A 461,373-nucleotide genomic window follows, 5' to 3' on the forward strand; every position below is an offset into this window, starting at 1 on the left:
TTTCACTGGGGCATGGTGGCCCTCATGGCCTTACTCTGGTGGAGCGCCGAAGTGGGTGAAATGCAATGGCACCAGATCTTTGCCTATAGTCTGTTGATCTTGATTGGCTTTCGGCTTTTATGGGGCTTGATTGGCAGTGATACTGCGAGATTTAGTCACTTCGTGCATCATCCAAAGGTGGTGTTTGAGTATTTGAAAGACGTTCGCGCAAAGGGCGTGTCAGTGGTCTTAGGGCATAATCCGATAGGCGGTTATATGGTGATTGTGTTGATTGCCATTATCAGCTTACAGCTAATCACTGGGTTGTTTGCTACCGATGATGTGTTTACTGAAGGTCCACTGTACAGTTATGTGAGCTCTGATACTGCTTCGTTTCTCACTTGGTTACATAAGATGAATTTCAACCTGATCTTAGCCTTGAGTGCTGTGCATGTGTTGGCGGTTGTGGTACACGCCATTAAAGGTGACAAATTAGTGGGAGCTATGCTCAGTGGTTACAAACGTGTGCCTAAGATTGAGTACGCCAAAGCAGAATCTGAATTAGTTTTCAAATCACAGTGGCTGGCCTTAATCGTGCTGTTAATTATTGCTGGGTTGGTGTTTACCTATTTGATGTGGCCCATAGTGCAAGTGCTCTAGCAAATGCTCAATATTAAAAAAGCCTGCATGGTAGCAGGCTTTTTTATTAGACATGGCAACTCGCCATTAGTCTTTTTTGTAAACGTCGTGACAACCTTTACAGCTCTTGCCTGTGTTCATAAAGGCTTGCTTAATTTCAGCTTGGTCACCTTTTTGAGCCACAGTCGCTAAAATAGCTGCATTTTCTTGGAAGGTTTTCATCTTGGCGTCAAAGTCAGCCTTGTCTTGCCAAACTTTGGCTAGCGCTTCGGTATCGCCTTTATCTGACCCTTCAATAAAGCCTTCGAAAGGAATGTGCGAAAGTGCGGCGACATTGTTGGCACGCATTGCGAAGGTTTCAGCTTCGAAAGGTTTTTTGCCTTTCATCATGGCGCCCATATCGCCAAAGTTATAAGCAATCAGGCTAAATGCAGATTGGCGATATTCAATCGCATCCTTTGCATCTTCAAAATTGTGTGCTTGTGCAGCTGAAGCCAATAAGGTACCGGCAACGAGAGTCAGGAGTAATTTTTTCATCGTATTCTCACAAATTAGCGTCGAAGTGTGACATTGCTCTGCTATTGTACACAAATTAACTTAATGTACTAGAAGCAATTTTGTCAGTTTTTGTCTAGATAGATGGGATAAACGTAACAAGTTATTTGCCGGAAGAGTAAATCTGCTAAACTGCCGTTGTAATGCTTAAACAATACTACTGGGGCGATTATGCGAGCCAATTGGGACTTAGTTTTAGAGAAAATTTTGAGCCATGGAAACTATGATGAGCTCTCGGTATTGTTCCATTTATTGCTAACAGAAGAAGAACGTAGCGCTATCGCTGGGCGATTAAAGGTATTCCAATTATTGCTCGATGGTGAGATGAGTCAACGGCAGATCGCGGCTGAATACGAGGTCAGTATCGCCACTATTACACGCTGTTCAAACTATTTAAAGAATATGGCCCCAAGTCATAGGGAAAAAATTCAACAGCTGATTAAGGCATGTTAGCGATTTATGTTTTTTATCGCAATTTAACAGGTATGTATCCCATTAAAGATAAGCTCTATGCAATGAAGTGATTCGATATAAACAGACGACGTAACCGAAACCCTATCCTTAGGGAGCGGCTTTACTTTAAGTTGCAAAGGGCGCACGTCATTTGAATAGAAAAAATCGTACTCCCTCGATGAACTTGCAAACCCATAAAATGCAATTTCAAATGTATCTACGCTCTAAACAGCGATTCTGCTAATGACTAGGGCGTGTTGACGTTTCAGGGTTATTTTTGCAGCCGTTTGGCAAGCTCTTGCTCTTACTTTCGGTCATAAGTGCCGCTCGTCATTTGAGTAGAACAATTACACCTTACCCCTCGTTTCGCGAGCAAGTGCTTGCCAGAACGAACAAAATCTAATCTCGAAACGTTAAAACAGCCTAAATTTATTGTTTAAAATTGAGGTGACACAGGTAGTTTATGTCGACGATAAAGCGAGCGTCTTATAAGAATATAAAAGCTGTAGCTTAGTAATAGAATTGCCAGTAAGGGATAAAGACTTTTAGGGAAAAACTTAAAAATAACTAAGGCAGTAAAGAGATAGATAAAGGGTAAATAATCATAAATCGCTGTTGGCATATAGCCCGTTTTTCTACGTTTTACGGGATCAGTGCGCCGATTTTGTGAGCGTAGATTGTAAATTCTAGCCCCGAGAAGAAACACAATCACGGCTGCCATTAAAGCATACTCTGGGTCGAGTAACATAAAACTTACGCAACCTAAGGCCATATAACCATAGGGCAAAGCTTCATATACAGGTTTTGATAACATATGCACTCCGTCGCGAGGTGAAGGTGTATTGGTTTTAACATTCTGATTTTAAAGTTTAAAATGCTAAATCTATCTAAAACGTCCCTATTTGTGGTTAGATTATAAACATTTGCCTATAAAAAAAGCACCTCCTTATGTAAGGAAGTGCTTCATTATCTTGCTCAGGATAGTGAGCTTTAGGCGCTAAGGCCTAGATTAGCCGCGACAGCCGCAACCGCCATTGCCATCACAACCTGTTTTTGGTGTGTCGCACGCCTCATGATCGTGGTCATGGTGGTGATGACCATGGTCATCAGAACCGCCACAGCAGCCACCCGCATCATGAGCTGAACCACCACAGCATCCGCCACCGTGGTCATGATCATGGCTGTGTCCATGGCTGCCACATCCGCCGTGGGCATGGATATGACCATGGGCAACTTCTTCCGCTGTTGCTGCGCGAACATCGATAATTTCAATGTTGAAGCTCAATGCTTGGCCCGCTAAAGGATGGTTGCCATCAACGATAACGACATCGTCTTTGACTTCGACAACTTGCACTGGGCGTTGACCCATTTCTGTTTCGGCAATAAAGCGCATGCCAGGAACGATATCTTCGATATCACCGAACGCTTCTAATGGCACGGCTTGACGCAGACCATCATGGTAAGGACCGTAAGCTTCTTCAGCACTGATTGTCACATCCAGTGTTTCGCCCTTGGTTTTACCTTCTAATGCAGCCTCTAAACCTGGGATGAGGTTTTCTGCACCGTGCAGATATAACATTGGTTCGGCATCAAAAGAGTCTTCTAAAAGTCTGCCTTCTTGATCTGATAAACGGTAATGAATGGTTACCGCGCTGTGTTGGGTGATCTTCATATCGCCTCCGGTTCGGAATGTGCGCGCATAATAACGTGCTTTTGGGGCGCTGGCGATAATTTGAAGTTGCTTATGTTAGATATCGCACAGCTTTTTGTTGGCGTGATGAACAGTCATTTGGTGAAGAATTTACGCCAAATTGTTGATGGTTATCGCTTGCGGTTTGTTGGTCTCGAAAGTGGGTTTACATCGCTTAATCTAAAGGCGTTACGATATGGTTGATATAATTTATTGAATTTTAATGTTTAAAAACAGATGTATTTGTGCGGCATTACGTTTACGTTAACAGTTTTCTATTGATGAAATCGCATTTTTACCCTAGGAAAACTTGATAATATTGAATGTTAAGGTGTCAATTTATGGCTGTGAAAGATTTGTTTATAAATAATCCAGTTTGGGGGTTGACAAGATTAGGTGAAAAAGGCAATTCTGTTTTACATCACATTGACATGGATTAGCCCAAACGTATGCATAGCCTAGGTTTTGTAGTAATTACCATTATTACAACCACCACTACAACCAGAGTGGGGGCGGGCTGATACACCCTAAAGAATTTAACGACGAGCCCGCTTCCCACAAAGAAGCGGGCTTTTTTGTTTCTAGCTTATGTTTCTTAGTCGGGCGCGGTACAGGAGATCAAGATGAAAGTTATGAAATTTGGTGGTACCTCGCTGGCAAATTGGCAGCGATTTTCAATGGCGGCGGATATCGTTGCCAAAGCGGCGAAAGCAGAACCAGTTGCTACAGTGCTCTCTGCGCCCGCGACAGTGACAAACGCCTTGCTAGAAATGGTCGATGTGGCGGTGAAAGGGGAAGATTATTCGCCAGTCATTCAACATGTTGAACGGGTGTTTACCTCGCTCTATCAAGATGCGGTCAGTTCTGGACTCTCAAGCAGTCAAAGCGAAGTGTTGTTCGCCGGACTAAGCGCGCAGCTTGCGCGTTGGCAGGACAGATTACGCGGTATTACGCTGCTGCAGGAATGCCCTGATGGTATTCGCGCCGAGATTGTGGTTGCGGGCGAGCGTTTGTCTGCTGCGTTGATGGAGCAAGTCATGCTGGCCAAAGGCATCACTTCGGCGCAGCTGGACCCACGTGAGCTGTTTTTAGGCCGTGGTCGTCCGCTCGAGTCCGTGGTGGATATTGCCGTCAGTAAACCGCGATTCAAAAATCTTGCCCTCGATGAGAAGCGCGTTTGGGTAATGCCTGGCTTTACCGCCGCCGATGAAGACGGCAAGGTCGTGACCTTAGGCCGTAACGGCTCAGATTACTCCGCTGCCGTGCTGGCCGCTTGTTTAGATGCTTCAAGTTGTGAGATTTGGACCGACGTTGACGGCGTATACAACACAGATCCTCGGGTTGTCACCGATGCTAAGTTGTTGTCACAGCTCAGTTATCAAGAGGCGATGGAGCTGTCTTACTTTGGCGCTAAGGTGCTGCATCCTAAAACCATTGCGCCTATCGCTCAGTTTCATATTCCCTGTTATATCAAGAACAGTTTTAACCCCGATGCGCCCGGCACTCTGGTATCGAATCAGGCCGATGAAAGCGGTTTGCAGGTGAAGGCCATTTCTAATCTGGATAATCAAACCATGTTTGATGTATCAGGCCCCGGCATGAAGGGCATGGTCGGCATGGCGAGCCGCACACTGGCGGCGATTTCCCGTAGTGGTGTTTCCGTGTCACTCATCACCCAGAGTTCTTGCGAATACAGCATCAGCTTTTGTGTGGCGACCAGTGAGTCCGCCAAGGTGAAGTCGGCGCTAGAGCAGGAATTTGAGTTAGAAATCAAAAGTGACTTACTCGAGCCAATCGAAATGCGCCATGACTTGGCAATTGTCTCCTTGATCGGTGATGGAATGCGTACCCATAAAGGTGTGGCAGCACGGTTCTTCCAAGCGTTAGCGCAGGCGAGTGTGAATATCATCGCGATTGCCCAAGGCTCCTCCGAGCGTTCTATTTCAACGGTGATCGAACAGCGTAAGACCAAACATGCGGTCGCCGCCTGTCATCAGGGTTTTTTCGATGTGCAGCAGTATTTGGATGTGTTTTTAGTGGGTTGTGGCAATGTTGGTGCAGGCTTACTCGAGCAAATCAAACATCAGGCGAGTGTGTTAAAAGAGCAGCACATTAGCATACGTGTATGCGGCATAGTCAATTCAAGCAAGATGTTACTCGATAGTGCGGGTATCGATTTAAACAATTGGCAAAACCTGCTTGCCGACAGTCAGCAGCCAAGCGATCTTACGGCGCTTCTGGCTTGGGTGAAAGAGCAACAATTATTAAACCCTGTGCTGGTGGATTGTACTTCAAGCGATCAAGTATCGAACCAGTATTTAGAGGTGATGAACGCGGGCATGCACGTAGTGACGCCGAATAAAAAGGCCAACACTCGCGATTACGCCTATTACCAAGCTTTGCGTCAAACAGCATTAAAGCAACGTCGTCAGTTTCTGTATGAGACCAACGTGGGCGCCGGATTACCCGTTATCGATAACTTGAAAAAACTGTTATTCGCTGGCGATAAGTTACACAAGTTTAACGGTATTTTGTCAGGCTCCTTATCCTTTATCTTCGGTAAACTCGATGAGGGTATGACGCTGTCAGAGGCGACTAAACTGGCGCGGGAAAAATGCTTTACCGAGCCCGATCCCCGTGATGATTTAAGTGGTATGGATGTGGCGCGTAAAGTGCTGATCTTGGCCCGTGAAGTGGGTTTGAAACTTGAGCTAAGTGATATCGTTGTCGACTCAGTCTTGCCCGACGATTTTGATGATTCTGGCGATGTGGAAAGTTTTATGGCGCGTTTACCTGAGGCTGATGCCGCGATTGCGGCGCGAGTGGCAGAGGCGAAAGCGCAGGGCAAAGTGCTGCGTTACGTGGGGCAGATTGAAGAGGGCGCGTGCTATGTGCGTATCACCGAAGTCGATGCCACCGATCCGCTCTACAGCGTAAAAGGCGGTGAAAATGCCCTGGCATTCTACAGCCGTTATTATCAGCCGATTCCTTTTGTGCTACGTGGTTATGGTGCGGGTACAGAAGTGACAGCGGCAGGTGCCTTTGCCGATGTATTAAGAACCTTAAATTGGACTCGTGAGGTGAGTGTATGAGTTTGACCGTTTACGCTCCCGCCTCTATGGGTAATGTGGGTGTGGGCTTTGACTTATTGGGCGCGGCACTTGCGCCCATCGATGGCAGTTTACTCGGCGATAGAGTCACTATTGCGGCGGCGGATGCGGGAGTGAGCCTTACTCAAGTGGGTGCTTGGGCGCATAAATTACCCAACAATCCGGAGGATAATATCGTTCATCAATGTGCGGTGTTTTTCTTAAAAGCCCTTGGGAAAGAAAACCAAGGTGTGGCATTAACCCTAGAGAAAAACTTGCCCGTCGGCAGTGGCTTAGGCTCGAGCGCCAGTTCTGTGGTTGCTGCTCTTTACGCGTTAAATGAGCATTTCGAACGACCGTACGATAAACAAGCGCTACTCGAACTCATGGGCGAGTTTGAGGGCAAGATCAGCGGTAGTGTGCATTACGATAACGTTGCCCCCTGTTATTTAGGCGGCATGCAGCTGATGCTCAATGTGCCCGGTGCTATCTGCGAGGCGATCCCCAGTTTTAAACAATGGTATTGGGTGGTGGCGTATCCTGGGATTTCACTCTCAACGGCCATGATGCGTAAACTCATGCCAGAACAATACGATAAGTCCGTGGCCATCGATTTTGGGCGTTATTTGAGTGCCTTTGTGCACGCCTCTTATCAGCAAAACGCCAAGCTTGCGATTCAAGTCTTGAAGGATGTGTTGGCCGAACCTTACCGCGCGGCGGCGATACCAGGTTATGACAACGCCAGAGCGGCGCTCGCCGAATTAGGCATGTTAACCACTGGCATTTCGGGCAGTGGGCCAACGCTGTTTTCGGTGACTGATGATCTCGCGACTGCTAATGCGGCCAAGGCGTGGTTAGAGGCTCATTATTTGACCGAAGCGGGGGGCTTTGCCCATGTGTGCCGCCTCGATGAGCAAGGCACGCGTCGAGTCGATTAATTTTTCTTACTTTTAAAAGCATTAAGTCCAAGTCTAAAGGCTTGGCACTGATAAGGTCGAGTGAGCATGGAACTATATAATTTAAAACACCCTTCGCAGAAAGTGAGCTTTAAGGAAGCGGTGCAATTAGGACTCGGTAAAGACAGAGGGCTGTTTTTTCCTACTCAAATCCCAGTGTTGCACGACATTGAGGCGCTGCTGGCGATGCCTTTTGTAGAGCGTAGTAAAAAAGTGCTCGGCGCTTGGCTTGCCTCAGAGCTTGGGCAAGACGCGGTAGATAAACTAGTCGAGCGTGCCTTTAATTTCGATTTGCCTTTGGTGGCGGTCGATGAGCAGCGCTCGTGCCTCGAGCTTTTCCACGGACCAACCTTAGCATTCAAGGATTTTGGCGCGCGCTTTATGGCGCAATGCATCAATGCCTTTGCCCAAGACTCGCGCTTAACCATTTTAACAGCAACCTCGGGTGACACTGGGGCAGCGGTGGCCGATGCCTTTTACGGCCTAGATAAAGTCAATGTCGTGGTGCTTTATCCTAAGGGCAAGATCAGTGAACTACAGGAAAAAATGTTCACCACCTTAGGCAAGAACATTCACACTGTGGCAGTAGCGTCCGATTTCGATGCTTGCCAGCACTTAGTCAAACAGGCTTTTGAAGATAGCGATGTACGTGATGGCTTGCATTTAAACTCGGCCAACTCAATCAACATCAGTCGCTTACTGGCACAGATTTGTTATTACTTCGAAGCAGTCGCCCAATCGAAACAGCGCCATGAGGCCGATCCTGTGATTGCTGTGCCCAGTGGTAATTTTGGTAATCTCACCGCGGGATTATTTGCCAAAGCCATGGGCTTACCAGTTAAACGTTTTATTGCCGCCACCAACGCGAATGACACTGTGCCACGTTATTTAGAGACTGGCGATTGGCAACCTAATCCCACTCAAGCGACTATGTCCAATGCGATGGATGTGAGCGAGCCAAGTAACTGGCCGCGCGTCGAGGCCATTTGCGAGAAACTCGGTTGGCCATTGGCGGACCTAGTGGGTATTCGTTTATCAGAGGCACAAACCTCGGAGGCGCTGGCGGAGTTGCATGCCAAAGGTTATGTGTCCGAACCTCATGCGGCAATTGCAGCGAGAGCGTTAACGCTTAACTTAGTGCCTGATGAAGTGGGGATATTTTTAGGCACGGCGCATCCTGCCAAGTTTAAGGATGTCGTAGATAGAGAGCTTAACCTGGATTTACCTTTGCCAGCAGAACTTAAAGCGGTGGAGCATAAACCCATACTCTCGGCAGAATTAGCCGCCGATTTTTCTCAGTTAAAGTCACATTTATTTGCGGTGTTAAGCTGATCTTGAAAATTACTGTTAAGTAAAATATCAAGGGAGTCGATTGACTCCCTTTTTACATCTGTAAATGAACCTTAAGAGAATTAATTAAAGCTTTGCATCCGGAGCGATTATCAAACCTTTATATAACTATATGAATTCAAATTCATATTTGTAACTTAGTGTATTGGTTGTCGTTAAAGGGATGTGAGTTGCTTCACGATTAAGTTGAATCGAATTCGATATGTTCACCCGTCTATTTAGGATTTAACAATTGGATCAATGATTTTGTTTAAATATGTTTTATCAGGAGCTTGCCTTATCTTTTTTCTCTCAAGTTGCGCCTTAGAACCTCCGCAATTACCACGGCGCATTAACGAAGCCTATGATTTTGAAGTGACTCACTGTGACAGTTTTGCCTTAGTCACAGGTGTGAGCCGTCATGCTGATAATCTCGCCGAGGCAAAACGTTCTGCAGCCTTGCAAGGGGAGGAGTTGGGGGGCACTCATATTGTGTGGTTACAAACCGATATGGGGGAGCCGACAAAAGTAGTGGCGATTGTGTATAAATGTTTACTTTAATTTCAGGTTAAATGACTTAGTGATTAAGTTAATGGCGGCTTGTTTGGATGCCGACTAAGCTTAGCAATGCGATGCGTTCGAATCTTATGAAATAAGAGGCTGTAAAATCATTTAAAAACAACTAGCAACGAGGCAATTACAGTGCCAAAGGGCGTTTTTCAGTTTTGCCATATCCTGCTGTTATGCGTTTTTACTTTCCCTGCTTTGGGTGCGACATCTAAGGCCGCTTCCCCTATTTGTGCCCATCCCCTTAGTGCCGGTTATAACGATTGGCCTCCCTATGCATGGCAAGACCGGCAAGGTGTAGCACAAGGGCTTGATGTTGAATTGCTTCGTAGCTTTGCCGAATATCTGGGATGTGAGATTAACTTTATCAATGTGCCTGCTAAGCGGTCCCATCAAATGCTCAAAAGTGGCACTTTAGATATGATGATGGGCGCAACTAAAACCTTCGAGCGTGAAGAATACGCTTTATTTTCTTCACCATATCGTCATGAGGAGGTTCGCCTGTTTGTGTTGGATGAAAAAAAGGACAGCATTAAGTTAAGCCAGTGGCAAGATATATTTAGTCAAAAATTAAGGCTGCTTGTACCTATTAGTGGCTGGTATGGCGCAGACTATGAGCAGACCAGAGAGCGTTTAGCGCAGGAAAACTTACTAGTATTGAGTCCTGATGTCGACAAATCGGTGCAAATGCTCACTTATGGTCGAGCTGATTTGATCATTGGTGATGCCATGGCGATGCCTTATATTGCCAGCCAACATCAAGGTATTAGGCTATCGGTACTTAATCCTATCCTAGACCATAACCAAATCCATTTAATGCTCAGCAAGCAAAGCATGTCTGTTGAACAATTGAAGCAATTTAATAAAGCTATCAAAGTGTTAACTAATAATGGGGAGGTTGCGCGGATTGTCCATAAATGGCAGCAACTATCACTGGCAAAGCAAACGAAAATAAGCAATCAGCAAAGTCCTATCGATCGCCAATATGCTGGTTTATCCAGCCTGATGTTTTCAAAGTAGCTTTATTAGACATGGCAAATGGTAAGCCTATGACACATTTGCTAAAACTTCTCTTCCCTTAAGTTACTGCCCTCTATCAAAAATTCTGTTAGCTTGATGTGCTAGTTTGCCTGACTTTGAGCTTAATGTTACAAAGTTTGCCCGCTTGAAAGTTCATTGCTAACAATAACAATAGGATAGAGATTACACATGAAACTTCGTCATTCTGTTGCCTGCTGCATGCTCGCCCTTGGCACTTTGTCCGCAGCCCACGCCATCGCTCAACCCGCCAGCAATCAAGGTTATTACCGTGCGCCAGCATTGCATGACCAAACCTTAGTCTTTACGGCCGAAGGCGATCTTTGGACTCAAACGCTCGGGCAAAAGGCGGCGACACGCTTGACCACTTTACCCGCCGAAGAGCTAGGCGCCGCCATCTCTGCCGATGGTAAATGGGTGGCCTACGTGGCCAATTATGAGGGCGCGAGTGAGGTCTATGTTATTCCTGTGGCAGGCGGTGTGGCCAAACGAGTAAGTTTCGAAAACAGCCGAGTGCGGGTGCAAGGCTGGACCGCAAAGGGCGAAGTGCTTTATTCCACCGACAGTGGCTTTGGCCCTGCAAATAATTGGATGCTGCGACTGGTGAACCCTGAAACCTTGGCGACGACCGACTTACCACTTGCCGATGCGGTGGAAGGGGTGATCGATGCCAATAATCAGTATGTCTATTTTACCCGTTTCGGCCTGCAGGTGACTGGGGATAACGCTAAAGTTTATCGCGGCGGCGCTAAGGGTGAGTTATGGCGCTTTAAACTCGGCGGCAAGGATGAGGCACAGTTACTCAGTGGTCAGCATCAAGGTTCAGTGCGTCAGCCTATGCTATGGCAAGACAGACTCTACTTTATCAGCGACAGCGATGGTAACGACAATCTCTGGTCCATGGCGCTTGATGGTAGTGATGCTAAACAGTTGACCCAATATAAAGATTGGCAGGTGCGCGGTGCTCGCATGGACCAAGGCAAAGTCGTGTTCCAGCAGGGGGCTGATATTCATGTTTTTGATATCGCTTCCGCCAAAGACTCATTATTGGATATTGAATTAACGTCAGATTTTGCCCAGCGCCGCGAGCATTGGGTAAAAGATCCTATGGATTATGCAACCTCAGCGAACCTTGCTCTGGCGGGGGATAAAGTGGTGATCACTGCCCGTAGCCATGTGGCGATTGCGGGAATTGACGGTTCACGTTTAGTGCAAGTGGCGCTGCCTGGCACCTATCGCGTGCGCAATGCGATTATGAGTCAGGATGGTAAATCAGTTTATGCCATCAGCGACATGAGTGGCCAACAGGAAATTTGGCAATTTCCTGCCGATGGTAGCAGCGGCGCGAAGCAACTCACCAAAGATGGCCATACCTTAAGAATGACGCTGAGTCTGTCAAACGATGGCCGCTACCTTGCCCACGACGATAACGACGGCAATGTGTGGTTGCTGGACCTTAAGAAAAATTCCAATCAAAAAATCATCAGCAACGGTGAGGGGCTTGGCCCCTATGCCGATATTCGCTGGTCGGGTGACAGTCGTTTTATCGCGTTAACTAAATCCGAAATCGGCAAGCAAAGGCCACAAATCGTGCTGTATTCAGTGGACGAAAATAAGGCCCAAGCGCTCACCAGTGACAAGTATGAGTCCTATTCGCCGACCTTTAGCAGCGATGGCCAGTGGTTATATTTCCTCTCCAATCGCCAGTTTACTGCAACACCAAGCTCACCTTGGGGCGACCGCAATATGGGGCCAGTGTTTGATAAACGCAGCCAGATTTTTGCGATTGCCTTAGTAAAAAATGCTAAGTTCCCCTTCAGTAAACCCACAGAGCTGACGACTAAAGCGGCTGAAAACGCAGACTCCAAAGATAAACCGACGCCAGTTAAAATTGATTGGGCGGGCATTGGCGAGCGTTTATGGCAAGTTCCTGTTGATTCAGGTAATTACAGCCAGCTAAGTGCCATTGACGGTCGTCTCTATGTGCTTGACCAAGCCATTGGTGATGACACTGAGCCCTGCTTGATGACGATTAAGTTTAGTGAGCAGCGCCCAAAAGTCGAAGTGTTTGCTGAAGATGTGGCGAACTACAGTGTGTCCGCCGATGGTAGCAAGTTGTTACTGCGCAAAAATAGCAATGAAAAGTCGCTGCTAATCGTCGATGCGGGCGACAAGTTGGGGGATACCGAAAACGCCAAGGTGCAAACGGACCAGTGGCAATTAGCGATTTCACCCACCCTAGAATGGCAACAAATGTTTGAAGATGCCTGGTTAATGCACAGGGACTCCTTCTTCGATAAGAAGATGCGTGGCCTCGATTGGCAGGCGACCAAGGCCAAGTACCAACCATTACTTGAGCGTTTGACTGACCGTAACGAGCTAAACGATATCTTTATGCAGATGATGGGCGAGCTGGACTCGTTACACTCGCAGGTGCGTGGTGGCGATCTTCCAAAAGACCCTGACGCAGCAAAAGGCGCGAGTTTAGGCGCGCGGCTACAACAAACTAATAATGGGGTAAAAATTGCCCATATCTATCGTAATGATCCTGAGCTACCTAGCCAGGCATCGCCCTTAAGCCGTATCGAAGTCGATGCGAAAGAAGGCGATATGCTACTCGCCATCAATGGCACGCCTGTGAGCAATGTGGCCGATGTGACTCGTTTATTGCGAAATCAGCAGGATAAGCAGGTTCTGCTTGAGCTTAAACGCGGCGGCCAAAACCATAAAACTGTGGTGATGCCGGTCAGCACTCAGGTCGATAGCCAATTACGTTACTTAGATTGGGTTAACCACAACGCGGGCGTCGTGACTGAGTCGAGTAAGGGCAAGATTGGTTACTTGCACTTATATGCCATGGGCGGCGGTGATATTGAGAATTTTGCCCGTGAGTTTTACACCAATTACGATAAGGACGGTTTGATTATCGACGTGCGCCGTAACCGCGGCGGCAATATTGATAGTTGGATCATCGAAAAACTGTTGCGCCGTGCTTGGGCCTTCTGGCAGCCAACCCATGGCACACCGAATACCAATATGCAGCAAACCTTCCGTGGACATTTAGTGGTGTTAACCGACGAGCTAACGTACTCAGATGGTGAAACCTTCTCGGCAGGGATTAAGGCGCTGGGCATTGCACCGCTGATTGGTAAACAAACTGCGGGCGCGGGCGTGTGGTTATCGGGTCGTAACTCACTCACAGATAAAGGCATGGCGCGGGTCGCCGAATATCCGCAATATGCGATGGATGGCCGCTGGGTACTCGAAGGACATGGGGTGACACCGGATATTGAGGTGGATAACCTACCCTTTGCGACCTTTAACGGCCACGATGCGCAGCTCGAAACCGCCATCAGCTATCTTAAGGATGAGTTGATCAAGCAACCTATCCCTGCGTTGAAGGCGCAACCAATGCCTGCTAAAGGTATGGCGGAAGATATTAAGGCTAAGTAATTGGCCTTAATATAAAAATTTAACCGAGGTTTAAGTTAGCTGAGTTAAGCTAATTGAGTTCAATGTTAGGGTGTTGTCTTGTGGTTCCCGAGACAACACCCATTTTTATGCCCATTGATTGAGTTACCTATAAATCAATCAATGCTTTCAACCTCGGTAAAAGTATTTAATCAACACGCCCTAGTGAGGTTGAAAGACACGTTTATTGACATGGTGGTATCCGCTAGTGTCAATACTTGATTTGGATATCCGTTGCTAACGTATTGGCGATAAAGCAGTTTGCGTGTGCTTTTTCATGAATTTTCTCAAGAGTCTCAGCTGACACCTCGACACCTTCGGCAAACACCACCTTAGGATTTAAAATCATTTTGGTGACAGCAAGCTTGCCAGCTTCGTTTTTCCCCAACTCAGCCGACGCCTCGTCGACATAAGAGGCGACGGGGAGGCGTTTGAGGTGTGCAATGGCGAGGAAGGTAAGCATATGGCAGGAGGACAAGGCCGCAAGCAGGCTTTCCTCTGGATTAACCAAGTGTTCATTGCCCTTGTACTCGGGGGCAGAAGATGCCTGAATCGTTTGACCGCTGCCAAACGTAATGCTGTGGTCACGGCAGAATTCGCCTTCTTCGGCTGGAGAGGTTTGCCAATTCACCGTTAAGTTAAAGCCCATGTTTTTCTCCTCATAGCAGGACATCAGGGCACTATAGCTTAGCTAAAAAGACTTCTCCAGCATGGGGCGCACAGTTTAGTGCGCCACCTGTGAAACGGTTTAGATCCCACCACTTAACAGCAAGCTGCCAGTCAATACACTGCCGGTGACTATCCCTATAGGAAGGTGGCGTGGGCTGTAGCTTAGGGTCAAAATCACTAACATGGCGGCTAGCGAGATGAGCCCCATAAACAGAATACTGCCATAGGCCCAGCCTTGCCCGTGGGCGCAGGTGCTTAAGCTGATGATTAATAACAGCCAAGCAAACAGGGTTAACAGGCGGCTCTGCCATTGTGATGGTGGGCGTTTAAACACATCCTTAAAATGGCCAAACTTGGCTAACGCAAATAGCGCAAGGGAAAGATAACTAAGCCCGAGAATGCCGAGCATAGGGATAAATTCTGGCATCATGATTTTGCTTCCTCCAAGGGAGACGACGAGGCAAGTTCGTTAGGATAACTCGGATCTGAGTGTTTTCTTCTGACTTTTTCAGCAGTAGCCGTATTTTTTCGACTCGGTTTTTGCAGTGTTTTGACCACAGCTGAGAGTTTAGTGCTGGCAAATAACATCGCGCTGCCTAGTAGTAGAGCGACTACATCAAAACCCACTAGTGCCCATTGTTGGCTGCGGATATTATCAATAAAGTGGCTTGGGGAGGTAAATGCGTTCAGTACTGGCAAAGCACAATAAAGTACTCCAATGAGCATTAAGGCCAATTGCCAATGGCGTCTGCTGCGACCGAAAAATGCCCATACGCCCATTGCGGCTAGAGCGATAAAGAAGCAGTGAACCTCCCAAGCAGAGCGAGTCGCAAAATCGACGGGTAACAGGCGGTTGGCATAGAAAAATGCTGCCGCGCCCAAGGGCAAGCCTAGGATAAACATGAAGTTTAAGCCTTCGACTAAGCGCAGACCACGGCTTGCTTTTTCACCTTTATCGATAGCTTTTTGCTGCTTTTGGCGCAGACGAATCGCCCACATTAAGGTGCCAGTGGCCACCATGGCACAACCGAGTAAGCCGCAGAAGAAGAACAAAATACGCAGCAGTGGCGCAGCAAACCGCGCGGTGTGCAGCGACATCATAGTGTCGTAGGTGGCAACCGTGGCAGACACTTCATGGGGGCTGGCGTATTTGAGTTCACCAGTCACACCGTTAAAGACTAAGATTGTCGACTCGTCGGTGACCTCTTTGCCAGTATTTTGGTAGAAGGTGACTTGGCTATTTTGATCTTTAGGATAAGAAACAATCACCTGCTTAATAGGCGCATCGCCCCATTCTGCCCGAACTTGGGGTAGCAGTCGGCTTAAGCGCACTTGCTCTGCCTGAATACCCGAGGCTTTTTCGGTTTGTCTCGCCGGATTGAGTTCTTTTAAAAAGGCTTGATTATCCTCAGGATAAGCTGTGCTCACCGTCCATGGAATATACATCAACATTAAGGTAATTAGGCCAGTATAAGTGATCATCAAATGATAGGGCAGGGCAATCACTGAGCTGACATTATGGGCATCTAACCAAGAACGCGCCCCCTTGTTCTGGCGAAAGCTAAATAAGTCTTTAAAGATGCGTTTATGGATAACGATGCCGCTGATAAGGGCAATCAGCATAAACATGGTACAGACACCCACAATGTAACGCGCCGTAATGGCGGACATATAGTGCAGGTCGAAATGTAAACGATAGAAGAAGTCACCACCGCGGCTGTCGCGGACATCGGTGATCACGCCACTGCCATCGGCCTTGGTGACATGCTGCTCGATTTTGCCTCGGCGTTGACCCTTTTCAGGCGGCAGTTGCCACGCAAAGCTCAGCATGGGGCTTCTATCGGTTGGGAAATTGATTAACCAGCGTTGGGTTGCCGCAGCGGAATGCGCTTCAATGTAGTCTTGACCTTGGTCAAGCTGACTCGCTACTTGATTCGTTTGATAGTCCTGAAAGGCCCCGCGGTGAAGCTCTGGCTCGGCCCACAGGCTCATTTCATGGCGGAAATAACTCAGGCTGCCAGCAAAGAAGATCAGCAATAATACCCAACAAACGAGTAAACCCGCCCAAGTATGTAGCCAAGATAGGGTTCTAAAAAAGGTTTCTTTCATCTTACTGTCCACACACCTTAAGCAGAGCAAAACACAGGAGACTAAATAGCGTGAGATCCCGCCACGCATGCCAGGTTTTACGCACGCAGAAGGCATAAATTATCGCGATGGCATAAAACAAAAATGCCAACATATTGGCCGTTAATGTGCTCTCAAATCGAGACATAGGCAGTACTTGCGTCAGTAAACAGGCTAGTGTTGCCGCCGCAATATAGCCCGCTAATAAGGCGGCACTGGCGCGTACGAACACCTGCAAGCCAAACTGAGTTTGATCCTGTTTAATCCAGCGTATGACAGCATGAAAATGACCCCAAACAGCGTGAACATTTGTCGCTGATGTTGGTGAAGGTGTATTGGATACTGGGATATGAGACATAAGTGCTGCTTATTTCAATCAATATAAGAACCATAATGGCAACCTGCCATATCACGCATACCACTCCATTGATTGATTTATGCCAAACCCTATTCACTTGGGTGCATGAGCAAAGGAGAGTTGCTAATCGTTTTGGAGTATAACTTAGTTTATTTAAATGATAAACAATATCATTTGTATTTGTGGGGTGGTTAAATATTTTGGGGGATGGATCGCGTTATACTTAAGCCTGTGCAATATGTCACAAATGTTTGGTTTTATTAATGAGATTGATCTTGCTTGTTTAGTATTTGGTTAAATTTTCTGCTTCCAGTGTGAGCTTAATCAAAGTAGGTGTTCTGCCATTTTGTCAAAATCCCTTTCAACTTTCACTTGGAGTTAGTTCGATATCCCTATGCAAAAACATTCAAAAAAGGGTGAAAAACACCTATCTGAAAACGCGATTCTCCTCTCTACGACCGACCTGAAAGGAAATATTAAGTATGTTAATCAGACTTTTTCGCAGATAAGTGAATATAGTGTTGCTGAATTGCAGGGGAGCCCACATAACATAGTGCGTCATGAGGATATGCCTGCTGCCGCGTTTAAAATGCTCTGGGATCGGATTAAAAGTGGCAAACCATGGATGGGAATAGTCAAAAATAAAACCAAAAGTGGTAGTTACTATTGGGTTAATGCTTACGTTGCCCCTGTCTATGAGGATGGCAAAATTCATGAGTATCAATCTGTTCGACGTCAAGCAACCCCTGAGCAAATTAGGGCAGCTGAGGACATCTATCAAGGAATTAATCAAGGTAAGCAGCCTAAGGCATTAAAAAAGGATGTCTTGGGATTTCAGGGGAAAATTTTGCTCGCGATGTTTGTTGCGATTGCAGCAACAGCATCATTGGCGTGTTATTCACCTTTATTAGCTGCGCTTGCGGGTGGCATTGTTGCTTGGCTTTTATGGTTCAAATTGATGCAGCCATTGCAAGCCTTGGTAAAGGTGGCGACAAATATTATTGACGATCCAGTGGCCATGGGCGTGTATACCGGCAGACAGGACGAGATTGGTAAAATTGACCTTGCCCTGCGATTTTTAATTACTGAAATTGGCGGTGTAGTCGGCCGAATGGCGGATTCTGCCAGTGAGATCCAAGAGCAGAGCGTAAATCTTAAACAAACCATTACGAATACCTGGGAGCATGCCGATAGCCAAAGCGCGCAGACCACGCAGGCGGCCACCGCGATGGAGCAAATGAGTGCTAGCTTTGCGGAAGTGACGGACAATATCCACCGCACCGCATCCGAGATGGTTTCTAGTCATCAGGCGGCTCAGCGCGGTCATTCACGGCTTGAAACTGTTATCGAGGCGATACATCAACTGAGTGTGCAGGTGAGCCATTTCTCCGACGTTGTGCAAACGATTGAGCAGGACAGCCAAGCGATTCACCAAGTGCTAGAAGTGATCCGCTCAATCGCTGATCAAACTAACCTGTTAGCACTCAATGCGGCAATTGAAGCGGCGAGGGCAGGGGAAAGTGGCCGCGGCTTTGCCGTTGTTGCCGACGAGGTGCGGCAGTTATCTAGCCGAACCAGCCAGTCGACTTCGCAAATTGAGCAGATTGTCAGTCGCTTTAAAGACAGTACCCAAAGGGCTACATCGACCATGACGGCCGGACAGGAGCAAGTAAAACGCTCAGTCTCCTTGGCGCAGGATGCCAGTGTCGCCTTTGGCGAGCTGTTATCCTCTATTGCCAGGATCAACTCCTTAAGCGATGACAATGCGGCGGCAATGACGCAACAGACGTCTGTGGCGGCGGAAATTAGCCGTGCTATCCATGTGATTAGCGATCTGGCCCAGCAGAGCTTACAACAGACACAGGATGCAGCGGCGAGGGGAGAGCAGGTATCGCGCTTATCGACTAAAACTCATCACCTGTCTCAGCAATTCTGGCAACAGAGTGTGCAACGTAAGTATTAATCCTCGAATATAGGACTGGTTGGTTTATATTTATAGTCGATTATAAATCAACCAGTTACTCATTTTTAAAGTTCCCTTCAATTGTTATTTCTTTGATTGGTCTCACATTTAGCGACGGCTAATACCCGTTTCAGTCGAAATATTTGTCTAGGGGGCTTGTGTTTTATTTGCCATGCCCCAAGCTCTAATAGTGAAGCGAAAAAAAGTAAAGACACTAAAAGGGACAACCTATGAAAATTAATCTTTCTGGTCACCATGTCGATGTTACTGATTCTGTAAAAGAACACGTAAACGAAAAGTTTTCTAAAATCGCCACTCATTTCCCCACATTGATCGGCCTCGATATCATTATTGCTAAGGAGCATGGCGAGTTTCAGGTTGAAATTAGAACGAATTATGAGGGCAGTCGCATCTCTGCCTCGGGTACGGATGAAATCATGTATCCCGCGATTGCCGCCGCAGCGAAAAAACTCGATGCTGCACTTAAACACCGTAAAGGCCAGTTAAAGGCGGACTTACATGAAAAGCCGACCTGTACTACGCCGCCTATTGCCCATGAAATTATCCAAGAGATGGATTTGCGATAGATTTTAATCCTAAGCATGTAATGAAAGGGCCTATGAGGCCCTTTTTCGTTGAATTTAATTTGTCTTTAACCTAGCACTTAACACTTAACACACTAAATCTCATCCCCACATTCAATGTTTTAAATCAGGTAAAGCTGTAATCCTTTTAGCACGGCTTGGGTGCGGTCACGGCAATCGAGTTTAGCCAGTATGGTGGAGACGTGATTTTTGACCGTGCCTTCGGCCAAAAACACCGCATTGGCAATTTCTTTATTGGAGAATCCCCCCGCCATAAAGCCTAAAATCTCCCGCTCGCGATCGGATAATAGGCCGTGAGTTGGCCCGCTTTGCGCCGTTACAGAGGATTGCTGCATCTGTTTAAGTACAGAAGGTTCTATCAAGTGTCCGCCCTGAGCGACAGTTTCAATGGCATGCAGTAACTTATCCAGTGAGACATCCTTCAATAAGAAACCATTTGCGCCTGCTTGAAGGCTATTTAAAAACAATTCGCTGTCATCAAAGGTGGTTAACATAATTACAGGTAGGGGATTTTGTGCAGCGCGAAGCTGTTTTAGCAAACTGATACCATCGAGCACTGGCATGCGAATATCGCTTAACAGCAAGTCAACGTCTTCGGTTTGCAGCAGTTTAAGTGCTTCTTGACCATTCTCGGCCTGCCAAGTCACTTTGATATGTTGTGAGATAGCAATTAGGCTGGCGATGCCCTGACGCACCAATTGTTGGTCTTCCACTAATCCCACTCTAATCGGGCGAGGCGCTGGCGGATAATCTTCGGTCATTATTTGATGACTTTCCATGAATGTGACTTATTCCTTGGTTAACTGTTTCATTATTAATGCCATTTTACGCTGCGTTGCTGCGCGGCAGACGAATCATTAGCGAGCAGCCTTGGGCGTGCGAACCATCTTCACCTGTGTCATTGGGTTGCAAACGCGCGCTGCCGTGAAAAGGCGATAATCTTTCCTGCATACTGTTTAGGCCAACGCCTTGTGAGGCGCTTTGGCTTATCCCTTGGCCATTATCTTTAAGGCGAATGATAAGCTCTGATTGCTCCTCTTGCATCGACAGCGTGAGTTGATTGGCCTTGCCATGGCGCACGGCGTTACTGATCCCTTCCTGCAACACCAGCAATAAGGCCTGAGCCAGTTCAGTCGACTGGAGCGGCATTAATGATTCATACCGCAGGCTAACATTGGGCAAACGGCTTGCAATGGCATTAAGCGGCGGCGTTAAATCGAGACCAATATTCACCCGCTGCGCCCGAACCACGGCGCGGATACTCTCTAATAATTCCTTGGCAAGCGATTTACTCTGATTGACTGTGGTTTTGAGCTCCGCAGGCGCCTGATTACTTAAGAGCTCAAGTTGCAGTGATAATGCCGTGAGCTGGTGGCCGAGAATATCGTGCAAATCCCGTGAGATCCTCAATCTTTCTTGCTGCTCGCTGGTTTGGCTCAGCAAGGCTCTCGTGGCGATAAGTTGTTGATTAAGCTGTTCCTGTATTCGGCGAGACTCGCGCTCCGACAATCTCGCTTGGCTACTGCTGTAGGCAAACAGTTGAAACCCCATGTAAATAAGCACATTAATCATCACACTGCTTGAGGTTTGGGTGTGGAGGAGCAGGTAATAACCAAGATTAGCTAACAGGATCTGTGCTATTGCGGCGCGGCGGCTAAAAAACTCAGGTAAGAGCGAGGCCCAAATTACCAGTAGAATGGGCAGCAATGGGTGTTGACTTAACAGCATCAATCCGAAGACGCTGCTAACGAGTGCGGTGCTTAACAGCCTGCTTAGAGTAAGGTTTTTTCGGGGGAAATCCAGCGTCGTTAATAGCAAGAAGAGCAGAATAAATAGGGTATACAAGGTGAGATGGCCAAAGGTCGCGAGCGTGGGGAGCTTTGATTGCATATCCTGATTGAGCCCTAGCCAAGCGACAAGCGCCCAAGTGAGGCTGCCTGCGCCAATCAGCATAGTTTCTGCTCTGATGAATCGATTTCCCTGCACTGATTAGATTCCTATTATTCATGCTGCCATCCATTCTACGGCAAGAATGTAATAAGTCACTAAACCATTATGGCAAAGGTGACTCATTTTCAACATCAGTTAGCTCATCAGTAGTTTGATTTATTTCATTAAATTGTCATCAAACTTGGCTTGAACTTCTTAAGCGGCTGGCATATTTTGGCCTTATGCACAAATTTGCCGTTTACTTAACCCACACTACGACCACTACTGCTTCGGCGGTGAGTGCGTAGCGATTTGTGCCTAAAAATCGATTACTCAACCCCGCCCAAAGTGGCGGGGTTGTTTTTTCCGTCTTTTGGGCAATAACGCTGGAGAATGTTATGGATAACATGAGCTTGCCTAAAACTGCACTGTTAATTATTGATATGCAGCAGGGACTATTTTACGCCGATGCGCCGCCCTTTAATCGGGAACAGGTGCTTAATAATATCAATCTGTTAATTGCCAACGCCCGTGAGGTTGGGGCACCCATTTGGGCGGTTCGCCATACTGGGCCTGAAGCTTCCCCGATTGCTGCGGGAACGGCAAATTGGCAATTGATTGAATCCTTAGCGATTAATCCGCAGCTGGATAATATCTTTGATAAAACCAAGCCAAGTTGTTTTTATCAAACTGGATTGGCAGAGGCGTTAACCCATGAGGGGATAAGTGAGCTGGTGATAGTGGGGATGAAAACCCAGTATTGTATTGATACTACTTGCCGAATTGCGGCGGAACTTGGCTGGCAGGTGGTGTTAGCCGCCGATGCGCACACTTGTATGGATACGGCGCAGCTCTCGGCAGAGGCGATTATTGCCCACCATAATGCCACGCTCCAAGGCGCCTTTGTGCGTTTAGCCAAAAGCGCGGATATTGAATTTCATTAATGCTCGCAAACAAAAACGCAGCCCTTAGGCTGCGTTTTTTGATATCAGAATCAACTTATTCTTGAATATCTGCGTTGTGATACACGTTTTGTACGTCGTCACAATCTTCTAATGCGGCGATAAACTTATCGAATGTGGCCACATCTTCACCAGACACCGGCGTCATATTTTGCGGTACGAAGGTGATGTTTTCCACTTCGAAGTTGATGTCAGGCATCGCATCAGTCAGTGCGGTTTTGACTTTGAAGAATTCAGTGTGCGGCGCGATAACGCTGATCATACCGTTTTCCACTTCGACGTCGTTTACATCGGCATCGGCCATCATCAGGATCTCGAGGATGGCATCTTCGTCTTCACCAGGGAATACGAAAACGGCAGATTGATCAAACATGTGGCCCACAGTGCCTGGGGTGCCGAGTTTGGCATCGTTCTTCACGAAGGCTTGACGCACTTCGGTGAAGGTACGTTTTACGTTATCGGTTAAGCAGTCCACGATAACCATGCAGTTACCTGGGCCGAAACCTTCATAGCGCGCAGTATCATAATCTTCACCGCCACCACCTTTGGCTTTCTCGATTGCACGTTCGATAACGTGTGCTGGCACTTGGTCTTTCTTAGCGCGTTCGATTAAACGGCGAAGTGATAAGTTGCCGTCTGGCTCAACGCCACCTTGTTTGGCGACTACGTAAATTTCTTTACCGTAGCGGGAGTAAAGGCGGGTTTTCTGGCCAGCTGTTTTCGCCATGGATTCTTTACGGTTTTGATATGCTCTGCCCATCTTGATCTCGTTAGCTCAAAAAAATTGCGCCGATATTAGCAGTTTTCAGTCCTGTTGTGCAGTCACTCGGCTCGGAATTATTGTTAATAAAGCGATGAATAACACATTTTATCTTCAAAAAATAATAGGGAGATTTCGAGGTAATTTGACAGCAGTTTATCGGACCTGTTGAGGGTTAAGGGATATTTTCTGCGATTTAGTCGGCGTTTATGCAATGCACAGTTTGTGATCTGTCGCAGTAATATATAAATGGACGCTAATGTAGCGGATACGCTAGTCAGACGCTGCCGCTAGTCGCTGTTAGCCTATGTATTACCATTAGAATTAGATGATAACTACACCCCATGTTCCTTTTTCTGAGCTTGCCTGAACGAACAAAATTTAATCTCTACACGCCAACCTGCCACAGTAAATCTATACTAAGGTCTAATGCCATATGCTCGATAGAGCACGGAATATAGACTATAGGTCTACTATTATGAGTGGGTGAATAGTTCAATTTAGTCAGATAGATAGATTCACTATCCGTTCTTTACTTATCTATTTAACTTGCCGCGGCGAACAAATAGCTATGGATAGCACGTGAATCTCGCTTCTCTGGCTTGCCTTGTGCGTTTTCTCTGTGAGAAAGAATATGGAATTAAAACATAAAGTCGTTATAGCCCTCAGTTTTGTGTTAGCTGTGTTTAGCAGCCTTTTGCTTAGCGCTGCAACCTTATCTGGTTTTGTGCAAGCCTTAATTTTAGGCGTCATCGTTTGCGGTTGGGTCCTGTGGGTTGTATCGCATTTTTTGAATGCTAAAGCTCAAGAACATAACCAAGATCAGACTCAGTTTAAAAACTTAACGTCTCCTGAGCATTTGATCAGTGTACAAACGAGTAAAATTGCGATTGGCTCGGCAGAAGTGTCACATTTTATTGATTTGTTGAATAAATCTATTGAATCAAATGGTGAGCATGCCAGTGCAATTGCGGTTGCTGCTTCACAATTGAGTCATACCACGGCGCATCTTGGGGATAACGCCACCAGTATTTTAGCGCAAACCCAAGAGGCGGAGCGTTTGAGCGTGCAGGGAAGAACTCAAGCGCAGAAGGGGGTTGCTGCAATTGAGTCTTTGAGTTCGGATATCAACACTGCAGCATTACAAGTTCAGGCCTTAAAGTCTAAAGCTGAACAAATTCAAAAAATTACTGAAGTTATTAACTCTGTAGCCGAACAAACTAACTTGTTGGCGCTAAATGCTGCGATTGAAGCCGCACGGGCGGGAGAGCAAGGCCGTGGCTTTGCCGTTGTCGCCGACGAAGTGCGAAGCCTTGCAGGAAAAACCGCGGGAGCGACTCAGGATATCGGCAAAATGTTATTGGAGATCCGTGGTGAAACGGATAAAACGTCTGCGCTAATGGAGCGAGTTGTTGCCCAAACGGCCGATGTCGTTGCTGCAATGGGTGAGTTAGATGGCCACTTTACCGATATTTCGACCTCAGTAACTCACTCTGCACATGCCCTTGGAGATATGGAAGATTCCCTAAAACAGTACAACAGTACTACCAACGAAATTAGTACATCGGTATCGCAGATCCGCGATTCACTAAGCATAACGGGAAAGCAAAGTCACAAAGTTTCTGAGCAGGCGTTTACCTTATCATTAACAACTGAAGGTATCTTTAAGGCCTTATCATACTGGGATACTCAAACATTTGACCAACAAGTGTTATTACTTGCGAATGAAGCGGCTAAAGCCTGTGGTGAAAAACTTTCGCAGGGACTCGCCAATGGCAGTTTTACCGAAGCTGAATTATTTAATCCTAAATATCAGCCAATCGCGAATACTCAGCCGCAAAAATATACGACTGCTTTTGACCGTTTCACTGACCAACATTTTCCTGCCATTCAAGAACCTATCCTCGCGAAACATAGTGAAATTATTTATGCTGGTGCGGTAGATAAAAAAGGCTATTTCCCTACTCACAATAAACGCTTTAGCCAAGCATTAACGGGTAAGGTGGAAATCGATATGGTCAATAACCGAACCAAGCGATTGTTTAATGACCCCACGGGGATCCGTTGTGGTACTCATACCGAACCCGTGTTGCTGCAAACCTATAAAAGGGACACGGGGGAAATTATGCATGACTTATCAGTACCTATTTATGTAAATGGTAAGCATTGGGGCGGTTTTCGAGTAGGGTTTAAAGCGCAGTAACTTATTTTAAACTTTGCTAAGTGATTATGTTTAGTGCTTTTATTCTATTTTGTGAATAAATACTCACCAATCCATGTTGTTTAGATGTGATCGATTACGCGGATTTGATTAACAAACTAGAAATAGATTGGCATCTATTTGCCGAAGTGCTTAAATAGGTGAATATTCATCGCGCAAATGTGTTTTATCTTTGTTGAACGTTAACGTCGCTTTGGATTTATAGTTGATTGATTTTAAATGGTAAAAAGTATCTTGGCGTTTTGTTGTAATAAGAGATGAAGGGAGACTCTTGCCACTTTAATCGATAGCAGTAGTTTCTGCTTAATGTGAGTTAAAAGTTATGCAAGCAACACAAGCGACTGTTACCGTTTTGTACTATGACGCGCCCGTCGGGTTAATTATGCACAATGCGGTGTTAGAAGATTTACCCGTCAGCGACTCTGGCCGTGTGATGATCCCTGCGAGTTTTCGTAAAGGAAAATCCATTATCGCTGTACTAGAAGGCGAATGTAAGATATTAAACTCACTTGGTGAGCGGGTGTTTGCACAGGCTAATATAGGTTAACAAAAACGAAAAATTGCCCTAGCAAAGCATAAAATGAAAGGACGATAAAGTTGATTTATCGTCCTTTTACTTTTAGGGTAACGCATTAATAAGCCAAGAAATATTGTTTTAAATTTGGCGGTTATCTACAGACATCTGTAAACAGTTTATCGGCTAACTGTTGCAGAATTTCCGCTTGCGGATGGGTGTGAGCAAATGTTCTTAAACCATAAATGCCCATCATTAAGTATTGTGCCCGTTGTTCACTATTAAGATCGCCTTGCAATAATCCTTGGGTGGTCGCTAATTCAAATTGTGCCGTTAGCGCATTTTGCCAAAGCTTGAGATTTTGGCTGATAATCCCTTGAATTTCATCATCCTGCGCAGCAATCTCATTTAATGCCTTGGTGAGCAAACAGGCTTGCTGGCTATCACAGCTGACACATTCAACCACGATATTGTCTAAGTAAGTCTTTAAATTACCTAATACTGGCCGGCTATCGGAGAAGATAAGTTTAAATTGCTCGTTTCTGTCCTGCTGATATTGCTCGATGGCGGCGATGAGTAAGCCGCGCTTATTACTGAAGGCGCAATAGATGGAACCGGGGTGCAATCCCGTTGCTTGGGTCAGATCCTGCATGCTGGTTTTGGTATATCCTTTATGCATAAAGGCGGACATGGCGCCCCTGAGCACTTGTGCCCTATCAAACTCTGCATTTCGCATGACTATCTAACCTCTCATCGATACTTGCAGATGATTCTACCTAATTTTGAACAAACATTCAAAAAAGTTCTTGAATGATCGTTCAAATAAGAATATCTTGAATGCACATTCAAGAATGAGGCTAAGCCAATGTCAATTGAAAATACTGTAAACTCGGTATCTAATCTATTTGATACCTACAAGCTTAATGACACTATTACTTTAAAAAACCGCATCTTAATGGCGCCATTAACCCGTTGTATGGCCGATGCGGATTTAGTGCCTACCGATGATATGGTGGCTTATTATGCTCGCCGTGCTGAAGCGGGATTGATTATCTCTGAAGCGACAATCATTCGCCCTGATGCTCAGGGTTACCCAAATACCCCTGGCATTTTTAATCAAGCGCAGATCGCAGGTTGGCGTAAAGTGACTGATGCTGTACATGCCAATGGTGGCAAGATTTTTGTGCAGTTATGGCATACAGGCCGCGTGGCTCATCCACATTTCTTTGGCGGTGGTGATGTTCTGGCACCTTCAGCGCAAAAAGTGGAGGGCAGTGTGCCCAGAATGCGCGAGCTAACCTACGTTACCCCGAAAGCGGCAACTCTTGAAGATATTCAGGGCTTAGTACGTGATTACGCGAAAGCGGCTGAAAACGCGATTGAAGCTGGATTCGATGGTGTGGAGATCCACGGTGCAAATGGTTATTTGATTGATGAATTCTTACACCATGATAGTAACCGTCGTACCGATGAATACGGCGGCACGCCTGCCAATATGTCACGCTTTGCCTTAGAAGTGGTTGATGCCGTTGCGGCGCGTATTGGTAAAGACAGAACGGGTCTGCGTATTTCTCCCGGCGCCTATTTCAATATTGCAGTAGATAATCGTGACCGTGCTGTATTTGACTATTTATTGCCTGAGCTTGAAAAACGTGAACTGGCCTTTGTGCATATCGGTATCTTCGACGACAGCATGGAGTTCGATTACTTAGATGGCCGTGTTTCTAGTTATGTTCGCGCTCACTATGGCAAAACCTTAGTGGGTGTCGGTGGCTACAGTGCCCAATCTGCGAGTGAAGCGATTGCTGCCAATAAGTTTGATTTAATTGCCATTGGTCGCCCCTTTATTGCCAACCCAGATTATGTAACAAGAGTGCGTCAAGGTCAGGAAGTCGTGGCCTATAGCGATGAAATGTTGGCAACATTAATCTAAGGCTTTCAAGATTGTTATGAGATAAAGGGTTAGCTAAGCTAACCCTTTTTGCATATTTAGTGTTTAAGAATCAATTGGTTTTTGCTAATGCTCTCAAAGCATTGAGTTTTTGTTGGGCAATGCCAAAAACGCATTCTGGGTCATAGTTATCCGTCGTCTTGATATTATGCGTCTGCAAGGTCGCCGCTGCTTTGCCCAGTAGCAAGGTCATGGCTTGGGTGACATGACTAATCGCCCAAATATGGAATTCACCGTGCTCAACTGCTTCTACAATATCTTGGCGTAACATAAGGTTAGCAATATTCGACTCGGGAATAATTACCCCTTGGCTCGATGAGCGGCCCTTAATCTTACACACATCGAAAAAGCCTTCAATTTTCTCATTCACGCCGCCGATAGGCTGCGCCTCGCCAAACTGATTCATTGAACCCGTGATCGCAATATCTTGCCTTAGCGGCAACTCGCTGATGGCAGAGATAATGGCACAGCATTCTGCCATTGAAGCACTATCACCATCGACGCCGCTGTAGGATTGCTCGAAGGTGAGATAAGTGGTGAGGGGAATTTGTGCGGTTTTCCCTAATACCGAAGCCAAATAGGCGGTGAGGATTAATACCCCTTTAGAATGGATTCGGCCTCCCAGTTTAACCCTGTGCTCAATATCCAATACTTCGCCCTTACCAAAAGCTGTGGTTGCGGTGATGCGATTTGGAATACCAAATTGGTGGTCTGAAGTGGAAATAACGGATAAGGCATTGATTTGGCCTACAACTTTATCGTGGGTGTTGATCAATGTGGTGCCGTTGATAAAGCTTTCCATAATATTATCGCGCAAGCGGGAGACCCGCTGCTCTTGGTTTTTCAAGGCCTGCTCTACATGCTGCTTTTCGATACGTTGACTTGCAGCTGCCTTGGCACAGAAGTTGGATTCCCGCAGCAGATTGGCAATATTGGCTGAATGAAGTGAGAGCTTTTGTTGGTCCTGCGCCTCACGGGAACTGTACTCGATGATCCGTGCGATAGCGCTGCGATCACAGTGCAACATATTGTTATCATGGACTATGCTGGAAATAAATCGTGCATATTGGGCCTCAGATACATCGGTTCTGTCCATCACATCTTCAAAGTCGGCGGTGACTCTGAATAACTCACTGAAATCAGGATCGTAGAGTTGTAATAACTGATAGGTTTCGTGATCGCCAAACAAAATGATCTTTACATCTAGGGGAATAGGTTCCGGCGCCAGAGAGATAGTGCCAGACAGTGATACTTCTCGCTCTAATGAGCTTAAATCTAACTTGCGCGACCGCAGTGCACGTTTCAAACCATCCCACACATAGGGGCGCTCCAGTACTTTGATGGCATCCATCAATAGCACGCCACCATTTGCCTTGTGTAAGCTTCCGGCACGGATGAGTGAGAAGTCGGTAAACACAGTGCCCCTAAAGGTGGCATTTTCGACATAACCAAACAGGCTGTGATAGCTTGGGCTTTCTTCCACCACGATGGGGAATTTTTGCTCGCCTTGGCATACGATGACGTTGACCTGATAGCGGCGCGGCATTTTTTTCTCAAGGGAGGCGTAGGCGAGGGCGAGTTGTTCCTCACTCTCCTCAAGGAAAATATCTAAATTGCTTAAGATATCCGCCTGCATACCCGTTAAGAAGGCTCTGACTTCGGGCTGATGTTTGTATTTGTCCTTCAAGGGTTTGAAAAAGTGCACCAGCACATCTTTAGCGACTTGTTCGTCGTGTTCCTGCTGAGTATCACTAAACTCTTCTTCCCATTCGGTATTTTGTCGAATGATGCCGCGAAGTTTTACTTCGAGTCCATTGATATTACTTTCAAACTGAGCGCGCTCCGCCTCGGTCAATGCGCCAAAGGAGATTTCGTCATGGGGCTCTTCGCCATTTAGGGCAACCATTTGATAATCGCCTTGCAGGGTTAAACTGAGGCTAATGTTTTTCTGTTTGGCTTCTTCACTTAGCTCAGTTAACGCGGCTTCTTGTTTTTGTGTCAGCTGGTTTTTGAGCTTTTCTGCTCTGGCATAATACATTTCGTTATCAAAGGCTAAGGGCAGTGCCTTAACGAGTTTGAGCATGAGTTTTTCGATGGATTTCTTAAACTCTAGCCCCGTTCCTGCGGTGAGTTTGAGCACTTTAGGGCTACGGGTATCGTCAAAGTTCACCACATAGCACCAGTCAAACAGTGCAGGCTCGATAGGCTCATGGCGATTAAGGTAACGCAGCATCATAGTGCGTTTACCTAAGCCGTTTTGGCCAATGGCATAAATGTTATAGCCCTTTTCCTTAATCCCCATGGCGAATTCCACCGCCTGTTGGGCACGTTCCTGACCAACAATATCATCGAGCGGCGTAAGCTGGGCAGTAGACTGGCACTCGGGACTAAGCTGTTTAAGGTCGGATTTCCGATAAAGCTGTTGACTCGTTAACGGGATGGCGGCTGTGGCTGTGGGCACGGTAGGCATAGAGATCCTTGTTTTTCATCCTGATTATTTCCATTGTAGACAATAAGATACTGTGATTGTCAATGAAAAGGGGAATTGGAATTAAATTCCACTTGTTAGGGGCGAGGATGTTTGATGATGAGATTTAATTCATTTTGGGGATTTATGCTTGAGTCTTAGGGTAAGATGCTTACGTTTTCTGATGGTGTAGCTTGCTTGTATAAAAGATGAGCTTAAGATTGATCGACTATGATTGGAGTGAGTCAGAAAAGCGTTTCAGATACATTATCTGAAACAAAGTAATCGGTTAATAAGTCGAATATTTTTGTATTAGTGAATGGCGATGGTTAAGTGCCTGCGGTAATATCAATCATCTCGTTTTGGGTGTGTTTTTCATGAGGGGATTTTTTCCCTCGGTCAAAATGGAATTGTAGAGGCTACAGTTAGCAAGCTTATGATTGATGTCGCAATTTCACAAAAGCAGTTATTAGATTGGGCAAACGATTTGCAATTGGTTGCCGACTTAACTCAAGCACATGCGGTGATTTTAAAAGCCAGTGAAGTGGGGGAATACAGCCTACTTGTGCGATCTGAACACTGTTCACCATCGGATATCGAAGCGCTTCTGCGGCATTTTAATCTCAAAACATACCTTAATCTCCAACAAAATGCCATCCCTAAAGTTAACACTTCTTCATCATCAGCAACTTCAGATAATTTCTTCCATCAGTCAGAAACCTTCAGTCACTATCAAGTCAATCTTCCTGTGGATATTCGCCATATCAATGCCTACCAACAAGCATTGATTCAGGATGTAAAATCGTCTCCCAAGTGGCGTGATACTGCGCTTGGTAGCTTGATTTATTTACCTATTATTTGGAGTTCTGGAGCGCACTTTGGGGTTTTGTGCCTATTTCATAAGGCAGCTTTGCATTTAGACCAAAGAGCATTGCAGTTGGCATCGCTGACCGTGAATAGTGTGCAACTCAATTTGAGTGAGTTGCTCAAATTAAAGCAACAAGCTCAAATGGTTTTGCGCGGCGAGTCAAAGTCGATGGATGTGATTAGTTTACAAACCTTTATCGATAGTTTTGAAGAGCATATTTGGGTAAAAAATGCTGAAGGTGTTTACACCATCTGCAACCAAAGTGTTGAAAAAGCATGGGAGTTGCCCAGCCGTGAAATTGTTGGCAAGACGGACGAAGAACTCTTTGGTAAAGATATCGCAGAGATTTTCCTGCATGGGGACAAGCAGGCTATTGATGCGGGAGCCCCCATTATTGTTGCCGAATGTTTGGATGGTCAAAGCCAAAATAAGCACCTATGGTTAGAAACCCTTAAAGTACCTGCATTAACGCCTGAAGGAACACTGGCGGGAGTGATTGGTATGACCCGCAATATTTCCAAACACAAAGAGGTTGAAGAGCAGCTAACGCTAGCAACCAATGTGTTTAAACATTCCCTCGAGGGCGTTGTCGTCACAGATAGACACGGCAATATCACCGATGTGAATGGCGCCTTCTATGAGATCACTGGTTACTCGCGAGAAGAGTTACTCGGTCAAAATCCACGATTATTTAACTCGGGTCGACACGAAAAAGTCTTTTTCGAAACCATGTGGAATAACTTACTCGAAACGGGCAAGTGGAATGGTGAAATTTGGAACCGCCGCAAGGATGGGACTATTTTTCCACAAAATATTACGATCAGTACCATCTTTGATGAAGTCGGTGAGGTTCGATATTTTGTGGCGGTATTTGCCGATATATCAGCTCAAAAGCAGAGCGAAGCTAAACTGGCCCATTTGGCCTATTTTGATCCGCTAACCCATCTACCAAATCGCATGAAGTTGATGATGCAGCTTAAGCAAGAAATCAAACATGCGAAAAGGCTCAATGCTCAACTGGCAACAGTGTTTATCGATGTGGATTTGTTTAAACATATCAACGACAGTTTCGGCCACAGTATTGGCGATGAGATGCTGGTGGAACTGGCTAAACGTTTGCGTAGCCAGCTACGGGAGCAAGATGTGTTGTCTCGCATCGGTGGCGATGAATTTGTGGCCTTGGTTTCCGGTATTCAAAAGCTAGAAGACGCTAACTTAGTCATCGAACAATTACGCCAAGTGTTTGAGCAGCCTTTTGTGGTAAGCACGGGCGATCATCTGCGTTTGACTGCCAGCATGGGCGTCTCTATTTATCCTAGCGATGGGGCTAATGCCGATACTCTGCTGCGCAATGCCGATGCCGCTATGTATCGTGCCAAAAGTGAAGGACGAAATAACTATGCCTTCTACACCGAATCACTGACTAAAGAGTCGATTGAACATTTAAAGCTGCAAAGTGCTCTCTATGGCGCGCTTGAGCAGAATGCTTTGTATCTGATGTATCAGCCTAAATTGGATTTAGTCAGCCGCAAAGCAATCGGAGTTGAAGCGCTACTACGTTGGAACGATCCCGTATTAGGGCAAATTTCACCTGGGGTGTTTATTCCGGTCGCCGAGAAAATAGGGCTGATTTACGACATAGGTTTATGGGTACTCGAAACCGCCTGTCTTCAAGGTGTGCGTTGGCTCGCCGAGGGAAAACCCTTTGGCCGAATCGCCGTTAACGTTGCCGGACAACAGTTACAGCGTAGCTCCTTTGTGGAGGATGTTAAGCGTATCTTGGCTGAAACGGGCTTACCTGCCACCTGTCTTGAGCTTGAAGTGACCGAAAGCGTGATGATGCACAATCCCGATACGGCAATTCGTGATCTAAAACTATTGGGGGATCTGGGTATTGAGCTCTCGGTCGATGATTTTGGAACTGGTTATTCATCCTTAAATTACCTTAAAAAATTACCTATTCATAAGCTTAAAATTGACCAATCCTTTGTGCGGGATATTCCCTTCGACACCAACAATACCGCTATCGCCAAAGCAGTGATTGCCCTAGGGCACGCACTCAAGTTAGAGATAGTGGCAGAAGGGGTGGAGACCCAAGATCAGGCCGAGTTTTTAACCCAAAACCTTTGCGAACAGGCGCAGGGCTATCTGTTCAGCCGTCCGCTGTTACCCGCGGATGTTGGTGCGTTTTTAGCGAAAAGCTAAGCGTGTCTAGCGACAATCTAAGTGCGATTGGGCACGATTAACGCCGTGAGCAACTGGCAGATGCAATGCAACTGGTCGCTCTAGCGGCTGTCTGTTAACATGGCGCCATTATTGTTTTTGGTGATCTTCCATGTCTTTTAGCGCGCTTTCCTTAGATTCTCAGTTAGTGAATACCTTAGCCGAACTTGGCTATCAGCAACCCACGCCCATCCAAATTGAAGCCATTCCCGCTATTTTGGCAAAACAGGATGTGATGGCAGGCGCACAAACGGGAACGGGAAAAACCGCAGCCTTTGCTCTCCCTATTTTGCAGCAATTGCTCCTTGATAACCAAAACCTCGATGCACCCAAAAATATTCGAGCCTTAGTGCTGGTGCCCACTCGTGAGTTAGCTGTGCAAGTGCAGCAGAGTTTTGTGATATATGCCAAAGGCACGGACATTCGTATCGGGATTGCTTACGGCGGCGTGAGTATTGAGGCCCAGCAAGCCGAATTTAAGGCTGGCATCGATGTGCTTATCGCGACGCCTGGCCGCTTGCTCGATCATCTGCGTCAAGGCGCGCTTAACCTTAAGCGCTTGAGTGTGCTGGTATTTGATGAAGCTGACCGGATGCTCGATATGGGATTTATGGATGAAATCAAAGCCGTACTCAAGCAAGTGCCGGCGCAGCGACAGACATTGCTGTTCTCGGCTACCTTAGATGATTCGATTTTCGGTTTCAGTAAAAACCTTTTGCGTGAGCCTAAGCTTATCGAAGTGGCGAAACGCAATACCACGGCCGCACAGGTGGAGCAGCGGGTTTATGCCATCGACAGTGACCGTAAAACCGAGTTTGTCAGCCATTTAGTGCGCAGTAAAAATTGGCAACAAGTGCTGATCTTTAGCCGTACTAAGCAGGGGGTCGATAAGCTTACCACTCAGCTCAATCAACTCGGGGTGGCGACGCAGGCATTCCACGGTGACTTATCCCAAGCTGCAAGGGAAAAGGTTTTAAAGGATTTTAAACAAGGACTGGTGCAGGTTTTAGTAGCGACCGATGTCGCCGCTCGTGGGCTTGATATTGCCGACTTACAGTATGTGATTAACTTTGAGCTGCCCTTTATTGCCGAAGATTATATCCACCGTATCGGTCGCACCGGACGGGCGGGGAGCGCAGGTTTGGCGATTACGCTCTTTAGCCAAGAGGATGCACTGCTACTCGAAGAGGTCGAAGCATTGCTTGATAAACGCCTGCCGCAGCAATGGTATCCCGGTTTTGAGCCTGATTTTAATAAAATGGCACCTGAACCAAGACGCAATAGTAAAGCAGCGCAAAAACAGCGAGCTAAAAAACGTGCCCTAGGCGGTAAGAAGCGGTAACCATAGCCTGCTTATCGGCATAGCTTACAGATGCAAAGCGTGATAAAAATTCCTGCATTGGATACTGGACCGCCCCAGAAATGGGGTGGTTTTTGTTTATCAATAGTTCACGATTTGGATATTAAGCATTAGCTAAAATAGACTTCAGCTTGATTATTACGTTGCCGCTCTTCATTCTTCTCAGTGGCTTCTTTAATTAGCTCGGCTTTTTGGGCTTCAAGTAGCGCTATCTGTTTGGCCTTTTCTTCCTCTGATAAGTTGTCATTGGCGGCAATTTTCGCCATTTCTGCATCTAACTGCTTCAGTTTTTCCCGGTCAACTCCGGTGCGTTTATCGAGGATAGCCTGCATGGCTTCCGCTAATCTGTCTTCGGGTTTCGCGCTTTCTTCGGTTCCGGCAATAGTTTGCACATTGGTGGTGTAATTTTGCTTGGCATTGGGCGCGAGTTGGCTATAGGTATCGCTGGTTTCAGCACTTCGATTTACGCCGCCCGATAGAGTGACTGTATCTTGCGGGACTGTCATTTGAGCGCTCGAACTGGCCACAGGGCTTGGTACGCCTTGGGCTTGTTGAGTCTGAACCAATTTTAGCTGGCTTAATGCAATGGCTGCATAGCTATTGGGATTGATGACTGTCATTTCCTTATTCTCCCTCGTCGATGTTCACTTTCCGATGCTGCGCCAATCGGGCTAATAAACTAAGCAATATCAGGGCCAAACTCTTGCACCTTTAGTTGGATTTTTAGCGTCGGAAAATTTTTATAAGAAATTTGTACAAAAACTTGATCCTTGTACAAGAATAGTCCGTAATACTATTCAAATTGATACAAGGAATAGCATTATGTACAAGTTTAATCCGCAGCGAATTCAAATCGGGATCAGTGCCTGCCTATTAGGGGAGAAGGTGCGCTTTGACGGTGGGCATAAAAATTCTTCCTATTGTAATCAAGAGATTGCCCCCTTTTTTGATTATGTTCCCTTGTGTCCTGAAATGGCGATTGGCCTAGGTGCCCCCCGTAAAAGTATTCGATTGGTGCGTGATGGTGAAATAATCCGCGTACAGAGTGGTGATGGTACTTTAGATGTCACCGACAAACTCAATCGCTTTAGCGAACAAAAGGTTGAAGAATTAGGCTTTTTAGGCGGTTACTTGCTCTGCGCTAAATCTCCCACCTGCGGTATGGAGCGGGTGACTGAGTACAAAATTGGCACCAATAATGGCTCAAAAACGGGCATTGGAGTATTTGCCCGTAAGTTAATGGAGCGTTACCCCTATCTACCGGTTGAAGAAGAAGGCCGTCTGCACGATATGGTGCTGCGGGAAAACTTTTTTACCCGAGTCTATGCCTATCACGACTGGCACAAGATGTGTCATGAGGGCTTAACCAAACACAAGTTAGTGAAGTTTCACTCCCGCTATAAGTACCTGTTGATGGCCCATAGCCCTAAATGGTACCGCGAGCTTGGGCCGATAGTGGCTAATATTGAAGATTTAGAGCAAACCGCCGAGCGCTATTTTGCTGGCTTTATGACAGCCTTAAAAATCAATGCGACTCGTCGAAACCATACCAGCACCTTACAGCATATTCAGGGCTATTTTAAAAAGCATTTGAATAAGGAGCAAAAGTCAGAACTGTCTGAAATGATAATGAAATATCGTCAAGGACTCCTCCCTTTGCTGGTGCCTATCACCTTGATTAACCACTACTTGCGCCAATTCCCCACCCCTTATATTGAGGACCAAGTGTACTTAAATCCGCACCCTGAGGAATTAAAGCTGCGTTATGCCTATTAATCATAGGCCGCTGTCGGAATGGTGTGCTTGAACGATTAGATAACCTATTAAGAAAAACGAGTTAAGTGATAGACATGAAACAACATGATCCAAAGGTTGAGGCCGAACACCTCGAGAGTCGCGAGCTGCTCCCTATAGGGGAAGTGTCGTTACTCACAGGGGTTAACGCGGTAACACTAAGAGCCTGGCAGCGCCGCTTTGGGCTGGTGATCCCTGCGCGTACGCCTAAGGGGCATAGGTTATACACGCCTGAAAATATTCAACAAATTCATGAGATCAATGCATGGTTGGCCAAGGGGGTCGCCATCAGTAAGGTCAAGCCGCTACTGATAAGCTCAGCTCGTGCGACCGAGGATGACCATACTGCTCTGCAAGAAGGGGATTTGTGGCATGAGCAGATCACTGGGTTAAATGGCGCACTGTTTGAGCTAGACCAACAAAAGCTGCACCAAATCTTTGATGAAGCCCTAGGTTTATATCCCTTTCAATTGGTGAAGCAAAAATTGCTGCTGGCTTGGATGGCGCAGTTACCAGCTTTGCTTGAGCCTCGTTTAGATGCCGAGCTGTTGCTTGCATGGTTAGAAAGCGAGTTAGCCAGTCGCATCGGAGGTCGCGCCAGTTTTGCTGGGCAGGCCAGTTTGGCGCAAATCGGTTTAGTGTGTTTGCCATCTGTCCAAGGGCCTAAAACGGCCGAGCAGCAGAGCGGTTATTCGAGCATGTCTCACTCGGGTATAAACAATTCGAGTATCACTAATCGCTTGTATAGCCTGGTTTTACGCTTGGAGCTTGCCGAGTTAAGAGTGTCAGTCATTAATCTTGGTGTACTCGACATCACAAGCCTTGGACTTATCAATAATCGACTCAAGGTAGATGCACTCTTGCTACTGCCCGAGGCGAATCATCCGCTATCGAAAATCTTCGAGCTGCAAAGCTTGCTCGAGCAAATGCAAGAGACCTGTTATCTCATTGGTCCCTTTGCACCAACCTTAACAGCCTTATCGGCGTTTATGGCGCCAGACTTGGCTGAATGGGTTAACCAAGTATCTGCGGCAAAAGAGCAACATAGGAAACAGCAGCGCAAGCAGAAAAACGCGGCCGAAGCGCAGCAAGGAGGGCAAGCCGATGAGCGATAATCAAACTCCAGCGACAAAGCACGCGTTAATGTGGTTTCGCCAAGACCTGCGTCTAACGGATAACCAAGCGCTGACGGCTGCCTGTGATTGGGTGCGGCAAGCACCTAGTGAAAAACTTAGGGCGATTTATATTGCGACTCCGAGCCAATGGCTCAGCCACGATATGGCGCCGATCCAGATTGATTTTATCCAGCGGCATGTGAATTTGCTCGCCCAAGGACTCGCAAGCCTAGGGATTGAATTTGAGCTTATTCAGCTCGATAGCTTTACAGAGGTGCCCGCTTTTTTAGCGAGTTACTGTGAAAAGCTGGGGGTTGAGCGGGTGTTTGCGGGGCGAGAACCCGAAATAAACGAGCAAAAGCGCGACCAAGCCTGTCTCGATGCCGGTATCCCCTTAGTGCTTAGCGACGAGCATTGCCTATTGCCGCCGGGCACAGTGCTTAACTTAAGCGGTGATATGTATAAGGTGTTTACGCCCTTTAGCCGTAAGTGGCGAGAAGTTGCCGCCAAACGCGCCATTTTGCCGCTTGGGGTGCCTGCGCCGCTTGGCCCTATGTTACCTGAACCCAAGCCAATCAGTTTTAAAGAACGTTTTCAATCAACGAGCAAGCTAACCTCGAGCGAGCAATGGGCGGCGGGAGAGGGACAGGCAAAACGTATTCTGACCACATTTATTGAGCAAAAGGCCCAAGACTATAAGCAGGATAGGGATTTTCCCGCTCTCGACGGCACTAGTGTTATCTCCCCTTATTTGGCGCTGGGCGTGCTGAGCCCAAGGCAATGTATCGCAGCGCTGCTTGGGCGTTTTCCCGAGGTTATTGTCGATGATACTAGCCCTGGGCGAACCTGGTTGAATGAGCTTATCTGGCGGGAGTTTTATCGCCATTTATTAGTGGCTTTTCCGGATTTATCCAAGGGGCACAATTTTAATCGTCAGGCTGACCATGTGCAGTGGCGTAACAACCAAGCTGAGTTTTTAGCATGGTGCGAGGGCAAAACAGGTTACCCGATTGTGGATGCGGCGATGCGCCAGCTCAATCAAACCGGCTGGATGCACAATCGACTGCGCATGGTGGTGGCGAGCTTTTTAACTAAACACTTGCTTATCGACTGGCGTTGGGGTGAACGCTATTTCCGCCAGCATCTTATCGACGGCGATCTGGCGGCCAATAACGGTGGCTGGCAATGGTCGGCGGGCTGTGGCTGCGATGCTCAGCCCTATTTCCGCATTTTTAATCCCATCAGCCAGAGCGAAAAGTTTGATCCAGATGGCCGCTTTATCCGTAAGTACTTACCAGAGCTAGCATCTTGGGGTGTTAAACGCTTGCACCAACCCAATATGCAAAAAACGCCTTCTTTATTTGATGCACCATCGCAACCGTCTGACTCGGCTTATCCCTGTGCAATTGTGGATCACAATGCGGCAAGGGCGAGGGCGCTAGCAGTACTTGGGGTGCTGAAAAAGGCTTAGCCCATATGCTTAACCTTGCAACTTATCCCTTAGGGAGTTATCTGGATGATAAACCAAGCGAAGATTGAACAGAGCGGTGTGGTTGATGAGTTTATCGCGCTCTATCAAGCATTAAACAAGGACAATCTGCATCTGTTGGCTCAGGTCTACGATGACAATATTTGTTTTATCGATCCTATGCATCAAGTGAATGGTTTAACTGCCTTGACTGAGTATTTTGCCAAACTCTACAAAAACATTGGTTACATTCACTTTGAAATCAAAGAAGTATTGCAGGATGACTCCCAAGCTTCGCTATTTTGGCAGATGCAATATCGCCATCCCAAGCTAAACAAAGGCGAACTCATCCGTGTCGATGGCATGAGCCAGCTTAAGTTTCATCAGCGGATTTACTTTCACCGGGATTATTTCGACTTAGGGCAAATGCTATACGAGCATTTGCCTTGTATGGGCGGACTCATTCGTCTGCTTAAAGACAGGGCGGCTAAGTGATGACCTCAGTGCAGATCCACAAAATCAACACAGTGCTGATCACTGGAGCAAGCTCAGGTATTGGGCTGCAATTAGCACAGGATTATCTCGCCGCGGGTTGGCATGTTATTGCCTGTGGGCGGGATAAAGCCAAGCTCGATGCACTTGCCGACACTGTCTTAATTGGCGCAACTTGCTTCAATTTCGACATTACCGAGCGCAGCCAAGTTCAGCAGGTTGCGACTCAAGTGGGGGATTTGTTGTCGTCTAGTGCATGTCAGCTGGATTTAGTGATCCTCAATGCCGGTGGCTGCCAGTATATCGATGACGCTAAACACTTTGACGACAGATTGTTTGAGCGTGTTGTGCACACCAACCTGATTGCCATGGGCTACTGCCTAGGTGCGTTTTTGCCTCTAATGGCGAAAGGCTCGCACTTAGCGTTGATGAGTTCGAGCGCGACTTACTTAGCCTTCCCCCGCGCGGAGGCCTACGGGGCTTCAAAGGCGGGCGTGCAGTACTTAGCCGCCAGCCTGAGGCTCGACCTTGCTCAACACGGGATATCTGTGAGTGTGATTTGCCCAGGATTTGTGGCGACGCCTTTGACGGCTAAGAATGATTTTGCCATGCCGATGCAAGTCGATACTCAATCGGCGTCAACGGCAATTCGTCGCGGACTTTTGCACCGTGAAACCGAGATCCATTTCCCTAAACGATTTACTTATTTATTGAAATTAATGTCATTTTTACCTGCCTTTGTATGGCAAAAAATGATCCAACGGGATAGCAAGCCAAGGGCGCTTAAGGATGCAGGACGATGAAAAATATTGCCATTGTAGGGACAGGTATTTCAGGCCTAACCTGTGGTTACCTACTCAGCCAAGCTCACAAGGTTACTGTGTTTGAGGCCAATGACTATATAGGTGGCCATACCGCGACCGTGGATGTAGAGCATCATGGAAAACACTATGCGATAGATACTGGCTTTATCGTGTTTAATGATCGGACTTATCCACGTTTCGAGCGGCTGTTAGCCCGTTTAAACGTTAGTATTTTACCGACTGAAATGAGTTTTAGCGTGCACAACGCCCTGACGGGGCTTGAGTATAATGGCCATAATTTTGCCAGTTTGTTTGCCCAGAAGCGTAACCTCCTAAATCCACGCTTTTGGGCTTTTTTAAACGAAATTGTGCGTTTCAATAAAAGCTGTAAGGCGATTTATCAACAGGATAATTATCCCGCTGGTAACTTAGGGGAATTCCTCGACCGCGAGCAGTTTTCTCGATTTTTTGCCGAACATTATATTTTGCCCATGGGGGCGGCTATTTGGTCATCGAGCATCGAGGATATGCGCGCCTTTTCGCTGCGCTTCTTTATCCGTTTCTTTGAGCACCATGGCTTATTAAACGTCAGCAATAGACCGCAATGGTATGTGCTCAAGGGCGGCTCTCGTAGTTATATTCCTGATTTGATTGCTCCTTTTAAAGACAACCTCCATTTAAACAGCCCGGTGAGTGCCATCGAACGCTATGCAGATGGCGTCAAACTCTATGTAAATGGCGAGTGGCAGGTATTCGATGAGGTGATCCTTGCGTGTCATAGCGATCAGGCGCTTAAGATGCTAACCGATGCCACCTCGGCCGAAAAAGCGATTCTGGGTGATTTGCAGTACCAAGATAATGAGGTGGTTTTGCATACCGATACCCGTCTTTTACCTAAGCGAAAGGCGGCGTGGGCCAGCTGGAATTATCGTTTGGATGGCAATCAAAAACGTCCCGCCTCGGTGACTTACAATATGAATATTCTGCAGCGCCTGCCTAGCGACGCACCAACCTTTTGCGTAACGCTCAACCAGACTGAACTGATTGACGAATCCAAAATCTTGCGTCGTTTTAATTATGCGCACCCTGTGTTTAATGAGCTGAGTTTGAAGGCGCAGGCACGTCGGGAAGAGATATCGGGTCAAAACCATACGCATTTTGCGGGCGCCTATTGGCACAATGGCTTCCATGAGGACGGCGTCCGCAGTGCCTTAGACGTATGTGCTCACTTTGGGATTGATCTATGAATGAGCTCAATAGCGGCATTTATTATGGCAAGGTAAACCATACTCGCTATACGCCAGTAAAACACCACTTTAGCTATCAAATGGCGTTGCTTGCGATTGACTTAGATGAGGTCGATAGCATCAGTGCTATGGGGAAGTGTTTTGCCAGCCAGCAGCGCGCGCTACTCAGATTTAATCCTAAGGATTACCTCCGCACTTTTACGACAAGGGACAACCAGAGTCGCCAGCTTGAGATAAACGAGCCCAGCAGCTTTGCCCTTAAGCAGCGGGTGCTTGAGCAAGTTGCTGAGTTGGGCGGTCACCAGCCTTGTGGTCGAGTGTTATTTGTTGGGCAGATTCGCCACTTTGGCGTGTATTTTAGCCCAGTAAATTTCTATTTTTGTTATCAAAATCAAAAGCCTTTATATATGCTCGCCGAAGTGAGTAACACTCCGTGGGATCAGCGCCACTGTTATTTAGTGGATTTATCTGCGCCTGCAGCAACGGATAAAGTGTTTCACGTTTCGCCTTTTATGAATCTCGATATGCGCTACCAATGGCATGTTGAACCGCCCGCTGAACGCCTAAACATTGGCATCGAGAATCTACCGAATCAGTCGGGTAAGCGATTGTTCAATGCTAGCCTGTCGATGACTCGTCAGCCGATCAATACGCAATCCCTTCGCGCCTTGTTGTTTCGCTTTCCGTTTATGACGTTGAAAATTTTCGGCGGGATTTATTGGCAGGCATTAAAGCTGTTTTTTAAGCGCATACCTTTTGTGCCACATCCTGCTCAAGTGGAGAAATAAGATGGAAAATACTGCATCGCAATCTTCTGTTATTTCGGCAACATTGCCTGATAGCCTTGCCCGTAAGCTATTGCTCAAAGCATTAGAAAATCTCCCCCATGGCTGTTTAACGATAGTGGAGGGTGACAAGAGCTATCGCTTTGGTGAGCATCACAGTGATTTACATGCCACGCTGGTGGTAAAGCATCCGAGCTTCTATCGCCAAGCGATGTTTTCTGGCTCTATTGGCGCCGGTGAAAGCTATATCCAAGGTCATTGGACTAGCCCAGATCTCACTAAGGTTGTGCAACTGTTTGCGCGCAATCTGCCCTTGCTCGATAAAATTGAGGCGAAATTCGGTTGGTTGACGGGGTCGGTTAACCGTATGAAACATTTGCTGAATCGAAACTCTCAGCAGGGCTCTAAACGTAATATCTTGGCCCATTACGACTTAGGCAATGCCTTGTATGAGCAGTTTTTAGATCGCGAAATGTTGTACTCCAGCGCCCTCTATTCCGATAGCGCCGCGAGTCTTGAACAGGCGCAACTGCATAAACTGAAAACCATTTGTGAGCGGCTCGACTTACAACCTGGGCAGACCTTACTCGAAATCGGTACGGGGTGGGGCGCCTTAGCCATTTATGCTGCCAAACATTATGGTGTGCACGTGACGACCACAACGATTTCAGATGCGCAATATGCCTACGCGAAAGCGCGAGTCGAACGGGAAGGTTTAAGCGATAGCATCACCCTATTGACTGAGGATTATCGAAATCTCAGCGGCACCTTCGACAGACTGGTGTCTATCGAGATGATTGAAGCCGTTGGCCATGAGTACCTGCCTGGGTTCTTTAAAAAGCTGGAGTCATTGCTCAAACCCCATGGCCGCATGTTATTACAGGCTATCACTATCGCCGACCAACGTTACGATAGTTATCGCAAAGGTGTTGATTTTATTCAGCGATATATTTTCCCTGGTGGTTGCTTACCTTCAGTGCACCAAATGGTTGGGCACTTGGCCAAGCGCACCGATATGCAGGTGTGGTCGATTGATGATATGGGACTCGATTACGCCAAGACGCTGAGGGACTGGCATAACAACTTCGATCGTGCCATTGAGCAAGTGCAAGCCTTAGGTTATGGCGATGACTTTATCCGCATGTGGAAGTTTTATTTAAGCTATTGCGAAGGGGGCTTTTTAGAGCGGACCACCAGTACAGTGCATTTAGTTGCGGTACGTCCAAGCTATCGTCTACCGAGCGCTGTGAGCAATGGTTAAGGTTTGGTGAGATGTATTTTATGGCGAGATCCTCTTTAAATATCTCCAAACGTCAGGGCTTTATACTCTACAACGCCTTGAGTTTTCAGTGTGTTTGGTGGACTAGCGTACTATTTGGCAATAGTACGCTGTTATTGAGTATTCCGCTGTTAGTAGTGCATTTTATGTTACTGCCGTGGGTGGAAACCGCTCGTGCAATCCCCCGTGATTTGAGCACAATGCTTAAAGTTGGGTTACTCGGTATGGCGATTGATGGCTTGCTGATTTGGATGGGCATTTTTGAGTTTCCGGTTTTTCCCGGTTGGTTGGCTTGTCTCTGGTTGCACTTTGCTGTGAGTTTGAACCATAGTCTTAGTTTTATCCGTACCTTTGCGATTGTTCTACAAGCCATTTTAGGCGGAGTATTTGGTTGTCTCAGTTACTTAGCTGGAGCAAGACTTTATGCTGTGAACCTTCCCTTTGGCGAGGGGATATCAGTTATTATCCTAGCCGTTATTTGGGCTATTTTATTACCTGTTTTCATCTATCTCTCCCGCAACCATAGGCTAAATCGTCAAACCGCTGATGCCCGTTTATATGGGCGTTAATCCTTGTATTGGTGGAGAAATCTGATGCTTCATATTTCATCAATCCAGTTAGTTATATGGTCAAAAAAGCGATATCTCAGTGCCCTGTGTGGATTACTGCTGCCATTAGCTGGACATGCTACCACGACTCAGGTAATCGAAAATCCTATGCACTCTGGGCTTATTGAGGTAGGTCGGGGCGAAATGGATTGGCTTTGGTTTAATGTCTATAAAGCCAAACTCATGACCAGCACAGGCAAGTACCAGAGTGGCGTTTATCCACAGTTATTAGACATTGAATATTATCGTGATATTGAGGCGGATGATCTGTTAGAAGCGACAGCAGATCAGTGGCGACACTTAGGCTATAGCAAGGATGAGATAGCCAATTGGCTGCAATTACTCAAGGGGATTTGGCCTAATGTTATGCCTGGTGATCACTTAAGTTTTAAGATTATCGATACTCAACATAGTCAGTTCTTTTTTAATGGCCAGCCGTTGAAGATTATCGACGAACCCAAATTAGCCGAAGCATTTCTGGCGATTTGGTTGTCGACTAACACCAGTCGTCCAAGCTTACGTGCGCAATTACTAGGAGAAAAATCATGCGATTGCTAAAACTGCATTGGGGTAAGCCTTTTATCTTAGGGTTATTGATGGTCAGCCTTTTGTCTAGCTGTTCTAGTGTCGATGTGAGTGATTATCAAGGCACCAATCCCCCCTTAGTGTTAGAAAGCTTCTTTAATGGTCCACTTGAGGCATCGGGTATTGTTGAGGATTTCAGTGGCAAAGTGATCCGTCGGTTTAATGTCACCATGGAGGCGAGTTGGCAGGGGACGGAAGGCATTATCAAAGAGTGGTTTGTTTATGATGATGGTGAAACCCAAACTCGCATTTGGCGTATTCAATCCCAAGGAGGAGGGCAATACACTGGCACGGCTGACGATATTCTCGGTACAGCGCAAGGGGAGGCGAGGGGAAGCGCGCTGCGTTGGCGTTATGATATGTTATTGCCTGTTGATGGTGACGAATACCAAGTACACTTTGATGATTGGATGTACCTAGTTAATGACAAAACCATCATTAACAAAAGCGATATTATTAAATGGGGCATCACTGTTGCCAAAGTGACCTTAGTGATCCAAAAGCGCTAGGATTTTTGCTGCAGAGTTAACGGTATAGCTTGGCTAATAATCCAGCGTTTCATGCTTTAGACTGGGTGAAATCAATCAATCTTATATGGGCTTCACGATGAAAAAGCATTGGATCTTATTGGCGGTACTCGCAAACCTTTCTTTAACCGCTTGCTCAAATATTGATTTTCGCTTTGAAGATACTTCAGAAAAGCAAGCAGATCCCAATCAACCCATTAGCGATCCTATGGTGCAGGATAATGAGCGCCGTGTTCGTGATGCGCGCGAAGATGGAAAACTAGAGCCAAAGGATCCGATTAAATTCTAAGATTGGTTCAATCTGATCAGAGCTTGATTGAATTGTGCAGCCCTTACTTTGGCATAAGGGCTGCTGATACGGAAAATTAACCCGCTTGGCGACTATTATCCACTGTCTTCTTATCGTAATACTCAAAGGGAAATTGATTACGGATCCTTTGCTGTAGGTTGTCATTCACATTCGCTGAAATATGCAGACGTACGTCTGAGCTTTTCTCTGCTCGGATGGTACAAGTGAGCTTTTCAGCCTTTGCTAATTGGCGACAGTCTCGCTCGAAGCGCTCGGGGATCTTGCCTTTATGTTGAGTCATCCTGCCATTTTTAAAATGCATTTCAAAAATAGTCAGTCCCTTCTTACCACCAAAAATCAACTTATAAACCAGAAACAAACCAATCGCGATAAAAACGAGCTTAAAAACAGTGGCTGTCATAGTGCCTCCTCTCTTATGTTTATAGGACAAAGATACTCTGGAGGCAGGGCTTTTAACAGTGCGCTAACACGCAATTTTAATTTGGCAAATGAAAGGGTCTATCCTAATCTTAAAATGGTTAAGGAATTATCCCCTTTAGTTAAGGAAAACGTCATGTACCTATCTAATGCAGACCGTTGGTCGTTATTGTGCAAGAAACAAATTGATGTGATTGACAAATTATCTTCTCACTTCCCTGAGCGAAAAGAGCCGCTTAATGAGTTAACTCATGGCTGGCGACATTTACAGCATCAAGTCCAAGCGGGAGATAGGCCGATAGCGCATGAGCTGATAAAGTAAATTGCTAAAATCACAGATACAAAAAAGCCACTCAGTGAGTGGCTTTTTTGTTTTTTTGGTGCCGGCACCAAGAGTCGAACTCGGGACCTACTGATTACAAGTCAGTTGCTCTACCAACTGAGCTATGCCGGCGGATGGTGGTGCCCGAACCCGGAATCGAACCAGGGACACGAGGATTTTCAATCCTCTGCTCTACCGACTGAGCTATTCGGGCAACTAAACTAAGCGTTAGTTAACTACTTCAAACCGAGTGCTTAACACCGCATCCGTTCGAAGTGCGCGTATCATATAGTGCACGCTTTCCCTGTGCAAGCCCTTTTAATTCGACTGACCAAGTATTAAACAAAAAGCGCCTTATTTAAGGCTTTATAGGGATGCGAATGGTTCACTTGGCCGAACTATCAATGGGTTAATACGATTTAGTCGTGGGATAGATGAATAAAGCGGCAGTGGATTACTGAGAATTTTAAAATTTGCAGTGCTAAGTATTAAGTTGTTAGTCAGTATTTTGCTTACTACTTGTGTATATAGCGACATGCCCATGAAGGGGGCTTGTGAACAACTGGAACTATCGTGAGTGGATTAGCAGTAACTTACATTAAACATTGAGTGAACTCTAGCTCACTCAAATCCCAGATACAAAAAAGCCACTCAGTGAGTGGCTTTTTTGTTTTTTATGGTGCCGGCACCAAGAGTCGAACTCGGGACCTACTGATTACAAGTCAGTTGCTCTACCAACTGAGCTATGCCGGCGAATGGTGGTGCCCGAACCCGGAATCGAACCAGGGACACGAGGATTTTCAATCCTCTGCTCTACCGACTGAGCTATTCGGGCAACTAAACTAAGCGTTAGTTTACTACTTTAAACTGACAACTTAATGCTGTCTCGTTCGAAGTGCGGCTATATTAGCGAGGGTGTTTATCCTCTGCAAGCGCTTTTTCCTGATAAATGATGTGTTCGACTGTTTAATGTGCACTTTGGCTGTTTTTTATCAATAAACCCATTGGGAACGGGATTATTTGATGCCGCAAAGTTGTTTTTCCTGCCGCGTGAGTAACCTGTTTAATCCCCGTAATCAGCGTTAACACCATAATTGCGCTAATATTTCTATATTTTAGAAAGATATGAGCTATTTTTACTGATTTTAGTTTTTATTTTTCGTTCTATGATAATGACTATTATTTGATTATACGACTAAGTGCAGAGGTTTAAACTCGCTATATGTTTAGAAATACAAAGTTGAATTATGGACTTATTGCTATTGCCTGCCATTGGCTGAGTGCAGTTGTCGTGATTGGACTCTTTGCCGTTGGTGTGTGGATGGTGGAACTGACCTACTACAGCCCATGGTACAAAACGGCGCCACATTGGCACAAAAGCGTTGGGATTTTGCTGCTGGCGGTAACCCTGTTTCGTTTAGTTTGGCGTTTGGTTAATCCAAAGCCCGCTTCAGAGCAAAATCACCAGACATGGGAAAAGGTTAGCGCCCAGATTGCCCATGGCGCGATTTACCTCTTATTACTGGTGATTATGGCCGCTGGTATTTTGATTTCGACGGCAGAGGGCCGTGGAATTATGGTGTTTGACTGGTTTGAGTTACCCGGCCTAACGCCACTGATTGAAAATCAGGCTGATATCGCGGGAGATATTCACCAATATGCCGCCTACAGCTTGATTGCTCTGGTTTTACTGCATGCGTTAGGTGCGTTAAAGCACCATTTTATCGATAAAGATTCAACACTACTCAAGATGATTAAATTTAACCGAGGATAATATAATGAAAAAACAACTATTAGCTGCTTTGATTGGCGCGTCTTTACTGGCTCCTATGGCTGCATCTGCCGCCAATTATGTGATTGACCGTGAAGGCGCCCATGCCTCTATTACCTTTAAAGTAAGTCACTTAGGTTATAGCTATGTAGTTGGCCGTTTTAATGATTTCAGTGGTGATTTCAGCTACGACGCTAAAAATCCAACGGCAGCTAAAGTGAATGTTAAAGTGAACACCTTAAGCGTGGACTCTAACCATGCCGAGCGTGATAAACACATCCGTAGTGCTGACTTTTTAAATACGGCTAAATTTGCAGAAGCGACTTTCGTTTCGACCTCGGTTGAAGACAAAGGCAATGGTGATCTGGTTATCACTGGTAACTTCACGCTAAACGGAGTGACTAAACCGCTGGCAATCCAAGCGCATGCTGTGGGTGAAGGTCAAGATCCTTGGGGCGGATACCGTGCAGGCTTTACCGGTACTACCACGTTTGCGATGAAAGATTACGGTATCAAGATGGACCTAGGCCCAGCGTCTGCCAATGTTGAGTTAGATTTAGTGGTAGAAGGTGTGCGTAAGTAACCTTAAGGTTACTGAGCTGCATTTATCAGCGAATAAAAAAGCGCCAACGGCGCTTTTTTACTTTAAGAGATAGTCACTTAGGTTTATTCCTGATCTTTTTCGGGCACAAAGCCTTCAATTTCCACTTCTTTTCCTTCGAAGAGGAAAGAGGTCATTTGCTCTTCCAAAAACTTACGATCATCAACATTCATCATGTTGAGTTTCTTTTCGTTAATCAGCATGGTCTGCTTCTTCTGCCATAGGCCCCAAGCTTCTTTACTGATGTTATCAAAAATGCGTTTACCTAAATCACCTGGATACAGTTGAAAGTCTAGGCCGTCGGCTTCTTTATTTAAATATACGCAATTGACTGTACGCGCCATGATTATTCCTTACTGACTGTCGAGGTTGCTAGCATTAGCTACGAGTGATCCCAAGTTGGCTAACACACGCTCGGTTGCGGCGGCGAGCCCCACTTTGGAAGGTTGATTGATGTTATACCAGAGAGACTGGTTTTGTTCCATGACTGCGCCCACGCTCTGCTTACCCAAGGTTTGCTTGTTGTAGCCAATCGCGTGGCTATCTAAATTCAGTAGCATGGGCTGAATATCTAAATGGAAATGGCTAAAGGTATGCCTAAAACCGATTAATGGTTCGAGTTGCGCAGCGTGATAACCCTGGGCTTCAAGCGCTGCATTGAGTGCGGCTTGAGTACTAAACTCGGGGAAGCACCAGAGTCCGCCCCAAATACCAGCAGGCGGGCGCTTAGCCAAGAAGACTTGGTTATCTTTAAGCAAAACCAACATCCAAGCGGCTTTCTCTGGGATAGTCTTCTTCGGTTTCTTACCCGGGAAATCGGTCTGCCTTCCCATAAGTTGGGCTTTGCAATCGACAGCCACAGGACAAGCAGCACAATTGGGTTTGCTGCGAGTACAAATACTGGCACCAATATCCATCATGGCTTGGTTATATTTTTGAATATCCTGCTCTGGCGTTAACTGCTCGGTGAGTTGCCAGAGTTGTTCTTCCACTGGCTTTTGACCGGGCCAGCCCGCAATCGCACCGTGGCGTGCTAATACACGCTTAACATTGCCATCGAGGATCGGATGATGTTGCCCAAGTGATAGGGATAACACTGCACCCGCGGTCGAGCGGCCAATACCTGGTAGCGCTAACACTTGCTCGAAGTCTGTTGGAAATTGCCCCTGATACAAATCGCGAACCATCTTAGCGGCTTTATGCAGATTGCGAGCTCTGGCGTAATAACCCAGGCCAGTCCAATGATGCAGAACTTCATCATCCGGCGCGTTAGCGAGGGCTAAGACATCGGGGAAACGTGCCATAAAACGCTGGTAATAGGGGATAACAGTCGCTACCTGAGTTTGTTGCAGCATAATCTCTGAAACCCATACGCGATATGGGGTTTTATCTTGCTGCCAAGGGAGGGTTTTACGACCGTGGTTGTCGTACCAATTAACGATACGTGTAGCAAAGGAGGCTGTAGATTTCATCGGCGCAGTGTAGCGGGAGATTGGTTGGCAAACAAGTAACAGACTATCGAAAAATCGGCCTAGATTCGCTCTCTAGGATAATCTTGTTATACTTCGCCTCCATTAGTGCTTGCACTGTAAGTTGAACTTTGGATAATGCCCTTCTTTTTAGATGGTGTTGTCCACGAGACGAGGCAAAAATGAGCGAAGTCACTACCGCTGAATTTAATGAAGAAGGCAAGTATCTGCGTAAGATCAGAAGCTTTGTCCTAAGAGAAGGTCGTTTGACCAAAGGTCAAGCGCAAGCCATTGAGACTCAGTGGCCAACAATGGGCTTAGATTACAGCCCAACACCATTAAACTTGACCGAAGTGTTTGGTCGCGAAGCCGATACTGTACTGGAAATCGGTTTCGGCATGGGTGCCTCTTTAGTACAAATGGCTCAAGAAGCTCCTGAGCTTAACTTTATTGGTATAGAAGTCCATAAGCCTGGCGTTGGATCATGCCTAAGTGACGCCGCCGCTGCTGGGGTGACTAATCTTCGCGTGTATCACCATGATGCAATGGAAGTGTTAGAACATGCTATTGCCGATGGCAGTCTTGCTCGCGTGCAATTGTTCTTCCCCGATCCTTGGCATAAAAAGCGTCACCACAAGCGCCGCATCGTGCAGGCGGAATTTGCTGAGCTTATCCGTCGCAAACTGAAGATTGGTGGCGTGTTCCATATGGCAACCGACTGGGAAAACTACAGCGAGCATATGCTGGAAGTTATGAATGCGGCCAATGGTTATAAAAACCAATCCGCCGATGGTACCGTGGTGCCACGCCCAGATCATCGTCCACTCACTAAATTTGAAGCCCGCGGTCATCGCCTCGGCCATGGCGTGTGGGATCTGATGTTTGAGCGTATCGCTTAACATCTTTTATTGATTTTATTTTTTAACACAACGGGGAAAATCACTATGGCAAAGAATCGTAGCCGTCGTTTACGTAAGAAAATGCGCGTTGATGAATTCCAAGAGTTAGGTTTTGACATTACTTGGACCTTCGATGCATCTGTCTCTGAAGCTGATATTGATGCAACGGTCGATAAGTTTATCGATGAAGTCATTGAAGCCCGTAAGTTAGGTTTCCACGGCGGTGGTCATATCGAGTGGGAAGGTATTATTGCGACCCAAACTATCGGTAAGTGCACCGAGGAAGATGTTGCTGCTGTGAAGGCATTCTGGGCGGGTCAAAAAGTGACTCAACTCGAAGTTAGCGATCTGTACGATATCTGGTGGAGTTAATGCCAGAACAGGCGTTATTAGAGGAAGTGGTCGACAAAGTTCGACCCTTGCTCGGCCAAGGAAAGGTTGCTAATTATATCCCTGCGCTCGCCAATGTTGATGCCGGTAAATTGGGCATTGCCGTGACCACAATCGACGGTGAAACCATAGGCGCAGGCGATTACCTTGAGCCATTTTCAATTCAAAGTATTTCTAAAGTTTTCAGCTTAACCTTAGCGCTAACTTTATATGAAGAAACCGAAATTTGGAGCCGCGTCGGCAAAGAACCCTCGGGACATTCCTTCAATTCATTAGTCCAAGTTGAACTCGAGCGGGGTAAACCTCGCAATCCCTTTATTAATGCTGGCGCGTTAGTCATCGCCGACTTATTGCAGAGCCGTTTAGGGGCACCTAAGCATCGGATGTTGGAATTGGTCAGGGCGCTGAGTCAAAACGATAAAGTCTGTTTCGACAAGCAAGTGGCTGATTCTGAATATCAGCACAGTGCACGTAATGCGGCCATCGCTTATCTGATGAAATCCTTCGGTAATTTTCAAGGTGACGTCGATACAGTGCTGCGCACTTATTTTCATTATTGCGCCTTAAAAATGAATTGCGCCGACCTATCGCGGGCGATGTTGTATTTAGCCAATCGCGGTAAAACCTTAGACGGCACTGAACTTATTTCGCAGGTACAGACTCGGCAGTTAAATGCCCTGTTAGCAACCTCTGGCTTATATGACGGTGCCGGTGAGTTTGCCTACCGTGTTGGTATGCCAGGAAAAAGCGGTGTTGGCGGCGGTATTATTGCGGTGATCCCCGGGGAACTCTCGGTCTGTGTTTGGTCTCCCGAATTAGACAATCAAGGTAATTCCCTTGCGGGGACGGCGATGCTGGAACATCTCAGTCAGCGCCTCGGACGTTCAATCTTCTGATTTAATTCTCCAATTAGCACTGTTAGGCTAACTATTAGTTAAATTCACTAATCTGCTATCGGTGCTAATCTATATAACTCCATACTAATCATATTGTTACAAAGTTGGCATATCTTCTGCTATTTGTCTTTTAGCATGTTAGCTTAGTCGAATTCCTCAGATTAAAGGATGAACAACAATGAAGATAAATACCCTATTAACTGGAGTGGCATTATCGGGCGTTATTTTAGGCACTTCAGGCTTGCAATCAGTACAAGCGAAAACCGAGCCGCAAATTGATGAGCGCTGTGAGGTTTCCCTTAATTATGATGTGAGAGTCGAGCCTAAAAAATTAGTGATGAGCGAGAAGGGCGCCGAGAAGTATCGCATCGAGGTCGACAAGTTATACGTTGAAGGCAAGCAGGTCACCTTAACCGATAAACAGAAGAAACTGGTGAGCCAATATGCCGATGAGGTATCGACTCAGGTGCCTGAGGTGATTGAATTAGTCAATGAAGCGGTTGCACTGGCGTCTCAAGCTGTGGGAATGGCATTAACGCCGCTGATGGGCGATGCCGCAGGTGCTAAGTTTGATGAGATGATGGCGGGCGTGCAGAAGCGTGTCGATGCCGTAGCCTACAAACAGGGCGATAGTTTTTACCTTGGTGCGACTGAAGAGTCGATGCAAAACACATTTAACGATGAATTTGAACGGGAAATGGAGCAAATCGTGCAAAACTCCATTGGCACCTTGATGATGAATATCGGCGGCCAAATTCTTGCGGGCGACGGTGAATCCTTCGAAGCCAAGATGGAAGCATTTTCACAAAAAATGGATAAGCTAGGCGATGATATTGAGCAGCAAATTGAATCCCAATCTAAGGGGCTTGAAGCGAAAGCCGACCGTTTATGTGACCGTTTTGAAAACCTGCTAGTGCTTGAAAATCAACTGCGTAAAGAAGTACCTGAATTAGCACCTTATGTGTTGACGCAAAACACTCACCGCGAATTACGTGAATAATGCTCGCAAGGATAGTTAAGGTCTAAACGGGTTTGAGCCAGGTTAAGCCAACCTAACTGACACCATAAATACCGTGATATAAATGATAAAGCCTCAGCACGTTAAGTGTCTGGGGCTTTTTAATGAACAATTCTTATTAAGCAGATTGATATTAATCTCAATGCTTGCAGCTATTTAGTATGGAATGTTACAGTCTAAAGACTAATGTTTGGTATACTCTTAAAATATAATGAAAAGCTGGCAATTCAGTCAGATAAAAAACTCTACTTTAGCGGACTTTTTCGGGCTAAATCTCTACAACGAACCCATTTGCTGTGAGATATTAAGGCATTAGGGGATGCTCTATGGCATTTGTGCCGCATTCCTATGCTATTCCGAAAGTTTAAATCACTGTCGAAACTGCTTAAGGCGACTTTCCATGTTAGAACTATTAGAACCTATTGCGATTTTTACTCATGTGGCTAGAGCCGGAAGTTTTAGTGCCGCTGCAAGAAGGCTTGGGATCTCTAAATCTAAGGTCAGTACGCAGGTCGCCGATCTCGAGCATAGACTCGGTGTTCAATTGATCCAGCGTACTACTCGTAGCTTAAGTTTGACTGAAGCTGGGCATTTATTATATCTGCAAGGTGAAGAGTTACTCCGCGATGCCGAACAGGCCATTGCTAGCGTGCATAACTTAAACGATGCAACCCGCGGCGTGTTAAAAGTAGGGATTTCCCAGTCCTTTGGCGCTATGCATATCATTCCTGCTTTACCCTCTTTTATGGCTAAACATCCTGAACTCGAACTACAAGTCAGTTTGCTTGATCATAAAGTTGATGTGGTCAGCGAAGGTTTAGACTTATTGCTGACTATGTCAGAGCAATTACCGCTTGGTATGGTGGCGCGTCCTTTGATGAAATGTCAGTTCCTCCTCGTTGCCTCCCCCGATTACATTGCTAAACATGGTGCACCGTCACGCCCTGAACAATTAGTCGACCATAACTGCTTGGTGTATCAAGGTGAGTGGCATGAGCACAGCATGTGGCAGTTTAAAAAAGGCGATGATTACTGTGAGATTGGTGTCTCTGGTAACTTTAGGGTGGATAATGCTCCGGCTTTAAAATCAGCGGCGGTTAGTGGCTTAGGGGTTGTATATCTTGCTAGTTACTTGATGGAGGATGAAATCGCTAAGGGGACCTTAGTGCCGCTGCTGAGGGATTGGCAATTGACTCATCATTTACCGCTACAGGCCGTTTATCCTCGCCGTAAACACTTAGCGCCTAAGGTGAGCGCCTTCATTGAGTTTATTAAAGACCATATTGGCAATCCGCCTTATTGGGACATTCCCTATGCGGAACTCTTCAGTGAACGTCAGTAATTTTGGAAACATTGTTCTTAAAATGCGTTTAATGCGTTTTGGGAGCGTTTGTTGATATTTTTAATTTTTATTAATCAATAGGTTGTGTTGTTTTTGTTTTGCATTCCAGTTTGATTTTTTAGCATTGTCTGAAACAAGTTTTTGAAGCCTGTATTGAAGTTTGTTCTTAAATGAATACAATGGATATCAGATGATTCGGAATGACCTGAGTCCTACACTTTTACTGGAAATGACCCCTTTTGGTATTAGCGTACAGGTTGGCAGCAATGCAGTTTCGGATCACAGCCAGCAGAAGTTTGCGAACTAAAACAATGTTGGCTTTTAAACCATCATCCTAGTTTTTGGTTTACCTCAGCTCATTAGGCTGAGGTAATTTTTTTCTGATGGTTGAGTGCGGGAAACGAGTTTTGTCTCTCTGTACCCTAAAGTCACACCGAGTGTTAGCTACTTGCTTAATACATCAAATATAGTGACCCACAGTGAGATAGGGTTTTATGACCAAGCTGGTGATAAATCCAATAAAAAGGCCACTTCAAAAGTGGCTTTTTTATTGGCCGCGGTTTAAGGATGTTATTCGCAACGGTTTTTAAGGGAGGCTAGCGTTAGCCTCCCACGGTTCCAAGCTTAGGCTTTGTTAACACTAGCAATCCATTGATCGACTTGCTCTTCCAGCACATCTAAAGGCAAAGCACCATTTGCCAAGACTAAAGTATGGAAATCCCGGATATCAAACTTATCACCCAGTTGTTTTTCCGCCTTGTGTCTCAGTTCGAGTAACTTAATCATCCCAACTTTATAGGCAGTAGCTTGCGATGGCATAACGATATGACGTTCGACCATTTTCTTCGCATCGGATTTTGCGTTAGGGGTATTATCGACGTAATAAGCTATCCCTTGTTCGCGGGTCCATTTCTTGGCGTGAATACCTGTATCGACCACTAAACGGCAAGCTCGCCATAACTCCATCGCCAGTCGACCAAAATCGGAGTAAGGGTCAGCATATAAGCCCATCTCCTTCGGGAAAGATTCACTGTAGAGCCCCCAACCTTCGATATAGGCGGTATAGCCACCAAACTTACGGAACTTAGGAATATCCTTTAGCTCCTGCGAGATAGCGATTTGCATATGGTGGCCAGGGATCCCCTCATGGTAAGCCAGTGCTTCCATCTGGTATTTGGGCATGGCTTTCATATCGTAGAGGTTGGCATAGTAGCTACCAGGGCGAGAGCCATCGGGTGCTGGTTGCTCATAGAAGGCTTTACCCGCGGATTTTTCCCTAAAGGCTTCAACCTGTTTGACTATCATGGCCGCCTTAGGCTTGACCTTAAAGACTTCATCCAAGCGTGAGCGCATATTATCGATAAGCTTGGTCGCATCGGCTAAATATGCCGCCTTTCCTTCGGCGGTATTTGGATAATAGAACTGCGGATCATCGCGCATAAAGGTGAAGAACTCTTGCAAGGTGCCGTTAAAATTCACCTTTTTCATAATGGCGCGCATTTCATTATGGATGCGCTCCACTTCGGCAAGACCAAGTTGATGGATTTCATCCGCCGTCATCTGGGTAGTCGTGGTGCGCGCAAGGGCATTGTTATAAAACGCCTCGCCGTCGGGGAGTTTCCAAACCCCATCGCGGGTATCGGCCTTGGCTTCTAAGGTTTTGATATAGGCGATAAGCGTCTTGTATGCAGGCTCAACTTGCGAGACTAGTGCTTTTTCTGCATCGGCAATAAGTTGGGCTTTTTCTGCTTCAGTGATACTGAGTGCGTTCACTTTTTTGCGAAAATCCGCTAACAAGGCACTGTCTTCGCTTTTATCGAAGGGGGCGCCTTTAATGATGTTCTGGCTGTCAGAAATCACGTAACCAAACACAAATTTAGGGGCAATAATGCCTTTATCAGCGCGCACTTCTAGCGCCTGTTGCAGTTGGCTTAGGCGTTTGGGCACGCCATTTAAGCGGCTGATATAGGCTTTAGCATCGCTGACATCGGTGATCTGGTGTTGATTAATCAGGAAGGAGGCGATCATCGAGTGGCCGCCATACATCTGATTAACTGGGTAGTTATGGTAACGCCACTGGTAGTCTTTGATATCGTTATTCAGGTTTTGGGTGAGTAATGTCAGGCTTAGGCGAGTTTGTGGGTCAAGCTTACTCGCATCCAGTTGATTCACTTCGGCTAGCTGTTTCTTGGTGCGTGCCAACTCACGGGCATCCGCCTCATCGCCAATGTCGTCCCACTTATCATAGTCCTGCTTTATACCCATATAGGTTTGCGCAATGGGGCTTGCCATGATGTTTTCCATAAAGATGGCTTCAAACAAGGCGTTGGCTTTTTCTGACTCGCTTTGGGCGGCAACACTTGCACTGGCCACATTATGTGAGTCACTTAAGGTCGGCACGGCATAGGAGGGCAGTGCTAGCAGGGCGGAGAGGGTAAATGCGACTAAGCTGATGTTCGTTTTTATTGGCATGATCAGGCTTCCTTAACAGTGTTCAGGCAATTCTAAAGAAGCAGGGGGAAAATGTATGAATATAAATGTTAGAAAATGTGTTAGCCATAAAAGATGCTTCATCGAGAAACCTAGGCTAACACATTATTTATATGGGAAATTTAATTAGTGAATTAACAAAATTGCGTCAGTAAATCGTTCACAAACATGTGACCTTTACTGGTTAATTGCCAATGTTCAGCCGATTCGGTCAGTAAACCCCGTTGTTTGGCCTTTTCCATTCCCTCTTTCAACGTATCTCGGTGTAAACCAGTTCTGTCTTCAAACTCTTGCTTAGGGATAGGCGTCATTAAGCGCAGGCGATTCATCAAGTATTCGAGGGCGCGATCTTCTTCGGCGACCTCAGCCTGTTCGAAGATATAGTTGTCGGCAGCTAAATAACCTTTAGGGTGTTTGATTTTGACCGTGCGAATAATACGGTTTTCTTCGGGCAAGGTTACTTTGCCATGGGCGCCGCAGCCAATACCTAAATAATCGCCAAACTGCCAATAGTTAAGGTTATGCCTGCATTGATAACCGGGTTTGGCATAGGCCGAGATTTCATACTGCTCATAACCGAGTGCCGCTAACTTTTGTTGCCCTTGTTCGTAGATCTGCCAGAGATCTTCATCGTCGGGCAGCTGCGGCGGTTTTGAGTGGAACAGGGTATTAGGCTCAATCGTCAGTTGATACCAAGACAAATGCGGCGGATTGAGCGCCGCAGCTGTATCTATATCCGCCATGGCCTCAGCAAAACTTTGATTCGGAAGTCCGTGCATCAAATCCAAGTTAAAACTTAAATAACCCGCTTGGCTGGCTTTTTGGGCGGCGGTTTGAGCTTCGTTTTGATCGTGGATCCGTCCCAGCAGATTGAGCTTATCCTTAGAGAAACTCTGTACACCAATTGATAATCGGGTGACCCCTGCGGCGCGGTAGGCACTAAAGTCATCGTGCTCTAGGGTGCCAGGGTTGGCCTCCATGGTGATTTCAATATCGTCACTGAAGGGAATGAGCGCATTGGCACTATCCAATATCCGTTTGATTTGATTGGCATCAAACAGAGATGGCGTTCCACCACCAATAAAAATGGTGTGTATCTTACGGCCTTGTACTAAGTGCAAATCTTGGCGTAAGTCCGCTAGCAGCGCATCCACATAGGCCTTTTGGGGTAATTCGCCATTTTGCCCATGGGAGTTAAAGTCGCAGTAAGGGCATTTTTGTACACACCAAGGGATATGGATGTACAGGCTCAACGGCGGCAGGGTTAACTGAGGTGACACATTCACTGACATTATTGGGCGTTCCCGTCGGTAAATACGCCTTTTTCCTGCATGGCAGCAATCAGTTGCACTAAAGCTTTACCACGGTGACTCAAGGCATTTTTTTCGTCACTGCTCATTTGGGCTGCGCTGCAATCATGGTGTTCTGGGATAAAAATCGGATCGTAACCATGGCCGTTATCCCCCCGTTGTACGAAGTCGATTTGGCCTTCCCACGAGGCTTGGCAAATGATGGGAGTTGGGTCCTTCGCATGGCGCATATAGACTAAAACGCATTGGAATCTGGCCGTACGTGGCGCAGGATTATCCTTTAATGTGTCTAAGAGTTTTAACACATTGTCTTGATCCTTAGCATTTTCCCCCGCATAGCGCGCTGAGTAGATGCCCGGCGCACCTTGAAGTAAATCGACTTCTAATCCCGAGTCATCGGCAATGGCGGCAAGTCCGGTAATTTGCGCCGCATGTCTGGCTTTGATAATGGCGTTTTCGACAAAGGTGGTGCCCGTTTCGGCCACTTCGCTAACGTTAAATTGGCTTTGTGGCAGCACTTTTACGCCATAGGCGGCGAGCATTTGATCGAATTCGGCAAGTTTACCTTTATTGCCACTGGCGAGGACGATTTGTTGCATGGAATACCTATTGGATTGGGCGCTCTTGGCTGTATGTCACTGAGTGTGAACATTGAGCGATGTCATTGGACTGTATGCGGCAATGATACCCAAGCTTGGCGGTAAAGGACAGAAAAGGCAGGACGATATTACATCATCCTGCCTATGAGGTTGGAATTATTCGACGTAGAACTTTTGCTTAAACTGCAGATTGGTGTTGAGTTGGTTGCCGTGTTTGATGGCGATGTTGAAATTGATTTCTTGATCGTCGCGGTAAGGCACTTCTGCGATGTAGTAAATAGCCTCACCTTCACGGATTTCTCTAAATTTCAGATCGATACGCGCATCGAGTAGGTTATTGGCCACGCCGGTGATTTCAACGGGCACTGCGGGAGAGCCTGCTTCACTTGTATCTAATACGGCAATGTTAATGATGCCTCTGTAGCTACTACGTTCGATACCGTAGGATTTCGCAATACTAGGGGTTAAAAAGGTGCTGCCCAGCGCCATGTAATGAATATCGAAATTACCGACAGTTTCTTTTTGCTCGGCATTAGCTGCGCCACACAGGCTTGCGGTTAAGGCGAGCATAATAAGGAGATTACGTAACATGATGTTGTACCTTAGTATGAGGGATTGCTTGATTATATGTATCTGAACTTAGACTTCCAACGCTGTGTTTATTCGAGTAGGGTCACGATTTCTGCGGGGACGTTTTTGGGGGCACTGATGCGTACCTGTTTATGTCGTCCTAATTCGCCCTTAAGGATGTGAACATCGCTTTTAGGGACTTTAAAGGCCTTGGCTAAATATTTGCTTAAATGGGCATTGGCCTTGCCATCAATCGGCGGGGCGGTAATGGCGACTTTTAACTCATCACCATGAAGCCCGACTATTTGATCGCGACTCGCTTTAGGTTGAATATACAAATTAAGCAGCAAGTCGCCTTGCTGCATAATGACTGCGCTCATTAAATCACTGCCCAAAATGGTACGTATTGCGCCAACAGCATGTTGATAAAGTTCATGCCGATAATCACCAACATTACCGACAGATCTAAGCCACCAATGGGCGGAATGATGCGGCGCACTGGGGCCAAAATGGGCTCTGTCAGTTGTCCCATGATCATCACAATTGGGTTATAGCCCTGGTTGAACCAGCTTAAGATGGCGCGAATGATCAGCATCCAAAAGAGTAAAATGCCCGCCTGTTTGATGACAGTGACAAGTGCAAACACAAAGAACAGCACTAAATCAATACCGCCACCAGCGATAAGGCTTAACAGCAGCACTTTAACCATCACAACTAATAGGGCGAGCACAAAAGAAGAGGTATCGAATCTTCCCATTGAAGGAATTAATCGACGCATAGGTGCGATCAACGGGTGTGTGGCTTTGACCACAAATTGACTGAAGGGATTATAAAAATCGGCACGGGCCAAGGGGAGCCAGATCCGTAATATCACCACCATCAAATACAAATCGAAGAGTGTGCTGATCAAAAAGGTTAATGCATTCATCGAGATTTCTGCCTATATGAGTCCGATTAAAAACGCCCGCGTTAAAAGTTAGCAAGTCACCCAGCAATTGCTGGATCAAGCTGGATCAAAAAGTATTGGCCATTTCTTCTGCACGTTTGATGCAGTTTTCCATTGCATTTTTGACCACACCACGAAGATCCGCCGCTTCGAATGTGGCGATAGCTTGCGCCGTTGTGCCGCCCTTAGAGGTGACATTCTCCCGTAAATTACCCAGCGTAAGCTCAGGATTTTGCTTTGCCATCATAGCAGCACCGAGGGCCGCTTGCTGTACTAAGCTTCTGGCTTTGGCTTCATCCATACCCATTTGCTTGCCTGCATCAATCATAGACTCCATGAGCAGGAAGAAATAGGCAGGTGAGCTACCAGCAAGGGCAATAACTTGATTAATTTCTGACTCCTCATTCACCCACACAATTTCACCACCGCTAGACATCAAGCGCTCGGCAATGGCTTGTTGGGCATCAGAGAGGGGCTGCGGCGCGTAGAGACCTGTCATACCGACACCGATTTGCATTGGCGTGTTTGGCATAGTACGAACCAGCGTGATGGGTTGAGCCAGATATTCGCTATAGCGGCTTGCTTTGATGCCCGCTGCAATGGTAATCACAAGCTTGTTAGACATATCAATGCCTTGCAGTGCTTGGCAGACTTGTTCCATCAACTGCGGTTTAACGGATAATACGATGACATCGGCATCTTGGGCGGCGCTGAGATTGTCTTGGGATACACGCACACCAAAGTCGGCGGCGAGGGCATCGAGTTTACCTTGGCTAGGATTGGTGGCTTGCACTAGCGCAGCTGGATAGCCGCTACGAATTAAGCCGCTGATAATACTGCGGGTCATATTGCCCGCACCGATAAAGCAGATTTTTTGTTGACTCATGTGTACCCCATAATGTCTGGCCTAGGCTGAGTGGATAACATTCAGCATTAATATCATTGAATTAGCGTTATTAGGCCGGATAAAAATTTCTATTTAATGTTCTCTAACAGTATTTGGGCTTTAGTGACTAAAAACAAGGCTAAAGCCGATTTTGCTGGCACACCTTTGGCTATCTCGGTGATTTCCCTTAGCGTCAATGATGACGGTTTAACCCGTACTGACTAATTGCTGGTGGTCTCTCTTACACCATAATCCCGTTCACCAAAGATGGCGCTGCCGATACGTACCATGGTTGAGCCGCACTCAATTGCGACGTCTAAATCATTGCTCATGCCCATGGAGAGAGTATCTACCGCGGGATAATGCTGCTTTAGCGTATCGAATAACTGCTTAAGCTCGCTGAGTTCGCGTGTCTGCTGCGCAATGTCATTGGTGGCACTGGGAATGGCCATTAAGCCCCGCAGTTGTAAATGGGGTAATTGGCTGATGCTATCGGCCAGCGGCAGCATCTGCTCGGCATCGATACCGGATTTTGTATCTTCATCACTGATATTGATTTGAATACAGACATTTAACGGCGTAAGGTGCGCTGGGCGCTGCTCATTGAGGCGCTGGGCAATTTTCTCCCGCGAGAGGGTGTGCATCCAATCGAAATGTTGGGCGACTAAGGCGGTTTTATTGGATTGCAGTGGCCCAATAAAATGCCATTCAATATCAGGGTGCGTGCCCTTTAGCGCCTCAATTTTTGTCACACCTTCTTGAACATAGTTCTCGCCAAAGCAACGCTGGCCCGCATCATAGGCTGCTATAATATCTTCAATCGGTTTAGTCTTACTGACGGCAAGTAAGCGAATACTGTGAGGTAGGCGTGCGCATTTTTGCGCCGCTTGCGCGATCCTGCTCTGGGCGAGGGCGAGTCTGTCTGCTATTGTTGTCATGATGTAATTATCTGGTTGCAAGGATATCCCAAACTATGGAAATCACTGAGTTATTAGCCTTTAGTGTAAAACACAAAGCCTCGGATCTACACCTCTCTGCAGGGATATCTCCCATGATCCGTGTCGACGGTGAAGTGAGAAAAATTAACCTGCCCGCGCTCGATCATCAGGGTGTACACAGCCTTGTGTACGACATTATGAATGATAAACAGCGTAAGGACTTTGAAGAGCATTTAGAAATCGACTTTTCGTTCGAAGTCCCTAATTTAGCGCGTTTCCGTGTGAACGCTTTTAACCAATCCCGCGGCGCGGCGGCGGTATTTCGTACCATTCCTAGTGATATATTGTCACTTGAGCAGCTAGGTGCGCCTGAAATTTTTAAAAAAATCGCCAGTTTTCCCCGCGGCTTAGTGTTAGTCACTGGCCCTACAGGTTCAGGTAAGAGTACCACACTTGCGGCCATGGTGGATTACATCAATGAGAACCGCCACGACCATATCTTAACCATTGAAGATCCTATCGAATTCGTTCACCAGAATAAGCAATGTTTGATTAACCAACGGGAAGTGCATCGTCATACCCACAGCTTTAACGCTGCGCTCCGTAGTGCACTGCGTGAAGACCCTGACGTTATCCTCGTCGGTGAGATGCGTGACCTTGAAACCATTCGTCTGGCGATGACGGCGGCCGAAACGGGTCACTTAGTTTTTGGTACCTTGCACACCACCTCGGCGGCTAAGACCATCGACCGTGTGGTTGACGTGTTCCCTGCCGGTGAAAAGGACATGGTGCGTACCATGTTGTCTGAATCATTACAGGCGGTTATTTCGCAAACCCTGATTAAGAAAATCGGTGGTGGCCGTGTGGCAGCTCACGAAATCATGATGGGAACGCCCGCCATCCGTAACCTTATCCGTGAAGATAAAGTGGCGCAGATGTACTCAGCTATTCAAACGGGGATGGCCCATGGCATGCAAACGCTTGAACAGTGTCTGCAAAACTTAGTCAACCGTGGTCTCATCACCCGTGAGGATGCCATGGCGAAGAGCTCAAACAAACAAGCGACCTTTTAAGGATTTATGATGGATGTCCGTCCGTTTTTAAAAGTCATGGTAGAGCGTAAAGCCTCGGACTTGTTTATTACCGCAGGTTTTCCGCCGAGCGCCAAAATCGATGGTGAGTTACGCCCATTAGCCGAGAGTGCTTTCACGCCGGCGCAGTCTTTGGATTTTGTTGAATCCGTGATGACTGAGGCGCAAAAGAAGGAGTTTCACACCACTCGCGAGTGTAACTTTGCTTTTGCAGTGAAGGAGTTAGGTCGTTTTCGCGTGAGTGCATTCTGGCAGCGTGAATCTCCAGGATGCGTGATGCGCCGGATTGAGACCAAAATCCCTGAGGTGGAAGACTTAAAACTGCCACCGATTTTAAAAGATCTGGTGATGAGTAAACGGGGTCTTATCATCATGGTTGGGGGAACGGGAACTGGTAAGTCGACCTCCTTGGCGGCATTAGTGGGTTATCGTAATGCCCATGCCCGTGGTCATATCCTCACCATCGAAGACCCGGTGGAATTTGTGCATGACCATCGCAAAAGCATCATCACTCAACGTGAAGTGGGGATAGATACAGAGTCCTTTGATGCGGCGCTGAAGAGTTCGCTGCGTCAGGCGCCCGATGTGATTTTGATTGGTGAGATCCGTACTCAAGAAACCATGGAGTTTGCGCTTTCTTTCGCCGAAACGGGTCACCTCTGTATGGCGACATTGCACGCGAACAACGCTAACCAAGCGTTAGACCGGATCATGCACTTAGTGCCTGAGAGTAAACACCAGCAGTTGTTATTCGACTTGTCACTCAACCTGCGCGGCATTGTGGCGCAGCAACTGGTGCCTAAAGTCGATGGCACAGGACGACGGGCGGCGATTGAAGTCTTGATCAATACGCCACGTGTCGCGAGCTTGATTGCTAAAAACGAGCTGCATTTGCTTAAAGAAACCATGGCTAAATCGAACGAGCAGGGTATGCAGACCTTCGACCAAGCCTTGCTGCAACTCTATATCGATGGGGAAATTAGCTATGCCGATGCGCTTCACCATGCTGACTCGCCAAACGACTTGCGTTTAATGATCAAACTGCAAAATAAAGAGCCTACCAGTTCAAGCTTTATGGAAGGCGTGACCTTGGATATGGATTAATCCTGTCCGCGGTGATGTTAAAGCAGCTCCCTTGAGCTGCTTTTTTTATCGCTTAAGACAATCGATAACTCGCTGTAGCTTTTATTTTTTTATTCAATATGATCTCTATATTAGCGAGTGACGTAATAGAGAATAACGAGTTTGCCAATCTTGGCGCGCCCAATGAGAAGGACATTATGATGAAGCTCCCCTTAGTTATCTTTGCCAGTCTGTTAAGCACTAGCGCATTTGCGGCAACTTGCCCGAGTTATCTTGATGTTGAAGTGCGTAAATTGCACTCGGATGAGAAAATTAACCTGTGTGAATTGACTCAGGGCAAGCCTGTGTTACTGGTCAATACCGCAAGTAATTGCGGTTATACTCCGCAATTTAAGGCTCTCGAAGCGCTTCATAAAGAATACAAAGACAAAGGCTTAGTGGTGATTGGTTTCCCTTCCGATGACTTTTTCCAAGAAGAAAATGATGAAAAAGACACGGCTAAGGTGTGTTACATCAACTATGGTGTCACCTTCACTATGCTCGCGACATCACCCGTGAGAGGCAGCGATGCTAACAGTGTCTTCAAATACTTAGGAGATAAAGTCGGCTCGCCTAAGTGGAATTTCTACAAGTATGTCGTCAGTGGCGATGGCAATACGGTGCAGCAGTTTAATTCTAAGGTGAAGCCCGATAGTGCCGAGCTTAAGCAGGCAATAGAATCAGTGCTTTAATGCCCAATTTATTCATTTTACTCATGTTAAGAGGCTACTTTGGCTAGGTTTTCAGGATTATCAAAAGAGATGGGTCACGCAAAGCGTGGCAAAGTGGGTGTGTTGCTACTTAACCTTGGCACACCCGATGCGCCAACGGCATCGGCGGTGAGGCGTTACCTTGCGGAGTTTTTATCCGACCCTCGGGTGGTCGAAATTCCAAAACTCCTGTGGATGCTGATTTTACATGGCATAGTGCTGCGCGTTCGCCCGGCCAAGTCTGCGGCGCTCTATCAAAAAGTCTGGACTGACGCGGGTTCACCGCTGATGGATATCAGTTTGCGCCAAACCGCTAAATTATCGGAAAAATTAGCAGCCGATGGACATGAAGTCTCAGTGCATTTAGCCATGCGTTATGGCAATCCTTCTGTGGCTAGCACCTTACAAACGATGCATCAACAGGGCATAGATAAGCTTGTCGTACTGCCGCTCTATCCGCAATATGCGGCGCCGACCACGGGCTCGGCCTTTGACGCTATTGCAAGGGAATTAACCCAGTGGCGCTACCTGCCATCGCTGCATTTTATTCATACTTACCATGATCACCCTGACTTTATTGCCGCATTGGTGAATTCAATTCGCGCCGACTTTGAGCAACAGGGTAAGCCGCAAAAGTTAGTACTTTCTTACCATGGTATGCCGGAGCGTAATTTGCACTTAGGCGATCCTTACTATTGCTTTTGCATGAAGACTACCCGTCTGGTGGCCGAACAATTGGGGCTTACAGCCGATGAGTTTGTAATGACTTTCCAATCTCGCTTTGGTAAGGCCAAATGGTTACAACCCTATACGGATGCCACCATGCAGGCGTTGCCGAGTGAGGGCGTACGTGACGTGGCGATTGTGTGCCCAGCGTTTAGCGCCGATTGCTTAGAGACCTTAGAAGAGATCGTCGGTGAAAACGGCCATATTTTTGCTAATGCTGGCGGGGAGAAGTTCCGTTACATTCCTGCGCTGAACGATAATGATGACCATATCAGCATGATGGCCAACTTGGTTAAACCCTATCTGTAAGCTTTATAAGCGCAGAAATAAAAAAGGATAGCTCAGGCTATCCTTTTGTTTTTATGACTTATCATTCACCGAAATGATTTTCAAAATAGCTTTCGACAATCAATACGGCTGACACTGCATCGACTTGACCTTTGGTGAGGGCTTTAAAGCCGCCGAGCTCAAATAGCCGAGCTTTTGCATCTGTGGTGGTCAGTCTTTCATCTTGAGTGACAATTTTGACCCCAAACTTAGCGTTCAGGCGGTTGGCGAATTTTCTCGCCCTGTGGGTCATCTCTTGCTCTGTACCATCCATATTGAGCGGTAAACCTACGACGACTAAATCGGGTTGCCACTCTTTAATGAGCTTGCCGATTTCATCCCAATTGGGAATACCATCTACGGCTTTTAAGGATAATAGTGGCGTGGCGCTGGCGGTGATTTGTTGCCCTATGGCGACACCAATACTTTTTGTTCCAAAATCAAAACCTAAAACGGTTTTTGCGTTCATCTATATTCACTCGTCACAATAAAATCGGCTAGGCGTGGCCTGCCTGTGATGACAATTGCCAAGCATCAAAGCCGAGCGCGCGGCTCGCTTGTTGCCATCTATCCTCGTGTTTGACATCGAAGAGCAGGGCTTGGTCGGCAGGGATAGTCAGCCATGAGTTATCGGCCAATTCTTGCTCCAGCTGGTTTTTGCTCCAACCCGCATAACCTAATGCCACGATAAATTTTTCCGGCGAGCGCTCGCTGCCAATCGCCGTTAATACATCCCTTGAGGTGGTGAGCATAAGGCCCGAGCTTAATTCAGTACTGTTGGCCCAATAGGGCTGGGACGTATGCAGGACAAAGCCTCTATCTTGGGAAACGGGGCCGCCCATTAACACCTGCGCGCCCAGAGCCAGATCGCTAGACACTTGTTCAGCGGGTAAATCCATCTGTTCGAGCAATGAGTTCACTTCAATGCCCAGCGGTTTATTAATCACTAGCCCCATAGCGCCTTTTTCATCGTGCTCACATAGATAGATGACGGTGCGCTCAAAAAAAGTGTCATCGAGCGACGGCATGGCGATTAAAAAATGGTTCTGCAAACTCTCCATTAAATGCTCCGTTCAGCCCACAGGCGTTGACCAATAGATTAAATCCAGCGGCTTAGGCTGGTGGCGTATTAACCGCCGGCTAATTTGACTTTGTAGTTTTGTTTTTCAAGCAGTAGTTTTAGTTGTTCACGATTATCGGTTTGCACTTCGATAGTGAAATCTTTGACTGTGCCGCCGCAACCACATTGTTTTTTAAGGGTTTGTGCCAAGGCTTTTAAGCCCGCTTCATCAAGTCCTAGGCCTGAAATGACCGAGACACCTTTACCTTTGCGGCCTTTGCTGTCTCTGTGGATGCGCACAATCCCATCGGATGTGGGGATAGCTTTGGCTTCTGGCTCGGCAGTAATGCGGCCTTTATCTGTGCTGTACACTAAGGAAACGTTGGGATCTACTCTCATAAGTCATCTTTTATCTGAATATACGCCGCTTAAGTTTACCAAACTCAACGTCTTTCGGGGAGGTAAAAAAGGCCACTGACAGAGACTGAAAGTGGCCGAAGGTCAATGCTAGCTCTTTGCAGGGAAGTAGCATGTTTAAAAAGCAGACTTAGAGATGCTGCAATACCATAGCGATTAATGCCAATGCGGTGAGTAGGGCGCAGGGCATGATAAAACGATGCAATTTAGGCAGGGCGATTAAGCAAGCGGTGGCAACAAACCCAAAGGCGGCGACCGTGGTGTAATTCACGCCGTTCGACACAGTCTCAAACACGAGCCAACTCAATACGACTAAAGGTAAAAACAGCAACATCATGGGGAGATGTGGTGTGAGCTTACTGTTATGGGTATCGGCAGAGACTTTTTGTGGTGCGAACCAGAAAATTGCCGATGCCACAATCAATGCGCTAATGAACCAGTACATGTTAGTTATCCCTCTATCGCTTTAAGTGATAATCATTATCATTTAAGGCGATTGCTGAAGTCAAGCTGAATAACACACTGCTTTTTCATCATATTGAGTTGTAGAACCGTCCATTGCTCTGTAAGCTAAATTTATTTTCGGCTTATTTGTGTTCGATAAGAACGACCAAGGAAATCACCATGAAAAATATAATTGTAGGTTTAGCCGTACTGGCACTGAGTGCCTGTAGTTCCCTTAAGTCGGGTTGGGATTTTGACCCTAGCGCCAATTTTACTCAGTACAAGACCTATGCTTGGGTCGCACAAAAGACCGATGCTTCGGGTTATCACCTCGATGGTTTAATGGATCAGCGCGTGCGGGATGCGGTGAACTCACAGCTTTCATCTAAGGGCATGACCTTGGTTGATGCAAAAGATGCCGATGTATTAGTGAACTATCTGACCAAAATCGATAAGAAGATTAATGTAGATACCTTCAATACCAATTTTGGTTATAACCCTTACTATGGCCCAGGTTGGGGCTGGGGCGGTAACATGCAAACCCAGACCACAGTTAGAGAATATGAAGTGGGCACCCTGATCATTGATTTAGTTGATAATAAAACCGCTAAGTTAATTTGGCGCGGCTCAGTGGCAGACACTATCCGTGATAAAAATACCCCTTCGGAAAGAGTGAAGCTTATCAACGAAGCGGTCGGCAGTGTGATGGCGAATTTCCCGCCAAAGCCTGAAAACAAATAATTTACTTTTAGTCTAAAAAAGCGGCCCTTTGGCCGCTTTTTTGTGGCCAAAATTTAGGCTTGAGTGGCTTTAAGATGAATTTTCTACAAATTTTAAAATTTTAATTGATTATGCTTTATTAAAACTTATCAAAAAATAAGCTTAATTGAATGAGAGGAACAGTCGTCCATTAGTTAATGTATTGTTATTGAAGGGCTGTGGTGTAACATGATATCAAGACGTCAAAATGGTTAATGCAAAAATACAATCAATAGATTAAATATTCTAATGACAAAATTTAAATAATCTCATTATCCAGTCCGTGGATTATCAGGCAAAATCCGTTTTTTATGCATGGGTAATAAGTAGTTTAAATGCAAGAAGCGCAATTTATCGGATTATTATGGCTGATTGGGATTTTGGCCGAGGCCATGACAGGGGCATTAGCGGCGGGTCGTAAGCAGATGGACCTATTCGGCGTGGTTATCATTGGCTGCGCGACGGCGATTGGTGGTGGCACCTTAAGAGACATGCTGCTCGGAAATTACCCTTTGATTTGGGTCGAGAATGTCCATTACTTGCTCGCGATTGCATTTGCGTCTTTATTAACGGTTGCTATTGCGCCTGTGATGCGTTATCTGTCCAAGTTATTTTTGGCCATTGATGCCTTAGGCCTAGCCGTATTCTCAATTGTGGGCGCACAAAAAACCCTAATGTTAGGATTTAGTCCAACGATTGCGGTGGTGATGGGGCTCGTCACTGGGGTCTTTGGCGGGGTGATCCGCGATATTCTCTGTAATCAAGTGCCTTTGATTTTTAAGAAAGAACTCTATGCGGTGATTTCGCTCTTTACCGCAGGCTTATATATCACCCTCAATGCTTACCAATTGGCGGAGTGGATAAACCTATTGATCTGTTTAACGCTGGGCTTTAGCTTACGAATGTTAGCACTGCGTTATCATTGGTCTATGCCGACCTTTGACTATCAAGCCAACGGCGACCAGCATATGCATTAATAAAAACGGGGCATTAAATGCCCCGTTTTTTATGTTTACTGCTGTGCTTGAATGGTTTTTAACGCTTCAAGCGCGGCGTCATAATTGGGATGTTCGGTAATATTGGGGACCAGCTCTTGGTACTTAAGCTGACCTTCTGCATCGATAATAAAAATGGCCCGAGCGAGCAAGCCGTAATCTTCAATCAATAAACCGTATTTCTCGCCAAAATCACGCCACACTGAGTCGGAGAGGACTTTGATTTTGTCGACGTTTTCGACCTTACAGAAGCGTTTTTGCGCGAAGGGCAAATCTGTGCTGATGGTCAGCATGACGACATCATCGGAGAAGTGACTGACTTCACTGTTAAATCGCTTTGTTTGCAGAGCACAGACACCTGTATCTAAGCTGGGTACCGCACTGATCAGCACGGTTTTCCCTTTAAAGTCACTTAGGCTGATAGGGGTAAATTGTTCGTCGACAACTTTAAATCGTGGCGCCATTTGCTCAAGCTTGGGTAATTTTCCCTCAAGGGTGACAGTCTTGTCGCCCATCATCACTTGGGTTTTATCATTAGCAATAGCGGTGGGGCTGAGAACCATTAAACTAAAAACACAGCCCGCGGCTAGAAACGAAACATACTTTTGCATTTTATCTCCCGTACTCAGGTATGTTGTGCACATGGGGTTTAAGGTACGACAAAACCCAAGTTATCACCATAAAAAAGGCCGGTAATTACCGGCCTTTCAATATGCTTGCTGCTTATTTGCTCTCTGGCAATTGCTTCACATGAATATCCATTTGTGGGAATGGAATTTCAATGTTCGCTGCATCGAGTGCATTTTTGATTTGTTCTAAAATTTGGAAACGCGCAGTCCAGTAGTCGGCGGTTTTAACCCAAGGACGAACCACAAAGTTGATTGAAGAATTCGCCAATTCAGAAAGACCTACGGTATAACCTGGTTCTTTCAGTACATATTGGTTGTTATCTAAAATCTCTGTTAATACTTTTTTGGTTTGCGCAATATCCGCAGAATAAGAGACACCAATGACTAAATCGATACGACGATTTTCAGAGGCGGAGTAGTTTGTGATAGTGCCATTCATGATTGAGGAGTTTGGCGCCACAATCACTTTATTATCTGGGGTGCGTAATTTGGTTGAGAAAATGGTGATTTCATCAACAGTACCAGCGATGCCTGCTGCTTCAATATAATCGCCTACGCGGCATGGACGGAATAACACCATTAATACGCCTGATGCAAAGTTAGACAGAGAACCTTGCAGTGCTAAACCAACGGCTAAACCTGCGGCACCGATAACTGCGACTAAAGAGGCTGTTTGTACGCCAATTTGGCCTAAGGTGGCGATAATGGTGAACACAAACACCACTGCCCAAGCTAAGTTAGCCACAAAAGACACCACTGTTGGGTCAATCTTGCGGCTGTTAAGCAACTTACGCACTAACTTTTGTGCTACGCCAGAAAAATATTTACCGACGAAGAAAATAATCAACGCAAATAAGATTTTTAAGCCATAGGTCATGACTAAATCCGGTGCCTGCTTTAATAAACCTTCAAGGTTTTCCATAAAATAACTCCCTAAAATACGCTAACAAAACTAGTTATTATTGACGATAAATTGTACTCGTCGATTTAATCTGCGACCTTCGCTGGAATAATTATCCGCAACTGGTTCAGATATACCTTTACCAACAACGGTAAAGCGATTTGGATTGAAGCCGTAGTCTTCAACCAAAATGTGTTTCACATTTTGTGCTCGTCTCAGTGATAACTGATAATTAAACTCTGGCGTACCAACAATATCCGTATGCCCTACCAAAGTTAATCGAGTCTCAGGATTCGCGTCTAAAAAAGCTTTTACTAAGGCTAAAGCTTTCCATTGCGATAAATCTACTTCGGCGATAGCAAACTCAAAATACACAATCGCGGTCTCAATATTATGACAATCAGCGGCTGAATAAGTACTAGGATCATCGACATCACACTGAATATTGCTGGATTTTACTTCGGCTTGGTAAACACAGCCATTGGCCATCACATTGGTATTTGCGGGTGTGTTTGGACAGGCGTCTTTAATATCTGGGACACCATCTTGATCTGTATCTTGCCATGCATAAGCGGGCAACATCAGGCTTAAACTCAAGGCTAAACACGTTAATCTAATCCATTGTATTACGGATGTTTTCACCACAAATCACCTTGTATTCTATCTTTGGTAGTTAAAACCACTAAGAGATTTGCATTGGAGTAGCATGAGCATCTTAGTTAGGTATTCTATCTTTTTTATCGGCTTAACGCCAAGTTTTGCGAGTTACTTGCTGCAAATCAATAGGCTTAGCAGCAAAAAATATAGATACTTTGCCAGTTTTATCGGCAGATATATCGGTAAACTATACAAATTTTTCCTTTGAGGCTAGAGTCGCACTTGCGCGATGAATATCCGCGTCGGGGATAGATAGAAGAAGTCGAGGGCAAGATGATAGATTTACGCAGTGATACTGTGACCCAGCCTACAGAGGCGATGCGATTAGCCATGTCGAGGGCAGAAGTGGGTGATGATGTTTATGGTGATGATCCGACCGTCAACAGCTTACAATACATGGCCGCAGAGATGTTTGGTTTCGAGAGTGCGCTGTTTACGGCATCTGGCACTCAGGCCAATTTGCTTGCATTGATGGCCCATTGCGAGCGTGGGGATGAATACCTGTGCGGCCAGCAGGCGCATAACTATAAATTTGAGGGCGGTGGCGCGGCGGTTCTCGGCAGCATTCAACCACAACCGCTGACTAATCAGCAGGATGGCACTATCGCCTTGACCGATATTGAAGCGGCGATAAAACCCGATGATATTCACTTCGCGCGCACGCGCTTATTGAGCCTAGAAAATACTATCGGTGGTAAAGTCTTGCCCCAGAGTTATCTAGCCAATGCGCAGGCGCTGGCATTTCAACGTGGTTTAAAAATTCACTTAGATGGTGCCAGGGTTGCCAATGCCGCCGTGGCACAGGGGATTGGGATTGCTGATATCGCGGGGCATTTTGATTCGGTCTCTATCTGTTTATCCAAGGGATTGTGTGCGCCTGTTGGCTCGCTGCTCCTAGGTGATGAGCGCTTAATTAAAAAGGCCACGCGCTGGCGTAAAATGCTTGGTGGCGGCATGCGCCAGGCGGGGATTTTAGCGGCAGCGGGTAAATTAGCACTCACAGAGCAGGTTGAGCGATTGGTGGAAGACCATGAAAACGCGGCTTATCTTGCTCAGCAACTAAGTCAGTTGAGTGAGTTTGAAATTGATTTAGCCGCTGTTCAAACCAATATGGTGTTTGCAACACTTGCGCCCCATGTCGATGAGAAAGCGCTGGCGAAACGTTGTCGTGAGGCGGGCATTCTCATCAGCCCCAGCCGCACGCTACGCTTTGTGACTCATAAAGATGTGTCGCGTCAGGATATTGATAAAGTGCTACAAGTGTTTAAATTGCATCTGCAGGCATAATCGGCTTTGAGCCCAAGTGAAAACTTGGGCTTTTTTATACGTCTTACCTGCTATATCGCGGATTTTAAAATCAAAAGTCGAATTGTGAGCCAGATGTCAGGCGATTTTTTTAAGTTTATCTATACTAAAAACAATAACTTCATATCATCGAGGTCATGCTGGGTTGAAACCTAACAATAATACTAATAAAGGGGTCGATTATTGGACAAAACGGATCAGTGATTTGGAAATGCCAGCACTCTGTTCCACGGTCCAAACGCTAGAAAAGCTTGCCAAGGATGACGTGTCGTCTCTCGCCTTACTGGGGCGGAGCGTGATGCATGATAATGCCCTCACATCCCGCATTTTACGTGTCGCTAACAGCGCGATTTACCATAAAGGCAATACTCAAATTTCGACGGTAAGTCGAGCCGCTATTGTGCTTGGCTTCGATGCCGTACGTAATATCTGTATCACAGCACAACTCTTATCGAGCCTATTGGAGAGTAAAAATCTCGCCCCCGCCGTTTATCAGCGTCTCATCAAATTAATGGCGAAGGCATTTCAAGCCGCGATGTTAACTCGGATGATGTTGAGTCATTACGATGATGATATTCAGGAAGAAGCCTTTATCGCCTCTTTGCTTTATCACATTGGTGAGAGTGCATTTTGGAGTATTGGCGGTGAGTTTACCGAAATCTTAGACAGCCAATTAACCGAGTGTGAAAACCCCGTCGAAGAGCGTAGCGTCATTCGTGAAGCTTTAGGTACCTCATTCTCGCAACTGACGCAGAGTATTGCGCGCCACTGGGGATTAGGGGAGTTATTGATCCAAGCGGTGAATTATCCCGATGACCAACGTCCAGAGATCCGCTCGATCTTTCTAGCCGATAAGCTCTGCGAAACTCTTTCAGCAGAGATTATCGATAAAACTGAATTGGATAGTTATATCAATCAAGCAGCCAATTTTACTGGGCTTGATGAGGCGGAATTTACCCTAAGGATGCAGCGCTGTACTAAGGCAACCCATAAACTAGCTGAGGCCTATGGTGCTAAAGTACTGATAGACTTTCTACCCGATCCTAAACGCATCAATAAAATTGAACCCAGTATGCCAGCGGTCGATTTACCTGTGTTTGAGGCCAACTTAAATGTGCAATTGGCCAAACTGCGTGAGCTCACCGCCTTTGCGATCAATAAAGCCGATTTTAACCAAATCATGCAAACCGTGCTTGAGGGAATTTTAGAAGGTGTTGGGGTAGACCGTTGTGGTGTCTTGTTGTTATCGCCTAGTCGTAAACAGTTGCAACCTAGGATTATGCTTGGCAGAGATGCCGAAGATATGAAGCGGCAGTTCATCATCGATCTTAGTGATAAAAAAGGGTTATTCCCACAGGCGATGGAGCATAAGGAGTGCCAGTGGGTGGATAATCCTAATGCTAAAAAATGGCTAGAGCAGTGCAAAGAATTAAAAACTCAGCTACCTGAGTCGGGTTTTTTAGTGGCACCGCTATTGGTTGATAGTAAGGTGATAGGTTTTTATTATGCCGATAGAGGTCCATCTCAAAGAAGCTTTACAGAAGTGGATTTTCAAGCTTTTATCCACTTCTCGCAGCTAGCTAATGTGTGTTTTACCGTGTCGTTAAAATAGCAACTTACTGAGCGTTTTTAATTTCAGCGGTAATCTGTTTGGCAATCGCATTGGGGATGGGAAAGCTCAAATGATATTGGGCAATTTTCCATTCCCCATTGGTTTTGATTAGGGTGCCAGTGCCTCGACTCACGCCGTAGCTTGGGCTATTAAGCAGTTCATCGAACAGGATCACATCACCATGCTGCACTAAATGGCGACGAGTTAAGTCGTAGCGCCAACCTTTGGTCGGGCGTGAATAGCGTTCAAACTCGGCCATGCCCCAGCGCTCAGTCGCATCGGTTCCAATAAAAATGCCATCCTGTCTGTAGAGGGCAAAATACTTGTCCCAATCAGCACTGCTTGAATATTGATTTAATTTATCCAGCACTTGGGCTGCCGCTTGCTCATCGCTAAGTGTTGTTGCAACTTGTTCGTCAGCAATGGCGGTTTGTGGATGAAAACATAGGGCGCCAAGCATTAACACGCTGGCGCTGAACAGGGCCTGGTGCTGGCGAGTGCGTGCCAAATTGGGGTTGCGCTCCGTGCGAGTGAAAATTGTCATTGTGGATTCCTTATCGTTATCGTTATGGTTATTCGGTCTGATGGTTTCTAGAACAGATGCTAATTAGATCAGTGCCAGTTTATCGGATCGAGTTGATAAAAATGGCTCAACTCGCGGTAAAGGGCTGGATGCTCAAGATTAAGTGCTTCTGGCTGTTCAAAAAAGACTTCAGTTACCACGGCAAAAAACTCTGCGGGATTGGTGGCACCATAGTAATTAAACAGGGACGGGCGGCCAAGGGTGGCAGCTTGCACTAACTCATTATAGGCCTGACTAAATACGCTCGACCACGACAGATAATCCTGACGGCGCTGTAAAATCGGTGCGCCATTGGCGTGACCATCCTCCTGATCTAATTGATGGGCAAACTCGTGAATGACCACGTTATTACCATCGTGGGGATTGGCTGCGCCCTCAAGGGTATTCCTCCACGACAGTATCACTTGTCCTTGCTCCCAGGATTCCCCTGCCAGCACATTGCGTTGCTCGGAGATTAAACCCGCGGGATCTTGGCGATGGCTCTCGACAATAAAGGCATCGGGATAGACCAATATCTGCCTCAGATTAGGGTAAAAATCGGTGTTGCGATTTAGCAGCAGCAAACATGCTTGCGCGGCGATGGTGACGCGAATTTCGTCGGTTATTTGCAAACCGTCGCAGCCAACGAATCGTTTTTCATCCAAAAAGACTTGGATATGGCGTTTGAGTTGCAGCTGAAGATCCGCTGGCAAGGCGTGGAAATAAGGCAATCTTTTCTTCAAAATCGTTCGCCAAGCCTTAGGAAAGGCCCTGGCCATTACGCGTTTACGCTGGAGCGTTTTGCGCCAGCGGCTCGATGCTAACCAAGCGATCGCACTGAGGCCGATTAGGAGAATAGTTAAGGTCGCGAGCATGGGCCCTCATTACGATTTTTGTGTTTAGTATATTAGCTAATGGGGATTCATTAGGTTGAACTCAATCCCTTTGGTTAAAAATAACGCGATGATTGGTCAATCAATAGATGTAATTAGATAAGGTATTGTTTTGATATGTGCTTAGATTTCTTGGCTTGTCAGCTTTGGCGTATTGGATGCCGAAGGGATAAGTCCGCCTGTGTTTGGCAGCTAAAACCTTTGAATGTTCGTTACTTTGTTTATCTCAGTGCACAAGCTTGATTAGATAAAAGGAGGTATAAAATGGCGAACAATGCTCCTGTCCCTAAGCTGCACCTAAAGATCTTCACTCACGCTGGTTGATGTAATTAAGCCTTGTCTAAAACCTCTGTGCGATTTCGCCCTGCCTGTTTGGCGCTATACAGTGCTTCATCCGCAAGGCTGATGAGTTTATTGACATCAAGTGCCTGCGACGGCTGCCAGCAGGCGACTCCAAGACTAATGGTTACAATACCAGAATGTGCAGAATTTTGATGGGGAATACGCAAATCTATGATGGTTTTGCGTAGACGTTCAGCAATTTTGTAAGCGTCTTCAAGATGGCTAGAAGGAAGTAGTAGCATAAACTCTTCACCACCGTAGCGGGCAAGAATATCGGTAGGCCGCTGTAGAATTGATTTAGCGGCATTGACGATTTGCCTTAAACATTGATCCCCTACAACGTGGCCATATTGGTCATTGAACTGTTTAAAGTTATCTAAATCAAACATCACGAGACTTAATGGCATATTGTGATCGTTGGCGTAACTCAATTCCTTCTGTATTTGGGTATCTAAATATCGACGATTATAACAACCAGTTAGACCATCGGTTTCCGCCATCGCTTTGACTTGAGCTGCGTAGGTTTTCAGCGTTTCTAGTGAACTTACCATTTGCTGTAACTCAAGGTTATCCGTAATCGGCATTTGAGTATCAAGCTTTTCATTTGCAATCGCATTCATGGCATCACGGGTAGCGATAACCGGTTTGATGATACCTTTGGCAATAAAATGCCAGCTAGTGAGCCAGATAAAGAAACAATAGAGAATGCCACCGCAAAAGATCAAAATCACAAAGGATGTGCTGTCACTCTTCAGATTTGAGCCTGCTAGCTGAATTTCCTCTTCAACATGGTTTACTAACTCTTGGGTGAATTGGGCAATTTCTCGGGCAGCATTCGCTTGGTAACTAAAATGAGCATTGGCGATTTGGGTGCTTTTTAAGGCATTGCGGGACAGTTCAAACAGGTTGTCGTTACCAACCATATTTTGTTTTATTTGAGATAACCAATTGAGGTAAATATTATTATTTGAACGCATTGTCGGAACAACATCTTCCATTTGGATCAGTAGTCGCATAGCTTCACGTTGGAGCCGATTCAATGCCACTATGCTTGATGTGTTTTTTACTTCATCCAATAAAACAAATAGATGTTCTCCTAGGTGAAGATACTCAGAAAGTGTTTGATGCTCGCTGAGATTTTCAGTTATGCCATTAAGATTTTTTTGTGCAAATAACAGGCTATAACGCTTATGGGTCTGATCCAGTAACATCTGCATTTCATCGGAAAATGCCGATGACATTCCAGTTAAGTTAGTTTGAATATTTTGTGCCTGTATTTTGGCTTGCAATGCGCTATCGGTAAGCTTGTCGAGCAAGGGGAGTTGTTGTTGAAAGTATAGCTGTGTATCAATAGTGCTATTGAGTGCTTGATGCATATTGGGTGTTGTTTCTAAGGTATAGAGTACCTTTGTATCTTTTAGTAGATGTTCCCACTGGATAGTTAACTCCTTGAGCAGGGATTGTCGCTGCTCTTCTGTATCATAGTGATTTAATTCAGTGGTAATTATTTGCAATCTTTCACTATTTTTAGCTAATTGCAGTGCGGTTGTGACTTTTACGACCTCAGTGCTAACCAATTGCTCTATCTCAGTTCTTAATTCTTGCGACAACAGAATAGCGATCACGCCATTAAGCAAAGCCATGCCCAGAATGATATAGAAGGCCAGTGTAATTTTATGTTTTAGACTGGTGAGTCGTTTCGGGTTCATTTGTTTTTCTTATCAATTGCAGGGAGTTCACCAAAGGTGTTCTGCAAATATTTAATTTTGGTACTTAGCGTTATAAAAATATCTGTACTATTGGTCTCATGTCGGCTAGCAGCGTAGCAAGCATGGCTTAACTCTGGATAAATCTGCCCCATAGCGGTAGTGGTAAAATGTCCTACTTCCAATACTTTAGTAGACCAAAACAAGTTCGCAACATGACTAGCCTCGAATGCCCCGGCAACCGATCTTTTTGATGCTTGTTTAAATTCAGGTGCTGTTATGACATCCATCCTGCAAGGATTACCGCCGCCGAGCGCGTAGGCATATTGGGCTTCATAGGTACCCATATATTTGAGCAACCAATAGGCGGCTTGAGGATTTTTACTGTCGTAACTGACTGCAAAGGCGTAGGCGCCATTATAGGGCGTACCGCCAGGGATTTGAGCCACAGCAAGCCTAGCACCTGGAATATTAGCCTCGACTTTAAAGGAGGCGGACCACAGGTTGTTGTAGGCAAATGGCCAAATTGCTACTTGCCCTGTTGCCATTGCATTCGCCGCTTCATTGAAGGCAAATTTATCGTCCGCAGGCATGGCGTAGGGCATCAGTTTGCGGTAAATCTCTCCAGCTTTAATGGCTTCTTGATTAAATACGGGAACTTCAAAGTGAGTCAGCTGCTTTTGTTGATTATAGATGGGCCACATCCAAGCGCCGCCCAAACTCCAGATAATGCTTGAAAATTCATCGTTAATATGGGGCTTATTGCCTGACATTAAGGCAAGACCATAGAAGTTATGGCTTAGCGGTTTATCGGCGAGAAGTTCACCTGCTTTTCGGGTGAAAAATACCGCTTGATCCTGCAGCTCATCAAAATTAGTTGCGGGTTTAAGTGGATAACCGAAGCGTTGCTGAAAGTGGGTTTGTTCCGTTTTATTTTCAAACAGATCTGCACGGTAGTGGCTGCCCATCACATAGTTATTGTAGGGAATAGCATGTAACTCACCATGATAGGACAAAATATTAAGGAGTGAGGGATAGTAAGGTTCAAGATACTTCTCCATCGCCTTTTCACCATCGGGATCGTAGAGTTTTGCCAATTCTAATAAGGGAACTGTGTAGCCATTGGCCGCCCACTCTTTTGCCCAACCAGCCTCCATAGTGAGCAAATCGTACTTACCTTCGCCTTGCAGCAGCGCTTGGGTCTGTAGTTCAAACATGCCATCAAGTTCAGTGCTGACCACATTGACCTTCACACCCGTCTTCTCAGTGAATTTAGGCAGCATTTCACGGGTTAGATAGTCGGTCCAAAAACCTTTTTCGGCGACCAAAGTGATAGGGGTTTTATTCGATAGCGGGGGAATTTGAGCCAAGGAAAATTCCGCTAAAGCGGGTTTTGTTAGCGTTAATCCAAGTCCAATAAATAGGAGCGATAAAGGTCTTAACAAGAATGACTCCTCAGATACAAAGGTTAACATGCTAATAAATAGCACTAATAAACCTAGCTGTACATTAAGGATAGGCCTGATAAAAAACTATGTCTTAATTATTGTAAGGTTTTTGAGGCAAAAAAAACGGTGACCTAATCAATGTGGATCACCGGAAAAGGGTGGGAGATAGCGCGGTACTATGATTTTTTTATCTGTTGCTCGCGCATCTGCCGCAAGGCGGTTGGCAAAGCATAGTGTTGTTCAATTAAAAAACGGATCAATTTAGATTTGGAAATGTCACTTTCTTCAGAGAGCTTGGCTAAATGGCTGATTGCCGCTTCACTCAACGAAAACGTGGCTTTGCGGTAATGCGGCCGTTCGTCGTCAGTCGTGGCATCAAGGGGGCTTGATGCCGTTTGCGGCCGATGCAAAGTCACCACATTGGAAGTATCTAACTTGACTTCAAGTGGTGCGACTTCAAGCGGTAATTCTTTCACTAGCTCCATCGCCGCTACTGAACTGCCCGTGCTTGGAATATGACTTTCTCCCATGGCATAGAGGGTCGCGGCATCAATAAACTCATCAAGGGAGAGGGGCTGTACGCCTCCCCTAGATGGCATAGCGTTTTTCTTGAGGTCGCTGAGTCCCATATTGTCCTCTCAGATGGTTTGGCTGAGGTTGATTGATAGCGGCACGATGCGCGGCCATTGGTGTACTTGATCTGAGTAAGGCCGTTAATGAGGCGGCGCAGTCCACTTGGAACATTTCGCAGGCGATAGCACGGATTTCGGCGGCGGCTTTGCCCTTTGGTTCTATCTCGATAACAGATAACCCTGACTCTTCGCTATCATCATAGATATTACGGCTATAGGTGATCGCATCTAATACATTGATATCGTAAGTTTTGCAGACCTCTTTGGCCTCTAAAATTCGATTGGCTTGGTTAGGCAGGTTAGGGCATTGGGTAATAACAAAGGAGGCGTGCAATTTAGGGTTAATCATCTTACAAGTCGCGACGATATCATCCATATGACTCACGGTTTTCAAGTCGCGGCGTTTTGGTCGCAGTGGCATTAAGATATGAGATGCTACCGACATAGTAGCCCTTAACGCTAGGTTATCTTGGCCGCCACAGTCAACAATCACAAAGTCATAATGCTGCTCTAAGCTCAAGAGATCATTGCGGATTTTTCCGTAAAGTTGCACGCAGTTGATGCTGGCAAGTTTTGGGTTGTTGTTTCTGGCTTGGATCCAATCGGATGTGGTTCGCTGTGGATCGCAATCCACCATGATGACAGAGGCACCACATTCAGTGGTGAGAAATACTGCGATATTTTGTGCTAGGCAACTCTTACCGCTGCCGCCTTTTTCGCCGCCGACTAACACTATCATGACGAATTCCTCAATGCTTAGGGTATCACTTGGGCGGTTGTTGTAATCATCGAGCTTTACCGCACCTTGTTGTTAGAAATGAATGTAAACCCTATGTTAACTTCGGTCAATTAGCTGATTTTTGACACTTTTTTATAAAATGTCGCGTGATTAATATTTGACGTTACAGTGACGGGTGCCGTTAATTTGACTCTTATCAGACGAAAGGATGAATAAGGCTGATTGTTGGTTAATATTATGATTTTTAATGGGTTTGTACTTTATTGACTTGTAAGATGTTGAGGTGAGCTAGGTCAGTTTAGAAGTATTGAGCTATCTGGCTGATGGTGCATATTTCATTTTTGAAGATGGTTTTTAGTTTTTATTCTTAAATATTATCGAAACACTGAGTGTTGGTTGCTGTTTTTCAGTCGAAAGTTGTCTTGCTGCTGCGCTTTATGTCATCAAATTGCCACTTAATTCGGTTAGGATTTTCCTATTATGCCGTCTAATCACCTTGATTTTTCTACCATTCGTGAAGGGATGCCAAAATGGATATTAAAATGCTTATGCCTATTGAATTTGAGTTGGTTGAATCTGCACCTTTGTTTCATGAGTTGCTGAATCTACGCGATGCGGCGGGGTATCCTTCTATCGGCGTTGAGATGGCGGATGGGCATCCGCTACAGCCTTTATATTGGGTCTCTATTCGTCTAACGGCTGAGCAACAAAAAAATACCTCCGCCTTAGTGGCAGCCGCTTGCGTATATGGTGATAGGGCTAACCATCTGGCGATTGAGGATTTTATTGTCTTACCTGAATATCGCCATGTGGGGCTGGCCAAAATAATGTTAGAGCGAGTCATGGCCTTTGTGGATGAACATGCAGGTCAAGGTACTTGTGTGAGCATTAACGCCCACGGGGAGGAAGAAAGGCTCTGCATTGAGTACGGTTTTGAGCATTCGCATTGTGCCAATCTTGGGCCGAATCTGCGTAAAATCTACGCTTGATGGATTACCAACCAAGGGCGAGCCTATGGCTTGCCCTTATTCTATTTAGCCGTCGTCGTACTTTAGGCGACATTAGCATAGGCATTCATTGGGCAATAGGGTAGCATCCTGCATCTAGTCTTCTGTCTAAGTTAAAGCTAATACCTCCATGGATCAACAACAGCTTATCGATGCCGTAAATCAGGTGATGCCCTTTGGCAAATATGCTGGCCGCCGCTTACTCGAATTACCCGAACCTTATTTAGTGTGGTTTCATCAACAGGGATTTCCAAAGGGAAAATTAGGGGAGCAGTTAGCGCTGATTTATGAGGTAAAACTCAATGGCCTCGAGGGCATGTTAAAACCGCTATTGAAATGAGTTCCCTACTTGGCGATAAAAATCCTACTTTTGCGATAAGTGTTGTATTTCGTGATAGAGATTGGCGATTTATTACCTATGGCATGTTTTAATGCCGCATATTAGTAAAACACAAGGAACAAAAGGCATGATGGCAAAATTGGTAAAATTAGCGGCTGCGGCAACATTAGCGTTAGGAATGTCAAGTGCTTGGGCACAGGGCGTCGTTCATGAAGGTACAGTTGTGGATACCATGAATGGCGGCGGCTATACCTATGTACAAATTAAAGAGGCTGACAACACGTTTTGGGCTGCCGGCCCAGAAGCTGAAGTCAAGAAAGGCGACAAAGTGGCCGTGGTAGAGCAAATGTGGATGAATCAATTCACCAGCAAAACCTTAAACCGCACCTTCGACAAGCTGTTGTTTGTTGGTCAAATCGAGAAGAAATAATCTCGGTCTGTATAGATGATTACCAAGAATCATTAAACCGCCTCGCCTTGTCGAGGCGGTTTTGTTTTCAGCATTTACTCTTCCATACATATCTAGGCTATCACTCGTTGGTAAAGCGCGGCAAAATAGGTTGATAAGTTCAAGCTTGGTCGATAAATCGTGTCAGTTCCTTTACAAGCCAAAAAGCAAATTGAAGTCATACCTTATCAGCGCTCTTATGCCCGAGCGGTGAGTGAGCTTTTTCATTACTGTGTGCGTCAAATACAACATGAGCGTTATAACGCCGCCCAGCTTAACGCTTGGTCGCAGGCGCCCCGTTCGAGTCAGCATTGGCATTTACGCTTAAGTCGTTCCCAGGCTTGGATTATTTTGGTGACAGATGCCGCGAGCTTATCTAAGATTTGTGTAGGTTTTATCAATGTCGAAACGGATTTTCACCATAAAGGATATATAGATAGCCTCTATATTCATCCCGATTGGCAACGGCAGGGGCTGGGGGAGCGAGCTTATCGACAGCTCGAACTGTGGGCGAGGGAGCTGGGGTATAGTCAATTGAGTGCCGATGCGTCTTATCTTTCCCGCGGGCTGTTTATTAAGCTCGGATTTGTCCAGCAGCAGCGCAGCTATCAACAAAAACTTGGCCAAGTGTTGCCGAGTTTTTATATGACTAAAAAACTGTAACTGAATGGGAATACACTGCCTGTGTGCCCATTGGTCATGATCAACCCATAGGAGTGGACTCCAATGCAGATACGCTTATTTTCTCCTGCGGACGTGGCACAGGTGGCGGCGGTATTTAACGCCAGTGTGATGGAGGGCGCGCAGGAATATTACTCGCTTACCGAACGTTTGGCTTGGGCGCAAAACCAAGGTGAGGCGCGAAGTGATGCCTACTGGCTGGCTAAGTTAGAAGACACCACCACTTGGGTTGCACTTGAAGACGATAAGCTAGTCGGCTTTATCAGTTTAAGGTTGTGCCCCGATAAAGAGCTTGATTGCTTAGTCGGCGAAGTTGATTGTCTGTTTGTTCATCCTGAATATGGTCGTGCTGGTGTAGCGACACATTTATACTTGGCTCTACTCGAAGAGGCCAAAAGCCTTAATCTTAAACGGCTTACTGTTGAAGCTTCCTATCAGGCGCGCCCTTTCTTTGAGAAACAGGGCTTTAATTGCATTCGCCGAAATGAACTACGTCGCTATCTGACCGCCGAAGATAAACAAAACGACAGGGCGCAGGTGTTAGTGAACTTTAGTTTGATTATGTCCTTATCATAGGTTCGCGCTCGAAGAGACTACTCATACGCAAAGTAATAAAAAAACCGCCTCGTTTCCTTGGCGGTTTTTTATTGGTCAGTAAGCATCATCAGGCTAAGTCAAACACCAATGCTGTGACTGGGCTGTCAGTGGCGCTAAATCTAACCACTTCTTCGGCGGTGATATGTGCGCCATCTCCAGGGGTGAGCACTTGGTCATTGACCTTAAGCGTACCTTCCACCAGTTGCACATAAAGCTGACGCTGTGGCTTAAGCCGTGGCATCTGTACTTGCTCTTGCGGTGCCAGCATTAGGCGATACAAGGTTGCATCTTGCTGCACTTTTAAGGTGCCATTTTCACCCGTTGGGGTGACCACGGCGGTCAGCGCCGAGGTTTGCTCGAAGGCCTTTTGCTGATAACCCGCATCAATCCCTAAGGTGTCTGGTTGGATCCAGATCTGCAAAAAGTGCAGAGACTCAGTGTTTGATGCATTAAACTCGCTGTGATAAATCCCTTTACCGGCGGACATTAACTGGAACTCACCCGCTGGTAAGGTCTTAACATTACCAAAGCTGTCCTTATGGGCTATGGTGCCTGAAATCACATAACTGATGATTTCCATATCTTTATGGCCATGGGTTTCAAACCCGGCGCCCGGCGCGACTCTGTCATCGTTAATGACTCGTAGGGAAGACACGCCCATATGCTGCGGATCGTAGTAGCTGGCAAACGAGAAGGTATGTTGGCTCTTTAACCAGCCTAAATCAGCCTGCCCACGGTCCTGCGCTTTACGTATACGGATCATCATTTCCTCCTTATTTTAAGCGTGCGGCTAATAGGTTGTCGGCACTGAGTTTACCCGCACCTGACACGGCCAGAGACGCAGTAGCGGCTAACAGGGCTAAACCAAATTCATAACCGTTATTGCTGAGGAACAGACCGTTACCAATGTGGACCGAGAAAATCGCGACCACCATAGTAAAGGACAACACCAGTGCGGTTGGGCGAGTCAGTAAACCGATAATGATCAGCAAGCCACCAAAGAATTCGCTCGAGCCCGCCATCAGCGCCATTAAGTAGCCAGGGGTTAAGCCGATGGAGGCCATCCATTGTCCTGTACCTTCTAGGCCGTAGCCGCCAAACCAGCCGAAGAGTTTTTGCGAGCCGTGGGCCATGAGGATAATCCCGATAGGAATACGCAGGGCCAATGGGGCGAAACTTGGGGCAGAGGTCAGTAATTTTGTGATAAGTGCTTTCATGGGATGTTCCTTAATTCAAATTTTTTAACTATGTCGTTAATGGGGGACGGTCGAGATTTAGCTCAATCTCTCCATTGGTTTACAGTCTAGACTTGACCTTTAAGAAAGAAAATCGGAACATTTTCAAAGTATATTTCAAAAAAATTGAATATGGAGCGGTTATGTTGCCAGTGATGAGTCTCGATGGATTGATAGTGCTCGATGCTATTGATAAGAAAGGCAGTTTTTCGGCTGCGGCTGAATCCTTATTCCGAGTGCCATCGGCGCTGACCTACACAGTACAGAAATTAGAGAGCGACTTAGGGGTAAAATTATTTGAACGTAAGGGCCAGCGCGCCGAGCTGACCTTAGTTGGCCAACTGGTATTACGCCAAGGGCGGGAGATTTTAGCCGCCACCGCTAGGCTTGAAGAGGCGGTTCGGCAACTCGAAACGGGCTGGGAGTCGGCATTAACCTTAGCCATAGACACTGTAGTGCCCGATTTACCACTGCTTAAACTGATTGCTGAATTTACCGAGTTAGGTAAACAGGTGACTATTAATATCACCGAGGAATCATTGGGTGGCGGTTGGGATGCACTGTATTCGGGCCGCGCCGATATTGCCATTGGGGTTACGGGAGAGTTGCCTAAGGGACAATATCACTTAGTCGAAATCGGCATGCTTGAATTCGTGTTCGCTCTAGCGCCTCATCACCCCTTAGCACAGTTTGACCATCCCATCCCGACCGAAGCCCTGTTGCAATTTCCCTCCGTGGTGGTGGCCGACAGCTCAACGGCGCTCGCGCAGCGCTCCAGTGGATTGTTTGATAGTCGCCAAGTTATTCGTGTGCCAAACATGCAGACCAAGATTAAAGCCCAGCAGCTTGGGCTGGGTGTAGGTTATCTTCCCAAGCATTTGATCCGCGAAGAACTCGCTTCAGGCACATTAGTCGCGTGTCAGGTTGAGATCCCAAGACCGGCGCAGCCAGTGTTTCTCGCATGGCGCAAGGGGAGTCAAGGCAAAGCGCAGGCGTGGTTTGCCGAGCGTTTACCCCATTGCGACTGGTTGTTTTAGTGAGGTGTAAAGAGCAAGTATTGATAGTGGATTGAGTGAATCACAGTACTTAACCTTTCGGCTAAGTACTGTGATTGATAAAGAGGATAGAGGTTTGTGGCAGTGCGCTTACACTGAACGCTTCAAATGGCTGGTGTAATGCACATGTGGGGAGAGCAAATCCGCTAAATTAGGATTGGGCGCTCGATTGAGGAAGCGAATAAAGGCCTGAGGTAGAGTGAGCGTCTCAATCGATTCCTGCCAGCGCGCCTGTAACAGTGGGTGATAACCTTCTTTCCCTGCGGCGGTATAAGAGGTCGAAACCCCCACATAGAGTGCATCGGGCTGTACTGGATACCAGAGCGATAAGCCATCCTGCTGCATCATTTCAAGCTTGAACAAGCGCTCCCCCATTGGGCGTCTGCCATCGTAGTAATAACGCAATCCATAGGTATAGGGGAAGCTGCCCGCCCCCGTGCCGCGCACGCTGTTGTTTGTGGCGGCGTTAATCGCTGATTCCAGCGCTTGGTATAAATACTGGCCTTGGATTTCGTATTTGACCAATGGCAATTCGAAGGGAAGCAACTGGCCTAAAACGTCGGCGAGGGTGAGCCTGCCTTGGGCGACCGATTGCCTTACGCCACCCGCGTTATGCAGGGCAAAGTGGATGCGAGGATCTTCAAGTTTGGCCTCTTGAAACATACTACGGCTCACCCAAGGGGCGATTTCGCTGCCATGGGGTAATGCCTTAGACGGCAGTCTGGTATGCACTAGATTCTTAGGCACAAGGGCTAACACTTTGTTTTCCATCTCGGCAATTGCAGGGCGATAGATATCGTGGATCACGCCGTGAATGTCTTCATCGGCTTCATCCCACAATACATAGGGATGTTCATCAAAGCGTTGCTGTACAGCTTGATAGTCGGTGTCATCCACTTGCTCACTCGAACTCAACATAAACTGTTTATCGAGCATAAAGTAGTTGCCACCATTTAGGCTTATCGCGCGGCCAGCAGCATCAAATTCAATCTCGGCCAAGCCTAAGGTTTCGGCATATTTCCCCGCATGCACTATTGGAGTGCCATGGATGGTTTCACCATAGGGTATATTGCTTAACCCCAAGGCGCTAAAATCGCCCTGTAGGGTATGGGTATGGCCGCCGACGATAAGGCTGATGCCATCGACTTGTTCGGCAAGTCTTTTATCCTGATCTAAACCTAAGTGACTCAGTACGATAATATGCTTGATGCCTTTAGCATGCAGATGCGCGACGGTGCGCGCCGTGGTCGCAATCGCATCGACAAAGTGGGTATCGGGATCGGGTCTGGCGATCTCTTTCATCTGATCCAGTGTAATGCCGATGATGGCGAGCTTTTTGTCGTAGAAGGGCTTTTCGAGGTAGCTGGCAAGCTGGGTTTGTTCATCATAGGCCAGAATATTCGCCACAGTTCGCAGGTTACCCGGCTTGCGGATATCCTCTTGGCTCAAGTCCATATTCCCCGCCAGCAGCGGAAAATCGATTTGCTTGGCAAACTCAGCTAAGCGCGCATTGCCTTCATCAATATCGTGATTACCAATCACCATGGCATCGGGCGCGAGTAAATTCAGCAGATGGGCGTTGGCCTTACCCTTAAAATGGCTGAAATACAGCGTGCCTTGGAAACTATCGCCACCATGCAAAAATAAAAACGGCGTCTTGCTTTGATCTGCTTGCTCACGCGCCTTGCTAATGTGGTAACCAAGGCGTGCATAGCCACCACTGTGGCTGGTGATATCGAGGGATTTAAGCCCCAAATTTACGGAAAAATGGACGCGGCTTGGCTCAAAATTCGAATGGGTATCGTTGATGTGCGCGAGTGAGAGTGTGTATCCCTGTGTCATAACCTACCTCTTTTACGGCGGGAGATTATAACCTTCTCCCCAAAAACAAGAAAGGGAGCCAAGCTCCCTTTACTTTAACAATGGCTAAATAATGTCATTAACCCGAGCGCGCCTCGTCATCTTCGGCGGCGGCTTCGAAGTCGCCATCATCGGAGAGGCGAATGCCTTTTTGCTTCATGCGTTTGGTCCAGAGTTTACGGGCCAATTGCTGCATGTCGGTTGCGGGGTCATTCACATCGACAATTTCTAAGCCAAGTAGCGATTCGATAATATCTTCTTGGGTCACAATACCTTGGCTACTGCCGTATTCGTCAACCACCATCGCAATCTGCGTATTGCGCTTAATCATCCGCTCAAATAACGGTAGGATTTTGGCCGTTTCGGGCACCACAAATAGGCTGCGCTTGAGTTCACCAATCGGTGCGTTAGGGGTATAACGTTCAGCCAGCAAGACATCGGTACGGGTGATGTAGCCGATAATGTCGTCGTGATCCTGATCGTAAACCGGAATGCGCGTAAAAGGTTTGTCGCGATATTCCTGCACAAACTCATTTTGCGTTAGTGACACTGGCAAGGAGAAAATCACGGTACGCGGCGTCATAATCGCCGTCACAGGCACGTCACGCACCTTGAGCATTTGGGTCAAAATTTTAGACTCTTGCTCGTCTAACTCACCGGATTCGTGACCAATCTTGGCCATGGCGCTCATTTCTTGGCGAATGTATTGGCCTTCTTCACCTTTACCTAGCAGGCGAGTCACTTGCTGTGACATCCAAATCAGCGGCTCTGTCACACGCTTCATCCAAGTGATGGCAATCGACACACTTGGGGCTAAACGGCGCCAGTGGTTGGCTCCCACAGATTTAGGAATAATCTCTGAGAAGAATAGGATAATAAAAGTTAACACTCCGGAGAACACGCCGAGCATGTCATCACCAAAAACCTTGGCCGCTTGTGCACCAGCAACGGCGGCACCCACTGTGTGGGCAATGGTGTTTAGGGTCAAAATAGACACGAGAGGCGCTTCGATGTTTTCTTTCAGTTTACGTAACCTTGCGGCCGCGGCACTGTCAGTTTGTTCGAGCGAAGCGATGTAACTAGGGGTAACCGAAAGCAACACTGCTTCGAATACACTGCACAGAAAAGAAACTCCGACAGCGACAAGCACTATAATGGTGAGGGTTAACATATAGGTGGTATTACAACTCCATAATTTAGGCCAACATTGACCCACGCCGATTCTAGCATAGGAGTGTGGAGTTGCTGGCTAAAATTTTTCTGCGTCTGTATAATTCGCCGCCCTGTTGCAGGTTTTGGTGTTGAGGTTAGTCCTATGAGTGAAAAAAAGATCAATTTATTAGACCTTGATCGTAAGGCGATGCGCGCATTATTTGCGGATCTGGGTGAGAAGCCTTTCCGTGCCGATCAGCTGATGAAGTGGATCTATCATTTCGGTGTCAGTGACTTCGAAGAAATGACTAACATCAACAAAGTGTTACGCCAAAAGCTGGCGGCGCGCTGTGAGATTGTGGCGCCTGAGATTTCTAGCTATCAAAAATCTGCTGATGGCACCATTAAGTTCGCCATCCATGTCGGTGAAGGCCAAGAAGTCGAAACCGTATATATTCCAGAGGATGACCGCGCTACCCTGTGTGTGTCTTCTCAAGTGGGCTGCGCCCTCGAATGTACTTTCTGCTCGACCGCACAGCAAGGCTTTAACCGCAACTTAACCGTCTCTGAAATCGTCGGTCAAATTTGGCGTGTTTCCCACTTTTTAGGCTTCGCCAAAGAAACTGGCGAGCGCCCAATCACCAACGTGGTGATGATGGGCATGGGTGAACCACTGCTTAACCTTGCCAACGTGATCCCAGCGATGGATATCATGCTGGACGACTTCGGCTTCAGCTTGTCAAAACGCCGTGTGACCCTGTCAACTTCGGGCGTAGTGCCAGCATTAGATAAACTCGGTGATGCCCTCGATGTGGCGCTCGCCGTGAGTATCCATGCGCCAAACGATGAACTGCGCGATATTCTGGTTCCCGTAAATAAAAAGTATCCATTGCAAGAGTTCCTTGCGGGAATTCGCCGTTACATCGCCAAATCTAACGCTAACCGTGGCCGCGTGACGGTGGAGTATGTGATGCTCGATCACATCAACGACAGCACAGAGCAAGCCCATGAATTAGCTCAATTAATGAAGGATACGCCCTGCAAAGTTAACCTGATTCCATTCAACCCATACCCAGGTTCGCCCTATGGTCGTTCATCGAACTCGCGCATCGACCGTTTTTCCAAAGTATTAATGGAATATGGCTTAACCGTGATTGTACGCAAAACCCGTGGTGATGATATTGACGCGGCCTGTGGACAGTTAGCGGGCGATATTCGCGATCGAACCAAGCGTTTAGCAAAAAAACGCATGCAAGAAAATCAGATTTCGGTCACAATGAATTAACTCTTTGTTTGCACAGATTTATAGGCTTGCCCATGAAGCATGGATTGTCAGGGTTATCATTAGCAATTGCCCTGTCATTATTAGTGACAGGATGCGTAACCGAGCGTACCTATTCAGGGACTGATATTCCCGTGTCGGAGCGAAAACTCGATAAAGTCGCCGCCGCACGGGAGCGTATGCAGCTCGGTTTAACCTACCTTAATCGAGGTAACTCGGAACAAGCCAAATACAATCTTGATAAAGCAATCGAATATGCGCCAGAGCTAGAAGATGTGCACGTGGCCATGGCCTATTACTATCAAACCGTTGGCGATTTAGTACGTACCGAACAGGCGTATCAAGACGCTATCAATACTAAGGACGCCTCTGGCGATTCCATGAATAACTTTGGGGTGTTTTTGTGCCAACAAAAGCAATACGAAAAAGCTGAAAAAATGTTTTTGGCCGCGATAGAAATGCCCAAATATACGCGTACCGCGTCCAGTTACGAGAACTTAGGCATTTGCAGCCGAGACGCGGGACAAACAGAAAAGGCACGACAGTATTTTCAGATGGCGTTAAAGTATGACCCGAGACGCTCGGTGTCTTTACTGGAGCTGGCTGAGCTTGGGGTAGATAAAGGTGATTATGTCGATGCGCAAAACCAATTAGCGCGTTATCACCAAGTGGCAGCCCAGACTCCAGAGAGTTTAACGCTCGGAATAAAAATTGAGCAGGCGTTGAATGATGATGCTGCTATGAAGCGATTTGGCATTTTATTGCTCGCCAAATTCCCAGCATCGCCTCAAGCTAAGCAATACAGAGTTAATTTGCATCAATGAAAGATAACGAAATAAACGCGTCAGTAGAACCAGTTACAGCGAGTGAAGCTGAATCGACGCCTGATGTAACGCTCGGCACAGTACTCAGAACGGCTCGCGAGCAGATGGGCTTAAGCATTGCGGATACCGCGGTGAAGTTGCATCTGCGCCCTGGGATTGTTGAAAATCTCGAAGCCGACGATTTTTCTAATATTTCTTCTTCGACCTATGTTCGCGGATATGTCAAAAACTATGCGCGCATGCTGGGGGTCGACAACACCCTGATTGAGGCATGTCTAGCGCGGCAGGTGCCATTAGTGACTCAGCCTGCCATGCAAAGCTTTTCCCGCAAGACGACCTATCAAGCTCGTGACACTAAACTAAAGTGGCTGAGCTTTTTTATTGTGTTAGTTTTATTGGGTTTGTTCGTGCTGTGGTGGATGCAACGATCCACACTCGTAACCCATGTCGATATCTCCAAACCAACTGCTGAAGAGTTAGCGGCGGCCAATCAAGCGCTGCCGGGTGATGTATTGCTGACGGAAACTGATGCAAGTGCGCTTTTAAGTGAGATTGCGGTTAATGGTTCAATGGCGACCGATGGACCGGTAAAAGATACCGACGAGAGCACTATCGACCCGAATATGAACGATATGGCAGCGATGGAAGCAGAGCAGACGTCTGCCAATTCGGCTGTGAATGCGAGCGAATCTAACAACGTTCTGACGAACAATCCTTCTAACACTGCGCCGAACTTGGCAGCGAGTAATGCCGTTGCTGTTCCAAGCGCTACACAAAACGCCGCGACCAATACCGCCCCAGTGCAGAGCCAAACCGCATCGAATGCACCAGCAGCCAACACTGCGTCGACAGCGCAAGCCATGCCTGTGACCGCAGGGCTGTCGAGCATTACCATTGAGCTCACGGGCGATTGCTGGATCAACATCGTCGATGCTAAGGGCAAAGCGATTGTTGACGGCGTCCGTGGTGCTGGCGCGAATATTCAAGCCAGTGGTGTGCCTCCGTTTAAAGTGATCTTAGGCGCTCCTACTGTCGTGTCCACGTTTACGGTCGATGGTAAAGCCATCAGCCTTGCTGAATTTCCTAAGGGTCGTGTTGCGCGTTTGACTATCCCACAGGTTTAAGTCTGGCGCCTGACGCAGAGTACCGAAAAGAGCGTATTGAGTATGTATAACGAAACACCCATAAAGAGACGTCCTTCAACCCGCATTTATGTGGGCAATGTGCCGATTGGTGATGGTGCGCCGATTGCCGTACAGTCGATGACTAACACTAAGACCACAGATGTTGAGGCAACCGTTGCCCAAATCCGTGCCCTAGAGAAAGTGGGTGCCGATATCGTGCGTGTATCTGTGCCGACCATGGACGCCGCCGAAGCCTTTAAAGTGATTAAGCAATCGGTGTCTGTGCCCTTGGTTGCGGATATCCACTTCGATTACCGTATCGCCTTAAAAGTGGCGGAATATGGTGTGGACTGTTTGCGTATCAACCCGGGCAATATCGGTAACGAAGAGCGTATCCGCAGTGTGGTGGAGTGCGCCCGCGATAAAAATATTCCTATCCGTATTGGGGTGAACGGCGGTTCATTAGAAAAAGATCTGATGGACAAATACAAAGAGCCCACGCCAGAAGCCTTACTCGAATCGGCCATGCGCCATGTGGACATTCTTGACCGTTTGAACTTCGACCAATTTAAGGTCAGCGTAAAAGCCTCCGATGTGTTCTTGGCGGTAGAATCTTATCGTTTATTGGCTAAGCAAATTCGCCAGCCATTGCATTTAGGTATTACCGAAGCGGGTGGCGCCCGTGCCGGTGCGGTGAAGTCGGCGGTTGGCTTAGGCATGCTGCTTGCCGAAGGCATTGGTGATACGCTGCGTATTTCCTTGGCGGCCGACCCGGTGGAAGAAATCAAAGTTGGCTTTGATATCCTAAAGTCACTGCGGATCCGTAGCCGTGGCATTAACTTTATTGCCTGTCCTTCTTGCTCGCGCCAAGAGTTCGATGTGATCAGCACAGTAAATGAATTAGAACGCCGCCTCGAAGATGTGACGACCGCGATGGATGTGTCTATCATCGGCTGTGTGGTCAATGGCCCAGGCGAAGCCTTAGTATCACACATTGGCTTAACGGGTGGACATCGTAAGAGTGGTTACTACGATGAAGGCGAGCGTCAAAAAGAGCGTTTCGACAATGATAACTTAGTCGATTCCCTTGAGGCGAAAATTCGCGCTAAGGCGAGCCAAATGGCTAACCGCATCCAAGTGAAAAACACGACTGAGTAACAGACACAGCCGAATCAACCCATAGGTTAAGCGTTATAAAAACACTCAAGCCTTGAGCTAGACCCCGAAACCGACGGGGTCATTTTACGTTTAGTGTTGAACAGCCTATAATGCCTGACATTTTTTATTAATTTAGCGAAAATCGGACGAGTCGATACAGTGGCAAAACAGATCCAAGCGATTCGCGGAATGAACGACATTCTGCCAACTCAAAGTCCTCTATGGCAAAAAGTGGAAGCGGTACTACGTGCAAGCGTGGCTGCTTATGGTTACAGTGAGATCCGCACTCCAATAGTGGAAAATACCGATCTTTTTAAACGCTCTATCGGTGAAGTGACTGATATTGTTGAAAAAGAAATGTATACCTTCGAGGACCGTAACGGTGACAGTTTAACCCTACGTCCTGAAGGCACCGCCTCAACCGTGCGTGCGGGTAATGAGCATGGTCTGCTCTATAACCAAGAACAACGCCTGTGGTATATGGGCCCAATGTTCCGCCACGAACGTCCGCAAAAAGGTCGTTATCGCCAGTTCCACCAGTTTGGTGTGGAAGTCTACGGCATTGGTAGCGCCGATATTGACGCTGAAGTGTTGATGTTATCGGCCCGCCTATGGGAAAAACTCGGCATTAGCGAGCATGTGACGCTTGAGTTGAACACCTTAGGCGACCCTGCTGAGCGCGCCGCTTACCGTGAAGCCTTGATTGCCTTCTTAGAGCAACACAAGGACAAATTAGACGAAGATAGCCAGCGCCGTATGTACAGCAATCCGCTGCGCGTACTGGACTCGAAAGACCCACAAGTGCAAAGCATTTTAGCTGATGCGCCTGCGTTGATGGATTACTTAGGTGAAGAATCTTCACAACATTTTGCACAATTGCGTGAACTCCTCGACGCGGTTGGCATCCAATACCGAGTTAACCCGCGCTTGGTCCGTGGTTTAGATTACTATAATCGCACGGTTTTTGAATGGGTTACCAATAGCTTAGGCTCTCAAGGTACAGTACTTGCGGGCGGTCGCTACGATGGTTTAGTCGCTCAATTGGGCGGTAAAGATACCCCAGCAGTCGGTTTCGCGATGGGGTTAGAGCGCATTGTGTTGCTGCTTGAAACCTTAGAGCTGACCCAAGATATCCCTGCGGCTGTCGATGTGTATGTCGCGGCGATGGGGGATAGCTGCTTGGTTGAAGCCATTAAAGTGGCGCAGGAGTTACGCTCAACCTTACCGACACTGCGTGTTATGAGCCACTGCGGCGGCGGTAACTTCAAGAAGCAAATTAAGCGTGCCGATAAAAGCGGCGCACAAGTAGCCTTACTCATCGGTGAAGAAGAACTCGCCGAAGGTGTGGTTACCGTTAAATATTTACGCAATGACAACGAACAACAACGGGTCGCTCGAAATGCATTAAGCGCATTTTTAGCTGAACTTACCAAATAAGGGGACGTGCGCGTGGAAATTTATAGCACAGAAGAACAACAAGTTGATGCTATCAAGCAGTTCTGGAAAGACTATGGTCTCTCGATTGGGATCGGTGTGGTCGTTGGTTTAGGCGGCCTGTACGGTTGGAACTATTACTCCGACATGAAAATCGAGAAAGCCGAAGAAGCATCACAGGCTTTCCAAACCTTAACCACCAAATCAAGCGACGAAGCGGCTATGCTGGCTGGCGTGGCTGAGTTTTCGAAAAATCACGACCAAAAGGGCTATCAAGCACTGCTGGACCTGATCGTCGCGAAAACCGCGGTGGAAGCGAAAGATTTTACTAAGGCGGAAGAAGCGCTGAAGAAAGTGATTGCGGCTAAGCCAGGCGCTGGATTAGACACAGTGGCAACACTGCGTTTAGCACGTATTCAGGCAGAACAAGGCCAAATTGGTACTGCGCTCGCAACCTTAGAACAAGTGACTGATAAAGCCTTCTTAGCACAACGCGAAGAACTCAAAGGCGATTTCTTTGTACGCCAAGGCGAAGCGGATAAAGCGAAAGCTGCTTACCAAGCTGCAATGGACAATGGCGGTGTTGTGACCAGCCCTGCACTTAAAATCAAACTTGATAACCTAAATCAAGCATAAGGGATCCCTTGATGAAGTCTTGGTGCAAGAACCTGCTAGCCGCTGGGTTAAGCCTAGCCATGTTATCCGCCTGTTCTTCTAGCGATGTGGAAGAAGAACCGGTAAGTGAGTTAACTGCGATTCAGGCGACAGTGTTTCCTGAAGTAAGTTGGAGCGCCTCTGTAGGTGACGGTGTCGGTGATTATTATTCTCGCCTCACTCCTGCAGTTCGTTACGGTAAAATTTTTGCAGCCGACCGTTACGGCGAAGTCGTGGCCTTTGATGAAGCCACGGGTGAGCGGGTTTGGAAAAAAGATTTTAGTGAAGAGTTCCGTGATAACGCCTTAGCCAAAAACAAGGGCGCACGCTTAGCCGCAGGTGTGACTGCCGCGCGCAATAAACTCTTTATCGGCGGTGAGAGTGGTCTATTGGCCGCGCTGAATGCCGAAGATGGTCAAGTGCTGTGGCATGTCGTTGCTGGAGGGGAGTTACTCTCTAAGCCAACCGTTGCTGATGATGTGGTGGTGGTGAGCACCAGCTCAGGTTCGCTCGAAGCTTTTAACGTCGATACAGGCGCTAAGCTGTGGGTCTATGACATGCAGTTACCGAATCTGACCTTACGTGGCACGGGTTCTGCGGCCTATGAGGCAGGTGGTTTCTTTATCGGCACCGCCGATGGCAAAGTCGCCGTTGTGGTGAAAAACAACGGTCAAGCCGCATGGGAACAAGCGATTTATAATCCAACTGGCGGCAATGAGTTTACTCGTATGGCCGATGTGGATATGACGCCGCTGATCTTAGGTGATAACCTGTATGCGGTGAGTTACAACGGTAACTTGGTGTCGATGGAGCTGCGTACCGGTCGAATTATTTGGTCACGCAAGTACTCAAGCTTCAATGAATTAGCTACGGCGGGTTTAAGCTTATTTTTGGTGGATGACCACAGTCGTATCTACTCTGTGGATAGACGTAACGGTTTAGAATTGTGGAGCAACTCTGAGCTGGCGAATCGTACACTCACGTCACCAGCCGTGTATCGCGACTATCTGGTTGTGGGCGATTTTGAAGGTTATCTGCACTTTATCGACCGCAGCACAGGCAGTATTGTCGGTCGTATCCAAGTGGACAGCTCTGGATTATTCAGCCAACCGTTAGTGGTGGATGATAAAATCTACGTGCAAGGTCGCAGCGGAAAGCTAGCTGTTGTAACACTTCCTTAGTTAAAAGTGTTATCCTTGTAGAGCCCCTGGAAGTGTGTTCCGGGGGCTTTTTATTGAAAAGTTTTTTAGAGGCAAAATCATGATCCCTGTAGTGGCCCTTGTTGGTCGGCCGAACGTCGGTAAATCCACCTTATTTAACCGCCTCACGCGTACGCGTGATGCGCTGGTTGCTGACTTTCCTGGCCTAACACGTGACCGTAAATATGGTCGAGCATTCCTATCCGGCTATGAGTTTATCGTGGTGGATACCGGCGGTATCGACGGCACCGAAGAGGGGATCGAAACTAAGATGGCCGAGCAGTCCCTCGCCGCTATCGAAGAAGCCGATGTTGTCTTATTTATGACCGATGCGCGCGCGGGCTTAACCGCCGCGGATTTGTCTATCGCTCAGCATTTACGTAGTCGCCAAAAAACCACTTTCGTGGTGGCTAACAAGATTGACGGTATCGATGCCGATTCTGCCTGCGCCGAGTTTTGGTCGTTAGGTTTAGGTGAAGTCTATCAAATGGCTGCTGCCCAAGGTCGCGGCGTGACCAACATGATTGAGTACGCACTGACACCTTACGCTGAAGCTATGGGCATTGAACGCCAAGGCGAAGAGGAAGAAGTTGACGAGCGTCAGTACACCGAAGAAGAAGCCGAAGCCGAGCAGAAGCGTCTGCAGGATTTACCGATTAAGCTTGCGATTATCGGTAAGCCAAACGTGGGTAAATCGACACTGACTAACCGTATCTTAGGTGAAGAGCGTGTGGTGGTTTACGATGAGCCAGGCACCACCCGCGACAGTATTTACATTCCGATGGAACGCGATGGCCGCGAATACGTGATTATCGATACTGCTGGTGTGCGTCGCCGCAGTAAAGTCCATGAAGTGATTGAAAAATTCTCGGTGATCAAAACCCTAAAAGCGGTTGAAGATGCCAACGTCGTGCTGCTGATCATCGATGCCCGTGAAGGGATTGCCGAGCAGGATTTAGGTCTATTAGGTTTTGCCTTGAACGCGGGTCGTGCCTTAGTTATCGCTGTCAACAAGTGGGACGGTATTGACCAAGGTGTTAAGGACCGTGTTAAGAGTGAACTCGACCGTCGTTTAGGCTTTATCGACTTTGCTCGCATTCACTTTATTTCGGCGCTCCATGGCACGGGCGTTGGTCATCTGTTTGAGTCGATTGAAGAAGCTTACGACAGTGCGACTCGCCGTGTGAGCACCTCGATGCTGACCCGCATCATGCAAATGTCGCAGGATGACCATCAGCCACCATTGGTGAACGGTCGCCGTGTGAAACTGAAATACGCCCACGCCGGTGGTTATAACCCGCCAATCGTGGTTATTCACGGTAACCAAGTCAGCAAGCTGCCGGATTCTTACAAGCGCTACATGATGAACTACTTCCGTCGTTCATTGAAAGTGGTGGGTACGCCAATTCAGCTACGTTTCCAAGAGGGTGATAACCCGTTTGAAAACAAAGTTGAAAAGCTGACTATGAGCCAAGAGCGTCGCCGTAAACGCGCCCTGAGTCATATTAAAGACCGCAAGGCAAAGTAAATTTGCGCTATTGGCTTAAGCCGAACATAAAAAAGGAACCCTAGGGTTCCTTTTTTGTTGGCGCATTTTAGGGGGAAATCTTAAGTCTTGTTTCGATAAAATGTATAGCTATGGGCTTGAGTGTTGAGCCTTAAGGCTGTTTAGTCTTAGCTTTTATCCGTTATGTGCGTCACGGTCGACTGCACCTGCCCATGGAGTAGGCGAGTGTTTATCCTATCGCCAACACTCAGCTGAGCGGCATTGTCTATGACCTGATGATTTGTATCTGTGGTGATGCTGTAACCCCGGCTCAAGGTAGCTAATGGACTGACTGTTTCTAATTGATGGGCGGCATATTTGATCCACTGCTCGTTTTGGTTGAGGGTATCCTGCATTGCATCCTGCAAACGCGTCGCTAAATAGCTCAACCTATTGGTCTCGAGCGCGAGTTTGTGCTTTGGAGATTGCTGCTCGAGGCGACTGGCCAGTTGCTGCTGACGACGACTTAAACCGTGCAGTTTGTTAGACAATGCGGCTTCGAGCCGTAATTGCATCTCATCGAAACGCTGCTCAAATTGCTGCAGGGTACGCTTAGGATCTAAGCGTTGCAGCCTATGTTCGAGCAAACTTAAGCGTCTTTCCTGCTTGAGTTGATAGTGGCTGGCGCTCTGTTTAAGGCGCGACAGTACTGTGGCTAAGCGTTGGCTCTTATTGTCGCTATCCTGAGACAGTAGTTCTGCACCCGCAGAAGGCGTCGGGGCGCGAACGTCTGCCACATAGTCACTGATGGTGGTGTCGACTTCATGGCCTACGGCGCTGACAACGGGTAAGGCGCTGTTGTAAATAGTGTGGGCGAGCGCTTCGCTATTAAAACACCATAAATCTTCGAGTGAGCCGCCGCCACGGGTGAGCAGTAATACATCCACCTCGAGCCGTTGATTGGCGATATTAATGGCTTGGCAGATATTCATATCTGCGTTTTCACCCTGTACTTGGGTCGGATAAATTATTACTTCAATCGATGGGTCTCGGCGGGCAAGTACATGCAATACATCGCGAATAGCCGCGCCCGAGGGGGAGGTGATGACACCAATACGTTGAATATTTTTTGGAAGCTGGCGTTTAGTGTCGGCGGCAAATAATCCCTGCGCCGCAAGCTTCATTTTGAGCGCTTCAAATTGTTGTGCCAGTAAACCATCCCCGGCGGGCAGCATAGACTCAATCAATAACTGATAGTCGCCTCTAGGCTCGTACACGCTAATCGCGCCTTTCACGAGCACCTGTTGACCATTCACAGGTTTAAAGCTCACGCTTTGGTTGCGTCCCTTAAACATGGCGCAGCGAATTTGTGAATAATGGTCCTTGAGGGTTAAATACCAATGGCCCGAGCTGGGGGCAGAAAAATTGGAAATTTCACCATTTAGCCAGACTTTTCCCAGTTGTCCCTCGAGAATTTGCCTGACTTCACCATTGAGGCGTGAGACGGTATAAATATTATTTTTAGGGACTTGCATGTGTTTTCTCGTGCAAATGGGATTTTTTCACTATTTTCCATTTACCGCTCCCCAGATGCAAGGTATAATCCCGCCGCAATATTTCACCTCTAAAATCCTACTCAACTGGGGAGATGTTGCCTATGCTACGTTTAATTAAAGAAGCGCTAACCTTTGACGATGTGTTACTTGTTCCTGCGCATTCTACTGTACTCCCAAACACCGCCATCCTTAAAACTCGCCTGACCAATACCATTGAACTGAATATTCCGCTTGTGTCTGCCGCTATGGACACTGTGACCGAAGCGCGTCTTGCGATCGCCATGGCACAGGAAGGTGGCTTAGGATTTATTCATAAAAACATGAGCATAGAAAAGCAGGCCGAAGAAGTTCGTAAAGTAAAAATTTACGAAGCAGGTGTGGTTCAACAACCTGTGACGGTAACGCCTTCAACTACGCTGGCGGATCTTAAAGTGCTGACCGCGAAGAATGGTTTTGCGGGTTACCCTGTGGTAAACGAAGCCAATGAATTGGTGGGTATCATCACTGGCCGTGACGTACGTTTCGTGACTGACTGGAGCAAAACCGTAGAAGAAGTGATGACGCCAAAGGCGCGTTTAGTCACTGTTGCGGAAGGCACTAAGTTAGATGAAGTGCAAAAGTTAATGCACTCAAACCGTATCGAAAAAGTGTTAGTTGTCGATGATAACTTCAAGCTGAAAGGCTTAATCACAGTAAAAGACTTCGAAAAAGCCGAGCGTAAGCCGAATGCCTGTAAAGACGAATTAGGTCGTTTACGTGTGGGCGCTGCCGTAGGTGCAGGTGCGGGTAACGAAGAGCGTGTCGATGCGCTGGTGAAAGCCGGTGTTGACGTGCTCTTAATTGACTCTTCTCACGGCCACTCTGAAGGCGTGTTGCAACGTATCCGTGAAACCCGCGCAAAATACCCAGATTTACAAATTATCGGTGGTAACGTGGCAACAGCTGAAGGCGCATTAGCCCTAGTTGAAGCTGGTGTTAACGCGGTTAAAGTTGGTATTGGCCCTGGTTCTATCTGTACCACACGTATCGTGACGGGTGTGGGCGTGCCACAAATTACCGCAGTGTCTGACGCTGCCGAAGCCGTAAAAGGTTTAGGGATCCCTGTTATCGCCGACGGCGGTGTCCGTTTCTCGGGTGACTTAGCCAAAGCTTTAGCCGCAGGTGCATCGTGCATTATGGCGGGTTCAATGTTCGCGGGTACTGACGAAGCGCCAGGCGAAACGGAACTCTACCAAGGCCGTGCCTATAAGTCATACCGTGGTATGGGTTCTTTAGGCGCCATGTCTCAAGGTTCTTCTGACCGTTATTTCCAATCTGACAATGCTGCCGACAAGCTGGTGCCAGAAGGCATCGAAGGCCGTGTACCTTACAAAGGCAAGCTCAAGGAAATCATCCATCAACATATGGGCGGTCTGCGTTCATGCATGGGCTTAACGGGCTGTGCCACGATTCAAGAACTGAACGAAAAAGCGCAGTTTGTGAAAGTGACGTCTGCGGGCATGGGCGAGTCCCACGTTCACGATGTGACTATCACTAAAGAAGCGCCAAACTACCGTTCAGGTGCGTAAACGTTTCTGATAACGGGGCGGCGATAAGCCGCCCCGTTATTAAGATTTGTATGCCCTCAAGATTGAACCTCGCAGTCTTGAGCTAAGTTAAAACAATAGATGAGATAAAGGTTATCCATGAGCGATATTCATGAGCATAAGATACTGATCCTCGACTTTGGATCTCAGTACACCCAGCTAATTGCCCGTCGTATCCGTGAAATTGGTGTTTACTGTGAGTTATGGGCGTGGGATGTGACCGAAGCCCAAATCCGTGAGTTTGCCCCTAACGGGATTATCCTCGCTGGCGGCCCTGAAAGTGTGACTGCCGACAATTCTCCCCGCGCACCTGAATATGTGTTCAATGCTGGCGTGCCTGTATTAGGGATCTGCTACGGCATGCAAACCATGTCTGAGCAGCTCGGCGGTAAAGTGATTCAAGGCGTAGGCGAAGGCGAGTTCGGCTACGCTCAAATCGAAATGTTAGCGCAATCGGCCCTGTTTAAAGATATCGAAGACGCAGTCAGTGCCGATGGCAAATCACTGCTCGACGTGTGGATGAGCCATGGCGATAAAGTTTCGGCGATCCCAGAAGGTTTCGTTGCGGTTGCTAAGACTGATACTTGCCCATTCGCGGCCATGTCTTGTGAGGAAAAACGCTTCTACGGCGTGCAGTTCCACCCTGAAGTCACCCATACCCGCCAAGGCATGCGTATGCTGTCGCACTTCGCCTTAGATATCTGCGGCTGTGCGGCCAACTGGAAACCTTCTTCAATCATCGAAGACGCTATCGAACGCTTGAAAAAGCAAGTGGGCGAAGATGAAGTGATTTTAGGTCTGTCTGGTGGCGTGGATTCATCGGTAGTGGCCATGCTGCTGCACCGCGCCATTGGCAAAAAACTGACCTGCGTATTCGTTGATAACGGCTTACTGCGTTTAAACGAAGCGAAACAAGTGATGGAAATGTTTGGTGACCATTTCGGCCTGAACATTGTTCACGTCGATGCGGAAAACCGCTTCCTCGAAGCACTCAAAGGCGAAGCTGATCCTGAAGCGAAACGTAAAATCATCGGTCGTGTATTCGTTGAAATTTTCGACGAAGAAGCCAAGAAATGCGTTAACGCTAAATGGTTAGCCCAAGGCACTATCTACCCAGACGTGATTGAATCGGCTGGCAGCGCCACAGGTAAAGCCCATGTGATTAAGTCGCACCATAACGTTGGCGGTCTGCCAGAGGATATGGAGTTAGGTCTGGTTGAGCCACTGCGCGAACTCTTTAAAGACGAAGTGCGTAAGATTGGTCTTGAGCTAGGTCTGCCATACAACATGCTTTACCGCCATCCGTTCCCAGGCCCAGGCTTAGGTGTGCGCGTGCTTGGCGAAGTGAAGAAAGAGTACTGCGATTTGCTGCGCCGCGCCGATGCCATTTTCATCGAAGAGCTGCACAAAGCTGATCTTTATAACAAAGTCAGCCAAGCATTTACCGTGTTCTTACCTGTTCGCTCTGTCGGTGTAATGGGCGATGGCCGTAAATACGATTGGGTGGTGTCACTGCGCGCCGTTGAAACCATCGACTTTATGACCGCTCACTGGGCACACTTGCCATACGATTTCTTAGGCCGAGTGTCTAACCGTATCATCAACGAAATCGACGGTATCTCCCGTGTAGTTTACGATATTTCAGGTAAGCCACCTGCAACTATTGAGTGGGAATAATTTCTTGTCTTGATGACATGCATTAACGAAAGGCGCCAAGTGCGCCTTTTTTTATTGGTTATGGGTATAATTGCCCAAATTGTTGATTAAAGAGAATCCTTAAGTGGAGCAGATAAAACTGGACCCCAAAACCTTGCATGCGAAAACAAATAGCTCTGATGAACTTGGTTGTGATGAAGTGAGTGCTGATGTGCTAGCTGGCGAGCAACCTTGTCTCGAGCAAGCTAGTCTTGAACAAGCTCGAGTCGATGAACATTGGATGCGTGTCGCGATGACTATGGCTGAAAAGGCCGAGGCGGCGGATGAAGTACCAGTGGGGGCGGTTTTAGTAAAAGAGGGTCAGCAAATCGCGGCCGGATATAACTTGTCTATCAGTGAGCATGACCCCTGCGCCCATGCTGAAATTCAGTGTTTACGAGCAGCGGGGCAAACGATTGAAAACTATCGCCTCCTTGATACCACTCTTTACGTTACCCTCGAACCTTGTGCAATGTGCGCCGGAGCTATGGTGCATAGCCGGATTGCCCGCGTGGTCTTTGGTGCAAAAGATGAGAAGACTGGCGCAGCGGGAACCGTGCTTAACCTCTTGCAACATCCTGCTTTTAATCATCAAGTTGAGGTGACATCTGGGGTGTTAGCGCAGGAATGTGCTGACCAATTGAGCCGCTTTTTCAAGCGTCGCAGGGAGGAGAAGAAGGCTTTAAAACAGGCTCAAAAGGCGCAGCAAGGAACGCTATCCTAGAGGAGTTTATGGACTCGCTTTAGCGTTAGTCTTGGGATTGGATAAACGTAAAAAACAGTTTGTGACGATTTAGCACCCGACGATGACGAATTTTCAGTAAGGTGCGGCGGCGTGATGCATTGTTATTGATGGTTTTTCTTCTCATATAGACCCCGTTTTCAATCTTGTTATTGTCTTGGTTATGTTGCTTTAGTTAACAGCTATGGGTTAACACGCAATAATTATTATATCGACCTGTCACTATGACAGTATCAGCAGAGATCTCGGGCGACAATCCCCCTCGATGCATCTGCTCTATAAAGCAGCGTTTTTAGCCCAAAGCGAGCTCACTTTAGCCTGTAATCACTTAATCTAAGATTAAAATCGTGGTGTGATGGTCGCAAAAAAGCAAGGTTGCGGCGCAAGTCAAGTTATTGAGGGGGAAGCGGTTAGGGTTATTTCGGCTTATCTGGGCTAAGTGTGCCAGGCACTGGCGCTGGGCCATCTTCCGAGGCGAGGTCGCTCGGTTCTTCCTCATCGCTATTTTGCTGTTTAGATTGATTATCGACCCAGACTAAGGTGTCGTAATAACGGCGAATGCTGTCGACGTAATGCACGGCTTCGCTACCACGGGCATAGCCGTAGCGGGTCTTTTGGTAATATTTACGCTTTTGTAGCAGTGGCAATACCTTTTTAAGATCCCGCCAGGCGTTGGGATTAAGCTCCATGGACTCAGCGAGTTTACGAGCGTCTTCCACATGGGCATAACCGATATTGTAAGAGGCCAGCGCAAACCACATGCGTTGACTCTCGGGGATAGATTCGGGCAGACGGTTGATCATATCCCGTAAATAAGCAGCGCCGCCGCGAATACTTTCTTCCGCATCGAGGCGGTTCGTAATGCCAATTTCTTTGGCGGTCGGCTGCGTGAGCATCATCATGCCGCGCACCCCTGTGGGTGAGCGGGCATTAGGATTCCAATGGGACTCTTGATAACTGGTCGCCGCCAATTTACGCCAATCTAAGTCACCAGCGTGGGTTTCGAAAAGCTGCCGATAACGGGGCAACACGGTTTCGATGGCGCGCAGGAAGGCGCGGGTATCGATATAGTCGAAACGCTTAACGTGACCAAAGTACTTTTCGTTTAAGTGATCGAGTGTGCCGGCGAGTTTTTCTTGGTGCCAAAACGCCAATAGCTGACTCATCAAGCCGTCACTGTGAGTGGGCGGCAGCAACCAAACCACATCAAGCTTTTCTTCTAGCACGAGCCCTGAACGCAGATCCGGCAAATAACGACGGTTAATCTGCACACTGCTCGAGTCGGCGATGGTGTAGTCGATTTCCTTGTTGGCGATCATCGCCAGCAGCTCTTCGCTGTCTTTATCTGTGACTTGATCCCACACCAGCGTCGGATGGCGTTTCTGTAATTGCGTCAAGGTTTCCACAAAAGAAGAGTCGGCAATTACGGTAATTTTGCCTTTTAAGTCAGTGATATCTTTGGGTGTTGGCATGCCTTCACGGTAAACCAGTACTTGATTGACGCGATACAGCGGCGGGCCTAAACGGAATTGTTCGCGCCGCGCTGGGGTTTCTGTCATCCCCGCAGCAATGATATCAATCTCGTTTTTTTTCAGTGCATCATAGAGTTCGGCGCGGTTGGTATAAGGCACCATTTTTAAGGGCACATCGAGATACTCGGCAAAGAGCACCGCCATATCGTAATCGAAGCCACTGTTGCCTTGGCCCGAGGTCATATAAATTTGCGGGCCATAAAGGGTGCCGACTCTTAATTCGGTGAGTTTATGGGGGACATATTCTGTTTCTTCCACGGTCACTTGCTGACACGCCGTCAGTAAGAAACCTAAGATAATCGCGAACAGAAATCGAGTCATTAAACACACTTTATTAAATAAAATCAAAATGATGAAAAAATGAAGGTCAGTGAGGTAGCAAGGATTAACTGGCTGACATTGCTGTGATTATATCCGTTTGTTGCCAATTGCGTTAAAAAAATCGTACTGCATGGAATACGAAGGAGGGGAAAAGGGCCGCTTTTTATCTTATAGGAAACACTGTTTTGCGTAAGGTCACAGGTGATTTGTGACAGACATTTCCTTATAATAGCGCCATCTCTGACCCCTGCAATTATAAATATAAGGTGAATTGACGTGATGGAGATCATCCGCGGAGCCCCAGCACTCTCGACGTTTAGAGTGCAAAAGCTAATGGAGGCCTGCGTAAATGCTGCGCTTCCGGTACGCCAAATCTATGCTGAGTATGTTCATTTAGCGGATTTGAGCGAGTTGCTTGAGACCAATGAGCGCGAGCAACTTGAAAAAATTCTCACCTATGGACCTGCTATCGAAGCCCATACCCCCCAAGGTTCACTCCTGTTTGTTACTCCCCGCCCCGGCACAATTTCTCCATGGTCTTCTAAAGCCACTGATATCGCCCACAATTGTGGTTTAGGTAAAGTGAAACGCTTAGAGCGTGGTGTTGCCTATTATGTGGAGTCAGACACTTTGACTGGCGAGCAGCAACAGACCCTCAAAGGGTTATTGCACGACCGTATGGTTGAAGTGGTACTGGACGATTTTGCTAAGGCCGATGTGCTGTTTAAGCGAACTGAACCTGCGCCGTTCAAGAGTGTGAACGTGTTGGCTGAAGGTCGCCGTGCCCTTGAAGTGGCTAACGTCGAAATGGGTCTGGCGCTCGCCGAAGATGAAATCGATTATTTAGTCGAAAACTTTGTGCGTTTGAACCGCAATCCAAACGATATTGAACTGATGATGTTTGCTCAGGCCAACTCTGAGCACTGCCGTCACAAGATTTTTAACGCAGATTGGACAATTGATGGGCAGGCGCAGCCTAAGTCTCTGTTCAAAATGATTAAAAACACTTTTGAAACCACGCCAGACCACGTGTTATCTGCCTATAAAGATAACGCCGCTGTGATGGAAGGTTCGGTTGCGGGACGTTTCTTCCCCGATCCAAACGGTGTTTACAGCTATCACACTGAGCCAATGCACGTACTGATGAAAGTGGAAACCCACAACCATCCTACGGCAATCAGCCCATACCCAGGTGCGGCGACAGGTTCGGGTGGTGAGATCCGCGACGAAGGTGCAACGGGTCGTGGCTCTAAACCTAAAGCGGGTTTAACTGGCTTTAGCGTATCGAATTTAAAAATCCCAGGTTTTGTTCAACCTTGGGAAGGTAATTATGGTAAGCCGGATCGCATCGTCAGCGCGCTGGACATTATGACCGAAGGCCCACTTGGCGGCGCGGCGTTTAACAACGAGTTTGGTCGTCCAGCGCTGTTAGGTTACTTCCGTACCTATGAGCAAGAAGTCTCGAGCCACAACGGCGTAGAAGTCCGTGGTTATCACAAGCCCATCATGCTAGCTGGTGGTTTAGGTAACATCCGTGAAGAGCACGTCCAAAAAGGCGAAATCACCGTCGGTGCTAAGCTGATCGTACTCGGTGGCCCTGCGATGAACATAGGTTTAGGCGGCGGCGCGGCTTCTTCGATGGCGTCGGGTCAATCGAGCGAAGATTTAGACTTTGCATCGGTTCAACGCGAAAACCCAGAAATGGAGCGTCGCTGTCAGGAAGTGATCGACCGCTGCTGGCAGTTAGGCGATAAAAACCCAATCCAGTTTATCCACGACGTGGGCGCGGGTGGTTTATCTAACGCTTTCCCTGAGTTAGTTAACGATGGCGGACGTGGTGGTATCTTCAATCTGCGCAACGTGCCATCGGACGAGCCGGGCATGAGCCCGTTGGAGATCTGGTGTAACGAATCGCAGGAGCGTTATGTGCTTTCGGTCGCAGCCGAAGACCTGCCTTTATTTACGGCGATTTGTGAGCGTGAGCGCGCACCGTTTGCGGTGGTGGGCGAGGCGACGCAAGAGCAGCATTTAACCCTAGCCGACAGCCATTTCGATAACAATCCTATCGATTTACCACTTGAGGTGTTATTAGGTAAAGCACCTAAAATGAGCCGTAATGTGGTGTCTAAAAAGGCTGTTTCTCCTGCAATTGAGCAAAGCAAGATCGATGTGAAAGAAGCGGTTAAACGCATTCTTAGCCTGCCAACCGTGGCGGACAAAACCTTCCTGATCACCATTGGTGATCGTACGGTAACGGGTCTAGTGAACCGTGACCAAATGGTTGGCCCATGGCAAGTACCCGTTGCGGATTGCGCGGTCACGGCGGCAAGCTTTGATACCTACGCCGGTGAAGCCATGTCTATGGGTGAACGTACGCCGCTAGCTCTGCTCGATTTTGGCGCCTCTGCCCGTATGGCGGTTGCCGAATCGATTATGAACATCGCAGGTGCGGATATTGGTTCGTTCAAACGTATCAAACTGTCGGCTAACTGGATGTCTGCCGCGGGGCACCCCGGTGAAGATGCGGGTCTTTATGAAGCGGTTAAAGCTGTGGGTGAAGAGCTGTGTCCTGAGCTGAGCCTGACCATTCCTGTAGGTAAAGACTCCATGTCGATGAAAACCGCATGGCAGCAAGACGGCGCTAACAAAACCGTGACGGCACCTATGTCACTGGTGATTTCTGCCTTCGGTGTGGTGCAGGATATCCGTAACACGGTAACGCCAGAGCTTCGCAGTGATAAAGGCGAAACCTCGCTGTTATTAGTCGACTTAGGCGCTGGCAAAAACCGTTTAGGCGGTTCTTGTTTGGCACAGGTTTACGGTGAGTTAGGTGATATCGCACCGGACTTAGACGATGCAGCACTGTTACGTGGTTTCTTCGAAACCATGCAAAAACTGGTGGCGAAGAAGTCGGTTATTGCATACCACGACCGCAGTGACGGTGGTTTATTCACCACCTTAGTGGAAATGGCCTTTGCCGGTAACACGGGTCTGTCTATTGACTTAAGTGCACTGCAAGGTACTGACGTTGAACGTCTATTCAATGAAGAACTCGGTGGCGTACTGCAAGTGAGCCGCGCGGATGCCGAGCTTATCACAGCGCAATTCGCCCAAGCAGGCGTGCCTTGCCATATGTTTGGCTCTTTAGCGAATGACCAACGCATCACCATTAAAGATGGTGCGCGTGAAGTGTTCAGCGAGACGCGTGTTGCACTGCGTACTATCTGGTCTGAAACCACTTACCGCATGCAAGCGCTGCGTGATAACCCAGCCTGTGCATTAGAAGAATTTAAGCTTAAGCAGGATGAAACCGACTTAGGTTTAACTGTTAACTTAAGCTTCGATCCAAATGAAGACGTTGCTGCGCCGTACATCCTCAAAGGTGCTGCACCTAAGATGGCGATTCTGCGTGAGCAGGGTGTTAACTCCCATGTGGAAATGGCTGCTGCATTCGACCGCGCAGGTTTTGAAAGCCGTGACGTGCATATGTCTGACATTCTGTCGGGCCGCATTAGCCTCGAAGAGTTCCAAGGTCTGGTGGCCTGTGGTGGCTTCTCCTACGGTGACGTATTAGGTGCGGGTGAAGGTTGGGCTAAGTCTATCCTGTTCAACGAGCGTGCTCGCGATGAGTTCTCACGTTTCTTCGAACGTGACTCAAGCTTTGCTCTTGGTGTGTGTAACGGTTGCCAAATGCTGTCTAACCTGAAGGAAATCATCCCTGGTAGTGAGCACTGGCCACGTTTCGTGCGTAACCGCTCTGAGCGTTTTGAAGCGCGTTTCAGCTTAGTTGAAGTGCAGCAAAGTCCATCACTGTTCTTCCAAGGTATGGCTGGCTCACGTATGCCTATCGCCGTGTCCCACGGCGAAGGACATGCAGAGTTTGCCAGCGCGCAGGCGCTCGCGTTAGCTGAGGCCTCTGGCACCATCGCGCTGCGTTTTGTGAATGGTAAAGGTGAAATTGCCACCCAATACCCACAAAACCCGAACGGTTCGCCAAACGGTTTAACCGGTATTTGTACTACCGATGGCCGTGTGACTCTGATGATGCCTCATCCTGAGCGTGTATTTAGAACGGTTGCGAATTCTTGGCATCCAGATAACTGGGGTGAAGACAGCCCATGGATGCGCATGTTCCGCAATGCAAGAGTTAACCTAGGCTAGTTTTTTTATTGATAAAACCTCAGCTTAGCACAGCTAAAAAGGAGCGAAATTTTTCGCTCCTTTTTTCATATATAAAACACATCTTTAAAAAATTAATATATTTTAATATGTTAGCGTTATCTGCATTTTTTCTAATGCAGTCAATTTAAAAAATACCGACTTAATCAGCTAAATACCTCTTAATAAGTAGTTCACACATGTGAAACAAAACCTTATTACCATTATTTAATTGCTTTAAAGCCCACCATCTGCGGACAATAAAAATAAAAAGCCCCCAACTCATCGAGAAGGGGGCTCGTTTTGCGCTAACAAAACTTCAAATCAAATCAGTATTATTTCAGAGTAAGCGGTGAACGATTACAGCTCACGAGCAGTATAAAGTTCAACAAAAACACGCTTATAGCTGTTAACCAGACGTTCGAATAAATTTGTCATATCGTTTTCTCCACACCAAAGTTATACCTATGTGCGCGGAGTTTGGCTTGTCTGGGGCGCTTCACCAGTCACATCAAACCGTCTCCTTAACACAGGAGATATATTAACCAGTATGAATTAGCTTATCAAACGAGAAAAAGTATATTTAACAATTAGAAAAACTAATCAAATTTTGTTGTTATTTATGGGATATTGCTTTTTATTTTTAATTTAAATATTGATTTTAAAGGTTTTTATTTATTATGCTTTATGTAAAAATATAATGTTTCATTAGTGTTAATGTTGTTTTTTGTTTGTTTTTATTTGTTTTTGGCGGTTAGGATGTGATTTTTTGTTTAAATTGCCAAAAGAGTGGTTTTTAATTTAATTTTGAGTGCTCTCTACCTCATATTTTTGACACTGTCAACGGTGGGTGAAAGTGAAGTGTGTGCCCCGTAGCAAAACCCATCTAAACCCCTGAGTTTGATTGATTTGAATCAAAGGCGGGTGGTATAAAATACTCACAAATGAAAGCGATTAAATATCTTAACTATCTGATATTTATATCGATGGGATCATTTGTAGGATTGGGTGGTGAGGTGGAAGTCTCAAAGCCGAGCGATAGTGTGACAGGTGTCTCAGTATGCGAGGAAAAAGGGGATTTTTAGGCCTTGCTGCTTCGATGTAATGAAAAAGATGAAATTTAACGGTTTATACTGGCTTCAGTTATAAACACAAAATGAAAACTCACTATCCTACAAAGGCACTTGCTATGAATGGCTCATGTTGTCGTAGCAATTGGACGCACCACGTAAGGAGTCACCGATGATTGTTGAAGAGGTTGTTGAGCTATCGCGGCTGCAGTTTGCGCTGACGGCCATGTATCACTTCCTGTTTGTTCCCTTAACCTTGGGGTTAGCATTTTTGCTGGCTATCATGGAATCACTCTATGTGATGACTGATAAACAAATTTATAAAGATATGACTAAGTTCTGGGGTAAGTTGTTTGGTATCAACTTTGCCTTGGGTGTTTCAACGGGTTTAGCGATGGAATTCCAGTTTGGTACTAACTGGTCTTATTATTCGCATTATGTTGGTGACATTTTTGGTGCACCACTGGCCATTGAAGGTTTGATGGCGTTCTTCTTAGAATCGACCTTCGTAGGTATGTTTTTCTTCGGTTGGGATCGTTTCAGCAAGCGTCAACATTTAGCGGTAACTTGGCTTGTGGCTTTCGGTACTAACTTCTCCGCACTGTGGATTCTGGTGGCAAACGGTTGGATGCAAAACCCTGTGGGCAGCGTATTCAATTACGAAACCATGCGTATGGAAATGACCAGTTTTGCAGATGTCATCTTTAACCCTGTTGCACAGGTTAAATTTGTTCACACTGTCGCCTCTGGTTATGTGACTGGCGCAATGTTTATCTTAGCGATCAGCTCTTACTACATTCTTAAGAAACGTGACTTACCCTTTGCGCGTCGTTCATTTGCGATTGCGGCAAGTTTTGGTATGGCGTCTATCCTGTCTGTTATCGTACTGGGTGACGAATCAGGCTATAAAGTGGGTGAGGCACAACGCGTTAAGTTAGCGGCAATTGAAGCTGAGTGGCACACAGAGCCAGCTCCTGCAGCCTTTACTGCTGTAGGTTTCCCAAATCAAGAAACCATGCACACCGATTTCGCGGTGAAGATCCCTTACGCTATGGGTATCGTGGCAACACGTTCTTTAGATGAGGAAGTCACAGGTATTCGCGACTTAATTACCGAACACGAAGTGCGTATTCGTAATGGTATGAAAGCCTATGAAATGCTGGTGAAACTGCGTGCTGGTGATACTTCTCCAGAATTACGTGCAGCATTTGAAGCGGCTAAAGTTGACTTAGGTTATGGCTTACTCCTGAAGCGTTACACTGACAATGTAGTGGATGCGACTGAAGAGCAAATTAAAGCAGCAGCGAAAGACTCTATTCCAAGTGTTGCCCCAATTTTCTGGAGCTTCCGTATTATGGTTGGTTTAGGTTTCTTCATGTTGTTTGTGTTTGCAGCTGCGTTTTGGCAAAGCACTCGTCATCAGATCGAAGAGAAGAAATGGGTACTTAAAGCTGCGCTTTATAGCTTGCCATTACCTTGGATTGCGATTGAGTGTGGTTGGTTTGTGGCTGAATACGGCCGTCAACCTTGGACCATCTCTGAGGTGTTGCCGACCTTTATGTCTGCATCGAGTTTAACGACTGGTGATCTGTGGTTCAGTATTATCTCAATTACCCTGTTCTATTCAGTGCTGTTGATTATTGAGATGTTCCTGATGTTTAAGTTTGCACGTCTTGGACCAAGCAGCTTAAAAACAGGTCGTTACCACTTCGAGAAACTAGAAGCCTAAGCAGAGGATTTCATTATGTTTGATTATGAAATATTGAGAATGATCTGGTGGGCTCTGATCGGCGTACTGTTCATCGGATTTGCGGTTACTGATGGTTTTGACATGGGGGTAGGTGCATTGCTGCCTATTCTCGGTAAAGACGATACTGAACGCCGTATTATGGTTAACTCTGTAGCCCCCCATTGGGACGGTAACCAAGTGTGGTTAATTACCGCAGGCGGTGCTTTATTTGCTGCTTGGCCTATGGTGTATGCAGTGTCTTTCTCTGGCTTCTATGTGGCCATGATGATAGTGCTGTTTGCCTTGTACATGCGTCCAGTGGGTTTTGATTACCGTTCTAAAATCGAGAATCCAAAATGGCGTAAGTCTTGGGATTGGGCATTGTTCGTCGGTGGTTTTGTTCCGCCACTGATTATCGGTGTCGCCTTTGGTAACTTGCTGCAAGGTGTGCCATTCAATTTTGATGAATTCTTGCGTGCTACCTATCATGGCGGTTTATTTGGTCTGTTGAACCCATTCGGTTTACTCGCAGGCTTAGTCAGCGCTGCTATGTTTATGATGCAAGGTGCAGCATGGCTACAAATGAAAACCGAAGGTGAATTGCGTGTTCGTGCTGCGAATGCAACTCAACTATTAGCCTTGTTAGTGGCGGTATTATTTGCTGCTGCAGGTGTATGGCTAGCTAACGGTATTGATGGTTATGTAGTGACTTCAACACTGGATCACCATGCATTGTCAAACCCAACCCTGAAAACGGTCGCGGTTGAATCAGGTGCTTGGTTAGCTAACTATGATAAGTATCCTATTACTATGCTGTTCCCAGTATTAGGTGTGGCATTACCACTGCTGGTAATCGTGGTGAGCCGCTTAAATCGTTCAGGATTTGCGTTCCTATTTAGCTCGCTGACACTGGCGATGGTGATTTTAACTTGTGGTGCAGCTATGTTCCCATTCGTCATGCCATCATCATTAGATCCTAATGTGAGCTTAACTATGTGGGATGCGACTGCGAGTGAAATGACATTAACTGTGATGACATGGGCGGCGATTATCTTCGTTCCAATCGTGTTAAGTTACACTGTATGGACTTACTTCAAGATGTTTGGTCGCTTAACCCGCAAACATATTGAAGATAACAAAGCCTCACTCTATTAGAATTAAGGAGCATCTACTATGTGGTATTTCACGTGGATATTAGGGGTTTTGTTAGCCTGTTCCTTCGGTGTTATCAATGCGCTTTGGCTTGAAAACACGGAGAACATGGACCGCTCAAGCGATGACGCTGAGTAACAGTTAACCTCCTATAGCATGAACCCTTTAAAACCCCGCAATCGCGGGGTTTTTTATTACCTGATTACTCAGTTCAAAGGATTCGCTTAGATGGTTTGATTTGCTGATATATCGAATGTAACAAGCAACAAACAACAAGTTAGCGGCGGCTTTCCATAAGAGAAACGGCTCAATATGATGTAGCCGAACAGTATTGATTAGCACAAAGCTTTAGTTCAAGCCTATTTAAAAGCTTATGCTCAATTGCCAAAGCCAAAGCCAAAGCCAAAGCCAAAGCCAAAGCCAAAGCCAAAGCCAAAGCCAAAGCCAAAGCCAAAGCCAAACAGGTTTCAAGGTGGAAGATTCACTTAGCAAGGGTTAGAGGATTCGTCTGTGATGGCTATTAGCGGTGTTCATCATTTTTTGACTTCGTTAATTAAGCAAAAAAATACCGCCCAAGAAGCGGGCGGTATCGTGACAAAGCAATGGTTTGACCTAGGCTTTAAATTGACTAATTTGCTGCTTAAGAGCGAAGGCTAGGGAGGATAACTCATTCGCTGAGTTCACCGTTTCAGTAGCTCTGTGCTCGCCCTCATTAGCCAGTTCACTTATCTGGTGCAGATTATGGGTGATCTCTTGGGCAACACTGCTTTGCTGCTCGGTTGCAGAGGCAATATTGCGAGAGCTAATGGCAAGCTCGGCAATTCGACGGTTAATTTCTTCGAGTTGTTTGCCGGTTTCTTCCCCTTGATTTGCCGATGTGATACCGAGTTGGTGACTCTGTGCCATTTGGCTGGTGGTCGTTTTTACTTGGGTTTGTAGTTTTTCAATAGTTTGCCCAATCTCTAAAATGGATGACTGAGTGCGTTGTGCTAAGGTTCTTACTTCATCGGCAACTACGGCAAATCCACGACCTTGTTCACCCGCTCGGGCAGCTTCAATTGCAGCATTTAGCGCAAGTAGATTAGTTTGTTCAGCGATGCTGTTAATCACTTCAGTAACTTTACTAATCGCCTCACTTTCTTGACTGACTTTTTCCACGGCTTGATGACTACTGCTGAGTTGTTGGCTTAATTTCAACAAATCTTGTACTAACCGAGTTTGTTGCAGCTGGCCTTCTTTGGCAGCCATATCCACTTGTTGAGTTTGATTGGCCCCATCTTGAGCGTGATTTGCTACATCACGGATTGAAGTGGACATTTCCTCAATCGCCGTCGCAATTTGATCCGTTTGTTGCATCAGTGCTTGGGCTTCTTCACCATTTTGTTTGGCAATATCTTGGGCTTTAGATGCTTGCTGCTCAATACTTTGTACTGAAGTTTGTAAAGCGACAATCAAGTGCCTCAGCTCTGAAGACATAGAGGCTACGCTGTTGGTAATCCTATCAACCTCATTATGGCTTTCTGGCGCACAGGGCGGTATGTGATAGCTGAAATCACCTTTCCCTAAGACTTCCATATGTTGTTGAAGAGCGTGCAAAGGTTTTAACGCGCGAAGTAATACTACAGATAGCAAAGCAGTAATTAACAAAATGCCGGTAATGGCGACAATGACGTTGATTGTTAAAAGATACAGACTCTCTTCATTTAATTCGTTCGCGTTAACTTGGCCGATTAATAACCAATTCCAGCCTGGGACGGCCAAAACGTGAGAAAACATTTGTTGATTCTGGCTATTGGTGTAGTACCAATCAGAGTCGTGTTGAACCGCTTGGCTGAGTGTTAATCCATCTAACATCGCTTCGGTTACCGTTTCTCCTGCCTTAAATTTAGGTGTTGCGACCAGAACATTATCTGCTTTACGCATTAATAGAAAATGACCTGTTTCTTCTAAGGTCAGTTTATTCATTGCCTCTTTTAATTGTTCAAGTGTTTGGGTGATCTCGAAGCCAATATATAAGATCCCAATGACTTTACCTTCAATGTTTTTAATGGGTCGGTAGACAGTCATATAGTCTTTGCCAAAAAGTTTGGCATATCCTTCGTAAATATCTCCCTTCATTAACGTGGAATAACCTGGATGAGTTTTACCCAAGAAAGTCCCTAATGCTCTGGTACCGTCAGCTTTTTTAAGAGAGGTGGCAATACGTACAAAGTCATCTCCATCGCGGGCAAATACGGTAGCAGTACCACCAGTGAGGTTGGCGAAACGGTCGACTTTACTCTTAGAAGAATTAAGCTGCTCTTTCTCGTGAAATAATGCTGGAGTGTTCACGCCGAGCACATTGATGGTGTTATCCGACAGACTAAATTGTCCTGGGTACATTTCTTTAAAGACATCAGCATTACGTCTTGCCAGTTGAAGTAAGCTGCTATATTGCAGTTCAAGCATGTTTGATACTGCAAGCATTTCGGCTTTCATAGCACTAATGCCTTTTTCTTCTAGTACATTTGAAGCAGATTTGTAGGAAAGGGTACTCAGTATGCAGAAAATGATCAGGGTGAGGATAAAAGCAAGGGCGCCGATCTGTTTTGCAATAGGCCAATTTTTATAGTTCATTGTGCGATCCTATAGGTAAAGGTTAACGCTAATGTAACCTATGTTTTATGCCATGGTCTTGATATGGGTCTAAGATTTTCTATTATTTATAGATAGTTCGCCGACAGATTGCCAGCGTTAATACGATAACAGAGGTGAACTTTAATCAATAAGAATTAAGTTTTTAAATCGTAAGATTGAGTAATATTGCTGTGGATAAAAGGAAGTGTTTCGCAGCATTTTTGCGAGTAAGCCGATAGAAAATAACAAGGAGTAAGCTATGCTTGGCGAAAATCATGCATTGATTTATGAGTTCCCAGATTTTGTTGACCATATCCAACATCTCAAAAAACATAATACACATTTTGCAGCGATGGCTGAGCGATACCACGAGTTAGACCATAAAATCCGCGCCCTTGAATTAACCAAAGTGCCCACCGATGATGAGCACTTTGTGGCGTTAAAATTAGAACGACTTCATCTTAAAGATAAATTATATCAATACCTTGTTCATGATGCGATTTGAGTCGATAACGCCTGTGTCGAGGCTATACGGCGTGTTTTCATCAGCAATAAATACATGGTTGGCACCCAAACGAGCGACAGCAACGTTGTGAGTAAAGTCCCACCGGCAATGGCGATGGCAAAGGGGGGCCAGAAGCCACCGCCCGCAATAATAAGCGGTATAAAGCCGCCGACCGTGGTGATTGTGGTTGAGCTGATATGACGGCCGCAGCTGCTGACCGTAGTAATTATCACCTCTTTATCACCCGCACGTGCATTTTCGGTATCCTCCAACTCAGCCAAGATCACAATCGCCGCGTTGATCGCAAGCCCCATTAGGCCGAGTAGGGCGATGATGACCGGAAAGCCAAAGGGATAACCAAACACATACACCGCAAGCAACCCAAGTCCCGCCGACTGTAATGCACTCAGTAAAATAATTGCAGTGAGCCTAAAGGAGTTAAAAGACAAAACTACGGTGGCCAGCAACAAGGTGACGACAAGCATCAGATTGGATAATAGATTACCGACTGCCTCATTACGTTTTGCGCTTTCGCCACCAATTTCAATTCGATAACCCGCAGGCAGCGGAATAGCAGCGACTTTATCTTTTACATCATTTAATACTTGAGCGGGCAAGACGCCGCTGACGATATAGGCTTCAATCGTATTGACGCGTTGGCCATTACGCCTAGGGATTGCCCCGCGACTGACTTGCACCTCGTTGTGGGATAACGCAGATAAGGGCACTGCTGTGCCTGAGGGGGTCACTAGTTGAATTTCAGAGAGGCGGCTAGCCTGCTCGCGACTGGTATCCCCCAAACGTACACGGATCGGCAGCGATTCGGTCTGTTCGAGCACACTGCCGCCGATAACTCCCGTCGTGGCCATTTGCACTTGTCTGGCGATATCCGTCAGAGTTAAGCCACTGATCAAACTCGCATCTTCATTCACCTGCAACCACACTTTAGGTGCGCCAGCGCTCAACGTTGCGCGGGTATGCAGCACATCGGGCGTAGCGGCTAAGATATTGCGCACTTCATCGCCGAGTGAGCGTAACGTCTCAAGGTTAGGGCCAAAAATCATTAACTCGACCGGCGCATTAAAGGGCGGGCCTTGCTCAAGTTTACGCACTAACACCTGCGCCTCGGGGAAGGCCTTATCTAAGGTTTGTTGTAACTCAGGGATAAGAGCGTTGGCGCGCTCAAAGTCGCTGGCTTTCACCATGGCCTGAGCATAGTTGGTGGCTCCCTGCTGGCGCTGAGTTAGGTTGTAATAAAACGAAGGGGTATTGCCACCCACAACCCAATCGACTTGGGTGATACCCTCGATTTGATGCAACTGCTTATCCATCAACTGCACTTGGTTTAGGGTGTTTTCGAGGCTGACATGGGGGGCGAGATACAGCTCAATTTGGAACATATCCCGATCCGACGGCGGGAAAAACTGCTCAGTCATTTTGCCCGAAGCATAAAAACCGAGCAGGGGAATTATCCCGATAAGCGTTGCGCTTAGCAGTGGGCGATTTAGCGCAAACCTGAGGCTCGCCTGAAAGTAACCACTCACTAAAGGAACATTGATGCCATGCTGATACCAGACAGGATGTTTACCTTCAAGGCTAAAGCGTCCCGCAAGACCGGCGATCAAAGTATGGGAAATCACATAGGAACCCAGTAGGGCAAACATCACTGACATGGCGATGCCGCCGACAAATTCCCCTGCGGCGCCCGGCATCAGCACGATAGGTGCGAAGGCTAAAATGGTGGTGATGGTTGATCCTGCCAAGGGTAGCCAGAGGTGATGTAAGGTCTCAGTTACCGCGCTTAAGCGACTCGTCCCCTGTTGGCGGCGCTGGGCGATGGCATCGACGATCACAATGGCATTGTCCACCATGATCCCAAGGGCGACGACTAGACCTGTGACCGACATTTGATGAATGGGTAAGCCGATGTATTTCATACAGGCCAAGGTGAAGAGGGCGGTCAGGGGGAGCGACAGGGCTACGATAATCGCGTTTCTTAAGCCTAAGGTCAGCAGTAAGACCCCCAGAATAATCACAAACCCTTGCAATAGGTTAACGATTAATCCGCCGAGACGTTCGCTGGTGTAGCTATTCTGCTCAAACAGCCATTGCACTTTGATATTGGCCGGCAGCTCTTGATTGAACTCATCGACCAGCTGTTTGACTTGCCCTTGCCAGATATCGACGCGGGTATTGTTGAGCATGCGTGCTGCAACAAACACGCCCTGCTCGCCATCGACAAGGGCGATGCTGTCAGCGGGGGTCTTAGGTTGGCGGTTGATGTGGGCGATATCCCCTAAACGAATAATTTGCCCCTGCGCATCCACCTTGAGTGGCACCTGGCGAATACGGCTTTGGGAATCGAGCTCACCCGAGACTTCGACGAGGGCGCGAAAGTGATTGTTATTGATCTCGCCCGCGGCAATTTTACTGTCGGCACTGCTTAAGATTTTCGCTATGGTTCCCGGCGTTAATTGCAACTGACTCATCTTATAACCATCGAGCTGAACCAGGATTTCCTCCTCGGGCGCGCCGTAGAGTTTAACGAAGTCGGTGCCAGATAAGAGTCTGAGCCTGCTCTGTAATTCCTTGGCGTAGCGGTTGAGCATATCCACCCGCGGTTGACTGCTATCGTTCCACACTAGACTTAAAATGGCGGTGTAGGCGTAGCCGACTTGATCGTCTAAGGTCGGTGTTTGTATACCATCGGGGAGGGCGTTTCTGGCATCGGCTAATAGATCCCGCGCTCTGGACCAGACGGGATCTGTGTCAGTGACGGTATCTTTAAGCTCTAACTGGATCACCGAAATACCGGGTCTTGAGGTGGATTGAATCAGCTTAATTTCTTCAAGGCGACGTAATTGATTTTCTAAAACTTCGGTGACAAGCGCCTCGACCCGCTCGGCAGAAGCGCCGGGATAAGGGGTGATGACAGACGCAAATCGGTTGGTGATATGCGGATCTTCGGTGCGCGGCAAACTGGACATTGCGCCAAATCCCGCGACCAGCAGTAGGGCGATCACTAGGCTGACTAAGCGACCATTTTCGACGAAGGCTTTAATCATGATTACCTCGTCGACGCGATGGAAGAAACGGCTTGGCCCACCACTAACTTATGTAAGCCTTGAGTCACATACTGTTCGTCGGCCTTAATCGCGCCTTGGATGTAGGCCATATCTTGAGTGGTGTAGAGGATATCGACATCACGACGCTCTATCTGAGTTGAAGCGCTATCGGTTGTTGATTGTGAAGGCGGCGTGGTTACATAGATATTCCAGCGGCCGCGGATCCCATCGATAAGTGCCGATACTGGCACCCAATAGCCTGCTTGCTCAACGGTTTGTTGTTGATGCAAATAGGCGATTTCACCATTGATCACATTGGCATGCGCAGGCAGGCTGATCCGTAGCTGAAGAGTGCGACTAATGGGGTTAACCTCGGCACTGATCCCGGCAATCTTGGCGGTAAATTGCTGATTATGCACGCTCACTGTCACATTCTGCCCATTGACGAATTGTTGTGCTACCGCCACAGGGACACCAATATAGGCCTCGGTATTCACGCTGCCGACTAAGGTAAACACTGGGCTGCCGGCGGCGACCACTTCCCCTAGATTGTGCTGCCGCTGGCTGATAATGCCGTCGAAGGGCGCGAGCAGCTGTGATTTATCGCGTTTTAGCTGGTTTGCTTGTAGTGAGGCCAATAGCCTTTGCTTAGCGGCTTCGAGGCTTGCCAGTTGTGTGCGGTTCTCATCGAGTAACTGCTCTGAGACATAACCCGATTTTTTAAGTTCGAGATTACGTTTAAGGGTGCTGGTAGCCAGGTCAACATCGGCTTGAGTTTGCGCAAGGCTGGCTTGGATCTCCTGATGCTCGGCATCGAGCAAGCGGGTATCGAGTTTGGCCAATACTTGCCCTTGTGTCACCTTAGCGCCGCTATCGACGCTTAACTCACTGAGCTTACCCGATAATTCGAAGCCGACGCCCGTGGTATTGCCCGCGCGGATCGTGCCAGTGAATACTTGCTCACTCTGATAGCTAGCCGACAAGCGCAGCGGCGCAGTCGTCACGGTTTGTAATTGCGCCGTGTTGGCATGCTCTGTCACTTCCTTCTGACAGGCCGTTAAGGCGGTGACGGCAATCACGCAAACGTAAAATGCACGCCAAGAACGTCGGGCAGCTCGATCCATTTGAATCCTTCCGTTGTAAACTCAAGGTTAAGTTTATGTAACTAGACTTGCTAGTCTAGTTGCGTAGAACTGGACTGTCTAGTCTATTTTATGCTTAACTAATACGAATTAATTATGTTGCTACCTTGAGTGAAGATATGACTCTGTCCTCCGATATCCCGATGAGCCGCAGTGAACAAAAGAAACAGCAAGTGCTGGTGGCGGCCATTGATTTGTTTTGTCGCCAGGGGTTTCCCCATACCAGCATGGATGAAGTGGCGAAACAGGCGGGAGTGTCCAAACAAACGGTGTACTCCCACTACGGCAGCAAAGATGATTTGTTTGTGGCGGCGATTGAATCCAAATGCGTTGGCCACAACTTAAATGCCGACTTACTCAGCGACCCTAGTCAACCCGAAGCGACCCTCACTGAATTTGCGCTGCAATTTGGTGAGATGATTGTTAGCCCTGAGGCGATTACCGTATTTAAAGCCTGCGTGGCGCAATCGGAGAGCCACCCTGAAGTCTCGCGATTGTTTTTTGAGGCGGGGCCACAGTATATGCTTGCGATGCTGACAAAGTATTTAGTGTCGGTTGAAGCGCTTGGACGATATAGATTTCCACAGCCGCATCATTGTGCGGTACGTTTGTGCTTGATGCTGTTCGGTGAATTGAAACTCAGGTTAGAGTTGGGGCTTGAAACCGAGAATTTATTGGGAGAACGTGAGCAGTATATTCGAGGTTGTGCCGAGATGTTTTTGAAAGCCTACCGAGTGTAACGGCGTTAAGCTGTTAGTATCAGTTTGTATCTTCTTCGAAAAGAGTGAACTTTTGTTTCAAATCGAGCGTATTATTCGCGACAAATTACTCACAGTAACGCAAGGAGCAGGCGTGACTACATCACTTGATTCTCGAGTCAGTACAAAACCCGGCCTAGTTTGCATGGGATTGGGGTTGATGGCTTTTTTAAGCAACGCCGTCTCCGCGGCAGAGGGGCGCCAACAAGCGCAATATAAACCGTTCAAGCTGAGCGTATCGCAGATTAGTACCCAGAGTGCATCGGTTGCCAATGGCGATACTGAGTTACAGCGGGATAGCTTATTACTTAACGCAGGCGTTAATCTTCCCCTCAATAAACAATGGTCTATTGGCATGCGCGTTGGTTACGACAGGCTCGACTACGATTGGCGCAATATCCGTTTAACGGGGGCGAATAACGCCGCAGCCCTGTTTAATCATACGGGTGAAACCTGGGAAAATATCGACCGGTATCGCGCGAGTATTGCTGTCAATTATCGGATGGATAAGCATTGGTCCTTTATGCTGTCGCCACAAATTCAATATGCCTATGCCGATACTGCGTCAGCTAGCAATGCACAGAGTTATGGCGTGGTCGCCTCTGCCATGTATGCCTTTGAGTCGGGCAATATGCTCGGTTTTGGCGTTGCGTATTTAAACGATATCGATGAAGTTCGCACTATGCCATATTTGGCGGTAAGCTGGCAGATTAATGATCGTTGGCGGTTAGCTAACCCTTTCCAAGCGGGATTTAGTGGCCCTGCGGGCTTGGAGCTGAGTTATCAAGTGAGCCCAGCATGGAATGTCGGCTTTGGTAATTCACGTCGCACCGAGCGATTTTTAGTCGCCGATAAGGATACCGTGGTGGAGACAAACGAGTGGGTGAGTTATCTGCGTGCTGGTTGGCAAGCTACGCCGGCCATTGCGCTGAATCTTTACGCGGGTTACTACTTTAACGGTGAATTAGAAGTGACCGATGAGGCTGCGCTTGATCTCGATAACCAAGGCGCTGTGGCCTTGGATCTCGAGTTCCGATTTTAATTACTGGCCCAGCATAGCCTCTTTGAGGCTCTGCTGGGCAGGTTTTTCTCCTAGCCAAATTTTGAGTAAGGCCTGGCGGAACATTTCCCCTTCAATCGTGGCTTGTTCTTGGCCATTTTTATAGGCGGTAACGCCACGGCTTTTATCAGCGACCAAGGTGAATTGGTCGCCTTCTTTGATTTCATCCTTAAATAGCGCCATAAAGGCGTCAATTTGTGGCTGGATGTCCGTCGTATTATCGGCGGTTGCATGCTCAAAACCTTCGGTTATCGCATCACGCATTTTCTCAGACGTAATCATTCCAGACGTAATATTCAGGCGAATCGCCGCAACCGGGGCATTGATCACCTCGGTCATGGTTTTGCTCGGGGTGGGAACATACAGGCTTCCCACATACAAATCCATAAAGAATTTGCTGCGAACACCAACGCCATTTAATTGCAGCGCCTGAGCGTCGAGCGTGATGCTGTCGGCGACTTGGACACCAGAGACTTCTTTTGCTTGGGTGAATAGTGGAAAAAGCAAAGCGGTAGTGAGCGTTAAGGTTGAGAGTAACTTCATCATACACCTCATATTTTTTAGTTATGGCCGTTGAGCGTATCAATCATTCGGACTACTCAAACGGGAATTTATCTGTAGATTGCGAAGCGATACTAATCGAAACCAAAGACGAGTGATAGCCTGATCTGTGCCAAGCTATCGCCAAAGAGGTAAATCAAGTTGGACAGCTTTCTTTTGATGAACATCCTAAAAAAGCAAAAAGTCGGAATGATTGGTTCGACCCATTCGACTTATTGGCAGGCGGGATTAGCCACGAACGCCTAATTTATATTGGCCGTTTTGCTCAAACATCACCGCTTGTTTCTGCTTAGGGGAGATGAGGATTGGGCCATCATCAAAAAATAGAAAGCATTTCCAATTGCGGGCGAAGACATCCCAACGAGTCTCTATCACCTGATATTTTTCATAGCAAAAATAGACCTGAGTATCATCTGGCCACTGGATAAACTCGGCCAACATCTCGGGTAGACTGTTATCTTCACTGTCCCACGCACTCTGCCAATGATCCGTTTTGACCCATGCGTTGGCTTTAGCGGCCCAATCCCCTTTAGTAAACTGCTCAGCGCGGCTACTTTTATTGCTAATCCACTGATTCCAAACCAGCATGGCGCTTTTGTCCGTCAGCGGCAGAATGCCAGTCTTGTCCTCATCGCTCACAGGCAAGTCTTTGTGGTTAAAAATCCACTTACGGCGATAGGTATCTAAAGGTATATAGGTATGAGCCAAGCAATATCTCCTAGTCAATGGCAAGATTTAAACGGGCTCATTATAAGATGCTAAGCATGAATAATAAAATCGCCGAGTGGAGTTATTATCACTCGGCAACAGGCTTATTGTGCTTCAGTCATGATTCGGTTTAGTTCTGCCACATAATGCAGCGCTACCTGATTGTCAGGATCCGCATTTAAGGCATGTGAAAACGCAGTATGTGCACCCTCAGCTTGATTGAGTTCAACCATAAATAAACCAAGCTTTATCCAAGTCTGAGTCTCTGAAGGATATTTTTCTAAGTAGTCTAAATAGACGTTGACTGACTCTTGGATTTTTCCGCGTAGTTTAAGGATATGCGCATACTGCGGCATGTACTCATCACTGTGGGTCAAAATTTTGACAAGGGTTGACTCGGCCAGCTCAAGTTTGCTCAATTTTAGCGCAAGTAAAATAATGTGTTTTAACTCCATCTCCGTATAGAGTTCTTCGGGTAATGCGAGCAACGCATCCAGCGCTTGTTGAGGCTGTTGCTCAAGGCTGAGTTGAAAGGATAATGCAAGATGATATAGTCGCTTAGCTTCAGGATCCTTTTCTATTAGTGGAGCAAGATTATGCGCAAGTAATGCTAAGCCCTGATGACTTTGAGATTTATTTAACCGTAAAATTTTTGTATAGACATGCTCCATAGCAGATCCAGTATGGAGAGTATCAACATAGGCTTGCCTAACTTGAGTTAAGCTAAGCTGGTATAGATTATTTAGTTCCGTCCAAAGTAATTGTTCATCTGCTGAGAATGAATAGGCAGGGTGCATCTTTTTCCATATAAAGCACCTTCCTGGTTGATTATCTCTTTTCCATTGCTCTGCTAATGTATTAAATGGAGTAGTTCCCAGCTCGTTTATTCTATCTTGCAGTTTGTTACAAGCACTTTCTACTAGTTTAAAAACTTGATCACAGCTTGATGAAAATGCCTCATAATACCTTTCCGTCATTTGGTTTATTTGCTGTTGTGTCCAGCTTTCTACTTCTCTAGTTGTTAAAAATTTAGAGAACTCAAAGTAACCATAAAACTTGATTAATTGAGATAGTTTTTTATATTTTTTGTTTATTTTAAACTCGATTTTATCTACTTTATCAAGAGTGTTGGATGTTTTTTTTGCGTCTAAGTTAAGTTTCGATGTTAGTTTTTTTGCATCAGTGATTAAGTGTTGCAACTTGAGAAGTTCATTTTTTATATTTTTACATTCAGAATAAACTTCATTAAGATCATTTTCTTTTGTTGTGAACAGGCGACTATCGGATAGTAGTTTGCTTTTTACTAATGGATGAAGTGTTATTTTTTCCGTAGATTGATGAGTAATTCCTTCAATACATGCAGCATGTGATGACAAATTGATCAAATCAACATAAGGGTGTGTTTTAGCTTCATTTTCAAGTGATTCCATTGCTTGTTTAAGTTGAATTAAGGTCTCTGCTTGATAACCTGCATAAGTATTTACCCATAATGTATCGTGCCCTAAACTCGGCCCTAAACTTGCTTCTACAGTACCTCTTGCGTGGCTATATCCAGACTTGGAGTAACAAAAATCCACACCACTTAACAAGACCTGCCTGAACCCCATCTCTATAGCTAAACGAATAGCACTATTGGTGACTGTTGGTCCCACAGTCGGTATGTTGTCGAAGTCATTCTCATTATTCCATGGAAAGCGTTGCCCCATATATAGGCATTTTCCTTGCCATTGAGATAATATTTTGGGATTGACGTGATATGAATGTACAAGTAGGGTTTCATCGCTTAACTCAAACATACCTCTACTCACATCAAAGCTAACATCTTGAGGATCTACACAGACAACAATATCAATATTGATACCAAACTTTGCCAGCTTTCCTGCAATCCGCGATACAGCAATTACATATAAATTATCTTGATTTTCCTTTATCCAATGTATAGTGTCATCAAGTGATGGACCACCTGCGATAACAATACAAACCATTTCTTTATACTTATTTCTAAGCTCTTTTGCTTGGGTGTGATTGTCGGCAATATTCTCTAGCTGAGTTCTAACAAATATTTTTTGTGTAAAGTTAATGCTGTTGTCAAAATATTCATTCTGCAATCTAGATTCAACAGTATTTAGTAATGTGTTGTAATCATCAAGATGGCGAGAGGATACAGAAGATGAAGCGATTAACCTGTATTCACCTTTTGCTATAAAAAGTTTGATATCATCTTGTTTAAATAGTTCATCTAAACCAGATTCATCTATGATAACGAGTTTGCTTCGTAGCTCACTAGGTATATCTATAAGTAATAAAGGTAAAATAGTAGATAATTCAATAATTACAAATTTACTACCATCAGGAATACCTTCAGTTAGCTCAAGTATATAGTTAGCCAACAGACCTGAATCCATACCAATGATTATGTTCAACTTATCTTGTTGGCTGAACAGTGTTTTAAATTTCCTATTATAGAAGGTTTTTGAATCGATTACCTCGAATGTATTGCGATTGATACTGGGTAAGTAGTACTCATTAAAGCGACTAATAGCAAAATTTTTAAGAATGTTAGATTGTAATTGCATGAAATTCTTACCCTGATAGCAATTGAAGGTAGTGGTTATAGCTATATAAGACTATGTCATTGCGATTCTTGCAAGCAACTCCTATACCAACGGTTAATTGACACTGTATACGTAACGCGAGGAGGGTATGAAAAGCGAACAAATGTTATCTTAATCCCAATAGAACTATGAAAAACTACATATATTATATATAGTTGCCTAAGATATGTTTGTAGGTCGCACCATGAACGTCAACATTTGAGCATGCACAGAGTTGGCAAGAATCTTGTATCGTTACTGTATTGAAGTATTTAATCATAAGTGTCGCAAGTAGTTAATTGAAGCTAACAATCTTGAGTGGGGAACTCTATGTTTGATAATAAAACAATTTTGATTACGGGTGGCACGGGGTCATTTGGACAAAAATACACCAAAACCATTCTCGAACGGTATAAACCGAAGCGATTGATCATTTTTTCTCGAGATGAATTAAAGCAGTATGAGATGCAGCAAGTGTTTAATGCGCCATGTATGCGTTATTTTATTGGTGATGTGCGCGATGGTGATCGCCTAAAGCAAGCTTTTAAAGATGTGGATTTTGTGATCCATGCCGCCGCACTTAAACAGGTTCCTGCTGCCGAATACAACCCTATGGAATGTATAAAAACTAATATCCATGGTGCTGAAAATGTGATCCGGGCTGCCATCAGTAATAATGTGAAAAAGGTCATCGCCCTCTCTACAGACAAAGCTGCGAGTCCTATTAACCTATATGGTGCGACTAAGTTAGCCTCTGATAAGCTGTTTGTCGCTGCTAATAACGTCGTTGGAGACGGCCAAACTCGTTTTTCAGCAGTACGTTATGGAAATGTAGTGGGGTCACGTGGTTCAGTCGTGCCATTTTTTAAACAACTGATTGCCAATGGCGCGACTTCGCTGCCCATTACGCATCCCAACATGACACGTTTTTGGATTACTCTTCAGGATGGTGTTGATTTTGTTTTAAAAAACTTCTCCCGTATGCAAGGAGGAGAGATATTCGTACCTAAAATTCCTTCCATACGCATCACAGATCTTGCCGCAGCCTATGGGCCAAGTCTAGAGCAGCGGATTGTAGGTATTCGTCCTGGGGAAAAAATGCATGAGGTCATGTGTCCAGGGGATGATTCCCATCACACAATTGAATTTGATGATCATTTTGTGATTACTCCAAGTATTAAGTTTTTTGGTCGTGAGAATGACTATTCGAAAAATTTCTTAGGTGAGATAGGAAAATCTGTTCAGCAGGGCTTTGAATATCATTCGGGAAATAATCCACATTTCTTGAGCATTAGTGAAATACTGAATTTGGATTCTCAAGCATGATCCCATATGGTAAACAAGATATAAATCAGTCAGATATCGATGCTGTTGTTGATGTTCTATTGTCCGATTATTTAACTCAAGGGCCTAAGGTTCCTGCATTTGAGTCAGCTGTTGCTTCCTATTGTTCAGCTCGCTATGGCGTAGCGGTAAATAGTGCTACTTCAGCTTTACATATTGCATGCCTCGCTCTTGGGGTTGGGCCAAATGATTTGGTATGGACTTCTCCAATTTCCTTTGTCGCCTCGGCAAACTGTGCACTTTACTGTGGCGCTGAGATTGATTTTGTCGATGTGGATCCTCTAACGGGTAATCTCTGTCCAAATGCATTGGCAATTAAATTAGAACAAGCTGCTCGGATAGGAAAACTCCCGAAGGTTGTTATCCCTGTACATTTATGTGGTCATAGTTGCGATATGGCAGCGATCGCTGCACTTGCTGAAACATATCGTTTTAAAGTTATTGAAGATGCTTCGCATGGGATTGGTGGTAGCTATCGCGGATACCCTTTGGGTAGCTGCCTATACTCAAATATTACCGTTTTTAGCTTTCACCCTGTTAAAATTATCACCAGCGCCGAAGGCGGTATGGCCTTGACAAACAGCTCAGAATTAGCAGAAAAAATGGCCCTTTACCGTAGCCACGGTATTACGAAAGCTCCAGATAAAATGCTGAGACCTCATGAAGGGGACTGGTATTACGAACAGCACAGTCTAGGGTTCAACTATAGAATGACAGAATTGCAAGCTTCATTGGGGTTGAGTCAAATATCTCGCATTGATGAGTTTGTTCAGACAAGAAATAGCCTAGCATCTAACTATATGAGCCTTTTGGATGACTTAAGCATTAAATTTGTAGCTCCCTCTAATGTTACATATAGTGCGTATCACTTGTTCATTATCTTACTAAATGATACTGAGAAACGTAGGATGATTTTTGATGAAATGCGTCAGGCAGGAATCACCGTACACGTTCATTATTATCCAATTCACTTACAACCATTTTATCTTAAAAAAGGATTTAAAGAAGGAGATTATCCAAATGCAGAGTTATACTATAAATCATGTTTAACGCTCCCGCTTTATCCTAAGCTTAAAAATGATGAACTAGAATATATTGTTAAAAAATTATCTTCTCTAATTAAAATGTAATTTTTATTATTCGTAAGGGTCTATTATTATTGATGACCAATTACGAGAGATTTTTTTCATTCTTTCTCTTGTTGGATCATAGATAGGAGTTAAAATCACCTCAAGCTCGCTATCTTTTAAAACAGTACTCGATAATATTTTTTGTCCTAAAAACTGATGATTGGCAAGGCTATAATCATAAAGCAATATGTTTTTTGATTCTATATATTGAATTAAATCACTATAGCTTGTTATAAGGTTGTAAAAGTCTCCTCCTACACCCCAGAGATTAACAACTTTGTTATCTTTTAAGCTACTAATAATTAAGTTATATAAATTTTTTTGATGTTCAGTATACTGTGTGAATCTATCGATAACCAAAATATCAGCACAAGGATTAATTTTTCTTATGATATCATGTCTTGTAGTATATTTTTTGAGAAGCACTTGTAATCTTGGAATATTTCCACTAACTAATTGATTCGACTTTATTATCTTTAATCCTGCAAGATGAGCTATAACATCTAAAGAATCTAACGTATAGTAGTGAATGTGTTGGCCGTGAACGATATTCGTGGAGGCTATATTTTGTACACTAAGTTTTGGCTTGCAATCCGGAACCTCAATGAAAATTAAACCTCCGACATCCAAGTATTTAGCAATGTTGTTTAAATATTCAATAGGATTAACAATGTGTTCTAATACATGAGTACTTATCGCTATCTGTATTGGATTATTTTTAAAATAAGAAGATATATCACTTAGATTGTTTAGATCAGCTTTAATATGATTAATTGAATCCGATTGAGTATAATCATGAAAGTCTATGCTAGTCAGAGTTGAATTATTAACTCTCTCATTAATTAGTTTCAGAGTTACTCCCGAGCCAGCTCCGAAATCAGCAATATGCAATCCATCCCGCACATACTCATTTATAAATTCATACATCTGCGCATATGGAGAGTTTTCTAAAGAAGATTCACACCACATGTCAGGTTCTGCATTATTTGAAAAGTATAATATTTTGAAAGTATCTATCGTATAGGGAGTGATAATTTGTACGTGATTACAATTTCTACAATTTCCTATATGAAAATTAATATTAATACGACTAATATCAATACTATTAGTATCCCAAATGCCAGATTTTAGTGTAGCTAAAATGTTCCAATCACATTTCTGGCAAATGGCACAGTTAACCACTTCATTAGATTGCAGCATTAATCATTCCTTGATAAAAATGTATCTTTAACGTTATTTAATTTAGAACTCACTTCTCTCATTTTTAATCTTGTCTCTGCGAGTAGTGGACACATGTAAACCGAATATGGAAATTTTTCTATCTCAGAACTACATTGTATGATATTGTTTTTATAAAAATATTCTTTCAGATTGTAGTCAAATAACACGAGCTTCTTCTGTGAGATGAGAATATCTAACTCTGGATTCTCATTCAATAAGGCGCAAAAATCTGCACCTATACCCCATAATCCACATTTTCCTTCCTCTTGTACTGATTTAATTAAGCATTCTGCTAGATTTAAACGCAAGCTTTTACACTTAGATTGATATTTAACTATTACACTTGAGGGATCTGGACTATTTTTCGGAAGAAGTAGTTCGTCAGAGCTTGAATCATTTCTCTTTAATAAAACTTGCAATCTAGGGATATAACCAGTACTGAACTGTTGATATTTAATTAATTTCAAACCAGAAGTCTTGGCCGCCAAGGCCAATGAATCTAAAGTAAAGTAATGAATGTGCTGAAGATTGACTAAGTTACTCATTCCTATTGAAGTGTCAGGATGTTCTAATGAGAAATCAGGGACCTCAACAAACAATGTTCCTTCTTTTTTAAGTCTCTTTCCTATTTCTGTTAGAAATGAAATAGGGTCTAAGACATGTTCTAGAATATGAGATGCCACTGCAAAATCAATACCATCTGTCCAATATGAATTATTAAGATTAGTTAATTTATTTAAATTGAATGAAATGTATTCGAACGATTCATTATCACATCGATTATTAAAGTCGATACCAATTAAAGTGCTAGTAGGGTATATTTCTCTTGCTACTTTTAACAACTTTCCGTCTCCGCAGCCAAAGTCTACGATGACATTAGGTAAGATAAGTGGGGAAGAAAAATTAAGCATGTCCATATAGGGAACATTCGATATTACATGTTCCTCATCCCACATGACGGCTTCTTGCGCGGAATGAAAATAAAGTTGGTCAAACAGAGATTGAGTATATTCAATGCTAACTTGAACATGTCCACAATCATTACATCTTGATAGAGGATATTTGTTAGATTGGCGCTCTAAACTGTGAGAAACTTGATGCCAGAGACCAAAAGTAATTTCAGAAAAATCAGTCCATTCTGATTTTCCACATAGTTGACACTTGATTCTATACATGTTGGTATCCTAATTTGTAATTCCGCCATCAATAGTAATAGTCTGGCCAGTAATAAAGGATGCACCATCGGATAGTAAGAAGCCGACTAGAGGTGTTATGTCATCCACATTACCAAGTCTGTGCATTGGTGTCCGACGAATAATTTGCTCGCGTTTTTTGTCACTTAGAGTAGATGACATTTCGGTATCTAAATATCCAGGGGCAATAGAATTAACAGTTATATTTCGTCGTCCATTTTCTCTAGCCAGTGCTCTTGTTAAACCATCTAATCCTGCTTTTGATGCAGAGTATGCGGCTAGACCGGTATAACCACGGCTTCCAATAATGGAACTAATGTTTATAATTCTTCCTGCACTATTTTGACTTAAAAATATACGTAGGGCCTCGCGAGCTAAATAAATAGCACCATGTAAATTTATTTGTAATAAAGAATCAGTCTCTATATTAGGAAATGTTGCTAAAATCCCTTCCTTTGCGATACCTGCATTATTAATAACCCCCCAAAGTTTGGCTTCATTAGCCCAGGTACATGCTTTTCTAACAAATTCAGCAGTTTGTTCTGCGTTACCTATTTCGACTTGAAACCATTGAAAAGTTGAATATTGGGAAAGTAATTCATCAATTGCGGAGTTTCTTTCTCGGCTACAAGTTGAAACTGTATAGTTTTCGGAAAGAAGGTACTTAACAATCGCTAGTCCAAGTCCTTTACTTCCGCCTGTCACAATAACATGCTTCATTATACTTTCCTTAATTTCTTTCCTGCTTCAGTCAAAGAGATATTTGTTACGAAGGTTACAATGCGAGGCTTTGCTGCATTGTCTAAATTATTATTTAGAGTGGCTAATGCTGCTCTCGCTTTGGATTCATCGTGTGTGGCAATTTCGGCACAAACAATCGCATTTGTGATAGGGTTGCTCTTGGCATAGACTCTTGCGTCGATGACTTCATCTAATGAAAGGATTTTTTGTTCAATATCTTCTAGATTAACTTTAACACCGCCGATATTGACAATGTTGTCTTCTCTGCCAATAAAATATACACGATTGCCAATTATTTTTACTGTATCGCCTGTTTTAATTGTGATATCTTTTTTATGTAGAACTAATGACTCATCAAAAGTTAATTCCCATCCATTTAAATGTGAGTTTCTCCACTCTAATGGAAATCCTGCAATTCCATCTTTTACTGTGAAAACTACACCGGCTTCAGTTGTTGCATAGATGTGTCTTAATTTAGCATCTGGGAATGTACTTTTTAGGGCATCTAGAATTGCTTGAGTCGCAATTTCACCACCTAAAGTGATGGTTTTAAGTGGTGGAAGTTGTTTCGTCCATGACAGCAACAAACTTCGTATTAATGATGGAGTTGCGCTGATAGCGTCAATATTATATTGGCATGCAAGTTGAGCTTTTTTAGTCACGTTTGCATCTACATCAACGACAAGCACATTATTTGAAATAACAGCTTGTAATATAACCTGTAGACCAGCAAAGCTCATTGGGTGATAGCACAAAAGCCACCTAAAATTATTTATTGATTGGTTAGTTCTTGGTAATAGATCACTCAATAGATGGAATATTAGCTTTGGTGTACCTGTTGTACCTGAAGTAAATAATCCGACAGAAAATTTTTTTGGGATATTATGGAAGTTAATCTGTTGATTAGTTCTGTTAAAAATTACTGGTATATCAAGATGCTGTCCAACATAAAGGGCGTGAAGCATTTTTGATACGAGTTTTTCATTATCGGAGGAACAATTAACTACTATAGAGGTTAAATCTTTATTATATGGTAACTCAACAATCTTATCTAAAGTATAGGTAACATTGTTTTCAATTAGATTGAATTTACCATTTTGTTCAAACATTAAGAATTCGCCTCTGTGTAAAGATTAATCAGTTCATTAACAGTATGGAAGGTTTTAAAACCGTCTCTAAATGGATCTAAACCAGTTGAAATTTCTAATGAAACTATCAAAGTTGCTAGATCTAATGAATCCATAGGTAAGTCATTTAAAAACTCGCTATTGAGGGTTATTGTTGGGCAGTCAACACCCTTTTCCGTGATAATTTTACGAGTCTCTTCTATTATTAAATTCTTTAGGTTTTTCATGCAGAGTTCCAGTCATTAAATGATTTTGATATTTTATCTAATGTGAAATGTTGTTTTTGATTAATCCAATCTTCTCTAAGTTGTTCGAAAATGTAAACGTCTAAAAACTGGCCATTTTTAAAAATATGCTGCTTTAGTTGGCCTACAAGTCTAGTTTTATGCAACTTTTGCAACTTGACCACTTTGTCATTAGCATCTAAAACATGGTTGACAATCTTGTTAAAATTTAACTGGTGAAAAACATAATTACAAATATAAGTATGCATTGTCACACCATATTTTAGTCTCGCATGCCGTTCATAGATATACGAACCTGTACTACAACGTCGATGGAAATAATCAATGTCACTGAAGCATAAAAAACCTATTGATGAACCGTCATCTTGAATCATGTAACCTCGGTAGTCTTTGCGATCTTTTAAAGACCTTATCCAAGTTCGTTGTTTCTCGATCGATGGTTCGACTAGATCTGTGAACATATGCTTTGTTATCTCTGGCGTTGTACGCCATTTCAATAATAATTCAGCATCTGTTTCATCTATACGCTTAAAGTTTAGTGCCATGCTTTACTTCTTAGTTTGCAAGATAACCACCCTCTACCGGCAATGTTATCGCATTAATCCATTTTGCCGCATCACTTATCAGAAAGGCGACAGCATTAGCTACGTCTTCTGGTTGTCCAATACCCATCGGATGTTGGTCTAACATATGTTGGAATTGAGATTCAGTCATATTCTCTTTAGTTCGCTGTGCCATTTCAGTGGCTATTAATGCAGGAGCAACACAGTTAACTCTAATATTATCTCTAAGTAATTCCATTGCTAATCCACGCGTAAGTGACATTAAACCCGCTTTACTCGCTCCGTAGATTGTATTACCAGTCTGGCCAATAAGGCCTGCTATAGATGATACAAACACGATAGAACCCTGTTTGCTTCTATCACGCTTCGTGCGAAATCCTTTGGCTATAGCCATAGCACTGGCAAGATTTACGTGCATAGTTTGGTCAAAAAATGCTTGGTCGAATAGGCGTATCGGTTTTGTTTCTTGAATTCCTGCGCAGTGCACAAAACAATCAAAGTAACCTTCGGTCTTAGTTAAAGATTTAAACCAGTCATATAGCTCGTCGGTTTTTGCCATATCAAACACTGCAATTGAATGGCCTTCGCCTGACATTAACGCTAGGGTTTGATTAAGTTGCTCAACTTGGCGTCCATTGAGAACAACTCGAGCGCCAAGTTGGGATAGTAATATAGCACAGGCACGACCAATTCCTTTGGATGCTCCTGTGACTAAAATACGTTTCCCACTTAAATCCATGGGATTGTTTAACGTCATGGCTATAAACCTTAAACAGATAGATGCTCTTGTACTAGTGCAACAAGATCATCTACAGTCTTGATTTGTTCCAATTTGTCACCTTGAATGACAATGTCAAAATGTTCATCTGCCATAGCGATAATGCTTAAAAATGCTAATGAATCCCATTGTTCTATATCCAGTAATACTTCATTTCCTTTAAGTGTATTGGTGTCTAGTTCTAAAATTTCTTCAAGTTGATTTAAAAATTCTTGCTTGTTCATAGTATTTACCTTCTTTTGCTTTATTGTATAGGAGAATATTTTTCTATCGGCCTAAAACCAAAACTTTTGAGTTTAATGGACTGTTTTTTGTATTACACCAGAGTTAAGCAAGGCTATTTCTGGGTGCGAGGCTAACAAATTACAGATCTTTTCAGGGCTCGAATGCAACCAGTCTTTACCTAACTTATTGATTAATTGATTTATTAGCTCTAAATCATCTGCTTCGTCTACACAGAGACGGTATTGGCTCCATTTTACGTCACCTGACTCAATCGGTACGATCGTCATGTTGGGTTGACTGTATAGGTATAGCGTTACATGTTCTCGCTCTGCTGGTTTAGTTGCAAAGTTATACGCCTTAGTAAGATTCTCCATACTGAAGACTTCAACGTCAAAGCCACGAGGGAAGTAATCTAAGCTAACATGTGTGTATTGATTGCTAGCGCCTTTCAAATGCATCAACACTGTTTCGTCGATTAGTTGTCCCGAAACAAGTGGGCAGTCAGCTGTTAATCTAATAATAATATCTTCAGGTTGAGCATTTAACTGAAGCGCTGCCAGATAAAATCGCGAAAGCACATCGTCTTCGTTCCCACAAAAGAAAAGATGATTATTCTCTATACAAAAATCGACAATAGGGTGATCACGTTCACTATCCGTTGTGGCAATTATATGATGATCAATGAGTGTAGATTCATGCACTCGTGAAACATGATATTCGAGCATTGGTTTACCATTGATCATCGCTAACACTTTGCCAGGTAATCGACTAGAACCCATTCTTGCTTGGCTTATACATATCACTTTTGGCATTTTAAGGTGCCTTTTTAAGAGGAATGCTTAGGTGTTGTTCCGATAGCGCTGTACCAAAAGGGATATCCATTACGGCCTGTTGTCCTAAAACCTGTGGCAAATAACGAGTATGTAATCCCTTTGCCGGACGCACTGAGCGAACATTTTGTTCAGTAAATATCTCGCCTTTTTTGATATTTTTGCAAACATATAATGAACGTCTGTATTCCCGTCCTCCTTGCTCACTGGGTTTTATATCATAACATGCCATCCCAATAGCGCTATAGACTTTAGTGGTTTCCTGCTTAAGTAGAATAAACTCATCTGGTTCTAGCGAAAAAGCAGCATCAACTGAACCATCTGTTTTATCAAGTGTAAAATGCTTTTCTATGATAGATGCACCTAGAGCTACTGCTGTAATTGCGGCAGTATTGTCGACCGTGTGGTCACTTAGACCAATAGGGAAGTCGAATCTTTGACATAAATCGGAAATGGTTCTCAAGTTACAATCTTCAATTGGAGTTGGGTAGCCACTAATACAGTGTAATAAAGCAAGTTGAGTGCCTCCAGCATTCGCAATGGCGGTTACGGCCTCATTGATCTCTTCTAGTGTAGCAAGCCCCGTTGACATAATTATTGGTTTACCTGTTTTGGCTATAGCAGTGATTAATCCAATGTCATTAATTTCAAATGATGCAACTTTATATGCAGGGCAGTTAAGTGATTCAAGTAAGTCAATGGCAGTCTTATCAAATGGAGATGAAAATAACGTTATGTTATTTTTTTTTGCTCGCTGAAATAATTCTTCATGCCATTCCCATGGTGTGTGAGCTTCTTGATATAAATCATAGAGAGTACGACCCGCCCAAAGCCCACCTTCTAACCTAAATTCAGGGCCATTGTGGTTAAGTGTTATTGTTTCAGCACTATAAGTTTGAATCTTGATAGCATCTACACCTGTTGAGGCAGCCCTATCTATCATGGTAAGTGCTTGAGATAGATCTCCTTTATGATTACCTGATAATTCGGCAATCACATAAGGTGGTTTAAGAGAACTGATTTCTCTGCCTTGAATGAATATATTTGGCTTAAACATGCTTTATAATTCCAGTAGGTTTATTTATATCCTCCCTCCAAGCACTATGAAAGTGACGGATTCGGTCTTCGCATTTACCGAGTAAGCCTGGAGTATTATTACAGGTCATATTGCTTTGGCAAGATTCAGCTACAATTCTGTCTTCTTCTAAAATAGTATGATTAAATTTTGTGAAGTTCATACAAACTGCAGCTTTTAATGCTTCACTTGATTTAATTTCGCTTGGTGGATTTATCATCCTCAAACGGAAATTTAAAAGGGTAGTTACTGAATCTACAGGTTCATAAGTTTGTAATGACATGAGTGAACCATTTGTTAACCCAATGGCAAGATTCGGGTAAATAAAAAAATGATTATACTCATCAAATTTATCATGTGGGTTAATTTTCAAATGTTTTCTCGCGCCATTCCACCATTTATGGGTCGCTTCTTGTAACGGCGTATTGCCTGTGGAATGCCCGTTGAAATAATGAATTTCACATTCTGCTCTAGCAAATTTTGCAAAAGTTTCTGGATGAGTACCTGCAACATGATAAACTTCTAAAACAGTCTCGCAAGCTAATTTCCAGTTCGTTTTCCAGCTATAAATTCCTTCTTGAATATGATCATTAAAATCTGTTGATATTGTTTCTAATATAGAAAAGTACGGTCCTAAAAATTCTGATAAAGAGGGACCCGTTTGACTTACTCTAACGAAAAGCAGTTCACCACAACGCTCGAGGGCGAATTTTTTAAGAGATAAATGTTTTTTTGTTGTCTCATTTAACCCAAAATCTGTTTTATTTTGTGGAACACCTGCTAATGATCCATTGCTTTTGTAACTCCAGCAATGATATGGGCATATTAGTGAGCGGTTCCCTTTTTTTTCTTGTTGAAGTTTAGCTTTTCTGTGACTGCATATATTCAATAGTGCAGAAAGTTCGCCATTGAAGTTTTGAACAAGAATCGGCGTATTACCAATTGTAATCGTGATAAAATCATTATTCTTTGATAGTTCATCTCTAAAGCCAACAAAAATCCAGTTATTCTCGAATACTGCGAACTTTTCTTGTTCAAATGTATTAGTGGCGTAGTAATATACTGGATGTAGTGATTCCGTGGTAATCATTGCTGTTCCTGCTCAGTTTTTAAGCCTATAAGTAGTTTCTGGATAATACGTTGGCAGCCTTTAGAGTCAATTAATTGGCGAGCTTGCTCACTCATATTTTCTCTTTTGCATATATCATGCCAGAGATTGGTGGCTTCTTCAGATACTTTGTCAAGCAAAGAAAATGTTCTTTTGCATTTTACTTCCGACGTACAGGCAGATCTGAGATCGATAGCAAAATACCAAGTGTTGTTTAACGGCGACTCTAATGCAGGTGTTTGATTATCTACAGTTATCAATGCGATTGTAGGAACTCCCATCGATGCCAGCTCTCCAAGAGTCCCCCCTGCAGCTGATATCGCTAATCCGGCTTCTACCATGATACTTGCTACAGATGCTGGATTATAAATTAAGCTAAAATTGCTATATTGTTGTTGTAATTGTTCTAAATTTAACTGATCTTGATGCTGTTTTCCTAATAGTAGTTGAATTGTTGTCCCTGGAAGACGGGATAGCAAACTCTTTGATAAAGGGTACGCGAGGGATTTACTATCAGTACCACCTAATGTAATAAGTATATTTTTTCTTTCATTGAGTGGTTTAAAAGAACATATTGAGAACTCTTTTCTAAGATATGTATATTTTGGACCTAAACAAAATTGGGAAGATGGAAAACGTTTGGCGTAACTTTCTAAATTGGCATTTGGTGCAGGATTTATCACTAGGTCAACAAAATACTTTGAGCAGTCTAATCCATCATCAAGCTTAACTTTAAATAATTTTAGCTGTTCTAATGTGTGCCATTCATCTGATGTTAGATCATAATCGTCTATAAAGATAACTGACGCAGAAAAGGATGATAACTCGTTAAAAGCAAGCGGCGAGGAAAGAATTCGGGTTGAGAATCCTTCTTCTTTAAGTTTATCTAATAAAGCATCTGGACAGGTTTTATAGATAAAAAGTATTTGGAAATAAGCTTTAGCAGCTTGAGCAAGTGCAAATAAGCGCATGATATGCCCAGCACCAATTTTATGGCTACTATTACCATAAAAAACACATAGAGGTTTAGCCTGCAAGAAAGCCACCGTCTACCGCGAGAGTACTTCCCGTAATCTTGTTACTCATATCACTTAATAAAAAATATACGCAGTTAGCAACATCCTCCGGTTCACTTAAACCCAGCGGATGCGAAGCGAGAAGCATTGATGTTTGCTGTTCTCCAATTGTTAAAAATTGCTTATTTGATTTTGCTCCTTTTACAATTGCTGGAGCAACACAATTAACCCTTATTGATTTTGATGCAAGTTCTAATGCTGCCGATTTGGTCAGTGAGGTAAGTGCTGCTTTTGATGCTGCATATAAAGTGCGTGCTTTTAACCCTCGTTGACCCGCTGCTGATCCAATATAAACAAAGCTTGCCCCTGGCACAAAGTATTTTTGGCGAGAAAAAGCGGCTGTAAGCATAACTGCTGCGGAAAAGTTAATGTCGAAATAATCTCTGATCTGTTTTGGGGAAATATTTCGAAGCGGACTGTATCCTTGAAAACTAGCGTTGTGAATAAACCCATCGATCGGTCCATATTTTTCAACGATGGTCATTGCGAGAGAATTGATATCATCCAGTTGGCTCAGATCGAACGGAATCACATAATGCTCGTTGCCTAATTGTGCTTTTGTTTGTTGTAAGGGCTCTTCTCTACGACCTACAAGAATTAGTTTAGCACCTTCAGCATCCAATTTTTGGCAGATGGCAAAGCCTATTTCAGAGTCAATTGCAGCGCCTGTAACTAGGTATTGCTTATTCTTCATATTCATTTTTATTGTTGCACCAAAGAAAGTGGCTCGAAATCATCTTCAATTTCAATTATTTCTGGCGACACAATGGGGCCTATATCCGTGATTATTGCTCCCCAAGACCAACCAACACCAAATCCTCCTAACATTACCTTTTTAGTTTGATTATCAAAAAAATGTTGAAGCTTATGACATATGGCTAATGGCACTGATGCGCTTGAAGTATTGCCAAAATCTTTCATATCTATCAGATACTTATCACCCTGGATTTTTGATTTTTTTCTGAGGTGTTCGAGGATAAACTGGTTGGCTTGATGCATAACAACCATATCGAGCTCATCAACCATTAGATTGGCTAATCTAAGGGTATCTTTTACGAGTTGAGGTACGACTTTCAATGTGAATGAAAATACAGCCGCTCCATTAAGATATAGACGAGAGTCATTATAGAGTTGTTTTTCTTCTTCTTCTGATCTTGGCGTTAATTCTGGCATGGTAGGATTACGCCTTCCGCCCGCTTTTACGGCAATATGCTGTCCACCAGTGCCATCTGTCCCAAAAATCGCATATGAATCAGGCCAATTCTCATCATATTCAAGTGCAGTAGCTACTCCTGCATCACCAAACAAAGGAAGCGTACCGCGATCTTCAGGGAGTAGATGTCGGCTTGATGTATCTCCACAAAGTACTAAAGCACGCTTACCATTTGAGCTGTTTAGTAACTGACTAGCGATCCAAGTTCCATAGACAAAACCGGAACAACCTAAACTAACATCAAGGCATGCAGAAGAAGTTGGAAGTCCTAATCTGTTTTGAATTAAGCAGGCTGTTGCGGGAAGTGCATAGTCGGCATCTTGCGATACGTAAATGAGAACATCCACCGATTCTGGTGACCAGTTCAAGCGTTGAAGTAAAACCTGTGCGGCAGCAATACACATATCAGATGCACAAAGATGTGGAGGTAAAATCCTGCGACTATGTATACCTGTGCTAGCATATATTTTATCTGCTTCTTCTTGAGTAAAGATCTCAGGAGTTTCAACATAGGAATGCCTATGGGGAGGCACGGCAGCTTGCATTCCTGCAATTTTGACTGATTTGATCACGGCTTCCATAAATAACCTTGTTGAAGTAAGAATGGGTATTGGTTTTAACTATAACATTGAATAATATAGCTTGAAAGTACCAAACTTGTTTTGGAAACACTCTAACTTCTTGCTTATAAGGCAAATTTTAGGAATATTGATGACAGTCACTCGAGTTAAAAATGTTACTATCTCTGGAATAGTATCTGTACTACCCGAAACAGAAAAGTTGAACCGAGACGCCGTTTCTTCTCAAGACTCGCAAGAAATGGCGCGTATTGTTGCTGCTACAGGGATTGAATCGAAACGTGTTGTCAGTCAGGGGCAAACAGCCCTAGATCTTGCCAATAAGGCTTGTGAGTTACTTCTAAGCAGTATGGATTGGGCTGAGGATGACATCGCTATTCTTCTTTTTGTCACTCAAACGCCGGATTATCCTTTGCCTGGTAATGCTGTACAACTCCAGCATAGACTTGGTTTAGATAAAAACACTTTGGCTTTTGATATTAATTTGGGATGTTCCGGTTTTGTATATGGACTGTGGCAAATATCACAGTTATTAAATACTTTACCGCGGAGCAAAGCTTTACTTGTGGTCGGTGATACAACCAGTCAACAATATAGTGAAAATAATCGTTCAGTTTCTGCACTGTTTGGAGATGCTGTTAGTGCGATTGCGATTGAGAATTGCAAAGATTGTGATGACATGGTTTTTTCCCTTGGAACTGATGGTGCTGGCACTCCTTATCTGATTCAGCCTTTCGGAGGCGCAAAAAAACCTGATGAAAAATTCGAACTGTTTATGGATGGTATGCAAGTTTTTGTATTTACCCTAAGAGAAGTTCCAAAATCAATTCAATCATGCTTATTTGAAAAAAAATGGCAAGTGAATGAAGTTGATTTCTGCGTAATGCACCAAGCAAATGAAATGATGTTAAAGCGATTAGGTGATAAAGTCGGATTCGCCGAAGAGCAAGTGATTATATCTATGCGAAAAGTGGGTAATACGAGTTCTGCATCGATCCCATTAGCCTTATGCCTGTCTCTTTCTGAAGAACTGCTTACCCGAAAAAATAAACTAGTTCTGTCGGGGTTTGGTGTAGGCTGGTCTTGGGGAAGTGTTGCATTGGCTTTAGATAAATTATCCGTTTGTACTTTAATAGACCTATCGCTCAACTCTAATTTGTAAAAAATGCTCCATTAAGATATGTTAGTTAGAATATCAGGGATTTCAAACTCTAGATAATCAGCCAGTGATAACCAATCTGATCTTTCATGTGCAGACAACATTTGAGGTAATAAAGACGCGATTCTGCTTTTCCCCATATCAGTACTGATAAGAGTCTCTAGTTTATCAAGACACATTCGAAGATGCTTAGATGCTTGAGCTTCTTCCCCTAGTCTAAGATGTTTTGATGTGATTATTAAATCATTTATTAGCATGGGTATTTCAACATTCTCATTCATTTGTGAAGTCCTTGTACTGTGCTCCTAGTATTCTGGCGCTATCTAGAGAGGATTGATAAAACTTTATGTTAGGTTTAATTTTTATATAGAGTTCTAAACTTCTCAAATATCCTCTAAAGTTTAAATCAGTTTCCACTCTATCACCACGTCCATTAAGGACCCAATGTTTTGCATTATTTATTTTTGGTCCCAAAGAACCATCAGGCCAGAATGCATGAGTTTTATTCTTTGCATAACAAAAGTCACAACCAAACATGGATATCTCATAAGCACCTAAATAAGCTGCTAGATCTATAATAGGGTGAATTACACTTCCATTAGTATATAAGCGCAATTTGGGTTGGTAGTTTGATAGAGTATCGTATCTTGCATGTTTTGAATATGCACAATATCTATTTCCCTTCCATTCTCTAATAATGTCAGGTGATATAGTTGGAAAATACACTAATGAAATATTTTCTGTATCCTCAATAGGAATATGGTCTAGACGAATATTTATATCAATACTAACAACAATATCTGGATAGACGCCATGATTTATTAACCCTTTTAATGATGTATCGGCTGCAATCATTAATGGCCTTGAGTTGTCTGGTAACTGTCGCTGTTTTAGCAAAAAATCATAGTGATCTTCTAGTGTTGGGCCAGAGGCTATAACATGACACCGAGGTTTCTTATAATATTGTATAAGCAAGTCTGCGCTTGGGTCATTCTCAATATTTTTTGAATTACTTTTAAATCGAAACTCAACTTTGTCGTTATTAAGGTGTTGCTGATTAGCATAATTACGATTCAGCTCATATACAATTAAATCTCGAATAATAGCATTTTCATTGCTAACTAAATTGAGTTCTGGTGTGATTGCAATATAAGGAAAACTTAGAGTTTTTCCTGCTTGCTCATTCAAGTTTACATTAGGATGACTTAGCCATTCCCGCTGATCGGTGTAACAAAGCAATAATGCGAATACAGCCAAATTTAAAATGCAGACTTCAATGCGAGTATAGTGCGGATTTTCAATCAACAGACTCGGTACATCACCCATACCCACGCCATAAACCGTGACTTGGTGAGTATTTGAGGGAAGGGTGCTAATAAACAGCTGTGCTTCAGCGATGCGGTCATGACGGCTACTTAGCTGAATACCATTAACACTGATAGTTTGGTTTTGGCCTTGGACTAAGTGTGCATCAAGATGGTCAATTGATTGGCTTTTTATCGCAGCAGCCACAATTGGCCAGCGTTTAGCAATAATACTCAGATTAGTGGCAAATAGTTCAGTCATTCCGTTTCCTCGGAAGCTTTCGTTTTGATATTACCCACATCACTATCTGGTCTCTCCACAGGGACTCGAACCCCGATCGGCCGCTTAGGAGGCGGCTGCTCTATCCTGTTGAGCTATGAAGAGACGCCTGTGATTATACTGGTTTTATCTTTGATTAAAAGGCTTATAATTTAGTTGGTTAAATCTTAAGCGCGATGTCGTTTATCTGTACATTGTAAGCCGCATTTTGGTCAACGAGTACTGCTGTTGCACTTTCTTCACTCACTTGTTCAATTTGTACTGTTGCTCGGCTTTTCGTGGCAACGGCACGCATTTCGTTAAGTCTATCGGGTAAGTTTCGCTGCAAAACCACTTGGAATTTATCTCCAACACGGATCCCATGTTTTCGCCCTAAGTTGAGGATAATTCTATCGCCTTGGCGGCTGACGACTTGTCCTAATAGTGGTCGGCAATTGAGCGTTCGATCAATATCACGAGTGGCTTCTTGGATTATCTGGCTGACATTTCTGCCATAGGATGAACGCCAAAAACGGTCACTATTAGGAGCAATAATTGCTTGTTCTTCAAATTCCCATGGTGCCGAAGTGTTGTAGGTTTTGCTCCAAACTTCTTCGCCGCTAATGCCGTGATAAAGGCTGAGCTTAAATTGGAATTGTCTTAGTGGCGCTTCATCCCACCAACCCATAAAAGTGGATTGCACAGGCTCTGTCGATATGTCGATGATTTGGGGTAATAAAATATATTGGCTATCGGTGATTTCACTTAGCCAACTAGGGAGTCGATAGCCGCGGATATCAACCAGTTCTTGTGCAATATCGAGCCTTTCTTTTGCGTGAATATGGCTAAATCCGGTTGATGAATAGTCATCTATGCTATTACCGAGCTTTTCGGATATCGCTTCTTCAAATCCCGATAATTGTCCGTAACGTAACTGTGCCCGGTCTTTTATTTGTGCCTGAGGAATTAGTATAGCGGCTTTCAGTTGGCCTGTGGGGCACTGTTGAGTTGGATCGTCATTAAGATCGAGCCTAAGTGAAACATAGATTTTGTTGCCTTGAATACGCTCGCTTAGTAATTGAATACTAATTGCTTGGGCATAACGATTAATCGCAAAACTGTTTTGTGTCAGATTACCGTTAGTGGTTTGCTGCTCACTAGAGATTTGGATACCGGTGCTGAGGGTGGCATAACTTACCGCTTGGTTGATTGCTTCTTCTCTGGCTTGGGCTATGTTGCCATTTGCAATGATTGCTTCGCCACTCGCTTCAACCCACTCGGCTTTTGCTGGTGCAGTAAGTAATAGTAGGCTGCCGATTATGAGCAAATTCTTTCTCAGTATGTTCATTAATAAGCCCTTCGCGAAATCAGTCAGTTTAATGGCAGAGTTATACAGCCATAAGCAAATTGTATGCCCGATTGGTGTAATGTAGATAAAGTTATTGCGGGACTTGTCGATAATCTGAGTAGCTTATGCCAAGCAATATTTTGACTTGGTCTAATATTTGCTTGATTTACGCCAAAGGCTGCGACTTTATGTGAGTCGCATTGATTTAGACGATGAGGTTATTCCAATGCTGAAGCGTGCATTTATTCCTCTGGCACTTGTGGTGCTGGTAGGTTGTACGACGAAATCCGTTGTACCGCCCAAACCTAGCCTAGTCGATGGCAATGGTTTGCCGCCGACGGCGGTGATCAACCATTTATCCCAGCGTATAGTGACAGAGCTTGTTAAACAAAATGATGCGTTGCGTTCAGATCAACCTATTGTTGTTGCAACGCCTGTGTTAGTTGGTGATCTAAAAGGGACTAATGCACTTGCGCAGCAGCTGCAACAAGGGCTCATAACATCATTACACAGTTTTCAATTTAATGTAGTGGATCTGAATTTAGCTGATGGCCTCAGTGTTACCCCTGATGGTGATTTTATTTTGACGCGTGACTGGCAAAGATTATCTACTAACTTACCCGTCGACCATATTGTTGTCTCTACTATGAGTCCAACAACCAATGGTATGGCTATCAATACACGGATTGTTACCCTAAGTAACAACCGTGTAGTTTCAGCATCACAGACTTTTGTTACCCAAAAAGAATTGAGCAATTACATGCAGCCCTCGGAACAAGTTATCTCTCAGGATGGGATTTTATACCGCCAGTCGAGCCCAGGTATGAATGAAGTGCGAGTACTAGGAGATGGAAAATGAAACGCTACTTATTAATAGCTGCAGCACTTCTGCTAACCGGATGTGCGGCGAAAGATAAATATGTGCAGTGGGAAGATGTGCCGCCAAGTAGTTTTCCTAAACTCACGGCAATAGGTTATGCCCCGCTAGCGACTCAACCTGCCAAAGAACAATCTCAACGAGTCTTAATGGCGATGCAAGCCTCAAAAATTGTGGCCTACCGTGAACTGGCGGAACAAGTGTATGGACAGAAGATCACCGCTAATAGCAGTGTCAGTGATTGGATGCTGACAGATGACAATGTTAAAGCTTCTGTGACAGGGGTTATCCGCGGGGCTCGAGTGGTGAAAAGCTATCCAGCAGGGGATCACTATGTGACTGAGTTAGAACTTGATTTTGCTAAGGTATGGCAGATTTATCAGCAGCAGATTCGGCCGCAAAGAATTAAAGATGTTACCTATTTCTAGGTGTAGCGCATAGTGCTCCTCTTCGTTGATGTACAGATAAACAAAAGCCGCACAAAGTAGCGCGGCTTTTGTTTGTACCCGTTTATATGACGCTTTACTTACGCTTTTAAATCATTACCTAAGCTCGAAAAAGTCGAGGTTTTGCCTTTATCGTTATATGTCAGTGTAGTGGCATTTCTACTCGCCTGTAAGGCTTGAGCAAAGCGATTCAAACTTGCAAGATTCATTTCGATTAAACTGGCATTTTGAGCATTTAGCTCTTTGCATTCGGCAAGCGCTTCTTTCGCTGCAGCCAATTTATGGGACAGTTCGATTTGCTCTGTGAGTAAAGATTTATCGCTGTGATTAGCCAGCAAGTCATCGTTCGCTTTAAGCTCTTGCAGACATTTCGATTTTTGCTCCGCAAGCGATAAAAGCAAATCGGCGTTTTGGTCAACCAAAGCGCCTTTTTCCTTAAGAATAATTTGTTTAAGAACAGCCAAATGGGCGTGTTGTTGATCTACCAGTTTAGCTATTTCTGTCATAGTTACTCTTTATTAAGATCGTTCAATTCAGCTTCGAAGCTGGCAATGTTAGCAGCCAACTTTTCGGGGTCAATTTTATAGCGACCTTCGGCAATGGCTTGTTTAATTTCAGCCACTTTCTTTTGATCGACTTCAGGCAGGCTGGCCATTTTGGTTTGAGCTCCCTGTAACTGTTGAGCTTGAGCCGTAATGACAACAGAGTCACCTTTTTGTTGAGTCGGCTTAGCTGCAACTTGAGTCGACTGGTCGCTTTCGCTGCTCTTTTTGGTATTGTTTGAACGGACTTGCGCGGCCGCTCCGGCGTTAAATTTGCTAATATCAATTGCCATTTTAGGCTCCAGCGTCGTGTATACGGGATTTCTTAACTGGGGTATCGGCAGCTCATCGAAAAGCTTTAGCTTATTTTACATTCTAACTTCTACTTCGCCAATGGCTGTAACTATAGCATCTAGTTCCTTGTTTGAGCTGCTATTTTTGACTCTAATTTGGTCGCCAATATTACCATCTTGCAGTGCTTCGCCTAGGGTTTTAAGAACAAAATTGTTGGAACGAACATAAATCGATACCGCATCATTTTTACAAACAAAGCAAAGGTTGTTGGCAAAAATAGGATAATTTTTGGCAACGCGCCGCTTTACACGCACACCCGAAAGTTGATTAATGTCGTTAAATTGCATACCACGTAAACTATTTTGGTCGACGTAGCGAATTTCTAGCTGTGTAGGATTGATTAACTCGCCTGGCGCGAGAGTTTCACTCGCCACGACAACAGGAAAGAGTATATCAACACGGACCGACATAAAGATTTGCCATGGATAGGAAAGATCGGGAGTGTCACAACTGACTTTTATCGTGTTGTTACGACTGATTTCACGTTCTGAAGCCAGCTCTACATGAATGGGAGACGAGCATTGGGATGGGAGCAAACGGTTATCTATTGTTTGTGGCAGGATCTCAACCTTAGCGTTTGCTGGTACTGAAATCTTTTCATTAATAAGGGCTTTAGCTAATTCGGATATCGCCGATATGCTAGGTGCCACGGGAGCAGCGTTTGATGCCGTGGAGATAAAAAATGCGAAAACACTCAAAAAATAGACTAAATTTACTTTCATAATGAAGAGACTAGCTTGTAACGCCAGAATGCACCTATACTTTTATCAAGCGTGAAACTGTTCATTGCCGTTAACTTGGTTGTTGAATGTCAGAAGTTTGACTCAGTTTCAACTATGTTTATCTATAACAAGACGTAAGCAATTAATATGCCTATACTCAAACGAGTTTTAGGGCCGTACATAAACAGAACAACAAGGCAGAGTTATGTCGAGTATTCTTGATTCAGTCAACAAACGAACCCAACTCGTAGGTCAAAACCGGCTAGAACTGTTGCTATTTAAGTTGAATGGTCGTCAACGGTTTGGGATAAACGTATTCAAAGTCAAAGAAGTTTTGCAATGTCCGCCATTAACGACCTTGCCTAAACTTAATCCCTATGTCAAAGGGGTTGCCCATATACGTGGCACCACTATTTCGGTCATCGATCTGAGTGCGGCTACTGGTGGACGTCCTTTAGCAAGTACGGAAAATTGCTTTATTATCATTTCGGAATACAACCGAAGTGTGCAGGGCTTTTTAGTCAGTTCGGTTGAGCGCATCATCAATATGAACTGGGAAGCCATTATGCCACCGCCACAAGGTGCGGGGCGTTACTCTTATTTAACGGCGGTTACTGAAATCGAAGGCGAGCTGGTTGAAATCTTGGACGTGGAAAAGATCCTAGATGAGATTTCTCCAGTCAAAACAGCGATCAGTGAAGAAGTGAATGATCAGCTTACTATCGACAGAAGCCAGCATTACCATATTATGGTGATTGATGATTCAGCGGTTGCTCGTAAGCAAATTATTCGTGCCTTAGAGTCGTTAAATCTACAGATAGATACGGCAAAAGATGGCCGTGAAGCGCTTGATAAACTCAAAGCGATTGCTGGCGAAATGAATAATGTTGCTGAAGAAATCCCGCTGATTATCTCAGATATTGAAATGCCAGAAATGGATGGTTACACCTTAACTGCTGAGATCCGAGATGATCCAAAACTCAAGCATATCAAGGTTGTGCTACATACTTCGTTAAGTGGTGTCTTTAACCAAGCCATGGTACAAAAAGTGGGCGCTAATGACTTTATCGCGAAATTCAATCCTGATGAATTAGCTGCGGCAGTAAACAAGCATTTAAGTTTGTAGTGAGAGTGTGGGTTAGTGCCTAGTGGAGCTTTACGCTATAATCTAGCCCTTATTACATGATTGTTGTGCACTTATTGTGGTGCTTGCTATAGGATCTAGGACGTGAATGTGCCTGATAAATCACTCGCTGAAGCTGAATATAATCAATTTAGGTTGTTCCTAGAACAACATAGCGGAATTGTATTGGGTGAAAATAAACAATACCTAGTACGAAGCCGTCTTGCGCCATTAATGGGGAAATATAACCTACCATCATTATCTGATGTGGTTAAACATTCGATGAAACCCACGGAGCGTGCGCTCAGGGCTGAAGTTATCGATGCGATGACAACGAATGAAACGCTGTGGTTCAGAGATCGCTATCCATTTGAATTGCTAAATAATGTGTTACTGCCTGAATACAGTAAATTAGGCAGGCCATTAAAGATATGGTCAGCAGCCTGTTCATCAGGTCAAGAGCCTTATTCTTTGGCAATGACTATCTTAGAATATCAACAGAAAAAACCGGGTGCATTGCCTGGTGGAGCTTCGATTCAAGCGACGGATTTATCGCCTTCGATGTTGGAGCGTTGTAAGAATGCTGAATACGATAGCTTAGCTTTGGCTCGTGGCTTATCGGAGGAACGTAAGCGCCAGTTTTTTGATGCATTGCCCTCCGGCAACATGCGGGTAAAGGACAACGTTAAGCGCTTGGTGAATTTTCGAGCTCATAATCTGCTTGAGAGTTACACTTTGCTGGGCAAGTTCGACATTATTTTCTGCCGAAATGTGCTGATCTATTTTGCCCCTGAGGCAAAAGCAAAAATTTTGCGGCAATTTGCTGCCGCGTTAAATCCTAAAGGTATCCTCTTTTTAGGCGCTTCTGAATCGATAGCTGGTTTGACCGACGAGTTCGATATGGTGCGTTGCAATCCTGGTATTTATTATCAAAAGAAAACTTAATCTATTGATAATTAATGAAAATTGCCGATAAGTGTCGGTAATTTTTTTGCCAGCAATATCCCTCCAATACTTTCTTCCCTGATATCAGTTTATTGGCACATGAATTGCTTTACTTCCGTGAGAGACACGATGGAGGCAATTTTATGGCGATTAGTTTTGATAAGGCCCTAGGGGTTCACCAATTTACGTTGGGGATACGCGCCGAGCGTGCCGAAGTTATTTCAAGCAATATCGCAAACGCCGATACGCCACATTATAAAGCTCGTGACGTCGATTTTTCTGCGGCATTAAATGTGGCGAAATCCCAGCAACAGCAGCGTAATAGCCTAGAGATGGTGGGCAATGAGCAGCATTTTGGTTTGTCTCAATTGTCGGGGCAGTACGTCAAATTTCGAGTGCCAAACCAGCCTGATACAGGGGATGGTAACACCGTCGATGTCCAACAAGAACAGTCAGCATTTATGCAGAATGCCCTTGAATATCAAATGTCTCTAGGTTTTTTAGACAGTAAATTTAGTGGCATGAAAAAAGCGCTGAGAGGGGATTAATTATGAGTTTATTTAATATCTTCGATGTTGCGGGGTCGGGCATGTCGGCCCAATCTGTGCGGCTAAATACCACGGCGAGTAATATTGCTAACGCCGATTCCGTTTCTAGTAGTATCGATAAAACCTACCGTTCACGCCACCCGATTTTCGAGGCGGAGATGGCGAAAGCACAGAGCCAGCAGCAAGCTGCCCAAGGTGTCACTGTGAAGGGAATTGTCGAGAGTGATAAACCCCTATTAAAAGAGTATTCGCCTGATCACCCGATGGCGGATGCCGATGGCTTTATTTACAAACCAAATGTAAACGTCATGGAAGAAATGGCGGATATGATTTCTGCCTCTCGCTCATATCAGATGAATGTTCAAGTGGCTGAAGCTGCAAAATCTATGCTGCAACAGACACTTGGGATGGGTAAATAATATGTGTTATTTAGGAGGTAAGTTGTGAGCCTCATTAACCAATTGAGCCAAACTTCGTCGCAAGTAGCTCAAACAAAAACTCAATCGAATACAGTAGCGACTAATTCCTCTACAACTTCGACTAGCTCTACAGGCAACCCATTTTTGGATGGATTGCGTTTACCTAGCAAGTCTGCAGTGCCTGACGCTAAGAGCCAACAGCTGACTCAAGAAGATTTTTTCTCATTACTCAGTCAGCAGTTATCGATGCAGGATCCGTTTAAGCCCGTCGATAACGATCAGATGATTGCGCAAATGGCATCGTTTTCTACCGTTGATGGTATTTCTAAGCTCAATGATCAAATTGTTAATTTAAACAGTGTGATGACATCGAGCCAAGCATTACAAGCATCCGGATTAGTCGGACGTAAGGTGTTATTACCGACGGATACTGGGTATATCTCTGCAGAAAGTCCTGGTTTGAATGGCGTAATCAGTACTTCGGAAAAAATTCCCGTCATCAACATTCGAATCGAAGATGAGAAAGGGCAAGTGGTCAGAACATTTACTGTCGATGGTAGTAAGGGCGGTAACACTGATGTCAAGTGGGATGGTTTGAACGATAAAGGGGAACCTGTTGCTGCAGGCAATTACTCCATTAAAGCATCGGGTTTGGTGAATGATAAATCGCAAGCGTTAGCTGTATCAACCTATGGGCATGTTACCAGTGTTTCTTTAGGTACTGCAGCGACAGGTGCCATTTTAAACCTTAAAGGTGGAATGGCCTTTAAGTTGTCGGATGTGCTTGCGATCACGGAAGTTTAATGGTTTTCAAGATGGTAAATGGACGCAACTTGTCCACTATAGAATTGAGCAAAAGTAGAGGTGAATTATGTCGTTTAACATTGCATTGAGTGGCATTTCGGCTGCGCAGAAGGATTTAAACACTACGGCGAACAACATTGCCAATGCGAATACCATTGGTTTTAAAGAGTCGCGTGCTGAATTTGCGGATGTTTACGCTAATTCAATTTTCTCAAACTCAAAAACGGCTGTGGGTGGCGGTGTCGCAACAAGCCAAGTCGCGCAGCAATTCCATCAAGGTAGTTTGCAGCTAACTAATAACTCTTTGGACTTGGCGATTAAGGGTGGTGGCTTTTTTGTGACCGCTTCAGAAATCGGCACCTTAGATCACCAGTTTACCCGTGCGGGTGCATTTAAAGTCGACAAAAATAACTACATGGTTGACTCTGCTGGAAATTATTTGCAAACCTTCCCAGTGGACAAAGATGGTAACTCGACATCAGTAAGTTTAACTACAGCTAAACCAGTACAAATTCCAGACACTGCGGGTAGTCCTGTTCAGACTGAAAACGTTACCTTACAGATGAATCTTAATGCCAAAGATGGTTCACTCGATCCGGCAGCATTCGACCCTCTAGACTCGAAAACCTATAACAGCGTTACTTCAATGACAATTTATGATTCGCTGGGTGAGCCACATATTATGACCACCTACTTTGTGAAGCCAAACAATGGTTCTTACAATGGCGAAAACAATTGGGTCGCTTATTATGCAATTGATGGTAAACAAGTTGATATTTCTGGCCCAGCGGGAACCTATCAGACTGATACCAATGGTGACGGCACTCCCGATGCAACAGGGACTGCGCAAACTGCTGGTGGCTGGAAGGGATCTGTTCTGAAGTTTAATTCGGTCGGTGTGTATACCGGTAGTGATCCTGCCGCCGTGACGACTGAAGTGCTTGGTGTGGGTGGCGCAGGGGTGTTAGGTCCTGGCGCGGATGGTACGCAAGCCGTTAATATCAAGTTCAATGCGCCAACACAATATTCTGCCCCCTTTGCCGCTACTGAATTGTCACAAGACGGAACTACCGTTGGACGTTTAACGAATGTTGAAATTGGCGAAGATGGTTTGATCACCGCCAGTTACTCGAATGGTTCAACTGTGCCATTAGCCCGCGTTGCCTTAGTTCGTTTTGCTAACGAGCAAGGTTTAACTCAGGTAGGTAATACCTCATGGAAGGCGAGTTTATCGTCAGGTCCTGCACTAGCTGGTGAACCTAATAGCGGCACATTTGGAAGCTTAAGTTCTTCAGCGTTAGAGCAATCTAACATTGACTTAACGACTGAGCTAGTCGATTTGATTTCGGCACAACGTAACTTCCAAGCTAACTCTCGTACCCTAGAAGTAAACAACACACTGCAGCAAACTGTTTTGCAGATTCGTTAAGTTGATTGTTCCCTTTCTAAGAGTTGCCGCCTGCGGCAACTCTTAGCCTCTTTAGGCGCCATAGCGATTTCTTCATTATCTTCTCTCAATTTATCAGTTAATTAGCATATGTTTTTATTGGCATGATGCTTGCTTTGCTATTGTCAGGTTGAAAATTTGACGGAGCAGTCTGTGGACAAATTCCTCTACATATCCATGAGCGGAGCTAAGCAAAACATGAATGAGTTGGCTTTGCGCGCCAACAACTTAGCTAACGCCAATACCGATGGATTTAAGTCGGATATGGCACAAGCCAGATCGATGCAAGCCTTTGGTGAAGGATTGCCATCGAGGGTATTTGCCATGGTTGAAACTCCCTCTGCCAATTTTCGTGCAGGTCCAATCAAAAGTACTGGACGTGATCTTGACGTTGCTATTAAAGGAGATGGTTGGTTTGCTGTTCAGGCGCAAGATGGCAGTGAAGCTTATACCCGTTCCGGCAGCTTAAGTTTTGACTCGACGGGTTTGTTACATAACGACCGTGGTAATCCCGTGATGGGGGATGCGGGGCCGATTGTGTTACCGCTGCCTATTGAAAAAGTCACTATTTCGCAGGATGGCATTATCTCTGTACGCCCTCAGGGCGCGACAGCGGAAGTGATCGAAGAGGTGGGACGATTAAAGCTGGTCAATCCTGGTAACGCCCAAATGCTGCGCGGGGAGGATGGGTTATTCCGTTTGACCTCGGGAAATCCAGCGCCAGCCGATCCGAGCGTGTTTGTTGAAAGTGGCGCAGTAGAGGGCAGTAACGTCAATCCAGTGGATGAGATGGTGTCCTTAATTGATTTACAGCGACAATTTGAATTGCAAGTGAAAATGATGAAAACCGCGGAAGAAAACGACCGCGCATCATCTTCGTTAATGCGGATTAGTTAGGAGATAAATTATGCATCCAGCCTTATGGATTAGTAAAACTGGCTTAGACGCACAGCAAACCGATATTGCGGTGATTTCAAACAACGTCGCTAACGCCAGTACTGTCGGCTACAAAAAGAGTCGCGCCGTCTTTGAAGACTTACTCTATCAAACCGTTAACCAAGCGGGGGGCATTAGTGCCTCAAACACTAAGTTGCCAAACGGTTTAAATATCGGTGCGGGTACCAAAGTGGTTGCTACTCAAAAGATGTTTACCCAAGGCAATATGTTAACTACCGATAACTCACTCGATCTGATGATCGAGGGCCCTGGTTTTTTCGAGGTACAACTCCCTGATGGTACCGCGGCTTATACTCGTAACGGCCAATTTACCTTGGATGATACTGGGCAAATTGTCACGCCTGGCTCTGGCTATGTGCTACAACCTGCTATCACCATTCCACCTGATGCGACAAGTATTACCGTATCTGCCGAAGGTGAGGTGTCGGTAAAAATACCTGGAACTGCTGATAACCAAGTTGTGGGTCAGCTCAGTATGTCTGATTTTATTAACCCATCGGGTTTAGACCCTATGGGACAAAACCTGTACACCGAAACCGGTGCCAGTGGCACGCCTATCCAAGGCACTGCATCACTCGATGGTATGGGGGCGATTCGTCAAGGCGCGTTAGAAACCTCTAACGTAAACGTGACCGAAGAGCTGGTGAATCTAATTGAAAGTCAGCGGATCTACGAGATGAACTCTAAAGTCATTTCGGCGGTCGACCAAATGCTGGCTTATGTGAATCAGAATCTATAGAGGCACATTATCATGGCTAGATATATTATTTTGGCCGCTGCGCTCTTGCTTACGGCGTGTAGTTCTACCCCCAAGAAGCCGATTGCAGATGATCCCTTCTATGCGCCGGTTTATCCCGAAGCGCCACCAACCAAAATTGCCGCGACAGGGTCAATTTACCAAGATAGCCAAGCGGCCAGTCTCTATTCGGATATTCGTGCTCACAAAGTGGGAGACATCATCACAATCGTGTTGAAGGAAGCGACTCAGGCAAAAAAGAGCGCGGGTAATCAGATCAAAAAAGGTTCTGATATGACTTTAGATCCCATCTATGCTGGTGGCAGTAATGTATCAGTGGGGGGGATTCCCCTCGACCTACGTTACAAAGACAGTATGAACACTAAGCGAGAATCCGATGCTGATCAAAGTAACAGCTTAGATGGCAGTATTTCTGCCAACGTGATGCAAGTGCTCAATAACGGCAATTTAGTTGTACGTGGTGAAAAGTGGATATCGATTAACAATGGTGATGAGTTTATTCGTGTAACGGGGATCGTTCGTTCACAGGATATCAAGCCTGATAACACAATCGATTCAACCCGTATGGCCAATGCGCGTATTCAGTATAGCGGTACAGGCACCTTTGCTGATGCCCAAAAAGTGGGTTGGTTAAGCCAGTTCTTTATGAGCGATTGGTGGCCCTTCTAAGGAGTCGTATCATGAAATTAAAACTTATTTTAGCCGTAGCCATGCTCGCATTTTCTATGCCTAGCCAAGCTGAACGCATTAAAGATATTGCCAATGTGCAAGGGGTGCGGAGTAACCAATTGATTGGTTACGGCTTGGTAGTGGGTTTACCCGGTACGGGCGAAAAAACCAATTACACTGAACAAACATTCACCACCATGCTTAAAAATTTCGGCATTAATTTGCCTGAAAATTTTAGACCCAAGATAAAAAACGTGGCTGTGGTGGCTGTGCATGCGGATATGCCAGCCTTTATCAAGCCTGGCCAAGAATTGGATGTCACCGTTTCAAGCCTTGGTGAAGCGAAAAGCTTGCGCGGCGGCACGCTATTGCAGACTTTCCTTAAAGGTGTCGACGGCAATGTGTACGCTATTGCCCAAGGCAGCTTAGTGGTCAGCGGCTTTAGTGCCGATGGTTTGGATGGTTCTAAAGTTATTCAAAACACGCCAACCGTGGGTCGTATTCCTAACGGCGCGATTGTTGAACGTAGCGTAGCAACACCATTTTCAACTGGCGATTATTTGACGTTCAACTTACGCCGTGCTGATTTTTCTACCGCGCAGCGCTTGGCCGATGCGATTAATGATCTGCTTGGCCCTGATATGGCGCGGCCATTGGATGCAACGTCGATTCAGGTCAGTGCGCCAAGGGATGTATCACAACGGGTATCTTTTTTAGCCACGCTCGAGAATATCGAAGTGGAGCCTGCTGAAGAGTCTGCCAAAGTAATCGTTAATTCGCGTACAGGCACGATTGTGGTAGGGCAGAACGTCAAGTTATTGCCTGCCGCAGTGACTCATGGTGGTTTGACTGTGACCATTGCTGAAGCGACACAGGTCTCTCAACCTAATGCCTTAGCTAATGGGCAAACGACAGTGACGAGCAATAGTACGATTAACGCAACCGAAAGTAATCGCAGGATGTTTATGTTCAATCCTGGTACTACGTTAGATGAGCTAGTGCGAGCCGTAAACTTAGTGGGAGCAGCCCCGTCAGATGTGCTTGCTATCCTCGAGGCATTAAAAGTGGCAGGTGCTTTGCATGGTGAACTTATCATCATCTAATTTCTGTCGGGAAAATCATGGAAAAGCTTTCAAGTTCATCACATTTTCTTGACCTGGGCGGGCTGGATTCCCTGCGTGCTCAGGCTCAGAAAGATGAGAAGGGCGCCTTGAAAAAAGTCGCCCAACAATTTGAAGGTGTTTTTGTACAAATGCTGATGAAGAGCATGCGTGATGCTAACGCAGTATTTGAATCCGACAGCCCACTCAACAGCCAATACACTAAGTTTTATGAGCAAATGCGGGATCAGCAGTTATCCGTCGATTTATCGGATAAAGGTGTGCTGGGCCTTGCAGACATGATGGTGCAGCAATTATCCCCCGAGTCGAGCCAGTTTACACCTGCATCCGTGTTGCGTAATGACGGTGGCATGAAGCTGCAACATGATGCGAAAGCTTTCAACATTCCAGCTCAAGCAACCTCGGGAGCTGAAACTCAAAGCACTGCTGCGCCAGTTGTCGCAGCCCAAGGCGTACCAGCCTCGATTGCGCGCCCAAGCATTGAGGTGGATAACCCCAATGGGGTGACGTCTTCCTTAGATATCGATAAGCCAGAGCGTTTGTTGGCCATAAATACGCCTAAACCTACTTGGTCAGAACAACCCTTATCGCCAATCGAACCTGTGATCAGCGGCCAAATCTTGCCGACGGTGGCATTTAGGGAGACGCAAAAGACCCTTAAGTTTGGTAGCCGTGAAGAATTTTTGGCGACGCTTTATCCCCATGCGGAAAAAGCCGCCAAAGCACTTGGCACTAAACCCGAAGTGTTATTGGCACAATCGGCACTTGAAACTGGTTGGGGTCAAAAAATTGTCCGTGGCAATAATGGCGCGCCTAGCCATAACCTGTTCAATATTAAAGCCGACCGTCGCTGGCAAGGTGATAAGGCTAACGTGAGTACCTTGGAATTTGAGCAGGGTATTGCCGTTAGACAAAAAGCCGATTTCCGTGTGTATGCTGATTTTGAGCACAGTTTTAACGATTTCGTATCCTTTATCGCTGACGGTGAGCGTTATCAAGATGCCAAGAAAGTGGCGGCGTCACCGACTCAGTTTATCCGTGCATTGCAGGATGCTGGCTATGCCACCGATCCTAAATATGCTGAAAAAGTCATTAAAGTCATGCAGTCCATCAGCGAAGAGCTGAAGTCGATACTGCCAGGAGAAGACAAATGATCATTCTTCATAAGACGTTAGTATTGGGGAGTATCGGCTAATGGCTATCGATCTATTAAATATTGCCCGTACCGGCGTACTCGCATCTCAGTCACAGCTGGGGGTGACCAGTAATAACATCGCCAACGCCAATACAGCGGGGTATCACCGACAAGTTGCGACCCAAACCACCTTAGACTCCCAACGTCTTGGAAATGGTTTTTATGGTACTGGTACTTATGTCTCTGATGTAAAACGTATTTATAACGATTACGCTGCGCGCGAGTTGCGTATTGGCCAAACGACTCTGAGTGCAGCAGAGGCCAGCTTTGGCAAGCTAAGTGAGCTAGACCAAATTTTCTCCCAAATTGGCAAAGTGGTACCACAGAGCTTGAACGATTTGTTTTCTGGCCTCAACAGCTTGGCGGATTTACCCGCAGATTTAGGTATTCGTAGCTCAACCTTAAACGATGCTAAACAATTGGCGAGCAGTTTGAACCAAATGCAGTCGACCTTGAATGGGCAACTTAATCAGACCAATGATCAAATCACTGGCATGACTAAGCGCATCAATGAGATCAGTACTGAGCTTGCTAATCTCAACCTTGAATTGATGAAATCACCTAACCAAGATCCGATTTTATTAGATAAGCAAGACGCGCTCGTGCAAGAGCTGAGTCAGTATGCACAGGTGAATGTGATCCCCTTAGAAAATGGCGCCAAGAGCATCATGCTCGGTGGCTCTATTATGTTGGTTTCGGGCGAGATCGCGATGTCAATGAATACGACAACGGGTGACCCTTTCCCTAACGAATTGCAATTGGTATCGACCATTGGCTCACAAAGTGTAAAGGCTGATCCGAGTAAGTTAGGTGGTCAGTTGGGGGCATTGTTTGAATACCGTGACCAAACCTTAATGCCTGCGAGCTTAGAGCTTGATCAATTAGCCTTAGGCGTCGCTGACAGTTTTAATAAGCTACAAGCGCAGGGTATTGATCTTAATGGCCAAGTGGGCGCCGATATCTTTAAAGATATCAATGATCCTTTAATGTCTCTAGGTCGTGTCGGAAGTCTTTCTGGAAATACAGGCAATGCAACCTTAGGTGTCAATATTGACGATACCAGCGCCTTAACGGGTGGCTCATACGAGCTATCTTTCACCGCACCTTCGACCTATGAACTTAGAGATACGCAGACTGGCGCTATCACGCCACTGACTTTAAACGGCACTAAGCTTGAAGGCGGCGCGGGATTCTCGATTGATATTAAAGCCGGAGCCATGGCATCTGGGGATCGATTCGCTATTCGCCCAACAGCTGGAGCGGCGAATGGTATTGAAGTGGTGATGACAGATCCCAAAGGCATTGCCGCTGCTGCGCCTAAAATTACACCTGATGCGGCAAACTCGGGCAATACCCAAGTTAAGTTGACGCAAATTACTAACCGTAATGCTGCAAACTTCCCCGTAACGGGTGGCGAATTGACCATTCAGTTAGATACCACTGCCGTGCCGCCAACCTTTGAAGCCTTCGATGCCAATGGCACATCCCTTGGCGCGCCAGCGGCGTATACGCCACCGAGCATTAGTGCATTTGGCTTTACCTTTGAAGTCGATAGCAGTGCTGCGGCTGCGGGTGACAAGTTTACCTTCGATTTATCCTTTGCCGAAGGGGATAACACTAACGCCTTGGCAATGGCAAAACTCAGTGAAACCAAAGTGATGAATGGCGGTAAATCAACGCTTGCCGATGTGTTTGAACAGACCAAGCAAGATATTGGTAGTCAAACCAAGGCGGCGAGCGTGCGAGTCGATTCTGCAGAGGCCATTTATCAACAGGCTTATGCAAGAGTAGAGAGCGAATCGGGCGTGAACTTAGATGAAGAAGCGGCCAATCTGATGCGTTTCCAACAGGCTTATCAAGCATCTGCGCGGATCATGTCAACCGCTCAGCAAATTTTTGACACTTTATTGACCTCAGTGCGTTAGGAGAAGTGACGATGAGACTATCAACCGCGCAGCTCTTTAATCAAAGCATTAGTAGCGTGCTGCAGAAACAAACTGCAACGAGCAAAGTACTTGAACAACTCAGCAGTGGCAAAAAAGTGAATACCTCAGGGGATGATCCTGTCGCGGCTTTAGGTATCGACAACCTAAATCAACGTAATGCCTTAGTCGATCAATTTATGAAGAATATCGACTATGCCAATAACCGCCTTGCCGTTACAGAAAGCAAATTGGGCAGTGCTGAAGATTTAACCGGTTCTATTCGTGAACAGCTGATGCGTGCTGTCAACGGCACTCTATCTGACTCAGAGCGGCAAATGATTGCCGATGAGATGAAAGATAGTCTTGAAGAATTACTCTCTATTGCCAATAGCAAAGATGAATCGGGTAATTATCTGTTCTCAGGGTTTAGTACTGATAAACAACCTTTCTCTTTTGATAATTCAACTCCACCCAAGATCATATATAGCGGCGATTCAGGGGTTCGAGATAGCTTAGTGCAATCAGGTGTCGCCATCGGAACCAATATTCCTGGCGATCTTGCCTTTATGAAAGCGCCTAATGGTCTTGGTGATTATAGCGTCAATTATTTGGCCAGCCAGCAAGGTGGATTTAACGTTGATACAGCCAAAATAGCCGATCAAGCGACTTATGTGGCTGATACTTATACCTTTAATTTTTCTGATAACGGTTCTGGTGGCGTCAATCTACAGGTGCTTGATTCAGCAAATAATCCAGTTGCAAACGTTGCTAACTTCGATGCGACGAATCCTGTGAGTTTTAATGGCATTGAGGTCAAGATAGACGGAAAACCCAGCGCTGGAGATAGTTTCAGCATGGAACCTCAGGCTGAGGTTAGTATTTTCGACACGATCAGTAATGCGATCGCTTTGATCGAAGATCCAAACGCAGCAAATTCTCCCCAAGGAAAAGCTCAGTTGGCACAGTTATTGAATAATATCGATAGCGGCGTCAATCAGATGAGTTCAGCCAGAAGTGTGGCGGGAAATAATCTGAAAACCGTCGAGCGCTACAAGGATACACATACAGAGGAGAAAGTGGTGAATACTTCAGCACTATCACTTCTGGAAGATTTGGATTATGCGTCAGCGATTACGGAATTTGAAAAGCAGCAGCTTGCATTGAACGCAGTCTCTAACGTGTTTAGTAAGGTGGGTTCTGTTTCCCTGTTTGACTTTATTTAACAGAAAGCAAAGACCTAACCCTCTGTAAGATAAATTGTTAAAAATTTAGCCAAGCTCCAAGCCTTGGCGGTATAACTAGGAAGAGGAACTCAACATGGCTATTACAGTTAATACAAACGTGACTTCGATGAAGGCACAGAAAAATTTAAATACCTCCAATAGTGGTTTAGCAACCTCTATGGAACGTCTATCGAGCGGTCTGCGTATTAACAGTGCTAAAGATGACGCGGCTGGTTTAGCAATTTCTAACCGTTTAAACAGCCAAGTGCGCGGCCTCGATGTGGGTATGCGTAATGCTAACGATGCGATTTCTATTGCTCAAATCGCTGAAGGTGCGATGCAAGAACAAACTAACATGTTGCAGCGTATGCGTGACCTGACCGTACAAGCAGAAAACGGTGCGAATAGCACTGACGACTTGGACGCGTTGCAAAAAGAGATTGATCAATTAGCGTTAGAAATTACTGCAATTGGTGATAGTACTGCATTTGGTAATACTAAATTAATGACAGGTGATTTTTCTGCAGGTAAAACTTTCCAAGTAGGCCACCAAGAAGGTGAGGATATCACGATTTCTGTGGGTACTACGAATGCGGCTAGCTTATCTGTAAATGCTTTATCTGTAGCGAGTTCTGGCGGCCGTTCTACTGCCTTAGCTAATATCGATGCGGCAATTAAAACCATTGATAATCAACGCGCTAACTTAGGTGCTAAGCAAAACCGTTTGGCGTACAACATCAGTAACAGTGCTAATACACAATCGAACGTTGCTGATGCTAAGAGCCGTATTGTAGATGTGGACTTTGCAAAAGAAACCTCTGTAATGACTAAGAATCAGGTATTGCAACAAACGGGTTCTGCGATGCTTGCTCAAGCTAACCAACTACCGCAAGTGGCGTTGTCACTATTGGGCTAAGCTTAAGTTAGCGTATTTTTTGTCGAGTACTTTTGCCTACTTTTTCTAGCTAAGATTAGAAAAGTAGGCAAAGTTTTTTAGTGGGAATTTTTATCTATATGAAAAAAAAGATTTTTTATATAGATAAAAATTTTTGAAAAATAATTCTAAAGATAAAAAAGGTGCGGCCGTTAAATATACTGTAACCACTAAGACCCGCCTGGCTTAAGTAGACAGGCAAGTTTAGACAAGCCAGGTATAAAGAGGAAACGATCATGGCCATTACAGTAAACACAAACGTTACATCTTTAAAAGCGCAAAAGAACTTAAACTCTTCAGCAACCAATTTGGCCACATCAATGGAACGTTTGTCCAGTGGTCTACGTATTAACAGCGCAAAAGACGATGCTGCAGGCTTAGCGATTTCTAACCGCTTAAATAGCCAAGTACGTGGTTTGGATGTGGGTATGCGTAACGCCAACGATGCGATTTCAATCGCCCAGATCTCTGAAGGTGCGATGCAAGAGCAAACTAACATGTTGCAACGTATGCGTGACCTGACTGTTCAAGCAGAAAACGGTGCGAACAGTACTGATGACTTAGCGGCATTACAGAGTGAAATTGACGAACTTGCGTTAGAAATTACCGCAATCGGCGATACTACTGCATTCGGTAGTACCAAGTTACTCGATGGTACCTTCTCAGCAGGTAAAACTTTCCAAGTAGGCCATCAAGAAGGTGAAGATATCACTATTTCTGTAACTGCGACTAACGCTGCAGCGCTTTCAGTAAATGCACTTTCTGTAGCAAGTTCGGCAGGCCGTTCTACTGCGTTAGCGAATATTGACGCGGCAATTAAAACCATTGATAACCAACGCGCTAACTTAGGTGCTAAGCAAAACCGTTTGGCGTACAACATCAGTAACAGTGCTAACACACAAGCTAACGTTGCTGATGCTAAGAGCCGTATTGTAGACGTTGACTTTGCGAAAGAAACGTCGCAAATGACTAAGAACCAAGTGTTACAACAAACAGGTTCAGCGATGTTGGCACAAGCTAACCAATTACCTCAAGTGGCCTTATCACTACTTTAATAACATACTGAAGTATAAGGCTCTAAGGGAGGTTCGGAGACGGATCTCCCTTTGCCACATAAATGGTCATTAAAGTTATAGTGTTTGTTAGGCAGTTAAAGACAAATGCTTAAGATGGTGAGGTATAGCTATGGATATTAATATAGCAAGCACATCAATGGCGGCTTCAAACCGTGTTGATTTGGCTCAAGTACCACTGAAAGCACCTACGGCGGATGTTGAATTAAAACGCGATGCTGCCGTATCTGCGGTTGAACAGTCTACAGAGCAAAGTGCGGCAGAGAATGAACAAAATCCCGGAAAGTTAACTCAAGTGGCTTCTGAGCTTTCTGATATGATGTCAATGATGCGTAAAGGGCTTGCATTTAAAGTTGATGAAAACTCAGGGCAAGCAGTAGTGACAGTCTTGGATAGAGATACTGGCGATGTCATTAGACAGATGCCGAGTGAGGAAGCACTGAAACTAGCGGAAAAACTGTCAGAAGTGACAGGTCTGCTAATGAAAACTGAGGCTTAAATCTCACATTGTAATTTATCCGTTGATGAGTGAGAGGTTTGTATGGCATTAACAGCGACAGGTATGGGTTCGGGTTTAGACATTACTAACATTGTAAAAGTGTTGGTTGATGCTGAAAAAGCGCCCAAAGAAGCGATGTTTAATAAGACGGAAGACAGCATTAAAGCAAAAGTTTCTGCAATGGGAACCTTAAAAAGTGCGCTATCTACGTTTCAAGATGCCGTTAAGAAACTTCAAACTGGTGATGCATTAAATCAACGGAAAATTTCTGTGAGTAGCGACACCTACATAAGTGTTACTGCAGATAAGACGGCTCAAGCGGGTAGTTTTGGGATAAAAGTTGAACAACTTGCAGCCAATCACAAAATTGCTGGGACTAACGTTAGTGACCCTAAGTTACCTGTAGGTGAGGGAAGTTTAGGTTTTGATATCAATGGCAAAAGTTTTTCTGTTGATATCGGAGCAACGGATTCGCTTGCAACAATTGCTAAAAAAGTCAATGAAGCCTCCGATAACACTGGTGTTACTGCTACAGTCATTACGAGTGACGCAGGTAGTCGCTTGGTTTTCAGCTCCAATAAAACAGGTGAAGATAATCAAATAACCCTAACGGCTACTGATACTTCTGGAACGGGTATCACAGATATGTTTGGTACTGGCAACACAACAACATTGCAAGATGCCAAAAACGCTGTGCTTTATATCGATGATCAAAAGGTCACTTCACAAAGTAATGAGGTGAAGAATGCGATTACCGGTGTGACGTTGAATTTAAAAGATGCCGATATAGCAAAGACTACCACGATTAAAATTGAGCAAGATAACGACGCAGTAAAAACCAACGTACAAGCCTTTGTTGATGCCTACAATAGCTTAGCGACAGCAATTGATAAGATGTCTTCTTACGACAAAGATAAGAAAACAGCTGCTGCACTTCAAGGTGATTCAATGATCCGCTCTATTGAATCTCAGCTTAGGAGTATTTCTAGTGAGCGAATACCCACTGAGGATGGCGGCTCAATTGCACTCTATGATATCGGTATTAAAACAGACCGATATGGAAAACTCTCAGTAGATGATACAAAACTCAATAAAGCACTTACTGAAAATATGTCAGGTGTTGAAGCTTTATTTGCAACTCCCGATAAAGGTCTTGCCAATCGATTCTACGAGCTTTCAGATAGTTATGTTAAGGCTAGGGGCTTGATTGCAGATCGGCAAACCAGTTTTACTAATCAGCAGAATCGTTTGGCAGACCAAAGAGAAGCTTTCACCCTGAAAATGGATCAGCTTACTGCACGTTTAACCAAACAATTTAATGCGATGGATTTAGTCGTTGGACAACTGAATCAACAGAGCAGTGGTTTAGTTGATCGATTGAATTCACTTCCTGGTGCGGTTAAAAAGAGCTAAAAAGTTTTCGAAAAAAGGAATAGTGTTGTGAAGCAACTTGATGAGCTCAATAATGCACTAGAGCAAGTGCTAGAACAGTTAAAACGAATTCCTGCAGAAGATGCTCAAACCGACGACTTGGTCTCAAATTTGCAGAGTATGGTAGACGAGCGTCAACTTTTACTCAATGTACTAGTCGCTGATGCCAATATGACGGATGCTAACTATCTTCAGCGTCAGCTTGCATTAACTCAAGACTTTTCTAAAAAGGCGAGTTTGCTCATGGCTGACAGGCAAGCATTATTACATGCGAGCAGTAAGAATAAGCGCCAGATCAGTGTTTATGAGACTATAGATTCAAATAGGTAGGTGTTTATGAGAGGGTCACTGCAATCATATCGTAAGGTTTCACTTGAAAGTGAAATTACTGTAGCTTCCCCGCATCGCATTATTCAGCTGATGTTTGCTGGAGCATTACAACGCTTGGCTCAGAGCCGTTACGCTATCGAACAAAACGATTTAGTCAATAAAGGTATCTATATAAATAAAGCTATCGGTATTATTACCGGATTGAGTAATAGTTTAAATATGGATGCGGGTGGTCAAATCGCGAAAAACCTCAGTGACTTATATGACTTTATGTTGCGCAAAATTTCAGAAGCCAACTTAAATAATGATGTAAAGGCGATTGATGATGTGTGCGATATTTTACGGACAATTAAGGAAGGTTGGGACGCTATTCCTGCCGATAAGCACAATATTTCCTCTCACGCGGAAGCTCGTTAGTCGTCTCTGGTTAAAGTGATAAAAGACGCACTCAGTGCGTCTTTTTTTTGGCTTGTGTCAATTAATTGACTTTGAGCGCTAGAATCACTGCATAAATGAACTAAAATCAATTCAGTTTGGCATAATCCGCATTCGAAGCTTGCTTCTCGACTGCTGATAATACAATATTCATCACAGTAGTGATGGTGGCACAGATTGTTACATTGAATTTGTTAAGCTTTTACAGCAACTAATCATAAATAATTAATGCGAATTGATACCTAATTAGCGCTTTACGGCCTACTGAATGATGCAAACAGATCAACGAATTTTACTTGTCGGAACCCCATCAGAGCGCTTAAGTCGCTTGTGTTGCATTTTTGAATTTTTGGGCGAACAGATCGAAATTATCGCCATCGAAAAATTAAGTGCATGCCTCCAAGATACCCGTTATCGCGCTTTGGTGATCAGCACAGAGACTGTGTCCGTTGACGAATTAAAGTCGCTCGCGAGTCAGTACCCGTGGCAACCCATTTTGTCTTTTGGCAATGTGGGCGAGTTACAGGTTGCAAATATCCTTGGGCAAATTGAAGAGCCATTAAATTACCCACAATTAACAGAGCTACTGCATTTCTGTCAGGTTTATGGGCAAGTCAAACGTCCACAAGTTCCTACCAGCGCTAATCAAACCAAATTATTCCGTAGTTTAGTGGGCCGCAGTGAAGGCATCGCGAATGTTCGTCATTTGATCAGTCAGGTTGCGACATCTGATGCGACGGTGTTGGTGCTCGGGCAGTCGGGCACGGGTAAGGAAGTGGTTGCCCGCAATATCCATTACTTGTCTGAACGTCGTGACGGACCTTTTATTCCAGTTAACTGTGGTGCGATTCCGCCTGAACTACTCGAAAGCGAATTGTTTGGTCATGAGAAGGGCTCTTTTACGGGCGCTATTAGCTCACGTAAGGGCCGTTTTGAGCTTGCCGAAGGTGGTACATTATTTCTCGATGAAATCGGCGATATGCCTTTGCAGATGCAGGTCAAATTACTACGCGTGCTGCAGGAGCGTGTCTTTGAGCGCGTCGGAGGCACTAAAACCATTAACGCCGATGTACGCGTTGTCGCTGCGACTCACAGAGATCTTGAAAGCATGATTAGCAGCAATGAGTTCCGTGAAGATCTTTATTATCGTCTCAACGTCTTTCCGATCGAGATGCCAGCACTAAGCGATCGAAAAGATGACGTGCCTTTACTGTTGCAAGAGCTGGTAAGCCGAGTTTATAACGAAGGCCGTGGCAAAGTTCGATTTACTCAACGGGCGATTGAATCGTTAAAAGAACACGCTTGGTCGGGAAACGTGCGTGAACTGTCTAACCTAGTTGAGCGCTTAACAATTTTATATCCGGGCGGGTTAGTCGATGTGAATGACTTGCCTATCAAGTATCGTCATATCGATGTGCCTGAATACAGTATCGAGCTCAGTGAAGAACAACAGGAACGTGATGCGCTGGCATCTATCTTCACCAGTGAAGAGCCGGTTGAAATCCCTGAGACCCGTTTCCCAAGCGAGTTACCGCCGGAAGGGGTTAACCTTAAGGATCTGTTGGCTGAGCTTGAAATCGATATGATACGCCAAGCGTTAGAACAGCAGGATAACGTGGTTGCGCGCGCCGCCGAAATGCTCGGTATTCGCCGTACTACCTTAGTTGAGAAAATGCGTAAGTACGGAATGACGAAAGAATAGTCATATTCCAGTTGTTTATCCTATTGTTTTACCTATCTAAATTCATTTCTTAATTTGGCATAGAATCTGCAAACACTCCGTCAGAAGCAATTTTTTGACGGAGTGACTATGTCTGCTCATCCACTAGCGCAACTTGAAACATTCAAGCACACTAGCAAACAATGGAACCAACTGCGTGAGGCCGCCAATATGTCCAATCGGATGGAGCATATTTTACAGGCTATGCCCTCTGGCGTGGTGATTTTGAACGGTGACGGTATTGTCACCGATGCCAACCCTGTTGCCGTGGAATTGCTAGAGCAGTCGTTATGCGGCGCCCGCTGGATTGATGTGATCCACACTGCGTTTGCACCGCAGGAAGATGACGGCCATGAGGTGTCATTGCGTAATGGCCGCCGAGTCAAATTGGCGATTACCCCATTAACGCCGGAACCTGGCCAATTAATTGTGCTGACGGATCTGACTGAAACTCGTCTACTGCAAAAGAATCTTTCCCATCTGCAGCGCTTATCAGCCCTCGGCAAAATGGTCGCGACGTTGGCGCATCAGGTGCGTACGCCTCTGTCGGCTGCACTGCTCTATGCTGCGAATCTGGCCAGTCCCAAATTATCGGAATCTGCAAAGGCAAAATTTCAGCAAAAGTTAGTCGATAGACTCAATGAGCTTGAACGCCAAGTTAACGATATGCTGCTGATGGCTAAAGGGCGGCAGGATGAATTGGGTGAGCTGGTTAACCTTGATGAGGTGATTAATACTGTTATTGCGAACTGTGAGCCGATTGTGGCTCAGCGCGGCGCAGCATTGACAGTTACCAATGCCTCCAACGGTTTAATGCTGGCGAATGTGAATGCGCTCAGTTCCGCCGTGAATAATCTGGTGATGAATAGCCTTGAAGCTGGAGCAACGCAGATCCAAATCGTTGCTAATGATATCGGCGAGCAGTTAGCCCTCAATGTGGTCGACAATGGCAAAGGGCTGGATGCCAAGATGCAACAAAAAGTGTTGGAGCCTTTCTTTACCACCAAAACGCAAGGAACGGGCCTTGGCTTAGCCGTTGTGCAGTCAGTGGTGCGCAATCATGGCGGCCAAATCCAATTGAGTTGTATGCCCAATAAAGGTTGCACTGTGTCATTGACATTCCCGCAGGCTAAATCGGCTACTGTGTTGCCGCTGGAGAAACCCTATGTCTGAAGCCAAATTACTCTTAGTCGAAGACGATGCGTCCCTGCGTGAGGCATTGCTCGATACCTTGATGTTGGCGCAATACGACTGTATTGATGTGGCCTCCGGCGAGGAAGCCATTATCGCCTTGAAGCAACATCAGTTCGATTTAGTGATCAGCGATGTGCAGATGCAAGGCATTGGTGGCTTAGGCTTATTAAATTACTTACAGCAACATCACCCCAAGCTGCCAGTGTTATTGATGACGGCATATGCCACCATTGGCAGTGCGGTCAGTGCGATTAAGTTGGGCGCGGTTGATTATTTAGCAAAACCTTTCGCTCCTGAGGTGTTGCTAAACCAAGTTTCCCGCTATTTACCGCTCAAACAAAATAGCGATCAACCAGTCGTTGCCGATGAAAAGAGTCTCGCGCTGTTGTCCTTGGCGCAGCGGGTGGCGGCATCCGATGCCTCTGTGATGATCCTAGGGCCAAGCGGCTCAGGTAAAGAAGTATTAGCCCGTTATATTCATCAGCATAGCAGCCGTGCCGATCAGGCATTTGTGGCCATCAATTGTGCAGCTATTCCCGAAAATATGCTTGAGGCGACCTTATTTGGTTATGAAAAGGGCGCCTTTACCGGTGCTTATCAGGCGTGTCCTGGTAAATTTGAGCAAGCGCAGGGTGGTACTTTATTACTCGATGAAATTTCAGAAATGGATTTGGGACTGCAGGCCAAACTGCTACGCGTGCTACAAGAGCGTGAAGTGGAGCGTTTAGGTGGTCGCAAAACCATTAAGTTAGATGTGCGGGTGCTTGCCACTTCGAATCGAGATTTAAAGGCCGTAGTTGCCGCGGGGCAATTCCGGGAAGATCTCTATTATCGCATAAACGTGTTTCCACTGACCTGGCCCGCATTGAATCAACGACCTGCGGATATTTTGCCCCTAGCTCGGCATTTGCTAGCCAAGCACGCAAAGGCGCTAAATGTGCTGGATTTACCTGAGTTTGATGAGGCTGCTTGTCGTCGTTTACTCAGCCACCGCTGGCCAGGTAATGTGCGCGAGTTAGATAACGTTGTCCAACGCGCGTTAATTTTACGTGCTGGAGCTGTGATTAGCGCCAACGATATTATTATCGATGCCCAAGATGTGCCTCTGTCACCCGATGAAGCCGAATACGCTAATGAGCCTGAAGGTTTAGGTGAAGAGTTGAAGGCGCAGGAGCATGTGATCATTCTCGAAACCCTAGCGCAATGCCAAGGTAGCCGTAAGTTGGTTGCCGAGAAACTCGGGATCAGTGCGCGTACCTTAAGATACAAGATGGCCAGAATGCGCGATATGGGGATTCAATTGCCTAACTAAGGCAGGTTTTGCAACTTATCTAGTACCTTTGCCACTGAGTCACCCTGTGGCAATTTCATATTTGACGATTCCCTAAATTCTTTTTAGCACGGCTAAGTGAAAACTTGGCCGTGCTTTTGCATATCCTGTTTATCTAGAGAGTTTAATCGTCAATAACTCGACGATGGGGAGCACGACATGCAAATTGGCGCGAATTCATTACTGCAGGAAATGCAGTCACTTCAAGGTGAAATCAAACCTTCTTTTGGGATTTCACCCAATAATATTGTGCAGCAAGTGAATAACACCAGCGGTGCTGACTTTGGGCAACTCCTCTCCCAAGCGATTGGTAATGTCAGTGGCTTGCAGTCAACCTCATCAAATCTCGCAACCCGATTAGAAATGGGGGATACTACAGTGAGTCTTTCGGACACTGTTATCGCCCGTGAAAAGGCCAGTGTCGCCTTTGAAGCTACAGTCCAAGTGCGCAATAAGCTCGTTGAAGCTTATAAAGAAATAATGAGCATGCCTGTTTAGGCCAGTGAATAACGAAATTAGCAGGTACGAATCGTGAGCACAGAAATGATTGTTGGATCTAACGCCAGCACAATGGACCAAGGTGTTCAGCAAGAACATAAATCGGGTGTGTTGGGGAATCTAGGCGGTGTGGATATGATGCGCCAGATCACCATGATTTTAGCCCTCGCCATTTGTTTGGCATTAGCGGTGTTTGTCATGATCTGGGCACAGGAGCCTGAGTATCGTCCATTAGGAAAAATGGAGACTCAGGAAATGGTTCAGGTACTTGATGTGCTTGATAAAAATAAAATTAAGTACCAGATAGAAGTCGATGTTGTTAAGGTGCCCGAAGATAAGTATCAAGAAGTAAAAATGATGCTTAGCCGTGCGGGTATCGACAGTGCCGCGGCTTCAAATCAAGATTATCTTAGCCAAGACAGTGGTTTTGGCGTAAGTCAAAGAATGGAGCAAGCTCGCCTGAAGCACAGCCAAGAGGAAAACTTGGCTCGCGCTATCGAACAGCTACAAAGTGTTAGCCGCGCCAAAGTGATTTTAGCGCTACCTAAAGAAAACGTGTTTGCCCGCAATACCTCACAACCCAGTGCGACCGTTGTGATTAACACTCGCCGTGGCGGTTTAGGCCAAGGTGAGGTCGATGCCATTGTGGATATCGTCGCTTCTGCGGTTCAGGGCTTAGAGCCTTCACGGGTCACTGTCACCGATTCTAACGGCCGCTTACTGAATTCAGGCAGCCAAGATGGTGTGTCTGCAAGAGCTCGTCGCGAGCTTGAACTGGTTCAGCAAAAAGAAGCTGAATACCGCACTAAAATTGATTCCATTCTTTCACCCATTCTTGGTCCTGATAATTTCACTTCACAAGTCGATGTAAGTATGGATTTCACCGCGGTTGAGCAAACCGCAAAACGCTTTAACCCTGATTTACCTTCATTACGTAGTGAAATGACGGTTGAGAATAATTCTACAGGGGGGTCCTCTGGCGGTATTCCTGGTGCTTTATCGAATCAGCCTCCGATGGAGTCTAATATTCCGCAGGATGCGACCAAGGCAACAGAAAGTGTGACCGCAGGTAACTCGCACAGAGAAGCGACCCGTAATTTTGAGTTAGACACCACGATCAGCCATACCCGTCAGCAAATTGGCGTTGTACGCCGCGTCAGTGTATCGGTTGCGGTGGACTTTAAACCGGGCGCCGCTGGTGAAAACGGCCAAGTGGCGCGTGTTGCTCGTACCGAGCAAGAGTTAACAAATATCCGTCGTTTATTGGAAGGCGCAGTAGGTTTTAGTGCGCAGCGTGGGGATGTGCTTGAGGTTGTTACAGTTCCCTTTATGGATCAATTGGTTGAAGATGTACCTGCGCCTGAACTTTGGGAGCAACCTTGGTTTTGGCGTGCGGTCAAGTTAGGTGTTGGTGCGTTAGTGATCTTAGTGTTGATCCTTGCGGTAGTTCGTCCAATGCTCAAACGTTTAATCTATCCCGATAGCGTAAATATGCCTGAGGATTCAAGATTGGGTAATGAGTTGGCCGAGATTGAAGACCAATACGCCGCCGATACCTTAGGGATGCTCAATACCAAAGAAGCAGAGTATAGTTATGCCGACGATGGCTCAATTCTTATCCCTAATCTGCATAAAGATGATGATATGATTAAAGCTATCCGTGCGCTTGTGGCTAATGAGCCCGAGCTTTCTACCCAAGTCGTGAAAAACTGGTTACAAGACAATGGCTGAGAATAAATCAAAAGATGCCGCTGAAACTTCAGGCTTTAATGTAAAGGATCTCAGCGGTATCGAAAAAACGGCAATTTTACTGTTAAGTTTGAGTGAAGCCGATGCCGCCTCCATTTTAAAGCACTTAGAACCTAAGCAAGTGCAAAAGGTGGGTATGGCGATGGCGGCCATGGAAGACTTCGGTCAGGAAAAAGTCATCGGGGTACATAAGCTGTTTCTCGATGATATTCAAAAGTATTCTTCGATTGGTTTTAACAGTGAAGAGTTCGTCCGTAAGGCGTTAACCGCGGCTTTAGGTGAAGATAAAGCCGGTAATTTGATTGAACAAATTATCATGGGCAGCGGCGCCAAAGGTTTGGACTCGCTCAAATGGATGGATGCGCGCCAAGTTGCCACTATCATCCAAAATGAACATCCACAGATCCAAACCATTGTTTTATCTTATTTAGAGCCAGACCAAGCGGCGGAGATTTTTGGCCAGTTCCCAGAGAATACCCGCTTAGACTTAATGATGCGTATTGCTAACCTTGAAGAAGTGCAACCTGCGGCATTGCAGGAATTGAACGATATCATGGAGAAACAATTCGCCGGCCAAGGTGGCGCGCAGGCAGCGAAGATGGGCGGCCTAAAAGCGGCGGCCAACATCATGAACTACCTCGATACTGGTATCGAAAGTCAGTTGATGGAAACCATGCGCGAAACCGACGAGGAAATGGCGCAGCAAATCCAAGACTTAATGTTTGTATTCGAAAACCTGATCGATGTAGACGACCGCGGTATCCAAACCTTGCTGCGTGAAGTACAGCAGGATGTATTGATGAAGGCGCTGAAAGGCGCAGACGATCAACTCAAAGACAAAATTCTGGGCAATATGTCAAAACGGGCTGCCGAATTGCTGCGTGACGATTTAGAGGCTATGGGTCCTATCCGGATCAGCGAAGTAGAAATCGCCCAAAAAGAAATTCTGTCAATTGCACGTCGGTTAAGTGACAGCGGTGAAATCATGTTAGGCGGCGGTGGTGGCGATGAGTTCCTCTAATCGGAGTGACAATAGCGACAACAAATTGTCTCATCGGGTGGTGAGCGACGCTGAAATCGAGTTCAGCCATTGGCAATTACCCGATGTAACGGAAACCGAAGACGTGAGTATGTCTAACTTGTTCGGTTACAGCCCGCAACAAGCGCCGAAAACAGTGTCAGCGGAAACCGTTGCCCCGCCGACAATGGCGGAAATCGAAGACATTCGCGCCCAGGCCGAAGAAGAAGGTTTTAACGAAGGCAAGACTCAAGGTTACGCCGAAGGGCTAGAGCAGGGCAGGCTTGAAGGATTAGAGCAAGGCCATACAGAAGGTCTCGCGCAAGGGCATGAGCAGGGCCTCGAAGCTGGGCTTGCCGAAGCCAAATCATTAGTCACTCGCTTTGAAGGGCTGCTGAGTCAGTTTGAAAAGCCACTGCAATTACTCGATGGTGATATTGAGCACTCCTTAATGACACTCGCTATGGCGCTGGCTAAATCGGTGATTGGCCATGAACTTAAGACTCATCCAGAGCAAATCTTATCTGCGCTGCGTTTAGGGGTTGAATCATTGCCGATTAAAGAGCAAAGCGTCAGTATTCGCATGCATCCCGACGATGTCGCTTTGGTTGAACAGCTTTATACCCGTACCCAATTAAACCGTAATCAGTGGCAGTTAGAGGCCGACCCCAGCTTAAATTCGGGAGACTGTATTATCAGCAGCCAACGCTCGTTGGTGGATTTAACCCTATCTTCGCGCATTGATGCGGTCTTTGAGTCCTTACGTAACCAGCAATCCCATTTAAGCCATCAGCAACAACAGCGCCAAGCGGACCTTGACGAGGAAAATTCCGCTAAAATTGCCTCGACCATCGAGTTAGATGACGAAGCTCGAAGCAACCAGCAACAACATGATGGAGAGGAAGATGCAAAATCGCCGCCATCAACTGCTGAATAAGCTGAATCATTGCATCGACAAAGTCCCGCCGTTTCGAGCCGTCGCCAGTGGTCAACTGGTGCGTGTTGTTGGCTTGACCTTAGAAGCGAGTGGTTGTCGAGCTCCCGTTGGTAGCTTGTGCTCCATCGAAACCATGGCGGGAGAGTTGGTAGCCGAAGTTGTCGGTTTCGACGATGAGCTGTTGTATCTGATGCCGATTGAAGAATTACGCGGCGTGTTACCTGGCGCGCGGGTTATTCCCCTCGGTGAGCAGGCGGGGCTCAATGTCGGTTTATCCCTGCTCGGACGAGTGCTCGACGGTAATGGTGTGCCATTAGATGGTCTTGGCGCTTTATCGACTGAGCAACAGGCGCCGAGGCACAGTAACGCTATCAACCCACTTTCTCGCCGTGCGATTACTGAACCACTCGATGTGGGGGTGCGCGCCATCAATGCCATGCTCACCGTTGGTAAGGGCCAACGTATGGGCCTATTTGCTGGCTCAGGTGTGGGTAAGAGTGTGCTACTAGGTATGATGACCCGAGGTACCACGGCCGACATTATTGTAGTGGGGCTGGTAGGTGAGCGTGGTCGCGAAGTTAAAGAATTTATTGAAGAAATCCTCGGGGAAAAGGGCAGAGCACGCTCGGTTGTGGTGGCGGCGCCCGCCGATACCTCACCGCTGATGCGCCTGCGCGCCTGTGAAACCTCGACTCGTATCGCCGAGTATTTTCGGGATTTAGGCTATAACGTATTGTTATTAATGGATAGCTTGACTCGTTACGCCCAGGCGCAGCGGGAAATAGCCTTAGCCGTGGGTGAACCACCGGCGACTAAAGGTTATCCACCTTCGGTATTTGCCAAATTACCGCGTTTAGTTGAACGGGCGGGTAATGGAGGCCCTGGACAGGGTTCTATCACCGCATTTTATACCGTGTTGACCGAGGGCGATGATCAACAGGATCCGATTGCCGATGCTTCTCGGGCGATCCTCGATGGGCATATTGTGCTCTCCCGTGCACTGGCTGATTCTGGGCACTATCCCGCAATCGATATTGAGGCTTCCATTAGCCGTGTGGCTCCAATGGTGATTTCAAACGAGCACTTAGAAGCCATGCGCCGCGTTAAACAGACCTATTCCCTTTATCAGCAGAATAAGGATCTGATTTCGATCGGGGCTTATGCCCAAGGCAGCGATCCGCGAATCGATAACGCCATACGCCTGCAACCTGCGATGAATGCCTTCTTACGGCAGACCATGCGTGATGCCTTTAGTTTTGCCGATAGCCAAGTCATGCTTGGGCAACTCGCGGCGCAATGTAAATAATCGAGACTGTTATGGCGAATGCCGATCCTCTGTTACTGGTATTAAAATTAGCCCTCGATGCAGAGGAGCAAGCAGCATTACTGCTAAAGTCGGCGCAATTAGAGTGTCAAAAGCGACAAAATCAGTTGGATGCACTCAACAATTATCGCTTGGACTACATGAAGCAGATGCAGTCACAGCAAGGTCAAGCCATCAGCGCCAGTCATTATCACCAATTTCACCGTTTTATTCGGCAAATCGATGAGGCGATTGCCCAGCAAAATCGTGTGGTCGCCGATGGTGAGAAGCAAAAAAATTATCGTCAGCAGCATTGGCTCGAGAAGCAAAAGAAACGCAAGGCGGTAGAACTACTCTTAGAGAATAAAGAGAAAAAACGCCAAGCACTTGAGTTGAAGAAAGAGCAAAAGATGACCGATGAATTTGCTTCCCAACAGTTTTTTCGCCGCAATAAACCCTAACCAAAGCTTGCCATTGCTTGTTTAAGTTGTTTCTTAAATCTGTAACCTCCATTTGTTGGCATTTTATTTGCTTGCTTTATACCAGATATGGCAGAAGCCGCATAAATTGACGTTGCCTGAATAGAATTTTCTCGGGCGAATGTTTAGGAGCTGATATGCAACAAATGAACAATATCCTATTAGCGCCAAGCGCGAAAAACGGTGCAAGCTCTGGCAAGACGATGTCACAAGATACTAATAGTGAAGATTTTTCTGTTGCATTGGCATCAGTAACATCTACTTCTACTCCATCAACGAAAACTAGAGTTTCTCAAGAAGCGCCAGTTAAATCGTCACAATCAGAGACGAATGTGGACGAGAGTGATACCGATGATAAAGCCGATATCAACTTAATTTTTGCCCAGATTGGGATGGCAAATGAGATGAAGAAAGCGGCAGCACCGGGTGAAGCTTTGCCGCTTGATGCTGATATCATAGCAACTGAAGATGCAGAACCAGCATCTTCCTTTATATTATCTAGTGCACTTCCTCAAGCCGATGAACCTGTTGATGTACTTCCTCCTGCTGAAGAATCTATAGTTGTAGGCTCTTTTTCTGATGAACTTGCTAGGTTTTCCCAATCAAATGTCACTGATGAAGTCGAAGCTGATGCAACCCTTGCAAAAACAACAAATGGCACAGATAAACCAACAACATCACAAGCTCTTAGCCAATCAATATCTGAGCAAAGTAATAGCCAATCCGCAGCTAAGTTGCCTCAACTCAAAATCGAAGATATTACTGATACAGATAGTGTCGAAGTGGTGCCTTCTGTCGATATTAAAGCTGTGGCATTGGAGGAACCCGATGCTCAAGGTGTTTTAGTTGACGATTCGCAAATGATTGATGATGCATCACTATTAACTGGGAAGCGAACAGAAAAATTTGTTAAACCGCCTGAAAATCATATTTTACCCATTGATGGAGAGCCTATTTTAGGTTCAAAAGAACTAGGTACAAAAGAGATGGAGCTTAGCGGTAAGGTGATGAATATGCCTACACCACGGACCGATACAGCAATGTCACCTCTAGCTATGGATAATCAAGCATCAATCAAAGCTTCTGCTAGCGATGTGGATATATTACAAGTTAATGCAGCTTCTGTTTCGAATGTTAAAGATTCCAATAGCTTAGGATCTGTGAGCATTGACCCTGATCTTGCTACAGAAAATCCTTCCCGAGCTGAAATTTCTGCTGGATTTTTACTAAAGGATGCCAAGTTAGCCGTCAGTCTCGATACACAGCAAGATAGTCGCTTAACGTCGTTCAATACAGACGAATCATCGGGCGTTGAATCTAAACCTGTTGAATTTAAACCTGTATCCTCATTGCATTCTTTGACTACGCAGGTAACAAATCGTCAGGATATTCCACAAGTGCAGCTTTCTTTACGCCAGGGGTTAGAGACACAAAACCAAATGCAGGAAATGATCCAGCGTTTTTCACCCGTGATGAAACAGCAGTTGGTGACTATGGTAAGCCAAGGGATCCAGCAGGCTGAAATTCGGTTAGATCCGCCAGAACTGGGTCATATGCTAGTTAAAGTGCAAGTACATGGCGACCAAACGCAAGTGCAGTTCCATGTTACCCAATCGCAGACCCGCGATGTGGTTGAGCAAGCCATTCCCCGCCTGCGTGAATTATTACAGGAACAAGGTATGCAATTGGCTGACAGTCATGTTTCCCATGGTGACCAAGGTCAACGTCGCGAGGGTGGATTTGGCGAAGCGGGTGGTTCGGGCAGCGGAAATATGGATGATTTCTCGGCAGAAGAGCTAGATTTAGGTTTAAATCAAGCAACTAGTTTAAATTCGGGTATAGATTATTACGCTTAAGAAGGTAACCTATAGTAATAAAGCGGATTATAATCCGCATCGTAATCCATTCCCGCATTTAGCCAATTAAAGAGTACAGAAGATGGCCAAGGAAGAATCATTAGAACTTGAAAGTACCGAAGCGCCTAAAAGTAAAAAGAAGCTATTTATTTTTATTGGGGTCGGTGTTTTAGCTGCCCTACTAATTGGTGGTGCTCTGTGGTTTTTTCTTGGTAGTAGTGATGAAGTACCCGCTGATGCTGAAGGCGCTAAAACCGAAGCAGAGGCGCCTGCTGCGGAACCTGCAATGGCCGCTTATGTGCCTATGCCACGTCCATTTTTGTTCAATCTTCCTGGGCCAGACCGCTCTCGACTTGTCGAAATTAAAGTGCAATTGATGGTTCGAGGCCAAGATGATGACGTGTTGACCCAAAAGCATATTCCATTAATTGAGGATGCGTTGTTAACCACCTTTAGCGGGGCAGATGTGCAAAAACTGAGTACTCAGGCAGGTAAAGACGAATTACGGCAATTAGCGCTCTTGAGTGTACAAAATACCTTGCAATCCGTGACCGGACGTAAAGTGGTTGAAAAAGTACTCTTTACCGGGTTTGTAATGCAATAACCCTTTATCTTCAGCACGTTAAAGAGGCGAAGACAATACTGTGAGTGATTTATTAAGCCAAGACGAAATTGATGCGCTCTTACATGGAGTGGATGACGTCGAAGAGGACAGTGAGCATGATGCCGCGGGGCTGGAAGCTCGCTCCTACGACTTTTCCTCCCAAGACCGTATTGTGCGTGGACGTATGCCCACGCTCGAAATTGTGAATGAGCGTTTTGCCCGCCACTTGCGGATCAGCATGTTCAACATGATGCGTCGTGCGGCCGAAGTGTCGATTAACGGTGTGCAAATGCTTAAGTTTGGTGAGTACGTACATACCTTATTCGTTCCAACCAGTCTGAATATGGTGCGTTTTCATCCCTTAAAAGGTACCGCGCTTATTACCATGGAAGCGCGCTTAGTGTTTATTTTGGTGGATAACTTTTTTGGTGGTGACGGTCGTTTCCATGCCAAGATTGAAGGCCGTGAATTTACCCCAACCGAACGTCGGATTGTGCAACTGTTGCTTAAGATTATCTTTGAAGACTACAAAGATGCTTGGGCACCCGTGATGGATGTGGAGTTTGATTATCTAGACTCCGAAGTAAACCCTGCAATGGCGAACATCGTCAGTCCCACTGAAGTGGTGGTGATTAACTCTTTCCATATCGAGGTTGATGGCGGTGGCGGCGATTTCCATATCACTATGCCGTATTCGATGATTGAACCAATCCGTGAACTGCTCGATGCTGGTGTGCAGAGTGATAAACAAGATACGGATATGCGTTGGTCACAGGCGCTGCATGACGAGATTATGGACGTAAAGGTCGGCTTTGATGCTACAGTCGTTGAGCATGAGCTCACACTCAAAGACGTCATGAACTTTAAGGCAGGGGATATTATTCCTGTTGAACTGCCAGAATACATTATGATGAAAATCGAAGACTTACCGACATATCGCTGTAAAATGGGGCGTTCACGCGATAATTTAGCGCTTAAAGTTTACGAAAAAATCCCACGTCCAGAGACGGTTAAGTCCGAACTGCAATTAGTGACACGTAAAGGCAAAGCCAGAGATATATCAGAATTATAAAGGTGAAGTGAGATGAGTACAGATGACGATTGGGCAGCGGCCATGGCCGAGCAAGCATTGGAAGAAGCAAACGCCATTGATCTTGACGAGCTTGTAGACGAGTCGCAGCCAATTAGTAAGGCCGAAGCCGCCAAACTAGACACCATTTTGGATATTCCTGTGACGATTTCGATGGAAGTCGGTCGCAGCTATATCAGTATTCGTAACCTACTGCAGCTTAACCAAGGTTCTGTAGTGGAGCTGGATAGGGTGGCGGGTGAGCCGCTAGACGTGATGGTTAATGGCACGCTTATCGCCCATGGCGAAGTGGTTGTGGTTAACGATAAGTTTGGTATTCGTTTAACTGACGTGATCAGTCAAACTGAGCGTATCAAAAAACTTAAATAATTTTAAGCCAGTAAGAATAAGCCTGAAGGAAAGAGATGAGCATATCCGTAATTCTCAATGCAGCGTCAGCAGCCCAGGCGAGTATGGCTGAAGTAGCCAACCAAGGTGCAGTGGCAACGACAAAAGTGACCGAGCCATCACAAATGGCGGCAGCGGCGAGTATGCTTGGCGGCCTTATTTTAGTGCTATTGCTCATCTTCGCCTTAGCTTATTTGCTAAGGCGATTTAATTTAGTGCCAACGAATCACAGTGTGCTAAAAACCCTTGCTGTTACATCGCTTGGGCAGAAAGAGCGCCTCGTATTGGTTCAAGTTGGTGAGCAGCAGTATTTACTTGGTGTGAGTGGGCAACAGGTTAATTTAATTGATAAATTAGCCGAGCCTATCGAAATTGAGTCCACTTCCTTTGCGGACAAGCTACGGCAGGCGAAATTAAAACAATGATGAAGTACATACTCACCTTAATTGGGGTTAGTACCCTGTTGTTTGCCGCATCGGTGGGCGCGGCCGATGGTGTATTGCCTGCGGTAACTGTAAAAACCGCCGCCGATGGTTCGACCGAATATTCGGTGACCATGCAGATTCTGTTACTAATGACCTCGCTAAGCTTTATCCCCGCTATGGTCATTATGTTGACGTCCTTTACCCGCATCATTGTAGTACTGTCGATTTTGCGCCAAGCCATTGGTTTACAACAGACACCGTCTAACCAAGTTTTGATTGGCATGAGCCTGTTCATGACCTTTTTCATTATGGCGCCGGTGTTCGACAAAATTTATGACCAAGGGGTAAAACCCTATATCGATGAGCAACTCACGCTGCAACAGGCCTTCGATAAAGGTAAGGAGCCTTTACGGGCATTTATGTTAGGGCAGGTGCGTACCACAGATCTGAAAACCTTTATTGATATCTCGGGGTATCAAAACATTAATTCCCCAGAAGAAGCGCCAATGAGCGTGTTGGTGCCAGCTTTTATCACCAGCGAACTTAAAACCGCCTTTCAAATTGGTTTTATGTTGTTTGTGCCCTTCTTGGTACTCGATCTCGTGGTAGCCAGTATCTTGATGGCCATGGGTATGATGATGCTCTCGCCGATGATTGTCTCTTTACCCTTTAAGATCATGCTATTTGTGCTTGTCGATGGCTGGGGCCTAGTAATGGGCACACTCGCCAATAGCTTTGGTTAGACGAGCGGAGATTCGCGATGACGCCAGAAGCTCTAATCGATATTTTCCGTGAGGCCTTAGCCGTGATTGTCATGATGGTTTCGGCCATCGTGCTGCCGGGGCTTGGTATTGGCTTAATTGTGGCGGTGTTCCAGGCGGCGACCTCAATTAACGAACAGACCTTAAGTTTTCTACCACGATTACTTGTGACCTTGCTAGGTTTAATGTTGATGGGCCATTGGCTAGTGCAAACTCTAATGGATTTCTTTATCGAAATGGTTAACCGCATTCCCCAAGTGGTAGGTTAAGTCCATGGAGCTGCTGCTCGATACCTTAATGCAAACCATAGCCTCTTATATGTGGCCACTGTTTCGAGTGGCCAGCATGTTGATGGTTATGGTGGTGTTTGGTGCCGCAACAACACCGACTCGGGTACGTTTGCTTCTTGCTATAGCTATCACTCTTGCCATTGCGCCGGTATTGCCACCCGTTAAGGATGCCGAACTCTTTTCCTTAAGCGCTGTTTTTATTACCGCTCAGCAAATCATTATTGGGGTCGCCATGGGCTTTGTGACCCAAATGGTGATGCAAACCTTTGTGTTAACGGGTCAGATCATTGGTATGCAAACTAGCTTAGGTTTTGCCTCTATGGTTGATCCGGGCTCTGGTCAACAAACGCCAGTGATAGGTAACTTCTTTTTATTACTCGCGACGCTGATTTTTCTCGCCGTCGATGGACACCTGTTGATGATCCGCATGCTCGTCGCCAGTTTTGAGACCTTACCGATTTCGAATCAAGGATTAACCTTGACAAGTTATCGCTCGCTGGCGGAATGGGGCTCCTATATGTTTGGCGCGGCACTGACTATGTCGCTCTCGGCGATTATTGCCTTACTACTCGTTAACTTATCCTTTGGAGTCATGACCCGCGCCGCGCCGCAGCTGAACATTTTCTCGATAGGTTTCCCCATCACTATGATTGGTGGACTGCTGATTTTATGGTTGACCTTGACTCCCGTGATGGCTCATTTCGAAGAAGTCTGGGCATCGGCACAGCTTTTGCTGTGTGATATTTTAGGGCTTCAGTGTCAAGCCAATGGCATATTCTAATCCGATAGGAACGCGTAATGGCTGAAGAAAGTAGCGGCGAACGCAGCGAGGAACCCACCGGGAGGCGCCTCGAACAGGCGCGAGAAAAAGGGCAGGTAGCCCGTTCAAAGGAGTTAGGTACCGCGACCGTATTACTCTCGGCGGCGACAGGCTTATATATGCTCGGACCTGGAATAGCCAAAGCCCTATCCAACGTATTCGAGCGCGTCTTTACTATGGACCGCGCGGCAATTTTTGATACAAACCAGATGTTTAATGTATGGGGCGTCGTGGGGAGCGAGATTGGCTGGCCGTTACTCAAGATTATGTTACTGATTGTGGTGGTGGCATTTATTGGTAACGTATCCCTTGGCGGGATGAACTTCTCCACTCAAGCCATGATGCCCAAAGCCAGTAAGATGAGCCCGATTGCGGGGTTTAAGCGGATGTTTGGTGTGCAGGCCTTGGTTGAATTAACCAAAGGGATTGCTAAGTTCTCCGTGGTAGCTATTGCCGCTTATTTGCTACTCAGCCATTATTTCAACGATATTCTGCTCCTGTCTGCCGATCATCTCCCCGGTAACGTCCATCATGCGTTGGATTTATTGGTGTGGATGTTTATCCTGCTTTGTTCTTCTGTTTTAGTTATAGTGGTTATCGATGTGCCGTTTCAGATCTGGAACCACAACAAACAACTAAAAATGACTAAGCAGGAAGTCAAAGACGAGTATAAAGATACCGAAGGTAAACCTGAGGTTAAAGGGCGAGTTCGGCAAATGCAGCGTGAGTTAGCGCAGCGGCGCATGATGGCCGAAGTCCCTAATGCGGATGTGATTGTGGTAAACCCTGAGCACTATGCCGTGGCCATTAAATACGATGTAAAGCGTTCTGCTGCGCCTTTTGTTATCGCTAAAGGTGTTGATGATGTTGCATTTAAAATCCGTGAGGTGGCAAGGGCACACAATATTGCCATCGTTTCAGCGCCGCCGCTGGCTCGAGCGATTTATCACACCACTAAGCTTGATCAGCAGATCCCCGAAGGTTTATTTACTGCGGTCGCTCAAGTACTCGCTTATGTATTCCAGTTACGTCAGTATCAAAAAGGGCGTGGCCGTAAACCTATACCCATTCCACTTAATCAACCTATTCCTGACGAACTTAAATATTAGGGGGGTTGACGTTTAAGTAAGTTTTGGACGCCACAACCGCAGCTCCTCGCTGAGGGGAATAACGAGGCATTATTTCGCGTTTAGCGTGCACCAACTTGCCAGAACAAACAAAAATATAATCTCGAAACAACAGTGAATCCTGATAAGCTGTCTCGATATTTCTTAAGGCAATTTCTTTAATCTTTTACTTGGTTGTATAACACATGATGTTGGCGTATTTCTTGCTTTTAGGCTGTTATACGTCAAAGTTTAGGTATCTGTGAATGGATGTTAAAGCCACCCTAGGCCAAGTAAAACAGTTGAGACTGAGCTCTTTCAAGGGGATAGGTACGCCAATGCTAGTGCTTGCTGCATTGGCTATGATTGTGCTGCCTATCCCACCGTTTCTACTCGACGTTCTGTTCTCCTTTAACATAGCCTTAGCTTTGATTGTTCTTCTTGTCGCGATTTATACCGACAGACCCTTAGATTTTGCTGCTTTTCCAACAGTTTTATTAGTTGCGACACTGCTGCGACTCGCGCTTAACGTGGCCTCGACCCGTGTGGTATTACTCGAAGGTCACAATGGTGGTGACGCCGCGGGTAAGGTGATTGAGGCCTTCGGCTCCGTGGTGATTGGCGGTAACTATGCTGTCGGTCTAGTCGTATTTATCATTTTGATTATTATCAACTTTGCCGTTGTCACTAAAGGTGCTGGCCGTATTGCCGAGGTGAGTGCTCGCTTTACCTTAGATGCGATGCCTGGTAAGCAAATGGCCATCGATGCCGATTTAAATGCTGGCATTATTAATCAGGATCAAGCCAGAACCAGACGCGCCGAGGTGACCCGCGAAGCCGATTTCTATGGTGCAATGGACGGTGCGTCTAAGTTTGTGAAGGGCGATGCGATTGCCGGTATTATGATCTTGGTTATCAACATTCTCGGTGGGTTTATTATCGGGATTGTGCAGCATGGTTTGACATTCTCTCAAGCCGTTGAAATTTATACTCTGTTAACCATCGGTGACGGTCTCGTCGCGCAAATCCCTGGTTTATTACTGTCAATCGCCGCGGCGTTGATGGTGACTCGTCAAAATGAATCTGGCGATATGGGGCAGATGCTAATTAGTCAGATGTTTGACAGTCATAAGTCTCTGAGCATCGCTGCGGGCGTATTATTCGTGATGGGCATAGTTCCAGGCATGCCGCATATGGCGTTTTTGGGTTTCGCAGCAATCACTGGCGGAGCCGCATACTTTGTGTATAAACGTAATGAAGCTAAACGCACTAAAGCCCTCGAACAGGTTAAAACGGGTCCAACTGAAAAACTGGATAGAGAGCCAAAAGAACTCAGTTGGGACGATGTACAACATGTTGATACTATCGGTCTGGAAGTGGGATACCGTTTAATTCCATTGGTCGATAAGGGCCAAGGTGGCGAGTTACTAAGTCGGATCAAAGGGGTACGTAAAAAACTTTCGCAAGAACTGGGCTTCTTGGTGCCTGCGGTACATATTCGTGACAATCTCGATTTATCACCCAATGCCTATCGCATTTCATTAATGGGCGTGGTGGTTGGAGAGGCTGATATTCGGCATGACTGCGAACTTGCCATCAACCCTGGCCAAGTTTATGGCAAGCTCGATGGTATCGAGACTCGTGATCCTGCCTTTGGTCTCGAAGCCGTGTGGATTGCCCCTGAGCTGCGTGAACATGCACAAACCTTAGGTTATACCGTGGTGGATGCCGCGACAGTGGTGGCAACCCACATTAGTCAAATATTGACGAATAATGCGGCGAAGCTCTTAGGCTACGAAGAAGTGCAACAACTGATGGATATGCTTGCCAAGCATTCGCCTAAGCTGGTGGATGGCTTTATTCCTGATGTGATGCCGCTCGGAAATGTCGTAAAAGTGATGCAAAACCTATTAAATGAAGGAGTTTCTGTCAGAGACTTGCGTACCATAGTGCAAACTTTGTTAGAATACGGCACTAAGAGTAACGATACAGAAGTGTTAACGGCGGCCGTGCGTATTGCATTGAAGCGCATGATAGTTCAAGAGATCTCCGGTCCTGAACTTGAAATCCCCGTCATAACTTTGGCGCCAGAGTTGGAACAGATGTTGCATCAATCAATGCAAGCAACCGGTGGCGATGGCCCCAATATCGAACCTGGCCTTGCAGAGCGCATGCAGCAATCCTTAGCGGATGCCGCTCAAAAGCAAGAAATGGTTGGTCAACCCGCTATTTTGCTAACGTCAGGTATGTTACGTGCGACACTGTCTCGCTTTGTTAAATATACTATTCCAAATCTCAGAGTGATTTCTTACCAAGAAATCCCCGATGAAAAGCAAATACGCATAGTGTCTGCCGTCGGCCAGTAGAGGACGCATAAGTGAAGATTAAACGTTTTTTTGCCAAAGACATGCGTGCTGCACTGGCCCAAGTGAAGGACACGCTCGGCTCCGATGCCGTGATTATGTCGAATAAAAAAGTGAATGGCGGCATTGAGATTGTGGCCGCCGTTGACTACGACGAGCCAAAAGCGAAAGCGCCTGCAGCTGCACCTACCTTTATGGATGTGAGTGATGATTTAGTGTCACTTGGTGCCAAAGCGCCGATTCGTGCTGAAACTAAGCTTAAACCCTCAGCGCCAGCGGACTCTCTCCAAGCTTTGCTCGAGAAGCAACAAAGTCGTTTAAACCAACAACTCACCCATCAAAAGCAAGACGCGGAGCTGCCAGCGTGGGCACAAGCCTTACAGGCTCCCGCGGCGCAAAAAACTGAGCGCCGTGATATGGGAAATGCTTTCGATAAGAAGCCGCAGGTATCACAGAAGCAAAATGCGGATCTCGAAGCGATGCGTGATGAGTTAGCATCTTTACGCAATCTGCTCACCCATCAAGTGTCTGCGCTGATGACTGAACACAAAAAACGTATCGATCCTGTGGGCGCCATGCTGGAGTCAAAATTATTGGAGGCTGAGTTTTCTCCTGCAGTGGCGAACAAGTTAGCGGCGCTTAGTCAACACTATACTCCGGCAGAATTAGTTCGTGCCTTGCCACAAAGTCTAGCCAATATGCTTGATAATCAAGGTGATGATATCGTTAAGCAAGGCGGTGTTGTGGCGCTGGTTGGCCCAACGGGTGTGGGGAAGACCACATCTTTAGCCAAATTAGCGGCTCGCTTTGCTGCCCATCATGGTGCGGACCAAGTGGCTTTGATTACCACAGATCATTATCGTATTGGCGCGTATGAGCAATTGGCGACTTATGGCAAAATTATGGGATGCCCCGTTAAGCAAGCCCATGATCTTGCTGAGCTAGAGCAAATTCTGTATCAGTTCAGAAATCGCAAGCTAGTATTGATAGATACTGCTGGTATGGGTCAACGAGATATGCGGCTTTACCAGCAACTTGATAATTTAACTGCAAATAGCAGAATACCTATCCGCAGTTATCTGGTACTGTCTGCCACAGGACAGCGCCGCGTGCTGCAAGATGCTGTAAATCACTTTAAACGCATTCCATTATCTGGTGTTGTGCTCACCAAACTTGATGAATCCGTGTCGTTAGCGGGCGCATTAAGTGTGTTGATCCAAAGTGGGTTGCCATTAAGTTATGTTACGGATGGGCAGCGAGTGCCCGAAGATATGAAAGTTGCCGATACTTTACTGCTCGCAGAGCAAGCATTAGCGGCCTTAGAAAACACTGAACAACAATCGTTACCAGACACAGCGTGGTCAGATAATATGACCTGTGCATTTGAGTAGAGTTATGACCCTGGATCAAGCAAGTGGTTTACGTATGATGAATCAACCCTATAACGAAAAAGTGAAAGTAATCGCGGTTACGGGTGGTAAAGGTGGCGTGGGTAAAACCAGTGTATCCATCAATACCGCAGTAGCATTAGCCGAAAAGGGCAAGCGTGTCTTAGTGCTTGATGCCGACCTTGGCTTAGCAAACGTCGATGTCATGTTAGGGATCCGTGCTGAACGTAACCTTTCCCATGTACTCTCAGGCGATGCTGAGCTGGACGACATTATTGTCCGCGGTCCTAAAGGTATTGGCATTGTCCCCGCGACCTCTGGTACTCAGGGTATGGTCGAATTAAGTCCTGCGCAACATGCGGGGTTAATTCGTGCTTTCAGTGAGATGCGTACCCAGTTTGATATTCTTATCGTCGATACCGCGGCGGGGATTTCAGATATGGTGCTCAGTTTCTCCCGTGCGTCACAGGATGTGCTAGTTGTTGTTTGTGACGAGCCAACCTCAATCACTGACGCCTATGCGTTAATCAAAATCCTCAGCCGTGAACACGGCGTCTTCCGCTTTAAAATTGTTGCAAATATGGTGCGTAGTTTGCGCGAAGGTATGGAATTGTTTGCTAAACTCAGTAAAGTGACCGACAGATTTTTAGACGTGGCACTTGAATTAGTGGCAACGATACCGTTTGACGAGAATCTGCGTAAATCGGTACGTAAGCAAAAGCTTGTAGTTGAGGCTTATCCTAAATCTCCTGCAGCGATTGCTTACCATGGTCTAGCGAATAAAATTATGAGCTGGCCAGTACCCCAGCAACCTGGTGGGCATTTGGAGTTTTTCGTTGAGCGATTAGTTCAGCGACCAGATTTTCAAGAGGAAAAAACGAGTGAATAAAGCCGCAGCGTATACTTGTTTAGACAATAAAACGTCAATCGTTGAACAGTATGCACCGTTGGTTAAAAGAATTGCACATCACTTGCTCGCCAGATTACCTGCTTCAGTGCAGCTCGATGACTTGCTTCAAGCGGGGATGATGGGGTTATTAGAAGCATCATCTAAGTTTGATGGCGGTAAAGGTGCAAAGTTTGAAACCTTCGCCGGCATAAGGATCCGTGGTGCCATGTTGGATGAAATCCGTCGTGGCGATTGGGTTCCTCGTTCTGTCCACCGTAATAATCGTCGAATTGCTCATGCCATTGATGAGTTAGAGCAAGTGCTGGGTCGTGATGCACGCGACACAGAAATTGCAGAAAAACTTGATATGACGCTAGATGAGTACCATCATATTCTTAACGATGTTTCTGTTGGTAAAATCATAGGGATAGAGGACTTAGGCGTATCACAGGATATACTTACCACAAGCGATAATGTTAGTGATGGTACGTTTGAAGTGTTGGCAGAGACCCAGTTTCATTCTGCACTTGTAGAGGCAATAAAATTATTGCCCGAAAGAGATGCGCTAGTGCTATCGTTGTACTACGATGAAGCATTGAATTTAAAAGAAATTGGCGCCATTCTTGAGGTAAGCGAATCGCGTGTTAGCCAGATTCTAAGTCAGGCAATGTTGCGACTCAAAGGCAAACTCAAGCATTGGACATAAGTATAATTATTAATTGAGCACTGAATGTCAGCTCACCGGAGGAAACCTTGGACAAGAATATGAAGATTCTCATCGTTGATGACTTTTCGACAATGAGACGGATCATCAAGAACTTGTTGCGAGACTTGGGCTTTAACAACACCCAAGAAGCGGACGATGGCTCAACCGCCTTGCCAATGTTGCAAAAAGGGGATTTTGATTTTGTCGTCACAGACTGGAACATGCCTGGAATGCAGGGGATTGATTTGCTCAAAGCAATTAGAGCAGATGACTCCCTTAAGCATTTACCTGTGCTTATGGTGACCGCTGAAGCAAAACGTGAACAAATTATCGCTGCTGCGCAAGCAGGAGTGAATGGCTACGTCGTTAAACCTTTTACTGCAGCAACTTTAAAAGAGAAGTTAGATAAAATATTCGAACGACTCGCTTAAGCAGGGATGAGCTATGAAGTCACAAACATCAGGGCTCATCACGCTCGAGCAAGCGCAGCGTTTAGTTGAATTATTGAACGCTAATGAACAAACTCAAGCGGATGATTTATTTAGGGAACTCGCTGCTCCACTCCAAAGAGAGCTCTTTGACGAAGTCGGAAAACTGACTCGGCAACTACACAGCGCATTAATGGATTTCCAAATCGATAATCGTTTGATTGAGTTAGCTAATACTGAAATACCCGATGCTAAGGAAAGGCTGAGTTATGTCATTGACATGACGGAGCAAGCTGCAAATAAAACGATGGATGCAGTTGAAGAATGCTTGCCGTTAGCGAATGCATTAACCGCGAATATCCAGCAAGTGATGCCATCTTGGGATAAGTTAATGCGTCGTGAAATTGCACTCGGTGATTTTAAAGTGCTTTGTCACAATGTTCAGCATTTGATGTCGCGTAGTGAACTGGATTCAAACCGATTACGTGAATTGCTCAACCAAATATTGATGGCGCAGGATTTTCAAGACCTGACAGGACAAATGATCCGTCGGGTAATCGATCTAGTGATGGAAGTTGAAAGTAATCTGGTGTCTATGCTGACGGTGTTTGGTGAGCAGCCAATAATTGAGAGTCAGATTACTCAGAAAAATAATATTGAAGCTGAAGGGCCGATAATGAATGCCGAACTTCGTCAAGATGTCGTAACGGGTCAAGACGAGGTGGATGATCTGCTATCGAGTCTGGGTTTCTAACTGGGAGTCAATTTGATGGCCTTTGATGTAGATGAAGAGATACTCCAGGACTTTTTAATTGAGGCGGGGGAAATATTAGAGTTGCTTCAAGAGCAGCTTGTCGCCCTTGAAAATAATCCTGATGATACTGACTTGCTAAATGCCATTTTTAGGGGGTTTCACACCGTAAAAGGCGGCGCAGGGTTCCTTAGTCTGACTCCCATGGTTGATGTCTGCCATGAGGCTGAAAATACATTCGATTTATTACGCACAGGTAAGCGTAGCGTTACCGCTGAGTTAATGGACATCATTCTTCAAGCCGTTGATGCGATAAATACGATGTTTGCTCAAACCCAGCAAGGGGAGCAACAAGAACCTGCCGATCCTGCCTTACTTGCGAAATTGAAAATGCTCAGTTCTGGTGAGCCATTACCTTCAGAAATGGGGCAAGTTAGTGCAGAAGTTGAGCCTGAACCAGAACCAGAACCAGAACCAGAACCAGAACCAGAACCAGAACCGATCATTGAACCTGTTGTCGAGGTTGCTGTTGTTGAGGAAATGCCTGCTGAAAATGGCGCTTCAACCAGCTCTAGTATTGATGAAATTGACGAAGCTGAGTTTGAAGCTTTATTAGATGCCTTGCATGGTTCAGGGAAAGGCCCCGGCGTAACGTCTCCAAAAGTTGAAGCGACTCCAGCGGTTTCAGCAAGTATTAAACCTCAAGCACAACCTGCCAGTGCCAGTGATGATATTACTGACGATGAGTTCGAGGCTCTGCTTGATGAACTTCATGGCTCTGGCAAATTTAGTGGTAAAGTTGAAGCGGCTGCGCCAGTAAAACCTAAGGCTGAAGCCGTGACTCCACCTCCTGCTCCAGTCGATTCTGATGAAATCACAGAGGATGAGTTCGAACGGTTACTGGATGAATTGCATGGAAAAGGCGGTGCTCCTGCTAAACCTATCACCAAAACTGAGCCTGCGAAATCAGTTCAAACTGCTCCTACACCAGTTACGCCTGTCACTCCTAAGGTAAATGTTGCGGCGCCTGCACCTAAGCCGGCAGCGGCAACAGTAAAAACTGAGGTTACAGTTGCTGAAAAAGCGCCTGCCAAAGTGGCGCCTGCAGCTTCTGCTAATGTGCCTCAAGGTGAAACAACCGTTCGGGTTGACACCGCAAGACTTGACCAGATCATGAACATGGTGGGTGAGTTAGTATTGGTGCGTAACCGCTTGGTAAGTTTAGGCATAAGTCGTGATGACGAAGAAATGTCTAAAGCGCTTGCGAATTTGGATTTAGTTACTGCGGACTTGCAAGGCGCAGTGATGAAAACTCGCATGCAGCCTATTAAGAAAGTCTTTGGCCGTTTTCCCCGTGTGGTACGTGACTTAGCCCGTACTCTCAACAAAGAGATCGATTTAGTATTGGTCGGGGAAGAAACTGACTTAGACAAAAACCTTGTTGAAGCGCTTGCAGATCCATTAGTCCACTTAGTGCGTAACTCTGTCGACCATGGTATTGAAATGCCTAGTGACCGTGAGGCGTGTGGAAAACCGAGAACAGGTGTAATTACACTTTCTGCTAGCCAAGAAGGTGACCATATTCTGCTTAAAATCGAAGACGATGGCGCAGGGATGGATCCTGAAAAGTTAAAACAAATAGCAATCAAGCGTGGCGTTTTAGATGAAGACTCCGCAGCTCGAATGACCGATAACGAAGCCTATAATCTGATCTTTGCTCCTGGATTCTCAACCAAGGTCGAAATATCAGATATTTCGGGTCGTGGCGTGGGGATGGACGTAGTTAAAACCCGTATTACCCAGTTGAACGGTACAGTCCATATCGACTCCATGAAAGGTAAGGGCACCATACTTGAGATTAAAGTGCCATTAACCTTGGCAATTATGCCAACACTTATGGTCGATGTGGCTAAACAAGTTTTTGCTCTACCTTTATCCAGTGTTAATGAAATTTTCCACCTCGACCTCACCAAAACTAACATTGTTGACGGGCAACTTACAGTTATAGTTCGCAACAAGGCGGTACCGCTTTTCTATCTAGAGCATTGGTTGCATCGAAATAAGACCAACTTTAAGCATGGAGATAAAAAACACGGCCATGTAGTGATTGTGCAGTTAGGCATTATGCAGATTGGTTTTGTTGTAGATGCGCTGATTGGCCAAGAAGAAGTGGTCATTAAACCGCTTGGTGCTTTATTACATGGTACGCCAGGTATGGCAGGGGCAACGATTACATCCGATGGCGGTATAGCTTTAATTTTGGATGTCCCAGGATTACTAAAGCATTATGCGAAAAATAAAAGTTAGTTTCCAAGCTAAGGAATGGAATGGCCATTAAAGTATTAGTCGTTGATGACTCAAGTTTTTTTAGACGACGTGTTAGTGAAATAGTCAATCAAGATCCTGAACTGGAAGTGATCGCGACGGCCTCTAATGGGGCCGAAGCGGTGAAGATGGCTGCTGAGCTTAACCCCCAAGTGATTACCATGGACATTGAAATGCCAGTCATGGATGGTATTTCAGCTGTGCGCGAGATTATGGCAAAGTGTCCGACTCCCATTTTGATGTTTTCATCGTTAACTCACGATGGTGCAAAAGCAACCTTGGATGCGTTGGATGCGGGCGCTTTGGATTTTTTACCTAAGCGTTTTGAAGATATTGCGACCAATAAAGATGAAGCAATTTTGCTCTTGCAACAAAGAGTGAAAGCTTTAGGTCGCCGTAGGATTTTTCGTCCAATTGTACGCCCTAGTGTTACGCCCGTTACACCCGTTACACCCGTTACGCCACGGTCAAGTTCGGGCGCTGTGCTTGGGAGTGTTGGGACGTCAGCGCCAAACGTTTCGGCGCCAGTTCGTTCTTCACCAGTATCATCCATTCGTGCCAGTGGTAAGCAATACAAGTTGTTGTTAATTGGTACTTCTACAGGTGGACCTGTTGCATTACAAAAAATCCTGACTCAATTCCCTGCAAATTATCCACATCCTATTTTGCTGATTCAGCATATGCCCGCGGCGTTTACCCCAGCGTTTGCGAATCGACTCAATGGCTTGTGTAAAATCGAGGTAAAAGAAGCGGCAAATGGTGATATTTTGCGTCCAGGTTGCGCCTATTTAGCGCCAGGCGGTATGCAAATGATGGTTGAGCGAACCGGCGTGACGGGGCGCATTAAAGTGCTCGCGGGCAGTGCCGAAATGAACTACAAGCCATGTGTTGATATTACATTTGCTTCTGCTTCAAAAGCGTTTGGTGGTGATGTGCTTGCTGTGGTTTTGACAGGAATGGGAGCTGACGGTCGAGAAGGTGCTCGAATGCTTAAAGCCGCTGGTGCAACCATTTGGGCGCAGGATGAAGCGAGCTGTGTAGTTTATGGTATGCCACAAGCGGTGGCTAGTGCAGGAATTGCCACTCAGTCAATTTCATTGGAACACATGGCTGAGTCAATATTAAAAGAGTCGGTACGTGGCTAGTCCCAATTCACACTTAAGCACGAATGTTGTGCTTATAATGGTATTAATGTCGATTGCTATAGTGTGTCTTGGTGCGTTAAGTTTTGATTACCATAGAAAAATTTTAAAGCTGCGTTCAGATGTTAAGCGTTTAGAGTCAACTCAAATCATGCTGATGGTGCCTGATGAACAGGCTCAAGCCATTGCTGATTGGCTTGCTTCGCATCCTGAGCAGACTAAAGCAATGCTCAAAATGGCCGAGCCTGGAGTGCAGACAGCGGTAACGCTTGGGCCTCAAGCGGCGTCCTCTTCAGCAGAGGTACCATCTCTGCTTGATAGAGCTTCAAATGGTAATGCCAAAGCGCAAGCCCAAATGGATTCTGTACCTGATGCATTGCGTTCAGAGACGGCACCGTCTGTTTCAAGGGAAAGCGTGCAGCCTCTGGATAATGCTCCTGTGGTAATTTCTGAGAATGCTGATGGGGTCAAAGTCATTAGTTTACCCAATGGTGGGATTCGAGTGACGACAAGAGAAGGTGAGTAACACAGATGTTACTCTAAATAAGCCTAGCTAATCGCCAAGCTTTAACATTAAAGAGGTCAGTGCTTTGAAGGTCTGGACCATTGCGAATCAAAAAGGTGGGGTGGGTAAAACCACGTCTGTAGCTAGCTTAGCAGGTGCACTTGCTAAGCGGGGCAAACGTGTACTTATGATAGATACCGATCCACACGCCTCGCTTGGTTATTATCTTGGTATTGATTCGGAAGAAGTTCCAGGGTCGCTCTTTGATGTTTTCATCGCACATAAAAACTTAACTCAAGAATTGGTTCAATCACATATCGTACCAACCTTAGTGGATGGCCTAGATTTACTGCCCGCCACTATGGCGCTTGCAACGCTTGACCGGGCATTGGGTCATCAAGAGGGGATGGGGCTTGTGTTGCGTAATTTACTTGCGCTTGTGGCAGATGAATATGATGTAGCCATAGTGGATTGTCCACCCGTGTTGGGGGTACTCATGGTAAATGCGCTCGCGGCAAGCCAGCATATTGTTATTCCTGTGCAAACTGAGTTTCTCGCCATCAAAGGTTTAGAGCGCATGGTGAAGACGATGGAGATTATGGGGAGGTCGAAGAAAACTCGTTACAGTTATACAGTCGTGCCAACGATGTATGATAAGCGGACGAAAGCTTCTCCTGCCGCGCTACAGCTTTTGAGTGAACAATATGGTGACAGCCTTTGGCGAGATGTCATCCCTGTTGATACTAAATTTAGAGATGCAAGTTTGGCACATTTACCTGCTTCGCATTATGCAAGTGGGTGTCGTGGTGTAAAAGCTTACGAAAGATTATTAGATTTTCTTCTAGTTGGGGAGTTTGGTCATGTCAAAATCGGTTGATGAAACTGTTTTTGATTTTTTTGAGTTACTGTTGCACGAAGAGGATAGTGCTCTTGTTGCTTCCCAAGTTAAACCTCAAGAGGGCGTTTCGACATCTTTAGCACTGAAGACAAAGACTGAAGCTCAGCTACTTAATGATGCCATTTTGGCCGATCATGAACAGTCTAAGACACAAGTCAAAAACACTGCTACGCCTGAAGTCCAATTGGCTAAGTCAAAGCCTACGGTTATGGCGACCGCTGAGAGTGCGCCCCCTCTGGTGAATAAACAGGCGTTAGAAAAATTACTTGCGCCTGTGCTGAAAACGGCCAATGTTACAGAGGAGAAACCCGCGGAGGTTGTATCAACACCCGTTAAACCAGTAACACCGATGGTGTCAAAACCTGAGGAAACTGTTGAATCTAGTGTGGTTGAACCTGAACAAATTGAGTCTAACTCGATAACGCCAGAGACGCAGGTTGGTTTTGCACCTCCGAGTGTGACAAAAGATTTGCAAGAAGTGCTCGATGATGAATTTCAAGTACTATTCTTTAAAGTAGCAGGTTTAACATTAGCAGTTCCCTTGGTTAGCCTTGGTGGAATTGTTAAGGTTGAAAGGATTAACCATATCATTGGCCGCCCTTCATGGTTCTTGGGAGTACAAACCCACAGAGAAGAGCAGTTAAATCTTGTTGATACTTGCGCGTGGGTTATGCCAGAAAAATACACTGATAAACTGGCGCAATCGGTAAATTATCAATATCTTGTATTATTAGAAGGCAGTAATTGGGGATTAGCTTGTGAGTCCCTGCTTAATGCCGTAAAGATTAACAAATCGCAAGTAAATTGGCGCAGCAAAGCGGGGAAACGTCCTTGGTTAGCTGGTGTGGTGAAAGAACAAATGTGTGGCATTTTGCACGTTCAAGCTTTAGTTGAAATGCTTGATTCGGGTTTAGGCTGTCAAGACTCCATTGGTTGAGGTAAACATGAAAGATTCAAGAAATGTCGCAGCCGTGGCTGCAAGTAAAGATGATGCTGTATTGCAATGGGTTACCTTTAAGTTAGACAACGAAACTTATGGTATCAATGTAATGCAAGTGCAAGAAGTGCTACGTTACACCGAAATCGCTCCAGTGCCTGGCGCGCCACATTACGTATTAGGGATTATTAACTTACGCGGTAATGTGGTTACGGTTATCGATACTCGCTCTCGTTTTGGTTTACAGTCTGCCGAAGTGGATGACTCAACTCGTATTGTGATCATCGAGGCAGAAAAACAAGTTATTGGCATCTTGGTTGATAGTGTTGCTGAAGTGGTTTATTTACGCCGCTCAGAGATCGATAACGCACCAAATGTCGGAACTGAAGAAAGTGCCAAGTTTATCCAAGGCGTCAGTAACCGCGACAACGAGCTATTGATCTTAGTTGACTTAGACAAGCTTTTATCAGACGAAGAATGGGCTGAGTTAAATCAACTCTAAGCTTGAATTTGTCGGCGGCAGTAAATTCTGCCGCTTTTTATTGTCTATAAAATTGAGTATCGAGTCGTTCTTAAGCTTTGAGCATTATTAAGCTTTGCGGATTTAGCCTTTCGAGATGTGTAGGGATTATGAATGGGCGATGAATTTATAATCGCAGCTTTGGTTTATGTAATTGCGTGTTTGGGATTAGTCCTTTACCTCCAAAAACAATTAAGTAAGTTGCGCAGTAAAGTTGAGGCCTTGACAGTTTTAGTGAAGGAAGGTGACCGTCAGCGTGAAAGCTTTAAGCGAGAAATGCAGGAGCTCCGCAGTGGCACAATTGGGATGGGGCGACGTGTAATCGAGCTTGAAAAGCGCTTACATCAGCAATCTGAACGTATTGAAGAGTCTACTCAACAAGACCCTCAAGCTAAACTTTACACTCGTGCGATGAAGATGGTTGCTCTTGGTGCTGGGGTGGATGAGTTAATCAAAGAGTGTGAGCTCCCAAAAGCCGAAGCTGAGTTATTGATCCGTTTACACCGAAAATAATGGCTCATCTAGGGCGGCCTTCGGTCTCTAGAGCGCCACTGCGAGGTGCTGGAATCGACAAGGAGCAAACGACTGCATGGTCAATTTTGTTCAATACCAAATCTGACATTTCCTGCATCCATGTTGGTCGGACTAGTTGGGGAGTAGCCGCTTGTTAATAACATTGCTGGAGCAGTTATTGAGCGATGCTGTGTTTTTCTAGTTGCGAAGCGCTCATGCAGCTAAGCATTTTAGCATCTCTCGTTAAGCCTGCTCTGTTTTAAGCCTTATCGACAATCTTCTTATGCATATTATTCCACTGCTCTGGGAACTTGCCATCTAACATATAGACAAATGCAATGAGTTCTGCGATCAGCAGATAAAGTTCTTTGGGTATTTCTTCACCCAGTTCCAATAGTCGTAAAAAATTGCTGAGATGGGGATCTTGGTGAATATATACCCCTGAGGCTTTGGCGAGGGCGATAATTTCATCTGCTATGAGCCCTTCACCCGATGCGACTACTTTTGGAGCATGTTTCCCGTCATAGCTTAAGGCTACTGCTTGTTGGGTTTTACATTCTTCTGCCATAGATAGACCTCGTTAATTATGCTCTGGTTTTCACAAGAAAATGATCACCAGGGAGTAAGGTAGCAGGAATGGGCGCCAATTGTGTCGATAGTTCACCTGGTGTAAAACCTAGCTGGGATAGTTTTTGTCCAAGTGGGGCTAAAAAGTTATCGACACGACTAAGTAGCTGCTTATTATCCCCTTTAAACTGGATATCTAAAACCTGTTGATGAAACCGTGCAGCGATCAACAAGGGGCCTTGGGCGAGATTAAATTTCAATTGTAAATGCCAGCCCTTATGTTTTTGTTGTTCATCGTTGTCGGCTTCACGCTCGAATTTACCCTCTAATTGTTCATGGCGTTGATTAATCCCATAGGGAAGGGCAAAAAACCATACAAGGTTGCCGTTATTCTCACTACTAGCTTGTTGGTAAAGCTGTAAGCTTGAGGCGAGTTGCCCCATACTTTCTAAGCCACCCGCTTTACTAAATTGATTAAGTTGATGACTGGACAGTCCGATTTTGGCTTGGAGCTGTTCTAAATAATCAGCCAACTTTGCGCTCATACTGTTGTTGCTATTATTCGCTCGAAATCCCAATAACAATTGAAATAGTGAGGTAATTGCACCAGCGTTGAATAGCGTAGAAGCTTGGTTTAGTTGCGGTGTCGCAAGGTTTAACGTGGCTAATCCAAGAATTTGGGCCTTTAGTTCACTTGGGTCGCTCAATTGACCTAAAGGGGATGGGCTTAAATGGGGTAACAATTTTAATAGCTCAGCCGCTAAATTTGTGTTGCTACGCACAAGCATCTGGTCAATAGGTAGCGCGCCAGCCTTAGTAAAGGCTTTTTGAAGCACCTGATTAACCATTGTATTTTCTTCAGTATGTAGCTTGCGAGTATTTGAAATGTCTACTTGTGGCTGCGTTTTAAGGTTCTGGAGTGTCGCATCGCTAGCGAATTCTTTTGTCGATAATCCATTTAGTAAACTTGATACTTTTGCTTGTGGGCCCGTTGAATCAGATTTGTTATTTTGAGTTAACAAAGCATTAGCCATGTTTGTTGCATTCTTGGCCTCTATAGCGGCGCGTTCATTGAGATTTTCCTTGAGTTGAGAGCCAGCTACTTTGGACTCAAGATTTTGAAATTTATTACTTTGCTCCAAATTTTGCTGACCTGTAGTCAGCTTAGGTTCAGTACTAAGCGATAGACTAGCAGTATTATCGGCCTGCTTATTTTTGAACAAAGGGACGTCTGTAGCGTTCCCTACAATTTGAGTCTTTGTTTCGGGTATCACTTCACGTTTAGTTGTTGCGATACTTGCTGAGGCATCCGATTGAGATACCAACCCCTCTAGCTTGCGCAGAAATTGGGTAATAATCTGCACTGGCTCCATTTTGCTCATCACAATATGGGTAGATTGTTTATCAAAAGTGGGAAGCTGAGTTTCATTTATTGGCGCGCCGATTTGTATTTCAAGTTTGCTCAGTATTGGGGTCAACACTAAAATAGGTTTCCCTTGATAAAGCGCGATTTTTGCCTGATATTCTCCGGCGTTAAGCCTTGTGCCAGGATCTTGCTGCACAATTGCGCCGTTAGCGAACTGGAATGTCTTCTCATTAACGATAACGTTTGGAAGCGGGTAGCCTTGTGGGCGAGCTGCAAAGGCGTAGAGTTTTGATTGTTGAATGCCGTTTTGTTGCGCGAGCAAAATAATTGCATCAGGCAGCTTAAGATTGACAGTTGTACCTAATGCAAGGAGTTGATTGGTCTGACTAACTGAGCTTGATTCAGTAGTCTGCGCAGGGATTGGGTTGACAAGTAATTGACTCGCGTTGAGTAAAACCTGGCGTTGAAGTGCATTAACCAGCTTTAAATTATATTCTGTACCGTTTAGAATAATACTGTCGCCTTCGGGGGATAACTGTACTTCAGCAGGGATTGGCCGAAAGTTAGCATTTGGCACATCACTTTGCGCTCCCGCAGTGATTAGTGATGCATTAGTCATTTGACTGAGTGGAATCGGCTCCATATTAGACCCTTGCTAGAATATCTTACGGTACGTTATTTAAAAATTAACAATTGACCAAACGATTTTGCTAAGTAAGCTAATGCGCTTTATGCAAGGCGATTGGATGGTATTTTCTCTGTCATACTGAGTATAAGACTTAGAGTACTAATCCTTTATCGTCACTTGTTAGTCGTCACTTTAACGAAAACTCGTTAACTCGGCAGTACATTTATTTAAGAGAGTAATATGAAGTTGAAATGGATAGGGGTTCTTTTAGGATGTGCCTTACTGCCCAAGGTCTATGGTGCAGAGACTGCTGTACCTGAGACCACTCCAAAGGATACGGCTTCAAATGTAAAAATTACTTACGAAGATCCAAGAGATCCCTTTGAAGGATTTAACCGTGCTATGTGGGACTTTAACTATCTATTTCTAGATAGATACCTGTATCGTCCCGTTGCACATGGTTATAACGACTATATTCCACTTCCTGCCAAAATGGGGGTGAATAACTTTGTTCAGAATTTGGAAGAGCCTAGTAGCGCGGTCAACAATCTGCTGCAAGGTAAGTGGGGATGGGCAGCGAATGCCGGCGGTCGTTTTACCATCAATAGTACTATAGGGTTGCTGGGTGTCTTTGACGTGGCAGATATGATGGGGATGCCGCGTAAACAGGATGAGTTTAACGAAGTATTAGGCTATTACGGTGTACCTAATGGCCCTTACTTCATGGCGCCTTTTGCCGGTCCCTATGTGGTTCGTGAACTCGCATCAGATTGGGTTGATGGTCTATACTTCCCACTATCAGAGCTGACGATATGGCAGTCCGTTGTTAAATGGGGTTTGAAGAGTCTCCATGCGAGAGCATCTGCGATTGACCAAGAAAGGTTAGTTGATAATGCGCTCGATCCATATACCTTCGTGAAGGATGCGTACTTACAACACATGGACTATAAGGTCTATGATGGTAATGTTCCTCAAAAACAAGAAGATGATGAGTTGCTCGATCAATACATGCAGGAACTAGAGTAAGCTTATGAGCTAACTTGGCTGCTAGCGTTAATGTGTAGCCAAGTTATTGCCATATTTAAGATTCTTCCTATGTCATGATTGAATGAAGTTGCAGTAAATGTTACGCAGGAATCTTTATGGCGTTAAATGGTGTTTCTATTCTGTGGGTTGAAGATGATCCCGTCTTTAGACAAATCGTTGCCACCTTCCTTATCGGCCGTGGTGCTGAAGTCGTGCAGGCCTGTGATGGTGAGCAAGGACTCACTAATTTTAAGCAACAGCGATTTGATATTATCTTAGCGGATTTGAGCATGCCCAAACTTGGCGGTTTGGATATGCTCAAAGAAATGAATAAACTAGACCCATTGGTCCCTTCTATTGTCATCTCAGGTAACAATGTGATGGCCGATGTGGTTGAAGCGCTGCGAATCGGTGCATGTGATTATTTGGTTAAGCCCGTATCTGATCTATTCATCATTGAGCAGTCAATTCAGCAAGGTTTACAACGAAGCCAACTTGATGATGTAACGCAGGCAGATTTTGATGCCTTGTCTCATCAAGAACTGAACGATAATTTGTCACTTCTCGAGCAAAGTGTAGAAGCGGCAAAGCAAGTTCAACAACAGCTTTTTCCCGCATCTAACATCAGCTATCCCGCCGCAAAAGTCGATTACAGCTTGTTTAAAAGTAGTGATATCAGCAGCTATTTTATTGACTCCACCATGGTGGGCAGTGATTACCTCATCATGTACATGGCTCATCTCTATCCTGAGGATAATCGCGCGGCATTTGCCTGTGTATTGCTGCGTAGTTTTGTGAATCAAAAACTGAAGAGTTTTCGAAGTGGCCAGAGTAAAACCATCATCGAGCCATTCAATATGTTGAGTTACTTGAATGAGCGCTTAGCTAAGTCTGGTCTAGATATTACCGTTGATATTGTTTACGTCGCGATAGAGTTAACTCGGTATCGAGCCGCGATAGCACAAGCAGGGAAGGGGCTAAGGTGCTATTTACGCAATGATGAAGGTTTAAGCCCACTGGCACTCCCAGAGAGCTTACAGTTGGGAATGTTAGATTGGGGGAAACCGAGTATTCAGTTCCGCACGATATTACCTCACGAGCAACTGTGTATCGCCACCAATGAATCAGCACATAAACAGCAATTATTAGATAATCAATTCAAAGGCCTAGTTTACGATCCCCATTTACCCGCTGGTGGTTTTTTGCAACTCAGTTTGTAATTTTGGGGGGAGGGTTAAGTGGCATGGAAGGCTTAAGGCTTTCGACAGAGCGCCACTATGCCTTCAAGCCTTCGCCTTGCCTAAAGCCCGTTTAACTCCCGCTGAATGAACAGATATTTAATACGATTAGTATTACAAGTTAATAAATAAAAAACGCTGCCAGGTGCAGCGTTTTTTATTATACAGATCAGAGATTAACGCTTAATTGCTTCGTGCTCAGCAGTGACAGCGATTTCATCTTCTAGCGCTTCAGCTTCATTGTGATGCTTACTTTCTGCTCCATGCATCCAATCGACTAACTTATCAGCCATAAAGTATAAGATCACGCCAGAAAGTGCCGCGGTAATGGCAATACCCGAGAAAATAGCCATTGCATTGGCAAGCTGTTCTTCTTTTTCACCGCCATGACCAATAAAGGAACCCACCACACCACCAATTTTGTTTGCTGCGGCCACAAATAGGAACCAAGAACCCATCATTAACGAAGCGATACGAAGTGGAGCTAACTTAGTGACCATAGATAAACCAATAGGTGATAAGCACAGTTCACCCATGGTATGGAAGAAATAAGCACCCACTAACCACCACATGCTTGATTTTGCGGAGGCATCACCACCCATCTCAACAACGGCGCCGATCATAAATAAGAAGCCAACGGCTAACAGCACTAAGCCCAAAGCAAACTTAACAGGCGAATTAGGTTCATTCTTACCTAAACGTACCCAAATTGAGGCTACAACAGGGGCAAAAATCACGATAAACATCGCGTTTAATGATTGGAACCAAGTGGTTGGAACTTCCCAAGTGCCGATCATACGGTCGGTAAAGTCGTTAGTGAACAGGTTCATCAGGCCGCCAGCTTGCTCAAAGCCAGCCCAGAAAATGATGGTAAATAGGCCCATTACCATGATGACTTTAATGCGGTCACGTTCAACTTTAGTGAGTGGCTCTTTACGAACTTCACCTTTTTCTGCCGCTTTTTGCTTTTCAAGCTTAGCTGCGGGAGTTCTACCTATATCACCGAGTAACTTTTGCGCAAACACAAGTTGGATGATCAATGACAGGATCATACCAATACCGGCACAGATAAAGCCGGCTTGGAAATTGCCATCATAAGCGGCAACCACAGAACCTACGATAATACCAGAGAGGAAAGCACCAACGTTGATCCCCATGTAGAAAATGGTGAATGCACCGTCACGGCGGTGGTCTCCTTCTTCGTACAGGTCGCCCACCATGGTAGAAATATTCGGTTTGAACAGGCCGTTACCTAAGATTAACGTGCCTAAGCCAACATAGAAAACTTCAGTTTCCATACCAGGCACCCAAGCATGGGGCGTACCTAAAATAAATTGACCAGCCGCCATTAAAGTACCGCCAATCATAATGGCGCGACGTTGGCCCAGAAAGGTGTCGGCTAACCAACCACCAAGTAATGGTGTCAAGTAAACAAGTCCAGTGAAGGTCCCGTATAACGAAATGGCATCGGCTTGCGTCCAACCTAAACCGTGTCCACCTTCGCTTTGTACTTTATCCACCAAATACAGCACCAAAATGGCACGCATTGCATAATAACTAAAACGTTCCCAGAGTTCTGTTGTAAACAGAAGGAACAGACCTTTGGGATGGCCAAGCATTGTCCCTTGTGGTTTTGCTACGCTCATGAAGTTTCCACCTTAAGCTCGTGATTGCCTGTAGCGCCCCTGAAGCAGGATGATGTCACTACAGAAAATAGTTGTTGCTCTTCTCATTTCTCAACAGTCAATTCCTGATTTAACTTGCCCCTAAAAGCCAAACTAAATTGTTGAATCGCTGAGGTTTACGTATGAGTTATTGTTACGTTCTTATAATAAAAGTAATAATTTGAGCGATAAATGGAATATTTTCGCTAAAATCCCACCTTATATACCCTTTAAAAGTAACTAAAGTCAATTTTGGCTTGCTAACTGGTGAGATTATCTGCAACTTGCCGCCAACACCGATTAATATTGATTTTTCTAATATATCTGACAGCTGTTTAGATACCGAGCAGCAATGCTTTGGGGACTAAAAAACTGCTTCCATCCGTCTTAACAACTTTGCTATCATTGCGGCCCGTGAATGGACGTCACTTAACATAGGGTAGTGAGATTAATAGATGAAGGCATGGTACCTTTTGTACTGTAAACCTCGAAGTGAAGCGAGGGCACAACAAAACTTAGCACTTCAAAATTTAGAGACATACTTACCCATGGTCTCTGAAGAAAAATCTCAACGCGGTCAGAAGCGGATCTGTCGTGTGCCTCTGTTTCCAAACTATTTGTTTATCAATTTCGACCCAAGCCAGACTAGCGTCAAGCAGGTTCACTCTACCCGTGGTGTGAGTCGTATCGTCAATTGCCAAGAAAAAATGACACCAATTGACGACCGCATCATTCACGCCATTCGCATGAAAGAATTAACGCCATCCCTATCAGTTTTAGACAATGAATTAGAGCTAAAAAACGGGGAAAAAATTCGCTTTAAAGATGGTCCGTTTGTTGATTTAGAAGGCATTTTCCAAGAAAAATGTGCAAACAAACGCTGTCACGTTTTATTCAATATTATGGGCCAGATCAATACTCTATCTGTACCGGAACATTCGGTTGAACGGGTGTAATTAGTAACGGGTTTTACTTGCTAAGTAGGATTTTTACTTAGAGTCTTGTAAGACATTTGCTACAGGTCATTTCTACTGGCTAGTAGGAATTGAACTTAAAATATTAACATATTCAGTATGTTATTTTTTGTTTTAACAATCGCGCTTTGCAAATAACAAAGTTTGCATCATAAAAAATCAAACATGAATCGTGTGCAGTTTTTTTGAACAAACGATGTAGTGGTTAGGCAGTACAATGTGCGGCAAGTTTATAGTAGCTAAAAATTCACTATACAACTAAAGTTTTACTTGATTTTACGCTGTTGCAGTATGAGGTTTAACCTTAACTGCAAGTATTAGATTCTGACTCTTAATACTGAGCACTTAGAAGATAATGACAAGCTACCGAATGCTTAGCGTGTGAAGGGAGTACCTTTACATCATTTACATGAACAGTAGACTTCATTGTTAACTGAGTTATTTTTAAAGTATTGAAAAATTTAAATATTCGCAGTGCGAAGGGCAATATAGGGGCCGCAATCTATGGGCGGTAGCGTGCCTGAAAGGCATCGAATGAATAGTTTCATTCGTTAAGCGAACGCCGAAGGCCTCTGGCCGCCACGCGATAGAAGTGTCAGGAACACTTCAAAATTGCTTTAGCAAGCCCGCAGGGTAGAGTATATGGACATACGGAATAATCGGTAGCGTGCCTGAATGAGAAGAAGAACGTTGCTTCGCAACTACTAGGACGCAGCAAAGAGCGCTTCGCTAGCTTGCTCTAGGCCCTAGAATCTAGGACGCTCGCAAGCTCGCACTAGGATCTAAACCTAGGACCTAGAATCCAGGACGACTTTCTGCCTCTAGAACGCCACTGCGTGCCTCTAGAATCTAGCAGGGCGCAGCCCGATCTGCTCTTTCTAGAAGTCGCGTTGCGACGCTCTGCTTTTTTCTGGAAGCGCGCAGTCCGCTCTGCTTTATCATTGTTTTCCATCTTTAACCAATCGGAGATATCTGGTGTTACAACAAATCAAAAAATTCATCATAGTGGGTTTAAGTGCCACGATATTGATGGGCACTCAGGCGCAAGCATTAACGCCCTCTCCGCAGATGATTGAGCAATTTAAACAACTACCTAAATCTGAGCAGGAACGCTTAGCTCGCCAGTACGGTATTGATCCGTCAATGATCACTGGTGGTTCAGCTACATCGACAGTTATTGAAAACCCAACAGTGGTGACGCAACGGGCGGCAACAAACAATGTAGTTGACCAATCCGAAGACGATAAGCTTAATCAAGCCACTAAAACAGAAGCGAAAGTCGAAGCTATTGAAGATAAAAAAGAAAATCAGTTAAAACGTTTTGGCTACGATCTATTTGCTGGTTCGCCTAGTACCTTTGCACCCGTTTCAGATGTGCCAGTGCCTGCAGAATATATGATGGGCCCCGGTGATACCTTAAACGTGCAGCTTTTTGGTAAAGAAAATAACCAGTTCACGTTAACCGTGGGCCGTGACGGCGCTGTGCAATTTCCTAATTTAGGCCCGATTTCGCTAGTTGGGCTAACATTTGCCGAAACACGCGAGCTATTACAACAAAAAATCAGCCAAAGTATGATTGGCATTGAGTCCAACATCACAATGGGTGAGTTACGCTCAATCCGAATTTTTGTGGCGGGGGATGCATACAAACCTGGCTCTTACACTGTGTCGAGTTTATCAACCATTACTCAAGCACTATTCATCTCTGGAGGGGTGAATGAAATCGGTAGCTTGCGTAATATCCAATTAAAACGAGCGGGTAAAACAATAGGTCGCTTAGACTTATATGACTTATTGCTTCGTGGCGATGCTTCGGGAGATATGCGTTTACAATCTGGAGACGTAGTGTTTATCCCATCCGCAGGTGGCAGCGTTAGTGTGATTGGTGAAGTACGTCGCCCTGCGATTTACGAGTTAAAAAATAACGAAACCATGGCCGATGTAATTAATATGGCCAGTGGTTTAAACCCTGGTGCATATCCTAAAGCGAGCACCATTGAACGTTACAGCCGTGAAGCTGTTAAAACCGTTGTAAGTGTTGATTTAACTGAAAATTCGGGCCTGAGCACCATAGCTAAAAATGGCGACCTACTAAATGTGCGCTCAGCTTCAAGCCGGATTGATAATGCTATTACAGTTTCTGGTGCAGTCATCCGTCCTGGTAAATATCAATGGACAAATGGTCTAACGGTTGCTGATTTATTACCTTCAATTTGGGGGGATTTAACCATCTCCGCAGACTTAGATTACAGCCTACTCGTTCGAGAAATTAACCAACGAGGTGATATTGAAGTCGAGCGCATTAATCTCGGTAGAGCCATTGGTGAGCCAAAATCACATTACAATCCTAAGCTAAAGCCACGCGATTCCGTGATTGTATTTGACTATGCCGACCGTGAAGAGCTACTTAAGCCGATTATCAAAAAGCTCAAAGAGCAAAGTCGTTTTGGTGATGCCGCTAAGCTGGTGAATATCAATGGGAATGTTCGCTTTCCTGGTCAATACCCAATAACAGTTAATGCCGATGTAAAAGAGTTGTTAATTGCTGCGGGTGGGCTAGAAGAAGGTGCCTATACCTTATCGGCCGAACTAACACGTCAGCAAGTTTCCGAGCAAAATGGCGTTAAAGTAGAACATGTACAGCTTAGCTTAGAGCGAGTTATGCAAAATGACCCTGCAGCGAATATCAAACTGCAAAGTCGTGACATCTTAACAGTACGTACACTGCCCGATTGGCAAGAAACCCGCTGGGTGACCGTTAAAGGCGAGGTTAAATTCCCAGGCACTTATAGTATTCAGCGTGGCGAAACCTTAAAACAGGTGCTGGCCCGTGCCGGCGGTATGACGGATGATGCCGCACCGCGCAGTGCAGTATTTTTACGTAAATCTATTCAACAAAAAGAACAGCAGGAGCTTTCAAAACTTGCTGATGAATTGCGCCGTGAGATTGCCGCTAAAGCCTTAACCAAAGACACCCCAACGGTGGGTTATAACGACGCACAAATGATGTTAAATCAGTTGGAAAACGTGAAAACGGTTGGTCGTTTGGTTGTCGATATCAATGCGATTGAATTAGGGATCGACAGCGCCGATCTAATGCTTGAAGATGCCGATGCACTCTATATACCTGCAACCAATCAAACCGTATCTGTGATGGGCCAAGTACAGCACCCAAGTACTCATCGCTTTAAACCCGGTTTAACCTATGAGCAGTATTTAGCCTTATCTGGCGGCCCACGTAAACGTGCTGATGAATCACGTACTTACATATTAAAAGCTGATGGCTCTGTTCAAGTACCAGAATCCTCAATGTGGTTTACCGGTGGCAGCTCAATGGAGCCAGGTGACACCATAGTTGTACCATTAGATACAGAATACAAAGATAACTTAACGCTTTGGTCGCAAGTAACAGGCATTATCTACAACACCGCGGTAGCAGTGTCAGCGATATCGGGGATATAACGCCACGGTGTGGCAAGAATCTAGGGCGTTGCTTCGCAACTGCTAGGACGCAGCAAAAAGCGCTGCTCTAGAACGCCACTACGTGGCTCTAGAATCTAGAAGTTGTGTAGCGACGCTCTGCTTTTCCTCGATTCTCGCGACTGAAAGGAGCTCTTATGCGATTCGAACAACTGGATGTTTGGAAAAGAGCTTCGAGATTATCTTGTCAAATATATCAAGTGACAGAATCAGTAAGTAATTGGGGTTTTAAAGATCAAATAACCCGTTCAGGATTATCTGTCCCTTCAAATATTGCTGACAAAAGTGCAGGAGCAACTTTTGAACGATGTGACTTTAGCATCTGCCTAGAAGAGGTGAGGTACATGGATGTACCGAGTAAGGTGAAGAGCGTGAAACACTAAAAGATCAAATTCGCTTTTTGTACTATGCCAAAGGCTCTCTAGGAGAGCTAGTCACCCAACTTTATATAGGTATTGAAGTTGGAAATTTGGCAAAGAAACCCGCGTTACTTATGGTTCAAGAAGCAAAAGAATTAGCCAAAATCTTAGGTGCAATTATCAAACAAAAGCAAAGTAAGAGTAAAAGCTAAGAAGAACGCGGCAAAGGCCGCTGCTCTAGAACGCCACTACGTGGCTCTAGATTCTAGAAGGAGCGAAGTGACGCTCTGTTTTTTTCTAGCAGCGCAGCGCTCTAGCAGGGCGCAGCCCGCTCTGCTTTAAGCTTTTTGCCTTTATAGAAGCGCAGCACTCTCGCCGCGCAGCGTACTAGAATCTAGAACCTGAAGAACCAATGAATACACAAATTACTCAAAATCCAAACACATACCAATCCGACGCCAGATTCCCCCAAGTGCAAGACGACGAAATTGATCTTCGAGAGCTTTTTGCCGTTATCTGGCAAGGCAAATGGCGCATAATCGCCATCACTATGGTTTTTGCCATTGCCTCTGTTGGCCTAGCGCTCTATTTACCCAATATCTATAAATCCGAAGCTTTGTTGGCACCCGCATCAGAGGAACAAGGTGGCGGTTTAAGTGCTTTAGCCTCGCAGTTTGGTGGGCTAGCCAGTCTTGCAGGGGTTAATCTCGGCGGTAAAGGTGGTACTGATAAAACCCAGCTTGCAATTGAAGTATTAAAATCCCGCCAATTTACCAGTGAGTTTATTCAAAAGCACAATATACTTGCCGATTTAATGGCGGCAAAAAAATGGGATCAGGATACGGATAAAATTATCTACGACCCTGAGCTATATGACGAGCAAACCAATACTTGGGTGCGCGATGTCGAACCTCCATTTAAGCCTGAACCGTCAATGCAAGAGGCCTATAAAGTATTTAGTAAAATCATCGCAGTGAATAAAGATAAAGAATCTGGCATGGTGACCATTTCATTAGAGCATTTATCGCCAACCGTTGCTCAGCAATGGGTCACTTGGTTAATCCAAGATATTAATAAAGTGATGAAAGATCGCGATGTCGCTGAAGCACACCGCAGTACTGAGTTTTTAAATCAACAAATCGCCTTAACCAATGTCGCCGATATTAAAACCGTACTTTACAAATTGATTGAAGAGCAGGCAAAAACCATCATGTTTGCCGAAGTTCGCGATGAATACGTATTTAAAACTATCGATCCCGCATTAGCGTCTGAAGAAAAGGCAAAACCCAAACGTGCATTAATTTGCGTTTTAGGCACCATGCTCGGCGGTATGTTAGGGGTGATGTTAGTGCTGGTAAGGCATTTTATGAGAAAAGAACAAAACTAGAATCTAGATTGTGGACGGCCTTCGGCCTCTAGGACCTAGAATCTTTCTCTTATGGGATAGCAAAGATACAGCTGTCTCAAAGTGGACAAAAAGTGTCTCAGCTTGGTTTGGAAGGCTGGGGTTAAAGATAAATTAGTGTGGATTAAGTATGAATGTAAAAGCGCTAAATACCCCACTATCTGAGCTTGGAGAAGGGATATACATAGATAAAAAACTATGTATTCTTTACTGGGTTGATATCAATAAAAGTATACTATACCAGTATGATATTAAAGCAGATCAGTTAGTGAAAACTTTCTACCTAGTTGATAATCCAAGTTGTATTCTTTCGGCATCTTACGATTCATTAATTTATGTTGATAGAACTGGCGTTAAACGTTTAGATCTTAAAGGTGGAGCTGTCACAGTTTTGAGCACTCATCCTTTTCATAACTCTGAACTTTTTAGAGCCAACGATGGGACGTTATTGAGTGATGGAGGCTTACTTTATGGGACTATGTCTTTTATACCAGAAAATAGTCCAGGTAAAATTTATTACCGAGATTGCTATGGAATCACGTCATCCTATGAATTAGGTATTCATATTCCAAATACATTTACTCAAATTGGTAATAATATTTTAATTTCTGACTCGTTGAAGAAATGTATTTATGCGTTAGAAATAACATCTTTGCAAGATGGTATAGTAGAGTTGAAAGAATGGAAAGATTTATCAACATTTGAATATACTCCTGATGGTGGGTGTCTTTCTTATAAAGGGAACTTGCATATAGCATTGTGGAATGGTGCTGCTGTTGCTATTTTTAACAAACATGGAGAAATGTTGAAACTAATTAAAGTCCCTGTTTTAAAACCTACGAATTGTGAAATTTATAATAATAGATGGTTGTATGTTACTAGTGCTCGAGAAGGTATGACTGCTGCACAATTAAAGCAATATCCATTGTCAGGTAATACCTTAGTTGTTGATTTAGGTGATAATTATGAGTACTAATCCTTTAGTGAGTATCGTAATTCGAACTCTAAACGAAGAAAAGCATATAGAAGAGCTCTTAGAGGCTATTAGTTTACAAGATACTACCGAATTTGAAATTGAAACTGTGATTATTGATTCCGGTTCGACTGACAAAACATTAGATATTGCAAAAACATACGGATGTCGCATCACTTTTATTAAGAAAGAGGACTTTACTTTTGGGAAGTCACTAAATGATGGTTGTGAATTCGCTAATGGTGATTATTTAGTATTTATTAGTGGTCACTGTATTCCCGTAGACAACTATTGGCTTAGAAATTTGGTTAGACCACTTACTAGTAAGTGCTGCTACACATATGGTAGACAATTAGGTAGAGATACAACGAAATTTAGTGAGCGTCAGCTTTTTGAAAAATACTTTCCCGATCAATCTCGAATCCCACAAGTAGGTTTTTTTTGTAATAACGCAAACTCAGCTATTCGTAGAGATGCTTGGTTGTCACACCGTTTTAATGAAGAATTGACTGGCTGTGAAGATATGTATCTTGCCAAACTTCTGGTTGATTCAGGACAGAAAATAGGTTACGTATCTGATGCAGCAGTCTATCATATTCATGATGAGACTTGGAATAAGGTTAAAGTAAGGTATGAGCGTGAAGCTATTGCATTACAACAAATTATGCCACAAGTTCAATTAAGTTTATTCGATATGGTTAGCTTCATTTTTGTGGCTATTGTTAAAGATATTAGAAAAGCTATTGTATTAGGGGTTCTTAAACACGAAATAAAATCTATAATTTTTTTTAGATGTTGTCAGTACTATGGCGCATATATAGGTAATAGTAATCATAGAAAATTATCTCAGGCCATGAAATTAAAGTATTTTTATCCAAGAATCACAGACATGAATGTATCTTCTAATTCAGAAAGTATTACAGGTGTTAAAAATGAAAAGTAAAATTGTTGCATTATTACCTATGAAGGCAAATAGTACTCGAGTTAAAGGGAAAAATTTTAAAGATTTTTGTGGAAAACCACTTTTTAAATGGATTCTTGATAGTTTGTTGGCTGTAAATGAAATCGATCTAATTGTTATAAATACTGATGCTAAAGAAATTTTACTTGAAAATGGACTGGTTGAATCTGAAAGAGTTATAATTCGCCAAAGGAAAAAAGAAATTTGTGGTGATGATGTTTCGATGAACTTAGTTTTAGCTGATGATATCGAAAATATTACTGCTGATATATACTTGATGACTCATACAACTAATCCTCTTTTATCCTCTGATACAATTAGCAGAGCAATAAAACAATATAAAGAGGCATTGTCTGCTAATAGAGCAGATTCGCTTTTTACGGTAAATAAAGTTCAGACTCGTTTTTATACAGGGGAGTGTATTGCTATAAATCATGATCCTAATAATCTTATACCTACACAAAATTTAGAGCCATGGTATGAGGAAAATTCTAACTTATATTTGTTTAATCGCAAAAGTTTCTCGGCAACTAAGGCTAGAATTGGAATAAAGCCAGAGATGATGGTTTCACCTGCGTTGGAATGCTCAGATATTGATACCCCAGATGATTGGGATAGAGCTGTTGTGATGACTCATTATATGTTAGAAAAGGGTTTGGTTAAGGCATAAGCATGGTAATAAACATGAAAAAAGTATTAGTAACTTGTCCGCCAATGTTGGGTATGTTTGAAGAGTTTGTTGAGCCAGCAAAATCTTTAGGAATTGAGCTAGTTGCAGCTAAAACAACACAGGTTTTATCTGAAAAAGAATTGATGGAGTTGTTACCAGCGTATGATGGATGGATCATTGGTGACGACCCCGCAACTAAACAGGTATTTGAGGCTGGTGTTAAAGGGCAACTTAAAGCTGCGGTAAAATGGGGAATCGGCGTAGATAATGTTGATTTTGCTGCCTGTAAAGAGTTGGATATCCCGATAATAAATACACCTAATATGTTTGGTGGTGAGGTCGCTGATGTCGGAATGGCATTATTATTAGGCTTAGCGAGACAAACACACTTTATCGACCGTGAAATAAGGAATAATTTTAGTTGGCCAAAACCAGCGGGGATGAGCATCTCTGGAAAAAAAGTAGGTGTTGTAGGATTCGGTGATATAGGTGAAAGTCTAATTAAGCGTCTAGGAGGTTTTGACGTGGACGTCACCGTTTATGATCCTGGAGTAGAGGGAAATAAGGGCTATGAGTATGTCACTAGAGTGGACTTTCCTAATGGAGTAGAACAACTTGATTTTCTTGTATTTACTTGTTCGTTAAACAAACATAATTATCACATGCTTAACGCCAACGTTTTAAGTAAACTGAAACAAGGAGTTATGATTGTGAATGTTGCAAGAGGTCCGCTGATTGATGAAGCTGCGTTAATTGATGCATTGCAACGCGGCCATGTTGCTGCTGCTGGTTTGGATGTATTTGAAGTGGAGCCGTTGCCTAAAGACTCTCCGTTGCGCAACATGTCTCAGTGTATTTTTGGATCCCATAACGGCAGCAACACAAAAGAAGGTGTTCGACGTGCGACATTCAAAGCATTGAAGCACATTGCAGATTTTTTAAGTACTAAATAGTATCTTTTACTTTTTATTCCAGAGAAATAGAACTCAATGCAATGTAAAAATACAAACTCAAAGTGGGCATTAATTACTGGTTCATCAGGTGGAATTGGAAAGGCACTTGTTAATGAGTATATTAATGCAGACTATAATGTTATAGCAACCGATTTAAAATATTCTAATGAATCTATGGATAATGTTATATTTATCCAGCTGGATTTAGAAAAGTTCGTTTTGGATGAAGTATATGCTGTTGAGTTCTTAAATAAAGTTAAGCAAGCTACTTCTGGAAGAGGGATTTCTACTTTAGTGAATAATGCCGCAGTGCAAATAATTGAGAATGTAGAAAAACTGACAAGAAAACAATGGAATGAGAGTGTAAATGTTAATTTATTTGCACCTTTTTTTCTTTCCCAAATATTTATTGATGATCTGGAAAAAAATTCAGGTTCTATAGTGAATATAAGTAGTATTCATGCGACACAAACTAAAAAGCGGTTTGTTGCTTATGCAACAACCAAAGCTGCGCTAAGCGCTATGACACGTAATATGGTGTTAGATTTAGGTTCTAAAATAAGAATTAATGCAATTGAACCAGCAGCTATCGAAACAGATATGCTGAAAGCTGGCTTTGAAGGTAAGGCAGATAAGTATAGAGAATTACAGTCTTTCCACCCAATCGGGAGAGTAGGCACTCCTTCAGAAGTTGCTGAGTTAGCAGTTTTTTTATCATCGGATAGCGCTGGTTTTGTTCAAGGAGCATGTATAAGTGCAAGTGGTGGTATCCAAGGTTGTTTGAGTGACCCAATATGAAAAGAAACATAGTCAAATTTATTAATTATTTCTTTAGGTTGTTATTTAAACTTAGGTGTTTTTTTTATAGTAAAAAAAATAGTACATTACTTCTATACACTGATTCTAGAGGTACAATAGTTGAGACTTTTTATAAGCAAAGAAATCCATTTTTCTCATATTTAAAATTCTTCGATGAGTATAAAGTTTCATACCAATTCTGTCCTCATAAATTTACGAGTATACTAGATTTTTTAAATTTTTATGAAAATTGCAATTTTAAATTTGACATCATACTACTACATTGCGGGATAGTTGATTTTGCACCTAGACCAGTTTCATCTTATGAAAGTATGCTGAAGGAAAAAAAAGAGTTTTTGATTAAGCGAGGATGGTTACACTATTTTGAAGATAGAAAGGATTTTCTATGTGACTATGAGGGAGAAAAAACACTTCAATTCATGTCGATTGACTTCTTGAATAATGAAATTATACCCGAATTGAAGAAGATTAATAATTTGATATATATAGGTATAAACCCTGTTTTACATGACTGGATAGGTAATTACTGGAGAGCCAGACCTTCTTGTATTAACTTACAGCTTAATCAAAATGAATTGATGATGAAAGAATTGACTCACTTCATTAGTCTCAGTGACTGGAGTGCGCAAGAAATTAAATTATATACAGTAGATAATGTTCATTATAATAAAAAAGGATTGGAATACATTGGGAGTGAAGTGTTAAAAAGGATGAATGCTCTGTGACGCATTAGTCTATTTTACTATATTTAGGACTAATAATGTATAAAACTGATATTTATTTTGTTGTCATGTTTTTAATTTTATTGAATTTTGCTTTAACTTACATTAGAATTTTTTATGTTGATTAATCTAATAAAGTATGCTTTTAGCGAGGGTATTGCTAAGCTAGCCCCTTTTTTTACGACTCTCTATGTTGCAAAAAATCTTTCTGCTGATGAGTTTGGTCGCTACAGTTTAATATTTGTTGTTTATGAATTATGTTTTATATTAATCACATTCAATATACAGGCGACTACAAGAATTGATTACTTTAAATTAAGACGGATGCGTTTTTTGGCGAGTAAAAGAGAGCATGTGTTAATTTCATTATTGCTTGCTTTTTTTTTGTTCATTATTTCTTTGACTTTTAGTTCAGAAGACCAATATATATTTGTAATTTTAATTTTATCTTCTTTTGTTCGTTGCATATCTATTTTTCATTTGTCTATTTTTCAGTGCGAAAAAAAATCATCTTCTTATGTAACTTCAAATTTAGTTTTCACTATAAGTATATCTATTTTTACTATAATTTTTGTTTCGTTAGGATTTAGCTATTTTAGTTGGCTTTATAGTTTGTTATTAGCAAGTTTAATTCAATTGTTGATAAGTTCTGCTTTGTTCAGCTATAAAAGAACTTTATTGTTTTTATCTTTCAGTCGTATTAATCTTAATTCACTAAAGTCGACATTTATTATAGCTCTATTTTTTTTACCGCAGGCATTAGGTTGGTGGTTAAAGCTTGGTGCCGACCGATGGATTATAGAGCGTAAACTCGGCACCGCTACATTAGGTCAGTACTCGCTAGCATTTCAGTTCTCTTCTATTCTAATTATTGCTGCAACGGTTATGAATTTAGTTCTAGTTCCTGAACTTAATTCATGCCTGAAAAATAGTAATTTAAAGCGTATTAAATATATAATTACACCTGCTTGTTTTCTGCTAGTTATTTTAGCAATTCTAATTTATTTTGTAGCTAGTCAAGTAGTTGTTTCATTTTATAATTCCGATTATCTTGATAGCATTATTTATTTGAAATTATTGGTCTTTCCTTTTCTTATTCAATCATTTATTTTGATTTTTAGTAATATTCTTTACTATTTGGGGAGTGGACCATTTATGGCAAAGCTTATATTATTAGCGTTTTCAGTTCAAATAGCTGTTAACTATTTTTATGCTGATAAATTTGGTGTTAATGGAATGATTTTAATATCTTTTTTTGCGAATATGTTTGTATTAAGTTTAATTGTTTTTAAATCTATAATTGAGCTAAAAGCAAGGTTAAAAATGTGAGTTGCATTTAATTATCCAATCTTGTAGGAACGAGTATTTTGAAAGCTTCAAATTTGGAATTACTTGCTTTTCAATTTTTTATTTCTGTAGTTGTTTTAAGTTATTCATGGACTCCTATTGCTTTTTTTTGTGTCCCTATTTTTTTGATAGTATCTTTCAGTGTTCTAAAGTTAAGAGTTTTAAATTATGTTTTTTTCTTGTATATAGTATTAATAGCATTAATTTTTTATACTCTTTCAAAGCAAAATTTATATATCGAATGGGCCAGAAACCTACTGTTTGTGCCATTAATTATTATTTCCTACATTTTGGGTGAATGGCTCACATTGCACAATGATAAACTTAGGTTTGTTGTTTCTTGTTTTTTTGTTTCTTCATTAACTGTTGTTTTATATACTTTTTTAATTTCTGTGCCGTCTGATATTGCTTTGTTTATAGGTGATAGAAGGGGATATATGGCGAGGGAATACTTGTTATTTGGTCGTTTTTATGATTTTTCATTAGGAGTAACGCACTTAAATTTGTATATCAATTTCTGCGTGGTTATTATTTTTGTGGCAATAATCAATTATGGTGTACGACTGAGGTATATCCTCGGATTATTATGCTTAACTATGTTAGGAATATTTACTCAGTCACGCTCGCCATTATTGTTCTTCATTATTATTTGTTGTTTTTATTTTTTATATAGCTTTAAATGTTCAAGAGATAAAACGCAATATTTAATTGTTTTGTTTTTTTCCCTTTTATGCTTATCAATAGTTACGATCCCACTATCTTTATTTTCTGATATTTTAATGTCATCAAATAGATTGTCTTCTGATGGCGTAACTGATTTATCAAGGTTTATTTTTTTCGCCAAGGGATGGGAGCATATGACACTTCAGCCTTGGGGGAACTCTTTACTTTATACTGATGCCACAATGCCATTACTTAATTATCATAATACATTTTTATCAATAGGGAACCGAATAGCTTATTTGGCTTTTTATATTTTTATCCTTCTATTTATAAGCTGTTACTTTTATATTAATAGAATTTGTGATGCAAAGTTGAGGTTTTCATTATTACTGTTATTATATTATTGCTTGCATAATTTCATGATTGAAGATGTTGTCAAATTCGATGCTTTTGTTTTATTTGTTTTTCTTATTCTTGTTTCATATGTTAGGCGGATTGTTTTTTTAGAAAAAAGGTGTGAGAATGAAATTAGGTAAAATGACTGTGCCAGTGGATATTCTCACTGCTAATTATAATAATGCAAAGTATTTGGATGATTTTTTTGAAAGTATATACAACTCAACTGTTTGGCCTGAGCGAATTATTTTTGTTGATGATAAATCTACAGATCAATCTTTAGCTTTAGTGGATAGTTGGATTTCAAAATTGCCGCAAATTCTTGTGATAAAATTACCATCAAACATTGGATTTGCTAATGCATTAAATGAAGGATATAAACATATAATTTCCGATTATGTTGCTAGAATTGACCCAGATGATATTTTAGAATCTATGCGGCTTGAAAAGCAGTTTAGATTCTTCTCTGAAAATAATGTTGATGTTGTAGGGTCTAATGTCAGTTATTTTTTTGATAATGATTACAAAGTGATTAATTCTTCAAATTTTCCATTGTTACATGAAAAAATTAGCTCAAGGTATTTTGAGGGTAATCATGGAGTTTGTCATGGTTCAGTCATGGTCAAAAAAAAATGTTTAGATAAAGAATTATATAGACAAGAGTTTGTTCCAGCTGAAGAATATGATATTTTTTCTCGATTTCTGAAAAGAGGATATGTTTTTGCAAATTTGAATGAAGCCTTGACACGTGTTAGAATTCACTCCTCGAGTGTATCAAATAATATGCCTTATACTACAATCGAGAAAACATTTGAATTAAGATTTTTGATTTGGGGGATTCAAACCCCAAGAATGGTCATTTTAAAGGAATATATTGTTAGGAATTTTTATCGTAAATATCTATTTAGCAAAGGTTTGAAGCGATTCGTTTTTTTGTTTGTCGCATCAATGTTTAAACCTATGGCAGTAATAAGAAGGTTTTTAAAGTGAATTCATTTAAAGAAGTAATTAAATCATTGATTCGTAATAATAGATTTTTGTATAGCAATTACGATAGTGGATTTTCGCTAGGATGTAGCAATTTTAGCAAACTGAAAGATAAGTTCAAAGGTAAGCGTGCATTTATTGTTGGTAATGGACCTTCTTTAAATAAACACGATTTATCTTTGTTAAAAAATGAATTTTGCTTTGCTGTAAACGGTATTTTTTATAAAACTGAGTCTGATGGTTTTAGGCCTACTTTTTATGTGGTAGAAGATAGGCATGTTATGGCTGATAATCTGGAGAAGATAAATAATTATGAGGCACAATATAAGTTCTTTCCTGTAGATTACAGAAAAAAAATTAAGAATAAAAGAAACTGTTGGTTTTTTAAAATGGATAAGGGCTACTACAATAATACTAGTCCTTATTTTGCTATCCCCCGTTTTTCTGCTGACATGAATGATAAACTATTTTGTGGGCAGAGTGTTACCATGATTAATATACAAATCGCCTATTATTTAGGTTTTTCTGAAGTATATTTAATAGGGATGGACCATTCTTACCAAATTCCTTCTGATGCAAGTGTTGCAGGTGAGGAGATTACTTCTAATTCTGATGATCCTAATCATTTTCATCCTGATTATTTTGGGAAAGGAAAAAAGTGGCATGATCCTCATTTAGACAGAGTAGAAAGAACCTATTCCTACTTTAAGCTAGTATATGAGTCTCAAGGCAGAAAATTATATAATGCTACTCAAGGTGGGAATTTAGAAGTTTTCGAAAGAGTTGATTACTATAATTTGTTTAATTAATATGCTGTTATTTAATATCGGAAGGATGGTTTAATTTAGTATGGTTTTGTTAATCACTGGAGGTGCAGGATTTATCGGTTCTGCGGTTATACGTTATCTCATAGATAAAACTCAACATAGTGTGATTAATGTTGATAAACTAACTTATGCGGGTAATTTAGAATCACTTGCCAGCGCTGCGTCAAGTGAACGCTACATTTTTGAACGTGCAGATATTTGTGACCGTATTGAGCTCGATAGGATTTTTACGCTGCATCAGCCTGATGCAGTGATGCATCTGGCTGCAGAGTCACATGTTGACCGCTCTATCACAGGCCCTGCTGATTTTATTCAAACTAATATTGTGGGTACGTATACTTTGCTTGAAGCCACCCGAGCTTATTGGAATGGCCTTGAGCAGGTTCGTAAGGCTGCATTCCGCTTCCATCATATTTCAACGGATGAAGTGTATGGTGATTTACCTCATCCTGATGAGGTGCAAGATGCGGACGAGTTAACTCTTTTTACGGAAACGACCCCCTATGCTCCTAGTAGCCCATATTCTGCATCAAAAGCGTCAAGCGATCATTTAGTGAGAGCATGGCTTCGTACCTATGGTCTGCCGACGATCGTGACTAACTGCTCAAATAACTACGGCCCTTATCATTTTCCAGAGAAGTTAATACCGCTAGTCATCCTCAATGCGCTTGAAGGCAAGCCATTACCTATTTACGGCAAAGGCGATCAAATCCGTGATTGGCTATATGTTGAAGACCATGCTCGAGCGTTATACAAAGTTGTTACCGAAGGCAAAATTGGTGAAACCTACAATATTGGTGGCCATAATGAAAAACAGAACATAGAAGTGGTACAAACCATCTGTAGCATCTTGGATTCATTAGTGCCTAAAGCAACGCCTTATGCTGAGCAAATTACCTATGTAACCGATAGACCTGGCCATGATCGCCGTTATGCCATTGATGCAAGCAAAATGAGTGCTGAGCTTAATTGGCAACCACAAGAAACCTTTGAAACTGGCCTACGTAAAACAGTCGAATGGTATTTAGCTAACCAAGAATGGTGCCACAACGTTCAGGATGGTACTTATCAGCGAGAGCGTTTAGGCATTCAATCTCTTTAGCAACTTTATTTTAAAGTCCTAGTTTTTACCTAGGCCTATTTATCTAGGAACTTGATTTAAATGAAAGGAATTATTCTCGCTGGCGGTTCTGGTACACGGTTGTATCCACTTACCCGAGGTGTGTCAAAGCAACTATTACCAATTTATGATAAACCAATGATTTACTATCCTTTATCCACGCTAATGCTAGCCGGAATTCGAGATATATTGGTTATTACCACTCCTGAAGATAACGAAAGTTTTAAGCGTCTGTTGGGTAATGGTGCTGACTTTGGCATTAATTTAAGTTATGCAGTACAGCCTTCACCCGATGGTTTAGCTCAAGCTTTTATCATAGGTGAAGAATTTATCGGTGACTCAAATGTGTGTTTGGTGCTGGGCGATAATATTTTTTATGGTCAATCTTTTTCAAAGACACTTAAAAATGCTGCCAGTCGCCAAACTGGAGCTACTGTTTTCGGCTATCAAGTTAAAGACCCCGAACGTTTTGGTGTAGTGGAATTTGATGCTGATTTGAAGGCTATATCTATCGAGGAAAAACCTCTGCAACCTAAATCATCTTATGCTGTGACTGGACTCTATTTTTACGACAATAAAGTGGTGGAATTAGCGAAGCAGGTTAAGCCTTCACACCGCGGTGAGCTTGAGATCACTACGCTTAATGAGATGTATCTCAAAGCAGGTGAGTTAAACGTCGAGCTTCTCGGGCGTGGTTTTGCTTGGCTTGACACTGGAACACACGAGAGTCTGCATGAAGCATCCTCTTTTGTGCAAACCATTGAGCATGTTCAGGGCTTGAAAGTAGCTTGTTTAGAAGAAATTGCCTACCGCAATGGTTGGTTAACTAGTGAAGAACTCCTAAACATTGCAAAGCCAATGCTGAAAAATGAATACGGACAATATTTAATTCGCTTGGTAGGTAACGAATGAAAATATTAGTTACCGGAAGTAAGGGGCAGGTAGGATCTTCTCTTGTTAACCAATTGAGCAAGATGTCAGAGATTAGCTTTTTGGCTGTAGATCGTGAACAGCTCGATATTACTGACTGTGAAGCAGTAAACAAACTGGTTAATGAATTCAAACCTGATGCCATTATTAATGCAGCGGCGCACACTGCTGTTGATAAAGCAGAGCAAGAAGTCGAACTTTCATATGCCATTAACCGTGATGGTCCACAATTTTTAGCCCAAGCTGCTAACAGTGTTGGTGCAACCATACTACATATCTCAACCGACTATGTATTTGCAGGCGATAAAGTTGGTGAGTATGTTGAAACTGATGATGTTGCACCACAAGGAATATATGGCAAAAGCAAACTCGCAGGCGAACTTGCTGTTGCTGTTGCTTGCCCACGTCATATTATTATGCGAACTGCTTGGGTGTTTTGCGAAACTGGTAATAACTTTGTAAAAACCATGCTTCGATTAGCGCAATCCCGAGATGAACTTGGTGTTGTAGCTGATCAATTTGGTGGCCCAACCTATGCTGGTGATATCGCTAATACACTTATTGAAATAGCCAAAGCGCTGCATGCAGGCAATACTCACTACGGGATTTATCATTTTTCTGGGTTGCCTCATGTTAGTTGGTATCAATTTTCCTGTCAGATCTTTAAGCAGGCCAAGGCACAGAAGCTCGTTAGGAAAGATATGCTGGTAAACGGCATATCTTCGGATCAATACCCAACACCAGCTAAACGTCCTGCAAACTCTAAATTGGATTGTCGAAAAATTGAGCAGGTCTTTGGTGTTAAGCCTTGCGACTGGCAAGCCGCTTTAAATAACTTAATGGGTTATGTTTAAATCTTAGTAGTTGCTTATCACTTCGAACTCACCCGTTGTATTCACAATTAAAGATTAACTACACACTAATCATATGAAGATAATTGATACTAATATTCCTGATGTAAAAATCATTGAGCCAACGGTGTTTGGTGATGAACGTGGATTTTTTATGGAAACCTGGAACCAGAAACAATTTGAAGAACTAGTAACAGGTAGGCCGACTAATTTTGTACAAGATAATCACTCAAAGTCGAAAAAAGGTATTTTGCGAGGTCTACATTATCAAACCAAAAATACACAAGGGAAATTAGTTAGAGTAATTAGTGGTGAAGTATTTGATGTTGCTGTAGATATCCGAAGAGACTCACCCACATTTGGTGAATGGGTTGGCGAGTATTTATCTGCTGCGAATAAACGTCAGTTATGGATACCAGAAGGTTTTGCTCATGGTTTTTATGTAACAAGTGATGAAGCTGAGTTCGTTTACAAATGTACTGATTACTATAATCAATCTGCAGAAATATGCTTGTTGTGGAGCGATCCTGAGTTAAATATAGAATGGCCAATTGAATTTTTTAAGCCCACATTGTCAAATAAAGATGAAAATGCTTATTTTTTTGAGACATTTATAGAGAAAATTAAATGATTACAGTTTCTATTGTTGGTACAGTTGGATTGCCTGCATGTTATGGCGGTTGGGAAACGTTAGTAGAAAATATTGTTAATTCTAAATCATCGAATGTTCAGTATACTGTTTACTGCTCATCTAAGAATTATAAAAGTAGACCTGATAGTTATAATGATACAAAGTTAGTATATCTTCCCTTATCAGCTAATGGTGTTTCTAGTATTTTGTATGACATTATATCACTAATTCATTGTTGGTATACTCGTCCAAAGGTAGTGTTGGTTTTAGGTGTATCAGGTTGCCTTTTCTTACCTTTTTTTAAGCTTTTTTCTAGTTCGAAATTAATAGTTAATGTTGATGGAATTGAATGGAAACGAGATAAGTGGAGCCGTTTGGCAAAATGGTTTTTAAAAATTTCGGAAGCAGTGGCTGTACGCTTTTCTGATATTGTTATAGCAGATAATGATGGCATTAAAGATTATATAACTCATGAGTATGGGGTAAATGCCCAGGTTATTGCATATGGCGGTGAGCATGCAATGGTTAATAAATCTAACCAAGCTATTGGTGACTTTTTTTTTACAGTGTGCCGAATTGAACCCGAAAATAATGTTAGAATGATTCTCGAGTCATTTGAAAAAAATGGCTTAAATTACAAAATAGTTGGTAATTGGGATTCCAGTGCGTATGGAATACAATTAAGATCTGAATTCGCATCATACCCTAATATTGAAATGATCGATCCCATATATGATTTGGACAAATTATTTGACTATAGGGATCAATGCTTAGGTTACATTCATGGTCATTCTGTGGGCGGGACTAACCCATCTTTGGTTGAAATCATGCATTTTAGTAAGCAAGTGTACGCATACGATTGTATCTTCAATCGTAGTACAACTGAAAATAAAGCATTATATTTTAGAGACTCAGATGAACTTACGAGGTTGTTGCATGAAAATGGATCAATAAGTGAAAATAGCATGTTAAATTCCGTGGCTTTGAAGCGCTACACTTGGAGTGTTGTAACAAAGCAGTATGAGTCGCTCTATGGTCATTAATAATGAAAAGTATTTTGTTGACAGGTTATACTGGTTTTGTTGGTCGAAATATTGTTAATCTTTTGAAAGATAATAGTCTTTTAACTCTATTAGGGCGGACTAGAATAGATTGTGGTCATTTTTTTTGCGCGCATGTTGATAATTCATCAGATTACCTTTTAGCGCTCAATAATGTGGAAGTCGTTATTCATTGTGCTGCCCGTGTTCATTTAATGAGTGATAATTCCGTTGACCCCCTTGCTGAATACCGTAAGGTTAATACTGAGGGTACACTTAATTTAGCTAAACAAGCAGCTAATGCAGGTGTTAAACGTTTTATTTTTATTAGTTCAATTAAAGTTAATGGTGAGAAAACTGAGCTCGAAAGACCATTCACTACCTTTGACCTCCGCTTGCCTCAGGATTTTTATGGTAAATCTAAATCTGAAGCGGAAGAACATTTATTTCGTTTGGGTTTAGAGACCGGTATGGAAATTGTTATTATTCGACCTACTTTAGTTTATGGCCCCGGAGTTAAAGCTAATTTCGCATCTCTGATGAATTTAGTTTCACGTGGAATTCCGTTGCCATTTGGTTGTATTACTCAAAATAAACGCAGTTTGGTGTCTGTTACAAATCTAGTTGATTTAATTATTACCTGTATTAATCATCCTAAAGCGGCTAATCAAGTATTCCTTGTTTCTGATGACCATGATGTTTCGACCTCTGAAATGATCCGTGAAATGGCAAAGGCACTAGGTAAGCCTACATGGCAACTCCCTATACCCATTTGGTGTTATAAATTTGTGGGTAAACTATGTAATAAATCAGATGTTGTAGATAGATTAACGGGTTCATTGCAGGTTGATATTTCTCATACCAAAGACACTTTAGATTGGAAGCCACCTCAGACCCTGCAGGAAGGGTTCAAACAAACAGCGCAAGCTTTTCTTCAAGCGAAAAACTAAATGATGGTAGAACATGATTCGTTTAATTGATTTTCTCATTGCATTCTTCGGGTTGTTATTGTTATGGCCAATATTGTTCATCGTCACCATTATTGGTCTGTTTGATACTGGCTCACCGATTTTTATCCAAACTCGTGTTGGTAAACATAAAAAGCCATTTAACTTGGTTAAGTTTCGTACTATGAGTAAAGATACCGCATCCGTTGCAAGCCATCTTGCTAGCAATGCTGCAATTACTAGATTTGGTGGTTTTTTGCGCAAAAGCAAAATTGATGAGTTACCACAATTAATTAATGTTTTAAAAGGTGAGATGAGTTTAGTCGGCCCACGGCCCAACTTATTTAATCAAGAGGAATTGATAGCAGAGCGTGATGCTTTAGGTGTTTATAATGTATTACCAGGGGTTACTGGTTTAGCGCAAGTGCAAAATATTGATATGTCTACCCCTCAGCTGCTAGCCCAGACAGATAAGCAAATGATCGATACCTTAACTTTAGGTCGTTATTTTAAGTACATCCTGATGACGGCTACAGGCAGTGGCAGTGGTGATGCAGTTAAACCAAGTTAGTTATTACATTTGGGTTTAGCTGTTGCTTGTTATCTGATGTATACTCACCTGTTCTAAGATTTGATGCCCATTATTAATGCATAAGCTGTTACTCAACTTCATGAATTACTTAGTTAAGCTGGAGCAAAAGATGGAATTTTTGCAGTTTTTATTCTCGTTAAAACGGTCACAAAAGCGTTTGGTCAGTGTTGTTGTAGACTCTGTGTTTTTGCTATTTGCTTTTTGGTTTGCCTTATTAGTGCGTTTGGACTCAGTTGAAGTATTACTCAAGGCCCAATATTGGGGTTTAATAGCATTAACAATACCGATTAGTATTGCTGGTTTTGTACGCTTGGGGCTTTATCGCGCCGTACTTCGTTATATTGGCTCGCAAGCCTTTACCGCGATTGTTGCGGGTGTCGGTATTTCCACTATTGCTTTGGTTTTACTAGCCTACTATGGCGGTGTTGATTTACCTCGTACTGTTCCCTTTATTTATGCTGCCTTTGCCCTCGTTTTTGTTGGCGGCGCGCGCTCGCTTATGAGGTCTCTAGTTGGGGCGGGGATGAATCGCCGCGGTGAACCTGTGGTAATTTATGGTGCAGGGGTTAGCGGCCGCCAAACAGCAATTGCGCTAGCGCAAAGCCACGAATACCACCCAATCGCTTTTGTTGATGATGATGAATCGTTGCAAGGTACTGTGATCCAGGGCCTACATGTGCATGCACCACAGGAATTACGTAAGTTAATTAAGCAAAAAGCCACTGCACGTGTGTTGTTAGCTATGCCAAGTGCCTCACGCTCTCGCAGGCAAGAGATTATCAATCAGCTTGAGCCGCTTAGCGTTAAGGTGATGACATTGCCCGCGATGGCTGATTTAGTCAGTGGTGATAAGTTATTTAGTGATGTTAAAGAAGTGGAGATTGAAGATTTATTGGGCCGTGACTGTGTTGCTCCTCGACAAAATCTATTAGCCGCAAATATTAAAGACAAAGTGGTTATGGTGACTGGTGCTGGCGGCTCTATTGGCTCTGAGTTGTGTCGGCAGATCCTTAAGCAAGAACCTAAAAAACTCGTTTTGTTTGAGTTATCTGAGTTTGCACTTTACTCCATTGAGCGAGAGCTTATTGCAACAGCACAAGAGCTGAATTTGCATGTGGAAATTTTGCCCATGATGGGTTCTGTGCAACGTGAAAATCGTGTTCAAGCAGTAATGCAGGCGTTTAAAGTGCAAACGGTTTACCATGCGGCCGCCTACAAGCATGTGCCTTTAGTTGAGCACAATGTGGTTGAAGGGGTGCGCAATAACGTATTTGGCACTTTATATACTGCGAGAGCTGCAATTGCTGCGAAGGTTGAGACCTTTGTTTTGGTTTCTACCGATAAAGCTGTGCGCCCTACAAATGTGATGGGTACAACTAAACGTATGGCTGAACTGGCATTGCAAGCATTGGCAAAAGAGGATCATCAAACGCGTTTTTGTATGGTGCGATTTGGTAATGTTCTGGGGTCTTCAGGTTCTGTTGTGCCATTGTTCCGTAAGCAGATTGCTAATGGTGGCCCAGTTACTGTTACTCACCCTGAAATTACTCGTTTCTTTATGACTATTCCCGAAGCCTCTCAGCTAGTTATTCAGGCGGGTGCAATGGGCAAAGGCGGCGATGTATTTGTGCTTGATATGGGGAAATCAGTAAAAATCGTTGATCTTGCGACAAAAATGATCCGCTTAAGCGGTTATGACGTTAAGGATGAAGCGAATCCCAATGGTGATATTGCGATTGAATTTACCGGCCTGCGCCCCGGTGAAAAACTGTATGAAGAGTTACTGATTGGCGATGATGTAACTGGTACAGACCATGAGCGGATTATGACAGCGAATGAAATTTATCTGCCATGGTCCGAATTAGAGTTAATTCTTAATCGTTTAGACAAAGCATGCCATGAGTTTAATCACGAGGCGATTCGTGAGATTTTACTTGCGGCACCCACTGGTTTTGCCCCAACTGATGGTATTTGTGATCTAGTTTGGCAGCAGAGGAAATTATTTAAACCTGCTGACACAAAAGCGAAAGTGGTGACGTTAGTTTCTTAATTTAATATTTGATGTAGTTCAGATGTTTAAATATAAAGTTTTTAAAAGCCAAATCCTAAATGATTTGGCTTTTTTTTCTTCGTTTATAAGGATTTTGTATGTCTAGGAAGTATTTTGGTACTGATGGTGTGCGTGGCAAGGTGGGTACATCCCCTATAACGCCTGATTTTGCGATGAAGTTAGGCTGGGCCGCTGGCACAGTGCTGGCGTCCACTGGCACTCAAGAAGTGCTGATTGGTAAAGATACTCGCATTAGTGGTTATATGCTTGAGTCGGCAATGGAAGCGGGTTTTTCAGCCGCAGGTGTCAATGTTGCTTTGATTGGCCCTATGCCAACGCCTGCGGTGGCGTATTTAGCTTCTACTTTTAGGGCTGATGCAGGCGTGGTGATCAGTGCTTCCCATAATCCTTTTTATGATAATGGTATTAAGTTTTTTTCAAACACCGGCACTAAGCTAAATGATGCGCAAGAGATTGAAATTGAAGCGCTATTAGAACAAGCGCTCAAGCATAACGCGTTGCAATGTGTCGCTTCTGAAAAGCTGGGCAAGGTGCGCCGCATTGATGATGCTGCCGGTCGTTATATTGAGTTTTGTAAAGGAACCTTCCCAAATCATTTAAGCTTGGCGGGATTAAAAATTGTTGTCGATAGTGCCCATGGTGCAGCCTACCATATTGCCCCGAATGTGTATCGCGAGTTAGGGGCTGAGGTGATTAGCATTAACGACAAACCCAACGGCGTTAACATTAACGATCATTGCGGTGCAACACATTTAGATAGCTTGCAATCTGCGGTGATGATCCATGAAGCGGATTTAGGTATTGCGCTCGATGGTGATGCCGACCGCGTCATGTTTGTTGACCATAATGGCCATGTGGTTGATGGCGATGAGATTTTGTTTATTTTGGCACAAGCGGCACATCAAAAAGGAGGGATGCAGGGCGGGGTAGTTGGTACGCTTATGTCAAACCTCGGTTTAGAACTGGCACTCAAACAAATGGATATTCCTTTTGTGCGGGCTAAGGTTGGCGACCGCTATGTTGTTGAGCAACTTAAAGAAACTGGCTGGAAACTTGGCGGTGAAGGTTCCGGACATATTTTGAGCTTACAGCATGCTTCTACAGGTGATGGTATTGTGGCTTCTTTACAGGTACTTAAGGCCGTTTTAGAGTCGGGTAAGCGTTTGGCAGATCTTAAAGCGGGCATGACGAAATTGCCGCAATTGCTTATTAATGTGCGTTTAACCTCTGGCTGTGCGGATAGTATTTTGGCTAAAGACAGTGTTAAACAAGCTGTGCTAACCGCTGAGGAAGTTTTAGGGGACAAGGGGCGAGTATTATTACGCAAATCGGGTACCGAACCCTTAATTCGAGTAATGGTTGAATCTACGGACATAGCCTTGACTCAACAACAAGCCGAATATATCGCTGAGGCAGTAAGAGCTGCGTAAAGCGGGCGCTTCGCGCGAGAATCCAGGACGTTGCTCGATAACTGCTCCTGCTTTATTCTACCTCCGCCCGTCCCTAGGCTCAGACGCATAAAAAGTTCTGCTTTACTCACTAGAGGTTAGCTTCTAACGTCTAGCTCCTTTTCTATAATGATGTGCAGTACCTGACTTTGTTTATGATTTAGTGGGCGCTGGCATTCTTTATCTTTCTGCTTAATTATTGGTCGCTCAGCGTCTGAGTGGTTTGCTTCGGGAGTTGTTATTTCAAAGAGTCGTATTTCTGTGGATTGTGCTGTTGAATTCTGGCCTAGTAGGTATTGCACCATATCATAGCGCTTAAGTTGAATAATTTGTTCTTGATAAACTAAGTTCAGCGGTTCAAGGCACAATAACCATTGTTGTGGCTCGTTATTGTATGGCTTGTTTGGTCGATGGACATTATCTTCATGACTGGTTTTGGAGGGCTCAAGGCTGAAGGAGCCATTTAATTCCAACCGTTCAATATACGCACGATACTTGCCACGTTTGGTCATCACATTAAAGTCGATAATTTGCTTATCTAAGAGTTGGCTTTCGATCTGAGTCTCGCCGCTAAAGCAAAATGCAGCTTGGTTTGGGCGCAGTATGAGTTCGCACGATTTAGCTCCATTTTCAAACATCAGTAGCTTTACACCTTCGCCTTCCAATATGCAAAGTTGCCTATCTATGCCGTGGAAGAGTGAGAAGGGGCCGTTACTCGAAATGGTGGCGATGCTGAACCTAAAATCAAAGTTGCTGAGGTCTGCCCCCTTTGGCCATATCAGCAGTTGTTTCGTGCTGCCGCCGCCATTTTTCCATAAGCTCGATTCGCATTCTTCATAACGGATAATTTGGATAGTGGAGTTCACGTGTTGGTTACTCTTTTTAATTCTGAGGATAGTCGATGCGAGGAGCTAAGACGCTGACAATTTTGCGCTAGACGCTAGACGCTAGACGCTAGACGCTAGACGCTAGACGCTAGACGCTAGACGCTAGACGCTAGACGCTAGACGCTAGAGTCTAGAATTGCAGCGTGTTAGCTGGGTCCTAGCTAAACGCTACGATGATCTACACCCCTTTCTTTTTCAAAATATAATTTTCAGCTAGTTCGCCGTTAATCCTGTTGCCATCCGTGTCTAACATAAACAGTTGGTTTTCACCGACGAGGTATTTACTGCCATCGGATAAGGTAATCTTTGAGCCATTGGTATCCCAGTCAAATTTTCCTGCCACTTTAAAGATAGTTTCGTCTTTACCCAAATAAATGCTTTTTAATTCAAAGCTGTTATCAGCTTGTAGAGTAAGCGTTGTTTGAATACCTTCGCAGCTTGCGCAGGGTATAACGCCTTCATACACGCCAGGCCAATCGAGTGCATTTTGACTGGTATCGCCTAGTGGGATGGTAGTTTTAGCTTCTGAGTTTTGTGTGATTGAGCTGTGAGGAGTTGTGTTTTGTTGGTCGCTACAGGCCGTGACCATGAATCCGAGTAAGGCGATAATAAAAAGTGGAAGTTTCATATTCATCTCAACCGTTTGATTTGTAACCTTGGGGATCATAACTGTCATCATCATTTGCGCCAAGCATATTTATTAATGGAGCTTTGCATCTCACGAAGCTTTTTGCACCTAAAATAAGGGATAGCGGAGGAGATAAATTGGTATCGTGTGTTGATCATTTTCTACTATCCCAATGTCTATCTTGGATTACTAGGCGCTAGCCTGAGTATTATTGCTAGTGAGTTTGCAGATTGAATCTATACTAAAGACTACTACTTAAGAGTGAGTTAGTTTATTGCCTGATTTCAATCTCAGACAATAGCTGCTGAGGTATATCATCGTTATGACGCGCATGTTAGATAGGATTTTATTTGATGTAAGTCGTTCATCCACTATTGATGGTGGCGATTTAGTTGAGGCATCACAATTAATAGTTTCTTCTGTTTGCCAAGGTCTCAAAATCAGTCGAGCTGGTATTTGGTTATGGGCTGACGATCACCAAAGTATGCGTTGCTTTTACCTGCTGGATAATATGCAAAGACAGGAAGCTTTTGTTTTAACGCGTGAGCAATACCCCCATTATTTCAGCCTATTAGATAATGAAAGGGCGATAGTGGCTAATCAGGCTCAAACTGATAGAGCGACCCATGAGTTTGTAAAGGCTTACTTAGTGCCTCATGGCATTACCTCGATGTTAGATAGCCCTATACGCCATCGTGGCAAGATGGTGGGCATTATTTGCTCTGAACATCAAGGTGAACCAAGAGAATGGACTCGTGATGAAAAAGCTTTTGCCTCTGCTTTGGCTGATTTATTTGGCCGAGCAATGAGTGCAAAGGAGATTTTAGATTATCAGCTGCAATTACAGGCGATTAATACTGATTTAGAGGCTCAAGTCGCGCGCCGCACCGAAGAGTTAGAAACGGCATTATCCGATTTGCGTTCAACTCAGCACCATTTGATTGAGAATGAGAAAATGGCGGCGTTAGGAAGCTTAGTCGCAGGGGTTGCCCATGAGGTCAATACGCCTTTGGGGATTGCGGTTACGTCAGTGACCCATTGCTTAGATGAAGTCGCCTTGTTAAAAGCTGCATTTGAACAAAATGAACTGGATGAAGATAAATTCTTAACCTTTATTAATACCATGCAAGATGGTTTAGGGTTGATAGAACGCAATCTGACTCGCGCTGCTGAGCTGGTGCATAACTTTAAGCGAACGGCCGCAGATCAGTCTGTACTCGAGCGTGAACGATTTAATTTGAAGACTTATATTTTTCAGATTTTTAGTTCATTAAGACCATTGATGCGCAAAAAAAATATCGCCTTAGTCGTTGAACTTGATGACGATATTTCGATTGATTCTTATCCTGGTGCCATTGCACAAATTTTTACTAATCTCGTTGCCAATAGCTTTCGCCATGGCTTTCCGGACAATTTTGCTGGTGATAAGCAAATTACTATCCGAGTTGAACAGCAAGGCTCGAACATTTGCATGAGTTATCAAGATAATGGTGTCGGTATGACGGATGAGGTCAAACTAAAAGCCTTTGAACCTTTTTTTACCACCGCCCGTAAAAATGGCGGTACTGGCTTAGGCATGTCCATTATCTATAATTTGGTTACTCAAAAGCTCCATGGCAGCATTATGCTGACCTCTTCGCCTAACCAAGGTGTAAAAGTCGAGATACAACTTCCTGAAAAATAATGCAGCACCTAGCACCTAGCACCTAGCACCTAGCACCTAGCACCTAGAATCTCGAAGTTGCATAGCGATGTTCTACTTTTTCTCGTAAGCCATCGGCAGCGATTAGGTTGTATTTATATGCTACAATCTGCGTCTTGATTCAATTCATTAATCCTTGATATATCAATGAGAAAAGGCATTCTATTGGCGGGTGGTACAGGCTCTCGCCTTTATCCTATGACGCAGGTTGTGTGTAAGCAATTATTGCCTATCTACGATAAGCCAATGATCTATTACCCTTTAGTGACTCTGATGCAGACGGGTATAAGAGATATTTTGATTATTTGTACTCCTCATGATTTGCCACTTTTTAAGGCATTACTGGGTGATGGTCAGTGTTGGGGAATCCAGCTTGAATATGCTGTGCAGCCTTCGCCAAGGGGATTAGCTGAGGCCCTTATCATTGCTGAACCCTTTCTTGCAGGCCACTCCTGTGCGTTAATTCTCGGCGATAATCTATTTTATGGACAGCAACTTAGCACTAATTTACGCAATGCAACTCAATTAGACGTTGGTGCTACAGTATTTGGTTATCATGTTGCTAACCCTAATGCTTATGGCGTTGTTGAGTTTGATTCCCATGGCAAAGCTATTTCTATCGAAGAGAAGCCGACCGCAGCCCGATCTTCCTATGCTATTCCAGGTTTATATTTCTTTGATCACAAAGCGAGTATGTTGGCTAAAAATGTTGTTCCCTCTGCACGAGGCGAATTAGAAATTGTCGATGTAATCAACCAGTATCTTCAACTTGGGGAGTTGCAGGTTGAAATTATGGGGCGCGGCACTGCTTGGCTCGATACGGGAACGCCGGATGCGATGGCTGAAGCAACACAATTTATTGCTGCCATAGAGAAACGCCAAGGGTTGAAAGTGAACTGCCCTGAAGAAGTGGCATTCCAGTTTGGTTGGATAGATGCTGTGCAACTTACAGCTTTAGCACAACCTTTAATTAAAAGTGGCTATGGTGAATATCTCTTAGGTTTACTAAATAAACAGGTGTTTAATGAAGTGCATTGAAACCGAGCTGGCAGAAGTACTGGTGTTTGAACCTCAAGTCTTTGGTGATGAACGTGGTTTTTTTATGGAAACCTTTCGGCAAAGCTACTTTACTAATTGCTTACGTAGTCGCGGATTTGAAGCTCCTGCGTTAGTGCAAGATAACTACAGTCGCTCTCAGCAGCATGTATTGCGTGGATTGCATTATCAGCAACAGCATCCGCAGGGCAAATTAGTACGCGTATGTGCTGGCAGTATTTTTGACGTTGCCGTTGATATTCGTACGCAATCTGCGACCTATGGAAAATGGGTTGGCAGGATACTTTCTGCCGATAATCATTTACAAATGTGGATCCCGCCAGGGTTTGCCCATGGATTTTATGTGTTGAGTGAATACGCAGATGTATTGTATCGCTGCACTGATTATTACGCGCCAGACGATGAATATGTGTTGCCTTGGAATTGTGCTAAGTTTGCAATCGATTGGCCGCTGTTAAATGAAACGCCCATTCTTTCCGCAAGGGATGCAAAAGCAGCCGTTAGTGCCTAAAGACTAACGGCGGTTTTTGTTATTTTACAGGCTTATTTTCAGTGCTGGGGCGGGTGAACCAAGGATCTCTCGCGTCCATTACATCATATAGGCTGTACTTGCGTCCTACTGTTTGGCCACCATCGCGAGTCAGTGGCATCCAACTGATTGTCGCTCTGCTATGAGTTGATTTAATCGTCATTAAATCAAATGGGATTGATACGTAGAAGCCTTTGGTAAAGCTGCCCTCACCATATTCTTCTGCAGATAGGTTAGTTTTAGTGGCGAAGGCGCCAACAATCACACCGCTGTCAAATTGTTTTGAGAAATCAATCGTAACCCCTTTATCTTCGGCCAAATATTGGCCAGCACTGATCCTTAATAAGGTATTTGGGAACCAGTCTGGTTGGTAATAGACCGATGCATGGCCTGTAACAGTTCCAGTTTGTACACGATAAGGACGGTTGGTGAGTGGATCAAATTGATTTTCTTCTGTAAACAAGCCGAGCATGCTATCTGGATCACGCTGTTTGACGTAATTCACATCAACACCAAAAGCCCATTCGCTATTTAGGGGGCGATAAAGAACCTCGCCACCTACACCTGCATACATCATTTCTAAATATCCACCATAGGCTTGGTAGAAGATATTATCCGTTAAACTATCCATCCAAGTTAGTTGCAGGTTATTTACTCGAACTGGATTATCATGAATATACTGGCGAACGAGGGTGCGAACCCGTTTTAAATCTGTACCATCGGGCGGTACTTCGTACAAAAACTTATCAAAGTTATCGTAAAGGTTAAGATAAAGTGAGCTTGAAAACTCAAAGTTATCGGTAAAGCGGTAACTTGCACTACCTGTCATGCCAATACTAAACATGTAAAATCCTTCGGAACCGCCAAAGGATTGGGACATGTTGGGTGAAATATCAAAGCTAAGCTTATCCAGCCAATCCTTATCTGTATTATTGACCTGCAGTCCCTGAGGTAAGGTTGGTATGCTAACAACACTGGCATCTGTGATTTTTGCATTGAGATAGCCATAACTTGCGATTTGGGCAAATTTTTGCGCATCAATGCGGGTTTCGGTTATCGGTTGGCGATAACGGGTTTCGATTAGCCGATACTCTTTGATACGAGTTGCATCAGTGTTATTAGCGAGTATGGTTGCCGCTCTTTGATGCGCTTCATTTCTATCACGGAATTTGGTTTGTTCACCCACAACAGTAATGCTGTCGTGATCGAGATAAATTTTGGCATTTGCATAACCTGCAATGGTTTGTAAGTCCTGAGCAACTACATTCCAATCTACTTGGTTATTTGCAACAGTCTGACTAGAAGCGTTTGTAGGCTCTAGATTGGCTACTTCAGCATTTTGCACTTCTGATTTATGCTTTGCAGATGTCTCTGCACTGACAGTCGCTTGGTCGACTTTTGGTATGTTTACCTGTGTAGAGGATTCTGGTTGCGTAACAGTTAGTGGGGCAGCAGGAAGCGGCTTGTATTTAGCAGCCTCTGGATCTCGTTTAATCTGTGACAAGGTATTAAAATTGGTTTGCAGACTAAAGCCGAGTGTCCAAGTATTACCGCGCTCATAACTTAAATGTAGGTCGCCCCAATCACCGAATCGATAGAGCAAACCATAGTTAAATTTGCTGTCTTGTGGCATTGGAATGCCGCCACGTACGACAGGAAAGTCAGATTGATAGTCGTTGCCATCATATTCCACTTTTAAACGCAGTGGCTCCCACGGCGTTTGGTATTCAACCCCGCCAAAAAGCGCAGCACAGCCCTTAAACCAACGTTGATAATCGACCGTGCCACCTTTACCACCATAAGAAGTATCTCTGTCGCAGTTGTAATTAAGATCTTTTTTATCCGAAGTCAGGTTGCCACTATTGCCGATATAACCCCAGCCTATGCCGAGGATAAAATCCAGTGGACCGACTCGTTTCGTCGCAGCGATAAACTCGCCATCAAATAGACCTGTACCACCAAAGTCTCTCACGCCAATCGAGGTTTCTGGCAGCCAATTACTTTCTTCCAGTAAACGAAACTTAAAATCAATCCCTTTATCTGTGTATTTAGTGTCGCCGCTAAAACTGGGATCGTTACTGTAAAGTAGGTCTTGCACTAGCGTATAGCGGATTGTGGTTTCAAACCACGGAAATAATTGTACTGAAGCGCTAAAGTGCTGATAGTCATCGTTATAAGTGGTGACAAAGTTAAATTCTCCTTCTGGCGCCATACGACCAGTGGGCATTTGCATTAAACCAACGCCACCAAAATCTGACTGTGAAGGTAAGAGGGTTGGATAAGAGAATTCGTCGGCGCTAACATGTAATAAAGGTAGCAGGGCTAATGACAGCGCAGATAAACGCCCGAACGTATGCATGGTGGGAGTCGACTTTTTCATTACAGAGCCCGATTTTTGAGTAATTCAATAATGTTGTTGTTTAATTTTGCGTGATCATTAAAGAGAGCCGAAAACTCAACAAAGAGTATTGCACCAGGGGCGATATCCTGAGCCTGATGATTCCAATAAGCGATGGGTTGTTTTATCACTTTGCCATCGGGTTGAATAATCCATACAAAACTATCTCCGGCATTATCGAGTAAACCCGCTCGAGTTAGGTAATCTTTACTGCTAGCTCGCGATTGCCAAACTTGTTCACCTGTTTGCGCGACAGCACCAACGACAGTGATAGTGGTTGGACGTGGCGGTAGCACCAGTAAAAAATCACCGTCAATAACTGGATTGTAAGCATCAGTAATTCTAATTAAATCAAGATCTAATGGCTGATTTACTCGTTGCCCAATCTTTACATTACGTAAAAACTGGGCGAATTTAGCAAGGTTTGCAATATAGTTCGCATTGTCGGCTTGCTCACCCATGGTCGCTAACTGTTGTAATACTTGCTGACGAGTGACTTCTAGTGCAGCGGTATTTTTTGTATCTAATAGGGCTGCACCTAGCCAATAAATTGGAATGGCCTCATTTTTAGTAACCTGATTATAAAGGGGAAGTTGTGTTAAACCATCCTGCACCGCTTGTCCGACTCGAATGGCTGAGGGATAGGTAATTTGCAACTGAGGTGGATTTGAGGCTGAGGTACTGACAGAAAGTTGGGTATTAGCTTCAACATTCGGCAAAAATAGTGAACTTACTAGCAGTGCCAACGGGGTAATATATGATCTCATTATGGCTCCACTAAGCGGCAAAAGGCTTCAGTAAGGTGATATCAATAAATGGCAGATTAGGTGCAATCTTCTGATGACTCTTAATAACGCTGCCAGTCTGAGGATCTAGCCAAAACTCATTTTGATATTGGATATTCAGCGCATCCACAGAGACGCTTTCACTAAAATGCAAAGCTGGTGTAGGAGTGCCATTGATTAGAATATTTTCGTCGCTAATCAGTTTAAACTCTGATTTTGCTTTGTAGCCATAGTGATAACCTGGTTGCCAGTCGAGCGTTCTAGTCCAAGTTTTGGGGGTGGAGCTTAAATGTAATCCTAATAACAGTGGATCTGGCTCTTCACTTTCAACAGCCGCTAAATTACCCGCGAGCAAATTATGGGTTTTGACTAGGCGGCCATTAACTGTCACTAACATACCTTTATCCGCTGATAACCATTTCAGTTCTAGTACTTCAGGTGCATTTTTAACTGAAGATAGGCTGATTTTAGGCTCTGCAAAGGCTAAGACCACAAATGCTTGAGCTGTATCTTCCATTTTTACATAAATACTCGCATAAGGATTAGCTGAAACTTGCTCAGGGGTGAGTACCACATCTTCATTTCCCCAAAAGGCGAGTTTAATCGTATCGTTTAAGGCGCTAATTCGTTGGTTACAGCCCGATAAGCCTAGACATACTGCCGAAACAGCAATAAAGGAAAAGATTTTTTTATATTTACGCATCCGAGTTGCTTATTCTCAATAATGATAGATAACCAATGTAGATATATGTTGAAGTGATTTCAAGCTCTCACTATTTTGCTTTAGACCTTCTTGTGCCCCAAAAAAAACAACCGCCAAAAGGCGGTTATTTATAATTCGCACCAAATAACCATCAGTTAGATGATACTGATGTAGAATTGCTGTTAGAAGTAGAGATTGGATTGTCATCACCAGCATTTGCAGCAACCAAAACACCAGCAACAACTGCACCAGCTGCAATACCACCAGCAACGATACCACCAGCTGCGCCACCAGCACTGCCACCAGTAACAGTACCACCAGGGTTAGCGTTAGCCGCAACTGAACCTAACATTGACATAGCAGCGATAAGTGCTAATGAAGTTTTTTTCATCGTGATTCCCTTTTAGAAAAAATTAACCTAATTTTTAGCTAATCTAGTACAGCATGATAGGTGATTCAACTTAAATGATCAATGTTAAATCTTTTCCGCCTTTCAGACTTTAGACTGATTTACTGCTTAGCTGCTACTGAATAATCCTTAATTTTTAATGAGTTTCGCACATCTTAGTTAAGGAATTATGTCATCGCCTAATTTATAACATGGCAAGACGCGGGCTTCAATTCGATTTTTGCAAGCCTTATCTAGGTGGTATTGCATTCGGTTAAATTGAAAAATGCTTTAAGTTCGTCAAGTTGCGCTATACCGTCCTTATAACCTAATTCGATCAAGGCACTGGTGTAGGACTTCTCAAACAAAAGATAAGACACAATACTCGAGTCTGACTGCCTGTCGATACCGATAAATCCCAATAAGGTCTTAATCGCCCAGGGCATATCATCATAAAATCGGGCGGCGATTTTACTTAAATCTTCGCTGGGTTTTATCACTAAGGTTTTTATAGGGTGCAACGCTAGCTGACTGCGACTCTCTTCGGGGATCAGTGATAGTGTATGATTAATCCGCTCTAAGCGCTCCAGATCGCTATTTAAGGTATCGGAAAAGATAGTATCCAGCAGATGACCAGCGATAGTCGCTGTCTTCGGATGATATTCTAATTCCATTGGAAAATGCTTATGGGGACTATCGAGGTTTATTACCAATAACTTACTGGCCCCTAAATGAATTGGGCTTGAGAGCGGCGCGAGTTGGTGGACTGAGCCATCACCATAATAAGCTTGATTAAGTTTTATCGACGGAAACACCATAGGGATCGCCGAGCTTGCTAATAGATGTTCGGTATTTAACATCCGCCGCTCGCCGCTGCGTCTGGCGCGAGTCCAGTTTTCAATATCCCGCGCCGCTTGAAAAAACGTCACCGAGCGTGAGTTGTTATAGCAAGAAGTATCGACACTGAGTGCCGTTAATGCGCCATTGCGTATATTGCGATCAATTCTTTTAAAATCAATAAGCTCATTCAATAAATGCCGTAAAGGCTCATTATCGAGCAGGCTGCCAGCATCGGTATTAACCTTATCATCCTGTAAGCCTTTGAGAGCCATCTTGGTTAGATGGCTTAACACGCCAGGAATCGAGGCGCGATACACTTTTCTGGTTTCAAAATGGCGCCAAACCCACTCGAGTTTTTTGACACCCAAATGAAAACATGACGCATGTGTTGCAATTGACGTGCCGTTAATGGCGCCTGCGGAAGTACCACATATTATTTTAAAGGGGATACCATGGTTGCGCGGATAAAGCTGGACCAGTGCTTTTAACACTCCCACTTGATAGGCGGCACGAGCGCCACCGCCACCGAGGACTAATGCTGTTGATGTTGGCAATCTTAATACTCAACGACTTGTTATTATGATTTTATTAAAGCAATGCCTTATCTAAAAAAGCAAGTCTGAGCAGTTATCTTAATGACATTTCTTTAGTTTTTGATGAGAAGCGTTGAAGGTGAGTGCTTAAGAGCCACTTTGCAATCAACAGACGGGAAATAAAAAAGCGCACTTAAGTTTAACCTAAGTGCGTTTCTGTATTGAGAGGCTAATGGCTAGCCATTAGCTCAAACTGGCTGAATGCGCATTCAGCGCAAAAGACAGTGCTTAAGCCTGCAGATTCTTCAAAAAATCGACGATTTGGTCGAATGGCACATCTTGCTTTTCACCAGTGCGGCGGTTTTTGTATTCAAAAACGCCAGCGTCGATATTGCGATCGCCAATCACCACTGTGTGTGGAATACCAATCAGTTCCATATCCGCGAACATTACACCTGGACGCTCTTTACGATCATCGAGTAGCACATCAATACCCGCGGCACTTAAGTCTTTGTATAACTGCTCGGCGATATCGGTCACGCGGTGTGACTTGTGCATATTCATTGGCAGAATGCCCACACTGAATGGCGCAATGGCTTCTGGCCATACAATGCCGCGGTCATCGAAGTTTTGCTCAATTGCTGCCGCCACGATACGGCTTACGCCCACACCGTAACAACCCATCAGTAGCACCTGTGATTTACCGTTCTCATCGAGAACAGTCGCATTCATCGATTTAGAATAGTTAGTACCGAGTTGGAAGATATGACCCACTTCGATACCACGCGCCATTGCGTAAGTGCCTAAACCATCAGGTGTTGGCTCACCTTCAACCACGTTACGGATATCGGCTGCTTGTGCCAGTGGTAGATCGCGTTCCCAGTTGATGCCAAAGTAGTGTTTATCATCTTGGTTTGCGCCGGCGGCGAAGTCGCTCATCACGCTTACGCTATGGTCAATGATAATAGGCATATTCAGGCCGACAGGGCCTAATGAGCCAGGGCCTGCACCAATGGCGTCACGGATCAGCGCTTCTGGGGCAAACTCTAATGGTGATGCTACTAAATCTAACTTGTCTGCCTTGATTTCGTTCAGCTCGTGGTCGCCACGTACAATCAGCGCAACCAGTGGCGCTTCTTCCGTCGCACCCTTAACAATCAAGGTTTTCACAGTTTTAGTGATATCCAAACCGAATTGTTCAACTAACTCGGCAATGGTTTTTGCATTGGGGGTATCAACTAAACGTAACTCTTCAGTCGCCGCGCCACGCGCTTCGGTTGGCATTGGCGATTCGGCTTTCTCGATGTTAGCGGCATAGTCGCTGCCAGTAGAGTAGGCGATTAAGTCTTCACCGCTTTGCGCCAATACGTGGAACTCGTGTGACATGCTGCCACCGATAGAACCCGTGTCCGCTAAAACAGGACGGAAGGCTAAGCCCATGCGCGACAGAATGTTGCTATAGGCTTGATACATGGCCTCATAGGTTTCATTCATGGTGTCCACGTCCAGATGGAAAGAATACGCATCTTTCATCAGGAATTCGCGCGAACGCATCACGCCAAAGCGTGGGCGCACTTCGTCGCGGAATTTGGTTTGAATTTGGTAAAGGTTCAGCGGTAATTGCTTGTAAGAGCTGACTTCTTTACGGATTAGGTCGGTGATCACTTCTTCATGGGTCGGCCCCAAAACGAAATCACGGTTATGGCGGTCTTTAAAACGCAGCAGCTCAGGACCAAATTTGTCCCAGCGACCCGTTTCTACCCATAAATCAGCCGGTTGCACCATAGGCATTAGGATTTCAATCGCGCCCGCTTTGTTCATTTCTTCACGAACAATGGCTTCGACTTTACGCAATACTCGCAGGCCCGTGGGCAAGTAGCTGTATAGACCTGAAGCGTTACGGCGGATCATACCCGCACGTAGCATTAATTGATGGCTGATGACTTCTGCATTCGCAGGTGTTTCTTTTTGAGTAGAAAGTAGGTATTTGCTAACGCGCATTACCGATGTCCAAATTTGAGTTGAATGGGCGCCATTTTATCACCTGCTTCGATGATGTCACCTATGGATTGAGGTTAAATTCAATCAGCTGCAGACAAATGGCCGTTTTCATTTTACAAAGTGTGCTGTGTCGCCACAGAGGGCGATGCATACAGATAAAGCTAAGTGAGTTATTTATTCCGCCTATCGCCAATCACCCGAGCAGGATTACCCGCGACGATGGCCCATGCGGGAACATCTTTAGTGACAATGCAGCCCATGCCTATCACCGCATGGTCGCCAATGGTGACACCATCGACTATCCCTGCCTGTGCGCCAATCCACACATCTTTACCTATCACGACACCTTTAGAGTTTGAGGCTTGTTGATAAATGGGCGTATCAGGCGCCATGCCATGATTAAAGGCATAGATAGTGACGTGGTTAGCAATGCGAGTTTGGGAGCCAATTTGAATGCCTACTCGGCCACCATCGAAGGAGCAGCCATGATTGATAGCAACTTCATCACCGAGCGTGATAGGACCATGCAAAAAACATTCTGCGGCAATCATGCAGCGATGACCGATTGTGATATGGCGATTTGGCTCGGCAAATAACTGCGCCTCGGGCGCAATAAAACAGTTCTCGCCAATGGTCACGGTTTCGAGGGCACAAAGGTTGGCTTGCACTTCATCCTGCCAAGGTTTGGCCCAGACTAAGTGTTTTTCTTTGAGTGAGAAATACAGCCAGGGCATCCAAGACAGACGCTTTTTATGTTGGCTTTGATAATCAGGCAAGGCCGTTGTGATTGGCGTCTGCATTTAGCCACATTTCCCCGGTTTGAGTTCTAAAACCTGAATGTATTCCCGTTCATCCTCATCGACCGCCATTCGCCAAAAGATATCTAAATCATACAAAGCCACTTGATATAACTTGGGGTCATCCTTGGCTTTTTTATAGGCGGGGCGAGGGTCTTGCCCCAGCACGCCGTGGATGAGCACGGCTAAATCGGTATAGGCGTCCTGCTTGCTGTATGCGTTAATCTGGGTTGCTGCGAGTTCTGAAAACACTACGTGGATAAGTTTTGGTGCTTCTTGCGCGATACCGCCAACGGCACCTTCAATCGAATCCGAGAACGGAATATAGGGCTTAATATCGATAATGGGCGTGCCATCGACAAGATCCATGCCCGAAATCTCTAGGCATACTTTGCCTTTACGTTGCACCACCCCGTGGAGTTTGACCACGGATTGGCCTATACCATTCGGACGAAAGGTCGAGCGAGTCGCGAATACGCCGAGTTTTTCATTGCCGCCTAAACGGGGCGGGCGTACGGTCGTTTTCCACCCTTGGGCGAGATTTTCATGGAAACAAAACAACAACCAAAGATGGGAATATTGCTCGATACCACGCACGGCATCGAGATGATTGACATGGGGCTCGAGCTCAACATAACCGCGCGCCTCCACCAACCCGGGCTGCCGTGGAATGCCAAATTTTTGTTTATAGGGAGTGCGGCAAGTGGCGACAGCGGTAATCTGGTTGGTAAATGTCATGCAAAAAATACCTAAAGCAAGGGCAACAACCCAAACGCCGATGGTCTAGGTTGTTAAGTACATCAATAATTGGCGCGCAGTATACACGCTTTACACTAATCAGCGGAGGCCATTTTAATCGCTTGACCAACGCAGAGGGCGCGGCTGACGCAGCCTTGGGCTGCTTCTTCCATCATTACGCATTGTTTGATGATGATGCCATTGGCGCCTTTATCGGCCGCCGCGCGGCGGGCCTCGGTTCGGGCTTCACTTAAGGAAGCGGGCACCGCATTCACATCGGCTTGACAAGATTCGCCCTGAACCAAACCTTTTAATTCGTAATGACCTTTAGGCAAACTATCGCCCTCAAACAGCGTGACATCGCCCGCCTTGAAGTAGTCATTAATCGCCTCGCCGTCCAAATTGCTGTTAAAACTGTAATCGCTGGCACAGGCGCTAAGCAGTAGCACTAATGCACTTGAGAGGATGATTTTCATGGTTTGACCTAAGATTAAGGGTAAATAAGCGCAGTCCAACGGACTGCGCGGTATCGAGCGATTTATCTGAGCAAATTCTATCGCTTAAGATACTTTTGATAAAGCTGCTGGTGGCGATTATTCAGATCTATTTGCCGTCCTTCAATCCAGATTGCATCAATTTTGTTGCTCATAGGGTCGAGGATATCCCCGTCACTCAGCACAACACTGCCCTGATAACCGACGGCGATGGCCCCTAAATCGGTGATCCCCAGCAGTTTTGCTGCATCTAAGGTCACCGATTTTAATGCTTGCTCGGGCGTGACGCCGTAAGCGGCACTGTAGCCCGCGGCATAGGGAAGGTTACGACTGTTCCAATCCGATGAGAATCCAAGGGCATAGGGAATGCCTGCACTTGCCAGCAACGAAGGGATTTTAAAGGGTAAATCCACTGGTTCATCTTTACGTTTGGGCAGGCTCAGGGTGTGCGGGTAAATCACACTGGCGTTCACTTCCCTTAAGCTTGAAGCTAATCGCCAGGCATCATAGCCACCGACAATCACCAATTTAAATTGATATTTTTTCGTCAGGGCAATGACTTGCTCAATTTGGCTGACGCTGTCCGCATGGACAAATAGCGTGGCCTTACCTTGGTATAGGGGCAACATGGCCTGCCAACGTAAATTGGCTGTATTGGCCGAATCCTTTGCCTGATGGCTTAAAAAGTAGCGATAGCCATCCTCAAAGGCTGTGGTGAGTGTCGCTATGGCCTGCTGATTTTTCTCTATGGCCTTGGCTTTTTCCTTTTCATCCTCTGGCATGCGCTTGATTTGTGGCCAGTAAACATGAAATTGGCCTTCGCTAGGTTGCAGGGCGTCCTCAATCGTCCAAGCATCGAGGTCAACGACCACAGATTGGCCCGCGAGTCCGTCGCCACTGGGGACGATTTGTGCGTGGGTGATGCCATTGTAGCGAATGGTTGGCAATAGCTCGGAATCTGGGTTGTAAGCCGTTGCTGCGCTAATTTGCGGATTAAAATCACCGACTTCTGCATTATCGACGGTTGGGCGCACCATCTCGATTTCCACTAAACCAAGACTGGTATCGAGTGCGATAAGGCCGGGATATAAGTGTTTGCCCGTGGCATCGATGATCTGCGCTTGGCTATCCGCGTCGTTGACGCTTAGCTGTGGCCCGATGGCGCTAATTTTACCTTGCTCAATCAACACATCGGTATTGGTTAATGTCCCTTGGCTGACGGTATGCACAGTGGCATTTTTAATCAACACGCTCTGGGTTTGCTTGGGCGCAGGGACGATATTATGTGCCTGCGCTGACAGCGTCACAGCCAGTGTCGACACCAGCAAGCTTGTGGGTAAGTGCTTCATTATTTTGCTCCCTGATGATGTTGGCCCCAAGCTTGATAATGGGTATCGCAGTGCCATTGTGGCTCGTTAAGCGGGGTGACTTTCTCACCCGCCCTGGCGTTATCATCACTACTGAGAATTTTTTGGATAAGGGCGGCGCGCTCTGCGACGACCTGCTGCTGGGCAAGCTGGTCTTGGTCGCGATCGAAATAGCGTTTACCCTCGACCCAAGCCTGGGTCACTTTGGCGTAAATCGATAGCGGCTCGGCGTTCCACAGCACGATATCGGCCATCTTGCCTGGGGTGAGTGAGCCAACATACTCATCGACCCTGAGTTGTTTCGCCGGGTTGATGGTCACCATATTCCAAGCATCTTCTTTAGACATATTGCAATACATCATTGACTTAGCCGCTTCTTGGTTGAGTCTGCGCTGCATTTCGTAGTCGTCAGAGTTGATGCTGGTGAGCACGCCCTGTTTCTGCATCAAGCAGGCGTTTTGTGGAATTGCATCATAGACTTCGAACTTATAGGCCCACCAATCGGCAAAGGTTGAGGCGCCTGCGCCATGGGCGGCCAGTTCACTGGCCACCTTGTAACCTTCGAGCACATGGGTAAAGGTTTGCACCTTAAACTGATAGGCTTCGGCTAATCGCAGGAACATTAAGATTTCTGACTGCACGTAGGAGTGGATATGCACATCGCGCTGCTGTTTTAACACTTCGGCCACCGCCTGCAGACGGTAACTTGGGCGCGGCGCAACGGTTTTCTTCTTCTCGCTGCTGCGTAAATCATCATAGTCCTTCAGCGCTTTCTCATAGGCGAGTGCGGCATCGAAGGTTTCTTGAAATAAAGCTTTTACGCCCATTCGCGTCTGCGGGAAGCGCTGAACAAACTTTTCACCCCAGTTACTCTGTTTGACGTTTTCGCCAAGGGCGAATTTGATACTGGCAGGGGCATTAGCAAATTTAAGCTGCTCGGCACTTTCACCCCATTTCATCTTGATTAACTGGGATTGGCCACCAATCGGGTTAGCGCTGCCATGGAGTAATTGTGCGCTGGTGACACCGCCCGCGAGTGCACGATAGATGGAAATATCTTCAGGATTGATCACATCACCAATCCGCACTTCAGAGGTGACCGCGTCAGTGCCTTCGTTGGTGCCACCATTGATCGCAATATGGGAATGCTCATCGACGATACCCGCAGTTAAATGTTTACCCGTTGCATCGAGAACTTGATAACCCGAAGGCGTGCTGAGCTGCTGACCGATTTTTTCAATTCGGCCATTGGCCATTAATAGATCCGCATGTTCTAAAATGCCCTGTTTATCCGAGGTCCACAGGGTGGCATTTTTAATATGGAGTTTCTCGGCTTTTGGCGCCTCACTCAAACCATAGGCGACGTTAGGGTAGGTGAGTTGACTCACTAAAGTCGGTGCAGCATCGGTCTTAGGCGGGCCTTCTTGTTCCGTCTTTGGACTCGAAGCGATAGCAATACCCGCCACATTAATGCTGCGACTTTGGGCGTCCACCATACGGCCTTGAATACCATCCTTAGCGAGCCAGAGGGTAAAACGGCTGATGCCATGAATGCCCGCATCGCTTAAATCGGCGTTAAAGCTCACACGGCCGTCGTCTTCAAGCTTAAGATTGGTGAGTGGAATGCTCTTCTCGCCACTGCTTAGCTGACCTTGGAAGGCTTTTTTGCCCGTTTCTTCAAGGTTTAGATCTAAGGTGAGATTATTCAGCGTGAGCTGATAGTCGCCCAAGAGTTTGGCCTGTGGGAGTGAGCGAATGGATTGCTCTTCGCCCTGCAGCCAGACGCTATAAATCTGCCCATCCTTAAAGATATTGCCCTTAGTAATCACAAAGTCGGCCATATAGCCGGGGGCAAGTTTACCGGCGAAGTCGGCCGCCCCCGCCATCTCGGCGGCTTGAGTCGTCAGCGCGGCGAGGGCCTTGTCCTCACTCAGTCCCTGGGTGATGGCTTGTCGTAGACGTGGCCAAAATGCCTCGGTTTTAATGCCAAATTGGGTAAAGGCAAAAGGGATGCCAGCATTGGCGACTGCTGCTGGGTTTGTGGGCGCGCGTTCCCATTGTCTGAGTTCTGCAAGGGAGACTTCACGGTCGGCATCATCGGTGCCAACATCGGGTGCTTGCGGATAGTTGAGCGGCAGGATCAAAGGATAATTTAGGGCTTTTAATTCATTGATGCGCGCATATTCTTGACCACTTGCGAGTAGGTTGGCGGGCAGCTGGTGTTCTTTGAGCAAGTTAGCGGCGCGCAGCAAATCGTTGAGGTTTTTTGTTTCAAAGACGATTTGTTTCTCGGCTAAGTTATCTAAGCGTTCGAAAGCGATATTAAATTCAATTTGAGCATTTGCTGAACTATTAACCGATTTGTGCTTATTTTGGTTATACCAGTTTGCATCGGCAAAGGTTTGCCTGATAAGCGCGATACTGCCCATTAGAGAATTGGGATAGTCTTGTTCAGATGTGCCTTTATCGAAGGCCATAAAAGGTTGGCTGCGTGCACGATAAATCACCTCGTTGGCGGTTTTATCGGCTAATGAAAGGCTAACACCCGTACCGCGGAAAATACCGTCGAGTTTACTGCTTTGTACGCTGGTGAAGCCGTTATTGATCCAATCTCTTGCGCGTTCTTTATTTGGGTAAACGTAATTAAACCATTCTTTTTCAGCATGAATTGCGCCATTTTCCGCATTACCGCCGATACGTTTAATATCATATACCGGACGAGTCAGCCCTAATTTGGGATATTCAAACTCGATACCATAATCGGTAAAGGGATCGATAAAACCGGGATAGATAGTATAACCACTGAGATCAACTTTTAGTGCCGCTTCTGGGATATCCCCTTTTTCAATAATGGCTTTGATCCGATTATTTTCAACTAATAATGTGGCGTTTGCGAGTCGTTTCCCCGGTGCTAGGATTAATTCGGCATTGGTGAATGCCGTTAGCTTATTGACGGGGGGAATGGGATTGGCCTCGGCGAAAATGTTATGGGATACCAAACTACTTATTATGCCGCAGCTTATTATTATCTTGTTGTTTATCAGCATTTTTCATTTACTTAGGTGGAGGGTGAGTAAAGAGTAACCTAAAGTAGATGTAATTACTAAAGCCGAATTGTAACGCAATTTAAGCATGTGCTTGAATGCTGAGGGGGATTCTGCTGGGCATAAAAAAGCTCGCAGGGTGCGAGCTTTTTTATGTTACTCAGTGTTAATAGCGCATCGCTATTACACACTATATTGGATTAGATTAAGAAATCATCCATAGAACGGCCTTTATTGACTTCGTTCTTAAATACCGTTGGCATACGACCTTGACCTGTCCACTGGATCACTTCGCCGTTAACTTCGATTTGGTATTTTGCTGGACGAGGAGCGCGCTTTTTGCTTACAGCTTTAACTGCAACACCGCCTAAATCGTCGATTGATAAACCAACAGCTTCCATTTGTTGACGGATTTCTTCGATCTTTGCATTACGAGCAGCGATAGCTTGCTGTTCTTCTTCAGCCATAGATTCACGCTCTGTGAGAATCTTATCCAGTTTTGCAGCTAAATCACGCAATTCTTCGAGGCTCAAATCTTTTACAGCAGCTTTAAAACGACGACCGTGAGTTAATATTTCTAAAAATTCGCTCATATCTATTTTCGTCCCACTCTATTTTTATTACAGGATAATGGTGAACAACAGCTAAATGATAGAAACTAATATTGCTCGAATCAAATAAAATTATGCAATAAACAGAAATTAAATATTATTTAATTTTTGAACTTTTTATATGTGGCAAATAACTGTTCAAAAATGTGGCCAATACCACAGTCTTAAAAAATGCAAACAGGCGTTTGACTTTGGTTGACGTTAACGTTAACAGGACGTAAAGTGGCTCTATCCTGCATTGGTGATGACCAATGTTTTGTCCATGTACATGAAAGTGTAGGAAGGAAACCCTATGAAAGTATTGGTGCCTGTTAAGCGCGTAGTTGATGCCAATGTGAAGGTCAGGGTAAAAGCTGACAACACCAGCGTTGATACCGCAAACCTCAAAATGGCGTTGAACCCTTTTTGTGAAATTGCAGTAGAAGAAGCGGTTCGTTTAAAAGAAGCGGGCAGTGCTACTGAAGTAGTGGTCGTCAGTATCGGCAATAAAGCTGTTCAAGAACAATTACGTACCGCGTTAGCATTAGGTGCTGACCGTGCGATTCACATTGATACTGAAGAAGAGTTAACCCCAGTATCGATTGCCAAATTACTCAAAGCCGTACAAGAAAAAGAACAAGCGCAATTAGTGCTGTTTGGTAAGCAATCTATCGATGGCGATAATAACCAAACTGGTCAAATGTTTGCGGCATTAATGGATATGCCACAAGCCACTTTTGCTTCTGAAATCAAAGTTGAAGGTCATTCAGTGCAAGTGGCTCGCGAGATAGATGGCGGGATGCAAACCTTAAGTCTGCCGCTGCCTGCTGTGGTAACAGCCGATTTACGTTTGAACGAACCTCGTTACGCTTCATTACCTAACATCATGAAAGCTAAACGTAAGCCATTAGATGTGCTCACTGTTGCGGATTTAGGTGTGACGCTAAAAGCCCATCAAACTGTGGTGAAGGTGACGCCACCTGCAGAGCGTAAAGCAGGCATCATGGTTGCGTCGGTAGCTGAGCTGGTTGAAAAGTTAAAAAATGAAGCGAAGGTGATCTAACATGGCCATTTTAGTATTAGCAGAACACGATAATGCGGCACTGAAACTGGATACCGCAAAGGTTGTCACCGCCGCGCGTGCAATTGGTGACGATGTGCATGTATTGGTGGTGGGTCACCAATGTGGCGCCGTGGCACAAGCTGCGCAAGCCCTGCAAGGCGTCGCTCAAGTATTGGTCGCCGACAATAGTGCCTATGAAGCGCATTTAGCCGAAAACGTAGCTAAATTGCTGGTGGACTTAGCACCAAACTACAGCCATATCTTGGCTGCAGCATCGAGTGCTGGCAAAGATACGCTACCGCGTGTGGCGGCGCTTTTAGATGTAGCGCAGATTTCGGAAGTGATTGGCGTGGTGAGCAGTGACACTTTTGTTCGCCCAATTTACGCAGGAAACGCTTTAGCAACAGTACAAAGCCATGACGCGATTAAAGTTATGACAGTCCGTGCCAGTGCCTTCGATGCGGCGGTGCAGGGCAACAGTGCTGCCGTGGCTACCTTAGATAAAGTGTTTGAAGCCAAAACCCAGTTTGTGTCTCAATCATTGACTGTTTCAGCACGTCCAGAGTTAGGTAATGCGGGCATTATCGTTTCTGGTGGCCGTGGTATGGGCAGCGGTGAAAACTTCGGTATGTTGGAACAACTGGCGGACAAACTCGGTGCCGCGGTTGGGGCTTCACGCGCCGCGGTTGACGCAGGTTTTGTGCCTAACGATCTGCAAGTGGGTCAAACCGGTAAGATTGTGGCACCGAACCTCTACATCGCCGTGGGGATTTCGGGCGCGATTCAGCATTTAGCTGGGATGAAAGACGCAAAGGTGATTGTGGCAATCAACAAAGATCCTGAAGCGCCAATCTTCCAGGTGGCCGATTATGGTCTCGAAGCCGACCTGTTTGACGCCGTTCCAGAGTTGATTTCAACTCTAGGTTGATTTTATCCGTGATCTAAGTCAAAGTAAGCGGCTTTGCGGTGGCAACTGCTTAGCCGCTTATGTTTTTATGTGCCTCACGCCCGTGCATGGGCGTTCTTAGAAGTAGAGGCGCACCAAATATCAGTAGTGATCAGTAGGGTGATTCCGTTGATCGTTCGCGAAAGGATTTGGTGCCGAAGTGGTTTGATTTATCACGATCAACTGCTGGGGTTGTGCCGAATAGGTACAACACTGCCATAGTATTTTCTGATACGGATATTAGGAATAGTTACTATGGAGCGCTACTGATAGGACAGGTGATCTTGGGTATCTATTGCCTTTTCCCACCAGTTCAGTCGCCCTCCATTCGTATTTTGACGAAGAAATAATCAATGACTGTAGTAAGTTACGCCGATTCGGCACTTTCTCTGCTGCCGCCTGTGGTCGCAATTGTGTTGGCGATTTTCACTCGCCGCGTTCTCCTTTCCCTCGGTTTAGGTATTGTGATTGGGGTGTTATTACTCAATCAATTTTCACCTGTGGCCAGCGGTGAGTTTTTATTTAACAGTGTAAAAGGACTCTTTTGGTCAGAAGATGGCGTAAATTCTTGGAATTTATACATTCTCGGCTTTTTAATTGTATTAGGGATGATCACGGCATTAATTACTGTCAGTGGTAGTGCGCGGGCATTTGCCGATTGGGCGCGCCTGCATATTCGCAATAAACGCGATGCCAAATTACTGACCATGTTTTTAGGCTGTGTTGTCTTTATTGACGATTATTTCAATAGCTTAGTCGTAGGTTCCGTCGCCAGACCCGTCACCGATCGTTATTATATTTCCCGCGCTAAGTTAGCCTATTTATTAGATTCAACGGCGGCGCCAGTTTGCGTTATTTCGCCGGTATCCAGTTGGGGCGCTTATATTATCGCGCTGATCGGCGGCATATTAACCGCCCACGGTTTTGCTGACTCTGGACATTTGAGTGTGTTTATTCAAATGATCCCTATGAATTTCTACGCTATTTTCTCTTTATTATTATTACTTTGTGTTGCATTCATGGGCTTAGATATTGGCCCTATGCGTGAGCATGAATTAAATGCGCAGCGCGGTAATTTATATGATGAGAATAAAGGATTACCACCTGGGGCGAATGCCGATTTACCCGAAGCCGAAACGGGTAAAATTCTCGGTTTATTCTTACCTATTACCGTGCTGGTATTTGCGACCCTGTATTTTATGATCGACAGCGGTGCCCAGGTATTAGCGAAAGAAGGCATTGAATTTAATATTATTTCTGCTTTTGAAAAAACCGATGTGAGTTCATCACTGTTCTTTGGTGCACTGATTGGTTTAGCGGTTGCGCTGGTGCTTAACCTAGTACAAGGCGTTGAAAAGTCGATGGTCGTCAAAGGCGTGGTGCAGGGCGCTCGCTCTATGCTGCCTGCGATTTATATCCTGTTATTTGCTTGGACCATCGCGGGCGTGATTGGCCAGCTTGAGACTGGTAAGTTTATGGCAAGCCTCGCCACAGGGAACATTCCCTTTGCCTTCTTACCTGCATTGATGTTTGTGTTAGCGGGTCTGACGGCGTTTTCTACCGGCACCAGTTGGGGCACGTTTGGTATTATGCTGCCGATTGCCGCCGATATGGCGATGGGCAGCCACACAGCTATGATGTTACCAATGCTGGCTTCGGTGTTGGCGGGCGCGGTATTTGGTGATCACTGCTCACCGATTTCGGATACCACGATTTTGTCGTCAACTGGCGCGAGCTGTCACCATATTGACCATGTTGTGACTCAGCTGCCTTACGCTGTGATTGTGGCGCTGATCAGCATGGTGGGTTATGTGGTGCTTGGCTTTACAGAATCGGTGAATGCGGGACTATTGACCTGTAGCGTGCTGTTTGTCTTGAGCATTGTGTGGTTACGGTTTAAATCCCAAAGTAACGCGAAATAAGCCTGACTTCAGCGAGCGGTTTATTCGCGAGTCTTCTCTGTGTATTTACCGAGCGCTAAAAACAAATCAGCCAGCATTATGCTGGCTGATTTTTTATCGTTCACTCATCCCAAATTACAGGGCGGTGTTGAGTCCACGTCGATTCAATAACCCTTCGGTGGTAGGCTCTTGACCTCGGAAGTTTTTGTAGGCTTCCATTGGTGCAATGCTGTTGCCCACTTCGCGGATCGTTTTGCGGTATTTCATACCGATTTCACGGTTGAGACCACCTTGCGTTTGCACATAAGCAAAGGCGTCAGCTGCTAAAATCTCACTCCACATATAAGCGTAGTAACTTGCTGAGTAACCACCTGGGAAGGCGTGGGCAAAGTAAGTTGACTTATAACGTGGTGGTACGGCGGTGATATTTAAGCCGTGCTTTTTCAGCGCATTGGCTTCAAATGTCGCCACATCTTGCAATGGTGCATCAGGGCTTAATGAGTGCCATTCCATATCCACTAGCGCAGCAGCCATATACTCTAAGGTATCAAAACCTTGGTTAAAGCTGCCGGATTTCAGCAGTTTTTGCAGCAAATCATCGGGAATTGGCTTACCAGTTTCGAAGTGTTTGGCGTAGTTGGCTAACACTTTAGGATGGGCTGCCCAGTCTTCTTCGAAGGTTGATGGGAATTCCACAAAGTCACGTGAGACCGAGGTGCCCGCCAAGCTTGGGTAAGTCACCTTAGAGAACATACCGTGGGTACCATGGCCCATTTCGTGGAACATAGTGGTGACTTCGTTGTAGCTGACGAAGGTCGGTTGTCCCTCTGGCGCCTTCTTAATGTTCATCACGTTAACCACGACAGGCTTAGTGCCTTCGAGGAAGGATTGACCCACGAACGAGCTCATCCATGCGCCGCCACGTTTGCCTTCACGGGCAAAGTAGTCGGCATAGAAAATCGCCATGCTCGAACCATCGGCATCAAACATTTCGTAGGCTTTTACATCTGGGTGATACACGGGTAAATCTGGACGTGGTTTTAAGGTGACGCCATAGAGTTCCTTGAGGGTGTAGAACACGCCGTCTTCGAGTACGCGGTTAAATTCGAAGTAAGGACGAATGCTACTCGCATCGAGGGCATATTTCTCTTGGCGAACTTTCTCGGCGTAGAATTCCCAGTCCCATGGCGCGAGTTCAAACTTGCCGCCAGTCTTGTCGATCATCGCTTGAATATCGGCCGCTTCTTTCTCAGTATTGGCTACGACAGCTGGCACCATAGAACCAAACATGCTGTATACCGCTTCTGGGTTTTTTGCCATTTGTGGCGCGAGGCGGTAGCTGGCCCAGTTTTCATAACCTAAGAGGGCAGCGCGCTCGGCACGTAATTGGGCTAAGCGAGACACTAAAGATGCGGTTTCGTTTTCACCCGTTAAGCCACGGTTTGCCGAGGCTTCCCAAATGCGTTGGCGCAGTTCACGGTTCTCTAAAGAGGCGAGCACAGGCTGGCGAGTGGTGTTGGTGATGTTGATTAGGTACTTACCTTCGTGGCCAGCGGCCTTGGCATCGTTGGCTGCCGAGGTGATCTCGCTGTCACTTAGGCCCGCCAATTGCTCTTTGTTATCGACAACGATGGCAATTTCTTTGGTTAAGCGCAGTAAACGTTGTGAGAACTCGTTGGTGAGCGTCGATTGCTCTTCATTCAGGGCGCGGATCTTCACTTTCTGCTCATCGGTTAGCTTAGCGCCGGCCATGATAAAGCGTTGGTGATACACCTCAACCAAACGAACCGCTTCAGGGGTTAAGCCTAAGTTATTACGGTCGTTATAAATGGCTTCAATACGGGCGAATAGTGCTGGATTGAGGTTGATGTTATCCGAGTGAGCCGCCATTTTGGGCGCCATTTCGCCTTGGATTTTACGCAGGGCTGGATTGCTGTTTGAACCTGCGAGGTTGTAAAACACACTCGATGCACGGTTGAGCAGGGCACCGCTTTTTTCCATGGCGACAATAGTGTTGTCGAATGTCGGGGCGGCAGGATTGTTAGCAATGGCCAAAATCTCTTGGTAATGCTCTTTAATGCCTTGCTCTAATGCGGGCTGAAAATGCTCGTCTTTAATCACGCTGAAATCAGGCGCTTGGTATTGCAGCGTACTGGCTTGGAACAGAGGATTTTGGGTTTGAACTGCGGTCACATTTGCGGCTTTGGTATCTTGAGAGCTACAACCCGCCAGTGCTCCTGTCATCAGTGTGGCGCCAATGGCGATGGCAATAAAACTTTTACGCATAGTTGAGTGATTTCCTTAGAATTGTAGTTTTTTGTGACTCTAACGTTACTAACTTAAATGGGACTGAAAACCTATGGGGTGAAGTTGTAAGAAAAAGTAAACAAAAAAGCGCCCTACAATCGTAGGGCGCTTGGGCTATTTCCTTGCAGGGAAAATAGCGGGACGACTACTACTTACGGGTAAAGTTGTGGTATTTATCGATACCAGAGCTGCTACCCGCGTTGTGGCACACGGCACAAGATTCACCCGTAGGTTGCTTGAACCAGTCGCCAGTGGCTGGAACGCTGATCTCGCCACCGTTGCTCACCATGTGGGCTTTGACTGCATCGCCAGTATGGCAGGCATAACAGTTTGCCGTGACAGGGCTGGTCATCTTGTTACCAGGCTCAAGGATGTATTGATTTGGCACTTTATTTAAATCAATCGCGGTTTCGTGACAGGCAACACAGCTGGTGACTGGATTGATGGCGCCTGCACCGTTTGCGGTCTTGGCTTGAGTGCCATCGGCCTTCATCTCACCGACATTCGCACCATTACCCCAGTGCCAGCTGTGGATCATAGGACCAAAACCAGCACCCAGAGTGGCCGAAGTCCGTGCCATACCGTTATCGTGGCAGGCAATACAACCGTTACCGCCTTGATCGAATGCACCGTTTTTGTGGAAGGCGGTGGCATCGTTATGGCAAGTGGTGCAGCTATTATCGCTGATCACTGTGCGACGCTCAAAAGCTGAAACTTTTGCAGCTGTGACTGGATTTACCACATCTGAGTATGCGGTGAAGGATACACCCATTGAACCGTCATAACCGTTGGCTCTGAGGTTGCCATTGCTCTGATAGCGTTGGTTACCGTCGTATTCCATCCAGCCAGCAGTGCTGAAGGTGACACGTGCAGAGTAGGCATAGTTAGCGTTCACTGCGCTGATATCGGTCAGTAGGTGACAGATATTCTTAGTGCCATCGGCGTTATAGCCATAGTAATAGTTCGTACGGTTTCCTGGGCGGCCGACTAAGGTGTTATTGTCATAGGCATGTAGATAAGCGCCTGCATAGACAATCGGTTTCTTGGCATCAAATACCAGCGGATTTGAGTAGTTGAAGTTATCTTTAATGCTAAAGATATTACCGTCAGTATCTTTTACTGTCAGAGTGGTACACCAGCCGGGTTCGGCTTTGGCAACGCTTGAACCATCGGGCGCATAGTGATCCGTTAAGGTTGAAATATCATCCACTTTAACTGGCGTTGATAGGGCAACTTGGTACTTAGCACGGATAGCTTGACGCTCGGTAATACCTTCTTTGCCTTCATGCATTGGACGCACATCGGCACCATTACTTGGCACTATCGCGCCTGGTATGCCGCCAGTATTGTGACAGTCGATACAGCCTGGGCCTGAAACACTGATATTAGTAGGTGCTTCAACGTGGCAAGAACTACAGTTCATCACACTGAAATCTTTAGTGAATTTCTGGTGATTAATGTGGCCAATCTTAGACAAGGTATTGGTAGCATAACCGCCGATTGAGAAACCTTCGGCATTTTTTGCTGCAAAGCTAACTGAGCCGTGACAGACTAAACAGCCTTCAACGAAGGTGACTTCGCTGTCCATGCCGGTAGCTACATAGCTTGCGTGGCGACGTGGGCTTGTTGAATAGTCTACGTGACAGGAATAGCAACTATCGGTCGTGGTTGAATGAGTGCCTTCGGGCTTATTCACCACCAGCGGTGCTGATCGAGCGATGCCAGTTTCAGCATTACCGCCGACTCTGAGCCATACAATGCCCTCAGTGGCTGCATTGACGCCTTTCATCGGTGCCTTAAAGCTATAGTGACCATCGCCTAATGATTTGATCTCTGCGCCTTCTGTAGATTGAGTCGCAGCGCCACCGATATTGACATTATCTTTGACAGGATTGCCACTTGCGTCTGTTTTGTCGGCTTCATTTCTATTATTGATAAAGCCTTTATCGGTTAATGCTGCAACTTTGGCTTCAGCATTTTTCAGTCCATTGATTAAGTTGCCGTTTTCGTCAGTGATCTGAAATTCATAGGTGATACTGCCTTCACCAAAGCTATAGTTCAGTACTTTTACATTTGTGATAGTTGAACTCGTTACTGGAGGTGGAACCCAAGGTTCACCTGGAGTTCCAGGTGTGCCGGGGGTTCCCGGAGTACCTGGTGCACCATCCACACCATCTTTACCATCACTTCCGCAACCGACTAGAGCACCTGTCAGTGCTAAGGCAACAAGGTATGCGAGTTTTTTAGAGGTGAATATTCTCATCATAATCTCCATTTAATCCAATACGCATTTAAAGGCACGGATTGCAGCACTAAATTTGCAGGGGAGATTAGTGCTTATAGCCGCTGATTTAATTTGCAAGCATCGTATAGGTTTTATTTTTTTTAAAATTGAGCACTTTTTGTCTCGAACGAAATATTACTGTTATGGGTATGTTTGTTTTTTGAGCTAAACCGCATTTAAGCCTATAACTTTGGAGGTAGATCGCATTTCTAAACTTTTGTTAATGTGAATTTTCTTATATAAAACAATATTTAAGGTTAAATTAAGCTTATTGTAACAATTGTCGTTTTAGAGCTTGCTCTGTTTTTACGTTTTGCAATTTAGAGAGGGTGGCGAACAATAAACAGACAATTCTGATATTCGCTGAAGCCGTCAAAATATCTCAGTAAAATCGAGAGTGAGATTTCAGTATAAAAGCTGAGACTGGCCTAGTGTGTTAGGGGGCGAGGCAATGGTAAACTTGGCGGCATAAACTCTGGATACAGAGAAATGATAACTCAGTTAGAAAAAGGGATTCATTTTGGCGCAATTGTACTTTTACTATTCAGCAATGAATGCGGGCAAATCTACCTCTCTATTACAGTCTTCTTATAACTACCGCGAGCGCGGCATGAATACCCTTGTGATGACAGCTTCTATCGACGACAGATATGGCAAAGGCAAGGTGGCTTCACGGATTGGGATTGAAACCGACGCACAGGTATTTAGCAGTAATGATAATTTGGTTGAGATGATCACCGCTGCCCATCAACAGAATCACCTAAGTTGTGTGTTGGTGGATGAATGCCAATTCTTAAGCAAAGAACAAGTCAAACAACTTACCTATGTTGTTGATAAAATTGATATCCCAGTATTGTGTTACGGATTGCGTACCGACTTCCAAGGTGAGCTTTTTACTGGTAGTCATTATTTATTGGCCTGGGCTGATAAATTAGTCGAGCTGAAAACCATCTGTCACTGTGGTCGTAAAGCCAATATGGTGGTACGCCTCGATGGTGAAGGTAAAGTGATGCGCGAAGGTGAGCAGGTCGCAATTGGTGGTAATGAAAGTTACGAATCGGTTTGTCGTAAGCATTTTCGTGAGTTTATTTGGGATTAGCATCGGCCTTAAGCCGATAGTCGTTTCAATAATGCGTAAAAGTATTTTTGCGCTAACCACTTTGAGGCATGCTGCCAACTCATTAAAATAGCGTGAGATCTAACAACAAGACGCAATCATCCTATGCGGGTTAGATCTTGCTCAATTTAACTGCGATAACATTGCAGACATGTGGATATAAACTAATTACTAGTGGTTTGTTTATATTCGCTATTCAACCTGATGTGTTGAGCATAGGTTGGGAATTTTCCCACGTAGAAAGGATTTGATTAGTGATTTTTTGGAGCCGTTTTGCCTAATTCTACGCAAGAAATGCAATTCGAAAATTATCGTCCACGTCCGCCACAACCCGAACCTAAGGCTAAGCGTCAGCGTAAGCCAAGATCCAAGGGGCGTGTCTGGTTCCTATTTTTTATACTGATCCTCTGTGTAGCAATTTTGATTGGGCAGGAGGTAAAAACCTCCTTTTACCAATCAAAGTATGTTCACCAATATGCTAAGACCTTGACCTATGAGCTGAAAAATCAGCCAACTCAATCGATTATTTATCCAAGTTACGGCCCCTTTGATGAGCGTCACGGTTACAGTAAACTGCCGCAATATATCGATAGATTGCTGCAACGTAACTTCCAGGTGACGCAACAAGTCGAGTTTTCTCCCGCGCTGCAGGAATACGCCAAGATGGGCTTTTTCCCGCCTTATCACGAGAAAGCGCAATCGGGCTTGACTCTGCTCGACTGTCGTAACACTGATCTCTACGAGTTTACCTATCCTAAGCGTGTGTATCAGGATGACGATAAAATCCCTAATGAAATCGTCAATACCTTACTGTTTATTGAAAACCGCGAACTGTGGACCACAGAACCCAAACTGAATCCTGTAATCGACTGGCCAAGGTTTATTGTGGCGGGGATGAGTCAAATCGCTGAAATGGTGGGGATGAATGTGTCTACCGCCGGTGGCAGTACGCTGGCGACACAAATCGAGAAGTTCCGCCATTCCTCCCAAGGGTTAACCTTAAGCATTAAGGATAAACTGCTGCAAATTGGCTCGGCCACAGTGCGCGTCTATCAGCAGGGGGAAATTACCGAGCCTGCCCGTAAACGCATTATCCAAGATTATTTAAATACTGTGCCTTTATCCTCTGCGCCTAACCACGGTGAAGTGCATGGCATAGGCGATGGCCTGTGGGCGTGGTTTGGTACCGATTTTGATACCGCTAATAAACTACTTGCTTCGCCGCAAGTGAAGGCTAATGCGGCTAAGCGTGGCCAAGTGTTCCGTCAAGTGGTGGCGTTAATGATTGCCCAGCGTCGTCCCTCCTATTATTTGTTACAGGGACATGAGGATTTAGAAAACCTCGTCGACAGCCATATCCGTTTACTCGGCCAGTATTATTTGATTGACCGTAAACTGCGGGATGCGGCATTGGCTCAAAAATTACAGTTTAAGGTCGTTAAACCCCAGCGTAATACTCAGTCGGGAGCGGATAAAGGCGTTAATACCATACGCATTCGTACCGCTGGCATGCTAAATGTCGGTTTATATGATTTAGACAGGCTCGATTTGACCGTAAATAGCAGCTTGCACAGTGAATTGCAACAGCAGGTAAGTCATTACTTACGTAGCCTTGGGCAAGTATCAACGGCCGAAAAAGTAGGTCTCTTAGGTGAGCGCTTACTCGAGCCCAGCCAGCTGCAAAATGTGCTCTACAGTTTTACCCTCTACGAAAAAACCGAGACGGCTAACCGAGTGCGGGTGCAAACCGACAGTACCGACCAGCCTTTTGATATTAACGAAGGCAGTAAGTTAGAGCTGGGCTCGACGGCTAAACTGAGAGTGCTCGCAACTTACTTGGAGATCATTGCCGAAATCCACGACAAATACTCGAAGAAACACGGTATTGAGTTAGAGTCGATTGAGATTGAGCCCCGCGATCATCTCACGCGCTGGGCGATTGATTACTTAATTGTGAATCCGGATAGACGCCTTGACCGCATGTTGGATGCGGCGCTACAACGGGAATATTCTGCCTCACCGAATGAGCAATTCTTCACGGGTGGTGGTTTGCATGTATTTAATAACTTTAAGAAAACAGAAGATCTTAAGGTTCCGACCATGTATCAAGCGCTGCAAGACTCGATCAACTTGCCCTTTGTGCGCTTAATGCGGGACATAGTTAACTACAGCAGCAGCATGCAAAACGAAGGCAATATGGCGCGTTTGCTGCGCAACGATAAGGACCCGCGCCGTGAGGAATATTTACGCGTATTTGCTGATCGCGAAGGCAATACCTTCGTCAATAAGTTCTACCGTAAATATAAGAAAGTGGCGCCCAATGAGCGTTTAGAACTGTTCTTTGATGGCCAAACCCAAGCGGAGCAGCAGCTTACCGCGGCTTACCGTTATTTGCAGCCTAATGAGTCCATGGCCTCGTTTAAAGCCTTTTTGCAACAGCGTTTACCGCAAAACAATTACACGGATAAACGCATTAAAGAGCTGTATAACAAGTACGGTCCTGAGAAATATAATCTGCCCGACCAAGGTTATATCGCGCGGGTGCATCCGCTCGAACTTTGGGTGCTTGATTATTTGAATCAACATCCTGAGGCCAACCTCAACGATGTGAAAGAGGCCAGTAAGGATGAGCGCCAAGAGGTTTACCGTTGGTTGTTTAGAACCCGACATAAAAACGCGCGGGATGTGCGGGTGCAAGTGATGCTTGAGGTGGAAGCCTTCCTCGACATTCATCAGCGTTGGGCGCGTTTAGGCTATCCCTTTGAATCTATGGTGCCTTCTTTAGGCTCGGCGCTCGGCAGTTCGGGGGACAGACCCGCGGCGTTGGCGGAATTGATGGGGATTATCCAAAACGATGGTTATCGTTTACCGACGGTGCGGATTAATCAACTGCACTTTGCCGAAGAGACGCCCTATGAAGTTCGGCTCGAAAACCAAAATACCCAAGGTGAACGAGTGATGCGCCATGAAGTCGCCCAAGCCTTAAAGGCTGCGCTGGCAAACGTGGTTCAAAACGGTACTGCACGACGTCTTAAGGGTATCTTTACCGACGACAACGGCGAGATGCTGGCAATTGGTGGTAAAACGGGGACCGGTGATAACCGTATCGTGACCCAGATGCAGCAGGGCCGCAAAGTGGCTACCACGGCGATGAACCGTACCGCGACGTTTGTGTTTTACTTAGGCGATAACTATTTCGGCACTTTAACTGCGTTTGTGCCGGGCAGTAAGTCGGACGATTTTAGTTTTACCTCGGCGCTGCCATTACAAGTGATGAAGGGCATGATGCCTATTCTCGCGCCCTATGTGAAATCCTCGAAGGGCATGTGTGTGCGGGATGAGTAATAACTCACTTTTGCAATATGCGTTTTTGAAACATAAGCATTGAAATGCGAGTTTGAAGTTCCTTAGATAAAGCAAACCCCGCAGCCGTGAACCGGTTTGCGGGGTTTTTATTGGCACCGACAGGCTTACTCGTCAGCGTTGATATATTGTTTGCGGTCTAAATCGTACTTACGCATCTTGTCGTACAAGGTTTTACGGGGCAGTTCGAGTTGTTCCATGGTCTGCTTAATGCTGCCCTTGTTATGACTTAGGGCTTCTTCAATCAATACCCGCTCAAAAAACTCGACCCGTTGCAGCAGCGACATGCTGGTATGCAGACTCGGGGCATTACCTAAGCTGCCGGCGAAGGCGGCTTCACCACCGAGTAATACATAACGTTCCGCCAGATTTCGCAGCTCGCGCACATTACCTGGCCAGTCGTGTGAGGTGAGGATAGCATTCTGCTCGGCATTGAGGGCAATCAGCGCCTTGTGATAACGCGCCGAGGCCATACGGGCAAAGTGTAAGAATAATAAGGGAATATCTTCGCGGCGATCCCTGAGTGGTGGAATGGGCACTGTCACTAGATTTAAGCGATAGAGCAAGTCTTGGCGAAACTCTCCCGTGTCGCACAGGGACTTTAAATCCACCTTAGTGGCGGCAATCACCCGAATATCCAAATGAATGCTCTTATTGGAGCCTAGGCGCTCGACCTTGCGATCTTCGAGTACCCGCAGCAGTTTGACCTGTAGCGACAGTGGCGTGCTTTCGATTTCATCTAAAAAGAGTGTGCCGCCGTTGGCATACTCAAACTTACCGATACGCAGTTTATCCACACCGGTAAAGGCTCCGGCTTCGGCGCCAAAAAGTTCGCTCTCAATCAAGTTTTCGGGAATCGCGCCGCAGTTAATGGCGACAAAGTTAGCCTGATTACGACTACTGTGGTCGTGCAGATAGCGAGCGACCAATTCTTTACCCGTACCGGTTTCACCTTCGATAAGCACATCGGCGGGAGTGTCGATTACTTGGTCGATAATATGGCGCATACGCAAAATGCCAACACTGTGGCCTAATATTCTTGGCCCGGGCACGTTATGGCTTTCTAACTCTTTCTTTAATTTACGGTTCTCTAGGGTGAGGCTGCGTTTATCTAAGGCGCGTTTCACCACATCTAGCATGTGTTCGTTGTTAAAGGGTTTTTCGAGAAAATCGTAGGCGCCTTGTTTTAAGGCATTGACCGCCATGGCGATATCGCCAAAGCCGGTGAGCAGCACCACGGGTAAATCTGGGTCCTGTTGACGAATTTGCTGCATCAAGCTGATGCCATCTAATTGCGGCATATTCACATCGGAAATCACCACGCCCGCCCAGTCCCTGTCGAGTAATTTGGCTATCCCTTTGGGATCGGTAGTGGCGAAGGCTTTAATGCCTTCCAGCTCAAACAGTTGGACTAACACTGTGCCAATATGGGGCTCATCGTCGATGATCAGTACGCTATAGTCTTGAATTGAATTGGGCAGACTCATGATGACTGACGTTCCTCGGCTAAATAAATCGGTAAAATAATATGGAAAATCGCGCCGCCGTCCTCGGCATTGGCAACATTAATTTGCCCCTGCATAGACTCGATAATGCGCTGTGAAATGGATAAACCCAGGCCAAGCCCTGTACGCTCGCTGGTGGTGAAATAGGGCTCGAAAATCTTCTCCATTTGGCTCTCGCGCACCCCAGGGCCTGAGTCTTGAATACTGATACAAAACTTGTCCGCACAGTTTACCCTAATACTCAGTGTCCGTTTTGAAGATTGCTGCATGGCGACAATCGCATTGCTCATAATATTCACAAACACTTGCTGCAATCGCACTTTATCACCCCAAACCTGATATTGGCCTTCGGGTAGCAGCACATCGAGCTCAACCCCTTGTTTGTCGATTTCGGGCTGGACTATGGTGAGTGCTTGTTTGATACAGCCCTTAAGATCGGTCGCGCTATCCGTGCCTTGGCTCTTACGGGTAAAACTCTTAAATTGGCCGACAATATCGGCTAAGCGGTCGGTCAGTTCGATAATAATCTTAAGATTATCAAGTGCTTTATCCTGCATATTGCGGGCGAGGAAGGTTTGGGTATTTTGTGCATAGCTGCGAAGGGCGGCTAAGGGTTGATTCAGCTCGTGGTTGATACTCGCGGATAGGCTGCCTATTACGGTCAACTTGGCCGCTTGAATAAGCTCATCCTGAGTATCTTTAAGGCGATCATTGGCCTGCTGCAGATCTTGGGTGCGCTCTTCCACCCTCTGCTCTAGTAAACTCTGGGCGAGTTGCATCCGTTGTAGGTTGCGGCGCCGCTCGCTGCTAAAGAGTAAACCTAAGGCGAGCAGTAAGTAGATAGAGGCCGATAGCAGCATAAGTGCGGGCATAGATTCGAGCAGGGGCTTCATTGGCGCAAGAATATGCACCCGCCAACCCGCCTTGGTCATCAAATGATGGGTATCCATATATTGCGCCTGACTGTTGTCGGAGCGAATTTGATAGATATGCCCATTACTCAGACTATCTTCTTGATATTGGGGTTTTATCAGTAATTCACCAATTGGGCGCTCTGCGTAACGTTTTGAGGCATTTAAGGCATATTGTTTGGCCTGAGTCAGCGGCGTGAGTGAGGCTAAGCGCCATTCATCGACACTGGAGATAAACACGATATCGTCGGGATCGCTGATGAGGAATTGATATTGCCCCGCCATTGCAATACTGGTGCTTTGTTGCTCGATATCAGCGATATCCACTTTCACAATAATGGCGCCCAGAATACCTTTTCCACCTTGTTGATAAATAGGATAGGAGAAGTAAAAGCCGCGCTTATCCGAACTGGTGCCCACCGCATAGTAGCGGCCTAAATTGCCCGAAATCGCATCGGTATAATAGGGTCTGAAGGAGTAGTCTTTGCCGATAAATGAAAAAGGCTGCTGCCAGTTGCTGGCGGCAATCGCAATGCCGAGGGCGTCGATAAGGTAAATGTCGGATGCCTCAGTGACATGCTGAATTTCTTCTAAATACAGGTTGAGCTCTTGAACCTTCTTAGCATTTTGCTGATCGTTTAATACATCGGCTAGCATAGGGTTGGTTGACAATACGTGGGGAATACTCTCGTAGCGTGACAGGGCACCATCTAAAAAGTTAACCAGTTCTTTGAGTTGTCGCTCTGATTGTTGTTGGATGTCAATTTTGCCCTGATGAAAGTGCACCCAGTAGGTCAATTTTAAGATGGCAAATAAGCCCGCAAGTAGCACTATGGTCATTAAAAGACGTTGTTTGGCCTTGGGCGTCATGGGCAACATAGCGGGTAATCCTGATCCACACTGAATAAAACAAAGCGAGCCTGAGTAGGCTCGCTTAAAAACTATCTAGAATCAAGGAATAATCCTTATTCCTTGAGATTAATATCCGTTGAGCTTATCCAGAAATTCTGGCAAGAACAGGGAGATTTGTGGCACGTAGGTGATAAGCGCCAAGAAGGCTAACATCAGTGCTAACCACGGTAGTACGGATTGGATAACCCAGCCGATACTGCGACCTGTGATCCCCGCAGTGACGAAGAGGTTAAGCCCCACCGGCGGTGTCAGCATACCAATCTCCATGTTCACCACCATGATGATACCTAAGTGGATAGGATCGATACCTAACTGAGTCGCAATCGGGAACAGGATTGGCGCCATAATCAGCACGATGGCCGATGGCTCCATAAAGTTACCCGCCGCTAACAGCAGTAAGTTGACAATGATCAAGAAGCCCCACGCGGGTAAGCCCATGCCCACAATGTATTCGGCAATAATATGGGGAATACGCTCAGTGGTTAGCACATGGGCGAATAACATGGCGTTGGCAATGATAAACAGCAGCATGATGCTGACCTTTGCCCCATCGCGCACCACATGGCGGATTTCTTTATCGATTGGGGTTTTTATCAGCCCCAGCACCATATGAGCTAAGTTACGAGCGATCGCGCTTGGGATAGCTTCATTAGGGTTACGCCATGCGACATTTTTCAATGGGCCAATATCGCGATAACCAAATACCGCAATAAGATAAGCATACATACAGGCTACGGCAGAGGCTTCGGTTGGACTGGCCACACCGCCGTAGATTGAACCTAACACGATAAAGATCAGCGCCAGACCGCCTAAGGCTTTGGCACTGGAAATACCCAGTTGTTTAAAGCCGGGGAAAGGGCGTGATGGCAGATTTTTAAAACGGGCAACGATATAAATCACTATCATCAGCAGGAAGCCCATCATCAAACCTGGGATTAAGCCCGCCATAAACATTCTGGCTGCCGACACTTCCGTCGCCGCCGCATACACTAGCATCACGATTGAAGGGGGGATCAAAATCCCTAAGGTGCCAGAAGTGGTAATCACACCTGCGGCAAACTTTTCGGGGTAACCTGCTTTCACCATACCGACGATAACAATCGAACCAATGGCGGCCACAGTTGCTGGGGAAGAACCTGAAACCGCGGCAAACAACATACAGGCCATCACAGAGGCCATGGCTAAACCGCCACGGATATGGCCGATACTGTCCATCGCAAAGTCGATGATCCGTCGTGCCACCCCACCGGTTGACAGGAAGGCTGAGGACAGAATAAAGAATGGGATCGCCAGCAGGGTATAGTGCTCTGACGATGACTCATAAAGTTTTAACGCCACTGAGGCGAGGGAATCGTTGGAGAAGAATAAAATCGTCAGCATGCTCGAGAAACCTAACGCAATCGCGATAGGCATACCTAAAAACATACAGACGAGTAGGGCAGTAAAGAGGGTCGCAATGGCCATTACTTCGCTTCCTTATTGTCTGTTTCTTGTTGTGCGTGCTGAGCACCTTCATCAATTAAATGCATGCTTTCTTTCGCTTCGTCGGCAAATTGGAATCCAGAAACTTGGTTGCGTAGGATGGCGATAAACAGTTCTAAGAAACGCCAAGTCAACATGCTAAAACCAATTAATAGAATGCTTTGGGATAACCAAATGGGCACAGCGCCGTCTTCGACATCAATCTTTAAGGTGTTCCAAGCAAAGTCGGGATCTAAGCTGTTTAACAGAAACTTTGGAAAGTGAATATCTTCCATCGGTACGCCGATTTGGTACATTTGTGACAGATATTGCCAGCTACCCTTTAAAAACAATCCGCAATAAGCTAAGCAAATCAATGCCGTCACTAGGGAAGTGATCTTTTTAGCCTTAGGGGGCAGATTTTTTACAAACGCATCAACACCGATGTGAGCACCGACTTTCACCCCGTAGGACATACCAAAGAGCACAAACCAACCACAGAGGGTTAAAGTCAGTTCTTGGATCCATAAAAAACCAGTATTGAAGAAAAACCGCGCCACTACCTCAGTAAACACTAAGAGTGTCATTAAGGTGATCAAGAGGTTAAGCACCCCTTCTTCAAAGTAACCAAAAATTCGCGATATCACAGCTGTACTCCCCTCGCTCAAATACCGCTTAACCTCAAAAAGAGGTTAAGCGGTTTATTTCATTATTATTTATTTGCAGCAACAGCGGCTTCAATCACATCTTTACCTACTTGGTCTTCAAACTTCGCCCAAACAGGTTTCATTACATCAATCCATTTTTGACGTTCTTCTGGTGTTAAGGTCACCAGTTGTGAACGTTTAGAATCAAGGATTAATTGCTTGTCTTCGTTATCTTTTTCAGCAGCGATCTTGTTACCTAAAGCGATAGACTCATCTAAGGCTTCTTTGATCACTTTACGTTTATCCGCTGGTAAGCTTTTCCAGAAGGCGTCAGACGTCACGACCATGTAGTCCAGTACGCCGTGGTTACTTTCTGTAATATGGCTTTGAACTTCATAGAATTTTTGTGAGTAGGTGTTAGACCAAGTGTTTTCTTGACCATCGATTGCGCGGGTTTGCAGCAGGGTAAACACTTCAGAGAATGGTTTCTTCACTGGGATAGCGCCCACAGCATCAAACTGGGCGGCTAATACGTCAGATGCCATTACACGGAATTTTAAGCCTTTAGCATCAGAAGGTTGTTTCAGTGGTGTGTTAGCAGAGAACTGCTTCATACCATTGTGCAGATAACCTAAACCGACAATCCCTTTACGGCTCATTGAGTTCAGCAGGGCTTGGCCAGCTTCGCCTTGTTGGAAACGGTTTACTGCATCCATGTCATTAAACAGGAATGGCAGGTCGAAAACCTGTAGGCGCTTAGTGTAACGCTCAAATTTAGAGAGAGAAGGTGCTACAAATTGCACATCGTTTAACAGCAGTGCCGCTAACTCGTTGTTATCCCCAAATAACTGTGAGTTAGGGAATACACTGACCGTATATTCACCAGGTAAACGTTGCTCAACGAGTTCTTTAAACTTCAACGCCATTTGACCCTTTGGCGTGTTTTCTGCAACCACGTGGGAGAACTTGATTTCAACGGGCGCCGCAAACAGGTTAAAGCTGGTCGCGAACACTGAGGCCAGTGCCAGCATCTTAGCTACGGTTTTTAATGGACGTGTGATACCCATTTGTTGATTCAATGTCATTTTTGAGTTCCTTTTTCTGTTGTTAGGATTTGTCCTCAGCCTTGGTTAGTTTGTTACCAAGTGTGAGTAGGAATACAGCCTTGATTTCCCTGAGGTCTGTCTTAATAAAGGCAAATACCACGCCAACTTACGATGCACTCTGTAAGTGTTTGGTTAATAAAGTGTAGTTCATTTGATGTTTGTCACACTTTTAGTTTTGTGGGTGAGATCTCGCTCACGTTGATTTTGGCTATGGGTGGAAATCCACCCAAACTGCATTTTGTGGGGGATGAGCAGAGGTTTTTAGTTTGACGATTAACTGAGCAAAATAAGTTGCTTTTAGATCAAAAATGGTTTGAAAAATGGATGTGGAGAAGGGGATTGGTAGGATGGCTAAGATGAAGTAATGGGGTAGTCAGCCATGATCTTCACCTATTCGCTTAAGAATTTCATCACTCGGAAGTAACTCCAAATGCCCGCGCTCATCGAAGTACCAGCCAGTAATAAAGCCTTTTTGGCGCATGCTGACGAGATTTTGCATGACTTCACGGGCTTCTTTGAGAGCGGTTTGCTCATCACAGGCATGGGTATGTTTTAGATACGCTGCAATATTGCTGAGGGATGCAGATTGACTGACGCTGGCCATAGTATTGATCTCCAAATATGCCTAAGGCAACAATCAGCAGCGTTTAATTGGATTGAATATCGGGTAACAGACTCAGTTAAGCAGATGCTGATTAAGATCAAGCATAGTTGAGTTGAGCTAGGGGTAAAGTTTTTGGGGGAATTATGGTGGTCGCTACTGGGATCGAACCAGTGACCCCCTCCTTGTAAGGGAGGTGCTCTCCCGGCTGAGCTAAGCGACCCGGGGTAAATCAGTATTGAAGGATATGGTGGTCGCTACTGGGATCGAACCAGTGACCCCCTCCTTGTAAGGGAGGTGCTCTCCCGGCTGAGCTAAGCGACCCGGGGTAAATCAGTACTGAAGAATATGGTGGTCGCTACTGGGATCGAACCAGTGACCCCCTCCTTGTAAGGGAGGTGCTCTCCCGGCTGAGCTAAGCGACCGGAATTCTTTCAATACAAATTTTAATGTCATTCTAAAAATATGGTGGTCGCTACTGGGATCGAACCAGTGACCCCCTCCTTGTAAGGGAGGTGCTCTCCCGGCTGAGCTAAGCGACCGGAGAATGACGACACAGAGGATGAGAAGTATATGGTGGTCGCTACTGGGATCGAACCAGTGACCCCCTCCTTGTAAGGGAGGTGCTCTCCCGGCTGAGCTAAGCGACCCGGGCATATAACAACTTGTATACCATGATTAAATTTGCATTTAACACATGGTGGTCGCTACTGGGATCGAACCAGTGACCCCCTCCTTGTAAGGGAGGTGCTCTCCCAGCTGAGCTAAGCGACCTCTGCTGTGTGGAGCCGTATTATAGGGAGGTTCGATCGAGTGTCAACGCTTTTTAATGAAAAAAGCATTGGTCGCGCTATTTTTGCTCGGATTGACTTAATGTTAATCACGTCATCATTCAAAGTGTTACTTTATTGGACAATTTCGTCGGTATTTTCTTTTCAGGCTTTTTCGCTCATCTTGCCAAAAGTCAGCCAATTGCATCGTTAAGCGTTCTTTTTTGAGGGTTTGCGGCTTTTTTAGACTGAAGAGTGTTGTCGATACGGCTTGAACGATAAATAGAGGAGGGCGCTGCGCCATTCTCTTCATCTATTTTGCTAAATCTTGATGGCATGTTTCTAAATAGAGATGCGTAACCTTTATGTAGTTTCGATTACATGGCTTGGGTTTTCGAGTGTTTGTTTTCGGATATAGAATGCTGGATTCTCATCTTTAGCAGAGTAATCTAAAGCGCTCACCTTTGGGCCGATACTTTGAGGGGATCTGCAATACCTGCACTCAGTGCCATTTGCAGCGCAGACTTAGGCTGCTAGAATAAGCCCACTTTTTACCGTGATTGTCTTTATCTAGACGACTTTATATAGGTTAGTGTCCCATTATGACAACTAAGACGCGTTTTGCCCCAAGCCCAACAGGCTTTTTGCACGTGGGCGGTGCCCGTACAGCTCTTTATTCTTGGTTACAAGCTCGAGCCAATAATGGTGAGTTTGTTTTACGTATCGAAGATACGGATATTGAACGTTCAACTCAGGCTGCCTGTGATGCCATTTTAGAAGGCATGAACTGGTTAGGTCTAACGTGGGATGAGGGCCCGTACTATCAAACTAAGCGTTTTGATCGTTATAACGAAATCATCGCGCAGATGTTAGAGCAGGGCACAGCTTATAAATGTTATTGCTCGCGTGAACGTATCGATGCTTTAAGAGAAGCACAAGCGGCAAACGGCGAAGCACAAAAATACGATGGTTGTTGCCGTGATTTGCCAGCGCGCGACACCGATGAGCCTTTTGTTGTGCGTTTCAAAAACCCCATCGGCGGTTCAGTGGTGTTTGATGACCATGTTCGTGGTCGTATCGAATTTTCAAACGATGCATTAGATGATCTGATCATTGCCCGTACCGATGGCGTACCGACTTATAACTTCTGTGTGGTTGTTGACGACTGGGATATGGGGATTACCTGTGTGGTTCGTGGTGAAGACCATATCAACAACACCCCTCGTCAAATCAACATCCTTAAAGCATTAGGCGCGCCTATTCCCGAATATGCCCACGTGTCGATGATTCTAGGTGACGATGGTGCCAAGTTATCTAAGCGCCATGGTGCGGTCAGCGTAATGCAATACCGTGATGACGGTTATCTGCCTGAAGCACTGCTTAACTACTTAGTTCGCTTAGGTTGGTCACATGGCGACCAAGAAGTGTTCTCTTTAGAAGAAATGAAGCAGCTCTTTAAGTTAGACGACATCAACAAAGCGCCTTCTGCCTTTAATACCGAAAAACTGCTTTGGTTAAACCAACATTATATTAAAACGCTTGATCCTGAATATGTGGCGTCGCACTTACAATGGCATATGGACGATCAAAAGATCGATACCTCAAATGGCCCTGCGTTATCTGCGGTAGTGACGGCTCTGGCTGAACGCGCTAAGACCTTAAAAGAGTTAGCCGCTTCTAGCCGCTACTTCTATGAAGACTTCGCAGAGTTTGATGCCGAGCAAGCGAAAAAGCACTTACGTGGTGTCGCGCTTGAGCCATTGCAATTAGTGCAACAAAAACTGGCAGCATTAACTGAATGGACTGTTGAAGCTATCCACCAAGCGATTGAAGCCACCGCGACCGAATTAGAAGTTGGAATGGGTAAAGTGGGTATGCCATTACGTGTCGCTGTGACAGGTGCAGGGCAGTCTCCTGGCTTAGATATCACCTTATTCTTAATAGGAAAGGCGCGTTCTGAGCAAAGAATATCCAAAGCGATTGAATTTGTAGCAGATAGAATAAATTCCTAAAAAACGAGTTGACACATTTAGGTGCGCTGCATAGAATGCGCCCCGTAGTTGAGACACAGACGAGCGAATGCTTGTAGTGCACTTAAATACAACTTGATAAGTTTGGGGCTATAGCTCAGCTGGGAGAGCGCTTGCATGGCATGCAAGAGGTCGACGGTTCGATCCCGTCTAGCTCCACCAAACTTACCGCCGATATTAAGCGGGATGAGCGTTAGTAATAATGCAATTCAAATTAATATGTCCTTGTGTCCCCTTCGTCTAGAGGCCTAGGACACCGCCCTTTCACGGCGGTAACAGGGGTTCGAATCCCCTAGGGGATACCACTATGTTTATCACATAGGGTTCCTAGCAAATGACTAACGAGTCGTTTGGTAAGAACAAATCCAGTTTCTGCGATATATACTGAATATCAGTAAGTCGAAAGAATTTGGGGCTATAGCTCAGCTGGGAGAGCGCTTGCATGGCATGCAAGAGGTCGACGGTTCGATCCCGTCTAGCTCCACCAAGTTCGCCGTATTAAGCGAGAGCACTGTTAGTCATTAATAGTTTTCAAATTAATATGTCCTTGTGTCCCCTTCGTCTAGAGGCCTAGGACACCGCCCTTTCACGGCGGTAACAGGGGTTCGAATCCCCTAGGGGATACCACCTTATCCCATAAAGATAGGGTGCTATCACAAATGACTAGCGAGTGATTTGTGAGATAACAGTAATACCTCAGTGATGAGGCTAAATATCGGTCCTTGTGTCCCCTTCGTCTAGAGGCCTAGGACACCGCCCTTTCACGGCGGTAACAGGGGTTCGAATCCCCTAGGGGATACCACCTTATCCCTTAAAGATAGGGTGCCATCACAAATGACTAGCGAGTGATTTGTGAGATAACAGCAAGACCTCAGTGATGAGGCTAAAAATCAGTCCTTGTGTCTCCTTCTGTTCTTAGAAGTGCGCCTAGGATACCGCCAATGTTAAGCGGGAATGAAAATTCGAATTAATAAGTCCTTGTGTCCCCTTCGTCTAGAGGCCTAGGACACCGCCCTTTCACGGCGGTAACAGGGGTTCGAATCCCCTAGGGGATACCACCTCAACTAAGATTAATCGCTAATGTTAGTTGAGAACAATAAGCCACCATTAGGTGGTTTTTTTGTATCTAAAATTCGTTATCCTGCCATAAGCCATAAGCCATAAGCCATAAGCCATAAGCCATAAGCCATAAGCCATAAGCCATAAGCCATAAGCCATAAGCCATAAGCCATAAGCCATAAGCCATAAGCCATAAGCCATAAGCCATAAGCCATAAGCCATAAGCCAATTATATTGAGATCGTATCAGTTTATTTGTCTTGGGTTGTAGTAGGGGAGTTGGTACTTTCTGCGGTATTTTCGTCTTATCAAATCGCAGTACAGTGATGAGAGTAAACGACGTGTAATTTCAGCAGATCACAATACTTAAAGGGTCCAGTTTGCAGATTTTGTTGAGGATAAGTGCTGGCAATAAACTCTTTATGCCTTTACCTGACAATAAAGCAACATAACGAATAAAGTCGAATATAAAGGCGACTCGAGGTCGCCTTTTACATCTAAACTCAATGATTTTTCAAATCAAAGTGAAAGGTGGTGCGCTTAAGAAACGCAAAGCTACTCAATCCCGAGGAAGCCACCAGTTTGATGCGCCCAAAGCTGTGCATAGATACCGCCAGCAGCAATTAACTCTTGATGGGTACCTTGTTCGACAATACGACCTTGATCTAGCACGATTAATCTGTCCATTGCCGCGATAGTGGACAATCTATGGGCAATCGCGATCACAGTCTTTCCTTGCATTAGTTCGTACAAGCTTTCCTGAATCGCAGCTTCCACTTCGGAGTCTAAGGCAGAAGTTGCCTCATCGAGCAGTAAAATCGGCGCATTTTTCAATAGTACCCGAGCAATCGCGATACGTTGTCTCTGTCCGCCGGAGAGCTTAACCCCACGTTCACCCACTTGTGCATCTAAGCCATGGTTGCCATTAGGATCGGTCAGTTCATTAATAAAATCATGGGCCTGAGCCTGTTTTATTGCATGCTCGAGCTGGGTTTCGCTGGCATCAGGATTACCGTAAAGAATATTCTCCCGAATAGTGCGATGCAGTAGCGACGTATCTTGGGTCACCATACCAATCTGTGAGCGCAGTGAGTCCTGCTTGACCGCTTTAATATCTTGACCATCGATACAAATTTGGCCTTTCTCAACATCGTAAAAACGCATCAACAGGTTCACTAGGGTGGACTTACCCGCGCCAGAACGGCCAACGAGACCGACTTTTTCGCCCGCTTTGATATTGAGGTTCAGATCTTCAATAACACCCGCTTCTTCGCCGTAATGGAAACTCACCTGATTAAAATCGATACGTCCTTGCTCAACCACTAAAGTGTTGGCATTGGGCGAATCTTGAATAAGAGTCGTTTTCGAAAGGGTATTCATCCCATCGGTCACTGTACCTATATTTTCAAATAACGAACTGATTTCCCACATGATCCATTGCGACATGCCATTGAGACGCAGCGCTAAACTTACGGCAATTGCAATCGCTCCAACGGAGATGGCATTGTCACTCCAGAGCAGGATAGATACAGCGGCAATACTGAAGGCGAGCAGATAGTTAATCACTTGCACACTAACACTGATCCCCGTAACGAGTCGCATCTGGCGGTACACAGTGTCGAGGAAACTGCGCATACTCGCCTTGGCATACTCAGCTTCTTTATCCGTATGAGCGAAGAGTTTCACCGTGGTGATATTGGTGTAACTGTCGACAATACGTCCTGTCATCGTCGAACGCGCATCGGCCTGTTCAGTCGAAACCGTTTTCAGCCTAGGCACAAAATACCACTGTAAACCGATATAGAGCGCCAGCCAGATCAGCATGGGGATCACCAGACGCACATCGGCACTGGCCACCATCACCAGCATGGAAGTGAAATACACTAAAATGTACACCAGCACATCGAGGAGCTTCATTACGGTTTCACGGACCGCAAGGGAAGTTTGCATCACTTTAGTGGCAATGCGGCCAGCAAAATCATTTTGATAGAAGGACACGCTTTGCTTGAGCAGATAGCGATGCGCAAGCCAGCGAATCGACATGGGATAATTACCCAGCAAGGTTTGATGCATGATCAGCGCATGGAATAACACTAATAATGGCATCACCACTAAGACCATCAGCCCCATTAATAGCAGCGTTGAGCCTTCATCTTGAAAGAGTGTCTCAGGGCTTTTTTTCACTAACCAATCGACTAATTGCCCCATAAAGCCAAATAGCGAGACTTCGAGCATGGCGATTAATGCCGTCAGCACCGACATTAAGATAAGCGGTAATTCATAGCCCTTAGTGTAATGGCGGCAAAACGCATATACCCCCGTGGGCGGCTTGGTTGGTTCGCCATCGGGCAGGGCTTCAACCCAAGATTCAAATCGTTTAAACATGAATTGACTCTATTTTATTGAGAAAAATGGATGGGGAAAACGTCGAGGTGTCTAGCATATAGGATCTTGCACTTTAAAAGCACGCGATGATCCAGTTCCGTTTTCCGCGAGTGTGCTAGCATAGGGTGACGTACAGTAACCGACAAGTACAAAATTGTGAATAAGATTGTCGGATAGCCAAATGAAGCAAACAGCCGTGAGCCAAAACTCAGCCCCAAAACCGCCATACGAGCCAGCATCAAGCGACGCGCAGGATTGCCAAATATCCGCCGGGATTTGCCGTGAAGCACGCATTAGCCGCGATCCACGTTTTGACGGTAAGTTCTTTGTGGGTGTGTTAAGTACGGGGATTTATTGCCGAACAGTGTGCCCAGCAGTAGCGCCGAAGGAAGAAAATGTACGTTATTTTGACTCGGCCATTAAAGCTGCTCAGGCGGGACTTAGACCGTGTCTGCGTTGCCGCCCCGACAGTGCTCCTGGCTCTAATCCGTGGAAAGGCACTAACACAACCTTAGACAGAGCCATAGGTTTGATTGAAGCTGGCGCCTTATCTGGCGAGCACGGATTAACCGTCGAGGCCTTGGCGGACAAACTGGGGATCAGTAGCCGTTATTTAAATAAGTTATTTACCGCAGGATTTGGCACTTCACCTAAACAATTTGCCCTCTATCGTCAGTTATTGTTCGCAAAACAGTTGTTGCATCAGACGCAGTTGCCCATCACTCAGGTCGCCCTTGCCGCAGGCTTTAACAGTATTCGCCGTTTCAACGAGGCATTTCAGCAGGCGCTGCAATTAACGCCCACACAGTTACGAAAATCCAGCCAAAAATCGACAGCAAAGATAGATGAAGGGGAGAGTGCTAAACTCGCTTGTTCGCAGGAGATGCCAGCGCACAGTTTGAGTCTGTATCAGTATTACCGGCCGCCACTCGATTGGTCGGCGCAATTAGCCTTTTATCGCCTGCGCGCCGTCGAAGGAATGGAGTGGTTTAGTGATAATGTAGACCCTCACTTCCATGAGGTAATTAACCAAGATACGCCACTTGAGTATGGCCGCACCCTGCAACTTGAGGATATCCGCGCTGTTGTGCATATCGTCCATGAGGCACCTTTGTATCGCTTTAAAATCACGCTGACGTTAACGCCTGACTCGCCCTTATCGGGCCTACAAAAGCTCATCACCCAAGTGCGGCGCATTTTAGATCTCGATGCCGACATGCAGCTGATTGAACACAACCTTCAGCATCTGACCGATCTAAAACTCAGTAGCAAATCCGGGCTTAGGATCCCTGGCGCAGGCGCGGTGTTTGAGGCGGGTTGTCGAGCCGTCTTAGGTCAGCAGGTGAGCGTAGTGCAGGCGACTAAATTACTGAATATATTGGTCGAAGCCTATGGCGAGCGCTTTAGTTTAAATGGGCGGGAATATCGCCTGTTCCCCACGCCGCAGGCGATTCGTGGGGCGAGTCTCGATGAGCTTAAAATGCCCGGTGCGCGCAAACTGGCGCTCAATGCGCTTGCGGCGTTTATCTGTGAGCAGCCCGAAGCCTCAGTCGATGAGTGGATTGGGGTAAAAGGTATAGGTCCTTGGACCATTGCCTACGCCAAATTGCGTGGACTTGGCGATCCGAATATCTTCTTGCACACAGATTTAATCGTTAAAAAACAATTGTTAGCCAGTGTTGCCGAGCAAAGAGGCTTGGATATTGAAGCGGTAAAACAGCTGGATTATACGGCGCTTGCACAGCGGGTGAGTGCGGATATCGCCCCTTGGGGGAGTTATTTGACCTTCCAGTTGTGGTCCAATGCATAAGGCATTTCAGGCCATTCGTTATTGTTCCAGTGACTAGGAACCAGTGACGAGGCTCCATATGAGAGCCACTATTAACTATTTGAAACACAGTACTAAAGCCGTTTACGAGACCCATTATGAGCCCGAATTTCTCCCAATTGATTAGCGCGCCAACGGCCAAAGATTATCAGCCCTGCGCTGTCGATACCTTAAGTACCCCTGTCGGCGTACTACAACTCAATGCCAATGCCTACGGATTAAGCCACTTAACGGTCGTAGGGTCGAGCCGAACGGAGATCCCGCTAAAGGTTGCAACTGATGTCGAACTCGCGCTGGCCAAAAGCCATATTGAGCAGGCAAAGGCGCAGCTTCAGGAATATTTTCGCGGTAAGCTAACTGAGTTCCACTTAAGCTTAGCGCCTAAGGGAACCGAATTTCAGCAGCAGGTGTGGCAGGCGCTGGTGCAGGTCGGTTATGGGCAGAGTTGCAGTTATGGCGATATCGCCCAACGAATCGACAGACCCAAAGCCGTCAGGGCGGTGGGTGCCGCCAATGGTGCCAATCCCATCGCGATTATTGTGCCCTGTCACCGTATCATTGGTAAAAATGGCCAATTAACCGGTTATGCCTATGGACTCACGATGAAACAACAGCTGTTAATGCTGGAATCGACAAGCAAGGGAGCGCATTTTACGTTAGAATAGCGGTCATATTTGTTATTGATGAGCCATGTAATTTTTTATGACCCAAGCTTCTTCCTCCGTTTCCAATTTTGCCGAACTTGGCATTATTGCGCCCCTGTGTAATCGACTCTCTGAGCTGAGCTATGTGACGCCTACGCCCATACAAGCGGCGACTATTCCGGCCGTGCTCAGTGGACGGGACGTATTAGCGGGGGCGAATACGGGCTCAGGCAAAACGGCCGCCTTTGCCGTGCCGTTATTGCAGCGCCTGTTTGAGGCGAAAACTGCGGAAAAGTCTGCAGGCCAAGTGCGTTGTTTGGTACTGGTGCCAACCCGCGAATTGGCGCAGCAAGTTGCCGATAGCTTTTTATCCTATGCCTCTCACTTTAATGGCCAACTTAAGATAGTTGCGGCGTTTGGCGGCGTGTCTGTCAATCTGCAAATGCAAAGCTTACGCGCGGGGGCCGATGTGCTGGTGGCAACGCCTGGCCGTTTATTGGATTTATTAGCCAGCAATGCGCTTAAGTTAAACCGCGTCTCAGCCTTAGTGCTGGATGAAGCTGACCGCATGTTAAGCCTTGGGTTTACCGATGAATTAAATCAAGTGCTTGAAGCGCTGCCCGCCAAGAAACAAACCCTATTGTTTTCGGCGACATTCCCTGAAGAAGTGCGTGCACTCACGGCGAAATTACTCCATCAACCGCTTGAATATCATCTACAAAGTGAGCAAGAAAGTACCATTGAGCAGCGCGTTATCACAGTCAACCGTGAACAAAAAACGGCGTTGTTAGCACACTTGATTAAGCAACATCAGTGGTCGCAGGCGCTTATTTTTGTCAGCGCTAAAAACACTTGTAATCACCTCGCACAGAAGCTGTCTAAACGTGGGATCAGTGCCGAAGTCTTCCATGGCGATAAGGCGCAAGGCGCGCGAACTCGGGTACTCGATGGCTTTAAAAGTGGCGAAATCAGTGTGTTGATTGCGACCGATATCGCAGCCCGCGGTATTGATATTGATAAACTCCCTGTGGTGATTAACTTCGATTTGCCAAGAAGTCCAGCCGACTATATGCACCGTATTGGTCGTAGCGGCCGCGCGGGAGAGGCGGGTTTGGCGGTGACCTTGATTTCCCATGAGGAATATCATCACTTCGGCGTAATTGAAAAGAAAAACAAAATCAAACTGGTACGTGAACAAATCCCTGGATTTGAAGCGAATGCTGAGATGCCACTGGAAGTGTTAGCGCAGGAAAAACCGCAGGCTAAACCCGAAGGCACTGGCAAGAAAAAGCGTAAACAGTTACCCGCGGCGAACCTTGAATTTTGGGGTAAAAAGTCTTAATTCCTTGGGCGTGAGTTATGCTTAGTGCATCTCATGTCCCTTCGCATCTGGTTTGTGGGAGCAGTATGCAGCATCTATTTTGGTTAGTTGAAGGCAAGATAGCGGGTCGAAGTGGCCCCAATAAGGATCCTTGGGATTTAGCCGAGCTTAAGGACTCTGGGATCCGTGCGGTGTTATCAGTGAATGGCGGAGAGGGCTGTGAGCCGGGCAGTTTTAAGCATCATGGATTGCGTTATGAATGCATTCCTTTCTCCCGCAATGTCCCGCCGCAGGAAGGGGATATTGCTATATGTGTTGCCCAGTTACCGCGTGCGCTGGCTTTTATTCAGCAGTGTGAAGCCGATAACTTGCCCGTGTTAATCCATTGCCGCTCGGGTAAAGACCGTACTGGGCTTATTATGGCCTATTACTTGATGGTGAATGGCGCCGCGCCTTTGCATGCCGTTAGCCAAGTGCGCAGCATTCGCGATATTGCGTTTACAGCCGAAGGTTGGGATCAGTTTGCCTTCGATGTGCTTTATGCACTGCAGGATTAATTCAGTAATAGGTATGATTTTCGTAAAGCTAAATACAAATCACTGATTTCAACTCATTTGACCTTAGTCATCACTTTTAGCGCGTGTTAAGGTTAAGATACTGGCAGTTTAATTTGAGTGAGCACTCAGTTTTATTATGAAAAGTAAGGCAAATCAATCACAGGGATTACTCCTATTTAGGCTATCTCAACGTCAGATATTTGCCTTAGGCACCCTAAAAGTTCGTGAACTCGTTCCTTATACTCCGTTGAGTAAAATCCCTCAATCCCATCCCACGATCCTTGGGGCAGCTACTATTCGTGGCAACACTATCCCTGTGGTCGATATGGCGGCAGCGATTGGTTATCGCCCCATCAGCGATGAAGAGCGCCAACATTGCTATATCATTATTACCGATTGTCAGCGGATGATTATCGGCTTTTTGGTGCGTGCGATTGATAAGATTATCGAGTGCAATTGGCGCGATATTGAAGCGCCATCGGCCAATTTAGGCCGCAATGCCTTTTTAACTGGGGTGACGCGCTACGATAATCAGCTGGTGCAGTTACTCGACGTGGAGTTGTTGCTGTCGAAGGTCTTCCCCGATGCGCCCGAGGCCAATCGCGCTATTTTAACTGACGTGCAGCGCGAGAAGTTAAAACCCATGCGTATTTTGTTGGTGGATGATTCTAAGGTCGCACGCAAACAACTTTCTGACGCGCTTGATAGCATTAACATTCCTTATTTTGTGACCCCAGACGGTAAAGAGGCGCTCTCGATTATGGAGCAGGCCGCCGCCGAGCATCATCCAATCGATATTCTGGTCAGCGATATTGAAATGCCAGGGCTCGATGGTTATGAGCTGGCGTTTGAAGTGCGTGATAATCCTCTTCTCGCCAAAGCTTATATCATTCTGCATACCTCACTTTCGAGCGAGATAAGCGTCAGCCAAGCCCATCAAGTTGGGGCGAATGAGGCGCTGACAAAGTTTGATGCCCATGAGCTGGTCGAAGCCATGCTGCGGGGTGCCGATTTAGCGGCTACGCGGGCACATTAGACCCCATGTTGGATTTTTGTAAGGGTTTTGCAGGGGCTGGGTAATTTAATCGGCTTATTTCCCTGCAAAGCTAGACAAGTTCCGTCGCATCCTATAAAAACCTTATTGACCTCGATTTTGAAGGTGTGGGGTGGGGAAACTCAGCCGAAATATAATAACGATAGGTTAAGTAATGAAACAAGAATCGTCTTTGTTAGCCAAGTTGGCTAATGGCAGTTTGGTGCTGCAAATTCTCGTGGGGATTATCGCTGGTGTGAGTCTAGCCAGTTTTTCACATGAAGCCGCAAAGCAAGTCGCGTTTTTAGGAAGTCTCTTCGTAGGTGCATTAAAAGCCATTGCACCTATTCTAGTGTTTATCCTTGTGGCGTCTTCCATCGCCAATCAAAAGAAAAATACTCAAACCAATATGCGCCCGATTGTGGTGCTGTACTTATTTGGCACCTTCGCAGCCGCATTAATTGCAGTTATTTTAAGTATGATGTTCCCAACCAATTTAGTATTGGTTGCTGGCGTTGAGGGCACCAGCCCGCCGCAGGGTATTGGTGAAGTGATCAATACCTTACTCTTCAAACTGGTTGATAACCCAGTCAACGCATTAATGACGGGTAACTACATTGGCATTTTGGCTTGGGGTGTGGGTTTAGGTTTAGCCCTGCACCATGCGAGTGATTCGACCAAGCAAGTGTTTGCCGATGTGAGCCACGGTATTTCGCAAATGGTGCGTTTTATCATTCGTTTAGCACCTATCGGTATCTTTGGTCTGGTTGCGGCGACCTTTGCCGAAACCGGTTTTGCCGCCATAGCCGGTTACGCCAAGCTATTGGCCGTGTTACTCGGCGCGATGGCTATCATCGCTTTAATTGTTAACCCGCTGATTGTTTATGTGAAAATTAAACGTAATCCCTATCCATTAGTGATCCGTTGTCTGCGTGAAAGTGGCGTCACCGCATTTTTCACTCGCTCCAGTGCGGCAAATATTCCGGTGAATATGGCGCTGTGTGAAAAATTAAAGCTGCATGAAGACACCTATTCTGTTTCTATTCCGTTAGGTGCAACCATCAACATGGGCGGCGCTGCGATTACCATTACCGTGTTGACCTTAGCCGCGGCGCATACCTTAGGCATTCAGGTGGATTTATTAACGGCGTTACTGCTGAGTGTAGTAGCGGCGATTTCGGCCTGTGGTGCATCGGGTGTCGCTGGTGGTTCGTTACTGCTTATTCCGCTGGCTTGTAGCTTATTTGGTATTTCTAATGATGTGGCCATGCAAGTGGTTGCCGTTGGCTTTATTATCGGGGTTATCCAAGATGCGGCCGAAACCGCACTGAATAGTTCTACGGACGTGATTTTTACCGCCGCTGCTTGTGAAGCCGCTGAAAACAAAGCTAAACTTGGATAAAGTGTGCTGTTGTTAGTGTAGAAAAAAGTATCATAAGAGCAGTCACCACGGTGGCTGCTTTTTTATGGGAGTAGTTATGATCCTTTTCGATTTTAAGGACTTAGATGCGGCTAAGTCTTGGTATGGTGTTAATGATACCGTGATGGGCGGTTTGTCACGCAGTAAGCTCACCATCTCTCCGTTAGGTTATGGGATGTTTAGCGGCCATGTGTCACTCGCCAATGGCGGTGGTTTTGCCTCGGTGCGCTGTGAGTTTTCGCCGCTTGATGTCGGCGAGTTTAGTGGGATTTACCTCGAACTCGACCGCGACAGGAGCAAGCACTACAAAGTGAACCTTAAGGATGCTGATACGCCGCAGAGCACGGTTTATCAGGCGCCTATGCCCGATGCTAAGCATCAATCCTTTGGCGTTAATGGTGGCAGTATTATTCACTGGCAGCGTATCGAAATTCCTTTTACGGCGTTTCATCCCCATTGCCGTGGTAAATCGATTGAGCGAGCTGCGATAGATTTAAGCCGTTTGACTAGCATAGGGCTGGTGATTGGTGCGCAGCAAAGTGGTGATTTTTCGTTAAAGATTAAATCGATAGGTTGTTATTAAAGGGATAAACCTAAGTTTATCCCTTTACGTTAACCACTCACTTTCGAGTGTTCTAGGCGCCGACAATCCCTAAGGGCGTGGCATGTTCCCATGCGCCGCGGGTAAAGTCGGGGAAATTGACCGAGTTGCTGCGGTTATTCAGCGATTGCTCACTTAAAATATTCACCACAGACCAAGTGGCGCCATCGTAGACATCCTGATCGAGCGCCTCGCCGTTACGTAGGCAATAGACCATACGCCATAGCATCACAAAATCCATCCCGCCATGGCCGCCGTTGATTTCGGCTTCTTTACCGATGCGTTGCCAGAGTGGATGATCGTATTTGTCATACCACTTTTGCATGTCCGTATCCCAATCGTGGTAACTCTTACCAAAGCCGCCGTGCTCAACGGCAATCCGATTTGGGAATCCGGCAAAAACGCCATTGGTTCCTTGGATAAGGTTATGGCGGCTATAGGGTCGAGGTGTAGTGGTATCGTGCTGAACCATAATGGTTCGGCCCTTAACGGTTTTAATCAGGCTAGTGCTCATATCGCCATTGATGTACTTGAGCTGATTACGCTCATGATCGGCGGGAAATTCACGCTTGGCATACAGCGCGCGCCCGAGTGCGGGTGAACTCATAGAGGTGAGATAATCGAAACGGTCACCGCGGTTGATGTTCATATATTGAGAAATCGGCCCTAAGCCGTGGGTGGGATATAAGTTACCGTTGCGTTTAGTGTGCCAGTAAGTGCGCCACGAACCAGTTTTATGGTCGATTTCCTTCATTTGCCAGCGCAGCTCATGGATATAAGCGGCCTCGCCGTGGAGCAGCTCGCCGAACACACCTTGGCGCACCATGTTGAGCACCATCAATTCTTCGCGGCCGTAATTGACGTTCTCCATCATCATGCAGTTTTTCTGGGTGCGTTCGGCGGTATCGACAAGTTGCCAGCATTCTTCCACTGTCAGTGCCAATGGCACTTCCACAAAGGCGTGTTTACCACTTTCCATGGTATCGATGGCCATGGGGGCGTGCCATTCCCACGGGGTCGAAATAATCACAATATCGATATCATCGCGGTTTAACAGCTCGCGATAGCTGAGATCATTCCCCGTGTAGACCGCAGGTTTTGGCCGCTTTTGCTTAATGATATGTTCAACGGCTCTATCGATAACGGCTTGGTGGGTATCACAAATGGCTTTAAGTTCTACGCCTTCTAAGTGACAGAATTGTTCGACATGGCTAAAACCTCGCTCTCCCACACCGATAAAACCGACTCTAACCACCTCCATTTTCGGGGCGATAAGTCCAATAACGGATTTTCCAACGCGGGGTTTAGGGGCAACGCTACTGGCGTTGGCATTGAGGGCGATATTGGCCGTAACAAGACCTGCAGTAACTGCGCCTGCGGTTTTTAGAAAATGGCGGCGATGAATATTGTGCATAAGCTTCCTGCATTATTTTTGATTATTTGTAGGGCGATATATATCCCGTTTGTTATATCAGAATCCTAAGCTGAGTGAATAATAAAAGATGTAACAAGCTCATTCGTGGGGATGAATGCGCAAGATGTGAAATAAGGTATTTATCTTTACTTTAGCGATAGGTAAATAGTGATAAAGATCGCGTTTTTATTTTCTAATTAAGCTACACTGCCGATTAATTAATCAGGCGAAATTATCTTTTAGTTTTTAAACGTTTAGCAAATTTAATTTAACCAAAAAATTACATTTTATGGTGGATTTGGGGTAATTTGCGACTCGGGGGAGTAAAGCGGTAAATGGGTTCTATGCTTAATGTACTACCACAACTGACGTTCACTTTAGGTGAGTGGGTATTGCATAAGGATATCAGGATGTCTGGGATTGAAAAACGCCGTCGCCTTCATTGGCGGGAGTCAGATATGCAAAATCGAGAAATTATTGGTCGTTGGTTAGATGAGCGTCCACTGCTTGGTGACAAAATTACCCTCTATAAAGAAGCGGACAAATATTATTTAGAAACTTGGTTTAGCGATGGCTGCCATAGTTTGGATGAAGTGAATCTGTCCAATACGCCGCAGGGCCAAAAAGTGGAAGATGTCGGCGGCAACTTCTTCGGTGAATATTTTATGGTGACGCCTGCCATGCAACTGCAGTTTTGCAATGAGCAGGGCAGTTATTTCCAAGTCGATAAGTTGATGGCGGATATTGATTTCAATCAGCGCGTGGCTTAATGAGTCGCAGTGAAATACGCTAATCAATAAATCGGCAAATACCAAGCCGATTGGCTAAATACGAGGTCGCTTAAGGCGACCTCGTGTCTTTTTAGGGGGTGGGGAATTGATAAGGTGGTGTGTTAAGCCGAGAAGGGATGCTTACTGTAAAAATGCATGGCTTTACCCGAGTAAGGATGGGTAAAACGTAAACTTTGGGCGTGAAGACAGAGTCTTGGTCTGGCCTTTATCACTTCATCATCGCCATAAAATTCATCCCCAAGAATGGGATGCCCCAAGGCGAGCATATGCACTCTCAGTTGATGGGTACGGCCCGTTTGTGGTGTTAATTCGACTAAGGTGCTGTTTTCGCGTCTTTCTAGCACTCGGTAATGGGTCAGGGCACTCTTCGCGCCAGCTGTCCCTGCCGTTTGCGTCTTCTGATAGGGTGGGTGCTCGGGATCGGGCGCGATAGCTAAATCGATTATTCCTGCATCCTTTGCAATTACCCCCATGACTTCGGCGATATACACTTTCTCATTTTGCCTATCTTGGAACTGGGTTTTTAGCTGAGATTCGGCTTTTTTGTTGCGGGCAAACACCATAATGCCAGAGGTGGCGCAATCGAGTCGATGCACGAGAATAGTGTCAGAATACAAACGTTGTAGTCGGGTGAGGGCACAATCGAAGGTATGTGCGGCTCGGCCGGGATTAGATAACAATCCAGAAGGTTTATTAATAATGATCAAATCTCTATCTTGATAGCGAAGATCTATCCAAGGGACTGAAGGGGGCTGGTAATCAAATATCTGCATCGTATCCTCATCATTTGTGCGGCCATACTAGCAAAATATCAGTCACTAAGCAGTATATTCTCGAGCTGGCGTTTGCTGAGGTTGCTAGAACCGAACTAGAGCTGAACTAGAATTGTGTCAACCACAATCTGAACTTCATGCCCCAAGTCGAGGTGACTCCTGAGGTGACAAAACGGATTTCCCCTTGGGGATCGATTATATAAATAGCCGGAAATGCCATCGCGCCCCACTGAGTGCTTCGCTTACCATCGTCATCGTTTAGCACCGGAAAGTGATACTGATGCTCGTCCATATAACGCTGGATCTCACTATCACTGCCAGAGGCTACGGCTACCGAAATCACCTTATGGTCTTGGCTGATACTCTCAACCATAGGGGAAGTGACGCGGCACACCGGGCACCAAGTTCCCCAGAAATAGACTAATGTTGGCTCTGTCTGGGCTGCATTCAGCGTAAGCTGGCTGCCATCAATCGCGATACCGCCTAATACTGGCGCTTGGCCTGTGATCATATCCCGTTGCAAATAGAGGCTGATGCCGTAGAGCACCAGCGCCATGATGCTAAGATCCCTAAGCTGTTTAAGCCAAAAGCGCGGGCTTCGTAGTTTTTGGCGCCAACTGAGTGGGTGAGCTGGTTTAGGGCTTGGTTTTGCGGACGTCACTGTGACGGTAACCTCACTGAATATATGCTATTGCAAAGGCGTTAGGGTAAACGCTTAGGCTTAAACAAGGCTTGATAACAAAATGCAGGTGTTAGACTTCGAGCTTAGTCAGCTGAGCCACTGGGTAAATAGTCACTTGGGGTTTTACGGCTCCAAATACGGGTATACGCCATTAATTGAGGATAGAAGGTGCGAAAGGCGGTTTCTGTCTCTATTTGCATTTTCGCTAACAGTTTATCCGCGCCGTTAAATAAGGCACTGTGCGGATGGCCTTTTGCCCGTTGCGCCAATGCCTGTTGTATTCCCTTAGATGTGGCGTAGTTGTTTAACCAATCTTGACGACGCATATCGGCGATGATCTCTAGGCAAGACTGTGGATGATACTCATCGCATTGGGTCGCAAATTCTGCCAGTTCGGCATAGGCTTTTTGGCTAAACTCAGACAATGGCTGCTGGTGATATTCTTCCCAGTAGTAGGCTAAATAATGATCGAAACTTACGAACATTAAATCTGCTGCTATGCTTGATAACCGAGTGGGAAAGAGTGCTATGAGTTCTTGAGTTAGCTCATGATTGGCACAAAGCTGATTAATTTCTTGGTTTAACCACAGTCCTTGGCGAAGTGCTTGCGGCGCAGAATCGATTGGCGCAGTGACAAAATTGCCGGCCAAATTGGCGCCAAGGTGGGTTTTACTGATCTCAGCTAAATGTAAGTGTGTAAGAATGTTCATTTTTTGTGCTTGGTTTATCGCGTTAGTTCACGGTATCATGGGCAGGCGCGCTGAGGAAAGCACAAATAGGCAAAATCGTGTGCTTTTCTAAGGGAGTGCTTACGTTAGCGTTTCACCAGGAAGGCAAATGCTGATGTAGGATTGAAAATGCACCAATTAATTAACCTGTTAAGGATCATGGATGATGTGGAACTGGTTTTCCAAAATGCTTGGTAAAGACTCGCGCCCTAAGCGTAAAAAAGTGCTAGTCGATATTCCCTATGAGCAGCATAGTTTCAGCATGGATAATTTTTCGCGGACTCGCCCTAAATATGATGTGAATGAGACATCGACCTCAGATGTGCTCGACGAGTCGGATACAACCGCGGATATGGACATCGCGAACAAGTAATCTTGATCTTATTGGCCTCTAACCATAGACTAGCCGCCGTTCTAAGCTATCTAGAGGCCTTTGCATGCGCGTAACAGACTTTTCCTTCGATCTTCCCGACGAACTTATCGCTCGTTATCCCATGGCGCAACGCACTGCGTCACGTCTGTTAACCTTAGATGGCAATACTGGCTTACTTGCCGATAAACAGTTTACCGATCTGCTGGGGATGATTAATCCCGGCGATTTAATGGTGTTTAACAATACTCGAGTGATCCCTGCGCGTTTATTTGGCCAAAAGGCCAGTGGTGGCAAACTCGAGATTTTAGTTGAGCGTATGCTCGACGATAAGCGTATTCTCGCCCATGTGCGTAGCTCCAAATCTCCGAAGGTGGACAGCATTATCCACCTCGATGGCGGTTATGAGATGAAGATGGCTGCCCGCCACGATGCCTTATTTGAACTTCAACTCTTATCCGACCTGACGATTTTAGAAGTACTCGAAGCGGTAGGGCATATGCCACTGCCTCCTTATATCGACCGTCCCGATGAGGATGCCGACAAAGAGCGCTATCAAACCGTGTATAACCAAAACCCTGGTGCGGTAGCTGCGCCTACGGCAGGCCTTCATTTTGACGATGCCATGCTTGAGGCATTAAAAGCCAAGGGCGTAAATATCGCATTTGTGACTTTGCACGTGGGCGCTGGTACCTTCCAGCCAGTGCGCGTAGATAATGTGCTCGAGCACAAAATGCATTCCGAGTGGGCCAATGTACCGCAGGATGTCGTGGATCTAATTGCCCAAACTAAAGCGGCGGGCAAACGTGTGGTCGCTGTTGGGACGACGTCCGTGCGCTCACTGGAGAGTGCCGCCCGGGCCAGTGAAGGCGAACTGAAAGCCTTTAGCGGCGATACCGATATCTTTATCTATCCTGGGTATCAGTTCCGAGTTGTCGATGCCATGATCACTAACTTCCACCTGCCGGAATCGACCCTCATTATGTTGGTCAGTGCCTTTGCAGGTTTTGATCATGTTATGGCGGCGTATAAACACGCAATCACGCAAAAATATCGCTTCTTTAGCTATGGCGATGCCATGTTTGTGACGAAAAAAGCTCACTAGACCAAGATTTTGTTTTAAAATAGCCGCCCACATTGAGTTTGGGCGGTAATTTTTTTCAGCCAAAGGTTGAACCTTTTAGATCTGTCCCTATCTCTATTGTTAATCAAAATGGCGCTTGCCATTACAAATGTAGTCAGACTGTTTATCTGGCGAGGTGAATTATGAAATTTGAACTCGACACTACCGACGGCCGTGCGCGCCGTGGTCGCTTGATTTTTGAACGCGGCACGGTAGAAACCCCAGCCTTTATGCCTGTTGGTACTTACGGTACGGTAAAAGGCATGACGCCTGAAGAAGTGCGTGCTACTGGTGCGGATATTCTGCTCGGTAACACTTTCCACCTGTGGTTACGTCCCGGCGAAGAAATCATGCGTAAGCATGGTGACTTGCATGATTTTATGAACTGGCAGCGTCCTATTCTGACCGATTCGGGCGGTTTCCAAGTATTCAGTTTGGGTGACATTCGTAAAATTACCGAAGAAGGTGTGCATTTCCGTTCGCCAATCAATGGCGAGAAAATCTTCTTAGATCCTGAAAAATCAATGCAAATTCAACATGCATTGGGCAGTGATGTGGTAATGATTTTTGACGAATGTACCCCGTATCCGGCGACAGAAGATGAAGCGCGCAAGTCAATGCAGATGTCACTGCGTTGGGCTAAGCGTTCACGCGACGAGTTCGACCGTCTGGAAAACCCCAATTCATTATTCGGGATCATCCAAGGCAGTGTTTATGAAGATTTACGCGACGAGAGCTTAAAAGGCTTAGTCGACATTGGTTTCGATGGTTATGCCGTCGGTGGTTTGGCCGTAGGTGAGCCTAAGGAAGATATGCACCGCATTCTTGAGCATATCTGCCCACAAATTCCTGCGGACAAACCGCGCTATCTGATGGGGGTCGGTAAGCCAGAGGATTTAGTTGAAGGTGTGCGTCGTGGTATCGACATGTTTGACTGTGTGATGCCAACCCGTAACGCCCGTAACGGTCATCTGTTTACCAGTGAAGGTGTGATCAAGATCCGCAATGCGCGTCATCGTGATGACACATCACCGCTCGATCCTAAGTGTGATTGTTATACCTGTAAAAACTATTCACGGGCATACCTTTACCATTTAGATCGTTGTAATGAGATTCTGGGTGCGCGTTTAAACACCATTCACAACTTGAGATACTATCAAATGTTAATGGAAGGTTTGCGCGGGGCGATTGAGACAGGTACATTAGACGCCTTTGTAAAGGACTTCTATACCAGTCAAGGTCGTGAAGTACCAGAGTTAGTCGATTGATTTTTTGCTAATAAGAAGAGAAAACTATGTTCATTTCAAATGCATATGCAAATGCTGCAGGCGCTCCACAGGGTGGCGGCACCATGGAATTGATTTTCATGCTGGTGATTTTTGGTCTGATTTTCTATTTCATGATTTTCCGTCCGCAATCTAAGCGTGTTAAAGAGCACAAGAACCTGATGTCATCTTTAAGCAAGGGCGACGAAGTCCTGACCAGCGGCGGTATCTTAGGCAAGATTGCAAAGATCAGCGATGAAAATGACTACGTGTTACTGAGCTTGAACGACACGACTCAAATTACAATTAAAAAAGATTACATTGCAGCTGTATTGCCTAAGGGCTCTATCCAGTCGTTGTAAGCCAAGAGGGCTCAGGCGTGTTAAATAAATACCCAATGTGGAAAAACATTATGGTGGTGCTCGTCATCGCCATAGGTTGTTTCTATGCCGTACCTAACCTGTTCGGTGAAGATCATGCGGTGCAAGTAGTGGCGACTCGAGGTGCTGAAGTCACGGCATCTACCCAAGCCAGAGTGAACGAGCTGTTAGCCAGTAAGGGCATTGCGGTAAAACGTTCTGAGCTTGAAAAAGGCCAATTGTTGGTTCGCGTGCAAAACGCGGATCAACAGTTGCTGGCCAAGGAAACCATCGCCGAAGATTTAGGCGATAAGTTTACCGTGGCACTTAACCTTGCCCCTGCGACGCCGCAGTGGCTCGAGTCCATGGGCGGTAGCCCAATGAAACTCGGTCTGGACCTTCGTGGTGGTGTGCACTTCTTAATGGAAGTGGACATGGGCGAAGCCATCCGCAAGATGGAAGAGGCCAAAGTGGCCGATTTCCGTTCACAATTACGTGAAGAAAAAATCCGTTACGCTGGCATTCGCAACAATGCGCAAGGTATCGAGATTAAATTCCGTGATGCCGAAAGTTTAGCCAGTGCAGAACGTTTCTTAAAATCGCGCAGCAACGATATGGTGTTCAGCGATGTGAGCAAGGGTGAAGACTTTGCCCTGCAAGCCGTGATGAGCGAAACCTATCTCAAGCAGATTAAAGAAGAAGCGCTGCAGCAAAACATTACCACTATCCGTAACCGTGTGAACGAGTTAGGGGTAGCTGAACCTGTGGTTCAACGCCAAGGTGCTGAGCGTATTATCGTTGAGCTGCCAGGTGTACAAGATACGGCTCGCGCTAAGGAAATCTTAGGTGCAACTGCATCGATTGAATTCCACATGGTAGACGATAAGGCCGACCCGAATGCGGCGCAATCTGGCCGTGTACCTGCGGGTTCTGAGGTGTATCAGCGCCGTGAAGGCGGTCAAGTGGTACTGAAGAAGGAAGTGATGCTAACGGGTGATCATATCACTGGCGCACAACCAAGTTTTGACCAATACAGCCGTCCACAGGTGAGCATCAACCTCGATGCTAAAGGCGGTACCATTTTCTCTAACGTGACTAAGGACAATATCGGTAAACCGATGGCGACCTTGTTCATCGAATATAAAGACAGCGGTGAGCGTAACGCCGATGGCAGCGTAAAAATGCAGAAAATCCAAGAAGTGATTTCTGTGGCGACCATTCAAGCGCGTTTAGGCCGTAACTTTGTGATCACCGGCTTAAGCCATGGTGAAGCACAAAACCTCGCACTGCTGCTGCGTGCTGGTGCCCTGATTGCGCCCGTATCGATTGTAGAAGAACGTACTATCGGTCCAAGCCTAGGTGCAGAAAACATCGAAAGCGGTGTGCAAGCCATGATTTGGGGTATGGCAGTCGTACTTATCTTTATGCTGGTTTACTACCGTAGTTTCGGCTTGATCGCCAACTTAGCCTTAACGGCCAACTTAGTGATGGTGGTTGGGGTGATGTCTATGATCCCTGGCGCCGTATTAACCCTGCCTGGTATTGCGGGTATGGTGTTAACTGTGGGTATGGCGGTTGACGGTAACGTACTGATTTACGAGCGTATCCGTGAAGAGTTACGTGCAGGTCGCAGCGTGCAGCAGGCGATTCACGAAGGTTATGGTAACGCCTTCTCTACCATAGCCGACGCTAACATTACTACCTTCCTGACAGCGCTGATCCTGTTCGCCGTTGGTACAGGCGCGATCAAAGGCTTTGCGGTAACCCTGATGATCGGTATTGCGACATCGATGTTTACCGCTATCGTGGGTACCCGCGCAATCGTGAACGCGATTTGGGGTGGTAAGCGCGTGAAGACGTTGTCTATCTAAGGGGAAGCGATAATGTTAGAAATTTTATCTTTAAAACGTACGGTTAACTTCCTCCGTCATGCGCTGCCTATCAGCATTATGTCGGCCATTTTGGTATTGGGCTCGCTGGTGTCCTTGGCGACTAAAGGCATTAACTGGGGCTTAGACTTTACCGGCGGTACTGTGGTTGAGATGGAGTTTACTCAACCCGTTGATTTGAACGTGCTGCGTTCGAAACTGTCTGCACCTGAGTTAGATGGTGCAGTGGTACAAAACTTCGGTTCGAGCCGTGACATATTGGTGCGTCTGTCTGTTAAAGAAGGGGTGAGCAGCGATGCACAGGTGAAATCTGTGATGTCTGCGGCCCAACAAGTGGATGCGGGCGTTCAACAAAAACGGGTTGAATTCGTCGGTCCTCAAGTGGGTAAAGAGTTGGCTGAGCAGGGCGGTTTAGCGGTATTGGTCGCGCTTATCTGTATCATGATCTACGTGTCTTTCCGTTTCGAATGGCGTTTAGCCTTTGGCTCAGTAGCAGCGCTGGCCCACGACGTGATTGTGACCTTAGGGGTGTTCTCCTTATTCCAATTGGAATTCGACCTGACTGTATTGGCGGGGGTATTAACGGTTGTGGGTTACTCACTCAACGATACCATAGTTGTGTTTGACCGTATCCGTGAAAACTTCCTCAAGATGCGTAAGAGCGAGCCAGAAGAAGTGGTCAACGTTTCTATTACTCAAACCATGAGTCGTACCATTATCACTACCGGTACGACGCTGGTGACCGTTGTGGCGTTATTCCTGAAGGGCGGCACTATGATCCACGGCTTTGCGACTGCATTGTTGTTGGGTATTTTCGTCGGTACCTATTCTTCTATCTACGTAGCAAGTTACCTTGCGATCAAACTGGGCATTTGCCGTGAGCATATGATGCCAGTTGAAGTCGAGAAAGAAGGTGCTGATCAGCCATCAATGATGCCGTAGGCCATTCTGAGTACCGCTTATCACTCATTCTCGATATCAAATGCCACTTTTTAAAGTGGCATTTTTTTAGCTTAGATTTTTCAACCTTTGATAATCTGCTAGCAAACTCACAACTTTATAGTGACTAATGCTGTAAAACGTAAATGTTAAATTTATTAACAACTGATGTAAAAAACAGCACTCGACAGGCTAAGTTATTTCACTGTAGGATGTCGGCTGCCTAGTTTTTTGAAGATAAATGCAGTAGGAAGTCGCATGGAAGAACGTAAAACATTAATTGCTGGTGGAAACCTGTTACAGGCCCATACATGGAAGGGACTATTAGAAGCCTGTGGCATTCATGTTGAGTTGCGTGGCGAGGCCTTGCTCGGCGGTATAGGTGAGTTGCCTGCTGGGTTGCACAATATCGAGCTTTGGGTGTATGAGTCACAACTTGCAAAAGCACAAGCACAGCTTAGTGGCTTGGATGTGATTAGCCCTCAGTGGCAGTGTTTACAATGCCACGAGATGAACGAGGGCAGTTTTGAATTGTGTTGGCATTGCAGCGCCGAGCGTAGCGAAAGTCATAATTAATCTCTAGTTTGTCCCACGCCCACAGTGGCAAAGATTGCGTCCCATCACTTAGCGAATTACACTTCAGCAATATTCGCTAAGTCATTCAATCTCTTATCTAAGGAGTATGTGATGCATCCGTCCAGTGCTTTTTCCGCTCTTGTCGAATCTGTTCGTCCCCATGTCGTTGAAGTGAGCATTGAGACCTATCAAGCCGACGACACTTGGGTACTAATTGATGTCCGTGAAGATCATGAATGGTTGCAGGATCATCTGCCGCAGGCGAAACACATGAGCCGCGGCACTATTGAGCGCGACGTTGAACAGCGTTTTCCCGATAAAAGCACTCCGCTATTACTCTATTGTGCGGGTGGTGCACGCTCTGTACTGGCTGCAAGCAGTTTACAGCTTATGGGCTATAGCAGAGTTGCTTCTTTAATTGGCGGTTACAAGGGTTGGATCCAACGCCAACTACCCGTGGTGCAAGATTAATTTATATCCGGTTTGACTTCTTACAGGCGAGTGACATGCAATATTTCCCACTCTTTATCGATACTGTTAATTTAAATGTTCTGTTGGTGGGGGCCGGTGATGTGGCTAGCCGCAAGCTGGCGTTATTAACGCGCACTGAAGCCAATATCCATGTCATTGCGCCCGAGGTGAATCCTGAGGTACAAGCCTTTGCAGATAAGGGGCGGATCCTGCTTTCACAACGGTCGGTGGTTCAGGCGGATATCCAAAACTACGATCTTATCTATCTAGCGACCGCGGACGATAAGCTTAATGCTGAATTGGCTACCTTAGCCACCGAGCGTGGAATTTGGGTTAATGCTGTGGATAATCCCGCCTATTGCCGCTTTATTACGCCTTCAATTGTCGACAGGGGGCGCCTTGTGGTGGCGATCAGCACGGCGGGGGCGGCGCCCGTGTTTGCGCGAACCATTCGAGCAAGGTTAGAGACCAGCCTGCCGCAATCCCTTAAACCCTTATTCGACTTTGTAGCCGACAAGCGTCTCGAAGTACAGCAAAGACTTACTAAAACCGCGACGCGAAGATTGTTTTGGGAGCGCTTTTTCGACACCAATGGCGATAGGTTTGATGCGCGCACCCCAGAGCATTATCAAAATGCTTTTAATAATATCGTCAGCCGCGGGGAAATCCTGCTATTGGACGAGGCCACGCCTGTCGAGTTATTGCCGCTGGCGGCGATGCCGTTATTGCAGCGCCTCGACTGGATTTACAGCGAAGTCAGTTTAGCCGATAACTTGGCTGAGTTGGTGCGCCGCGATGCTAATCGGGCAGCGCTCCCTGCGCTGAGTGATATCAGCCGTGAATATGAGCAAGGCTCACGGATGCTGTTGGTTGCTGATACCCAGAAGATTGAGCAACTTAAGGCGCATTTTCCGGTGGCTAAGCATTTACGCCCAGGTGCGATTTAGTCTGCTTAATCGCAGTTTGTTTGAGCTAACGGCGAGTCTTAGGTAGACTCGCCGTTTATTTTTATCGTTAAGCTTAGGACGTGCTATGGCTCTCAAAGCGACAGTGTTTAAGGTCAATCTTCAGATCGCTGATATGGACCGAGGTTATTATCAAGATCATCAGCTGACGTTAGCGCAGCATCCCTCCGAAACCGATGGCCGCATGATGGTGCGTTTGTTGGCCTTTATCCTAAACGCTTCTGAGACCTTAAGTTTTACTAAGGGATTGTGCGTCGACGATGAGCCTGAGCTGTGGGACAAGAGTCTCTCTGGGGAAGTGGACCTGTGGATTGAATTTGGCCAAGCCGATGAAAAATGGCTACGTAAGGCGAGCGGCCGAGCCAAAGCAGTACAGCTCTTCGCTTATGGTGGCCGTAGTGTGCCCATTTGGTGGAAACAAAATCAAGTGGCTCTAGAACGTTATAAAAATTTGAAAGTATGGAATATTGCCGAAGAGTCGGTGACGGCGATGGAGGCGTTAGTGAGCCGCACTATGTCGCTGCAGGCGTCTATCAGTGAAGGGCAAGTCTGGTTATCGGACAATGAGCACAGCGTGCTTATCGAGCCCAAAATGCTTAAAGATTATCAATAAAAAAAGAGCCTGCTATTGCAGGCTCTGATGTTTTTTCGTTTTGATTATTGGAATTTCAATTCCCAGCTATCGATATAGCCAACGTCGCCACGGGCTGCGTCAATTGCTTTTAGCTTCCAAACACCGCTAGATTCAACACCCGTCATATCAACTGTGTAGCTTTTATTGATATTGTCAGTGCCAGAACCTGTTCTATTGTGCAATGTTGAAGTTTGACCACTTGGGCTGATCAATTGCACTTTTAAATCACCGATATAAGGATGAACAATATTAACCACTGCAGTCACTGTGCCTGAATTACCAGTGCGGGTCACTGTAATTGGGCTAGTGATCCCTGCTGTTTTATTATCAGGAATATTGTAGTTGTCGGTATTGCTATAGCTTGATGGCGCAGTTGGAGGTGTTCCTCCGTCACTAGGATTGGTATAGCTTGCTGTTAAAGACACTCCGCTGAAGGCCGAATAACCTTTTACCATCGCATAGTAAGTACCAGATTGAACGTTGCTGATTGGGCAAGATTCACTGTTACCACCTTTGTATGGACGGCAATCGTAGTTTGAGGTCGTTGGCGCTGCGCCGTACTGTACGTATAGATCAGCATCACCCGTGCCACCGTTCATTACAAAGCCTAGGTTAGTCGCGCCCTGTGGCACTTCAAATGAGAAATGCAGCTCTTCACTGGCAGCGCCGCTTAAACCTGTTTTAGGTACACCATTAACCAATACGCCATCTGTAGGTGTGGGATCGACAGGATCTGTTGGGCCATTACAAGACGCATCTAAGAAGGCTTTGGCAGCAACGGCATTCACTAAACCATAACCATAATAGTCATCACGGCCTGCAGTGCCTAAGTCTTCAGCGGTTTGCTTGAGCGCATTACGCACCTGGGCTGCGCTACACTCTGGGTGGTAGCTCCACACTAGGGTCGCTACACCCGAAACGTGTGGTGTCGCCATCGATGTACCGTTGTAATACTCGTAATCCTTGTTGCCTTGGTTACTGACAGTAACCGTTGCACCCAACTGGTTACGCAGTGCTAAACCGGTTGCACGGTCAACAGACACTGACACCATGTTGATTTCGCTATTCGCATCAACGAGGAAGGGGTTTTGTAATCCTGGTAGAGCACTATTACTGTAAACAATTACAGCGCTGGCACCCGCATTCTTACAGGCTTTTACCGCATTGATTTCTGGATACGAAGTACCTTGGTTACCCACACGCTCAACTAAACACACCTTGTTGGTCATGTTACCGCAGTTGAAGGTTGAGCCGTTAACAGTACATTCGGCTAAGGTCGCAGTTGCTGTACCATTAAATGGATTTGGCGCGTAGTTGGTGCCCGATGGTGTAAAGCGATTGTGCGGCACCACACCAGAGTTAAAGTAAGATTGACCGCCGATAGTGATATCCGCTAAACGACCTTCACCGCGGGTAACGGTTGATAGAATCGCTTCACCTGGGCCTGCAATCTCAACTTGGTTAGTGTATTGCGAGAAGGCTGAGTGATCTTTATGGCTATCAACAGAAGCGACCGACATCACTGCATCGTATGAGGCTGGATAGCTATGGGTGTTGTCACCATCGTTACCGGCAGCGGCGATTAATAGTACACCGTTGTTATAATGGGCAGCTAAAGCATTACGTTCAGTCGTGCTCGAACCTGCACCACCTAAGCTCATGGTAACAACATTGGCACCATTAGCCACACAAGTATCTACGGCAGAAACGAGCGATGAAGAGTAACCCCAGCCAGCCTCGTTAAACACTTTAATCACGTGGATATTGGCATTTTGGTTTGGCATTACACCAACCACACCATCGTTATTGGCAATGGCTGCGATAGTACCTGCAACGTGAGTACCGTGGGCATTGTTATTACCTGGCTCATACCAGTTACCTGTGCCTGAGTTATTGGTACCAGTGACATTGTTACCGCTTAAGTCGCTGTGGCCACGGTCGTAACCTGAATCGATAATACAAATAGTACGGTTGCCCGCTTGGCTATCGCTTAATTGAGTCGCACCCACATAGGTTTGCCCCCAAGGGGTTGTTTCGCTTAAAAAGCGGCGTGGCATGTCTTCCTCAACATACTCCACATCAGCACGCGCTCTTAATGTCTTTAATGCATTGTTATCCAACTTGACCGAATAGCTGTTGCTGCGGCCAATGCGTTTCATTTCCTTGGCTTTTGCCTTGTTCAACACGCTATGTTGTGCGCTCACTTCTGCAACCTGAGGTTGATAATTCATGGTTGTTTGCAGTTGATCGCTTGCTTGTAAGCTGCCCTCAGACATCATTGCGGGGGCATCAGCATTTTTAAATTTAACAATATAACGTTTTGGCAGAGGAGAGGTCTGTGATTGCATTGCTGCGGCAAAACCAGGTGCTTCTGGTGCCGCATTAACACCTGCTGAGATCGCAATAGCTAAGCTGGATAAGCTTAGAACTATTTTTGAGGTTCTATTGATTCTCATGTTTTTCTTCCATGTTCAATTTAGTGTTAATCATTATTATTTTGTGCTTTTAAAGAATAACTACAACTCAGATGCTACTCATTTGGTGAATCTATCTTTGTTGTAACGTGTTGTAAAATAATTGTTAATGGTATGGTGGTTGGTAAAATGCAATATGTACATAATCAGACTAAATGAATAAATAGTCATATGTAACAAGTTGTAACCTTTGTTTTTAACTATTTATGTTTTTTTATGTGGAAAAGGTGAATAAGGAAAAGCGAATCTTTAAGCTATTTTTAAGTGTTAATAAAGAATGGTTTTGATATAAAATTCTGAAAAATATGCTTATATTTTTTTGGAATTACATATTTTAAAAATATTAAGTGTTAGTTTTATTTGAGTGATGAATTTTGCTCAAGTGATTGATTATGCGATTTTATTGAATTTTGGCGTCGAGGGTTTGGCATTTGCCAATTTATTGGCTTATTTGGGCAAGGAATAGAATAATAAATGGGCTGAATAGCGGCGGGAGAAATGACGAAGATAAAATCCAAAAGCGCCAAATGGCGCTTTTGGGGTGAAAGTAAATGAGTGACTTACTCCGTTTTCGGTTGAGTACCCGCTAAAGTTTGATAACCGCCACCGTTATAGGTTTGAGTATAACCTGCAGCAACGAGTGCTTCGGTCGCGATACTACTGCGCCTGCCGCTGCGGCAATACAAGACCACCGGGGCATCTTTGGCAATACCGCGTTTCGCAAATTCTGTTGCGACTTGCTCAAAGGGAATATTAACCGCATTGGCTAAATGACCTGCGGCAAATTCCTCAGGCGTTCTCACGTCTAATACCATAGCGCCAGCAGCGATTTTCGCCCATGCGACTTTGGGTTCTTGATCGGCGGCACTTGCCGCGCTGGGTACTAAGGCGAGTGATGATAGACTCAAGAGAGCGACCCCGAGTAAGCTCTTACTACGATACAGTAGCTGGTTGAACACTGACTTTCTCCTTTGCAATTGTGCATTAACCCTGTCTTGCGATTTCAGCCTCGGATTTCACGCCTAACTTGCGTAACACCATAGCTGCGGGGCAAAAACCCGTAAAAGCGCTTTGGAATAGGTTAGCGCCAACGAAGGCCGTTAACCACATAAAGTTATGGTGTACAAAAGCGGTTAATACCAAAGACAGTAACACCATAAATCCGGCAAAAGCCATAATGCTGCGTTCGAGTGACATATCTTGCTCCTAGCGGCAGCACAATAGCTGCCTATTGTGGGTTAGTCGTTTGTTTGAATTAAGTTTATGCGATTTTTCATCGCCGCGTAGTAAAGCACTGGGATAACGATTAGCGTTAGTAGTGTTGAGATGAAAATCCCAAAAATCAGACTGATCGCAAGCCCATTGAATATCGGGTCATCCAGAATAAATAGGGCGCCTATCATGGCCGCCAAAGCGGTCAGCATAATGGGTTTGGCCCGCACGGCGCCCGAGTGAATTACGGCCCGCTCAAAGGGAACGCCTGAAGCGGTTTCCTGATTGATAAAATCCACTAATAATATTGAGTTACGGACAATAATCCCCGCCAAGGCAATCATGCCTATCATCGACGTCGCGGTAAATTGCGCACCGAGTAGGGCATGCCCAGGCATGACTCCAATTACTGTCAGAGGGATTGGCGCCATAATGATAAGCGGCACTAGATAGGATCTAAATTGGGCGACGACCAATAAGTAAATTGCAATCATGCCCACCGCATAGGCAATGCCCATATCTCTGAAGGTTTCATAGGTGATCTTCCATTCCCCGTCCCAGAGCACGGCGACTGAGTCTAGCCCGGTTGGTTGGTGGATATAATGCTGATCGAAACCTAAGCCACCTTCGCCGTCGATTTTGCCCGCCATGTCGAACATGCCATAGAGCGGACTGTCGAGCGGACCTGCCATATCGGCAACCACCATCACCATAGGGATCATATTCTTATGGATGATAGGGGCATCGATGTTACCGCGCTTGATGGTCACCAGCTCAGACACGGGCACAGATTGGCCCGTTTGACTCTGTAGCTTCATATTCAGCACTTGCTCTAAATCGATTTTGGCCCCTTCTTGCAGTTGCAGGCGGATAGGCACGGGTTGTTTTTGCTGGGCGATATGCAAATAGCTCACATCCTTGCCGCCAACGGAAGTCGCAATTAAATCAACGATATTGCTATAGGGCACCGCCATCAGGCTAGCTTTAGAGCGGTCGATCATCACCTGCCATTTTTGCTGCGCTGCGGGCAAGAAGATATCAATATCGACCACATCTTTTGTTTCACGGAAAAGTGCCTGCAGATCATAGGCTGCTTGTTCGCGAATCGCAGGACTTGGACCATAGACTTCGGCCACAATCGGCGACCAGACTGGCGGGCCAGGTGGTACTTCGACGACTTTCACATTGGCCTGATATTTAGCGCCGATATGCTGCAATTCTTCACGTACCGCCAGCGCAATGCTGTGACTGTCGCGTTTGCGATGCTTTTTATCGACTAGATTGACCTGTATGTCGCCTAGCTCTTGGCTGTGACGCAGAAAATAGTGGCGCACTAAGCCGTTAAAGTTCATTGGCGCATTGGTGCCGGCATACAGCTGCAAATGTTCCACCTCGGGCACAGTGGCAAGGTAGCGACTTAAATCCTGAAGTACCCGCTGGGTTTGTTCCACAGGCGTGCCTTCAGGCATATCCACCATGACTTGGAACTCGGATTTATTATCGAAGGGCAGCATCTTTAACACCACGAGCTGACCCACAGGCAGCGCCACGGCGATACCGATGAGTACAAAGACTCCGGCAGCGAGGCCAATCCGTGCTTTACGGGCACCTTTACCCAGCAGGAAGGGACCGATTAAACGGGTAAACAGGCGCACCATTTTGCTCTCGTTCATCTGAGCATCGGCATCACTGCTGTGTGCGGTATCAGTCACCGAGCCGCTGTGCTGTTTGAGCAACTTACGACTCAGCCATGGGGTCACCATAAAGGCGACCACCAGGGAAATCAGCATGCCCATACTGGCGTTGATGGGAATGGGGCTCATATAAGGGCCCATTAATCCCGACACAAATGCCATGGGCAGCAGGGCGGCGATAACCGTAAAGGTGGCGAGAATTGTTGGGCCGCCGACTTCATCGACCGCAACGGGGATGAGTTCGCTAAAGGATTTTTTACCGAGCGCCATGTGCCGGTGGATATTCTCCACCACCACAATGGCATCGTCGACCAAGATCCCGATGGAGAAAATCAGCGCGAAGAGTGAAACGCGGTTAAGGGTAAATCCCCACGCCCAGGAGGCGAACAGGGTGATCGCCAAGGTGATAATAATGGCGACACCGACCACCAGTGATTCGCGGGCACCCATGGTTAAAAATACCAATACGACAACGGCGCTGGTGGCAAAAATCAGCTTAAGAATAAGGGTGTTAGATTTATCTGCCGCCGTCTCACCATAGTTGCGCGAAACAGTCACTTCGACATTGTTGGGGATCAACACATTCTTGACCTTAGCAATGCGTGCAAGCGTCGCATCGGCAATATCAACGGCGTTTTGCCCCGGCTGCTTACCAATGGCTATGGTCACTGCGGGGTAAATATCTGTCTTGTCACTATGCCAAACGCTTTGAGTGGGAATATCACTCTTTAAACTGATGTCGGCAATGTCAGCCAAATAAACGGGGATGGGTTTACCCTGTTTATCCTGTGAAATACTCACCACGAGCTGTTTTACATCATCGATAGATTGTAAAAACTGACCTGCCTGAACCTTAATCTCTTGATTACCTTGCACTAAAGATGCAGGCATCGAGATGTGATTATTGTCATTCAGGCTCTGTCTCAACTTGTCGTAGGTGAGATTAAAGCTATTCATTTTGGCAGGATCGATACGTACATTTGCCACTATTTCATGTTGGCCAACGGTGTATATTTCCCGCGTACCAGGGATACGCTTGATTTCGGTTTCTAAACCTTGTGCCACATGGGTGAGTTGTTCAGCCGATACCTGTTTATCCTTGGACCATAAGGTCAGGCTAACAATAGGTACATCATCAATACCGCGTGGTTTAATCAATGGCTCGCCAACACCTGCGCCCTGAGGCAGTTTATCCATATTGGAATAAATCTGGTTGTAAAGACTCACAATGGCATCGTTGCGGCTTACGCCGACCTCAAAAATCACGATAATTAACGCGCCATCGGGTTGGGAGAAAGAATAGAGCGTGTCTATCCCTTTGATTTCGGAAATCACTTGCTCGGCGGGCAGGGTGACTAAGTTTTCAACTTCGGTCGGGGTTGCGCCAGGAAAAGGGATAAAGACGTCGGCAAAAGTGACGTCAATTTGCGGTTCTTCTTCCTTGGGGGTCACCAAAATGGCAAATAAGCCGAGCAGTAAGCCTAACAGCGCCAGCAGTGGCGTGATGGCACTGTTTTGGAATGCCGCCGCAATCCGACCCGAAATGCCAAGTGACGTCGAAGATTCAGTAGCGTGTTTCATTCAACAACCTCATCAAATTGATATCGCTAGGGAATTTATTGCTTTTGCTGAAGCAACACTTGGTAAGCATCCATGGCGATAATATCTCCGGATTTAAGTCCTGCGAGTATTTCTACTTCACCATTGACAGGTTCTGATACTCGTACCTGAGTAAGCACAAATTGCTCACCTTTTTTCAGGTAAACGCTACTGAGTTCATTCATGGTGATTAGCGCTGAAGTCGGTAGTTGGATTTTTTCTCGCTCGCCATTTTTAAATAGTGCCTTGGCCCAAGTTCCGGGTTGCAAGTTGGGTTCATCTTTTGGCAGGTTAATCCGCACTTGATAGCTATGGCTAACGGGATCGGCAAAACTAAAGATGGTGAGATCCTTAGAGAGGATTTCACGACCATCATTTAAGCGGACTAAAAATTCGGGGGCACTTTTTAGCTGTTGAATATAGCGCTGCGGCACTTGGGTGATGGCGCGCATTTGGCTGGGTGAAAAACCGGACAGTAGCGGTTGACCGACACTCACGGTTTCACCCAACTCAACTAAACGCTCGGTAACAATCCCGCTAAATGGGGCCGATACTACAGTATATTTAAGCGACTCAGTTGCCTTGATAACTCGGGCCTTAGCCGCACTCACGGCTTGTTCGGCGGCCTTGGCATTGGCGGTCGCTTCATCCATAGCGCCTTTCGAAATCGCGCCTTGGGGGAAGAGTTCTTTATAGCGTTTATATTGGGCCTGCGCCTCCACGTTTAGCGCGGTGGCTTTGGCGAGATCGGCCTCATAGCTTGCCAGTTCAGCGCCTTGCTCTTTACTGGTGATCTCGAGTAAGGCCGCACCTTCAGGTACGACATCATTGACATCGTAGTTGAGCTTAACAATTCGCCCTGAGGTTTGTGCTGATACAGTTGCCGCTTTTACAGCCTCAATATTGGCATCTAAAGTCACCCAATTCGCGTAGGGCTTGCTTATTACTTCGAGGGTTTCTAAAGAAGATGCCTGCGCTGTAAAGGCAGAAAATGCTAATAATGTGAACAGAGTACGTGAGATTGCAGCCATACTAAATCATCCCAAAAATAATTCATGAGTAAATTCTAATGGAGTTGGTTTCAATAGGCAATTAATATTTATTAGAAAAAATTAATGTAATCGATTTTACTAATATAGGGGAAAAGGCGAATGAATCTTCCCTTACATCAATCGCCATCGTCATCATTTTTAAGCCGCAATCAGAGCGGCTTAAATATCAGTCGTTTAAATAATAGGTCAGAGTTGAAACAATGCGAATTTGTTTTATATAAGGCGTGCTGCTGTCACGATCGGAAATCGTAAACTGGCCTTGGCTGGCACTCTTAATCTTGCCAAGGCGAGATTGTGAGTCCTTGGCAAACTTTTCGGCCACTTCCCGCGCGTTTTGCGTCGCCTCCTGCACCATGGTGGGTTTGACATCATTGAGTGCCGTAAATAAAAACTCAGTGCGATTCTCATAGTCTTGGCTGGCGATAGCAATGCCTTCTTTAACTAAATTAATCATCTGCTTACGTGTAGTTAGCATTAAGTCAATTTGCGAGGTATAGACGGAGAGATTAATCTTAGCCGAGTAACGATACCTTACATTGGGGTCGACATAGCCTTGGGCCTGACGATCTTCAATGGATGGCAATGACACCGTAATCTCACTGTCGCTAAATCCACGTTCTTTAAGGAAGGCGACCACTCTGTCGGTTTTTTGCTGCACTGTTTCATAGAGTTTAGGCAGATTATTGTCGACTTCGGTGAAGTTAATCGGCCAGATAGCGATATTGGCTTTGACTTCTTTTTCGGCTAAGCCTTTAACCGTGACTGTGCGCTCTAAGGCTTTCATCTCTAATAATGCTGAGCTGGCACTTTGACCAAGATAGACCATACCTGCACATAAAAAACCGCCAAGTAATAATGCGGAGAGTAGATAATTTTTTTGCATAACAGATGCTCTCGATGGGATTCCTTAGGCTACCTTACTGCAATTATTCGGTTTTGTGCATAGGTAAAAATGAAAAGCGCAGCGCTTAATACTAAATGCTCAGCTGCCGTACAGGATTGAAAATCTGTTGTTGCAAAAGTCGCATACTAAGAACAACTTAGTTGGCTGGTGGTATTGGGCTTGGCTGCCATAATTCCACTTTATTGCCATCGGGATCGATAAACCAACCGAAACGACCAAATTCAGAGTCTTCAATCTCCCCAATCTGTTCGCCACCACCTTGAGTGATTTGAATGAGTGCTTGCTCTAGATCATCGACAATGAAATTGAACATAAAGGTTTTATCAGTTGGGGCAAAATAGCTGGTGTTATGGTCGAATGGAGTCCATACATGGTAACCGGGTGTGGGTTTATCATTATGATAAAAAGCCGCGCCGCCCCAATTTTCAATGGGAATGTGTAGATGAGTTTTATACCAAGTTGCTAATGCAACAGGATCGGTGCTTTTAAAGAAAATACCACCAAGTCCAATGACTTTTGCCATAAGGGTGACATTGTGAGTGGAAGATGAATTAACTTTAGGCAATAAATTCGTAAGATACAAAAAAGCCGCAAAATTGCGGCTTTTTTGAGGATGAGAGCTTAGAACTGGTAGCTGTACTGTACTGAGTAGTACATACCTTTTGATTCGGTTACGGCGTTAACAGGGCCTGTGATAGCACTGTTTTCGATCAGGTGAACTTCTTCACCTTTAATGTACGCGATACCGAAATCAAGGATGTTTTGTGGGTTGATGTGGTAGCTCATACCCGCTGTGTACCAGTTACGGTCAGAGTCTGGGAATGAAATTGAGCTGATTTCGTCCACAACGCCTTGGTCATGCATGTAACCCGCACGAACGGTGAATTGTTCGTTAATGGTGTAAGTACCACCTAGGCTGAATAACCATGAATCTTTCCATTGGTATTCTTTCAGTGCGACATCACCAGCTTGCAGTTGAGTACCAGCACCCGTTTGGCCTGGCATGATAGTGGCAACGCCATCTTTGGCAGTGATTTGATCAAAGTTGCCCCATTGGGTGTACTGCGCAGTGTAGTGCAGTGCAAACTTAGGCGTGATCTGATGGAAGCCTGCAACTTGGAAAATATCCGCTAACGGTACATCTAAGCTATCAAAGCTTGTAGCGAGCATCGTTTTTGAACCTAAACCAACAGCAGATAAATCTTTAGTGGTGATAGTATTGATGTCGCCTTTAACGTTAACCGTTGGGCTGAAACGGTAGCTGATACCGAAACGGTTATCTTTATCTAATTCAACAGTAGCACCCACGATACCGCCAAACGCCCAACCGTCAGCGTCTACGTCAACCAGAGGCGTAGTGCCCATATTACGGGTTAAGCGGCCTTCGCCGTAGACGGCATCCAGACCCGCACCGATACTGAACATATCGTTGATGCGGTATGACACGCTGGCGTTGAAGTTAACTGTAGTGACTTCAGTTTCACCAAGTAGGTCATAAGGTGCTGGTGAGCCTGCTGGTAAATTCTTCGAAAGTGAGCTGGCATCGGTACCTGTGCCGAAGTTAGAGAATGCAGCAAAACCTACGGCTAACTTATCGTCGATTGGGTGAATGTAGAAAATGTTCGGGATAACTTTAGAGCTACCCGCATCGTCGATGCTGCCTAAGTCATAGGCGCCACCTGCAAAGTTCACGTCTTTAACGTCAACAGTAATATCGGCATAGGTTAGGCCAAAAGAGATTGCATCTTTATCGAATAATGCCATCGCTGCTGGGTTACGCGATAACACAGAAGCGTTATCGGCGATGACTGCGTCACCAGCAAAAGCACGGCCCATACCTGTGGCTGATTGGCTGTTTAATTGGAAACCCGAAGCGAAAGTTTGTGAGCTCGTCAGTGCAACGGCAACAGCAAGCAGCGTCTTGTTGAATGATTTCATTATTATTCTCTCATTATTTTGGTATTGGATTTTGTTCGGTCCTAGTCGCCGGAACAACGCGCAAATCCTTTTATAATCTTCGGCATGTTAGGGATTGTGTGTAACCTCAACAAGTCCGACCAGATGTAAAAATTGTTAAATAACAGTTAATTAAAACGTGATCGTACTTTAGAGTGAGTGAATGGTCTGGCCAGATGCTTGGTATCTATGGTTTTTATTTAAGGCGAGGGTTTTAATTAAGGTTAATTATTTGTAATGGGCGAAAGGTTAATTAAATTATACAAATTGTAAAAAGCGTACACTTGTACGCTTTTTACCTTCTCAGAAATAATTTCTGCTGTTACAACGAGGATTTAAACTGCTCAAATTCTGCAGTGATCGCTTCTACTGGGCGAGACATCTTGCTCACAACAACCCCTGCGATAATAGCGAACACAAATCCTGGTAAGATTTCGTATAGGTCGAAAATGCCACCACTGAGCTGCTTCCAAAATACGACCGTTAATGCGCCGACAATAATGGTCGCAATTGCACCGTTACGGCTGTATTGCTTCCAGAAGAGTGAAAGGAGCACCACTGGACCGAAGGCAGCGCCAAAACCTGCCCACGCATAGCTTACAAGACTCAATACACTGCTTTCAGGATTCAAGGCGATGATGCCCGCAATCACAGCAATGGCCAGTACACCCATACGACCTACCATCATCAGCTCACGATCATCCGCTTGAGGTCGTAACCATTTGCGATAAAAGTCTTCGGTGATGACGCTTGAACACACTAATAACTGTGAATCAATGGTACTCATGATGGCCGACAGAATTGCAGCGATCAGTAATCCGCCAATCCAAGGATTAAAGGCGGCTTGCGCTAAATGAATAAACACGGTTTCGGCATTGGCTAACGGTTGATTAGCAAAATACAGTGAACCTGCCAAACCAGTAGCTAAGGCGCCCATGAGGGATAAAATCATCCAGCTCATGGCGATACGGCGAGAAAGTGGTAATGCCTCGGCGCTGCCAATGGCCATAAAGCGCGACAAAATATGCGGTTGACCGAAGTAACCCAGTCCCCATGCGAGTAGTGATAGCAGACCGATCACAGTAGTTTTGTCGCTGATAAGTGCCAACATAGCTGGGTCGATAGACTCAATCCCCGCATGGCTCTCAGGGTGAGAAAACACTGCAAAGGGAATGATCAGCAAGGCTATCAGCATTAAGCAGCCTTGGAAAAAGTCGGTCCAACTCACGGCAAAAAAGCCGCCAATAAAGGTGTAACCAACAATGATGGCCGAACCTATTACTAAGGCAACGTTGTAATCTAAGCCGAAGACTTTTTCGAACAAAATGGCGCCGCCCACCATGCCTGAGGATGCATAGAAGGTGAAGAACACCAGAATCGTTACCGCAGAGACGAGTTTGAGGTAGCCCTGTTTATCGTGAAAACGTTTCTCGAAGAAGTCGGGCAGGGTGAGGGCGTTGTCCGCTAATTGGGTGTAAATGCGCAGACGTTTAGCCACAAACAACCAGTTAAGCCAAGCTCCGACCACTAAGCCAATGCCAATCCAGGCTTCGCCTAAGCCGCCTAAGTAAACGGCGCCAGGTAAACCTAAGAGTAACCAGCCTGACATATCGGAGGCACCCACGCTGAGCGCGGTTACGCCGGGGCCCATTTTACGGCCACCTAAAATATAATCATCAACAGTATCGGTGGCACGGTAAGCCCAAAATCCTATGCCCATCATCAATACTAAATAGCCAACAAATGTGATTAAAATCGGGGTTTCAATCGTCATATTGTCTTTGTCCCATCTTGTTATTATTAAAAGTGGCAAGCATGCTACCAGATGTTTGAGCAAGAACCCATTAGTAGATAAAGATGTGATCGAAATCCGACCTCCTAGCATGAGAAAAGATCGGAGGTCGGTATAAGAAAGGATTTGATATTAATAGGTTAGATAAAGGTGTTCTTGATTTCGTCTTTTACGAAGCTAAGGTCGGTCTTATCTTCACCCACAAGCAAAATGTATGCATCACCGGCCTCAAAGCCCATACCTTGGTATTTACCGTCGGCAAAGGTGTTGTCCAGCACCATGCGTTTTTCAATCGGCACAATAAACAGAGTGACTTTGCCTTTTTCAGCTTGAAGCACTAAATGCAGACTCTTAACCCCTTGAAAATCGCAGTAAGAGGTGTAGTAGACCTTACCGGGCTGCTCAGTAAATTTAGCGTTTCCTAGATTATTCATCGAGGCTAATTGTGCATTTACTTGGGTAAAATCGACATTCTGATCCACCTGCAAAGCCACGCCTTCATGGTAAACATGGGCTAAGGCATGCTCGGCTAAATCCACAGGACCTAAGCGCAATAAACTAAAGCTGATCCCTACAATAAAGGCAATGGACGCGGCCATGGCGACTAAAAAGCCCGTTTGACGGCGCTGCTTATGGTGCTGCTGTAGTTGTTGGCGCAGAATGAGTTTATCTGCGAGATCCTCTGGCACATCCACTTTTAAAGCATTGATAAGTTTGGTATCTAAGCGTTTAAGCTCAGCAACAAATGCTTGGTTTTCTGCGCTTTCCTGCATTTGCGCAACAAACTCAGGATCTTGATTATGAGGATCTTCATAAGCTTGACGTCTAAATTTAAGCTCATCCATTGGATTGGCCTCTTACCTCAGTTTTCTCAAGTAATTCTTTCAATTGGTTCCTCGCCCGAAATAAACGCGTCATCACGGTATTACGATTTAGTTCCAATAGTTGGGCGATTTCATCCCCACTAAAACCACCAATCAATTGCAGTAATAAGGGTTCCCGATATTCAATATCCAGCTTAGCGATTTGTCGCCTCAACCAATATTGCTCAGTTTGCTCTTCCGTGCTGGAGGCGATGTGATCTTCTAAACTCTCTTGCTCGACATCGGCGTAATCGAATTGTTTGCGCTCGAATCGACGGGCATTTTCGCGCCTCAGAATCGTGATCAGCCAAGCCTTCGCCGCTTTATCATCCTGTAGGGAATCTAAAGAGCGCCATGCCCGCAAGAAGGTTTCTTGGGTTATATCCTCTGCCACCTGCTTATCGCCGCATAACCAAAAGGCATATCGGAAGATATCGGCGTGCAGCACCTTGACTAGGCTGTTGTATCGTCGTTGTTTGCTCAGCATGTCAGAAGAGACCGCAGGCTCGACGGATTTCTTTCGCCAGTTAGCAAACATTTTTTTGATATTTTCTTTTTATTTTACGATTCAAAAGATTACACCTTACTCATTCGATTAAGCCGTGCGTCGTTTTGATTTATCCATCTGTGTTTAGCCATTGGGGTTCAGCGGTTGTAATGGCGTGGATTGCTGCGCCATAGGGTGTAGCTTGCCGCTTTTCACCGCGCTTAACAATGCTTTTACAGCGCTTTCGAGTTGGGCGTCGCTATTGGCTTTGCCGCCGTAGGCCAAGGCTTGTAGCTGACGAATCGCCTCTGCTAACTCGCTCGACTGCGCCGCAATTTTATCGAGCGTCATGGGCCGAGCGGCCTGTTCACTACAGTATTGCTGCAATTGCTGCAAAATATCACTGACATTGCCTTTAGCGCAGGCTTGCTCTAAGCCCTTAAGGCCAGAGCCAAGAGTGAGCGGTTGTGATGCGACTTGTGTATTGACCGTTAGTTGGCGCTTAAGCGCGCGGCGCCAAGCGACAAAGGTAATCGCCCAAGCAACTAATGTCACCAGCCACAGTAGGGCAAACAGATTAGCACTCCAACTACCTTCATTATTGGCACTGATATTTGCTTGCCAGTTGGGTTCGATCGGCGCATCGACCACGGCGCCACCTTTTACTTGAATGGTACGGGCGGGCAGGGTTGCCATTTCTTGGCGTTTAAGATGCGGATTCCACCAAGGCACTTTCACTTCGGGCAAGGTAAAAGTGCCCGCCTTACTGGGGACGATAGCCGAGGTAATACTGTATTGGGACACTATCTGCGCATCGCGCACAAAGCTCTGGCGCTGGGGTTTTTCGGGATAGGATTTAAGCTCCGGCGGCAGATTTTGCGTGATATCCGGCAGGCTATTCTCATCGGCATTGGAGGCCAATAAGGTGAGCGTGCGGGTAATAGGGCTTCCGACGGTAAACTCTTTTACATCCTCGGGAAAACTCTCTTTTAATACCACTAAGTCGGCCACAAGCCATTGGCCTTGGAAGCTAGTTGGCGCAGGTTCGACTTGGATGCTTAAGGAGGGCGCGCCGGCTTGCATTGGGCGGCTCTCGTTAAAGCCAAACATGCCGCCACGGCGTTGGGATTCCACTAATACATCGCCAGAAAAGGTCGCGCCTTTGATATTCACTTGGCCGGGTAAATCGGGAATGATGCCATAGGTGCGTTCAATCACGCGGTAACGGCGGCCTTCGATGATCTCTGAGCCGTCTTTATCTTCGCCGATTTGCTTAATTTGTGCGCCTTCGATAATGGGGGCATTGAGTACACCCCGTTGCAGTTCGACCGCAAGATAGAGCTTCACTTTGTAGGTGATAAGCTGGCCGACGTAGGCCTCATCGGTCGAGACTTTGGCATCGATAAACAGATTCTTGGCCTGCTCAGGTTGTGCGCCCGCTTCGACGACCTTGAGGGGGATTTCGGCGGAGCTGACGCCATCAATGCTAAAGGATGGAATGGTCAGTTGGCCCTTTTGTTTTGGGGCTAGCAGTACTTGCCAGCGTGTCTCTTTAACCGCATCGAAGTTCATTATCTGGGTGCTACGACTCACGCTGGTGCGACCCACGATAAAATCCTTAAGCAGGATAGAGGTATCGAGTTTACCTGTGTCGACCTCATCATCGGCACTCACATTGAGCACAAAGTACTCTCCCTCCATCACCGGATTGCGATCGACCGACGCCTCGAGTTTGCTCAGGGCAAAGGCGGGCTGAATGACCGCGATGCAAAGCGTGAGGAGGATAAAAAATTGTCTGATCACCACTGTTCGTTATCCCTTGATATTTGGCCATTTTGACGGCGTTTTTGATATTCGAGTTGCATCTTGTTACGCAGCAACACCTGTGGATCTTCACTCAAGCCCCGCAGTGCTCGCTGCATCTCCGCGGGCAAAGGCTCGCTGTTACTTGGCGGCGCTTCAACAGACTCAATCGCGGTGTCTGGGTTTTTATCCGCCTGCGCCTGTTTCTCTTTATCCGCTTTTTGCGCTATAGCCTGTTGCTGTTCTTGCTCGGCTTTGGACTTATCATCCTCGACCTGTGCCTGCATTTTGGCCTCGTTGCTGGCTGGATCTTCTTTATCTTCTGCATTGTTATCGGCGCGGTTTTGCTGATTGGCTTGTTGCTCGGCCTGCTGTTGTTCCTGCAGTTCATCTTGCTGATCTTGCTTGGCCTTATCATCACTCGCTTGCTGTTTATCCTGTTCGCCTTGCTGAGGATTACTCTGCTCGGATGAAGACTCTTGCTCCTGCGCCGGTTTGTCGTCCGCTTGGTCAGGATGATTTTGCTGTTGGGACTGCGGCTCTTGAGACTGCTGTTGAGCTTGGTCGTTTTGCGAGGATTGTTGATCTCCCTGCTGACCCTGCTGCTGGTTTTGTCCCTGCTGCTGATCGTTCTGATTCTGTCCCTGTTGGTTTTGATCGCCTTGAGACTGCTTATCTTGATTGTCAGCATTTTGCTGCGATTGTTGCTGGTTCAGCAATTTCTCTGCTAACTCAAGGTTGGCTTTGGCCTGTGGGAAATCGGGCTGCTTGTCGAGTGCGGCCTGATAACGCTCCTTGGCTTTATCGGGTTTACCAAGTTGCATCAGCGCGTTGCCTTGATTGTACAGGCCATTAGCCGAGCTATCTTGCTCAAAGTTTTTTAGCGCCTGTTCGTACTCGCCCGCCTTGTACTGCGCCGCGCCTTGCCATTGGGGCGTCTCGAATTTTTGAGCGGCATTGGCGTAATCCTCGGCTTGATAGGCCTGCATCGCCTGTTGATCTTTGGTGTGCCAGAGCGAGTCCCATACACTGGCGTGAACATTCTGCGGGGCTGCGCCGAGCAATAGGCCAGCGAATCCCATCAGCAGCCAGTTCGCGAGCATGCCTTGCCTAAAGCTCAGCAGGGCAGGGATGAGTAAGAGTAAGGCGAGGTAAGGGCCGAGATCCTGCCAGGTTTCCCCATCGAGATCCGTGGCTTTGGCATCGCCACTGTCGCTTAACCAATGTTGCAACTGCACTAAATCCTGACCATCGGCCCGATTGGGGATCATGATGCCATTATGGTTATCGGCTAATTTTTGCAACAAGCCAAAGTCGGTTTTCGCGACAACGACTTCATTGCTGCTGTCCCGCTGTAATTGGCCATCGGGTAAACGGATTGGCGCGCCTTGAGGGCTACCAAATCCCATAATCGCAAGGCGATATTGGCTACCGTCTAAGGCCGAGTTGGCCTCATCGAATTGCCTCGGGGTAATGCCATCTGTCATCACAATAATATCGCCACGCAGATGCCCGCCCTGTACCAGTAAATTTTTAGCTTGGGTTAGGGCGGCCGCTAGGTTTGAGCCCAACACTGGCATAATCTCAGGGCTTAAGGTGGGTAATAAATTAAGCAGCGTGCCCGTGTCTCGGGTGAGCGGGCTTATAGTAAAGGCATCGCCAGCGAAGGCGATAAGGCCGGTTTCGCCTTCTTTTAAGCCGCGGAGCAAATCTGTCGCCCGAAACTTGGTTTGGGTTAAGCGGTTGGGCGCCAGATCGGTGGCAAACATGGAGACTGACATGTCCATCACCAACACTCGGCCTTGCTCGGCGGCAAAAACGGGCAAGGTTTGCTTATTGAGCGCCGGACCCGCTAAGGCCAAGGTGGCGATCACCCAAGTGAAAGCCAAGATATGCAGTGGTCGACGAGATTTTTGTGTGCCTTCTGTGACCAATATTTTGGCCAAATGCGGCGCAATATAGCGGTTCCAGGCGCTATTACTCTGGTGTTGACGCCATAGCGCCCACAGGATGATGGTGAGTGGCAACAGGGCGAGTAACCATTCTGGACGAATAAAATGCAGGCTCATTAACGAACATCCCCCCGTGGTGTTGCTGATGGAACAGGGTTTTTAGTCCGCGAAAACAGTGATAACTGACCCAAGGCTATCCAAATGCTGGTGAGCAGCGCGAGGGCGAGCGGCCAATAGAATAGCTCCGCTTGAGGACGATAGCTGAGTTGATCGCGACTAACGGGCTCAAGTTTGTCAATTTCTTGATAAATCTGTTCCAGCTCTTGGCTGTTACGGGCGCGGAAATAGCGGCCATGGGTAACATCGGCAATGTGCTTGAGTTGGTTTTCATCGAGATCCATCGATGGATTGACGCGCTCACGACCAAACAGGGTGCGTCTTTCCATGACATCGGCACCCACGCCAACGGTATAAATTGTCACTTTGCGATTAGCAGCGATTTGGGCCGCTTGCTCAGGATCGATATTACCGGCGTTATTTGAGCCGTCAGTCAATAATATCAATACTCTGTTACTCTCATCCATTTTATCGAAGCGCTTGACCGCGAGCGCAATCGACTCGCCGATCGCCGTTTGTTTACCGACAAGGCCAATCTGCGCCTCCTTTAAAAACTGGGCGACAGAGCGTCTATCTTGGGTGAGAGGTGCCTGTAGATAGGCGTGATCGGCAAATAAAATCAAACCAATACGATCGCCTTTGCGACGCTCAATAAACTCGCTGACCACGTGTTGGATCAAGGTAAAACGATCAACGACTTTGCCGTTAATCACCATATCTTCAATCTGCATACTGCCGGATAAATCCACCGCCAGCATCAGATCCCGCCCTTGGCTTGGTAGTTCAATCGGATCGCCAAGCCATTGTGGGCGGGCGATAGCAAGCACTAACAAGCTCCACATCAACCAATAGCGCTTGCGGCTTTGGCGGCTGTGGCTAGTGATATTGGCCTTGCCCGTTTGGCTAATGCCGGGCAATTGTAGGCGGCCACCCTCGGCTTGCACCGTTTGGCGACGCCAAAAAATAAAAGGTAAAGGCAGTAAAATCAATGCCAAAGGCCATGCGACAGTTAACATTGCTCCTCCGCAGGCTTTGCTGGTGCCGATGTGACTGTTGCTGACGACGTCGGGTTTTGGCTTGCAGCAGTGTGTATTATCGGTGCGCTTAATTTGGCTTTTGAGGCAAACCAGCTGCGGGCGAGGGCCTGTAACTCTCGGGCTTCCTCGGCGCTGAGTGGTTTAGCCTGATGGCGTTTTTCCAATAAGGGCCCAATGCGGCCGCGCTGCTTTGCGGGCAGATGGCTATCTAACCAAGTTGCCCACGCGGGGCCGTCGAGTTTCGCTATCACTTCCCTTGGCAGATAACTTAAGGCGGTGCGCTTTAGCAGCTGATTCACGTCAGAGGGATACTGGCTCGAATGAGGATCAAGTGCTGCAAATAAACCTTGGGCGGCTTTTTTAGGCGCTAAGTAGGCGGCACGTTTTTTGAGCCAAAGAATTGCGGCAATCAACAACACCAACAGGATAGCGAGTGCTAACCAATAGCCTATGGCCCATGGCCAAGCCCCAATCGGGTCGGGGAGAATAATATCTTGTAAATCCGCCAAAGCGGGATTTGGCGTGGCAGCCTTATCCAAGGCTGGATTTAGAGTTTGTGGGTTCACGCTTTGGACTCACTTATGCTTTATGTTGCACTGTCTACTATTACTCACTTATTTGCCGGGCTGTTATTGCAGTAAGGCTAACTGCTGCGCAAGGGGTAAACCCGCGTCGATAAATTGGGTACGCACCTTCAGCTTCTGCATCATGGCGATAAAGTCATTCTGCTGCTGTTGTTGCAGCCCAAGCCATGCTTGATAACTGTCGCGAGTCAGCACTAAATCTTGGTCCCCTTCGCGAACCGGCAAACTAAACTGCTTGGGTAAGTTGAGGTTGCCCTGCCTGAGTGGGTCGGTCACCAGATAGGCGCCAATATCACAATGGCGCTTAAGTTCTGTCAGCGGCGCTATACATTGCGGCGTAAAATGGCTGCCATCTGTAATAATCCAAATCAATGAGCCCGGTTTCGCGATACGTTGCAAGCGCTGGCAGGCGCGCAGGATATGGTCAGGATCCCGAGGATGACTGCCGAGCTGATTGAGTTGTTGCTCGTGCACTCGGCACAATCCTGAGATGAGCTGCAATATCCCTTGGCGGCGACTGCGGGGTTTTAACTCTAAATGCTCAGATTCGCAGGCGATTAAGGCGCCGAGTCTGTCACCGTGGTTGATGGCATTCCAACCCAGCGTGGTCGCTAAATGTCCCGCTTGTACCGACTGCAATAATAAACTCGAGCCAAAATACAGGCTCTGGCTTAAATCGAGCAGCAGCAGGATAGGGCGCTCGCGCTCCTCAATAAATAGCTTAGTGTGGGTTTGCCCAGTGCGGGCGGTCACGCGCCAGTCTATGGTGCGGACATCGTCGCCCTGTTGATAATGGCGCACTTCGGCAAATTCCATCCCGCGGCCTTTGATTAAACTGCTGCGATGTCCCGCCATATTGGCACGTGCCCGACTGTGACGCTCAGGAATAGCCCGCGCAATCGTCTGGCAGGCGAGCAGTTCTTTCTCGGTTAAATGCAGCCCGTCGGCAAACAATGGCAAGCCATGTGGATTACCATCACTGTGTAGGGATGCGTTTAGCGCACTGTTATTCATTCAAAGCTACTCATACAAAGCGATTCAGTTACCTAGGATTTATCAGCCCGTGTATTCAGACCTGCCATGCGATTAAGGAACGGCCACCTGAGTTAAAATATGGTTGATCACTTGGTCGCGGCTGACACCTTCGGCCTGCGCTTGATAGCTCAGCAGCAGTCTGTGCCTTAGTACATTGGGCGTAACGGCTTGAATATCCTCGGGAGAGACAAAATCGCGCTCGTGTAACCAAGCTCTGGCGCGGGCGCAGCGCTCAAGCGAAATCGTCGCGCGAGGGCTCACACCGTACTCTAACCATTTTGCCAGCTCGTCGCTGTAACGCGCGGGTTGGCGGGTCGCCATAATGATTTCGACTATGTATTTCTCTAGCGGTTCGGCCAGATAAATTTCCATCGCTTCATCACGGGCGGCAAAAATATCCGCCTGAGCAATCGGCTCAGTGGTTGGCAACTCGTGAGTGAGTGCCTCCTTACGGGATTGACGTAGAATTTCGATTTCAGTGTCACCACTTGGATAATCCAAATTCAGGTGCATTAAAAAGCGGTCGAGCTGGGCTTCGGGCAGCGGATAAGTGCCTTCGTTTTCTAGGGGGTTTTGTGTCGCCATCACGAGGAAGAGCGGTGGCAACTTATAACTGTTTTTGCCAACGGTCACTTGACCTTCGGCCATGGCCTCTAATAATGCCGACTGCACCTTAGCCGGCGCGCGGTTGATTTCATCGGCGAGGATCAGGTTATGGAAAATCGGGCCCGCCTCAAATTCAAAGGTGCCAGTTTGTGAGCGATAGATATCCGTACCCGTAAGGTCGGCGGGTAGCAGGTCAGGGGTAAATTGGATCCGGTGAAAATCCCCTTCCACACCGTCGCAGAGGGCTTTAACTGCACGGGTTTTAGCAAGACCTGGTGGGCCTTCTACTAATAAATGGCCATTGGCAATGAGGGCAATGAGCAGGTTTTCGGTCAACACTGGCTGCCCTAAAACAACCTTATTTAGGTAAGTGCGTAATGCGTGGAAGCGACTCAAAGGCATGATGCTACTCGTTTTTTAGGTTGAAAATATCGATTGAAAATACGTGTGTGGGCTTAAGACCACGAATATGGTAAAGAATTCCCTAAGGGTTTGGCTAGTGTTAAAAAAACAAACAGGTGTTTAAAACTTGCTGACAAGAAGTTAGAATCAGATCACACTTTAATGGTCAGACCTGTTATTGGGCTTTTTTAGTGCCAAACAGCAGGGCAAACATGGAAATCGATAGCGCCGCCTGAAATCTCTCAGCGATAGCGCACATAAAGAGGGTGACAAATGAGTGATAGACAACAGGTAACTAACGCAAAGGGTGAGCGTATCGCCATTGTGGCGGGCTTAAGAACGCCATTTGCGAAGCAGGCGACCGCATTCCACGGTGTGTCGGCGCTCGATATGGGCAAAATGGTGGTTAACGAACTGCTGGCCCGTAGCGAACTGGATCCTAAATTGATTGAGCAATTAGTGTATGGTCAGGTGGTACAAATGCCTGCGGCACCGAACATTGCCCGTGAAATCGTGTTAGGAACCGGCATGGATGTGTCAACCGATGCCTACAGCGTGACCCGCGCCTGTGCGACCAGTTTCCAATCCGCGGTGAATGTGGCCGAGTCAATCATGACGGGCAATATTGAGATTGGTATTGCCGGCGGCGCCGACTCTTCCTCTGTATTGCCTATTGGGGTATCTAAAAAGCTCGCCCATGCCTTAGTCGATCTGAATAAAGCCCGCAGCTTTGGCCAAAAGTTACAAATTTTCCGCCGTTTAGGCATCAAAGACTTATTGCCAGTGCCGCCTGCCGTTGCCGAGTATTCTACTGGATTGTCTATGGGGCAAACCGCAGAGCAAATGGCTAAGACGTATAATATCAGCCGCGCCGACCAAGATGCGCTGGCACACCGCTCTCACACGCTGGCGAGTGAAACCTGGGCTTCGGGTCATCTGCGTGACGAAGTGATGGTGGCCCATGTCCCACCCTACAAACAGTTTATCGAGCGCGATAATAACATTCGTGAAAACTCTGATTTAGCCTCTTACGCCAAACTGCGTCCCGCTTTCGATAAAAAGCATGGCAGTGTGACGGCCGCGAACAGTACACCGCTGACCGATGGTGCCTCGGCGATCATTTTGATGAGTGAAGGTCGCGCTAAAGCCTTGGGTTATCAACCTATTGGGTATATTAAGAGCTACGCATTTACCGCGATTGATGTGTGGCAAGACATGTTGATGGGGCCTTCCTATGCAACGCCATTGGCATTAAAGCGCGCTGGCATGGAATTAGAAGATTTAACTCTTATCGAAATGCACGAAGCCTTTGCGGCACAAACCTTAGCTAACATGCAGATGTTTGCCTCAAAGAAATTTGCCGAAGAAAAATTAGGGCGTAATCGTGCCATTGGTGAAATCGATATGAGCAAATTTAACGTGCTCGGCGGCTCTTTAGCATACGGCCATCCTTTTGCGGCGACAGGTACGCGTTTGATCACTCAGGTTTGTCGTGAGCTTAAACGTCGTGGTGGCGGAACGGGACTAGCAACGGCCTGTGCTGCGGGTGGTTTAGGGGCTGCAATGATTGTGGAAGTGGAGTAATGGCGATGGAAAAGACATTTAATTTAACCCGCCGTGAAGACGGTATCGCCATTCTAACAATGGACGTACCCGGCGAAACCATGAATACCCTCAAGGCAGAGTTTGGCCCTGAGATCAGTGAGATCCTGTCTGAGATTAAAGGCGATAACAGTATCCGTGGCCTAGTGCTGATTTCGGGTAAAAAAGACTCCTTCGTAGCAGGGGCGGATATTTCTATGCTCGACGCTTGCCAAACGGCCGGCGATGCGAAAACCTTATCCCAGCAAGGGCATGTGGTGTTTAACGAGTTAGAAGCCTTGAATATCCCCGTGGTTGCTGCGATACATGGCGCCTGTTTAGGGGGCGGTTTAGAGCTTGCGCTCGCATGCCATCAACGTGTGTGCAGTGATGATGGCAAGACCATGTTGGGCGTACCCGAAGTACAACTCGGTTTGTTACCCGGTGGTGGTGGTACTCAGCGTTTACCTCGTTTAGTGGGGATCACTACTGCGCTGGATATGATGTTGACGGGTAAACAAATTCGCCCGAAACAAGCGTTAAAGATGGGCTTAGTTAACGATGTGGTGCCACAGACGATTTTACTGCAAACCGCAGTGCAAATGGCGCTCGCGGGTAAACGTACGGCGAAACCAGTTAAAAAATCGCTGGTTAATCAATTACTCGAAGGCACAGGGTTTGGTCGCAATATTATTTTCGATCAAGCCACCAAGCAAGTCGCTAAGAAAACCCAAGGTAACTACCCCGCGCCTGCAAAAATTATTGATTGCGTGCGCCAAGGTATGGCGAAGGGAATGCAAAAAGGGCTTGAGGTAGAAGCCAGCCATTTTGCTGATCTGGTGGTGTCGAAAGAATCTGAGGCGCTGCGCAGTATTTTCTTTGCTACCACAGAGATGAAGAAAGAAACTGGCGCCGAAGGGGCGACACCACGTAAAGTCAAAAAAGCGGTGATTTTAGGTGGTGGTTTGATGGGCGGTGGTATTGCTTCGGTCACGACGACTAAGGCTAAAATTCCTGCGCGGGTAAAAGACATTAACGAAAAGGGCTTAAGCAATGCGCTTTCCTACGCCTATAAGTTATTGGATAAAGGTGTTAAACGTCGTCATATGACGCCGGCCGTTCGTGACAATTTAATGGCACTGATGACAACGACAACCGAATATAAAGGCGTTAAGGATGCTGACATTGTTGTTGAAGCCGTGTTTGAGGATTTAGCGCTTAAACATCAGATGGTTAAAGATATTGAGCGTGAATGCGGTGAGCACACGATTTTTGCATCTAACACCTCATCTTTACCCATTGGCCAAATTGCACAAGCGGCCAGCCGTCCTGAAAATGTGATTGGCTTACATTATTTCTCACCAGTAGAAAAAATGCCGCTGGTGGAAGTGATTGCCCATGCGGAAACGTCTCCAGAGACGATTGCCACCACAGTGGCCTTTGCCCGCAAACAGGGTAAAATGCCAATCGTGGTACAAGACGGTGCCGGCTTTTATGTTAACCGTATCCTCGCGCTTTATATGAACGAAGCAGCACAATTACTGCTGGAAGGGCAGAGTATTGAGCACCTAGACAAAGCCTTAGTGAAGTTCGGTTTCCCCGTCGGCCCTATCACTTTGCTCGATGAAGTGGGTATCGATGTCGGTGCTAAAATCGCTCCAATCCTTGAAAAAGAACTGGGTGAGCGCTTTAAAGCTCCAGCAGCCTTCGATAAGTTACTGAGCGATGATAGAAAAGGCCGTAAAAATGGCAAAGGTTTCTATCAATATGCTGCTGGCAATAAAGCGTCGAGCAAGAAGAAAGCCGTAGATGAAAGTGTTTACGCAGTGCTTGGCATCAAGCCTGGTATGGACAAAGACTTAAGTGCGGTGGCAGAGCGTTGTGTCGTGCAAATGCTCAATGAAGCAGTACGTTGTTTAGATGACGGCATTATCGCTTCACCGCGCGATGGTGATATTGGTGCCATCTTCGGTATTGGTTTCCCACCATTCTTAGGTGGCCCATTCCACTATATTGATACCCTAGGTGCCGATAACTTAGTCAACATACTTGAACGTTATCAAGCCCAATACGGCGACCGATTTGAGCCATGTCCACGTCTTAAGGCAATGGCGGCAGAAAAGACACGTTTCTTCTAAGCGCTTAATATGACCTGGTTAAAAAAGCGGCAAACCTATGCCGCTTTTTTATTGCCTCAAGGCTAATTTTTGCCTAAAAAATGTTCACACATGTTTGAGTGATCTTGTATCATGGCGTGCCTATTTACGGCAGTTGTGCCGTAATACCCTAAATTTAGATGTTGAGTTGATTAGTGCTGATAAATAGCCTCGTTTAGAGTTTATTTGTATTGAGAACTGCTATTTGTTGATTTGCACATAATGACTTAGTCGATGAAGAGGTTGCTGTGGGATTAATGTTTTATGTGATTTTCGTCTTGTCAGTGAGTTGTTCCTGGTGTTTTGGCGTTGCGGCTTTTAGAATCGGACTTTCTGTAACCTATTGGGCTGTAATGGGATTTATACTGGGGCCCTTAGCGTTTCCACTGTTTTCTTCCCATAAACGTATTGCATTAAGTAGAGTTCGCCAGACATCTGACTGTAGTCTAACTGCTTAATATTGTTATTATTTGTTGTAATGTGGTAAATGACAAAGGGAGCATCAAGCTCCCTTTGTTATTGGTCTAGGCCTCGCGCTAGCAAAATAGCTCTAGTCCCTTTGAACTGCATATTTCCGCTTTAAGAGGGAAATTAATTCCACCAACCCTTTGCTGGGATCACTTCAAGGTGGTTTAAGCCTTCGGGTAATTTTACTTTTTTACGAACAGGCTTTGCGAAACCAAGTGCTTTTTTGATTGAATTTAACATTGATACTCTCCTTCACCTGATTAATGTTATGCGATTTGTTCAAGTGGTCTGAATTTCACATAGGGAGAACCCGCGACTTCAAGGGGCTTGAATTTCACATATGGATGGCCAGCGACTTCAAGTGGTTTGAACTTCACATATGGATGGCCAGCGACTTCTAATGGTTTGAACTTCACATATGGATGGCCAGCTACTTCTAATGGCTTGAATTTCACATATGGATGGCCAGCGACTTCAAGTGGTTTGAACTTCACATATGGATGGCCAGCGACTTCTAATGGTTTGAACTTCACATATGGATGGCCAGCGACTTCTAATGGTTTGAACTTCACATATGGATGGCCTGCGACTTCTAATGGCTTGAATTTCACATATGGATGGCCAGCGACTTCAAGTGGTTTGAACTTCACATATGGATGTCCAGCGACTTCAAAGGATTTGAATTTCACATATGGAGAACCAGCAACTTCTTGATTAACTTCTTTAGTCGCTTCAGATGATACAACAGTTTGAGATTGCTTATTCTCTATAGTTGTTTCAATTGCTAATGAGGTTGTTGCAAAGCCGATGGTAGACAGTAACGCAGCTGCGGTTAGAATTCCTTTCATTATTTTATCTCTCAGGGTAGTTGATAATATTTATTTTTTGACACTAAACACCTTGTTGCAGATGTTGTGCCAATGTTTCAAACTACCGGTTGAGAGATAATCTAATGATTAAATTATGCTGTGGTAGGGCATAAATTTACTCCCGTCCTCTTGGAGCAATTGAGTAAATTCAGTTTCATTTATTGCTTTGCTAAAGATATATCCCTGTATCTCTTCGCAGTTTAGGGCGCGCAAGATATTTAATTGTGCGGCTTGTTCAACACCTTCACCGACAACCGACAGACCCATATTGTGGGCAATAGTTATAATAGAATCGACCATTTTTAAATCACGATCTGACTTATCAATATCATCGACAAATGCTTTATCAATTTTGAGCGTATGAATAGGGAATCGCTTTAAGTAAGAAAGCGAGGAATAGCCCGTACCAAAGTCATCCAATGCTAGGCTGACTCCCATTCTCGTCAATTGCTGCATCACACTAATCGCCATTTCTGGTTGTTTAATCACTGTCCCTTCGGTTATTTCGAGTTCAAGATGTGCTGCTGGCAATTTTGTTAACCGTAAAATAGCTTCAATTCGTTGCTGTAAATCAGGTAGAGCAAACTGACGTGACGATAAATTGACAGCGACTCGTCCTTTAAACAAACCCTGTTCACGCCATTTTTGGGCGGCAAAACAGGCTTTTCTAAGTACAATTTCACCTATTTCGATAATTAGGCCATTTTCTTCAGCAAGAGGAATAAAGTCATTTGGTGGGATAAGTCCAAGAGTTGGATGATTCAATCGGACTAATGCTTCCATCCCTGCAACGTGACCACTTTTGAGATCGACTTTGGGTTGGTAATACACTTCAAATAAATCTTCTTTTAAAGCTTCACGGATCAGGTTTTCAATTTCCAGTTGTTTAATCGCATGTTGATTGAGGGATTCTGAGTAAAATTGATAGCAATTACCCCCTGCAGATTTTGCATGATACATGGCAATATCAGCCTTTCTAAGTAGTGCTTGCTCACTTTGTTCATCCTCAGGGTAGAGAACAATACCAATGCTGACTCCTAAGACTAATTGCTCACTATCAATTTCAAATACGGTTTTAAAGGCTCCGATAACTCGGCCCGCAATAGCTGCACATGCGCTAATATCAGAGGCTTTATCTAGCACTATGGCAAATTCATCTCCCCCTAAGCGATAAATATTAGTGTTTTTAGGCACGACAGACTTAATTCTGACTGACACCAGCTTCAGTAATTGGTCACCAATTTGGTGACCTAATGAGTCATTAATGCGCTTAAAATTATCGAGGTCGAGCACCATTAACGCATGGGTAATTTCTTTGTTGACTAAGTTGCTTAATGTGACTTGTAAGTTTGAGCGATTGGGTAGACCCGTTAATAGGTCATTGTTGGTGAGTTTACGAAGCTCTTCTTCTTGCTGTTTACGTCTCGATATATCAGAAAATACCCCTACATAATGTGATAATTCACCTAATTCATCGTAAATGGCGTCAATAGTGAGCTCCATATGGAAATGGCTATTGTCACCACGGCTGGCTTCGACTTCGCTGGCCCAACGACCTTGTTGTTTTAACATGGTTCGAATTTGATTAGAAAAGGATTCAGGATATAATTCGAAGGTCAGAAGATTGCCAATAAAATCCGAACGGTTTCGTTGTGAAATTCTACAACAGGCTTCGTTTACTTCAACAAATCGATATTCGCTGTCGAGAATAAACATACCTTCGGAAATATTCTCAATAGCTTTTTCGAAGAGTCTTAATTGCTCTTCTTTTTGCTTAAATTGACTGATGTTTTTAATTGTGCCCGTCATCCGCAGCGCATTGTCTTTATAATCTCTTTCTACGATTTTTGCTCTGTCTAGGATCCAGATCCAGCTATCATCTTTGCCTTTAACTCTGTATGCCGCTTCAAAATGATCAGTTTCGCCATAGAAGTGTTTGTTAAGGGCTTCCCTTACACGTTCTTGATCCATGGGGTGAATATTACTTTCTTCATCACTGTTGCCAGAGCGGTGACCATCTCTTGGGAATTCCAATGCGCCCCAGATATTCGAACGGAATATATTACCGGTCTCAATATCCCAGTCCCACATTTCATCGCCGCTTCCCCATAAAGAAAGTTTTAAGCGTTCTTCGCTTAATGCAATTTGGCGTTGAATTTCTCGTTTACGTAGGATTGCTTTGAAAACAAAGAGGGTGAAAAGCATTAGAATAATGAAATAAAATACTTTGGCTTGAGTTGAGGACCACCAAGGTGGAGTTATTATAATATTTACTTCTTTTTCAGGGGATTTATCTCCTGAAAGTTTATTCATAGCATAAACTTGAAAAACGTATTTCCCTGGTGATAAGTTCGTGTAAGTTGCAGAGTTAGTCCCATTTGAATAAATCCAAGTGTCAGAAAGTCCTTGCATTCTGTAGTAATAGCTTGTAGCAAATTCATCTGACATTGGAGATATGAAATCGAAAGAGAATGGATATTCGGAATATTTTAGTTTTATTTCATTTGTAACATCAATTGGTTGGCTTAAATATTTGCCATTTTTTTCTTGTGCAATATTGAAGACCGAAAAATTTGTTATCTCAGTTTTGCTGACTTTTTGGTTTTTTATGTATTCATTAACTTCTTCCGGAGAAACAATACTTATCCCATCTATTCCTGCCAATAGAACAAATTCATTAACTCTTATAGCACTAGGAGAGTTATATTCATATTGACTTCCATTTGATGTATTTAACGTATATGAAGAGTGGGTTTTCTTGTTGTAAACAATGACTTCACCTAGTGATGATACCGTAATGAAGTCTATGTCACTAACAATTGAATATATTTCTTTATTGTTTGATAATACTTTTTTTATTGTGCCAGTTAATGTGTTGTAACTCATTAGGGCTGACGAAGTTCCAAATAATATGTTGTTGTTATCTTTTTCTATGCTGTAAGTTAGTTGTTCGCTGACAACAGTTTCGTTGCCATTTTCATATTTTCTTAAACCACCTTGACTTGCCACATAAAACAGGTTTTCAGATATTATTTCAATATCGAAAATCGGCTCCCCTCTTTTTGTGTCAAAGGTATTTATTATACTAGAATCTTTAATTATAAATACTTTCCCATCTGGAGTTCCAGCAGATAAGATTGAACCATCATCATTACTAGATAATGATGAGATAGTTTCTTGACTCAGCATAGTCGCTGATTCGTTTTCTAAAACGAATAATCCAGAGCTAGTTCCGTAAAAAAGTTTACCTTCGTTCATTACCGCATATTTATATCCCTTTGTATGAGTGTTGAAGTCAACTGTTTTTTGAAAGTTATTATTGAAAAGAGAGATATATTCTGAATCTGATGATACAAGGAAACCGCTTTTGTTTTTAGTTATATGCCAAGTGCTGTTGTTAGCAAGTGTGGTATGTTTTACTAAGTTACTTTGACTTTTTATAATTGAAAATCCTTGGTCAACACTACCAACAGAAAAGTAACTTTTGTTCACATAAAAGTAAGTTGCTTTATCTTGAGCGTATTCAGATAATGATCCAATGATTTTTCTTGTAAGAATGTTAATGATACTGTTTTCGGTAATCCCATATATAAGCTCATTGTTTTTGGCTATTTGTGAAAATGCACGGTCATCTATTTTTTTTACAAGGTTTCCATCATATTCAAAAAGACCATTCTTTGAAGATAGTATGAGCGTGTTGGCATCTTTTTGTTCAATATCTATAACATTTTCTTTAACGAGAGTTAAGTTTCCGTTCTTTAACTCATACAGTTTTCCTGAATAGTCTTTAAATAAGTAAGTATCACCTATTTTTATGGACTTCTTTATTTCTCCAATTTCTTTTGGTGCTAATATATTAAAATTATTTTTTCCTGTTATTTCTATTATTGAGTTATCGGTGCCAATGATTAGGCTATTTATTGATATATTTATGCTCCAAATTGGTTTGTTCTCAAGTGGAGGACCGTATTTTATGAAGGAGTCTTTACTTTTATCATATATCGCTAAACCATTATCAGTACCTACGTAAAGATCACCATTCTTATCTAATTGTAAACTTCTAATAAATGAGCTAGGCAAGCCAGAATTAGTTCCATCTGCATAAAAATGTTTGAAATTTCTTCCATCAAACCTGTTAAGCCCGTTAAGCGTACCTATCCAGAGATAGCCATCGTTATCTTGAACTATTGAAGTTACAGTACCTTGTGAAAGACCTTGTGCGACACCAAATGACTGTGACTGTAAAATCACTATGGGAGAAGTTTCACTCGAAAATGCTGAAGCAGAGAAAGGTGAAATCAAAGTGCTTAAAAATAAGCAACTAAGTAGGATTATTTGTAAGAGTGCTTTTGGCATAGTGCTGTTCTTAGTATTGTCCGAGGATGCCATGAAACAATTGTGTTACATCACTTTTCCAGAAATACTTTCCTTTGTCAAAAGTGAGAATGTAAAAATTCCTTTTAATTGCAGGTAGATGACGCTTTATGCTGCACAGCTTTTCATCTAAAACACAGATTGACCGTGTTTTACAGTTCTTTTTTATGTTAATACCATAGATACCACTGCATAAATGTATCAATGCAGCGGTTTTGTTTGTTTACTTCAAGTCATCTAATTAAGGTTTTGGTGGGTAATGATTGGCTAAAAATTGAACTTTTCTGTGTTTTGTTTAAACAATTTAAGATCGGTAATCATATTATCTGATGTGAGGGCGGATTGGGCTGTATGGGCTGTTCCTGTACTAAAAAGCACCAGTCTGTCACTATGCTTAGTACGCATTTTGCGCATCATAAACTTGATAAGATCAGTGCGAGTGAGTTTGTTGATTTCTTCGACAACTAATTCACGCTGATTAAACTGGTAATCACGGTTGCCTACACTTACCCAATAACGCTGTCCACGGGTTTTGAGGTTAGCATCATGTTCCATCACTTGATTGATGAGTCCCTGTTTGGTGCTTTCCCATTCTTCATTGGTTATTTGCATTACGGCATAATTAAAGTCCGCTATAAACTCATCGATTGCCTCTAATAAATGCAGTGGCCCCGTTGTCGGGGATTGAATATAGAAAATGAGTCCCGGATGGCGATTGAGTGGCAGATAACCTGTGCCTACCATGTAGCCCAATTGTTTTTCGGTGCGTAGTTCATGGAAGAAGGTCGAAGACATAGTGTGATTGAGTAAGCTAAACAGCGCCATTTTCTCAGGGGTCGCTGAAGCAGATTGATAGTAAACAATAATCGCACTGTCTTGATGGTCGATCGCTAATTCTCGAAGCAGGGTGCCTTGCCCGGTTAAGTTGATTAATTCACGGGTCGACTCTGCACTTGGGTTGGATACGAGGGACAAGATATGTTCCAGTCGTTTTCCTAGGGCTTGTGCCTCTGACACAAGCCAGTCGCCATAAATCAGCCCTTCGAGGTAAATCTTCTCGTAAAAGGCGCGTACATGGTTATGCAGATCATTTAAGGTGATATTTTCAAGCATCTGCGCCATGCGAGCTGGTTCATAGCTGCGTTTTTGCAGCGTGGCTGTCAAGCTAGTGAATAGCTGTGAAATCGGTTTGGCTTGCGCGAGGTTTTGCCAGCTACGCAGCAGCTGAGATTTAATTAACGCAAACCGTTCTTCGGTGAAATTACGTTCTCTTGCTTTATGGATAAGCAGGGCTAACAGCGTTTCTTGATTCCCCGTGAAACCAGACAAATGCAGGGTGATCCCACCCTGATGGGGGTAAATGTTATAGCTAAGTCCAGCGACTTCCGCTTGATAAGTGGGCTCAGTCAAGTAATCGAGCAGCATCTCAACGTATAAGCGGGTGAGGGCAGCATGTTTTGGGGTTTTACTCGCCTGCTCTGAATCGAGGGATAGGTACATATGGCCTTTGGGGACATTAAACTCGTCGTCTTTTTTATGCCAAATCCGGTATCCCGTCGATTCCGCGACAATCACAGGCACAGCGACTTCACTTTTATCGGGCCGAGCAATGGAATCTGCCACAATAAAGGGATTGGCAGCGGGCAATTGCAACTCTGGGCGAATGTGTGTGACTTGCCAACGGGCAAGGGATTCGGGCTTTATCGGTAAGACTTGATACGGCGTATGGTACCAATTGGCTTTGCGGTCGGTCTTAACGGACTGTGCTATGAGTTGCAAGCGCATATTTTGCGGTGTCATTAAGCGCAATAGCTCAAGGGTTTCATCAATATCTAAGCCATCCATGCGATAGTCGCCAAAGACTAAGTCTTCCACTTCGTAGTGATGCATATTGATGCTTAAGTGGCTGGCTAAATCGAGGGATTTCACTTGCTCCTGATAGCGAAACGCCATTTTGAGCAGATTCGCACGTTCTAAATAGCGCCAATCCTCAAGGCCTTGGTTTTTTATCAGCTCGATATATTCAAAGCAGCTGCACACAATATCATCAATATTGGTCACGCCTTTGTCGGTCAGTTGTAGGCCTATACTGTAGTCCTTGAAGTTATAGCCATTGACTCCGCCGCCTGCGGAGAGGGTATTCACTAAACCTTGTTCTTTAAGATACGACAGCAGGCTGCCTTTACTCTCATTGCCGAGGATATGGCTAATATAGGTGAGCGGCTTGCGTTTGTAGTAGTGATCGATGCCAGGAAAGTTAAAACTGATACTTAAACGCTTTTGTTCCTTTAAGGGGACAATATTGATTTGCTTAAGCAGTTCGTTTTCAGAAAACAGCGGTACATCGGGATACTGTTTGACTAAGTTTAAGTTTCTGATTGTACTGAAATATTGCACTGCAAGCGCCTGAAGCTCATCTAACGGCATAGGTGCGACTAAACAGAGCGTCATTAAATTGGCGCTGTAATGGCTTTGATAAAATGCTAATAGCTCGCTTCTGACCTGCGCCTGTTCTCCGCCTAGCGTGACTAAATTGCCCACAGAAAACTTTGAAAACGGATGCTGTTGATTGACGGTTTCTTTAAGCACTTGATAGGTGCGGCGGATATCGTCCTTCAGCTTTAAACTAAATTCAGATTCAATCGCTTGGCGCTCCCTATCGACTAGGTCGAGGTCAAATTTGGGGGCGATAAAGAATTGGCTAAATCTGTCTAGGGAGTCGGCAAATACGTCGGCGTTGATCGTAAAAAAGAAATTGGTGTGCTCTGTGCCGGTCCAAGCATTGTTACTGCCGCCATGCTGATTGATAAAGGCATGATACTCGCCGGAGTCGGGGAATTTTTCCGTGCCTAAAAAGAGCATATGCTCTAAAAAATGCGCCATACCGGGTCTATCCACAGGATCATCAAAATGTCCTACGGCCACCGCCATGGAAGCGGCGGCTTGGCTGGCGTCCAAATCTTCGACCAATAATACCCGCAGGGCATTATCTAACACGAGATAACGGTACTGACGATGATCGTTTGGACTTTTGTAAATAGACTGAGAGGCTTGCAAAGAGACACTCCGGTAACGATGGCTTGTTATATATTGATAGTCTTAATGGTTTTTGGCAAATATCTCTTGTGTTTATCGACTAAAGATTAACCCTTACAAGGTTTGTTGAAATCCATTTTAGGGCTACAATTGGGATAAAACAAAAACAAGTGTGGGTAGCGAGAGAAGTATGCAGCTATTTTTGATGCGACATGGTGACGCTGGATTTAATGCTCAGTCGGATAGGGACAGAACGCTTACCGATTTAGGAAGACACCATACTGTCTTAATGAGTAACTGGTTAGCCCGAAGTGTCAGCGATTTTGATCTTGTTTTGGTCAGCCCCTATTTACGTGCGCAGCAAACGTGGCAAGAATTGAGTCAGCATTTCCCCGAGCCACGCAAATGGCTGGTCGTGGATGATTTAGTGCCTACAGGCGATCCCGCCAATGTGGCCGCCTTAATTGTTGCCTATGCCGAGTTGTACAAGGCCGATAAAGTGCTGGTGATTTCCCATATGCCGCTCTTAGGCTATTTGGTTAGTGAGTTAGTCGCAGGTGTTGAGCCGCCCTTATTTGCCACCTCAGGAATTACTCTGATTGATAAACATGCCGAGCAGTCCTCTATTGTTTGGCAGCATGCGCCCCACAGTATTAGTTAATGTCTTCGATAAAACAAAGGGCTCACATTAGTGGGCCCTTTGTTTTTAGAGAATAAATTCGTCCATTAACGTCGATGCGGCTGGTCGCCAATATCGATAAGTACTAGCAGCGCCGCATCGCCACCCCATTCTTTGGGCGCTTGGTGAAAGGCTTTCACCATAGGATGTTGCACCAACCACATAGGCACCTGCTGTTTAAGTATGCCAGTGCCGTAACCGTGCATCACACAACAACATTGGCTTTGCTGTTTTACGCAGGCTTGAATGAGCGCCGCGAGCTCGAGTTTAGCCTCTGATTGGCGGTAACCGTGTAAGTCCAGCAATAAATCCGGTTGGTAATCGCCGCGTCTTAAGCGTTTAAGCTCGAGACTATCGACACCCTCGTCGAGCCAACGCATTGGCCCCTGAACGGGCAGCAGAGGTTGGTAAGTATCTGAGAAATAACTGTCAGCATGCAGTTGCTGCTCTTTCAGTTCAATTTCCTGTTTGGTTTTTAGGGGCGTGCGAAAATGCCGCTTATCTTGGGCGATAGGTTTTATCCCCTCGATCAGCGCCGAAAACATCGCCATGCCTTCTTTATCATCGTCTTTATTCATGGCGGGTATTCTATTGAATCCTATGGTTTCTGAACAGAGTTCAGTTACAATGTTTACGAACACACAAGCGGGAGAGCGTTTTGGATAAGATCTTTGTAGATGAAGCTGTGACAGAGTTACGCACCATTGGTGATATGTTGCGTTGGGCGGTGAGTCGCTTTAATGATGCTAATGTGTACTATGGCCACGGGACGGATAACGCGTGGGATGAGGCGATTGCCTTAGTGTTCCATGCGCTGCACTTGCCTGAAGAAATCGGCCAACAGGTGATTTTAAGTAACTTAACCAGCAGCGAAAAACACAAAATCGTTGAGCTGATCATTCGCCGCGTACGTGAACGTTTGCCAGTGCCTTATTTAACCAATAAAGCGCGCTTTGCGGGGCTTGAGTTCTATGTGGATGAGCGCGTATTGGTGCCACGTTCACCTATCGCCGAGATGATTGCCAATCGCTTTGGTCCTTGGTTATATGGCAAACCCGTTAATCGTATTTTAGATTTATGCACTGGCAGTGGCTGTATTGCGATTGCCTGTGCCTACGAATTTGATGAAGCAGAGGTCGATGCGCTCGATATCAGTGAAGATGCCCTCGATGTGGCGCAAATCAACGTTGAAACCTTAGGGGTGATGGACAGAGTGTTCCCGATGCAATCGGATCTGTTTTCAGCCATTCCTGAAGGTCCACAATACGATTTGATTGTTTCTAATCCGCCCTATGTGGATGAAGAAGATATTGGCGATATGCCAGATGAATATCACCATGAGCCAGCCATTGGGTTAGCTTCCGGTCGTGACGGCCTTGACTTAACCAAACGCATTTTAGCGAATGCGGCTCAATACCTGACACCAACGGGGATTTTAGTGGTTGAGGTGGGTAACTCTATGGTGCATCTGATGGAGCAATTCCCTGAAGTGCCGTTTACCTGGGTTAACTTTGAACACGGCGGTGACGGTGTGTTTGTGTTGACGCGCGACCAACTGGTCGAACATCAATCGCTTTTTGCTATTTATCGCGACGCGCAATAATAAATTAGGTTGAGTCTTTTCCCGCTGCCAGTTAGGCTTGCAGCGGGAAAAAGAATTGTCCAGCCATTGCTGGGCGCGGAGCGATAAGCAAATCATTTAAGGTGTAAAAAGCGGATGTCTGGAAACAGTATTGGTCAAAATTTTGTGGTGACTACCTTTGGTGAAAGTCACGGTGTGGCGCTCGGTTGTATTATTGATGGTTGCCCACCAGGGCTCGAACTCACCGAAGCCGATATGCAGCATGATTTAGACCGTCGTCGTCCTGGCACATCCCGTTATACCACAGCGCGCCGTGAGCCTGATGAAGTACGGATCTTATCTGGTGTGTTTGAGGGCAAAACCACAGGCACCTCCATTGGGCTTCTGATCGAAAACACCGATCAGCGCAGCCAAGATTACTCCAATATCAAAGATTTATTCCGTCCAGGACATGCCGATTACACCTATCAGCAAAAGTATGGCATGCGTGATTACCGTGGTGGCGGCCGTTCATCGGCACGCGAAACCGCTATGCGGGTTGCTGCAGGCGCTGTGGCGAAAAAGTATTTAAAACAAGTGCATGGCATTAATATCCAAGGCTATATGTCGCAACTTGGACCGATTAGTGCCGAGACCCTCGATTTTAGTCAAATAGAGCAGAACGCCTTTTTCTTTCCCGATGCGAGTAAGCTCGAGGCGCTGGATGAGTATATGCGCGAGCTGAAAAAATCCGGTGATTCCATTGGCGCCAAAATCTCTGTGGTAGCGACTGGCGTTCCTGTTGGACTGGGCGAACCTGTGTTCGACAGGCTCGATGCCGATATCGCCCATGCCTTAATGGGCATAAACGCGGTAAAAGGCGTTGAAATCGGCGATGGTTTTGGCGTTGTCACGCAAAAGGGCTCGGAAGGGCGCGATTTAATGTCGCCGCTGGGTTTTGAATCAAATCATGCCGGTGGCATACTTGGCGGTATTTCATCGGGCCAACCCATTGTTGCCCATATTGCATTAAAACCGACCTCGAGTATCAGTGTGCCGGGCCAAAGCATGACGGCTCATGGTGAAATGGCGGAAGTGGTGACTAAAGGTCGTCACGATCCCTGTGTCGGGATCCGCGCGGTACCGATCGCCGAAGCTATGCTGGCGATTGTGTTGATGGATCATCTGTTAAGACACAGAGCTCAAAATCAGGATGTTCGCAGTCATACACCGATCCTCGGCATGAGATAGGTGCGATGAATGAGACAGTCTGCATGGAATAAAAATGCATAGCGGCTGTGTAATAAATGGAATGCGTTAATGCCAACTATCTCTAGCACAAGCCAGCAGTTGCGCTGGCTATGTGCCTGTTATTTTTTCTTCTTTTCAATTCTCGGCACTATGATCCCTTACCTTGGGGTCTTCTTCGAAAACCGTGGATTTAACCCTCAAGAAATCGGTTTTTTACTGGCGATTTTAATGGCGACCCGTATCGTGGCACCCAATGTATGGGCCAAGGTGGCCGATCGCACTGGCATGCGCGCCGAATTGGTGAAGATGGGTGCGGGCGCCGCGATGCTGGCGTATTTGAGTTTCTTCTACCACGGTGGCTTTGTGTATATGGCGCTCAGCCTCGCGCTGTATACCTTCTTCTGGAATGCGATTTTGGCGCAACTTGAGGTGATCACCCTCGAAACCTTAGGTGAAAATGCCAGCCGCTATGGGCAAATCCGCAGTTTTGGCAGCATTGGCTATATCTGCTTAGTGGTCGGCGCCGGTTTTGCTATTGGCCAATGGGGCACCGAGGTGTTGCCTTATATTGGTTTAGCTTTGTTTACTGGGATGTTGGTCAGCGCCTTGCCCTTGCCTGCGAATCGTGCCGTACGTCCTCAAGGGCAGGAGCGACAGCCGCTCAAATGGACTAAGCCCATTCTGTGGTTCATGGTGTCGGCGATGTTATTACAGATGAGCGCTGGGCCGTTTTACGGTTTCTTTGTGCTTTATCTTAAGCAGGCGGGATACACCGAAGCGGCCGCGGGGATTTTTGTCGCCCTCGGGGCAATGGCCGAAATCGTGATGTTTATGTTTGCGCCTCGCTTGCTTGGACGTTATGGCGTTAATACCTTGCTTGTCGTCAGTATCGCCATGACCGCCGTGCGTTGGTTGCTGGTCGCCTTTGGCGTTGAGAGCATGTTATTACTGGGCTTAAGTCAAGTGTTGCATGCGTTCACCTTCGGCTTGACCCATGCGGCCTCGATTCAATTTGTGCATCGAAATTTTGATGCCAGTCATCGTAGTCAAGGGCAAGCCCTGTATGCCAGCTTAAGCTTTGGGGTTGGCGGCGCACTCGGAACGTGGATTTGCGGTTATATCTGGGGCGATGGCAGCGGCGCTGTGTGGTCTTGGGTTTTTGCGGCGGCCTGTGCCTTTGCGGCCATGTTAGCGGTATTTTTGATCCCTAAGGATAGGGCGCAAGCGGTTGCGTCATAAGCTTATATTGATTGTGAAAAGTAACTCATTGTAAAAACTAAAATAATGAACAAGAGAGGTTAAGGTGATCCGGTTTCGTTTAGGCTTAGTCATCAATCCACTGGCGGGTTTAGGTGGAAGTGTGGGTCTTAAGGGTAGCGATGGTGTGGCAGAAGAAGCCCTTGCCTTAGGCGCCGAGCCCAAGGCGATAAAGCGTATGATGCAAGCCTTAGAAGTGATTGCCCCCTATGCCAATGATATCGAAATCATTACTGCCTCAGGTGTGATGGGAGAAGACGCCGCTAACGCCTTAGGTTTTAACACCCGCGTGGTGTATCAAACCCCAGATAAAACTCAGGCCATCGACACGCAAGCCGTAGTGCGTACCTTGCTGAACGAACCGTTGGATTTATTACTGTTTGCAGGGGGCGATGGCACGGCGCGTGATGTATATAGCGTGTTTGAACAAGCCGTTATCGACGATAAATTGCCCGTGCTTGGTGTGCCAGCTGGGGTGAAAATCCATTCGGGCGTTTATGGCATCACCCCCCATGCTGCGGGTATGGTGGTGAAAATGCTGCTCGATGGCGAGTTGGTTAGCCTAATGAGCGCCGATGTGATGGATATCGATGAAGCTGCCTTTCGCCAAGGTACGGTGCGCGCCAAACGATTTGGTGAGCTGTTAGTGCCTGCCGAACCCCGTTATGTGCAAGCGGTGAAGATGGGTGGAAAAGAAGTCGATGAGCTAGTGCTCGCCGACATTGCCGCCGATGTTATTCAGCAGATGGAAGATGAGCTGTACATTATGGGCTCGGGCAGCACTGTCGCCTTTGTGATGGAAGAGCTTGGGCTTGATAATACCCTGCTGGGGGTTGATCTTATCCAGGATAAAGCCTTAGTAGCGAGTGATTTAACCGCCCAGCAGTTGCTCGACCTTACTCAAGATAAGCCAGCAAAACTCATTATTACCTTGATTGGCGGGCAGGGGCATATTCTTGGTCGTGGCAATCAACAGTTGTCGCCAGAGCTTATCCGCCGCCTAGGCAAGGACAATATTATTATCCTCGCCACAAAAACTAAGCTAAAAGCACTTGAAGGACGTCCCTTAATTGTGGATAGTGGCGACCCTCAATTAGATCGTGAGCTTTGTGGCTATTACAAAGTGACGACGGGTTACCATGATTATGTGATGTATCAGGTGGCCAACCCCGACTATTCAGATTTATTCTCCTCGGAGATTGCAAGCACCGAGGGGCCTACTGCCATTTAGGCGAAATACGTTATTGGAGAGTTTTACCCTATGTTAGAGCAGTATGAAGATGCATTATCACAATGGATTGAGTCCGTTGTGAGCCATGGTGATGACGATGCCTTATTTGCCTGCGGTTATCTGCAAGGCCATGTGGCGGTGGTGTTGTCGCAACTTGAAGACCAAGGCGAGAGCACGCTAGAAGCCTTACTTGAAAAAATGACTGAATGTTTAGCCCTTGCTCGCCAAGAATTAAATGATGCCGATTACGCGCTGGTAGAAGCGGCGTGGGCAGAGTTGCATGGCAAGATTGTTAGTCATTTAGCGGCGTAATTGATGAGTTCATCCACAACGACTTTGGTTGATGCCATGGCAAAACCTGAGGCGAAGCAAGCGGTTTATATCGGTTTAGTGAATCCCAAAACGCCCACCAATGTGGGCGGCATTATGCGCGCCTCGGGTTGTTATGGTGTCGATGCGGTGTTCTACACGGGCAAACGCTATGAATATGCAGCCCGTGGGCCCCAGCAATATAACGCCGATACCCAGAGCGCCGCCGAGCGCATTCCGTTGACTGGGGTGTCCTCCTTACTCGATGCGATCCCATCTGACACCAAGCTGGTGTGTGTGGATTTAGTCCTAGGGGCGACACCCTTGCCTGAGTTTGTGCATCCAGATAAAGCCTTTTATGTGTTTGGGCCTGAGGATGGCACCATTAGCCAAGAGATTATCGATAGGGCCGATGCCGTGGTGTACGTGCCTACGGTAGGCTGTATGAATTTGGCGGCGTCGGTTAATGTGCTACTTTACGACAGATTAGCTAAGGCCCATCGCGAGCAGGTATTTGCTCAAACCGAGTTCGATGGTGATGCCTTGATCCGCCAAAGTCGCGACAACAATAATCGCACTCGAGTAAAAACGACTAAACCTGGTTCTTCAAAGTAGTCTTAACAATCAGCATCTGTTCCAAAAAGGATTAAGCAATGGCTTAATCCTTTTTTGTTTTTGCACTTTTATCTTGAGAAAATACCAGCAAGAGTGCTTAGTTTTCTCTTAGCGATAACGCTTAATTGCTGCAACTCAGCTTCTTTATTCAACAACTAATCAGAAACACTAAACCACTGTGCTGACTTTCACTAAAGTGCTTTGCCTTTGAGCAATTTGCGTAGCCACATCCGATTCGGGTTGAGTTTATTTAAGGTTGGCCAATCGAGTGGCAACGGCTCTCCGGTTAATTGTGCAGCCAAGCATTCGGCCGCTAAGGGGCCAGAGCTTAATCCCCGCGACCCTAAACCGCCCAAGATATAAAGGCCATCGAGGATCGGAGCAGGGGTAGTTTGCCAATAATGCTTGCTTTGTTCGGCCTGCTGCTGATTGAGTTGACGCTGTTCATAGCGCGCCAATATTTCAGCCACATCGGGCGCACAACCCATCATGGGGAAATGATCCCGCGTTACCATCCGCACGCCGACACGGGCGCTATTGTCGCTAATATCAATATCTTCGACCCAAGCTTGATTAGGATAGCTTTCTTGCATTTTCCCTAGGTTTTCCCGTTGCTCCTGCGGGCAAAAATCGAGGTGCTCTGCCGCTTTGACATAACTGGCACCGAGGCAATGTAAGCCTTGATGACTCGGCGTGAGGTAACCATTTGCGCATAACACGGTCGCCAATTGGCTCAGCTTAAATTGGGCGGGAACATGGCTCACTTGGCCGCGAAACGGACTTATCTGTAACCGCTCACTGGCCGAAAATTGAGTGAGCTGCGCGCCATTAGCGAGTACGACTTGGCTGAATGGTCCAAAACGCTGGCCTTGACTGTGGAGATACCAAGCCTGCGCATCACATTCAATTTCGGTGATCTCAGTATTGAAATGGCACTGTACATCGGCAAGTTGCGAGGCCTTATCCACCGCCGCCTTGGCGTATTCAAAAGGGCATACCCAGCCACCAAGGGGATAAAAAAATCCAGCCTTATCAATGCCTATTTGGGCTCTTTCGTTGGCTGCATTCGCATCAACGGCGTAGGCGATTTCCGCCGGCCAGTCCTGACTTTGGATGATTTTATCCAGCCGTTGTTGGCTGCGCTCATCATGACCCGTTTGCAGAACGCCACAAAAATCATGGGAAATCGCGGTAACATGAGGGGTGGCGTTTGTCTCCATCTTCGACGCATGGCTTAGCGCCTCGATACGGCGGCGACTGAACAAAAAGGCCTGTTGGAAAAAACGGCTAAGCTCATCATTTTCAGGCGTGAGTAGGGGGTAAATCGCCCCTTGACGATTGCCTGATGCGCCTTGGCCTAACTCATTATCTTTACAAAACAATATGCTACTTTGGCCACGTTCGGCGAGGGATAGCATTAGGTTCGCTGAGGCCAGTCCGCCACCGACGATGGCAACAGGGTGATCTATAGCCGCGAGCGTGGCAGGTTTTGGGGTAAATGCCTGAGCGGTATCGGCTTGTTGGCACAGCAGTTTGCGCTCATGGAGCAAAATTTCATCGGTGATAATCTGACTTTGCAGCGCATCACTTGCATCACCATTCAGGGATTCTTGGCGGACATTAAGCGTGCTAAAGCCACTGCTGTGGGCAAGCTGCTGCACGGTTTCAGCCAAATTGACCCCAATCAGCTGCGCATCATCGGCACTCAAACGGGCCATTTGCCAAACTTGCTTGCTGCTTAACTGCGATGCCAAATGCGATAAAACCAGCCATTGCTGAATGGGATGAACAGGGCTGTGGGGTAAATTGGTGAGTGAGGTGTGCAGGTCGCCAAAATGTAAATCGACCGTGATGCGGCCGTCATCAAAAATTAATCTCTGGCACCCTATAATGCGCGCAGGTTTTGCCTTGAGTATGGCATTGGCAATCGGTTGCAAATGGGGCTGGGAAATTAAGCTTTGCGATTGATCCCAAAGTAATTTAAGTTCGTAATCGTTAATGGGATTGGGTTCAAACACTTTGACTAACAGCCGTGTGTTGCTTTGAGTCTGGGTTTGCCAGTGATGCAGTAAAGAGAGCAGCTCGAGTCCATCGCCCAGTCCCCATTGCCCCATGACGCACAGTCCTTGACCGAGTTGGGCTGATGGCGTCGTTAAGCTAGAGCGTCGAAGGCGAGTTAAATTGTCCAGAGACTGTGCAGTAGTCAACGCGCATGGGGGATAAAGGTTGATCAGTTGCGGGTAATCACGCTTAAATTGGCAAGATTTTTGGGGCTTAGCAGTCAAAGAAATATACTCTCGGTCTCATAATAGGCATTATTTTACCCGCCTTTATGGAAAGCTGACCACTTAATTGAAGCAAAACAGATACTATTGGCTCAGCAAAAAGTAGGTACTGACATGTACACAATGGATAGCAATAAAATGAAAAGAGTCGTGATCACCGGAATGGGTGTTGTTTCAAGTATCGGTAATAACAAGCAAGAAGTGACAGAGTCACTTAAAGCGGGCCGTAGTGGTATTACACATTCCGCTCAGTTTGAAGAGATGCAACTACGTAGTCATGTATGGGGCAATATCAAATTAGATCCTTCTGAGCTGATTGACCGCAAAGCGCTGCGTTTTATGGGCGATGCCGCGGCATATGCTTACATTGCAATGCAAGAAGCCATTAAGGATGCTCAGTTAACTGAAGAGCAGTATTCAGATCCTCGTGTTGGCTTGATTGTTGGCACCGGCGGCGCCTCGTCTTCTAACCAAGTACAAGCGGCGGACATTCTACGTGAAAAAGGCGTAAAACGTGTCGGTCCTTATATTGTGCCTCGTATTATGGCAAGTACCGCAAGCGCCTGTTTAGCTACTCCATTCAAAATTAAAGGTATGAACTACTCTATTAGCTCTGCCTGTGCGACCAGCGCTCACTGTATCGGTCACGCTGTTGAACTTATCCAAATGGGTAAGCAAGATATGGTCTTTGCGGGTGGGGCTGAAGAGCTTGATTGGACTCTGACCATGGGCTTCGATGCGATGGGTGCATTGTCGACTAAATATAACGACACTCCAGAAAAAGCCTCTCGTACCTATGACGCGGACCGTGACGGTTTTGTTATCTCTGGTGGTGGCGGTATCTTAATCGTTGAAGAGTTAGAGCATGCTCTGGCTCGTGGCGCGAAGATTTATGCCGAAGTGATTGGTTATGGCGCATCATCAGACGGTTACGACATGGTAGCTCCGTCTGGCGAAGGTGCAGTGCGTTGTATGCAAATGGCTCTGGCCGATGTGGACACGCCAATTGACTACATCAACACCCACGGTACTTCTACCCCAGTCGGTGACGTGCGTGAGTTAGAAGCCCTGCGTGAAGTTTTTAAAGACAAGTGCCCACCAGTTGCATCGACTAAGTCTATGACAGGCCATGCCCTAGGTGCAGCGGGTGTACACGAAGCCATCTACAGTTTGATCATGATGGAAAACAGCTTTATTGCGCCTAGCATCAACATCGATAATTTAGATGAAGTTGCGAAGGATATGCCAATCGTGCGTGAATACCGCGATGCCGAGCTGAACACTGTGATGAGTAACAGTTTTGGTTTTGGTGGCACTAACGCAACATTAGTGATGCGTAAATATAAGTAAGCCATTATTCTCGTTAAAAAAGGAAGCCTAGGCTTCCTTTTTTATTGGCTGAAATTAAGAATTCGACTCAAGGATTGGGTTTATGATCAGAGTCTTGCTAGAATCCTTGGCTACTCACTCTCTAGCCCATTTTTATCAGAAAGGTCCCCATGAAGATTGTTGTCGATGAAAATATGCCCTATGTCGAACCCTTATTTGGGGCGTTAGGCGAGATAATTCCAGTTAATGGCCGCACATTAACGCCTGAGCAGGTGCAAGATGCCGATGTGCTGCTGGTGCGCTCAGTCACCCGAGTCAATGCCGCACTGTTAGATGCCAATCCAAAACTTAAGTTTGTCGGCAGCGCAACCATAGGGACGGACCATGTGGATCTGGCCTACCTTGCTGGGCGTGGTATTCCCTTTTCGAATGCGCCCGGCTGTAATGCGACCGCAGTCGGGGAGTTTGCTTTTATTGCCATGTTAGAACTGGCGGCGCGGTTTAACTCGCCGCTCAAGGGTAAAGTCGTGGGGATTGTCGGCGCGGGCAATACAGGTAGCGCGACGGCCAAATGCCTCGAAGCCTACGGCATTAAGGTATTACTTAATGATCCCATCAAAGCGGCCGAAGGCGATCCCCGTCATTTTGTGAGCCTTGAAACTCTATTAAACGAAGCGGATATCGTCAGCCTACATGTGCCCATCACTCGCACTGGCGAGCATAAGACGCTGCATTTATTCGATGAAGCGCGCCTGATGAGCCTTAAACCCAATACCTGGCTTGTGAACTGTTGCCGTGGTGATGTGATTGATAATCAAGCCTTAATTAAGGTTAAGCAGCAAAGGAATGACCTTAAATTGGTGCTGGATGTATGGGAAGGGGAGCCAAATCCCATGCCGGAGCTGGTGCCTTTTGCTGAGTTTGCGACTCCGCATATCGCTGGTTACAGCTTAGAAGGTAAGGCCCGTGGCACTTTTATGCTGTACCAAAAGTTGTGTGAGTTGCTGGCCATTCCGGCCACTAAACATTTATCCGAGCTCTTGCCTCCATTTCATTTTAAGGCGGTTGAACTCGAACAAGCCCCCGATGAAAAAGCCTTATTACAGCTCGCTAGATTCGTCTACGACCTGCGTGATGACGATGCCGTATTCCGAAATGGCTTTGTAAAGGAGAATGGCTTCGACACTATGAGAAAAAATCACAAACATAGACGCGAATTTAGTGCATTGGCGCTGGCTTATCACGGCCAATCTGAGGTAGATTGGTTGTCCAATTTAGGTTTTTCAGGAGTCGGTCGGTAATTATGTCGCAGGAATTTAATGTTGTCGTTTTAGGTGCATCGGGTGCAGTGGGTCAAACAATGATTGAGATCCTCGAAGAGCGTAACTTCCCGGTTGCGAACTTATATCCTTTAGCCAGTAGCCGTAGCGCCGGTGAAACGGTCAGCTTCCATGGCAAACAAGTTACCATTTTGGACGTCGAAACCTTTGATTGGAGTCAAGCGCAGTTAGGCTTCTTCTCTGCTGGTGGTGATGTCTCGGCCAAGTGGGCGCCTATTGCCGCTGAAGCGGGTTGTGTGGTGATCGATAACACCTCTCACTTCCGCTATGACATTGATATTCCGCTGGTTGTGCCTGAGGTTAACCCCCATGCTATTGCTGATTTCCGCAACCGCAATATTATTGCCAACCCGAACTGCTCGACCATCCAAATGCTGGTAGCACTAAAACCGATTTACGACACTTACGGTATCAGCCGTATCAACGTCGCGACCTATCAGTCTGTTTCTGGCACAGGTAAAAAGGCGATTGAAGAACTGGCAAAACAATGCACTAAGTTGCTGCAAGGTCTGCCTGCTGACGCTGAAGTTTATCCAAAGCAAATCGCGTTTAACGTATTGCCGCAAATCGATAAATTTATGGATAACGGCTACACCAAAGAAGAAATGAAAATGGTCTGGGAAACCCAGAAGATTTTCGGTGATGACGAGATCCTCGTCAACGCAACGGCCGTGCGTGTGCCAGTCTTCTATGGTCACTCAGAAGCCGTACATATCGAGACGCGTCAAGTCGCCGATGCAGAAGATATTAAAGCTTTACTGCGTGATGCCGAAGGAGTGGTATTGTTCGAATCCGACGACGAATATCCAACGGCTGTGACCCATGCAGCGGGTACCGATCCTGTTTATGTGGGCCGTGTGCGTAAGGATATTTCCCATTCTCACGGTATTAATCTTTGGGTGGTATCGGACAATATCCGTAAGGGCGCAGCCTTAAACAGTGTGCAAATTGCCGAGATTTTAGTGAGAGACTATTACTAACTCTTAAGTGGCGATTGATGCTCAGTGAAAAAGCCTGCTGCCAGCAGGCTTTTTTTGTTTTACAATTGTGAACAGTAGCAGGGCTGGGATTTCTAGTTTATAGTAATCTCAATAAATACAATTGCCTAAAGCCTGTTATCAGCGAGATAACTTAAATAGCGCTTCAAAGGGAAGGATTGATGAAATTTCGCACTTCGTATCTTGTGGGCCTGATGGCCACCGTTTTAGCTGTTTCTTCCACGACCTCTTTTATTGATCCTGCGATAGCTGCTGATACTCCCAAAATAAAACCTTTAAAAATCATGGGTCCAGACGGGCAGATCCGTCAGGTCAATCATCAATATGGGCCAACGACCTCTAAGGACACCTTCTGGAGCATTGCGCAAAAAGTCCGTCCCGATGCCAGTGTCAGTGTTTATCAAGTGATGGCCGCAGTATTTGATGCTAACCCCCATGCGTTTAACTCCGACAGTTATAACAGCCTAGAACGTGGCATGATTTTGCTGATCCCTTCGAAAGAAGTGATGCTCGCCATTCCTAATAGTCTGGCCATTGCCCGCGCCGAACGCAGCGATAAGCAGGCTCGTACTGCGGCTAAAGCCGCACCTAAGCCTGAAACCAAACCAGCAACGAAGCCTGCACCGGCTCAGGTTGCTGTACAGCCTAAGGTTGAAACACCTAAGGCAGAGGTGAAACCCGAGGCGGCGAAAACTGAGGTTGCTAAAACCGAAGCAACGCCAACGCCAACCGTGCCTAAGATGGTGAGCTCGGATATCAATGCGCGTCTTGAAGCGGCGGAGAGCAAGAATTTATCCCTGACCGACGAGCTCGCTAGAGCGCAAGATCAACTCGCGGTGAGAAATACCGATGTTGAGACGCTCAAAGCTAAGATCGAAGAATTAAATCAACAGATTGCGGTATTAGAAGAAACCCTGCAGGCCAGCAAGAAGCAAAACCTTGCCCTTAAAGCCGAGGTCGAGGCTGCACAAACGCCAGAAGCAGCTACGACTGATGAGCCTGCCATGCCAGCAGAGCCTGATGATCTATGGCGTAATTTGATGAGTAATCCGCTGCTCCTCGTTGCGGCGGCGGTGATCCCTGCATTATTGCTACTTATCCTCGTCTTCTGGCTATTACGCCGTAAACGCAATAAAGAGCGTCGCGAGTTAGAAGTGCAGCAAGCTGCTATGGTGGCTGCGGGTGCGGCTGGCGTAGCGGGGGCATCCGTACTGGCGATGGATGATGACGATTTAGGCGACATGGCTGTGCATTTAGATGGCGAACATGCCGATTCTATTGACAGCTTACTCGATGTCGGCAGTGTTGATCTGCAACCCGAGCAGGAAATGACTGATAGCCATGAGCAGATGGATATTGCCTCTGAAATGTTTATCGATCCTGGTATCAGTGATGAGCCAGAGCCTAAGTTTGAAGAGGAAGAAGGCCAATCATTAGATGATCTCTGGGCTGAGGCTATGGGAGATCAGGAAGAGGCTGTCGCCGAAGAAAAACCTAAATCTGGCAATATCTTAGAGGAAGAAGATCTTGATGCCTTGTTGGCTGGACTAGGGACAGAAGAGGCGAGTGATACTGCTCAACAAAATACGGAATCGTCACTTGATGAATTAGCTGGGTTTGACATGCCTGCTGAGCAAGAGGCCGATGCAACAGCTATTGATGACGATATCACAGCAGCAATAGCCGCTGAGTTAGATTCTGAGCTTGAAAATAATGAGCTTGCTGCAGATGCAGATATTGATGCCTTGCTTGCTGACTTTAATCAACCTGACTCCAGTACTGGGATTTCGTCAGAGATTGATGACGATCTGGATGCTTTGTTAGCCGAAAGCAAAATTGACGAAAACCAAGAGCCTGATCTTGGCGATGCGATTGCCGCTGAATTAGACGGTGATTTAGCCGAGTTGGGGGTTGAGCAAACCGATGATATCGATGCCTTATTAGCGGACTTTGATAAACCTGCGCCAGCTGCTCCCGATTTGAGTGATGAAATCGCAGCAGAATTAGATGCGGATTTGAATGAGATAGGTATAAGCGATTCAGATGATGATATCGATACATTACTTGCGGGATTAGATGCACCAGTTGACCATGATCCGGAGATTGCCGCAGCTATTGCAGCTGAACTTGAGGATGAACTCAACACCGAGTCAGCGAGCGATGATGATTTGGACCAGTTGTTAGCTGGTTTTAATACTCAAGAAGTCTTTGACGAAGACACCATTGCGGAGCAAGTATCGTCTGACAATGATGAGATTGCTGCAGAGCTTGAGTCAGCTCTGCCAGAAGATTTATCTAATGCGCAGGACGATCTCGACTCACTCTTAGCCGAGTTTGATGTGCCAGAACAAGGCGAAGCTGATGCTGATGATTTTAACTTCGACATAGAAACTACTCACACAGAACCAGAAGCCAAAGTTGAGGAAGAGGATTTACTTAAGGGGATTGGTGCCGCTCATGCCATTGATGGCACGGATGACACCTTCGAGCTAAACGAAGAGATTGCGGCAAACCTAGACAGCGCCGATGAGGCTGCAACTGAACCTCTGTTTACAGGTTTTGATGCCGATACCGATGATATCGCGCCCGCCCTTGCTGGTGCCGCCGTCGCGTCAGCCGCAGCTGCAAAAGCTAAAGAGAAAGAGTCCTCTTTCTTTAATGACCTAAAGGCAAATAAGAGTAAGGATCCCCATGTGCTTGATTGGGATACCGAACTGAATTTTGCGCCTACGCCTAAGGCGGAAACGCCAGTCAAACCGGAAACAGATTTACCCTTAGATCCTGTACCTGTGCAGGGCACTACACGTCAACCGCTGGAGTTTGCAGTAGATGAGCTAAAACCTACAGACTCTGTTGCAGACTTTGAGCTCAATGATGAGCTGGATTTAGGCCGCGAGTTTGATTTAAAAGACGATACCGATGATGTCGATTTAAGCGATGATAGCGTGCTTGCCGCATTTACCGGGGGGGCTGAGCTTACTGAGGAAGAGATATTAACCCCTGAGGATAGCTTTGCCCTCGATGACGAACACACGCTCACCGTTGATGAGGCCCTAGCCGCCCTCGATGCGCAGGAATCTCGCAAGTCGAAGAAGTTTGTTCCAGAGCATGATTTAACCAACTTCCAAAACGAGCATGGTTATATCGATATCGAAAAACTGCTTAACGATGCCGAGCAGGACAACACAGAGACAGATCTTTATCCCGAAATGGATGTTGAGATGAGCGATGTCGGCGCGCTGATTGGCGATGCCGCCATGATCGACGTGGACGACGAGGAAAACTCAGTCAATGCCAAGCTCGATTTAGCCCGTGCCTACATCGAAATCGATGACAGCGACAGTGCCAAAGCATTGCTACGGGAAGTCCAAATCGACGGTAACGAGCGTCAGCAAGAAGAAGCGGCCCGTTTACTTAAAGAGATGAGCTAATCCTTAAGGGGCTTGATTTCACACTAACGGCGCGCAGAGCGCCGTTTTTTTTATGGGCTGCTGTGATAAAATGCGCCGCTAAATTAACTGTGAGGATGTGTGGATGCGGATTGCATTAGGTATTGAATATGACGGAAGTGGTTATTTCGGTTGGCAGCGTCAGGCCGAAGTCGATTCAGTACAAGGGCAATTAGAACAAGCCTTATCAAAGGTGGCGAACGAACCCATTAGTTTGTTCTGTGCCGGAAGAACCGATGCCGGCGTTCATGCAACGGGGCAGGTGGTGCATTTCGAGACTAATGCCATACGTAACGAAGGCGCGTGGACCTTAGGGGTGAATGCCAATTTGCCCGATAATATCGCCGTTCGTTGGGCAAAAGAGGTAGATGACAGTTTCCATGCCCGCTTTTCGGCCACGGCCAGACGTTACCGCTATGTGATTTACAATCATAATTTCCGCCCCGGGATCCTGCGTCACGGCGTGAGCCATTACCACGGTGATATCGACGCTGATAAAATGCATGTTGCGGCGCAGGCGCTGCTCGGTGAGCAGGACTTTACCAGTTTTCGCGCTATTCAATGTCAATCGAAAACCCCATTTCGCAATGTTCACAGCGTAAAAGTGACGCGTCAGGGCATGTATGTGATTGTCGATATTTCTGCTAACGCCTTCTTGCACCATATGGTGCGTAACATTGTCGGCTCCCTGCTGGAAATCGGTCTAGGCAATCAGCCTCTGACCTGGATGGCGGATTTACTGGCCCTTAAAGATCGAAATCAAGCGGCGGCAACCGCTAAACCCAATGGACTCTATTTAGTCGATGTGACATATCCCGAGCTGTATCAACTGCCTAAGTTGGCTTTAGGGCCATTGTTTATGCTGGATTAATCGCTGCTTTGCCCGTTAAGTGAAGCGCGTATCGAAGGAAGGAAAGAACAGATGACCACAGTCCCGAGTGAACAGACATCTTTAACTGTGCCGAGTGCGAATGCGCCACTGGCACAATGGCTAGATTATTTATTATCGATTCACCCAACCGAAATCGATATGGGATTAACCCGGGTTTCAAAGGTCGCCGCGCGCCTGCATTTATTGGACCTCGGGCCTAGCAAAGTGGTCACTGTAGGAGGCACCAATGGCAAAGGCACCACCTGCGCCATGCTCGAGAACATCCTGCGCTTATCTGGGCTGACGGTGGGCGTCTACAGTTCGCCCCATATGCTCAAATACAACGAAAGGGTGCGCATCAACGGTCAAGATGCCAGCGATGAAGCCTTTGTTACGGCCTTTGAACAGATTGAGGCGGCGCGCGGCGAGATTTCGCTGACCTTCTTCGAATATGCCACTTTAGCAGGCTTAATCCTGTTTAAAGCGGCCAAGTTGGATGTGGTGATCTTAGAAGTCGGTCTTGGCGGCCGTTTGGATGCCACCAACATGATTGATGCCGATATCAGCGTGGTGACGTCCGTCGATTTAGATCACGAGGCCTATTTGGGCAATACCCGCGAGCTGGTCGGCCGTGAAAAGGCAGGCATTTTTCGTCAAGGTCGCCCTGCGATTGTCGGCGAGCCGAACTTACCCCATACGGTCAATGATGTCGCCCAAGATGTCGGCGCCAAGCTCTATCGTGTGGGCGAGGAGTTTAGTTACCAGCAAGATGGCCAGACGTGGGATTACCAAGGCCAAGTATTCACCCTCAAGCAGCTGAGTTTGCCAACACTGCCATTACCCAACGCCGCGACTGTGATTGCGATTGTTGAGCATGGCTGGCCGCATATTGCTGCCGATATCATAGCCAAAGGCATCAGCAGCGCGCGCTTAACGGGGCGTTTAGAACAAGTTAACGAGCAGCCGCTGATTTTACTCGATGTGGCGCACAATCCCCATGCGGCGCGGTTTTTAGCCAAGCAGCTCACGCCTATGGTGACGGGGAAGCGAGTGTTTGCCCTGTGTGGCATGCTAAAGGATAAGGACATTGCAGGCGTATTGCCTGTGGTTTCGCCCTTAATCGATACTTGGTACTTAGTGAGTTTACAGGGGGAGCGCGGCGCAAATGCAAGCCTGCTGCGCCAAACCTTAGCGCAAGACACTAAGGCCCATGAGTTTGACGATATCGCCGCGGCATGGACGGCATTAAAAGCGCAAATTCAGCCCGATGATGTGGTAATTGTGTTTGGCTCCTTTTACACTGTGGCAGGTTTTAAGTCTCTCTTTAAGCAGGATAACCGTTTTGTCTAGCCAGTTTCATAATCGATTAGTCGGCACTGTGGTGCTGGTCGCCCTCGGGGTGATTTTTCTGCCGGATATTTTAGATGGCAAGAAGGATCGTCAAGAGGAACAATTTGCCGAAATTCCCCTGCGTCCTGCCGCAATAGCGCAGCAAAACGCCGATGATATGTTTGAGGTGTTGTCCACCCAAGATGTGGATGGCGAAGGTGCCTTACCCGAAGAGTCCTCTCCTAATGATGAGGCTGCGTTAGCGCAGGCGGTCAATACTGATGTCAAAGACACGTCTGCGGCAAAAGTGGAGCCTAAATCAGAAGCGGTGAAAGAGACCGCCAAACCACAGACGGCAAAAGCGGAAACTAAGCCTGAGGTGAAAGCGCCGGTGAAAACCGAGACCGCTAAGGCCGAACCGAAGAAAGAGACGCCAAAGCCTGCTCCCACTAAAACAGAGACCAAAAAGCCAGAACCCAAGACAACCGTAGTCGCGAAAACGGACAAACCGAAAGCCGAAACCGCGAAAACAGAATCTGCAAAACCTGCCAAAGACGATGGCATTAAAGTGGTCAGCCGCGATTCATTAAAACCAGGGCTTACGCTGCAACTAGGCGCATTTAGCAATGCCGCCAACGTAAAAGCGCTGGTGGCGCAGTTACGTAAAAGTGGTTACAAGGCGTACACAATTCCAGACACGCCTAAGGATGGCGTATTGACGAAAGTGTTTGTGGGGCCCGACGTTTCCGAAGCTAAGCTGAAGAAAATGCAGGAAGAAATTGAAACTCTAACCCGTTTGAAAGGCCGAATTGTGCCTTTTAATCCCTTGGAATCTTAATGCCATTCAGCAGGGGCTGAAATAATTTATTTACCTCGCTAGGGGTGAGAATCGTTTCAGTCTCTGGTAGAATCGCGCCGTCTTAAAGCCTATGCTGGAAAGCCATCTCAATGGTTTGGATTGATTACGCTATCATCTTCGTTATCGGGTTATCGACTCTTATCAGTCTGATCCGCGGATTTGCCAAAGAAGCCATGTCGTTAGTGGTATGGTTCGCGGCTTTCTTTGTTGCCAGCCAATTTTATCAAGACCTCGCCGTTCATCTCACGCAAATGAACGATGAGGTGCTACGCAATGGGGTCTCCATTGCTATTCTTTTTATCACCACCTTAATACTCGGCGCCCTTATCAATTACATCATTGGGCAACTAGTGGTTAAAACCGGATTATCTGGCACTGACAGACTCTTAGGTCTGTGTTTCGGTGCCATTAGGGGCGCGCTGATCGTCAGCGCGCTGCTGTTTTTTATGGATGCTTTTACAGGCTCACCCAACACCCAATGGTGGAAGGACTCTGTACTAGTGCCCGAATTTGGCGTTGTGATCCAATGGTTCTTTCACTATTTGGAAAACACCTCCAGCTTTGTACCCAAACTATAAAAAAGACAATAAATTTATCCTAAGTGATGGAGGATAAGTAAGGTTGAGTCCGAAGCCTAAGGCCACGGACTCAACACTGAGATGAAGCGCTTCAGTCGTATGGCTGGAGATTTACTTCGTCTTTTACTTATATTTCAACATGAAAGGGCATAGAACATCTTACAATGAGGAAGCTTACCCATGTGTGGTATCGTCGGAATAGTTGGCCAATCATCGGTTAATCAGACCATTTATGACGCACTGACCGTGCTTCAACACAGAGGTCAGGATGCGGCAGGTATTGTGACCGTTGATCGTGGTGCTTTCAGACTACGTAAAGCCAATGGTCTGGTCAAAGATGTATTTGAAGTCAAACACATGCAGCGCCTACAGGGCAATGCAGGTATTGGCCACGTACGTTATCCTACTGCAGGCAGTTCCAGCGCGTCAGAAGCGCAGCCTTTCTATGTTAACTCGCCATTTGGGATTTCATTAGCCCATAACGGTAACTTAACCAACACGGTTGAATTAGCAGAAGGCCTGATCAAAAAGCGTCGCCATGTGAACACCACATCCGACTCAGAAGTATTATTAAACCTGCTGGCCGATGAGCTGCAAAAAACCACAAGCTTAATGCTGACGCCTGACGAAGTGTTCGACACTATCGCTAAAGTGCACGAGCAAGCCCGTGGCGCCTATGCGGTTGTGGCCATGATTATCGGTCAAGGTCTAGTGGCATTTCGCGATCCTTTCGGTATTCGTCCACTGGTATTAGGTAAGCACGAAACCCCAACCGGTACTGAGTACATGGTGGCCTCTGAGAGCGTGGCGCTCGATGCCGTGGGTTTTGAAGTGATGCGCGATGTGGCGCCAGGCGAAGCGATTTATATCTCTCTCGATGGTCAGCTTTATACTCGCCAATGCGCCAAAGAGCCAAGCTACTCACCTTGTATCTTCGAATTCGTGTATTTTGCGCGCCCAGATTCGACTATCGACAATGTCTCTGTTTACGCCAGTCGCGTGAACATGGGTGCCAAGCTCGGTGAAAAGATCAAAAAAGAATGGTACGACCATGATATCGACGTGGTGATCCCTATTCCTGAAACCTCATGCGATATCGCATTAGAAATCGCCCGTTGCATGGACTTACCTTACCGCCAAGGTTTTGTGAAGAACCGTTATATCGGCCGTACCTTTATTATGCCTGGTCAACAGGAGCGTAAAAAATCGGTACGCCGTAAACTCAACGCCATCAACACTGAGTTTAAGGGGAAGAACGTGCTGTTAGTCGATGACTCTATCGTTCGTGGTACCACGTCAGAACAAATCATTGAGATGGCGCGTGAAGCGGGTGCGAAGAAAGTGTACTTTGCCTCGGCGGCACCGGAGATCCGTTTCCCGAACGTTTACGGTATCGATATGCCAACCTCGAATGAACTGATTGCCCACGGTCGTGATGCCGATGAAATTGCTAAGCTGATTGGCGCCGATGGGATTATCTTCCAAAATCTGCCGGATCTGGTTGAAGCGGTGAGAATGGAAAACCCAGAGATCAAACGTTTCGAAACCTCAGTGTTCGACGGTCACTACATCACTAACGATGTTGACCAATCTTACCTCGACCACTTAACTCAGTTACGTAACGACGATGCCAAAGCCGACCGTAATAAGGACATTGGCACTAACTTAGAGTTACACAACGTTTGCCATCCATAAGATGAGTTGAGTGTGTGCTTGGCGTTAAGCGGGTGCACCTTATAACGCGCAACAAAAAAGCCAGTGATAAGTCACTGGCTTTGTTATTTGGAGCTTTAATCTTTAGGAGAGCTTTGGAGGCTCGCTCGTTTGACTCTGCGCGAGTTCATCCTGCGCATTTTTGCGTTCAACCCAATAGTCTGCATGGGGAATACCGAGTTTTTCAGGGTCAAATAACGGCTCAATCCCTTGTTTTTGTTGCGACTCATAATCCTTCAGGCAAGTAAAGGCGATGCGTTGCAGCAGAATAATGGCGATAATGTTTAGCCATGCCATCAGTCCCACACCAATATCACCCATGCCCCAGGCCAAATCGGCGGTTTTCACTGTGCCATAGACCGTTGAGGCCATCAGCACTACTTTCAGTACCACAGTGAGCCAAGGACGATTCGCCTTGCGATTGATATAGGCAATGTTGGTTTCGGCAATATAGTAGTAGGCCACAATGGTGGTGAAGGCGAAGAAGAACAGCGCAACGGCAACGAACATATTACCAAAGCCTGGCATCATGCTTTCCATCGCGGTTTGCACATAACCTGGGCCTGCTGCGACACCCGCAATCCCGGTATAAAGCGCGGCACCATCAGGGCCTTGCACATTATACAAACCCGTGATCAGCAGCATAAAGCCGGTGGCAGAACAGACAAACAGGGTATCAACATACACTGAGAAGGCTTGCACTAAACCTTGTTTAGCTGGATGACTCACTGCGGCGGCAGAAGAAGCGTGCGGCCCAGTACCTTGGCCCGCTTCGTTTGAGTAAATACCGCGTTTTACCCCCCACATAATCGCAAGACCGAGAATCGCACCAAAGCCTGCATCGAGTCCGAAGGCGCTTTTTAGGATCAACATAATAATATCGGGCAGCTGGCCAATGTTAAGGGCAATAATCACGCAAGCGACGATGATATAACCCAGTGCCATAAAGGGCACTACGGTACTGGCAAAGTGGGCAATACGTTTTACGCCACCAAAAATAATGAAACCTAATAGCATCGCAAGAATGGCTGCTGTGACGTTAGGATCGATATCGAAGGCGGTTTTTAGGCTAGAACCTATGGAGTTAGCTTGCACGCCAGGCAGTAAAATCCCGCAGGCAAAAATAGTCGCAATGGCAAATGTCCAAGCGTACCACTTCATGCCTAAGCCTTTTTCAATATAAAAGGCGGGGCCGCCGCGGTATTCACCGTTGATTTTTTCTTTGTAGACTTGTCCTAAGGTGGATTCAACGAATGCGGAGCTGGCGCCCAGAAACGCCACCATCCACATCCAAAACAATGCACCCGGACCGCCGAAGGTAATCGCAGTGGCGACACCAGCAATGTTACCGGTTCCCACACGACCCGCTAAGGTCATGGCTAAAGCCTGGAAGGAAGACACGCCAGCATCAGTGCTTTTGCCATCAAACATTAGACGGATCATTTCGGGTAAATGGCGTAACTGTAGGAAACGTGAGCGCAGGGAGAAAAAGAGTCCTACACCGAGGCAAAGATAAACGAGTGCGGGGCTCCAAACGATATTGTTGACCGCATTAACAATCTCATTCATATAGTTCAACTCCAATATTCTGTTGTTTTTGCAGAGTTTTTAAGAAATTTGCTTGTAAGTTTGGGTACCAAATGGCCACTTTGGCCTAAGGTTAAGACGTGTGCGCACGTCTAAGAGCTTCAACATAACGGCTTTTTAAGCCGCTTCATAGCTAAAGTTGTTAAATAATTGATAATTTAACGTTCTTTATTTGGTGTGGTTACTGAGGAGCTTTATTTTGCAGCGTGTTATCTCTGCAGTATTGAGATTCATAATCTAGCAACTTGAATCATTGAGAAAAGCGGGGAGATAAGGCGAATTGATCGAGACTATTAACTCAGCCAAAGTGGATAGCGGGGACGGTATTCGTGCAAGGCAAAGTAAACTTGGCTTAAATTACCAGCCATAGCAGCATCCATAGTCCAAAAAGCCATGCCAGACTGCGGCGGCTAACGCGATGTTTTAATAGCAAAGACAGGCTCACCGCCACAGGTAGAAACAGGATAAAAGCCCAAGAGAGGAAAGGCGCCTCAAGCCCCAAGCTTTTTAGCCCCATTTCACAAAGTAGACTTAACGCCAATAACAATAAGCTATGAAAGAGCATTAATTGATTGAATCTTAATACTAGCGCTGGTTTAAAGGCGGGTTTCGCATGACAGGGCAAGGTCAGTGTATTCATCTCTTGTTCTCAATTCCTTGTAACGGATACGAGGGATTTTAGTTTTAGATGAGAATTGTTCTCAACTAAATTTACACAGCTTTAGTGTTCCATCGCCATTCATCGTGTTCAATCGACCCTCTAGGTTAAATGGCGGTTTGCACTCTTGTCCGCTTTGGGCTAAATTACACTGTAATTATATCCAGTGTTTAATGTAGATATGATCCTCTATATTGCTGAAAAACCAAGCCTTGGGCGTGCAATTGCCGATGTGCTGCCTAAACCCCACAAAAAAGGTGACGGGTTTATTGAAGACGCAAACGGTAACTGTGTGTCTTGGTGTGTGGGGCACTTGCTCGAACAGGCAGAACCCGATGCCTATAATCCAGAGTTTAAATCGTGGAAATTTGAGCATTTACCCATTGTGCCTGAGAAGTGGTTGCTTAAACCTAAGGCCGCGACCCGCAGCCAACTCGCAGTGCTTAAAAAGCTGGTGAAACAGGCCGATACCTTAGTGAATGCGGGCGATCCCGACCGCGAAGGGCAGTTGTTGGTTGATGAAGTGATCGCCTATTTGGGCGTGACGGGCGATAAATTACAACAAACGCAGCGACTCCTTATCAGCGACTTAAATCCGCAGGCGGTGAAACGTGCCTTGTCGCAACTTCGCAGTAACCGTGAGTTTATTCCTTTGTCGACTTCGGCACTTGCCCGAAGCCGCGCCGATTGGCTCTATGGCATGAATATGACGCGGGCCTACACCATCCAAGGGAAAAAGGTTGGCTATCAGGGCGTGCTATCAGTCGGTCGAGTACAGACCCCGCTCCTTGGACTTATTGTGCGCCGCGATGAGGAAATCGCGAACTTTCAATCTAAGCCTTTTTATGAGGTTCTGGCCCACTTAGTGACGGACAAAGATCAGGCTTTCACGGCGAAGTGGCAACCCAGTGAAGCCTGCTTACCCTATATGGATGAGGAAGGGCGCGTGCTCGCTAAGGGCTTAGCGCAAAATGTGGTGCGCCGGATCACCGATAAACCCGCCGAAGTGACCCAGTTAAGCACTAAGGATAAGCAGCAGAATCCGCCTTTGCCCTACAGTTTATCAGCGCTGCAAATCGATGCGGCCAAGCGCTTTGGTATGAGCGCGAAGGACGTGCTCGATACCTGCCAGAGTTTATACGAGCGCCATAAGCTAATCACCTATCCACGCTCAGACAGCCGTTATTTGCCCACAGAGCAGCATGGGCTTGCAAGCGGGGTATTAGCGGCCATTACAGGCGGTGCGCCCGAGTTAGTCGCACAGGCTGAGGCGCCGAATCCTCGGCTTAAATCTAAGGCGTGGGATGATAAAAAAGTCGATGCCCACCATGCCATTATACCAACGGAAAAACAGCCTAATTTAGTTGGCTTAAGCCAGCGGGAAAGACAGCTTTATCTGCATATTGCTCGTCAGTATTTGGCGCAGTTTTATCCTGCCTATTGCTACAGTGAAACCACGGTCGAGGTGACGATCGAAGGTGGTCTTTTTAAAACTAAGGCAAAACAGGATAAGTCCCTCGGTTGGAAACAGCTGTTTGCCAGAGAAGAGAACGAACGAAAAGACGCATCATCCACAGCGAGTTTTGTGCAAGGCGACAATGACACAGAGGAAGGAGAATATGTTGGTCAGCTACCGCCGCTTACCTTAGGGCAAGTGCTTCATTGTCACCAAGGTGAATTAGTCGAGAAGCAAACACAACCACCCAAGGCCTTTACCGATGCGACCTTGCTGAGCGCCATGACGGGGATTAACCGTTATGTGACTGATCCCGAGATCCGCAAAATTTTAAAGGAAACCGATGGCTTAGGTACGGAAGCGACTCGCGCAGGCATTATTGAACTGCTGTTTAAGCGAGGCTTTATTCAGCGTCAGGGCAAGTCGATTGTGGCAACGGAGGTGGGCAAGGGCTTAATCAATAGCTTACCCCTTAGCGCCACGACGCCCGATATGACGGCGCTGTGGGAGGCAAGTCTGAACGGTATCTGCCATAAAGAAATTTCTTATCAAGGATTTATGCAGCCACTGCTGGGGACGCTAAAAAACTTAATCGAAAATGCGGGTGCTCAATTACCCTCAGCCCTCAATGGCTTAAAGGGGCAGGGCTTTAAGCGTGCCGCGACTAAAAAGTCCGGTTATCGAAAAGCGGGAGCCAGAGGCGCTGCTGGCGGGAAAAAAGCCCGTACTGGCGCTAAAAAAGGGAATGCTAGCAATTCAGCCGCAGCATCTACCACCTCCACAACCGCTAAACCGACTGCGCCTAGACGGCGAACGAGCAAAGCGGTCGCCCAAGCCTGATGACACATATGTGATCAAACTGTCGCTAACCCACGGGATTTGGTAACGATATTTAATTTATTCCGCGATATTTAATTACCGCCAATCACGATATTTCGTGATTGGCGGATCCACTTCTAAAAAACACCTTGAAACTCAGCTTTTCCGCCCCGTGGCATGCTAACTGCTTTGTCTTGGCTGGAGAATATAATAAACCAATTAAATCATAAGATTATTTATGATTTAGCTGAATGAATAGGTGTAGATGATATGAAAAAGAAATTGCTTGCAGTGATGATCCCTGCGGTGCTGCTCACTGGTACAACTCAAGCGGTCGAGCTGTATAACGATCAAACCAATAGCGTCAATATGATGGGTTGGCTAGGCTTTGCGGCGTTAAACGATGGCCACGAAACCTCAGTAATTGATAACTTTTCCCGCGTGGGATTTCGTTTCGACCGCCAAGAGAAAAACGGCTGGCGCTCCTTTGCCCATACCGAATGGGGCATTAACATGGTCACCAGTGACGATGGTCTGATCTATACCCAAGGTCAAGGTGGCGGTCAGTTATCGGCTTCAAAAACCTCAGATTTTCTCTTTAATCGTTTAGGTTATGTCGGCATGTCGCACGACAAATGGGGTTCGCTCACCTTTGGTAAGCAGTGGGGGGCTTATTACGATGTGGCTTACACCACTGACGTACTCAATGCCTTTACCGGTTGGTCTGTCGGTGCTTATACCTTCGGCGATGGCGGCCTCACCGGCGCGGGGCGTGCGGATGCGGCGCTGCAATACCGTAATACCTTTGGCAATCTGCATATCGCGGTGCAATACGCTTCTAAGCAAAATAGCGATGTGGCGCTTTATGACAATTTAGGCAACGCCTTAAACGATGGTTCTGAGCTGAGCTTCGATCCTAGCTATGGGGCGAGTGCCACTTACTACTTCACCGATAAATTTAAGGTGTTAGCGGGCTTTAACCGTGGTGACTTCACCGGCAATCTTGCGGGTAAAGACGTCGATAATACCAATCAAATCATCGGTATCGGCGCCCAATACGGCAGCTTCTACCAATATGCGCCGGGTCGTGATGCCGACGGCCTATATGTTGGTTTTAACGCCCATAAGAGTGAGCAAAACGAGTTAGTCGGTGGCGATCTTTACGACTCAACTGGCGCCGAATTTATCGTCGCTTACCACTACGATAACGGATTCGTACCTAGCTTATTGCTGACTTACCAAGATTTGGACACCGATGAAAACACCGTCATCCAAGGTAAATGGACCCGTCAATTTGCCGTACTAGGCCTGCATTATCGCTATAGCCGCGACACTATTATGTATGCCGAAGCCAAAATCGATTTCAGCGATATGGACGATAAAGCCTACGAAGATCTGCAGGATAACAACTATGCCGTTGGTATTCGTTATTTCTTCTAATTGACCCACTAACTCGGCAACATAAATCAAAGGCCACATATTGTGGCCTTTTTCATAACTATCCATTTCTTATCAATGTATTACACTATGCATTACACAATCCCTAACTTCTTCATTTTACTGCGTAGGGTATTGGCATTGATATCCAGCAATTCCGCGGCGCCGCCTGGGCCATAGAGTTTACCTCCTGTGATCCTTAGGGCATGGCTGATATATTTTTTGGTCATCACCTCTAGCGGTACCAGCTTATCGCTGGCATGACTTGGATCAATAATCACGGTTTGATTGGATGGGGTTTTCACGGCTTCGAGGCTTTGTGGCGCCAGAAAACTAAAATCCAGCGGCCCTGCAGGGTGCTGAATGATGGCGCGCTCGAGCACATTAATGAGTTCGCGCACATTCCCAGGCCAGCCATATTGGTTGAGAATATTCAGTTGTTCTGGGGTGATTCTTGGCAGCTGCGGTAAATTGAATTTGGCACTGAGCTGCTCGATAAAATGTTGTACCAGCAGAGGTATATCTGTGCGTCTTTGTCTGAGTGATGGGATTTCGATGGGGAAAATCGCCAGCCGATACCAGAGATCCTCCCTAAACACTTCTCTGTGCACCATGGCCTGAAGGTTTCTGTGGGTTGCGGCCACAATACGAATATCGAGTTGCACCGCATCGTGGCCGCCAACGCGGGTGATACAACTATTTTGCAGTACCCTGAGTAACCTAACTTGGGCCGAAAGCGGCAATTCCCCTATCTCATCTAAGAAAATCGTGCCGCCGTTGGCCTGCTCGAAGTAGCCAATTTTGCGTGAATCGGCGCCAGTAAATGCGCCTTTTTCATAACCAAAAAGCTCGGAGTCAATCAAGGTATCAGGAATGGCGCCACAGTTTACCTTGATAAAAGGCTTACCCGAGCGTTCCGATAATTCGTGAATGGCGTTGGCGATGACTTCCTTGCCACAGCCCGTTTCCCCAAGCATTAACACTGTGGTGTTGATTTTGGCGATGGATTGCACCTGTTGCATTACCTGTTTCAGGCCAGAATTAGCGCCAACCACGCCATTTTGAACATCTAAGGTGCGGCGTAGACTCACGTTTTGTTTTGAGAGCGCTTCATTCTCTTTGAGTAAGTTGCGATCCCTTAAATTCAGCGCCGTGATCAGCGCGAGGTTTTGCATATGCGGTGCGATTAAGTCCGCATGGCGGGGCCTAAATACTCCAGTGGTTTTGGCATAAAAACCGACTATCCCAAGATGGGTATTTTCTATCGACATCCGCAAGATAATCAGTGACCGAATATCTTTAATCACTTGCGGTGCGACTAATGCAGTAACAGGATCATGCTCAATATCGTTAACAATTCTAACCCTTGGTCGCTCGGGATCTTCTAAGTATTGCGCCATCTTCTCAGGAATTTGGACGCGCTTATCGAGCGTACAGCAATGGGTGTTATCTACATGGGCGATAAACTGTATATCATTAAATTGTTTGCGAAAAATATTCACAAATAGCCCATCAATAGGCAGTTCATCCCGAATAAACTCAAAGTAACTCTGTAGGGATTTCTCCAGTTGCAGACTACTACAGAGTCTTAGGGTTGATTCGTAATAAAAGTGTTTTTCCATTGATATTTCAAGTTAATCACTAAGTATCGTGATTGTAGATCTTTATATTTCGTGATTTTGTGCCTGCAATCAAAGTTCCCCGCTTAAATACCTCTTTTTAGGTGCTTGGCACAGCATCTGCACTTTCACGCTGACAAGTTCCAGTGATTATTGAAGGAAATCAGCATGAGTAAAACCCAAGGTATTAATTCGGGGCGTCGACAATTATTAAAGGGCGGTATGGTCATGGCCGCAGGGTTCGGGGCGAGTATTGCGTTGCCTACCGCTGCTAGCTGTGACTCGGCTCCTATTAACTTCGATGAAATTGTAGATGTGCTCGTGGTAGGCAGTGGTTTTGCGGGCATGTCTGCAGCGTTGCAGGCCAGAGAAGCCGGCGTGAGCGTGATGGTTATCGATAAGATGCCCGTGTTTGGTGGCAACTCGACCATCAACGGCGGCGCGATGGCGGTCGCGGGGTCAGCCCTACAGAAGCAGGCAGGGATTGAAGATTCGGTAGATGCCATGGTGGCGGACATGCTGCGGGCTGGTCGCGGCATGAACGATGTGGAAATGCTCAAACTGGTATGTAACGGCACAGCTGAATCCTGCCAGTGGCTGATCGATTACGGCGTGAACTGGAAGCCGTTTGTTCAGCACTTTGGCGGCCACTCGGTACAGCGAGTGCTGCAAACCGTTGAAAGTTCAGGCGCTGGCATTATTCGCCCCCTAATTAAAGCCGCCCGTGACAAGGGCGTCACCATGAAAAATCAGACCAAGCTCGAAGGCTTTGTACAAGATGAGGCCGGACGGGTGATCGGTGTCGAAGTTCGCGAAGGTTTTTATTTTCCCAATGAGCGCACGGGTAAAATACGTCGTATCGGCGCGCGCCGTGGCGTGATTATGGCGACTGGCGGTTTTGGTCGCGATATTGAATACCGCATGATGCAATTACCTGAGTTAAATAGTGATTTAGATTCAACCAACCATGCAGGTGCCACTTCTGAGGCGCTCAAGCAGATGATGCTTATTGGGGCCAATCCCATTCATTTAGACCAAATTCAGCTTGGCCCATGGGCATCCCCCGACGAGAAGGGATTTGGCACGGCTTCCCAGTTCAACACTATCGCTACCTATCCCCACGGCATTGTTGTGGATGTGCGCACAGGTGAGCGTTTCTTCAATGAATTAGCCGACCGTAAAGCCCGTGCCGACGCCATTATGACCAGACGAGATGAAAAAGGGCAACCTGTCTATCCCATTGGTTTTACTAATGCTGCCGGTGCCAGCAAGGCACAGACCTTAGATTGGGGCCTGAAATACAAGGTCATCAGCAAGGCCGAAACCTTAGACGAACTGGCCGCTATTTACGGCATGCCGGGCAAGGCATTAAAGGCGCAGGTTGCGCGTTGGAACGAAGCGGTGAAGACAGGCATCGATAAAGAGTTCGACCGCCCCATGCAGGAGGCAATAGTGCTCGACAAAGGGCCTTGGTATGCGGTGCGCATGTGGCCGAAGGTGCATTACTGCATGGGCGGCGTGAAGGTAAATACCCAATCCGAAGTGCTGCATTTGGTCAGCAATAAAGCCATTCCCGGGTTATATGCCGCAGGCGAGGCCACGGGCGGTATCCATGGTGCCAGCCGTTTAGGTGCCTGTGCCGTGGCTGAAGGAGTAGTCACTGGGCGTAATGCTGGTCGAAACTGCGCTGCGGCGAGTGCTGTGACGCTAAAGCAAGTTTAGATTTTATTAAAAATAACAAAATGTTGGAGAATGATAATGAATAAATCCATGTTGATGGCCTCACTTACCTTGAGTTTACTTTCTGGCAGCGCGCTCGCGATGGAGCAAGTGGTACTCGACGGTAAACATTTAACTCAAGACCAAGCCTGGGCAATTGCCGATGGTGCAAAAGTGAAGATTGCTCCGCAGTCCAAGACCCAACTCGTGAAAGCACACGCGCTATTGATGGAAGCAGCGCGTCTGGGCAAACCTGTGTATGGCTTAACCGTAGGTGTTGGGCTAAACAAAGACCACAAGCTGTTCGATGCTAACGGCAAGCTGAGTGATTCGGTGCTCGATGCTTCCAGAAGTTTTAACTTTAGTACCTTTCGGGCTCACAGTGCGGGTGTGGGTGAAGCTGCGCCCATCCGCTTAACACGCTTAGCATTAGCCGTGCGGTTAAATACTATTCTAGCCGGGCAAACTGGTGTTCAACCTGTGGTGGCCGAGCTTTATGAAGCCTATCTTAACAAGGGACTGACCCCTGTGATCCCTGCTAAGGGCACAGTCGGTGAAGCGGATATTCTGCTGTCATCCCATGTTGGTTTAGCCATGGTTGGCGAATGGGAAGTATTCTACAAAGGTCAGCGTGTGAGCAGTAAAGAGGCGATGGCTGATGCGGGCATTACGCCATTAGTCCCAATGGGTAAAGATGCATTGTCGATTTTATCTAACAACGCCTTTGCAGTGGCGTATGCGATGCAAGGTTACCGTGAGGCGAAGCAATTATTGTCGGTATCGCCCACCGTCTTTGGCTTAAGCTTGGAAGGCTTAAACGGTAACGTGGCGCCATTCTTGCCGCAGACCAATGATATCCGCCCGTTCCCTTACATTAAATCGGCCACCAGTGACATTCTCAAGCAGCTCGATGGCAGCTATTTATGGCAGCTTAACGATGAGCGTCCATTACAGGATCCGTTAAGTTTTAGAACCACGGCTTACACCTTTGCTGGCGCCGAGCAGGCCCTAGCTTCATTGGATGAAGTGATCAATATCCAAATCAACCATTCGGACGATAACCCAGCCGTGATTGTGGGTGCGTCGAACCAGTATGCCGAGTTCCCACAAGTGGCTAAATATATGGTTGAAGGACAGGGCGGTGTGTTCCCAACCACTAACTTCGAGCCGCTGCCGGTAGCGCTCGCGGTGCAAAACCTGAGTGTCGCCCTGACCCATGTGTCCCACAACAGTGTGATGCGCACTATTCATCTGTCCGATGATCACTTTACTAAGCTGACGCGCTTCCTAAGTGCGCCGGAGAATCAAGGCCATGCCTTCGGTGCGATTCAAAAAGCCTTTGTGGATATGCAAGTGCGTAACAAGCAGTTAGCCACGCCTGTATCCTTCGATGGGATCTCTATCGCCGGCGGGATTGAAGATACCTTCACTAACCTTAAGTTGGCGTCGGATAACCTGATCCAAATCGTGGATAACACCCGAGTCATCTATGGTTTAGAACTGCTGCACTCAACTCAAGCGATTGATTTACGTAAGCAAGCTCAACCTGATCTGCAACTGGGCAAGGCCACGCAAGCCATGTACAAGGCCTACCGTGAAAAAGTGCCTTTTGTCGCCAAGGACCGTCCGTTTACCCCTGATATCCAAGCGTCAACTGACTTTATTGCAAACTATTAATCTACGATACGGGGCGTGATGCCCCGCCTAGGAAGACTCTGATGTTAAAACCCGTATTTATTCTATTACTCGGTGTCATGCTGGCAACGCCAATGGCCGCTAATGCATTGAATATCAAGGACTACCATAAAGAGGTGATGACTGGAACCGATGGTAAAGTCGATTGCGCGGCATGCCACGGTGACGCAAAACGTAAAACCGTTCCCGATGCTGCGACTTGCAGTAGTTGCCATGGTTCGCCCGAGGAGGTCGCTAAGCTGACTGAGCGCCCTGCGGATGCGGGCCATTCGGTTGAGCCAAATCCCCATAACAGTCTGCACTATGGTACTGATCTGCCATGTACTTACTGTCATCAGGAACACAAAGAAAGTAAAGTCTATTGCAATCAATGCCATGAATTTACTTACCCTCAGATGAAACGTTAGTTTGATCTCCGTTAAACACTCGCTCCCCTGTATTTTTTGACTATCTTTGTCACGCACTCAACCCGGTTGAGTGCATTTTTTTTGGCAAAAAAAAGAGTAACCCAATACGGATTACTCTCACGGAAAATAGGTCGTTGAACGTTGTAGCCAAAATCACTCAATTGGATGAGGAGCCTGCACACAATGACAGCTTTTACTTAATTAACCCTTAAAATTAACATTTATCTTAAGCTGTCACCGCGGTTGAGACTGATGAGCTTATCTAAGATCCGCTCGCCATCCATTCGAATGCCATTATGCTCATATTCCGAAGTTAACCAATACTTTAGATGCGCTATTTGTTTGGCTGTTTCTAGGCTGTAGTCCATCTCGACATACATATCTTCGCTATAAATCGCGGCCGCAACTGGGACGCGGTTCTGGCTGAGCTGCTCAAGATTATATAACGCTGGCCAGTCCGTCTTATGGGCAAGGAGATTGGCCGCAGCTTGGAGTGGGGCTAAATGGCTAAATTGTTCAAACATCCAAGGATAAATCATCTCGCCAGTAAACAGGAAAGGCTTACCGATTTGATAGTTAAAGACCGGATACTGCTCACGCACCCTATGGGCAGACCACTGTGACGCACTGTGTTGGCAGTAGATCGCTTCATGTAACAGGGCGAAAATTGGGTTGGTGTTGTAGTCGAGTAATTGACAGAAATGATTTAAAAACAGCGGGTTGACATAATCACCTTGGGGGGAATGTATCAGCGCCTGTTCAAGCAAATAGTAAACCGACTCTGGGCCTTGCTCCATGCCTAAGTTAATGCCGAGCAGTTGCAGCATCTCAACCGTGAGGCGCTCGCCCGTGGCTAACTGCACTGGGTGCTCGAGTAAATGTTTGGCGAGGCGAGTCACGAGATGCTGCGCATCGTGGAAGCGCTGGAAGAAGTCCTTATTCTTGGCGAGCACGCGCTGATAGGTGGCCTGATAGACTTCATCACTGCTGCGCGTGAGGGAAGGAATGCCGCCGGTGATATAGGCTTCACTCACGCCCTGAGGCGCTGCACTTAGATAATGCAGCACGCAGAAACCACCGAAGCTTTGACCTAGAATCGCCCACTTGTCGGCGGGGCAGAGCTGGGCACGAATTGACTCGGCATCACGGACGATATTATCGGCCCTAAAATGGCTTAAATATTCGGCCTGTTGTTCAGGCGTTAAGTGACCGAGGCTTTGGTAATTAATGGGGCTAGAAAGCCCTGTCCCCCGTTGGTCGAGCAATAAAACTCTAAACTCTTTGAGTGCACGGCGGATCCAACCGCTATTACTGGCCGGACGCATGGCAGCAAAGCCAGGGCCGCCCTGAAAAAAGACGATATAAGGTAGTTTTTTATCTTTATTTTCAATGGCGCAAAGTTCTCTCGCAAACACAGTAATCTGCTCACCAATTGGTTGTTGGTAGTTGAGTGGCAGAGTAAAAGTATGTTTTTTGGCGAGGATACCGGCGAGCATCATATCGGGTTTCATCAATTAACCTTAAGGGTAAGACCTGTTTATGGCAGATTGTATACAAAAGCCCTGTCGTCGCAAGTTAGGATTATTTTAAAAGCCTTTGGTTAAGATCAATTTTTATTGTAAAAAATTGAGCCATGATAAGCCTCTTAGCGTAATCTATCGGCTATGGATAACACGAGATTGAAGCTATGAAGTACCAAATTATTCCTGTGACACCTTTCCAGCAGAATTGCAGCTTGATCTGGTGTGAAAAAACGAACAGTGCAGCGGTTGTCGATCCGGGAGGGAATGTCGACCGTATTCTTGGTGAAATTGCCAAACTAGGGCTCATCCTCGAAAAAATCTTACTTACACATGGTCATATCGACCATGTTGGCGGCGCTAAGCTGCTGGCTCAGCAGACAAATGCAGCTATTGTGGGGCCCCATGTGGCGGATAAGTTTTGGATTGAAAATTTGCCCAAACAGAGCCAAAACTTTGGTTTTCCACACTGTGATGCCTTTGAACCTGATCAATATCTACAGGATGGCGATGTCGTCACTGTGGGTGAACAAAGCTTAAAAGTCTTGCATTGTCCAGGCCATACACCGGGTCATGTGGCGTTTTACTCGGCTAGCTCAAAACTAGCTTGGGTGGGCGATATTCTGTTTAGAAGCTCGATTGGTCGCACCGACTTTCCGCAATCTAATCATCAAGATTTAATTCAGTCGATCACGTCTAAACTCTGGCCTTTAGGGGCGGACGTAGAATTTATTCCCGGCCACGGACCAATGTCGACCTTTGGGGAAGAGCGCGAACATAATCCTTTTGTCGCTGACCAGTTACTGCTGTAAGTGGTATAACACCGCATCGATTGGCTCAATACTCAATAGCAGCTTTTAATCAGGTACAATTCATATTTACTGTGCCTGATTAAATCTGCAAATCTCATCTCTGCTTGATACGAATCTTGGTTTTTTACCTAGATTTATCCACAACTATTTATTTTTAAGCATTATATTTTGTCCTAAACCCAATATAGGTGATTTGCGCAACTGAGAATCGTTCGTAACTCAGTGTATTATTTCATCAAAATCCACTTTTTTACTTTTTAGTTACATTTTACTGACTAGACTTAAAGCTAACGTTGTACATGTCTATCGGGGTAGCTATGAATACAAAAACGATGATGAGTGTTGTCTTTTCCACCATAGTCGCCAGTGCGGTGATTACGGCGGTGTTGAGTTTTAATGTCAAATCTAAGATTGAGCTGTTTAATGACGCGGCTAATATTCGCTATCAGTCCTACCAACTTGCTGATGAGCTGCGGCAAAGTTCCGATGATTTAACTAGGCTTGCCCGTACCTACGCGGTCACAGGCGATGAGAAATACGAAAAAATGTATATGGATATTCTGGCTATTCGTAATGGTGAAAAACCTAGGCCGGAAAAATATCACCAGATTTATTGGGATTTGGTGTTGAGCTACGGTGATAAACCTAAGCCTGATGGCGCCAGAGTTGCGATTAAAAAACAAATGAAGGACTTAGGCTTTTCTGATGAGGAATTCCATTATCTCGAGCAAGCACAGCAAAACTCTGATGCTTTAGTTGCCCTCGAAGTTAAAGCGATGAATGCGGTGAAAGGGATTTTTATGGATCCCAATACCCAAACCTACAGTATTAAGGGGGAACCTAATCTCGCGATGGCGAGGGAATTACTACATAGTGATCAATACCATAGAGAAAAAGCAAAAATTATGGAGCCTATTGATCAGTTTTTTACTGCTCTGGATAAACGTACAGAAGGGGAAGTGACTAATCGCTTAGACTCTTTAAATATGGCGCTTAATGGTTCGCAGTTTGTGTTGTTTTTAGTTATTTTAGTGGCTGTCGGCGGCTTTATTATTGTTAAGAGCAGGATAGTTACTCCGCTGATAAAGACCTGCAGTGAGTTACTCGATATTCAAAGGTCAAAAAATCTTGCCCGCAGGATTTCAGTCTCTACCCAAGGTGAGATTGGTGAAATCGTCAATCAAATCAACTTATTTATTTCCTCATTAGCCAGTTCATTAGCAACTACAGACAGTATCGCGAAGGAAGTGGCGGATCTGGCTAAACAAACCAAAGCCTCGATTCAAGTCTCCCGTCAAAGCTCTAATCGAGTTGCCAAAGAGCTTGATGCCAGTGCGAGCGCGATGGAGGAAATGACCACCACCTTAGTGCATGTCAGTGAAAGCACTTCAAACGCTGAAATCCGTGCGGCAGAAAATGAAACCCATGTCGGCGTTGGCCAAGATACGGTTTCGGAAGCGCTCAATGCGATGGCAGTACTCGAAAGTGAATTTACGACAACTCAAGATTCGATGCAGCATTTAGTGAATGAAAGTACCCAAGTAAGTAATGTGCTTAGCGTAATTAAAGCGATTGCCGAGCAAACCAACTTACTGGCACTCAATGCAGCAATTGAGGCTGCGAGGGCTGGAGAGCAAGGGCGTGGTTTTGCGGTGGTGGCCGATGAGGTACGTTCACTTGCCCAACGGACACAGGATTCCACTAAGGAAATCGATGATATTGTTGCCAGTTTACAAAATCGGACCAATCAGGTGGGCAGCTCAGTCACTCAAGCGGCCAGTTTGATGCAAAAAGCCTCAGGTGAATTGCAGCGTATCGTCACTGTCTTCGATGATATTCGTCAAAGCACGGCAGCTATCCATGGGATCAACACTCAAGTGGCCGCATCAACTGAAGAGCAATCTCTGGTTTCTAAGGATATTGCTACCAGTCTTGTGGTGATCCGCGATAATTCCCGCGAGGTTTCGCAAATTATTGAGCAAATCGAATCGACATCGATAAGTCTGGATAACCAATCCCAAGTATTGCGTACTAAAGCGGGGGAATATCAATTTTAAGTTTTAGCTATATTCGTCCAGAAATGGATTGGGTCAGATGACAGGGATGTCAATTTTTCAGTTTCTTCCATTTGTACTTCCGCTTATTTTCCCTTTTAAATTCCAATTGCCTTTGTTAGCTTGTTTTATATTCGGTAAAAATAATACTGATAAATAATGCCGCTAATCGATGACTACGCTTACCACCCGTGTGCGTCGATGAGTGAAAAACGGAGCTTAGGTCGATGGATCACCAAATTGAAGACTTATTAGAGCATTGGTTGCCCTTAGCCGATGATGCATGGGTGCTGGCGGTGATCACTCATATTCAAGGCTCGTCCTACCGTAAACCCGGTGCCATGATGCTGTTCCATGAATTTGGTCAAGGCGCCGGGATATTAAGTGGTGGCTGCTTAGAGGCGGATCTGCGTCGCCATGCCCAAAATGCCATGCAGTCACAACAGATTACTTGTGTTACCTACGATGCGACCGATGAGTCCGATGCCAGCTACCGCTTAGGTTGTGGCGGTAAAGTCGATATCATGTTGATCCCACTACTAAAAGAAAATCACGATCTAGGACTTGTCGAAGTGGCAAAAGCGCTGCGTAAGAGGCAATCAGGGTTTTATCAATTGTCTCTAGCACCTGCGGGCAGTGATGCTCGCAGTTACTCGGCGCAGTTTTATTCGGTGGATAACGCACCTTTTCCAACGGCAGATTTTGCAAAATCAGGGATATTCAGCGCCCCCGAAGGGGATACGTTAATCATTCCCTTAAGACCGCGATTTCATTTAGGGATTTTTGGCGGTGGAATTGATGTCCAGCCAGTGGCGGCGATTGCCCACAGTTTAGGTTGGCAGGTAAGCGTGTTTGATACTCGCACCGCATATGCGCGAACTGCCGATTTCCCCCACGCCCATATCGTTAAGCAAAGTCTTGATGAGGTCGAAGGGCTTATCGCACAGTTGGACTGCGCTGTTGTGATGCACCACAACCTGAACTTGGATGCCGCAGCGCTCAAGGCCATTCAAGCTTTTGATCTTAAATATGTTGCGCTCTTAGGGCCCGCCCATCGGCGGGACAAAGTGCTGGCGATGGCCGACCTCAGTACGGATTCGTTTAGCGGTTATTTCTCGGCGCCCGCGGGGCTAGCCCTTGGTGGTGAGTTACCTAGCGCCATTGCCTTGAGCATTTTAGCCCAATGCCATGGGGTGCTACACGGCGCGCCATGTTCAACCCTCGATGGGATCATGCCCTAATGCAGAGCCGCCAACGCTTGTTAATTGCCGTGCTGGCCGCGGGTGAGAGCCGGCGATTTCAGGGTGTTAAATTGGCGCAGCCATTATCCACGCCAGCGAATGAAGGGCGAGGGCAAAGCATCTTACAACGGCATATTGACCGTCTGGTTCGTTTTACCTCGGCGCCATTGGTAATGGGTGCATCCAATCAAGTCAGTGCTTCGCTGCTGGTGGTGCTCGGTGCCCATGCTAACGAGCTGCTTTCTCAACTTGAGGCTCTTGGGGCGAATCAATTCACGCTACTGCATAATGCCGACTGGCAGACTGGCTTGTCATCGTCACTGCGAGTTGCGGCGGACTATGCAAAAGCGCAGCAGTATGATGGCATGCTACTCACCTTAGCGGATCAGGTTGCGCTGACATTTGAAGACTATCGGCAGTTGATTGAGACTTGGCAAACCAGTCAGCAATCTGTGGCCGCGCTTTATAAACACGAAGCAGGCAAGTTGGATGAATTAGGCGCCCCTGCTATTTTTAATGCCTCAATACTCGATTTATTAACGGATTTGACCGGCGATCGCGGCGCCAAATCCATATTAAAACAACTGGCAAATGTGGGTGAGTTAGTGGCTGTTCCCTTACCCCATGCCGCGATTGATATTGATACTAAAGCCGATCTTGCGTCGTGGTTGGCACTTAAGGAGTGAGTTATGGCAATACCATCCTCGGAGGCGGCAAAGGACCAGAGTCTTGCGATGCCTTCCCAAAACCTGACCATTAACGGCAGATCTTTTACCTTAAATGCGGATCCGAATATGCCTATCCTCTGGGCATTACGGGATATTTTAGGCTTAACGGGCACTAAATATGGCTGCGGTGCAGGGCTTTGCGGCGCCTGTACTGTGCATTTAGATGGTCAGCCTGTGCGCGCCTGTTTAACCAGCGTATCCCAGGCGCAAGGCAAACAACTGACCACGATTGAAGGGCTGGATAATCAAAAGCTTAAAAATGCTTGGGCCGAACACAATGTGCCTCAGTGTGGTTATTGTCAGGCCGGGCAACTAATGTCGGCGGCGGCCTTAGTCACTCAGCATCCCAAACCGTCGGCGGAGCAAATCGATGCTGCCATGTCGGGTAATTTGTGTCGCTGCGGTACCTATCCTCGGATAAAAGCGGCGCTGCAAAGCTATGCCAAACAGGAGGGCTAAGATGAGTACATTCACCGCAGTTGAAAATATCAGTCGCCGCGATGTGTTAAAACTCTTCGGCGCCGTCGGAGGCGGCCTCGCTCTTGGGGCGAGTGGTCTCAGTTGGAGTCCCATGGCATTGGCGCAGGATCAGCAGGCGCGGCTCAATCTGTTTATCGCCATCGGTGAGGATGACAAGGTTTATTTGACCTGCCACCGCTCCGAAATGGGTCAGGGGATCCGCACGGGGATTTTACAAATCTTGGCCGAAGAGCTGGAGGCCGATTGGGATAAAATTGTGCCTATTCAAGGACTCGCCGATAAACGCTACGCCAGCCAAAATACCGATGGCAGCCGCAGTATCCGCGAAAACTATGACCGCATGCGTGAGATGGGCGCGATGGCTCGAACCATGCTTGAGCAAGCCGCCGCAGCCCGCTGGAAAGTCCCCGTGAGTGAGGTGCAGGCCAAAGATCATCAAGTGCTACATGCCAAATCAGGCCGTGCTGCGCGCTTTGGCGAATTAGCCCTAGATGCGGCGGGATTACCACTGCCTGCGGCCGATTCGCTACGATTAAAGGCGGTTAAGGATTTCAAGCAAATTGGAACTTCGCGTCAGATAGTCGATATGCAGGCCATGCTCACGGGCAAGGCCATCTATGGCTATGATATCCAAGTGGATAACATGCTTTATGCCAGCATTATGCGCCCACCCGTATTGGGGAGCGATGTGGCAAGTCTTGACGATAGTGCGGCGCGCAAAGTAGCGGGGGTGGTCGATGTGTACCGTTTACCAACGTCCAAGGGGGCTCCCGCTTTTCAAGCCTTAGGCGGCGTAGCTGTGGTGGCGACAAACACTTGGAGTGCGCTGCAGGGACGTAAAGCTTTACAAGTAAGCTGGACTCCGTCTGCCAACAGCAGCCACGATTCTAAAACTTACCTGAAAGAGCTGGTGGATAAGGTACAAGCCCTAGGCAAGGTGGTGCGTCAAGTTGGGGATGAGGTCAAAGCATGGCCGAAGGATGATACCCTCAAGGCGATTTATACCGTGCCTTATCTTATCCATTCCTCCATAGAGCCGCCCGTGGCCACCGCCAATGTGACCGATAAGGGCTGTGAAATTTGGGCATCGACACAAACACCGCAGAGTACCCAGCAAAATGTGGCAGCTGCCTTAGGTATTGCCGAAGATGCGGTGAAAGTGAATGTGACGCTACTGGGCGGTGGCTTTGGACGTAAGTCCAAACCGGATTTCAGTGTGGAGGCGGCGCTACTCTCCAAGCAATTTAAACGGCCGGTGAAGGTGAGTTGGAGCCGTGAGGATGAGATCCAAAACGGTTATTATCATGCTATCAGTGCCCAGTGTTATCAGGCCTTGTTCGATGCCAATAACAAACCCACAGCGCTACTGGCGCGTACGGGCTTCCCGTCGATCAGCTCCACCTTTGCCGAGGGCGTTGAGTATCCATCCGGCGGTGAGTTGGACTTAGGTTTTGTCGATGTGCCCTTTGCCCTGGCAAATTTACGCTACGAGGCCGTTAAGGCCAGCGCCCATAGCCGTATCGGTTGGATGCGCTCGGTATGTAACATTCAACATGGGTTTGGCGTGGGCAGTTTTGTCGATGAAATGGCCCATAAAGCTAAGTTATCTTGTCCCGATATGTGGCGTAGCTTACTGGGTCAAGCGAGGCGAGAGACCTTTGAGAACCAAGGCTTTAAATATGGCAACTATGGCGAAGACTTAACTCGTCACCCCGTTGATGTCGGCCGTTACCTCAAGGTGATTGAGGTGGTTGAACAAGCTCAGGCCAAGGCGCCTAAAGCGGGTAAGAATCAAGGTTGGGGCTTTGCGGTGCACCGCAGTTTTGTGAGTGTGGTGGCGGTGGCAATGCGGGTAGAAGTCGGCGAGGACAAACAGCTTAAAGTGCTGAATGCCATTGCTGCGATTGATGCTGGCACTGTGGTTAACCCCGACAGGGTGAAAGCGCAGACCGAAGGCGCGATAGTCTTTGGCTTAAGCTTGGCGCTTATGGGGGAGATCAGTTACCAACAGGGTAAGGTGATGCAGTCTAACTTCCATGATTATCCGCTTCTACGTTTACCCCAAGTGCCAGAGATGGAGATCATCATTATCGACTCGGATGCACCGCCTGCGGGTGTGGGGGAGCCAGGCGTACCGCCTGTGGCACCTAGCCTGACCAATGCGATATTTGCCGCAACAGGCCTTAGGATCCGCGATCTGCCAGTTAATAAACAGTTAAAGGTGTGATGCTGTAAACCACACCTGAGTGAGCAAAAAAGCGCCTAATAAGCGCTTTTTTCGTTTTTTTACCACAAATAAATTGCTTGTTTGTAAATTTACGGGCATTAATGCCGAAAATTAGCAATAGATCAGGTTTTTGTTACCAGAATAGAGGTAATTTAACCAATATGTTTACTCAAGTGACCTAAGGTATGCGGACTCGCGTACACATTCATTTGAATCGGTTCCTAGTCGGCCTGTGAGTCAATTTTCGATTGCAGATCCCTACTAAAAATTGATCGACACGGAAGTGAAGGGCGCTATAACACCATAATACAGCCGCACCTTAAGCGCATTTGAGTATTTACTTCCGTGAAAACAATAAAGGGGTCATCATGGAAAATCGTTGGCAAGTCGCTATTTCGGCGGGGCTATTAGCCTCTGTCTGGTGTGGTATCGCAGATGCCTTTCATCTCGTTACTTGGATTGGCTTTTTAGGTTGTAGCACGTTTTTTGCTCAGCCTAAGGCGGGTTTTCAAGGCGTGATGATGGCGTGGTGCACCAATCTCTCCGGTGTGTTTTGGGCTTGGCTCATTATCAGCGGTAGCAGTTTCTTCGTATCGCCTGTGGCGGGTTATCTGTTTACGGGTATCGCGACCTCGGCAATGTGCCTACAAGCCAGTTATCAAAAACTCAGTTTTATTCCCGGTGCCTTTATTGGCTGTTGTATTACCTTTGCCATGGCAGGGGATGTCGCCAATATTGTGCCGCCCTTAGTATTGGGCGCCCTGTTAGGTTTTTGTATGAGCTTATTGACGGCGCAGTTAATCACCCTTCGTCAAAAATGGTCAGCATCTACAGGTTCTGAAATCGCCAGTGCCGATTAATTTTCTTTCACTGTCATGTGCGGATGTGTCTGTGCGGTAATAAAGTGATGGAATAGATGAGCTATAATGCTGATTTAGTACCCGATAGCCTTTAGATCTTAGGAAATATCAAGATGAAACAAATCCAGTTTCGTACCATTGATGCCATATTGATCAAATTCAGTCTCAACGGAAAATTTTGGATTGTCTGTTCTATGGTGGCGTTAATCACGGCTACCATTGCACTTATCAATTACCAACATGCTCACCGCAACCTCGAAGCCGCCTCTCTGGCTCGGGTACAGGCGACTGTTGATGCCTTTGCCCAAGTCGCGAATGCGCAAAAATTGCAGGGTGATGCCCTGTCACAGTTTGCCCGTGACAATGGTTTAAGTGTTGTCACTCGCCAAGCAGAGGCGCAGCGCCAAAGGGTTAATGTGACCGCCAGCGCCAGCGTGGGATCAAGCGGCGCACTTGAGCTGTCGCAAAATGTTGCCCAATGGGAAAGCGACGGTCGCAGCGATGCCAACTTAATGTTTTGGCTCGCGTTAATCGGTTTATTGCCCTTATTCCAACTAAGCTATTGGATTTCAACCTCCCTCGGCGGTGGTCTGTGGGATATGTACATGGCAATCAAACGCTTAGCCGATGGCGACTTAAGCTTCAGATTAAACTTTTTCGGTACCGATGACTTCAGCTTAATCGCCCGCGAAATTGACCGCTGCGCCGATAATATGAGCGAAATGGTAAGCGCTATCCGCAATAATGCCCAGACGCTCTCCCTTGCCGCCGATGAGTTTAATCAGCAGGCTAAAATCAGCGGTGAGTTAATTGGTGCTCAGCATCAATTTTTAGACTCAGTGGCTGTTGCCATGGCGCAGATGACTTCGGCGATTGAAGAAGTGTCGGTCAATGCCAGTAACACCTCGCTACAGACCAAAGATAACGCCAGCCAAATGAGTACCAGCCAAGGACGAATTAGCCATACGGTGGACAGTATTGGTCAACTCTCAACCAAGATTGGTGCGGCCTTTTCATCGGTAGAACAACTATCTAAGGATGCGGCGGCTATCGATGCGGTGGTGACTACCATCAACAGTATTTCCGAGCAGACCAATTTGCTGGCGCTGAATGCGGCGATTGAAGCGGCCCGTGCGGGTGAGCAAGGTCGAGGTTTTGCGGTGGTTGCCGATGAAGTGCGTACCTTAGCGGGACGCACCCAGCAGGCAACAGTAGAGATCCAAGCGATGATCGAAGGCTTACAATCGGGTACTCGTCAGCTTTCCAATATCACCACCGAGATTGTGGACCGCGCCGATGAAGGCCGTAGCGCCATTATTGCCGTGGGCGATGATGTTGAAGGGATGGCGCAATCGGTTAATGCCGTATTCGATATGAGTAGCCAGATTGCCGCATCGGCGGAAGAGCAGAGCGTCGCCGCCCGTGATATTGCTGGCCAACTCAATGAGATCCGTCATCAATCCGATACCATTAAACAAACGGCGCAGCGCAGTGTCACCCTAGCGCATGATTTGCAACATGCCTCGGTTCAGCTTGAAGGCATTTTAAAGCAGTATCGAACCAGCTAAGCGATTGCTTTATGTGGATTAGGTTTATGAATCCTCATTAGTTTGGAAGCTTAACGCTCTATCTTTTGGCGAAGCGTAATAGCTAAAAAATGGCGGTTACATGATGTAACCGCCATTTTTATATTCTTAAAATTAGGCAATATCGTTCATTTGTTTAACTGTAAATTGACTGTACATTTGGCCAAAAACTTATACTCACAGTCGTTTTGCTATTCAAAGGTAATAGGGCGAGTAACGTTGTCGAGACATAAAGCTAAAGGCTCACGTGCGACCTTGAGGTTATGTCAGCCTCAACTTTTTTCTAATGCCTTAGCTCGATTATGCTCTCCAGCAACTTTTGATGAAGCTCATCCAAGCTACTTTGGCCTGTGCAGGTTGTAGAAGAACAGAAAGTGCATTATGTTGTTGAGCTAAAATGGATGGCCGGATTTTTCTATAAAATGAAGAAATTTATATCTCTAATCAGAGGGAAGGGAATTAACTATTTTTCGTATTTTTTATTAATCATTTTGATGACAATCATCGGAGCCAAGTCATTTATCAGGCCTATATACTTAACTTTTACTGATTTTAACTCGATAACAGAAAAATGTGACGATCTTTATCTTTACATTTTTAGTTTTGGTTTCTGCTCGTTTGCATTTGGGTTAGGAGGAATGACTGTTTCATTAGTCAAATTATTCGCTAATTGGTCAAAACTAGGTAATCCTTCTTTGATTGCTGAAATTAAGGAGTACATTTTTATGGGTAGTGCAGTTGTGATTGGAGCACTATTGGTTTTGTTACTCATGTATTTTCAGTAATTTCCACCAATTTTAATGGACAGAGCATAAGAATAGAAGCCATTAACTCTGGGCATAAAGCCTTCATGACCCAGCGAGAGTAAAATTGGGTAAAGTTGTGGGTAAAGTTGGACACCCAACTTTAATAGCGCGGTAGCTAACCTCCGACTATGCTTTGGTTAAGCATTGAACAAGGAGGTTTGTATGCCGCGCCCTCGCAGAACTCAGATAAGCCTTGAAGACACACCCTATTACCATTGCTGTAGCCGCGTTGTTCGGCGGGCATTTTTATGTGGTGATGATAGTTACTCGGGTAAAAACTATGACCATCGCCGAGTAAAGTTGGACACCCAGCCTTAATAGCGCGGAAGTAAACCTCCTACTATGCTTTCGAGTAAAGTTGGACACCCAGCCTTAATAGCGCGGAAGTAAACCTCCTACTATGCTTTGGTTAAGCATTGAACAAGGAGGTTTGTATGCCGCGCCCTCGCAGAACTCAGATAAGTCTTGAAGACACGCCCTATTACCATTGCTGTAGCCGCGTGGTTCGGCGAGCATTTTTATGTGGTGATGATAGTTACTCGGGTAAAAACTATGACCATCGCCGTGGTTGGGTAGAATCGCTACTGTTTGAACTTGCTGCTGTTTTTGCTATTGATGTAGCTGCTTATGCGGTGATGTCTAATCATCTGCATGTGGTGCTGCGAGTCGATATCGAGACGGCAAATCGTTGGACTGACCGCGAAGTGCTTGAGCAGTGGCATAAGTTGTTTAAAGGCGATGAGTTAACGCAAAAATTCGCTAAAGGTGAGTTGGTTCAAGCCCATCAGGTCAACCGATTAAAGCATTCAATCGCCCTTTATCGCAGTCGATTATGTGATATCTCATGGTTTATGCGCTGCCTCAACGAACCGATTGCAAGGCAAGCAAATCAAGAAGATAACTGTACAGGTCGCTTCTGGGAAGGGCGGTTTAAATCCCAAGCTCTACTCGATGAAGCTGCGGTATTAGCCTGTATGACTTACGTTGATTTGAATCCGATTCGAGCGCAACTTGCTGATACACCAGAACAATCCGACCATACCAGTATTCAACTGCGTATTAGGGCCGCATTAAAAGGTGAGCAGCCAAGCAATCTCCTGCCGTTTATTGGTAACGAGTGCGACGACCAACCCAATGGCATTGCGTTTTCATTAAAAGATTACCTTCAATTGGTGGATGATACCGGCCGAATTATTCGCAACGATAAACGTGGATACATCAGCGAAAGTAGCGCCAAGATACTGAACAGATTAAATATCCCCCATGACAATTGGCTCAAGCTGACAACCGAATTTGGCAAGTTATTTCATGGCCCTGTAGGCACATTGCAAGAGCTGACCGATTACTGCGAACACTTAGAAAAGCGACGACGGCATTTTGCGGCAAGCTGTCAGCACTTTCACTGCAATTGACAACGGCTTATATCACTTCAAATGCCCCATCCAGAACACTTCCCAAGCGCTATGGGATGACTTACCTCGTCTGAAATGCTCCATTTTTTAAGGAATTAGCGTAATTTTTGCCTTAGATGCTCTCCCCACGATTGTTGATGGCCCCTATTTAAACCATTTTAACTCGGACAAGTTGTAGGCAAACATAAAGTGCATTATGTTATTGATTTATATTGGATGGCCGGATTTATTACTTTTAAACCATTTTAACTCGGACAAGTTGTAGGCAAACATAAAGTGCATTATGTTATTGATTTATAATGGGTGGCCGGATTTATTCGATTCAAAGCACTCCATCGAGAGAATTTGTTACTGAGATCGGGAGATAGTTATGAGATTTATAAGGTTAGTATTAATAGCTGTGTTCTATCTATTATCTGTAAAAGTAAATGCAGGTAATATTATGTTATATGCCAACGAACGTTGTTTCGATGGCCTTTGTTCCGTGTCTGTTATTCATTTAATGGCTAATGCTGATAAATATGAAAAAAAGAAGGTTGAAGTAGTTGGAATTGCTGATTTTAGCGATCCTAAAAAAGGTGCAATATATTTTGACGAGGGGTCATATAAACACAAGATTTATGAGCATTCCGTTTCTGTTGAATTAGATACACCTAAAATGGCGGCGTTGCTGAGGAAAGAACCTGACTTTTTTCAAGGTAAATATGTCTATATTGATGGAGTGTATCTGGCTAATTTAGGTCAGCACAATGGCGATAATGGTGGTATTTATGACGTGGAATCAATTTCAATCATTGGCTTGAAAGGAAGCGAGAGGTAACTATTACAGGCGTGGGTAGCCATACCACTTTATAGCTACTGGCCCCATTTTCATGGGCTTTTTCTTGCCTGAAACCGGGTAAATCGACCAGCAGCCTGGGCAGTGCTGACCGGTAGAAGTTGTCCGTGCTTGCCAGCAGGGCGGGCAGTTTGGTCCAGCGCTGCCAAATGGTGGCACTGGCGCAATTGAGCGCTTCCGCTGTTCACAAGTGATCACTTCTACTGTTTTGAGTTGCTCAGCCTGCTGCGGGTTTTGACCAAATGAGTTTTGGAGATCACTCGCTTAAGTTCATGCAAAGAAAATGGATGGCTTGTTTATCGGGTTTAATACTAACGTTCAATAATCGCCTTACAAATATTAATCCGAAACCAATGAATTAGAGTAAAAAATCTAGCAAGGTTTTGTCCCATTTTCTTTTTACGTACATATCGCAAATGGCTAGTTAAAATTGGCATTGGGGCACCAGTGACCGTTGGCGACATGGATGTCGCCGTCGAGCCTATAGGGATATATTCACGGCGAGTCACTGGGGAAACAATGACAATAAACTCCATAAATAGATAAAAAGGTTAATCGCTTTTATCCCAAAGCATGCTACGTATTTCTTTAAAGCAAACAGACTTCGCCGATGCTAAACAGGTGAGCCATGGCAATTAGCGAGACGACCGTCCGCCCCATGGCTGCTCTTTGGCATCCATGCCATCAAGGCATTCGTGAATCCATTCACATCAGACGAGCAGCCCTGCATCTACGGATGGACTTGAACAACATCCCTGTTTAAAGGCCTGTTTGCCATCTGATAGGCAGGACGCCTGAATGTCGTGCAATGCAGGGACGCATGAGAACGACCATGGCTCTCGTTCATAAGCTTAGAAACCCTAGGTTTCTATTCACCGTGTCGTCGAGCGAATATCATGGCTCGCCTATGAAGCCTGTACTTAAAGTACTCACTCCAAACAAAAACATCGGCTTAGGCCGATGTTTTTATATCCATTAAAGAATTCACCCAAGCGAGTTAGGCTTCTTTAAAGGTGCTCCAAATTGGCGCATGATCTGAGGGTTTATCGATACCGCGCAGATCGTAATCGACGTCGGATTCGACTAAACGCGCAGCCAGTGACGGCGTCGCTAAGATCACATCGATGCGAAGGCCGCGGTTATCATCGAAGCCTTTGCTGCGGTAATCGAACCATGAATAACGCTCGCTGCGGTCGGGGTGCAGTTGACGGAAGGTATCCACTAATCCCCAATCTTGCAGGGTTTTGAGCCATTCACGCTCTTCGGGTTGGAAGCTGCATTTTCCGGTTTTTAGCCAACGTTTGCGGTTGACTTCACCAATGCCGATATCCAAATCGATGGGCGAAATATTGATATCCCCAATGATGGCGATATCTTCATCATTGCTATGATTAGCGTGCAAATGCGCCATTAAGTCCTGATAAAACTTCCGCTTAGCAGGATACTTTGTCGGATGGTCAATGCTTTCGCCCTGAGGGAAATAACCATTCAGCACTGTTAGCGGACGGCCATTTGCCTGAGCAAATGTGCCGATAATCATACGGCGCTGGGCATCTTCTTCATCGGTTGCAAACCCCTTTTGCACCTTAAGTGGGGCGACTTTGGAGAGCATGGCTACGCCATAGTGTGCCTTGCCACCGTGGTAATGCACGTGATAGCCCATGGCTTCGACTTCGGCGAGCGGGAAGGCTTCATCGTGCACTTTGGTTTCTTGCAGGCCGATAATATCGGGCTGATGGCTGTCGATTAACGCTTGCAATTGATGCAGGCGAGAACGCAATCCATTGATATTGAAAGAAACGATTTTCATTAAGGGAGAACTCGTTTAAAGGGTTTAACCACAACGCTTTGATATACGCCCGCAGCGAAGTAAGGATCGGCATCTGCCCAGGCTTGAGCCGTGGCTAACGAATCGAAATCCGCAACCACTAATGAGCCGCTAAAACCCGCATCGCCTGGGTTTTCGCTATCGATAGCTGGGTGTGGACCCGCAACAAGTAAGCGACCTTCATCGGCCAGTTCCTGTAAGCGTGCTAAATGCGCAGGGCGCGCCGCTAAACGTTTTTCTAAGCTGTTCTCAACATCTTGAGCTGAAATCATATACCACATTATTTGAGTTCCTTGCGTTGATCTTCGGGAAGATGTTTGTAAAGGTAAAAGACGGTGATAACGGTATTAATCAGGGTTAAGGCGGTGAGGCCAAACACTTTAAAGTTCACCCAAGTTTCTAATGGCAGTCTAAAGGCGACATAGATATTAACTAGGCCACAGATGGCAAAAAAGCTCACCCAGTACCAAGTTACGTGTGCCCAAATCTTATCGGCCACCTTCATCTCTTTACCCAACATGGACTTTAAAATCGACTTGTTGAGTAGCTGGCTCACACCAAGGGCTAGGGCAAATAAAGCATAAATAATAGTGACTTTCCACTTGATAAAGGCATCGTCATGGAACACTAAGGTGAGGGTGCCAAACACTGTCACCATAGCGAAGGTAATAAGGTGCATCTTCTCCAATTTTTTGTACAGCGCATAGGTCACGACTAATTGCAGTGCGTTGGCTGCGATTAAGGCGCCACTGGCGATATAAATATCGAAAAATTTATAGACGGCAAAAAAGATAATGAGGGGCAGAAAATCAAGCAGTTGTTTCATAAATAATCGTGTTAAGAAGACGTGGGCTTGAGTGTAGCACGGGGGGCTAGAGGGAAAAAGCCGTGAAAGGTGACCGATTGCTAACTGTTGCATGAAAGCGGCGCGAACGGCTGTTGCAATCCATGTTGCCCTTATAAGTTGCCTGACCGATAAGGCTAAGCTTGCGCGGCACGTTTGGCTTGGGCGCGCGTGGCTAATGGACAATCGCCGCAGCGATGACTGTTGGTGAGTTGATACCTTAAGCAGCATACGCGGCGAATATTGTCAGCGTGAGAAGCTGAGGCGGGCAGCAGATTAATGCTGTTGTAGAGTGGATTCGCCTCGCCATCTTCAAAGGCTTTTGTGTTAAATAGAAGTTCCTTAAGGTGCACAAATTCAATTTCTGGCAATGCCATTTCGCCTAAATACCAGTGAATAAGGTAGCCTAAATGGCTCCAATACAGCTTGGCGGGTGTTGGGCTTAAACCGGTTAATCGCTCAACACTAGGGACTAGATGGCGTTGAATCCACTGAATAAGTTGTCGTTCGCGGTGGGGCGTTAAGACCGTGGTTTTAACTATGGCAGCTTTTACTATGGCGGTTTTCACCTGAGGAGTTAGTGTTAATTGAAACTCAAAACCCGCGACTCTGCCCGAATCGTGGGGCCTAAGATAAAAATGCTCAGGCGCTATATCAATTTGCTCAATGGTGCTCGCGAGCGAGTGCGGCGCGTTAATAATCCATTCCAACATTGGCGGCACTAACAGACCAAAATACCACTGCCCCCAGAGCGAGTGCAGGGCTTTGGAATTATGGCTATGGCTGAGCAAAATCTGCTCGGGAATTTTTCCTGTCGGGATGGAAGATGTGGTTTTTGCCAAAGGAGGATAGGCCTTGGCAAAATCCAGTAATAGCTGCTGATAAACTGCTGGTTGACTCCAAGTGTCAAAACAGAGCCCTTGGGGCTTAGTGGTTACCACAAAATGCTGGGCATAAAAAGGGGCGCGCTGCGCTAGGCACTGATTAAACTCCTGAGCTACTTGAGTTAAATCCATTTGACTCTTTGTTAAATCCATTTGGTTATTTGTTAAACCGAGTTCTGTTTCCTTGGCGCTCGCAGTGTTTAAACTTTGCGAGCATTTGCTATGGCAGTGCTTGGTATGACTCAGTTTAGTCTTACTGGAAAGCTTGACTAAGGCAGGGGCTGACTCTCCTTGGCGCGCCATAATCACTCCTTAGGCTTGAATGGATTAAACTGCGGTGAACTCAAGACTCTCCGCAGTTTTCATTGATGAACAACTGGTTATTGACAGCCTGTTAGAAGCGATAATCCAAATTCACGCTCATGCTGCGTGGGGCGCCGTATTGGAACTGGCTATATTGACCCACTTGGCTGTAATAGGTTTTATCTAAGGCGTTGTGCACATTGGCGCTTAGCTTTAGCTGCTCGGTAAAGGCATAACTTGCCATTAGGCTGGCCAATGCGTAGGAGTCTTGTTCAACCTCGACTCTGCCTAAGGGCGAGTTCACGGTTTGGTAGACACGGCTTTGCCAATTAACCCCAGCGCCAAGCTGCAACTTGTTCCAATCGCCGCTAAAGGTATAAGTGGTAAAGAGTTTTAGCTGCTGGCGAGGGGAAGTGGTGTTGATGCGATTGCCCTTAGGATCGTCGGTGCTGAATTGGGTGTAGCCGAAGTAGATATTCCAGTCATCGGTGATTTTGCCCGTGGATTCAAACTCAAAGCCTTGGGTCTTAGTGCCATTAACCTCTCGATACACAGGAATAGTGGTGCCCGGCAACACATCACCAGTGCGTTCGCCAACATTATCTTGGCGAATTTCAAATACCGACAACGACATATCTAAGCTTTCATCCATCAAGCTGGCCTTAATGCCCGCCTCGTAGTTTTTGCCTTTGACGGGATCGATGTAACTGGCATCGATGCGCTGCAAGGTTTGCGGCGCAAAAATATCCGTATAACTGGCGTAAAGCGAGTATTGCTCGCCCAGAGCGTAGGTCAGGCCAAAATAGGTGGTGAGCTCATTGTCGACGTTGAAATCATACTTGCTGCCAAAGTTATCTTGGTCGGTTTGCCACTGGTTCAGGCGCAGCCCCGCAAGCAATGCCAAGGCATCGGTCAGATTAAGTTGCGTGGCCACATAGGCGGCGCTTTGCTCGGTTTCACCAAATGAACCCGTGGTGTGAGTCTCTTTCCACTGAGGTTTTGGATACTGGAAGTTGGGATCGCGAAAATCCCCCAAGGGCGGCACGGCGGCCGTAGGATAATAGTAAGGGTTGGCAAACTCTTGGCGCTGACCCGTCCAACCAAAGGTGAGTTGATGTTCTTGGCCAAACAGGGCGAACATTCCCTGCGCCCGTAAGTCGAGGTTATGTTGGGTACGACTACCGTCGACATAGGCGATTGAGCCTGCGGTTGCGCCTATGTTTGTTACCGGATCGGGATACCCCGTAGCCCAGAGTACATCGTATTTCAGTGAGTTATCGCCGTAACTGTAGGTGCCTTTTAGCTCCCAACCGTTATCAAAACGATGTTCAAGGCTGGCGAAGGTATTAAGCCCTTGAGTATGCGCCGAGGCCCAATCGGGGGCGGTAGAAGTGGCGCGATCGTAATTTGTACGGCTGCCATCACTGTGGAACAGCGGCAGACCGCCGGACATAGTGCCTTCGGGCGTTGTGTCTTGATAATCCACGCCTAAGGTAAGCAGTGTGCTGGCGGTAATATCGGCTTCAACAATGCCATAGAGGGTGGTGCGTTGCTGCTCGTATCTGTCTTGGAAGGATTCTTTATCCTGATAGGCTGCGACAATACGACCACGAATGCTGCCACTGTCGTTTAAGCCGCTGGATAAATCGACCATACCGCGCAGATTGTTCCATGAGCCGACACTCACTGAGGTGCTGCCCATAAATTCTTGGGTCGGGCGTTTACGAATAAGGTTAATCGCGGCCGAAGGATTACCCGCACCTGTCATTAATCCTGTGGCGCCACGGACAATCTCCACCCGCTCGTAGATGGCGGTATCGATAAGGTTATCGCCGTAGTTAAAACGGGTGTCATAAGTGGTGGGCACGCCATCGTAAAGAATACTAGTGACCGCAATTCCGCGGGAGCTGATGCTGTATCTGTCGTTGTCCATTGGCCGAGCATTGATGCCTGCTACGCTAGTCATGGCTTCGATGACGCTGTTTAGTTGTTGGTCATGCATCATTTGACTGGTAACAGAGGTGACGGATTGCGGCGTTTCTAAATAGGACAAATCTAGACCCGTGGCCGTATTCATCGCCTGAGTTTTATAGCGATTATCGTGGAGATCCTTAGCGCCAACGACATTAATGATTTCAATGTCTTTAGTGGATTTTTTCTGGGTATCGCTGGCATTGGCATAAGCATAGGGCGTGCTGAGTATGGCAGAGCAGAGGATTAGCTCTGGGCGTTTGATGACGAGTTGGCAGTGCGCCGCGAGTCGGTTGAGGGGGAAGGTTTTCATAATAATGATCTTAAATTCCATTTAGGCTGTTTGATTGACTAGGTTGTTTTTGGGCACAGACGCGTGCCCAGAGTGGGCGTGGGCCCACTCAAGGTTAAAAGTGATTTAGGGTTTGGGTTTAAGCTTCTGATTTCCAAAGGCATGGCTTTGCCTAAAGGCGGCTAGCGGATTATCAATCCCGCCCGCAAAGCGCAGATTTTTCTCCCTGTCGGCTAGGTCAATCATCTGCTGGTTGTTATTAAGCTGAATGCGATTCAGGCAAGTGCGAACGAAGCTGTCTTTAAAGAGATCGTATTGTGCAAATTTGTCCGCCAACTGCGGATGCTGCGCTTGATAGTCGCGCACATTGTCTGCCACCAACTCCCAAAATAGCGTTTCGCTGACCTCGGTTTGCTTATCCAGAATGGGCGCTAAATAACGGAAAATACAGTCGAAAATATCGAGCAAGATATAGTTGAGCTTCATATCTTCCTCAAGCTCGACCGCAAGGCGCTGCACTTCTTGCGGCAGTGGCTCGCTGCCGTTGAGTACCGCGACTTCTTCCCCGATATCCTTCATCAATATTTTGACTGGGATGCCGGCATCCAGCACTAAAATCAGGTTCTCGCCATGGGGCATAAACACCAGATCGTAGGCAAAGAAAGCGTGCAGTAGCGGCGATAAGTAGAGGTTGAGATAGCGCTTGACCCACTCCTTGGCGCTTAAGCCTGAGTGCGCGATTAAGGCGGCAAGCAGGGCTTGCTCCTGATGATCGACGTGTAATAGCGCCGCCATGGTCATCAGGGTTTGCTGCGGCTCAATATGCGGCAACGGACTCTCGCGCCACAGCGCCGACAGCATTTTCTTATAGGCGCTATCTTGGGTGAGTGCCTCTTCGTAATATCTGTGGTGATAACCGATTGCGGCGATTTCTTTTAGGATCACAAAACCTTGCTCGGCAAAATAGCTATCGCTTTCGATAAGCTTGGCCACCCAAGCGTTGATCTGCGGGGTGCAGCTCATATACAGCGGCGAAAGTCCGCGCATAAAGCCCATGTTTAAGATAGAAAGCGCGGTTTTGACGTAGCATTTTTGCGGCGCAGTTAAGTTAAAGAAGGTGCGGATCGATTGTTGAACTTGGTAGCAATCTTGGCTTTCGCCGAGGTAAATAATGTCGCCACGGGCGATTTCGCCAGCAAAAGTGCGGGCAATTTTTTCGCACCACTGCCAAGGATGAACGGGCATAAAATAAAAACCATCGACCGCTTGCCCCTGTGCGCTTAAGTGTTGTTGAAACGCGGTGAACTGTTCGCCAAGCTCCTGTTTTAACAAGCTATCATGGTCCAATCCTTCGAGGGCGGAGAAGGTGGTTTTGTCCTTACGCACCGCAATCCACACTAGCTTAAGCGCGCTGGCACTCTCGGGGGCAAATTGGTCATAGTCCTGCATATCAAAACCAATGCGGCCATTGTTGGCGATAAACACTGGGTGCCCCTCGGTCATGCCCGCCTCAATCGTTTGATAGTCGGCCTTAGCGAGTGCTGCGGCGGGGATGGCTTGATGGGTCAACTTATAGGCCTTGCTGTAGAGGGTGCTGGTGATTTCCTCAAGGTAAGTGGGCAACAGGGTTTCACTTATGCCCAAGGCATCTTTCAGTTTGATAATCAAACTCATGGCATCGAGTGGCTTCTCTTGGCCCGCGCTGCTGACCCGAATCGACCCGGTTTCTATCTCAAGGTGGTCGAGCTGATAATGGCGCGCACTGAAGTAATAGGTACAGTCCTTGAGCCTTAGCTCATAGTGATTGATGCCTGCCGCTTGGCGGTAAATTTGTGGGGTGATGATCTTCTCATGGGTAAATTCGCAGAGGATTTTTTTCACCAAATGGCGATTGGCTGCCTGCCAATATTCCGGCATTAAGTGGGCGGGAACATGCGTGTGGACAGCGGCCTCCAGCGTGGGGAATTCGGCTTGAGTGAATGGCTTGAGTAATGCGCGGTTAGTGGCTAAGTTCATCGGGTTACCTGCGAAGTGATAGGGTTAACTGCGGTTGCATGGGTTGCATGGGTTGCATGGGTTGCATGGGTTGCATGGGTTTGCATGGGTTGCATGGGTTACTTGAGTCGCTTGAGTTGCAGTGCGCGGCATTAAAAGTGCGCTGGTCTTTTGCGCTAATTGTCGACTCTGGGCGCTACAAAAACCGAGGAAGGCGGCTTTGCTGCGCAGTTGAATGGCCTTTTGGTAGCGGATCCCAATTTGGCTATTTAAGCGGTGAATTTTGTGATTTTGCTGATCCGGCTCGACCACCATTCGCTTAAAGGCAAGCTTTTCGAGAATAAGCTCGGCAATAGCCTGCATTACTTGGCCGGACAAGCCATGAACAGGCTTGCTCTCAAGTGGCGCGAGGATGAGGTGCATACCGCAATCGAGCCGCTCCACGACATAATGCTCACCCACTTCATCCTGGGCTGGATCGTACAACTCCACCATAAACAGCGGTTTGGCTTGCCATTCGCCTATCAGCGCAAGCTTGTGCTCGCTCGGCGCCAACGCCTGAGCAAGTGCATCGAGACTCATCCCCTGCATCCCCCAAAAGCGGGCATAGTCTTGGTTAAACCAGCTCTGCAACATAGCGAGGTGTTGGGGGAGATTGAGAGGTTTAAACACAAACTCATTGACCACAATGGGTGTGGAGAGCGAGGCCGCACAGTGGCGACTCCAATGTCTGGCCATTACTGCGCCTCCTTGTTTGGCGCCATCAAGACCGACAGGCTGCCGCCCGAAGGGCTTATCCGCAGTGCAGCTTGTGGTTCAAGGCCGCGATGCTGCGTAGGTTGCACCGCCGAAGATATAGTCTTGCTTGATGTGGCTGAATGGGTGCTGCTGGTGGGCAGGTTTTGCTGCGTGCGGATCTTAGTTGGGTCGAAGGTTTGGAAGGCGATACTGTCTTCAATCGGATAGGGCGCGTAACCTAAAACCGCTTGCAGAATCGTCGCATTGCGGTAGCAGCCCATGCCCAGATCCGGTGAGCTGATGCCATGGGTATGCAGACCCGCATTTTGGATAAAAATATCGCCTCTGATATCGATGCCATAATCCCGCTGGATGGCGAGTTGGCCGCGATCATCAAATTCAATTTGTGATTTAATGCCTTGAATAAACTCGGGTAAACGATATTGATAGCCAGTACCTAAGACGACGGCGCCCGTTTGTTGTTCGAGGGCATATTCCTGCTCGAGGTGGTTGAACTTGAGTGTCAGCTTATCGCCCGAGGTCTCTATCTTATCGAGCGCCACGTTGGTCAGCAGCTGGCATTGGATATCGCTGACTAAACGTTTTTGGTAAAGCAGATCATAAATATCGTTGATTAACTCGGCATTGATCCCCTTGTAGAGGGATTTTTGATTTGCAATCAAGCGGCTGCGTTTTTCCGGCGACAGTTCGTGGAAATAATCCACATAATCTGGCGAAGTCATTTCTAGGGTGAGTTTGGTGTATTCCAGCGGATAGAAGCGTGGCGAGCGGGTCATCCAATTTAATTGATAACCATAGGTATCAACATCTTGCAGCAGATCGTAAAAGATTTCCGCCGCGCTTTGGCCACTGCCGATCACGGTAATGGCGCTTTGGCTCTGCAGGTAAGTTTTCTGCTGCATATAGCTGGCGCTATGCATCACGCGAGGGTCGTGCATCGGGCAATTGTCGGGCACATAGGGCGTGGTGCCCGTGCCGAGCACCAGTTTTCGGCACAAATAGGTTTGGGGCTGGCCGCTGCGTCTATCAACCCCCGTTACATGGTAGATACCTTCACCGGCGTTGTAATCTAATTGCGTGACCTTAAAACCGAATCTCAGATTGGAGAGTTGTTTGCTAACCCATTGACAATACTGGTTATACTCATTCCGTGGCAGGAAAAAGTTTTCACGGATATAGAAGGGATACAGCCTGCCAGTTTGCTTGGCAAAATTGAGGTAGCTATAGCGACTGGTGGGATCGGCCATGGTCACTAAGTCGGACATAAACGGCGTTTGCAGCCGAGAGGCGCTGAGCAACATGCCGGGGTGCCAGTCAAACTCGGTTTTGGCATCTAAAAATAAACAGCTAAAGCCATCGATGGGTTCACTCAGGGCGGCCAATCCGAGATTGAATGGACCTATGCCGATACCGAGTAGATCGAAAATCCTGCGATCGTTTTCCTTTTTTGGGGTAGTCACTTACGCCTCCTTAAGTTCCAGCTGCCAACCGAAACTGTGGTTGTCATCATCGGCTGATGGGCAAGTTAGGAGTGGTTCTCTCTATCTTTGCCGAGTGAGTCATTCCCTTATCTTGCGGATCAGGATCGGTTCCATGTGTTGCGCATAAGCTGAGGATTACTGCCTCAGCACAACGGTGAATAAATTAGCATTTGAAAAATTACAAATGCAAATCATTCTCATTTATGAGTTGTTAGAGGAGTCGTACTTTTGACTGGGAAATAAAAGACTGAAATACGGTTTATTTGCGAGGGAATTGCCTTAGCAAAAATGGTGTAAAACTTATTCTTAAGAACATTCTCGAAAATTATTTAAGCCAAATCAGTTGATTATATTTGAGTTGAATAGGGGGGGTATTTTGGGGTGATAGGCTTGAGCTGTGCCGATAAAAGCAACGAAAGTGTGAATAAAAGCTAAGTGTAAATCGACTGTAAATCCGAGTACTCTACTAGGTTATTAGAGTTGCGAGGGCAAACTGGGGGAAGGAAAAGCCATTTTAGAAAATGGCTTTAACGGCATTAAACGCAGAGGTGAGTTTAAGGTAATTGCACGAAGGCAGCGGTTAGCTTTCGCACTAAGGGGAGCACCATCAATAGAGTCGGGAAGGCAACAACCCAAGAGATAAACCATGCGCTAAACCAGAGCTCAACAAATTGTGCTGATGCACCGACACCATTGAAGGTACTGATCCCAGATACAATACAACTCATTAAAATTGATAGAAAAAATGGCATAACAACCGTAGCGTATTTGGCGGGTAATTTGGGAGTACCAAAAATCGTACGGTTTTTATTAGGTACAGAATCTAAGCTGGACATGGGGGCCTCAATCGGATTTGCTCTGGCGAAAAAATGTATAGATTAGGTTTAATCATTAAAACCTTAAGCACAACGAATTTGTCATTTTAGAGACAAAGTGGCCTAAAAGCCATTGACGCTTAGCCATGATTCACAGCCTCATTAGGTAATCTCATGGTTTAGGAAGGGAGTCTAACTTAGCCTTAATCTTGCCAGTTAGTCACCCATAATTCCCCAGTGACATTGACCCAATGACCGCGGGAGATCGGAGAGGTGCCCAGTTCGTTATCGAAGGGCAGGGTAAGGCTCGATTGCAATAGATACACAGTATCATCGGGCGTTTGGGTGATCTCAACGATTTGCCCGGATGCCTCAAAGTGACAATTATGTTTAGGGAATTTCAGACTCTGGCGGTGTTCAATGATGTCGGTCTGCAGGTTTGCCTTGGCTAAGCGGCCGAAGAGTTCAACCTTAACCCACTGATTAACTGGAAAACGTTGTTTAGCCTGTTGATCGCTACCCTGATAATAAAACCACACCGGGGCACCATTATCACATTGGGCGGCCACTTCACCCTGAAACCCACAACCCCAAGGGGTGACGTCGAGAATATAGATTTGATACTGCATAAAAAGTCCATTTACCATAACAAAAGCGTCGATGTTATTTGCCCTATATTAACATTTATCTCGTAAAGGCATGAGACGTAGATCCTAATATAAGCCTTGGGTTTGACAGTTTTAAGATGCAGTTTGTTCTCAGCTCTACATGGTTTTTGCCGCGGCACTCAATACGATAAAAAAGGCCAAATCCGCAGATTTGGCCTTGAATGACTGTGTAATTCCGATGGGGGATTAGGTTGCCGCTTTCATGGCGCGGGTAAATTCACCTAAGGTAGACAGTAGTTTTGCTTCATCCTGTTGATGGGCTTCGATAATTTTCACCACGGCCGAGCCCGAAATCGCGCCCGCTGCGCCCGCCTTGATGGCGGCGCTCACTTGAGCAGGCTCGGCAATCCCAAAGCCTAATAGCGGTGGCGGCGCATTGAATGCTTGCAGCTTAGCTAAAATTTCTTCAACGGGCGTACCCGCCTTAGTGTCTGTGCCAGTGACACCGGCGCGGGACAATAGATAGGTATAGCCTTCGCCACTTTGGCTCACTTTTTCTAGGGTTTCGCTATCGGCATTGGGCGGCGCGATAAAAATCGGCGCGATACCGTGGGTCTTCGCGGCTTGAATAAAAGGCGCCGCTTCTTCCACTGGCACATCGGCGATAAGCACTGAGTCCACTCCCGCTTGCTGCGCTTTGGCATAAAAAGCATCGATGCCATTAGCGAATACGAGGTTCGCGTACAGCAATAATCCAATTGGCAATTCAGGGTATTTAGCGCGAATTTGCGCTAATAAGTTGAAGCACTGTGTTGGCGTTGTACCCGCGGCGAGGGCTCTGAGGTTCGCGCCTTGGATCACCGGGCCATCGGCCAGCGGATCGGAGAAGGGAAAGCCTAATTCCAATGCATCGGCACCATTTTGCACTAAGGTGTCGATAATTTTCAGTGACAGCTCAGGGCTTGGATCGCCCAAAGTAACAAAGGGCACAAAGGCGCCACAGCCTTCGGCTTTTAAACGGCTAAACGCGGCGTGATAACGGCCGCTTTGCTGAGGGATAGTTTGGGTTGCAGTGTTGCTCATCTTAGTTATTCCTCTTTACCGTTTAAAATGTCTGACACAGTGAAAATATCTTTATCGCCTCGGCCCGAGAGGTTAACGACCAAAATGGTTTCTTTGGTGCACTCTTTCGCTAGGCGCAGGGCATAGGCGAGGGCATGGGCCGATTCGAGCGCGGGGATAATCCCTTCGCTGCGAGCCAATAATTGGAAGGCTTCTAAGGCTTCATCATCGGTGGCCGATTCGTAGCGCGCACGGCCAATCGCGTTCAAATGGGCGTGCTGTGGGCCAACGGAGGGAAAGTCAAGGCCTGCCGAAATCGAGTAAGACTCTTCGATTTGGCCTTCACTGTCCTGCATCAAAGGCGCCTTCATACCAAAGAAAATCCCAGTTTTGCCATGTTTGAGCGGCGCACCGTGCATATGGGTATCGATGCCTTTACCTGCGGGTTCGACCCCAATCAGCTCGACACTGGTTTCCTCAATAAAGTCGGCAAACATACCAATGGCATTTGAGCCACCGCCGACACAGGCAATGACCGCATCGGGCAGACGACCTTCGCGCTCAAGTATTTGTTTTTTGGTTTCTTCACCAATAATACGTTGGAATTCACGCACTATGGTCGGGAAGGGGTGCGGCCCTGCGGCTGTGCCTAATAGATAGTGGGCTTTTTCGTAGCTGCCAGACCAGTCGCGCATCGCCTCGTTACAGGCATCTTTTAAGGTGGCTGAACCAGAGGTCACAGGGATAACCTCCGCGCCCATCAGCCGCATTCTAAATACGTTGGGAGATTGGCGGGCCACGTCTTTCGCGCCCATATACACTTTGCATTTTAACCCGAGCAGTGCACAGGCCAGAGCCGTGGCAACACCGTGTTGGCCTGCGCCGGTTTCGGCAATAATTTCCTTTTTACCCATACGTTTAGCCAATAATGCTTGGCCCAATACCTGGTTGGTTTTATGGGCGCCGCCATGGAGTAAATCTTCCCGCTTGAGGTAGATTTTCACCATAGGGTTAGGGCTTAAATTGCGGGTTAAGGTAAGCGCAGTAGGGCGACCCGCGTAGTTTTTTAGTAAGTCAGTAAACTCGGCTTGGAAGGACTCATCGGTTTGCGCTTCAACAAAGGCACTTTCGAGTTGCTTGAGGGCTGGGACTAAAATCTGTGGTACATACATACCACCGTATTCGCCGAAATAAGGGTTAAGCTTTAACTGTGACATACCTTGTTCCTTATCCTATTTATTTGTTTCGAGGGCGGTTTAGGTTAACGCCATCGAGTTTCAATTCTTGCTAGCCTGTACTTTGCACAGGTTTTTTATAAAAGTGGGTCTAGAGTCGTAATTGACTAAATGCCGCTTGGATTTTCTCTGCCGACTTAACGCCGGGAGCCGTTTCGAGGCCAGAGTTAAAATCTAAACCGTAAAATCCTTGAGCATTGGCTCGGGCGGCATTGTCAGCATTGAGGCCGCCCGCGAGCATGGCCTCGGCTTTATGGGCAATGGGGAGTTGCCAATCAAAGGCTTGCCCCGTGCCACCAAAACCTGCGTCATTCTTGCTATCAAAAAGATAACGCTGCACACCTCTTGGCATAGCAGCAAGCTCACCGCTTTGAGCATCGACACTGACCGCCTTCCAAATTTGAGTGTTCAGTCCGGCCTGTTGCAGCAATTGGCTTAGCTCGACAATTTCCAGTTCAGTCTCACTGCCATGCAGTTGCAACGCGGCTAAACCACATTCTTGGGCGATACTTGCCATGAGCTCAGGCGTGCTGTTTACAAATACGCCGACAAACTCAATGGCGGGCAAGTTAGCGGCGCGGTATTGCTGTACTAACTGTTTGGCGGCATCTTGGGTGAGCGCGCGCGGTGATTTTTCAGCAAAAATAAGTCCTGCATATACGGCGCCGGCAGTGGCCGCCGCTTCAATATCCTCAAGGCGGGTGAGGCCGCAGACTTTATTGTGACCGAAGATCAATTTCCGGCAGGCTAAATCAATGTCTTCTTCGGCCATAATCGAGCTACCGACTAAGAAGCCATCGACCAGTGGACTTAAGCGGCGCACTTGCTCGTTAGTGTAAATGCCCGATTCGCTGATCACCACGCGATCGCTGCCGATGTGCGGCGCAAGGGCTTCTGTGGTGGCTAAATCGGTACTTAAATCCCGTAAGTTACGGTTATTAATGCCAATAATAGGTGCATTCAAGACGATGGCGCGTTTCAGTTCTTCCTCATTGCTGACTTCGGTCAGCACATCGAGTTGATACTTGGCTGCCTCACTAGCAAGTTGCTGATATCGCTCATCATCGAGCACAGAAAGCATCAGCAGAATCGCATCGGCGCCCTGATGTGCCGCCAACTTGATTTGATATTCGTCTACAAAAAAGTCTTTACACAGAATCGGTTGGCTCACTTTTGCCCGTACACTCGGGATATAGTCCATGTCCCCTTGGAAAAATTGCTCGTCGGTTAATACCGAGATTCCTGCTGCATACTTGGTATAAATAGAAGCGATGGCTTCGACATCAAAGTCTTTACGGATTAAGCCTTTGGATGGACTGGCTTTTTTGCACTCTAAAATATAACTCGCCTTCGGGGCTTTTAAGGCAGCAAATAGACTACGGTCCGATATTTTGGGGGTTAAGCTGTCTTCAGGAAAACGCAACTTAAGGGCGGCGATATGGGCGGCCTTGGTATCGACGATACGGGTTAAAACGTTGGCTTTTGCGGTGCTAGTTTGCATGCTACCCCTTACATCCTGCGATGCTTGATTATCTTCCGAGCGATGCGCCTCGGGTTGTTTAACCTGTGCCATGGTCATTATTCCTGTGCTTCGCTGCTGACTTTAGCGAGTTGATTCAGTAATTCAAAGGCTTTGCCGCTTTTTATGGTATTGAGCGCAAGGGCGGTGCCAGCTTTGACTGAGTCTGACAGGCCACACAGATATAAGGCACAACCCGCATTGATGGCAACCGCATGGGTGTGGGCATCGCTGCCTTGCCCTTGCAAAATTGATTGAGTGATTTTGGCGTTTTGCGCAGGCTCGCCCCCTTCAAGTTCACTCATTTGGGCCTGCGGCACACCAAAATCCGTCGGCGTTAATTGATATTCAATAATCTCACCGTCTTTGAGTTCGGCGACTTGTGTGCTGCCATGGAGTGCCACTTCATCTAAACCACTGCCGTGCACCACCATGGCTCTTTGCGTGCCAAGGGCTTGCAGTACGCGTGCGATGGGTGTCACCAGCTCTGGGCTATAGACCCCAAGCAGCATAAATTCTGGGCGCGCTGGGTTAATCAATGGCCCTAACACATTGAATAAGGTGCGAGTTTTCAGCGCTTGGCGCACGGGCACCGCATGTTTGACACCGCCATGGTAATGGGGCGCAAACAGGAAGCATAGATTGAGTGATTCCAGGCAACGGCTCGCCAGCTCGGGTGACATGGTTAAATCGATGCCAAATTGGGCGAGTAAATCTGAGGAGCCCGATTTGCTCGAGACTGAGCGATTACCGTGTTTTGCCACTTTTGCACCAGCGGCAGCGGCAACAAAGGCGGCTGTGGTGGAAATATTGATGGTATTAAAGCCATCGCCACCGGTGCCGACGATATCGATAATCCCTTCAGTCCGCTTAGATGCGGGATAAGGGAAAGGCTTTGCCGCAGCGTGCATTGCATCGGCGGCGCCACTGATTTCGGCAATGGTTTCACCGCGAATTTTAAGCGCCATTAACATTGCTGCCATCACGGCCTCATTCATTTCACCTTGGATAAGGGTGCTAAAGAGGCTCGCGGTTTGATCGCGGGTTAATGCCTTACCCTGAAACAAGATATCGAGCAGGGGCTGGATTGATGTCGTACTCATTATTTAGCTCCTGCGGTATTGTGGGCGATGTCTTGAGTCAAAAAGCGTAGGGTTTGGGTTAACAATGTGCTGCCCAAGGTCGTTAAGATGGATTCTGGGTGAAACTGAAAACCGACCGCCCTGTGCTCGGCGTGCAAAATCGCCATTGGCATATCATCGGTAGTGGCAATAACATCAAGACAATCGGGTACTTTTGTGGCGACTAAGCTGTGGTAGCGGGCGACAGGTAAGGGCGAAGGTAAGTTAGCAAACACGCCTTCACCATTATGGAAGGTGGGGCTGGCTTTACCATGAACCACAAAAGGCGCGCGCTCTACTTTACCGCCGTAATATTCCACCATGGCTTGATGGCCTAAGCAGATCCCCAGCATAGGCACTTTGCCCGCGACTTTGTCGATCAGCGCCATCATGGAACCCGCTTCATGGGGCGCACCCGGGCCTGGCGATAAGACTAAGGCACTCGGTTCGGTTTCCGCTAACAGCTTGTCGGCAATATAGTCGGCGGCAATATCGTTACGGTAGATCACCACTTCACAGCCAAGGCTTCTAAATTGGTCGACTAAGTTGTAGGTAAAGGAGTCGAAGTTATCGAGTAAATAGAGTTTCATCTTGGGCTCCTTATCTTTGTTGTTCAGTCGTTGTCGCTTGATGGCTTTCATCCAAGCCTGCGCCCATCTTGATAGCTGAAATCACCGCCTGCGCCTTTTGGCGCGTTTCATCGGCTTCACTCTGTGGATCGGAATCAAACACCACGCCAGCACCCGCTTGGATATGGGCCACGCCGTTTTTCACAAAGGCGGAGCGGATAACGATACAGGTGTCCATATCCCCAAGGGCGTTGAGGTAACCCACGGCGCCGCCGTAACTGCCGCGGCGGGTCTTTTCTGCCTGACGCACTAATTGCGAGGCGCGCACTTTCGGGGCGCCAACTAGCGTGCCCATATTCATGCAGGCCTGATAGGCGTGGAGCGCATCCAAGTCTTGGCGTAGTTGACCTGTGACGCGGCTGACTAAGTGCATCACGTGGGAATAACGGTCGACTTTAAGTAACTCGGCCACTTTGCGACTGCCACTTTGGCTGATTCGAGCGATATCGTTACGGGCTAAATCGACCAACATTAAGTGCTCGGAGAGCTCTTTTTTATCCAAACGCAATTCGAGTTCGATACGGCTATCGAGGTCGAAATCAATCTCGCCGCTTGAGGTTTTGCCGCGTTTACGGGTGCCTGCAATCGGGTAGACTTCGACCTGATTATTGCTGGCTTCATATTTCAGCGCGCTCTCGGGCGAGGCGCCAAACAGGGTGAAGTCATGGCCCCTGAAATAAAACATATAGGGGCTGGGGTTGGTTAATCGCAGCGCGCGGTAAGCTCCCAAGGTATTGGGGCAGGGCAGGCTAAAGCTGCGTGAAGGCACGACTTGGAAGATATCCCCGGCAATAATGTGTTCTTTTAAATCGATAACGGTTTGCTTGAAGTCCTCATCACTGACATTCACTAGCTCTGTGGCCATTATGCCAACGAGGGCGGGCGCAGGCGTTGCACTCCTGGCTAAGGCTTCACATTGGGCGCGGATATTCTCTGCTCGCTCGGCTAAGGCTTGGGTCACCTCGGAATGTTGTTCTGTGCCGTCACTGAAGTTGTGGGTGATAATTTCTGCTTGTTTTTGCTTGTGATCGATAAGAATTAAGGTTTCGGCGAGATAAAATAAATAATCAGGACAATCATTTGCACCATTTGGCGCTTCAGGCAGTGGCTCGACGGTATCAATCAAATCGTAGGAGATCACGCCACCTAAAAATAAGTCTTCGAATGCCGGTGTCTGACCACAGTCGATATGCTTTACAAACAAGCGCAAACCATCGAGTGGCGAGGTGGATTTTAAGCGCGCATCTTCATCCTTAAGCTCAGTGTCCTTTTGCAGCGTGACCACTAAGTTGTGACCATCGCGTTGGCATAGAGTTTGGCTTGAACGAGCAGTAAAAAATTGCTCAATGGGGGCGAGTAAACTGACGCCATTGTTACTCAGTGCGCTAAAGCGTAAACGATAGCCATCGCAGCGGATCATCAGCGCTGCATGGGTCATCACCATGCTCTTAAGATTTTCCTTGCTGTCGATTTCTGCCGATTCTAACAACATGGTATGGGGCGCATCTTGGGTGATGTGCTGGTACAGACGCAGTGGGTCGCTATGGTATGCCAGCGTCGCCTTGAGCGTATGCGAACGTGCGAATGTCTGTTGAGACGAGGCAAAATTTTCGCCATCGACTTGGGTAACCTGATTAAATGTCTTTAGGGTCATGCTTATCTCGCTTTTTATCCGTTTACCGCGTTGCAGACATTTTTCGCACCAACAAAAAAGCCCGCATTTCTGCGGGCTTTTTTGTTGATTCTGTTACTTTCAAATGAGCACAGAGCTTCACACCACCCGCTAAGTTGGGAAGTGCCACCACCAAATGATGTTGAAAGAAGCGTTAATCTGAGTCATTCAAAAGGGTCTCAATAATTCGTTAGTTGAGCTATAGAAAACATGAGCCTGAGGCGAAAGTCAATTGAATATTTTTCAAAATGATGGATTAACGTCGCTAAATCACTGTACCAAATGCCATTCCTACTCGATAAAGTGTGAGATAAATGCACATTTCATCTTAAATTCACGTACAATAACGGCATGAATACTCAAAGCATATTGGCTGACTTACACAGTCACACGACCGCATCCGACGGTCATCTCACGCCGTCCGAGCTGGTCGCCAGAGCCCTTGAAAAGGGCGTGCAGTTATTTGCGATTACGGATCATGATACGGTTGCAGGCTTAAGTGAAGCCCGCGCCTTCAATCAAGCGCAGGCTGAACCGTTAAAACTGATTTCTGGGGTTGAGATTTCAACCCGTTGGAATAGTTACGATATTCACATTGTGGCGCTCAACTTTGATGAGACCCATACCGAGTTGTTAGGCTTTTTAGCACATCAGCGTGAGTTGCGTGAGCAGCGCGCCGAAGAAATCGGCCATCGCTTGGCTAAAGCCGGGATTGAAGGCGCCTATGAGGGCGCAAAAGAGATTGCGGCAGGCGCAGCCATAAGCCGTGGTCACTATGCACGCTGGCTTGCCGATAATGGCCACGCGGTGGATATGCCAAGTGTGTTTAAACGCTATTTAGCTCGCGGTAAAACTGGCTATGTGCCCAATAACTGGGGCGATATGGCCAGCGCGATTAAGGTGATCCACAATGCGGGCGGCCTTGCGGTATTGGCCCATCCGAGCGGTTATAAGTTGTCGGCCAAATGGTTAAAGCGTTTAGTGCGAGAATTTAAAGAAGCAGGCGGGGATGCCATGGAAGTGGTGCTCGGCCAACAAACGGTGGACGATAGGGCCAATTTAGTGGCACTGAGTGTCCAAAATCAGTTGCTTGCATCGATAGGGAGTGATTTTCACTTTCCAAGCAATTGGATTGAACTAGGTAAAAATCTCTACCAGCCTCAAGGTATTGATTGGGTCTGGCAGTCGGGATCTTGGGTGGAACGACCATGAGTCAGTTTTTTTATGTACACGAAGTAAATCCACAGGCGCGTTTGATTAGTCAAGCCGTGGCTGTGCTTAAGTCCGGCGGTGTGATTGTATATCCAACCGATTCGGGCTATGCCCTCGGTTGTATGATTGGCGAAAAAGATGCGATGACGCGCATTACCCGCATTCGTCAAATCGAACACGATCATAATTTCTCCTTGATGTGCCGCGACTTATCTGAGTTAGCGACCTATGCCAAGGTGGATAATCAGGCCTACCGCATCTTAAAAAGCTGCACGCCTGGACCTTACACTTTCATCTTTAAGGCGAGCAAGGAAGTGCCCCGTCGTCTGCAAAATGATAAGAAGAAAACTATAGGTATCCGCGTGCCTGACAATGTGATTGCCTTAGCGTTGCTTGAGGCGTTAGATGCGCCGCTGATGTCGACCAGTTTGGTGATGCCAAATAGTGATTTTGCTGAATCGGATCCTGAGCACATTCGCGATCTGTTAGAGCATCAAGTGGATGTGATTATTCACGGTGGCTACTTAGGTGAGAAACCGACCACAGTCATCGATATGTCGGAAGATGGTTTCGAAGTGCTGCGTGAAGGCGCGGGTGATGTTACCCCCTTTCTCTAACCGCGATTTATCCTAAGAGATTAAGGCGATAAAACCATCATTTGACAGTATTATCGCCGCTCAATTGCGGGTATAATCGCGCGTTTGGCGTGGGGGCGCTTGCATAGCGAGCTTAAACCGCGCTCATTATGGGTTCGAGTTAGTCATCTACAACCGTTTAAAAACGATTGTTTTACATGGGGATAGCGGATGCAGGGCACGCAACAAAGTTTACCCTTAGCCGTTGTTCGCGGTCAGGCGATGACCGAAATGCCGCAGGATTTGTTTATTCCACCTGAGGCGTTAGAAGTGTTCTTGGAGTCCTTCGAAGGGCCGCTCGACTTACTTTTGTATTTGATCCGTAAGCAAAAATTAGATGTTGTCGATTTACCCATTTCGCAGATCACCGCGCAATATCTAGAATATATCGCGATGCTCACTCAGGCGCGTATCGAACTGGCCTCGGATTATTTGGTCATGGCGGCAACACTGGCTGAGATTAAATCCCGTCTACTGCTGCCGCGTATGGTGGCGGAAGATGAAGTGGAGGAAGATCCACGGGCCCAGTTGATCCGTCAATTGAAGGCTTATGAGGTAATCAAAGAAGCCTCGCAAAAAATTGATGATTTACCTCGGCTTGAACGCGATGTGTTTCAAGCAACCGCGGCACCTTCACCGAATATCAAACCTTTGGTGATCCCGCCTGATGTATCGTTATTTGAAATCGCCCGCGCCTTTGGCGAGGTGCTCAAACGTATCGATGCCAACGAAGATCATCATGTTAAGCGTGAACAGTTATCGACCCGCGAGCGCATGAGCCAAATTTTAGCCATGCTTAATAGCGAGACGTTTACGCCCTTTGAGCGTTTATTTAGCGTCGAAGAAGGCCGCGCCGGTGTGGTGGTGACCTTTTTAGCGCTGATGGAATTGGTCAAAGAATTATTAGTGGAATTGTACCAAACAGAGCCGTTTTCAACTATTTACGTAAAGGCCTATTAATTGATGCAGATAAATCCAATTCAATTAAAACAGCTTATTGAAGCGAGTCTGTTTGTATTGGGGAAACCCTTGTCTGTGAAAATGTTGAAAGAAACCGTGTTGGCGGATTTCAGTGTTTCCAGAGACAAAATAAAAGCCGCATTGGAAGAGTTGCAGCAGGATTATCAGGAACGGGGTGTTCAACTTGTGAAAGTGGCTGGGGGTTATCGCTTCCAGACCTTGGAAGTTCTGAGTCCTTTTTTGCAACCCCTGTGGCAGGAAAAAGCACCTAAGTATTCGCGGGCAACATTAGAGACCTTGGCGGTGATCGCCTATCGTCAACCCGTGACCCGTGGCGATATTGAGCAGGTGCGTGGTGTGGCCATTAGTAGCCATATCATTAAAAGTTTGTCAGATAGACATTGGATTAAAGTCGTTGGCCATAAAGAAGTCCCGGGGCGACCGGCACTCTACGCCACGACCTTAGAATTTTTAGCCTATTTTGGCTTAGATACCCTAGCGGATTTACCTGCGCTTACGGATACTGAGTCATTGCAGGCGGTATTTTCAGGTTTGAAAGTAACGCCTGAACAGTCAGAAGAGCAAGATACTAATGAGTGAAAAATTGCAGAAAGTCTTGGCCCGTGCAGGCCATGGCTCCCGTCGTGAGATGGAGGCATGGATTGCTGCAGGCCGAGTTAGTATTGATGGCGTGATTGCCAATCTTGGTGATCGTATCGAAGCCGATGCGAAGGTTCGCATCGATGGTAGGGCCGTATCGCTTAAGTCCGCCGACGATGTGATTTGCCGCGTACTCGCCTATCACAAACCCGAAGGTGAGATTTGTAGCCGTAAAGACCCTGAAGGTCGTCCAACCGTGTTTGACCGTTTGCCGAAAGTGCGTGACTCCCGTTGGGTTGCGGTAGGCCGTCTGGATATCAACACTTCAGGCTTATTGCTGTTTACCTCCGATGGTGAATTAGCAAACCGCTTGATGCACCCGTCTAACGAAGTTGAACGTGAATACGCGGTACGTACCTTTGGCGAAGTGCCTGAGGCTGCGGTACAACGTCTGCGTACCGGCGTAATGTTAGAAGACGGCATGGCGCAGTTCGATGCCATTAAAGCCGCAGGCGGCGAGGGCATGAACCAATGGTGGCACGTTTGTTTACGTGAAGGTCGTAACCGCGAAGTGCGCCGTTTATGGGAATCACAAGAGGTGCAAGTCAGCCGTCTTATCCGTGTGCGTTACGGCATGGTGGAATTGCCTAAATCTCTGCCTCGTGGTGGCTGGGTTGAATTGCCCATTGAGCAAGTTAACTACCTGCGCCAATTAGCGGGTCTTGAACCTGAAACTCGTACTATGCTGGCGGCCGATAAACACAGTGTGGCCCGTGCTCAGGTGAAGAGCGCTAAAATTCGCCGCGCAGTACGCAAGCATAAAGTGACCGCGACGCCTAAGGCTAAGCCAACACGTCAGCGCAGTTAATATCATTCGAGTGATGTTAATTCTCTCTGTAAAAAGGCCGCTTGCGGCCTTTTTTGCTTTCTGTGGCCAGTGGTTATGCTATAACAAGCCTAAAGATGACGAGGAGATGAACCATGGAGTTAATATCGGTTAAGCGAATTTGGGATCAAGGTGAACATAATGCCTTTACCGATCTCGTCTTATTTCAGGGCGCATTATTCTGTGTGTTTAGGGAAGGTTCTGCCCATGTTTCACCCGATGGCGCCTTGCGGGTTCTCCGTTCTCAAGATGCTGGTGGGACGTGGCAAAGTGTGTCGCTACTGACTTCTACTCAAGCGGATTTGCGCGATGGCAAGTTAATTGAATTTCGAGGGGAGTTGTTGCTATTAGGTGGTGGTGCCCATCACGATAAATCAGGTTTACAGTCCTATCTTTGGCGCTCAAAGGATGGCATGCATTGGTCTGAAGCACAGGTGGTCGCTGATAAAGGCTATTGGTTATGGCGCTTAACTGAGCATCAAGATGCACTTTATGGCGTGGGGTATCGAGCGGGGCCTGATGGGGATACTCGTCTCTATAAAAGTGATGATGGACAGCAGTTCAAGTCTTGGATGTCAGTGTTTAATAATCAAGGCTATGTAAATGAAAGCTCGCTCGTATTTCACCAAGGGAGTTGTTTTTGTTTATTAAGGCGTGATCCCGTGTGGAGTGACGAGTTTTTAGGTTTACTGGGTCACAGCTTACCACCTTTCAATCAATGGACTTGGCAAACTCTTGATAAACGTATTGGTGGGCCAGTAATGTTCGTTTATCAATCTCGTTTGATGGCGGTTGTGCGTCTTTATGAAGGGAACATTCGCACAGCACTTATTGAGATAAATAAAGAGACGAGCGCTATTCATGAGTGGCTCACGTTACCTTCGCAGGGAGATACCAGTTATGCTGGCATTGTGCTGGAAGGGGATGATCTCTACGTTAGTTATTATTCAAGCCATGAAATGATACTAGCTCCAGATAACAGCCAGGTCCAAATTGAAGAGATACCAGAGAAATCTAAAACGATGATTTACTTTGCTAAAATTAGACTGAGTAATTGAGTAAAAGTAAAGGGAACCATTAGGTTCCCTTTACTTTTATACCGCAGCGTTTAGTGAGTCTTGCTTACTGGGCATTAAATTGCTGGCCGTTAATTTCGCTAGAATCTTGCCCCATTAAATATAGGTAAGTTGGCATAATTTCTTCGGCTGTTTTTAAATCTAATGGATTTTCGGCAGGGTATGCTTTAGCACGCATTTCGGTGCGAGTTGCACCAGGATTTATACTGTTAACGCGTACAGTTGTGCCATCGCATTCGTGGGCGAGCACTTGCATCATGCCTTCGGTAGCAAATTTAGAGAAGGCATAGGGGCCCCAGTAGGCTCGGCCCTGACGGCCAACACTACTTGAAGTAAAAATAATCGAGGCGCTTGGAGCTTGGCGTAGTACTGGCAGCAATGCCTTGGTTAGCATCACTTGTGCGGTGACATTGACTTTAAGTACATCTTCGAGTGATGGAATATCGATGTGTTCAAATGGACCTAGGGCGCCGAGTAAACTGGCATTATGCAGTAAACCATCTAAGTGACCAAACTGCTCGCTAATGGTTTCGGCCATATCGCGGTAGTTTTGCTCGGTCGCGCCTTTTAAATCCAACGGTACAATGGCTGGCGTTGGGTAACCCGCCTGTTCGATAACATCGTATACGGCTTCGAGTTTTTTGACAGTTTTACCGAGTAAAATCACGGTGGCGCCGTGTTTGGCAAATTCGATAGCTGCCGCGCGACCGATACCTGCACCCGCGCCTGTCACCAGTATGGTTTTACCTTGGAGTAAATCTTTTGCTGCTTGATATTCCAACATGAGCCTTTTATTCCTCTTGGCGAAAATGCCCGCCACTTCTAGAGTCGCCGAATTGCTAAACGCATGTTTCAAACAAATGAATGAAACTTTGTTATAAATAGCTAAAATGTTTGTGACAAACTTGTGGCTAACTCAATATTTTTACGTTAACTTGAAATGAGTTAGGGGCTAACATAAGCCCTATTAGTCACAGCTTTTGTGCTATTGTGACTAATTTCTTGGGGAAAACAAAACTATTACAACAAGATTTGGGGAAAAAAAATGAAAAGACTCATTTTGTGTGTTGCGATTGCATCAGCACTGGGCCTCACAGGATGTGGCGAGGACAGTTATAACGAACTCAAGGATAAGACAGAGCCGCTCATCCCTGAATCCCGTATGGTGTTCGACCCAGCGACTTCTAAAGTGCCCTTGCCTAATGACTTACTATTTAGCGGTACTACCGATGGCACTTTATCCATTCCTGGCGAAAGCTCTGGCAATTATATCGATCCGCAAATTGCACTGGGTGCATTAGATGGCTGGTCAACAACCTCACCCATTTCAATTGATATCGATTTAGCAAAAGACCATGATGGCACTCAACTGACACTAATGGCGGCATCGGTTGCCCAGCCGGGAGCGGTGAGAATGTTTGAGGCGACCGTGGGCGGCGCCTTGTCCTCTGATCCTGAATGTAAAGCTAAACCGTCAGTATCCGCCTGTAAAGTGGGTGCTGAATTGCAATTTGGTGTCGATTTTGTCTCATCGGCATCGGGTAACAAAGTTGTCATTGTTCCACTTAAACCGCTTAAAGCCGGCCAGTCTTATATCTATGCGACAACCAAATTAATCCAAGACTCAGAGGGACGTGCGATTGCTCCTTCAACGACTTATGGTACGTTGAAGATGGATATCAATACCTTGCCTCTAGAAACGCCTGACCAATTGATGTTACAAACCTTGGTCAACAGCTACGAGAAAGGGATTGCCGCAGCGCACAATGTTGATACCTCAACCATTACCTACTCAGGCTTGTTTACTACTCAGTCTGTTGCCAATGTTTATGAAATTACAAAACTCTTGATGGCACAGGGTGCACCTTATGCCCCAAGTTTCGCGCAAATGCCAACGCCAGCAGGTTATACAGTAGCTCAGGCGGCTGGTTTAACGCCTGCAGATGGCGCGGCTTATGTGGTGTCTAACTTAGCCGATGTCTATACCGCTAAGATCAAACTGCCTATCTACGGTGATTGCTCTTCGGTAAGTTGCTTGTCATCGGCAGGTCAGCCGCTGATCAATGGCCGCTGGAAAGCCCAAGGCGATAGCCCTGTATCGGTGTTATTGGCGCTGCAAGCCGGTACCTTAAGTCAAACCAACTTCGGTATGCAGGCAGTAGCAAATGGGATTGCTAACCCTGCCGATGCGTTAGCGAATCCGACCTTAATGGCGGGCAAAACTTGGTTATTAGACGATGGTACACCAGCGGATAAAACCAAGCATTTAACTAAGTTTAACCCCATCCCTGCGATTAAAGGTTACGAAACAGTACCTGTACTGATTTCTATGCCAAATGCAACTAAACTCGCTGCCTTCTATCAGCAACAAGGTTTAACCTTTACTCCACCGACTGCAGGCTGGCCAACGACGATTGCGCTGCATGGTTTAGGCGGCGGTAAGGAAATGTCATTAGCCTATGCGGGCAGCTATGCCGCTATGGGCGTGGCAACAGTGGCCATCGATATGCCTTTACACGGCGCCCGTTCGTTTGATGCCAATGGTGATGGCATCTACGAAGTATCGGCGACCGATCCTTCCTTTGGTAACGTGATTGGTACACCAGATGCCTTTAAAAATGGTAATCCACTGGTCTTCGTGAATATTTCAAGCACACTATCAGTGCGGGATAATTTCCGTCAGGCCACTATGGATCACCTTGGCGTGCGTTTAGCCTTAACGGGTTTAGCGCAGGGACTTGCGCAGGCAGGTCAACCACAAGTGTTTGATGTTTCTAAGATTAGTGCACAGGGCTTAAGTTTAGGTGCGATAGTCGGTACCGACTTTGCCACTTATGCTAGCACGGGCATGAAAAATCCAACCACAGGCGAAGCGCTACCTAACCCTTATGCCATCAATGCTGTTTCTCTTGCAGCTCCAGCGGGTGGTTTAGCGGGCGCCTTTGCGGGGTCAGCAACTTTTGGCCCAGTTCTGTTTAGCAATGTGACTGCTTCATCGACGTTCCAAGCGTTGGTGGATAAAGCCAATACTGCGGGATACGAGCCTGGCAGCCCAGAATATGCGGCATTAGTACAAGCGGTGTACGCGCAGTTTATTCCAACCTTTGCCTTTGCGGTGCAAACGGCGGTGGACTCGGCGGATCCGGTTAACCATGCAGGCATGTTGAAAGCAACAAAATTACCCGTACACTTAATCGAAATCGCAGGTGATGGTAACGGCAACTTAGCTGACCAAGTATTACCAAATCGTGTCGATAACTTCCCACTCTCAGGCACTGAGCCACTGATCTCTGCTATGGGCTTACCTTGTGTGGATGCAACCACCAAAGGTTCTGGTGCGGTGCGTTTTGCTAAGGGTCACCATAGCTCGATTGTAGACCCAAGCGAGAAGAGTTCTACGGATGGTATGGCCGCCGCGGCGACGGTTGAGATGCAGACTCAAGTGGCGACTTATGCTTCTACCGCTGGTAAAGGTGAAGCGACTATTTTCGTCACCGATCCGAGCGTGATTGCGACCTGTTCTAACTAGTCGCGTGTAAAATCCTAAAAACCCAGCCTTTGCTTAATGCCACTCGCTTAAGAGCGAGTGGCATTTTTACTTGGATATTTCACCGTTTTCTTGAGCACCACACGCGGGTAGCTGGGCCGCTTCCTCTTCGGGGGTAAAATCAACCTTTTGCCATTTTCCCTCAGTCGTTTTAAGTGCTGTGGGATCGCTCCAGGACTCCCTCTGTCGCTCCAACCAAACTCATCCTGGATTAAAAACAGGGCATTAATGAAACTTATTCTCTGTGGCTCAACTTGATGCTGCACTGCCATGGCAGCCATCTCTAGCCGAACAATATTGTAGGTCGTCAAGATCCCCCATCATTCTTGATACACCCCATCCTTCTTCTTACTGCGCAGGACAGGTTTATTTTCCAGTTGATATTGCTTCAGCTCACCATAACCCCTCTCTATCTCCCATCGCTGCCAATACACCTTGAGCAAATCGTTCACTGGATAAGTGTCGGGACATAGGCAGGACGTGATAAACCCTTTGATATCACCTTTGGGTGATGGNATAAGGATAAGGCGGGCTTGCCAGCNCTCCCCCAGATAAGGCGCTTGTTGTTTAGCTTGGGGTGATACCGGCATCTCAACCAGATGGTCATACTCTGAGAATGACTCGATAATGCTATAGCGGGTCTTAGACTTTATCGGGGTTAACCAATGGGTGTTAGTCCCGCTTCCTTGCCAGCTGATGAGCAATTCGGCAGACATAAACCCACGGTCAAACAACGTGAGCGAATGCTCGGGAGCTGAGCCAACCAATTGCTGTGCGTAGTGAATTTCACNGTGGGTAACAGGCCCGAAAACCGCATCAGAAAGTCAGTGGCTGCGAGTAGACATTAAGGTGACAGCCAGCACAGAAGGAAAAGAAGCCGTGCTTTGTGCAAAGCCAAAGTGATGGTTTTCTTCAGTGTTATGCGTCTTAAAATACGTCCCATCAACACTGAGCAATTTCAATCCNGCTATCTCATCAAATTCACACTGTGTTTCCCACTGTGCAGCGGTTGTTTTGAACAGATAACGCATGGGCTCTGAACCCAACTTTTCTTTGGCTTTGATGATACTACTGGTCGCCAGTGGCGGGAGCTCCCCCTTGGCNTCGGGAAAGGCCAGTGAGAGCGTATCACAGACTTGCTGAATCGAGCGGTTACGCATCAAACCAATGCCTAGAACCAACCAAACAGCTTGCTCTGCAGGGAAACGACGGGTTCGAAGTGATGCCCTGCCAGTTTGTTGCACAGCCTCAGCCACCCAATCCATGGGAACATGTTTGGCGAATACATCAATATCCTGCGATTGGCAAAATTCAGCAGTAACAAGTAGCTCTTTAGAAAATTCAGACATAAAAAAATCAGCCGCAACTTAGGTTGCGGCTGATTATGAAGCCCTTGAAAGATCGTTCAACTATTTAAAACGATCTGTATTATGCACTTGCATGGCTTTTTTATTTTCAGCAAATTAAGCCATATTTAAGGTTTAGCTGAATCGGATTTTTTGTTAGTATGCGCGGCTATTTTGCAAACACAAATCATTAACAGAGGTTTCATGTTCGATCTTTTTCGCCACAAAACATCTAGTCACAAAGCCGATATTCTCTCGGGGCTGACGGTCGCACTTGCGCTTATCCCAGAAGCCGTTGCCTTTGCCTTTGTCGCCAATGTCGAACCTATGGTCGGCCTCTATGCGGCATTTATTATGGGATTGGTTACCGCACTGATTGGCGGCCGCCCAGGCATGATTTCGGGCGCGACGGGGGCCATGGCCGTGGTTATGGTGTCCTTAGTGGTTGAGCATGGCGTGCAATACTTATTTGCCGCTGTGGTGCTGGCGGGGTTAATCCAAATCAGCGCAGGGATATTTAAACTGGGTAAATTTATCCGCATTGTGCCCTATCCTGTAATGATAGGTTTTGTGAACGGCCTCGCCATTGTGATTTTCTTGGCTCAGCTCGGGCAATTTAAAGTCAAAGATGCCGCGGGGGAATTGGTCTGGTTACCGCAAGAGCCTTTGATGCTGATGTTAGTATTAGTCTCGCTGACCATGGCAATTATTTACTTTTTACCCAAACTGACTACTGCGGTCCCCTCATCCTTAGTTGCGATTCTAAGCGTGACCGCTATCGTAGTGGCTTTAGACTTAGACACCCGTAATGTGTTGGATTTTCTTAAAACCATGAGTGGCGATGAGCATGCAACCATCGCAGGTTCACTCCCAAGCTTTGCTGTTCCACAGGTGCCGTTTAACCTTGAGACGCTCTATATCATTCTGCCCTATTCCTTTATTTTAGCCGCCGTCGGATTAATCGAATCCCTGTTAACCTTAACGGTTATCGATGAAATGACCAATACCCGCGGACGCAGCAATAAAGAATGTATAGGCCAAGGCGTGGGCAATATCACTAGCGGCTTTTTTGGGGCCATGGGCGGCTGCGCTATGATTGGTCAATCGATGATTAACATTAACTCGGGTGGCCGTGGCAGATTATCCGGAATTACCGCGGCTATCGGTTTACTGACCTTTATTCTGTTTGGCGCATCTTTTATCGAAATCATTCCGCTTGCCGCTTTGGTTGGGGTGATGTTTATCGTGGTGCTTGGCACATTCGAATGGGCAAGCTTTAAGTTTATGGGCAAAGTCCCTAAAAATGATGCTTTTGTTATCGTGCTCGTGACCACAGTGACCGTTTTTACCGATCTCGCCTTTGCCGTCTTTGTCGGTGTAGTGGTATCAGCGCTTGTGTTCGCATGGCAACATGCCAAGCACATCAGTGTGAAAGTGACCTCAAATAGTCTGGGATGGAAAGTCTATGAGCTAAACGGCCCTCTGTTTTTTGGTTCAGTGGCCAGCTTCCTCGAACTCTTCGATGCCTCGCAGGATCCCCAAGATGTTATCATCGACTTTAAACATTCACGTGTAGCCGATCACTCGGCGCTAGAAGCCATAGATACGCTTGCCGAACGTTATGTCGCACTAGGGAAAAAACTACATTTGGTGCATTTAAGTGCCGACTGCAAGGCCTTACTTCACAAAGCAGGCGATCTGGTTGAAGTGAATTTGCTAGACGATCCCCACTATAAAGTCGCTGACGATAAGCTAGATTCTTAAATAAGCACCTAATAAGGCGCAATAACTGCTAACCCACGGTCTGAAGGTTAACTTCGCTAAAAGAGCGTGGGTTTATTTTTGCTGGCAAAACAAGACTTAATATGTATCGATACCTGATACCTTAACAATCAAACTCAACTTTCAGTACTCAACTTTGGCTAGATAAATAGGCTCCAAAACAGAGGAAAGGAGGTTAAGAGGTTAAGAGGTTAAGAGGTTAAGAGGTTAAGAGGTTAAGAGGTTAAGAGGTTAAGAGGTTAAGAGGTTAAGAGGTTAAGAGGTTAAGAGGTTAAGAGGTTAAGAGGTTAAGAGGTTAAGAGGTTAAGAGGTTAAGAGGTTAAGAGGTTAAGAAAGAATACAGCCTAATCTACTCACAGATATACAAGGCAAGAGTATAGAAACTTAAAAGCGACACAAATAAAAAGAGCCATGGTATAAACCATAGCTCTTAAATCCCTTGCTATCAGTGCTTAGGCTAACAGCACTGAAAATTAACCGATTACGGTTACGTTTTCAGCTTGAGGACCTTTTTGACCTTGAGTCACAGTGAAAGACACTTTTTGACCTTCGTCAAGAGTTTTGAAACCGTCAGAGTTGATTGCACGGAAGTGTACGAATACGTCTGGACCAGATTCTTGCTCGATGAAGCCGAAACCTTTGTCAGAGTTGAACCACTTAACAACACCAGTAACTTGAGACATGATATAAATCCTGTAAATAAAAAATTAAAGCCTTAACGGCGGTGGAGCTGGAAAATGCCGGTATTACTTATGTTTACAGGACGAACTGGTCGTATTGAACACATAAATATAAGCCCAACCTTCAAGCTAGTAAGACTATAAACCATTCTAAAGATAAGTCAACATACTGCGACACTTTGAAAAATTTATTTAAACCAAGCCCATCTCAGGTTTTGCCACCGGCTCGCAGAACAGCATGTTCTGACGGCGTAAGCATCGACAGTTAAGCATTTTAAATAATTTATTTCAATAGCTTAAAATCAACCTCTAGACTGAAATGCGATGTACTTCAATCTGAAAGTCTAATTCGCAGCTTAATCCGCTCTGTGCAAATGTGTGCTTTTGTTCGGCCGTAAACTTCCAAGCGTAGGGGGTCATTTCCAGAAAATGGCTAATATCTTGGCTATTATTTAGCTCAAGTTGTGACATAAGGCGCTCTTGGTGTAAACATTCGAACCCCGCAATCTTGGCATCGGACGCGGGATGCAATCTCGGTTCGGCATAAATTTGCTGTTTCAGCGCAAAATGATGTAAAGGCCCAGGCGATACTGTGATCAAAATGCCATTGGGCGCCATGACCCGCTGTAACTCTTCCACCTTCGATGGCGCATAAATACGAATCGCTAAATCGATACAATGCGATGGAATGGGCATTTCGTAGGCGCTCGCCACACAAAAGCTGAGATTCGGGTACCGTTTAGCCGCATATTTTATCGCCGATTTGGAGATATCCACGCCCTGTAACTGGCAAGGATGCTCGGCGACAAGCGTATTGTACAAACGATGGCTGTAATACCCCTCACCACAGCCGATATCGAGGATCTGCTGCGCCTCGCTGGAATACTCAAGTGCCAACGCATTCACTCTGTCACTCAAACTTTGATAGTAACCCGCAGTTAAAAACTCCCTGCGGGCTAACATCATCTGTTGATTGTCGCCAGGATCTTTGGAATTTTTCTTCTGCACGGGAAGCAGATTCACATAGCCTTCTTTGGCCATGTCGAACTTGTGTGCCTGCGGGCATCCCCAGGTTCGTTCAGTCAAGGTGAGCGGTAAGGCACACAAAGGACATATATATTGCATTGGTTAACTCTATAAATGATTGGAATGGCTGGCTTATGCCTCATCTTCCATGAGTCGCTCCACCATTTGCAGTAATTCTGGGGAGGCGAGCAGCTCAAAACATTCGAGCTTCCTTAAGGCTTTATCGATATTTAAACCGTCATTGGCCGCACGGCTAAAATTAGGTCGTTCGAACATATGAGTATAAGTGCGAAATAACCATTGGCGTTTTTGTTGCAGTAAGGGATCAAGTCGCACCGCCTCTTCGGCTAACCCCGTATGACAATGCCCCAACTCTCCCCGTAAAAACGCTTGTAGCTCGAGCCGAACTTGTTCTATTTCAGTCAAGCATACGGCCAAGGATTCAGCGGTAGCATTATAGTCATATTCCCGCGCTAATATCGCTTTCGCCATCATCAACACTTTGGGCTCATGCAAACCTCGGCCATCGGATTCGAGTGTGACGAGCTCAAACTTCGATGCTGCTTGCAGTGACACACTGATCCCAGCCTGCGCATCGACTTTAATCACAATACCCGCCCGCAGTTCCTGCGCGCAAAATTTGGGTGCTGTGCCTAGACGATGGTAAAGCCGAACTCCTTGCCCCAAGCGTCTTGACGTTGATGAAGCACAACCTGTCGCTTCTACTATCTCGGCATTGAGTTTGAGTCCTAAGATAGGCTGAAAGCGGACGGCAATCTGCGGCTGCGGTGTTTCAGACACCACAATCAACTCGAGCAATGGTCCCCCCATCGCCTCAAGCACAATAAAATCACTGATATTGCTGGGCAAGGTTAAGGTCAGCGTCGAGCTCTGCCCAACGTCGAGTACCATAGGTTCATTAAGATATTGATGATGCATAAGACTCATTCCCTGTTCTAAGGGGAATTGTAACTGCCAACCGAGGTAAAGATCACCTCTTAAGCGCTTATCTTTTCAATATAATTTCTCAATCTCTGTTTTTGCTAATGAATATTGCAGTGAGTTTAAGTGTTAAGATGCTATCATTCGATAAAACCGTCATTTGATTGAAATTATGTATACAGCATCTCAGCCAAGTATTTTTTGGCACGATTATGAAACAATGATTTTAATCACTTTGTTTTAAAAGGAATTATTAATCATCACTAATTAATCATGTACACGCACATGTACACACATCTAAATGCTGTTACGCTTCTAACTTTGTACAGATACCCTCTAAAGTTACCCTTAAATTGACACAAACTAACATTAAAAACTGTGATAATTTAATGTTTGATTGGTCTGCAATTAATCGATAATTGCCTAATTAATGATTAGAAATTTTTTTCGAGAGGATTTTATGAAACGTTTAGCGCTGATGGCTTTAATGGTTTCACTCGCAGGATGCGGCGGTGGTGGCGGTGATGATGACGTGGGTGCAGATATCAAAAATTTGATCTCTAGCACGAATGCGATTGACGGGAAAACGGTTAGACCAAGTGACGCAGATTTACCACTGGTGATCGCTGTTGAGTCACACTCTGCCGATATCGACAAAATCTTATTGTCATTAGAGCGTATCGAGCAAGTAGCCGGCTATCAGATCATTCGATATTCTAACGGCACTGAGCAAGCTGACATTACAATTAAATCATCAAATGTGGGCTGCCTTACCTCAATCCCTCTCGGTAATTGGCAATACACCATTGAAGTTGGTGACATGGCATCCTGCCCTACTGTCACTTTTGATTTAGTGGCCTATAAGATCTTCGGATTAAATCGAACCGATAAAGACTCTTATCGAGTGCTCAAAGCTCAGAGCACATTGGCTGATAGTGCTTTGGCTACGATTTACAATAATCCACCCAATACACCCATTTCTGAGTTAAGCGTTATCAGTAAATAACTACTGTGGGAAGTTGCCCAAGTTTGGAAACTGCTCATAGTAAGATGCATCTATAACAGCGTAATTCATTACATCTGCAGGTTGATAACGAGAAGGGCCACCGCGTGGCCCTTGCGTTTGCAGTGTCCATCCGTGCTGATAGCCGCCCTCACTACTGTTGTAAAACCCATTAAAGCGCGAGAACTCTACGTAGTATTGCCCTGGCGTTCCTGCGTATTCAGAATCGACTCGCGCTATGGTTGGCTTGCATGCTGGCTTAAAGCTGCAGTTTGTTCTGTGCTGGCCTTGCGAATAAATCACTTCGCCAAGCAGTTTTATTGATACGGGAGGTCTTGCGCTGTGAAAGCGCACATTTCCAACAGTGTCATAAATGGCTAAGCCATACTTGGGCAAATTAATGGCTTTAGCCGAAGCAAATACATAAATCCTCGCGGTACCGGAATACATCCAAAAATTAACTAATCCTCTCCATGTGCTACCTGTGCCATCAAGGATCACATGCAATGCTCTTAAATATGGGTATTGCTCTCCTTGTGTGTTGCAGTAGGTATAAATTTGAATATCGTAACCAACCGGAATACCAAACAGATCGATATAGGTATCAGTCCCATTAGTGTGGGTTACGTCTTTGTATCCCCAATACATAAAGGTGGTTTCATAGGTACCTAAAAATAGCGATAGGTCCTTGTTGCGAATTTCGACACCGTACATAAATCACCGTGAATAAAAGAATGAAAGCAAGATTGCGGTAACCCCAAAGGCATCTTGCTCTAGTTCAAATGTGACTGTGTTGCCAGTGATAGTGAGGCTATTTATTTTGACTCTGAAAGTGCTGCCTAAAGACACCTCTTGATCCGGTGTACTGCGCTCCAATCCCCAAACGAACGAAAGCTTACCGCCAACGCCATTTGACGGTAGCGTTACAGAATGAACACCAGGGTAAAGGTCTTTTACCCGCAAGCACCAAAACAAGTTGTATGGTGTCGCGTTGTAAAGAACCTCTTTGCCAGCGTTATAAACAGCAAGAGCATAACTCATGTTAATTTACCCATTCTGCAAACTAAATTGCCGCTGTTGTCATAAACATCGATTCGATTATTTGATATTTGCATGCGGCCTTGCCCAGCTGTAGAGCCATTAATCTCAAATCCACCGGATTTATCCATGTTCCAGCCTGTTGTTTGTGAAACATAGTCTGTTGACCGGATATAGTTGCCGATCTTGGCGTTAGTGATTGTACCATCGCCAATCACGGCACTATTAATAAATACCTGACCACCCTGGACAACGAAAGGCGTGGTTATGGTCGATGTGCCAGTAATTTGATTCACAATCGCGAATCTATCAGCAGTAAAGAGAACTTGCGATTGCATGCCTTCTGGCGTGTTCTCAATGCCTATCGCCATGCCTGCGCCGTAGTATTTACCGTCTGCAGTGACTCCGACCTTAATCGAGTACATTGCTTGCAGCTTGCCATCTAATTGGGCTAATGCGGTAGATGTTTGCTGTACAGCGGCAGTGTTATCGCCTGCTGTGGCCTGCACGGTATCAATGCGTTGCCCTAAGGCGCTGTCGGCATTGGCGCGGGCTGTCTGCTCTGTTTGAATTGCCGCTGCGTTCTGGGTAGCTTTGGTGTTGGCTGAATCGGCGGCCGCTTGTGCAGCTGCGGCTGCGTTGGCGGCATCCGTGGCCGCTTTATCAGTTACTGCCACCCATGCTGAGCCGTTCCAACGTTTTGGCGTATTGGCGTTGCCTGTGGTGTCAATCCATAGGTTTTGCGCTAAACGGTCCGCTGTCGCTGGGGCAGACGATTGAATAATCACCTTACCTTTGCCATTGGCGATCCCCGCGGCTGCGGCTGCATCAGATTTAGCTTGATCTGCGGCAGTTTGTGCCGTTGAGGCCGCTGAGTTAGCCGCTGTAGCAGAGGCCTGCACCGTAGTGATTTGTGAGGCTAACGCACTGTCGGCATCCGCACGGGCGGTTTGCTCCTGCTGGATAGCCGCTGCGTTTTGCGTGGCCTTAGTGTTGGCTGCATCAGCGGCAGCTTGTGCAGCTGCGGCTGCGTTGGCTGCATCTGTGGCCGCTTTATCAGTTACTGCTACCCATGCTGAGCCGTTCCAACGTTTTGGCGTATTGGCGTTGCCTGTGGTGTCAATCCATAGGTTTTGCGCTAAACGGTCCGCTGTCGCTGGGGCAGACGATTGAATAATCACCTTACCTTTGCCATTGGCGATCCCTGCGGCTGCAGCTGCATCAGATTTAGCTTGATCTGCGGCAGTTTGTGCTGTTGATGCCGCAGAGTTGGCCGCTGTAGCAGAGGCCTGCACCGTAGTGATTTGTGAGGCTAAGGCGCTGTCTGCATCTGCACGGGCGGTTTGCTCTTGCTGAATTGCGGCGGTGTTAGCACCAGTTGTGGCCTGCACGGTATCAATGCGTTGGCCTAAGGCGCTATCGGCATCTGCACGGGCGGTTTTCTCTTGTTTAATAAGCGCAGCATTGCCGTTTACCGTGGCGGAAATACTGATGATTTGGTTTGACAAAGATTCATCTGCAGTGGCTCTGGCCATTTGCTCTGTGATGATGGCGGCAGTGTTTTTATCAATACTGGCTGAAACCGCATCAATACTTTTTGCTAAGGCTTCATCGGCAGCGGCTCTTGCATATTGCTCAGACCAAACACCAGCAAAAACAACCGTCGAACCTGCATTCCAGCCCATATCACCCGCTAATGGCGGATTAACTTGTGCAAAAATACCATCAATCCGTGATGACTCCGCAGTCAGTTTGCCATCAATCTCTTCTATCGATGTTTCAACTGTATCCACTCGAACAGTTAATGCCGCAAGCGCCTCACCGATGGTTGAGTACTCACCGATTTTTGTCCAATAAGTCGAGTTTGTTGGCAGCGTTCCTGCTGGAACATCTTGCTTAGCCGAATACAATTTGCCCTGATATTTGACCAATTGCCCACTTAGGTACGCAGTATTGCTGTCCCAGTCTGGTGCCCCAGCGATATCGGCGATATCCGCTTGCATTTGATCGATCTTGCTCTGTGCTACAGCAATATCGTTTTCAATTTCGGGGATTTTATCTGTTTCGACTTTAATGACTGGGATCAGCTCAATCTCTGATAGTAGCTCCTGCCCGAGTGCTGATGATGTGATGCGCTCGCTAAAGTACTCATCATATTTGGTTTGGTCGGTGGAGCTTTGGCCGTTTACAAAGTTAGACCATGGGCCCACGTTGCCTGTGCGATCCACTAACCGCGCTCTAAACCAAAAGCTAACCCCTGCACTAAGCCCTGTCATGGTGTGGCTGTTAAGCGGGTAAGCAAAATCACCCAGCTTGATCATACCGCTGTCGTTATTGTTGGGGCCGTACTCAATTTCGGTGCGCAATGTATCCTCAGCACCAGCAGGAAATAACCAATTTAACGCAATGCCAAACACTAACGGCGTAGTGGTGAACGAGGCCACTGCAGGAGGCAAGCCAGTTTTACCAGTGATATTAGTTAGGTCGGATAATTTAGGCACTGACGACACATCAACAGAGTTGATTGCGCGAACTCGAGCAATATACTGCCCGGTGTAAACGCCGCGAATATCAACCGAGGTACCGCTGGTTTTTGGCAGTTTAACCCACTCGCCTGAGTCCTTGCGCCATTCAACCTCGTATGCCACTGCATTTTTAGCCGTGGCCCACTGAATCGTCATAGTTGTGACTGACATGGTTTGCTCAGTGAATGTCGATTGGGTAATGGTCACGCTAGCCGGTGCTTCTTGCGCCCCCACTGGCAATTTACTAATTGGCCTGTCTTCTAGCCGTGCGCCTGTATCGATATAAGGATATTTACTTGGGTTATGCTCAACCGCGGTGATCTCGTACTCAATGCTATCGCTATTGGCTTTGGCTACGCGCAGCACTCTAAATTGCTGCAGCTTTAGTTCGTCTGACTCGACTGACCATAACAGCTGCGGTAATGGCGTTTCGCTGTATTCAGTAGTTACCGTTACCACACGGCCATTAACAGCCTCAATAGTACGCGCCTGCGCTTTGCCGCTTGGCAAGTTGATAATCAAGCGGTCGTTAACAGCGATAGTGGCAGCACGGTCTAAAGTGATCTGCTTGCCATTAACTGCTGAGATACGCCCACCAATGCGGCTACCAGCAATCAGTTGATCGGCTACGCCAATCACATAACCAGGTAATGGGATGCTGCCATCCATGCCTACTTTAAAATTGACGGCACGGTCATTGTTGTTGGTATAGATTGCCCACTTTCCGCGGCGCTGGGCTTCTGATTCACGGGTACAGCCTAAGGCTGATAATTCGACTACGTTGTCGCCATAGCGGCGTTGTAATGCTTGATCGGATACCGAGGTAACATCGGACTCATAGGCGTTATCTGGGTTATCCCAACTGATCAAGGCGCGAGTGTATTTAACCTTTTCGCTGCTGGACGAATAGCTAAATTTACCGTCAATCACGTTGGCATTGGTGTATATAAAATCCATATCGCGTGGCATATCGGCCACCGAATACATTTGCCCGTTTGACCAGTAGGTCATGCCTCGATAGATAGACGCTAAATCACGCAACACTTGCCATGCTTCAGCCGCTTGCTGAATGTAAATATTGCAGATATAGCGAGGCTCCATTCCTCCCTTACCGTTTGGAACCAGCTGATCGCAATACTGGGCAATTTGGTAAAGCTCCCATTTGTCCACCAGCGACGCATTGATCCTTCTACCAGTACCGAAGCGGTCGTCGAGAATGATATCGTAACTCACCCAAGCGGGATTATCGGTCCATGCAATTTTAAAGCTGCCATCCCACACACCTGTATATTCGCGGGTTAGCGGATTGTAGTTTGTCGGCACCTTTACTTTTCGCATAAAGGGTTCGCACGAAACCACGGGAATATTCTGAAATTGGCTGGCGTCAAACTCCACATAAAGCAATGCCGTGTTTGGATACTTTAGCTTGCGGTCAATCACATCGGTAATCGCCGCAATTTGCATTAAATCTGCCACACGGTTGTTGTTTTGATTTGGCGTTAAGCGGCGAATACGGATCTGCCAGCTGTTACCCGCAGGCAAGTCAATACGATGGCTGCGCTCATAGGGCTGAGTGGTTTTGCCGTCAACCGCTGTGCTTAATACGGTTTGATAGCTACCGCCATCGGTAGAGAGATCAATAGCGTACTCAATGCGATAGCCGTTAACATCACCGTTATCAAGTTGCTGTTGCAGCGCTGGCCAGCGAAAGCGAATCCGCACCGCAGAAAGCAATGAGTTTGTAATGGCTTTGGTGTAGGGCTGCTCTGATTTTAACTCAATCCCTAATGCCACCTCGTTTTCAACCGAGGGCAAGCCAGGTATATAGGTTTGATGTACAGAACCCGGACGAAAATCCCAAATTACACCGGGGAAGTTTTCTGCACCATTGGCATCAAGCAGTGGTGTGCCATCTAAAAACACATTTTGGCCGGATAATTGGCCCTCAAACTCACCCTCCCCAATCGCCAGCAGGATTTTAGCTTTGGCGATGGAGCGCAGATCATCTGGCGACTCAACTGGAGTGCGCTGCTCGCTTTCGCCTGCTTTAGCGCCATGGATAACGAGTTGTTGTTTTAATGCGGGAATACCCATTTAGTTAAGGCTCCTGTTGATTGCCGCCGCCATTACTGCCACCCGATTGAATTGGGCGCTTAGTAGTTGCAATGTCTTCTGCGTAAATACCTGCGCTAATAATGGCACCACCAATACGGCGCTTGCCGTAACCAATACCAACAGGATTACCCGCTGCCGTGGTGTTAACCGCGCCACCAAAGGCATAGCTTGGCGCGTTCTCGGCGGCTTCCCTGCCCTTTAGTCCTTTGGCTTGCGGTGAGAGCATTTGGATTACACCGCCAGCCATTGCCGCTATACCGGCTTGGATGAAATAGTTACCACCAGTACCACCAGTGAAATAATTAATCGCCACGCCAGCAACGATCAAAACTGCCCCAACAATGGTTTGCAGCACACCGCCACGCTTGCTTCCTGCAATGACTGGCACAATCCTGATCTCTCGAGTACCGGCTAAATCAAATTCATCTTGTCCAGTGTTGCGTCCATTGCGAAAAATCGCATAACGCAAGCCGAGCTTTGCCTGTTCTTTGATAAATAACTCAAAGCCTTGCAGGGTATTTTTAAGGGCGCTAAACGCTTCAGTTGTGGTGCCTGTATCTAAAAATCGCTTATGCTCACGGCCAAACTTTTTAGCAAGCGATCCTGATAGTTTTATCGTGGTGAGTTGTTGTGAGTTCATATTTGACCTGCTGTCATCAGCATTTTTAGGCAATAAAAAAGCCGCCTGATTAGGCGGCTTTAGATAATCTTTCTCGAAAGAGGGTTTTTCGGATTGTTATAGCAGGATAATTCCTTTAGGCTAACTAGGCAACATCGCTTTTAAGCCCCTTGCCTCAAGTTCGTTTATGCTACGTCTAACCGTTGCGGCAAAACACACACCATCACGCATATGATCAATCATCTGGGTGCCAGCGCGAGAGCCAAGCATAGTAAACACCTCATACAGCTTGTATTCGTCAAAGTACTTTTTCAAATAATCCATATGAGTGCAAAGCCCTTTGATATTGTGAATATCGTACTCATTTAGCAAAGGTTGTGGCGCGATTGCAGGGGCGGCGGGGATAAACTCACCGTCTAATGCTAACTTATGCGCATATTCAATCGCTTCTGTTAACTGGCCTTTTTCTAGCTGATCTATGTGCTCAACATTAAAGCGCTGATGAATTATTTTGTAAGCATCTGGATATATCAGGCCTTTCTTTGCCATCAGTAGATTAACCGCATTGCGTAAACTTGTACGATCATCAGTCGTCGTCTTTTTTTGTGCGGCGCCACTCAGTTGCTTTGCCATCCAGTTAAAGGCGTTGATATAGGCTTCTTTGATCATCGCAGCCTTCTTGCCCGTAAAGCCCATCACCAAAAACATAAAGCCATCTTTGGTCATTTGGTACATTGGACGTTTTTCACCTTTTGCGTCTGAATATTCAACGGGCGTAAAATTGCGCTCGTTAAAATCTTCTGAACAATCAATAAGGTTAATTTTTCTTAGTATATCCTTATGTTGCTTACCAAAAGCTTCTGCAACATTAATTGACGTAGTTATTAATGCGCCATCTTGGGTGGTGACTAGATGATTTAATGATTGAATTGTGTTAACATTATTCATGTTCGATTCCTTGGTACGGACGGACGTTGTTAAAGAGGCCTCAACTGTTGCTGCAGTTGGGGCTTCATTCTTTATGGCGGTCATGCGGCCACCCCTTCACTCACTAACTTCTCACAAATCCACGCCTCACCCGCTGGGGTAAACATGGCCTGCGAAAAACCTTGATCGGTTTGGCGTAGCTTTCCAAAGCCTTTATCAATAAACCACTGCTGAAACACTCTGCCGCGTTTAATGGCGTGGCTATAAACGTCATGTTCATCCAAAAATTTATTTAGGCGAACAGCGGACAAGTTATGCTTTTGTGCCACTTGGCTTGCATTCATTAATGTGTCACGCACCACCAGCCGATCGAAAAACTCCACTTTAGGTGCTTGTTGCTCGAGTAGCTTGGCTTGGTTAGCGGCGAGTTGCAGTGCTTCTGCAAATGAATGCGGGATCTGCGGGTAAGGCTTAGACTGCTTTGCTTCCAACTCTTGCCAGCGATCAACCAGTCTTGCGGTAAACTCAGGTGAAAGCTGGGCAACAACAATGATGCTATCGCGCTTGCCTTGCTCGTCATAAAACACAAAGCTATTTCGACTAACCTTTAATCCTAAGTTGTTGATTTCTTCGAAAACCTCAATTTGAGGAGTTCGGATAACACCTTTGGCAGCTAAATTTTCAATAGTTCGTGTTACGTTATCGTGGCGCTTCTCAACTAAGTCGGCTATCTCTCGGCTGCTCATAGTTAATTGGTCGCTAGAAATCAGGTTCATACTGCCTCCTGATTCTTTCCATTTAACCCATATGCCTTTTCAAGATGGTAACAAATTTCGCTATTGATCGATCTTTTGTTCAACTCAGACTCTTTCTTTAAAGCCTCTTTCAACTCATGACTGAGTCTGATCTTAAACTGTGGTTGTGTGCTTACTTTCATATTACACCTCAAATAATGCCGCACTGTGCGGCATTACAAGTATGCGCACGGTGAGGCATTGCTGTCAACCCCACCGTGGGGCATAATGAAATTAGAGGTGAATATGCGCGAACATCCACAATTAAGATTAAGAGTTGCTCCTGAAATGAAAGAGCAAATAGATCAATCGGCTAAGCTAAATGGCAGATCAATGAATGCAGAGATAGTGCATCGCTTAGAACTGAGCTTTGTTGCAGATCAAAATCCTGCGGTAGCAAACCTGCTGCATAGTGAAGCGCTGGAGAATTTGCTAACACCAACATTGCCAGCATCAATAGCTGGGAAAATAGCCAAAAACAATGCAGACTCAGGTATTGCATTGGCATCATTATTTGTTGATGAAATTAACGAACTTATCAATGGCGCAGTAGTAGTTGGTAAGCGAAAAATTGAACTTGATACCAAAAAATTAACCTGCTCAATGCCAGTGACGGATGCAGAGATATTTAGTGCTTTAAAATTGGTTGAAAAGACTTTTGATAATGCGGGTTATCTTGTAAAAATTAACGATGGCAACATTATAATTTCATTTTAGTTTTAAGATAGGCCACAAAAGTGGCCTATCTTTGCATTACTTGCCACAATCAATTTTTCTACTTTAACCCACTATCACCTACAGATAATGGTGGGTGCTGGCTGTCAACACACCATTCATTCCAATATACTTTTTCAAATGAAGATAGCATTCCTACAGATCTAGCGTCATCAATTTCCATTTTGTCAGCAATTTGCAGGTTAGTCGTATCAAAAGCAGAACCAGAGCTTGAATCCATATAGTAACTGCTAGACGCAAATCTAGTGCCACCAGAGTAAGCGCCAAAGCTATTTAAACCATCAACAACCCCACACATGTAGAGGTTATATGATGATGTACTTGTAGGCTTTTTAACAAAGAAATACGATCTAATAACCATTGATTCTGGATTTTTCATCACAGATGACAGCATTTTTTCGGTATTATTTTTAGCCCATCCTTCAGGTCCAATTGATTTGTTGTATAAAAATATTCCAGCAAATAAAGATCCACCTAAAACTACTATTAAAATCACAATAAACTTTAAAGTTTTCATTGTTTAATCCATTAATTCAATTAGTAAAATGTTATAGCTTAAACACTATGCCAACGACCTAACAGACTGTAAAGTTTTTAGCCGTTTTATCATGCATAGCGCACTATCAAGCGGGTGTTGCGTTGCCAGTATCCGCCGTAAATATCGTAGCGACTAAGGCGTCCATACAGATGGTGAAGGATCTTGCCTTCGCCAACATAAACAGCAGCGTGATTAACTCGCTGGCTTTGGATTTGCATTAAGATGCCGTCGCCAATTTGCAGATCGGCTAGATTGATATTTGGCAGCGCCACAAATCCCGCTTTGGCAAAGTTATCGAGGTATAGCTCTTGCTCGCCTTCCCACCAACCGTCTTGCCGTTCAAAGTCTGGCAAATGGATTTGTTGCACCTCACTGTACCAGTCGCGCACACAGCTATAGCAATCCCATACACCATGCACAAACGGACGGCCAAGTAGCGGTTTACGGTCACCTATTGGCACTATGGTGCGTAAGTCGCCATCAGGCCAGCTAAGGATATGCCAAGGCAAGCCGCTAGCCTCACACATGGCGCGATCGCGCTCACTGGGTTTGCTGCTGGCGTCTGGGTGGCTGTGGCATATCCCGATGATTGCGCCTTGTTCATCAATATCCGCGTATTGCTGCGGATCAATCACAAATTCATCAGCCTTGTTAGTCGCCTTGTTTTCACATGGCACATAATGCGCTTTGTTGCCTTGCTTGATCAGCAGACCACAGCATTCATTTGGGTAGCTACTGGCCGCATGCTGACTAAAGGCATGTAAAATGGTTGGGTGCATAGGGACCTGCTTTTCGTGTTAGACCATTTTGCTGACGGCTGGAAAATGCTTTTAACGTATTAGCCGCACGCTGGGGAAGCCGCCATGGGGTAATTCGGCATTTTCGCCAAAGCGTAAGGTGCAGCCTTTGATTGTGCCTGAGCACTGGTCTAGCGCTGGGTTATCGGTTGGTTGATCTTCATCGGTAAACATGGCCTCACCCGTGTAGCCACAATCCGCGCCGCGATACTCACCACGTTGGCACCAGTAACAATAGGCCGTCATTTGTCGGCCGATTTTGTAGCCTGATAAGTCGGCTGGGTTAGAAAGCTCAAAGGTGACAGCAACATTATCCTCATTCACCTTTTTATCGACATACCAAATCTCAACCGCCTCTTGAGTGGGATCCGCTTCACTATTGCCGCTAGGGAAGTTGGCGGCATCAAGATATTTTGCCAGCGTTCGGCGTATTGTTACCTTAGCTTGCTCCATGTTCTGAAAATACAAACACAAGGCGCTAATACTGCCATCGAGGTTAGCCACCGTTAGTGTTGGCGTGCTGGGTGAACCGTCTGAGTTAACCTCAACTCCTTCTAACTGAGCTGGCCATGGGCTGTATTCTTCCCCCTGCCAATAGATTACTTTTGCTGGCAGTGGCTGCTGTGTTTGTGCTGCCTGGGTTAGCTCAGCTTCTGTGTATGCAAGGTTATGGGAATGAAACCGCAGTATATCGGCACCAAATGCGGTACCGTCGATCTCGTAGAGAATAATCTCATTGCCCGGTTCGAGGGTTTGAATATCTGCACTAAGCATCGCCGGCACCTTTGGTCCATAGCTTGCCTTGCTCAATAATCGCTAAGCTATGCGCCTGGCGAATTTGCTCTACATTAACCGCCACTTCGGTGTTATCTGCTAAGCGCCAAATGGTTGAAGTAATTCCGGCATCTTCTGAGGCATGGATTGCGGCTAACATGCGGCGTTGTGACTGTTCATCACCATCAAACACCAGTCCATCCACCTCCACGGTAATCGAATTTACCGCCGCGGCCCGTTGAGTGCGAAATAGGTATTCGTCAATGCTAATGCCATCTATCAGTATTTCCTCACGATATTGAGTGATGGTTTTAAGTTCAGGACGAACGGGCTCAGGCTCTGCGAATAAAGGCTGATCAATCGATTGCTTATCTTGCGCATCAATCGGTAACGCTGGCGCATTCAGCTCCGCATCCGCTTTACGCGCAATCCACGCTTGATACTGTTCAAACCAATCCCATTGCAGCGTGACAGCGTATAACTCGATAAACTTATCGATGACATAGTGCATTGCGGGATTAGCAGCATGTAGGCGAGTGACTAAAAGCACATCGGCCAGAGCTTTTGACTCTGGCCGATGGCGTATTACTGGATGTTGGTGTTCATCTAGCACTGGCGAACCCGACTTATCGAGTTCGTAAAACATACTTAAGTCCATAGTTAAACCTTGTTCTTAATCCAGCCAATTGGCTCTTTGAGTCTGGCGGTACCCACTAAAACGGTATTGCCGTTTAAGTCGGTCTTGGTGGCTTGGTTATCGACAATAGTGATTTTACTGTCGTCTCCCCAGTTGGTGCCATTGTGTTTTAGCTCAGTGTAGGCGTATTGGATAAACGCTTGCTTGTTTATATTGACGTTGTAATTAAGGACTTTAAATGCAGGTGAATTATTTGCTGGTGATGCCAATGATAGAGTTTTATGAGATATTCCACCAAAAACCTCAGCACTTGATAGCTTACCAAAGTTGTTAACATCTTTTGAGTTTTGAAGCGCGCAAGTATTAAGACTGAGTGTGTTAATCCTCACATCTGAGTTGTTAGTCAGTACACGCCCAATAAGTGATTCACCTAGAAGATTACCGTGCTCTTGATAATTAGAGGTGGCATAAACTTTACCAACACTTGCATCACCACCATAAACAACATCATTAACAGCATTCTCTGTTTGTTTAGCGAAGGCTCTATATTGATATAAAGTGACCTGATTAGAGGGCATGTTTTCAAATTGAGATTGATTCAAAGGTATGTTGGTCAAAAGAATTACACCACTTGTCCAACTATCTCCATTATTCAATGTGTAGGTTCTGGTAATGTCTACCCCTGAACCCACATACTTCCTAGCAAAAGTAAAATAATCTTTTAGACCATCTGGAATTTCTTGAATCCAACTGCCTTGCCAACCATTCGCTAATTGTGGCGTTGCAAGAATATTGGCAGGATTTCCAATAACATCGGTTTGCAGGAATGAACCTCCTACAGATACATTGAATAGTTTTGTTGCCACTACAGCGGTAGCATTGCTACTGTCCTGCACGGTATACCCAGCAGCGGTTGCAGCAGAAGATGAATTAAATACTCTTGTGAGTTTCAGTAATTCAAACCCACGATAAGTACCATTCTTAACTTTCTGGTCAGCTTCTGCAAAATCAACACTATCCACACCATAAGCCGAATAACGCATATCACGACAGACACCGCCTTGTCCATCTGCGTAGATTGCATCAAAAAATTTCCCAGTTGGATGATGGGAAAACCCTCCAATAGCTCCGCCATATAACGGTCTAGTTGATGCTTTTGTGAAACAGTCACTCTTGCTGGCTAACCATCCAGCATGACAGTTATACCAATAGAAAGCGAGACTGGAAGGGCTGGTGTTATGCAATACATAAGCAGTACCGCTAGGGTTAAAACTAGGATGGTAAGCCCCTTGGTTTAAGCGGCTAACAGTCCCACATGCAAGAAAATAACACTCTCCACTTACTGAAACTAAAGCAGAAGGCGCTCTATTTACAAATAAACCAATCTCTTCCCTAGAACCTAATTGAATCCTAGAAGAAGTAAACCTATTCGAATCAGTGCCATTTACGAATGTAGTAACTACATCGGCAAACCCTTGTGCTCTAACCATTGAAGCAGTTGTGAATCTAATTTCCACATCAGTTACACAGTCAACATTACCCCAATCACCATTACCTGCACCTGCAACAGTTCTTTGGCGTAAACGCCATTGCACTAATCGGCCATCGTCTAGGTAGTACAAATTGTTCTTATAATTAGCTAATACTTTCTTTTTATTAGCATCACTCAAAGCAAAATAGTTTAGCCCCTTACCTTTTGAACCAGTATCACCATCGAATACGGCATAATAGGTTACTGGTCTAGCACTGGCAGAGGTAGCAATCCCGTCCATTGTTGTGGCTTGCGACTGAATCAAACCATTTGGATAGATATACGGGTTTGTTGTATTAACTTCCTCTAGCCAAGCCTCAAAGCCCCACATATCAACACGATCAGTTACAACTTCAACATTTGTCGGGTCTGCTGCTTGAGCATTGAATGCAGCGGTCACAGTGGCGTGAGTTGTAATAACACCAGATGATTTGTTATAGGTGTTTTTACCGTCAGGTGCTTGTGGGAACTTAATCTTATTGTCAGCAGAGGTGTTAAATGTGTTTATGTTTTGGAGATAGAACAGCACGCCAGCAATATTAAGAACTGGACTATTTGTTTTAGATAAACCTGCTGTTGTCGCATTTCTGCCCATGAACAAGATATTACTGAATGCCGAATCAGTAGTGTACGGGTATAAACCCTCATTGATGCTTTGTTGCCCAGACCAATGCTTACCAAAATGCACAAAGCCACTGGCTGCAAATTCTTCATTATTCTGCGCCCGAATCGCTTCAAACTGCGCTTGTGACATGGCGGCGGAAAGTACTTCGGCGGCCAAAAAGTTGCGGTTGGTTTTTTCAAATGCTGATCGAGCGGTATCGCCACCCGTGCCAGCTGGCTGGGTGCCTAGATTAATTGTTTCAAATGCCATCGGATTGCGCCCTAATTAAGGATGAAATGCTTGTTCAAAAGTGGCGGCGATGCGATACATACCGCCGCCTAATGGGGTATTGGTTACCTGTTTAACTTGCCATAGCGATGCGGTGCCAAGGGGTGGTGTCCAGATAAATGACTTAGCGCCTTGGTGTTCGTCAAAAAAGGCGACGATCGCCTCGGCGGTGGCTTTGTTTTTGGTAAACGTCAGCGGCCAGCTTTGCACCTTGCTGTTAATGCCATCGCCTACTGATTGGCGGTAGCCATCACCAAACTGAGCGGTGCGAGTACGATATTGGGTATCGCCTGTGGCGCCGTTGTCTGGTGCCCATGTGAATGTTTGCGGCATTATTTATAAGCCTTTCATTTTTTGAATTTTCTGCCAAATAAACCCATTTGGCTGCAAAGATTCAATCATCATGGCTTCCATATCAGCGGTAACTTGCTGCGTTTTGGCGTTTAGCTGCTTGGCTATATCCATGCGGTAATCACCATCGGCAGAAACAGTGACCAAAATTCCCGCTAAAACCTCAGAAAACGCTCTCACTCTCTCCCGAATTTCTATTGCAGTTGTATCAGGCGTGACATCATTAAAGAAAAACTGAATAGCGGAATCACTTAGCAAGGTAATTAATACCTCTTTGTTGTATTGATACACCTTAATACCCCCCCTTCATTGCTCGCCAAATCATTCCGCCCGGTCTAAGTTCTAGCGCGATTTGTGTTTTAGTACCTTGCTTAGATGACTCCGCATAAGCCTTAATAACCTCGTTCATATTTGTATTGTTAGCCCCGTTATTGCTATTACTTTCTGGCACAATAATTTGCTGATTGATGATGACGTTAGGACTTGTTCCAGCCATTGCGGCAGCAGGAACGCCGTTATAAGCAGCGCCGCCAACTACTCCGCCGTCCGCATAACCTTTGTGGCCTTTGCGCATGGCTTCGACCGTGGCCACACCACCCGCACGGGCGATATCTTGTTGTGACCAAACCACTTCGCCTTTATGTACAATTCCAGCAGGCTCATACTTACCACCCGCGCCAGTGTATCCGCCTGATGATTTACCGTTTTTAATCCATTTTTGATAAGCGTCTCCGGTGTAATCGGATGCGCTACTACCTCCAACAACCCCACCATCTGCAAACCCAAACATGCTGCCAATAAAGCCAGCAATGGCTTTTTGCATAGCAATTTTGGCAAGATCAGCCAAGATAGACTTGGTTAGCTCCGCAAAGTCGGCCTTACCTGAGGTGACAAAGTCGGTTAGCGCATCGGTCATACCACCAAAAGCGTTATCCATTAACCGCTCTGTCTGCCCTGCCATATCGGCGGCGGCATCAATGTAATTCTCCATTGATGAACGGGCACCATTTGTCCAGTCGGCTTGTTTGGCATCGAGAGCGATGTAATACGCATTTTTTTCGTCAAGCAGTTTTGCTTGATGATCTTTTAGCATCAATAACTGTTGCTGATACTCTTCATCAGTCGTTCTGCCAGCAAGGTTGTCGGATAATGCTTTTCCCTTGGCACTTTCTATCTCGCGCTCAATGCCTTGGCGATCACCTAGGCGTTGCTGTGCTTTGTCACCAAGGCCAAAGGTGGCAAGTTTATCGGCATTGCGTTGTTGTTCTGCGGCCAAGTTGGCGGCAAGGTTGGCGCTATAGCTTTGTTGGCGTAAGGCTTGATCGCGCAACTTGATTTGCTCCGCCAGTGCAACATTCATCTGGTTTTCGGCGCGGAGCTGCTCCTCTTTTGCTAGATAGCTTTTTTGATCTGCTGTGAGAATGTCTTTTGATTTCAAATCAGCGATTTGCTGCTCAAACTGCAATAGCTCTTTTTGGGCTTGCGTGAGTTTAGTGTTGCTGTCTAACTGGCCCTGTAAGCTTGCTTGGGTTTCGCGCAAGCGCATAAGGTAGCTTGTTGCGGCATCATCTTTAAATGCGGCTTTTGCTGTGTCTTTGAACTTTTTCTCTATCGAGGCCAGATCACGTTTAATTGTATCTGGATCCAGCAAGGCGCTATTGGGATTGTCCTTGCGTATTTTTTCAATATTGTCTTTGTATTCCTTTATCGCCTTGGTGCGCTTTTGCTCGTTGGTGAGGGTTTCTTCCGTTAATTTGGCATTTTCTCGCTGGGCGGCAATTGAGTCTTTACTTATCTTGGCGCGTTCAGCCTCTTCTTCGGCAATATCGCTGAGTACTTGCTGCTGTAGCTCTAAATCTTCAATACGGCGCTTAAGCATTTCAGCCTGTTTTTTAGCGGCATCAAGGTTTGGTTTGTAAGCGTCAGGAATAGCGCCTGTGTTAAGTCCGCTAGTGTTAGCTAAAATATCGACTTTTAGCTGAGTTGATCCTGTTAGCCCGCTGAGTTCTGCTTTGGCTTTAGCAATTTGATCGGCAATCGTTTCACGTCTACCAATGCCTGCTGCTGCGTCCCAAGCCTCTGCGGATATCTCTTTTACCGCCTTCCATGCTTGCTCAATATAACCAAGATTTTCAGTGATATCGCTTGTGCGGTCATCAATAGCATCGCTATATGCTTTAAAAACGAGCTCAGCGGCCTCATTTGATTTACCTGCTTCTTTAAGCGCTGCGGCTTGCTCATAAACCGCACCAGTAAGGAAGTTATATTTTTTATTGAGTTCTTCTGCGGCTTTTACCGGGTCATCGGCGAGCTTGACAAATTCCGCAATGGTTTCACTCATTGCTTTGCCAGTAACATTTTCCATTTTAATGGCGGCAAGGCCGACTAACTCAATTTGGTCGCCAAAGAATTTACCTGTCTTGGCGACCTCGGCCAGTGCTGCGGCGGCTTGGCGTTGAGTGCCGCTAATGGTATCAATGCGCTTGGCGGCGTCCATTAATTGGTCAGAGGTGGTACCCGCTGAGTTACCCGTTAATATCAGCGCATTGCGTAGCCTATCGGCTTCTACGCTGCCTTGATAATAGGCTAGCGCGATTACACCAGCCGCTGCCGCGCCAACTGAGAAAGGATTAACTAGTCCGGCAACGTAACTGCCCATTGCTCTAATTGCAGGGTTAATGCCGCCAAACATATCCTTAAGCTGACCGCCTTGCTGCAAGAATACCGTTAGCGGGTTTTGCCCTGCTTGCAGCGATACCGCGATATCGGTGAACTGGGCTGGTAGGCCGCGAGTCGCAAACGCCAGTTCCTTTGCTGACTTGCCTGTTTTGTCGTACTCAACCCCAGCTTTACCTACTTCATTGCGCATCTGCGCAATTTTTTTGCTGTAGGTATCATAGTCAGCAGGGCTCACAAGGCCTATCTTTACACCTTCAGATAACCTAGCTTGCATGTTGTCTAATTCGGCATATTTTGCGATGGCAGGATCTAGCTGGCTGACGACTCGGTTTATCTGCTTGTACTGATCTGCGAAAGCTGAGTTTGCTTCGTAGGCTGAATTTTTAGCGCTATCCAGTCGCGCTGATAGTATTTCAAACTCTCTTCCACCAAATACACCCTTGCTATTAAGTTCCGAAAGGCGGCGTTGCTGTTCATTTAAACTAGCAAACTGGGAAACTAATGGATCAATCTGCCTTACCATTTTAGCCATTGTATTATTAAGAGCTAAAGTTTTACGCTCGGCACGATCCATTCCCTCTTCAAAACTGCCCGTTTGAGCAATCACATTTAATGTTAAGTTGCCAAGGGACTTAGTTGTCATGGGATTTCCTACTTAGTTTAAGGGCGTTTGGTGGCCGTCCTTGGCCTTATTGCTGTTAATCGGTTTGCTTTTTAATCGCGCTGGCTTTGAGCAGCATTAATACATCGTCAACGGTGGCTTCTGGCTGCTCGGCCTCGTCTAACTGGCTGAATAGCATAAAATCTTCAAACTTAGCTTTGCCGCCGTGAATGGTGTTGATGTGATGCATTTGTGCTGCGGCAATGCGCTCTTGCCGCGCTTGAATGCTTAATGGGCCGAACTTTGCTCGGTAGGCGATCCAGTCGATAACTTCTCGATGCGTGAGGTTTTGCTGGGCTTCTTCGATGGTTCGTCCGCCGACTCCTGCGAGCACGAGCTCGTGCCAGAATTCGTGGTCGGCGGTAAGGTTTTTGGGTCTGGCTTTAACCCAATACCGTTAACCTCGTTAATGGCGCCAATTAACGCCATGCCTAATGAATCGCAAATGGGCCCGTGAGCCTCATTGCCAAGAATGTCGTCAATCTCAAACAGGGGTTTGCCCTGCTCATCGACAACACTTGAAACAATGCGAGACGTGAGCGAATCGACTCCATTGTTGTAATTGTTGGCTTCTATATTGGCGGTAGCGAATGACTTTTTACGGATGAAAACGGTGGCTTTACAGGTGTCACCTGCTGGATTTATCCACGAAATTTCGCGGCGTTCTGGCTTTGCGGGAGAATAGGAACCCGACTGAATAAGGCTTGCAACACTTAATTCCATGATTATTCCTTAGGATTAAGTTAATTAAAATGACAAAGCAAAAGCCCACCTAAGCAGTGGGCTATTTGTTTTAGTGCTATTAAGGTGTTGGTACTGCAGGAACCAAAACAGGATCGCCAGAGACTTGGATGCCGATAGTACTTTTAACCACATCGTTTTGCGCAAAAGTAAATGGGTAGGCAGTCATAAAGCCTTCAAAAGTGATCCATGTGCGGGTAGTTGGCAAGGTAAAGTTTTTAGTTGCAACCGTTGGAGCTGTGCCCACAGCATCGCTAAAACCAATAGCCCATTTAATGGTAGTACCTGCTGTTTTAATTTGATGCAGGCGAAGATGGCTTGGGATACGTGGGTCAATGTTGATACCAAATGTTGCGGCACCAGGCGACTTTAATCCTGCCACAAACTCACGGGCCATGGCTTCTAATGGGGTGGTTTCGATGGGGTCGACTGGGCTGTCGATACCGTCAATGGAGGTCACCGCGATGACACCTAAAAGGGAATCATCTGCCGGATCGATTGCATAGAGCTGGGTGCCCTGCGTTTTCATACTCATGTTGTTGCTCCTAACAATAGCCTTGCGGCAGATACAAAAAAGCCCCTGCAGGTGCAGAGGCTTTTGGTTTTAAGTTGCGTTGTGGGTTTTACGGCTAACGAGTGACTAGCCAATCAATATCAAAACTATGGCGGTAATTGCCGGTTTCTTTGTCTCGGTCATCACCGTTGTAATTGGTGGTGTAGGCATCCAGTTCGATTGCGTGGCGAATCGCATCACCCACTGCTGAGGCTGTGGCGCCTGAGTCGGCGTATACATCGACCTGCAAAGTAAATGCATCGGTATCTGGCCTGCCGGCTAAATAGTTTTCAGGGCTACCGCCGATCACTTGCCAAACGGCATAGGGCTTTGGCTCGTTTTGTTGTGCTTTCCCAAACGGATAAAGCCTTACTGGGTTAGTGCCCAGCAGCGCGGTGACCTCTGGGCTATTACTGCAAACCACAAAAATAGGCGCGGTGCTCATGAAAGTGCCTTATCGAGTTCTTTATCAAATTCAAAGGTAAAGCTGTTTATCACTTGGTTGATATTGTTAGCCAACGCTGGGCGCATAAATGGCCGTGCTTGGGCGCGTTCGGTACCGAACTCCACTAAATGCCAGTGTGGAGTATTGCCGCGTGCGCCTTCGTCGGCATTTGGCGTTGGAATACGGCCGCGATTGGTTGCTACACCAACGCGATACATAATCACCCCATTGCGTTGAAATAGTCGGCTAGCAAACTGCAGGGTGATGTTGTCGCGGATCCTGCGCCCTGTTTTTGGGTCATCCACTGCCAGCGCGTTTTGTTGCGCCGCTTTTTTAACAATGCCAGCGGCTTTGCGAAGCGCTGTTCGTGTGCCTGTATCAATCACGGTTTGGCTAACCTTGTTCATTTTGGCTTTGACTTCTTTTAAGCCAACAATACTGAAATCTGAGGTTGCCATGGTTAACCTACTTTGTTTTGGCTGTTTAGGTACTCAACCGTGACTTGTCCATAACGCGTTTTGCAGATCACTTTCTTTTTATGTTTGTGGACTTTAAGTGGTTGCGGACAAAACACCACCTTGCCCTTTTTGGTATCGGCATAAATACAGTGTTCCACTTTTTTACCGTTTAAAAACACCTCAACTGGTTTACCCATTTCACTGGTATTTTCAATGGTGAAAATGTGAGGTTGGTTCATGGTTAAATGCCCTGATTCACGCCATCTTTGCAGCGTAAGCGCCACTCTTGACGGCCTGTTAAGTCTGTTTCTATCGAGTGAATATCGTAAGTTCTGCCGTCCCATAAAATTCGGCATTGGTAAAACAAGCTGAGATCAATTGGAAACCATCTAAGGTTGATTCTGGCGCTGGTTTCAGCTTGTTTTGCATCTGCTGCATAAAATTCACGCCCAGCCCCTGTTAATACCTCGGCGGCAACCTTATCAAGCGGCTTAGTACCTAAGGTGAGGGTTTGCCACGATATTGAAACTGCACCTGTGAGCGGATCCTGCTGCTTTACTGGCTGTTGCAGGTGGATTCGATGACGTAAACGATAGGCGAGCATTAAATTCCCCAGCCAATACGATAAGGTGTTAACTTGATTTCAGCGGCATTGCGCAGTTTAAGCGCGTCATCAGGTGACGCTTGATAACTCGATTGCAGCAATATCATTACGCCAGTGATGACGCTTGCAGGTAGTTTGCCCGTTGATTCATCAAGCAAAGCGCTTAGGGATTCCATTCCCAAATATTGGCTTGCTTCGTCCTCTGCCCCATCAAGCAGCAGCTGCAAACTTGCATCATCTTCATCGTGAAACACATTTAGATTTTGCTTTGCTTGTTCTAGGGTGATGATACTCACAGAGGACTCCTGTAATACTGATTACGCTTTGGCTTTTTTGGAGGCAGCAGCCTTAGCATCCGCTTCTTCTTTTTCCTTGGCTTCAGCTGCGGCCTTAGCGTCTGCTCCGGTTGCTTTTTCTGGTGCACGGGCAACCAAACCATTGTGTTTTAGCTCGTTAAAGAGATGTTCATCTACTTCAAAAGGTTTTGATGAAGTGGTTTTTACTTCGGTGTCCAAGTAAAAAGATTTGAGTGCAATGGCGAGTATTTTAGCCATGGTAATTCTCCAAGAGTTTATGCCACTAAAACTAAAGGCCGAAATTCGGCCTTTAGTGCTTTAGTTATCAGTTAACTGATTTAAGCGAAAGTAAAGTCGCCAGTGACAAAGGCTTCCGGACGGTATACAGCGAGCGCTAAACGCTCTTCAGCCCGGATGGTTACCATGTTAAGTTCAAAGTCTTTATCGTTCTCGGTAGAGATTAAGACTTCAATTTCGCTACGGTCGTAGATCTGCGCACCCATTTGGAAGGCGCCGACTAAGAACTCGTTTTGAACAATGGATTGGGTTTCAACCACTGGGCGGTTCCACAATGTTGGGCTAGTTTGGCCTTGAGGCTTACCGATCAAGTAACCTTTATTGCTATCCTTAAGCATTTCGATCACCGCCCAGTCAATTGGATTGAGAACGATACCATCAGCGGCATATTCGGCTAATGCCGCTTGCAATAACGCTAAACGGATGCGGTCAATATGCTGCTCAGTATCTACCGTTGCGCCTGTTGGTTTTGCGTAAGTGCTTGCCTGAGGAATAATTCCGTGCAGGTTAGCACCAGTGTTATTGCCGTAAAGAAGTTGAGTTTCTTCAGCAAGCATTAAACCGTAACGCGCACGGGCATCGATATAGCTCTGCAATTGCTTTGCATCGTCCAAAATTTGGCGGCTTGCTTTGAATAAGTGTGGAATGGTGCGTACAGCAGCACTCACTAACCCAAAGGTGATCTCTGAATATGGTTTTTGAGTGTTTTCAGCCGTTGGAGCAGCATTATTGGTAAAGCCAGTTTCTTTAACGTATTCGATGCTGTTGCTGTCGGTTTGGCCAGGTGCAATTAGGTCACGAATGGTTAAACGACGCTCTGGCCCTGCAACAATACCAGCCATACGATCTGGACGAACTAAACCTCCGCCAGAACCCGTTGCTGAAGTGATTGCTGAACGTGGCATTTGCACACGGCGACTGCCACGGAATGAGCTGTTAACGCCTTCCATTTCCTTGTCGTTAACCACACGCTCACCGATTGACTGTTCTTGCTCTTGTTGGTTACTTTGAGCACCTTTTAGCAGCTTTTGCTCTGCTTCTTGCAGGCGAGCTTGCATAGAGCCTTGCTCTAAAAGCAGCTTATCGACTTTATCACGGGTTTCGGCATGCATTTCACCAGAAGCCTTGATCTGCTTGTTGGTTTCTTCTGCAGCGGCTTTAATTTGATCACCAATCTTGGTTAGATTGGCACCTAATTCTTCTACTTGCTTTTCAAAATTTGGGTTTGGCATAGTCGCCTCCAGTTATTTAGATAAAATGATTTTTGATGCGTTGATTAGCGCGGTTAGATCGGGGGCGATAGCGTTTTGCGTATCGGACACATCAGCATTTAGCGTGATGCCGCCAGCAGCGCTCGGCGTACTGGACTTTAAATCTTGAAGTAGTTGACGGCGCTCGCTGCGCGGTACGCCAGCCTTTGCCATGGCCGCATCCACTTTACGCAGTGAGTTAGCGTTAGTGTTTTCGGTGGCTTCACCAATTTCATCGGCTGATAACGTGTCAGCAGCAAAACCAAGCTCTACGGCTTTTTTGCCACGGATAAAGGTTTCTTCATCCATCATAGTGGCAATGGTTTTTTCACTTTGGCCGCAACCCTCTACGTACAAGTCCACCATGGCCGCATCAAACTCTTCCATATCGTCGGCGATGTTACGTAGGGCGTGGCGGTTACCAATGGCAAATACCCAGCAGTTGTGGATCATCAGAAAGGCAGAGCTAGCAACAAATCTCGCATCATCCTCACCGGCCATATAAATGACTGATGCCGCGGAGGCTGCAAGGCCAAGTACTTTAGTGGTGACTTTGCCTTTGTGTTCGCGCAGACGGTTATAGATAGCGATACCTTCGAACATATCGCCGCCTGGGGAATTGATATAAACAGTGACGTCTTTTTCATTACCTATGCTGCGTAAAGCTGCATCGATACGCTTTAGCGTGACGCCTTCGCCGTACCAATCTTCGCCAATGATGCCGTAAACAGTAATGGTTGATTCGGTGTTTTCTACTGCGGCTTTAATAGCTGGGTTCCACAGCTCTTGCGCGCGCGGAGAAATATCGCAGCGCACTCCGCTCTGCGAGAAGCTTTTTGGAAATGGCATGGTTTACCCCTAGTTATCTTGATTAAGCCAGTTGTTTAGTACGGCTTGGACTTTTGCAGATTCTGATTGCGTACCAAGTTGATCGATTGGTGCAAGGTTGGTTTGAACAGTTAACACATCGGCATTACCACCACGGCGCGGTAAGTTTTCTTTAACCCGGCAATCATCACGGGTGTAGATGCCGTTTTGAGTCATTTTGCTGTAGAACTCTGCGCGTGAAGCGCTATCGCCCCGCAGTAACGCCTCAAGGTTATATTGTGCGTACTGAGTTTGGCGCTGGGCTGGCGTGAGCAGATTAATAGAGATTGATTGCTCGATGCGGCGGATCCAAGACGATAGCGTCAAGGTGACAAAGCCAATCATCTTTTGCTCTAATCCAGTTCCCCAATTGCTGTCTTTTCCGCCAAAGCCTATGAGTGACGGATCAACCAAAAACCAACGGCAAATCTCTTCTACGCTGTAGTTTCGTGACTCGAGTAACTGCGCATCAATTGGGTTAATGCCGATTAACTCAGGGGTAATGCCTTGCTCAAGCACAGGCGATTTACCAGCGTTCATTGCGCCAGTAATCGTTTTTACATATTCACGAAATTCTGCGCGCTGTTCTGGCTTTAAAACCCGATCAACTTTGAAAGCGACCGTTTTTGTCATGCCGTTTTTAAAGGTACTTGCGCTTACATCCTCGGCCGACATAGCACCACCAAACACATTCGCACCGTAAGAGATGGTGGACAAACCAATCAAACCATCTAACGAGAATGCAGGAATGTGCATCATGTTTTGCTTTTTGATTTGACGGCGGGATCCGTTTCTTGGCGTGTACCAGTAGATCAAGCTGCCGCTATCATCTAAGTCGATATCCATGCGATGTGGCATAAGAAAATCGAGTGCGATAATCTCACCACCTGATCGGTGGATCTCAATAAACGCATTGCCCTTAAGTAGCAATGATGCGAGCACTGCTTCCCAAAACTGCATGGCCGTCATATCTGCATTGGGCTTAATGCTCAATACAGTAGAAAGGCTGTTTTGAACTTGGATTCGTCCACCATCACTTTGGCGCTCGTATAAGCCTAGTGGCAGCATGGCAACAGTTTCTGAAATACGGCGAACACAGGCCCATACTGCAGCCAATTGCATAGCTGTATTTACATTGACAGTTTTGCCGCTTTTAGACGTCGCCATTAGTTGTGCCCAAAAATCACCGTCCGTTAGCCTTAAGGTTTTACCCATAAAGCTGTCGAGTGACGCAAATGGCTGACTTGCGGCTTTGGCAATGACCAAAGCAAGTGATTTTGATTGTTTCACGCTGTCATTCCTTTACGTAAAAATGAAGCGCCTGCAAACGATAGAATCGAACCAGATAACAGCGACCAACCTAGTCCAAACAGGATATAAACGCCAGCTACAGCCATTAAAGAACCTGTAAGTGCAAGAAAGATGAATAGAGCAAGTGGTGTATTCATTAGTAAATTGGGTCCTTAATTGCTGCTAGCCAATCTTCGGTATCATCGACGCCATCAGACTCTAATGCCGTTCCCACGGCCATGGCGGCGGCGACTACGCCGTCGATACGACCTGTGGATTTTTTCTTGGTAAAAATTCGGTTGTCTTTGGCGTCGGCCTCAAGCACGGCGCTTGCGGCGTTCCACCTTAGGCATGGATTGGTTTTGATCCTGATCTCTTTGCTGGTGATCAGCTTTTCGAATAGTTCAATTGAGCGCGGCATCCAGAGGTTTGACTCTGATGCTTTGTAATAACCTTGCCCGTGTTTAACCAGTGGGATAAATACGTTTGCCTCGGCGAGTTCTGGCTCGAGGTAGTGGATCCGGTATTGGTCAAAGCCGATGCTTTTTATCTCGAACAGTGCAGATAGCTCTGCAACGCGTTCGGCCACAAAGCTGTAGTCCACTGCGTGACCTGGTGGCGCATGGATAAAACCTTGCCTGAGCCATGCCGAGTACGGCACGTTATCGGTGCGCTCGCGATCCAGTAGCGTGTCTTTGGGTGTCCAAAAGTCTACTAACAGCGTTTTTACTCGCGGGAAGTAAAGCGCTAAGGCGGTTAAGTCGCGGGTACCAGATAAGTCGAGCCCGCCGAAGCATTCTTCGCCGTAGAGCTCAGTGATATCAAAATCATCTTCGCAATCCATCCATGTGTCGGCGGATAGCCAAGGCGAGGCACTATCTACCCATTGGCAGAAGTTTAAGCGGCGAACAATGCTCTCTTTGGCTGGCATACCCTTGGCTTGGGTGACCTGTTCACGCAGGTATTTATGCGTGAATGTGTGCCCAAGTGATGGGTTGGCTTTTTGCCAGCAACTTTCGTCATTAATCGGGTCGTCACCTTCATCGAGCGAACAGATAAAGGCGAAGAAGGAATCATCTTCTTTGGTACCAGCACAAATGGCTTTGCCGTATTCGTGGTACGAGTAACAAACGCTGGTGCGGTCGTGGCCTGAGTTGGTGATCATGAAGATCAACGCTTGCTTGCGGCCTTTGGTGCCCGCACGCATCATTTCAACGACGTTGTTGTTTTTGTGTTCGTGTACTTCGTCAATCAGCGCCATGTGCGGACGCGGCCCTGATTGGCCGTTGTCGGAGCTGATTGGTCTAAAAAATGAGTTTTTAGCGAGATAGGCAAGGTTCCAAACGCTTTGCCCGGTACCCGATTTTTTTAATCTTGAGCTTAACTGCGGCGATTGGTTGACCATGGAAACCGCGTCGCGGAACAACACCATTGCCTGATCTTTTTTGGTCGCGGCTGCATAAATTTCGGCGGAGGCCTCACCATCTGCCACTAAACCATAAAGCCCGATTCCGCCTGCCAAAGGGGATTTACCAGAGCCTTTGCCACTTTCGACATAGCACATGCGAAAACGGCGGGTCCCGTCTGCATCCTTCCAGCCAAAGAGAGAGCCGACAATAAATGCTTGCCAGTCGAGCAGATTGAATGGCTTGCCTTCGTGATCACCACCACTTAAGCGCAATACTTTTGGGAAAAAGCTGATTGCGCGGTTGGCTGAGGCTAAGTCAAAAAAAAGACCACGTTCGTGGCCTGTTTCTAAGTCTTTTAAATGCCGCTTACAGGCGTTGCGGATATCGGGGCCAGCGAGGAACTCCCCTGATGCAACTTGTTTTGCCCAACGAGTGACGCGATCTTCTGCGTTATCCGAAGAATTCGTCGAGCTCGTCTTTTTTCTTGTCGCCATCAGTTACCTGTACTTTGCTACGGGCCGATGGAGTTAGCCCAAATTCTACGAGATAGGCCTTAAATCGCCTGTCGGCATCGGCCAACATTTGCACGGCTGGGTTTGCCTTCATTAGCATTTGCTCGACTTGGGTGACTTCGCGGGTATCTTCATCGATATTTTCGCCGATGATTTTGATGCTTTGGTAAGTTCGGCCGTTTTGTTTTATTTCGTCCCTCAGGTCGAGGATTTCTGAGTAGACGTCGCATAACCGCTCAAGCGCCATGCCATCGGCCAGCGTGAGCACGCCCATGTCTTTAAGCAGTTTTGTTAGCTTTTTCCATGCTGCTTTTGCTCTTGGGCTGAGATAAGCCGGCATTCGCGGGATCCCCGCTTCTAGCTTTGGCTCTTTTTTGTTGAGCGGCCTTTTGCCGGGATTGCCTGTAACGAGCTTGAGCGCGGTTGGCGTGGTTTTTCGTCCTACTGCCACGTTTACCTCACTATCTGTTCCAATGGTGATTTGGGTCTATCGGCTTGCCGCTTTCGTCTGCGCCAGGCATCACCCCTCTGCTCTCCATTATTTTTTTGGTGCTATCGTGGCAATGCTTGCACAGCGGTTGCCAGTTGTTGGTGTCCCAAAATAGGGCTTGGTCGCCTTTGTGCGGCGTTTTGTGGTCAACTACTGTTGCGGCGGTGATAATGCCTTTTTGCTCGCAGAAGCAGCACAGCGGATTGCGCTTTAAGAAGGTTTCACGGGCTTTTTGCCAGCGTCCACCGTAACCACGTTCGGCGGTTTTGCGTTTGTCATCGCGCCAGCTGGGTTGGCTCATAGTTCACCGGAGCCGTCCAGATAGATTGAAGATCCATCTTGTTCTTCGTCTTCGGTAGCCATCATCTGATCGACAATATCCAGATTACTGTTAACCAGTTGGCTAATTGCATTGGTTTGGGCGGTAATGGCGTCTGTTTGGGCTGTCATTGCTAACGTTAGCGCCTGAAGATGCTCGATTAAATCATCTTGCTTGTTTTGCTTAATAACTGGTGGCTTGGTTTTACCCTGAAATGTTGGGTATGCCGCGTTTAATGCGGTTACCTCAACCCAATCAGCAGGCACCAGTGGCACTAATTTTGTTTGACCATTGCCAATATCTGACTCGACAGCTAGCACTGAAACGATGGCGCCATTGAAGATAACCACGACTTTATTCATTGCTATCGTCCATATTGATTACGTTTAGGTTGCCAGCTTTTATCGCGGCCATTCTGGCTTCGTGAAATTCGCGGTTTTGCCGTTTCTTTTCTCTTGAGAGGCGATATTGAACAACGAATAAAACGATTGTTGATGCGATACCGAGCAATAACGCAATCTTATCTAGTGATAGAAAACCGCCAATTGCCGTAGAGATTGAAGCGATATAGCTCCCAGTTGTCGTTGCTTTATCCATAATTGGCGCCAAGGGTTTGATATTCATTGTTAGCCTCCGATCACTCGGTAGACAGTTTCGACTTTTGCTCGTTAATCCAATTCTCTAGTGACAACCAATCGAGGTCGCACAGAGAAATGACTTGAATCAACGAGTTGGTGTATTCAGAAAGATCTTGGTTTTTCTTGCTGGAATACGGCGGAACGATGCACTGGCTGATAAGTTCCTTGGGCGGAAAAACATACTGAATCTTGGTTACGGTAACGGTTCGCACATCTGGCGGACTGCTCGAGCACGCTGTTAACAGCATCAGGGATATCAGTAGCGCCCCAAGTAAGTGTTTTTTCATCGCTGGACCTTTCGAATACCTGAGTTAACTCTTTGGTGGATTGCTCGAACTCGCGCTTAATCTCGTTTCGTGACCGTTCACGATCGCTCAAGGCCTTTGCCAGCAATGCAAGATTGCCTAGCAAGGTTTGTTTGTCTTTTTCTGCAGACTCAAGTGATGAAGTGACCGAGGATAAATTTTTTTGCAGCTCGGAACGGGCCAGCTCCGATTTATCCAAATTTGCATTTAATAGCGCTATTTGGCCCTTATTGATCACAAAAAAAGCACTGAATGCGCCTATCAAAACAATCAACAAAACGATAAGTAAGGCAATGATTTTACTTGATATTGTCGAGAGCATTTTTAACGCCTAAATTCGCCAGAAAAAAGGTCTCATTTCGCGGTTTTGCATAAAAAGGGAGGCGCACGGTCAGTTAGGCAAAAACCCTGAAGTTTTTACCCGCCCCTCCCACCAAAGCATAAGGTGCTGAATTTTCAATGATTTTTACGGTTTCACTTTAGAGCTTCGAGACAGTCGCGGTGCCGCTGCTGCGCCCGCAGCCACACGCCATAGCAACGCTTGTTGCCAGGCGTTGAACAGTCATAGCCAGCTACGGTGCGATACTGAGGCAGCAGCAATGCATCACATGATTGTTTATATTCACCTTGGATGAGATGGCCACGCATCGGAGAGGCTAACCAACGGCCAATGCCGTATTGGTACGTCCAATCGATGTACAAATCGTAAGATGCTTGGTTGAGCTCCACGTTCGGAAGGCTTGCTCGAAAGCGTTGCTCATCCTTACCGATATGTGCTTTAACGATTTTAAGTGCGTTAATTGGGGTGGTGGTTTCGCCTAGCTGTACTGGTCGTCCATCTGCATGATAGGTGGACCCAAACCCAAATGTAGGCCGATCACCTTTAACGGGGATCTCTGCAACAGGCGAGAACCCTTCAGATGAAACCAAGGTGATCAGTGCAGCAGCTGATAAGCTCAGTCCTGTGACTAATACCTTATTGCGCATGACAAACCCCAAAACAAAAAGCCCCGGCGACGGCCGAGGCTTGAATAAGTAGTTGGCGTTAGGTGGATTCGAACCACATCACACACCTCGCTTTAGCTATTCGCTCAACGGTATATGACATGCATAGCAATGGCAGGCATTCCAATGCGACTTAGTTTCCTTATCCGCCTCAAATCCTGCTACTGACACCAACATGAAAAATTATACATCCATGTACTAAAAACAGAAAAGCCACCTATCTGGTGGCTTTAGATGCTATAACCCGCATTGTTATAGCAGGATAGTAAAACTTAATGCTTGGGTAAATCATCCTGTTAAACCGATTTTATGGATTGTTTCAGTTGGCAGAGACAAAAAAGCCCTCAATCGAGGGCTTGTTGATGTAAAAGTTTTAAGCCAACAATTAGCTAGCCGCTTTCGATTTATTTTCTGCTCGCTTTCTTGAGAAGTCGACATCATCAATAGCATCTCCAACTTTTAAACCGGCAGCTCTGATTTTTGCAATAATCGTAGAATGCGATATATCAAGCCCAAGCTTCTTTGCTATTTCTCGAGAATAAAGTGGCTTTTTGTTGTAGTAGTAAACTGCTCGCCGCGTTCTTGTGCGCTTTTGCTTTGAGATCTTTTCTTTTGTGATTGGGTTTTTATCGAGACTTTCAATAAGCTCAACAACGCGATTTTGTGATCTAAGCACACATTTAAGTAAATCGTGAGGCATTGCCAATTCAAGCCTGCTGATTAGCATGTGAAGCTCATAGATCGCTGAAAAATCTGGACTATCTTCACATTGCTGATCTAGCCAGTTTTCGACTTTATCGCAACTAACACAATGCAACCTAGCAAGTATTTCTGGCTCGATTGGATATTGCTTATGTGCTGAAATATATAGTTTTTTATATTCCATTTTATACCTTGCCGTATTTGCAATTAAAAAGCCCTCAATCGAGGGCTTTTGTTTAATCTTCCTGATCATCCTGGCTTAAATCAACAGGCTGTTGCCGCCAGTACGCACGGGCTTTATAGATGACGGCTAGGCGCTGTGATGTGCTCCAACTTTTAATGCGCTCGATTAAGTTAATCGCCGCTTCTTTTGAGCCGAGAAACTCGGTAATCTGGGAATCATACTGATAGCCTTCGCTGATATGCCACGGCAGCGTGTCTGCCTCAACTTTTGGATCAGGATGCGGCATATAGCCATTTTGGCTGCAATAAAACGCCAGCCATTCATTTTCTGTTAGCTGTGGCGTGTTGTCCTCAATAAACAGCGCAAATTGTGCGGCCATGGCATTGAGAGAGCCGGACCAGTTGATTTCAGATCCTGATAGTGTGAGGTTATTGCAAACCACGATAGTCTCATCGACTAAGCGCACGGATTTTTTTACTGGCATAAAAGCTCCTAAAAGGCCGCGCTTGCGGCCTAGGTTAGATTAGTAATTGTATTTTTCTGCATAATCGCCAGCGGAGATTTCTTCTAGCAACTCAGTAGCTTTCTGAGTTCCGCTTTTTATCAGGCTTTTGGGAGTGAAGCGGTCGGATAACTCTTTGTCGTTGCGAACAACGGTATTAATGTCAAACTCGTGGATGCATTGATCGTCAACCTCAAGCCAACTCCTACCACAACCAATATTGCCATAGCCGTTTTTCATGCTGTTTTTGTGTTCGCCAAGTAATTTGCAAGCCTTTAGCAGATTGCGGGGATTAGTGTTGAATGAGTAATGAGTGCGGACTTCTCCACCGCCTTCTGATTGATAAATGCCTGAGTTCAATTTTGTTTTGATAGTGATCATTATATTTTTCCTTTTACTTTCGCCCTGCCGCTTTTCAGCGGCGGGCATCTTAGTTAATAAATGATTTTTTAGTATTGATATTCACCGCTTTCATCAACAGAACTGAAAGTGTAAATCTCACCATATTTGCTATTAACTTTTGAAACAGGTTGTTCATAAACAGCCTTGGCTAAGTTTGCTTTACTGCGTGAGATTTTGAATTTTTTAACATTTACAGGGCTGCCATCTATAGTAAATGCGCCAGCAATTTCAATTGTGTTTCCTTTCTCTGGAGCTTCAAACACTTCACCAATTACCGCGCCATTTCTGTTAAGTAATGCTGCTTTCATGATTTTGTTCCTTTTACTTTCGCCCTGCCGATGTGGCGAGCCTCTTAGTTAGTGGGTTGTTCCTGAGAACGATTTAAATATATCGCACCTGTATCGCACCTGTCAAATTTATTTTCAATTTATTTTTCTTGTACCAGTTTCTAAAGTAGGCGTTGAGTGTTTTTCGATAAGCAAGATAAGCGTTATAATCTGATTCTTTTAGCTTTTTAACATAAGCAGAACGCCAAACATTGCTGTATTCGTTTTGCTTTTGGATGATGAGTTGTTGCTGTTCAGCGGGTAACGCGTGCAGTCTTTTAAGCCGCATTTGATAGCGTTTTTGCTCATAGAGAGGATCGGCGGCTCGCCTGGCGCTGTGCCGCTGCCTGTTGTGATCAGGATTTAGCGCAATCAATTTATAATAACGCCGCTTGTGCTTAGCTTTTAACTGTTCTTGCTGGCATTTGTCAGAGCATGTTGTGCGCTTAACACCCCAATGATCGTTAACGATTGGTGCACCGCAAATCACACAAGGCCCACGGCGGCAGGTTTTGCACGCTGGCACCAATCCTTTAACAAGTGAGCCTTGATCGACTTCAAGCGTATTGCCGCATATGCAGCGGCACAGCCACACTTTTACCGCGTTGCGACCGTGTTGCACGCTGCCGACGCAGCGCAGCACATGCAGCGAGTAAAAATAATGATCGGTGTAGTCGCGCTCAATCCATGCCATTTTCGATAATTTCAATTTATTTTATTGACAAATTTAATCTTTTAGCAGTTTAATTGAAAGCTTTTTTATTAAAAACTTTTATCTAACCTATTGATTTTTTTGAAATTCAACTATATAGCTGAAGTGATCACATATAGCTGAATTTGGCACGTATAGCTGAATTGATCACATATAGCTGAAGTGATCACATATAGCTGAATTTGGCACGTATAGCTGAATTGATCAGGTATAGCTGAATTGATCAGGTATAGCTGAATTTGGCACGTATAGCTGAATTGATCAGGTATAGCTGAATTGATCAGGTTTGGTAGTGTTCTTCATTTCAGTGTCACGATCTGTTCTAAATATAATTTCCTCAGAACGGCATGGTTCCTGAATTTCTCCTTTACTGTCAACTGAAGTGAACTCACCGATCTTATGTTTACTAACAATCCACAAATGGTAAGAATCAGAATCAAGTAATGCCATGGCTTTGCATTTATCAATAGCTTCTATTTCACTTGTTGATATGCCAAGAACGTCTTTCCAGTAAACACCTTTCTGTCTAACTAGATAAATGGTTTCCATCTAAAAAACCTTATTTATTTACTTATCACTTAACTGATTTTAGCTCTCACGATACTAAACTCATACCGCGTTCAATGTCTATTCCTGTTGGGACAAACACGATTTTAAGCCCTATCTTCTTGGCGTAGTAATACTCGGCGGTGGCGCCTGCAGACCTGCGCCAACCGGGCAACATCACAATCTCATTGCAAGCACGGATCATGGCGTAACAGATATCCATGTACTGTGGTTCTGTTAGGCCGAACGGCAGACCAGCAGAGTGAAGCACTACTCTGCCAGTTCCCGCCAGCTGATCGGCCGCTTTAAAGAACGCCTGCTTATTAGCCTCGACATTGCCGCTTATTGGACCAGCGATGTAGGTGGTTATCATCAATCATAACCAGGCGAGGATTGATTGGCAGTGGCGTTATCTAACGTATGCTCACGCCACGCATATTTACAGCACCGGCATGTTTTTAATAGATGCTCTTTTTTACAAACGATTTGGTAGTCAAATGCCCTTGCCACATAGCGAATAAACTCACTCATCATTCCTTGTTCTTTGCATGTACCTAAATTGGTGCCATCTTCTACAAACTGAAATTCTATCGAACTGGATCCGCACTTCACGCATTTACACATGAGTCACTACCTCTTGAATGTGGAAAACACCGTCAAGATAAAAGCCCTTTACTGTACCTGTGACATCATTACCGTCGCACTCATCGTAAACAAACTCCTTTGCCGCAGCAGGGATAAAATTAGAAGGGTATTGACTGACTGCTTTTTTAATAATGTCTCCATCTAGCCATTGCATAGATACCTCACTTGATCACGGTTAACTTTTTGCCTGACTCGATTGCTTTAAGCACTTCAATTCGCCCAAGCCCACTATTTTGATACTCGTTCCATTCACTATGATGCTGTGGGCAATAGTGCATATCTTTGCCAACTGTTTTCGCGCATTTTCGGCATAGTTTGCGATCGCAAGTTTTATCGTTTCCTACTGGGTAATCACATAGGAACTCTGCTGCAGGGAAGTTATCCCCGCATTCACTGCAGCTATCAATGTGAACATCCTGTATATCGAAGTCGCCACAAATCCAACCGATGCCAACTCCATCAACTCTTATTCTTGAGCAAGCCATTACTCTTTCCCCGCCTGCTCGATTGCATCGCGTACAGCCTCAGGCCATTCACCAACTAACAGTTCGGTACCGTCATCAAAGTGAATCTTGGTACCATTGAAGCCATTGCTGCTATGCATAGTAAAATGCTTGATTCTATCCAGAACAACAAAGCTGTTTTCACCATGATAGAAAGGTTTGAAAGATGCTACTTTAGCCATTCGTACTAATCTCCGAAGTTGAGATCAACTTAAAAAGCTCATTAGAAATTGGTGGCACTTCCAAAAGCATTTCAGCTGGTAATACTGGTTTCCAAACAACCCAATCGCCTTTGATTGAAGCTTTTATTCCTAGTGCTTCAGCTCTTTGCAAAAATTCTTTTGCCAACTCTGCTCTTGAAGTTTTATTTGATTGTTGACCTTTGACTTTACTCATTTCGGTTATCTCCTGCCGCCTGCTCAATTGCATCGAGCACTGTTTCAATGTTTTCGTCTACCACTATCTGATAGCCATTCTTAAGTGAAATTACGGTACCGGCATTGAAGCGATTGTTGTGGGAATAAAAGTGAGATATTTCACTAATAACAACATAAATATCGCTTCGTTGTTTTCTACCAAACTCTGTAAACTTCGCTGTTTTACACATAAATCCGCCTTATTAGTTGAAGGTTTTATTTTCTTTGTTTGCTTTTATACTCGATGAGAAATTCATCTCACCGCAGGCATGCAACTCCGCCATTTCAAGGCAAAACAAGATGCGTGCTCTATTGGTATCCGCTCTGGCTTGTGCAGGCGTTATCCTTTCGTATTGACTTACCGCATCAACGGTAATTACCCCATCTGCGATAATCTCCTGCCGGATCTGATGAAGCAGATCCGAAAGCTCAAAACCATTAGGATTTTCCGCTGACTTTAATAATTTAAAAATCTGCTCTTTACTCATTGCTATCATTTCCATCTATCTGCGCGATTGCGCTTGCGGTCTGATTTATTACGGCGACTGATGTGGCGCATTTCAGCAGGCTCTTTGAAGCAATCTGGCAATGCTATTTCCACCGAACAAGAAACATCACCGTCAACCTGCATTAGGCGATCTTGCCGTAGCGTCACCACTGTATAGTTTAGTGATAACTGCATTAATGCCCTTCCAAGCATCGACTTTCCTACACCATCACCACCAATCAAAAAGACTGTCTTAGTCATTAAATATCTTCCTCTTTTGAAGATGCATAAATTGCCTTGCAAGCCATAACCAGCAAGGCTTTAAGCTGTTTTGCTAATATTTTCTATCTTGAAACTGTCTTGATTTAATCGTGCTGAAAATGGATGGTGTATCGATAGCAAATGGTTATGCCAGAGCTCGATAGCCTCACGCTTTTGGTCAGCCAAATAGGTGTGTATATAGGCTTGGTCTAGCTTGGTCATGGAGTGGTTTAACATCTGCTCGGCCACCATGTAATCGATACCCAAATCAGCCCAACATGAGCGAGCCAGTTTGCGTAAATCATGGGCCGTCCATTCACCAACACTCACCTGTTTAACCAAACTATTAGCACCACGTTCATCTAAGCCAGTGTTACGGCAAGGATGCGGAAATAGGTACCCGCCGCGATAACCTGCTGCAGCTTGCATGGACTTATGCCAGCGCAATACATCGGCCATCAGGCCAGAGATATGGATAGTCAGTTGAGCATGGGTTTTGGTGATATTCGCGGGGATCACCAACTTAGCATTGAGTTCGTCGTAATAGCTCCACTTAAGTAAGCGGGTTTCGCCAATGCGGGTACCGTAAGCCAACATGATAAACACCAGTAACGCAGCACTATCACTAGCGGTATCAAGGTCACTAAGCAGCTTAGGCAAATCCGTTGCCTGCAATTGAGGCGGTTTGGTGGCAATTGGCGTAGCGATAAAATCCGTAAAACTTAACGATGCCAACGGATCATCAGTAATCAACTTAAGCACTGTCGCTTGCTTAAATGCCTTGCGCAGCACGGCGTAATACTGGCGAACACTGCCAATAGAATAACGCGCCTGCAGAGGCCAAATTAATAACTCATCGACCTTATGATGATTGAGCTCACTCAGCATCACCTCACCTAGCACCGGCAATAAATGTTTAACGATGGTGCATTTGATATTGCGGCGCCGTTTAATCGATAAGCTGGTGTCGGATTGTGCCCGGGTTAAATACCAATTCAGCAAGCCACCACAACTTAACCAGGTATTCACCTTCACGCTTTGGTCTTGGCGATGTTGAATGCTCAACGTGGGCAAATCATCGATGATCGCCTTAGCGCTCACCAGCGGCCAGTTAGCCACCTTTGACCAATTCGCCTTGCCATCTTTATTGGTGACTAAATACCAACTGCCACGACTACGCGAACTGCCAAGGCGCAACCGTAGCGGATAGCGTGGGTCCCTAATCTCGGTAATTGATTCATCGGCTACAGCCCGTTTAATGGCCGCATCACTTAAGGCAATACAGGCTATGGCCATCAGTCGCACCTCAGGTTAGTTCGGCAATCAGCATAAAAATACTCAACCGAGATCGCCTCTTTATCAGCCGCTGATAACCCCACCTTAAACAGCGCTGCAGTCAGTTTTTCAATCAACTCAAACTCAGCCAGTATCAACGCTTGCTGCAACTTAATCAGCTCGCCATTAGCCGCTAAATCAACGCCAGAACCGCCGCATTTATCACAAGGATACAGCTCGAACATCGGCTTAACTTTGCCAACCCCGCGGCAGGCATTGCACTTTGGCAACGCATTAATCTGCTGATGGATGGCCGTTTTAGCACTCACTAAAGCCTTGTATTCAGGCGTAGATAACACCTGCTGTTTACAGTGCAAATCAAAGCGCTCATTAATAGATGACTGCGCTGCCAGCGCTGACATTAAGCGTTTATTTATCCTCTCTAATGGCTCAATTCGGTGATAGTCAGCATTACCAATGGGCAGGTGTCCATCGAGTTCATTGCAGATAACCCTTACCGCCGCTTCAACACCACAGGCCAGATCAACCGAACCCATAGACTCGAGTTGATCTGCCTCCGCTTTAAGCCGTTTAACTAAGTCGCTTACCGTTTCAATCATCAACCCGCTAGCCCCATTTCTTCGCCAACCATTCTCAGCACTTTTTTAGCAAAGCGAGCTGCGTCATGTTCGTGCTGATGCAGTGCATCTACACCATCCATATACTTATCGTAAAAATGCTGGCTAAATTGCTCTGTCGTGATCTTTGCGCCACTCAAATCACAAAACGATTTAGTCAGCTGCTCAACGGTGTTCAACATCTTCCCGGTACCGCTGCAGTGCTTGCACTCACCATTACGGTGATAGTTGAGTTTTGTTCCCTTACACTTAGGGCAAACGCGGGTACCGCACACTTCATTTACGGCGAGCTTTGCCAACGCCGCTGCGGCAACTGGCCTAAAATCCACTTCATACTGCTTACATAGCGACTTAACGAGTACATCCTCAGCATCTACATCGCCGCAAATGGTCGCCTCTAACACTTTCACCCCAACGGGGTACTTACCCTGTACCTGTGCAACAACACCCATAGCATCCTCCTTACTAAAAACCCCTTTACCCCCCGCCGCACCAACCGATAACCCGCGTGGAGATAGCAGCTCAAACAAGCGCTCAATTGAAATCATTTATCTGCCATCTCCTTGGTGGTTAGCTGCAGCACGGGCAGCGGAATGAATAATGCTCAGTGCCATGCTTGATACACGGCTTTCGGCCGACTCAAGCGGATCTTGGCGCGATACAGTGCTCGTTGGCTTACGTTCTGGATGCTTGCGCAGCAATCCACGGGCACTTAGCGCATCGCCTAAGGTTTGGTTGCCAACCTTGGATTGGCGTGAGGCCGCAAAAATCGTGGCGCCAGCTACATACAAGGCAATCGCTTGCTCCAAGTTGGCGGCGCTCTTTTCGGCCGTATTACGCAGTAAATCGCGCTCTCTTAATACTTTTGATAATGTCGTCTTGCATACGCCTGTTTTGGCCGCAGCGTTAAAAACAGATAAGTTTTCATCAACATAAAGCTTGATGGCCTTTTCAAATTTCTCGCTGAGCTTTTTAGGCTCCTTGCGCAATAACCCGCGGTCCTTTAACTCTTTTGTGAGTTTTTTACGGCACACAGGCGCAGCAGCTGAACTCTCTAAAAGCGTCATCTTTTGGTTTACATACAACTCAACACCACGCGCTAAACGCTCAGCTAATGGGGCTTTTAACGGCATAAATCCCCCTTGCCAAATAAGGCGATTAACGCAGCATCGCGGGTATCGGCATTGCTGCGGCCAGTCCAGCCGGTGATTTTGTTAAAATACACACTGCTATCCTTAGCCTTTTTCACTGGGCCACGCAGCGGTTTAACCAAAGTCACGGTAATCCCTTTGTCCTCGAGTACTTCTTTAATTAATCTTGCCGTGGCTTTCACTTTTCCCAAGTCCTCGGCCTTGCTCATATTGATCTTAAATTCACTACCGCCTTGGCTTGGTGCATGACCAACGTAGGCAAGCAATGGGTTTTGGCCTTTGGCAGTCCGCTTTAACTTGCTGGCGAATACTGGCTTTTTGTTATCCACATCTTCGAGCAACACAGTGCAAGTCGAACTCGCAGCACTGCTAAGGACAAACTCAATCAACTCACTAAAACCCATGCTCTTAAGCAGCTGTATCTTGCCGTCCACCACAGTGGCTACGCCGCTTTTAGTGAGATCAGGATCAATACCAATACGAATCACACCGCTACCCCTCTAAACCGCTTTGACTGCCTTACTAAAAACTGATTGGCTTGTTTACGTCCAAGGCGCCCACCAATGGCAAATAAGCGCTCATACTCGATTGATACGGAATGCTTAAATTCAGGAGGGATCACCGACATATGCTTTACAATCTTCTCAATGTCCGACTCTCCACCGCGGCAATGCCATATTTGCGGTAGTTCGCGTTCACGCATAAAGCCTTGGGCGCGTAACTCAGCGGCAGTCACCGCTTTTGGTACAAACAACTCCGCATCATTAACCGCCTCTTGCACGACTTGACTAGCAGCAGTATCAACAGACGTAGGCGCCACAATCGCGCTATAAAAATCAGGGGCATCATCTGGTAAGTGTTTAATTGCCAGCGCCATTGGCAGTCCTTAGCCCAAACTTTTGGCGCAAATCAGCGATAATCGAACAAGCCTTTTGGCTTTCAACAGGTTTGTTTACAGGGGCTGCAAGCGCTTTAGGGATACAGGCATCAAAACTTTCACCCTTCACTGCCCGGCGGCACATCACCTCGTAGTTGCGTTTAAACAAGGGCCATGTTTGCTGCTCTGTGCGATTTTGCAGCTCATACCAACCTGTTTCACGGCCTGCGGCAAACACCGCGCCATGGCTCCACTTGTGCTCACTCGGCCAGCGACCATGGGCGCAACACTCACGGTAAGCCTGCTCGGCGCTGGGTAATCCAAGTTGCTCAGGTGTAGGCGTACACATCGCCACAAACTCAGCGGGGTTAACGCTCCAAGGCGCAGTTGCAGCACGTTGTTTAAAGGCCTCAATGCCGATAATCACCTCATTCACACTCAAGCCAGCCTCACCGATTTGCTTAACAAACTCCTGCACTACACTGCCAAGCTCAGCGCCAAAGCGATTGCTAAAATCACGGCTGTATAGGTTCATAGTCGGCATCAATTGTGTTGCCACCACCGTGGTGATCTGCTGAATGCTCGAGCTGCTCTGCCATTTCCCGCAGTTCGCGGAAGACTCGTGCTGTGGAGTGTTCATAGCGTGAAGGGTTTGCGGTAGCAGTTGTTGTATTGGCTTCATGTGATGATCTCGCTAGCAGTTTGGCGTTTAGTTTGTCCCATTGTTTACGGAGGGTTTTTGGGCATAACACATTGCTCGCCCAAAACGAGTCGGTATTGGCAAACTTAAACAGCTTGCAGATTTCGTGGTGAGTGCGGTTGTCTTGCATGCGCATTAAACGCACTTGGTTAGCCCAGTCTGGCCAGTTAGGTTTTTTAGCCGTGGGGTTAACCATCAACACGCGGGAGTAGATAAACTCAGCACAGGTTAAATCGTCTGCACTGCCCCAAAGCTTGCCGTTTGGCGTTTGAATAGCGGCATCGGGTTTAACCTGCATGTCGGCCATTGCGTCAGCAATGTGCGACGAAGAGATCTTTTGTATTGTGTCTTTTGTAATATTGTCTTTCTTTTGTGGGGGTCTATCTAGACAGGTTTTACTGTCAGAATAGACAGCTTCACCGTCAGAATAGACAGGTTTTACTGTCAGAATAGACGGGGCATTTTCACTGTCAGAATTGACAGTTTTGGCTTTAGTTGGTTTATCAGCCCATGAAGAAACTGTCGGGTTAACCCCGATTTTCTTACCCTCTTTTATCAGCACATTGCGCTTTAATAAGCCTCTAATCACCCGCGATACGTTGTCAGTATCAATCTCAGTCATTTCTTCTATTTGACTGTAAGATACCCAATCTGTGGCCTTGCCATAACCGTAGGTTCTACGGATAACAGCAAATAAAACACGACTCTCACGATCGCTTAATTTCGTGCGACACAGGGCGTCCACCAGCGTATTGGAGAGTCGTAAATAACCATCATCCAAATCTGCTTTCACCACCCCACCCCGCGTTTGCTGTTTGTGCTCAGCAACGGGCCGTAACGGCACCACATTACTGCCACCAGCGCCATGATTGACGCTATCTATTGATTCCAGTACCATTGTTTTTGCCTCTCTTGGTATTAAGCCCACAGCCGCCACAGCTCTAGTGGGCTTTCTTATTTCAATCGCACAGCCGAACTATCAAAGCGATAACCCGCATCCAACACCCGCGCAGCAATCGCCTCAGCACTCGTCGTCGGTGATTTGCGAATAACATTGGCTAACAAGGCAATCTCTTGATTACGCTCAATGCGTGAAAACTCGGAAATTTGTTGATTGCGCTCAATGCGAGCGAACTCGGCATCTTCTTCAGGTGTGTAAGGGATATCTGCACTATTGCTTCCGCAAAAATCGGCGCATGAGTTATCAGTTAACTGATTTTGTTCATCAATTCTTTGTATAGTTGACCAGTTGGCTAGTAACTCCCAAGGCTTCACTGATTCGTGACTAGCTTTTCTAAATGGACACCATTCACCGTCAATCTTTACAAACAACCAACCGTGCCAAGGTGAAGATCCTCCATCCACACATAAAGCTGAAAGCCGAAAATTACTGGTTATCATTCTTGCTGGTTTAAACATCACACTCTCCCATTCGCCTTTAACCGCTCGTAATCGTGGCGGCAGTCGGCATCACAAAAATGTTGATTAGTTGAAACAGTTGCCTTGCAGTAATGGCACTGGCCAGTAAAAGGCAGCGTAGGTTGGCGAACAGATAAAGCGGCCTTGATATGCGCTTCATGCTCGATTGCGGCATCATCAATAACATCACTCATGCTGCGCGCTCTTAGCTGGAATGGGATGAACTGTGCGCACTTGGCTACTCACTACCGCTTTGAGCGACAGTATTTCTCGTACGGATTTAGTCAGCTCACGGCTAATGCACTCAAACTCATCAGGGGTGATCACCCCATCAGCGCGGGAGTCACGAATTTCGGCCAATGCAATACCCATCTGCTCGCTAATCAATAACAGCTGATCGCTTAGCTCTTCATCGCAATTCACCGACTCAGGCAGCTTTACAAATACCCCGCCGCGGCTATGGCACCACGCCGACAAAATGCGGTCATCGTCGGCCAGCTCAGTCAGGTGTATCGCATCACGCAAATACAGATGATTGCTGTCGTTCTCAGGGTTTAATTTGTTGTACATCACCCCGGGCTGCTGGAATAAATCCTTAGCCAGCTTATCTACCCCGTAATCGTGCCCAAGCGCATGGGCGGCGTAGAGAGGATCGGAACATAAAAGTGACTCGCGCTTTAATGTGTGCTTATTCATAGGTTAGATATCCTTGCTATTAACAAGAGCAGTTAAGCAACCTTTCCGTCACTATTCTCAATAGGGTTAGGAAATACATCAGAGAAGGTGCATTTGGCTCCGAGTTGATTTAGAGCGTTTACAATCTTCCAGCACTGATTGAAATCGGGTGTTCTCCTCCCTTTTTCATAGTGATAAAAGCTTGAAACATCAGTCTCAATTAACTTCGCAATATCTTTTACCGAGATACCTGCTTTTACTCGAACTTGACGGATATGCTGCATAGCTACCTCAATAATGGAATTTTCCATAATGTACATTATGTATATTTCGTTATCAACATAAATGTACATTATGTTTATTGATTGTTTTTGTACATATCGTACATTTTAAGGATGAAAATGAAGTGGAATGAGCTGGTTAAATCCAGAATGAAAGAGCTTGGGATTACCCAAGAAAGGCTCGCTGAGTTAGAAGAAGTAACTCCTGGCGGAATGGGGCATTGGCTTAATGGAAGAAGAGAACCTTCGTTAAGTAAGATCGCATCAATATTAAAGCGTCTTAATTTAGACTCACTGGTATTGCATTCAGATGGAATGCTTGAATATCCAGACGAAGCGCTAGCTAATGTTAGCAATGCTAATTTATCTACCAAATACCTAAAAAAATTCCCCGTTATTAGCTATGTAAAAGCAGGGGTTTGGTCAGAGGCCGTTGAGGAATCACCAGCATCAGCTTCAGACGAATGGTATGAAACAACCGAAAGAACAAGTGAACATTGTTTTTGGCTACGGGTGATTGGTGACTCAATGACATCTCCATCTGGAGTTAGCTTTCCTGAGGGAACATTGATACTTGTTGATCCAGATCGAGATAGGCTGAATGGATCATTTGTGGTCGCAAAGCTAACTGATGTTAATGAGGCCACATTTAAAAAGTTGGTAGTGGATGCTGGGCAAAAGTTTCTTAAGCCACTAAACAACGCATACCCTACGCTACCAATAAATGGAAATTGTAAAATCATTGGTGTGGTAGTAGATGCCAAGATCAAGATTTTCTAAAACTTATGAATATAAAGGATTATTGCCATGAAATTGTTAATTGCTTCGCTAATCCTATGCGTACTAACTGGCTGCGCCACCTCGGAAGTTTCGTTCAAAAATGCCAAGCAAGTTCCTGATGATCGCTTGTTCATTAAAAATAATGTTGCTGGCGATTCAACCATCACGATTATCAGAGATAGTGGCTTCTTAGGAAGTGGTTGCAACATTAATTTTTTTATTAATGAAGAATTAGCGGCAACTTTAGATGTGTCAGAAAAGGCAACATTCCATGTCAATGAGGGCGAAATGTTTCTTGGTTTACAGCCATCAGGTAACGGATTATGCATCAGCGGCAGTATCAGACAGTTAGAAACATCGATAAAAAAAGGCCAACATAAAATATATAGAGTTGCTCTTGAGCAATCTGGCAGCATGGCAATATTACCTAGCGGAATTTATAAAGACTAAAGGAATAGTATAATGGATAAGGAAACCGCAGAGTTTTTGGCTAAACACCCATACATCCCGACCAAATTTATTGCATTAGATGCCGAAACCACTGGGCTTGAGGCCGAAACTGACAAGATAATCGAGATTGCCGCAATTAAATTTGATCTCCTATCTAACGATCACCCTGTATTTGAGTCATTGATCAATCCTGCGGTAAAACTGCCGCGCAAAATAACCAATATCACAGGCATCACCAACAAGATGTTGGTAGACCAGCCGCCCTTTGCAAAGCTCGCGCAAGACTTAAAAGCCTTTATCGGTGATCTACCTATCGTGGCCTACAATGCAAAATTTGATAAAGGCTTTTTAGATGCTGAGTTCGCTAATGTTGGTATAGTGCTTACTAATCAGTACCACTGTGCATTAAATCTGGCAAAAGCAGCATTTAGTTTACCTAACTACAAATTAGCTACGGTAGCACAGCACTGCAATATTCCTCTTGATGAAGCACACCGAGCCAAAGCCGATGCAATTGCCGCTGGCCGAGTGTTTATGTGTGCCGCAGTCACCCTTGGTCACATTAACGAAATCAAACCTAAATCGGCATTCGGTAAACCAAAAGGCGCGGATCACAAAGCTTACCCACCCAATGAAGATGGCGAACTATACGGCCAGACTATCGTCTTTACTGGCGAGCTATCAATCAGCAGAGCAGAAGCCTTTGAATCCGCAGCAGAACTAGGGCTAGAAATTAAAACTGGCGTATCTAAAAAGACCAATTATTTAGTCGTTGGTGAGCAGGATGAAAACCTAGTTGGCCCGAGTGGCATTTCTAGTAAACAACTAAAGGCGCAAGATCTAATTGACGAAGGCTTTGATATACAGATTTTAGATGAAGATGAATTTATGGAGCTAATTGAAGGATAAATACCTCAATAAAATTAATTTAAATGTTTTAAACCCGCCTAAGCGGGTTATCAAAACAAAGATACTGTTATGGCTCTTGTGTGCCATTGCCGCCAGTGCCACCGCCTGATTGTATTGGTCGCTTAGTGGTGGCTATATCTTCGGCATAAATCCCCGCGCTGATAATGGCGCCACCAATACGGCGCTTACCGTAACCAATGCCGACAGGATTACCTGCGGCAGTGGTATTCACTGCACCACCAAAGGCATAACTTGGCGCGTTCTCGGCGGCTTCCCTACCCTTTAATCCTTTTGCTTGCGGTGAAAGCATTTGCACCACACCGCCAGCAACCATACCTATACCAGCTGTAATTAAAGGCGCTCCAAATGGCGTGTAATATAAAAATGCGCCAGCAACAATCAATACAGCCCCTACAATTGTTTGCAGCACTCCACCACGCTTACTCCCAGCAATCACTGGCACAATCCTGATCTCGCGAGTGCCGGCTAAATCAAATTCATCTTGCCCAGTGTTGCGGCCATTACGAAAAATCGCATAGCGCAACCCAAGTTTTGCTTGCTCCTTAATAAACCCTTCAAAACCTTGCAACGTGTTTTTAAGGGCGCTAAAGGCTTCAGTCGTCGTGCCTGTATCGAGAAAGCGTTTATGCTCACGGCCAAATTTAGCTGCTAGCGAACCTGACAATTTGATAGTTGTACATTGATTTTTATCCACGATCACCCCTCCAGAATCCAACCAAATAGCTTTTTAAACCAATCAAGAAATGATGTTTTTAGACATAACACTTTGTACATCTACATCCTTGCCACCTTGTTGGTATAGCAATAATACACTAAACAAAAAATAAATGTACATTTTGTATTGACGTTAAAGTATACGTTATGTACATTTAGCACATCGATTAGAACGGAAATGAAAAGATTCTAATCACGCTCTTTAACAGACTGGCCCATGAACGACTAAACCCAGCCTTTGCACTAGCAGAGGCACGGACTAGGTCACCCCAAGGTTGTTAGTGATGGGGTACGGAAATTCACTAACGAAAAAATTGCATGCAATCAGCGGCGACCGGGTATCACCTCCCAGATAAAGGGGTGAATTTGCTGGATGGCTTAACTGTGCGAATGACCCGCTATGTGTGCAATCGGTTTTACAGCTGGCTCTTGCGAGAGCCAGCGATAAAGCCAACCGTAAATTGAAAAGAGTAAAACATGAAAATTAAAGAGTGCTGGGTTTCAATATGGGTGGTTCTTTTAATCGACGTTGTTGTGACGATCGCTCACTTTATTTTTGACAGATTTGACGCCTTCACCGCCTTTGGATTGAAGCCTTCTGAGCTTGTTGACCTCGTTGCGATAACTGCGTACATCAGTTATTTGTTGTTTGTAATGTCTTACATCATGATAAATAGAAAGGCACAAAATAATAAAAAACAATAAATTCAAAAAAGCTAATCCATAAATAAAAACGATTTCTTTATCGTAAATTATTGATGTTTTCAGCATCTTAGCAAAAGCAAATAACGCCACAGCAGAAATTGAAGTGTATATGTATCGCCTAGATATATGACGAAGCCTGCCTTTAATTTTATTAAGCATAAGTTTCTCGATTGGTTGTGTAGGAACTCCAATCGTATCACGAGGCCCAACGTGATTAAAAAACGGGCACAACGTTTAAACCCAACTATCCGGAATAACCGGATAGTTGCCCAGTTAAACTGCAGGAAGCAAAGCCATGACTCCTTATGAACAGAAAGCCCAACAACCTGATTTTATCGATCTAGTGCTAATGCTATTAGCCAAGTTAATCCCCTTCGATTTGCTTTAAACCGCGCCAGCGCCAACAGCGCAGCACAAAACCAACCCATTAAAACAACCCAAATAAACCATGCGAGGTGACCTATGCCCCACCCCATCGCAGCGCATCACTGCGCCCCACTGCTACCCATAGAATCGCAACTGCTGTTACACCTCAGCATTGCTTGTCGCCTCGCCCAATTGCCAGACCTAATGCATTGCCCAACGGTGATCCAGCGTAAAAACGAACTCGAGGCCTACTTGCAAAGCCATGTTTGCAGCTACGCCTTCCGCGAGCGCTACCACGTTACCAAACTGGACGAAGCCCCGCTTAAAACCACCAAATTAAACGAAGTGGCAAACATCCAAGTCAGCCGCAGCGGCCGTGTAAAACTCACCCGCATCGCCGAGCCACCAGCAATCAATATCACGGTAAGCGATAGAACCATCAGCTGGCTCAACCGCAGTTTTCACCACGCAAATCATCACGCAAGCCAGCCAATGATTAAGGCTTCCAATTTTAAGGCTGCCAATTTTAAGGAAAGTAGCCATGTTTGATGCACAGGCCCACGCCACCAGCGACGCCCTAGTCGCCATGCTTGCAAATGAGCTAGAGCAAGAACGGCAAGCCAAAGGCAACGCCATAGCCGATTATTGCGATCGCTCGATAGCCGAATTAAACCAGCTGATTATCGATTACCCAGAATCGAAGAACACTTGGGATCGGCTAATTGAACGCTGGCAAGAGATAAAGCAAAAACACGGCTACAGCAGCTCACAAGACCTGCTTGATGCCCAATATGCACGACTCGCCAGCACTTCAAATTAAACCTGTAAGTAATCCTTACAAGTTCATCAATTCCATCATCAGCCTAGTGAGCAATCACCATGAAAACCAAATTCAACATTCAATACCTGCCTATGCTGGCAGCGTTCGCCGCAAAACAGGATGTTCGTTACTTTCTCAACGGCTTTCACGTAAAGCCGCACCCCGAAAAAGGCGTGATACTTACCGCCACTGACGGCCATTGCCTCGTCACCATCCATGATGAGGATGGCTTTACCGATGGCGACTACATTTACCCAATCAGCAAAGAGTTGCTAAAAGCCGCCAACAAAAAGCATTTACCGTCTATTCAAAACATCTTTATCAACTATGGCGTGGCTATGCTCACATCGATTTGCGAAATCGTTGACACCTTCACCACCTTTGAAGCGTTAGACACTCAGGAACGTAAGCTAATTACTCACATTGAGTTTATTAACCCAATCGATGGTCGTTACCCAAATGCAGGCAAACTCTTTAAATCACGGCTAAGTGATGAAAACTTAAAGCCAGCATCAACAATTGGCATGAATGTTAACCTGCTCAGCCGCCTATCAAAATTGAATTACTGCAAGATTAACGGTGCTGTTTTGCACCTAGCAGAAAAGAATTCTCTGATTGCAGTCATGGGCTTAAAAAAAGAAATCGTCGCAATAATCATGCCCTTGACCTTGGACGAATCAGAACGAGCTAATCCAGCAGAGTTTGTTTACTTTGCAGGCCATCAGCCAGTCGAGCCAGCTCCCGAATCCGCCACTCAAACCACTTCACCCAAGCCTGAACAGTCAAGCGCCGCTTGATAGTTGCCGCCATTCACGAAAGAAGGAATAGAGCATGACACAACGTATCGAATGCAGTCGCCGCACCTGTCGCTGGACTGGTAGGCACTCAGAGTTAAGCAAGATCGCAGACCCTAAACACGCATCAAGATCCTTTGCTGTTTACAAAGGCGTTTGCCCTAAATGCGGCTGCGAATCTTATTACGAATTGCCGGAGCCAATCATCACCGAGCGCGTAGAACACGCAAACGCACTCATCAAAGTGATATCAGAACATGGCCGCAAGTTCTTCGACTACAAAGGCACCATCGCAACACTAGAGCTGGATAAAAACGGCAAGGTTTGGGTGGTTGATGAATATACCAAAGCGCGGGTTTACACCCATTCCCAAGGTAGTTGGCGCGGTTTTCACCATGGCGGGACCTTACGCGAATTAGTGTGTGCAATGCGTGATTACATCACCAAAGGCAAGCAACTATCGATTGAATGGATAGCGCCTACTCGTTGGAATCCAGATAACGGCGACATTTGGGGCTATGGCAAAGAAGCCGCCGCAGCCGTCCGCGCAGCAGCTGCACAACTGCCGATTATCAAGCAGGAGGACGCAGCATGTTAACCCACGACAAACCCCAACACCGCGATATCAAAATCGGCCTCGGCCATATCGTCGCAGACAAAGATGGTTGGATGTTGCCAGGCGGCAAGTTCACCACCAACCGCGCCGTTGCCATCCGTGCGGCCAAAGGCCTGCACCGTTTCTTGGTTAAAAGATAAGGACGTCACCATGAGCCAATTATTCTACCTGCGCGACTCGCGCACCAATGTCGGCAGCACCTGCCTATTTTGGGCGCAAGATGGTTGTGGCTATACAAGCGATTTAGACAAGGCGCATGCATACACGCTTGAAGAAGCTCAGCGCAAATTCAACAGCCGCCACACTGACGTTCCGCTAGCAGCAAGGCTGGTTGATGAATTGGCAAGAGAGCGAGTTGATTGCCAGTACCTGCCAGCAGCTGGCGAAAAAGCCGGATGTGATGAGTACGTTATCTCGCCAAAAGGCAGATGGGACGGCAACGATGTTTACTGGCTAACCTTTGATATGTTCAGCGTTAACTACAAAAGCGCCGTTGTATTCAGCTACCGCAGAGCGCTTGAACGTATCAATGAACTTGGCATTGAGGCAAACATCTACGCCAAAGCAGAAATCGACGCCATCGCTCGCCGGACTTTTCAAGCCGCCAACATAAACGAACGCAAGATGATCACCGCCACAGGCATCCGCAAACCTAAGCGCAAACGCCACCGCCAAACCACGGGCAAAACTCGCGGCAACTGCCCACATTGTGGCGCCATCACTTGGGGATTCAACCCATACGAAGCTTACACCTGCGCCGAAGCCGATACCGAAAACCGTGGCTTTAACCTTTATGACAATTGCAACGATGTGAAGCTAGCCAATCAAATACGCAAAGCCAAGATTGAAGGAGAAGCAGCATGCTAACCCTATCCTCTCCCGATTTTACAGAAATCGAGCTGGTGTCTGGCTATCAAGTCACCTGCAACAGCTGCACAGATACGCTTTTCATTCAACGCAAACACCGCAGCGTGATCACCAGCGTCACCGAAGGCCTAAGCCGCTCAGGCTGGCAAAAGGCAGTTAACGACAATGAATACTTTGTCTGCGTCTGCCCCAAATGCGTGAAAGAACTGCAAGAAAACGAACTAGAAGGATCCGAATAATGGAAATGTGCTACTCAATGCCAG

438 protein-coding genes, 17 tRNA genes, 3 pseudogenes, 1 riboswitch and 1 other annotated feature (2 of these 460 cut by a window edge) are annotated in these 461,373 nt (G+C 45.9%); of the genes and pseudogenes, 235 read left to right on the forward strand and 223 right to left on the reverse strand.

Translation table 11 applies throughout. The annotated features are described in order from the left end of the window. On the forward strand, window positions 1–639 hold the 3' portion of the coding sequence (locus EYR25_RS05100) for a cytochrome b/b6 domain-containing protein (protein ID WP_133178725.1). Its footprint begins 51 nt before the window's first position; only the last 639 of its 690 coding nucleotides appear in the window; the start codon falls outside the window, past its left edge; it ends in the stop codon at window positions 637–639. 66 nt (window positions 640–705) lie between these two features. Here the strand turns inward: EYR25_RS05100 and EYR25_RS05105 are convergent, their stop codons facing one another. Continuing rightward, window positions 706–1,155 (reverse strand): c-type cytochrome, encoded by a 450-nt coding sequence (locus tag EYR25_RS05105; RefSeq protein ID WP_023266573.1) that lies wholly within the window; start codon window positions 1,153–1,155, stop codon window positions 706–708. Between the two features lie 189 nt (window positions 1,156–1,344). On the opposite strand from EYR25_RS05105, the gene trpR reads away from it, so the two are divergent. After that, entirely contained in the window at window positions 1,345–1,626 is a 282-nt protein-coding gene (gene trpR / locus EYR25_RS05110) for a trp operon repressor (protein WP_133178726.1), read from the forward strand. 436 nt (window positions 1,627–2,062) lie between these two features. Here the strand turns inward: trpR and EYR25_RS05115 are convergent, their stop codons facing one another. Both EYR25_RS05115 and slyD read right to left on the reverse strand, forming a co-directional pair. Further along, window positions 2,063–2,440, reverse strand: coding sequence for a hypothetical protein (locus EYR25_RS05115; RefSeq protein WP_133178727.1), 378 nt, complete (start codon window positions 2,438–2,440; stop codon window positions 2,063–2,065). Between the two features lie 195 nt (window positions 2,441–2,635). Next, entirely contained in the window at window positions 2,636–3,298 is a 663-nt protein-coding gene (gene slyD / locus EYR25_RS05120; protein WP_133178728.1) for a peptidylprolyl isomerase, read from the reverse strand. Window positions 3,299–3,939: 641 nt separating this feature from the next. Between slyD and thrA the strand changes: the two genes are divergently transcribed. From thrA to EYR25_RS05155, 6 genes are all read left to right on the forward strand, one after another. Then, the gene (gene thrA, locus EYR25_RS05130; protein ID WP_133178729.1) at window positions 3,940–6,408 is read left to right on the forward strand and encodes a bifunctional aspartate kinase/homoserine dehydrogenase I; all 2,469 of its coding nucleotides are present in this window, start codon (window positions 3,940–3,942) and stop codon (window positions 6,406–6,408) included. Beyond that, complete coding sequence (gene thrB / locus EYR25_RS05135; protein WP_133178730.1) at window positions 6,405–7,343, forward strand: homoserine kinase; 939 nt, start codon at window positions 6,405–6,407, stop codon at window positions 7,341–7,343. The genes thrA and thrB overlap by 4 nt, the downstream gene beginning before the upstream one ends. A 66-nt stretch (window positions 7,344–7,409) precedes the next feature. Further along, the gene (gene thrC, locus EYR25_RS05140) at window positions 7,410–8,693 is read left to right on the forward strand and encodes a threonine synthase (RefSeq protein ID WP_133178731.1); all 1,284 of its coding nucleotides are present in this window, start codon (window positions 7,410–7,412) and stop codon (window positions 8,691–8,693) included. A 264-nt stretch (window positions 8,694–8,957) separates the two neighbouring features. After that, window positions 8,958–9,251 (forward strand): hypothetical protein, encoded by a 294-nt coding sequence (locus EYR25_RS05145; RefSeq protein ID WP_084294856.1) that lies wholly within the window; start codon window positions 8,958–8,960, stop codon window positions 9,249–9,251. A gap of 141 nt (window positions 9,252–9,392) precedes the next feature. After that, window positions 9,393–10,277 (forward strand): substrate-binding periplasmic protein, encoded by an 885-nt coding sequence (locus tag EYR25_RS05150; protein WP_133178732.1) that lies wholly within the window; start codon window positions 9,393–9,395, stop codon window positions 10,275–10,277. A 189-nt stretch (window positions 10,278–10,466) separates the two neighbouring features. Beyond that, window positions 10,467–13,748 carry a S41 family peptidase gene (locus tag EYR25_RS05155; protein WP_133178733.1) on the forward strand — a complete coding sequence of 1,094 codons (3,282 nt, stop codon included), beginning with the start codon at window positions 10,467–10,469 and terminating at the stop codon, window positions 13,746–13,748. A 229-nt stretch (window positions 13,749–13,977) separates the two neighbouring features. Here EYR25_RS05155 and EYR25_RS05160 read toward each other — a convergent pair whose 3' ends face one another. The 4 genes from EYR25_RS05160 to EYR25_RS05175 form a co-directional block, all read right to left on the reverse strand. After that, window positions 13,978–14,415 (reverse strand): OsmC family protein, encoded by a 438-nt coding sequence (locus EYR25_RS05160; RefSeq protein WP_039977806.1) that lies wholly within the window; start codon window positions 14,413–14,415, stop codon window positions 13,978–13,980. Window positions 14,416–14,514: 99 nt separating this feature from the next. After that, window positions 14,515–14,865: a DUF3325 domain-containing protein gene (locus EYR25_RS05165; RefSeq protein WP_133178734.1), complete on the reverse strand. Its 351-nt coding sequence runs from the start codon at window positions 14,863–14,865 to the stop codon at window positions 14,515–14,517. After that, window positions 14,862–16,544 carry a PepSY-associated TM helix domain-containing protein gene (locus EYR25_RS05170; RefSeq protein ID WP_133178735.1) on the reverse strand — a complete coding sequence of 561 codons (1,683 nt, stop codon included), beginning with the start codon at window positions 16,542–16,544 and terminating at the stop codon, window positions 14,862–14,864. Before EYR25_RS05170 ends, EYR25_RS05165 begins: the two co-directional genes overlap by 4 nt. A 1-nt stretch (window position 16,545) precedes the next feature. Further along, the gene (locus tag EYR25_RS05175; protein WP_133178736.1) at window positions 16,546–16,920 is read right to left on the reverse strand and encodes a DUF3649 domain-containing protein; all 375 of its coding nucleotides are present in this window, start codon (window positions 16,918–16,920) and stop codon (window positions 16,546–16,548) included. Window positions 16,921–17,314: 394 nt separating this feature from the next. Between EYR25_RS05175 and EYR25_RS05180 the strand changes: the two genes are divergently transcribed. Next, the gene (locus tag EYR25_RS05180; protein ID WP_133178737.1) at window positions 17,315–18,883 is read left to right on the forward strand and encodes a methyl-accepting chemotaxis protein; all 1,569 of its coding nucleotides are present in this window, start codon (window positions 17,315–17,317) and stop codon (window positions 18,881–18,883) included. 230 nt (window positions 18,884–19,113) lie between these two features. Beyond that, window positions 19,114–19,470, forward strand: a complete 357-nt coding sequence (gene hpf, locus EYR25_RS05185; RefSeq protein WP_023266557.1) for a ribosome hibernation-promoting factor, HPF/YfiA family — start codon at window positions 19,114–19,116, stop codon at window positions 19,468–19,470. A gap of 119 nt (window positions 19,471–19,589) precedes the next feature. Here the strand turns inward: hpf and EYR25_RS05190 are convergent, their stop codons facing one another. Continuing rightward, window positions 19,590–20,267: a response regulator transcription factor gene (locus EYR25_RS05190; protein ID WP_243729934.1), complete on the reverse strand. Its 678-nt coding sequence runs from the start codon at window positions 20,265–20,267 to the stop codon at window positions 19,590–19,592. A 46-nt stretch (window positions 20,268–20,313) separates the two neighbouring features. Then, window positions 20,314–21,441 (reverse strand): sensor histidine kinase, encoded by a 1,128-nt coding sequence (locus EYR25_RS05195; protein ID WP_425057200.1) that lies wholly within the window; start codon window positions 21,439–21,441, stop codon window positions 20,314–20,316. 374 nt (window positions 21,442–21,815) lie between these two features. Between EYR25_RS05195 and EYR25_RS05200 the strand changes: the two genes are divergently transcribed. Beyond that, window positions 21,816–22,361 (forward strand): cysteine hydrolase family protein, encoded by a 546-nt coding sequence (locus tag EYR25_RS05200; protein ID WP_039977803.1) that lies wholly within the window; start codon window positions 21,816–21,818, stop codon window positions 22,359–22,361. Between the two features lie 55 nt (window positions 22,362–22,416). Here the strand turns inward: EYR25_RS05200 and EYR25_RS05205 are convergent, their stop codons facing one another. After that, a complete protein-coding gene (locus EYR25_RS05205; RefSeq protein WP_133178739.1) occupies window positions 22,417–23,139 on the reverse strand; it encodes a YebC/PmpR family DNA-binding transcriptional regulator in 723 nt (240 codons plus the stop codon). Window positions 23,140–23,773: 634 nt separating this feature from the next. Between EYR25_RS05205 and EYR25_RS05210 the strand changes: the two genes are divergently transcribed. Beyond that, on the forward strand, window positions 23,774–25,342 hold the full coding sequence (locus EYR25_RS05210; protein ID WP_133178740.1) for a methyl-accepting chemotaxis protein: 1,569 nt from the start codon (window positions 23,774–23,776) through the stop codon (window positions 25,340–25,342). A 340-nt stretch (window positions 25,343–25,682) separates the two neighbouring features. After that, on the forward strand, window positions 25,683–25,907 hold the full coding sequence (locus tag EYR25_RS05215; protein WP_023266551.1) for a TIGR02922 family protein: 225 nt from the start codon (window positions 25,683–25,685) through the stop codon (window positions 25,905–25,907). A gap of 121 nt (window positions 25,908–26,028) precedes the next feature. Here EYR25_RS05215 and EYR25_RS05220 read toward each other — a convergent pair whose 3' ends face one another. Continuing rightward, a complete protein-coding gene (locus tag EYR25_RS05220) occupies window positions 26,029–26,610 on the reverse strand; it encodes a TetR/AcrR family transcriptional regulator (RefSeq protein WP_023266550.1) in 582 nt (193 codons plus the stop codon). Between the two features lie 129 nt (window positions 26,611–26,739). Here EYR25_RS05220 and EYR25_RS05225 point away from each other — a divergent pair, with 129 nt between their 5' ends. Continuing rightward, a complete protein-coding gene (locus tag EYR25_RS05225) occupies window positions 26,740–27,807 on the forward strand; it encodes an alkene reductase (protein ID WP_133178741.1) in 1,068 nt (355 codons plus the stop codon). A 70-nt stretch (window positions 27,808–27,877) separates the two neighbouring features. Here the strand turns inward: EYR25_RS05225 and EYR25_RS05230 are convergent, their stop codons facing one another. Beyond that, window positions 27,878–30,295 (reverse strand): Lon protease family protein, encoded by a 2,418-nt coding sequence (locus EYR25_RS05230; RefSeq protein ID WP_133178742.1) that lies wholly within the window; start codon window positions 30,293–30,295, stop codon window positions 27,878–27,880. 433 nt (window positions 30,296–30,728) lie between these two features. Here EYR25_RS05230 and EYR25_RS05235 point away from each other — a divergent pair, with 433 nt between their 5' ends. Together EYR25_RS05235 and EYR25_RS05240 are read left to right on the forward strand one after the other, a co-directional pair. Next, window positions 30,729–33,365, forward strand: a complete 2,637-nt coding sequence (locus tag EYR25_RS05235) for a bifunctional diguanylate cyclase/phosphodiesterase (protein ID WP_133178743.1) — start codon at window positions 30,729–30,731, stop codon at window positions 33,363–33,365. Between the two features lie 130 nt (window positions 33,366–33,495). Then, window positions 33,496–34,725 carry a DEAD/DEAH box helicase gene (locus tag EYR25_RS05240; RefSeq protein ID WP_133178744.1) on the forward strand — a complete coding sequence of 410 codons (1,230 nt, stop codon included), beginning with the start codon at window positions 33,496–33,498 and terminating at the stop codon, window positions 34,723–34,725. 128 nt (window positions 34,726–34,853) lie between these two features. Here EYR25_RS05240 and EYR25_RS05245 read toward each other — a convergent pair whose 3' ends face one another. After that, on the reverse strand, window positions 34,854–35,363 hold the full coding sequence (locus tag EYR25_RS05245; protein ID WP_133178745.1) for a hypothetical protein: 510 nt from the start codon (window positions 35,361–35,363) through the stop codon (window positions 34,854–34,856). 202 nt (window positions 35,364–35,565) lie between these two features. On the opposite strand from EYR25_RS05245, the gene EYR25_RS05250 reads away from it, so the two are divergent. The 12 genes from EYR25_RS05250 (at window position 35,566) to EYR25_RS05305 (ending at window position 45,735) form a co-directional block, all read left to right on the forward strand. Then, complete coding sequence (locus tag EYR25_RS05250) at window positions 35,566–36,519, forward strand: YbgA family protein (RefSeq protein ID WP_133178746.1); 954 nt, start codon at window positions 35,566–35,568, stop codon at window positions 36,517–36,519. 74 nt (window positions 36,520–36,593) lie between these two features. Then, complete coding sequence (locus tag EYR25_RS05255; protein ID WP_133178747.1) at window positions 36,594–37,652, forward strand: MerR family transcriptional regulator; 1,059 nt, start codon at window positions 36,594–36,596, stop codon at window positions 37,650–37,652. Further along, the gene (gene phrB / locus EYR25_RS05260; RefSeq protein WP_133178748.1) at window positions 37,642–39,123 is read left to right on the forward strand and encodes a deoxyribodipyrimidine photo-lyase; all 1,482 of its coding nucleotides are present in this window, start codon (window positions 37,642–37,644) and stop codon (window positions 39,121–39,123) included. The genes EYR25_RS05255 and phrB overlap by 11 nt, the downstream gene beginning before the upstream one ends. A 45-nt stretch (window positions 39,124–39,168) precedes the next feature. After that, window positions 39,169–39,615 carry a nuclear transport factor 2 family protein gene (locus EYR25_RS05265; protein WP_133178749.1) on the forward strand — a complete coding sequence of 149 codons (447 nt, stop codon included), beginning with the start codon at window positions 39,169–39,171 and terminating at the stop codon, window positions 39,613–39,615. Further along, window positions 39,615–40,415 (forward strand): SDR family NAD(P)-dependent oxidoreductase, encoded by an 801-nt coding sequence (locus EYR25_RS05270; protein WP_133178750.1) that lies wholly within the window; start codon window positions 39,615–39,617, stop codon window positions 40,413–40,415. The genes EYR25_RS05265 and EYR25_RS05270 overlap by 1 nt, the downstream gene beginning before the upstream one ends. Beyond that, complete coding sequence (locus EYR25_RS05275) at window positions 40,412–41,662, forward strand: NAD(P)/FAD-dependent oxidoreductase (RefSeq protein WP_133178751.1); 1,251 nt, start codon at window positions 40,412–40,414, stop codon at window positions 41,660–41,662. The genes EYR25_RS05270 and EYR25_RS05275 overlap by 4 nt, the downstream gene beginning before the upstream one ends. Next, complete coding sequence (locus tag EYR25_RS05280) at window positions 41,659–42,450, forward strand: DUF1365 domain-containing protein (RefSeq protein ID WP_133178752.1); 792 nt, start codon at window positions 41,659–41,661, stop codon at window positions 42,448–42,450. Before EYR25_RS05275 ends, EYR25_RS05280 begins: the two co-directional genes overlap by 4 nt. 1 nt (window position 42,451) lies before the next feature. Next, window positions 42,452–43,708 (forward strand): SAM-dependent methyltransferase, encoded by a 1,257-nt coding sequence (locus EYR25_RS05285; RefSeq protein WP_133178753.1) that lies wholly within the window; start codon window positions 42,452–42,454, stop codon window positions 43,706–43,708. A 20-nt stretch (window positions 43,709–43,728) separates the two neighbouring features. After that, window positions 43,729–44,295: a DUF2878 domain-containing protein gene (locus tag EYR25_RS05290; protein WP_243729935.1), complete on the forward strand. Its 567-nt coding sequence runs from the start codon at window positions 43,729–43,731 to the stop codon at window positions 44,293–44,295. 24 nt (window positions 44,296–44,319) lie between these two features. Then, window positions 44,320–44,892, forward strand: a complete 573-nt coding sequence (locus EYR25_RS05295) for a chalcone isomerase family protein (RefSeq protein ID WP_133178755.1) — start codon at window positions 44,320–44,322, stop codon at window positions 44,890–44,892. Beyond that, on the forward strand, window positions 44,880–45,428 hold the full coding sequence (locus tag EYR25_RS05300; RefSeq protein ID WP_023266534.1) for a DUF3833 domain-containing protein: 549 nt from the start codon (window positions 44,880–44,882) through the stop codon (window positions 45,426–45,428). Before EYR25_RS05295 ends, EYR25_RS05300 begins: the two co-directional genes overlap by 13 nt. A gap of 97 nt (window positions 45,429–45,525) precedes the next feature. Further along, window positions 45,526–45,735 (forward strand): hypothetical protein, encoded by a 210-nt coding sequence (locus EYR25_RS05305; protein ID WP_084294855.1) that lies wholly within the window; start codon window positions 45,526–45,528, stop codon window positions 45,733–45,735. 76 nt (window positions 45,736–45,811) lie between these two features. On the opposite strand, the gene EYR25_RS05310 is transcribed toward EYR25_RS05305, so the two are convergent. After that, the gene (locus EYR25_RS05310; RefSeq protein WP_133178756.1) at window positions 45,812–46,156 is read right to left on the reverse strand and encodes a DUF3634 family protein; all 345 of its coding nucleotides are present in this window, start codon (window positions 46,154–46,156) and stop codon (window positions 45,812–45,814) included. Between the two features lie 153 nt (window positions 46,157–46,309). Here EYR25_RS05310 and EYR25_RS05315 point away from each other — a divergent pair, with 153 nt between their 5' ends. Next, window positions 46,310–46,495, forward strand: a complete 186-nt coding sequence (locus EYR25_RS05315) for a hypothetical protein (RefSeq protein WP_039977797.1) — start codon at window positions 46,310–46,312, stop codon at window positions 46,493–46,495. A gap of 56 nt (window positions 46,496–46,551) precedes the next feature. Here the strand turns inward: EYR25_RS05315 and EYR25_RS05320 are convergent. The 4 genes from EYR25_RS05320 to EYR25_RS05335 all read right to left on the reverse strand — a co-directional run bounded on the left by EYR25_RS05320 (window position 46,552) and on the right by EYR25_RS05335 (window position 47,330). Continuing rightward, window positions 46,552–46,627 (reverse strand) — tRNA-Thr (locus EYR25_RS05320). A gap of 6 nt (window positions 46,628–46,633) precedes the next feature. Next, window positions 46,634–46,709: transfer RNA gene (locus EYR25_RS05325), tRNA-Phe, on the reverse strand. A gap of 463 nt (window positions 46,710–47,172) precedes the next feature. Beyond that, window positions 47,173–47,248: transfer RNA gene (locus EYR25_RS05330), tRNA-Thr, on the reverse strand. A gap of 6 nt (window positions 47,249–47,254) precedes the next feature. Further along, a tRNA-Phe gene (locus EYR25_RS05335) sits at window positions 47,255–47,330 on the reverse strand. A gap of 387 nt (window positions 47,331–47,717) precedes the next feature. On the opposite strand from EYR25_RS05335, the gene EYR25_RS05340 reads away from it, so the two are divergent. Both EYR25_RS05340 and EYR25_RS05345 read left to right on the forward strand, forming a co-directional pair. Then, window positions 47,718–48,269 (forward strand): cytochrome b, encoded by a 552-nt coding sequence (locus EYR25_RS05340; protein ID WP_133178757.1) that lies wholly within the window; start codon window positions 47,718–47,720, stop codon window positions 48,267–48,269. Between the two features lie 4 nt (window positions 48,270–48,273). Next, window positions 48,274–48,849, forward strand: coding sequence for a YceI family protein (locus EYR25_RS05345; RefSeq protein ID WP_133178758.1), 576 nt, complete (start codon window positions 48,274–48,276; stop codon window positions 48,847–48,849). Between the two features lie 83 nt (window positions 48,850–48,932). Here the strand turns inward: EYR25_RS05345 and EYR25_RS05350 are convergent, their stop codons facing one another. Together EYR25_RS05350 and mutY are read right to left on the reverse strand one after the other, a co-directional pair. After that, window positions 48,933–49,211 carry an oxidative damage protection protein gene (locus tag EYR25_RS05350; protein WP_023266529.1) on the reverse strand — a complete coding sequence of 93 codons (279 nt, stop codon included), beginning with the start codon at window positions 49,209–49,211 and terminating at the stop codon, window positions 48,933–48,935. A 9-nt stretch (window positions 49,212–49,220) separates the two neighbouring features. Further along, on the reverse strand, window positions 49,221–50,339 hold the full coding sequence (gene mutY, locus EYR25_RS05355; RefSeq protein ID WP_133178759.1) for an A/G-specific adenine glycosylase: 1,119 nt from the start codon (window positions 50,337–50,339) through the stop codon (window positions 49,221–49,223). A 179-nt stretch (window positions 50,340–50,518) separates the two neighbouring features. On the opposite strand from mutY, the gene trmB reads away from it, so the two are divergent. The 5 genes from trmB to EYR25_RS05380 all read left to right on the forward strand — a co-directional run bounded on the left by trmB (window position 50,519) and on the right by EYR25_RS05380 (window position 54,881). After that, on the forward strand, window positions 50,519–51,235 hold the full coding sequence (gene trmB, locus EYR25_RS05360; RefSeq protein ID WP_023266527.1) for a tRNA (guanosine(46)-N7)-methyltransferase TrmB: 717 nt from the start codon (window positions 50,519–50,521) through the stop codon (window positions 51,233–51,235). Between the two features lie 45 nt (window positions 51,236–51,280). Next, window positions 51,281–51,607 carry a YggL family protein gene (locus EYR25_RS05365; protein WP_011621970.1) on the forward strand — a complete coding sequence of 109 codons (327 nt, stop codon included), beginning with the start codon at window positions 51,281–51,283 and terminating at the stop codon, window positions 51,605–51,607. After that, window positions 51,607–52,521, forward strand: a complete 915-nt coding sequence (gene glsB, locus EYR25_RS05370; protein ID WP_011621971.1) for a glutaminase B — start codon at window positions 51,607–51,609, stop codon at window positions 52,519–52,521. The genes EYR25_RS05365 and glsB overlap by 1 nt, the downstream gene beginning before the upstream one ends. Before the next feature lie 178 nt (window positions 52,522–52,699). After that, entirely contained in the window at window positions 52,700–53,521 is an 822-nt protein-coding gene (locus EYR25_RS05375) for a YggN family protein (RefSeq protein WP_133178760.1), read from the forward strand. A 418-nt stretch (window positions 53,522–53,939) separates the two neighbouring features. Beyond that, on the forward strand, window positions 53,940–54,881 hold the full coding sequence (locus tag EYR25_RS05380; protein WP_133178761.1) for a LysR family transcriptional regulator: 942 nt from the start codon (window positions 53,940–53,942) through the stop codon (window positions 54,879–54,881). Between the two features lie 624 nt (window positions 54,882–55,505). Here EYR25_RS05380 and EYR25_RS05385 read toward each other — a convergent pair. The 7 genes from EYR25_RS05385 to proC form a co-directional block, all read right to left on the reverse strand. Continuing rightward, window positions 55,506–57,353, reverse strand: a complete 1,848-nt coding sequence (locus tag EYR25_RS05385; protein WP_133178762.1) for a DUF885 domain-containing protein — start codon at window positions 57,351–57,353, stop codon at window positions 55,506–55,508. Between the two features lie 152 nt (window positions 57,354–57,505). Further along, on the reverse strand, window positions 57,506–58,663 hold the full coding sequence (gene hemW / locus EYR25_RS05390) for a radical SAM family heme chaperone HemW (protein ID WP_133178763.1): 1,158 nt from the start codon (window positions 58,661–58,663) through the stop codon (window positions 57,506–57,508). Further along, window positions 58,663–59,280 (reverse strand): RdgB/HAM1 family non-canonical purine NTP pyrophosphatase, encoded by a 618-nt coding sequence (gene rdgB / locus EYR25_RS05395; RefSeq protein ID WP_011625625.1) that lies wholly within the window; start codon window positions 59,278–59,280, stop codon window positions 58,663–58,665. Before rdgB ends, hemW begins: the two co-directional genes overlap by 1 nt. A gap of 156 nt (window positions 59,281–59,436) precedes the next feature. Then, window positions 59,437–59,871: a DUF4426 domain-containing protein gene (locus EYR25_RS05400; RefSeq protein WP_133178764.1), complete on the reverse strand. Its 435-nt coding sequence runs from the start codon at window positions 59,869–59,871 to the stop codon at window positions 59,437–59,439. A 68-nt stretch (window positions 59,872–59,939) separates the two neighbouring features. After that, a complete protein-coding gene (gene yggU, locus EYR25_RS05405; protein ID WP_133178765.1) occupies window positions 59,940–60,230 on the reverse strand; it encodes a DUF167 family protein YggU in 291 nt (96 codons plus the stop codon). After that, window positions 60,230–60,778, reverse strand: coding sequence for a YggT family protein (locus EYR25_RS05410; RefSeq protein WP_023266519.1), 549 nt, complete (start codon window positions 60,776–60,778; stop codon window positions 60,230–60,232). The genes yggU and EYR25_RS05410 overlap by 1 nt, the downstream gene beginning before the upstream one ends. A gap of 85 nt (window positions 60,779–60,863) precedes the next feature. Beyond that, window positions 60,864–61,682 (reverse strand): pyrroline-5-carboxylate reductase, encoded by an 819-nt coding sequence (gene proC / locus EYR25_RS05415; RefSeq protein ID WP_133178766.1) that lies wholly within the window; start codon window positions 61,680–61,682, stop codon window positions 60,864–60,866. Window positions 61,683–61,778: 96 nt separating this feature from the next. On the opposite strand from proC, the gene EYR25_RS21480 reads away from it, so the two are divergent. After that, entirely contained in the window at window positions 61,779–61,907 is a 129-nt protein-coding gene (locus EYR25_RS21480; RefSeq protein WP_264889417.1) for a hypothetical protein, read from the forward strand. Here EYR25_RS21480 and EYR25_RS05420 read toward each other — a convergent pair. Further along, window positions 61,904–62,620 carry a YggS family pyridoxal phosphate-dependent enzyme gene (locus EYR25_RS05420; RefSeq protein ID WP_133178767.1) on the reverse strand — a complete coding sequence of 239 codons (717 nt, stop codon included), beginning with the start codon at window positions 62,618–62,620 and terminating at the stop codon, window positions 61,904–61,906. The genes EYR25_RS21480 and EYR25_RS05420 overlap by 4 nt on opposite strands. Before the next feature lie 35 nt (window positions 62,621–62,655). Between EYR25_RS05420 and EYR25_RS05425 the strand changes: the two genes are divergently transcribed. The 4 genes from EYR25_RS05425 (at window position 62,656) to hemH (ending at window position 66,578) form a co-directional block, all read left to right on the forward strand. Continuing rightward, complete coding sequence (locus EYR25_RS05425; RefSeq protein WP_023266515.1) at window positions 62,656–63,693, forward strand: type IV pilus twitching motility protein PilT; 1,038 nt, start codon at window positions 62,656–62,658, stop codon at window positions 63,691–63,693. 9 nt (window positions 63,694–63,702) lie between these two features. Beyond that, window positions 63,703–64,815, forward strand: coding sequence for a PilT/PilU family type 4a pilus ATPase (locus tag EYR25_RS05430; RefSeq protein ID WP_133178768.1), 1,113 nt, complete (start codon window positions 63,703–63,705; stop codon window positions 64,813–64,815). A gap of 98 nt (window positions 64,816–64,913) precedes the next feature. Then, window positions 64,914–65,525: a glutathione peroxidase gene (locus EYR25_RS05435; RefSeq protein WP_425057201.1), complete on the forward strand. Its 612-nt coding sequence runs from the start codon at window positions 64,914–64,916 to the stop codon at window positions 65,523–65,525. 69 nt (window positions 65,526–65,594) lie between these two features. Beyond that, window positions 65,595–66,578, forward strand: a complete 984-nt coding sequence (gene hemH, locus EYR25_RS05440) for a ferrochelatase (RefSeq protein ID WP_133178769.1) — start codon at window positions 65,595–65,597, stop codon at window positions 66,576–66,578. Between the two features lie 61 nt (window positions 66,579–66,639). Here hemH and ruvX read toward each other — a convergent pair whose 3' ends face one another. From ruvX to EYR25_RS05460, 4 genes are all read right to left on the reverse strand, one after another. Beyond that, window positions 66,640–67,065, reverse strand: coding sequence for a Holliday junction resolvase RuvX (gene ruvX / locus EYR25_RS05445; protein WP_011621986.1), 426 nt, complete (start codon window positions 67,063–67,065; stop codon window positions 66,640–66,642). Window positions 67,066–67,093: 28 nt separating this feature from the next. Continuing rightward, window positions 67,094–67,657: a YqgE/AlgH family protein gene (locus EYR25_RS05450; protein ID WP_133178770.1), complete on the reverse strand. Its 564-nt coding sequence runs from the start codon at window positions 67,655–67,657 to the stop codon at window positions 67,094–67,096. 68 nt (window positions 67,658–67,725) lie between these two features. Then, window positions 67,726–68,055 (reverse strand): stress response translation initiation inhibitor YciH, encoded by a 330-nt coding sequence (yciH, locus tag EYR25_RS05455; RefSeq protein ID WP_133178771.1) that lies wholly within the window; start codon window positions 68,053–68,055, stop codon window positions 67,726–67,728. 148 nt (window positions 68,056–68,203) lie between these two features. Continuing rightward, entirely contained in the window at window positions 68,204–68,518 is a 315-nt protein-coding gene (locus tag EYR25_RS05460) for a hypothetical protein (RefSeq protein WP_011716287.1), read from the reverse strand. A gap of 179 nt (window positions 68,519–68,697) precedes the next feature. On the opposite strand from EYR25_RS05460, the gene EYR25_RS05465 reads away from it, so the two are divergent. Continuing rightward, the gene (locus EYR25_RS05465; RefSeq protein WP_023266509.1) at window positions 68,698–69,258 is read left to right on the forward strand and encodes a DUF4136 domain-containing protein; all 561 of its coding nucleotides are present in this window, start codon (window positions 68,698–68,700) and stop codon (window positions 69,256–69,258) included. A gap of 353 nt (window positions 69,259–69,611) precedes the next feature. Continuing rightward, entirely contained in the window at window positions 69,612–70,253 is a 642-nt protein-coding gene (locus tag EYR25_RS05470; protein WP_133178772.1) for a trimeric intracellular cation channel family protein, read from the forward strand. Window positions 70,254–70,288: 35 nt separating this feature from the next. Here the strand turns inward: EYR25_RS05470 and tpx are convergent, their stop codons facing one another. The 3 genes from tpx to EYR25_RS05485 form a co-directional block, all read right to left on the reverse strand. Continuing rightward, on the reverse strand, window positions 70,289–70,882 hold the full coding sequence (tpx, locus tag EYR25_RS05475) for a thiol peroxidase (RefSeq protein ID WP_133178773.1): 594 nt from the start codon (window positions 70,880–70,882) through the stop codon (window positions 70,289–70,291). Between the two features lie 112 nt (window positions 70,883–70,994). Beyond that, window positions 70,995–71,822 carry a mechanosensitive ion channel family protein gene (locus EYR25_RS05480; RefSeq protein ID WP_133178774.1) on the reverse strand — a complete coding sequence of 276 codons (828 nt, stop codon included), beginning with the start codon at window positions 71,820–71,822 and terminating at the stop codon, window positions 70,995–70,997. A 30-nt stretch (window positions 71,823–71,852) separates the two neighbouring features. Next, entirely contained in the window at window positions 71,853–72,383 is a 531-nt protein-coding gene (locus EYR25_RS05485; RefSeq protein ID WP_425057218.1) for an OmpA family protein, read from the reverse strand. 348 nt (window positions 72,384–72,731) lie between these two features. Here EYR25_RS05485 and ltaE point away from each other — a divergent pair, with 348 nt between their 5' ends. Beyond that, window positions 72,732–73,745, forward strand: coding sequence for a low-specificity L-threonine aldolase (gene ltaE / locus EYR25_RS05490; RefSeq protein WP_133178776.1), 1,014 nt, complete (start codon window positions 72,732–72,734; stop codon window positions 73,743–73,745). Between the two features lie 163 nt (window positions 73,746–73,908). Beyond that, window positions 73,909–75,375 (forward strand): HDOD domain-containing protein, encoded by a 1,467-nt coding sequence (locus EYR25_RS05495; RefSeq protein WP_133178777.1) that lies wholly within the window; start codon window positions 73,909–73,911, stop codon window positions 75,373–75,375. Window positions 75,376–75,379: 4 nt separating this feature from the next. Here the strand turns inward: EYR25_RS05495 and EYR25_RS05500 are convergent, their stop codons facing one another. The 6 genes from EYR25_RS05500 to EYR25_RS05525 form a co-directional block, all read right to left on the reverse strand. Next, window positions 75,380–75,919, reverse strand: coding sequence for a nuclear transport factor 2 family protein (locus tag EYR25_RS05500; RefSeq protein WP_133178778.1), 540 nt, complete (start codon window positions 75,917–75,919; stop codon window positions 75,380–75,382). A gap of 68 nt (window positions 75,920–75,987) precedes the next feature. After that, on the reverse strand, window positions 75,988–76,812 hold the full coding sequence (locus EYR25_RS05505; protein WP_133178779.1) for a M90 family metallopeptidase: 825 nt from the start codon (window positions 76,810–76,812) through the stop codon (window positions 75,988–75,990). Between the two features lie 347 nt (window positions 76,813–77,159). Next, a complete protein-coding gene (locus EYR25_RS05510; RefSeq protein ID WP_133178780.1) occupies window positions 77,160–78,881 on the reverse strand; it encodes a GGDEF domain-containing protein in 1,722 nt (573 codons plus the stop codon). Continuing rightward, entirely contained in the window at window positions 78,878–80,368 is a 1,491-nt protein-coding gene (locus EYR25_RS05515; protein WP_243729936.1) for an ABC transporter substrate-binding protein, read from the reverse strand. The genes EYR25_RS05510 and EYR25_RS05515 overlap by 4 nt, the downstream gene beginning before the upstream one ends. A gap of 134 nt (window positions 80,369–80,502) precedes the next feature. Then, window positions 80,503–80,955: a hypothetical protein gene (locus EYR25_RS05520; RefSeq protein ID WP_039977784.1), complete on the reverse strand. Its 453-nt coding sequence runs from the start codon at window positions 80,953–80,955 to the stop codon at window positions 80,503–80,505. Continuing rightward, window positions 80,915–81,697: an AAA family ATPase gene (locus EYR25_RS05525; RefSeq protein WP_023266497.1), complete on the reverse strand. Its 783-nt coding sequence runs from the start codon at window positions 81,695–81,697 to the stop codon at window positions 80,915–80,917. The genes EYR25_RS05520 and EYR25_RS05525 overlap by 41 nt, the downstream gene beginning before the upstream one ends. Window positions 81,698–82,227: 530 nt before the next feature. On the opposite strand from EYR25_RS05525, the gene EYR25_RS05530 reads away from it, so the two are divergent. From EYR25_RS05530 to EYR25_RS05550, 5 genes are all read left to right on the forward strand, one after another. Further along, window positions 82,228–82,686, forward strand: a complete 459-nt coding sequence (locus tag EYR25_RS05530) for a GNAT family N-acetyltransferase (protein ID WP_133178782.1) — start codon at window positions 82,228–82,230, stop codon at window positions 82,684–82,686. Window positions 82,687–82,834: 148 nt separating this feature from the next. Next, window positions 82,835–83,044, forward strand: coding sequence for a DUF3820 family protein (locus EYR25_RS05535; RefSeq protein ID WP_011622004.1), 210 nt, complete (start codon window positions 82,835–82,837; stop codon window positions 83,042–83,044). 127 nt (window positions 83,045–83,171) lie between these two features. After that, window positions 83,172–83,474, forward strand: a complete 303-nt coding sequence (locus EYR25_RS05540; protein WP_133178783.1) for an NrfJ — start codon at window positions 83,172–83,174, stop codon at window positions 83,472–83,474. A 159-nt stretch (window positions 83,475–83,633) separates the two neighbouring features. Continuing rightward, window positions 83,634–84,155, forward strand: coding sequence for a GNAT family N-acetyltransferase (locus tag EYR25_RS05545; RefSeq protein ID WP_133178784.1), 522 nt, complete (start codon window positions 83,634–83,636; stop codon window positions 84,153–84,155). A gap of 63 nt (window positions 84,156–84,218) precedes the next feature. Continuing rightward, the gene (locus tag EYR25_RS05550) at window positions 84,219–84,749 is read left to right on the forward strand and encodes a GNAT family N-acetyltransferase (RefSeq protein ID WP_133178785.1); all 531 of its coding nucleotides are present in this window, start codon (window positions 84,219–84,221) and stop codon (window positions 84,747–84,749) included. Window positions 84,750–84,837: 88 nt separating this feature from the next. On the opposite strand, the gene EYR25_RS05555 is transcribed toward EYR25_RS05550, so the two are convergent. After that, the gene (locus tag EYR25_RS05555; protein ID WP_039977781.1) at window positions 84,838–85,533 is read right to left on the reverse strand and encodes a pirin family protein; all 696 of its coding nucleotides are present in this window, start codon (window positions 85,531–85,533) and stop codon (window positions 84,838–84,840) included. A 10-nt stretch (window positions 85,534–85,543) separates the two neighbouring features. Beyond that, window positions 85,544–85,987: a DoxX family protein gene (locus EYR25_RS05560; protein WP_023266491.1), complete on the reverse strand. Its 444-nt coding sequence runs from the start codon at window positions 85,985–85,987 to the stop codon at window positions 85,544–85,546. 161 nt (window positions 85,988–86,148) lie between these two features. Here EYR25_RS05560 and EYR25_RS05565 point away from each other — a divergent pair, with 161 nt between their 5' ends. Further along, a complete protein-coding gene (locus tag EYR25_RS05565; protein WP_133178786.1) occupies window positions 86,149–87,042 on the forward strand; it encodes a LysR family transcriptional regulator in 894 nt (297 codons plus the stop codon). A 108-nt stretch (window positions 87,043–87,150) separates the two neighbouring features. Here the strand turns inward: EYR25_RS05565 and EYR25_RS05570 are convergent, their stop codons facing one another. Together EYR25_RS05570 and EYR25_RS05575 are read right to left on the reverse strand one after the other, a co-directional pair. After that, window positions 87,151–88,902: a bifunctional metallophosphatase/5'-nucleotidase gene (locus EYR25_RS05570; protein ID WP_133178787.1), complete on the reverse strand. Its 1,752-nt coding sequence runs from the start codon at window positions 88,900–88,902 to the stop codon at window positions 87,151–87,153. 97 nt (window positions 88,903–88,999) lie between these two features. After that, a complete protein-coding gene (locus EYR25_RS05575) occupies window positions 89,000–90,091 on the reverse strand; it encodes a CNNM domain-containing protein (RefSeq protein WP_133178788.1) in 1,092 nt (363 codons plus the stop codon). Between the two features lie 144 nt (window positions 90,092–90,235). Between EYR25_RS05575 and rlmN the strand changes: the two genes are divergently transcribed. The 8 genes from rlmN (at window position 90,236) to der (ending at window position 99,275) form a co-directional block, all read left to right on the forward strand. After that, the gene (gene rlmN, locus EYR25_RS05580) at window positions 90,236–91,357 is read left to right on the forward strand and encodes a dual-specificity RNA methyltransferase RlmN (protein WP_023266487.1); all 1,122 of its coding nucleotides are present in this window, start codon (window positions 90,236–90,238) and stop codon (window positions 91,355–91,357) included. Window positions 91,358–91,389: 32 nt separating this feature from the next. Next, window positions 91,390–92,178, forward strand: coding sequence for a type IV pilus biogenesis/stability protein PilW (gene pilW, locus EYR25_RS05585; RefSeq protein WP_023266486.1), 789 nt, complete (start codon window positions 91,390–91,392; stop codon window positions 92,176–92,178). Then, window positions 92,175–93,302, forward strand: coding sequence for a RodZ domain-containing protein (locus tag EYR25_RS05590; RefSeq protein WP_133178789.1), 1,128 nt, complete (start codon window positions 92,175–92,177; stop codon window positions 93,300–93,302). The genes pilW and EYR25_RS05590 overlap by 4 nt, the downstream gene beginning before the upstream one ends. 42 nt (window positions 93,303–93,344) lie before the next feature. Then, window positions 93,345–94,460, forward strand: coding sequence for a flavodoxin-dependent (E)-4-hydroxy-3-methylbut-2-enyl-diphosphate synthase (gene ispG / locus EYR25_RS05595; protein ID WP_133178790.1), 1,116 nt, complete (start codon window positions 93,345–93,347; stop codon window positions 94,458–94,460). Between the two features lie 159 nt (window positions 94,461–94,619). Further along, on the forward strand, window positions 94,620–95,897 hold the full coding sequence (gene hisS, locus EYR25_RS05600; RefSeq protein ID WP_011716313.1) for a histidine--tRNA ligase: 1,278 nt from the start codon (window positions 94,620–94,622) through the stop codon (window positions 95,895–95,897). Window positions 95,898–95,909: 12 nt separating this feature from the next. After that, a complete protein-coding gene (locus tag EYR25_RS05605) occupies window positions 95,910–96,530 on the forward strand; it encodes a tetratricopeptide repeat protein (protein WP_133178791.1) in 621 nt (206 codons plus the stop codon). Between the two features lie 11 nt (window positions 96,531–96,541). Beyond that, window positions 96,542–97,729, forward strand: a complete 1,188-nt coding sequence (gene bamB / locus EYR25_RS05610; protein WP_133178792.1) for an outer membrane protein assembly factor BamB — start codon at window positions 96,542–96,544, stop codon at window positions 97,727–97,729. 79 nt (window positions 97,730–97,808) lie between these two features. Continuing rightward, window positions 97,809–99,275 carry a ribosome biogenesis GTPase Der gene (gene der / locus EYR25_RS05615; RefSeq protein ID WP_039977774.1) on the forward strand — a complete coding sequence of 489 codons (1,467 nt, stop codon included), beginning with the start codon at window positions 97,809–97,811 and terminating at the stop codon, window positions 99,273–99,275. A 146-nt stretch (window positions 99,276–99,421) separates the two neighbouring features. Here the strand turns inward: der and xseA are convergent, their stop codons facing one another. Next, window positions 99,422–100,768 carry an exodeoxyribonuclease VII large subunit gene (gene xseA, locus EYR25_RS05620; protein WP_133178793.1) on the reverse strand — a complete coding sequence of 449 codons (1,347 nt, stop codon included), beginning with the start codon at window positions 100,766–100,768 and terminating at the stop codon, window positions 99,422–99,424. 122 nt (window positions 100,769–100,890) lie between these two features. On the opposite strand from xseA, the gene guaB reads away from it, so the two are divergent. From guaB to tadA, 3 genes are all read left to right on the forward strand, one after another. Further along, window positions 100,891–102,357 (forward strand): IMP dehydrogenase, encoded by a 1,467-nt coding sequence (gene guaB / locus EYR25_RS05625; protein WP_011622022.1) that lies wholly within the window; start codon window positions 100,891–100,893, stop codon window positions 102,355–102,357. Window positions 102,358–102,474: 117 nt separating this feature from the next. After that, window positions 102,475–104,052, forward strand: coding sequence for a glutamine-hydrolyzing GMP synthase (guaA, locus tag EYR25_RS05630; protein WP_133178794.1), 1,578 nt, complete (start codon window positions 102,475–102,477; stop codon window positions 104,050–104,052). Window positions 104,053–104,242: 190 nt separating this feature from the next. Then, window positions 104,243–104,794, forward strand: a complete 552-nt coding sequence (gene tadA / locus EYR25_RS05635; RefSeq protein ID WP_165953548.1) for a tRNA adenosine(34) deaminase TadA — start codon at window positions 104,243–104,245, stop codon at window positions 104,792–104,794. Window positions 104,795–105,228: 434 nt separating this feature from the next. Here the strand turns inward: tadA and mltF are convergent, their stop codons facing one another. Further along, window positions 105,229–106,665, reverse strand: coding sequence for a membrane-bound lytic murein transglycosylase MltF (gene mltF, locus EYR25_RS05640; RefSeq protein WP_011716320.1), 1,437 nt, complete (start codon window positions 106,663–106,665; stop codon window positions 105,229–105,231). A gap of 279 nt (window positions 106,666–106,944) precedes the next feature. Here mltF and purL point away from each other — a divergent pair, with 279 nt between their 5' ends. The 4 genes from purL to cydX all read left to right on the forward strand — a co-directional run bounded on the left by purL (window position 106,945) and on the right by cydX (window position 114,912). Then, the gene (gene purL, locus EYR25_RS05645; RefSeq protein ID WP_133182747.1) at window positions 106,945–110,826 is read left to right on the forward strand and encodes a phosphoribosylformylglycinamidine synthase; all 3,882 of its coding nucleotides are present in this window, start codon (window positions 106,945–106,947) and stop codon (window positions 110,824–110,826) included. Between the two features lie 1,239 nt (window positions 110,827–112,065). Continuing rightward, the gene (locus tag EYR25_RS05650; RefSeq protein WP_133178796.1) at window positions 112,066–113,622 is read left to right on the forward strand and encodes a cytochrome ubiquinol oxidase subunit I; all 1,557 of its coding nucleotides are present in this window, start codon (window positions 112,066–112,068) and stop codon (window positions 113,620–113,622) included. Between the two features lie 15 nt (window positions 113,623–113,637). Continuing rightward, entirely contained in the window at window positions 113,638–114,777 is a 1,140-nt protein-coding gene (gene cydB / locus EYR25_RS05655; RefSeq protein ID WP_023267074.1) for a cytochrome d ubiquinol oxidase subunit II, read from the forward strand. An 18-nt stretch (window positions 114,778–114,795) separates the two neighbouring features. Continuing rightward, a complete protein-coding gene (cydX, locus tag EYR25_RS05660; RefSeq protein ID WP_011622029.1) occupies window positions 114,796–114,912 on the forward strand; it encodes a cytochrome bd-I oxidase subunit CydX in 117 nt (38 codons plus the stop codon). A gap of 474 nt (window positions 114,913–115,386) precedes the next feature. Here the strand turns inward: cydX and EYR25_RS05665 are convergent, their stop codons facing one another. Further along, a complete protein-coding gene (locus EYR25_RS05665) occupies window positions 115,387–117,390 on the reverse strand; it encodes a methyl-accepting chemotaxis protein (protein ID WP_133178797.1) in 2,004 nt (667 codons plus the stop codon). A gap of 259 nt (window positions 117,391–117,649) precedes the next feature. On the opposite strand from EYR25_RS05665, the gene EYR25_RS05670 reads away from it, so the two are divergent. Next, complete coding sequence (locus tag EYR25_RS05670) at window positions 117,650–117,895, forward strand: HP1242/YdcH family protein (protein ID WP_133178798.1); 246 nt, start codon at window positions 117,650–117,652, stop codon at window positions 117,893–117,895. On the opposite strand, the gene EYR25_RS05675 is transcribed toward EYR25_RS05670, so the two are convergent. Next, window positions 117,880–120,960 carry an efflux RND transporter permease subunit gene (locus tag EYR25_RS05675; RefSeq protein ID WP_133178799.1) on the reverse strand — a complete coding sequence of 1,027 codons (3,081 nt, stop codon included), beginning with the start codon at window positions 120,958–120,960 and terminating at the stop codon, window positions 117,880–117,882. The genes EYR25_RS05670 and EYR25_RS05675 overlap by 16 nt on opposite strands. A gap of 2 nt (window positions 120,961–120,962) precedes the next feature. Then, window positions 120,963–122,084 carry an efflux RND transporter periplasmic adaptor subunit gene (locus EYR25_RS05680; protein WP_133178800.1) on the reverse strand — a complete coding sequence of 374 codons (1,122 nt, stop codon included), beginning with the start codon at window positions 122,082–122,084 and terminating at the stop codon, window positions 120,963–120,965. Window positions 122,085–122,221: 137 nt separating this feature from the next. Here EYR25_RS05680 and EYR25_RS05685 point away from each other — a divergent pair, with 137 nt between their 5' ends. Next, window positions 122,222–122,842, forward strand: coding sequence for a TetR/AcrR family transcriptional regulator (locus EYR25_RS05685; protein WP_133178801.1), 621 nt, complete (start codon window positions 122,222–122,224; stop codon window positions 122,840–122,842). A gap of 178 nt (window positions 122,843–123,020) precedes the next feature. Further along, window positions 123,021–123,902 (forward strand): DUF6268 family outer membrane beta-barrel protein, encoded by an 882-nt coding sequence (locus EYR25_RS05690; protein ID WP_243729962.1) that lies wholly within the window; start codon window positions 123,021–123,023, stop codon window positions 123,900–123,902. Here the strand turns inward: EYR25_RS05690 and EYR25_RS05695 are convergent, their stop codons facing one another. From EYR25_RS05695 to EYR25_RS05705, 3 genes are all read right to left on the reverse strand, one after another. Further along, the gene (locus tag EYR25_RS05695) at window positions 123,903–124,463 is read right to left on the reverse strand and encodes a chalcone isomerase family protein (RefSeq protein ID WP_133182749.1); all 561 of its coding nucleotides are present in this window, start codon (window positions 124,461–124,463) and stop codon (window positions 123,903–123,905) included. 246 nt (window positions 124,464–124,709) lie between these two features. Further along, window positions 124,710–125,189 carry a DUF2947 domain-containing protein gene (locus EYR25_RS05700; RefSeq protein ID WP_133178803.1) on the reverse strand — a complete coding sequence of 160 codons (480 nt, stop codon included), beginning with the start codon at window positions 125,187–125,189 and terminating at the stop codon, window positions 124,710–124,712. 104 nt (window positions 125,190–125,293) lie between these two features. After that, entirely contained in the window at window positions 125,294–127,765 is a 2,472-nt protein-coding gene (locus tag EYR25_RS05705; protein ID WP_133178804.1) for a 6-hydroxymethylpterin diphosphokinase MptE-like protein, read from the reverse strand. A gap of 348 nt (window positions 127,766–128,113) precedes the next feature. Between EYR25_RS05705 and pseB the strand changes: the two genes are divergently transcribed. Beyond that, window positions 128,114–129,109, forward strand: coding sequence for a UDP-N-acetylglucosamine 4,6-dehydratase (inverting) (pseB, locus tag EYR25_RS05710; RefSeq protein WP_133178805.1), 996 nt, complete (start codon window positions 128,114–128,116; stop codon window positions 129,107–129,109). After that, window positions 129,106–130,257, forward strand: coding sequence for a UDP-4-amino-4,6-dideoxy-N-acetyl-beta-L-altrosamine transaminase (gene pseC, locus EYR25_RS05715; protein WP_133178806.1), 1,152 nt, complete (start codon window positions 129,106–129,108; stop codon window positions 130,255–130,257). The genes pseB and pseC overlap by 4 nt, the downstream gene beginning before the upstream one ends. Before the next feature lie 6 nt (window positions 130,258–130,263). Here pseC and EYR25_RS05720 read toward each other — a convergent pair whose 3' ends face one another. The 14 genes from EYR25_RS05720 to EYR25_RS05785 all read right to left on the reverse strand — a co-directional run bounded on the left by EYR25_RS05720 (window position 130,264) and on the right by EYR25_RS05785 (window position 142,233). Then, entirely contained in the window at window positions 130,264–131,457 is a 1,194-nt protein-coding gene (locus tag EYR25_RS05720) for a class I SAM-dependent methyltransferase (protein ID WP_133178807.1), read from the reverse strand. Next, window positions 131,457–132,653 (reverse strand): class I SAM-dependent methyltransferase, encoded by a 1,197-nt coding sequence (locus EYR25_RS05725; protein ID WP_023267087.1) that lies wholly within the window; start codon window positions 132,651–132,653, stop codon window positions 131,457–131,459. The genes EYR25_RS05720 and EYR25_RS05725 overlap by 1 nt, the downstream gene beginning before the upstream one ends. A 9-nt stretch (window positions 132,654–132,662) precedes the next feature. Beyond that, window positions 132,663–133,391, reverse strand: a complete 729-nt coding sequence (locus tag EYR25_RS05730) for an SDR family NAD(P)-dependent oxidoreductase (protein ID WP_133178808.1) — start codon at window positions 133,389–133,391, stop codon at window positions 132,663–132,665. Beyond that, a complete protein-coding gene (locus EYR25_RS05735; protein ID WP_133178809.1) occupies window positions 133,391–134,521 on the reverse strand; it encodes an AMP-binding protein in 1,131 nt (376 codons plus the stop codon). Before EYR25_RS05735 ends, EYR25_RS05730 begins: the two co-directional genes overlap by 1 nt. Then, on the reverse strand, window positions 134,521–134,766 hold the full coding sequence (locus EYR25_RS05740) for an acyl carrier protein (protein WP_133178810.1): 246 nt from the start codon (window positions 134,764–134,766) through the stop codon (window positions 134,521–134,523). The genes EYR25_RS05735 and EYR25_RS05740 overlap by 1 nt, the downstream gene beginning before the upstream one ends. Continuing rightward, window positions 134,763–135,329: a UDP-4-amino-4,6-dideoxy-N-acetyl-beta-L-altrosamine N-acetyltransferase gene (pseH, locus tag EYR25_RS05745; protein ID WP_023267091.1), complete on the reverse strand. Its 567-nt coding sequence runs from the start codon at window positions 135,327–135,329 to the stop codon at window positions 134,763–134,765. The genes EYR25_RS05740 and pseH overlap by 4 nt, the downstream gene beginning before the upstream one ends. Before the next feature lie 10 nt (window positions 135,330–135,339). Next, entirely contained in the window at window positions 135,340–136,104 is a 765-nt protein-coding gene (locus EYR25_RS05750; RefSeq protein ID WP_133178811.1) for an SDR family NAD(P)-dependent oxidoreductase, read from the reverse strand. A gap of 11 nt (window positions 136,105–136,115) precedes the next feature. Continuing rightward, window positions 136,116–136,349 (reverse strand): acyl carrier protein, encoded by a 234-nt coding sequence (locus EYR25_RS05755; protein ID WP_023267093.1) that lies wholly within the window; start codon window positions 136,347–136,349, stop codon window positions 136,116–136,118. A gap of 72 nt (window positions 136,350–136,421) precedes the next feature. After that, window positions 136,422–137,162, reverse strand: a complete 741-nt coding sequence (locus EYR25_RS05760; protein ID WP_133178812.1) for a cytidylyltransferase domain-containing protein — start codon at window positions 137,160–137,162, stop codon at window positions 136,422–136,424. A gap of 1 nt (window position 137,163) precedes the next feature. After that, window positions 137,164–138,237 (reverse strand): pseudaminic acid synthase, encoded by a 1,074-nt coding sequence (gene pseI / locus EYR25_RS05765; RefSeq protein WP_133178813.1) that lies wholly within the window; start codon window positions 138,235–138,237, stop codon window positions 137,164–137,166. Next, window positions 138,230–139,345, reverse strand: coding sequence for an aromatic ring-hydroxylating oxygenase subunit alpha (locus EYR25_RS05770; RefSeq protein ID WP_133178814.1), 1,116 nt, complete (start codon window positions 139,343–139,345; stop codon window positions 138,230–138,232). The genes pseI and EYR25_RS05770 overlap by 8 nt, the downstream gene beginning before the upstream one ends. Beyond that, on the reverse strand, window positions 139,342–140,400 hold the full coding sequence (gene pseG / locus EYR25_RS05775) for a UDP-2,4-diacetamido-2,4,6-trideoxy-beta-L-altropyranose hydrolase (RefSeq protein ID WP_133178815.1): 1,059 nt from the start codon (window positions 140,398–140,400) through the stop codon (window positions 139,342–139,344). The genes EYR25_RS05770 and pseG overlap by 4 nt, the downstream gene beginning before the upstream one ends. Next, complete coding sequence (locus EYR25_RS05780) at window positions 140,390–141,139, reverse strand: SDR family NAD(P)-dependent oxidoreductase (protein ID WP_133178816.1); 750 nt, start codon at window positions 141,137–141,139, stop codon at window positions 140,390–140,392. The genes pseG and EYR25_RS05780 overlap by 11 nt, the downstream gene beginning before the upstream one ends. 2 nt (window positions 141,140–141,141) lie before the next feature. Next, entirely contained in the window at window positions 141,142–142,233 is a 1,092-nt protein-coding gene (locus EYR25_RS05785) for a 3-oxoacyl-ACP synthase III family protein (protein WP_023267099.1), read from the reverse strand. Between the two features lie 130 nt (window positions 142,234–142,363). Here EYR25_RS05785 and EYR25_RS05790 point away from each other — a divergent pair, with 130 nt between their 5' ends. Next, window positions 142,364–143,392 carry a ketoacyl-ACP synthase III gene (locus EYR25_RS05790; protein WP_023267100.1) on the forward strand — a complete coding sequence of 343 codons (1,029 nt, stop codon included), beginning with the start codon at window positions 142,364–142,366 and terminating at the stop codon, window positions 143,390–143,392. Window positions 143,393–143,403: 11 nt separating this feature from the next. Here the strand turns inward: EYR25_RS05790 and EYR25_RS05795 are convergent, their stop codons facing one another. The 4 genes from EYR25_RS05795 to EYR25_RS05810 all read right to left on the reverse strand — a co-directional run bounded on the left by EYR25_RS05795 (window position 143,404) and on the right by EYR25_RS05810 (window position 146,300). Further along, window positions 143,404–143,670, reverse strand: coding sequence for a hypothetical protein (locus EYR25_RS05795; protein WP_243729937.1), 267 nt, complete (start codon window positions 143,668–143,670; stop codon window positions 143,404–143,406). Beyond that, window positions 143,663–144,955, reverse strand: a complete 1,293-nt coding sequence (locus EYR25_RS05800) for a motility associated factor glycosyltransferase family protein (RefSeq protein WP_133178817.1) — start codon at window positions 144,953–144,955, stop codon at window positions 143,663–143,665. The genes EYR25_RS05795 and EYR25_RS05800 overlap by 8 nt, the downstream gene beginning before the upstream one ends. Before the next feature lie 47 nt (window positions 144,956–145,002). After that, window positions 145,003–145,078, reverse strand: a tRNA-Arg gene (locus tag EYR25_RS05805). A 55-nt stretch (window positions 145,079–145,133) separates the two neighbouring features. Beyond that, window positions 145,134–146,300: a flagellar assembly protein FlgT gene (locus tag EYR25_RS05810; RefSeq protein ID WP_133178818.1), complete on the reverse strand. Its 1,167-nt coding sequence runs from the start codon at window positions 146,298–146,300 to the stop codon at window positions 145,134–145,136. 226 nt (window positions 146,301–146,526) lie between these two features. Between EYR25_RS05810 and EYR25_RS05815 the strand changes: the two genes are divergently transcribed. Both EYR25_RS05815 and EYR25_RS05820 read left to right on the forward strand, forming a co-directional pair. Beyond that, complete coding sequence (locus EYR25_RS05815) at window positions 146,527–147,159, forward strand: FlgO family outer membrane protein (RefSeq protein ID WP_133182753.1); 633 nt, start codon at window positions 146,527–146,529, stop codon at window positions 147,157–147,159. Next, the gene (locus EYR25_RS05820) at window positions 147,156–147,605 is read left to right on the forward strand and encodes an LPP20 family lipoprotein (protein WP_133178819.1); all 450 of its coding nucleotides are present in this window, start codon (window positions 147,156–147,158) and stop codon (window positions 147,603–147,605) included. Before EYR25_RS05815 ends, EYR25_RS05820 begins: the two co-directional genes overlap by 4 nt. A 98-nt stretch (window positions 147,606–147,703) precedes the next feature. On the opposite strand, the gene EYR25_RS05825 is transcribed toward EYR25_RS05820, so the two are convergent. From EYR25_RS05825 to flgA, 3 genes are all read right to left on the reverse strand, one after another. Further along, on the reverse strand, window positions 147,704–148,129 hold the full coding sequence (locus EYR25_RS05825; protein ID WP_133178820.1) for a flagella synthesis protein FlgN: 426 nt from the start codon (window positions 148,127–148,129) through the stop codon (window positions 147,704–147,706). A gap of 2 nt (window positions 148,130–148,131) precedes the next feature. Next, window positions 148,132–148,458, reverse strand: a complete 327-nt coding sequence (flgM, locus tag EYR25_RS05830; RefSeq protein WP_023267107.1) for a flagellar biosynthesis anti-sigma factor FlgM — start codon at window positions 148,456–148,458, stop codon at window positions 148,132–148,134. A gap of 75 nt (window positions 148,459–148,533) precedes the next feature. Then, the gene (flgA, locus tag EYR25_RS05835; RefSeq protein WP_023267108.1) at window positions 148,534–149,241 is read right to left on the reverse strand and encodes a flagellar basal body P-ring formation chaperone FlgA; all 708 of its coding nucleotides are present in this window, start codon (window positions 149,239–149,241) and stop codon (window positions 148,534–148,536) included. A 205-nt stretch (window positions 149,242–149,446) separates the two neighbouring features. Between flgA and EYR25_RS05840 the strand changes: the two genes are divergently transcribed. The 50 genes from EYR25_RS05840 (at window position 149,447) to EYR25_RS06085 (ending at window position 198,008) form a co-directional block, all read left to right on the forward strand. Next, the gene (locus EYR25_RS05840) at window positions 149,447–150,367 is read left to right on the forward strand and encodes a chemotaxis protein CheV (protein ID WP_023267109.1); all 921 of its coding nucleotides are present in this window, start codon (window positions 149,447–149,449) and stop codon (window positions 150,365–150,367) included. Window positions 150,368–150,469: 102 nt separating this feature from the next. Next, complete coding sequence (locus EYR25_RS05845) at window positions 150,470–151,309, forward strand: CheR family methyltransferase (RefSeq protein WP_011716394.1); 840 nt, start codon at window positions 150,470–150,472, stop codon at window positions 151,307–151,309. Between the two features lie 143 nt (window positions 151,310–151,452). Then, on the forward strand, window positions 151,453–151,857 hold the full coding sequence (gene flgB, locus EYR25_RS05850) for a flagellar basal body rod protein FlgB (RefSeq protein ID WP_023267110.1): 405 nt from the start codon (window positions 151,453–151,455) through the stop codon (window positions 151,855–151,857). Window positions 151,858–151,859: 2 nt separating this feature from the next. Then, window positions 151,860–152,276, forward strand: coding sequence for a flagellar basal body rod protein FlgC (gene flgC, locus EYR25_RS05855; protein ID WP_023267111.1), 417 nt, complete (start codon window positions 151,860–151,862; stop codon window positions 152,274–152,276). 24 nt (window positions 152,277–152,300) lie between these two features. Further along, a complete protein-coding gene (flgD, locus tag EYR25_RS05860; protein ID WP_133178821.1) occupies window positions 152,301–153,080 on the forward strand; it encodes a flagellar hook assembly protein FlgD in 780 nt (259 codons plus the stop codon). A 67-nt stretch (window positions 153,081–153,147) separates the two neighbouring features. Beyond that, a complete protein-coding gene (gene flgE / locus EYR25_RS05865; RefSeq protein WP_023267113.1) occupies window positions 153,148–154,509 on the forward strand; it encodes a flagellar hook protein FlgE in 1,362 nt (453 codons plus the stop codon). Window positions 154,510–154,680: 171 nt separating this feature from the next. Then, window positions 154,681–155,424, forward strand: coding sequence for a flagellar basal-body rod protein FlgF (gene flgF, locus EYR25_RS05870; protein WP_039978130.1), 744 nt, complete (start codon window positions 154,681–154,683; stop codon window positions 155,422–155,424). 10 nt (window positions 155,425–155,434) lie between these two features. After that, window positions 155,435–156,223, forward strand: a complete 789-nt coding sequence (flgG, locus tag EYR25_RS05875; RefSeq protein ID WP_023267115.1) for a flagellar basal-body rod protein FlgG — start codon at window positions 155,435–155,437, stop codon at window positions 156,221–156,223. A gap of 12 nt (window positions 156,224–156,235) precedes the next feature. After that, on the forward strand, window positions 156,236–156,910 hold the full coding sequence (gene flgH / locus EYR25_RS05880) for a flagellar basal body L-ring protein FlgH (RefSeq protein WP_023267116.1): 675 nt from the start codon (window positions 156,236–156,238) through the stop codon (window positions 156,908–156,910). Window positions 156,911–156,921: 11 nt separating this feature from the next. Then, a complete protein-coding gene (locus EYR25_RS05885) occupies window positions 156,922–158,013 on the forward strand; it encodes a flagellar basal body P-ring protein FlgI (protein ID WP_133178822.1) in 1,092 nt (363 codons plus the stop codon). A 17-nt stretch (window positions 158,014–158,030) separates the two neighbouring features. Beyond that, a complete protein-coding gene (gene flgJ, locus EYR25_RS05890) occupies window positions 158,031–159,185 on the forward strand; it encodes a flagellar assembly peptidoglycan hydrolase FlgJ (protein WP_133178823.1) in 1,155 nt (384 codons plus the stop codon). A 40-nt stretch (window positions 159,186–159,225) separates the two neighbouring features. Beyond that, window positions 159,226–161,151, forward strand: a complete 1,926-nt coding sequence (flgK, locus tag EYR25_RS05895) for a flagellar hook-associated protein FlgK (RefSeq protein WP_133178824.1) — start codon at window positions 159,226–159,228, stop codon at window positions 161,149–161,151. Window positions 161,152–161,162: 11 nt separating this feature from the next. After that, the gene (gene flgL, locus EYR25_RS05900) at window positions 161,163–162,374 is read left to right on the forward strand and encodes a flagellar hook-associated protein FlgL (RefSeq protein WP_023267120.1); all 1,212 of its coding nucleotides are present in this window, start codon (window positions 161,163–161,165) and stop codon (window positions 162,372–162,374) included. 94 nt (window positions 162,375–162,468) lie between these two features. Continuing rightward, the gene (locus tag EYR25_RS05905) at window positions 162,469–163,290 is read left to right on the forward strand and encodes a flagellin N-terminal helical domain-containing protein (protein ID WP_133178825.1); all 822 of its coding nucleotides are present in this window, start codon (window positions 162,469–162,471) and stop codon (window positions 163,288–163,290) included. Between the two features lie 254 nt (window positions 163,291–163,544). Further along, window positions 163,545–164,363: a flagellin N-terminal helical domain-containing protein gene (locus tag EYR25_RS05910; RefSeq protein ID WP_023267122.1), complete on the forward strand. Its 819-nt coding sequence runs from the start codon at window positions 163,545–163,547 to the stop codon at window positions 164,361–164,363. 130 nt (window positions 164,364–164,493) lie between these two features. Continuing rightward, entirely contained in the window at window positions 164,494–164,880 is a 387-nt protein-coding gene (locus EYR25_RS05915) for a flagellar protein FlaG (RefSeq protein WP_023267123.1), read from the forward strand. Between the two features lie 42 nt (window positions 164,881–164,922). Then, window positions 164,923–166,293 carry a flagellar filament capping protein FliD gene (fliD, locus tag EYR25_RS05920; protein ID WP_133178826.1) on the forward strand — a complete coding sequence of 457 codons (1,371 nt, stop codon included), beginning with the start codon at window positions 164,923–164,925 and terminating at the stop codon, window positions 166,291–166,293. A 27-nt stretch (window positions 166,294–166,320) separates the two neighbouring features. Continuing rightward, window positions 166,321–166,641 (forward strand): flagella biosynthesis chaperone for FliD, FliT, encoded by a 321-nt coding sequence (locus EYR25_RS05925; RefSeq protein WP_133178827.1) that lies wholly within the window; start codon window positions 166,321–166,323, stop codon window positions 166,639–166,641. A 6-nt stretch (window positions 166,642–166,647) separates the two neighbouring features. Further along, window positions 166,648–167,058 (forward strand): flagellar export chaperone FliS, encoded by a 411-nt coding sequence (fliS, locus tag EYR25_RS05930; RefSeq protein WP_039978131.1) that lies wholly within the window; start codon window positions 166,648–166,650, stop codon window positions 167,056–167,058. Window positions 167,059–167,344: 286 nt separating this feature from the next. Further along, the gene (locus EYR25_RS05935) at window positions 167,345–168,778 is read left to right on the forward strand and encodes a sigma-54 dependent transcriptional regulator (RefSeq protein WP_023267127.1); all 1,434 of its coding nucleotides are present in this window, start codon (window positions 167,345–167,347) and stop codon (window positions 168,776–168,778) included. A 108-nt stretch (window positions 168,779–168,886) separates the two neighbouring features. Beyond that, window positions 168,887–169,969, forward strand: coding sequence for a sensor histidine kinase (locus tag EYR25_RS05940; RefSeq protein ID WP_133178828.1), 1,083 nt, complete (start codon window positions 168,887–168,889; stop codon window positions 169,967–169,969). Next, a complete protein-coding gene (locus tag EYR25_RS05945) occupies window positions 169,962–171,302 on the forward strand; it encodes a sigma-54-dependent transcriptional regulator (protein WP_023267129.1) in 1,341 nt (446 codons plus the stop codon). The genes EYR25_RS05940 and EYR25_RS05945 overlap by 8 nt, the downstream gene beginning before the upstream one ends. Before the next feature lie 177 nt (window positions 171,303–171,479). Next, window positions 171,480–171,818 (forward strand): flagellar hook-basal body complex protein FliE, encoded by a 339-nt coding sequence (fliE, locus tag EYR25_RS05950; protein ID WP_011625692.1) that lies wholly within the window; start codon window positions 171,480–171,482, stop codon window positions 171,816–171,818. Between the two features lie 45 nt (window positions 171,819–171,863). Beyond that, window positions 171,864–173,549, forward strand: a complete 1,686-nt coding sequence (fliF, locus tag EYR25_RS05955; RefSeq protein WP_165953549.1) for a flagellar basal-body MS-ring/collar protein FliF — start codon at window positions 171,864–171,866, stop codon at window positions 173,547–173,549. Then, the gene (gene fliG / locus EYR25_RS05960; RefSeq protein ID WP_023267131.1) at window positions 173,542–174,588 is read left to right on the forward strand and encodes a flagellar motor switch protein FliG; all 1,047 of its coding nucleotides are present in this window, start codon (window positions 173,542–173,544) and stop codon (window positions 174,586–174,588) included. The genes fliF and fliG overlap by 8 nt, the downstream gene beginning before the upstream one ends. After that, window positions 174,575–175,522, forward strand: a complete 948-nt coding sequence (gene fliH / locus EYR25_RS05965; RefSeq protein WP_133178830.1) for a flagellar assembly protein FliH — start codon at window positions 174,575–174,577, stop codon at window positions 175,520–175,522. The genes fliG and fliH overlap by 14 nt, the downstream gene beginning before the upstream one ends. Beyond that, on the forward strand, window positions 175,491–176,828 hold the full coding sequence (fliI, locus tag EYR25_RS05970; protein WP_133178831.1) for a flagellar protein export ATPase FliI: 1,338 nt from the start codon (window positions 175,491–175,493) through the stop codon (window positions 176,826–176,828). Before fliH ends, fliI begins: the two co-directional genes overlap by 32 nt. A gap of 11 nt (window positions 176,829–176,839) precedes the next feature. Continuing rightward, complete coding sequence (gene fliJ, locus EYR25_RS05975; protein ID WP_088211990.1) at window positions 176,840–177,286, forward strand: flagellar export protein FliJ; 447 nt, start codon at window positions 176,840–176,842, stop codon at window positions 177,284–177,286. A gap of 155 nt (window positions 177,287–177,441) precedes the next feature. Continuing rightward, a complete protein-coding gene (locus EYR25_RS05980; RefSeq protein ID WP_133178832.1) occupies window positions 177,442–179,160 on the forward strand; it encodes a flagellar hook-length control protein FliK in 1,719 nt (572 codons plus the stop codon). A gap of 82 nt (window positions 179,161–179,242) precedes the next feature. Then, window positions 179,243–179,764 (forward strand): flagellar basal body-associated protein FliL, encoded by a 522-nt coding sequence (gene fliL, locus EYR25_RS05985; RefSeq protein WP_023267136.1) that lies wholly within the window; start codon window positions 179,243–179,245, stop codon window positions 179,762–179,764. A 40-nt stretch (window positions 179,765–179,804) separates the two neighbouring features. Beyond that, complete coding sequence (gene fliM, locus EYR25_RS05990) at window positions 179,805–180,836, forward strand: flagellar motor switch protein FliM (protein WP_133178833.1); 1,032 nt, start codon at window positions 179,805–179,807, stop codon at window positions 180,834–180,836. 12 nt (window positions 180,837–180,848) lie between these two features. After that, window positions 180,849–181,223, forward strand: a complete 375-nt coding sequence (fliN, locus tag EYR25_RS05995; protein ID WP_011716424.1) for a flagellar motor switch protein FliN — start codon at window positions 180,849–180,851, stop codon at window positions 181,221–181,223. Between the two features lie 35 nt (window positions 181,224–181,258). Then, a complete protein-coding gene (gene fliO / locus EYR25_RS06000; RefSeq protein WP_133178834.1) occupies window positions 181,259–181,666 on the forward strand; it encodes a flagellar biosynthetic protein FliO in 408 nt (135 codons plus the stop codon). After that, window positions 181,663–182,409 carry a flagellar type III secretion system pore protein FliP gene (gene fliP / locus EYR25_RS06005; RefSeq protein WP_011622079.1) on the forward strand — a complete coding sequence of 249 codons (747 nt, stop codon included), beginning with the start codon at window positions 181,663–181,665 and terminating at the stop codon, window positions 182,407–182,409. Before fliO ends, fliP begins: the two co-directional genes overlap by 4 nt. A gap of 17 nt (window positions 182,410–182,426) precedes the next feature. Further along, on the forward strand, window positions 182,427–182,696 hold the full coding sequence (fliQ, locus tag EYR25_RS06010) for a flagellar biosynthesis protein FliQ (protein WP_023267139.1): 270 nt from the start codon (window positions 182,427–182,429) through the stop codon (window positions 182,694–182,696). A gap of 4 nt (window positions 182,697–182,700) precedes the next feature. Then, window positions 182,701–183,498, forward strand: coding sequence for a flagellar biosynthetic protein FliR (gene fliR, locus EYR25_RS06015; RefSeq protein ID WP_023267140.1), 798 nt, complete (start codon window positions 182,701–182,703; stop codon window positions 183,496–183,498). 17 nt (window positions 183,499–183,515) lie between these two features. Continuing rightward, window positions 183,516–184,646 carry a flagellar biosynthesis protein FlhB gene (flhB, locus tag EYR25_RS06020; RefSeq protein WP_023267141.1) on the forward strand — a complete coding sequence of 377 codons (1,131 nt, stop codon included), beginning with the start codon at window positions 183,516–183,518 and terminating at the stop codon, window positions 184,644–184,646. Window positions 184,647–184,909: 263 nt separating this feature from the next. Beyond that, window positions 184,910–187,009 carry a flagellar biosynthesis protein FlhA gene (gene flhA / locus EYR25_RS06025; protein ID WP_133178835.1) on the forward strand — a complete coding sequence of 700 codons (2,100 nt, stop codon included), beginning with the start codon at window positions 184,910–184,912 and terminating at the stop codon, window positions 187,007–187,009. 11 nt (window positions 187,010–187,020) lie between these two features. After that, entirely contained in the window at window positions 187,021–188,397 is a 1,377-nt protein-coding gene (gene flhF, locus EYR25_RS06030) for a flagellar biosynthesis GTPase FlhF (RefSeq protein WP_023267143.1), read from the forward strand. Between the two features lie 4 nt (window positions 188,398–188,401). Beyond that, window positions 188,402–189,283 (forward strand): MinD/ParA family protein, encoded by an 882-nt coding sequence (locus tag EYR25_RS06035; RefSeq protein WP_011622085.1) that lies wholly within the window; start codon window positions 188,402–188,404, stop codon window positions 189,281–189,283. Continuing rightward, window positions 189,276–189,989 carry an RNA polymerase sigma factor FliA gene (locus EYR25_RS06040; RefSeq protein ID WP_023267144.1) on the forward strand — a complete coding sequence of 238 codons (714 nt, stop codon included), beginning with the start codon at window positions 189,276–189,278 and terminating at the stop codon, window positions 189,987–189,989. The genes EYR25_RS06035 and EYR25_RS06040 overlap by 8 nt, the downstream gene beginning before the upstream one ends. A gap of 47 nt (window positions 189,990–190,036) precedes the next feature. Continuing rightward, entirely contained in the window at window positions 190,037–190,420 is a 384-nt protein-coding gene (cheY, locus tag EYR25_RS06045; RefSeq protein WP_007649667.1) for a chemotaxis response regulator CheY, read from the forward strand. 13 nt (window positions 190,421–190,433) lie between these two features. Beyond that, on the forward strand, window positions 190,434–191,171 hold the full coding sequence (locus EYR25_RS06050; protein WP_023267145.1) for a protein phosphatase CheZ: 738 nt from the start codon (window positions 190,434–190,436) through the stop codon (window positions 191,169–191,171). Window positions 191,172–191,186: 15 nt separating this feature from the next. Beyond that, window positions 191,187–193,475: a chemotaxis protein CheA gene (locus tag EYR25_RS06055; protein WP_133178836.1), complete on the forward strand. Its 2,289-nt coding sequence runs from the start codon at window positions 191,187–191,189 to the stop codon at window positions 193,473–193,475. 20 nt (window positions 193,476–193,495) lie between these two features. Next, the gene (locus EYR25_RS06060) at window positions 193,496–194,638 is read left to right on the forward strand and encodes a protein-glutamate methylesterase/protein-glutamine glutaminase (RefSeq protein ID WP_133178837.1); all 1,143 of its coding nucleotides are present in this window, start codon (window positions 193,496–193,498) and stop codon (window positions 194,636–194,638) included. Window positions 194,639–194,675: 37 nt separating this feature from the next. Continuing rightward, window positions 194,676–195,161: a membrane anchored protein in chemotaxis locus gene (locus EYR25_RS06065; protein WP_133182755.1), complete on the forward strand. Its 486-nt coding sequence runs from the start codon at window positions 194,676–194,678 to the stop codon at window positions 195,159–195,161. Window positions 195,162–195,225: 64 nt separating this feature from the next. Continuing rightward, window positions 195,226–196,017, forward strand: a complete 792-nt coding sequence (locus EYR25_RS06070; RefSeq protein WP_133178838.1) for a ParA family protein — start codon at window positions 195,226–195,228, stop codon at window positions 196,015–196,017. After that, the gene (locus EYR25_RS06075) at window positions 196,001–196,975 is read left to right on the forward strand and encodes a chemotaxis protein CheW (RefSeq protein ID WP_133178839.1); all 975 of its coding nucleotides are present in this window, start codon (window positions 196,001–196,003) and stop codon (window positions 196,973–196,975) included. The genes EYR25_RS06070 and EYR25_RS06075 overlap by 17 nt, the downstream gene beginning before the upstream one ends. Before the next feature lie 7 nt (window positions 196,976–196,982). Next, on the forward strand, window positions 196,983–197,477 hold the full coding sequence (locus EYR25_RS06080; protein ID WP_023267151.1) for a chemotaxis protein CheW: 495 nt from the start codon (window positions 196,983–196,985) through the stop codon (window positions 197,475–197,477). Between the two features lie 132 nt (window positions 197,478–197,609). Next, window positions 197,610–198,008 carry a DUF2802 domain-containing protein gene (locus EYR25_RS06085; protein WP_133178840.1) on the forward strand — a complete coding sequence of 133 codons (399 nt, stop codon included), beginning with the start codon at window positions 197,610–197,612 and terminating at the stop codon, window positions 198,006–198,008. Between the two features lie 259 nt (window positions 198,009–198,267). Here the strand turns inward: EYR25_RS06085 and EYR25_RS06090 are convergent, their stop codons facing one another. Together EYR25_RS06090 and EYR25_RS06095 are read right to left on the reverse strand one after the other, a co-directional pair. Further along, on the reverse strand, window positions 198,268–198,576 hold the full coding sequence (locus EYR25_RS06090; protein ID WP_023267153.1) for an EscU/YscU/HrcU family type III secretion system export apparatus switch protein: 309 nt from the start codon (window positions 198,574–198,576) through the stop codon (window positions 198,268–198,270). A gap of 16 nt (window positions 198,577–198,592) precedes the next feature. Beyond that, on the reverse strand, window positions 198,593–200,584 hold the full coding sequence (locus EYR25_RS06095; RefSeq protein ID WP_133178841.1) for a hypothetical protein: 1,992 nt from the start codon (window positions 200,582–200,584) through the stop codon (window positions 198,593–198,595). Window positions 200,585–200,809: 225 nt separating this feature from the next. On the opposite strand from EYR25_RS06095, the gene EYR25_RS06100 reads away from it, so the two are divergent. Further along, window positions 200,810–201,595 carry an MlaA family lipoprotein gene (locus EYR25_RS06100; protein ID WP_023267155.1) on the forward strand — a complete coding sequence of 262 codons (786 nt, stop codon included), beginning with the start codon at window positions 200,810–200,812 and terminating at the stop codon, window positions 201,593–201,595. 116 nt (window positions 201,596–201,711) lie between these two features. After that, the gene (locus EYR25_RS06105) at window positions 201,712–202,815 is read left to right on the forward strand and encodes a response regulator (protein ID WP_023267156.1); all 1,104 of its coding nucleotides are present in this window, start codon (window positions 201,712–201,714) and stop codon (window positions 202,813–202,815) included. Window positions 202,816–203,009: 194 nt separating this feature from the next. Here the strand turns inward: EYR25_RS06105 and EYR25_RS06110 are convergent, their stop codons facing one another. Continuing rightward, window positions 203,010–204,479 carry a peptide MFS transporter gene (locus EYR25_RS06110; protein ID WP_023267157.1) on the reverse strand — a complete coding sequence of 490 codons (1,470 nt, stop codon included), beginning with the start codon at window positions 204,477–204,479 and terminating at the stop codon, window positions 203,010–203,012. Between the two features lie 473 nt (window positions 204,480–204,952). Between EYR25_RS06110 and rfaH the strand changes: the two genes are divergently transcribed. The 22 genes and pseudogenes from rfaH (at window position 204,953) to glmM (ending at window position 229,645) form a co-directional block, all read left to right on the forward strand. Beyond that, on the forward strand, window positions 204,953–205,453 hold the full coding sequence (rfaH, locus tag EYR25_RS06115; protein WP_133178842.1) for a transcription/translation regulatory transformer protein RfaH: 501 nt from the start codon (window positions 204,953–204,955) through the stop codon (window positions 205,451–205,453). A gap of 993 nt (window positions 205,454–206,446) precedes the next feature. Continuing rightward, window positions 206,447–208,933, forward strand: coding sequence for an SLBB domain-containing protein (locus EYR25_RS06120; protein WP_133178843.1), 2,487 nt, complete (start codon window positions 206,447–206,449; stop codon window positions 208,931–208,933). Between the two features lie 155 nt (window positions 208,934–209,088). Next, window positions 209,089–209,522: pseudogene (locus tag EYR25_RS06125) on the forward strand (four helix bundle protein). Between the two features lie 200 nt (window positions 209,523–209,722). Then, the gene (locus EYR25_RS06130) at window positions 209,723–210,697 is read left to right on the forward strand and encodes a Wzz/FepE/Etk N-terminal domain-containing protein (protein WP_133178844.1); all 975 of its coding nucleotides are present in this window, start codon (window positions 209,723–209,725) and stop codon (window positions 210,695–210,697) included. A 148-nt stretch (window positions 210,698–210,845) separates the two neighbouring features. Beyond that, entirely contained in the window at window positions 210,846–211,691 is an 846-nt protein-coding gene (locus EYR25_RS06135) for an SMP-30/gluconolactonase/LRE family protein (RefSeq protein WP_133178845.1), read from the forward strand. Continuing rightward, window positions 211,681–212,631 carry a glycosyltransferase family 2 protein gene (locus EYR25_RS06140; protein WP_133178846.1) on the forward strand — a complete coding sequence of 317 codons (951 nt, stop codon included), beginning with the start codon at window positions 211,681–211,683 and terminating at the stop codon, window positions 212,629–212,631. The genes EYR25_RS06135 and EYR25_RS06140 overlap by 11 nt, the downstream gene beginning before the upstream one ends. Next, window positions 212,621–213,319, forward strand: a complete 699-nt coding sequence (locus EYR25_RS06145) for an acylneuraminate cytidylyltransferase family protein (RefSeq protein ID WP_133178847.1) — start codon at window positions 212,621–212,623, stop codon at window positions 213,317–213,319. Before EYR25_RS06140 ends, EYR25_RS06145 begins: the two co-directional genes overlap by 11 nt. 14 nt (window positions 213,320–213,333) lie before the next feature. Beyond that, on the forward strand, window positions 213,334–214,272 hold the full coding sequence (locus tag EYR25_RS06150; RefSeq protein WP_165953467.1) for a phosphoglycerate dehydrogenase: 939 nt from the start codon (window positions 213,334–213,336) through the stop codon (window positions 214,270–214,272). 36 nt (window positions 214,273–214,308) lie between these two features. Further along, complete coding sequence (locus EYR25_RS06155) at window positions 214,309–215,070, forward strand: SDR family NAD(P)-dependent oxidoreductase (RefSeq protein ID WP_133178848.1); 762 nt, start codon at window positions 214,309–214,311, stop codon at window positions 215,068–215,070. Between the two features lie 332 nt (window positions 215,071–215,402). Next, window positions 215,403–215,816, forward strand: a complete 414-nt coding sequence (locus tag EYR25_RS06160) for a hypothetical protein (protein ID WP_133178849.1) — start codon at window positions 215,403–215,405, stop codon at window positions 215,814–215,816. 114 nt (window positions 215,817–215,930) lie between these two features. After that, complete coding sequence (locus EYR25_RS06165) at window positions 215,931–217,142, forward strand: lipopolysaccharide biosynthesis protein (protein ID WP_133178850.1); 1,212 nt, start codon at window positions 215,931–215,933, stop codon at window positions 217,140–217,142. 1,203 nt (window positions 217,143–218,345) lie between these two features. Then, complete coding sequence (locus tag EYR25_RS06170) at window positions 218,346–219,209, forward strand: glycosyltransferase family 2 protein (RefSeq protein ID WP_133178851.1); 864 nt, start codon at window positions 218,346–218,348, stop codon at window positions 219,207–219,209. After that, entirely contained in the window at window positions 219,206–220,015 is an 810-nt protein-coding gene (locus EYR25_RS06175; protein ID WP_133178852.1) for a motility associated factor glycosyltransferase family protein, read from the forward strand. The genes EYR25_RS06170 and EYR25_RS06175 overlap by 4 nt, the downstream gene beginning before the upstream one ends. Before the next feature lie 40 nt (window positions 220,016–220,055). Further along, window positions 220,056–221,135, forward strand: coding sequence for a dTDP-glucose 4,6-dehydratase (gene rfbB / locus EYR25_RS06180; RefSeq protein ID WP_133178853.1), 1,080 nt, complete (start codon window positions 220,056–220,058; stop codon window positions 221,133–221,135). Between the two features lie 60 nt (window positions 221,136–221,195). Beyond that, the gene (rfbA, locus tag EYR25_RS06185; RefSeq protein ID WP_133178854.1) at window positions 221,196–222,065 is read left to right on the forward strand and encodes a glucose-1-phosphate thymidylyltransferase RfbA; all 870 of its coding nucleotides are present in this window, start codon (window positions 221,196–221,198) and stop codon (window positions 222,063–222,065) included. Beyond that, window positions 222,062–222,937, forward strand: coding sequence for a dTDP-4-dehydrorhamnose reductase (rfbD, locus tag EYR25_RS06190; protein ID WP_133178855.1), 876 nt, complete (start codon window positions 222,062–222,064; stop codon window positions 222,935–222,937). Before rfbA (EYR25_RS06185) ends, rfbD begins: the two co-directional genes overlap by 4 nt. A 73-nt stretch (window positions 222,938–223,010) precedes the next feature. Then, window positions 223,011–223,565 carry a dTDP-4-dehydrorhamnose 3,5-epimerase gene (gene rfbC, locus EYR25_RS06195; RefSeq protein ID WP_133178856.1) on the forward strand — a complete coding sequence of 185 codons (555 nt, stop codon included), beginning with the start codon at window positions 223,011–223,013 and terminating at the stop codon, window positions 223,563–223,565. Next, window positions 223,562–224,608 (forward strand): DUF1972 domain-containing protein, encoded by a 1,047-nt coding sequence (locus EYR25_RS06200; RefSeq protein ID WP_133178857.1) that lies wholly within the window; start codon window positions 223,562–223,564, stop codon window positions 224,606–224,608. Before rfbC (EYR25_RS06195) ends, EYR25_RS06200 begins: the two co-directional genes overlap by 4 nt. A gap of 2 nt (window positions 224,609–224,610) precedes the next feature. Next, window positions 224,611–225,555 carry a UDP-glucose 4-epimerase family protein gene (locus EYR25_RS06205; RefSeq protein ID WP_133178858.1) on the forward strand — a complete coding sequence of 315 codons (945 nt, stop codon included), beginning with the start codon at window positions 224,611–224,613 and terminating at the stop codon, window positions 225,553–225,555. 13 nt (window positions 225,556–225,568) lie between these two features. Then, window positions 225,569–226,123, forward strand: coding sequence for a sugar transferase (locus EYR25_RS06210; RefSeq protein ID WP_133178859.1), 555 nt, complete (start codon window positions 225,569–225,571; stop codon window positions 226,121–226,123). Window positions 226,124–226,253: 130 nt separating this feature from the next. Next, window positions 226,254–228,194 (forward strand): polysaccharide biosynthesis protein, encoded by a 1,941-nt coding sequence (locus EYR25_RS06215; RefSeq protein WP_133178860.1) that lies wholly within the window; start codon window positions 226,254–226,256, stop codon window positions 228,192–228,194. 98 nt (window positions 228,195–228,292) lie between these two features. Then, window positions 228,293–229,645, forward strand: a complete 1,353-nt coding sequence (gene glmM / locus EYR25_RS06220) for a phosphoglucosamine mutase (RefSeq protein WP_133178861.1) — start codon at window positions 228,293–228,295, stop codon at window positions 229,643–229,645. Window positions 229,646–229,761: 116 nt separating this feature from the next. Here the strand turns inward: glmM and EYR25_RS06225 are convergent, their stop codons facing one another. Together EYR25_RS06225 and EYR25_RS06230 are read right to left on the reverse strand one after the other, a co-directional pair. Further along, the gene (locus EYR25_RS06225) at window positions 229,762–230,529 is read right to left on the reverse strand and encodes a HutD/Ves family protein (protein ID WP_133178862.1); all 768 of its coding nucleotides are present in this window, start codon (window positions 230,527–230,529) and stop codon (window positions 229,762–229,764) included. A 199-nt stretch (window positions 230,530–230,728) separates the two neighbouring features. Then, window positions 230,729–231,178, reverse strand: a complete 450-nt coding sequence (locus EYR25_RS06230; protein ID WP_165953550.1) for a copper resistance protein NlpE — start codon at window positions 231,176–231,178, stop codon at window positions 230,729–230,731. Window positions 231,179–231,500: 322 nt separating this feature from the next. Here EYR25_RS06230 and EYR25_RS06235 point away from each other — a divergent pair, with 322 nt between their 5' ends. The 3 genes from EYR25_RS06235 to rfbC (EYR25_RS06245) all read left to right on the forward strand — a co-directional run bounded on the left by EYR25_RS06235 (window position 231,501) and on the right by rfbC (EYR25_RS06245) (window position 234,447). Then, window positions 231,501–232,862, forward strand: a complete 1,362-nt coding sequence (locus EYR25_RS06235; protein WP_133178863.1) for a sensor histidine kinase — start codon at window positions 231,501–231,503, stop codon at window positions 232,860–232,862. A gap of 165 nt (window positions 232,863–233,027) precedes the next feature. Beyond that, window positions 233,028–233,918 (forward strand): glucose-1-phosphate thymidylyltransferase RfbA, encoded by an 891-nt coding sequence (gene rfbA / locus EYR25_RS06240; protein WP_133178864.1) that lies wholly within the window; start codon window positions 233,028–233,030, stop codon window positions 233,916–233,918. Further along, on the forward strand, window positions 233,905–234,447 hold the full coding sequence (gene rfbC, locus EYR25_RS06245; protein ID WP_133178865.1) for a dTDP-4-dehydrorhamnose 3,5-epimerase: 543 nt from the start codon (window positions 233,905–233,907) through the stop codon (window positions 234,445–234,447). Before rfbA (EYR25_RS06240) ends, rfbC (EYR25_RS06245) begins: the two co-directional genes overlap by 14 nt. Before the next feature lie 19 nt (window positions 234,448–234,466). Here rfbC (EYR25_RS06245) and EYR25_RS06250 read toward each other — a convergent pair whose 3' ends face one another. The 12 genes from EYR25_RS06250 to EYR25_RS06305 all read right to left on the reverse strand — a co-directional run bounded on the left by EYR25_RS06250 (window position 234,467) and on the right by EYR25_RS06305 (window position 249,146). Beyond that, window positions 234,467–236,845: a YjbH domain-containing protein gene (locus EYR25_RS06250; protein WP_133178866.1), complete on the reverse strand. Its 2,379-nt coding sequence runs from the start codon at window positions 236,843–236,845 to the stop codon at window positions 234,467–234,469. Then, window positions 236,845–237,630 (reverse strand): capsule biosynthesis GfcC family protein, encoded by a 786-nt coding sequence (locus tag EYR25_RS06255; protein WP_133178867.1) that lies wholly within the window; start codon window positions 237,628–237,630, stop codon window positions 236,845–236,847. The genes EYR25_RS06250 and EYR25_RS06255 overlap by 1 nt, the downstream gene beginning before the upstream one ends. Before the next feature lie 10 nt (window positions 237,631–237,640). Next, complete coding sequence (locus EYR25_RS06260; protein ID WP_133178868.1) at window positions 237,641–238,351, reverse strand: YjbF family lipoprotein; 711 nt, start codon at window positions 238,349–238,351, stop codon at window positions 237,641–237,643. A gap of 151 nt (window positions 238,352–238,502) precedes the next feature. After that, window positions 238,503–238,742: a hypothetical protein gene (locus EYR25_RS06265; protein WP_133178869.1), complete on the reverse strand. Its 240-nt coding sequence runs from the start codon at window positions 238,740–238,742 to the stop codon at window positions 238,503–238,505. A 251-nt stretch (window positions 238,743–238,993) separates the two neighbouring features. Next, window positions 238,994–240,133 carry a patatin-like phospholipase family protein gene (locus EYR25_RS06270; RefSeq protein ID WP_133178870.1) on the reverse strand — a complete coding sequence of 380 codons (1,140 nt, stop codon included), beginning with the start codon at window positions 240,131–240,133 and terminating at the stop codon, window positions 238,994–238,996. A gap of 267 nt (window positions 240,134–240,400) precedes the next feature. After that, complete coding sequence (locus tag EYR25_RS06275) at window positions 240,401–242,113, reverse strand: proline--tRNA ligase (protein ID WP_011622129.1); 1,713 nt, start codon at window positions 242,111–242,113, stop codon at window positions 240,401–240,403. 170 nt (window positions 242,114–242,283) lie between these two features. Beyond that, the gene (locus EYR25_RS06280; protein ID WP_133178871.1) at window positions 242,284–242,913 is read right to left on the reverse strand and encodes an acyltransferase; all 630 of its coding nucleotides are present in this window, start codon (window positions 242,911–242,913) and stop codon (window positions 242,284–242,286) included. Continuing rightward, on the reverse strand, window positions 242,914–243,648 hold the full coding sequence (gene tsaA, locus EYR25_RS06285) for a tRNA (N6-threonylcarbamoyladenosine(37)-N6)-methyltransferase TrmO (RefSeq protein ID WP_133178872.1): 735 nt from the start codon (window positions 243,646–243,648) through the stop codon (window positions 242,914–242,916). A gap of 95 nt (window positions 243,649–243,743) precedes the next feature. Further along, window positions 243,744–244,124, reverse strand: coding sequence for an Rcs stress response system protein RcsF (gene rcsF, locus EYR25_RS06290; RefSeq protein ID WP_011622132.1), 381 nt, complete (start codon window positions 244,122–244,124; stop codon window positions 243,744–243,746). A gap of 77 nt (window positions 244,125–244,201) precedes the next feature. Beyond that, complete coding sequence (locus tag EYR25_RS06295) at window positions 244,202–245,491, reverse strand: amidohydrolase (RefSeq protein ID WP_133178873.1); 1,290 nt, start codon at window positions 245,489–245,491, stop codon at window positions 244,202–244,204. Continuing rightward, complete coding sequence (locus EYR25_RS06300) at window positions 245,491–248,556, reverse strand: amidohydrolase family protein (RefSeq protein WP_133178874.1); 3,066 nt, start codon at window positions 248,554–248,556, stop codon at window positions 245,491–245,493. The genes EYR25_RS06295 and EYR25_RS06300 overlap by 1 nt, the downstream gene beginning before the upstream one ends. A gap of 197 nt (window positions 248,557–248,753) precedes the next feature. Then, complete coding sequence (locus EYR25_RS06305) at window positions 248,754–249,146, reverse strand: H-NS histone family protein (protein WP_023267200.1); 393 nt, start codon at window positions 249,144–249,146, stop codon at window positions 248,754–248,756. A 310-nt stretch (window positions 249,147–249,456) separates the two neighbouring features. Here EYR25_RS06305 and EYR25_RS06310 point away from each other — a divergent pair, with 310 nt between their 5' ends. The 3 genes from EYR25_RS06310 (at window position 249,457) to EYR25_RS06320 (ending at window position 253,074) form a co-directional block, all read left to right on the forward strand. After that, on the forward strand, window positions 249,457–250,206 hold the full coding sequence (locus tag EYR25_RS06310; protein ID WP_133178875.1) for an electron transfer flavoprotein subunit beta/FixA family protein: 750 nt from the start codon (window positions 249,457–249,459) through the stop codon (window positions 250,204–250,206). Between the two features lies 1 nt (window position 250,207). Next, window positions 250,208–251,134, forward strand: coding sequence for an electron transfer flavoprotein subunit alpha/FixB family protein (locus tag EYR25_RS06315; protein WP_133178876.1), 927 nt, complete (start codon window positions 250,208–250,210; stop codon window positions 251,132–251,134). Between the two features lie 95 nt (window positions 251,135–251,229). Then, window positions 251,230–251,426: riboswitch (Lysine riboswitch) on the forward strand. A gap of 79 nt (window positions 251,427–251,505) precedes the next feature. Continuing rightward, the gene (locus EYR25_RS06320; RefSeq protein ID WP_023267203.1) at window positions 251,506–253,074 is read left to right on the forward strand and encodes a Na+/H+ antiporter NhaC family protein; all 1,569 of its coding nucleotides are present in this window, start codon (window positions 251,506–251,508) and stop codon (window positions 253,072–253,074) included. A 114-nt stretch (window positions 253,075–253,188) separates the two neighbouring features. On the opposite strand, the gene EYR25_RS06325 is transcribed toward EYR25_RS06320, so the two are convergent. After that, entirely contained in the window at window positions 253,189–255,339 is a 2,151-nt protein-coding gene (locus EYR25_RS06325; protein ID WP_133178877.1) for a M3 family metallopeptidase, read from the reverse strand. Between the two features lie 169 nt (window positions 255,340–255,508). After that, the gene (locus EYR25_RS06330; protein WP_133178878.1) at window positions 255,509–257,623 is read right to left on the reverse strand and encodes a multiheme c-type cytochrome; all 2,115 of its coding nucleotides are present in this window, start codon (window positions 257,621–257,623) and stop codon (window positions 255,509–255,511) included. Window positions 257,624–258,164: 541 nt separating this feature from the next. On the opposite strand from EYR25_RS06330, the gene EYR25_RS06335 reads away from it, so the two are divergent. Further along, window positions 258,165–258,743 carry a thymidine kinase gene (locus EYR25_RS06335; RefSeq protein ID WP_039978146.1) on the forward strand — a complete coding sequence of 193 codons (579 nt, stop codon included), beginning with the start codon at window positions 258,165–258,167 and terminating at the stop codon, window positions 258,741–258,743. Window positions 258,744–259,034: 291 nt separating this feature from the next. Next, window positions 259,035–262,106 (forward strand): transglycosylase domain-containing protein, encoded by a 3,072-nt coding sequence (locus tag EYR25_RS06340; RefSeq protein WP_133178879.1) that lies wholly within the window; start codon window positions 259,035–259,037, stop codon window positions 262,104–262,106. A gap of 125 nt (window positions 262,107–262,231) precedes the next feature. Here the strand turns inward: EYR25_RS06340 and EYR25_RS06345 are convergent, their stop codons facing one another. The 12 genes from EYR25_RS06345 to EYR25_RS06400 all read right to left on the reverse strand — a co-directional run bounded on the left by EYR25_RS06345 (window position 262,232) and on the right by EYR25_RS06400 (window position 270,041). Next, window positions 262,232–263,611: a sigma-54-dependent transcriptional regulator gene (locus EYR25_RS06345; RefSeq protein WP_011716480.1), complete on the reverse strand. Its 1,380-nt coding sequence runs from the start codon at window positions 263,609–263,611 to the stop codon at window positions 262,232–262,234. After that, window positions 263,608–265,419 (reverse strand): sensor histidine kinase, encoded by a 1,812-nt coding sequence (locus tag EYR25_RS06350; protein ID WP_133178880.1) that lies wholly within the window; start codon window positions 265,417–265,419, stop codon window positions 263,608–263,610. The genes EYR25_RS06345 and EYR25_RS06350 overlap by 4 nt, the downstream gene beginning before the upstream one ends. A 99-nt stretch (window positions 265,420–265,518) precedes the next feature. Next, window positions 265,519–266,916 carry a TRAP transporter large permease gene (locus EYR25_RS06355; RefSeq protein ID WP_133178881.1) on the reverse strand — a complete coding sequence of 466 codons (1,398 nt, stop codon included), beginning with the start codon at window positions 266,914–266,916 and terminating at the stop codon, window positions 265,519–265,521. Continuing rightward, a complete protein-coding gene (locus EYR25_RS06360) occupies window positions 266,916–267,560 on the reverse strand; it encodes a TRAP transporter small permease (protein ID WP_023267210.1) in 645 nt (214 codons plus the stop codon). Before EYR25_RS06360 ends, EYR25_RS06355 begins: the two co-directional genes overlap by 1 nt. A gap of 65 nt (window positions 267,561–267,625) precedes the next feature. Next, window positions 267,626–268,645, reverse strand: coding sequence for a TRAP transporter substrate-binding protein (locus tag EYR25_RS06365; protein WP_023267211.1), 1,020 nt, complete (start codon window positions 268,643–268,645; stop codon window positions 267,626–267,628). A 394-nt stretch (window positions 268,646–269,039) separates the two neighbouring features. Beyond that, window positions 269,040–269,270, reverse strand: a complete 231-nt coding sequence (locus EYR25_RS06370; RefSeq protein WP_023267212.1) for a hypothetical protein — start codon at window positions 269,268–269,270, stop codon at window positions 269,040–269,042. 144 nt (window positions 269,271–269,414) lie between these two features. After that, window positions 269,415–269,490: transfer RNA gene (locus tag EYR25_RS06375), tRNA-Val, on the reverse strand. A 25-nt stretch (window positions 269,491–269,515) separates the two neighbouring features. Continuing rightward, a tRNA-Val gene (locus EYR25_RS06380) sits at window positions 269,516–269,591 on the reverse strand. Between the two features lie 25 nt (window positions 269,592–269,616). After that, window positions 269,617–269,692 (reverse strand) — tRNA-Val (locus tag EYR25_RS06385). A gap of 41 nt (window positions 269,693–269,733) precedes the next feature. Beyond that, window positions 269,734–269,809: transfer RNA gene (locus EYR25_RS06390), tRNA-Val, on the reverse strand. Window positions 269,810–269,841: 32 nt separating this feature from the next. After that, window positions 269,842–269,917 (reverse strand) — tRNA-Val (locus tag EYR25_RS06395). Between the two features lie 48 nt (window positions 269,918–269,965). Further along, window positions 269,966–270,041: transfer RNA gene (locus EYR25_RS06400), tRNA-Val, on the reverse strand. Window positions 270,042–270,639: 598 nt separating this feature from the next. Between EYR25_RS06400 and gltX the strand changes: the two genes are divergently transcribed. From gltX to EYR25_RS06435, 7 genes are all read left to right on the forward strand, one after another. Then, window positions 270,640–272,049, forward strand: coding sequence for a glutamate--tRNA ligase (gene gltX, locus EYR25_RS06405; protein ID WP_133178882.1), 1,410 nt, complete (start codon window positions 270,640–270,642; stop codon window positions 272,047–272,049). A 104-nt stretch (window positions 272,050–272,153) separates the two neighbouring features. Further along, a tRNA-Ala gene (locus EYR25_RS06410) sits at window positions 272,154–272,229 on the forward strand. Between the two features lie 67 nt (window positions 272,230–272,296). After that, window positions 272,297–272,372: transfer RNA gene (locus EYR25_RS06415), tRNA-Glu, on the forward strand. Window positions 272,373–272,478: 106 nt separating this feature from the next. Continuing rightward, window positions 272,479–272,554 (forward strand) — tRNA-Ala (locus EYR25_RS06420). Between the two features lie 64 nt (window positions 272,555–272,618). Then, window positions 272,619–272,694, forward strand: a tRNA-Glu gene (locus tag EYR25_RS06425). Between the two features lie 99 nt (window positions 272,695–272,793). Then, a tRNA-Glu gene (locus EYR25_RS06430) sits at window positions 272,794–272,869 on the forward strand. A gap of 180 nt (window positions 272,870–273,049) precedes the next feature. After that, a tRNA-Glu gene (locus tag EYR25_RS06435) sits at window positions 273,050–273,125 on the forward strand. Between the two features lie 555 nt (window positions 273,126–273,680). On the opposite strand, the gene EYR25_RS06440 is transcribed toward EYR25_RS06435, so the two are convergent. Continuing rightward, complete coding sequence (locus EYR25_RS06440) at window positions 273,681–275,510, reverse strand: ABC transporter ATP-binding protein (RefSeq protein ID WP_133178883.1); 1,830 nt, start codon at window positions 275,508–275,510, stop codon at window positions 273,681–273,683. 181 nt (window positions 275,511–275,691) lie between these two features. Between EYR25_RS06440 and EYR25_RS06445 the strand changes: the two genes are divergently transcribed. The 7 genes from EYR25_RS06445 (at window position 275,692) to EYR25_RS06475 (ending at window position 282,896) form a co-directional block, all read left to right on the forward strand. Next, a complete protein-coding gene (locus EYR25_RS06445; RefSeq protein ID WP_133178884.1) occupies window positions 275,692–277,320 on the forward strand; it encodes a DNA-3-methyladenine glycosylase 2 family protein in 1,629 nt (542 codons plus the stop codon). Window positions 277,321–277,436: 116 nt separating this feature from the next. After that, on the forward strand, window positions 277,437–278,003 hold the full coding sequence (locus tag EYR25_RS06450) for a methylated-DNA--[protein]-cysteine S-methyltransferase (RefSeq protein ID WP_133178885.1): 567 nt from the start codon (window positions 277,437–277,439) through the stop codon (window positions 278,001–278,003). 37 nt (window positions 278,004–278,040) lie between these two features. Continuing rightward, complete coding sequence (locus tag EYR25_RS06455) at window positions 278,041–279,324, forward strand: DEAD/DEAH box helicase (protein ID WP_133178886.1); 1,284 nt, start codon at window positions 278,041–278,043, stop codon at window positions 279,322–279,324. A 65-nt stretch (window positions 279,325–279,389) separates the two neighbouring features. After that, window positions 279,390–279,860, forward strand: a complete 471-nt coding sequence (locus EYR25_RS06460) for a phosphatase domain-containing protein (protein WP_133178887.1) — start codon at window positions 279,390–279,392, stop codon at window positions 279,858–279,860. 136 nt (window positions 279,861–279,996) lie between these two features. Further along, complete coding sequence (locus EYR25_RS06465; RefSeq protein WP_023267653.1) at window positions 279,997–280,896, forward strand: chemotaxis protein CheV; 900 nt, start codon at window positions 279,997–279,999, stop codon at window positions 280,894–280,896. 172 nt (window positions 280,897–281,068) lie between these two features. Beyond that, on the forward strand, window positions 281,069–282,295 hold the full coding sequence (sstT, locus tag EYR25_RS06470) for a serine/threonine transporter SstT (protein WP_133178888.1): 1,227 nt from the start codon (window positions 281,069–281,071) through the stop codon (window positions 282,293–282,295). Between the two features lie 76 nt (window positions 282,296–282,371). Beyond that, entirely contained in the window at window positions 282,372–282,896 is a 525-nt protein-coding gene (locus tag EYR25_RS06475) for a CIA30 family protein (RefSeq protein ID WP_133178889.1), read from the forward strand. A 52-nt stretch (window positions 282,897–282,948) separates the two neighbouring features. Here EYR25_RS06475 and EYR25_RS06480 read toward each other — a convergent pair whose 3' ends face one another. Further along, window positions 282,949–284,328, reverse strand: a complete 1,380-nt coding sequence (locus EYR25_RS06480; protein WP_133178890.1) for a Gfo/Idh/MocA family oxidoreductase — start codon at window positions 284,326–284,328, stop codon at window positions 282,949–282,951. A 335-nt stretch (window positions 284,329–284,663) separates the two neighbouring features. Between EYR25_RS06480 and EYR25_RS06485 the strand changes: the two genes are divergently transcribed. Further along, entirely contained in the window at window positions 284,664–285,098 is a 435-nt protein-coding gene (locus EYR25_RS06485; RefSeq protein WP_133178891.1) for a hypothetical protein, read from the forward strand. 122 nt (window positions 285,099–285,220) lie between these two features. Here EYR25_RS06485 and EYR25_RS06490 read toward each other — a convergent pair whose 3' ends face one another. From EYR25_RS06490 to EYR25_RS06500, 3 genes are all read right to left on the reverse strand, one after another. Continuing rightward, complete coding sequence (locus EYR25_RS06490; protein ID WP_133178892.1) at window positions 285,221–285,892, reverse strand: RluA family pseudouridine synthase; 672 nt, start codon at window positions 285,890–285,892, stop codon at window positions 285,221–285,223. A gap of 106 nt (window positions 285,893–285,998) precedes the next feature. Then, the gene (locus tag EYR25_RS06495; RefSeq protein ID WP_133178893.1) at window positions 285,999–286,553 is read right to left on the reverse strand and encodes a protein disulfide oxidoreductase; all 555 of its coding nucleotides are present in this window, start codon (window positions 286,551–286,553) and stop codon (window positions 285,999–286,001) included. A 104-nt stretch (window positions 286,554–286,657) separates the two neighbouring features. After that, window positions 286,658–287,284, reverse strand: a complete 627-nt coding sequence (locus EYR25_RS06500; RefSeq protein ID WP_133178894.1) for an acyl carrier protein phosphodiesterase — start codon at window positions 287,282–287,284, stop codon at window positions 286,658–286,660. A gap of 181 nt (window positions 287,285–287,465) precedes the next feature. Between EYR25_RS06500 and EYR25_RS06505 the strand changes: the two genes are divergently transcribed. From EYR25_RS06505 to EYR25_RS06550, 10 genes are all read left to right on the forward strand, one after another. Continuing rightward, entirely contained in the window at window positions 287,466–287,675 is a 210-nt protein-coding gene (locus EYR25_RS06505) for a hypothetical protein (protein ID WP_133178895.1), read from the forward strand. A gap of 64 nt (window positions 287,676–287,739) precedes the next feature. Beyond that, window positions 287,740–288,777: a tRNA preQ1(34) S-adenosylmethionine ribosyltransferase-isomerase QueA gene (gene queA, locus EYR25_RS06510; protein WP_133178896.1), complete on the forward strand. Its 1,038-nt coding sequence runs from the start codon at window positions 287,740–287,742 to the stop codon at window positions 288,775–288,777. Window positions 288,778–288,938: 161 nt separating this feature from the next. After that, complete coding sequence (tgt, locus tag EYR25_RS06515; RefSeq protein ID WP_023267663.1) at window positions 288,939–290,063, forward strand: tRNA guanosine(34) transglycosylase Tgt; 1,125 nt, start codon at window positions 288,939–288,941, stop codon at window positions 290,061–290,063. A 26-nt stretch (window positions 290,064–290,089) separates the two neighbouring features. Next, entirely contained in the window at window positions 290,090–290,422 is a 333-nt protein-coding gene (gene yajC, locus EYR25_RS06520) for a preprotein translocase subunit YajC (RefSeq protein WP_023267664.1), read from the forward strand. Window positions 290,423–290,439: 17 nt separating this feature from the next. Further along, window positions 290,440–292,290 (forward strand): protein translocase subunit SecD, encoded by a 1,851-nt coding sequence (secD, locus tag EYR25_RS06525; RefSeq protein ID WP_011716500.1) that lies wholly within the window; start codon window positions 290,440–290,442, stop codon window positions 292,288–292,290. A 12-nt stretch (window positions 292,291–292,302) separates the two neighbouring features. Then, window positions 292,303–293,250: a protein translocase subunit SecF gene (gene secF / locus EYR25_RS06530; protein WP_133178897.1), complete on the forward strand. Its 948-nt coding sequence runs from the start codon at window positions 292,303–292,305 to the stop codon at window positions 293,248–293,250. A gap of 255 nt (window positions 293,251–293,505) precedes the next feature. Beyond that, on the forward strand, window positions 293,506–293,823 hold the full coding sequence (locus EYR25_RS06535; protein ID WP_023267667.1) for a putative signal transducing protein: 318 nt from the start codon (window positions 293,506–293,508) through the stop codon (window positions 293,821–293,823). A 111-nt stretch (window positions 293,824–293,934) separates the two neighbouring features. Beyond that, window positions 293,935–294,294, forward strand: a complete 360-nt coding sequence (locus tag EYR25_RS06540; protein ID WP_207953675.1) for a rhodanese-like domain-containing protein — start codon at window positions 293,935–293,937, stop codon at window positions 294,292–294,294. A 35-nt stretch (window positions 294,295–294,329) separates the two neighbouring features. Continuing rightward, on the forward strand, window positions 294,330–295,241 hold the full coding sequence (locus EYR25_RS06545; protein ID WP_133178899.1) for a precorrin-2 dehydrogenase/sirohydrochlorin ferrochelatase family protein: 912 nt from the start codon (window positions 294,330–294,332) through the stop codon (window positions 295,239–295,241). Between the two features lie 85 nt (window positions 295,242–295,326). Next, window positions 295,327–295,872: a YaeQ family protein gene (locus tag EYR25_RS06550; protein WP_023267670.1), complete on the forward strand. Its 546-nt coding sequence runs from the start codon at window positions 295,327–295,329 to the stop codon at window positions 295,870–295,872. A 44-nt stretch (window positions 295,873–295,916) separates the two neighbouring features. On the opposite strand, the gene EYR25_RS06555 is transcribed toward EYR25_RS06550, so the two are convergent. From EYR25_RS06555 to EYR25_RS06635, 17 genes are all read right to left on the reverse strand, one after another. Continuing rightward, window positions 295,917–298,349, reverse strand: coding sequence for a S8 family serine peptidase (locus EYR25_RS06555; protein WP_133178900.1), 2,433 nt, complete (start codon window positions 298,347–298,349; stop codon window positions 295,917–295,919). A gap of 578 nt (window positions 298,350–298,927) precedes the next feature. Further along, the gene (locus EYR25_RS06560; RefSeq protein WP_039978418.1) at window positions 298,928–299,326 is read right to left on the reverse strand and encodes a rhodanese-like domain-containing protein; all 399 of its coding nucleotides are present in this window, start codon (window positions 299,324–299,326) and stop codon (window positions 298,928–298,930) included. 25 nt (window positions 299,327–299,351) lie between these two features. Beyond that, window positions 299,352–299,564 (reverse strand): YgaP family membrane protein, encoded by a 213-nt coding sequence (locus EYR25_RS06565; protein ID WP_023267674.1) that lies wholly within the window; start codon window positions 299,562–299,564, stop codon window positions 299,352–299,354. Between the two features lie 41 nt (window positions 299,565–299,605). Next, window positions 299,606–302,854: an efflux RND transporter permease subunit gene (locus EYR25_RS06570; protein ID WP_133178901.1), complete on the reverse strand. Its 3,249-nt coding sequence runs from the start codon at window positions 302,852–302,854 to the stop codon at window positions 299,606–299,608. A 35-nt stretch (window positions 302,855–302,889) separates the two neighbouring features. After that, on the reverse strand, window positions 302,890–303,903 hold the full coding sequence (locus tag EYR25_RS06575) for an efflux RND transporter periplasmic adaptor subunit (RefSeq protein ID WP_133178902.1): 1,014 nt from the start codon (window positions 303,901–303,903) through the stop codon (window positions 302,890–302,892). Window positions 303,904–304,090: 187 nt separating this feature from the next. After that, the gene (locus EYR25_RS06580; protein ID WP_133178903.1) at window positions 304,091–304,807 is read right to left on the reverse strand and encodes an SIMPL domain-containing protein; all 717 of its coding nucleotides are present in this window, start codon (window positions 304,805–304,807) and stop codon (window positions 304,091–304,093) included. Between the two features lie 157 nt (window positions 304,808–304,964). Continuing rightward, window positions 304,965–305,351: a VOC family protein gene (locus EYR25_RS06585; protein ID WP_133178904.1), complete on the reverse strand. Its 387-nt coding sequence runs from the start codon at window positions 305,349–305,351 to the stop codon at window positions 304,965–304,967. Window positions 305,352–305,449: 98 nt separating this feature from the next. Beyond that, window positions 305,450–306,766 (reverse strand): OmpP1/FadL family transporter, encoded by a 1,317-nt coding sequence (locus tag EYR25_RS06590; protein WP_133178905.1) that lies wholly within the window; start codon window positions 306,764–306,766, stop codon window positions 305,450–305,452. 340 nt (window positions 306,767–307,106) lie between these two features. Beyond that, window positions 307,107–308,558: a sodium/proline symporter PutP gene (gene putP, locus EYR25_RS06595; protein WP_133178906.1), complete on the reverse strand. Its 1,452-nt coding sequence runs from the start codon at window positions 308,556–308,558 to the stop codon at window positions 307,107–307,109. 158 nt (window positions 308,559–308,716) lie between these two features. Then, window positions 308,717–309,421 carry a DUF3379 domain-containing protein gene (locus EYR25_RS06600; RefSeq protein WP_023267682.1) on the reverse strand — a complete coding sequence of 235 codons (705 nt, stop codon included), beginning with the start codon at window positions 309,419–309,421 and terminating at the stop codon, window positions 308,717–308,719. After that, window positions 309,414–309,977: a sigma-70 family RNA polymerase sigma factor gene (locus EYR25_RS06605; RefSeq protein ID WP_133178907.1), complete on the reverse strand. Its 564-nt coding sequence runs from the start codon at window positions 309,975–309,977 to the stop codon at window positions 309,414–309,416. The genes EYR25_RS06600 and EYR25_RS06605 overlap by 8 nt, the downstream gene beginning before the upstream one ends. A 93-nt stretch (window positions 309,978–310,070) precedes the next feature. Further along, window positions 310,071–311,732, reverse strand: coding sequence for a BatD family protein (locus EYR25_RS06610; RefSeq protein WP_133178908.1), 1,662 nt, complete (start codon window positions 311,730–311,732; stop codon window positions 310,071–310,073). After that, window positions 311,726–313,798, reverse strand: coding sequence for a vWA domain-containing protein (locus tag EYR25_RS06615; RefSeq protein WP_133178909.1), 2,073 nt, complete (start codon window positions 313,796–313,798; stop codon window positions 311,726–311,728). Before EYR25_RS06615 ends, EYR25_RS06610 begins: the two co-directional genes overlap by 7 nt. Further along, on the reverse strand, window positions 313,798–314,814 hold the full coding sequence (locus EYR25_RS06620) for a vWA domain-containing protein (RefSeq protein WP_133178910.1): 1,017 nt from the start codon (window positions 314,812–314,814) through the stop codon (window positions 313,798–313,800). Before EYR25_RS06620 ends, EYR25_RS06615 begins: the two co-directional genes overlap by 1 nt. Beyond that, window positions 314,808–315,401 carry a DUF4381 domain-containing protein gene (locus EYR25_RS06625; RefSeq protein ID WP_133178911.1) on the reverse strand — a complete coding sequence of 198 codons (594 nt, stop codon included), beginning with the start codon at window positions 315,399–315,401 and terminating at the stop codon, window positions 314,808–314,810. Before EYR25_RS06625 ends, EYR25_RS06620 begins: the two co-directional genes overlap by 7 nt. A gap of 63 nt (window positions 315,402–315,464) precedes the next feature. After that, complete coding sequence (locus EYR25_RS06630; protein WP_133178912.1) at window positions 315,465–316,433, reverse strand: DUF58 domain-containing protein; 969 nt, start codon at window positions 316,431–316,433, stop codon at window positions 315,465–315,467. A 72-nt stretch (window positions 316,434–316,505) separates the two neighbouring features. After that, entirely contained in the window at window positions 316,506–317,462 is a 957-nt protein-coding gene (locus tag EYR25_RS06635) for an AAA family ATPase (protein WP_133178913.1), read from the reverse strand. A gap of 273 nt (window positions 317,463–317,735) precedes the next feature. On the opposite strand from EYR25_RS06635, the gene fadI reads away from it, so the two are divergent. Beyond that, entirely contained in the window at window positions 317,736–319,046 is a 1,311-nt protein-coding gene (gene fadI, locus EYR25_RS06640; RefSeq protein WP_133178914.1) for an acetyl-CoA C-acyltransferase FadI, read from the forward strand. A 5-nt stretch (window positions 319,047–319,051) separates the two neighbouring features. Continuing rightward, the gene (fadJ, locus tag EYR25_RS06645) at window positions 319,052–321,181 is read left to right on the forward strand and encodes a fatty acid oxidation complex subunit alpha FadJ (protein ID WP_133178915.1); all 2,130 of its coding nucleotides are present in this window, start codon (window positions 319,052–319,054) and stop codon (window positions 321,179–321,181) included. A 752-nt stretch (window positions 321,182–321,933) separates the two neighbouring features. On the opposite strand, the gene EYR25_RS06660 is transcribed toward fadJ, so the two are convergent. From EYR25_RS06660 to EYR25_RS06670, 3 genes are all read right to left on the reverse strand, one after another. Further along, window positions 321,934–322,515, reverse strand: coding sequence for a hypothetical protein (locus EYR25_RS06660; RefSeq protein WP_133178916.1), 582 nt, complete (start codon window positions 322,513–322,515; stop codon window positions 321,934–321,936). Between the two features lie 108 nt (window positions 322,516–322,623). Continuing rightward, window positions 322,624–326,892 (reverse strand): EAL domain-containing protein, encoded by a 4,269-nt coding sequence (locus EYR25_RS06665; protein WP_133178917.1) that lies wholly within the window; start codon window positions 326,890–326,892, stop codon window positions 322,624–322,626. 285 nt (window positions 326,893–327,177) lie between these two features. Then, complete coding sequence (locus EYR25_RS06670) at window positions 327,178–329,967, reverse strand: insulinase family protein (protein WP_133178918.1); 2,790 nt, start codon at window positions 329,965–329,967, stop codon at window positions 327,178–327,180. A gap of 169 nt (window positions 329,968–330,136) precedes the next feature. Between EYR25_RS06670 and sixA the strand changes: the two genes are divergently transcribed. Then, window positions 330,137–330,607 carry a phosphohistidine phosphatase SixA gene (gene sixA / locus EYR25_RS06675; RefSeq protein ID WP_133178919.1) on the forward strand — a complete coding sequence of 157 codons (471 nt, stop codon included), beginning with the start codon at window positions 330,137–330,139 and terminating at the stop codon, window positions 330,605–330,607. A 65-nt stretch (window positions 330,608–330,672) separates the two neighbouring features. Here sixA and smrB read toward each other — a convergent pair whose 3' ends face one another. Continuing rightward, a complete protein-coding gene (gene smrB / locus EYR25_RS06680; RefSeq protein WP_133178920.1) occupies window positions 330,673–331,203 on the reverse strand; it encodes an endonuclease SmrB in 531 nt (176 codons plus the stop codon). 80 nt (window positions 331,204–331,283) lie between these two features. Between smrB and prmB the strand changes: the two genes are divergently transcribed. From prmB to EYR25_RS06710, 6 genes are all read left to right on the forward strand, one after another. After that, window positions 331,284–332,228, forward strand: coding sequence for a 50S ribosomal protein L3 N(5)-glutamine methyltransferase (gene prmB / locus EYR25_RS06685; RefSeq protein ID WP_037420141.1), 945 nt, complete (start codon window positions 331,284–331,286; stop codon window positions 332,226–332,228). 114 nt (window positions 332,229–332,342) lie between these two features. Further along, window positions 332,343–333,437, forward strand: coding sequence for a chorismate synthase (aroC, locus tag EYR25_RS06690; protein WP_133178921.1), 1,095 nt, complete (start codon window positions 332,343–332,345; stop codon window positions 333,435–333,437). A gap of 69 nt (window positions 333,438–333,506) precedes the next feature. Then, the gene (locus EYR25_RS06695; RefSeq protein ID WP_133178922.1) at window positions 333,507–334,676 is read left to right on the forward strand and encodes an MFS transporter; all 1,170 of its coding nucleotides are present in this window, start codon (window positions 333,507–333,509) and stop codon (window positions 334,674–334,676) included. A 64-nt stretch (window positions 334,677–334,740) separates the two neighbouring features. After that, complete coding sequence (locus EYR25_RS06700; RefSeq protein ID WP_133178923.1) at window positions 334,741–335,925, forward strand: ATP-NAD kinase family protein; 1,185 nt, start codon at window positions 334,741–334,743, stop codon at window positions 335,923–335,925. A gap of 30 nt (window positions 335,926–335,955) precedes the next feature. After that, the gene (locus EYR25_RS06705) at window positions 335,956–336,237 is read left to right on the forward strand and encodes a YfcL family protein (protein WP_023267701.1); all 282 of its coding nucleotides are present in this window, start codon (window positions 335,956–335,958) and stop codon (window positions 336,235–336,237) included. A 3-nt stretch (window positions 336,238–336,240) separates the two neighbouring features. Continuing rightward, the gene (locus EYR25_RS06710) at window positions 336,241–336,849 is read left to right on the forward strand and encodes an RNA methyltransferase (protein ID WP_133178924.1); all 609 of its coding nucleotides are present in this window, start codon (window positions 336,241–336,243) and stop codon (window positions 336,847–336,849) included. Between the two features lie 191 nt (window positions 336,850–337,040). Here EYR25_RS06710 and mnmC1 read toward each other — a convergent pair whose 3' ends face one another. Further along, complete coding sequence (mnmC1, locus tag EYR25_RS06715; RefSeq protein WP_133178925.1) at window positions 337,041–339,134, reverse strand: FAD-dependent 5-carboxymethylaminomethyl-2-thiouridine(34) oxidoreductase MnmC1; 2,094 nt, start codon at window positions 339,132–339,134, stop codon at window positions 337,041–337,043. A gap of 138 nt (window positions 339,135–339,272) precedes the next feature. On the opposite strand from mnmC1, the gene fabB reads away from it, so the two are divergent. The 9 genes from fabB (at window position 339,273) to purF (ending at window position 351,582) form a co-directional block, all read left to right on the forward strand. Beyond that, on the forward strand, window positions 339,273–340,484 hold the full coding sequence (fabB, locus tag EYR25_RS06720) for a beta-ketoacyl-ACP synthase I (RefSeq protein ID WP_165953468.1): 1,212 nt from the start codon (window positions 339,273–339,275) through the stop codon (window positions 340,482–340,484). Between the two features lie 149 nt (window positions 340,485–340,633). Further along, complete coding sequence (locus EYR25_RS06725; RefSeq protein ID WP_133178927.1) at window positions 340,634–341,764, forward strand: 4-phosphoerythronate dehydrogenase; 1,131 nt, start codon at window positions 340,634–340,636, stop codon at window positions 341,762–341,764. Window positions 341,765–341,766: 2 nt separating this feature from the next. Continuing rightward, the gene (locus EYR25_RS06730; protein ID WP_023267706.1) at window positions 341,767–342,783 is read left to right on the forward strand and encodes an aspartate-semialdehyde dehydrogenase; all 1,017 of its coding nucleotides are present in this window, start codon (window positions 341,767–341,769) and stop codon (window positions 342,781–342,783) included. Window positions 342,784–342,962: 179 nt separating this feature from the next. Beyond that, on the forward strand, window positions 342,963–346,232 hold the full coding sequence (locus EYR25_RS06735; protein WP_133178928.1) for a FimV/HubP family polar landmark protein: 3,270 nt from the start codon (window positions 342,963–342,965) through the stop codon (window positions 346,230–346,232). Between the two features lie 103 nt (window positions 346,233–346,335). Further along, window positions 346,336–347,121 carry a tRNA pseudouridine(38-40) synthase TruA gene (truA, locus tag EYR25_RS06740; protein WP_133178929.1) on the forward strand — a complete coding sequence of 262 codons (786 nt, stop codon included), beginning with the start codon at window positions 346,336–346,338 and terminating at the stop codon, window positions 347,119–347,121. Between the two features lie 51 nt (window positions 347,122–347,172). Next, the gene (folC, locus tag EYR25_RS06745) at window positions 347,173–348,471 is read left to right on the forward strand and encodes a bifunctional tetrahydrofolate synthase/dihydrofolate synthase (protein WP_133178930.1); all 1,299 of its coding nucleotides are present in this window, start codon (window positions 347,173–347,175) and stop codon (window positions 348,469–348,471) included. Beyond that, window positions 348,464–349,288, forward strand: a complete 825-nt coding sequence (locus EYR25_RS06750) for an SPOR domain-containing protein (protein ID WP_133178931.1) — start codon at window positions 348,464–348,466, stop codon at window positions 349,286–349,288. Before folC ends, EYR25_RS06750 begins: the two co-directional genes overlap by 8 nt. A gap of 110 nt (window positions 349,289–349,398) precedes the next feature. After that, a complete protein-coding gene (locus EYR25_RS06755; RefSeq protein ID WP_023267711.1) occupies window positions 349,399–349,887 on the forward strand; it encodes a CvpA family protein in 489 nt (162 codons plus the stop codon). A 180-nt stretch (window positions 349,888–350,067) separates the two neighbouring features. Continuing rightward, on the forward strand, window positions 350,068–351,582 hold the full coding sequence (gene purF, locus EYR25_RS06760) for an amidophosphoribosyltransferase (RefSeq protein ID WP_011716540.1): 1,515 nt from the start codon (window positions 350,068–350,070) through the stop codon (window positions 351,580–351,582). A gap of 102 nt (window positions 351,583–351,684) precedes the next feature. On the opposite strand, the gene EYR25_RS06765 is transcribed toward purF, so the two are convergent. After that, the gene (locus EYR25_RS06765) at window positions 351,685–353,169 is read right to left on the reverse strand and encodes an alanine/glycine:cation symporter family protein (RefSeq protein WP_133178932.1); all 1,485 of its coding nucleotides are present in this window, start codon (window positions 353,167–353,169) and stop codon (window positions 351,685–351,687) included. A 370-nt stretch (window positions 353,170–353,539) separates the two neighbouring features. Beyond that, window positions 353,540–353,827, reverse strand: coding sequence for a hypothetical protein (locus EYR25_RS06770; protein ID WP_133178933.1), 288 nt, complete (start codon window positions 353,825–353,827; stop codon window positions 353,540–353,542). A 199-nt stretch (window positions 353,828–354,026) separates the two neighbouring features. Between EYR25_RS06770 and EYR25_RS06775 the strand changes: the two genes are divergently transcribed. Together EYR25_RS06775 and EYR25_RS06780 are read left to right on the forward strand one after the other, a co-directional pair. Continuing rightward, window positions 354,027–356,141 carry a DNA topoisomerase III gene (locus tag EYR25_RS06775; RefSeq protein ID WP_133182764.1) on the forward strand — a complete coding sequence of 705 codons (2,115 nt, stop codon included), beginning with the start codon at window positions 354,027–354,029 and terminating at the stop codon, window positions 356,139–356,141. A 249-nt stretch (window positions 356,142–356,390) separates the two neighbouring features. Then, the gene (locus EYR25_RS06780) at window positions 356,391–357,560 is read left to right on the forward strand and encodes a porin (RefSeq protein ID WP_133178934.1); all 1,170 of its coding nucleotides are present in this window, start codon (window positions 356,391–356,393) and stop codon (window positions 357,558–357,560) included. A gap of 92 nt (window positions 357,561–357,652) precedes the next feature. Here EYR25_RS06780 and EYR25_RS06785 read toward each other — a convergent pair whose 3' ends face one another. Beyond that, window positions 357,653–359,179: a sigma-54 interaction domain-containing protein gene (locus EYR25_RS06785; protein ID WP_133178935.1), complete on the reverse strand. Its 1,527-nt coding sequence runs from the start codon at window positions 359,177–359,179 to the stop codon at window positions 357,653–357,655. A 165-nt stretch (window positions 359,180–359,344) separates the two neighbouring features. Here EYR25_RS06785 and EYR25_RS06790 point away from each other — a divergent pair, with 165 nt between their 5' ends. Genes EYR25_RS06790 through EYR25_RS06800 form a run of 3 tightly spaced genes read left to right on the forward strand, consistent with a single transcriptional unit; the run spans window position 359,345 to window position 362,997 of the window. Then, on the forward strand, window positions 359,345–360,898 hold the full coding sequence (locus EYR25_RS06790; protein ID WP_133178936.1) for a flavocytochrome c: 1,554 nt from the start codon (window positions 359,345–359,347) through the stop codon (window positions 360,896–360,898). Between the two features lie 36 nt (window positions 360,899–360,934). Beyond that, the gene (locus EYR25_RS06795; RefSeq protein WP_133178937.1) at window positions 360,935–362,572 is read left to right on the forward strand and encodes an HAL/PAL/TAL family ammonia-lyase; all 1,638 of its coding nucleotides are present in this window, start codon (window positions 360,935–360,937) and stop codon (window positions 362,570–362,572) included. A gap of 41 nt (window positions 362,573–362,613) precedes the next feature. After that, the gene (locus tag EYR25_RS06800; protein ID WP_133178938.1) at window positions 362,614–362,997 is read left to right on the forward strand and encodes a cytochrome c3 family protein; all 384 of its coding nucleotides are present in this window, start codon (window positions 362,614–362,616) and stop codon (window positions 362,995–362,997) included. A gap of 221 nt (window positions 362,998–363,218) precedes the next feature. Here the strand turns inward: EYR25_RS06800 and EYR25_RS06805 are convergent, their stop codons facing one another. After that, complete coding sequence (locus EYR25_RS06805) at window positions 363,219–364,508, reverse strand: alpha/beta fold hydrolase (protein WP_023267720.1); 1,290 nt, start codon at window positions 364,506–364,508, stop codon at window positions 363,219–363,221. Window positions 364,509–364,684: 176 nt separating this feature from the next. Here EYR25_RS06805 and EYR25_RS06810 point away from each other — a divergent pair, with 176 nt between their 5' ends. From EYR25_RS06810 to EYR25_RS06845, 8 genes are all read left to right on the forward strand, one after another. Next, entirely contained in the window at window positions 364,685–365,329 is a 645-nt protein-coding gene (locus EYR25_RS06810; protein WP_023267721.1) for an MBL fold metallo-hydrolase, read from the forward strand. Between the two features lie 317 nt (window positions 365,330–365,646). Then, on the forward strand, window positions 365,647–367,386 hold the full coding sequence (locus EYR25_RS06815) for a methyl-accepting chemotaxis protein (protein ID WP_039978430.1): 1,740 nt from the start codon (window positions 365,647–365,649) through the stop codon (window positions 367,384–367,386). Window positions 367,387–367,610: 224 nt separating this feature from the next. Then, entirely contained in the window at window positions 367,611–368,624 is a 1,014-nt protein-coding gene (locus EYR25_RS06820) for an XdhC family protein (protein ID WP_133178939.1), read from the forward strand. Then, on the forward strand, window positions 368,624–369,310 hold the full coding sequence (locus tag EYR25_RS06825; protein ID WP_133182766.1) for a nucleotidyltransferase family protein: 687 nt from the start codon (window positions 368,624–368,626) through the stop codon (window positions 369,308–369,310). Before EYR25_RS06820 ends, EYR25_RS06825 begins: the two co-directional genes overlap by 1 nt. Window positions 369,311–369,313: 3 nt before the next feature. Beyond that, entirely contained in the window at window positions 369,314–369,811 is a 498-nt protein-coding gene (locus tag EYR25_RS06830; protein ID WP_011625802.1) for a (2Fe-2S)-binding protein, read from the forward strand. Between the two features lies 1 nt (window position 369,812). Continuing rightward, window positions 369,813–372,059 (forward strand): xanthine dehydrogenase family protein molybdopterin-binding subunit, encoded by a 2,247-nt coding sequence (locus tag EYR25_RS06835; RefSeq protein WP_133178940.1) that lies wholly within the window; start codon window positions 369,813–369,815, stop codon window positions 372,057–372,059. 368 nt (window positions 372,060–372,427) lie between these two features. After that, window positions 372,428–372,919 carry a DUF1097 domain-containing protein gene (locus EYR25_RS06840; RefSeq protein WP_039978432.1) on the forward strand — a complete coding sequence of 164 codons (492 nt, stop codon included), beginning with the start codon at window positions 372,428–372,430 and terminating at the stop codon, window positions 372,917–372,919. A 113-nt stretch (window positions 372,920–373,032) separates the two neighbouring features. Next, on the forward strand, window positions 373,033–374,487 hold the full coding sequence (locus tag EYR25_RS06845; protein ID WP_133178941.1) for a methyl-accepting chemotaxis protein: 1,455 nt from the start codon (window positions 373,033–373,035) through the stop codon (window positions 374,485–374,487). A gap of 607 nt (window positions 374,488–375,094) precedes the next feature. On the opposite strand, the gene EYR25_RS06850 is transcribed toward EYR25_RS06845, so the two are convergent. Next, window positions 375,095–375,277, reverse strand: a complete 183-nt coding sequence (locus EYR25_RS06850) for a hypothetical protein (protein ID WP_133178942.1) — start codon at window positions 375,275–375,277, stop codon at window positions 375,095–375,097. A 196-nt stretch (window positions 375,278–375,473) separates the two neighbouring features. Between EYR25_RS06850 and EYR25_RS06855 the strand changes: the two are divergent. From EYR25_RS06855 to EYR25_RS06865, 3 genes and pseudogenes are all read left to right on the forward strand, one after another. Then, window positions 375,474–375,620 (forward strand): annotated as a pseudogene (locus EYR25_RS06855) (transposase); the annotation flags it as partial. 125 nt (window positions 375,621–375,745) lie between these two features. Then, a complete protein-coding gene (locus EYR25_RS06860) occupies window positions 375,746–376,723 on the forward strand; it encodes a transposase (protein WP_133178943.1) in 978 nt (325 codons plus the stop codon). A 442-nt stretch (window positions 376,724–377,165) separates the two neighbouring features. Further along, window positions 377,166–377,543, forward strand: coding sequence for a hypothetical protein (locus EYR25_RS06865; RefSeq protein ID WP_133178944.1), 378 nt, complete (start codon window positions 377,166–377,168; stop codon window positions 377,541–377,543). Between the two features lie 1,015 nt (window positions 377,544–378,558). Here EYR25_RS06865 and xthA read toward each other — a convergent pair. The 16 genes from xthA to EYR25_RS06945 form a co-directional block, all read right to left on the reverse strand. Beyond that, a complete protein-coding gene (gene xthA / locus EYR25_RS06870) occupies window positions 378,559–379,371 on the reverse strand; it encodes an exodeoxyribonuclease III (protein WP_099458346.1) in 813 nt (270 codons plus the stop codon). After that, window positions 379,371–379,670 carry a YciI family protein gene (locus EYR25_RS06875; RefSeq protein ID WP_011072939.1) on the reverse strand — a complete coding sequence of 100 codons (300 nt, stop codon included), beginning with the start codon at window positions 379,668–379,670 and terminating at the stop codon, window positions 379,371–379,373. The genes xthA and EYR25_RS06875 overlap by 1 nt, the downstream gene beginning before the upstream one ends. After that, complete coding sequence (locus tag EYR25_RS06880; RefSeq protein WP_133178945.1) at window positions 379,670–380,215, reverse strand: septation protein A; 546 nt, start codon at window positions 380,213–380,215, stop codon at window positions 379,670–379,672. The genes EYR25_RS06875 and EYR25_RS06880 overlap by 1 nt, the downstream gene beginning before the upstream one ends. Window positions 380,216–380,370: 155 nt before the next feature. Then, a complete protein-coding gene (gene fhuF, locus EYR25_RS06885) occupies window positions 380,371–381,420 on the reverse strand; it encodes a siderophore-iron reductase FhuF (protein WP_133178946.1) in 1,050 nt (349 codons plus the stop codon). Window positions 381,421–381,511: 91 nt separating this feature from the next. Next, window positions 381,512–383,725 (reverse strand): TonB-dependent siderophore receptor, encoded by a 2,214-nt coding sequence (locus EYR25_RS06890; RefSeq protein ID WP_165953469.1) that lies wholly within the window; start codon window positions 383,723–383,725, stop codon window positions 381,512–381,514. A gap of 84 nt (window positions 383,726–383,809) precedes the next feature. Further along, entirely contained in the window at window positions 383,810–385,699 is a 1,890-nt protein-coding gene (locus EYR25_RS06895) for a putrebactin synthase (RefSeq protein ID WP_133178948.1), read from the reverse strand. Window positions 385,700–385,723: 24 nt separating this feature from the next. After that, window positions 385,724–386,416 carry a GNAT family N-acetyltransferase gene (locus tag EYR25_RS06900; protein WP_165953470.1) on the reverse strand — a complete coding sequence of 231 codons (693 nt, stop codon included), beginning with the start codon at window positions 386,414–386,416 and terminating at the stop codon, window positions 385,724–385,726. Continuing rightward, entirely contained in the window at window positions 386,416–387,897 is a 1,482-nt protein-coding gene (locus EYR25_RS06905) for a lysine N(6)-hydroxylase/L-ornithine N(5)-oxygenase family protein (protein WP_133178949.1), read from the reverse strand. Before EYR25_RS06905 ends, EYR25_RS06900 begins: the two co-directional genes overlap by 1 nt. A 575-nt stretch (window positions 387,898–388,472) precedes the next feature. Further along, window positions 388,473–388,754, reverse strand: coding sequence for a DUF2798 domain-containing protein (locus EYR25_RS06910; protein ID WP_023265553.1), 282 nt, complete (start codon window positions 388,752–388,754; stop codon window positions 388,473–388,475). Between the two features lie 182 nt (window positions 388,755–388,936). Continuing rightward, window positions 388,937–389,362: a glycerate kinase gene (locus EYR25_RS06915; RefSeq protein WP_133178950.1), complete on the reverse strand. Its 426-nt coding sequence runs from the start codon at window positions 389,360–389,362 to the stop codon at window positions 388,937–388,939. A gap of 225 nt (window positions 389,363–389,587) precedes the next feature. Further along, the gene (trpA, locus tag EYR25_RS06920) at window positions 389,588–390,424 is read right to left on the reverse strand and encodes a tryptophan synthase subunit alpha (RefSeq protein ID WP_133178951.1); all 837 of its coding nucleotides are present in this window, start codon (window positions 390,422–390,424) and stop codon (window positions 389,588–389,590) included. 5 nt (window positions 390,425–390,429) lie between these two features. Then, window positions 390,430–391,620, reverse strand: a complete 1,191-nt coding sequence (gene trpB, locus EYR25_RS06925; RefSeq protein ID WP_133178952.1) for a tryptophan synthase subunit beta — start codon at window positions 391,618–391,620, stop codon at window positions 390,430–390,432. A gap of 109 nt (window positions 391,621–391,729) precedes the next feature. Continuing rightward, complete coding sequence (trpCF, locus tag EYR25_RS06930) at window positions 391,730–393,139, reverse strand: bifunctional indole-3-glycerol-phosphate synthase TrpC/phosphoribosylanthranilate isomerase TrpF (protein ID WP_425057219.1); 1,410 nt, start codon at window positions 393,137–393,139, stop codon at window positions 391,730–391,732. A 77-nt stretch (window positions 393,140–393,216) separates the two neighbouring features. Then, the gene (gene trpD / locus EYR25_RS06935) at window positions 393,217–394,260 is read right to left on the reverse strand and encodes an anthranilate phosphoribosyltransferase (RefSeq protein WP_133178954.1); all 1,044 of its coding nucleotides are present in this window, start codon (window positions 394,258–394,260) and stop codon (window positions 393,217–393,219) included. Continuing rightward, window positions 394,260–394,868 (reverse strand): aminodeoxychorismate/anthranilate synthase component II, encoded by a 609-nt coding sequence (locus tag EYR25_RS06940; protein ID WP_133178955.1) that lies wholly within the window; start codon window positions 394,866–394,868, stop codon window positions 394,260–394,262. The genes trpD and EYR25_RS06940 overlap by 1 nt, the downstream gene beginning before the upstream one ends. 10 nt (window positions 394,869–394,878) lie before the next feature. Continuing rightward, on the reverse strand, window positions 394,879–396,561 hold the full coding sequence (locus EYR25_RS06945; protein WP_133178956.1) for an anthranilate synthase component 1: 1,683 nt from the start codon (window positions 396,559–396,561) through the stop codon (window positions 394,879–394,881). A 51-nt stretch (window positions 396,562–396,612) separates the two neighbouring features. After that, window positions 396,613–396,720, reverse strand: a sequence feature (Trp leader region). A gap of 210 nt (window positions 396,721–396,930) precedes the next feature. Between EYR25_RS06945 and rnm the strand changes: the two genes are divergently transcribed. The 6 genes from rnm (at window position 396,931) to EYR25_RS06975 (ending at window position 401,930) form a co-directional block, all read left to right on the forward strand. Continuing rightward, window positions 396,931–397,791 (forward strand): RNase RNM, encoded by an 861-nt coding sequence (rnm, locus tag EYR25_RS06950; RefSeq protein WP_133178957.1) that lies wholly within the window; start codon window positions 396,931–396,933, stop codon window positions 397,789–397,791. Further along, complete coding sequence (locus EYR25_RS06955) at window positions 397,788–398,408, forward strand: L-threonylcarbamoyladenylate synthase (protein WP_133178958.1); 621 nt, start codon at window positions 397,788–397,790, stop codon at window positions 398,406–398,408. The genes rnm and EYR25_RS06955 overlap by 4 nt, the downstream gene beginning before the upstream one ends. Window positions 398,409–398,597: 189 nt before the next feature. Then, on the forward strand, window positions 398,598–399,386 hold the full coding sequence (locus EYR25_RS06960; RefSeq protein WP_011622247.1) for a segregation and condensation protein A: 789 nt from the start codon (window positions 398,598–398,600) through the stop codon (window positions 399,384–399,386). A 3-nt stretch (window positions 399,387–399,389) separates the two neighbouring features. Continuing rightward, the gene (scpB, locus tag EYR25_RS06965; RefSeq protein ID WP_011622248.1) at window positions 399,390–399,986 is read left to right on the forward strand and encodes an SMC-Scp complex subunit ScpB; all 597 of its coding nucleotides are present in this window, start codon (window positions 399,390–399,392) and stop codon (window positions 399,984–399,986) included. After that, entirely contained in the window at window positions 399,979–400,854 is an 876-nt protein-coding gene (gene rluB, locus EYR25_RS06970) for a 23S rRNA pseudouridine(2605) synthase RluB (RefSeq protein WP_011716577.1), read from the forward strand. Before scpB ends, rluB begins: the two co-directional genes overlap by 8 nt. Before the next feature lie 113 nt (window positions 400,855–400,967). Beyond that, complete coding sequence (locus EYR25_RS06975) at window positions 400,968–401,930, forward strand: beta propeller repeat protein (RefSeq protein WP_133178959.1); 963 nt, start codon at window positions 400,968–400,970, stop codon at window positions 401,928–401,930. Between the two features lie 64 nt (window positions 401,931–401,994). Here the strand turns inward: EYR25_RS06975 and EYR25_RS06980 are convergent, their stop codons facing one another. Further along, window positions 401,995–402,732 carry a YciK family oxidoreductase gene (locus EYR25_RS06980; RefSeq protein WP_133178960.1) on the reverse strand — a complete coding sequence of 246 codons (738 nt, stop codon included), beginning with the start codon at window positions 402,730–402,732 and terminating at the stop codon, window positions 401,995–401,997. Between the two features lie 261 nt (window positions 402,733–402,993). Between EYR25_RS06980 and EYR25_RS06985 the strand changes: the two genes are divergently transcribed. After that, the gene (locus EYR25_RS06985; RefSeq protein ID WP_133178961.1) at window positions 402,994–405,477 is read left to right on the forward strand and encodes a VolA/Pla-1 family phospholipase; all 2,484 of its coding nucleotides are present in this window, start codon (window positions 402,994–402,996) and stop codon (window positions 405,475–405,477) included. 338 nt (window positions 405,478–405,815) lie between these two features. On the opposite strand, the pseudogene EYR25_RS21270 reads toward EYR25_RS06985, so the two are convergent. Further along, a pseudogene (locus EYR25_RS21270) lies at window positions 405,816–406,301 on the reverse strand (transposase); the annotation flags it as partial. Window positions 406,302–406,319: 18 nt separating this feature from the next. After that, a complete protein-coding gene (locus tag EYR25_RS21275; RefSeq protein ID WP_207953676.1) occupies window positions 406,320–406,844 on the reverse strand; it encodes a transposase domain-containing protein in 525 nt (174 codons plus the stop codon). A 201-nt stretch (window positions 406,845–407,045) separates the two neighbouring features. On the opposite strand from EYR25_RS21275, the gene EYR25_RS06995 reads away from it, so the two are divergent. Next, complete coding sequence (locus tag EYR25_RS06995; protein ID WP_133178962.1) at window positions 407,046–408,605, forward strand: SulP family inorganic anion transporter; 1,560 nt, start codon at window positions 407,046–407,048, stop codon at window positions 408,603–408,605. 491 nt (window positions 408,606–409,096) lie between these two features. On the opposite strand, the gene EYR25_RS07000 is transcribed toward EYR25_RS06995, so the two are convergent. The 3 genes from EYR25_RS07000 to EYR25_RS07010 all read right to left on the reverse strand — a co-directional run bounded on the left by EYR25_RS07000 (window position 409,097) and on the right by EYR25_RS07010 (window position 411,268). After that, on the reverse strand, window positions 409,097–409,306 hold the full coding sequence (locus EYR25_RS07000; RefSeq protein WP_011072720.1) for a cold-shock protein: 210 nt from the start codon (window positions 409,304–409,306) through the stop codon (window positions 409,097–409,099). 306 nt (window positions 409,307–409,612) lie between these two features. Next, complete coding sequence (rlmA, locus tag EYR25_RS07005; protein ID WP_133178963.1) at window positions 409,613–410,428, reverse strand: 23S rRNA (guanine(745)-N(1))-methyltransferase; 816 nt, start codon at window positions 410,426–410,428, stop codon at window positions 409,613–409,615. 33 nt (window positions 410,429–410,461) lie between these two features. Next, window positions 410,462–411,268, reverse strand: coding sequence for a hypothetical protein (locus EYR25_RS07010; RefSeq protein WP_133182768.1), 807 nt, complete (start codon window positions 411,266–411,268; stop codon window positions 410,462–410,464). A gap of 463 nt (window positions 411,269–411,731) precedes the next feature. On the opposite strand from EYR25_RS07010, the gene EYR25_RS07015 reads away from it, so the two are divergent. Then, window positions 411,732–412,277 carry a hypothetical protein gene (locus tag EYR25_RS07015; protein ID WP_133178964.1) on the forward strand — a complete coding sequence of 182 codons (546 nt, stop codon included), beginning with the start codon at window positions 411,732–411,734 and terminating at the stop codon, window positions 412,275–412,277. Here the strand turns inward: EYR25_RS07015 and EYR25_RS07020 are convergent, their stop codons facing one another. The 7 genes from EYR25_RS07020 to EYR25_RS21540 form a co-directional block, all read right to left on the reverse strand. Beyond that, a complete protein-coding gene (locus EYR25_RS07020; protein ID WP_133178965.1) occupies window positions 412,278–412,988 on the reverse strand; it encodes a hypothetical protein in 711 nt (236 codons plus the stop codon). 3 nt (window positions 412,989–412,991) lie between these two features. Continuing rightward, a complete protein-coding gene (locus EYR25_RS07025; protein WP_133178966.1) occupies window positions 412,992–413,315 on the reverse strand; it encodes a hypothetical protein in 324 nt (107 codons plus the stop codon). After that, window positions 413,312–417,931 (reverse strand): TipJ family phage tail tip protein, encoded by a 4,620-nt coding sequence (locus tag EYR25_RS07030; RefSeq protein WP_133178967.1) that lies wholly within the window; start codon window positions 417,929–417,931, stop codon window positions 413,312–413,314. Before EYR25_RS07030 ends, EYR25_RS07025 begins: the two co-directional genes overlap by 4 nt. A 4-nt stretch (window positions 417,932–417,935) precedes the next feature. Beyond that, window positions 417,936–418,592 carry a tail assembly protein gene (locus EYR25_RS07035; RefSeq protein ID WP_133178968.1) on the reverse strand — a complete coding sequence of 219 codons (657 nt, stop codon included), beginning with the start codon at window positions 418,590–418,592 and terminating at the stop codon, window positions 417,936–417,938. 120 nt (window positions 418,593–418,712) lie between these two features. Continuing rightward, on the reverse strand, window positions 418,713–419,603 hold the full coding sequence (locus EYR25_RS07040) for a Rha family transcriptional regulator (RefSeq protein WP_207953677.1): 891 nt from the start codon (window positions 419,601–419,603) through the stop codon (window positions 418,713–418,715). Continuing rightward, complete coding sequence (locus tag EYR25_RS07045; protein WP_133178969.1) at window positions 419,600–420,274, reverse strand: Rha family transcriptional regulator; 675 nt, start codon at window positions 420,272–420,274, stop codon at window positions 419,600–419,602. The genes EYR25_RS07040 and EYR25_RS07045 overlap by 4 nt, the downstream gene beginning before the upstream one ends. Next, window positions 420,271–420,435: an Arc family DNA-binding protein gene (locus tag EYR25_RS21540; RefSeq protein WP_133178970.1), complete on the reverse strand. Its 165-nt coding sequence runs from the start codon at window positions 420,433–420,435 to the stop codon at window positions 420,271–420,273. Before EYR25_RS21540 ends, EYR25_RS07045 begins: the two co-directional genes overlap by 4 nt. An 85-nt stretch (window positions 420,436–420,520) precedes the next feature. Between EYR25_RS21540 and EYR25_RS07055 the strand changes: the two genes are divergently transcribed. After that, a complete protein-coding gene (locus EYR25_RS07055) occupies window positions 420,521–421,009 on the forward strand; it encodes an Arc family DNA-binding protein (protein ID WP_207953678.1) in 489 nt (162 codons plus the stop codon). 58 nt (window positions 421,010–421,067) lie between these two features. On the opposite strand, the gene EYR25_RS07060 is transcribed toward EYR25_RS07055, so the two are convergent. The 54 genes from EYR25_RS07060 to EYR25_RS07320 all read right to left on the reverse strand — a co-directional run bounded on the left by EYR25_RS07060 (window position 421,068) and on the right by EYR25_RS07320 (window position 454,098). Then, window positions 421,068–421,544, reverse strand: a complete 477-nt coding sequence (locus tag EYR25_RS07060) for a hypothetical protein (RefSeq protein ID WP_133178971.1) — start codon at window positions 421,542–421,544, stop codon at window positions 421,068–421,070. Window positions 421,545–421,633: 89 nt separating this feature from the next. Then, entirely contained in the window at window positions 421,634–422,344 is a 711-nt protein-coding gene (locus EYR25_RS07065) for a C40 family peptidase (protein WP_133178972.1), read from the reverse strand. Between the two features lie 51 nt (window positions 422,345–422,395). Beyond that, window positions 422,396–423,136: a phage minor tail protein L gene (locus tag EYR25_RS07070; protein WP_133178973.1), complete on the reverse strand. Its 741-nt coding sequence runs from the start codon at window positions 423,134–423,136 to the stop codon at window positions 422,396–422,398. Continuing rightward, window positions 423,129–423,794: a DUF4376 domain-containing protein gene (locus tag EYR25_RS07075; RefSeq protein ID WP_165953472.1), complete on the reverse strand. Its 666-nt coding sequence runs from the start codon at window positions 423,792–423,794 to the stop codon at window positions 423,129–423,131. Before EYR25_RS07075 ends, EYR25_RS07070 begins: the two co-directional genes overlap by 8 nt. Window positions 423,795–423,796: 2 nt before the next feature. Next, complete coding sequence (locus tag EYR25_RS07080; protein ID WP_133178974.1) at window positions 423,797–426,178, reverse strand: hypothetical protein; 2,382 nt, start codon at window positions 426,176–426,178, stop codon at window positions 423,797–423,799. A gap of 15 nt (window positions 426,179–426,193) precedes the next feature. Beyond that, a complete protein-coding gene (locus EYR25_RS07085) occupies window positions 426,194–426,529 on the reverse strand; it encodes a phage tail protein (protein ID WP_133178975.1) in 336 nt (111 codons plus the stop codon). Between the two features lie 3 nt (window positions 426,530–426,532). After that, window positions 426,533–426,838 (reverse strand): hypothetical protein, encoded by a 306-nt coding sequence (locus EYR25_RS07090; protein WP_133178976.1) that lies wholly within the window; start codon window positions 426,836–426,838, stop codon window positions 426,533–426,535. A 1-nt stretch (window position 426,839) separates the two neighbouring features. Beyond that, the gene (locus EYR25_RS07095) at window positions 426,840–429,869 is read right to left on the reverse strand and encodes a phage tail tape measure protein (protein WP_133178977.1); all 3,030 of its coding nucleotides are present in this window, start codon (window positions 429,867–429,869) and stop codon (window positions 426,840–426,842) included. 55 nt (window positions 429,870–429,924) lie between these two features. After that, window positions 429,925–430,221 carry a phage tail assembly protein T gene (locus tag EYR25_RS21545; protein WP_425057204.1) on the reverse strand — a complete coding sequence of 99 codons (297 nt, stop codon included), beginning with the start codon at window positions 430,219–430,221 and terminating at the stop codon, window positions 429,925–429,927. Then, window positions 430,116–430,610 (reverse strand): phage tail assembly chaperone family protein, TAC, encoded by a 495-nt coding sequence (locus EYR25_RS07105; protein ID WP_133178978.1) that lies wholly within the window; start codon window positions 430,608–430,610, stop codon window positions 430,116–430,118. The genes EYR25_RS21545 and EYR25_RS07105 overlap by 106 nt, the downstream gene beginning before the upstream one ends. Window positions 430,611–430,689: 79 nt before the next feature. Beyond that, entirely contained in the window at window positions 430,690–431,163 is a 474-nt protein-coding gene (locus EYR25_RS07110) for a phage tail tube protein (protein ID WP_133178979.1), read from the reverse strand. Window positions 431,164–431,257: 94 nt separating this feature from the next. After that, window positions 431,258–431,626 carry a DUF3168 domain-containing protein gene (locus tag EYR25_RS07115; RefSeq protein WP_088211503.1) on the reverse strand — a complete coding sequence of 123 codons (369 nt, stop codon included), beginning with the start codon at window positions 431,624–431,626 and terminating at the stop codon, window positions 431,258–431,260. Then, window positions 431,623–432,084 carry an HK97-gp10 family putative phage morphogenesis protein gene (locus EYR25_RS07120; protein WP_133178980.1) on the reverse strand — a complete coding sequence of 154 codons (462 nt, stop codon included), beginning with the start codon at window positions 432,082–432,084 and terminating at the stop codon, window positions 431,623–431,625. Before EYR25_RS07120 ends, EYR25_RS07115 begins: the two co-directional genes overlap by 4 nt. A 2-nt stretch (window positions 432,085–432,086) precedes the next feature. Further along, window positions 432,087–432,323, reverse strand: coding sequence for a hypothetical protein (locus tag EYR25_RS07125; RefSeq protein WP_133178981.1), 237 nt, complete (start codon window positions 432,321–432,323; stop codon window positions 432,087–432,089). A 2-nt stretch (window positions 432,324–432,325) separates the two neighbouring features. Next, the gene (locus tag EYR25_RS07130; protein ID WP_088211500.1) at window positions 432,326–432,688 is read right to left on the reverse strand and encodes a head-tail adaptor protein; all 363 of its coding nucleotides are present in this window, start codon (window positions 432,686–432,688) and stop codon (window positions 432,326–432,328) included. Next, window positions 432,688–432,984 (reverse strand): head-tail connector protein, encoded by a 297-nt coding sequence (locus EYR25_RS07135; RefSeq protein ID WP_133178982.1) that lies wholly within the window; start codon window positions 432,982–432,984, stop codon window positions 432,688–432,690. The genes EYR25_RS07130 and EYR25_RS07135 overlap by 1 nt, the downstream gene beginning before the upstream one ends. Window positions 432,985–433,005: 21 nt before the next feature. Next, entirely contained in the window at window positions 433,006–433,242 is a 237-nt protein-coding gene (locus tag EYR25_RS07140; RefSeq protein ID WP_133178983.1) for a hypothetical protein, read from the reverse strand. Between the two features lie 80 nt (window positions 433,243–433,322). Beyond that, window positions 433,323–434,513 (reverse strand): phage major capsid protein, encoded by a 1,191-nt coding sequence (locus tag EYR25_RS07145; RefSeq protein WP_133178984.1) that lies wholly within the window; start codon window positions 434,511–434,513, stop codon window positions 433,323–433,325. Between the two features lie 12 nt (window positions 434,514–434,525). Beyond that, entirely contained in the window at window positions 434,526–435,380 is an 855-nt protein-coding gene (locus EYR25_RS07150) for a head maturation protease, ClpP-related (RefSeq protein WP_133178985.1), read from the reverse strand. Window positions 435,381–435,389: 9 nt separating this feature from the next. Next, on the reverse strand, window positions 435,390–436,688 hold the full coding sequence (locus EYR25_RS07155) for a phage portal protein (protein ID WP_133178986.1): 1,299 nt from the start codon (window positions 436,686–436,688) through the stop codon (window positions 435,390–435,392). Then, window positions 436,685–436,846 carry a hypothetical protein gene (locus tag EYR25_RS07160; protein ID WP_011072870.1) on the reverse strand — a complete coding sequence of 54 codons (162 nt, stop codon included), beginning with the start codon at window positions 436,844–436,846 and terminating at the stop codon, window positions 436,685–436,687. Before EYR25_RS07160 ends, EYR25_RS07155 begins: the two co-directional genes overlap by 4 nt. After that, window positions 436,846–438,591: a terminase large subunit gene (locus EYR25_RS07165; RefSeq protein WP_207953679.1), complete on the reverse strand. Its 1,746-nt coding sequence runs from the start codon at window positions 438,589–438,591 to the stop codon at window positions 436,846–436,848. Before EYR25_RS07165 ends, EYR25_RS07160 begins: the two co-directional genes overlap by 1 nt. Then, on the reverse strand, window positions 438,548–439,060 hold the full coding sequence (locus EYR25_RS21175) for a phage terminase small subunit P27 family (protein ID WP_165953473.1): 513 nt from the start codon (window positions 439,058–439,060) through the stop codon (window positions 438,548–438,550). The genes EYR25_RS07165 and EYR25_RS21175 overlap by 44 nt, the downstream gene beginning before the upstream one ends. Before the next feature lie 10 nt (window positions 439,061–439,070). Then, window positions 439,071–439,400 carry an HNH endonuclease gene (locus tag EYR25_RS07170; RefSeq protein WP_133178987.1) on the reverse strand — a complete coding sequence of 110 codons (330 nt, stop codon included), beginning with the start codon at window positions 439,398–439,400 and terminating at the stop codon, window positions 439,071–439,073. Then, on the reverse strand, window positions 439,397–439,780 hold the full coding sequence (locus EYR25_RS07175; protein WP_133178988.1) for a hypothetical protein: 384 nt from the start codon (window positions 439,778–439,780) through the stop codon (window positions 439,397–439,399). Before EYR25_RS07175 ends, EYR25_RS07170 begins: the two co-directional genes overlap by 4 nt. Then, window positions 439,773–440,042: an HP1 family phage holin gene (locus EYR25_RS07180; RefSeq protein ID WP_133178989.1), complete on the reverse strand. Its 270-nt coding sequence runs from the start codon at window positions 440,040–440,042 to the stop codon at window positions 439,773–439,775. Before EYR25_RS07180 ends, EYR25_RS07175 begins: the two co-directional genes overlap by 8 nt. Window positions 440,043–440,055: 13 nt before the next feature. Then, window positions 440,056–440,244, reverse strand: coding sequence for a hypothetical protein (locus tag EYR25_RS21550; RefSeq protein WP_425057220.1), 189 nt, complete (start codon window positions 440,242–440,244; stop codon window positions 440,056–440,058). Further along, window positions 440,159–440,683 carry a hypothetical protein gene (locus tag EYR25_RS07185; RefSeq protein ID WP_133178990.1) on the reverse strand — a complete coding sequence of 175 codons (525 nt, stop codon included), beginning with the start codon at window positions 440,681–440,683 and terminating at the stop codon, window positions 440,159–440,161. Before EYR25_RS07185 ends, EYR25_RS21550 begins: the two co-directional genes overlap by 86 nt. A 152-nt stretch (window positions 440,684–440,835) precedes the next feature. Then, window positions 440,836–441,348, reverse strand: a complete 513-nt coding sequence (locus tag EYR25_RS07190; RefSeq protein ID WP_133178991.1) for a glycoside hydrolase family protein — start codon at window positions 441,346–441,348, stop codon at window positions 440,836–440,838. 403 nt (window positions 441,349–441,751) lie between these two features. After that, window positions 441,752–442,252 carry a hypothetical protein gene (locus EYR25_RS07195; RefSeq protein WP_133178992.1) on the reverse strand — a complete coding sequence of 167 codons (501 nt, stop codon included), beginning with the start codon at window positions 442,250–442,252 and terminating at the stop codon, window positions 441,752–441,754. Between the two features lie 52 nt (window positions 442,253–442,304). Next, on the reverse strand, window positions 442,305–442,736 hold the full coding sequence (locus EYR25_RS07200) for a hypothetical protein (RefSeq protein ID WP_133178993.1): 432 nt from the start codon (window positions 442,734–442,736) through the stop codon (window positions 442,305–442,307). A 39-nt stretch (window positions 442,737–442,775) separates the two neighbouring features. Continuing rightward, the gene (locus EYR25_RS07205) at window positions 442,776–443,135 is read right to left on the reverse strand and encodes a hypothetical protein (RefSeq protein ID WP_133178994.1); all 360 of its coding nucleotides are present in this window, start codon (window positions 443,133–443,135) and stop codon (window positions 442,776–442,778) included. Window positions 443,136–443,203: 68 nt separating this feature from the next. Then, a complete protein-coding gene (locus tag EYR25_RS07210) occupies window positions 443,204–443,464 on the reverse strand; it encodes a hypothetical protein (RefSeq protein ID WP_133178995.1) in 261 nt (86 codons plus the stop codon). 73 nt (window positions 443,465–443,537) lie between these two features. Then, the gene (locus EYR25_RS07215) at window positions 443,538–444,176 is read right to left on the reverse strand and encodes a DUF2116 family Zn-ribbon domain-containing protein (RefSeq protein WP_133178996.1); all 639 of its coding nucleotides are present in this window, start codon (window positions 444,174–444,176) and stop codon (window positions 443,538–443,540) included. 279 nt (window positions 444,177–444,455) lie between these two features. After that, window positions 444,456–444,743, reverse strand: a complete 288-nt coding sequence (locus EYR25_RS07220; RefSeq protein WP_133178997.1) for a hypothetical protein — start codon at window positions 444,741–444,743, stop codon at window positions 444,456–444,458. Window positions 444,744–444,789: 46 nt separating this feature from the next. After that, entirely contained in the window at window positions 444,790–445,113 is a 324-nt protein-coding gene (locus EYR25_RS07225) for a DUF4406 domain-containing protein (protein ID WP_133178998.1), read from the reverse strand. Window positions 445,114–445,356: 243 nt separating this feature from the next. Next, window positions 445,357–445,539 (reverse strand): hypothetical protein, encoded by a 183-nt coding sequence (locus tag EYR25_RS07235; protein ID WP_133179000.1) that lies wholly within the window; start codon window positions 445,537–445,539, stop codon window positions 445,357–445,359. A gap of 330 nt (window positions 445,540–445,869) precedes the next feature. Continuing rightward, a complete protein-coding gene (locus EYR25_RS07240) occupies window positions 445,870–446,070 on the reverse strand; it encodes a hypothetical protein (protein ID WP_133179001.1) in 201 nt (66 codons plus the stop codon). After that, window positions 446,063–446,284 (reverse strand): hypothetical protein, encoded by a 222-nt coding sequence (locus EYR25_RS07245; RefSeq protein ID WP_133179002.1) that lies wholly within the window; start codon window positions 446,282–446,284, stop codon window positions 446,063–446,065. The genes EYR25_RS07240 and EYR25_RS07245 overlap by 8 nt, the downstream gene beginning before the upstream one ends. Beyond that, the gene (locus tag EYR25_RS07250) at window positions 446,277–446,495 is read right to left on the reverse strand and encodes a hypothetical protein (RefSeq protein ID WP_133179003.1); all 219 of its coding nucleotides are present in this window, start codon (window positions 446,493–446,495) and stop codon (window positions 446,277–446,279) included. Before EYR25_RS07250 ends, EYR25_RS07245 begins: the two co-directional genes overlap by 8 nt. 12 nt (window positions 446,496–446,507) lie before the next feature. Continuing rightward, a complete protein-coding gene (locus EYR25_RS07255) occupies window positions 446,508–446,792 on the reverse strand; it encodes a hypothetical protein (RefSeq protein ID WP_133179004.1) in 285 nt (94 codons plus the stop codon). Between the two features lie 5 nt (window positions 446,793–446,797). Continuing rightward, on the reverse strand, window positions 446,798–447,052 hold the full coding sequence (locus EYR25_RS07260; protein ID WP_133179005.1) for a nucleoside/nucleotide kinase family protein: 255 nt from the start codon (window positions 447,050–447,052) through the stop codon (window positions 446,798–446,800). A gap of 60 nt (window positions 447,053–447,112) precedes the next feature. Continuing rightward, the gene (locus EYR25_RS07265) at window positions 447,113–448,348 is read right to left on the reverse strand and encodes a tyrosine-type recombinase/integrase (RefSeq protein WP_133179006.1); all 1,236 of its coding nucleotides are present in this window, start codon (window positions 448,346–448,348) and stop codon (window positions 447,113–447,115) included. Then, on the reverse strand, window positions 448,348–448,947 hold the full coding sequence (locus EYR25_RS07270) for a hypothetical protein (protein WP_133179007.1): 600 nt from the start codon (window positions 448,945–448,947) through the stop codon (window positions 448,348–448,350). Before EYR25_RS07270 ends, EYR25_RS07265 begins: the two co-directional genes overlap by 1 nt. Beyond that, complete coding sequence (locus EYR25_RS07275; protein WP_133179008.1) at window positions 448,947–449,513, reverse strand: TIGR02642 family protein; 567 nt, start codon at window positions 449,511–449,513, stop codon at window positions 448,947–448,949. The genes EYR25_RS07270 and EYR25_RS07275 overlap by 1 nt, the downstream gene beginning before the upstream one ends. After that, entirely contained in the window at window positions 449,514–450,098 is a 585-nt protein-coding gene (locus EYR25_RS07280; protein WP_133179009.1) for a hypothetical protein, read from the reverse strand. It lies immediately after the preceding gene. Further along, complete coding sequence (locus EYR25_RS07285) at window positions 450,089–450,604, reverse strand: hypothetical protein (RefSeq protein ID WP_133179010.1); 516 nt, start codon at window positions 450,602–450,604, stop codon at window positions 450,089–450,091. The genes EYR25_RS07280 and EYR25_RS07285 overlap by 10 nt, the downstream gene beginning before the upstream one ends. Beyond that, window positions 450,601–450,993, reverse strand: a complete 393-nt coding sequence (locus EYR25_RS07290; RefSeq protein ID WP_133179011.1) for a hypothetical protein — start codon at window positions 450,991–450,993, stop codon at window positions 450,601–450,603. The genes EYR25_RS07285 and EYR25_RS07290 overlap by 4 nt, the downstream gene beginning before the upstream one ends. Next, window positions 450,977–451,528 (reverse strand): replication protein P, encoded by a 552-nt coding sequence (locus tag EYR25_RS07295; RefSeq protein ID WP_243729939.1) that lies wholly within the window; start codon window positions 451,526–451,528, stop codon window positions 450,977–450,979. Before EYR25_RS07295 ends, EYR25_RS07290 begins: the two co-directional genes overlap by 17 nt. Then, window positions 451,509–452,591 (reverse strand): replication protein, encoded by a 1,083-nt coding sequence (locus EYR25_RS07300; protein WP_133179013.1) that lies wholly within the window; start codon window positions 452,589–452,591, stop codon window positions 451,509–451,511. The genes EYR25_RS07295 and EYR25_RS07300 overlap by 20 nt, the downstream gene beginning before the upstream one ends. Before the next feature lie 56 nt (window positions 452,592–452,647). After that, window positions 452,648–453,112 carry a hypothetical protein gene (locus EYR25_RS21330; RefSeq protein WP_243729940.1) on the reverse strand — a complete coding sequence of 155 codons (465 nt, stop codon included), beginning with the start codon at window positions 453,110–453,112 and terminating at the stop codon, window positions 452,648–452,650. After that, window positions 453,112–453,306 carry a hypothetical protein gene (locus EYR25_RS07310; RefSeq protein ID WP_133179014.1) on the reverse strand — a complete coding sequence of 65 codons (195 nt, stop codon included), beginning with the start codon at window positions 453,304–453,306 and terminating at the stop codon, window positions 453,112–453,114. The genes EYR25_RS21330 and EYR25_RS07310 overlap by 1 nt, the downstream gene beginning before the upstream one ends. After that, the gene (locus EYR25_RS07315; RefSeq protein WP_133179015.1) at window positions 453,299–453,808 is read right to left on the reverse strand and encodes a phage regulatory CII family protein; all 510 of its coding nucleotides are present in this window, start codon (window positions 453,806–453,808) and stop codon (window positions 453,299–453,301) included. The genes EYR25_RS07310 and EYR25_RS07315 overlap by 8 nt, the downstream gene beginning before the upstream one ends. Window positions 453,809–453,840: 32 nt before the next feature. Next, window positions 453,841–454,098 (reverse strand): helix-turn-helix transcriptional regulator, encoded by a 258-nt coding sequence (locus EYR25_RS07320; RefSeq protein WP_165953474.1) that lies wholly within the window; start codon window positions 454,096–454,098, stop codon window positions 453,841–453,843. 90 nt (window positions 454,099–454,188) lie between these two features. Here EYR25_RS07320 and EYR25_RS07325 point away from each other — a divergent pair, with 90 nt between their 5' ends. From EYR25_RS07325 to EYR25_RS07335, 3 genes are read left to right on the forward strand one after another with little or no spacing between them, the layout of a single operon-like run. After that, window positions 454,189–454,848, forward strand: coding sequence for a LexA family transcriptional regulator (locus EYR25_RS07325; protein ID WP_207953680.1), 660 nt, complete (start codon window positions 454,189–454,191; stop codon window positions 454,846–454,848). A gap of 27 nt (window positions 454,849–454,875) precedes the next feature. Beyond that, window positions 454,876–455,298 (forward strand): hypothetical protein, encoded by a 423-nt coding sequence (locus tag EYR25_RS07330; RefSeq protein WP_133179018.1) that lies wholly within the window; start codon window positions 454,876–454,878, stop codon window positions 455,296–455,298. A 12-nt stretch (window positions 455,299–455,310) separates the two neighbouring features. Beyond that, a complete protein-coding gene (locus EYR25_RS07335) occupies window positions 455,311–456,207 on the forward strand; it encodes an exonuclease domain-containing protein (RefSeq protein ID WP_133179019.1) in 897 nt (298 codons plus the stop codon). Between the two features lie 67 nt (window positions 456,208–456,274). Here the strand turns inward: EYR25_RS07335 and EYR25_RS07340 are convergent, their stop codons facing one another. Together EYR25_RS07340 and EYR25_RS07345 are read right to left on the reverse strand one after the other, a co-directional pair. Continuing rightward, window positions 456,275–456,922: a tail assembly protein gene (locus tag EYR25_RS07340; RefSeq protein WP_133179020.1), complete on the reverse strand. Its 648-nt coding sequence runs from the start codon at window positions 456,920–456,922 to the stop codon at window positions 456,275–456,277. A 539-nt stretch (window positions 456,923–457,461) separates the two neighbouring features. After that, window positions 457,462–457,806: a hypothetical protein gene (locus tag EYR25_RS07345; protein WP_133179021.1), complete on the reverse strand. Its 345-nt coding sequence runs from the start codon at window positions 457,804–457,806 to the stop codon at window positions 457,462–457,464. Between the two features lie 303 nt (window positions 457,807–458,109). On the opposite strand from EYR25_RS07345, the gene EYR25_RS07355 reads away from it, so the two are divergent. From EYR25_RS07355 to EYR25_RS07370, 4 genes are read left to right on the forward strand one after another with little or no spacing between them, the layout of a single operon-like run. Then, window positions 458,110–458,562 carry a hypothetical protein gene (locus EYR25_RS07355; protein ID WP_133179030.1) on the forward strand — a complete coding sequence of 151 codons (453 nt, stop codon included), beginning with the start codon at window positions 458,110–458,112 and terminating at the stop codon, window positions 458,560–458,562. Beyond that, window positions 458,555–458,833: a hypothetical protein gene (locus EYR25_RS07360; RefSeq protein ID WP_133179032.1), complete on the forward strand. Its 279-nt coding sequence runs from the start codon at window positions 458,555–458,557 to the stop codon at window positions 458,831–458,833. The genes EYR25_RS07355 and EYR25_RS07360 overlap by 8 nt, the downstream gene beginning before the upstream one ends. A gap of 59 nt (window positions 458,834–458,892) precedes the next feature. Beyond that, on the forward strand, window positions 458,893–459,630 hold the full coding sequence (locus tag EYR25_RS07365) for a beta clamp domain-containing protein (protein ID WP_133179034.1): 738 nt from the start codon (window positions 458,893–458,895) through the stop codon (window positions 459,628–459,630). Between the two features lie 34 nt (window positions 459,631–459,664). Further along, on the forward strand, window positions 459,665–460,225 hold the full coding sequence (locus tag EYR25_RS07370; protein ID WP_207953681.1) for a hypothetical protein: 561 nt from the start codon (window positions 459,665–459,667) through the stop codon (window positions 460,223–460,225). On the opposite strand, the gene EYR25_RS21180 is transcribed toward EYR25_RS07370, so the two are convergent. Continuing rightward, window positions 460,222–460,395 (reverse strand): hypothetical protein, encoded by a 174-nt coding sequence (locus EYR25_RS21180; protein WP_165953442.1) that lies wholly within the window; start codon window positions 460,393–460,395, stop codon window positions 460,222–460,224. The genes EYR25_RS07370 and EYR25_RS21180 overlap by 4 nt on opposite strands. Here EYR25_RS21180 and EYR25_RS07380 point away from each other — a divergent pair. The 3 genes in view from EYR25_RS07380 to EYR25_RS07390 are tightly spaced (each overlapping or abutting the next) and all read left to right on the forward strand, a layout consistent with a single transcriptional unit that may run on beyond the window. Beyond that, window positions 460,394–461,110 (forward strand): hypothetical protein, encoded by a 717-nt coding sequence (locus tag EYR25_RS07380; RefSeq protein WP_133179036.1) that lies wholly within the window; start codon window positions 460,394–460,396, stop codon window positions 461,108–461,110. The two genes, EYR25_RS21180 and EYR25_RS07380, sit on opposite strands and share 2 nt — an antisense overlap. Beyond that, on the forward strand, window positions 461,104–461,349 hold the full coding sequence (locus EYR25_RS07385; RefSeq protein ID WP_133179038.1) for a hypothetical protein: 246 nt from the start codon (window positions 461,104–461,106) through the stop codon (window positions 461,347–461,349). The genes EYR25_RS07380 and EYR25_RS07385 overlap by 7 nt, the downstream gene beginning before the upstream one ends. Beyond that, window positions 461,349–461,373 carry the start of a DGQHR domain-containing protein gene (locus tag EYR25_RS07390; protein ID WP_243729941.1) on the forward strand. 1,037 nt of this gene lie beyond the right edge of the window, so only the first 25 of its 1,062 coding nucleotides appear in the window; the start codon lies at window positions 461,349–461,351; its stop codon lies beyond the right edge, outside the window. Before EYR25_RS07385 ends, EYR25_RS07390 begins: the two co-directional genes overlap by 1 nt.

This window comes from Shewanella decolorationis (assembly GCF_004354305.1).
Taxonomy (GTDB): Bacteria; Pseudomonadota; Gammaproteobacteria; order Enterobacterales; family Shewanellaceae; genus Shewanella; species Shewanella decolorationis.

Coding starts and splice junctions, on each gene's coding strand:
- EYR25_RS05295 (WP_133178755.1), top strand. CDS start 44,320: ATGCTTCATATTTCATCAATCCAGTTAGTTATATGGTCAAAAAAGCGA.
- EYR25_RS05255 (WP_133178747.1), top strand. CDS start 36,594: ATGAAACAACATGATCCAAAGGTTGAGGCCGAACACCTCGAGAGTCGC.
- EYR25_RS05520 (WP_039977784.1), bottom strand. CDS start 80,955: ATGGGACTCAGCGACCTCAAGAAAAACGCTATGCCATCTAGGGGAGGC.
- fhuF (WP_133178946.1), bottom strand. CDS start 381,420: ATGGCGCGCCAAGGAGAGTCAGCCCCTGCCTTAGTCAAGCTTTCCAGT.
- EYR25_RS06590 (WP_133178905.1), bottom strand. CDS start 306,766: ATGAAATCATTCAACAAGACGCTGCTTGCTGTTGCCGTTGCACTGACG.
- EYR25_RS05170 (WP_133178735.1), bottom strand. CDS start 16,544: ATGAAAGAAACCTTTTTTAGAACCCTATCTTGGCTACATACTTGGGCG.
- EYR25_RS07060 (WP_133178971.1), bottom strand. CDS start 421,544: ATGAAAACTTTAAAGTTTATTGTGATTTTAATAGTAGTTTTAGGTGGA.
- trpA (WP_133178951.1), bottom strand. CDS start 390,424: ATGAGCAACACTGCAACCCAAACTATCCCTCAGCAAAGCGGCCGTTAT.
- fliP (WP_011622079.1), top strand. CDS start 181,663: ATGATGAAGTACATACTCACCTTAATTGGGGTTAGTACCCTGTTGTTT.
- EYR25_RS07045 (WP_133178969.1), bottom strand. CDS start 420,274: ATGAACCTGATTTCTAGCGACCAATTAACTATGAGCAGCCGAGAGATA.
- EYR25_RS06455 (WP_133178886.1), top strand. CDS start 278,041: ATGACCCAAGCTTCTTCCTCCGTTTCCAATTTTGCCGAACTTGGCATT.
- EYR25_RS06450 (WP_133178885.1), top strand. CDS start 277,437: ATGAGCCCGAATTTCTCCCAATTGATTAGCGCGCCAACGGCCAAAGAT.
- EYR25_RS07345 (WP_133179021.1), bottom strand. CDS start 457,806: ATGCTTAATAAAATTAAAGGCAGGCTTCGTCATATATCTAGGCGATAC.
- EYR25_RS05380 (WP_133178761.1), top strand. CDS start 53,940: ATGTTAGAACTATTAGAACCTATTGCGATTTTTACTCATGTGGCTAGA.
- EYR25_RS05665 (WP_133178797.1), bottom strand. CDS start 117,390: ATGAACTATAAAAATTGGCCTATTGCAAAACAGATCGGCGCCCTTGCT.
- EYR25_RS21540 (WP_133178970.1), bottom strand. CDS start 420,435: ATGAAAGTAAGCACACAACCACAGTTTAAGATCAGACTCAGTCATGAG.
- EYR25_RS06835 (WP_133178940.1), top strand. CDS start 369,813: ATGAGTACATTCACCGCAGTTGAAAATATCAGTCGCCGCGATGTGTTA.
- EYR25_RS05555 (WP_039977781.1), bottom strand. CDS start 85,533: ATGATCCGTATACGTAAAGCGCAGGACCGTGGGCAGGCTGATTTAGGC.
- EYR25_RS06330 (WP_133178878.1), bottom strand. CDS start 257,623: ATGAGAATATTCACCTCTAAAAAACTCGCATACCTTGTTGCCTTAGCA.
- EYR25_RS06580 (WP_133178903.1), bottom strand. CDS start 304,807: ATGCAAAAAAATTATCTACTCTCCGCATTATTACTTGGCGGTTTTTTA.
- EYR25_RS06915 (WP_133178950.1), bottom strand. CDS start 389,362: ATGCAGTATCAAATCTATATTCTCGACGTCACCCCTTGGGGTTGTGGG.
- EYR25_RS07075 (WP_165953472.1), bottom strand. CDS start 423,794: ATGGACTTAAGTATGTTTTACGAACTCGATAAGTCGGGTTCGCCAGTG.
- EYR25_RS05915 (WP_023267123.1), top strand. CDS start 164,494: ATGGATATTAATATAGCAAGCACATCAATGGCGGCTTCAAACCGTGTT.
- EYR25_RS05755 (WP_023267093.1), bottom strand. CDS start 136,349: ATGAACAAGCAAGAATTTTTAAATCAACTTGAAGAAATTTTAGAACTA.
- EYR25_RS06145 (WP_133178847.1), top strand. CDS start 212,621: ATGAAAAGTAAAATTGTTGCATTATTACCTATGAAGGCAAATAGTACT.
- EYR25_RS06955 (WP_133178958.1), top strand. CDS start 397,788: ATGAGTCAGTTTTTTTATGTACACGAAGTAAATCCACAGGCGCGTTTG.
- EYR25_RS06840 (WP_039978432.1), top strand. CDS start 372,428: ATGGAAAATCGTTGGCAAGTCGCTATTTCGGCGGGGCTATTAGCCTCT.
- EYR25_RS05300 (WP_023266534.1), top strand. CDS start 44,880: ATGCGATTGCTAAAACTGCATTGGGGTAAGCCTTTTATCTTAGGGTTA.
- EYR25_RS05675 (WP_133178799.1), bottom strand. CDS start 120,960: ATGATTAAAGCCTTCGTCGAAAATGGTCGCTTAGTCAGCCTAGTGATC.
- EYR25_RS05435 (WP_425057201.1), top strand. CDS start 64,914: ATGATCTCTATATTAGCGAGTGACGTAATAGAGAATAACGAGTTTGCC.
- EYR25_RS06315 (WP_133178876.1), top strand. CDS start 250,208: ATGGCCATTTTAGTATTAGCAGAACACGATAATGCGGCACTGAAACTG.
- EYR25_RS06705 (WP_023267701.1), top strand. CDS start 335,956: ATGTTAGAGCAGTATGAAGATGCATTATCACAATGGATTGAGTCCGTT.
- EYR25_RS05760 (WP_133178812.1), bottom strand. CDS start 137,162: ATGCCAAAAGTGATATGTATAAGCCAAGCAAGAATGGGTTCTAGTCGA.
- mutY (WP_133178759.1), bottom strand. CDS start 50,339: ATGAAATCTACAGCCTCCTTTGCTACACGTATCGTTAATTGGTACGAC.
- EYR25_RS06250 (WP_133178866.1), bottom strand. CDS start 236,845: ATGAAAAAGTCGACTCCCACCATGCATACGTTCGGGCGTTTATCTGCG.
- EYR25_RS07225 (WP_133178998.1), bottom strand. CDS start 445,113: ATGATAACCACCTACATCGCTGGTCCAATAAGCGGCAATGTCGAGGCT.
- EYR25_RS05225 (WP_133178741.1), top strand. CDS start 26,740: ATGTCAATTGAAAATACTGTAAACTCGGTATCTAATCTATTTGATACC.
- EYR25_RS06135 (WP_133178845.1), top strand. CDS start 210,846: ATGAATGTAAAAGCGCTAAATACCCCACTATCTGAGCTTGGAGAAGGG.
- EYR25_RS07235 (WP_133179000.1), bottom strand. CDS start 445,539: ATGCAATGGCTAGATGGAGACATTATTAAAAAAGCAGTCAGTCAATAC.
- EYR25_RS05220 (WP_023266550.1), bottom strand. CDS start 26,610: ATGCGAAATGCAGAGTTTGATAGGGCACAAGTGCTCAGGGGCGCCATG.
- EYR25_RS06085 (WP_133178840.1), top strand. CDS start 197,610: ATGGGCGATGAATTTATAATCGCAGCTTTGGTTTATGTAATTGCGTGT.
- yajC (WP_023267664.1), top strand. CDS start 290,090: ATGTTCATTTCAAATGCATATGCAAATGCTGCAGGCGCTCCACAGGGT.
- rfbC (WP_133178865.1), top strand. CDS start 233,905: ATGAAGTGCATTGAAACCGAGCTGGCAGAAGTACTGGTGTTTGAACCT.
- EYR25_RS06255 (WP_133178867.1), bottom strand. CDS start 237,630: ATGAGATCATATATTACCCCGTTGGCACTGCTAGTAAGTTCACTATTT.
- yciH (WP_133178771.1), bottom strand. CDS start 68,055: ATGAGAGTAGATCCCAACGTTTCCTTAGTGTACAGCACAGATAAAGGC.
- EYR25_RS06875 (WP_011072939.1), bottom strand. CDS start 379,670: ATGTGGTATATGATTTCAGCTCAAGATGTTGAGAACAGCTTAGAAAAA.
- EYR25_RS06130 (WP_133178844.1), top strand. CDS start 209,723: ATGAATACACAAATTACTCAAAATCCAAACACATACCAATCCGACGCC.
- EYR25_RS06355 (WP_133178881.1), bottom strand. CDS start 266,916: ATGGCCATTGCGACCCTCTTTACTGCCCTACTCGTCTGTATGTTTTTA.
- EYR25_RS05480 (WP_133178774.1), bottom strand. CDS start 71,822: ATGGAAAACCTTGAAGGTTTATTAAAGCAGGCACCGGATTTAGTCATG.
- EYR25_RS06810 (WP_023267721.1), top strand. CDS start 364,685: ATGAAGTACCAAATTATTCCTGTGACACCTTTCCAGCAGAATTGCAGC.
- rlmN (WP_023266487.1), top strand. CDS start 90,236: ATGAGTGAAAAAAAGATCAATTTATTAGACCTTGATCGTAAGGCGATG.
- EYR25_RS05290 (WP_243729935.1), top strand. CDS start 43,729: ATGGCGAGATCCTCTTTAAATATCTCCAAACGTCAGGGCTTTATACTC.
- EYR25_RS06940 (WP_133178955.1), bottom strand. CDS start 394,868: ATGAAACTCTATTTACTCGATAACTTCGACTCCTTTACCTACAACTTA.
- EYR25_RS05200 (WP_039977803.1), top strand. CDS start 21,816: ATGGATAACATGAGCTTGCCTAAAACTGCACTGTTAATTATTGATATG.
- EYR25_RS07210 (WP_133178995.1), bottom strand. CDS start 443,464: ATGAAAGCAGCATTACTTAACAGAAATGGCGCGGTAATTGGTGAAGTG.
- EYR25_RS05340 (WP_133178757.1), top strand. CDS start 47,718: ATGTTTAGAAATACAAAGTTGAATTATGGACTTATTGCTATTGCCTGC.
- EYR25_RS07255 (WP_133179004.1), bottom strand. CDS start 446,792: ATGAGTAAAGAGCAGATTTTTAAATTATTAAAGTCAGCGGAAAATCCT.
- EYR25_RS06230 (WP_165953550.1), bottom strand. CDS start 231,178: ATGAAACTTCCACTTTTTATTATCGCCTTACTCGGATTCATGGTCACG.
- tsaA (WP_133178872.1), bottom strand. CDS start 243,648: ATGACATTTACCAACCAGATTACCGCTGTCGCCACTTGCCGCACTCCC.
- EYR25_RS05560 (WP_023266491.1), bottom strand. CDS start 85,987: ATGAAAGCACTTATCACAAAATTACTGACCTCTGCCCCAAGTTTCGCC.
- EYR25_RS07040 (WP_207953677.1), bottom strand. CDS start 419,603: ATGACCGCCATAAAGAATGAAGCCCCAACTGCAGCAACAGTTGAGGCC.
- EYR25_RS06035 (WP_011622085.1), top strand. CDS start 188,402: ATGACCCTGGATCAAGCAAGTGGTTTACGTATGATGAATCAACCCTAT.
- EYR25_RS07315 (WP_133179015.1), bottom strand. CDS start 453,808: ATGAATAAGCACACATTAAAGCGCGAGTCACTTTTATGTTCCGATCCT.
- EYR25_RS05885 (WP_133178822.1), top strand. CDS start 156,922: ATGAAATTAAAACTTATTTTAGCCGTAGCCATGCTCGCATTTTCTATG.
- EYR25_RS07280 (WP_133179009.1), bottom strand. CDS start 450,098: ATGCCGTTAAAAGCCCCATTAGCTGAGCGTTTAGCGCGTGGTGTTGAG.
- EYR25_RS05720 (WP_133178807.1), bottom strand. CDS start 131,457: ATGCTGCAATCTAATGAAGTGGTTAACTGTGCCATTTGCCAGAAATGT.
- EYR25_RS06775 (WP_133182764.1), top strand. CDS start 354,027: ATGATCCTCTATATTGCTGAAAAACCAAGCCTTGGGCGTGCAATTGCC.
- EYR25_RS05730 (WP_133178808.1), bottom strand. CDS start 133,391: ATGAAGCATGTTATTGTGACAGGCGGAAGTAAAGGACTTGGACTAGCG.
- EYR25_RS05510 (WP_133178780.1), bottom strand. CDS start 78,881: ATGAACCCGAAACGACTCACCAGTCTAAAACATAAAATTACACTGGCC.
- EYR25_RS06545 (WP_133178899.1), top strand. CDS start 294,330: ATGCAATATTTCCCACTCTTTATCGATACTGTTAATTTAAATGTTCTG.
- EYR25_RS06615 (WP_133178909.1), bottom strand. CDS start 313,798: ATGAGCCTGCATTTTATTCGTCCAGAATGGTTACTCGCCCTGTTGCCA.
- EYR25_RS07245 (WP_133179002.1), bottom strand. CDS start 446,284: ATGAGTAAAGTCAAAGGTCAACAATCAAATAAAACTTCAAGAGCAGAG.
- secF (WP_133178897.1), top strand. CDS start 292,303: ATGTTAGAAATTTTATCTTTAAAACGTACGGTTAACTTCCTCCGTCAT.
- EYR25_RS07110 (WP_133178979.1), bottom strand. CDS start 431,163: ATGAGTATGAAAACGCAGGGCACCCAGCTCTATGCAATCGATCCGGCA.
- ruvX (WP_011621986.1), bottom strand. CDS start 67,065: ATGAACGCAAAAACCGTTTTAGGTTTTGATTTTGGAACAAAAAGTATT.
- fabB (WP_165953468.1), top strand. CDS start 339,273: ATGAAAAGAGTCGTGATCACCGGAATGGGTGTTGTTTCAAGTATCGGT.
- sixA (WP_133178919.1), top strand. CDS start 330,137: ATGCAGCTATTTTTGATGCGACATGGTGACGCTGGATTTAATGCTCAG.
- EYR25_RS07330 (WP_133179018.1), top strand. CDS start 454,876: ATGAAATTGTTAATTGCTTCGCTAATCCTATGCGTACTAACTGGCTGC.
- flhA (WP_133178835.1), top strand. CDS start 184,910: ATGGATGTTAAAGCCACCCTAGGCCAAGTAAAACAGTTGAGACTGAGC.
- EYR25_RS07015 (WP_133178964.1), top strand. CDS start 411,732: ATGAAACGTTTAGCGCTGATGGCTTTAATGGTTTCACTCGCAGGATGC.
- fadI (WP_133178914.1), top strand. CDS start 317,736: ATGAGTGATAGACAACAGGTAACTAACGCAAAGGGTGAGCGTATCGCC.
- EYR25_RS05175 (WP_133178736.1), bottom strand. CDS start 16,920: ATGTCTCATATCCCAGTATCCAATACACCTTCACCAACATCAGCGACA.
- EYR25_RS06630 (WP_133178912.1), bottom strand. CDS start 316,433: ATGAATAACAGTGCGCTAAACGCATCCCTACACAGTGATGGTAATCCA.
- EYR25_RS06865 (WP_133178944.1), top strand. CDS start 377,166: ATGTTATATGCCAACGAACGTTGTTTCGATGGCCTTTGTTCCGTGTCT.
- EYR25_RS05565 (WP_133178786.1), top strand. CDS start 86,149: ATGTTGCCAGTGATGAGTCTCGATGGATTGATAGTGCTCGATGCTATT.
- EYR25_RS07185 (WP_133178990.1), bottom strand. CDS start 440,683: ATGCTCTCGACAATATCAAGTAAAATCATTGCCTTACTTATCGTTTTG.
- EYR25_RS05670 (WP_133178798.1), top strand. CDS start 117,650: ATGCTTGGCGAAAATCATGCATTGATTTATGAGTTCCCAGATTTTGTT.
- EYR25_RS05430 (WP_133178768.1), top strand. CDS start 63,703: ATGGATGTCCGTCCGTTTTTAAAAGTCATGGTAGAGCGTAAAGCCTCG.
- EYR25_RS06770 (WP_133178933.1), bottom strand. CDS start 353,827: ATGAATACACTGACCTTGCCCTGTCATGCGAAACCCGCCTTTAAACCA.
- flgH (WP_023267116.1), top strand. CDS start 156,236: ATGGCTAGATATATTATTTTGGCCGCTGCGCTCTTGCTTACGGCGTGT.
- EYR25_RS06500 (WP_133178894.1), bottom strand. CDS start 287,284: ATGAACATTCTTACACACTTACATTTAGCTGAGATCAGTAAAACCCAC.
- fliH (WP_133178830.1), top strand. CDS start 174,575: ATGAGTTCCTCTAATCGGAGTGACAATAGCGACAACAAATTGTCTCAT.
- EYR25_RS06485 (WP_133178891.1), top strand. CDS start 284,664: ATGGGTTCTATGCTTAATGTACTACCACAACTGACGTTCACTTTAGGT.
- EYR25_RS05505 (WP_133178779.1), bottom strand. CDS start 76,812: ATGCTCGCGACCTTAACTATTCTCCTAATCGGCCTCAGTGCGATCGCT.
- EYR25_RS06065 (WP_133182755.1), top strand. CDS start 194,676: ATGGTATTAATGTCGATTGCTATAGTGTGTCTTGGTGCGTTAAGTTTT.
- EYR25_RS07270 (WP_133179007.1), bottom strand. CDS start 448,947: ATGATTGAAACGGTAAGCGACTTAGTTAAACGGCTTAAAGCGGAGGCA.
- trpD (WP_133178954.1), bottom strand. CDS start 394,260: ATGAGTACGACATCAATCCAGCCCCTGCTCGATATCTTGTTTCAGGGT.
- EYR25_RS07295 (WP_243729939.1), bottom strand. CDS start 451,528: ATGAACCTATACAGCCGTGATTTTAGCAATCGCTTTGGCGCTGAGCTT.
- EYR25_RS05945 (WP_023267129.1), top strand. CDS start 169,962: ATGTCTGAAGCCAAATTACTCTTAGTCGAAGACGATGCGTCCCTGCGT.
- EYR25_RS07065 (WP_133178972.1), bottom strand. CDS start 422,344: ATGCACCCAACCATTTTACATGCCTTTAGTCAGCATGCGGCCAGTAGC.
- EYR25_RS06985 (WP_133178961.1), top strand. CDS start 402,994: ATGAAAAGACTCATTTTGTGTGTTGCGATTGCATCAGCACTGGGCCTC.
- EYR25_RS05310 (WP_133178756.1), bottom strand. CDS start 46,156: ATGACAGCCACTGTTTTTAAGCTCGTTTTTATCGCGATTGGTTTGTTT.
- EYR25_RS06460 (WP_133178887.1), top strand. CDS start 279,390: ATGCAGCATCTATTTTGGTTAGTTGAAGGCAAGATAGCGGGTCGAAGT.
- EYR25_RS06735 (WP_133178928.1), top strand. CDS start 342,963: ATGAAATTTCGCACTTCGTATCTTGTGGGCCTGATGGCCACCGTTTTA.
- flgB (WP_023267110.1), top strand. CDS start 151,453: ATGGCGATTAGTTTTGATAAGGCCCTAGGGGTTCACCAATTTACGTTG.
- EYR25_RS07250 (WP_133179003.1), bottom strand. CDS start 446,495: ATGTGTAAAACAGCGAAGTTTACAGAGTTTGGTAGAAAACAACGAAGC.
- flgJ (WP_133178823.1), top strand. CDS start 158,031: ATGGAAAAGCTTTCAAGTTCATCACATTTTCTTGACCTGGGCGGGCTG.
- EYR25_RS05425 (WP_023266515.1), top strand. CDS start 62,656: ATGGAAATCACTGAGTTATTAGCCTTTAGTGTAAAACACAAAGCCTCG.
- EYR25_RS06805 (WP_023267720.1), bottom strand. CDS start 364,508: ATGAAACCCGATATGATGCTCGCCGGTATCCTCGCCAAAAAACATACT.
- EYR25_RS21480 (WP_264889417.1), top strand. CDS start 61,779: ATGTTCTCTAACAGTATTTGGGCTTTAGTGACTAAAAACAAGGCTAAA.
- fliQ (WP_023267139.1), top strand. CDS start 182,427: ATGACGCCAGAAGCTCTAATCGATATTTTCCGTGAGGCCTTAGCCGTG.
- EYR25_RS07105 (WP_133178978.1), bottom strand. CDS start 430,610: ATGGAATTAAGTGTTGCAAGCCTTATTCAGTCGGGTTCCTATTCTCCC.
- EYR25_RS06900 (WP_165953470.1), bottom strand. CDS start 386,416: ATGGCCAGACATTGGAGTCGCCACTGTGCGGCCTCGCTCTCCACACCC.
- EYR25_RS06265 (WP_133178869.1), bottom strand. CDS start 238,742: ATGAAAAAAACTTCATTAGCACTTATCGCTGCTATGTCAATGTTAGGT.
- rfbB (WP_133178853.1), top strand. CDS start 220,056: ATGGTTTTGTTAATCACTGGAGGTGCAGGATTTATCGGTTCTGCGGTT.
- EYR25_RS05780 (WP_133178816.1), bottom strand. CDS start 141,139: ATGAATATGAAGAATAAGCAATACCTAGTTACAGGCGCTGCAATTGAC.
- EYR25_RS05270 (WP_133178750.1), top strand. CDS start 39,615: ATGACCTCAGTGCAGATCCACAAAATCAACACAGTGCTGATCACTGGA.
- EYR25_RS06050 (WP_023267145.1), top strand. CDS start 190,434: ATGAAGTCACAAACATCAGGGCTCATCACGCTCGAGCAAGCGCAGCGT.
- EYR25_RS06980 (WP_133178960.1), bottom strand. CDS start 402,732: ATGTTGGAATATCAAGCAGCAAAAGATTTACTCCAAGGTAAAACCATA.
- ltaE (WP_133178776.1), top strand. CDS start 72,732: ATGATAGATTTACGCAGTGATACTGTGACCCAGCCTACAGAGGCGATG.
- EYR25_RS05210 (WP_133178740.1), top strand. CDS start 23,774: ATGGAATTAAAACATAAAGTCGTTATAGCCCTCAGTTTTGTGTTAGCT.
- rfbA (WP_133178854.1), top strand. CDS start 221,196: ATGAAAGGAATTATTCTCGCTGGCGGTTCTGGTACACGGTTGTATCCA.
- EYR25_RS07145 (WP_133178984.1), bottom strand. CDS start 434,513: ATGCCAAACCCAAATTTTGAAAAGCAAGTAGAAGAATTAGGTGCCAAT.
- hemH (WP_133178769.1), top strand. CDS start 65,595: ATGGGTCACGCAAAGCGTGGCAAAGTGGGTGTGTTGCTACTTAACCTT.
- EYR25_RS05235 (WP_133178743.1), top strand. CDS start 30,729: ATGATTGATGTCGCAATTTCACAAAAGCAGTTATTAGATTGGGCAAAC.
- EYR25_RS06695 (WP_133178922.1), top strand. CDS start 333,507: ATGCCAACTATCTCTAGCACAAGCCAGCAGTTGCGCTGGCTATGTGCC.
- putP (WP_133178906.1), bottom strand. CDS start 308,558: ATGACGATTGAAACCCCGATTTTAATCACATTTGTTGGCTATTTAGTA.
- xthA (WP_099458346.1), bottom strand. CDS start 379,371: ATGAAAATCGTTTCTTTCAATATCAATGGATTGCGTTCTCGCCTGCAT.
- glsB (WP_011621971.1), top strand. CDS start 51,607: ATGCCAGAACAGGCGTTATTAGAGGAAGTGGTCGACAAAGTTCGACCC.
- EYR25_RS05410 (WP_023266519.1), bottom strand. CDS start 60,778: ATGAATGCATTAACCTTTTTGATCAGCACACTCTTCGATTTGTATTTG.
- EYR25_RS06945 (WP_133178956.1), bottom strand. CDS start 396,561: ATGACCCTAAAGACATTTAATCAGGTTACCCAAGTCGATGGCGAAAAT.
- EYR25_RS05280 (WP_133178752.1), top strand. CDS start 41,659: ATGAATGAGCTCAATAGCGGCATTTATTATGGCAAGGTAAACCATACT.
- purL (WP_133182747.1), top strand. CDS start 106,945: ATGGAGATCATCCGCGGAGCCCCAGCACTCTCGACGTTTAGAGTGCAA.
- cydB (WP_023267074.1), top strand. CDS start 113,638: ATGTTTGATTATGAAATATTGAGAATGATCTGGTGGGCTCTGATCGGC.
- xseA (WP_133178793.1), bottom strand. CDS start 100,768: ATGCAAGTCCCTAAAAATAATATTTATACCGTCTCACGCCTCAATGGT.
- EYR25_RS06660 (WP_133178916.1), bottom strand. CDS start 322,515: ATGAAAGGAATTCTAACCGCAGCTGCGTTACTGTCTACCATCGGCTTT.
- EYR25_RS06095 (WP_133178841.1), bottom strand. CDS start 200,584: ATGGAGCCGATTCCACTCAGTCAAATGACTAATGCATCACTAATCACT.
- EYR25_RS05315 (WP_039977797.1), top strand. CDS start 46,310: ATGTACCTATCTAATGCAGACCGTTGGTCGTTATTGTGCAAGAAACAA.
- fliE (WP_011625692.1), top strand. CDS start 171,480: ATGCAAATTGGCGCGAATTCATTACTGCAGGAAATGCAGTCACTTCAA.
- EYR25_RS06505 (WP_133178895.1), top strand. CDS start 287,466: ATGATGTGGAACTGGTTTTCCAAAATGCTTGGTAAAGACTCGCGCCCT.
- EYR25_RS05385 (WP_133178762.1), bottom strand. CDS start 57,353: ATGCCAATAAAAACGAACATCAGCTTAGTCGCATTTACCCTCTCCGCC.
- EYR25_RS06795 (WP_133178937.1), top strand. CDS start 360,935: ATGAATAAATCCATGTTGATGGCCTCACTTACCTTGAGTTTACTTTCT.
- fliI (WP_133178831.1), top strand. CDS start 175,491: ATGCAAAATCGCCGCCATCAACTGCTGAATAAGCTGAATCATTGCATC.
- rdgB (WP_011625625.1), bottom strand. CDS start 59,280: ATGCAACAAATCGTCCTCGCCAGTGGCAATAAAGGTAAACTTGCCGAA.
- EYR25_RS05650 (WP_133178796.1), top strand. CDS start 112,066: ATGATTGTTGAAGAGGTTGTTGAGCTATCGCGGCTGCAGTTTGCGCTG.
- EYR25_RS05820 (WP_133178819.1), top strand. CDS start 147,156: ATGAAACGCTACTTATTAATAGCTGCAGCACTTCTGCTAACCGGATGT.
- EYR25_RS05265 (WP_133178749.1), top strand. CDS start 39,169: ATGATAAACCAAGCGAAGATTGAACAGAGCGGTGTGGTTGATGAGTTT.
- EYR25_RS07035 (WP_133178968.1), bottom strand. CDS start 418,592: ATGAACTCACAACAACTCACCACGATAAAACTATCAGGATCGCTTGCT.
- aroC (WP_133178921.1), top strand. CDS start 332,343: ATGTCTGGAAACAGTATTGGTCAAAATTTTGTGGTGACTACCTTTGGT.
- rcsF (WP_011622132.1), bottom strand. CDS start 244,124: ATGAAAATCATCCTCTCAAGTGCATTAGTGCTACTGCTTAGCGCCTGT.
- fadJ (WP_133178915.1), top strand. CDS start 319,052: ATGGAAAAGACATTTAATTTAACCCGCCGTGAAGACGGTATCGCCATT.
- EYR25_RS07030 (WP_133178967.1), bottom strand. CDS start 417,931: ATGGGTATTCCCGCATTAAAACAACAACTCGTTATCCATGGCGCTAAA.
- EYR25_RS06635 (WP_133178913.1), bottom strand. CDS start 317,462: ATGCCTTTGAGTCGCTTCCACGCATTACGCACTTACCTAAATAAGGTT.
- EYR25_RS05535 (WP_011622004.1), top strand. CDS start 82,835: ATGGATCAACAACAGCTTATCGATGCCGTAAATCAGGTGATGCCCTTT.
- EYR25_RS07215 (WP_133178996.1), bottom strand. CDS start 444,176: ATGGCATGGATTGAGCGCGACTACACCGATCATTATTTTTACTCGCTG.
- trmB (WP_023266527.1), top strand. CDS start 50,519: ATGAGCGAAGTCACTACCGCTGAATTTAATGAAGAAGGCAAGTATCTG.
- queA (WP_133178896.1), top strand. CDS start 287,740: ATGCGCGTAACAGACTTTTCCTTCGATCTTCCCGACGAACTTATCGCT.
- EYR25_RS06345 (WP_011716480.1), bottom strand. CDS start 263,611: ATGAGTCTGCCCAATTCAATTCAAGACTATAGCGTACTGATCATCGAC.
- ispG (WP_133178790.1), top strand. CDS start 93,345: ATGTATAACGAAACACCCATAAAGAGACGTCCTTCAACCCGCATTTAT.
- EYR25_RS07200 (WP_133178993.1), bottom strand. CDS start 442,736: ATGCCAGTAAAAAAATCCGTGCGCTTAGTCGATGAGACTATCGTGGTT.
- EYR25_RS06845 (WP_133178941.1), top strand. CDS start 373,033: ATGAAACAAATCCAGTTTCGTACCATTGATGCCATATTGATCAAATTC.
- EYR25_RS07055 (WP_207953678.1), top strand. CDS start 420,521: ATGAAATTAGAGGTGAATATGCGCGAACATCCACAATTAAGATTAAGA.
- rluB (WP_011716577.1), top strand. CDS start 399,979: ATGAGTGAAAAATTGCAGAAAGTCTTGGCCCGTGCAGGCCATGGCTCC.
- EYR25_RS07020 (WP_133178965.1), bottom strand. CDS start 412,988: ATGTACGGTGTCGAAATTCGCAACAAGGACCTATCGCTATTTTTAGGT.
- EYR25_RS06880 (WP_133178945.1), bottom strand. CDS start 380,215: ATGAAACAACTGCTTGATTTTCTGCCCCTCATTATCTTTTTTGCCGTC.
- flgL (WP_023267120.1), top strand. CDS start 161,163: ATGAGACTATCAACCGCGCAGCTCTTTAATCAAAGCATTAGTAGCGTG.
- EYR25_RS06170 (WP_133178851.1), top strand. CDS start 218,346: ATGAAATTAGGTAAAATGACTGTGCCAGTGGATATTCTCACTGCTAAT.
- EYR25_RS07195 (WP_133178992.1), bottom strand. CDS start 442,252: ATGGAATATAAAAAACTATATATTTCAGCACATAAGCAATATCCAATC.
- scpB (WP_011622248.1), top strand. CDS start 399,390: ATGCAGATAAATCCAATTCAATTAAAACAGCTTATTGAAGCGAGTCTG.
- rfbC (WP_133178856.1), top strand. CDS start 223,011: ATGAAGATAATTGATACTAATATTCCTGATGTAAAAATCATTGAGCCA.
- fliS (WP_039978131.1), top strand. CDS start 166,648: ATGAGAGGGTCACTGCAATCATATCGTAAGGTTTCACTTGAAAGTGAA.
- EYR25_RS06765 (WP_133178932.1), bottom strand. CDS start 353,169: ATGAATGAGATTGTTAATGCGGTCAACAATATCGTTTGGAGCCCCGCA.
- EYR25_RS06370 (WP_023267212.1), bottom strand. CDS start 269,270: ATGGCCAGCGTCAGTCAATCTGCATCCCTCAGCAATATTGCAGCGTAT.
- EYR25_RS05240 (WP_133178744.1), top strand. CDS start 33,496: ATGTCTTTTAGCGCGCTTTCCTTAGATTCTCAGTTAGTGAATACCTTA.
- EYR25_RS06160 (WP_133178849.1), top strand. CDS start 215,403: ATGCTGAAGGAAAAAAAAGAGTTTTTGATTAAGCGAGGATGGTTACAC.
- EYR25_RS05400 (WP_133178764.1), bottom strand. CDS start 59,871: ATGTTACGTAATCTCCTTATTATGCTCGCCTTAACCGCAAGCCTGTGT.
- EYR25_RS05205 (WP_133178739.1), bottom strand. CDS start 23,139: ATGGGCAGAGCATATCAAAACCGTAAAGAATCCATGGCGAAAACAGCT.
- EYR25_RS06295 (WP_133178873.1), bottom strand. CDS start 245,491: ATGAAGCACTTACCCACAAGCTTGCTGGTGTCGACACTGGCTGTGACG.
- EYR25_RS07385 (WP_133179038.1), top strand. CDS start 461,104: ATGCTAACCCTATCCTCTCCCGATTTTACAGAAATCGAGCTGGTGTCT.
- EYR25_RS07275 (WP_133179008.1), bottom strand. CDS start 449,513: ATGATTTCAATTGAGCGCTTGTTTGAGCTGCTATCTCCACGCGGGTTA.
- EYR25_RS05790 (WP_023267100.1), top strand. CDS start 142,364: ATGACAGTCACTCGAGTTAAAAATGTTACTATCTCTGGAATAGTATCT.
- EYR25_RS06725 (WP_133178927.1), top strand. CDS start 340,634: ATGAAGATTGTTGTCGATGAAAATATGCCCTATGTCGAACCCTTATTT.
- flgK (WP_133178824.1), top strand. CDS start 159,226: ATGGCTATCGATCTATTAAATATTGCCCGTACCGGCGTACTCGCATCT.
- EYR25_RS05470 (WP_133178772.1), top strand. CDS start 69,612: ATGCAAGAAGCGCAATTTATCGGATTATTATGGCTGATTGGGATTTTG.
- EYR25_RS06605 (WP_133178907.1), bottom strand. CDS start 309,977: ATGTTTGCTAACTGGCGAAAGAAATCCGTCGAGCCTGCGGTCTCTTCT.
- EYR25_RS05305 (WP_084294855.1), top strand. CDS start 45,526: ATGAAAAAGCATTGGATCTTATTGGCGGTACTCGCAAACCTTTCTTTA.
- EYR25_RS05680 (WP_133178800.1), bottom strand. CDS start 122,084: ATGGATCGAGCTGCCCGACGTTCTTGGCGTGCATTTTACGTTTGCGTG.
- EYR25_RS06140 (WP_133178846.1), top strand. CDS start 211,681: ATGAGTACTAATCCTTTAGTGAGTATCGTAATTCGAACTCTAAACGAA.
- EYR25_RS06860 (WP_133178943.1), top strand. CDS start 375,746: ATGCCGCGCCCTCGCAGAACTCAGATAAGTCTTGAAGACACGCCCTAT.
- EYR25_RS07190 (WP_133178991.1), bottom strand. CDS start 441,348: ATGCGCAATAAGGTATTAGTCACAGGACTGAGCTTATCAGCTGCTGCA.
- pseH (WP_023267091.1), bottom strand. CDS start 135,329: ATGGCACTAAACTTTAAGCGTATAGATGAAACAGATGCTGAATTATTA.
- EYR25_RS07355 (WP_133179030.1), top strand. CDS start 458,110: ATGCCCCACCCCATCGCAGCGCATCACTGCGCCCCACTGCTACCCATA.
- EYR25_RS06445 (WP_133178884.1), top strand. CDS start 275,692: ATGAAGCAAACAGCCGTGAGCCAAAACTCAGCCCCAAAACCGCCATAC.
- fliO (WP_133178834.1), top strand. CDS start 181,259: ATGAGCATATCCGTAATTCTCAATGCAGCGTCAGCAGCCCAGGCGAGT.
- EYR25_RS06895 (WP_133178948.1), bottom strand. CDS start 385,699: ATGAACTTAGCCACTAACCGCGCATTACTCAAGCCATTCACTCAAGCC.
- flgM (WP_023267107.1), bottom strand. CDS start 148,458: ATGGCAATTGATATTAGCAAATTTAACGCCGGAGCGGCCGCGCAAGTC.
- EYR25_RS05590 (WP_133178789.1), top strand. CDS start 92,175: ATGAAAGATAACGAAATAAACGCGTCAGTAGAACCAGTTACAGCGAGT.
- EYR25_RS07290 (WP_133179011.1), bottom strand. CDS start 450,993: ATGGCGCTGGCAATTAAACACTTACCAGATGATGCCCCTGATTTTTAT.
- EYR25_RS06200 (WP_133178857.1), top strand. CDS start 223,562: ATGATTACAGTTTCTATTGTTGGTACAGTTGGATTGCCTGCATGTTAT.
- EYR25_RS06055 (WP_133178836.1), top strand. CDS start 191,187: ATGGCCTTTGATGTAGATGAAGAGATACTCCAGGACTTTTTAATTGAG.
- EYR25_RS05725 (WP_023267087.1), bottom strand. CDS start 132,653: ATGTATAGAATCAAGTGTCAACTATGTGGAAAATCAGAATGGACTGAT.
- EYR25_RS07125 (WP_133178981.1), bottom strand. CDS start 432,323: ATGAACCAACCTCACATTTTCACCATTGAAAATACCAGTGAAATGGGT.
- EYR25_RS05190 (WP_243729934.1), bottom strand. CDS start 20,267: ATGGAAAGTCATCAAATAATGACCGAAGATTATCCGCCAGCGCCTCGC.
- EYR25_RS07240 (WP_133179001.1), bottom strand. CDS start 446,070: ATGGCTAAAGTAGCATCTTTCAAACCTTTCTATCATGGTGAAAACAGC.
- EYR25_RS07365 (WP_133179034.1), top strand. CDS start 458,893: ATGAAAACCAAATTCAACATTCAATACCTGCCTATGCTGGCAGCGTTC.
- EYR25_RS05825 (WP_133178820.1), bottom strand. CDS start 148,129: ATGACAGAAATAGCTAAACTGGTAGATCAACAACACGCCCATTTGGCT.
- sstT (WP_133178888.1), top strand. CDS start 281,069: ATGAAACAAGAATCGTCTTTGTTAGCCAAGTTGGCTAATGGCAGTTTG.
- EYR25_RS05180 (WP_133178737.1), top strand. CDS start 17,315: ATGCAAAAACATTCAAAAAAGGGTGAAAAACACCTATCTGAAAACGCG.
- EYR25_RS05935 (WP_023267127.1), top strand. CDS start 167,345: ATGATGCAAACAGATCAACGAATTTTACTTGTCGGAACCCCATCAGAG.
- EYR25_RS07150 (WP_133178985.1), bottom strand. CDS start 435,380: ATGCCATTTCCAAAAAGCTTCTCGCAGAGCGGAGTGCGCTGCGATATT.
- EYR25_RS05570 (WP_133178787.1), bottom strand. CDS start 88,902: ATGACACAGGGATACACACTCTCACTCGCGCACATCAACGATACCCAT.
- EYR25_RS06300 (WP_133178874.1), bottom strand. CDS start 248,556: ATGCTGATAAACAACAAGATAATAATAAGCTGCGGCATAATAAGTAGT.
- EYR25_RS05450 (WP_133178770.1), bottom strand. CDS start 67,657: ATGGAGAGTTTGCAGAACCATTTTTTAATCGCCATGCCGTCGCTCGAT.
- slyD (WP_133178728.1), bottom strand. CDS start 3,298: ATGAAGATCACCCAACACAGCGCGGTAACCATTCATTACCGTTTATCA.
- EYR25_RS07095 (WP_133178977.1), bottom strand. CDS start 429,869: ATGACAACTAAGTCCCTTGGCAACTTAACATTAAATGTGATTGCTCAA.
- EYR25_RS07010 (WP_133182768.1), bottom strand. CDS start 411,268: ATGCATCATCAATATCTTAATGAACCTATGGTACTCGACGTTGGGCAG.
- phrB (WP_133178748.1), top strand. CDS start 37,642: ATGAGCGATAATCAAACTCCAGCGACAAAGCACGCGTTAATGTGGTTT.
- EYR25_RS06090 (WP_023267153.1), bottom strand. CDS start 198,576: ATGGCAGAAGAATGTAAAACCCAACAAGCAGTAGCCTTAAGCTATGAC.
- EYR25_RS05275 (WP_133178751.1), top strand. CDS start 40,412: ATGAAAAATATTGCCATTGTAGGGACAGGTATTTCAGGCCTAACCTGT.
- EYR25_RS06150 (WP_165953467.1), top strand. CDS start 213,334: ATGAAAAAAGTATTAGTAACTTGTCCGCCAATGTTGGGTATGTTTGAA.
- EYR25_RS07165 (WP_207953679.1), bottom strand. CDS start 438,591: ATGGCGACAAGAAAAAAGACGAGCTCGACGAATTCTTCGGATAACGCA.
- fliG (WP_023267131.1), top strand. CDS start 173,542: ATGGCTGAGAATAAATCAAAAGATGCCGCTGAAACTTCAGGCTTTAAT.
- EYR25_RS06305 (WP_023267200.1), bottom strand. CDS start 249,146: ATGAGCGAATTTTTAGAAATATTAACTCACGGTCGTCGTTTTAAAGCT.
- EYR25_RS05695 (WP_133182749.1), bottom strand. CDS start 124,463: ATGAAGTTACTCTCAACCTTAACGCTCACTACCGCTTTGCTTTTTCCA.
- truA (WP_133178929.1), top strand. CDS start 346,336: ATGCGGATTGCATTAGGTATTGAATATGACGGAAGTGGTTATTTCGGT.
- EYR25_RS07180 (WP_133178989.1), bottom strand. CDS start 440,042: ATGAATATCAAACCCTTGGCGCCAATTATGGATAAAGCAACGACAACT.
- EYR25_RS06105 (WP_023267156.1), top strand. CDS start 201,712: ATGGCGTTAAATGGTGTTTCTATTCTGTGGGTTGAAGATGATCCCGTC.
- EYR25_RS07080 (WP_133178974.1), bottom strand. CDS start 426,178: ATGGCATTTGAAACAATTAATCTAGGCACCCAGCCAGCTGGCACGGGT.
- EYR25_RS05550 (WP_133178785.1), top strand. CDS start 84,219: ATGCAGATACGCTTATTTTCTCCTGCGGACGTGGCACAGGTGGCGGCG.
- EYR25_RS07120 (WP_133178980.1), bottom strand. CDS start 432,084: ATGGCAACCTCAGATTTCAGTATTGTTGGCTTAAAAGAAGTCAAAGCC.
- EYR25_RS05980 (WP_133178832.1), top strand. CDS start 177,442: ATGCAACAAATGAACAATATCCTATTAGCGCCAAGCGCGAAAAACGGT.
- EYR25_RS06730 (WP_023267706.1), top strand. CDS start 341,767: ATGTCGCAGGAATTTAATGTTGTCGTTTTAGGTGCATCGGGTGCAGTG.
- EYR25_RS07130 (WP_088211500.1), bottom strand. CDS start 432,688: ATGCTCGCCTATCGTTTACGTCATCGAATCCACCTGCAACAGCCAGTA.
- trpB (WP_133178952.1), bottom strand. CDS start 391,620: ATGTCACAGTTAAAGCTTAACCCTTATTTCGGCGAATACGGTGGTATG.
- EYR25_RS06830 (WP_011625802.1), top strand. CDS start 369,314: ATGGCAATACCATCCTCGGAGGCGGCAAAGGACCAGAGTCTTGCGATG.
- EYR25_RS05525 (WP_023266497.1), bottom strand. CDS start 81,697: ATGATAGTGTTAGTCGGCGGCGAAAAAGGCGGCAGCGGTAAGAGTTGC.
- EYR25_RS05750 (WP_133178811.1), bottom strand. CDS start 136,104: ATGACGTTAAACAATCCCATGGATTTAAGTGGGAAACGTATTTTAGTC.
- pilW (WP_023266486.1), top strand. CDS start 91,390: ATGAAGCATGGATTGTCAGGGTTATCATTAGCAATTGCCCTGTCATTA.
- EYR25_RS07160 (WP_011072870.1), bottom strand. CDS start 436,846: ATGAATACACCACTTGCTCTATTCATCTTTCTTGCACTTACAGGTTCT.
- EYR25_RS06800 (WP_133178938.1), top strand. CDS start 362,614: ATGTTAAAACCCGTATTTATTCTATTACTCGGTGTCATGCTGGCAACG.
- EYR25_RS06890 (WP_165953469.1), bottom strand. CDS start 383,725: ATGGAATTTAAGATCATTATTATGAAAACCTTCCCCCTCAACCGACTC.
- tpx (WP_133178773.1), bottom strand. CDS start 70,882: ATGCAAAAGTATGTTTCGTTTCTAGCCGCGGGCTGTGTTTTTAGTTTA.
- EYR25_RS06570 (WP_133178901.1), bottom strand. CDS start 302,854: ATGAAACACGCTACTGAATCTTCGACGTCACTTGGCATTTCGGGTCGG.
- EYR25_RS05575 (WP_133178788.1), bottom strand. CDS start 90,091: ATGTTAACCCTCACCATTATAGTGCTTGTCGCTGTCGGAGTTTCTTTT.
- EYR25_RS06755 (WP_023267711.1), top strand. CDS start 349,399: ATGGTTTGGATTGATTACGCTATCATCTTCGTTATCGGGTTATCGACT.
- cydX (WP_011622029.1), top strand. CDS start 114,796: ATGTGGTATTTCACGTGGATATTAGGGGTTTTGTTAGCCTGTTCCTTC.
- EYR25_RS05155 (WP_133178733.1), top strand. CDS start 10,467: ATGAAACTTCGTCATTCTGTTGCCTGCTGCATGCTCGCCCTTGGCACT.
- EYR25_RS06785 (WP_133178935.1), bottom strand. CDS start 359,179: ATGGAAAAACACTTTTATTACGAATCAACCCTAAGACTCTGTAGTAGT.
- EYR25_RS06820 (WP_133178939.1), top strand. CDS start 367,611: ATGGATCACCAAATTGAAGACTTATTAGAGCATTGGTTGCCCTTAGCC.
- EYR25_RS05365 (WP_011621970.1), top strand. CDS start 51,281: ATGGCAAAGAATCGTAGCCGTCGTTTACGTAAGAAAATGCGCGTTGAT.
- rnm (WP_133178957.1), top strand. CDS start 396,931: ATGAATACTCAAAGCATATTGGCTGACTTACACAGTCACACGACCGCA.
- EYR25_RS07115 (WP_088211503.1), bottom strand. CDS start 431,626: ATGAGCACCGCGCCTATTTTTGTGGTTTGCAGTAATAGCCCAGAGGTC.
- EYR25_RS07085 (WP_133178975.1), bottom strand. CDS start 426,529: ATGCCGCAAACATTCACATGGGCACCAGACAACGGCGCCACAGGCGAT.
- EYR25_RS05810 (WP_133178818.1), bottom strand. CDS start 146,300: ATGAACATACTGAGAAAGAATTTGCTCATAATCGGCAGCCTACTATTA.
- tgt (WP_023267663.1), top strand. CDS start 288,939: ATGAAATTTGAACTCGACACTACCGACGGCCGTGCGCGCCGTGGTCGC.
- thrB (WP_133178730.1), top strand. CDS start 6,405: ATGAGTTTGACCGTTTACGCTCCCGCCTCTATGGGTAATGTGGGTGTG.
- rfbA (WP_133178864.1), top strand. CDS start 233,028: ATGAGAAAAGGCATTCTATTGGCGGGTGGTACAGGCTCTCGCCTTTAT.
- proC (WP_133178766.1), bottom strand. CDS start 61,682: ATGAGTCAACAAAAAATCTGCTTTATCGGTGCGGGCAATATGACCCGC.
- EYR25_RS05770 (WP_133178814.1), bottom strand. CDS start 139,345: ATGATTACCACGGAATCACTACATCCAGTATATTACTACGCCACTAAT.
- EYR25_RS07370 (WP_207953681.1), top strand. CDS start 459,665: ATGACACAACGTATCGAATGCAGTCGCCGCACCTGTCGCTGGACTGGT.
- EYR25_RS06975 (WP_133178959.1), top strand. CDS start 400,968: ATGGAGTTAATATCGGTTAAGCGAATTTGGGATCAAGGTGAACATAAT.
- EYR25_RS06480 (WP_133178890.1), bottom strand. CDS start 284,328: ATGCACAATATTCATCGCCGCCATTTTCTAAAAACCGCAGGCGCAGTT.
- fliR (WP_023267140.1), top strand. CDS start 182,701: ATGGAGCTGCTGCTCGATACCTTAATGCAAACCATAGCCTCTTATATG.
- EYR25_RS06320 (WP_023267203.1), top strand. CDS start 251,506: ATGACTGTAGTAAGTTACGCCGATTCGGCACTTTCTCTGCTGCCGCCT.
- EYR25_RS05165 (WP_133178734.1), bottom strand. CDS start 14,865: ATGATGCCAGAATTTATCCCTATGCTCGGCATTCTCGGGCTTAGTTAT.
- EYR25_RS06850 (WP_133178942.1), bottom strand. CDS start 375,277: ATGAGTAACAAAACCAATAGTGCTCCAATCACAACTGCACTACCCATA.
- EYR25_RS06080 (WP_023267151.1), top strand. CDS start 196,983: ATGAAAGATTCAAGAAATGTCGCAGCCGTGGCTGCAAGTAAAGATGAT.
- EYR25_RS05500 (WP_133178778.1), bottom strand. CDS start 75,919: ATGACAATTTTCACTCGCACGGAGCGCAACCCCAATTTGGCACGCACT.
- EYR25_RS05465 (WP_023266509.1), top strand. CDS start 68,698: ATGAAAAATATAATTGTAGGTTTAGCCGTACTGGCACTGAGTGCCTGT.
- EYR25_RS07220 (WP_133178997.1), bottom strand. CDS start 444,743: ATGGAAACCATTTATCTAGTTAGACAGAAAGGTGTTTACTGGAAAGAC.
- EYR25_RS07335 (WP_133179019.1), top strand. CDS start 455,311: ATGGATAAGGAAACCGCAGAGTTTTTGGCTAAACACCCATACATCCCG.
- EYR25_RS05230 (WP_133178742.1), bottom strand. CDS start 30,295: ATGCCTACCGTGCCCACAGCCACAGCCGCCATCCCGTTAACGAGTCAA.
- EYR25_RS05160 (WP_039977806.1), bottom strand. CDS start 14,415: ATGGGCTTTAACTTAACGGTGAATTGGCAAACCTCTCCAGCCGAAGAA.
- EYR25_RS05375 (WP_133178760.1), top strand. CDS start 52,700: ATGAAGATAAATACCCTATTAACTGGAGTGGCATTATCGGGCGTTATT.
- fliL (WP_023267136.1), top strand. CDS start 179,243: ATGGCCAAGGAAGAATCATTAGAACTTGAAAGTACCGAAGCGCCTAAA.
- EYR25_RS05690 (WP_243729962.1), top strand. CDS start 123,021: ATGGCTTTTTTAAGCAACGCCGTCTCCGCGGCAGAGGGGCGCCAACAA.
- EYR25_RS05740 (WP_133178810.1), bottom strand. CDS start 134,766: ATGAAAAACCTAAAGAATTTAATAATAGAAGAGACTCGTAAAATTATC.
- EYR25_RS06555 (WP_133178900.1), bottom strand. CDS start 298,349: ATGAGAATCAATAGAACCTCAAAAATAGTTCTAAGCTTATCCAGCTTA.
- flgC (WP_023267111.1), top strand. CDS start 151,860: ATGAGTTTATTTAATATCTTCGATGTTGCGGGGTCGGGCATGTCGGCC.
- fliD (WP_133178826.1), top strand. CDS start 164,923: ATGGCATTAACAGCGACAGGTATGGGTTCGGGTTTAGACATTACTAAC.
- EYR25_RS06960 (WP_011622247.1), top strand. CDS start 398,598: ATGCAGGGCACGCAACAAAGTTTACCCTTAGCCGTTGTTCGCGGTCAG.
- EYR25_RS05215 (WP_023266551.1), top strand. CDS start 25,683: ATGCAAGCAACACAAGCGACTGTTACCGTTTTGTACTATGACGCGCCC.
- EYR25_RS06210 (WP_133178859.1), top strand. CDS start 225,569: ATGATTCGTTTAATTGATTTTCTCATTGCATTCTTCGGGTTGTTATTG.
- EYR25_RS07320 (WP_165953474.1), bottom strand. CDS start 454,098: ATGGAAAATTCCATTATTGAGGTAGCTATGCAGCATATCCGTCAAGTT.
- EYR25_RS07300 (WP_133179013.1), bottom strand. CDS start 452,591: ATGGTACTGGAATCAATAGATAGCGTCAATCATGGCGCTGGTGGCAGT.
- hpf (WP_023266557.1), top strand. CDS start 19,114: ATGAAAATTAATCTTTCTGGTCACCATGTCGATGTTACTGATTCTGTA.
- EYR25_RS06365 (WP_023267211.1), bottom strand. CDS start 268,645: ATGACATTGAATCAACAAATGGGTATCACACGTCCATTAAAAACCGTA.
- EYR25_RS06075 (WP_133178839.1), top strand. CDS start 196,001: ATGTCAAAATCGGTTGATGAAACTGTTTTTGATTTTTTTGAGTTACTG.
- EYR25_RS06665 (WP_133178917.1), bottom strand. CDS start 326,892: ATGCCAAAAGCACTCTTACAAATAATCCTACTTAGTTGCTTATTTTTA.
- EYR25_RS05250 (WP_133178746.1), top strand. CDS start 35,566: ATGTACAAGTTTAATCCGCAGCGAATTCAAATCGGGATCAGTGCCTGC.
- pseC (WP_133178806.1), top strand. CDS start 129,106: ATGATCCCATATGGTAAACAAGATATAAATCAGTCAGATATCGATGCT.
- thrA (WP_133178729.1), top strand. CDS start 3,940: ATGAAAGTTATGAAATTTGGTGGTACCTCGCTGGCAAATTGGCAGCGA.
- EYR25_RS07170 (WP_133178987.1), bottom strand. CDS start 439,400: ATGAGCCAACCCAGCTGGCGCGATGACAAACGCAAAACCGCCGAACGT.
- EYR25_RS06350 (WP_133178880.1), bottom strand. CDS start 265,419: ATGTTGCCCATGACGCCCAAGGCCAAACAACGTCTTTTAATGACCATA.
- EYR25_RS06575 (WP_133178902.1), bottom strand. CDS start 303,903: ATGGCTGCAATCTCACGTACTCTGTTCACATTATTAGCATTTTCTGCC.
- EYR25_RS06465 (WP_023267653.1), top strand. CDS start 279,997: ATGAAAAGTAAGGCAAATCAATCACAGGGATTACTCCTATTTAGGCTA.
- EYR25_RS07380 (WP_133179036.1), top strand. CDS start 460,394: ATGAGCCAATTATTCTACCTGCGCGACTCGCGCACCAATGTCGGCAGC.
- EYR25_RS06825 (WP_133182766.1), top strand. CDS start 368,624: ATGCAGAGCCGCCAACGCTTGTTAATTGCCGTGCTGGCCGCGGGTGAG.
- smrB (WP_133178920.1), bottom strand. CDS start 331,203: ATGAATAAAGACGATGATAAAGAAGGCATGGCGATGTTTTCGGCGCTG.
- EYR25_RS05530 (WP_133178782.1), top strand. CDS start 82,228: ATGGATATTAAAATGCTTATGCCTATTGAATTTGAGTTGGTTGAATCT.
- EYR25_RS05905 (WP_133178825.1), top strand. CDS start 162,469: ATGGCTATTACAGTTAATACAAACGTGACTTCGATGAAGGCACAGAAA.
- EYR25_RS05540 (WP_133178783.1), top strand. CDS start 83,172: ATGATGGCAAAATTGGTAAAATTAGCGGCTGCGGCAACATTAGCGTTA.
- EYR25_RS06475 (WP_133178889.1), top strand. CDS start 282,372: ATGATCCTTTTCGATTTTAAGGACTTAGATGCGGCTAAGTCTTGGTAT.
- EYR25_RS06440 (WP_133178883.1), bottom strand. CDS start 275,510: ATGTTTAAACGATTTGAATCTTGGGTTGAAGCCCTGCCCGATGGCGAA.
- guaB (WP_011622022.1), top strand. CDS start 100,891: ATGCTACGTTTAATTAAAGAAGCGCTAACCTTTGACGATGTGTTACTT.
- EYR25_RS06995 (WP_133178962.1), top strand. CDS start 407,046: ATGTTCGATCTTTTTCGCCACAAAACATCTAGTCACAAAGCCGATATT.
- trpCF (WP_425057219.1), bottom strand. CDS start 393,139: ATGCAAACTAGCACCGCAAAAGCCAACGTTTTAACCCGTATCGTCGAT.
- EYR25_RS06600 (WP_023267682.1), bottom strand. CDS start 309,421: ATGGATGAGCTTAAATTTAGACGTCAAGCTTATGAAGATCCTCATAAT.
- EYR25_RS07260 (WP_133179005.1), bottom strand. CDS start 447,052: ATGACTAAGACAGTCTTTTTGATTGGTGGTGATGGTGTAGGAAAGTCG.
- flgG (WP_023267115.1), top strand. CDS start 155,435: ATGCATCCAGCCTTATGGATTAGTAAAACTGGCTTAGACGCACAGCAA.
- EYR25_RS05785 (WP_023267099.1), bottom strand. CDS start 142,233: ATGGAAGCCGTGATCAAATCAGTCAAAATTGCAGGAATGCAAGCTGCC.
- pseB (WP_133178805.1), top strand. CDS start 128,114: ATGTTTGATAATAAAACAATTTTGATTACGGGTGGCACGGGGTCATTT.
- EYR25_RS06910 (WP_023265553.1), bottom strand. CDS start 388,754: ATGTCCAGCTTAGATTCTGTACCTAATAAAAACCGTACGATTTTTGGT.
- EYR25_RS06540 (WP_207953675.1), top strand. CDS start 293,935: ATGCATCCGTCCAGTGCTTTTTCCGCTCTTGTCGAATCTGTTCGTCCC.
- fliF (WP_165953549.1), top strand. CDS start 171,864: ATGATTGTTGGATCTAACGCCAGCACAATGGACCAAGGTGTTCAGCAA.
- EYR25_RS06325 (WP_133178877.1), bottom strand. CDS start 255,339: ATGCGTAAAAGTTTTATTGCCATCGCCATTGGCGCCACACTGATGACA.
- EYR25_RS06215 (WP_133178860.1), top strand. CDS start 226,254: ATGGAATTTTTGCAGTTTTTATTCTCGTTAAAACGGTCACAAAAGCGT.
- EYR25_RS07175 (WP_133178988.1), bottom strand. CDS start 439,780: ATGAATAAAGTCGTGGTTATCTTCAATGGCGCCATCGTTTCAGTGCTA.
- EYR25_RS05910 (WP_023267122.1), top strand. CDS start 163,545: ATGGCCATTACAGTAAACACAAACGTTACATCTTTAAAAGCGCAAAAG.
- EYR25_RS06100 (WP_023267155.1), top strand. CDS start 200,810: ATGAAGTTGAAATGGATAGGGGTTCTTTTAGGATGTGCCTTACTGCCC.
- EYR25_RS06155 (WP_133178848.1), top strand. CDS start 214,309: ATGCAATGTAAAAATACAAACTCAAAGTGGGCATTAATTACTGGTTCA.
- EYR25_RS06565 (WP_023267674.1), bottom strand. CDS start 299,564: ATGTCACTCGAACGCAGCATTATGGCTTTTGCCGGATTTATGGTGTTA.
- purF (WP_011716540.1), top strand. CDS start 350,068: ATGTGTGGTATCGTCGGAATAGTTGGCCAATCATCGGTTAATCAGACC.
- EYR25_RS06205 (WP_133178858.1), top strand. CDS start 224,611: ATGAAAAGTATTTTGTTGACAGGTTATACTGGTTTTGTTGGTCGAAAT.
- EYR25_RS05795 (WP_243729937.1), bottom strand. CDS start 143,670: ATGAATGAGAATGTTGAAATACCCATGCTAATAAATGATTTAATAATC.
- EYR25_RS07310 (WP_133179014.1), bottom strand. CDS start 453,306: ATGAGTGATGTTATTGATGATGCCGCAATCGAGCATGAAGCGCATATC.
- EYR25_RS07265 (WP_133179006.1), bottom strand. CDS start 448,348: ATGGCCATAGCCTGTATTGCCTTAAGTGATGCGGCCATTAAACGGGCT.
- EYR25_RS05485 (WP_425057218.1), bottom strand. CDS start 72,383: ATGTTGCCCGCTTATGCATGGCAAGATACAGATCAAGATGGTGTCCCA.
- EYR25_RS06060 (WP_133178837.1), top strand. CDS start 193,496: ATGGCCATTAAAGTATTAGTCGTTGATGACTCAAGTTTTTTTAGACGA.
- EYR25_RS06260 (WP_133178868.1), bottom strand. CDS start 238,351: ATGCGTAAATATAAAAAAATCTTTTCCTTTATTGCTGTTTCGGCAGTA.
- EYR25_RS05800 (WP_133178817.1), bottom strand. CDS start 144,955: ATGACTGAACTATTTGCCACTAATCTGAGTATTATTGCTAAACGCTGG.
- EYR25_RS06235 (WP_133178863.1), top strand. CDS start 231,501: ATGACGCGCATGTTAGATAGGATTTTATTTGATGTAAGTCGTTCATCC.
- fliJ (WP_088211990.1), top strand. CDS start 176,840: ATGGCGAATGCCGATCCTCTGTTACTGGTATTAAAATTAGCCCTCGAT.
- EYR25_RS05685 (WP_133178801.1), top strand. CDS start 122,222: ATGACTCTGTCCTCCGATATCCCGATGAGCCGCAGTGAACAAAAGAAA.
- EYR25_RS06310 (WP_133178875.1), top strand. CDS start 249,457: ATGAAAGTATTGGTGCCTGTTAAGCGCGTAGTTGATGCCAATGTGAAG.
- folC (WP_133178930.1), top strand. CDS start 347,173: ATGACCACAGTCCCGAGTGAACAGACATCTTTAACTGTGCCGAGTGCG.
- EYR25_RS05350 (WP_023266529.1), bottom strand. CDS start 49,211: ATGGCGCGTACAGTCAATTGCGTATATTTAAATAAAGAAGCCGACGGC.
- EYR25_RS05815 (WP_133182753.1), top strand. CDS start 146,527: ATGCTGAAGCGTGCATTTATTCCTCTGGCACTTGTGGTGCTGGTAGGT.
- EYR25_RS05940 (WP_133178828.1), top strand. CDS start 168,887: ATGTCTGCTCATCCACTAGCGCAACTTGAAACATTCAAGCACACTAGC.
- flgA (WP_023267108.1), bottom strand. CDS start 149,241: ATGAAAGTAAATTTAGTCTATTTTTTGAGTGTTTTCGCATTTTTTATC.
- hemW (WP_133178763.1), bottom strand. CDS start 58,663: ATGTCAGTGAATGTGTCACCTCAGTTAACCCTGCCGCCGTTGAGCCTG.
- EYR25_RS07000 (WP_011072720.1), bottom strand. CDS start 409,306: ATGTCTCAAGTTACTGGTGTTGTTAAGTGGTTCAACTCTGACAAAGGT.
- EYR25_RS21330 (WP_243729940.1), bottom strand. CDS start 453,112: ATGTTTAAACCAGCAAGAATGATAACCAGTAATTTTCGGCTTTCAGCT.
- pseI (WP_133178813.1), bottom strand. CDS start 138,237: ATGTTTAAGCCAAATATATTCATTCAAGGCAGAGAAATCAGTTCTCTT.
- EYR25_RS06790 (WP_133178936.1), top strand. CDS start 359,345: ATGAGTAAAACCCAAGGTATTAATTCGGGGCGTCGACAATTATTAAAG.
- EYR25_RS07025 (WP_133178966.1), bottom strand. CDS start 413,315: ATGAGTTATGCTCTTGCTGTTTATAACGCTGGCAAAGAGGTTCTTTAC.
- EYR25_RS06710 (WP_133178924.1), top strand. CDS start 336,241: ATGAGTTCATCCACAACGACTTTGGTTGATGCCATGGCAAAACCTGAG.
- EYR25_RS07360 (WP_133179032.1), top strand. CDS start 458,555: ATGTTTGATGCACAGGCCCACGCCACCAGCGACGCCCTAGTCGCCATG.
- EYR25_RS06550 (WP_023267670.1), top strand. CDS start 295,327: ATGGCTCTCAAAGCGACAGTGTTTAAGGTCAATCTTCAGATCGCTGAT.
- EYR25_RS06815 (WP_039978430.1), top strand. CDS start 365,647: ATGAATACAAAAACGATGATGAGTGTTGTCTTTTCCACCATAGTCGCC.
- EYR25_RS05285 (WP_133178753.1), top strand. CDS start 42,452: ATGGAAAATACTGCATCGCAATCTTCTGTTATTTCGGCAACATTGCCT.
- EYR25_RS06280 (WP_133178871.1), bottom strand. CDS start 242,913: ATGCAGACGCCAATCACAACGGCCTTGCCTGATTATCAAAGCCAACAT.
- EYR25_RS21180 (WP_165953442.1), bottom strand. CDS start 460,395: ATGGTGACGTCCTTATCTTTTAACCAAGAAACGGTGCAGGCCTTTGGC.
- EYR25_RS06165 (WP_133178850.1), top strand. CDS start 215,931: ATGTTGATTAATCTAATAAAGTATGCTTTTAGCGAGGGTATTGCTAAG.
- flhB (WP_023267141.1), top strand. CDS start 183,516: ATGGCTGAAGAAAGTAGCGGCGAACGCAGCGAGGAACCCACCGGGAGG.
- rfbD (WP_133178855.1), top strand. CDS start 222,062: ATGAAAATATTAGTTACCGGAAGTAAGGGGCAGGTAGGATCTTCTCTT.
- EYR25_RS05115 (WP_133178727.1), bottom strand. CDS start 2,440: ATGTTATCAAAACCTGTATATGAAGCTTTGCCCTATGGTTATATGGCC.
- yggU (WP_133178765.1), bottom strand. CDS start 60,230: ATGAGCGCAGTCATTATGCAGCAAGGCGACTTGCTGCTTAATTTGTAT.
- EYR25_RS05840 (WP_023267109.1), top strand. CDS start 149,447: ATGTCGAGTATTCTTGATTCAGTCAACAAACGAACCCAACTCGTAGGT.
- der (WP_039977774.1), top strand. CDS start 97,809: ATGATCCCTGTAGTGGCCCTTGTTGGTCGGCCGAACGTCGGTAAATCC.
- EYR25_RS07325 (WP_207953680.1), top strand. CDS start 454,189: ATGAAGTGGAATGAGCTGGTTAAATCCAGAATGAAAGAGCTTGGGATT.
- EYR25_RS06780 (WP_133178934.1), top strand. CDS start 356,391: ATGAAAAAGAAATTGCTTGCAGTGATGATCCCTGCGGTGCTGCTCACT.
- EYR25_RS06535 (WP_023267667.1), top strand. CDS start 293,506: ATGGAAGAACGTAAAACATTAATTGCTGGTGGAAACCTGTTACAGGCC.
- EYR25_RS05460 (WP_011716287.1), bottom strand. CDS start 68,518: ATGTACTGGTTCATTAGCGCATTGATTGTGGCATCGGCAATTTTCTGG.
- EYR25_RS05195 (WP_425057200.1), bottom strand. CDS start 21,441: ATGCTGATTGGCGCAGGCAGCCTCACTTGGGCGCTTGTCGCTTGGCTA.
- EYR25_RS07070 (WP_133178973.1), bottom strand. CDS start 423,136: ATGCTTAGTGCAGATATTCAAACCCTCGAACCGGGCAATGAGATTATT.
- fliN (WP_011716424.1), top strand. CDS start 180,849: ATGAGTACAGATGACGATTGGGCAGCGGCCATGGCCGAGCAAGCATTG.
- EYR25_RS06490 (WP_133178892.1), bottom strand. CDS start 285,892: ATGCAGATATTTGATTACCAGCCCCCTTCAGTCCCTTGGATAGATCTT.
- gltX (WP_133178882.1), top strand. CDS start 270,640: ATGACAACTAAGACGCGTTTTGCCCCAAGCCCAACAGGCTTTTTGCAC.
- EYR25_RS05705 (WP_133178804.1), bottom strand. CDS start 127,765: ATGCAATTACAATCTAACATTCTTAAAAATTTTGCTATTAGTCGCTTT.
- EYR25_RS06110 (WP_023267157.1), bottom strand. CDS start 204,479: ATGAGCGTAGCAAAACCACAAGGGACAATGCTTGGCCATCCCAAAGGT.
- EYR25_RS06275 (WP_011622129.1), bottom strand. CDS start 242,113: ATGCGCGTTAGCAAATACCTACTTTCTACTCAAAAAGAAACACCTGCG.
- EYR25_RS05735 (WP_133178809.1), bottom strand. CDS start 134,521: ATGTTTGAACAAAATGGTAAATTCAATCTAATTGAAAACAATGTTACC.
- thrC (WP_133178731.1), top strand. CDS start 7,410: ATGGAACTATATAATTTAAAACACCCTTCGCAGAAAGTGAGCTTTAAG.
- EYR25_RS06620 (WP_133178910.1), bottom strand. CDS start 314,814: ATGTTAACTGTCGCATGGCCTTTGGCATTGATTTTACTGCCTTTACCT.
- EYR25_RS06585 (WP_133178904.1), bottom strand. CDS start 305,351: ATGGCAAAAGTCATTGGACTTGGTGGTATTTTCTTTAAAAGCACCGAT.
- EYR25_RS05345 (WP_133178758.1), top strand. CDS start 48,274: ATGAAAAAACAACTATTAGCTGCTTTGATTGGCGCGTCTTTACTGGCT.
- trpR (WP_133178726.1), top strand. CDS start 1,345: ATGCGAGCCAATTGGGACTTAGTTTTAGAGAAAATTTTGAGCCATGGA.
- bamB (WP_133178792.1), top strand. CDS start 96,542: ATGAAGTCTTGGTGCAAGAACCTGCTAGCCGCTGGGTTAAGCCTAGCC.
- EYR25_RS05105 (WP_023266573.1), bottom strand. CDS start 1,155: ATGAAAAAATTACTCCTGACTCTCGTTGCCGGTACCTTATTGGCTTCA.
- EYR25_RS07205 (WP_133178994.1), bottom strand. CDS start 443,135: ATGATCACTATCAAAACAAAATTGAACTCAGGCATTTATCAATCAGAA.
- guaA (WP_133178794.1), top strand. CDS start 102,475: ATGAGCGATATTCATGAGCATAAGATACTGATCCTCGACTTTGGATCT.
- mltF (WP_011716320.1), bottom strand. CDS start 106,665: ATGACTCGATTTCTGTTCGCGATTATCTTAGGTTTCTTACTGACGGCG.
- flgE (WP_023267113.1), top strand. CDS start 153,148: ATGTCGTTTAACATTGCATTGAGTGGCATTTCGGCTGCGCAGAAGGAT.
- EYR25_RS05245 (WP_133178745.1), bottom strand. CDS start 35,363: ATGACAGTCATCAATCCCAATAGCTATGCAGCCATTGCATTAAGCCAG.
- EYR25_RS07140 (WP_133178983.1), bottom strand. CDS start 433,242: ATGGCTAAAATACTCGCCATTGCACTCAAATCTTTTTACTTGGACACC.
- rfaH (WP_133178842.1), top strand. CDS start 204,953: ATGAAGGCATGGTACCTTTTGTACTGTAAACCTCGAAGTGAAGCGAGG.
- EYR25_RS05420 (WP_133178767.1), bottom strand. CDS start 62,620: ATGACAACAATAGCAGACAGACTCGCCCTCGCCCAGAGCAGGATCGCG.
- rlmA (WP_133178963.1), bottom strand. CDS start 410,428: ATGCAATATATATGTCCTTTGTGTGCCTTACCGCTCACCTTGACTGAA.
- glmM (WP_133178861.1), top strand. CDS start 228,293: ATGTCTAGGAAGTATTTTGGTACTGATGGTGTGCGTGGCAAGGTGGGT.